The sequence below is a fragment of the Paractinoplanes brasiliensis genome, from assembly GCF_004362215.1.
Classification (GTDB): domain Bacteria; phylum Actinomycetota; class Actinomycetes; order Mycobacteriales; family Micromonosporaceae; genus Actinoplanes; species Actinoplanes brasiliensis.
The window spans coordinates 1,882,521-2,343,893 of sequence record NZ_SNWR01000002.1 but is presented as its reverse complement, the minus strand read 5'-3'; the positions used below and the strand labels follow the sequence as shown (position 1 = coordinate 2,343,893).

The 461,373-nt window shown below is 71.4% G+C and carries 390 protein-coding genes, 3 tRNA genes and 6 pseudogenes (2 of these 399 running past the window's edge); 254 read left to right on the top strand and 145 right to left on the bottom strand.

Annotated features, from left to right (window positions below):
* The 4 genes from C8E87_RS42540 to C8E87_RS42530 all read left to right on the top strand — a co-directional run.
* Nucleotides 1-1,844, top strand: the 3' portion of a protein-coding gene (locus tag C8E87_RS42540; RefSeq protein WP_133878968.1) for a hypothetical protein. 1,699 nt of this gene lie to the left of the window's left edge; 1,844 of the gene's 3,543 nt are visible here — the last part of the coding sequence; its start codon lies beyond the left edge, outside the window; the stop codon is at nucleotides 1,842-1,844.
* Nucleotides 1,841-1,972, top strand: coding sequence for a hypothetical protein (locus C8E87_RS46590; RefSeq protein WP_275409063.1), 132 nt, complete (start codon nucleotides 1,841-1,843; stop codon nucleotides 1,970-1,972). The genes C8E87_RS42540 and C8E87_RS46590 overlap by 4 nt, the downstream gene beginning before the upstream one ends.
* 61 nt (nucleotides 1,973-2,033) lie before the next feature.
* Nucleotides 2,034-5,240 (top strand): right-handed parallel beta-helix repeat-containing protein, encoded by a 3,207-nt coding sequence (locus C8E87_RS42535; protein ID WP_239080200.1) that lies wholly within the window; start codon nucleotides 2,034-2,036, stop codon nucleotides 5,238-5,240.
* A gap of 18 nt (nucleotides 5,241-5,258) precedes the next feature.
* Nucleotides 5,259-5,546, top strand: coding sequence for a YbaB/EbfC family nucleoid-associated protein (locus tag C8E87_RS42530; protein WP_133879294.1), 288 nt, complete (start codon nucleotides 5,259-5,261; stop codon nucleotides 5,544-5,546).
* Here the strand turns inward: C8E87_RS42530 and C8E87_RS42525 are convergent.
* Both C8E87_RS42525 and C8E87_RS42520 read right to left on the bottom strand, forming a co-directional pair.
* Nucleotides 5,533-8,928, bottom strand: a complete 3,396-nt coding sequence (locus C8E87_RS42525; RefSeq protein ID WP_133878967.1) for an ATP-binding protein — start codon at nucleotides 8,926-8,928, stop codon at nucleotides 5,533-5,535. The two genes, C8E87_RS42530 and C8E87_RS42525, sit on opposite strands and share 14 nt — an antisense overlap.
* 65 nt (nucleotides 8,929-8,993) lie before the next feature.
* Nucleotides 8,994-11,645, bottom strand: a complete 2,652-nt coding sequence (locus C8E87_RS42520) for an ATP-binding protein (RefSeq protein ID WP_243755202.1) — start codon at nucleotides 11,643-11,645, stop codon at nucleotides 8,994-8,996.
* A 346-nt stretch (nucleotides 11,646-11,991) separates the two neighbouring features.
* Here C8E87_RS42520 and C8E87_RS42515 point away from each other — a divergent pair, with 346 nt between their 5' ends.
* The 5 genes from C8E87_RS42515 to C8E87_RS42495 all read left to right on the top strand — a co-directional run bounded on the left by C8E87_RS42515 (nucleotide 11,992) and on the right by C8E87_RS42495 (nucleotide 16,609).
* Nucleotides 11,992-12,318, top strand: coding sequence for a hypothetical protein (locus tag C8E87_RS42515; protein WP_133878965.1), 327 nt, complete (start codon nucleotides 11,992-11,994; stop codon nucleotides 12,316-12,318).
* 223 nt (nucleotides 12,319-12,541) lie between these two features.
* Entirely contained in the window at nucleotides 12,542-13,075 is a 534-nt protein-coding gene (locus C8E87_RS42510; RefSeq protein ID WP_438866687.1) for a helix-turn-helix transcriptional regulator, read from the top strand.
* Nucleotides 13,076-13,080: 5 nt separating this feature from the next.
* Nucleotides 13,081-14,946: a hypothetical protein gene (locus C8E87_RS42505; RefSeq protein WP_133878963.1), complete on the top strand. Its 1,866-nt coding sequence runs from the start codon at nucleotides 13,081-13,083 to the stop codon at nucleotides 14,944-14,946.
* A gap of 44 nt (nucleotides 14,947-14,990) precedes the next feature.
* Nucleotides 14,991-15,575, top strand: coding sequence for an RNA polymerase sigma factor (locus tag C8E87_RS42500; protein ID WP_133878962.1), 585 nt, complete (start codon nucleotides 14,991-14,993; stop codon nucleotides 15,573-15,575).
* Nucleotides 15,572-16,609, top strand: a complete 1,038-nt coding sequence (locus C8E87_RS42495) for a hypothetical protein (protein WP_133878961.1) — start codon at nucleotides 15,572-15,574, stop codon at nucleotides 16,607-16,609. The genes C8E87_RS42500 and C8E87_RS42495 overlap by 4 nt, the downstream gene beginning before the upstream one ends.
* Nucleotides 16,610-16,614: 5 nt before the next feature.
* Here C8E87_RS42495 and C8E87_RS42490 read toward each other — a convergent pair whose 3' ends face one another.
* Entirely contained in the window at nucleotides 16,615-17,379 is a 765-nt protein-coding gene (locus tag C8E87_RS42490; protein WP_133878960.1) for an SDR family NAD(P)-dependent oxidoreductase, read from the bottom strand.
* Nucleotides 17,379-18,176, bottom strand: coding sequence for an alpha/beta hydrolase (locus C8E87_RS42485; RefSeq protein WP_133878959.1), 798 nt, complete (start codon nucleotides 18,174-18,176; stop codon nucleotides 17,379-17,381). The genes C8E87_RS42490 and C8E87_RS42485 overlap by 1 nt, the downstream gene beginning before the upstream one ends.
* 101 nt (nucleotides 18,177-18,277) lie before the next feature.
* Here C8E87_RS42485 and C8E87_RS42480 point away from each other — a divergent pair, with 101 nt between their 5' ends.
* On the top strand, nucleotides 18,278-20,995 hold the full coding sequence (locus C8E87_RS42480) for an ATP-binding protein (RefSeq protein WP_133878958.1): 2,718 nt from the start codon (nucleotides 18,278-18,280) through the stop codon (nucleotides 20,993-20,995).
* 74 nt (nucleotides 20,996-21,069) lie between these two features.
* A complete protein-coding gene (locus C8E87_RS42475; RefSeq protein WP_133878957.1) occupies nucleotides 21,070-23,679 on the top strand; it encodes an ATP-binding protein in 2,610 nt (869 codons plus the stop codon).
* A 69-nt stretch (nucleotides 23,680-23,748) separates the two neighbouring features.
* On the opposite strand, the gene C8E87_RS42470 is transcribed toward C8E87_RS42475, so the two are convergent.
* The 5 genes from C8E87_RS42470 to C8E87_RS42450 all read right to left on the bottom strand — a co-directional run bounded on the left by C8E87_RS42470 (nucleotide 23,749) and on the right by C8E87_RS42450 (nucleotide 29,598).
* A complete protein-coding gene (locus C8E87_RS42470; protein WP_133878956.1) occupies nucleotides 23,749-24,840 on the bottom strand; it encodes an ABC transporter ATP-binding protein in 1,092 nt (363 codons plus the stop codon).
* 64 nt (nucleotides 24,841-24,904) lie between these two features.
* Nucleotides 24,905-25,888: an ABC transporter ATP-binding protein gene (locus C8E87_RS42465; protein ID WP_133878955.1), complete on the bottom strand. Its 984-nt coding sequence runs from the start codon at nucleotides 25,886-25,888 to the stop codon at nucleotides 24,905-24,907.
* A 6-nt stretch (nucleotides 25,889-25,894) separates the two neighbouring features.
* Nucleotides 25,895-26,851, bottom strand: coding sequence for an ABC transporter permease (locus tag C8E87_RS42460; RefSeq protein WP_133878954.1), 957 nt, complete (start codon nucleotides 26,849-26,851; stop codon nucleotides 25,895-25,897).
* Nucleotides 26,848-27,855, bottom strand: a complete 1,008-nt coding sequence (locus tag C8E87_RS42455) for an ABC transporter permease (RefSeq protein ID WP_133878953.1) — start codon at nucleotides 27,853-27,855, stop codon at nucleotides 26,848-26,850. Before C8E87_RS42455 ends, C8E87_RS42460 begins: the two co-directional genes overlap by 4 nt.
* Nucleotides 27,856-27,927: 72 nt before the next feature.
* On the bottom strand, nucleotides 27,928-29,598 hold the full coding sequence (locus tag C8E87_RS42450) for an ABC transporter substrate-binding protein (protein ID WP_203720643.1): 1,671 nt from the start codon (nucleotides 29,596-29,598) through the stop codon (nucleotides 27,928-27,930).
* A gap of 640 nt (nucleotides 29,599-30,238) precedes the next feature.
* On the opposite strand from C8E87_RS42450, the gene C8E87_RS42445 reads away from it, so the two are divergent.
* Nucleotides 30,239-31,555 (top strand): hypothetical protein, encoded by a 1,317-nt coding sequence (locus C8E87_RS42445; protein ID WP_239080196.1) that lies wholly within the window; start codon nucleotides 30,239-30,241, stop codon nucleotides 31,553-31,555.
* Here C8E87_RS42445 and C8E87_RS42440 read toward each other — a convergent pair.
* On the bottom strand, nucleotides 31,544-32,569 hold the full coding sequence (locus tag C8E87_RS42440) for an aldo/keto reductase (RefSeq protein WP_133878952.1): 1,026 nt from the start codon (nucleotides 32,567-32,569) through the stop codon (nucleotides 31,544-31,546). The two genes, C8E87_RS42445 and C8E87_RS42440, sit on opposite strands and share 12 nt — an antisense overlap.
* Nucleotides 32,570-32,632: 63 nt before the next feature.
* Here C8E87_RS42440 and C8E87_RS42435 point away from each other — a divergent pair, with 63 nt between their 5' ends.
* Nucleotides 32,633-32,935, top strand: a complete 303-nt coding sequence (locus tag C8E87_RS42435) for a hypothetical protein (RefSeq protein ID WP_133878951.1) — start codon at nucleotides 32,633-32,635, stop codon at nucleotides 32,933-32,935.
* Between the two features lie 252 nt (nucleotides 32,936-33,187).
* Here the strand turns inward: C8E87_RS42435 and C8E87_RS42430 are convergent, their stop codons facing one another.
* Entirely contained in the window at nucleotides 33,188-34,540 is a 1,353-nt protein-coding gene (locus C8E87_RS42430; RefSeq protein ID WP_239080195.1) for a glycoside hydrolase family 6 protein, read from the bottom strand.
* 242 nt (nucleotides 34,541-34,782) lie between these two features.
* Here C8E87_RS42430 and C8E87_RS42425 point away from each other — a divergent pair, with 242 nt between their 5' ends.
* Genes C8E87_RS42425 through C8E87_RS42415 form a run of 3 tightly spaced genes read left to right on the top strand, consistent with a single transcriptional unit; the run spans nucleotide 34,783 to nucleotide 37,384 of the window.
* On the top strand, nucleotides 34,783-35,628 hold the full coding sequence (locus C8E87_RS42425) for a CPBP family intramembrane glutamic endopeptidase (RefSeq protein WP_133878950.1): 846 nt from the start codon (nucleotides 34,783-34,785) through the stop codon (nucleotides 35,626-35,628).
* Nucleotides 35,625-36,737 (top strand): sensor histidine kinase, encoded by a 1,113-nt coding sequence (locus tag C8E87_RS42420; protein ID WP_133878949.1) that lies wholly within the window; start codon nucleotides 35,625-35,627, stop codon nucleotides 36,735-36,737. Before C8E87_RS42425 ends, C8E87_RS42420 begins: the two co-directional genes overlap by 4 nt.
* A complete protein-coding gene (locus C8E87_RS42415) occupies nucleotides 36,734-37,384 on the top strand; it encodes a response regulator (protein ID WP_133878948.1) in 651 nt (216 codons plus the stop codon). Before C8E87_RS42420 ends, C8E87_RS42415 begins: the two co-directional genes overlap by 4 nt.
* Nucleotides 37,385-37,441: 57 nt before the next feature.
* Here C8E87_RS42415 and C8E87_RS42410 read toward each other — a convergent pair whose 3' ends face one another.
* From C8E87_RS42410 to C8E87_RS47065, 5 genes and pseudogenes are all read right to left on the bottom strand, one after another.
* A complete protein-coding gene (locus C8E87_RS42410) occupies nucleotides 37,442-38,245 on the bottom strand; it encodes a tetratricopeptide repeat protein (RefSeq protein WP_166661467.1) in 804 nt (267 codons plus the stop codon).
* Nucleotides 38,238-40,097 carry a PH domain-containing protein gene (locus C8E87_RS46585; protein ID WP_203720642.1) on the bottom strand — a complete coding sequence of 620 codons (1,860 nt, stop codon included), beginning with the start codon at nucleotides 40,095-40,097 and terminating at the stop codon, nucleotides 38,238-38,240. The genes C8E87_RS42410 and C8E87_RS46585 overlap by 8 nt, the downstream gene beginning before the upstream one ends.
* Nucleotides 40,094-40,588 (bottom strand): PH domain-containing protein, encoded by a 495-nt coding sequence (locus C8E87_RS42390; protein ID WP_133878946.1) that lies wholly within the window; start codon nucleotides 40,586-40,588, stop codon nucleotides 40,094-40,096. The genes C8E87_RS46585 and C8E87_RS42390 overlap by 4 nt, the downstream gene beginning before the upstream one ends.
* 119 nt (nucleotides 40,589-40,707) lie before the next feature.
* Nucleotides 40,708-41,208, bottom strand: coding sequence for a flavin reductase family protein (locus tag C8E87_RS42385; RefSeq protein ID WP_133878945.1), 501 nt, complete (start codon nucleotides 41,206-41,208; stop codon nucleotides 40,708-40,710).
* Between the two features lie 50 nt (nucleotides 41,209-41,258).
* Nucleotides 41,259-41,366 (bottom strand): annotated as a pseudogene (locus tag C8E87_RS47065) (alkanesulfonate monooxygenase); the annotation flags it as partial.
* A 258-nt stretch (nucleotides 41,367-41,624) separates the two neighbouring features.
* Between C8E87_RS47065 and C8E87_RS42375 the strand changes: the two are divergent.
* Genes C8E87_RS42375 through C8E87_RS42365 form a run of 3 tightly spaced genes read left to right on the top strand, consistent with a single transcriptional unit; the run spans nucleotide 41,625 to nucleotide 44,192 of the window.
* Entirely contained in the window at nucleotides 41,625-41,936 is a 312-nt protein-coding gene (locus C8E87_RS42375) for a DUF6403 family protein (RefSeq protein ID WP_133878944.1), read from the top strand.
* Nucleotides 41,937-41,952: 16 nt separating this feature from the next.
* Nucleotides 41,953-43,293: a hypothetical protein gene (locus tag C8E87_RS42370; RefSeq protein WP_239080194.1), complete on the top strand. Its 1,341-nt coding sequence runs from the start codon at nucleotides 41,953-41,955 to the stop codon at nucleotides 43,291-43,293.
* The gene (locus tag C8E87_RS42365; RefSeq protein WP_133878942.1) at nucleotides 43,290-44,192 is read left to right on the top strand and encodes a hypothetical protein; all 903 of its coding nucleotides are present in this window, start codon (nucleotides 43,290-43,292) and stop codon (nucleotides 44,190-44,192) included. The genes C8E87_RS42370 and C8E87_RS42365 overlap by 4 nt, the downstream gene beginning before the upstream one ends.
* Nucleotides 44,193-44,363: 171 nt before the next feature.
* Here the strand turns inward: C8E87_RS42365 and C8E87_RS46155 are convergent, their stop codons facing one another.
* Complete coding sequence (locus tag C8E87_RS46155; RefSeq protein ID WP_239080198.1) at nucleotides 44,364-44,558, bottom strand: GAF domain-containing protein; 195 nt, start codon at nucleotides 44,556-44,558, stop codon at nucleotides 44,364-44,366.
* Between the two features lie 62 nt (nucleotides 44,559-44,620).
* Here C8E87_RS46155 and C8E87_RS42355 point away from each other — a divergent pair, with 62 nt between their 5' ends.
* Complete coding sequence (locus tag C8E87_RS42355) at nucleotides 44,621-46,306, top strand: CocE/NonD family hydrolase (protein WP_133878941.1); 1,686 nt, start codon at nucleotides 44,621-44,623, stop codon at nucleotides 46,304-46,306.
* A gap of 212 nt (nucleotides 46,307-46,518) precedes the next feature.
* On the opposite strand, the gene C8E87_RS42350 is transcribed toward C8E87_RS42355, so the two are convergent.
* Nucleotides 46,519-47,919 carry a sensor domain-containing diguanylate cyclase gene (locus C8E87_RS42350; protein ID WP_166661466.1) on the bottom strand — a complete coding sequence of 467 codons (1,401 nt, stop codon included), beginning with the start codon at nucleotides 47,917-47,919 and terminating at the stop codon, nucleotides 46,519-46,521.
* 136 nt (nucleotides 47,920-48,055) lie between these two features.
* Here C8E87_RS42350 and C8E87_RS42345 point away from each other — a divergent pair, with 136 nt between their 5' ends.
* Nucleotides 48,056-49,801 carry an AfsR/SARP family transcriptional regulator gene (locus C8E87_RS42345; RefSeq protein ID WP_133878939.1) on the top strand — a complete coding sequence of 582 codons (1,746 nt, stop codon included), beginning with the start codon at nucleotides 48,056-48,058 and terminating at the stop codon, nucleotides 49,799-49,801.
* A 171-nt stretch (nucleotides 49,802-49,972) separates the two neighbouring features.
* Nucleotides 49,973-50,833: a phytanoyl-CoA dioxygenase family protein gene (locus C8E87_RS42340; protein WP_133878938.1), complete on the top strand. Its 861-nt coding sequence runs from the start codon at nucleotides 49,973-49,975 to the stop codon at nucleotides 50,831-50,833.
* A gap of 24 nt (nucleotides 50,834-50,857) precedes the next feature.
* Here the strand turns inward: C8E87_RS42340 and C8E87_RS42335 are convergent, their stop codons facing one another.
* Complete coding sequence (locus tag C8E87_RS42335; RefSeq protein WP_133878937.1) at nucleotides 50,858-51,733, bottom strand: bile acid:sodium symporter family protein; 876 nt, start codon at nucleotides 51,731-51,733, stop codon at nucleotides 50,858-50,860.
* 55 nt (nucleotides 51,734-51,788) lie between these two features.
* On the opposite strand from C8E87_RS42335, the gene C8E87_RS42330 reads away from it, so the two are divergent.
* The 4 genes from C8E87_RS42330 (at nucleotide 51,789) to C8E87_RS42315 (ending at nucleotide 56,853) form a co-directional block, all read left to right on the top strand.
* Nucleotides 51,789-52,220 (top strand): OsmC family protein, encoded by a 432-nt coding sequence (locus C8E87_RS42330; protein WP_133878936.1) that lies wholly within the window; start codon nucleotides 51,789-51,791, stop codon nucleotides 52,218-52,220.
* 114 nt (nucleotides 52,221-52,334) lie between these two features.
* Entirely contained in the window at nucleotides 52,335-53,294 is a 960-nt protein-coding gene (locus C8E87_RS42325) for a carboxypeptidase-like regulatory domain-containing protein (RefSeq protein WP_133878935.1), read from the top strand.
* A 380-nt stretch (nucleotides 53,295-53,674) separates the two neighbouring features.
* Nucleotides 53,675-54,544 (top strand): WD40 repeat domain-containing protein, encoded by an 870-nt coding sequence (locus tag C8E87_RS42320; protein ID WP_133878934.1) that lies wholly within the window; start codon nucleotides 53,675-53,677, stop codon nucleotides 54,542-54,544.
* Between the two features lie 923 nt (nucleotides 54,545-55,467).
* The gene (locus tag C8E87_RS42315; RefSeq protein WP_166661465.1) at nucleotides 55,468-56,853 is read left to right on the top strand and encodes a serine/threonine-protein kinase; all 1,386 of its coding nucleotides are present in this window, start codon (nucleotides 55,468-55,470) and stop codon (nucleotides 56,851-56,853) included.
* Between the two features lie 26 nt (nucleotides 56,854-56,879).
* Here the strand turns inward: C8E87_RS42315 and C8E87_RS42310 are convergent, their stop codons facing one another.
* Complete coding sequence (locus C8E87_RS42310; protein ID WP_133878932.1) at nucleotides 56,880-57,665, bottom strand: TIGR02452 family protein; 786 nt, start codon at nucleotides 57,663-57,665, stop codon at nucleotides 56,880-56,882.
* A gap of 9 nt (nucleotides 57,666-57,674) precedes the next feature.
* On the opposite strand from C8E87_RS42310, the gene C8E87_RS42305 reads away from it, so the two are divergent.
* Complete coding sequence (locus C8E87_RS42305) at nucleotides 57,675-58,034, top strand: hypothetical protein (RefSeq protein WP_133878931.1); 360 nt, start codon at nucleotides 57,675-57,677, stop codon at nucleotides 58,032-58,034.
* Nucleotides 58,035-58,178: 144 nt separating this feature from the next.
* On the opposite strand, the gene C8E87_RS42300 is transcribed toward C8E87_RS42305, so the two are convergent.
* From C8E87_RS42300 to C8E87_RS42290, 3 genes are all read right to left on the bottom strand, one after another.
* Nucleotides 58,179-59,303, bottom strand: coding sequence for a serine/threonine-protein kinase (locus C8E87_RS42300; protein WP_133878930.1), 1,125 nt, complete (start codon nucleotides 59,301-59,303; stop codon nucleotides 58,179-58,181).
* A 96-nt stretch (nucleotides 59,304-59,399) separates the two neighbouring features.
* On the bottom strand, nucleotides 59,400-60,887 hold the full coding sequence (locus C8E87_RS44840; protein WP_239080193.1) for a hypothetical protein: 1,488 nt from the start codon (nucleotides 60,885-60,887) through the stop codon (nucleotides 59,400-59,402).
* Nucleotides 60,888-60,943: 56 nt separating this feature from the next.
* Nucleotides 60,944-61,978 carry an NAD-dependent epimerase/dehydratase family protein gene (locus C8E87_RS42290; protein WP_239080192.1) on the bottom strand — a complete coding sequence of 345 codons (1,035 nt, stop codon included), beginning with the start codon at nucleotides 61,976-61,978 and terminating at the stop codon, nucleotides 60,944-60,946.
* A gap of 218 nt (nucleotides 61,979-62,196) precedes the next feature.
* Here C8E87_RS42290 and C8E87_RS42285 point away from each other — a divergent pair.
* The 7 genes and pseudogenes from C8E87_RS42285 to C8E87_RS42255 all read left to right on the top strand — a co-directional run bounded on the left by C8E87_RS42285 (nucleotide 62,197) and on the right by C8E87_RS42255 (nucleotide 67,738).
* Nucleotides 62,197-62,855: pseudogene (locus tag C8E87_RS42285) on the top strand (glycosyltransferase family 2 protein).
* Nucleotides 62,852-63,820: a TIGR04282 family arsenosugar biosynthesis glycosyltransferase gene (locus C8E87_RS42280; protein ID WP_133878928.1), complete on the top strand. Its 969-nt coding sequence runs from the start codon at nucleotides 62,852-62,854 to the stop codon at nucleotides 63,818-63,820. Before C8E87_RS42285 ends, C8E87_RS42280 begins: the two are co-directional and overlap by 4 nt.
* Nucleotides 63,817-64,449, top strand: coding sequence for a methyltransferase domain-containing protein (locus tag C8E87_RS42275; RefSeq protein WP_133878927.1), 633 nt, complete (start codon nucleotides 63,817-63,819; stop codon nucleotides 64,447-64,449). The genes C8E87_RS42280 and C8E87_RS42275 overlap by 4 nt, the downstream gene beginning before the upstream one ends.
* Entirely contained in the window at nucleotides 64,422-65,627 is a 1,206-nt protein-coding gene (locus tag C8E87_RS42270) for a molybdopterin-dependent oxidoreductase (protein ID WP_133878926.1), read from the top strand. The genes C8E87_RS42275 and C8E87_RS42270 overlap by 28 nt, the downstream gene beginning before the upstream one ends.
* Nucleotides 65,624-66,019 carry a hypothetical protein gene (locus C8E87_RS42265; protein ID WP_166661464.1) on the top strand — a complete coding sequence of 132 codons (396 nt, stop codon included), beginning with the start codon at nucleotides 65,624-65,626 and terminating at the stop codon, nucleotides 66,017-66,019. Before C8E87_RS42270 ends, C8E87_RS42265 begins: the two co-directional genes overlap by 4 nt.
* Entirely contained in the window at nucleotides 66,012-66,734 is a 723-nt protein-coding gene (locus C8E87_RS42260; RefSeq protein ID WP_133879289.1) for a response regulator transcription factor, read from the top strand. Before C8E87_RS42265 ends, C8E87_RS42260 begins: the two co-directional genes overlap by 8 nt.
* 5 nt (nucleotides 66,735-66,739) lie before the next feature.
* A complete protein-coding gene (locus C8E87_RS42255; RefSeq protein ID WP_133879288.1) occupies nucleotides 66,740-67,738 on the top strand; it encodes a sensor histidine kinase in 999 nt (332 codons plus the stop codon).
* Nucleotides 67,739-67,792: 54 nt separating this feature from the next.
* Here the strand turns inward: C8E87_RS42255 and C8E87_RS42250 are convergent, their stop codons facing one another.
* Nucleotides 67,793-68,182 carry a nuclear transport factor 2 family protein gene (locus C8E87_RS42250; RefSeq protein WP_133879287.1) on the bottom strand — a complete coding sequence of 130 codons (390 nt, stop codon included), beginning with the start codon at nucleotides 68,180-68,182 and terminating at the stop codon, nucleotides 67,793-67,795.
* A gap of 80 nt (nucleotides 68,183-68,262) precedes the next feature.
* Between C8E87_RS42250 and C8E87_RS42245 the strand changes: the two genes are divergently transcribed.
* The gene (locus C8E87_RS42245; RefSeq protein WP_203720639.1) at nucleotides 68,263-69,030 is read left to right on the top strand and encodes a helix-turn-helix domain-containing protein; all 768 of its coding nucleotides are present in this window, start codon (nucleotides 68,263-68,265) and stop codon (nucleotides 69,028-69,030) included.
* Nucleotides 69,031-69,141: 111 nt separating this feature from the next.
* Here C8E87_RS42245 and C8E87_RS42240 read toward each other — a convergent pair whose 3' ends face one another.
* Nucleotides 69,142-69,639 carry an NUDIX domain-containing protein gene (locus tag C8E87_RS42240; protein ID WP_133878924.1) on the bottom strand — a complete coding sequence of 166 codons (498 nt, stop codon included), beginning with the start codon at nucleotides 69,637-69,639 and terminating at the stop codon, nucleotides 69,142-69,144.
* A 498-nt stretch (nucleotides 69,640-70,137) separates the two neighbouring features.
* Here C8E87_RS42240 and C8E87_RS42235 point away from each other — a divergent pair, with 498 nt between their 5' ends.
* Nucleotides 70,138-71,004 carry a CE1 family esterase gene (locus C8E87_RS42235; protein WP_166661463.1) on the top strand — a complete coding sequence of 289 codons (867 nt, stop codon included), beginning with the start codon at nucleotides 70,138-70,140 and terminating at the stop codon, nucleotides 71,002-71,004.
* A 63-nt stretch (nucleotides 71,005-71,067) separates the two neighbouring features.
* Here C8E87_RS42235 and C8E87_RS42230 read toward each other — a convergent pair whose 3' ends face one another.
* On the bottom strand, nucleotides 71,068-71,541 hold the full coding sequence (locus tag C8E87_RS42230; RefSeq protein WP_133878922.1) for a hypothetical protein: 474 nt from the start codon (nucleotides 71,539-71,541) through the stop codon (nucleotides 71,068-71,070).
* A 154-nt stretch (nucleotides 71,542-71,695) separates the two neighbouring features.
* Nucleotides 71,696-72,211, bottom strand: a complete 516-nt coding sequence (locus C8E87_RS42225; protein WP_133878921.1) for a hypothetical protein — start codon at nucleotides 72,209-72,211, stop codon at nucleotides 71,696-71,698.
* 187 nt (nucleotides 72,212-72,398) lie between these two features.
* Here C8E87_RS42225 and C8E87_RS42220 point away from each other — a divergent pair, with 187 nt between their 5' ends.
* Together C8E87_RS42220 and C8E87_RS42215 are read left to right on the top strand one after the other, a co-directional pair.
* Nucleotides 72,399-72,836 (top strand): hypothetical protein, encoded by a 438-nt coding sequence (locus C8E87_RS42220; RefSeq protein ID WP_133878920.1) that lies wholly within the window; start codon nucleotides 72,399-72,401, stop codon nucleotides 72,834-72,836.
* Nucleotides 72,836-74,923, top strand: coding sequence for a serine/threonine-protein kinase (locus C8E87_RS42215; RefSeq protein ID WP_133878919.1), 2,088 nt, complete (start codon nucleotides 72,836-72,838; stop codon nucleotides 74,921-74,923). The genes C8E87_RS42220 and C8E87_RS42215 overlap by 1 nt, the downstream gene beginning before the upstream one ends.
* Nucleotides 74,924-75,059: 136 nt before the next feature.
* On the opposite strand, the gene C8E87_RS42210 is transcribed toward C8E87_RS42215, so the two are convergent.
* The gene (locus tag C8E87_RS42210; protein WP_133878918.1) at nucleotides 75,060-75,731 is read right to left on the bottom strand and encodes a Type 1 glutamine amidotransferase-like domain-containing protein; all 672 of its coding nucleotides are present in this window, start codon (nucleotides 75,729-75,731) and stop codon (nucleotides 75,060-75,062) included.
* Nucleotides 75,732-75,797: 66 nt separating this feature from the next.
* On the opposite strand from C8E87_RS42210, the gene C8E87_RS42205 reads away from it, so the two are divergent.
* Nucleotides 75,798-76,307 carry a winged helix-turn-helix transcriptional regulator gene (locus C8E87_RS42205; protein WP_133878917.1) on the top strand — a complete coding sequence of 170 codons (510 nt, stop codon included), beginning with the start codon at nucleotides 75,798-75,800 and terminating at the stop codon, nucleotides 76,305-76,307.
* Between the two features lie 25 nt (nucleotides 76,308-76,332).
* Here the strand turns inward: C8E87_RS42205 and C8E87_RS42200 are convergent, their stop codons facing one another.
* Genes C8E87_RS42200 through lon form a run of 3 tightly spaced genes read right to left on the bottom strand, consistent with a single transcriptional unit; the run spans nucleotide 76,333 to nucleotide 80,172 of the window.
* A complete protein-coding gene (locus C8E87_RS42200; protein ID WP_307870726.1) occupies nucleotides 76,333-77,142 on the bottom strand; it encodes a ThuA domain-containing protein in 810 nt (269 codons plus the stop codon).
* Nucleotides 77,143-77,176: 34 nt separating this feature from the next.
* Nucleotides 77,177-77,869: an HAD family hydrolase gene (locus C8E87_RS42195; protein ID WP_133878915.1), complete on the bottom strand. Its 693-nt coding sequence runs from the start codon at nucleotides 77,867-77,869 to the stop codon at nucleotides 77,177-77,179.
* A 50-nt stretch (nucleotides 77,870-77,919) separates the two neighbouring features.
* Entirely contained in the window at nucleotides 77,920-80,172 is a 2,253-nt protein-coding gene (gene lon / locus C8E87_RS42190) for an endopeptidase La (RefSeq protein WP_438866684.1), read from the bottom strand.
* Between the two features lie 200 nt (nucleotides 80,173-80,372).
* Between lon and C8E87_RS42185 the strand changes: the two genes are divergently transcribed.
* Together C8E87_RS42185 and C8E87_RS42180 are read left to right on the top strand one after the other, a co-directional pair.
* Complete coding sequence (locus C8E87_RS42185) at nucleotides 80,373-81,638, top strand: right-handed parallel beta-helix repeat-containing protein (protein ID WP_133878914.1); 1,266 nt, start codon at nucleotides 80,373-80,375, stop codon at nucleotides 81,636-81,638.
* Between the two features lie 51 nt (nucleotides 81,639-81,689).
* On the top strand, nucleotides 81,690-84,320 hold the full coding sequence (locus tag C8E87_RS42180; RefSeq protein ID WP_133878913.1) for a putative bifunctional diguanylate cyclase/phosphodiesterase: 2,631 nt from the start codon (nucleotides 81,690-81,692) through the stop codon (nucleotides 84,318-84,320).
* A gap of 60 nt (nucleotides 84,321-84,380) precedes the next feature.
* Here the strand turns inward: C8E87_RS42180 and C8E87_RS42175 are convergent, their stop codons facing one another.
* Nucleotides 84,381-84,704: a nuclear transport factor 2 family protein gene (locus tag C8E87_RS42175; RefSeq protein ID WP_133878912.1), complete on the bottom strand. Its 324-nt coding sequence runs from the start codon at nucleotides 84,702-84,704 to the stop codon at nucleotides 84,381-84,383.
* Nucleotides 84,705-84,880: 176 nt separating this feature from the next.
* Nucleotides 84,881-85,711 (bottom strand): SDR family NAD(P)-dependent oxidoreductase, encoded by an 831-nt coding sequence (locus tag C8E87_RS42170; protein ID WP_133878911.1) that lies wholly within the window; start codon nucleotides 85,709-85,711, stop codon nucleotides 84,881-84,883.
* A gap of 58 nt (nucleotides 85,712-85,769) precedes the next feature.
* Here C8E87_RS42170 and C8E87_RS42165 point away from each other — a divergent pair, with 58 nt between their 5' ends.
* A complete protein-coding gene (locus tag C8E87_RS42165; RefSeq protein WP_133878910.1) occupies nucleotides 85,770-86,426 on the top strand; it encodes a TetR/AcrR family transcriptional regulator in 657 nt (218 codons plus the stop codon).
* A gap of 315 nt (nucleotides 86,427-86,741) precedes the next feature.
* Here the strand turns inward: C8E87_RS42165 and C8E87_RS42160 are convergent, their stop codons facing one another.
* From C8E87_RS42160 to C8E87_RS44835, 4 genes are read right to left on the bottom strand one after another with little or no spacing between them, the layout of a single operon-like run.
* The gene (locus tag C8E87_RS42160; protein WP_133878909.1) at nucleotides 86,742-87,407 is read right to left on the bottom strand and encodes a FadR/GntR family transcriptional regulator; all 666 of its coding nucleotides are present in this window, start codon (nucleotides 87,405-87,407) and stop codon (nucleotides 86,742-86,744) included.
* Nucleotides 87,397-88,716, bottom strand: coding sequence for an MFS transporter (locus C8E87_RS42155; RefSeq protein ID WP_133878908.1), 1,320 nt, complete (start codon nucleotides 88,714-88,716; stop codon nucleotides 87,397-87,399). Before C8E87_RS42155 ends, C8E87_RS42160 begins: the two co-directional genes overlap by 11 nt.
* Nucleotides 88,717-88,749: 33 nt before the next feature.
* The gene (locus C8E87_RS42150) at nucleotides 88,750-90,096 is read right to left on the bottom strand and encodes a UTP--glucose-1-phosphate uridylyltransferase (RefSeq protein WP_133878907.1); all 1,347 of its coding nucleotides are present in this window, start codon (nucleotides 90,094-90,096) and stop codon (nucleotides 88,750-88,752) included.
* 28 nt (nucleotides 90,097-90,124) lie between these two features.
* Nucleotides 90,125-92,146, bottom strand: a complete 2,022-nt coding sequence (locus tag C8E87_RS44835) for a serine/threonine protein kinase (RefSeq protein ID WP_203720637.1) — start codon at nucleotides 92,144-92,146, stop codon at nucleotides 90,125-90,127.
* An 81-nt stretch (nucleotides 92,147-92,227) separates the two neighbouring features.
* Between C8E87_RS44835 and C8E87_RS42140 the strand changes: the two genes are divergently transcribed.
* Nucleotides 92,228-92,467, top strand: a complete 240-nt coding sequence (locus C8E87_RS42140) for a hypothetical protein (protein ID WP_133878906.1) — start codon at nucleotides 92,228-92,230, stop codon at nucleotides 92,465-92,467.
* Nucleotides 92,468-92,495: 28 nt separating this feature from the next.
* Here C8E87_RS42140 and C8E87_RS42135 read toward each other — a convergent pair whose 3' ends face one another.
* On the bottom strand, nucleotides 92,496-93,443 hold the full coding sequence (locus C8E87_RS42135) for a methionyl-tRNA formyltransferase (protein WP_133878905.1): 948 nt from the start codon (nucleotides 93,441-93,443) through the stop codon (nucleotides 92,496-92,498).
* Between the two features lie 185 nt (nucleotides 93,444-93,628).
* Here C8E87_RS42135 and C8E87_RS42130 point away from each other — a divergent pair, with 185 nt between their 5' ends.
* From C8E87_RS42130 to C8E87_RS42060, 5 genes are all read left to right on the top strand, one after another.
* Nucleotides 93,629-94,936 (top strand): lysine N(6)-hydroxylase/L-ornithine N(5)-oxygenase family protein, encoded by a 1,308-nt coding sequence (locus C8E87_RS42130; RefSeq protein WP_203720636.1) that lies wholly within the window; start codon nucleotides 93,629-93,631, stop codon nucleotides 94,934-94,936.
* 110 nt (nucleotides 94,937-95,046) lie between these two features.
* Nucleotides 95,047-113,349, top strand: coding sequence for a non-ribosomal peptide synthetase (locus C8E87_RS44830; RefSeq protein ID WP_208116370.1), 18,303 nt, complete (start codon nucleotides 95,047-95,049; stop codon nucleotides 113,347-113,349).
* Entirely contained in the window at nucleotides 113,346-113,558 is a 213-nt protein-coding gene (locus C8E87_RS42070; RefSeq protein WP_203720644.1) for an MbtH family protein, read from the top strand. Before C8E87_RS44830 ends, C8E87_RS42070 begins: the two co-directional genes overlap by 4 nt.
* A gap of 76 nt (nucleotides 113,559-113,634) precedes the next feature.
* Nucleotides 113,635-114,528 carry a DUF4184 family protein gene (locus C8E87_RS42065; RefSeq protein ID WP_133878902.1) on the top strand — a complete coding sequence of 298 codons (894 nt, stop codon included), beginning with the start codon at nucleotides 113,635-113,637 and terminating at the stop codon, nucleotides 114,526-114,528.
* A 10-nt stretch (nucleotides 114,529-114,538) separates the two neighbouring features.
* Complete coding sequence (locus C8E87_RS42060; protein ID WP_133878901.1) at nucleotides 114,539-115,204, top strand: GNAT family N-acetyltransferase; 666 nt, start codon at nucleotides 114,539-114,541, stop codon at nucleotides 115,202-115,204.
* 837 nt (nucleotides 115,205-116,041) lie between these two features.
* Here C8E87_RS42060 and C8E87_RS42055 read toward each other — a convergent pair.
* Nucleotides 116,042-117,205 carry a hypothetical protein gene (locus C8E87_RS42055; RefSeq protein ID WP_166661462.1) on the bottom strand — a complete coding sequence of 388 codons (1,164 nt, stop codon included), beginning with the start codon at nucleotides 117,203-117,205 and terminating at the stop codon, nucleotides 116,042-116,044.
* A 268-nt stretch (nucleotides 117,206-117,473) separates the two neighbouring features.
* On the bottom strand, nucleotides 117,474-118,334 hold the full coding sequence (locus C8E87_RS42045) for a helix-turn-helix transcriptional regulator (RefSeq protein WP_133878898.1): 861 nt from the start codon (nucleotides 118,332-118,334) through the stop codon (nucleotides 117,474-117,476).
* Nucleotides 118,335-118,438: 104 nt separating this feature from the next.
* Between C8E87_RS42045 and C8E87_RS42040 the strand changes: the two genes are divergently transcribed.
* Nucleotides 118,439-119,125, top strand: coding sequence for an SDR family NAD(P)-dependent oxidoreductase (locus tag C8E87_RS42040; RefSeq protein ID WP_133878897.1), 687 nt, complete (start codon nucleotides 118,439-118,441; stop codon nucleotides 119,123-119,125).
* Between the two features lie 7 nt (nucleotides 119,126-119,132).
* Here the strand turns inward: C8E87_RS42040 and C8E87_RS42035 are convergent, their stop codons facing one another.
* The 4 genes from C8E87_RS42035 to C8E87_RS42020 all read right to left on the bottom strand — a co-directional run bounded on the left by C8E87_RS42035 (nucleotide 119,133) and on the right by C8E87_RS42020 (nucleotide 123,572).
* Entirely contained in the window at nucleotides 119,133-120,143 is a 1,011-nt protein-coding gene (locus C8E87_RS42035) for a hypothetical protein (RefSeq protein WP_133878896.1), read from the bottom strand.
* Nucleotides 120,144-120,210: 67 nt separating this feature from the next.
* Nucleotides 120,211-120,870, bottom strand: a complete 660-nt coding sequence (locus tag C8E87_RS42030; protein WP_133878895.1) for a response regulator — start codon at nucleotides 120,868-120,870, stop codon at nucleotides 120,211-120,213.
* Nucleotides 120,867-122,402 carry a sensor histidine kinase gene (locus tag C8E87_RS42025; RefSeq protein ID WP_133878894.1) on the bottom strand — a complete coding sequence of 512 codons (1,536 nt, stop codon included), beginning with the start codon at nucleotides 122,400-122,402 and terminating at the stop codon, nucleotides 120,867-120,869. Before C8E87_RS42025 ends, C8E87_RS42030 begins: the two co-directional genes overlap by 4 nt.
* Nucleotides 122,403-122,519: 117 nt before the next feature.
* The gene (locus tag C8E87_RS42020) at nucleotides 122,520-123,572 is read right to left on the bottom strand and encodes an alpha/beta hydrolase (protein ID WP_133878893.1); all 1,053 of its coding nucleotides are present in this window, start codon (nucleotides 123,570-123,572) and stop codon (nucleotides 122,520-122,522) included.
* A gap of 56 nt (nucleotides 123,573-123,628) precedes the next feature.
* Here C8E87_RS42020 and C8E87_RS42015 point away from each other — a divergent pair, with 56 nt between their 5' ends.
* Both C8E87_RS42015 and C8E87_RS42010 read left to right on the top strand, forming a co-directional pair.
* Entirely contained in the window at nucleotides 123,629-124,363 is a 735-nt protein-coding gene (locus C8E87_RS42015; protein WP_133878892.1) for a 3-hydroxybutyrate dehydrogenase, read from the top strand.
* A complete protein-coding gene (locus C8E87_RS42010) occupies nucleotides 124,363-125,205 on the top strand; it encodes an alpha/beta hydrolase (RefSeq protein ID WP_133878891.1) in 843 nt (280 codons plus the stop codon). Before C8E87_RS42015 ends, C8E87_RS42010 begins: the two co-directional genes overlap by 1 nt.
* Nucleotides 125,206-125,224: 19 nt before the next feature.
* On the opposite strand, the gene C8E87_RS42005 is transcribed toward C8E87_RS42010, so the two are convergent.
* The gene (locus tag C8E87_RS42005) at nucleotides 125,225-126,049 is read right to left on the bottom strand and encodes a lanthionine synthetase LanC family protein (RefSeq protein WP_203720632.1); all 825 of its coding nucleotides are present in this window, start codon (nucleotides 126,047-126,049) and stop codon (nucleotides 125,225-125,227) included.
* A 287-nt stretch (nucleotides 126,050-126,336) separates the two neighbouring features.
* Here C8E87_RS42005 and C8E87_RS44825 point away from each other — a divergent pair, with 287 nt between their 5' ends.
* A complete protein-coding gene (locus C8E87_RS44825; RefSeq protein WP_203720631.1) occupies nucleotides 126,337-127,026 on the top strand; it encodes a hypothetical protein in 690 nt (229 codons plus the stop codon).
* A 327-nt stretch (nucleotides 127,027-127,353) separates the two neighbouring features.
* Here C8E87_RS44825 and C8E87_RS41995 read toward each other — a convergent pair whose 3' ends face one another.
* Nucleotides 127,354-128,505 carry an acyl-CoA dehydrogenase family protein gene (locus C8E87_RS41995; RefSeq protein WP_133878889.1) on the bottom strand — a complete coding sequence of 384 codons (1,152 nt, stop codon included), beginning with the start codon at nucleotides 128,503-128,505 and terminating at the stop codon, nucleotides 127,354-127,356.
* Nucleotides 128,506-128,671: 166 nt separating this feature from the next.
* Here C8E87_RS41995 and C8E87_RS41990 point away from each other — a divergent pair, with 166 nt between their 5' ends.
* From C8E87_RS41990 to C8E87_RS41950, 9 genes are all read left to right on the top strand, one after another.
* Nucleotides 128,672-130,411, top strand: coding sequence for a flavin-containing monooxygenase (locus C8E87_RS41990; protein WP_166661461.1), 1,740 nt, complete (start codon nucleotides 128,672-128,674; stop codon nucleotides 130,409-130,411).
* Between the two features lie 69 nt (nucleotides 130,412-130,480).
* Nucleotides 130,481-131,608, top strand: a complete 1,128-nt coding sequence (locus tag C8E87_RS41985) for a substrate-binding domain-containing protein (protein WP_133878887.1) — start codon at nucleotides 130,481-130,483, stop codon at nucleotides 131,606-131,608.
* A gap of 52 nt (nucleotides 131,609-131,660) precedes the next feature.
* Nucleotides 131,661-132,413 carry an ATP-binding cassette domain-containing protein gene (locus tag C8E87_RS41980; protein WP_133878886.1) on the top strand — a complete coding sequence of 251 codons (753 nt, stop codon included), beginning with the start codon at nucleotides 131,661-131,663 and terminating at the stop codon, nucleotides 132,411-132,413.
* A complete protein-coding gene (locus C8E87_RS41975) occupies nucleotides 132,410-133,594 on the top strand; it encodes a sugar ABC transporter permease (RefSeq protein ID WP_133878885.1) in 1,185 nt (394 codons plus the stop codon). The genes C8E87_RS41980 and C8E87_RS41975 overlap by 4 nt, the downstream gene beginning before the upstream one ends.
* Complete coding sequence (locus C8E87_RS41970) at nucleotides 133,594-135,759, top strand: acetoacetate--CoA ligase (RefSeq protein ID WP_203720630.1); 2,166 nt, start codon at nucleotides 133,594-133,596, stop codon at nucleotides 135,757-135,759. The genes C8E87_RS41975 and C8E87_RS41970 overlap by 1 nt, the downstream gene beginning before the upstream one ends.
* A gap of 20 nt (nucleotides 135,760-135,779) precedes the next feature.
* Nucleotides 135,780-136,376 carry a TetR/AcrR family transcriptional regulator gene (locus tag C8E87_RS41965; protein WP_133878884.1) on the top strand — a complete coding sequence of 199 codons (597 nt, stop codon included), beginning with the start codon at nucleotides 135,780-135,782 and terminating at the stop codon, nucleotides 136,374-136,376.
* Entirely contained in the window at nucleotides 136,373-137,368 is a 996-nt protein-coding gene (locus tag C8E87_RS41960) for a phosphotransferase family protein (RefSeq protein ID WP_133878883.1), read from the top strand. Before C8E87_RS41965 ends, C8E87_RS41960 begins: the two co-directional genes overlap by 4 nt.
* 363 nt (nucleotides 137,369-137,731) lie before the next feature.
* Complete coding sequence (locus C8E87_RS41955; RefSeq protein WP_133878882.1) at nucleotides 137,732-140,179, top strand: glycoside hydrolase family 94 protein; 2,448 nt, start codon at nucleotides 137,732-137,734, stop codon at nucleotides 140,177-140,179.
* 160 nt (nucleotides 140,180-140,339) lie between these two features.
* Entirely contained in the window at nucleotides 140,340-141,119 is a 780-nt protein-coding gene (locus C8E87_RS41950; protein ID WP_133878881.1) for a polysaccharide deacetylase family protein, read from the top strand.
* On the opposite strand, the gene C8E87_RS41945 is transcribed toward C8E87_RS41950, so the two are convergent.
* A complete protein-coding gene (locus C8E87_RS41945; protein WP_133878880.1) occupies nucleotides 141,116-142,246 on the bottom strand; it encodes a serine hydrolase domain-containing protein in 1,131 nt (376 codons plus the stop codon). The genes C8E87_RS41950 and C8E87_RS41945 overlap by 4 nt on opposite strands.
* A 219-nt stretch (nucleotides 142,247-142,465) precedes the next feature.
* Between C8E87_RS41945 and C8E87_RS44145 the strand changes: the two genes are divergently transcribed.
* The 3 genes from C8E87_RS44145 to C8E87_RS41935 all read left to right on the top strand — a co-directional run bounded on the left by C8E87_RS44145 (nucleotide 142,466) and on the right by C8E87_RS41935 (nucleotide 144,235).
* A complete protein-coding gene (locus tag C8E87_RS44145) occupies nucleotides 142,466-142,624 on the top strand; it encodes a hypothetical protein (RefSeq protein ID WP_166661460.1) in 159 nt (52 codons plus the stop codon).
* A gap of 46 nt (nucleotides 142,625-142,670) precedes the next feature.
* Nucleotides 142,671-143,591, top strand: coding sequence for an aldo/keto reductase (locus C8E87_RS41940; protein ID WP_133878879.1), 921 nt, complete (start codon nucleotides 142,671-142,673; stop codon nucleotides 143,589-143,591).
* Between the two features lie 95 nt (nucleotides 143,592-143,686).
* A complete protein-coding gene (locus tag C8E87_RS41935) occupies nucleotides 143,687-144,235 on the top strand; it encodes a hypothetical protein (protein WP_133878878.1) in 549 nt (182 codons plus the stop codon).
* 110 nt (nucleotides 144,236-144,345) lie between these two features.
* Here the strand turns inward: C8E87_RS41935 and C8E87_RS41930 are convergent, their stop codons facing one another.
* From C8E87_RS41930 to C8E87_RS41920, 3 genes are read right to left on the bottom strand one after another with little or no spacing between them, the layout of a single operon-like run.
* Complete coding sequence (locus C8E87_RS41930; protein WP_133878877.1) at nucleotides 144,346-145,008, bottom strand: potassium channel family protein; 663 nt, start codon at nucleotides 145,006-145,008, stop codon at nucleotides 144,346-144,348.
* On the bottom strand, nucleotides 145,001-146,338 hold the full coding sequence (locus C8E87_RS41925; RefSeq protein ID WP_133878876.1) for a TrkH family potassium uptake protein: 1,338 nt from the start codon (nucleotides 146,336-146,338) through the stop codon (nucleotides 145,001-145,003). Before C8E87_RS41925 ends, C8E87_RS41930 begins: the two co-directional genes overlap by 8 nt.
* Nucleotides 146,339-146,345: 7 nt before the next feature.
* Nucleotides 146,346-146,675, bottom strand: a complete 330-nt coding sequence (locus C8E87_RS41920) for a hypothetical protein (protein ID WP_133878875.1) — start codon at nucleotides 146,673-146,675, stop codon at nucleotides 146,346-146,348.
* Nucleotides 146,676-146,871: 196 nt separating this feature from the next.
* On the opposite strand from C8E87_RS41920, the gene C8E87_RS41915 reads away from it, so the two are divergent.
* The 5 genes from C8E87_RS41915 (at nucleotide 146,872) to C8E87_RS41895 (ending at nucleotide 150,017) form a co-directional block, all read left to right on the top strand.
* Complete coding sequence (locus C8E87_RS41915; RefSeq protein WP_133878874.1) at nucleotides 146,872-147,423, top strand: DedA family protein; 552 nt, start codon at nucleotides 146,872-146,874, stop codon at nucleotides 147,421-147,423.
* 31 nt (nucleotides 147,424-147,454) lie between these two features.
* Nucleotides 147,455-148,111, top strand: a complete 657-nt coding sequence (locus C8E87_RS41910) for a DUF998 domain-containing protein (RefSeq protein WP_133878873.1) — start codon at nucleotides 147,455-147,457, stop codon at nucleotides 148,109-148,111.
* On the top strand, nucleotides 148,111-148,800 hold the full coding sequence (locus tag C8E87_RS41905; RefSeq protein WP_133879282.1) for a DedA family protein: 690 nt from the start codon (nucleotides 148,111-148,113) through the stop codon (nucleotides 148,798-148,800). Before C8E87_RS41910 ends, C8E87_RS41905 begins: the two co-directional genes overlap by 1 nt.
* 129 nt (nucleotides 148,801-148,929) lie before the next feature.
* Nucleotides 148,930-149,157, top strand: a complete 228-nt coding sequence (locus tag C8E87_RS41900; protein WP_133878872.1) for a zinc-ribbon domain-containing protein — start codon at nucleotides 148,930-148,932, stop codon at nucleotides 149,155-149,157.
* Between the two features lie 74 nt (nucleotides 149,158-149,231).
* Complete coding sequence (locus tag C8E87_RS41895; protein WP_133878871.1) at nucleotides 149,232-150,017, top strand: SAM-dependent methyltransferase; 786 nt, start codon at nucleotides 149,232-149,234, stop codon at nucleotides 150,015-150,017.
* Between the two features lie 139 nt (nucleotides 150,018-150,156).
* Here the strand turns inward: C8E87_RS41895 and C8E87_RS41890 are convergent, their stop codons facing one another.
* Nucleotides 150,157-151,539 (bottom strand): cellulase family glycosylhydrolase, encoded by a 1,383-nt coding sequence (locus C8E87_RS41890; protein WP_133879281.1) that lies wholly within the window; start codon nucleotides 151,537-151,539, stop codon nucleotides 150,157-150,159.
* A gap of 233 nt (nucleotides 151,540-151,772) precedes the next feature.
* Here C8E87_RS41890 and C8E87_RS41885 point away from each other — a divergent pair, with 233 nt between their 5' ends.
* On the top strand, nucleotides 151,773-152,465 hold the full coding sequence (locus C8E87_RS41885) for a helix-turn-helix domain-containing protein (RefSeq protein ID WP_133878870.1): 693 nt from the start codon (nucleotides 151,773-151,775) through the stop codon (nucleotides 152,463-152,465).
* 30 nt (nucleotides 152,466-152,495) lie between these two features.
* Here C8E87_RS41885 and C8E87_RS41880 read toward each other — a convergent pair whose 3' ends face one another.
* Complete coding sequence (locus C8E87_RS41880) at nucleotides 152,496-153,071, bottom strand: dihydrofolate reductase family protein (protein ID WP_133878869.1); 576 nt, start codon at nucleotides 153,069-153,071, stop codon at nucleotides 152,496-152,498.
* Between the two features lie 155 nt (nucleotides 153,072-153,226).
* Between C8E87_RS41880 and C8E87_RS41875 the strand changes: the two genes are divergently transcribed.
* The 6 genes from C8E87_RS41875 to C8E87_RS41850 are packed head-to-tail and all read left to right on the top strand — an operon-like array spanning nucleotide 153,227 to nucleotide 161,570.
* On the top strand, nucleotides 153,227-154,774 hold the full coding sequence (locus C8E87_RS41875) for an ABC transporter substrate-binding protein (protein WP_133878868.1): 1,548 nt from the start codon (nucleotides 153,227-153,229) through the stop codon (nucleotides 154,772-154,774).
* A gap of 11 nt (nucleotides 154,775-154,785) precedes the next feature.
* On the top strand, nucleotides 154,786-155,787 hold the full coding sequence (locus C8E87_RS41870) for an ABC transporter permease (RefSeq protein WP_239080190.1): 1,002 nt from the start codon (nucleotides 154,786-154,788) through the stop codon (nucleotides 155,785-155,787).
* A complete protein-coding gene (locus C8E87_RS41865) occupies nucleotides 155,787-157,754 on the top strand; it encodes a dipeptide/oligopeptide/nickel ABC transporter permease/ATP-binding protein (RefSeq protein WP_133878867.1) in 1,968 nt (655 codons plus the stop codon). Before C8E87_RS41870 ends, C8E87_RS41865 begins: the two co-directional genes overlap by 1 nt.
* Nucleotides 157,751-159,103, top strand: coding sequence for a serine hydrolase domain-containing protein (locus tag C8E87_RS41860; protein WP_133878866.1), 1,353 nt, complete (start codon nucleotides 157,751-157,753; stop codon nucleotides 159,101-159,103). The genes C8E87_RS41865 and C8E87_RS41860 overlap by 4 nt, the downstream gene beginning before the upstream one ends.
* Nucleotides 159,091-159,834, top strand: coding sequence for an ABC transporter ATP-binding protein (locus C8E87_RS41855; protein WP_133878865.1), 744 nt, complete (start codon nucleotides 159,091-159,093; stop codon nucleotides 159,832-159,834). The genes C8E87_RS41860 and C8E87_RS41855 overlap by 13 nt, the downstream gene beginning before the upstream one ends.
* Before the next feature lie 17 nt (nucleotides 159,835-159,851).
* Entirely contained in the window at nucleotides 159,852-161,570 is a 1,719-nt protein-coding gene (locus tag C8E87_RS41850) for a PucR family transcriptional regulator (RefSeq protein ID WP_133878864.1), read from the top strand.
* A gap of 258 nt (nucleotides 161,571-161,828) precedes the next feature.
* Here the strand turns inward: C8E87_RS41850 and C8E87_RS41845 are convergent, their stop codons facing one another.
* Entirely contained in the window at nucleotides 161,829-162,755 is a 927-nt protein-coding gene (locus C8E87_RS41845) for a hypothetical protein (RefSeq protein WP_133878863.1), read from the bottom strand.
* 170 nt (nucleotides 162,756-162,925) lie between these two features.
* Here C8E87_RS41845 and C8E87_RS41840 point away from each other — a divergent pair, with 170 nt between their 5' ends.
* The 7 genes and pseudogenes from C8E87_RS41840 to C8E87_RS41810 form a co-directional block, all read left to right on the top strand.
* Entirely contained in the window at nucleotides 162,926-166,195 is a 3,270-nt protein-coding gene (locus C8E87_RS41840; RefSeq protein WP_133878862.1) for a serine hydrolase, read from the top strand.
* A gap of 1 nt (nucleotide 166,196) precedes the next feature.
* Complete coding sequence (locus C8E87_RS41835) at nucleotides 166,197-167,291, top strand: M20 family metallopeptidase (RefSeq protein ID WP_133878861.1); 1,095 nt, start codon at nucleotides 166,197-166,199, stop codon at nucleotides 167,289-167,291.
* On the top strand, nucleotides 167,288-168,109 hold the full coding sequence (locus C8E87_RS41830) for a GNAT family N-acetyltransferase (RefSeq protein WP_133878860.1): 822 nt from the start codon (nucleotides 167,288-167,290) through the stop codon (nucleotides 168,107-168,109). The genes C8E87_RS41835 and C8E87_RS41830 overlap by 4 nt, the downstream gene beginning before the upstream one ends.
* Entirely contained in the window at nucleotides 168,106-169,212 is a 1,107-nt protein-coding gene (menC, locus tag C8E87_RS41825; protein ID WP_133878859.1) for an o-succinylbenzoate synthase, read from the top strand. Before C8E87_RS41830 ends, menC begins: the two co-directional genes overlap by 4 nt.
* A 64-nt stretch (nucleotides 169,213-169,276) precedes the next feature.
* Nucleotides 169,277-169,774 (top strand): SigE family RNA polymerase sigma factor, encoded by a 498-nt coding sequence (locus C8E87_RS41820; protein WP_133878858.1) that lies wholly within the window; start codon nucleotides 169,277-169,279, stop codon nucleotides 169,772-169,774.
* Between the two features lie 128 nt (nucleotides 169,775-169,902).
* Nucleotides 169,903-170,538, top strand: coding sequence for a hypothetical protein (locus C8E87_RS44140; protein WP_166661459.1), 636 nt, complete (start codon nucleotides 169,903-169,905; stop codon nucleotides 170,536-170,538).
* 67 nt (nucleotides 170,539-170,605) lie between these two features.
* Nucleotides 170,606-170,842: pseudogene (locus C8E87_RS41810) on the top strand (helix-turn-helix domain-containing protein); the annotation flags it as partial.
* Between the two features lie 193 nt (nucleotides 170,843-171,035).
* Here the strand turns inward: C8E87_RS41810 and C8E87_RS41805 are convergent.
* The 6 genes from C8E87_RS41805 to C8E87_RS44135 all read right to left on the bottom strand — a co-directional run bounded on the left by C8E87_RS41805 (nucleotide 171,036) and on the right by C8E87_RS44135 (nucleotide 174,159).
* Nucleotides 171,036-171,653: a ClpP family protease gene (locus C8E87_RS41805; protein WP_133878856.1), complete on the bottom strand. Its 618-nt coding sequence runs from the start codon at nucleotides 171,651-171,653 to the stop codon at nucleotides 171,036-171,038.
* A complete protein-coding gene (locus tag C8E87_RS41800) occupies nucleotides 171,650-172,258 on the bottom strand; it encodes a ClpP family protease (protein WP_133878855.1) in 609 nt (202 codons plus the stop codon). Before C8E87_RS41800 ends, C8E87_RS41805 begins: the two co-directional genes overlap by 4 nt.
* 88 nt (nucleotides 172,259-172,346) lie before the next feature.
* Nucleotides 172,347-172,553 (bottom strand): sigma factor-like helix-turn-helix DNA-binding protein, encoded by a 207-nt coding sequence (locus C8E87_RS41795; RefSeq protein WP_239080189.1) that lies wholly within the window; start codon nucleotides 172,551-172,553, stop codon nucleotides 172,347-172,349.
* A gap of 75 nt (nucleotides 172,554-172,628) precedes the next feature.
* Nucleotides 172,629-173,150: a hypothetical protein gene (locus tag C8E87_RS41790; RefSeq protein WP_133878854.1), complete on the bottom strand. Its 522-nt coding sequence runs from the start codon at nucleotides 173,148-173,150 to the stop codon at nucleotides 172,629-172,631.
* 63 nt (nucleotides 173,151-173,213) lie between these two features.
* Nucleotides 173,214-173,849: a lytic polysaccharide monooxygenase auxiliary activity family 9 protein gene (locus C8E87_RS41785; protein WP_203720629.1), complete on the bottom strand. Its 636-nt coding sequence runs from the start codon at nucleotides 173,847-173,849 to the stop codon at nucleotides 173,214-173,216.
* 172 nt (nucleotides 173,850-174,021) lie between these two features.
* Nucleotides 174,022-174,159, bottom strand: coding sequence for a hypothetical protein (locus C8E87_RS44135; RefSeq protein ID WP_239080188.1), 138 nt, complete (start codon nucleotides 174,157-174,159; stop codon nucleotides 174,022-174,024).
* A gap of 374 nt (nucleotides 174,160-174,533) precedes the next feature.
* Here C8E87_RS44135 and C8E87_RS41780 point away from each other — a divergent pair, with 374 nt between their 5' ends.
* From C8E87_RS41780 to C8E87_RS41735, 10 genes are read left to right on the top strand one after another with little or no spacing between them, the layout of a single operon-like run.
* Nucleotides 174,534-176,486, top strand: a complete 1,953-nt coding sequence (locus C8E87_RS41780) for a methyl-accepting chemotaxis protein (RefSeq protein ID WP_133878853.1) — start codon at nucleotides 174,534-174,536, stop codon at nucleotides 176,484-176,486.
* 7 nt (nucleotides 176,487-176,493) lie between these two features.
* Complete coding sequence (locus tag C8E87_RS41775; RefSeq protein ID WP_133878852.1) at nucleotides 176,494-178,056, top strand: chemotaxis protein CheW; 1,563 nt, start codon at nucleotides 176,494-176,496, stop codon at nucleotides 178,054-178,056.
* 12 nt (nucleotides 178,057-178,068) lie between these two features.
* Nucleotides 178,069-179,112 (top strand): chemotaxis-specific protein-glutamate methyltransferase CheB, encoded by a 1,044-nt coding sequence (cheB, locus tag C8E87_RS41770; RefSeq protein WP_133878851.1) that lies wholly within the window; start codon nucleotides 178,069-178,071, stop codon nucleotides 179,110-179,112.
* A gap of 21 nt (nucleotides 179,113-179,133) precedes the next feature.
* Nucleotides 179,134-179,730: a HEAT repeat domain-containing protein gene (locus tag C8E87_RS41765; protein WP_133878850.1), complete on the top strand. Its 597-nt coding sequence runs from the start codon at nucleotides 179,134-179,136 to the stop codon at nucleotides 179,728-179,730.
* Nucleotides 179,727-180,596, top strand: coding sequence for a CheR family methyltransferase (locus C8E87_RS41760; protein ID WP_133878849.1), 870 nt, complete (start codon nucleotides 179,727-179,729; stop codon nucleotides 180,594-180,596). The genes C8E87_RS41765 and C8E87_RS41760 overlap by 4 nt, the downstream gene beginning before the upstream one ends.
* A complete protein-coding gene (locus C8E87_RS41755; protein WP_133878848.1) occupies nucleotides 180,593-180,979 on the top strand; it encodes a response regulator in 387 nt (128 codons plus the stop codon). The genes C8E87_RS41760 and C8E87_RS41755 overlap by 4 nt, the downstream gene beginning before the upstream one ends.
* Complete coding sequence (locus tag C8E87_RS41750) at nucleotides 180,976-183,336, top strand: chemotaxis protein CheA (protein ID WP_133878847.1); 2,361 nt, start codon at nucleotides 180,976-180,978, stop codon at nucleotides 183,334-183,336. Before C8E87_RS41755 ends, C8E87_RS41750 begins: the two co-directional genes overlap by 4 nt.
* Nucleotides 183,317-183,589, top strand: a complete 273-nt coding sequence (locus C8E87_RS41745; protein ID WP_133878846.1) for a hypothetical protein — start codon at nucleotides 183,317-183,319, stop codon at nucleotides 183,587-183,589. Before C8E87_RS41750 ends, C8E87_RS41745 begins: the two co-directional genes overlap by 20 nt.
* Nucleotides 183,586-183,957 carry a response regulator gene (locus C8E87_RS41740; protein WP_133878845.1) on the top strand — a complete coding sequence of 124 codons (372 nt, stop codon included), beginning with the start codon at nucleotides 183,586-183,588 and terminating at the stop codon, nucleotides 183,955-183,957. Before C8E87_RS41745 ends, C8E87_RS41740 begins: the two co-directional genes overlap by 4 nt.
* 21 nt (nucleotides 183,958-183,978) lie before the next feature.
* Complete coding sequence (locus C8E87_RS41735) at nucleotides 183,979-185,058, top strand: methyl-accepting chemotaxis protein (RefSeq protein ID WP_133878844.1); 1,080 nt, start codon at nucleotides 183,979-183,981, stop codon at nucleotides 185,056-185,058.
* 92 nt (nucleotides 185,059-185,150) lie between these two features.
* Here C8E87_RS41735 and C8E87_RS41730 read toward each other — a convergent pair whose 3' ends face one another.
* The 3 genes from C8E87_RS41730 to map all read right to left on the bottom strand — a co-directional run bounded on the left by C8E87_RS41730 (nucleotide 185,151) and on the right by map (nucleotide 187,358).
* Nucleotides 185,151-186,299 (bottom strand): amidohydrolase family protein, encoded by a 1,149-nt coding sequence (locus C8E87_RS41730; RefSeq protein ID WP_133878843.1) that lies wholly within the window; start codon nucleotides 186,297-186,299, stop codon nucleotides 185,151-185,153.
* A 130-nt stretch (nucleotides 186,300-186,429) separates the two neighbouring features.
* Nucleotides 186,430-186,573, bottom strand: coding sequence for a hypothetical protein (locus C8E87_RS44130; RefSeq protein WP_166661458.1), 144 nt, complete (start codon nucleotides 186,571-186,573; stop codon nucleotides 186,430-186,432).
* Nucleotides 186,570-187,358 carry a type I methionyl aminopeptidase gene (map, locus tag C8E87_RS41725; RefSeq protein ID WP_133878842.1) on the bottom strand — a complete coding sequence of 263 codons (789 nt, stop codon included), beginning with the start codon at nucleotides 187,356-187,358 and terminating at the stop codon, nucleotides 186,570-186,572. Before map ends, C8E87_RS44130 begins: the two co-directional genes overlap by 4 nt.
* A 65-nt stretch (nucleotides 187,359-187,423) precedes the next feature.
* Here map and C8E87_RS41720 point away from each other — a divergent pair, with 65 nt between their 5' ends.
* From C8E87_RS41720 to C8E87_RS41650, 14 genes are all read left to right on the top strand, one after another.
* Nucleotides 187,424-187,690: a helix-turn-helix domain-containing protein gene (locus C8E87_RS41720; RefSeq protein WP_133878841.1), complete on the top strand. Its 267-nt coding sequence runs from the start codon at nucleotides 187,424-187,426 to the stop codon at nucleotides 187,688-187,690.
* A 239-nt stretch (nucleotides 187,691-187,929) separates the two neighbouring features.
* Nucleotides 187,930-189,561 carry an ABC transporter substrate-binding protein gene (locus tag C8E87_RS41715; RefSeq protein ID WP_133878840.1) on the top strand — a complete coding sequence of 544 codons (1,632 nt, stop codon included), beginning with the start codon at nucleotides 187,930-187,932 and terminating at the stop codon, nucleotides 189,559-189,561.
* 4 nt (nucleotides 189,562-189,565) lie between these two features.
* Nucleotides 189,566-190,576, top strand: a complete 1,011-nt coding sequence (locus tag C8E87_RS41710) for an ABC transporter permease (protein WP_133878839.1) — start codon at nucleotides 189,566-189,568, stop codon at nucleotides 190,574-190,576.
* Nucleotides 190,576-191,433: an ABC transporter permease gene (locus C8E87_RS41705; RefSeq protein ID WP_133878838.1), complete on the top strand. Its 858-nt coding sequence runs from the start codon at nucleotides 190,576-190,578 to the stop codon at nucleotides 191,431-191,433. The genes C8E87_RS41710 and C8E87_RS41705 overlap by 1 nt, the downstream gene beginning before the upstream one ends.
* Nucleotides 191,434-191,435: 2 nt before the next feature.
* Nucleotides 191,436-193,727: an ABC transporter ATP-binding protein gene (locus C8E87_RS46150; protein ID WP_239080191.1), complete on the top strand. Its 2,292-nt coding sequence runs from the start codon at nucleotides 191,436-191,438 to the stop codon at nucleotides 193,725-193,727.
* 2 nt (nucleotides 193,728-193,729) lie between these two features.
* Nucleotides 193,730-195,769, top strand: a complete 2,040-nt coding sequence (locus C8E87_RS41690) for a hydantoinase/oxoprolinase family protein (RefSeq protein ID WP_133878837.1) — start codon at nucleotides 193,730-193,732, stop codon at nucleotides 195,767-195,769.
* The gene (locus tag C8E87_RS41685) at nucleotides 195,766-197,430 is read left to right on the top strand and encodes a hydantoinase B/oxoprolinase family protein (RefSeq protein WP_133878836.1); all 1,665 of its coding nucleotides are present in this window, start codon (nucleotides 195,766-195,768) and stop codon (nucleotides 197,428-197,430) included. Before C8E87_RS41690 ends, C8E87_RS41685 begins: the two co-directional genes overlap by 4 nt.
* Nucleotides 197,423-199,069, top strand: coding sequence for a hydantoinase B/oxoprolinase family protein (locus C8E87_RS41680; RefSeq protein ID WP_133878835.1), 1,647 nt, complete (start codon nucleotides 197,423-197,425; stop codon nucleotides 199,067-199,069). Before C8E87_RS41685 ends, C8E87_RS41680 begins: the two co-directional genes overlap by 8 nt.
* On the top strand, nucleotides 199,066-200,277 hold the full coding sequence (locus tag C8E87_RS41675; protein ID WP_133878834.1) for an amidohydrolase family protein: 1,212 nt from the start codon (nucleotides 199,066-199,068) through the stop codon (nucleotides 200,275-200,277). The genes C8E87_RS41680 and C8E87_RS41675 overlap by 4 nt, the downstream gene beginning before the upstream one ends.
* Nucleotides 200,274-200,696, top strand: coding sequence for a nuclear transport factor 2 family protein (locus C8E87_RS41670; protein ID WP_133878833.1), 423 nt, complete (start codon nucleotides 200,274-200,276; stop codon nucleotides 200,694-200,696). Before C8E87_RS41675 ends, C8E87_RS41670 begins: the two co-directional genes overlap by 4 nt.
* Before the next feature lie 22 nt (nucleotides 200,697-200,718).
* Nucleotides 200,719-201,822, top strand: coding sequence for an NADPH:quinone oxidoreductase family protein (locus C8E87_RS41665; RefSeq protein WP_133878832.1), 1,104 nt, complete (start codon nucleotides 200,719-200,721; stop codon nucleotides 201,820-201,822).
* The gene (locus C8E87_RS41660) at nucleotides 201,819-202,133 is read left to right on the top strand and encodes a TIGR04076 family protein (RefSeq protein ID WP_133878831.1); all 315 of its coding nucleotides are present in this window, start codon (nucleotides 201,819-201,821) and stop codon (nucleotides 202,131-202,133) included. The genes C8E87_RS41665 and C8E87_RS41660 overlap by 4 nt, the downstream gene beginning before the upstream one ends.
* Entirely contained in the window at nucleotides 202,133-203,131 is a 999-nt protein-coding gene (locus C8E87_RS41655) for an LLM class flavin-dependent oxidoreductase (protein WP_133878830.1), read from the top strand. Before C8E87_RS41660 ends, C8E87_RS41655 begins: the two co-directional genes overlap by 1 nt.
* Nucleotides 203,132-203,378: 247 nt before the next feature.
* Nucleotides 203,379-204,398, top strand: coding sequence for an alpha/beta hydrolase (locus C8E87_RS41650; protein ID WP_133878829.1), 1,020 nt, complete (start codon nucleotides 203,379-203,381; stop codon nucleotides 204,396-204,398).
* A gap of 10 nt (nucleotides 204,399-204,408) precedes the next feature.
* Here C8E87_RS41650 and C8E87_RS41645 read toward each other — a convergent pair whose 3' ends face one another.
* Together C8E87_RS41645 and C8E87_RS41640 are read right to left on the bottom strand one after the other, a co-directional pair.
* Nucleotides 204,409-205,014 (bottom strand): helix-turn-helix domain-containing protein, encoded by a 606-nt coding sequence (locus C8E87_RS41645; protein WP_239080187.1) that lies wholly within the window; start codon nucleotides 205,012-205,014, stop codon nucleotides 204,409-204,411.
* Nucleotides 205,015-205,092: 78 nt separating this feature from the next.
* Nucleotides 205,093-206,220 (bottom strand): FAD-dependent oxidoreductase, encoded by a 1,128-nt coding sequence (locus C8E87_RS41640; RefSeq protein WP_133878828.1) that lies wholly within the window; start codon nucleotides 206,218-206,220, stop codon nucleotides 205,093-205,095.
* 80 nt (nucleotides 206,221-206,300) lie between these two features.
* On the opposite strand from C8E87_RS41640, the gene C8E87_RS41635 reads away from it, so the two are divergent.
* On the top strand, nucleotides 206,301-206,906 hold the full coding sequence (locus C8E87_RS41635; protein WP_133878827.1) for a TetR/AcrR family transcriptional regulator: 606 nt from the start codon (nucleotides 206,301-206,303) through the stop codon (nucleotides 206,904-206,906).
* On the opposite strand, the gene C8E87_RS41630 is transcribed toward C8E87_RS41635, so the two are convergent.
* Nucleotides 206,888-207,346, bottom strand: coding sequence for an Lrp/AsnC family transcriptional regulator (locus tag C8E87_RS41630; RefSeq protein ID WP_133879276.1), 459 nt, complete (start codon nucleotides 207,344-207,346; stop codon nucleotides 206,888-206,890). The two genes, C8E87_RS41635 and C8E87_RS41630, sit on opposite strands and share 19 nt — an antisense overlap.
* A 113-nt stretch (nucleotides 207,347-207,459) precedes the next feature.
* Here C8E87_RS41630 and C8E87_RS41625 point away from each other — a divergent pair, with 113 nt between their 5' ends.
* The 12 genes from C8E87_RS41625 to C8E87_RS41570 all read left to right on the top strand — a co-directional run bounded on the left by C8E87_RS41625 (nucleotide 207,460) and on the right by C8E87_RS41570 (nucleotide 221,851).
* Complete coding sequence (locus C8E87_RS41625; protein WP_133878826.1) at nucleotides 207,460-208,383, top strand: tryptophan 2,3-dioxygenase; 924 nt, start codon at nucleotides 207,460-207,462, stop codon at nucleotides 208,381-208,383.
* Nucleotides 208,383-209,633: a kynureninase gene (kynU, locus tag C8E87_RS41620; protein WP_133878825.1), complete on the top strand. Its 1,251-nt coding sequence runs from the start codon at nucleotides 208,383-208,385 to the stop codon at nucleotides 209,631-209,633. Before C8E87_RS41625 ends, kynU begins: the two co-directional genes overlap by 1 nt.
* Nucleotides 209,630-210,940 (top strand): FAD-dependent oxidoreductase, encoded by a 1,311-nt coding sequence (locus tag C8E87_RS41615; RefSeq protein ID WP_133878824.1) that lies wholly within the window; start codon nucleotides 209,630-209,632, stop codon nucleotides 210,938-210,940. Before kynU ends, C8E87_RS41615 begins: the two co-directional genes overlap by 4 nt.
* The gene (locus C8E87_RS41610) at nucleotides 210,937-212,439 is read left to right on the top strand and encodes a 2-hydroxymuconic semialdehyde dehydrogenase (RefSeq protein WP_133878823.1); all 1,503 of its coding nucleotides are present in this window, start codon (nucleotides 210,937-210,939) and stop codon (nucleotides 212,437-212,439) included. Before C8E87_RS41615 ends, C8E87_RS41610 begins: the two co-directional genes overlap by 4 nt.
* Nucleotides 212,421-213,134 carry a 2-keto-4-pentenoate hydratase gene (locus tag C8E87_RS41605; protein WP_438866681.1) on the top strand — a complete coding sequence of 238 codons (714 nt, stop codon included), beginning with the start codon at nucleotides 212,421-212,423 and terminating at the stop codon, nucleotides 213,132-213,134. Before C8E87_RS41610 ends, C8E87_RS41605 begins: the two co-directional genes overlap by 19 nt.
* A complete protein-coding gene (locus C8E87_RS41600; protein WP_133878821.1) occupies nucleotides 213,131-213,562 on the top strand; it encodes a RidA family protein in 432 nt (143 codons plus the stop codon). Before C8E87_RS41605 ends, C8E87_RS41600 begins: the two co-directional genes overlap by 4 nt.
* Entirely contained in the window at nucleotides 213,559-214,074 is a 516-nt protein-coding gene (locus tag C8E87_RS41595; RefSeq protein ID WP_133878820.1) for a 3-hydroxyanthranilate 3,4-dioxygenase, read from the top strand. Before C8E87_RS41600 ends, C8E87_RS41595 begins: the two co-directional genes overlap by 4 nt.
* 3 nt (nucleotides 214,075-214,077) lie before the next feature.
* On the top strand, nucleotides 214,078-215,067 hold the full coding sequence (locus C8E87_RS41590) for an amidohydrolase family protein (RefSeq protein ID WP_133878819.1): 990 nt from the start codon (nucleotides 214,078-214,080) through the stop codon (nucleotides 215,065-215,067).
* Nucleotides 215,068-215,142: 75 nt separating this feature from the next.
* The gene (locus C8E87_RS41585; protein ID WP_133878818.1) at nucleotides 215,143-215,652 is read left to right on the top strand and encodes a LytR C-terminal domain-containing protein; all 510 of its coding nucleotides are present in this window, start codon (nucleotides 215,143-215,145) and stop codon (nucleotides 215,650-215,652) included.
* 73 nt (nucleotides 215,653-215,725) lie between these two features.
* On the top strand, nucleotides 215,726-218,332 hold the full coding sequence (locus tag C8E87_RS41580) for a tetratricopeptide repeat protein (protein ID WP_133878817.1): 2,607 nt from the start codon (nucleotides 215,726-215,728) through the stop codon (nucleotides 218,330-218,332).
* A 191-nt stretch (nucleotides 218,333-218,523) separates the two neighbouring features.
* The gene (locus C8E87_RS41575; protein WP_133878816.1) at nucleotides 218,524-220,833 is read left to right on the top strand and encodes an RICIN domain-containing protein; all 2,310 of its coding nucleotides are present in this window, start codon (nucleotides 218,524-218,526) and stop codon (nucleotides 220,831-220,833) included.
* A gap of 133 nt (nucleotides 220,834-220,966) precedes the next feature.
* Entirely contained in the window at nucleotides 220,967-221,851 is an 885-nt protein-coding gene (locus C8E87_RS41570; RefSeq protein WP_166661457.1) for a hypothetical protein, read from the top strand.
* Here the strand turns inward: C8E87_RS41570 and C8E87_RS44125 are convergent.
* On the bottom strand, nucleotides 221,838-222,002 hold the full coding sequence (locus C8E87_RS44125; RefSeq protein WP_166661456.1) for a hypothetical protein: 165 nt from the start codon (nucleotides 222,000-222,002) through the stop codon (nucleotides 221,838-221,840). The genes C8E87_RS41570 and C8E87_RS44125 overlap by 14 nt on opposite strands.
* 106 nt (nucleotides 222,003-222,108) lie before the next feature.
* Between C8E87_RS44125 and C8E87_RS41565 the strand changes: the two genes are divergently transcribed.
* The 4 genes from C8E87_RS41565 to C8E87_RS41550 all read left to right on the top strand — a co-directional run bounded on the left by C8E87_RS41565 (nucleotide 222,109) and on the right by C8E87_RS41550 (nucleotide 228,536).
* A complete protein-coding gene (locus C8E87_RS41565) occupies nucleotides 222,109-222,840 on the top strand; it encodes a GAF and ANTAR domain-containing protein (protein WP_133878814.1) in 732 nt (243 codons plus the stop codon).
* A gap of 142 nt (nucleotides 222,841-222,982) precedes the next feature.
* The gene (locus C8E87_RS41560) at nucleotides 222,983-224,434 is read left to right on the top strand and encodes a sigma-70 family RNA polymerase sigma factor (protein WP_133878813.1); all 1,452 of its coding nucleotides are present in this window, start codon (nucleotides 222,983-222,985) and stop codon (nucleotides 224,432-224,434) included.
* Between the two features lie 80 nt (nucleotides 224,435-224,514).
* Nucleotides 224,515-225,036: a LytR C-terminal domain-containing protein gene (locus tag C8E87_RS41555; RefSeq protein WP_133878812.1), complete on the top strand. Its 522-nt coding sequence runs from the start codon at nucleotides 224,515-224,517 to the stop codon at nucleotides 225,034-225,036.
* A 140-nt stretch (nucleotides 225,037-225,176) separates the two neighbouring features.
* Nucleotides 225,177-228,536, top strand: a complete 3,360-nt coding sequence (locus C8E87_RS41550; RefSeq protein ID WP_133878811.1) for a 3-keto-alpha-glucoside-1,2-lyase-like domain-containing protein — start codon at nucleotides 225,177-225,179, stop codon at nucleotides 228,534-228,536.
* Here C8E87_RS41550 and C8E87_RS41545 read toward each other — a convergent pair.
* Nucleotides 228,533-228,871, bottom strand: coding sequence for an STAS domain-containing protein (locus C8E87_RS41545; protein ID WP_133878810.1), 339 nt, complete (start codon nucleotides 228,869-228,871; stop codon nucleotides 228,533-228,535). The two genes, C8E87_RS41550 and C8E87_RS41545, sit on opposite strands and share 4 nt — an antisense overlap.
* Nucleotides 228,872-229,068: 197 nt before the next feature.
* Between C8E87_RS41545 and C8E87_RS41540 the strand changes: the two genes are divergently transcribed.
* From C8E87_RS41540 to C8E87_RS41520, 5 genes are all read left to right on the top strand, one after another.
* Nucleotides 229,069-229,392, top strand: coding sequence for a YciI family protein (locus tag C8E87_RS41540; RefSeq protein ID WP_133878809.1), 324 nt, complete (start codon nucleotides 229,069-229,071; stop codon nucleotides 229,390-229,392).
* Entirely contained in the window at nucleotides 229,389-230,618 is a 1,230-nt protein-coding gene (locus C8E87_RS41535) for an RNA polymerase sigma factor (RefSeq protein ID WP_133878808.1), read from the top strand. The genes C8E87_RS41540 and C8E87_RS41535 overlap by 4 nt, the downstream gene beginning before the upstream one ends.
* A gap of 87 nt (nucleotides 230,619-230,705) precedes the next feature.
* Nucleotides 230,706-231,299: a DUF4352 domain-containing protein gene (locus C8E87_RS41530; RefSeq protein WP_239080185.1), complete on the top strand. Its 594-nt coding sequence runs from the start codon at nucleotides 230,706-230,708 to the stop codon at nucleotides 231,297-231,299.
* Between the two features lie 41 nt (nucleotides 231,300-231,340).
* The gene (locus C8E87_RS41525) at nucleotides 231,341-232,636 is read left to right on the top strand and encodes a carboxylesterase/lipase family protein (protein ID WP_239080184.1); all 1,296 of its coding nucleotides are present in this window, start codon (nucleotides 231,341-231,343) and stop codon (nucleotides 232,634-232,636) included.
* Between the two features lie 88 nt (nucleotides 232,637-232,724).
* Complete coding sequence (locus tag C8E87_RS41520) at nucleotides 232,725-235,577, top strand: glycosyl hydrolase (RefSeq protein WP_239080183.1); 2,853 nt, start codon at nucleotides 232,725-232,727, stop codon at nucleotides 235,575-235,577.
* Between the two features lie 9 nt (nucleotides 235,578-235,586).
* On the opposite strand, the gene C8E87_RS41515 is transcribed toward C8E87_RS41520, so the two are convergent.
* Both C8E87_RS41515 and C8E87_RS41510 read right to left on the bottom strand, forming a co-directional pair.
* On the bottom strand, nucleotides 235,587-236,879 hold the full coding sequence (locus tag C8E87_RS41515; RefSeq protein ID WP_133878806.1) for a cytochrome P450: 1,293 nt from the start codon (nucleotides 236,877-236,879) through the stop codon (nucleotides 235,587-235,589).
* Nucleotides 236,880-237,042: 163 nt separating this feature from the next.
* Nucleotides 237,043-238,014 (bottom strand): glycoside hydrolase family 113 protein, encoded by a 972-nt coding sequence (locus C8E87_RS41510; protein ID WP_133878805.1) that lies wholly within the window; start codon nucleotides 238,012-238,014, stop codon nucleotides 237,043-237,045.
* Between the two features lie 212 nt (nucleotides 238,015-238,226).
* Between C8E87_RS41510 and C8E87_RS41505 the strand changes: the two genes are divergently transcribed.
* From C8E87_RS41505 to C8E87_RS41490, 4 genes are all read left to right on the top strand, one after another.
* Nucleotides 238,227-238,991: a helix-turn-helix domain-containing protein gene (locus C8E87_RS41505; protein WP_133878804.1), complete on the top strand. Its 765-nt coding sequence runs from the start codon at nucleotides 238,227-238,229 to the stop codon at nucleotides 238,989-238,991.
* Nucleotides 238,992-239,137: 146 nt separating this feature from the next.
* Nucleotides 239,138-240,124 (top strand): Bug family tripartite tricarboxylate transporter substrate binding protein, encoded by a 987-nt coding sequence (locus C8E87_RS41500; protein ID WP_133878803.1) that lies wholly within the window; start codon nucleotides 239,138-239,140, stop codon nucleotides 240,122-240,124.
* A complete protein-coding gene (locus tag C8E87_RS41495) occupies nucleotides 240,124-240,750 on the top strand; it encodes a tripartite tricarboxylate transporter TctB family protein (protein WP_133878802.1) in 627 nt (208 codons plus the stop codon). Before C8E87_RS41500 ends, C8E87_RS41495 begins: the two co-directional genes overlap by 1 nt.
* Nucleotides 240,747-242,285, top strand: a complete 1,539-nt coding sequence (locus tag C8E87_RS41490) for a tripartite tricarboxylate transporter permease (protein ID WP_133878801.1) — start codon at nucleotides 240,747-240,749, stop codon at nucleotides 242,283-242,285. The genes C8E87_RS41495 and C8E87_RS41490 overlap by 4 nt, the downstream gene beginning before the upstream one ends.
* A gap of 2 nt (nucleotides 242,286-242,287) precedes the next feature.
* Here C8E87_RS41490 and C8E87_RS41485 read toward each other — a convergent pair whose 3' ends face one another.
* Nucleotides 242,288-243,232, bottom strand: coding sequence for a Bug family tripartite tricarboxylate transporter substrate binding protein (locus tag C8E87_RS41485; RefSeq protein ID WP_133878800.1), 945 nt, complete (start codon nucleotides 243,230-243,232; stop codon nucleotides 242,288-242,290).
* A gap of 74 nt (nucleotides 243,233-243,306) precedes the next feature.
* Here C8E87_RS41485 and C8E87_RS41480 point away from each other — a divergent pair, with 74 nt between their 5' ends.
* Together C8E87_RS41480 and C8E87_RS41475 are read left to right on the top strand one after the other, a co-directional pair.
* Nucleotides 243,307-244,851: a sensor histidine kinase gene (locus tag C8E87_RS41480; protein ID WP_203720627.1), complete on the top strand. Its 1,545-nt coding sequence runs from the start codon at nucleotides 243,307-243,309 to the stop codon at nucleotides 244,849-244,851.
* 31 nt (nucleotides 244,852-244,882) lie between these two features.
* Nucleotides 244,883-245,551, top strand: coding sequence for a response regulator (locus C8E87_RS41475; RefSeq protein ID WP_133878799.1), 669 nt, complete (start codon nucleotides 244,883-244,885; stop codon nucleotides 245,549-245,551).
* Here C8E87_RS41475 and C8E87_RS41470 read toward each other — a convergent pair whose 3' ends face one another.
* The 4 genes from C8E87_RS41470 to C8E87_RS44120 all read right to left on the bottom strand — a co-directional run bounded on the left by C8E87_RS41470 (nucleotide 245,552) and on the right by C8E87_RS44120 (nucleotide 248,993).
* Nucleotides 245,552-246,301, bottom strand: a complete 750-nt coding sequence (locus tag C8E87_RS41470) for a hypothetical protein (RefSeq protein WP_133878798.1) — start codon at nucleotides 246,299-246,301, stop codon at nucleotides 245,552-245,554.
* A gap of 591 nt (nucleotides 246,302-246,892) precedes the next feature.
* The gene (locus C8E87_RS41465) at nucleotides 246,893-247,210 is read right to left on the bottom strand and encodes a MazG nucleotide pyrophosphohydrolase domain-containing protein (RefSeq protein WP_133879272.1); all 318 of its coding nucleotides are present in this window, start codon (nucleotides 247,208-247,210) and stop codon (nucleotides 246,893-246,895) included.
* Between the two features lie 654 nt (nucleotides 247,211-247,864).
* A complete protein-coding gene (locus tag C8E87_RS41460; RefSeq protein WP_133878797.1) occupies nucleotides 247,865-248,377 on the bottom strand; it encodes an HAD domain-containing protein in 513 nt (170 codons plus the stop codon).
* A complete protein-coding gene (locus C8E87_RS44120) occupies nucleotides 248,355-248,993 on the bottom strand; it encodes a HEAT repeat domain-containing protein (protein WP_166661455.1) in 639 nt (212 codons plus the stop codon). Before C8E87_RS44120 ends, C8E87_RS41460 begins: the two co-directional genes overlap by 23 nt.
* Nucleotides 248,994-249,310: 317 nt before the next feature.
* On the opposite strand from C8E87_RS44120, the gene C8E87_RS41445 reads away from it, so the two are divergent.
* Nucleotides 249,311-249,697, top strand: a complete 387-nt coding sequence (locus tag C8E87_RS41445) for a DUF2750 domain-containing protein (protein WP_133878794.1) — start codon at nucleotides 249,311-249,313, stop codon at nucleotides 249,695-249,697.
* Between the two features lie 293 nt (nucleotides 249,698-249,990).
* Here C8E87_RS41445 and C8E87_RS41440 read toward each other — a convergent pair whose 3' ends face one another.
* The 3 genes and pseudogenes from C8E87_RS41440 to C8E87_RS44820 form a co-directional block, all read right to left on the bottom strand.
* Nucleotides 249,991-250,770 carry a hypothetical protein gene (locus C8E87_RS41440; RefSeq protein WP_133878793.1) on the bottom strand — a complete coding sequence of 260 codons (780 nt, stop codon included), beginning with the start codon at nucleotides 250,768-250,770 and terminating at the stop codon, nucleotides 249,991-249,993.
* Between the two features lie 73 nt (nucleotides 250,771-250,843).
* Nucleotides 250,844-250,954, bottom strand: a pseudogene (locus C8E87_RS46145) (IS5 family transposase); the annotation flags it as partial.
* Nucleotides 250,955-251,222: 268 nt separating this feature from the next.
* Nucleotides 251,223-251,945 (bottom strand): helix-turn-helix domain-containing protein, encoded by a 723-nt coding sequence (locus tag C8E87_RS44820; RefSeq protein WP_203720884.1) that lies wholly within the window; start codon nucleotides 251,943-251,945, stop codon nucleotides 251,223-251,225.
* Nucleotides 251,946-251,970: 25 nt separating this feature from the next.
* On the opposite strand from C8E87_RS44820, the gene C8E87_RS41425 reads away from it, so the two are divergent.
* Complete coding sequence (locus tag C8E87_RS41425; protein WP_133878792.1) at nucleotides 251,971-253,107, top strand: glutamate--cysteine ligase; 1,137 nt, start codon at nucleotides 251,971-251,973, stop codon at nucleotides 253,105-253,107.
* On the opposite strand, the gene C8E87_RS41420 is transcribed toward C8E87_RS41425, so the two are convergent.
* Entirely contained in the window at nucleotides 253,094-253,543 is a 450-nt protein-coding gene (locus C8E87_RS41420) for a hypothetical protein (RefSeq protein WP_133878791.1), read from the bottom strand. The two genes, C8E87_RS41425 and C8E87_RS41420, sit on opposite strands and share 14 nt — an antisense overlap.
* 138 nt (nucleotides 253,544-253,681) lie before the next feature.
* Here C8E87_RS41420 and C8E87_RS41415 point away from each other — a divergent pair, with 138 nt between their 5' ends.
* Nucleotides 253,682-257,545, top strand: a complete 3,864-nt coding sequence (locus C8E87_RS41415) for a Pls/PosA family non-ribosomal peptide synthetase (protein ID WP_133878790.1) — start codon at nucleotides 253,682-253,684, stop codon at nucleotides 257,543-257,545.
* Nucleotides 257,542-258,852: a M1 family metallopeptidase gene (locus tag C8E87_RS41410; RefSeq protein ID WP_133879271.1), complete on the top strand. Its 1,311-nt coding sequence runs from the start codon at nucleotides 257,542-257,544 to the stop codon at nucleotides 258,850-258,852. Before C8E87_RS41415 ends, C8E87_RS41410 begins: the two co-directional genes overlap by 4 nt.
* Here the strand turns inward: C8E87_RS41410 and C8E87_RS41405 are convergent.
* Together C8E87_RS41405 and C8E87_RS41400 are read right to left on the bottom strand one after the other, a co-directional pair.
* Complete coding sequence (locus C8E87_RS41405) at nucleotides 258,797-259,282, bottom strand: SRPBCC domain-containing protein (protein ID WP_133878789.1); 486 nt, start codon at nucleotides 259,280-259,282, stop codon at nucleotides 258,797-258,799. The genes C8E87_RS41410 and C8E87_RS41405 overlap by 56 nt on opposite strands.
* Nucleotides 259,279-259,602, bottom strand: coding sequence for an ArsR/SmtB family transcription factor (locus tag C8E87_RS41400; RefSeq protein WP_133878788.1), 324 nt, complete (start codon nucleotides 259,600-259,602; stop codon nucleotides 259,279-259,281). Before C8E87_RS41400 ends, C8E87_RS41405 begins: the two co-directional genes overlap by 4 nt.
* A gap of 204 nt (nucleotides 259,603-259,806) precedes the next feature.
* On the opposite strand from C8E87_RS41400, the gene C8E87_RS41395 reads away from it, so the two are divergent.
* The 3 genes from C8E87_RS41395 to C8E87_RS41385 all read left to right on the top strand — a co-directional run bounded on the left by C8E87_RS41395 (nucleotide 259,807) and on the right by C8E87_RS41385 (nucleotide 260,044).
* A tRNA-Arg gene (locus C8E87_RS41395) sits at nucleotides 259,807-259,879 on the top strand.
* A gap of 7 nt (nucleotides 259,880-259,886) precedes the next feature.
* A tRNA-Leu gene (locus tag C8E87_RS41390) sits at nucleotides 259,887-259,959 on the top strand.
* A gap of 12 nt (nucleotides 259,960-259,971) precedes the next feature.
* Nucleotides 259,972-260,044 (top strand) — tRNA-Gln (locus tag C8E87_RS41385).
* A gap of 46 nt (nucleotides 260,045-260,090) precedes the next feature.
* Here the strand turns inward: C8E87_RS41385 and C8E87_RS41380 are convergent.
* The 3 genes from C8E87_RS41380 to C8E87_RS41370 all read right to left on the bottom strand — a co-directional run bounded on the left by C8E87_RS41380 (nucleotide 260,091) and on the right by C8E87_RS41370 (nucleotide 262,742).
* Entirely contained in the window at nucleotides 260,091-260,972 is an 882-nt protein-coding gene (locus tag C8E87_RS41380; protein WP_133878787.1) for a S1 family peptidase, read from the bottom strand.
* A 112-nt stretch (nucleotides 260,973-261,084) separates the two neighbouring features.
* On the bottom strand, nucleotides 261,085-261,834 hold the full coding sequence (locus tag C8E87_RS41375) for an ABC transporter permease (protein WP_133878786.1): 750 nt from the start codon (nucleotides 261,832-261,834) through the stop codon (nucleotides 261,085-261,087).
* Complete coding sequence (locus tag C8E87_RS41370; protein ID WP_133878785.1) at nucleotides 261,831-262,742, bottom strand: ABC transporter ATP-binding protein; 912 nt, start codon at nucleotides 262,740-262,742, stop codon at nucleotides 261,831-261,833. Before C8E87_RS41370 ends, C8E87_RS41375 begins: the two co-directional genes overlap by 4 nt.
* Before the next feature lie 239 nt (nucleotides 262,743-262,981).
* Here C8E87_RS41370 and C8E87_RS41365 point away from each other — a divergent pair, with 239 nt between their 5' ends.
* Nucleotides 262,982-263,902 (top strand): universal stress protein, encoded by a 921-nt coding sequence (locus tag C8E87_RS41365; protein ID WP_133878784.1) that lies wholly within the window; start codon nucleotides 262,982-262,984, stop codon nucleotides 263,900-263,902.
* A gap of 187 nt (nucleotides 263,903-264,089) precedes the next feature.
* Here C8E87_RS41365 and C8E87_RS41360 read toward each other — a convergent pair whose 3' ends face one another.
* Genes C8E87_RS41360 through C8E87_RS41350 form a run of 3 tightly spaced genes read right to left on the bottom strand, consistent with a single transcriptional unit; the run spans nucleotide 264,090 to nucleotide 268,333 of the window.
* Nucleotides 264,090-265,715 carry an ABC transporter permease gene (locus tag C8E87_RS41360; RefSeq protein ID WP_133878783.1) on the bottom strand — a complete coding sequence of 542 codons (1,626 nt, stop codon included), beginning with the start codon at nucleotides 265,713-265,715 and terminating at the stop codon, nucleotides 264,090-264,092.
* Entirely contained in the window at nucleotides 265,712-266,614 is a 903-nt protein-coding gene (locus C8E87_RS41355) for an ABC transporter ATP-binding protein (RefSeq protein ID WP_438866554.1), read from the bottom strand. Before C8E87_RS41355 ends, C8E87_RS41360 begins: the two co-directional genes overlap by 4 nt.
* A 27-nt stretch (nucleotides 266,615-266,641) precedes the next feature.
* Nucleotides 266,642-268,333: a glycosyl hydrolase family 18 protein gene (locus C8E87_RS41350; RefSeq protein WP_166661454.1), complete on the bottom strand. Its 1,692-nt coding sequence runs from the start codon at nucleotides 268,331-268,333 to the stop codon at nucleotides 266,642-266,644.
* Nucleotides 268,334-268,953: 620 nt separating this feature from the next.
* Between C8E87_RS41350 and C8E87_RS41345 the strand changes: the two genes are divergently transcribed.
* A complete protein-coding gene (locus C8E87_RS41345; protein WP_203720885.1) occupies nucleotides 268,954-269,385 on the top strand; it encodes a sporulation protein in 432 nt (143 codons plus the stop codon).
* A gap of 46 nt (nucleotides 269,386-269,431) precedes the next feature.
* Here the strand turns inward: C8E87_RS41345 and C8E87_RS41340 are convergent, their stop codons facing one another.
* Entirely contained in the window at nucleotides 269,432-270,469 is a 1,038-nt protein-coding gene (locus C8E87_RS41340; protein ID WP_133878781.1) for a DUF2157 domain-containing protein, read from the bottom strand.
* A gap of 357 nt (nucleotides 270,470-270,826) precedes the next feature.
* Here C8E87_RS41340 and C8E87_RS41335 point away from each other — a divergent pair, with 357 nt between their 5' ends.
* Genes C8E87_RS41335 through C8E87_RS41310 form a run of 6 tightly spaced genes read left to right on the top strand, consistent with a single transcriptional unit; the run spans nucleotide 270,827 to nucleotide 276,949 of the window.
* On the top strand, nucleotides 270,827-271,780 hold the full coding sequence (locus C8E87_RS41335; RefSeq protein WP_166661453.1) for a nucleoside hydrolase: 954 nt from the start codon (nucleotides 270,827-270,829) through the stop codon (nucleotides 271,778-271,780).
* Between the two features lie 24 nt (nucleotides 271,781-271,804).
* Nucleotides 271,805-273,145 (top strand): ABC transporter substrate-binding protein, encoded by a 1,341-nt coding sequence (locus C8E87_RS41330; protein ID WP_133878779.1) that lies wholly within the window; start codon nucleotides 271,805-271,807, stop codon nucleotides 273,143-273,145.
* Nucleotides 273,145-274,071 carry a carbohydrate ABC transporter permease gene (locus C8E87_RS41325; protein ID WP_133878778.1) on the top strand — a complete coding sequence of 309 codons (927 nt, stop codon included), beginning with the start codon at nucleotides 273,145-273,147 and terminating at the stop codon, nucleotides 274,069-274,071. The genes C8E87_RS41330 and C8E87_RS41325 overlap by 1 nt, the downstream gene beginning before the upstream one ends.
* Entirely contained in the window at nucleotides 274,068-274,967 is a 900-nt protein-coding gene (locus C8E87_RS41320; RefSeq protein ID WP_133878777.1) for a carbohydrate ABC transporter permease, read from the top strand. Before C8E87_RS41325 ends, C8E87_RS41320 begins: the two co-directional genes overlap by 4 nt.
* Nucleotides 274,964-275,917: a ribokinase gene (locus C8E87_RS41315; RefSeq protein WP_133878776.1), complete on the top strand. Its 954-nt coding sequence runs from the start codon at nucleotides 274,964-274,966 to the stop codon at nucleotides 275,915-275,917. The genes C8E87_RS41320 and C8E87_RS41315 overlap by 4 nt, the downstream gene beginning before the upstream one ends.
* Nucleotides 275,918-275,932: 15 nt before the next feature.
* Nucleotides 275,933-276,949, top strand: coding sequence for a LacI family DNA-binding transcriptional regulator (locus C8E87_RS41310; RefSeq protein WP_239080572.1), 1,017 nt, complete (start codon nucleotides 275,933-275,935; stop codon nucleotides 276,947-276,949).
* A 21-nt stretch (nucleotides 276,950-276,970) separates the two neighbouring features.
* On the opposite strand, the gene C8E87_RS41305 is transcribed toward C8E87_RS41310, so the two are convergent.
* On the bottom strand, nucleotides 276,971-277,867 hold the full coding sequence (locus C8E87_RS41305) for an alpha/beta hydrolase (protein WP_203720886.1): 897 nt from the start codon (nucleotides 277,865-277,867) through the stop codon (nucleotides 276,971-276,973).
* Nucleotides 277,867-278,163, bottom strand: coding sequence for a putative quinol monooxygenase (locus tag C8E87_RS41300; protein ID WP_133878774.1), 297 nt, complete (start codon nucleotides 278,161-278,163; stop codon nucleotides 277,867-277,869). The genes C8E87_RS41305 and C8E87_RS41300 overlap by 1 nt, the downstream gene beginning before the upstream one ends.
* 234 nt (nucleotides 278,164-278,397) lie before the next feature.
* On the opposite strand from C8E87_RS41300, the gene C8E87_RS41295 reads away from it, so the two are divergent.
* The gene (locus tag C8E87_RS41295) at nucleotides 278,398-279,330 is read left to right on the top strand and encodes an eIF2B alpha/beta/delta subunit family protein (RefSeq protein ID WP_133878773.1); all 933 of its coding nucleotides are present in this window, start codon (nucleotides 278,398-278,400) and stop codon (nucleotides 279,328-279,330) included.
* Between the two features lie 6 nt (nucleotides 279,331-279,336).
* On the opposite strand, the gene C8E87_RS41290 is transcribed toward C8E87_RS41295, so the two are convergent.
* The gene (locus C8E87_RS41290) at nucleotides 279,337-280,863 is read right to left on the bottom strand and encodes a sensor histidine kinase (protein ID WP_239080562.1); all 1,527 of its coding nucleotides are present in this window, start codon (nucleotides 280,861-280,863) and stop codon (nucleotides 279,337-279,339) included.
* 133 nt (nucleotides 280,864-280,996) lie between these two features.
* Here C8E87_RS41290 and C8E87_RS41285 point away from each other — a divergent pair, with 133 nt between their 5' ends.
* On the top strand, nucleotides 280,997-281,569 hold the full coding sequence (locus tag C8E87_RS41285) for a TetR/AcrR family transcriptional regulator (protein WP_133878772.1): 573 nt from the start codon (nucleotides 280,997-280,999) through the stop codon (nucleotides 281,567-281,569).
* 5 nt (nucleotides 281,570-281,574) lie between these two features.
* Complete coding sequence (locus C8E87_RS41280) at nucleotides 281,575-282,711, top strand: GDSL-type esterase/lipase family protein (RefSeq protein WP_133878771.1); 1,137 nt, start codon at nucleotides 281,575-281,577, stop codon at nucleotides 282,709-282,711.
* Nucleotide 282,712: 1 nt separating this feature from the next.
* Here the strand turns inward: C8E87_RS41280 and C8E87_RS41275 are convergent, their stop codons facing one another.
* The 4 genes from C8E87_RS41275 to C8E87_RS41260 form a co-directional block, all read right to left on the bottom strand.
* Nucleotides 282,713-283,231, bottom strand: a complete 519-nt coding sequence (locus tag C8E87_RS41275) for a PepSY domain-containing protein (RefSeq protein WP_133878770.1) — start codon at nucleotides 283,229-283,231, stop codon at nucleotides 282,713-282,715.
* A gap of 84 nt (nucleotides 283,232-283,315) precedes the next feature.
* Nucleotides 283,316-284,113, bottom strand: a complete 798-nt coding sequence (locus C8E87_RS41270) for a class I SAM-dependent methyltransferase (protein ID WP_133878769.1) — start codon at nucleotides 284,111-284,113, stop codon at nucleotides 283,316-283,318.
* 32 nt (nucleotides 284,114-284,145) lie between these two features.
* Nucleotides 284,146-285,399, bottom strand: a complete 1,254-nt coding sequence (locus C8E87_RS41265) for a sensor histidine kinase (RefSeq protein WP_203720888.1) — start codon at nucleotides 285,397-285,399, stop codon at nucleotides 284,146-284,148.
* Nucleotides 285,392-286,057 carry a response regulator transcription factor gene (locus C8E87_RS41260; RefSeq protein ID WP_133878768.1) on the bottom strand — a complete coding sequence of 222 codons (666 nt, stop codon included), beginning with the start codon at nucleotides 286,055-286,057 and terminating at the stop codon, nucleotides 285,392-285,394. The genes C8E87_RS41265 and C8E87_RS41260 overlap by 8 nt, the downstream gene beginning before the upstream one ends.
* Nucleotides 286,058-286,179: 122 nt before the next feature.
* Between C8E87_RS41260 and C8E87_RS41255 the strand changes: the two genes are divergently transcribed.
* The 8 genes from C8E87_RS41255 (at nucleotide 286,180) to C8E87_RS41220 (ending at nucleotide 292,935) form a co-directional block, all read left to right on the top strand.
* Nucleotides 286,180-286,389, top strand: coding sequence for a hypothetical protein (locus tag C8E87_RS41255; protein ID WP_133878767.1), 210 nt, complete (start codon nucleotides 286,180-286,182; stop codon nucleotides 286,387-286,389).
* Nucleotides 286,390-286,486: 97 nt separating this feature from the next.
* The gene (locus C8E87_RS41250; RefSeq protein ID WP_133878766.1) at nucleotides 286,487-287,401 is read left to right on the top strand and encodes an ABC transporter ATP-binding protein; all 915 of its coding nucleotides are present in this window, start codon (nucleotides 286,487-286,489) and stop codon (nucleotides 287,399-287,401) included.
* Nucleotides 287,398-288,165, top strand: coding sequence for an ABC-2 transporter permease family protein (locus C8E87_RS41245; RefSeq protein WP_133878765.1), 768 nt, complete (start codon nucleotides 287,398-287,400; stop codon nucleotides 288,163-288,165). The genes C8E87_RS41250 and C8E87_RS41245 overlap by 4 nt, the downstream gene beginning before the upstream one ends.
* Nucleotides 288,165-289,406 carry a hypothetical protein gene (locus C8E87_RS41240; protein WP_203720889.1) on the top strand — a complete coding sequence of 414 codons (1,242 nt, stop codon included), beginning with the start codon at nucleotides 288,165-288,167 and terminating at the stop codon, nucleotides 289,404-289,406. Before C8E87_RS41245 ends, C8E87_RS41240 begins: the two co-directional genes overlap by 1 nt.
* A complete protein-coding gene (locus tag C8E87_RS41235) occupies nucleotides 289,390-290,100 on the top strand; it encodes a response regulator transcription factor (RefSeq protein ID WP_133878764.1) in 711 nt (236 codons plus the stop codon). The genes C8E87_RS41240 and C8E87_RS41235 overlap by 17 nt, the downstream gene beginning before the upstream one ends.
* Nucleotides 290,097-291,518: a sensor histidine kinase gene (locus C8E87_RS41230; protein ID WP_133878763.1), complete on the top strand. Its 1,422-nt coding sequence runs from the start codon at nucleotides 290,097-290,099 to the stop codon at nucleotides 291,516-291,518. The genes C8E87_RS41235 and C8E87_RS41230 overlap by 4 nt, the downstream gene beginning before the upstream one ends.
* Nucleotides 291,519-291,559: 41 nt before the next feature.
* Nucleotides 291,560-291,883, top strand: a complete 324-nt coding sequence (locus C8E87_RS41225) for a PadR family transcriptional regulator (RefSeq protein WP_133878762.1) — start codon at nucleotides 291,560-291,562, stop codon at nucleotides 291,881-291,883.
* Entirely contained in the window at nucleotides 291,880-292,935 is a 1,056-nt protein-coding gene (locus C8E87_RS41220) for a hypothetical protein (protein ID WP_133878761.1), read from the top strand. The genes C8E87_RS41225 and C8E87_RS41220 overlap by 4 nt, the downstream gene beginning before the upstream one ends.
* A gap of 419 nt (nucleotides 292,936-293,354) precedes the next feature.
* Here C8E87_RS41220 and C8E87_RS41215 read toward each other — a convergent pair whose 3' ends face one another.
* Nucleotides 293,355-295,610, bottom strand: a complete 2,256-nt coding sequence (locus C8E87_RS41215; protein ID WP_307870793.1) for a glycoside hydrolase family 9 protein — start codon at nucleotides 295,608-295,610, stop codon at nucleotides 293,355-293,357.
* Nucleotides 295,611-296,587: 977 nt separating this feature from the next.
* Between C8E87_RS41215 and C8E87_RS41210 the strand changes: the two genes are divergently transcribed.
* From C8E87_RS41210 to C8E87_RS41200, 3 genes are all read left to right on the top strand, one after another.
* Nucleotides 296,588-296,980 carry a hypothetical protein gene (locus C8E87_RS41210; RefSeq protein WP_133878760.1) on the top strand — a complete coding sequence of 131 codons (393 nt, stop codon included), beginning with the start codon at nucleotides 296,588-296,590 and terminating at the stop codon, nucleotides 296,978-296,980.
* A 533-nt stretch (nucleotides 296,981-297,513) separates the two neighbouring features.
* The gene (locus C8E87_RS41205) at nucleotides 297,514-299,679 is read left to right on the top strand and encodes a glycoside hydrolase family 3 N-terminal domain-containing protein (RefSeq protein ID WP_239080563.1); all 2,166 of its coding nucleotides are present in this window, start codon (nucleotides 297,514-297,516) and stop codon (nucleotides 299,677-299,679) included.
* Nucleotides 299,680-299,791: 112 nt separating this feature from the next.
* The gene (locus C8E87_RS41200) at nucleotides 299,792-300,925 is read left to right on the top strand and encodes an RCC1 domain-containing protein (RefSeq protein WP_239080564.1); all 1,134 of its coding nucleotides are present in this window, start codon (nucleotides 299,792-299,794) and stop codon (nucleotides 300,923-300,925) included.
* Nucleotides 300,926-300,941: 16 nt separating this feature from the next.
* On the opposite strand, the gene C8E87_RS41195 is transcribed toward C8E87_RS41200, so the two are convergent.
* Nucleotides 300,942-301,853, bottom strand: coding sequence for an NmrA family NAD(P)-binding protein (locus C8E87_RS41195; RefSeq protein WP_239080565.1), 912 nt, complete (start codon nucleotides 301,851-301,853; stop codon nucleotides 300,942-300,944).
* A 92-nt stretch (nucleotides 301,854-301,945) separates the two neighbouring features.
* Between C8E87_RS41195 and C8E87_RS41190 the strand changes: the two genes are divergently transcribed.
* From C8E87_RS41190 to C8E87_RS41145, 10 genes are all read left to right on the top strand, one after another.
* Nucleotides 301,946-302,512: a TetR/AcrR family transcriptional regulator gene (locus C8E87_RS41190; protein WP_133878758.1), complete on the top strand. Its 567-nt coding sequence runs from the start codon at nucleotides 301,946-301,948 to the stop codon at nucleotides 302,510-302,512.
* 103 nt (nucleotides 302,513-302,615) lie between these two features.
* Nucleotides 302,616-303,584 carry an acetylxylan esterase gene (locus C8E87_RS41185; RefSeq protein WP_133878757.1) on the top strand — a complete coding sequence of 323 codons (969 nt, stop codon included), beginning with the start codon at nucleotides 302,616-302,618 and terminating at the stop codon, nucleotides 303,582-303,584.
* 2 nt (nucleotides 303,585-303,586) lie between these two features.
* Entirely contained in the window at nucleotides 303,587-303,907 is a 321-nt protein-coding gene (locus tag C8E87_RS41180; protein WP_239080573.1) for an alpha/beta fold hydrolase, read from the top strand.
* A 58-nt stretch (nucleotides 303,908-303,965) separates the two neighbouring features.
* The gene (locus tag C8E87_RS41175; protein ID WP_133878755.1) at nucleotides 303,966-304,577 is read left to right on the top strand and encodes a DUF7019 family protein; all 612 of its coding nucleotides are present in this window, start codon (nucleotides 303,966-303,968) and stop codon (nucleotides 304,575-304,577) included.
* Nucleotides 304,578-304,645: 68 nt separating this feature from the next.
* The gene (locus tag C8E87_RS41170) at nucleotides 304,646-305,149 is read left to right on the top strand and encodes a ribbon-helix-helix protein, CopG family (RefSeq protein WP_133878754.1); all 504 of its coding nucleotides are present in this window, start codon (nucleotides 304,646-304,648) and stop codon (nucleotides 305,147-305,149) included.
* A gap of 67 nt (nucleotides 305,150-305,216) precedes the next feature.
* The gene (locus tag C8E87_RS41165; RefSeq protein ID WP_133878753.1) at nucleotides 305,217-306,056 is read left to right on the top strand and encodes a DUF4097 family beta strand repeat-containing protein; all 840 of its coding nucleotides are present in this window, start codon (nucleotides 305,217-305,219) and stop codon (nucleotides 306,054-306,056) included.
* A gap of 12 nt (nucleotides 306,057-306,068) precedes the next feature.
* The gene (locus tag C8E87_RS41160) at nucleotides 306,069-306,824 is read left to right on the top strand and encodes an ABC transporter ATP-binding protein (protein WP_133878752.1); all 756 of its coding nucleotides are present in this window, start codon (nucleotides 306,069-306,071) and stop codon (nucleotides 306,822-306,824) included.
* A 2-nt stretch (nucleotides 306,825-306,826) separates the two neighbouring features.
* Entirely contained in the window at nucleotides 306,827-307,588 is a 762-nt protein-coding gene (locus C8E87_RS41155; RefSeq protein ID WP_133878751.1) for an ABC transporter permease, read from the top strand.
* 99 nt (nucleotides 307,589-307,687) lie between these two features.
* Nucleotides 307,688-309,865, top strand: coding sequence for a hypothetical protein (locus C8E87_RS41150; protein ID WP_133878750.1), 2,178 nt, complete (start codon nucleotides 307,688-307,690; stop codon nucleotides 309,863-309,865).
* Nucleotides 309,849-310,259: a hypothetical protein gene (locus C8E87_RS41145; RefSeq protein WP_133878749.1), complete on the top strand. Its 411-nt coding sequence runs from the start codon at nucleotides 309,849-309,851 to the stop codon at nucleotides 310,257-310,259. Before C8E87_RS41150 ends, C8E87_RS41145 begins: the two co-directional genes overlap by 17 nt.
* On the opposite strand, the gene C8E87_RS41140 is transcribed toward C8E87_RS41145, so the two are convergent.
* A complete protein-coding gene (locus tag C8E87_RS41140) occupies nucleotides 310,256-311,311 on the bottom strand; it encodes an RNA polymerase subunit sigma-70 (RefSeq protein ID WP_275409135.1) in 1,056 nt (351 codons plus the stop codon). The two genes, C8E87_RS41145 and C8E87_RS41140, sit on opposite strands and share 4 nt — an antisense overlap.
* 1 nt (nucleotide 311,312) lies before the next feature.
* Between C8E87_RS41140 and C8E87_RS41135 the strand changes: the two genes are divergently transcribed.
* The 7 genes from C8E87_RS41135 to C8E87_RS41105 all read left to right on the top strand — a co-directional run bounded on the left by C8E87_RS41135 (nucleotide 311,313) and on the right by C8E87_RS41105 (nucleotide 321,843).
* Nucleotides 311,313-311,633, top strand: a complete 321-nt coding sequence (locus C8E87_RS41135; RefSeq protein ID WP_166661354.1) for an SPFH domain-containing protein — start codon at nucleotides 311,313-311,315, stop codon at nucleotides 311,631-311,633.
* A gap of 50 nt (nucleotides 311,634-311,683) precedes the next feature.
* A complete protein-coding gene (locus C8E87_RS41130) occupies nucleotides 311,684-312,616 on the top strand; it encodes a nucleoside hydrolase (protein ID WP_133878746.1) in 933 nt (310 codons plus the stop codon).
* A 100-nt stretch (nucleotides 312,617-312,716) separates the two neighbouring features.
* Nucleotides 312,717-312,920 carry a hypothetical protein gene (locus C8E87_RS41125; protein ID WP_133878745.1) on the top strand — a complete coding sequence of 68 codons (204 nt, stop codon included), beginning with the start codon at nucleotides 312,717-312,719 and terminating at the stop codon, nucleotides 312,918-312,920.
* Nucleotides 312,887-315,601 (top strand): helix-turn-helix transcriptional regulator, encoded by a 2,715-nt coding sequence (locus tag C8E87_RS41120; RefSeq protein ID WP_239080567.1) that lies wholly within the window; start codon nucleotides 312,887-312,889, stop codon nucleotides 315,599-315,601. The genes C8E87_RS41125 and C8E87_RS41120 overlap by 34 nt, the downstream gene beginning before the upstream one ends.
* Before the next feature lie 182 nt (nucleotides 315,602-315,783).
* Nucleotides 315,784-317,157 (top strand): hypothetical protein, encoded by a 1,374-nt coding sequence (locus C8E87_RS41115; RefSeq protein WP_133878744.1) that lies wholly within the window; start codon nucleotides 315,784-315,786, stop codon nucleotides 317,155-317,157.
* A gap of 28 nt (nucleotides 317,158-317,185) precedes the next feature.
* Nucleotides 317,186-320,833: a CHAT domain-containing protein gene (locus C8E87_RS41110; protein WP_133878743.1), complete on the top strand. Its 3,648-nt coding sequence runs from the start codon at nucleotides 317,186-317,188 to the stop codon at nucleotides 320,831-320,833.
* Nucleotides 320,834-320,937: 104 nt separating this feature from the next.
* Nucleotides 320,938-321,843 (top strand): helix-turn-helix domain-containing protein, encoded by a 906-nt coding sequence (locus C8E87_RS41105; protein WP_203720890.1) that lies wholly within the window; start codon nucleotides 320,938-320,940, stop codon nucleotides 321,841-321,843.
* Between the two features lie 104 nt (nucleotides 321,844-321,947).
* Here the strand turns inward: C8E87_RS41105 and C8E87_RS41100 are convergent, their stop codons facing one another.
* A complete protein-coding gene (locus C8E87_RS41100; RefSeq protein WP_133878741.1) occupies nucleotides 321,948-322,964 on the bottom strand; it encodes a TerC/Alx family metal homeostasis membrane protein in 1,017 nt (338 codons plus the stop codon).
* 142 nt (nucleotides 322,965-323,106) lie between these two features.
* Nucleotides 323,107-323,787 (bottom strand): 4'-phosphopantetheinyl transferase family protein, encoded by a 681-nt coding sequence (locus C8E87_RS41095; RefSeq protein ID WP_133878740.1) that lies wholly within the window; start codon nucleotides 323,785-323,787, stop codon nucleotides 323,107-323,109.
* Nucleotides 323,788-324,075: 288 nt separating this feature from the next.
* Between C8E87_RS41095 and C8E87_RS41090 the strand changes: the two genes are divergently transcribed.
* Entirely contained in the window at nucleotides 324,076-324,891 is an 816-nt protein-coding gene (locus tag C8E87_RS41090) for an SGNH/GDSL hydrolase family protein (protein ID WP_133878739.1), read from the top strand.
* 7 nt (nucleotides 324,892-324,898) lie between these two features.
* Here the strand turns inward: C8E87_RS41090 and C8E87_RS41085 are convergent, their stop codons facing one another.
* Nucleotides 324,899-326,041, bottom strand: coding sequence for a DUF808 domain-containing protein (locus C8E87_RS41085; RefSeq protein WP_133878738.1), 1,143 nt, complete (start codon nucleotides 326,039-326,041; stop codon nucleotides 324,899-324,901).
* A 97-nt stretch (nucleotides 326,042-326,138) separates the two neighbouring features.
* Here C8E87_RS41085 and C8E87_RS41080 point away from each other — a divergent pair, with 97 nt between their 5' ends.
* The 3 genes from C8E87_RS41080 to katG are packed head-to-tail and all read left to right on the top strand — an operon-like array spanning nucleotide 326,139 to nucleotide 329,454.
* Nucleotides 326,139-326,744, top strand: a complete 606-nt coding sequence (locus tag C8E87_RS41080) for an MBL fold metallo-hydrolase (protein ID WP_133878737.1) — start codon at nucleotides 326,139-326,141, stop codon at nucleotides 326,742-326,744.
* Nucleotides 326,745-326,791: 47 nt separating this feature from the next.
* The gene (locus C8E87_RS41075) at nucleotides 326,792-327,214 is read left to right on the top strand and encodes a Fur family transcriptional regulator (protein WP_133878736.1); all 423 of its coding nucleotides are present in this window, start codon (nucleotides 326,792-326,794) and stop codon (nucleotides 327,212-327,214) included.
* Nucleotides 327,211-329,454 (top strand): catalase/peroxidase HPI, encoded by a 2,244-nt coding sequence (gene katG, locus C8E87_RS41070; protein ID WP_133878735.1) that lies wholly within the window; start codon nucleotides 327,211-327,213, stop codon nucleotides 329,452-329,454. The genes C8E87_RS41075 and katG overlap by 4 nt, the downstream gene beginning before the upstream one ends.
* Before the next feature lie 53 nt (nucleotides 329,455-329,507).
* On the opposite strand, the gene C8E87_RS41065 is transcribed toward katG, so the two are convergent.
* A complete protein-coding gene (locus tag C8E87_RS41065; protein WP_166661452.1) occupies nucleotides 329,508-329,930 on the bottom strand; it encodes a DUF6188 family protein in 423 nt (140 codons plus the stop codon).
* A gap of 161 nt (nucleotides 329,931-330,091) precedes the next feature.
* A complete protein-coding gene (pgfA, locus tag C8E87_RS41060) occupies nucleotides 330,092-331,153 on the bottom strand; it encodes a cell envelope lipid trafficking protein PgfA (RefSeq protein WP_133878733.1) in 1,062 nt (353 codons plus the stop codon).
* A gap of 111 nt (nucleotides 331,154-331,264) precedes the next feature.
* Here pgfA and C8E87_RS41055 point away from each other — a divergent pair, with 111 nt between their 5' ends.
* On the top strand, nucleotides 331,265-332,464 hold the full coding sequence (locus C8E87_RS41055) for an acyltransferase family protein (protein ID WP_133878732.1): 1,200 nt from the start codon (nucleotides 331,265-331,267) through the stop codon (nucleotides 332,462-332,464).
* Here the strand turns inward: C8E87_RS41055 and C8E87_RS41050 are convergent.
* Nucleotides 332,386-336,594 (bottom strand): alpha-(1->3)-arabinofuranosyltransferase domain-containing protein, encoded by a 4,209-nt coding sequence (locus C8E87_RS41050; RefSeq protein ID WP_166661451.1) that lies wholly within the window; start codon nucleotides 336,592-336,594, stop codon nucleotides 332,386-332,388. The two genes, C8E87_RS41055 and C8E87_RS41050, sit on opposite strands and share 79 nt — an antisense overlap.
* 98 nt (nucleotides 336,595-336,692) lie before the next feature.
* On the opposite strand from C8E87_RS41050, the gene C8E87_RS41045 reads away from it, so the two are divergent.
* Entirely contained in the window at nucleotides 336,693-337,886 is a 1,194-nt protein-coding gene (locus C8E87_RS41045; protein WP_239080568.1) for a glycosyltransferase family 4 protein, read from the top strand.
* On the opposite strand, the gene C8E87_RS44115 is transcribed toward C8E87_RS41045, so the two are convergent.
* Both C8E87_RS44115 and C8E87_RS41040 read right to left on the bottom strand, forming a co-directional pair.
* Nucleotides 337,871-338,032 carry a hypothetical protein gene (locus tag C8E87_RS44115; RefSeq protein WP_166661450.1) on the bottom strand — a complete coding sequence of 54 codons (162 nt, stop codon included), beginning with the start codon at nucleotides 338,030-338,032 and terminating at the stop codon, nucleotides 337,871-337,873. The two genes, C8E87_RS41045 and C8E87_RS44115, sit on opposite strands and share 16 nt — an antisense overlap.
* Before the next feature lie 79 nt (nucleotides 338,033-338,111).
* Nucleotides 338,112-339,608, bottom strand: a pseudogene (locus C8E87_RS41040) (MmpA family trehalose lipid delivery protein); the annotation flags it as partial.
* Nucleotides 339,609-339,637: 29 nt separating this feature from the next.
* Here C8E87_RS41040 and C8E87_RS41035 point away from each other — a divergent pair.
* Complete coding sequence (locus tag C8E87_RS41035; protein WP_203720891.1) at nucleotides 339,638-340,855, top strand: polysaccharide biosynthesis protein; 1,218 nt, start codon at nucleotides 339,638-339,640, stop codon at nucleotides 340,853-340,855.
* A gap of 21 nt (nucleotides 340,856-340,876) precedes the next feature.
* Nucleotides 340,877-343,321 carry a DUF5005 domain-containing protein gene (locus tag C8E87_RS41030; protein ID WP_133878729.1) on the top strand — a complete coding sequence of 815 codons (2,445 nt, stop codon included), beginning with the start codon at nucleotides 340,877-340,879 and terminating at the stop codon, nucleotides 343,319-343,321.
* On the opposite strand, the gene C8E87_RS41025 is transcribed toward C8E87_RS41030, so the two are convergent.
* Nucleotides 343,318-344,061: a class I SAM-dependent methyltransferase gene (locus tag C8E87_RS41025; protein WP_239080570.1), complete on the bottom strand. Its 744-nt coding sequence runs from the start codon at nucleotides 344,059-344,061 to the stop codon at nucleotides 343,318-343,320. The two genes, C8E87_RS41030 and C8E87_RS41025, sit on opposite strands and share 4 nt — an antisense overlap.
* Nucleotides 344,062-344,230: 169 nt before the next feature.
* Here C8E87_RS41025 and C8E87_RS44110 point away from each other — a divergent pair, with 169 nt between their 5' ends.
* Nucleotides 344,231-345,124, top strand: coding sequence for a hypothetical protein (locus tag C8E87_RS44110; RefSeq protein WP_166661449.1), 894 nt, complete (start codon nucleotides 344,231-344,233; stop codon nucleotides 345,122-345,124).
* 148 nt (nucleotides 345,125-345,272) lie between these two features.
* Here the strand turns inward: C8E87_RS44110 and C8E87_RS41020 are convergent, their stop codons facing one another.
* Entirely contained in the window at nucleotides 345,273-346,055 is a 783-nt protein-coding gene (locus C8E87_RS41020) for a hypothetical protein (RefSeq protein ID WP_133878727.1), read from the bottom strand.
* A 103-nt stretch (nucleotides 346,056-346,158) separates the two neighbouring features.
* Between C8E87_RS41020 and C8E87_RS41015 the strand changes: the two genes are divergently transcribed.
* Entirely contained in the window at nucleotides 346,159-347,583 is a 1,425-nt protein-coding gene (locus tag C8E87_RS41015) for an MFS transporter (RefSeq protein ID WP_133878726.1), read from the top strand.
* 157 nt (nucleotides 347,584-347,740) lie between these two features.
* Here the strand turns inward: C8E87_RS41015 and C8E87_RS41010 are convergent, their stop codons facing one another.
* The 4 genes from C8E87_RS41010 to C8E87_RS40995 form a co-directional block, all read right to left on the bottom strand.
* Nucleotides 347,741-348,325 (bottom strand): TetR/AcrR family transcriptional regulator, encoded by a 585-nt coding sequence (locus tag C8E87_RS41010; protein ID WP_133878725.1) that lies wholly within the window; start codon nucleotides 348,323-348,325, stop codon nucleotides 347,741-347,743.
* A gap of 31 nt (nucleotides 348,326-348,356) precedes the next feature.
* Nucleotides 348,357-349,181, bottom strand: a complete 825-nt coding sequence (locus tag C8E87_RS41005; protein ID WP_133878724.1) for an enoyl-CoA hydratase/isomerase family protein — start codon at nucleotides 349,179-349,181, stop codon at nucleotides 348,357-348,359.
* Entirely contained in the window at nucleotides 349,178-350,185 is a 1,008-nt protein-coding gene (locus tag C8E87_RS41000) for an NAD-dependent epimerase/dehydratase family protein (RefSeq protein ID WP_133878723.1), read from the bottom strand. Before C8E87_RS41000 ends, C8E87_RS41005 begins: the two co-directional genes overlap by 4 nt.
* A gap of 154 nt (nucleotides 350,186-350,339) precedes the next feature.
* Nucleotides 350,340-353,093 (bottom strand): FAD-binding and (Fe-S)-binding domain-containing protein, encoded by a 2,754-nt coding sequence (locus C8E87_RS40995; RefSeq protein ID WP_133878722.1) that lies wholly within the window; start codon nucleotides 353,091-353,093, stop codon nucleotides 350,340-350,342.
* Between the two features lie 17 nt (nucleotides 353,094-353,110).
* Between C8E87_RS40995 and C8E87_RS40990 the strand changes: the two genes are divergently transcribed.
* Nucleotides 353,111-353,791, top strand: a complete 681-nt coding sequence (locus C8E87_RS40990) for a GntR family transcriptional regulator (protein ID WP_133878721.1) — start codon at nucleotides 353,111-353,113, stop codon at nucleotides 353,789-353,791.
* A 325-nt stretch (nucleotides 353,792-354,116) separates the two neighbouring features.
* On the opposite strand, the gene C8E87_RS40985 is transcribed toward C8E87_RS40990, so the two are convergent.
* The 3 genes from C8E87_RS40985 to C8E87_RS40975 all read right to left on the bottom strand — a co-directional run bounded on the left by C8E87_RS40985 (nucleotide 354,117) and on the right by C8E87_RS40975 (nucleotide 358,312).
* A complete protein-coding gene (locus C8E87_RS40985; protein WP_203720892.1) occupies nucleotides 354,117-355,292 on the bottom strand; it encodes an RNA polymerase sigma factor in 1,176 nt (391 codons plus the stop codon).
* Nucleotides 355,283-355,651, bottom strand: a complete 369-nt coding sequence (locus C8E87_RS40980) for a YciI family protein (RefSeq protein ID WP_133878720.1) — start codon at nucleotides 355,649-355,651, stop codon at nucleotides 355,283-355,285. Before C8E87_RS40980 ends, C8E87_RS40985 begins: the two co-directional genes overlap by 10 nt.
* Nucleotides 355,652-355,717: 66 nt before the next feature.
* On the bottom strand, nucleotides 355,718-358,312 hold the full coding sequence (locus C8E87_RS40975; protein ID WP_166661447.1) for a putative bifunctional diguanylate cyclase/phosphodiesterase: 2,595 nt from the start codon (nucleotides 358,310-358,312) through the stop codon (nucleotides 355,718-355,720).
* 306 nt (nucleotides 358,313-358,618) lie between these two features.
* On the opposite strand from C8E87_RS40975, the gene fdhA reads away from it, so the two are divergent.
* The 3 genes from fdhA to C8E87_RS40960 are packed head-to-tail and all read left to right on the top strand — an operon-like array spanning nucleotide 358,619 to nucleotide 361,834.
* Complete coding sequence (gene fdhA / locus C8E87_RS40970; protein ID WP_133878718.1) at nucleotides 358,619-359,866, top strand: formaldehyde dehydrogenase, glutathione-independent; 1,248 nt, start codon at nucleotides 358,619-358,621, stop codon at nucleotides 359,864-359,866.
* A gap of 53 nt (nucleotides 359,867-359,919) precedes the next feature.
* A complete protein-coding gene (locus C8E87_RS40965; RefSeq protein WP_133878717.1) occupies nucleotides 359,920-361,092 on the top strand; it encodes a calcium-binding protein in 1,173 nt (390 codons plus the stop codon).
* 25 nt (nucleotides 361,093-361,117) lie between these two features.
* Nucleotides 361,118-361,834, top strand: coding sequence for a hypothetical protein (locus tag C8E87_RS40960; RefSeq protein ID WP_133878716.1), 717 nt, complete (start codon nucleotides 361,118-361,120; stop codon nucleotides 361,832-361,834).
* A gap of 315 nt (nucleotides 361,835-362,149) precedes the next feature.
* Here C8E87_RS40960 and C8E87_RS40955 read toward each other — a convergent pair whose 3' ends face one another.
* The gene (locus C8E87_RS40955; protein WP_133878715.1) at nucleotides 362,150-363,031 is read right to left on the bottom strand and encodes a helix-turn-helix transcriptional regulator; all 882 of its coding nucleotides are present in this window, start codon (nucleotides 363,029-363,031) and stop codon (nucleotides 362,150-362,152) included.
* Nucleotides 363,032-363,211: 180 nt separating this feature from the next.
* Between C8E87_RS40955 and C8E87_RS40950 the strand changes: the two genes are divergently transcribed.
* Nucleotides 363,212-364,105 carry an oxidoreductase gene (locus tag C8E87_RS40950; RefSeq protein WP_133878714.1) on the top strand — a complete coding sequence of 298 codons (894 nt, stop codon included), beginning with the start codon at nucleotides 363,212-363,214 and terminating at the stop codon, nucleotides 364,103-364,105.
* Here the strand turns inward: C8E87_RS40950 and C8E87_RS44105 are convergent.
* Nucleotides 364,092-364,229: a hypothetical protein gene (locus C8E87_RS44105; RefSeq protein ID WP_166661446.1), complete on the bottom strand. Its 138-nt coding sequence runs from the start codon at nucleotides 364,227-364,229 to the stop codon at nucleotides 364,092-364,094. The genes C8E87_RS40950 and C8E87_RS44105 overlap by 14 nt on opposite strands.
* 84 nt (nucleotides 364,230-364,313) lie before the next feature.
* On the opposite strand from C8E87_RS44105, the gene C8E87_RS40945 reads away from it, so the two are divergent.
* From C8E87_RS40945 to C8E87_RS40910, 8 genes are all read left to right on the top strand, one after another.
* Entirely contained in the window at nucleotides 364,314-364,892 is a 579-nt protein-coding gene (locus C8E87_RS40945; RefSeq protein ID WP_133878713.1) for a dihydrofolate reductase family protein, read from the top strand.
* A gap of 29 nt (nucleotides 364,893-364,921) precedes the next feature.
* The gene (locus tag C8E87_RS40940; protein ID WP_133878712.1) at nucleotides 364,922-365,710 is read left to right on the top strand and encodes an inositol monophosphatase family protein; all 789 of its coding nucleotides are present in this window, start codon (nucleotides 364,922-364,924) and stop codon (nucleotides 365,708-365,710) included.
* Nucleotides 365,711-365,871: 161 nt separating this feature from the next.
* Nucleotides 365,872-367,080, top strand: a complete 1,209-nt coding sequence (gene manD, locus C8E87_RS40935) for a D-mannonate dehydratase ManD (RefSeq protein ID WP_133878711.1) — start codon at nucleotides 365,872-365,874, stop codon at nucleotides 367,078-367,080.
* A 91-nt stretch (nucleotides 367,081-367,171) separates the two neighbouring features.
* Nucleotides 367,172-368,173: a dihydroxyacetone kinase subunit DhaK gene (dhaK, locus tag C8E87_RS40930; RefSeq protein WP_133878710.1), complete on the top strand. Its 1,002-nt coding sequence runs from the start codon at nucleotides 367,172-367,174 to the stop codon at nucleotides 368,171-368,173.
* 5 nt (nucleotides 368,174-368,178) lie between these two features.
* Nucleotides 368,179-368,805 (top strand): dihydroxyacetone kinase subunit DhaL, encoded by a 627-nt coding sequence (dhaL, locus tag C8E87_RS40925; RefSeq protein ID WP_133878709.1) that lies wholly within the window; start codon nucleotides 368,179-368,181, stop codon nucleotides 368,803-368,805.
* Nucleotides 368,802-371,189, top strand: coding sequence for a phosphoenolpyruvate--protein phosphotransferase (gene ptsP, locus C8E87_RS40920; RefSeq protein WP_133878708.1), 2,388 nt, complete (start codon nucleotides 368,802-368,804; stop codon nucleotides 371,187-371,189). Before dhaL ends, ptsP begins: the two co-directional genes overlap by 4 nt.
* An 84-nt stretch (nucleotides 371,190-371,273) precedes the next feature.
* Nucleotides 371,274-372,599 (top strand): radical SAM protein, encoded by a 1,326-nt coding sequence (locus C8E87_RS40915; protein WP_133878707.1) that lies wholly within the window; start codon nucleotides 371,274-371,276, stop codon nucleotides 372,597-372,599.
* A 453-nt stretch (nucleotides 372,600-373,052) separates the two neighbouring features.
* Complete coding sequence (locus tag C8E87_RS40910) at nucleotides 373,053-373,847, top strand: hypothetical protein (RefSeq protein WP_133878706.1); 795 nt, start codon at nucleotides 373,053-373,055, stop codon at nucleotides 373,845-373,847.
* On the opposite strand, the gene C8E87_RS46580 is transcribed toward C8E87_RS40910, so the two are convergent.
* Nucleotides 373,840-373,974 carry a hypothetical protein gene (locus C8E87_RS46580; RefSeq protein WP_275409134.1) on the bottom strand — a complete coding sequence of 45 codons (135 nt, stop codon included), beginning with the start codon at nucleotides 373,972-373,974 and terminating at the stop codon, nucleotides 373,840-373,842. The two genes, C8E87_RS40910 and C8E87_RS46580, sit on opposite strands and share 8 nt — an antisense overlap.
* 15 nt (nucleotides 373,975-373,989) lie before the next feature.
* Complete coding sequence (locus tag C8E87_RS40905; RefSeq protein WP_133878705.1) at nucleotides 373,990-374,763, bottom strand: IclR family transcriptional regulator; 774 nt, start codon at nucleotides 374,761-374,763, stop codon at nucleotides 373,990-373,992.
* A 92-nt stretch (nucleotides 374,764-374,855) separates the two neighbouring features.
* On the opposite strand from C8E87_RS40905, the gene C8E87_RS40900 reads away from it, so the two are divergent.
* The 9 genes from C8E87_RS40900 (at nucleotide 374,856) to C8E87_RS40860 (ending at nucleotide 385,956) form a co-directional block, all read left to right on the top strand.
* Nucleotides 374,856-375,419, top strand: coding sequence for a TetR/AcrR family transcriptional regulator (locus tag C8E87_RS40900; protein WP_133878704.1), 564 nt, complete (start codon nucleotides 374,856-374,858; stop codon nucleotides 375,417-375,419).
* Nucleotides 375,420-375,490: 71 nt separating this feature from the next.
* Nucleotides 375,491-377,377 (top strand): primary-amine oxidase, encoded by a 1,887-nt coding sequence (locus C8E87_RS40895; RefSeq protein ID WP_133878703.1) that lies wholly within the window; start codon nucleotides 375,491-375,493, stop codon nucleotides 377,375-377,377.
* Nucleotides 377,368-377,709 (top strand): hypothetical protein, encoded by a 342-nt coding sequence (locus tag C8E87_RS40890; protein ID WP_133878702.1) that lies wholly within the window; start codon nucleotides 377,368-377,370, stop codon nucleotides 377,707-377,709. Before C8E87_RS40895 ends, C8E87_RS40890 begins: the two co-directional genes overlap by 10 nt.
* Before the next feature lie 4 nt (nucleotides 377,710-377,713).
* Nucleotides 377,714-379,147, top strand: coding sequence for an APC family permease (locus C8E87_RS40885; protein WP_133878701.1), 1,434 nt, complete (start codon nucleotides 377,714-377,716; stop codon nucleotides 379,145-379,147).
* Between the two features lie 32 nt (nucleotides 379,148-379,179).
* Nucleotides 379,180-379,539 (top strand): PadR family transcriptional regulator, encoded by a 360-nt coding sequence (locus C8E87_RS40880; protein WP_239080571.1) that lies wholly within the window; start codon nucleotides 379,180-379,182, stop codon nucleotides 379,537-379,539.
* Complete coding sequence (locus C8E87_RS40875) at nucleotides 379,536-380,579, top strand: hypothetical protein (protein WP_133878700.1); 1,044 nt, start codon at nucleotides 379,536-379,538, stop codon at nucleotides 380,577-380,579. The genes C8E87_RS40880 and C8E87_RS40875 overlap by 4 nt, the downstream gene beginning before the upstream one ends.
* The gene (locus C8E87_RS40870) at nucleotides 380,576-381,301 is read left to right on the top strand and encodes a hypothetical protein (protein ID WP_133878699.1); all 726 of its coding nucleotides are present in this window, start codon (nucleotides 380,576-380,578) and stop codon (nucleotides 381,299-381,301) included. Before C8E87_RS40875 ends, C8E87_RS40870 begins: the two co-directional genes overlap by 4 nt.
* A 225-nt stretch (nucleotides 381,302-381,526) precedes the next feature.
* Nucleotides 381,527-385,657 (top strand): SpoIIE family protein phosphatase, encoded by a 4,131-nt coding sequence (locus C8E87_RS40865; protein WP_133878698.1) that lies wholly within the window; start codon nucleotides 381,527-381,529, stop codon nucleotides 385,655-385,657.
* Complete coding sequence (locus tag C8E87_RS40860; RefSeq protein WP_133878697.1) at nucleotides 385,654-385,956, top strand: STAS domain-containing protein; 303 nt, start codon at nucleotides 385,654-385,656, stop codon at nucleotides 385,954-385,956. The genes C8E87_RS40865 and C8E87_RS40860 overlap by 4 nt, the downstream gene beginning before the upstream one ends.
* 376 nt (nucleotides 385,957-386,332) lie before the next feature.
* Here C8E87_RS40860 and C8E87_RS40855 read toward each other — a convergent pair whose 3' ends face one another.
* Nucleotides 386,333-386,911: a TetR/AcrR family transcriptional regulator gene (locus C8E87_RS40855; RefSeq protein WP_133878696.1), complete on the bottom strand. Its 579-nt coding sequence runs from the start codon at nucleotides 386,909-386,911 to the stop codon at nucleotides 386,333-386,335.
* A 90-nt stretch (nucleotides 386,912-387,001) separates the two neighbouring features.
* Between C8E87_RS40855 and C8E87_RS40850 the strand changes: the two genes are divergently transcribed.
* The 4 genes from C8E87_RS40850 to C8E87_RS40835 all read left to right on the top strand — a co-directional run bounded on the left by C8E87_RS40850 (nucleotide 387,002) and on the right by C8E87_RS40835 (nucleotide 392,599).
* On the top strand, nucleotides 387,002-387,373 hold the full coding sequence (locus C8E87_RS40850; protein ID WP_133878695.1) for a DUF4267 domain-containing protein: 372 nt from the start codon (nucleotides 387,002-387,004) through the stop codon (nucleotides 387,371-387,373).
* A gap of 687 nt (nucleotides 387,374-388,060) precedes the next feature.
* Entirely contained in the window at nucleotides 388,061-388,774 is a 714-nt protein-coding gene (locus C8E87_RS44100) for a hypothetical protein (protein ID WP_166661445.1), read from the top strand.
* Nucleotides 388,775-388,927: 153 nt separating this feature from the next.
* Nucleotides 388,928-391,345, top strand: coding sequence for a penicillin-binding protein (locus tag C8E87_RS40840; RefSeq protein ID WP_133878694.1), 2,418 nt, complete (start codon nucleotides 388,928-388,930; stop codon nucleotides 391,343-391,345).
* Between the two features lie 3 nt (nucleotides 391,346-391,348).
* Complete coding sequence (locus C8E87_RS40835; RefSeq protein WP_133878693.1) at nucleotides 391,349-392,599, top strand: diacylglycerol/lipid kinase family protein; 1,251 nt, start codon at nucleotides 391,349-391,351, stop codon at nucleotides 392,597-392,599.
* Here C8E87_RS40835 and C8E87_RS40830 read toward each other — a convergent pair.
* Entirely contained in the window at nucleotides 392,576-393,343 is a 768-nt protein-coding gene (locus tag C8E87_RS40830; RefSeq protein WP_133878692.1) for a metallophosphoesterase family protein, read from the bottom strand. The two genes, C8E87_RS40835 and C8E87_RS40830, sit on opposite strands and share 24 nt — an antisense overlap.
* Before the next feature lie 139 nt (nucleotides 393,344-393,482).
* On the opposite strand from C8E87_RS40830, the gene C8E87_RS40825 reads away from it, so the two are divergent.
* Entirely contained in the window at nucleotides 393,483-394,415 is a 933-nt protein-coding gene (locus C8E87_RS40825; RefSeq protein ID WP_133878691.1) for a sensor histidine kinase, read from the top strand.
* Here C8E87_RS40825 and C8E87_RS40820 read toward each other — a convergent pair.
* A complete protein-coding gene (locus C8E87_RS40820; protein ID WP_133878690.1) occupies nucleotides 394,406-395,533 on the bottom strand; it encodes a glycoside hydrolase family 12 protein in 1,128 nt (375 codons plus the stop codon). The genes C8E87_RS40825 and C8E87_RS40820 overlap by 10 nt on opposite strands.
* A gap of 165 nt (nucleotides 395,534-395,698) precedes the next feature.
* On the opposite strand from C8E87_RS40820, the gene C8E87_RS40815 reads away from it, so the two are divergent.
* The 10 genes from C8E87_RS40815 (at nucleotide 395,699) to C8E87_RS40770 (ending at nucleotide 405,685) form a co-directional block, all read left to right on the top strand.
* A complete protein-coding gene (locus C8E87_RS40815; RefSeq protein WP_133878689.1) occupies nucleotides 395,699-398,377 on the top strand; it encodes a hypothetical protein in 2,679 nt (892 codons plus the stop codon).
* A gap of 120 nt (nucleotides 398,378-398,497) precedes the next feature.
* Entirely contained in the window at nucleotides 398,498-399,928 is a 1,431-nt protein-coding gene (locus tag C8E87_RS40810; protein ID WP_133878688.1) for a family 43 glycosylhydrolase, read from the top strand.
* A gap of 54 nt (nucleotides 399,929-399,982) precedes the next feature.
* Nucleotides 399,983-400,657, top strand: coding sequence for a DUF3159 domain-containing protein (locus C8E87_RS40805; protein WP_133878687.1), 675 nt, complete (start codon nucleotides 399,983-399,985; stop codon nucleotides 400,655-400,657).
* A gap of 143 nt (nucleotides 400,658-400,800) precedes the next feature.
* Nucleotides 400,801-400,974, top strand: a complete 174-nt coding sequence (locus C8E87_RS40800) for a CsbD family protein (protein ID WP_133878686.1) — start codon at nucleotides 400,801-400,803, stop codon at nucleotides 400,972-400,974.
* 230 nt (nucleotides 400,975-401,204) lie between these two features.
* Complete coding sequence (locus C8E87_RS40795) at nucleotides 401,205-401,786, top strand: DUF3455 domain-containing protein (protein WP_133878685.1); 582 nt, start codon at nucleotides 401,205-401,207, stop codon at nucleotides 401,784-401,786.
* A 108-nt stretch (nucleotides 401,787-401,894) separates the two neighbouring features.
* Entirely contained in the window at nucleotides 401,895-402,437 is a 543-nt protein-coding gene (locus tag C8E87_RS40790; protein ID WP_203720896.1) for an RNA polymerase sigma factor, read from the top strand.
* Nucleotides 402,434-403,306, top strand: coding sequence for an anti-sigma factor family protein (locus tag C8E87_RS40785; RefSeq protein ID WP_133878684.1), 873 nt, complete (start codon nucleotides 402,434-402,436; stop codon nucleotides 403,304-403,306). The genes C8E87_RS40790 and C8E87_RS40785 overlap by 4 nt, the downstream gene beginning before the upstream one ends.
* The gene (locus C8E87_RS40780) at nucleotides 403,303-403,998 is read left to right on the top strand and encodes a hypothetical protein (protein WP_133878683.1); all 696 of its coding nucleotides are present in this window, start codon (nucleotides 403,303-403,305) and stop codon (nucleotides 403,996-403,998) included. Before C8E87_RS40785 ends, C8E87_RS40780 begins: the two co-directional genes overlap by 4 nt.
* Entirely contained in the window at nucleotides 403,995-404,807 is an 813-nt protein-coding gene (locus C8E87_RS40775) for an ABC transporter permease (protein ID WP_133878682.1), read from the top strand. The genes C8E87_RS40780 and C8E87_RS40775 overlap by 4 nt, the downstream gene beginning before the upstream one ends.
* Nucleotides 404,804-405,685, top strand: coding sequence for an ABC transporter ATP-binding protein (locus tag C8E87_RS40770; RefSeq protein ID WP_133878681.1), 882 nt, complete (start codon nucleotides 404,804-404,806; stop codon nucleotides 405,683-405,685). Before C8E87_RS40775 ends, C8E87_RS40770 begins: the two co-directional genes overlap by 4 nt.
* Here C8E87_RS40770 and C8E87_RS40765 read toward each other — a convergent pair.
* On the bottom strand, nucleotides 405,640-405,912 hold the full coding sequence (locus C8E87_RS40765) for a hypothetical protein (RefSeq protein ID WP_133878680.1): 273 nt from the start codon (nucleotides 405,910-405,912) through the stop codon (nucleotides 405,640-405,642). The two genes, C8E87_RS40770 and C8E87_RS40765, sit on opposite strands and share 46 nt — an antisense overlap.
* 117 nt (nucleotides 405,913-406,029) lie before the next feature.
* Between C8E87_RS40765 and C8E87_RS40760 the strand changes: the two genes are divergently transcribed.
* The 4 genes from C8E87_RS40760 to C8E87_RS40745 all read left to right on the top strand — a co-directional run bounded on the left by C8E87_RS40760 (nucleotide 406,030) and on the right by C8E87_RS40745 (nucleotide 413,225).
* Nucleotides 406,030-406,641, top strand: coding sequence for a hypothetical protein (locus tag C8E87_RS40760; RefSeq protein ID WP_133878679.1), 612 nt, complete (start codon nucleotides 406,030-406,032; stop codon nucleotides 406,639-406,641).
* The gene (locus C8E87_RS40755) at nucleotides 406,638-409,709 is read left to right on the top strand and encodes a helicase HerA domain-containing protein (protein ID WP_239080575.1); all 3,072 of its coding nucleotides are present in this window, start codon (nucleotides 406,638-406,640) and stop codon (nucleotides 409,707-409,709) included. The genes C8E87_RS40760 and C8E87_RS40755 overlap by 4 nt, the downstream gene beginning before the upstream one ends.
* Before the next feature lie 10 nt (nucleotides 409,710-409,719).
* A complete protein-coding gene (locus C8E87_RS40750; RefSeq protein WP_133878678.1) occupies nucleotides 409,720-411,438 on the top strand; it encodes an AIPR family protein in 1,719 nt (572 codons plus the stop codon).
* A 473-nt stretch (nucleotides 411,439-411,911) separates the two neighbouring features.
* The gene (locus tag C8E87_RS40745; RefSeq protein ID WP_133878677.1) at nucleotides 411,912-413,225 is read left to right on the top strand and encodes a hypothetical protein; all 1,314 of its coding nucleotides are present in this window, start codon (nucleotides 411,912-411,914) and stop codon (nucleotides 413,223-413,225) included.
* Here the strand turns inward: C8E87_RS40745 and C8E87_RS40740 are convergent.
* The 5 genes from C8E87_RS40740 to C8E87_RS40720 form a co-directional block, all read right to left on the bottom strand.
* Nucleotides 413,219-413,833, bottom strand: coding sequence for a hypothetical protein (locus C8E87_RS40740; RefSeq protein ID WP_133878676.1), 615 nt, complete (start codon nucleotides 413,831-413,833; stop codon nucleotides 413,219-413,221). The genes C8E87_RS40745 and C8E87_RS40740 overlap by 7 nt on opposite strands.
* Nucleotides 413,830-415,185, bottom strand: coding sequence for a hypothetical protein (locus C8E87_RS40735; protein ID WP_133878675.1), 1,356 nt, complete (start codon nucleotides 415,183-415,185; stop codon nucleotides 413,830-413,832). The genes C8E87_RS40740 and C8E87_RS40735 overlap by 4 nt, the downstream gene beginning before the upstream one ends.
* Nucleotides 415,182-415,970: an ABC transporter ATP-binding protein gene (locus tag C8E87_RS40730; protein ID WP_438866516.1), complete on the bottom strand. Its 789-nt coding sequence runs from the start codon at nucleotides 415,968-415,970 to the stop codon at nucleotides 415,182-415,184. Before C8E87_RS40730 ends, C8E87_RS40735 begins: the two co-directional genes overlap by 4 nt.
* Before the next feature lie 74 nt (nucleotides 415,971-416,044).
* Nucleotides 416,045-416,842 (bottom strand): zf-HC2 domain-containing protein, encoded by a 798-nt coding sequence (locus C8E87_RS40725; RefSeq protein WP_133878673.1) that lies wholly within the window; start codon nucleotides 416,840-416,842, stop codon nucleotides 416,045-416,047.
* The gene (locus tag C8E87_RS40720) at nucleotides 416,839-417,378 is read right to left on the bottom strand and encodes an RNA polymerase sigma factor (protein ID WP_203720897.1); all 540 of its coding nucleotides are present in this window, start codon (nucleotides 417,376-417,378) and stop codon (nucleotides 416,839-416,841) included. Before C8E87_RS40720 ends, C8E87_RS40725 begins: the two co-directional genes overlap by 4 nt.
* A gap of 184 nt (nucleotides 417,379-417,562) precedes the next feature.
* On the opposite strand from C8E87_RS40720, the gene C8E87_RS40715 reads away from it, so the two are divergent.
* Both C8E87_RS40715 and C8E87_RS40710 read left to right on the top strand, forming a co-directional pair.
* Nucleotides 417,563-420,724, top strand: a complete 3,162-nt coding sequence (locus tag C8E87_RS40715) for a LamG-like jellyroll fold domain-containing protein (RefSeq protein ID WP_133878671.1) — start codon at nucleotides 417,563-417,565, stop codon at nucleotides 420,722-420,724.
* A 73-nt stretch (nucleotides 420,725-420,797) separates the two neighbouring features.
* A complete protein-coding gene (locus C8E87_RS40710; RefSeq protein WP_133878670.1) occupies nucleotides 420,798-421,208 on the top strand; it encodes a pyridoxamine 5'-phosphate oxidase family protein in 411 nt (136 codons plus the stop codon).
* Between the two features lie 6 nt (nucleotides 421,209-421,214).
* On the opposite strand, the gene C8E87_RS40705 is transcribed toward C8E87_RS40710, so the two are convergent.
* Nucleotides 421,215-421,814, bottom strand: a complete 600-nt coding sequence (locus C8E87_RS40705; RefSeq protein ID WP_133878669.1) for a mycothiol-dependent nitroreductase Rv2466c family protein — start codon at nucleotides 421,812-421,814, stop codon at nucleotides 421,215-421,217.
* A 57-nt stretch (nucleotides 421,815-421,871) separates the two neighbouring features.
* Here C8E87_RS40705 and C8E87_RS40700 point away from each other — a divergent pair, with 57 nt between their 5' ends.
* On the top strand, nucleotides 421,872-422,942 hold the full coding sequence (locus tag C8E87_RS40700) for a hypothetical protein (protein WP_133878668.1): 1,071 nt from the start codon (nucleotides 421,872-421,874) through the stop codon (nucleotides 422,940-422,942).
* Here the strand turns inward: C8E87_RS40700 and C8E87_RS40695 are convergent.
* From C8E87_RS40695 to C8E87_RS44095, 5 genes are all read right to left on the bottom strand, one after another.
* Nucleotides 422,939-423,376, bottom strand: a complete 438-nt coding sequence (locus tag C8E87_RS40695) for a hypothetical protein (RefSeq protein WP_133878667.1) — start codon at nucleotides 423,374-423,376, stop codon at nucleotides 422,939-422,941. The two genes, C8E87_RS40700 and C8E87_RS40695, sit on opposite strands and share 4 nt — an antisense overlap.
* Nucleotides 423,377-423,388: 12 nt before the next feature.
* A complete protein-coding gene (locus tag C8E87_RS40690; RefSeq protein WP_133878666.1) occupies nucleotides 423,389-424,264 on the bottom strand; it encodes an NUDIX hydrolase in 876 nt (291 codons plus the stop codon).
* A gap of 74 nt (nucleotides 424,265-424,338) precedes the next feature.
* Complete coding sequence (locus C8E87_RS40685; protein WP_133878665.1) at nucleotides 424,339-424,896, bottom strand: dTMP kinase; 558 nt, start codon at nucleotides 424,894-424,896, stop codon at nucleotides 424,339-424,341.
* Nucleotides 424,893-425,822 (bottom strand): radical SAM protein, encoded by a 930-nt coding sequence (locus tag C8E87_RS40680; protein WP_166661444.1) that lies wholly within the window; start codon nucleotides 425,820-425,822, stop codon nucleotides 424,893-424,895. The genes C8E87_RS40685 and C8E87_RS40680 overlap by 4 nt, the downstream gene beginning before the upstream one ends.
* A 13-nt stretch (nucleotides 425,823-425,835) precedes the next feature.
* Entirely contained in the window at nucleotides 425,836-427,755 is a 1,920-nt protein-coding gene (locus C8E87_RS44095) for an ATP-binding protein (RefSeq protein ID WP_166661443.1), read from the bottom strand.
* A gap of 243 nt (nucleotides 427,756-427,998) precedes the next feature.
* Here C8E87_RS44095 and C8E87_RS40675 point away from each other — a divergent pair, with 243 nt between their 5' ends.
* The 7 genes from C8E87_RS40675 to C8E87_RS40645 all read left to right on the top strand — a co-directional run bounded on the left by C8E87_RS40675 (nucleotide 427,999) and on the right by C8E87_RS40645 (nucleotide 434,324).
* Nucleotides 427,999-428,823 carry an alpha/beta fold hydrolase gene (locus C8E87_RS40675; RefSeq protein WP_133878663.1) on the top strand — a complete coding sequence of 275 codons (825 nt, stop codon included), beginning with the start codon at nucleotides 427,999-428,001 and terminating at the stop codon, nucleotides 428,821-428,823.
* A 60-nt stretch (nucleotides 428,824-428,883) separates the two neighbouring features.
* Nucleotides 428,884-429,846, top strand: a complete 963-nt coding sequence (locus C8E87_RS40670) for a S1 family peptidase (protein WP_133878662.1) — start codon at nucleotides 428,884-428,886, stop codon at nucleotides 429,844-429,846.
* Between the two features lie 116 nt (nucleotides 429,847-429,962).
* Nucleotides 429,963-430,949, top strand: coding sequence for an ATP-binding cassette domain-containing protein (locus C8E87_RS40665; protein WP_133878661.1), 987 nt, complete (start codon nucleotides 429,963-429,965; stop codon nucleotides 430,947-430,949).
* On the top strand, nucleotides 430,946-431,773 hold the full coding sequence (locus tag C8E87_RS40660) for an ABC transporter permease (RefSeq protein ID WP_133878660.1): 828 nt from the start codon (nucleotides 430,946-430,948) through the stop codon (nucleotides 431,771-431,773). Before C8E87_RS40665 ends, C8E87_RS40660 begins: the two co-directional genes overlap by 4 nt.
* Before the next feature lie 265 nt (nucleotides 431,774-432,038).
* Nucleotides 432,039-433,079: an IS630 family transposase gene (locus C8E87_RS40655; protein ID WP_133873337.1), complete on the top strand. Its 1,041-nt coding sequence runs from the start codon at nucleotides 432,039-432,041 to the stop codon at nucleotides 433,077-433,079.
* A 9-nt stretch (nucleotides 433,080-433,088) separates the two neighbouring features.
* Nucleotides 433,089-433,406, top strand: a complete 318-nt coding sequence (locus C8E87_RS40650; RefSeq protein WP_133878659.1) for a hypothetical protein — start codon at nucleotides 433,089-433,091, stop codon at nucleotides 433,404-433,406.
* Between the two features lie 243 nt (nucleotides 433,407-433,649).
* Nucleotides 433,650-434,324 (top strand): hypothetical protein, encoded by a 675-nt coding sequence (locus C8E87_RS40645; RefSeq protein WP_133878658.1) that lies wholly within the window; start codon nucleotides 433,650-433,652, stop codon nucleotides 434,322-434,324.
* A gap of 8 nt (nucleotides 434,325-434,332) precedes the next feature.
* Here C8E87_RS40645 and C8E87_RS46140 read toward each other — a convergent pair.
* Nucleotides 434,333-434,613 (bottom strand): annotated as a pseudogene (locus C8E87_RS46140) (hypothetical protein); the annotation flags it as partial.
* Nucleotides 434,614-434,727: 114 nt separating this feature from the next.
* On the opposite strand from C8E87_RS46140, the gene C8E87_RS44090 reads away from it, so the two are divergent.
* The 4 genes from C8E87_RS44090 (at nucleotide 434,728) to C8E87_RS40625 (ending at nucleotide 441,297) form a co-directional block, all read left to right on the top strand.
* Entirely contained in the window at nucleotides 434,728-434,898 is a 171-nt protein-coding gene (locus tag C8E87_RS44090; RefSeq protein ID WP_166661442.1) for a hypothetical protein, read from the top strand.
* A 65-nt stretch (nucleotides 434,899-434,963) separates the two neighbouring features.
* Nucleotides 434,964-438,173: an ATP-binding protein gene (locus C8E87_RS40635; RefSeq protein ID WP_133878657.1), complete on the top strand. Its 3,210-nt coding sequence runs from the start codon at nucleotides 434,964-434,966 to the stop codon at nucleotides 438,171-438,173.
* A gap of 169 nt (nucleotides 438,174-438,342) precedes the next feature.
* Nucleotides 438,343-440,577, top strand: a complete 2,235-nt coding sequence (locus tag C8E87_RS40630; RefSeq protein WP_133878656.1) for a discoidin domain-containing protein — start codon at nucleotides 438,343-438,345, stop codon at nucleotides 440,575-440,577.
* Nucleotides 440,578-440,757: 180 nt separating this feature from the next.
* Nucleotides 440,758-441,297 carry a hypothetical protein gene (locus tag C8E87_RS40625; RefSeq protein WP_133878655.1) on the top strand — a complete coding sequence of 180 codons (540 nt, stop codon included), beginning with the start codon at nucleotides 440,758-440,760 and terminating at the stop codon, nucleotides 441,295-441,297.
* On the opposite strand, the gene C8E87_RS40620 is transcribed toward C8E87_RS40625, so the two are convergent.
* Complete coding sequence (locus C8E87_RS40620) at nucleotides 441,275-441,931, bottom strand: DUF2238 domain-containing protein (protein ID WP_133878654.1); 657 nt, start codon at nucleotides 441,929-441,931, stop codon at nucleotides 441,275-441,277. The genes C8E87_RS40625 and C8E87_RS40620 overlap by 23 nt on opposite strands.
* 266 nt (nucleotides 441,932-442,197) lie before the next feature.
* The gene (locus tag C8E87_RS40615; RefSeq protein ID WP_133878653.1) at nucleotides 442,198-442,653 is read right to left on the bottom strand and encodes a hypothetical protein; all 456 of its coding nucleotides are present in this window, start codon (nucleotides 442,651-442,653) and stop codon (nucleotides 442,198-442,200) included.
* Nucleotides 442,654-442,947: 294 nt separating this feature from the next.
* Between C8E87_RS40615 and C8E87_RS40610 the strand changes: the two genes are divergently transcribed.
* Nucleotides 442,948-443,442, top strand: coding sequence for a RipA family octameric membrane protein (locus C8E87_RS40610; protein WP_438866678.1), 495 nt, complete (start codon nucleotides 442,948-442,950; stop codon nucleotides 443,440-443,442).
* Nucleotides 443,443-443,475: 33 nt separating this feature from the next.
* On the opposite strand, the gene C8E87_RS40605 is transcribed toward C8E87_RS40610, so the two are convergent.
* Together C8E87_RS40605 and C8E87_RS40600 are read right to left on the bottom strand one after the other, a co-directional pair.
* Nucleotides 443,476-444,018: a GAF domain-containing protein gene (locus C8E87_RS40605; RefSeq protein WP_166661441.1), complete on the bottom strand. Its 543-nt coding sequence runs from the start codon at nucleotides 444,016-444,018 to the stop codon at nucleotides 443,476-443,478.
* Nucleotides 444,019-444,200: 182 nt separating this feature from the next.
* The gene (locus C8E87_RS40600; RefSeq protein ID WP_133878650.1) at nucleotides 444,201-445,823 is read right to left on the bottom strand and encodes a methyl-accepting chemotaxis protein; all 1,623 of its coding nucleotides are present in this window, start codon (nucleotides 445,821-445,823) and stop codon (nucleotides 444,201-444,203) included.
* Nucleotides 445,824-446,217: 394 nt separating this feature from the next.
* On the opposite strand from C8E87_RS40600, the gene C8E87_RS40595 reads away from it, so the two are divergent.
* Nucleotides 446,218-447,009, top strand: a complete 792-nt coding sequence (locus C8E87_RS40595) for an SAM-dependent methyltransferase (protein WP_133878649.1) — start codon at nucleotides 446,218-446,220, stop codon at nucleotides 447,007-447,009.
* On the opposite strand, the gene C8E87_RS40590 is transcribed toward C8E87_RS40595, so the two are convergent.
* A complete protein-coding gene (locus C8E87_RS40590) occupies nucleotides 446,982-447,884 on the bottom strand; it encodes a TetR/AcrR family transcriptional regulator (RefSeq protein WP_133878648.1) in 903 nt (300 codons plus the stop codon). The two genes, C8E87_RS40595 and C8E87_RS40590, sit on opposite strands and share 28 nt — an antisense overlap.
* A 103-nt stretch (nucleotides 447,885-447,987) precedes the next feature.
* Between C8E87_RS40590 and C8E87_RS40585 the strand changes: the two genes are divergently transcribed.
* Both C8E87_RS40585 and C8E87_RS40580 read left to right on the top strand, forming a co-directional pair.
* Complete coding sequence (locus tag C8E87_RS40585) at nucleotides 447,988-448,725, top strand: ABC transporter ATP-binding protein (protein WP_133878647.1); 738 nt, start codon at nucleotides 447,988-447,990, stop codon at nucleotides 448,723-448,725.
* The gene (locus C8E87_RS40580) at nucleotides 448,722-450,038 is read left to right on the top strand and encodes an FtsX-like permease family protein (protein ID WP_133878646.1); all 1,317 of its coding nucleotides are present in this window, start codon (nucleotides 448,722-448,724) and stop codon (nucleotides 450,036-450,038) included. Before C8E87_RS40585 ends, C8E87_RS40580 begins: the two co-directional genes overlap by 4 nt.
* Before the next feature lie 19 nt (nucleotides 450,039-450,057).
* Here the strand turns inward: C8E87_RS40580 and rph are convergent, their stop codons facing one another.
* Nucleotides 450,058-452,637: a rifamycin-inactivating phosphotransferase gene (rph, locus tag C8E87_RS40575; RefSeq protein ID WP_133878645.1), complete on the bottom strand. Its 2,580-nt coding sequence runs from the start codon at nucleotides 452,635-452,637 to the stop codon at nucleotides 450,058-450,060.
* Nucleotides 452,638-453,514: 877 nt separating this feature from the next.
* Between rph and C8E87_RS44085 the strand changes: the two genes are divergently transcribed.
* From C8E87_RS44085 to C8E87_RS40560, 3 genes are all read left to right on the top strand, one after another.
* On the top strand, nucleotides 453,515-453,814 hold the full coding sequence (locus C8E87_RS44085) for a hypothetical protein (RefSeq protein ID WP_166661439.1): 300 nt from the start codon (nucleotides 453,515-453,517) through the stop codon (nucleotides 453,812-453,814).
* Nucleotides 453,804-455,000 carry an ATP-binding protein gene (locus tag C8E87_RS40565; RefSeq protein ID WP_133878643.1) on the top strand — a complete coding sequence of 399 codons (1,197 nt, stop codon included), beginning with the start codon at nucleotides 453,804-453,806 and terminating at the stop codon, nucleotides 454,998-455,000. The genes C8E87_RS44085 and C8E87_RS40565 overlap by 11 nt, the downstream gene beginning before the upstream one ends.
* A 99-nt stretch (nucleotides 455,001-455,099) precedes the next feature.
* Nucleotides 455,100-456,821 carry a hypothetical protein gene (locus C8E87_RS40560; RefSeq protein WP_133878642.1) on the top strand — a complete coding sequence of 574 codons (1,722 nt, stop codon included), beginning with the start codon at nucleotides 455,100-455,102 and terminating at the stop codon, nucleotides 456,819-456,821.
* A gap of 19 nt (nucleotides 456,822-456,840) precedes the next feature.
* On the opposite strand, the gene C8E87_RS40555 is transcribed toward C8E87_RS40560, so the two are convergent.
* Nucleotides 456,841-457,392 (bottom strand): TetR/AcrR family transcriptional regulator, encoded by a 552-nt coding sequence (locus C8E87_RS40555; RefSeq protein ID WP_133878641.1) that lies wholly within the window; start codon nucleotides 457,390-457,392, stop codon nucleotides 456,841-456,843.
* 81 nt (nucleotides 457,393-457,473) lie between these two features.
* Between C8E87_RS40555 and C8E87_RS40550 the strand changes: the two genes are divergently transcribed.
* Nucleotides 457,474-458,199 (top strand): SDR family oxidoreductase, encoded by a 726-nt coding sequence (locus tag C8E87_RS40550; RefSeq protein WP_133878640.1) that lies wholly within the window; start codon nucleotides 457,474-457,476, stop codon nucleotides 458,197-458,199.
* Between the two features lie 3 nt (nucleotides 458,200-458,202).
* On the opposite strand, the gene C8E87_RS40545 is transcribed toward C8E87_RS40550, so the two are convergent.
* The 4 genes from C8E87_RS40545 to C8E87_RS40530 all read right to left on the bottom strand — a co-directional run.
* Nucleotides 458,203-458,913, bottom strand: a complete 711-nt coding sequence (locus C8E87_RS40545) for a maleylpyruvate isomerase family mycothiol-dependent enzyme (protein WP_133878639.1) — start codon at nucleotides 458,911-458,913, stop codon at nucleotides 458,203-458,205.
* A gap of 53 nt (nucleotides 458,914-458,966) precedes the next feature.
* On the bottom strand, nucleotides 458,967-459,872 hold the full coding sequence (locus tag C8E87_RS40540; protein ID WP_133878638.1) for a thioredoxin family protein: 906 nt from the start codon (nucleotides 459,870-459,872) through the stop codon (nucleotides 458,967-458,969).
* On the bottom strand, nucleotides 459,869-460,780 hold the full coding sequence (locus C8E87_RS40535; protein WP_133878637.1) for an alpha/beta fold hydrolase: 912 nt from the start codon (nucleotides 460,778-460,780) through the stop codon (nucleotides 459,869-459,871). Before C8E87_RS40535 ends, C8E87_RS40540 begins: the two co-directional genes overlap by 4 nt.
* 197 nt (nucleotides 460,781-460,977) lie before the next feature.
* A protein-coding gene (locus C8E87_RS40530) for a hypothetical protein (RefSeq protein WP_133878636.1) crosses the window boundary here: on the bottom strand, nucleotides 460,978-461,373 show its 3' portion. Its footprint extends 42 nt past the window's final position; only the last 396 of its 438 coding nucleotides appear in the window; its start codon lies beyond the right edge, outside the window; the stop codon is at nucleotides 460,978-460,980.

Below are 461,373 nucleotides of genomic sequence, written 5' to 3'. Positions count from 1 at the left end.
CCGCCGCACCACCCGCATCCCCCGTGTCCACAGCCGGCGTGTCGCTCACATCGGGTGTGTCGTCCCCAGCCGGCGTGTCGCTCACATCGGGTGTGTCGTCCACAGCGCGTGTGTCGTCCGGGCCCGGTGTGTCCTCCACAGCGCGTGTGTCCTCCGAGCCGGGTGTGTCGTCTGCCTCGGGCGTGTCATCCACAGGGAGCGTGTCGGCCGTGCCTGGCATGTCTTCCCCAACCGGCGTGTCTATTACGCCGGGTGTGTCGTCCCTAGCGAGTGTGTCCTCCGAGCACGGTGTGTCGTCCACAGGGGGTGCGTCGGCCGCGTCGGGTGTTGCGTTCACAGAGGGCGTGTCGTCCGAGCCGGGTGTGTCGTCCACAGGGGGTGCGTCGGCCGCGTCGGGTGTTGCGTTCACAGAGGGCGTGTCGTCCGAGCCGGGTGTGTCGTCCACAGGGGGTGCGTCGGCCGCGTCGGGTGTTGCGTCCACAGAGAGTGTGTCGCCCGAGCTTGGTGTGTCGTCCACAGCGGGTGTGTCTTCGGAGCCGGGCGTGTCGTCTGGGCCGGCGATGCCGCCTCCAACTGTTGCGCCGCCTCCGCCTGTTGCACCTGCTGCGGTGGCGCCCGCCGAGTCGATCGCCATCACGATTCCCGAGCCGGTCATTCCGACGATCGAGGCGCCGCCGGTGCCTGCCCCGTCCGCCGGCACTGGCCGGTCCGCGGTGGTCGCAGGACGGTCCGCGGCGGCTGCGGGCGGCTCTGCGGGCGCGGCTCCGGGCGGGACTGCGGGCGGGACTTCGGGCGGGTCTGCGGGCGTGGCTCCGGGCGGGTCACCTGGCGCGGCTGCGGGCGGGTCTGCGAGCGTGGCTCCGGGCGCGGCTGCGGGCGGGTCACCGGGCGTGGCTGCGGGCGGGTCTGCGAGCGGGGCTTCGGGCGCGGCTCCGAGCGGGACTGCGGGTGGGAAATCAGGAGCCACGGCACGGACCTCGGCCACTGCTGATGAGCCGGTGGCCGCTGCGGAGCAGGTGCGGCGTCAACCCGTGCCGGCTGCTTCGGCGTCGGCCATTCTGCCCAAGCGCCGCCCGCTCGATGAGGAACGGGCCTGGCTGCGCCGCACGTTGAGCCGGGAGTTCGACACCATGGCCAGCTCGGTCTCGCGCATCATGTCCGAGCACCCCGGACTGCAGGGCTCCGGCTCGGCCAGCGCCGACGACATCCTGGCCGACTCGGTCGCCGTGCGGCTCTACCTGTCGCGCAGGGGTGCCGGCATCGACGCGGGACTGCGTTCCGGGGAGGCCGGGCCGCACGTCCCGCTGGCCCGCTGCGCGGTGGCCGGCCTGTCGCGGCTGCCTTCGTTCCGGGGCACGACCGTCTATCGCGCCACGCCCGCCCGGGGCGAGTGGGAACGCTACCGGGAACGCAAACTGGTCACCGACTGGTCGTTCGTCAACACGTTGACCGGCCCGTGCGACAGCCAGGAGGGCGACACCGACGTGCTGGTCTGGTCGATGACCGCCCGCCGCACGGCTCTGCTCGAACCGGAGGGTGACGAGCGAGTCGAGGACCGTGTCCTGTTCCTGCCCGGCACCCACTTCAAGGTGCTCGAGCTGCGTGAACCGTCCGCCGACGGGCGCGGGGCGGTGCTGATGCGCGAGATCGGCGCCAACGAGATCGACGAGGACGGCCGGGTCGACCCCGAGCGGGTTTCGCTGGACGAACTGGCCGTCACTTCGCTGCACCGCAGCATCGAGCGCTGGGCCACGGCGGAACCCAAGCGCCGGGTCGGATCGGCCGCCGGTGAGCGCTTCGGGCTGCTGCCCGGACTGACGCGGGCAGGGGGGATCGGGTCGTGACCCGGTGTTCGGTGGTGGGCGGCAGGGATGTGGGCGCGACGCGGGTGGCGGTGAGCGGCGTGGCCGGGAACCTGGTGGCCGGTGCCGGAAGTCCGGGCGCGGCCTGGGTGGAGGTGGGCGCGGCGTGACCGAGAACCGGGTGTTCGGTGGCAGGAATCCGGGCGCTGCGCGGGTGGGGGTGAGCGCGTCGTGACCCGGCATCTGGTGGTCGGTGGCGGGGAACCGGGGGCCTTCTCGACGATCGGCGCCGCCCTGGCCAGGGCCGAGGCGGGCGCCACCGTCACTGTGCACAGTGGCCGGTATGCCGAGAGGCTGGTGATCGGGAACCGGGTCACGATCAGCGCCGCCGGCGACGGGCCGGTTGAGGTGCTGGTCGAGGAGGGCAGCGTCCTGGTCGTGCACGGTGAGGGCGCCCACCTGCGCGGGGTCACGCTGGCCAGCGCCGACCCCAAGCTGGCGGCGGTCGACGTGTACGCCGGGGAGGTCGCGCTCGACCACTGTGTGGTCACCGGGGCGTCCTGGACCACGTTGCTGGCCCGGCTCGACGGCTCGCTCGCGCTGCGTGACTGTGTGGTGCGCAGTCCGGCCGGCGCGGGGGTCGTGGTCACCTCGGCCGCCCCCAGCACGATCGAGGACACCACGGTCACCGAGGTCGGCACGTCAGGGGTGGTGGTCACCGAGAAGGGTGTGCTGACCCTGCGCCGCTGCACGATCGAGGGCACGAAGGCGAACAGCGTCTGCGTCAACGGCGACGGCCGGCTCACCGCCGAGCAGTGCCGGATCAGCGACGCCGCCAAACCCGCCGTCGTGGTCGAGCAGCGCGGCTGGGCCCGCCTGCAGCGGCTCACCGTGACCGGCAGCGGCAACGTCGACCTGTTCCTGCGTGGCGACATCGACGTGCTGATCAGCGACTCGACCTTCACGGGGGCCGCGCTCCAGTCGGCCCACGTCGCCGACCGGGCCGCGCCGCGGTTCGAGCGCTGCGACTTCGAGGGCGCCGGGCACACCGCCGTACACGTCACCGGCAAGGCCAAGCCGGGTTTCACCGACTGCACGTTCGGCGGCGCTCCGACCGGCATCAGCGTGGAGGACGAGTCCGCGCCCCGGTTCGAGGGCGCCACGCTGAGCGCCCCGGTTGTGGTCGGCGGCTCGTCCGCGGTGGTGGTGCGGCGGCTGCGGGCGTCCGGCGCCGGTCTGTCGGTCAAGGGCGGGGCCACCCTGGACGCGACCGACATCGACATCGAGCATTCCCCGGCGCTGGAACTGACCGAGGGCGCCCGCGGCACGGTGCGGGAGGCGCGGTTCGGCGGCGCGGTCACCGCCGGCGGGAGCACGCTGGAGCTGCGGTCGGCGCTGGTCCGCGCGGCCGGCCTGCGGGTCACCGGCGGCGAGTTGAGGCTGCGGGACACCGAGATCACCGAGGCGCCGGGCGACGGCGTCGAGGCGGGTGCGGGCGCGGTGGTGCTGGCCACCGAGACCCGGATCCGCCGGGCCGGCCGGCACGGTGTCGCGCTGGGCGCGGGCAGCCGGGGCGAGTTCACCGACTGCGAGGTGCTGGGCAGCGGTGGCTCCGGGTTCGACGTCGAGACGACCGAACCGGTCACGCTGACCAGGTGCGTGGTGCAGGAGAGCGGCGGCCCCCAGGTACGTGAGGCGGCCGGCGCCGACGTGACCGGCGAGGTGCTGAGCACCAGCCGGACCCCGGCGCACCCCGAGGCGCCCGCGGCGGATCCGGCCGGCGAGGAGGAGCCCGCGGGCGAACTGGACGGCCCGCTGCGCGAACTGAACTCCCTGATCGGCCTCAAGGGGGTCAAGCAGGAGGTCACCGCGCTGATCAACCTGATCAAGATGGCCCAGGTACGGCAGCAGATGGGCCTGCCGATGCCCCCGATGAGCCGGCATCTGGTCTTCGCGGGACCGCCCGGCACGGGCAAGACGACGGTGGCCCGGCTCTACGGCTCGGTGCTGGCCGAGCTGGGCATCCTGAGCAAGGGGCACATGGTCGAGGCGGCGCGGGCCGACCTGGTCGGGCAGTACATCGGCTCGACCGCGATCAAGACGACCGAGCTGGTCACGAAGGCGCTCGGCGGCGTGCTGTTCATCGACGAGGCGTACACGCTGTCGTCGGGCACCGGGGGCGCCGGTCCGGACTTCGGGCAGGAGGCCATCGACGCGCTGATGAAGATGATGGAGGACCACCGCGACGAGCTGGTCGTGATCGTGGCCGGGTACTCGGAGCTGATGGAGCGATTCCTCGAGTCGAACCCGGGCATGGCGTCCCGCTTCACCCGTACGGTCGAGTTCCCCAACTACTCCGTCGACGAGCTGGTCACGATCACCTCGAACCTGTGCGGCAAGCACTACTACGAGCTGACCGACGACGCCGTCGACGCGCTGCGCGACTACTTCACCCGCATCCCCAAGAACTCGACGTTCGGCAACGGCCGTGTGGCCCGCAAGCTGTTCGAAGCCATGATCAACAACCAGGCGTCGCGGCTGGCCCTGGCGCCCCCGGCCAAGGACAACGAGCTGAACCGGCTCACCGCGCTCGACCTGGCCCCCGAGCTGGAGCTGCTGGAGAACCTGCCGGTCGAGCAGTCCGGCCAGCCCGACGTGGCCGGCAACCCGGCCGGCGCCGTCAACGCCACCCGCAGCTGGCGCCGGGTGTGCTCGCTGGTCGGCGCGACCCCCGTACGCGATGCCGTGGGCGAGGCGCTGCTGCAGGTGTGCGAGCTGCGCAACCGCCGACGGGCGTACGGGAAACAGGCGAACGTCCTGTTGACCGGGCCGGCCGGCAGCGGCCGCAGCGAGTTCGCCCGGCTGTACGCGGCCGGTCTGTCCGAGCTCGACCTGCTGCCGGTGGGCCAGCTCATCCGGGTCGGCACCGGCCGGGAACTGGCGCCGCAGTGGCCCGGCCAGACCCGCAGCCTGGTCGACGCCGCGATGGCCGACGCCGAGGGCGGGGTTCTGCTGGTGGACTACGCGGGCGACGACGGCACGGGCAGCGGCCCGGACATCGTGGCCGAGCTGGTCGGCGCCATGCGGCGGGCCCCCGGCGACCCGGTGGTCGTGCTGCTCGCCGAGCCGGACGCGGCCCGCGAACTCGGTGCCGTGCCGGGACTCGACGAGGTGTTCGGGCGGCGCTGGACGATGCCCGCCTACAGCACCGCCGAGCTGGCCGAGATCGTCGTACGGCATCTGGTGCGCCGGGGTCACGAGGTGCCCGACGACGTGCGGGCCGCGCTGGCCGAGATGGCTGCGGGGCTGCCCGAGCGTACGGTCCGGGCCGCGCACCTGCTGTCCTGGGGACTCACCCGCACCGCGGCGTCGCGAACCCTCGCGCTCGCCGACCTGACCGTCCAGCGGCACAGCGTGGGCCTGGCCGCGGTTCTCTAGGAGGTGGCCGTGCCCGGCATGGAGGAGTTCTTCGAGCGTGCTCAGGCGTTCGAGCAGCAGATGCGCGACGCCCAGGGCGACCTCGAGCGTTCGGTGGTGACGGGCCGTTCCGCCGACGGCACGGTCACCGTGCTCGCCACCGGCCTGGGCAAGCTGCAGGCCGTACGGGTGGATCCGGCGGTCTACGAGCAGCGGGACGCCGAGGCGCTGCAGGAGGCCATTGCCCAGGCCGTACGGGCGGCCGCCGCCAACGCCGGTCGCCTGGCCGAGCAGAAGATGGGGCCGGTCGAGATCACCCTGCACTGACCGGGTCGACGCCGTACTCGGAAAGCCGTCGCCGCAGCCGGCGCAGGTCCCAGCCCGCGCCCAGCCCCTCGAAGATCGCCACCGCCTCGCCGCCGGCGACCGCTGCCTCGTGCGGACGGCGGGCCGCGGCCAGCAGCACCGCGGCGTCCTCCAGCGCCGACGCCAGCTCGGCCACCCGCCCCGCCGCGCGGTACCGGGCCACCGCGGCCAGCGCCGGCGCCGGATCCCCGGTGAGCAAGGCCCGGCACAGCGCCGCGGCCGTGAAGGCGCGGGCCGGATGGACCTCGCGGTCGGCCTCGCCGGCACAGATCTGCCCGGCCCGCTCGGCGATGTCACGGCGTCCCGCCTCCAGGGCCAGCCGGGTCGCGGCGGGCAGCCACTGGTGCCGCAGCATCATCGGCGCGTACTCGGGCACCAGCAGCGGGCCGAGGATCTCGAGCGCGTCGTCGGCCCGGCCCTCCTGCTCGGCCACCAGCGACCGCGCCACCAGAAGGAAGTCGCAGCTCTCGCGTTCGGCGCCGCTGGCCGGCAGCGTCTCGGCCAGTTCCAGATGAGCGCGGGCCAGCACCGGGTCGTCGCGCCGGGCGGCGATCAGCGCGCCGACCCCGTGCAGCAGCATGCTGACCGCACCCGGCTCGCGCATGCCCAGGAAGGTGATCCCGGGCGCGTCCTCGGTGACCGCGTCCACCTCGGCCGTCGCGTCGTCCCAGCGGCCCCGCCAATAGAACTGCACCGCCGAGGCGACCGGCAGCCCCGACGGCAGCCGGTGCCGGATGGCGTAGAGCGCGGCCGACCGCAGCGTCTGCTCGGCCTCGTCCAGCCGGTCCAGGTTCTGCAGCGTGAACATGCGGTTGTCGAGCAGGTCGAGATACATGCCGGGCAGGTCCGGGTGGTCCTCCATCAGGGCCAGCGCGCGGTCGGTGTAGGCCAGCGCCCGCTCGTGATCGCGGCGGATCGAGTTGGTCAGCCAGGACGTCTGCAGCGCGTACGCGGCCTCGTAGAGCTGCCCGGAGCGCAGTGACCGCTCGTGGATGCCGGCGGCGGTCCGGTCGGCCCGGTCCAGGTCGTCGAGCGGACCGCGGTGGAAGTTGGCCAGCAGCACCCGGTGCCGCGTGTGCCAGATGCCCGGCGTACGGGTGTCCGTCATGGCGTCCTCGAGCACGCCGATCGCCGTGCTCGTCTCGCCGCGCCGGAACAGCATCGCGGCCAGCAACTGGCGCATCTCGGCGCGGTCGGCCGGGTCGGTGGCGAGCGCGGCCGCCTCCCGGGCCTCGTCGATCGGCCACCGCTCGTACCGGAAATCGAGTTTCACCAGGGCGACCAGCAGCAGCTCGCGGTGCCGGGGACCGGTCCGTTCGCCGGCCAGGGCGCCGCGCAGCAGGTCACCGGCGATCCGCGGCGCCCGCCGCACCAGCTCGGCGTGATGCTCGGCCAGCCACGACACCACCCACTCGTCGATCACCGGCGGCTCCGCGGCCAGCTGCTCGGCCACCCGGGTGACCGCGCTGACACCGCGACGGGCCAGCACCTCGGCGGTGTGCCGATGCAGACCGGCTCGTTCGCCCTCGGGGATGCCGTCGTGCAGGGCCTGCCGCAGGAACGGGTGCCGGAACGCCAGCGCCGGCCCCGCGTCCACCACGATGTTCGCGCTCAACGCCTCCTCGAGGTCACCCACCAGCTCGTACGGGGGTCTCCCGGTCACCGCGACCAGGTCCTCGACGGCGAACTGGGCGCCCAGCAGCGCGGCCATGCGCAGCACCTCGCGGGCCGCGGGGGAGAGCCGGCCGACGGTGGCGTACATCATCGCGAGCAGCGAGTCGGGCGCCCTCACCTCGACCGATTCGGGAATCTCGGCCGTGCCGCCGTGCACCTCGACCACGCCCCGCCGCTGCAGCGCGGCGGTCATCTCACGGGCGCAGAGCGGGTTCCCGCCCGAGCTCGGCACGACCGCGGCCAGGTTCGGGCCCAGCGCCGCGCCGACCTGCCGCGCCACCAGCTGCTCCAGGGCCTCGTCGGGCAGCGCGTCCAGCCGCAGCAGATGCCCGTGCCGGGCCTGCACCCGGCGGCGCAACTGGGACAGCTCGCCACCGTCCGGCTCGGCGCGGGCCGCGGCCACCAGCAGCAGCGGCAGACGCCGGGTCAGCGCGACGAGCCGGTCCCAGAGCCGCAGCGCCGACGGGCCGGCCCACTGCAGGTCGTCCACAACCAGCAGCAGCGGGGCGATCGCGCAGGCCGCCCGTACGTAGGACAGCAACCGGTCGGCCGCCGCGTCCTCGCCGTCGGTGTGCAGCGTGGCCGCCACCGCCGCAACCCGGTTGTCGGGCGAGGACACCTCCAGGCCCAGCGCGCGGATCAGCACCTGCAGCGGGACGTGCTGGTCGAGCTCGACCGCGATGCCCCAGGCGACCTGGCAACCGGCCGCGCCGGCGTCCGCGAACGCCGCCGTCAGCAGCTCCGACTTGCCGATGCCGGGCTCGCCCTCGACCCACACCGCCGCGCCCTGCCCGCCGGCCAGGTCCCGCACCAGCTCCCGCAGCCGGCTCACCTCGCTCTCCCGGCCGGCCAGCGGCGCCCGCGACCGGCCGTCGGCCAGTGCCCGGGCAACCTGCGGCGGCAGCAGCGACGGCACCGGATGCTCCTGCCGGGCGGCCGCGGCGGGCGCGCGCAACCGCTCGTAACCCTCGGTGAACCGGGCGCTCGGCTCGACCCCCAGCTCGGTCCGCAGCGTGTGCCGCGCCGAACGGTAGACCTCCAGCGCCTCGGCGCGCCGCCCGGCCCGGTCCAGGGCGATCATGAGCAGCTCGTGCAGCGGCTCGTGCAACGGGTGGTCGCGGACCAGCCCGGCCAGTTCGGCCACCACACCGTCGTCGCCGAGCTCGGTGAGCAGCCGCGCCCGCTGCTCGACGGCGGCGAGCCGCTGCTCGGCCAGCCGGGCGCGGGCCAGCTCGAAACGGGGGCCCGACAGACCCGCGTACGCGTCGTCGCCGTGCCACAGGCGCAGCGCCTCGTCCAGCAGCGCCACGGCCTCCTTGCCGGACCGCCCGGCGGCCTGCTCGCACAGCGCCGCGAACCGTTCGCTGTCCACGTCGTCGGCCGCCACCCGCAGCGCGTACCCGGCGGGCCCGGACAACAGGTGGCCGGCGCCGAGCACCCGGCGCAGCCCGGAGATGTAGGTGTAGACACTGCCCGCGGCGGTGGCCGGCGGTGACCCGCCCCAGATGCCGGCGATCAGCTCGTCACGGCTCACGTACCGGCCGGCCGCGGTCGCCAGCAGCGCGAACAGGGCCCGCTGCCGCGCCGCGCCCAGCACCGGCTCGTGCTCACCGATCCGCGCCCGCACCGGCCCCAGAACCCGTACGGTCAAACGCTCCTCGCCGTTCATGAGCGTCCCCCGATTCGTGCTCGCGCCGGCTCGTGATCCCGTACGGTCAATTGCTTCCCGCCCTTTCACGAGCGGTCGCCGGTCAGCGCCGGACGCGACCGGGTCAGACGGGTGTCGACCCGGGCCAGCAGGGTGCGCAGCGCCTCCGCCCACAGTGGAGTGATCCACGGTTCGCGCAGAGCCGTCCGGGCGATCTCGGCCGCGGTCTCGAACTGGCCCCGTTGCTCGTGCGACCGGGCCGCGATCCAGCGCATCTCACCCGCCAGGTCGTGGTCGGGGGTGCGGGCGGCCACCCAGCCCGCCTCGGCCGCCGCGTTGCGCCGGCCGCGCAGCAGCAGCCGGGCCAGCCACGCCGTCAGCGTCAGACGGCGGACGGGAGCCAGGGTGTGATGGGCGCGGACCCGCTGCAGCATGGTCACCGCGATCTGCGGCGCGCGCCTGGCCAGCGGCTCGACCTCGGCGGACAACCAGGCGGCGATGTTGTCGTCGAGCGGGACCTCCCCCGCGAGCAGTTGCGCGACGACCAGCTCGGGCGGCCCGGCGGCGGCCGCGATCCGGTCGGCGAACGAGCGGTGCAGGGCGACCCGCAGCGCGCCGGGCGTGCCCTCGTGCAGGGTGCGGGCGACCACCCGGTGCCGGAACTCGGCCCGGTCGCCGTCGAGGCGCAGCAGGCCGGCGTCACGGGCCGGGGCGAGCGCGGCGGCGACCTCGTCCGGGTCACGCTCGGTGACGACGGCCAGCTCGGACACCCGGGCGGCGACCGGATGCGGGCCGGGACGGGTCAGCTCGTACGCGCCGAGGAACGCGACTCCGCGCAGGGTGGCGCGGGTGGTCTCGGGCAGCGACGCCAGGTGCGCCCCGACCGCGGCCGCCGGGCTCGCGCCGGTCGGGTCCTCGGCCAGGTGCCGCAGATAGTGCGGGTTGCCGCCGGCGTCGTCGAGGATGCGGGCCAGCCGCCGGGGCTCGGGCGGTTCCGGCGCGGTGGCCCGGATCAGCGCGGTCGCGGCGGCGGGGTCGAGCGGGGGCAGGGTGACGACCTCGCCCTGCGGACCGGTCGCCTGGCGGGTGGTCGCCACCAGCAGCAGCGGATGCTGTGCGATCCCGGCGGTCAGGGCGGACCACACCCGTACGGTGAGGGGGTCGGCCCAGTGCAGGTCGTCGGCGACCAGAATCAGCGGCGCCTCGGCTGCGGCCTCACGCACGAGGGCGGCGGCCCGCTCCACGATGCCGCATGCATCGTCGTCGGTGGGCGGTTCGCGCAGGCCTGCCGCATCGATGCTGTCGGTCACATCCTGCAGGGGTGCGGCTTCCGTGTTCTCGGCCAGCTTCTGCGGGGGTGCCGCGTCCGTGTTTTCGGCCAGCTCCTGCAGGCGTGCCGCGAGGGCGTCGTCGACGCCGGTCGCGCTCTCGATCAGCACCCCGAGCGGCGTGCGCTGGGCCAGTTCGTCGCCGGTGGCCCAGCCGATCCGCTCGAACCCGTCCAGCGCGGCCGCCACCAGCACGGTCTTGCCCGACCCGGGGCCACCTTCGACCCGGACGCTGACGCCCCGCCCGGCGCGGGCCTCAGCGGCGGCGTGACGCAAGCGCCGCACCTGCTCGGTCCGTCCGATGAGGAACAGTCGCTGCCGCGGCACCGGAGAGCGGCGCGCATGGGGCAGTGCCGGACCGCCGGGCAGGGCGGTGCCGGCCGGCAGCGCGGAGGCCGGGCCAGGCCCGGACACGTAGCGGGCGGCGAGCAGCGAGCTTGTGGGGCCGGGTCCGGGCGGGGTGCGGGCTGCGAGCAGCGAGCTTGTGGGGCCGAGTCCGGACGGGGTGCGGGCGGTCGGCGGCGGGGTTGTGGGGCCGGGGTGGGCGTGGCTGTTGGGCGCTGCGGCCGTGCGGTTGGTCTGGGCGGTGGCTGTGGGGCGGAATTGGGTGGCTGCGGTGGGTGCTGTTCGGCGTCCGGTTCGGGCGGCGGTGGTGGGCGGCTCGGCCGTGCCGCCGGGCTGGATGGGCCCGGTGGGTGCTGAGGTTGTGAGGCTGGGCTGGGTGTGGGCGGTGGGTGCTGGGGTTGTGAGGCTGGGCTGGGTGTGGGCGGTGGGTGCTGGGGTTGTGAGGCTGGGCTGGGTGTGGGCGGTGGGTGCTGGGGTTGTGAGGCTGGGCTGGGTGTGGGCGGTGGGTGCTGGGGTTGTGAGGCTGGGCTGGATGTGGGCGGTGAGCGGCGAGGCTGTGGTGTGGCCGGCCAGCAGCACCGCGTGGCGGTCGGCGGTGGCCAGCCGCAGTTCGGTGAGCCGCAGTCGCTGCGCCGCGGCGAACGGGCCGGGCACCCCCGCCATCGGTTCGCCGTCACCCCAGAGCGCCAGCGCCGCCTCCACCGCGGCCAGCTCGGCTGCCGGGTCGCCGGCCGCGCGCTGCTCGCGGGCCGCCTCGCGCAACGCCTCGAAACGCAGCACGTCGACCGCTTCCGGCGGGACGTGCAGCTGATAGATGCCACCGCCCGAGGTGAGCAGCTGCCCGGCCGCCCAGCGGTCGCGTGCCGGTTCGAGCGCCTGGCGCAGCGACGAGACGTACGTGTAGACGTTGGCGGTCGCGCTGGCCGGGGCCTCCTCGCCCCAGACCGCGGCGACGAGCTGCTCGCGGGAGACGGCCCGACCGGCCCGCAGGGCCAGCACACAGAGCACCGCCGTACGGCGCGCCGAACCGAAAGCGACCTCCGCCCCGCCGACCGACGCGCGCACCGGTCCGAGAAGACGAAGGTCCAAACCCTCGCACTTCGCCGACATCTTTTGTTTACCTTGTCGCCAGGGGATCGCTCCCGCTTTTCCGGCTGGTGAAAAGCGTTTGTTCCGGCCGGTTTCGTTGTTCCCCCGTAATGCTCGCGGCGCCGCTCCACTGACGACAACAGTGACTGAGCTCACTGAATGCCGTCAATTTCCCGGTTCCGCGCCCTTATTCCTACTTCCCTTTGTCAAGCTTCTCCAAGAGGCGCGCCGGGATGTTCGCACGGGCGTCCGGCGGGGGTTATCCGGGCACCGAACTGCGAAAGCGCTTCCCCGTCGGGCGCGCGGCTGATGGACTCGACGCGTGCCGGCCGGACCCGACCTCACCACCAGCCCTTTCGCGGGCGAGCTGTTTCGCGTGCTCGCCGCCGAGGGGCGGCTCAGGCTGGACGCGGGCCAGGCCGACGCGGTGATCGCGGGCCTGGAGCGAACCCTGGCCGAGGTGCAGGCCCGCCTGCGTCTGCTCCGCGGGCGGCAGCAGGCGCCGCCGGGGGTGCGGGCCGAGCTCTCCGACGACACGGTCGACGCCGTCTTCGCTGATCAGCTGGCGCCGGGCCGCCTGGAATCGGCCGCGGTGGAGCTTCCCAAATACATCGAGGCCCTGCGCCAGGCCCGGCGCCGCCCACAGTGACCGAGCGAATATCCTCCGGTTACGCATTGACACCATTGATTTCCGAATCGGCGGCCGAGCCCGGCGCTTGGAGATTTTCTGAAGGTTGCCTCCGTTGACTGGCCGGCGTCACTCAACGCAGACGGAGGTTTCGGTGGAACGAGTTCGGGTGGTCCTGCAGGCTTCGGACCCGCTGAGCCAGGCAGGACTGACCGCCCTGCTGCAGTCCGCGCCGGAGATATCCCTGTTGCGTCCGGCCGAGCGCAACGACGCGCACGTCCTCGTGTTCGCCTACGAGCAGGTGAGTGCCGAGGTGGTGACGGTGCTGCGTCGCACCGCCCTGGAGACCGGCCTTCCGGTGGTGCTGGTGGTCAACGCGATCACCGAGAGCGAGCTGCTCGTCGCCATCGAGAACCGGGTGGTGGCGATCCTGCCCCGCGGCGCGGTCAGCGCCGAGCGGCTCGTGCACAGCGTGACGACCGCGGCCGCCGGCGGGGGAGTGCTCCCGCCCAACATGGTCGGTGAGCTGCTCAAGCACATCGAGCGGCTGCAGCGCGAGGTGCTCGCGCCGAACGGGCTCAACGCCTCCGGCCTGACCCCGCGCGAGGTGGACGTGCTGCGGCTGATGGCCGACGGCAAGGACACCCAGGAGATCGCGGGGGAGCTCTGCTACTCGGAGCGTACGGTCAAGAACGTCATCCACAACCTCACCCACCGGCTCAAGCTGCGCAACCGGTCACACGCGGTCGCGTACGCGCTGCGGGCCGGGATGATCTGAGCCGGATGCCCCGCCCCGCGCCGGTGACCCCGATCGGCCGCCACACCGTCGGCAACACGCTCGTGCTGCACGCCCGCGAAAAGATCGGCGCCGAGGCGTTGTCGATCGCCATGGGCATGCCGGCCGACCAGGACAACGACATCGTCGTGCTCGACCTGCACGACGAGCTGCCGATGGGCCTGTGGGAGGCGGTGGGCCGGCAGCTGCCGCGCCGCCGCCGCGGGATCCGGCTGGTCGTCTGCGGCGCCCCGCCCGACACGGTCGCGCTGGCCGGCCAGTGGCTCTCGGACCGGCTCGGCCGCCCGGTCACCGCGCCGCACGGGCACGTCGTACGGGGCAGCGCCGGCACCCTGTTCGTGCACGCCGCCCAGGACAGCGGCTGGGTGCGCCACCAGCCCGGCCACGGCCCCGGCTGGGCCGGGAAGCGTTATCCACGCCCGTCCTGGGACGCCTCCGCGGCCGCTTACCTGCCGACCGGCGCCCACGCCGCGGCCGAGCCCCTGCCCGGTGGCGTCTGGATCCACGACACGCGCGACGAGGCCGCCGTGGCCGCGCACTGGCAGTGGCTGTCCACCGCCGTGCCGTGCCAGCCCGAGACGCTGACCGTCGTGCTGGGCTGTCCCGGCACGCCCGAGCTGCCGCTGGACGACGTGGCCCGGTTCTGGCAGGGCCTGCCCGAGGGCGGCCGCCACCAGGCCCGTTTCGTCCACTACGGACCCGTACGGCTGGCCGGCGCCCCGCTCGGGCAGGCGCTCGCCGACCTGCTGGACGCGCCGGTGATCTGCTTCGGCGGCCTCCCGACCGGGCGTCCGGCCGAACCCCGCCTGGTCACCGTGCCGTTCGACGGCCGCCACGGCTGGGTCGCCCACACCCGGGAGCTGGGTTACCTGCCCCGCTCGGGCGCCACCCTGCCCCGGGTGCTCAGCCACCGCCCGCCGGACGCGGTGGGCGAGGAGATCTCGCCGCGCGTCTACCACTACACCGGCGACGCGGTGGTCGAGCTCATCCAGTCCGGGCTGTGGATCCGCCCGCCCGAGGAGCCCCGGCACGCCCGGCGCGTCCGGGCCCGGCTGGCCGACCCGGCCGACCACGCGGTGATCGTCGACGACGCCGACCCGGCGCTGGTTCCCCGGCTGCGCGAGCTGGCCGCCGACCTGGTGGCCCGCCTCGACCCGGCCACCCGCGACCGCAGCGTCCTCCAGCTGGCCTCGGCGGTCGCCGGCTCCGCGGGCCGCCTCCCCGCCCCGGCAGTGCCCGGCTCGGCAGTGCCCGCCGTGCAGCTGGCCTCGGCGGTCGCCGGCTCCGCGGGCCGCCTCCCCGCGCCAGCAGTGCCCGGCTCGGCAGTGCCCGCCCCAACAGTGCCCGCCTCGGCAGTGCCCGCCGTGCCCGCGCCCGCCGTGCCCGCGCCCGCCGTGCCCGCGCCCGCCGTGCCCGCGCCCGCCGTGCCCGCGCCCGCCGTGCCCGCGCCCGCCTGGGCGGTGGCGGACCCGGCCGTGGCCGAGTCGACCAGGCACCTTCCCGCCGTGTCCCTGGCGTCCGTGAACGAGCCGACCGTCGAGCTTCCCGTCGTCACAGCGGCCCGGCCGCCACTGGCCCTCCGGGCCCGCACCAGCGCCGAACAGTCGCGTCCCGCGGTCATGCGAGCCGCTGCAGAGACGCGGCCGACCGTCATGGGAGCGGATACGGAGGCCGCAGCGGCGCACCCGCCTGTCATCGAGGCCCGTGAGCCGCGCCCGGCCGCCCGGCAAGCCGCTGACGAGGAGCGTCCGGCCGTGCCCGAACCGCCTGCGCAGGACCCGATTCCGCTGGTCGTGGCGGCTCTGCACGCCCCCACGGTCGAGCACCCCCAGCTCTCGCGGGCAGCCGTATAGAAGTCACCTGTAACGATTGGCCCCCTGCCGGACATGGGGCGAGGGTGAACTCCGAAACCGAGGACTCCGAAACCGAGGACGCTGACGAGGGCCGCTTCCGTCGCGCGTACGCTCGCGACTTCGAGTCGCTGCTGGCGTACGCCACGCGGCGGGTCGAACAGCCCGCCGACGCGGCCGACGTGGTCGCCGAGACCTTCCTGGTCGCCTGGCGCCGCCGTCGCGAGCTGCCCGACGGCGACGAGACCCGGCTCTGGCTGTACGGCGTGGCCCGCAATGTGCTCGCCAACCACCACCGGGCCGGGATCCGCCGCGAACGGCTCGGCGTCCGCCTGCGCCGCCGGCTCACCGCCGTGACCAGGGACCCGGGCGCCGAGGTGCCCGAGCGGCTGGCTGTGCACGCCGCGCTCGGCAGCCTCGGCGACCTCGACCGAGAGGTGCTGACGCTGACCGTCTGGGAGGGGCTCAGGCCCCGTGAGGCCGCGATCGTGCTCGGCATCAGCGCCGCCGCCGTCCGTACGCGGTTGTCCCGGGCCCGCGCGAGGGTGCGCGAAGTGCTCGGTGACGATCCCGGATGTGCCGGACATGTGCTCGACGTCCTGACCGCGACCACCCCGGAGGAGGGGCGATGACCGACGACCGGATCGATGAGCTGGTGCGCGGGGCCGACCCGTACCGCCGGATCGACGTGGACGCCGAGAAGCAAGCCCTCCTGGAGGAGATCATCGGCGACAAGCCCAGCGTGTCCCTGGCCCGCCGTCTCGTGCCCGCCCTGGCCGCCGCCGCCGCGGTCACCGCCGTGCTGGCGGTCACGGTCGTCACCCGCGACAACCCCGTACGCCCCCAGGCCGCCCCCGCCACCACAGCGCCCGCCATGACCGGAGGGAACGGCAGGTTCTCGGCGCTCGCCCTGGCCGCCGCCGAGAAGAATCCGCGCCTGCTGATCGGTGAGCCCGGCTGGACCGCGACCGACGTCAACGGCTTCGCCGAGGATTCCGGCGAGATCGTCTTCCGCAAGGACGGCCGTTCCCTGCAGATGACCTGGTACCCGGCCACCGCCTACACCAGCTACCACGACGACCGTAAGCGCGAGAGCGTCCCCGAGCCCACCAAGGTCGCCGGGAGGAAGGCCGACGTCTTCACGTACACCGCAGACGACTTCGCCGCGATGCTCGAGCCCTCCGGCAGCACGTTCGTCGAGCTGCGCACCGGCGGCGGCTGGACCAGAGCCGCCTTCGACCAGGTGATCGCCAAGGTCAAGCAGGTCGGCGTCGAGACGTGGCTGGCCGCCCTGCCCGCGAGCATCGTCACCCCCGAACGGGCCGGCGACGCCCTCGACAAGGTGCTGGCCGACATCCCCCTGCCGCCCGGCTTCGACCGCGCTCAGCTGACCGGCCTCGGCGTCAACGACCCGTACCAGTTCGGCGCCCAGGTCACCGGCCCGATCGCCTGCGCCTGGCTCGACGAGTACTTCCGCGCCGACGACGCCGGTGACTCGGCTGCCCGCGACAAGGCCGAGCAGGCCCTGCGCGGCTCCCACAACTGGAAGGTCCTGAAGCAGATGACTGCCGAGGGCGACTGGTCCGAAATCCTGTGGGAGTACGCGGACAAGGCAGTGGCCGGCGACAACCCCGGCAACTACCGCGAGGGCCTCGGCTGCGACTGAGCCCCTCAGAGGGTGGTGACCAGCCCGCCGTCGATGGGGAAGTCACTGCCGGTGATGTTGGCCGCCTGGTTGCCGGCCAGGAAGGTGACCAGGGCGGCCACCTCGTCGGGACGGGTGAACCGGCCGGTGACCGAGTCGCCCGCGGCCTGCGCGGCCACGGCTTGAGGGTCGCCGCCGGTGGCGGAGGCGACGGTCGCGGCCACCCCGCCCTCACCCAGCCACAGCGCGGTGGCCACCGGGCCGGGGCTGACCGTGTTCACCCGGATGCCGGCCGGGCCGTATTCCTTCGACAGCGATTTGCAGAAGCTGGAGAGCGCGGCCTTGGCGGCGCTGTAGTCGATGACGAGGGGGTCCGGCAGGACGGCGTTGACGGAACTGACCGTCACGATGCTGCCGGACCCGCGCTCGAGCATGCGGGGGAGCACAGCACGGGTCATGCGTACGGCGGTCAGCAGATTGATTCCCAGGGTTGCCGCCCAGTCCTCGTCGGACACCGACAGGAACCCGCCGGTGCGGGGGCGGACCGCGCCTACGTTGTTGACCAGCACGTCCACTTCGGGCACCGCCGCGACGACTGCCGCCGGGGCCTGCGGGTCGGTGAGGTCGGCCAGGAACGACTCGACACCGAGGGCCTTCAGTTCGGCCGAGCCGCCCTTCGACACGGCCGTCACCGACGCGCCCTCGGCGGCCAGTGCCCGCGTGACGGCCAGCCCGATGCCCCGGCTCGCCCCGGTCACGATCACGTTCTTGCCGGACAGTCCGATGTCCATCAGAGCCCCTGCCGCCGCAGCCAGCCAAGCGCGGCGCCGGCGACCTCGCGCCAGCCGCTGTCGATCGTCAGCGAGTGACCGCGGTCCGGGAACTCGACGAGGTCGGTGACGGCCTCGGAGTGCCGGTACTGCTTGAGCGTGGCCCGGGTGACCGCCTCGGGCACGGTGTGGTCCTTGCCCCCGGTCATCAGCAGCAGCGGTCCACGCGACTGGTTGGCCGTGTCGACCTTGGCCGGCGAGTGCGGGTCGAAGTTCGCGGCGGCCGCCTCGAACAGCGGTTTGCCCGGCGCGGGGATGGTCCACTGCTCGTACAGCGCGTCCGACTCGTCCTCGCCGATCGCGTTGCCGAACGCGAACCGGAACTGCTCGGCGGTCAGTGACACCGCGCGGTGCCGGTTCGCCGGATTCCGGAACACCGGCAGCGTGGCCCGCAGCGCCGACAGCGGCAGCGGCAGTACGCCCTTGATCTGGGCGGCGTCGATCGCGACGGCGGCGCGGGCCAGGTCCTGCCCGAGCAGTTTCTGCGCGATCATGCCGCCGAACGAGTGGCCGATGAGGATCGGGGCCGAGCCGAGGCCGCCGATGATCTGCGCGTAGTGCTCGACCACGTCGTCGATCCCGTGGTCGGCGATGCTCTCGGGGTTTTCGCGGGCCTCGGCCACGGTGTCGGGGTCTCCGGGCCAGCCCGGGGCGATCGGCGCGTACCCCTGCGCGGAGAGCAGCTCGATCCACGGGTTCCACGAGGTTGCGTGCAGCCAGAGTCCGTGGATGAGGACCACGGGTGTCGGTGTCGTCATGCCGTCAGGACACCACCTCGGGCCCTCACTTCGGATCAGGGAAAGCCCACAGTCCGGATGGGCCATTGCGCGAGCGAACCGGGGCTCCATAGGGTCAGCCCGTGACGCTCTTCGTCGGCCGGGCGGGGGAGTCCGACCAGCTCAGGGCCTGCGCCGACGAGGTGCGGGCCGGTGGTTCCCGGTTGGCCGTCGTCGAGGGCGAGGCCGGCATAGGCAAAAGCTCGCTGCTGCGCGCGTTTTCGGCGACACTCGGCGACTTCACGATCCTGCGCGCCGCCGCCGACGCGTCCGAGACCGATTTCCCGTACGGGGTGATCCAGCAACTCGCCGGCCGGGCCGCCCTCGAGGCATTTCCCCTGCTGTCCGCCCCGGCGGCCGACACGTCCCCGCACGTGATCGGAGGTCAGCTGCTTCTGCTGCTGGGCGAGTTGCAGAAGTCCGGCCGCCCGGTCGCGGTGATCGTGGACGACCTGCACTGGGCCGACCAGCCGTCGACGCGGGCGCTCGGCTTCGTCCTGCGCCGCCTGTGGTCCGACCGTGTCCTGACCCTGCTGGCGACCCGGCCGGTCGTCGATGCCGCCGACGAGTCGCTGGACAGGCTGCTGAAATCGTCGGACACGGCGACGAAGGTCGCTCTCGGCGGCCTGGGCAGCGACGAGGTCGCGCGACTGGCGGGGGCGATGATCGAGGGACCGGTGACGGCAGGCCTGAGTGAGCGGTTGCACACCTATACCGGCGGGCACCCCCTGCATCTGCGTACGGTGCTGGCCGAGGTGCCCGCCGGCGTGCTGCGCGACGAGGGCCTGCACCGCTGGCCGGTGCCGCGCTCGCTCGTGGTCGCCATCAACGCCCAGCTCGATCGCCTGCCTGCCGAGTCGCGCGAGCTGCTGGAGGCGCTGGCCGTGCTGGATGCCCGGGTGCCGCTGTCGTCGGCGGGCCGCCTCGCCGGTCTGGCCGATCCGGCCCGCGCGCTCGGTCCGGCGCTGACGGCGGGCCTGGCCGTGTGGTGGCCGAACGAGCCGCAGAGTCCCGTCGGTCTGGTGCACGCCCTGCAACGCGACGCGCTGTACGACGCGCTCGCCCCGGAACGCCGCCGCCTCCTGCACGCGGGCGCGGCCGAGCTCGTGGGCACGGCGGCGAGCTGGGCGCATCGGGTCGCCGCGGCGTCCACGACCGACGAGGAGCTGGCCGCCGAGCTCGAGCGGTCGGGCCTGGCCGAAGCCGCGCTCGGACGCAACGCCGTGGCCGCCACCCGCCTGCGCTGGGCGTCGGCGCTGTCCGAGGGCCGCGCCGACCGGGAACGGCGGCTGCTCACGTCCTGCGCCCAGTCCCTGCTCACCCTGCGGGCCGACACCGCCCTGCCGCTGCGGCCGCAGGTCGAGGACTGCGCGCCGGGCCCGCTGCGCAGCTGCGTCCTGGGGATCATGGACATGATGGCGGGCCGGATCCCCACCGCCGAGGCCCATCTGCGCCTGGCCTGGGAGGACTCCGGCGGGGGCCGGGCCGCCGCCCTGGCCGGCCTGTTCCTGGCCCAGATCACGATCGCGAGCGGCCGGGGCGCCGAGACGGCCGAGATCGCCCGGCGCACCCTGGCCGCCGGTGACCTCGACCCGTCCACCACCGACCTCACCCGCGCGCTGCTGGCCACCGGCCGGATGTGGCACGAGGGCCCCCGCGCGGCGCTGGACGAGCTGACGCATCTGCCCGAGGCGAGCGTCGACGTCCGCGACGACAACCTGGACACCCTGGCCACCCGCGGCGTGATGCGCCTGTTCCTGGGGCATCTGCCCGCTGCCCGCGCCGATCTGCGGACCGTGGCGCTGCGCGACCAGCAGGGCGCGGGTTCCCGGCTCGGTCCGGCCACGCTTGCCCTGCAATCCGTTGTGCACTACCTCGCCGGTGAGTGGGACGAGAGCGCGTCGGCCGCGGACAGGGCCCAGGCGGTCGCCTTCTCGCAGGATCAGCTGGCCTTCGACGCGGCGGGCCGGTTCGCGGCCGTCTGCGTCGACGCGGGCCGCGGCGACTGGGCCGGTGCGGGCCGTCGCCTCGACGAGCTGTCGGCCATCGTGCAGTCGTTCGGGTCGCCGCCCGACATCGTCTACTCGTCGCTGGCCGCTGCCACCGTGGCCCAGGCCCGCGCCGACCCCGCCGGGATCCACCGCTCGTTGCAGCCGCTGCTCGAAGGTCCGGGCCTGCGGTACAAACCCTTCCGGCTGTGGCAGCAGTCCCTGCTCGTCGAGGCGCTCACCGGGGCCGGCCGGCTCGACGACGCCGAGGTGGTGCTGCACGATCTGCGCGACGAGCACGACGGCGGTTACCTGCGCGACGTCGTGGCCCGGCTCACCGGCGGGATAGCCGAGGCCCGCCACAGGCCCCGAGACGCCGAAGAGGCGTACCGGCGGGCGCTGGGCGTCGAGGTCGACGGCGACACCGCGCCGCTGTATCGGGGCCGGTTGGAGCACGCGTACGGGAAACTGCTGCTGGCCACCGGGATCGGGTCGCGCCGGGACGCGGCGACCTGGCTCACCCGGGCGCACCGCCGCTTCAGCGTGCTGCGGGCCGAACCTTTCCGGCAGCGCTGCGAGCAGGACCTGGCCGCCGCGGGCTTGACCGCCGACGACCCCGGCCGCCCCCTGACCCTGACCGAACGCGAGCTGTCGGTGGCCCACGTCATCGCCCAGGGCCGGACGAATCAGGAAGCGGCGGCGGAGCTGTACGTCAGCCAGAAGACCGTCGAGTATCACCTGTCGCGCATCTACGCCAAGCTGGGCATCTCGTCCCGCCGGCTGCTCGCCGACGCGCTCAAGGAGCGACCCTAGGCCCGGGGTTCAGGGTTCGTCCCTGGTGTACCCGGGCGGCGCCGGATGGTCCCCTGGTGCGGGGGTGATGCCGGATGTTCATCGGCCGTCACGAGGAACAGCGAGTCCTGGCCGGTCTGGTGGCCGGGGTGCGGGACGGGCGCAGCGGCACGCTGGTGCTGGCGGGTGAGCCGGGCGCCGGCAAGACGAGCCTGCTCGGCCAGGTGTCCGGTCTCCGGGTTGTCCCGATCGCCGGGGCCGAGCCCGAGAGCTGTCTCGGCTACGCGGCGCTGCACCGGTTGCTGCGACCGTGGCTGCCCGGCATCGGCGCGCTTCCCCCATCGCAGCGCGACGCCCTGCGTACGGCGTTCGGGCACCCGGCCGGAGAGGCCGCCGACCGTTACCTCGTCGGCATGGCCACGCTGACTCTGCTCGCCGAGGCATCCACACCGGAACCCCTGCTCTGCGTGATCGACGACGCGCAGTGGCTCGATCGGGAGTCGGCCGACGCGCTCACGTTCGTGGCCCGCCGCCTGCACGCCGAGTCCCTCGGGCTGCTGTTCGCCACCCGCCCGGACGGGCTGGCGCCGGTCAGCGGGCTGCCCACGACGACGCTGACCGGCCTGCCCCGCGACGACGCCCGCACCCTGCTGTCGGCCTGCGCCGCCGGACGCCTCGACGACACGGTCGCGGACCACCTCGTCGGCGGCACGGGCGGCAATCCCCTGGCCCTGATCGAGCTGGCCCGCACCCTCACGCCCGGCCAGCTCGCCGGCCTCGCCCCGCTGCCCGCGCCGCTGCCCGTCGGTGACCTGCTCGAGACCCACTTCCTGCGGCAGATCACGCCGCTCCCGGCGCCCACCCGGCTGGTGCTGCTGCTCGTCTCGGTCGCGCCGCCCGACAACCCCGCGCTGCTCTGGCGGGCTGCCGCGCACCTGGGCGTGACCGCCGACCAGGCCGACGCCGCGCACTCTGCCGGCATCCTGACCGAGTCCCTCGGCTTCCGGCACCCGCTGATCCGTTCGGCCGTACACCGCGGCGCCGACCCGGCCGACCGGCGGCGCGTCCACGCCGCCCTCGCCGCGGCCCACGACCCCGTACGGGATCCCGAACGGCACGCGTGGCATCGCGCGCAGGCCACTATCGGGCTCGACGAAGAGGTCGCCGCGCTGCTGGAGAAGGCCGGCGAACGCGGCGGGCACGCCGAACGGGCCGCTTTCCTGTCCCGGGCGGCCGACCTGTCGCCCGACCCCCGTGCGCAGGCCTCGCGCCTGGTCGCGGCGGCCCGCGCTCACCTCGTGCTGGGCGACCCGGCCACCGCCGGGCGGATGCTCGACCGCGCCGAGCCCGGCCTCGACCGTCCGGTGCCCCACGCGCTGGCCCGGCAGGCTCGGGCCACGGCCGAGATGTACGCGGGCCGGTATGCGACGGCCCCCCGGATTCTGCTGGAGGCGGCTGCCTCGATCGCCGGCCCGGACCCCGCGCTGGCCCGCCGGATGATGTTCGAGGCCCTGCAGGCCCACCTGGCCGGCGGCTGTCTCACCCCGACGGAACTGGCCCGCGCGGCGCCGGCCGCCCCGGACTCCTACCTGGACCTGTTCCTGATGGGCTACGCCAAGCGCCTGGCCGGTGACTACCGCGCCGCCGTGCCGCTGATGCGCGACGCGCTGACCGCCCTCGGCTCGGACGACGATCTGGCCGAGGCGGGTCCACCGCTCGCCGCCATCAGCCTGGTCACCGCCGACGACCTGTGGGACGAGGAGGCCGGGCGGCGGGTGTGGCGCCGGCTCGAGGCGTACGACCGCCGCAGCGGCGCCCTGGGCACGCTGCGGACCACGCTCGCGGTCGGGGCGGCCTGGGAACTGCGAGCGGGCCGGTTCGACGCCGCCGAGGCGCTGCACGACGAGGCGGCCGACCTGTCGCAGGTGGTGGGGCAACCCCAGCGGGACACCGTCCAGCGGGCCGAACTGCTGGCCTGGCGGGGCCTTGCGACCGGCTCTGATCCGCTGGCGTGCCACGCGACGGCCGTCCTGGACATCGGCCTCGGCGACTATCCCTCGGCCCTGGCCCGCCTGCGCTCCTCGCTCGACGACGACAAGCCCGGCGTCGCCGCCCGAGCCCTCCCCGAGATCGTCGAGGCCGGCGTCCGCAGCGGCGACCACGAGGTGGCCAAGGCGGCCTTCGTACGCCTGGAGCAGCGCGCGCCCCACAGCGGCACACTTTGGGGCCTGGGCCTGCTGGCCCGCTGCCGGGCACTCATGACCGACGACGCTGAAGCCTTCTACCGCGAGTCGCTGGACCTGCTCGGCCGGACCTCCCTCGCCACCGAGCTGGCCCGGACCCATCTGCTGTACGGCGAGTGGTTGCGCCGCCGACGCCGCCGAGCCGACGCCCGCGTCTCCCTGCGCGTGGCCCACGACATGTTCACCCGCATGGGCGCCGCGGCTTTCGTCTCCCGTACGCGGTCCGAACTTCTGGCCACAGGCGAGCGTCCCCGCCCGCGCGGCGCCCGCGCCGACGACCATCTGACCCCGCAGGAACGCCAGGTCGCCACGCTGGCCGCCGCGGGGGCCACCAACAGCGAGATCGCCGCTCGCCTGTTCCTGAGCACGTCGACGGTCGAATACCACCTGACCCGCATCTTCCGGAAGCTGTCCATCACGTCCCGCAGGAAACTGGCCGCCGCCCTCAACCCCGGCGCCTGACACGGGGTTCTCACCCACCGCCGCCCGGCCAGGTCGCGCAAAGCCAGGCGGCCGCCGCCCTGGGGACTCCTACTGCGTCGGGAGGTCCGGCTGGGTGGGGATGAGCTCTCCGCCCAGCCCGCTGTCGGCCTCCGGGCGTACGAGTTCGGCCTGGACCTCGTGGGGGCGCAACGCACCGCTCAGGATGTCCTCGGCGAAGTGGCAGGCCACGCGCTGGCCCGAGTCGTCGAACACCCGCAACTCGGGCCGTGACGTGGCGCAGCGCTCCTGCGACCACGGGCACCGCGTACGGAATCGGCAGCCGCTCGGCGGGTTGGCGGGGGAGGGCAGGTCGCCGACGAGCAGCATGCGTTCGCGGTGGTCCTCCACCTGCGGGTCGGGGATCGGGACGGCCGAGAGCAGCGCCCGCGTGTACGGGTGGAGCGGCCGCTCGTACAGCTGATCGGCGCTCGCCTCCTCGACCAGCGCGCCCAGGTACATCACGCCGATGGTGTCGGAGATGTGCCGGATGACGGCCAGGTCGTGCGCGATCACCAGGTAGGTCAGGCCCAGGGATTCCTGCAGGTCGTCGAGGAGGTTGACCACCTGGGCCTGGATCGACACGTCGAGCGCGGACACCGGTTCGTCGGCCACGATCAGTTCGGGGCCGAGCACCAGGGCGCGGGCGATGCCGATGCGCTGGCGCTGCCCGCCGGAGAACTCGTGCGGGTATTTGCGCAGCGCGGACGCGGGCAGGCCGACCGAGTCGAGCGTGGACCGCAGGCGCTGCTGCATCTCTGTCCGCAGGCCGTGCGCCTTGAGCCCCTCGGTCAGCAGCGACTCCACCGACTGCCGGGGGTCGAGGCTCGACATCGGGTCCTGGAAGACCATCTGCATGCGCCGCCGGAACAGCCGCAGCTTCTCGCCGGCGAGCGCGCGGACGTCCGTGCCGTCGAACGTGATGCCGCCGCTCGTGGGCTCGACCAGGCGCAGCAGGCCACGGCCCAGCGTCGACTTGCCGCAGCCGGACTCGCCGACCAGGCCGTACGTCTCGCCCCGCTGGATCGCCAGCGAGACCCCGTCGACGGCGTAGACGTGCCCCACCGTACGGTCGAAGAACAGTCCGCTTTTGATCGGGAAGTGGACCTTGAGGTCGTCGATCTCGACGAGCGCGCCGCTCACGCCGAAGCCCCCATGGCATGCCCTCGTGGCCCTACGGCCGCTTCGCTCACTCCGGTACAGTCGATCATGCCGGCACCTCCAGCGGTACGGGGTTGGCGCAGCGCAGCGCGCCGCCGCGGAAGGTCGGCTCCAGGGGCACCGTCTCGCCGATGCAGGCGTCGACCACCCGATCGCAGCGCGGGGCGAAGGCGCACCCCTCGGACCAGGGAATGTTGTCGCTGACCGAGCCGCGGATCTGGTGCAGCCGTTCCCCGCGGCCGGCGTCGAGCCGGGGCACCGACTGCAGCAGACCGTCGGTGTACGGGTGCCTGGGCTCGGCGAACAGGTGGTGGCGGTAGGCCCGTTCGACCACCTTGCCGGCGTACAGGACGTTGACCGTGTCGCAGAGCCCGGCGACCACCCCGAGATCGTGGGTGATCATGACCAGGGCCGTGCCGGAGCTGTCGACCAGGTCCTTGAGCAGCGTGAGGATCTGCGCCTGGATGGTCACGTCGAGCGCCGTGGTGGGTTCGTCGGCGATCAGCAGGCGCGGTTTGCAGGCCAGCGCGATGGCGATCAGCGCGCGCTGCCGCATGCCGCCGGAGAGCTGGTGCGGGAACTCCTTGAGCCGCCGGGACGGGTCGGGGATGCCGACCGCGTCGAGCAGCTCACGGGCCTCCCGCAGGGCCGCCTGCCGGGTGCGGCCCTGGTGGCGTTCCAGCACCTCGGCCACCTGCACGCCGAGCGGGATGACCGGGTTCAGCGAGGACAGCGGATCCTGGAAGATCATGCCGATGTCGCGGCCCCGCCAGTCGCGCAGGTCCTGCGGGCGCAGCCGGAGCAGGTCGGTGCCGTCGAACAGGACCTCGCCGGTGACCTTGTTGCCGCGGCGGGGGAGCAACCCCATGATCGCCAGGCTGGTCACGGATTTGCCGCAGCCGGACTCGCCGACCAGGCCGACCGTCTGTCCGGGTTCCACGGTGAAGCTCACGCCGTCGACAGCGGTGACGGGCCGGGTGCCCTTGCGCTGGAAGACGACCGACAGATCACGTACGTCGAGCAGAGGCATGACAGATCACCGCCGGTTCTTCGGGTCGAGCGCCTCGCGGATGCTCTCACCGAGCAAGGTGAAGCCGAGAGCCACGAGGATGATGGCCAGGGCCGGGAAGTAGGCCAGTTCCGGCCGGACCTCGAAATACCGCACCCCGTCGACACCGAGCATCAGGCCCCACTCGGCCCGGTTGATGTCCGGGTCGCCCAGGCCGAGGAACGACAGCGCGGCCGCGTCCAGGATCGCCACCGCGAAGGTCAGGGTGGCCTGCACGATGACCGCGGTCAGCGAGTTCGGCAGCATGTGCCGCAGCACGATGTCGCGCTGTTTGACGCCGAGCGAGCGGGCGGCCAGCACGTGGTCGCTCTCGCGTTGCGACAGCATCGACCCGCGCAGCAGCCGGGCGAAGATCGGCACGTTGACGATCGCGACCGCCATGATCACCGTCCATTGGGTGGACTCGCTGGCCAGGGCGACCAGGGTGATCGCCAGCAGCAGGCTGGGCAGGGCCAGCATGACGTCGGTGAGCCGCATGATCAGCACGTCGACCCAGCCGCCGGCAGCACCCGCCAGCGCGCCCAGCAGCACGCCGATGAGCAGGCCGATCAGGGTGGCCAGGACGCCGACGAACAGCGTCTGCCGGGCGCCGTAGATCATCCGGGACGCGAAGTCGCGGCCCAGCGGGTCGCTGCCCAACGGGTGCCCGGCCGACGGGCCCGGGATGTTGTCGACCGTGAGGTCCTTGGTCAGTTCGGGAAACCGCTGGATCGGGTCGTGCGGCGCCACCAGCGGCGCGAAGATCGCGATGACCAGGAACAGCAGGATGATCGTGGCGCCGACGATCGCGGTCGGGTTGCGCAGCAGCCGGCGGCCGGCGTCGCGCAGCAGGCTGACCCCGCCCGGCTCGGACGTGCGGGCGATCAGCTCCTCGATGCGGCGGCGCTTGTGGTCGGCGAGGGCCGAGATTCCCCCTGGGCTCATCGCACACGCACCCTCGGGTCGATGATCGCGTACGAGAGGTCGACGATCAGGTTGACCACGACGAAGACGGCCGCGGCGAGCAGGATCAGGGCCTGCAGGACGGGGTAGTCACGGCTGCCGCTGATCGAGTCGGTGATCAGCGTGCCGAGGCCGCCCCAGTTGTAGACCTTCTCGGTCAGCACCGCGCCGGCCAGCAGCGCGCCGGTCTGCAGGCCGATGATGGTGACCACCGGCAGCAGGGCGTTGCGCAGCACGTGCCGCTTGCGGATGGTCGGGCTGCGCAGGCCCTTGGCGTCGGCCGTACGGATGTAGTCCTCGTCGAGCACGTCGAGGACGCTCGCGCGGGTGATCCGTACGATGATCGCCAGCGGGATGGTGGCCAGCGTGACCGCGGGCAGCACCAGATGCCACAGCGCGTCGGCCGAGGCGTCGAGCTCGCGGGTCAGCAGCCCGTCGAGCACGAAGAAGCCGGTCACCTCGGTGTTGTTGGTGCCGGTGCTGATCCGGCCCGAGGGCGGGAAGACGTGCACCCCCTGGGTCAGCCAGTCCTTGAGCAGGTAACCCAGGAAGAAGATCGGGATCGAGATGCCGATCAGCGTGACGATGATGGTGGCGTTGTCGAGCAGCCGTCCGCGGTACCGGGCCGCGAGGTAGCCCAGCGGGACGCCCAGCCCGATCGCGATGATGATGGCGGCCAGGGCCAGTTCGACGGTGGCGGGGAAGGATCGGCTGATCACCTCCGTCACCGGCTCACCCGTACGGATGGAATTGCCGAAGTTGCCGGTGACGACGTTCTTGAGGAAGCGGCCGTACTGCACCCAGATCGGCTGGTCGTAGCCGAGGGCCCGGGTCAGCAGCTCGCGGGTCTGCGGGGTGGCGCGTTCGCCGAGCAGCGCGTCGACCGGCCCGCCGGGCAGGCTGCGCAGCCAGAAGAAGACCAGCGTCGTCAGGGCGACCAGCGTGACGACCAGCTGGATCAGGCGGCGCGAGATCACTCTCACCATGGAGGTTGTCCTTTACGTCCGCGCGGGGCGGCCCGGACCTGTCGAAGGTCCGGGCCGCGGCCGTGCCGGGATCTACTTGGTGAGCGAGACGGTGTTGAACTCCTCGGCGGTCAGCGGGCTGGGCACCAGGCCCTCGACGTTCTTGGCCGTGGCCAGCGCCGGCGGGGCGTGCCAGATCGGCACGGCCGGCAGCCACTTGGCCGCCAGGTCACGGTTGACCTGCTCGAACGCGGCCTTCTTGCCGGCCGGGTCGACGGTCGCGTCGGCCTTGCCGATGGCGTCGAACATGTCGGTCATCGCGTCGTCGCCGAACTCGGCCTTGGCCCGGCCGAAGAACGTGCCGACGAAGTTGCCCGGGTCGTTGTAGTCGCCCGTCCAGCCGAGCATGTGCAGGTCGTGCTTGCCGAACTGCTGCACGTCGTCCTTGAAGCCGCCGTTCCAGGGCCGGGGAACGCCGTTGACCTTGATGCCGGCCGCCTGCAGGTCGTTGGCGAGCACGGTGAAGATCTCCTGCGGGTTCGGCATGTACGGCCGGGACACCTCGGTCGGGTAGTAGAAGTTGAGCGTCAGCCCGGTCGCGCCGGCCTCGCTCAGCAGCTGCTTGGCCTTGTTCACGTCGTACTCGTACTTCTGCACGTCGCCGGCGTAGCCGACCACGGTGTCGGGCAGGAACTGGTCGGCCACCTTCGCGCCGCCCGGGCCCTTGGTCTGCACGAGCTGAGCCCGGTTGAGCGCGTACGCGATCGCCTGCCGTACGCGGAAGTCCTTGAGCTTGGGGTTGTTCTTCTGGTTGATGCCCAGGTACAGGATGTTGAAGGCGGGCCGGTCGAGGACCTTGTAACCCTCGCCGGCGAGGGCCTTGCGGTCGGCCGGGGCCGGGAAGTCGATGGCCTGCACCGTGCCCGCGCGCAGTTCCTGCTTCCGGGTGTTCTCATCCTTGATGATCTTGATGATCATCTTGTCGACCTTGGCCTTGTCGCCCCAGAAGTCGGGGTTCTTGTTGAGCGTGATCTCACCGGTCGACTTGTTCCAGCCGCCGAAGACGAACGCGCCGGTGCCGGTCGGGTGCTCGTTGGCGAACGCGCTGTACGAGAACGAGTCGCCGTTCTGCGTCACCGTGTTGGCGTCGTACTTCTTCATCGCCTCCGGGCTGGCGATCGAGAACGCGGTCAGGGCGAACGCGCCCGGGAACGCTCCCTTGTAGCGCTTCAGCGTCAGCACCGCGGTCGACGGGTCCTGCGCCTTGCAGTTGTCGTAGAGCGCGTCCGGGTTGCCGGCGAACCCGCCGAAGACGTCCGTGTAATAGATCATCTGGGACTGGGCGGCCTCGCCCTTCATGTTGTACCAGCGGTCGAAGTTCGCGCAGACCGCCGCCGCGTCCAGCGGGGTGCCGTCGTGGAACTTGACACCCTGGCGCAGCTTGAACGTCCACACCTTGCCGCTCGGGTCGTTCTCCCAGCTCTCGGCCAGGCCGCCGACCAGCTCGGCGGTGCCCGGCTTGTGCGTGACGAGGGTGTCGTAGATCTGGCGGATCGGCCGGAACGACTCACCGTCGTCGTTGAAGATCGGGTCGAAGTTCTTGGGGTCGCCGGCGCCCGCGAAGATGAAGGTGCCGCCGCTCGCGGACGAGCCCTCGTCACCACCGTCGCGGTCGCTCTCGGCGCAGCCGGCCGCGCCGATCATCAGCGCCGCTACGGCGCCGGCGGCGACGAGCCTTGTGGCCCGCATCCTGGTCGCACGCATATGTTCACCTCGTCCTCGTGGGTACGGACAAACGCCATGACGGTGGTCACCGTTGGCGAGACACTAACCACTCACCTCCCACCACATGGGAGGTTGGTATCGGATCGTGTCCTTTGTGGCGGCACGGTCAACGGTCGTCACAAGTGGATCGCCGCTTCTGGAGGGTGGCCCGTTCGGCGCCGCGATCATTCCGGCGGAGGGCGGTAGCGTGCCGTCGTGGGGTCCGAGGATGACTTGCGGTTGTTGCGCGCGTACGAGCCGGTGGTCCGGTTCACTCAGGGGGAGTACTTCTTCCCGGTTTCGGCCGAGCGGTATGTCGAGCGGGCCGGGCTCTGGCGGCTGGAGGCCGGGGAGAGCGCAGTCGAGCAGGCGCCGGGTGGGCTGACGCTTGACGGGCTGGCCGCGGCCGGGGGCGCCGAGCAGGGGCTGCAGTTGTCGCTGTCGGGGGTCGGCCGCACGGGCGGGCGGCTCGGCGTGGCGCACATCCCGCTGCGGGAGCGGCCACCGCACCTGCGGCGGTCGAGCCGGCTGGCGTCGGTGGGGTTGCTGGCCCGGCTCGTCGACACGGCCAACCGGATCTCGCTGCTGTTCCGGGGGAGCGTGCCGGGTGGCAGCGCGGCGCACTCGTTCCTGCTGCAGCGTGACCACCGTCTATCACGGACGGGTGCTGCGGGACGCCCCGTGGATCGTCTGCCAGTACTGGTACTTCTACAGCTTCAACAACTGGCGGTCGGCGTTCGGCGGCGTCAACGAGCACGAGGCCGACTGGGAGCACGTCACAATCTTCCTGGACGGTACGGGCGTGACGGGGCTGGACGGTCTGCCACCGCCCCGCTGGGTCGTGTTCTCGGCGCACGACGAGATCGGCGACGACCTGCGGCGGCGCTGGGACGACCCGGACCTGTCGCTGGTCGGCGGACGGCATCCGGTCGTGTACGTGGGCGCCGGTTCGCATTCGGGCGCCTACCTGCCGGGTGACTATTTGATCACCGTACGGCCTCCGCGCCTGCGCGGTCTGGTCGGCGCTCTGCGCCGGGCGGCACGCCTGCTCGCGCCGTGGGCGGCTGACGGCCAGCCGGGGCTCGGCATCCCGTACGTCGATTACGCCCGCGGCGACGGCCGGGCGGTCGGACCCGGGCAGCCCGAGGCGTGGCGCCCGGTGGTGATCGGCGACGACACCGACTGGGTGCGTGACTTCCGGGGGCTGTGGGGGCGTGACACCCGTGACCGGCTCGGCGGCGAGCGGGGACCGGCCGGACCGCGGTACGAACGCGACGGCACCGCCCGGCAGTCGTGGGCCGACCCGGTCGGCTGGGCCGGGCTGGCCAAGGTCGCCCCCGGCCCGGCCGCCGAACGTGCGCTGATCGAGTTGCGCCGGCGCGAGAACGACGACCGGCTGGCCGAGCTCGACGCCGAGATCACCCGGCTCAAGCGGGAACTGGCCCTCGCCGCGGCGGGCCTGCCGGTCGCGTCGCCCGAGGTGCGGGCCCTGCAGCAGCAGGAACGCCGGCTCCTCGGGCTGCGGATGGAACGCACCCGGCTGGCCGACGAACAGGCCCGTACGGTCGTGGCCGGGAACGGGGCCCAGCCTCCGCACGCCCACCTGATGCACCGGCGTCTGCCCATGCTGGCGGCGACCGGCTTGCGCGGGCGGCTCATGTCGTGGTGGGCCGTGCTGAGCACCCCGCTGATCCTGCTGGCGGCCGGGGCGGCGATCTCCCCGCTGGCCACGGGCGGGCTCGACCTGGCGGCCGTCTGGCTGCTGGGCGTGCTGTGCGTCGAGGGCCTCGTACGGGGAAAGCTCCTGGCGGTTCTGCTGCGTCTGCTGCTCGCCGCCGTGAGCCTCGCGCTGCTCGTGGTGCTGTGGTTCGAGGGACGTTACGTCGTCGCGTTCGGGCTGTTCGCCGCCGCGGCCGCCGTGCTGCTGGTCAATCTGCGCGAGGCGTTACGGCGTTAGGGTCCGCCCCCGCTGGCCGATGCCGAGAGGCCCGTACGGGTAGTCGTTGGGCCGCGGGTCGCTCGCCTCGTTCAGGGTCGTGGTCTCCTCGTCGGTCAGGTGCAGCCCGGCGGCCTTGAGGTTGGTCTCGAGCTGGTCGAGCGTGCGGGCGCCCAGGATCGTCGAGGTCACGCCGGGACGGTCGGTGACCCAGGCCAGGGCGACCTCGGCCATCGACACGCCGCGCGCCTCCGCGATGCCCTGCACGGCTTCGATCACATCCCAGGTACGGGTGACGTTGCGCCGGTCGTACGCCTCCATCCCGCGCTCCGGGTTGTCGCCGAGCCGGGTGTCGCCGGTCGGCCGCTGGTCCCGCTGGTACTTGCCGGTGAGCCAGCCGCCGCCGAGCGGGCTCCACGGCAGCAGGCCCAGGCCGGCGTCGAGCGAGGCGGGCACGACCTCGTACTCCGTCTCGCGGACCAGCAGGTTGTACTGGGGCTGCAGGCTGACCGGGCCGGTCAGGCCGAGCTCCCGCGCCAGCCCGACGGCCTTGGTGAGCTGCCAGCCGGTGAAGTTCGAGAACCCGTAGTAGCGGATCTTGCCGGCCCGGACGAAGCCGTCCAAAGTCCGCAGCGTCTCCTCCAGCGGGGTGTACGGGTCCCACGCGTGCGCCTGGTAGAGGTCGACGGCGTCGACACCGAGCCGGCTCAGCGAGGCGTCGAGCGCGCGGGTGAGGTGGCGGGCCGAGAGCCCGGCGCCGTTCGGGTCGGGCGTCATCGGGAAACGGCCCTTGGTGGCGAGCACGACGGCTTCGGTGACGTCGGCCGGGCGCGAGGACAGCCAGCGACCGATGATCGATTCCGATTCGCCGGCCGAGTAGACGTCCGCGGTGTCGACGAATGTGCCACCGGCCTCGACGAACCGGTCGAGCTGGGCGTGCGACACCTTCTCGTCGGACTCGTCGCCGAAGGTCATGGTGCCCAGACAGAGCGTGGAGACGGCGCATCCGCTGCGCCCGAGCGTGCGATATTCCATGCCCTCTGACTATCCCCGGATCCCGCCGGTAAACGGCGTGCCTCGGTGCAGGATCATCAGGGGATGGCAGTGATGGTGGAGATCCACTTCCCGGGGACCGGCGATGACGACGAGTGGATCGACGACGTCGGCGACTACATGATCGATCTGGAGGACGAGTTCGGCGTCGAGGAGTACGAGGACGGCGAGCGGATCGGCGACGAGGTCGTGTTCTTTCTCGCCGGCGCCCGTGAGCGTACCCTGCTTGCCGCGGCGTCCCGGGTCGCCGTGCGGGACGGGGTGCCCGCGGGCGCGTACGCCATGGTCACCGACACCACCGCCGCCGAGGTCGGCATGGGCCGCCGGGTCAAGCTCCCGCTCCGCTGAACCCCGTTTCCCCGTACGCGGTGAAGGGCCCGAGCCGTGGGATCGGTTCCAGCCGGTGCGTCGTTCTCGGCCGGTCGCCACACCCTGCAACCCGAGCCCCAGGGCCCGTTCGAGCCGGTACGCCGTGCGGGCCTGAGCCGTGGGACCGGTTCGAGGGGGTACGCCGTACGCGGGAAAGCCGTTGAGACGCGCTCGGCCGGGCTGCCACGCAGGTGAGCGCGGGAGCCCGGCCGGGTCTGTTCGCGTTTCTGATCAGGCGGTGCAGGTGAGGTTCGGGGTGCCGGCCGAACCCGAGGCGATGAAGCCGAACTCGGCCGACGCGCCGGGCTGCAGCGAGCCGTTCCAGGCCGCGTTGCGCACGGTGACCAGCGACCCGTTCACCGACAGGACGCCGCCCCACACCTGGTTGATCGTCTGCCCGGAGGCCAGGGTCCACGACACCGACCAGCCGTTGACCGCGCCGCCACCGGCCTTGACCGTGACCTGGCCCTGGAAGCCGCCCTGCCACGTGCTCGACGTCGTGTAGCTCGCCCCGCACGCGCCGGCCGGCGGCGGAGTGGTGGGCCCGGACGTCGGCGGGGTCGTGGGCGGAGTCGTCGGAGGCGTGGTGGGTGGCGTCGTGGGCGGGGTGGTGACCGGCGGGTTCGGCGCCCCGTTGGCCAGGCTCGCGGCCAGGTCGGGCTGGAACGATCCGGCCGCGTACCGGCAGCCGTCGGCCTCGCCCGGGGGCTTGATCCACAGGTAGGCGTCGATGTTGGCGTCGCCGGTGTTGAGCGTCGGGTACCGCCCGATCCGGCGGTCGGTGTTGTCGTCGCCGCACCAGTCGCCCGCCGCGCCGCCGTTGCGGCTGGTGTCGATGACCTGCCGCTTGCCGTTGATGCCGCGGCCGGACAGCGCGCTCAGCACCGACCGGCCGAACGCGGCCTCGCTGTCGGTGGACTGATAGTTGGAGGCATTGGTGTAGAAGCCGTCACCGTCGGCCACGCCCGCGTCGGCCAGGCGGCGTGCCTGCTCGGCCCCGGAGTTCCAGGCCGAGTGCCCGCCGTCGAGATAGACCTTGGCCCCGGCCGCCTTGAGCGTGCGGGTCGCGGTCGCGAGGGCCTGGTTGCGGGCGGTGATCTCGCTGCTGCTGAGGCAGGTCTGCAGTGCGATCGAGTCGGGCTCCAGCATGATCAGCGTGGTGCGCCCGGCCAGCCCGCGGGCGATCCCGTTGACCCAGTTCTGATAGGTGGGCAGGTCGGGGGCGCCGCCCGCGCTGGCGCCGCCGCAGTCGCGGTTGGGTATGCCGTACAGGGTCAGCTGCGGAACCTGCCCGGCGGCGGCCGCCGCGCCCACGTACGAGGAAACCTCGTTCTGGACGGTGCCGACGTTGAAGTTGGACAGCCAGCGGGTGGCGGGCTGGCTGGCGATCCGCGAGCTGATCAGCTGCGCGCGGGAGTCGTTGGGGTTGGCGGCCAGCCAGCGGGCGACCGGGGTGTCGGTGTCTCGGTAAAGGGTGCCGGAGAGGGTTCCGGCCGATGCGGTGCCGGCGGCCAGCCAGACGGCAGCCGTGACAGTCACGGCCGACGCGGCGAGCAGGGAGCGCCGGAGAAAGGTGGGGGACAAGGTGCTTCCTTCCGAGTGCGGTCGGCACGCAAGCCGGAGGGGACCGGCTTGGGGACGCCGAAAGGGGGAGTCGGCCTGGGAGCGCTCCCACAAGGTAACCCACCAGCGGTGAAAACGCACTGCCTGAGTTACGCCGGCGTTACGACGAGAAACGTCCGGTGTCCTTGTAGCTCTTGCGAGCTACCCCGGGTGTCCGCTGCACGGTGACGACGGAAGCGTCCGGGATTCGTACGTTGTTCCGCATGCGTTTCATTCTTCAGCTCATCGCCGTTGTGGCCGTTTCCGCCGTGGGTGGCCAGGCGGTCGCCGCGACCGAGGACAACGTCTGGCTCCAGCTCGTCCTGGGCCTGGCCACCGCGGTCGCCGCGACGCTCGTCTACTACTGGGTCGTCAAGCTCACCGAGAAGCGGGAAGTCACCGAGGCCTCGGCCGGCACCGCCGCCTCCGGCCTGATCCGGGGAACGTTGCTCGGCGTCGCGCTGTTCGGCCTGGTCATCATGAACATCGCGGTCAACGGCAGCTACGACGTCGACGGCGTGAGCGACAAGCCGTCCGGCGCCATCGGCCTCGCCGGGTTCATGGCCGCGGCCGCCGTCACCGAGGAGCTGATGTTCCGCGGCGTGCTGTTCCGGCACGTCGAGAAGCTGACCGGCACCTGGATCGCCCTGACCCTGTCCGCCCTCATCTTCGGCGGCGTGCACCTGCTCAACGAGAACGCCGGCCTGTGGGGCGCCCTGTGCGTCGCGATCGCCGGCGGCGGCATGCTGACCTCCGCCTTCATCGCCACCCGGAGCCTGTGGCTGCCGATGGGCCTGCACTTCGGCTGGAACTACGCCCAGGCCGGCATCTTCAGCACCGAGGTCTCCGGCAACGGCCTCAAGCAGGGCCTCCTCGACTCGGAGCTGACCGGCAACAAGTGGATGACCGGCGGCGAGTTCGGCCCCGAGGCCAGCTTCTCCACGCTCGTCGTGGGCGTCTTCGTTACGATCATCTTCCTCTGGATCGCGAAGCGGCGCGGCAACCTCGTCCCCATGCGGCGCAGTGCCCGGCAGACCGAGTCCGCGGCGCCCTCTACGCTCGTCGGATGATCCACTTGGCCCGTCGTGGTGTCGTCGTACGCGACCTGCCGTTCGCTCTGCTGCTCACGGCGGTCGCGCTCGTCCCGGACTGGCACCGGCACGGCACCCGGCTGAGCGACCTGGCCCCCGAGCGCCCGTACGACCTGCTCGGGGCGCTGGTCATCGTGGTCGAGTGCCTGCCACTGGCCGTACGGCGGAAATGGCCTGTGCCGACCCTGGCGCTGGTGTCCGTCGGGTTCGCGTTCGACCAGCTGCTGGGCCTGCACACGATCGGTGGCATCGCGTTGCCGGTGGCCCTGTTCACCGCCGGCGCCTACCTGAACACGCATCGGCGCACGGTCATGGTTGTCAGTTCCCTCGCGTACGTGGCCTTCGCCGTGGCCCTGAATCAGGTGGGCCCGACCCCGGTGGCCGACTTCACGCTGTTCTACGTGGTGTTCGCGGCGACCTGGGGGATCGGCGCGTGGCTGCGGCAGAACCGGCGCACCGAGGCGGCGCGCCGGCAGCAGGTCGAGGAGGCCGCCCGCACCGCCGAGCGCATCAGGATCGCCCGCGAGCTGCACGACGTCGTGACCCACCACGTGACCGCGATGGTCGTGCAGGCCGAGTCCGCGCGGTACCTGACCGCCGCGCCCGACCGGCTCGACACCACCCTGACCGCGGTCACCGACACCGGGCGCCAGGCCATCACCGACCTGCGGCACCTGCTCGACGTGCTCAACCCCGGACACGGCGGGGAGTTGCGCTCGCTGATCGAGCAGAGCCGGCGGGCGGGGCAGCCGGTCGAGCTCGTCGAGGAGGGAAGCTCGCCGCCGGCGGCGTCCGGCGGCGCGGAGGCCACCGTCTATCGGGTGGCGCAGGAAGCCTTGACCAACGCCATGAAATACGACCACGGCGCCCGCACCACGGTGGCGGTGCGTTACGGGGCCAAGGAGATCGACGTGCGGATCAGCACCGACGGCTCGGGATCGAACACGGCGTCGCCGGGCGGCAGCGGCCGCGGACTGAGCGGGCTGGCCGACCGGGTCGGCACTCTCGGCGGGGACTTCAGCGCGGGGCCGCGGGCCGACGGCGGGTTCGTCGTCACGGCGCGCATTCCCGTCGGGGCCACCGCATGATCAGGGTGCTGGTCTGCGACGACCAGGCGCTCATCCGTACCGGCTTCGCCACCATCATCGACGCCCAGCCCGACCTCGAGGTGGTGGGCGAGTGCGACGACGGGGTCGACGCGGTCGAGCAGGCCCGGCGGCTCAACCCGGACGTGGTGGTCATGGACGTGCGCATGCCCGGCATGGACGGCATCGAGGCCACCCGCCGCCTGGCCGGCGCCGAGGTCGCGCAGCCGGTCAAGGTGCTGGTGGTGACCACCTTCAACATCGACGAGTACGTGTACCGGGCGCTGCGCGCGGGCGCCAGCGGGTTCCTGCTCAAGGACGCCCCGCCCGCGCACCTGCTGCAGGGCATCCGCACCGTGGCCGCCGGCGCCGCGCTGCTCGCCCCCGAGGTGACCCGCCAGCTGATCGGCCGGTACGCGCAGCGGATCCGCCCCGCCGACGACGTGCCGGGCGACATGCCGCTGACCGCCCGCGAACTGGAGGTGCTGCGCCTGATCGCCAACGGCCTGTCCAACTCCGAGATCGCGGACACGCTGGTGATCAGCCACGAGACGGTCAAGACGTACGTCTCCCGCATCCTTGCCAAGCTCGGTCTGCGCGACCGCGTGCAGGCCGTCGTCTACGCCTACCGCCGAGGCCTGGTCACCTGAACCGGACGGCGTGACGATCACCGTCGGCCGGCGGATCTCCCCATGCCGTGGTCTGGGTCACAGTGACTGTGTCCGGGTGAGGCTGGCCCGGCACTTCACCGTGGCCGGGTGCTGCGAACCGAGGGTCTGTTCGAGCCGGTGCAGCGTCTCGGTCAGCACGGCCTCGGAACGGTCGGGCCGGCCCGCCTCGCGATAGGTGACCCCGAGGTTGTGGCCGCTCTGCAGCGTGTCGGGATGGTCGGGCCCCAGCGCCCGTTCCCGCAGGCGCAGCGTCTGCTGGTGCAGCTCGACCGCCCAGACCGGCCCGTGCACCTCGCTGGTGTGCACGGCCACGTTGTTGCGGATGGTCAAAGTGGTCGGATGCTCCGGCCCGAGGCTGCTCTCGGCCAGCGCGAGCGCCCGCAGGCTGATTGTCAAGGCCTGGTCGTGCCGACCGGTCCCGCCGTAGCTCGCGGCCAGGTTGATCACCGTGGGCAGCAGGTCGGGGTGGTCGGGGCCGAGCGCCTGTTCCTTGGCCGTCAGCACCACCTCGTGCATGCGGGCCGCCTCTTGCGGGTCCGAGGTGAACATGGCCAGGTTGTTGGAGGCGGCCAGCGTGTCGGGGTGGTCGATGCCGAGCACCCGCGCGGACGCCGCGAACGCCTCTGCCTGCCGGTCGAACGCCTCCGCGCGGCGGCCCAGGGCCCACAGGAAGATCGCCACGTAGCTCATCCGCGCGATGGTGTCGATGTGGTCGGCGCCGAGCAGCCGTTCCGACTCGGCGAGCACCCGCAGCTGGATCCGCAGCGCCTCGGCGTAACGGCCCTGCTGGTAGAGCGCGATCGCCCGGTCGCTGTCGCGGTGCAGAGCCTGCTCACTCATTGTCATCCCGCTCCCGAAGATCGCTTCGACTCGTCAGATCGCGCTGTTCCGGGGCGTCGCCCTGTTCCACGGGTACGTGTTGGTCCGAGGCGGACAATTCGGGTGAGGGCAGCGTGGGGGCGGACACCGCCGGGGACCGGAGATCGCGCTGTTCCGCGAGGGCGTGCTCGTCCGGGACGGACAATGCCGGGGACCGGAGATCGCCCTGTTCCGGGGGGAAGTCGTCCCGTTCGAGGAAGGGGCTCAGGAGGCCTGGGACCGCGGCGCCGGCCACGTCGAGACCGGCGCTCACGGCAACGTCGCGGATTGCGTACGCGCCGGAACCCGCGGCCGTGGTCGCGCGGATGGTGGCAAGTCCGGCGCGCTGTTGGAACAGCGATTGGCGGACCGTCCAGCCGATGATGCCGCGACACTGCAGGAACACCGTGCCCCGGCGCACGGAACCGCTGCGCGCCACCAGATAGTCGCCGTCCAAGGCGTGCCCGAGGCTGCGATAGGCGTCCAGGGCGAGGGCCACGGCAACCGGCACGGCGACCAGCGCAGTGATCCACGCGAGGTGCAGCAGCACGCCGGTCAGCAGCAGGCCCAGCACGATCAGCGGCAGCTCACCGGCGACCACCCCGGTCAACGCCCACCGCAGGCGCCGCCCCCGAGCCGCCACGGGATGCGCTGACAGAACCGTGGCCACCCCCATGGACAGCCCACCTTCCCAGACGGATATTTCCGATTTGTCGGACGAGGCGAATTCGGCGGTGGAGGCGGTGGAAGAAGTGGAGGCGGAGGTGGGGGAGGAAGCGGTGGTGGGGGTGGCGGTGGTGGGGGTGGGGGAGGAGGCGGCGGAGGAGGCTGGTGCAACGGGTTCGCCCAGGACATCGGCCGCCACGCGCCGGGCCAGAGCCACCGGGGCGGGCGGAAGCAGGGTGCTGTGCTGAGCTTTGTGTTCCTCCGTCCCGGTCTTCAGGCCGGTGGCGACCACGTCGACCCGGGCCGCCCCGGCCAGCCGCGTGCCGAGCGGCTCCACGAGCTCGACCCCGCGGACACGTTCCTCCTCGATCGAGATCGACCGGGTGGTCAGCAGCCCGCGCCGCACCCGCAGCGTGCCGCCCGGCTCCCGGTCAAGGCGGTAACCCCACCACATCTCGACCCACAGGCCGAGCGCGCCGATCACCCCGAGCGCCAGCGCGACGGCGGCCGTCACGGCGATGCCGCCGATCAGCCCCAGCCCGCCGAGCCGGTCGATCACCCAGGTGACCAGGCCCTCGGCGCGGCCGAACCAGTCGGCCACGTTGAGCACGCCACCGACCGCGGCCGCTCCCAGCAGCGGCGCGACGAACGACAGCGGCGCGTACCGGACCCAAGCCGGGTCGAGCGTCGCGAGAGACCCGTCGGCGGCCGGCCGCACTGCCCGGCTCAGCAGGGCGTGGCGCAGCTCGTCGCCGGTGGCGCGGGTGACCGGGCCCAGCCGCAAAGTGCCCCTCTCGGCGTGCTCGCCGGTGCCGATCCGTACGGACACCAGCCCGAACAACCGAAGCAGCGGGTTGGCGGTGACGTCGACAGTGCGGATCCGTTCGCGCCGCAGCGAGCGCCGGTTCCGGATCAGCACGCCGGTGTGCAGCTCGACCCGCTCGGGTCCGACGCGGTAACGGGTGAACCGCAGGCGCAGCCACTCGGCAACCGTCCCGGCCAGCACGACGACGACCATCCCGGGCAGCACCCACCCCAGCGCGACGGCGACGGAGATCTCGGACAGTCCGGCCGCCGACGGCACCCCGGCCAGCACCGCCACCCCGAGCATGAAGACCGCCGCCACCGGCACGGCCCGGCGGTCGAGCTGCCGCCAGTCGTCGCTCACGTGGCATCACCCGGCGCGGCCTGCGTCGCCTCGGTCAGCTGCGCGGCGACCTCCTCGGCCTGTTCGTGGGCGAGGCCGGGGATGGTCACCGCGCCCTTGGCCGAGGCCGTCGTCACCACCACCGTGGCCAGCCCGAACCGCTGCTCCACCGGCCCGCGGCGGGTGTCCACGGTCTGGATGCGTGACAGCGGCGCCACCCGCCATTCCTGCCAGAACCGGCCCGTGCGGGTGTAGACCGCGATGTCGGTGACCTCCCACCGGTGCACCCGGAACCACCAGCGGGGCAGCGCCACCACGGCGGCCACCCCGGCCACCGCGACGACCACGGCCGGCCCGGCCAGCCAGAACCGGGCGGGCTCGATCAGCCACCCGAGCACGAGCAGCACCACCACCGGCGCCGCGACGAGCAGCAGCAGGTTCGTCGTCCACCAGCCGACCGCGCGGCGATCGACGGGGTTTCGCGGTGGACGCAGGCGGGTGCCGTCGGACATGTCACGCCCCCCGGAGTCGTGCGTTCCACTGTATCCGGGCGACGGGGCGCGCGGTGTCCAGCCGTGCCCAGGATCGTGGGTGCTCGCGGGCCGCAACCGCGACGATCTCCTCCCCGGGTTCACTCCTCGTGCAGGCGGCCGAAGCGGCTGCGGTGGAACACCAGCGGCGACGGCGTGGCGTGCCCTCCGTTGTGGACGGCGTGGAGCCGGAGCAGCACTATCGTGTGGTCGCCGGCGCGCAGCTCCTCGTGGATGGTGGTGTCGAAATGGGCCAGCCCGTCGTCGAGGGTGACCGCGCCGTCGCGGGTGGTGGTCAGCGACAGGCCGTCGAAGCGGCGGTCGACCGCGCCGGCCAGCTGACGGGCCACCTTCGAGTGGTGGTCGGCCAGGATGGTCACCCCCAGGTGCAGCGCGCGGCGCAGGTCGGGCCACGTCCTGGAGGCGTTGGCGATCGAGAACGACACCAGCGGCGGGTCGAGCGAGACCGAGGTGAACGAGCTGGCGGCCAGGCCGACCGGGGCGCCGTCGACGAGCGCGGCCACGGCCACCACGCCACTGGGGAAGATGCCGAAGACCTCCCTCAGCCGTACGGGGTCAAGGTCTTGATTGGTTTGCGGCATGACCACTCCTGAGCGCCGAAGGGAACCGTGGGAGCCGACCGGGCGTGGACGTACTGCTCGATCAGGTCGGCCACCTGCGTGTGCGAGCCGGCCATCGCGATGCCGGCCCCGCCGCGGACCAGCCCGATCCCGGCCCACAGGTTGGGGTGGACCTCGAGCTTCCGCCCGTACGTCGTTCAGGCATCGATGGTCTCCGCGGGTTCGGGGAAATCTCTGTCGAAACTATAGGCTTAATGGGTTATGTTTCCGCAAGACCCGGGTTGAAGGCATTGCCCTGCACCGGCGTCCTGCCCCGCGTCCTGCAGGTCCTCGACCACTTGCGCGACCTTGCCCGCCGGCCCGGCCTCCGCGGGCGGATCGGTCGGTAGGGCAGAATGGCCGGGTCAGAGTCGGTCGTAGCCCGGAGTCGCCCCCGCATGTCGTCGTCCTGGTGGGTCTGGCCGGCCGGAACCGTGCTGCTGTTCGTGGCCGGCGTCGTCTCGATCCTGGTTCCCCGGCGGCGCGCCGCGAGTCTGGAACGGCGCACGGCCTGGTCGGCGGCGCGGGCGGCGATCGACAGCGCGGCGGTGAGCCGGGACGCGTCCGTCGCGACGGTGGCCGAGGCCGACCGTTTGCTGGCCCAGGCCGAACTGGTGGCGGCCGGTGGCGGCGGCGCCGAGGCGGCGCGCGCGGCCGCCGGGTACGCCCGCCGGGCCGACGCGATGTGGCGGGCGGCCACTGATGCGTGACCGTCTCGTCCGGGCCGTGAGCCGGGCTCGCGGCTGGCGCTGGGTCGCCCTGGCCGTCGCGGCGGCGGTTTTCGCCGTCTTCCTGATCGCCCAGCGCCAGAGCGTCACGGTCAGCTACGGGCAGTCGCCCAGCTCGGGCGCCGGAGTCGCCGAGGGCTCGGCCGGTGAGCTCGGCGACGCCACCGTGCCGAGCGCCGACGAGATGACAGCCCTGGTCAAGGCCCAGCCGGTGGTGCGGTTGCCCGGCGCGGTGGCGCACTGGGACGAGCAGCGGGTGCGCGCGGCCGCCGGCGGCGAGGACATCCGGATCCTGGTGACCCCGCCCGGGCTCGACGAAGCCGAGCGCGCCCGGGTCCGCGGGGTCGAGGAAGCCACCGTACGGGTGATCGGAACCCAGGTGACCGGGGGCTCCTACCGTGCCACGGCCGACCGCCTGCCGGAATGGCGGGCCCAGTTCTCCACCGGCGACGTCACCGTGGCGCTGGTCACCCTGATCTCCGCGCTGCGCAAGGTGGACGCCCCGGCCGAGCCCGCCGCCGGGCCGCAGTGGCGGGAGCCGACCGAGGCCGAGCTGGCGCCGGTGGTGACCGAGCTGCGCCGCACCGGGCGGCACATCGGCCCCGGCGCCACCCTCGACGACGTGCCGCAGACCGCCGCGACCGCCTTCCCGGACAACCGCCCCCTGGTCGTCGCGCTGGCCCGGCAGCCGTACGGGAAGGCCCTGCCGCACTACGGCCGGGCGCTGGAACGCGTCTTCCCGGACACCCCGATCCTGGTCATGTACGGCGACTGGATCGAGTACAGCGGCCCCCGCGCGGCCGACTTCGCCGAGCTGGCCGCGGTCACCTTCTACTCGCAGAGCGGCGACCGGATCAGCCGGTACGCGTACCCGCAGCGCAACATCCTCGGCGCCTACCTGAGCCGGGTCACCGACGTCCGGTACGCCGGCCTGTTCGACCGTCCGCTCCCGTACGTGCCGTTCGATCCGCTGCGGGTGGGCCTGCCCGTGCTGCCGTGGCTGTTCGCGGCGTGCGTGCTGGTCTTCCTGGTGCTCTCGGTGCGCCCGGTGGCCCGCCCGTCGAGCCGCCGCCGTCCGACCGCGGCCCCGGCCCGGCTGGCCGCCCTGACCGCGCTGGCCGTCGAGCAGTCCGCCCTGACCGGCCGGGACAGCGACGCGGCCCTTACCCGTGGCCTCACCCAGCTCGCCGCGGCCCGCACGGCGTTGGAGGAGAAGCTGCCCGACAGGCATGTGCGGCGTTTGCTCGACGCCGCCGAGGCCGAGCTGGACGAGGCCGGGCGCACCATGCCGTTCAAGGGCTACCGGCCCGGCGAGTACCTGCGGGGTGAGCTCTCGTGAGTCGATTGTTCGGCCTGGCCGTGCTGGGTTGCCTGGTTCTGGCCGGATGGGCGGGCTGGGCCGGTGGCGTGTTCGACAACCCCGTTGCCCGTACGGTCCGCAGCTCCTCGGTCTATGCCGCGCCCGGCTACGACCTGGACCGGGCCGCCGCCGAACGGGTCCTCGGCAACCGCCGGGTGGCCGTGCTGCTGCTCGAACCCGGCGACGACCTGCGCGACAGCTGCCGCAGCACCCGGCGGGCGGCCGAGGGTGTGGTGGTCCTGGCGGTCAAACCGGACGGCGAGGGCGGTCTCGACACGTACGGGTGTGCCTGGCTGCCCGGTAAGGACGACGAGAACTTCGGCCGGGCAGCGGTGGCGGAGACGACAATCGGCGGTGGCATCGACGCGGTGGCCGACCGGCCCCTCGAAGTCCTCAAGGTCGTCGCCGTCAACTACGACCGGCTGGTCCGCGCCGGCACCGTCCCGGACGGCGGCCGCACCATCAGCCCGTCGCTGCCCCGATACCTGCTGGTAATGGCCGCTTTCGCCGGTGTGCTGGGCGGCGCCGCGGCGGTCTGGGCCGGCGGCCGCCGAGCCGCGCGCCGGGCCGGCGAGCGGCGGGCCCGTCGCCAGGACACGGCCGACGCCCGCAGCGCCCTGAGCGCCGCCTCGGCCACGCTGGCGCATCAGATCATCGACCTCGACCGGCGGTACAAGGCGCACAGCCCGGAGCTCGACCGCGCGTGCCGAGAACTGGCCACCGACTACGCGACCCTCCTCGAGGAGATCACCACGTCGGACAGCGCCGGCGACTCCGACCAGCAGTGGACCGGCCTGGCCGAGCGCTGCCGCATCCTGAGCGGCCGCGCAGCCGACCTCGCCGCACCGCAACCGGCGGCCGGTCAGCGGCCGAGGTAGGCGGCCGGCCCGCCCAGCTCCTCGCTGGCGATGAAGGCCGAGCGGACGTTGATGATGGCCTCCTCGACGTGCTCGGAGCAGCCCCACGCCGAGTCCCCCCACGAATCGGCGATCTTCAGCTCGGCCAGCTCCGCCTGTGCTCGCTTCTCGGCCGCCGGCCGGGCCTGCTCGTCACGGGTCGCGTTCGATCGCCGGCGCGGCGGTGCCCGCGAAGACCTGCGCGAGCGCGAGGTCGGCGTCCGAAAGCGGCGCCCGGTGATACATGGCGAACGTGCCCAGCAGGCCGCCGTCGCGGGCCAGGATCGGGGTGAACCAGCAGGCCGCCTCAGCCTGGCATCTTCGCCGACGAGGACATCGTGCTGGGATGTCGGCGCCGGGTCGTTGAGGAGGGGCACCGCGCGGGGCATCGCATACGGCATCATCAATGGATGCGATGGATGCGGGGCGCGATGGTGACCGTGATGGCGTCGGCCGTGATCGGGGTGCCGGCGGCGCCCGCTGTGGCCGGGCCGGGTGAGACCGCGGCCGACATCGTTGAGGATGTGTGGGTCGAGACGCCGCTGGACTCCGACGGCGACGGTGTGCGGGACCGCGTCCACCTCACCGTCACGCGGCCCGCCGCGAGCCTGGGCAAGCTGGGTTCCATCGTGCTTCCCACCCCGTACGCGGGCCCGGGTGCCGACGTGCCGTATCCGAGCGTCGACGTCGACCGGCTGCCGCAGGAGACGCCGGCGGCCGGGCTCGCCGACCTCATGCGGGGTCGCGGGCGAAGCAAGGCGGCCACCGTGTTCAAGCACTACACGAACAGGCGCTACGCCGTCATCACCGTGGACAGCCTCGGCACGAACCTGTCGACCGGCTGCCCCGACACGGGTGGCCGGGACGAGACCGCCGCGATGCGGGCCGTGGTCGACTGGCTGGATCTGAAGGGCCGCGCGTACGACAGCGCCGGGCGGCCGGTCACCGCGAGCTGGTCGGCGCGACGGGTGGCGATGACCGGCGTCTCGTACGACGGAACGCTCCCGATCATGGCGGCGATCACCGGGCGGTCGGCGCTCAAGGCGATCGTCCCGATGTCCGCGGTCACCAGCTGGTACGACTACTACCGCGCCAACGGGCTGGTCGTCGCGCCGGGCGGCTGGCAGGGCGAGGACCTGGACGTGATGTCGCGGTACATCCTGACCCGCGTGAACCCGGAGGTCTGCGAGGCGGCGATGGAGCGGCTCACCCGCATCCAGGACAGGGTCACCGGGGACTATTCCCGCGTCTGGGCCGAACGCGACTACACGGCGCAGGCCGGGAGGATCCGGGCCGGCGTCTTCCTCGCGCAGGGGCTCGAGGACTGGAACGTCAAGCCGCAGCAGGGCATCCAGTTGTGGCAGGCGCTGCGGGGCGACCGCAAACTCTGGCTGTACGAGGGTGGGCACGGCAGCCCCCGGTCGCAGGAGTTCAGCGACGCGGTGGACCGCTGGATCGACCACTATGTCCACGGCGTCGACAACGGCATCGACAGGGAACCGCCGGTGACGCTGGAGGACGCGCGGTCGGTCGTGGTCGAACGCACGACGGCGTGGCCGGTGCCGGGAACCCGTACGGTGAAACTGCCTCTCGCCACGGGGGCGGCGCGCGCCGACACCTTCACCGACAGCGGCCGCACCCTGACGGCCGAGCAGCTCGTCGCGGGCCATGCCGAGAACCGGCTCGACTACCGATGGCCGGTGCTGACCCGGGATGTGCGGCTCAGCGGCACCCCGTACGTGTCGTTGAAGGTCAGCGTCGACAACCGCACCGCCGCCAACCTCACCGCGCTGCTGGTCGACCACGGCCCGGCCGGAACCGGGTCGCAGATCGTCACCCGGGGCTGGATCGACCCGCAGAACAGGGTGTCGCGGTCACGTTCGCTGCCGGTCGTGCCGGGGAAGGCGTACGGGATCCGCTGGAACCTGCAGCCCGAGGACCATGTGTTCCGCGCCGGCCACCGGATCGGCGTGGTCATCGTGTCCACCGACTACGACTACACGCTGCGGCCGCTGCCCGGCACACGCCTTTCCGTCGACCCCACCGCCAGCCGGGTGGAGCTCCCGATCGTCGGCGGCCGCGAGGCGCTTCGGTAGCGGAAGCCGGCGCCCGCCGGACGTCGCCGGGATGACCCCTCGCCAGTCGTCGCGGTCGAGCACGGCCCTGATCTCGTCGGCCTCGGGGATGCCGAGGGTGGTGTGGAGGTTTCCGCGCCGGCCGCCATTTTGAGCGCGCGCAGCCGCTCGGCCACGGCGTCGAGGTCGCCGGCCTCGGACGGATCGGCGGCGGCATCGTCACCCGATCGACACTATCGAATCCGCTCCGTGTTCGCCCGGGTGGCCGGCTCCGGGGCGAAGCGCTCGATCCGCCCCCGCCCGGCGCCCTTGGCCCGGTACAGGGCGAGGTCGGCGTGGCGGATCAGGGCGGCGGCGTCGGGGGTGTCGGGGCCGGGCGTGGCGAGCCCGATCGACACCCCGATGTTCACGGTGCGCCCGTCGACGGCGTACGGCCGGGACAGGTCGTGGCGGATCCGGTCGGCCACCGCGTACGCGTCGGCGCCGGTCATGCCCCGGCACAGCAGCACGAACTCGTCGCCGCCGAACCGGGCCGCCACGTCCTGCGGCCGGGTCGCCGCACGCAGCCGCTGCGCCACCTGCACCAGCAGCGCGTCGCCGGCCGCGTGCCCGTACGTGTCGTTGACCGGCTTGAACCCGTCGAGGTCGAGGAAGAGGACGGCCAGCGGGCCGCCCTGGGCGATCGACTTCCCGGCCTCCTCGAGCAGCAGGGCACGGCCGGGCAGACCGGTCAGCGCGTCGTGCAGGCGGGTGCGGGCCAGGCGGGCCGAGCCGGTCAGGATCACCGCGCCGGCCAGCAGGATCACCGCGACCGTGGCGGCGAACCCGCCGAAGATGAGCCACGCCGCCCGGTTGGCCGCGTGCACCGGCGCGAGCAGGGCCGGCTGCGAGGTGGCGATGACCATGCGCCACGTAGACCCGGCGACCGGCAGGGTCAGGTGGTGACGGTCCCCGGTCAGGCCGCTGCCGAGGCGTTCCCGGGCGGCGGCCAGGACGCTGTCGGGGATCGGCTGCCCGGCCGCCGTGGTGTCCGAACCCGCGACGACAGCGCCGGTCCCGTCGGCCACGTAGACCTGGCCCGCCGTCACGTCCAGCGCGCCGCGCAGAATGCTCGCCAGCTCGACGACCGGCGCGGGCACGACCAGCACCCGGGTCTCACCGCCGACGTCGTACGGCTGGAACCCGTACACCATCGGCGTGCCGTCCTCGATCGTCACGTTGCCGTAGGTGAGCCGCCCGGTCGTCAGCGCCATCTGAAAACCCGGTTCGGCGTCGAACGTGGCCGCCCGCGCCGTCATCGAACGCGGCGCCGTGCCCAGAACCGTGCCGTCGGCCCGCAGCACCACGAGCCACGCGATGCCGCTGCGGCCCGCGTCGAGGGCGGGACCGAGCTGCGCCGGCGACCCGGCGAAGGTGGTCACCGCCCACTCGCGTGTCTTGGGGTCGCTGCCGGCCATCGTGCCCCCGATGACCTGGGCCGCGAGGCGTGCGCGGCTGTCGAACTCGCCGAGGATCCGGGCCCGGGTGCCGGCCTGGGTGCCGGCCAGGTAGAAACCGACGGCGGCCACCAGGGCGACGGCCAGCACGACGACACCCGCGGCCGTCGCGCGCCGCGGCACGGATGTGATCTCCATCGCCACGTGTCGACCATCGGCCGCCACGGGCCCGTCCTGAGCGTTGACCAAGGTCGGTCTTGCGGGCGGGGTAGCGGCCCCGGACCGAGGTGTCTACGGTCTGGTCAGGTTTCCGGCGGGAGCACGGGGAGGTGGCATGCGGTATCAGATCCTCGGTCCGCTCCTGGTGGAGCACGAGCAGCAGACGCGCTCGGTGACCGGTGGCAAGGTGCGTACGCTGCTGGCCGCGCTGCTCCTGCACGCCAACCAGCAGCTCTCGGTGGCCCAGCTGGCCCAGCGCATGTGGCCCGGGGACGCGCCGCACTCGCTGCGCCGCGTCGTGCAGACCAACATCGTCCGGCTGCGCCACGAGCTGCCCTGGCCCGGTTCCGTGATCACCGGGCCGGCCGGGTACTCCCTGCGGGTCGGGCCCGGCGAGCTCGACATGCACGTCTTCGACCGGCTCGTCGACGAGGCCGCCGCCGCCCCGAGCCTGCACGAGCGGGCCCGCCTGCTGCGCTCGGCGCTCGCCCTGTGGCGCGGGCCGGCCTGCGCCGACGTCGCGTCGCCGTGGCTGCACGAGATGGATCTGCCGCCGCTCGACGAGCGCCGCCTGCTCGCGCTGGAGCGGCGCATCGAGGCCGACCTGCTGCTGCGCCGCACCGACGGCATCGTCGGCGAGCTGCGGTTGCTGACGGCCGAACACCCGTACCGGGAAAGGTTCTGGGTGCAGCTGATGGCCGCGCTCTTTCGGCAGGGGCGGCAGGCCGAGGCGCTCAGCGCCTATCAGACGCTGTCGCACCGGTTCATCGGTGAGCTCGGTGTCGAGCCCGGCGAGGAATTGCGCGACGTGCACCAGCAGATCCTGCGCGGCTCCGGGCAGCATCCCCTGCTGTCGGCGCCGCAGCAGCAGGCGGTGGTGCCGGCGCCGCAGCGGTTGCCGGCCGGGGCGCCGCACTTCGTGGGACGGGCCGAGGAGTTCGCGACCCTCGACTGGCACCGTGACGAGGAAGCCGCGGTGATCGTGCTGGACGGCCCGGCCGGCATCGGCAAGTCGGCCCTGGCGGTGCGCTGGCTGCACGGCAACGACGACTTCCCCGACGGCCGGCTCCACGTCGACCTGCGCGGTTACGCCGACGAGCCGCCGATGAAACCGTCCGAGGCCCTCGCCGCCCTGCTCGGCGAGCTGGGAGTAGCCGGGTCCGACATTCCGTACGGGGTCCCCGCCCGCGCCGAGCTGTACCGCGCGCTCACCGCGGACCGCCGGATGGCTGTGCTGCTCGACAACGCGCTCGACGCCGACCAGGTGCGCCCGTTGCTGCCGGGGCCGGGCGCCACCGCGGTGATCACCAGCCGCAACCAGCTGCGTGGCCTGGTGGTGCACGACGGCGCCGTACGGGTGACGGTGCCGCGTCTGGAACCGGCCGAGGCGGCGGCCGTGCTCGGGCTGAACCCGCGCACCGAGGAGGCGGCCCGGCTGGCCGAGCTGTGCGACCGTACGCCGCTGGCGCTGCGCATCCTGGCCGAGCGGATGGCCCGGTTGCCGCACGTGCCGCCGGCCTCGTGGGTGGCCGAGCTGTCCGAAGAGGGCGACAGGCTGGCCGCGCTCGACGCGGGGGACGGCGCGCCGGGCGACCTGCCACGTGCGCTGTCCTGGTCGTACCGGCGGCTCGAACCGGGCCCGGCCGAGCTGATGCGCCGCCTGTCCGCGTACACCAGCCGCGCGTTCACCACCGAGCGGGCCGCCGAGCTGGCAGCGGCGCCGGTTCCTTCCGTACGCCGGCAGCTGGACCGCCTCGTCGGGGTGCACCTGATCGAGCAGCTCAACCACGACCGTTACCGGGTGAGCCCGCTCGCCGGACTGTACGGGCGGCACAGCGCGCTGGCCGAGCGCGCCGGCTGACGCGGCTTCAGTTCGGCTTCACCGCTGTTTCACGGCGCTGTCCACACCAGAATTGCGCGAACCGGCCGTTGTGTCCGGCAGCACCGCCCCCGAGGCTTCACACGTGCAACGGGGGAGCCGAATCCGGCTCGTTGCCTTCGGTGATACGTCGAGCAAGCGGATGAGGGATCAATGGCCAACGAGTTAACCATCGACGTGGACGCGTTCTGGGAGAACGGATATCAAATCGTCCGTAACGCCTACACGCGGGACGAGATCGCGCGCTTCCGGGAGGCGGCCTTCGCCTCCCGCGGACGAGGTCCCGGCGATCTGCTGTCGAACCCCAAAATGCGTTCGGTGCTGACCGACGGCCGTTTCGTTGCGGTCGCCCGGCAGATCCTCGGCAGCGACGACATCTGGTACTCGGGCGACAGCTCGTTCACGATCAATTCCAAGCAGCGCGGTTTCCACAAGGACAATGTGGACCGCAAGGACCCCAAGGGGCCGGACTGGAAGGGTCGTTACACGCTGCTGCGGTTCGGCATCTACCTGCAGGACCACTACTCGCACACGGGCGGGCTGAACCTGCGGGCGAAATCGCACAACACGACCGACCACGCGTACGGCAGGAATGTGTATGTCCGCACCCGCCCCGGTGACCTCGCCGTCTGGAGCATGCGCACCACGCACAGCGGCAACGGGGTGCTGTACAAATTCCCCAAGTGGGTGCACCCGGAGCCCAAGGACATCCCGAACATCCCGAAATGGCGGATCGCCGGGGCCGACGGTGACCGGCTCGCCGTCTTCGCCGCGCTGGGCCTCGACGACGCGCACCACCACCGCTACGTCGAATACATGAAGACCCGCACGTACATGGTCAACTCGTTCCGGGCCTCGCACTACGACGAGCAGACCCGGCTGGAGGCCAAGAACGCCGGCCTGAACATCTGGGACGTGGCAGCCGAGATCGAGGGCGACGACACCGTCGGCCGGAACGCGGCCTGGGAGCCGATCCCGTACGAGATCGGCGCCGAGAAGCGCGTCCGCGCGTAGGCGGCCGTCCCGCGCGAGGTGGCGTTACGCCGCCACCTCGCGTTCGCGCCGCCGGGTGACGAGCACCCCGAAGGCCGCGGCGGTGAAGAACATGACAATGCCGTAGACGGCGGCCGGGATCGCCATCTCGGTGTTGCCCAGCAGGGCCGGGCTGACCGCGATCGTGATGGCCAGCGTGCTGTTGTGGATGCCGATCTCCATGCCGACGGCGATCGACTCCCGCCGCCCGACACCGGCCAGCCGCGGCGCGCCGTACCCGACGGCCAGGCTCACCACGTTGAAGATCAGCACGGCCAGGCCCACCGCCACGACGTAGTCGGCCACGTTCTCACGTTCCTTGAGCACCGTGCCCGCGACGACGGCGACCAGCACGACGACCGACACGATCTTCACCGGACGGGCCAGCCGCTCGGCGACCCCGGGGAACCGCGCGCGCAGCGCCATGCCGACGGCCACCGGCGCCAGCACGATCGCGAACACCTGCAGCACCTTGTCGAACTGCAGGCCGATCGACGCGGCGCCGTCGAGGAAGTGCGCGGCCGACAGGTTCACGACGATCGGCAGCGTGACCACCGCGAGCACCGAGTTGACCGCGGTCAGGGTGACGTTGAGCGCCACGTGCCCGCCGAACAGATGGCTGTACAGGTTGGCCGTGGTGCCTCCGGGGGACGCCGCGAGCAGCATCATGCCGACGGCCAGAACCGGAGGCAGGCCGAGGACCAGAACCAGCACGAAGCAGAGCGCCGGCAACAGCAGCACCTGACAGCCCAGCGCGACCACGGCCGCGCGGGGGAAGCGGACGACGCGCCGGAAATCGGCCACCGTCAGGCCGAGACCCAGGCCGAGCATGATGATGCCGAGCGCGACGGGCAGCCCGACGGCGGTCAATGCCGAGTCCATGGCGCAGCATTCTGCCCCACGCGGCGGCAAAGATCGACGGCGTAGCGTCACCGGTATGACGAAGGAGAACCAGCGGTCGGTGGAGATCGAGCGGACCGGCGCCGGTGCGTACGAGGTGCGCAACGTACGGGGTGGGGTCATCGCCATGGGAGGCGGCGACGACGACCGCTTCACGCCTGTCGAGCTGCTGCTCGCGGCGCTGGGCGGGTGCAGCGGGATCGACGTGGACCTGGTGGCGAGCCGCCGCGCCGAACCGGTCCGGTTCGTGGTGCGGGTGCGCGGCGACAAGATCCGCGACGCGGCGGGGGAGAACCGGATGGAGAACCTGGAGATCGAGTTCGACCTCGAGTTCCCCGAGGGCGCGGACGGCGATCGGGCCCGGTCGGTGGTGCCGCGGCTGATCCAGCAGTCCCATGACCGGCTGTGCACCGTCACGCGCACGGTCGAGCGAGGCAGCCCGGTTGCGGCCTCCCAAGTCGGTGAGTAGTCACCCGCGGACTGTGCGCTACCGGCTTCGTGCCATCCCGGTGGCGGCCCGGCTGTTGGATCAACGGGTCTCCCTAGCGTCTCCCGTACCAATCAAACGGATGGGAGATCCGAAGTGCAGTTGAAGTCAGCACGCCGCCGGTCGGTCCTGGCCGCCGTCGTGGCCGGTGCGATCGCCGCCACCTCGGCCGCCGGGCCTGCGCTCGCCGCCGACGCGACGGGCAGCATCGCCGGCGTCGTCCGGGACACCCGTGGCGCGGTCGTCCCGGACGCGTCCATCGCCGTCTACCTCGACCCGTCCAGTGACGCCGTCCAGGAGTTGCAGGCCGACAGCCGGGGCCGATTCACGATTCGTGGCCTTCAGGCCGGCGCCTACAAGGTCCGCGTGGGCCTGAGCGGCTGGTCGGAGTGGGCCCCGGGCCGGGTCGGCAATCCCGGCCAGGCCAAGACCTATCCCGTACGGGCGAACCGCGCCACAAACGCAAGCAGCGTCGTCACCGCGGCCGGGTTCATCGCCGGGCGCTTCCACGGTCCCGACGGCTCACCGGCCGCGCACTCCGCCGTCAACGTGACGAACGTGAACACCGCCAACCAGCACGGCACCGTCACCGGCCCCGACGGCAGATTCCGTCTGCGGGTCCAGCCCAACCAGACGTTCATCGTCAGCTACCAGGCCGGCGCGCTCGGCCAGTACGTGCCGCACACCTTCGACCCGGCCCGAGCCACCAGTTTCTTCGTACGGTCGGGGCACACTGTGCGGGTGACCGACCGGGCCGCCGCCCCGGCGGGCATCGCGGGCCGACTGACCGACGCCGCGGGGGCGCCGGCCAGGGGTGTGCACGTCAGCTTCATCAACGTCGACACCATCAACGAGTCCGAAACGAACACCGCCGCCGACGGCACGTACGACTTCAGCGGGCTGCTGGAGCCGGGCCGTTACAAGGTGCGCTTCAGCACCCCGGACGGTTCGCAGTACGCCCACCAGAAGCCGGACTACGACTCGGCCGACATCATCACCGTTGCCTCCGGTGAGACGGCCGTCGTCGACGACCAGCTCCTCTGGATTCCCGCCTGACCGATTTCCTTGAGAACCGCCCCGGCCGTCATCCGGCCGGGGCGGTTTCTTTGATCCACTCTTGCGCATTCCCGACCGGTATAGAAACATGTCGTTGGACATCGTTCGAGCCCATTTGCCGTGGCGGCGGCTCACGATCGCAGGGGACAGACAACTGAATGCCCGGATGACTCGATGGCCTGGTCGGTGCGGTTAACTGATTGGTCCGCACATACGTGTGTTCTCTTTCCCGGTGTGCCTGGCACGCTTTTCCGTCAATGACATTCGCCGTATAGCGGTGACGGTCGGCGCTGCCCGACCGGTCACGGCCCGCAGGCGACGGGGTGCCTTGCGGCCGCCACCGCGAAGCACCCCGTCCTGTTCTCATCAGGGACATTCCAGTGAGACCTTCCCCGTACGGGGTGGTGGCGTTCCGCCACGACGGGCGCCGGCTCGCGATGAGCGCACCCAACGGCGAACTGACGCTGTGGGACACCACCGACCCGGCGTACCCGCAACGAGCGGGCCGGCTGCGAGCGGGCCGGGGCATCGCCGCCGCGGAGTGGAACCCGGCCGTCCCCGAGCTGCTGGCGACGGCGTCGGCCGACGGCACCAGCGCCGTCTGGCGTGTGCCGCCGAGCGGCGTGCCCGAGCAGGTCGCCGGCTGGGCCGCGCTGCCCGAACGGGCCCGGCACGTGGGCTGGGTGGCCGGTGGATCGCTGGTCTACAGCATGACCGGGCACGGCCGCGCGACGGTGTGGGACGTCGCCGGCGGCTACGTCACCAGCCGGGCCGAGATGAGCGACCGGCGGCCCGTGGTGGCCGCCCACTACCGCGCCGACGAGATCGTCGCCGTCACCGACAGCGGCTGGGCACGGCTCTGGCATCCGCGGCGGCGGCCCGGGGAGTGGGTCCGGCTGACCGACCGGCCGGTCGGCGCCTGCACCTGGTCGAGCACGTGGCTCGTGGTCGCGGGCCTCGACGGGCAGGCCACCTGCTTCGACGCCGAGTTCCAGCCGGTGCGCACTCTGCGGGTGGCGCGGGCCCGGCCGTGGGCGGTGGCCTGCTCGGACGACGGGCGGCTGGTCGCCTCGTTCGGCGACAACCGGGTCATCGCGGTCGACCACGACGGCGCCGTCGGATGGGAGACCGCCCTGCACGGACCGGCCGCGCGGTCGGTCGGCATCGCGGGGGACCTGGTCGCCCTGAGCGGAGGACAGCCGCGGCCGGTCCTGCTGGCCCTGCTGAGCGGCTCCGGGGTCGCCCTGTGAGCCCCGTGCTGTGATCTGCGGCGGCGCTGCCGCCTCCACCCAGGCCCAGCCCTCGGCACAGCGCCTCCCCGCCTGTCCTCAGCTCCCGGCTTCGCCTCCCCGCCTGATCGCGCGTTTTCAGCCCACGGCCTCACCTCCCGGCCTCACGTCCCCGGCCGCCCCTGCCCGCCCCGGCCGGCCTCACCATCCGGGCCGCCGTTCCCGCCGTGCTGCCGTTCCGGTCCGGGTTTGCCGTCCCGCCCGGCGGGCCGTTCCTATCCGGGTTGCCCTTGCCATTTGGGTTGCCGTTCCTATATCCGGGCCGCCCTTGCCGGGACTGTGCCACGAACGGCGTTACGGACCCCCGTTGCCGCCCGAGCCGTCATTCGCGTGTGGGCTGTTCTGGCTCGCTGGGCGTGTGTGGTCTTTCCGCGCGGGCTGTTCTGGCTTGCTGGGCGTGTGTGGTCTTTCCGCGCGGGCTGTTCTGGCTTGCTGGGCGTGTGTGGTCTTTCCGCGCGGGCTGTTCTGGCTTGCTGGGCGTGTGTGGTCTTTCCGCGCGGGCTGTTCTGGCTTGCTGGGCGTGTGTGGTCTTTCCGCGCGGGCTGTTCTGGCTTGCTGGGCGTGTGTGGTCTTTCCGCGCGGGCTGTTCTGGCCCGTTGCGCGCGTGTGGTCTTTCCCTCGCGGGCCGTTCTGCTCCGTTGCGCGTGTGCCGCCTTTCCTGTCCAGGCCTTCCCGCCCCACCCCGGCGGCGCATCGGGTTCACCCGCCGGCGGCGTGGTGGTAGCGCACTGTGATCGTCGGCTCCGCCGGTGTTGCGGAGTGGTATCGGCGTCCGGGTGCGATCGATATCGGCGGTTTTGTTGTCGGACCCTCCGGGTACCCTGGGCGCACGATCATGGTCGGGACGGCGTAGGCGGCGTCGTGCGGCCATCGGGGAGGTCGCAGTGGACAGGCTCGCGGGGCGTTACCGGGTGGGCGAAGTGCTGGGCCACGGCGGCAACGCGACGGTGCGCTACGGGTTCGACACCGTGCTCAAGCGCCCGGTGGCCATCAAGATGTTCGACGGCTCCGCGGCCGAGGTGCTGCGCGAGGCACGCACGGCGGCCGGTCTCAGCCATCCGAACATCGCGCAGGTCTACGACTACGGCGAGATCGTCGAGGGCGACGAGCGCACGCCCTACCTCGTGATGGAGTTCGTCGGCGGCGAGACCCTGGCCGACCGGCTGGCCCGTACGGGCGCTTTGCGGTGGCGCCGCGTGGCCGAGATCGGCGCGCAGACCGCCGGCGCGCTGGCCGCCGCCCACGCGCAGAGCCTGGTCCACCGCGACGTGCACCCGCGCAACATCATGCTCACCCCCGACGGCGTCAAGGTTCTCGATTTCGGCATCGCCGCCGTCGCCGGGCAGCACGGCATCGACGCCGGCGGCGCGCTGTGGGGCAGCCCGGCCTACCTGGCGCCCGAGCAGCTGCGCGGCGAACCGAGTTTCCCCGCAGGTGACGTGTACGCGCTGGGCCTGCTCCTGTTCGAGTCCCTCACCGGTTCGCGGGCCTGGCCGGGCGAGACGATCGGCGCGATCCTGGCCACCCGCCACGGACGCCCGGCCCCGCGCCTGCCCCGCCTCGCCGCCCTCCCGCGCGAGCTGGTCCGGCTCTACGAAGCCTGCACGGCCGACGACCCCACCGGCCGGCCCACCGCGGCCGAGGTCAGCGAAACCCTGCGACGCGTCGGCTACACGGCGCCGCTGAGCCGTCCCGCCACGCCGATCCGCACGGTCCTGTCTCCCCACACCGTCGCCGCCGCGTCACCCGCGACCCGCCGGCGCTCCCGGCGCCGCACCGCGGTTCTGGGGTCGGCCGCCGTCGTCACCGCGATCCTCGGCATCGTCGGTGTCCAGCTGTCCAACGGCACTGTCACGCCCGGTGGACGCGAGGCCGAGGCCGCCGTCGAGGCCCCCCAGCCGCCCGCGTCGCTGTCGCCGTCCACCAGCCCGCCCGCGTCGCCGACCACCTCGGCCCGCCCCCGCCGGCACACCGAGACGACCACCACCACCGTACGGAGAAAGACCGCGCCGCCCACCACGGCTCCGACGACCGTGCCCACCAGCGCGCCCACCACGCAGCCGACCGCCCCGGCCACGAAGCCGGCCCCGCCGAGCAGCCCGCCGCCGACCACCCCGCGGCCGCAGCCCACCACGCCGTCCCCGACCCCGGACGACCCGAAGCCCACCGACCCGAAGCCCACCGAGCCCACCACTCCGGTGACGACACCGCCCACGCAGACCACCCCACCCACCACCGGCGACACCGACACCGACGCGGCTGCGGTCTGACCAGCGGTTGTGGATCGGCGCGCTGATCAGGCCGTGCTCAAGCGCGTGAAGGCGGCGTACGTCGGGGTGTCCCGTTCGCGGTCGAGGACGGCGAAGGTCACCTCCTCGAACCACGGACTCGCCTCCAGCGCCCCGGCGAACGCGTCCACCACCTCAAGCGGGTCGTTGCCGAACACCCCGCATCCCCAGGCCCCCAGCACCAGCCGGCGGTGCCCGTTGCCCGCGGCCACCCGCAACACCCGCCGCGCCCTGCGGGCCAGGATCGCCGGCACCTCGGGCAACCGCTCGGGCTGGTTGCGCGCGATGGCCGCCCGGTTGGGGGCCGCCGCGGTCAGGAAGGAAACCGGGTACGCGTCCGGCAGCAACTCGCCCCGGTCGTCCCGGAACACCGGCACACGCGGCGAATAGATCACACGGTCGCTGTACGTCAGTTCGGGCCGGGCCCGATGCCAGGCATAGAAGTCGCCCGCCGCGAGCAGTGTCGGGTAGAGCGCCGAGCTGCGGGCCACGCTCTCCTCTTGAGCCTTGGCCCCGTTGAGGAACCCGCCACCGGGGTTACGCGCCGAGGCGAACACCAGACACGCGAGGTCATCACCGAGCCGCCGGGTAGCCGCCAACGTCGACTCGTTGCTCACCCGGACCACGGGCGGGCCGTCGACCGGCGGCGGCACAACGATTTCCTCGTCCGGACCGTACAGCCGCGTGCCGGCCACCGACCTGCTCACCTGATCGCCAAGACTCACCCCGGCGTAGCCACCACGTTCCGCGATCTCCACGGTTTCCCTGGCAATGGCCCGCAACCTGCTGCTCACCCCAGCATCATGACGACCCGCCCCGATCACCGCGACCAAGTAACTCAACTCCGCGGCGGCCGACGACACCCGGAGCTCCCGACGCACCCGCTGTCAGCGTCGGCGTCGGCCGAGGGCGGGCTGCTCACGATCGACCTCGGCAACGACCGGGTCGACGAGCACCCGCTCGGGTCGGCGCCGGTCAGCGCGGTGGCGTCCCTGTCGACCGGCCGGCTGGTGGTCGCCGACCGGGAGGGGCCGGTCACCGTGATGGACCCGCCCGTGGCAGGCGGTGACGAGGCCGGGCAGCCGACGCCCGTACGAGGGTTGAGCAGTTCCTCGCCGCGCCGGAGGAACTGCCGGACGGCGCCGACCTCGACGAGGGGCTGATCCGCCACGACGGGGAACGGGCGTGGAGCGCCGGCGACCTCGAGGCGGTGACGGCGGCCGAGGAACCGACCCGACGTGGCTACGTCTGCGGGCGGTGATCAACACGCACCTGCGTCATCCCGCGGACTGACGAAGCCCGGCTCGTCAGGCGTCCGCCGCCGACGCCTGCGACGGGCCGGACGGGGCGGTCGCGGTCATGGCGGGGCGGTGGTGCGTTTCGTCGCCGGGGGCGGAGGTGGTGAGCTGGCCGAGCACGAGACCGATCAACGCGATGATCATGGCCAGGCCGGCCATGGCCACGGCACGCGGGCCGGTGGCGAGCGCGTGGGTGCCGTGCGGGCGGGGGCCGTGCGGGCGGGGGCCGTGAGGGCGGGGGCCGTGCGGGCGGGCGCGGCGCGGTGAGGTGGCGCGCGGGCGGGTGCGAGGCGGCCGAGTGGCGTTCGCGCGGCGGGGCGGACGGAGGGATGCGCCCGGAGGACCGTCGGTGAAAAGGCGAAGCGTCTCGGCCGCCTCCAGAGCGGTGGGGCGTTTCCCGGGCAGCGGTGACACGCAACGTCGGTAGAAGGCGAGGAACGCCGGGGGCAGGCCGAGCGCCTGGGGCAGGGTGGGCACGGGCCGCAGGCGCCGGTTGACGAGCACCTGTTCCGCGGTGGCGCCGCGCCACGGTGACGAACCGGTGAGGCATTCGTGCAGCAGCAGGCCGAGGGCGTACACGTCGGCCGAGGGGCGCACGGGCTCACCGCGCAGTTGTTCCGGGGACAGGTACAGCGGGGTGCCCCAGACCAACCCGTCCGGCCCGGTCGAGCTGGCGCCGGCCGTCGTCGCCACGCCGAAGTCGACCACCTTGGTGCGGGACGGGCCGAGCATGACGTTGCGCGGCTTGATGTCGCGGTGCACGAGGCCGTCGGCGTGCGCGGCGGCCAGCGCGCAGGCGACGTCGGCGGCGATGCGCGCGGCCTCGGCAAGCGGCAGCGGGCCCGTGTCACGCAGGCGGTCGGCGAGCGTGCCGCCCGGAAGGTACTCCATGACCAGGTACGACGCGCCGGCGCCGGTCCGGCCGAAGTCGTACACGCGGGCGATGTTGGGGTGGCTGAGCCGGGCGGCGGCGCGCGCCTCGGAAAGCGCCGGGTTGACGCCCGTACGGGATCCGTCCAGGAACTTGATCGCCACCAGGCGGCGCAGCGTGCGGTCGTAGCCGCGGTGCACGACCGCGGTGCCGCCGTGACCGACAGGAGCGCCGACGCGGTAGCGCCCGGCCTGCAGTGGCATCGAGGAACCTTCCGGAGGACAAATCAGCCACCGAATGGTGTCCCGGTCGTGTTAAGCACATCCCGCAGGGCTATGACGGTTCCATGACAACGGCGGTCACCACGTCGTGAGCAGCAGATGGTTGACGGCGAGCGCGGTGAGCGCCTGGGCCGCGAGCCAGAAACGCCGCTGATCGGCCGGGACGAGGGCCGCGCCGGCCGTCAGCCACCAGGCGAACGGCAGCCAGATCCGTTCCACTTCGGCCTTGCTGTAGCCGGACAGGTCGGCGGCCAGGATCGCAACGGCGGCGCACACCGGCAGCAGCCAGCTCACCTGGTCCGCCCCGGACAGTCGCCATCTCGTGAAGTCAGAACCGGCCGGGGCGCGCCCGGCCGGCCGCCAGTTCATCTGACGCAGGCTGGTTGCCACGCGCGTCCCGCCTCGCGAGTGAGCGCTCACGGGGCGAGGGCCCGGACCGGTGACGTTGATCGCCGCGGGCACGGAACGGCGCAGGATCACGGCGGCGACCGGGCCCGCTGAGACGGCGAGCGCCGCCAGGTTCGCCCACACCCAATACCCGTACGGACGGATCGAGGCGATGCCCTGGTAGTAGCGCTCGATCACCAGGTGGTAGCCGTCGAGCCACCAGAACCCGTACGCGGTGAAAATGACCACCACCGCCGCCGCGCCGGCCGCCGCCCACGCGAGGGGACCCCACCGCCATCCCGCCGCGATCAGCACACCGGCCACCACGACGATCAACAGCACGAGCCCGTACGAGAGGTAGCAGCCGAAGCCGAGCAGCACCCCACCGGCCAGCGCGCTCGTCCGGGCCCCACGGGTCAGGGCATGCGCGAGCAGCGCCACCCCGGTCGCCGTCACCCCGGCGAACAGCCCGTCGGCGGAGACCCCGGCCCACACCGCCCCGGGGAAGAGCACCGCGAACGGCACGGCGGCGCGGGCGGCGTCGTCGGCTCCGAGCAGGCGTACGGTGTGCGGCACGGCAATCGCGGCGAGCGCTCCCACCGCGATGCAGACCATCCCGGCCCAGCCACCGCCGGACAACCCGATCCGGTCCAGCGCCACGAAAGTCAGCAGCGCGCCCGGCGGGTGCCCGGACACATGAGTCGTCCACGAGTCGGCGTTCCCCGCCAGGATCCGCGACGTGAACTCGCGCAGCATGCCCGGGATGTCGGTGACGCCCCCGACCTCGTGCAGGTACTCCGGCCGGGTGGCGAGCCGCCCCGCGACCCCCCGCGACCATCCGTCCACCAGCGCCAGCGTCAAGGACCAGACCACCGCGACCCCGTACGCCGCGAGGGTGAGCCGCCGCCAGGAAAGCCGCGCGGCCAGGGCCGGTCCACGCCACCACACGAGCACCGCGATGACGACGGCGGCGGGCGTTCCCAGGCCGGCATGCGGGCGCCAGTGCGCGAACAGGGGCGCGGCGCTCGCCTGCACCGGGTGCCCGTTCAGGTAGAGCACAGCGCCGGTGACCGAGGCCGCGACGACCAGCGCGAAAGCCGTCGCGGCGGCCGCCAGGTCGGGCCGGGACACCCGGCCGGCCGCATGGGTGTCGGCGCGTGCGCGGAGCAGGCTGGTCATCCGGCTTGTGATCTGGTTTGTCATCCGCGCGGCGGGGCGGGTGGGCTCCCGGCTTGTCATCCGCGCAGTGGGGCGTGGGCGAAGTCGGCCACCCCGTCGGCGAGACCGATCGTGGCGCGGAACCCGAGTTCGGCCTCGGCCCGCGCCGCCGAGGCCACCACGTGCCGGACGTCCCCGAGCCGGAACTCTCCGGTGACCACCGGGGCCGGTCCGCCCGCGGCCCGGCTCAGCTCGGCCGCCATCTCGCCGATCGTCGCCGGGCGCCCCGAGGCGACGTTGTAGGCGCGCCACCCGCTGCCGTGCCCGGTGGCTGTCAGGGCGGCCAGGTTCGCCGCCGCCACGTCGTGCACGTGCACGAAGTCGCGACGCTGACCGCCGTCCTCGAAAACGCGCGGCGCCCGCCCACCGGCCAGGGCCGACCGGAAGATCGCGGCGACCCCGCTGTACGGGGTGTCGCGCGGCATGCCGGGCCCGTACACGTTGTGGTAGCGCAGGGCCAACACCGAACCCCCGGTCTGCCGGGCCCAGGCGGCGCTCAGGTGTTCCTGGGCCACTTTGGTGGCGGCGTAGACGCTGCGCGGGTCGAGAGCGGAGTCCTCGTCGATCAGTCCCGGGGTGAGCGGAGCCGCACAGACCGGGCAGCAGGCCTCGAACCGTCCGGCGGCCAGGTCCGCCTCGGAGCGGGGAGCGGGCCGGACGTCGCCGTGCCGGCCGCAGGTGTACCGGCCCTCGCCGTAGACGACCATGGAACTGGCCAGCACCAGCCGCGACACCCCGGCGCGAGCCATCCCGGCCAGCAGCACCGCGGTGCCCAGGTCGTTGCAGCCGACGTACTCGGGCAGGTCGTCAAGGTCGACACCGAGCCCGACCATGGCCGCCTGGTGCACGACCGCGTCCACACCGGACAGAAGTTCGGCCACCCCCGTACGGTCGCGCAGGTCGACCCGGCGCACGGCCGGGGGCAGGGGAGTGCGGTGGGCGGCCGGGTGGCCCACGTCGGCCACGGTCACCTCCAGGCCGGCTTCGCGCAGGACACGGACGACGTGGGATCCGATGAAACCGGCGCCGCCGGTCACGAGAACATGGGTCACGGCGCCGACGCTAGGGCGCACCCGCGGCGCCCGGCAGGGGTTCGGGCGGGCCGTCAGCGGATCGTAAGGAACGCCCCGCCGCGTCATCGTGCGGTTGGGTCCCGTCGCCGCCGCGTCGTCGTCCGGTTAGGTCTCGTCGCCGCCGCGTCATCGTTCGGTAAGGTCTCGTCACCGCCGCGTAAGACCTGAAAGCCCTGGTCATGGCTAGCGTCCGGGACATGACCGACGTGGTTCTGCCCTGCCGCAACGAGGCCCCGGCCCTGCCCGCCCTGCTGACCCGCATGCCGCCCGGCTACCGGGCGATCGTCGTGGACAACGGTTCCACCGACGGCACGGCCGGGGTCGCCCGGGAGCACGGCGCCGCGGTCGTCACCGTGACCGAACCCGGGTACGGCGCCGCCGTGCACGCCGGGGTGACCGCCGCCGACCCGGCCGACGGCGTCGTCTGCGTGATGGACGCCGACGGCTCGTTCGACCCCGGGCAGCTGCCCCTGCTGGCCGACCCGGTCCGCTCCGGACGAGCCGATCTCGCGACGGCCCGCCGACGGCCGGTCGCGCGGGGGTCTGGCCGCTGCACGCGCGGGCCGGGAACGTGGTGCTGGCCCGGCGCGTGCGACACCGTACGGGATTGCGCCTGCACGACATCGGGCCGATGCGGGCCGTACACCGGGAAGCCCTGCTCGGCCTGGGTCTGCGCGACCGGCGTTTCGGCTACCCGCTGGAGTTGCTGCTCGCCGCCGGGCAGGCCGGGTGGCGTGTGACCGAGGTGGACGTCGACTACCACCCGCGGGCGGCCGGCACCCGCTCCAAGGTCTCCGGCTCGGTTCTCGGGACCGTTCGCGCCGTCCGCGACATGAGCGCGGTGCTGGCCCGATGAGCGGACAAGTGATCGTGCTGGCCAAGGCCCCGGTGGCGGGCCTGGTCAAGACCCGGCTCTGCCCACCCTGCACCCCGGCCCAGGCAGCCCTGATCGCGGCGGCGGCCCTGGCAGACACCCTCGCGGTCGTCTCCGCAACCGGCGTGACCCGGCGCGTCCTGGCCGTGGCCGGCGCCTACCCGTGCCCACCCGGCTGGGTGTCGATCCCCCAGCGTGGCAACACACTCGGCGAGCGGCTGGCCTCTGCGTTCGCAGACACCGCCGCGCTCGCTGCAACAACCCCCTCTGCCTCTGCCTCCTTCACCACTGCCTCCGCCCCCACCTCTTCTTCCTCCTCACGCAAATCGGATTTGTCGGATAGTTCAACCAGGAGAGGTGGAGCTCAGCCGGTTGTGCTCGTCGGCATGGACACGCCGCAACTGACCGCCGCCCATTTGCGAAGCGCGCTCGACCCGCTCATCGCCACCGATGGTCCCGATGCCACGCTGGGCCTGGCCGAGGACGGCGGCTGGTGGACGCTCGGCCTGCGCGACCCGCGGCATGCCGAGATCCTGGCCGGAATCGCCACGTCCACTCCGAGCACCGGCGCGGACACTCGAGCCGCCCTCGAACGGCGTGGCCTGGCCGTGCACTTGCTGGCCAACCTGCGCGACGTCGACACCGCAGCCGACGCTCACCACGTCGCCGCGCTGTGCCCGCCGGGCAGCCGCTTCGCCGAAGCCGTCGCCCACCACATCCCGGCGGCGGCTCCCCACACTTCGGTCCATCACATGCCGGGGGCGGCTCCCCACACGCCGGCTTCGGTCCCTCCCATCGCGGGGGCGGCTTCCCACACGCAAGCTTCGGACCGGCATGTGCCGGGTGCGGTTGACCGCGTGCGGGCCCTTGACCAGCCCGGACCCGGCCCGGATCGTCTCGTGGCGGATCCGGGCAGTCCCGCGCACACCTCGGTGGCGGCCCGGTGAGCGGCGCAGCCCTGTTCGATGCGGCCTTCCGGCGAGCTGCGACCGGACGGCCGGCGTCGTTCGCCGTTCGTAGCCCGCTTGGTGAGCTGCATCCCTTCGACCCGGCTGACTGGTGCCGGGACGAGTTGCCGGGGGACGCCGCGCTGCTCGACCGCTGCACCGGCCCGGCCCTCGACGTCGGCTGCGGGCCCGGCCGGTTGGTGGGGGCGCTCGCCGCGGCGGGACGGCCGGCGCTCGGCATCGACGTGAGCGAGCAGGCCGTACGCCTGACCCGGAGGCGGGGCGCGGCGGCCCTGCGACGGGACGTGTTCGGGCCGGTGCCGGGCGCCGGCCGGTGGCATCACGTGCTGCTGGCCGACGGCAACGTGGGCATCGGCGGTGATCCGCCGCGGCTGTTGCGCCGCTGCCGGCAGCTGCTCGCCCCGGCCGGACGGGTTCACGCCGAGGTCGGGCCGCCCGGCAGCGCCAGCTGGGCGGGCACCGCCCGGGTCCACGGCAGCGGGGCCGAACTGGCCTGGGCTGCCGTCTCCGCCGATGACCTGAGGCGCCCGGCCGCGGAGGCGGGGCTGCGCGTCCTCGACGTACGAACGGAGGCGGGACGATGGTTCGCGACCCTCGCGGCGCGGTGAGGCGGGCCGCCCGGTGGTGGTTCGCGCCGCTGCCGCCACCACCCGAGCGGTTGCGCCGTGGACCGCTGCGGCCCGCCGCCTTCCCCTCGCCGTTGCGGTCGGCCCGGCTCACCAGCCTGCTCGGGATCGCGCTGGGCGTGGCGTTCGCCGTCTGCTTCGCAACCGGGCTGCTCAGCCACCTGATCCAGCACCCGCCGGGCTGGTTCAGCTGGCCGGCCCGGCCGGTCGGGCTCTATCGGGTCACCCAGGGCGTGCACGTGGCGACCGGGCTGGTCTGCGTTCCCCTGCTGGGCGTGAAGCTGTGGTCGGTCTATCCGCGGCTGTTCGCCTGGCCGCCGGTGCGTTCACTCGCCCACGCCGCCGAACGCGCCGGTGTCGCCCTGCTCGTCGCGGCGGCGCTGTTCCAGGTGGTCAGCGGCGTCCTCAACGTCGCGCACTGGTACACCCCGATGCCGTTCTTCTTCACCACCGGCCATTACCGGGTCGCCTGGCTCGTGGCCGGCGCCCTGCTCCTGCACATCGGCGTGCAACTGCCGGTGGTGCGGGAGGCGCTGCGGCGAACCCGACGACTCCCTGATGCGGGACGCCGCCGGCTTCTCACAGCGGTGGGGGCGGCGGCAGGACTGATCACCTTGACCACCGTCGGGCAGACGTTGCGCCCGCTCGAGTCGCTTGCGGTTCTCGCGCCCCGCCGGCCGTCGCGCGGTCCGCAGGGTTTGCCGGTCAACAAGACGGCCGCCGCGGCGGGCACGACGACGGTCAGCGCCGCGACGTACCGGCTGTCTTTGACCGGCCCGGGCGGCACGATCGAGCTCGACCTGAACGCCCTGAACGCCCTGCCGCAGCACACCGTCGACCTGCCGATCACCTGCGTGGAGGGGTGGAGCGCGGGCGCCACGTGGACGGGGGTGCGGCTGTCCGACCTGGTCGAGCGGGCCGGCGCCGACCCGGGCCGCGCCACCGTGCTGGTCGAGTCGCTGGAGGCGGGCGGGCGTTACCGCAGTTCGACGGTGGACGCCGCGCACACCAGCGACCCGTTGACGCTGATCGCGTTGCGGCTCAACGGGCAGGTGCTGGATCCCGACCACGGCTTCCCGGCCCGCCTGATCGCGCCGAACCGCCCGGGGGTGCTGCAGACCAAATGGGTCGGGCGATTGACCGTACGGGGGGAAGAATGATCGGGCTGCGGCGGGCGCTGATCGTGTCCGGGGTGCTTGTGACCGCGTACGGGATCTGGGGTGTTCTGCCGGACCCGGGGGTGCTGCTCTTCCTGGCCGCGATGGTGGTGGCCCACGACCTGGTGTGGATGCCGGTCGTGCTGCTGACCGGCGCGGTGCTGCGGCGCCCGATCGCCCGGACGGCCGCGCTGGTGGCCGCGTCGGTGCTGGTCGTGGGGTTGCCGCTGGTGGTGGCGCGACGACCGGCCGGCAACCCGTCGGTGCTGCCGCTCGACTACGGCCGCAACCTGCTCGCTGTGCTGGCCGGGATCATCGTGGCGGGAGCGCTGACCGCCGGACTCGGCCGAATCCGTAAGCGAACGGAAAGACCTGCCGGCCGTGACGATCGGTAGCGTGTATCCGGTGGAACATCAGGTGCTGGTCGTCGACGACGACCCGACCGTCAGCGACGTCGTGCGCCGCTACCTGGAACAGTCCGGCTGCCGGGTGCGGCTGGCCGCCGACGGGTCCGCTGCCCTCGCCGCGGTGGCCGCCGAACGTCCCGACCTCGTCGTGCTCGACGTCATGATGCCGGGCCTCGACGGTCTGGAGGTCTGCCGCCGCCTGCGCCGCGACGTGCCCGACCTGCCGGTGGTGATGCTGACCGCGCTGGGGGAGGAGGCCGACCGGGTCCTCGGCCTCGAGATCGGCGCCGACGACTACGTCACCAAGCCGTTCTCGCCGCGTGAGCTCGTGCTGCGCATCCGGTCGGTGCTGCGCCGCGCCGGGGCAGTGGCCCCGGACCCGGCGGTGGCCGCCCAGCTCACCGACGGCGACCTGATCGCCGACACCGCCCGCCGCGTCGCGTCGCTGCGGGGTGAGGCCCTGCCGCTCACCGTCCGCGAGTTCGACCTGCTGGAGTTCCTGCTGCGCAACCCGGGACGGGCCTGGTCGCGTACGGACCTGCTGAAACGGGTGTGGGGCTGGCAGATCGGCGATCACTCGACGGTCACCGTGCACGTGCGCCGGCTGCGCGAGAAGGTCGAAGACGACCCGGCGAGCCCGCGGCGCATCCGCACGGTGTGGGGCATCGGTTACCGGTACGAGCCGGAGGACCCGGCCCGGTGAGCGACATGCTGCTGATCGGCCTGTACGCCCTCGCGGCCGGTGGCGCGGTCGCGGTCGCCGGGGCGGGCGCCCTGCGTCTGCTGCGGGACCGCTCGATCCTCGTGCACGTCGTGGTGCTGCTGGCGATCACCGTTGCCGCCGTTGCCGCCGGGGTGGCAGCGGTCGCGCAAGCGATGTTCCTGTCGGCTCACGACCTGCGGGTGGTGCTGGTGACCGTGAGCGCCTCGGTCGCGGTCAGCCTCGCGGTCGGGGTGACGTTCGGCCGGCGGCTGGCCGCCTCGGCGGTGTGGGCGCAGGAGGCCCGCGAACGCGAACGGCGGCTCGAGGCGGGCCGCCGTGACCTGGTGGCGTGGGTGTCGCACGACCTGCGAACGCCGCTGGCCGGCCTGCGGGCGATGGCCGAGGCCCTGGAGGACGGCGTGGTCCGCGACCTGGCGACGGTCACCGAGTACCACCGGCGGATCCGGGTCGGCACCGATCAGCTGACCCGGCTCGTCGACGACCTGTTCGAGCTCTCCCGGATCAACGCGGGCGCGCTGCGCCTGGCGCCGACAAACGTGCCGCTGCGCGAGGTCGTGTCGGACGCGCTGGCCGGGGTGGCGCCGCTCGCGGCCGGCCGGCGGATCACGCTGCGGGCGGCGGAGAGCGGCTGGCCGAGGGTGCGGGCGGGCGAACGGGAACTGGCCCGGGTGGTGAGCAACCTGCTGATCAACGCGGTGCGCTACACCCCCGAGGACGGCACGGTGCAGGTCGAAGCGGGCCGCGAGGACGGCGACGTGTGGCTGGCGGTCTCCGACACCTGCGGCGGCATCCCCGACGACGACCTGCACCGGGTCTTCGACGTCGCCTTCCGCGGCGAACGCGCCCGCACCCCCGAGAGCGGCGCCGGCGGCGGGCTGGGCCTGGCCATCGTGCGTGGCCTGGTCGAGGCCCACGGCGGCCGGGTGCGGGTGGGCAACACGGGCGCGGGGTGCCGCTTCGAGGTCCGCCTGCCCGCCGCCTGAGACGGGCTACGCGTCACCGCCGTTCATCCGCATCGCAAAGTGGTCAACACCTGGTCAGCGCTGTGCGGGTTCCCACCACACCAGATTGGCGGCCACCTGGGCCACCGGCTCTATGATCTCCCACGCCTCGGCGATCAGCCCGTCGTCGATCCGCCAGATGTCGACGACGGCAATCTCCGGTCCGGCGTCGGGAAGTGAGCGCCGCGAGTACATCATGACGTGGTCGCCGTCGGCCAGGACCTGATGAATCTCGACCTGCATGCCGGCGAGTGGTACCAACGCAGCACGGACGGCAGCAAGCCATTCGACCTTGGTGGACGTGGTGGTACCCGGCCTGCGGTGTACGAAATCATCACTCAGGAACGGTGCGAGCGCATCAACGTCACCCGTCTCGATCAGCCCTGCCAGCGCCCGTTGGACGACGTTCTTGTTCTCCGTGGTCATGGATGCAGTGTTTCCGCGGCCGCGTCGATTGTCGATGAACTCGGACTTCATGGCGTGCGCCTCAACGATGAGTACGCTTCGTGATCGTGTATACGGTCGGGGAACTCTTGCGGCAGTGGCGGCAGCGCCGGGGACTCAGCCAACTGGATCTCGCGATCGCGGCGGACGTCTCGGCGCGTCACGTCAGCCTGGTCGAGACCGGCAGATCGAAGCCGAGCGCCGGCATGATCCTCCGACTCGCCGATCAGCTCCACGTGCCGCTTCGTGATCGCAACCGGCTCTTGCTCGCCGGGGGCTTTGCGCCTCGGTACGCCGAGCGCCCGCTGGGCGACAATGCGCTGGCGGCAGTCCACGACGTGATCCACAGGGTCCTTCGCGCCCATGAGCCCTATCCGGCGGTGGTCTTCGACCGCCGGTGGAACATCGTGATGACCAATCGCGCTGTCGACCCGTTCTTCGCGCAGGTGGCACCCGAACTGCTGCGGCCGCCGGTCAACCTGATCCGGCTGGGCCTGGATCCGCGCGGGTTCGCTCGCATGGTTGTCAACCTGGCCGACGTACGCGCGGTGTTCCGCTCCCGGATCTCACGCCAGCTCGCCGCTGCCCCCGACCCAGGACTCACGGCACTCTACGAAGAACTGTTGACGCCCGAACCGGAGAATGCGTCGAGCCAACTGATCGAACCGGACGTCGTGATACCGATGATCCTTCGCGTCGGCGGACGAGAGCTGCGGTTGTTCTCCACCATCACCACCTTCGGCACCCCGATGGACATCACGCTCGACGAGATAGCGATCGAGTCCTACTACCCGGCAGATACGGAAAGCGCCGCCTTCTTCACGGATTAGCGCACCCCGGTCGACCGAGCGTTGAGTTCGCCCTGTCTTCGGAAACGACCGGCGGTCCGTCGCCGTGGCGTTGCATCGGCTCCTCGATGTTCGATCGTCGGTTCCCGACCGCTAAGGGCTGATCCCCTGCACCCGGCGGCCGTCCTCCAGATAGAGCACCCGCTTGGTCTTCCAAGCGGCGCGTACCCGACGCCGGACGGGTCCGCTCAGCAAAGGCAGCGCCTCGTCGATCGGCAGGATCCGGCTCTCGGCAATCTCGACCGGCTGGACGACCACGGCAGCCAAGACGGCGTCGTCGAGGACGCCGCAATCGAAAAGGAAGCGCATACCACCTGGACGACCAGGCCGTGGCCGGAGAAAGTCAACGCACTTGAGGCGCCCCGTGGTGACGTCGAGGCCGCTTTCTTCCCTGGTTTCGCGGCGACATGCCTCCCAGGGGGACTCGCCGATCTCGACAACCCCGCCCGGGATCGTCCAACCGCCCTTGTACGTCGGCTTCAGGATGAGCAATCGCCCCTTGCGGCCACGTACCAGAGCGCCGGCCGAGGCCGGGATGGTCGGGAGTGTGAACGACAGCTCGGGTAGCTCACCGGAGTTGACGTCGCTCATGGAGACCATGCTAGATCCGGCGCGACCGATCGTCCGGATCTGCGGCGAGGAGTGAAGCGGATGGTGGTAGCGGAGCCGTCTCGGCGTCCTCGGCAGGCAGCCGGTCGGCGTATGGGTGGGGCCAGCTCGCGGCGAATCGCAGGGCTCGTGGGGTCGTCGGCGGCCGCTCGCTTCGCGGCCGCAGGGCGGCAACGGACGATGTTTCGGAGTCGACTTTACGGTGGCCGAACCCGCGCATGACACTCCTCTGATGATCTCCCGCGAGCATCGAGCACGAGGGAAGAGGTAGCAAGCATGACGAGGCTGCACCAAGCGAGACACATCAGTCCCTTTGCGGTAATTGTGTCGCTCGCTTCAGGGATGCTCTTGGCCGAGGACGGCGGGTCGGCGCAGCCCGCGAGAGGTCGCAAGGGCCCATACAGGTCTCGAGAACCTCGCGTCCCGAAGGGCCGGGTGAATAGTGGCGGTTGGCGTCATATCCGCCGTTCAACTGCGGTCGTGACGCTTTTCGCCGTGTCTCTCGCCCTCGCCGGATGCGGCCTTGCACGGCCGAGCTCGACGCATGCCGCAGGTACCGAGGTGCGCGCGATCGACGTTGGCGGGGTGGACCGGGAATTCCGTGTTCACATTCCGCGCAAACGCGCCCGCGAGTCGGATCTGGTCGTGGTGATACACGGCGGTTTCGGCTCGGCCGAGCAAGCCGAGGCTGCCTATGGCTGGAATGAGGTCGCCGAATCGGAGGGTCTGATCGTCGCCTATCCCAGCGGGAAGGGGGTCGCGTGGAATGCGGGCACCTGCTGCGGGCGAGCGGCGCACAACGACGTCGATGACGTCGGCTTTGTGGCGGCGATGGTGGCCGAGCTCCAGGAGGAGTACGGAGTGAGCCCGGATCGTACCTTCGCGACGGGCATGTCGAACGGTGCGATGATGACGTACCGGCTGGCCTGCGAGACGGACCTGTTCGCCGCGATCGCCCCGGTGGCCGGGACGATAGTCACCGGCTGCGCGGACCCGTCGCCCACCTCGGTCCTGCACATTCACGGGCGAGACGACGAGCGCGTGCGCTATGACGGGGAGGTGGGGTCCGGCGCGACCCGGGTGGACGGGCTGGCGGTCGAAGAGGACGTCGCGCTTTGGCGTGCGGTCGACGCATGCCCGGAGCCGCAAGTCACGGCCAAGCCCCCGCTCACAACGACGACCGCGAACTGCCCCGAAGGGCGAACGGTATCGCTCATTGCGATCGACGGCGCCGGACACCAATGGCCCGGGGCCTCGACCAATGGTCTGTCGGGTCCCGACCCCGCTTCCACGGCACTTGACGCCACTGCGGTCATCTGGAAGTTCTTCGACGGCTGGAAAGGCTGAGCGCCGGCCGGCCGATGGACCTGGCTGATCCTGACAGCGCCGACGCGGAGCCGTCCCGACGTGCTAGGTGTCGTATTCGCCGTTCCATGGCTCGTGGAACCCAAGTCGCTGTGGGTAGAGCTCGGCCCACGGTCCGCCGTGGCCCTCGCCTGGATCGTCGGTCGTCTCATCGACGAGGCCGAAGACGACGTTGTCGAAGTCGACCCGGAAGGGCCGGACGGCGATATCGCAGTTCGTGACCGCCTCGAGACCGGCCATCCAGTCCGACAGGACCTGCTCAGCGGCCTCTACGGCTGCCGGGCTGTCGCCCCTGACGCCGGTGCACCGGAGGTACGAGCCGGCGTGGTGCCCGCCTTCGTCGAAGAGATGAAGCACCGCGTAGATCCGCTGCTGGTTCCGCCAGTCGGGACCTGGCCTGACGCCTTCCTGATAGGCGCCGGTGATGTCAGCGAAGAACTGTCCGCCCGCATGCCGTCCGATGCGGCCGGTGCGGTAGCCGGGTTCGTACTTGATCGGGATGACGTCTGGGAGTCGCACAGCGCGGATCGTAGCCAGCGTCGACCCGGTAGCGCGCGGCGTCTGCTTGTCGATCGCCGCCTCGGAGGCGAGCCGTTCGTGGTTCTCGCCGACGCTGACCAGTAGCCGGACGGCGACCTCGGCGCCGACACCGTTGGCGGCCGGCAGGCCTCTGTCAGTCGTCGAGTGCCGCGCGCAGCGCCTTCTCCGCGGCGGCGAGTGCGCTCTCGGCCTGCGGGCGATACTGCTCCACCAGCGACTTCGCCGTGCCGGCGCCGAAACTGTTTGCCGTGTTCGTCATCAGGGTCCGCCCGAAATCGGCGACCTCGGCCAGGTCCTTCGCGGCCGGTTGGGCCGCGGCCGGGAACGGGATGGCCCGGATCGCCGCGCCGTAGTCGGCGAAGGCGTCACCGGCTCGGTTGGCCTCGACGGTGACGGCGGCGAAGGACGGGTCGGCGAAGCCGTCCGCTGCCTGGGCCAGACTGTCGTCCAGGGCCCGCGCCGCCGGGGTGTATGCCTTGTGAAACGCCGCGGCGGCCCGCTCGAACCGCGCCGCCGGACCGTCGTCGCGGCCGGCCAGCACCGCCGCGGCGCCACCGACCAGGACCAGCGCCAACCCCGCGATCAGGAGCAGGATCAGCCGACGCCGGGATCGCGGCCGTGCCCCGGGAGTGGATTCCACTGCGGACATCGTTCCTCCGAACTTTGTTGAGCTGCGCGGACCGTACGGGCCAGCGTTTGCCGAATTCGTCGAACAGCCGCAATCGGGTGCACAGGTTCGACACACGTGCCCCGCCGGATGGATCTGGCTCCCGGCCCGATCGTCCGGGTGATATCGGGCGTGGTCCATGCCGCACCGGTGCGGCATGGACCACGCCGTGAGCGCGTGGCATGCTGCGGTCGTGAACGGCGACCCGGGCGACGACGCCGCGCTTTCCCGGGTGGTCGACCTGCATCAGCGGATCCGGGCGATCACCACCGGGGTGATCCTGCTGTCCCGCGCCGGCACCCTGGGGATGGTCGTCCTGAGTATGGCCGAGGTCGTCCTGCTGGACCTGCGACTCGAGGACGGCACCGAACCGGCGGCCAACGTCTCGGCGCTGCGGCGCACCGGGGTGCGCGTGACCATCCCCACCGTACGGTCGTATCCGACCCGGATCCGGGCCATGCGGGCGGCCGTCGACGAGCCGGTCGACGACGTACGCAGGCTGGCGCATGAGTACGACCCCCGCGGTCGTCCCGTGGGCTCGCCCCGGAACGGGGATATCGTGAGGGCCGCCGGCTCCCTGTTCGCCCGACCCCGACGGAGCCGCTGATGCCGGGCTCACATCCGGATGCCGGTGTGGTGGCCGGCCGCTACGAATTGCGTCGGCTGCTGGGCCAGGGTGGGATGGGAGCGGTCTGGGCGGCCCGCGACAAGCTCCTCGACCGGGACGTCGCGGTCAAGGAGATCTTTCTGCCGGCGGTCCGCGAAGCGTCGGCCGGGTCCGCGAGTCCGTTGATCCGTCGGGCGATCCGGGAGGCCAGGGCGGCCGCCCGGCTGCATCATCCGGGCATCGTCACGGTGCATGACGTGGTCACCGACGGTGAGCGGCCGTGGATCGTGATGGAGTTGGTCGCCGGCCGGTCGCTGGCCGAGGCCATTCGCGACCAGGGGGTGCTTTCGGTCCGGCAGACGGCCGAGATCGGGATCCAGGTGGTGCAGGCGCTGCGGGCCGCGCACCGGCAGGGCATCCTGCACCGGGACGTGAAGCCGGCGAACATTCTGCTCGCCGAGGAGCGGGTGGTGCTCACCGACTTCGGCATCGCGGCCATCGAGGATGCGACCGCGTTGACCGCGACCGGCCAGGTGGTCGGCTCCCCGGCGTACCTGTCGCCCGAGCGGATCAACGGCCGACCAGCGACCGCGGCGGCCGACGTGTGGGGGCTGGGCGTCACGCTCTACACCGCGGTCACCGGCCGGTCCCCGTTCCAGCGGGAGGACACCTCGGCGACGGTGGCAGCGGTACTCGCCAGCGAACCCGAGCCGCCGGCGCACGCGGGTCAGCTCTGGCCGGTTCTCAAGGGGATGCTCGCCAAGGACCCCGACCGGCGGCTCACCCTCGAGAAGGCGACCCCGCTACTGGAGCGGTCGACGCGGGAGGCGACCCCGGCACGGCGTGGCAGGGGTCGCCGTCGCCCGATGGAGCCGGAGACCCGCACCGGCACCGCCGTCGCGCCGTCGCCTACCGTCGCGGAGCCGACCCGGCTCGTTCCGGATCCCCCGGCGGTGCCGGCCGCCCACCCCGTCACCCACCCGGCCGGCGGCGCCGAGTCGGTCGCGCCCACGGCCGTGGACGCCGCAGGCCCTGCCCCTGCCGCAGCCCCTGCCCCTGCCGCAGCCCCTGCCCCTGCCGCAGCCCCTGCCCCTGCCGCAGCCCCTGCCCCTGCCGCAGCCGCAGCCCCTGCCGCAGCCTCCACCGTCGACGCAGCGGCCGCCACCGTGGACGCCGCAGCCCCTGCCGTAGCCGCAGCCCCTGCCGCGGCCTCCACCGTCGACGCAGCGGCCGCTACCGTGGACGCCGCAGCTCTGGACACCGCGGTCGGGGCTGCCGGCACGGTCGACGCCGCGCCGGTGACCGTCGCGACGGCTGACACCGAGACAGTGGACACCGAGACGGCGGACACCGAGACAATGGGCGCCGCGAAGGTGGACACCGCGGCCGTGCGCCTGCGGGCCGGCCTGACCGCCGGTACTCGACGACTCCGGCGGTCGCCGGCGGCCCTGCTGCTCGTCGCCGCCCTGGCCGTGGTGGCGGTGGTCGCGTCCACGGTGCTGGTGACCAGCGCGGCCACCCGCCGGTTGCCGGGGACCGGCGCGGGATCGGCGGCCGGGGTCGCGCCGGCCGTCGCGGCCCCGGGGCCGTCCGGCCCGGCCGGGCCGGACACGCAGGCGTCCGCCGCCGGCACGTCGCCGGCCGGCTACCCACCCGGGATCGATCCGTGCCTGTTGGGCACCTGGCGGATCACCCGCAATCAGAGCTACGGCTTGCTCGACAGCACCCGGGTGCTGTACACCGGGGGTGCCGGAACCGTGGTCACCTACCGCGCGGACGGGACCAGCCGGACCGACTACAACCGCTCGAAGCCCCGGATTGCCAAGTATCGCGGCGCCACCTGGTCCTACTTGGAACGTGGCTTCATCACGCAGCGGTACTACGCGGCTGACCGCGCGATCACCACCTCCGGCACGAAGGTCAGCGCCACCGGGACCCTCCGTCGCAACGGGAAGATCGACAACAGCGGGCCCATCGAGTTCTACCCGGAGCCGGAAATGTACCGCTGCAATGGAAACAACCTGACCACCTACAGTAACCAGGGCAACTTCTCCAATGAGCTGGTCCGGGTCGGCGGCTCGTCGTAGCGGCCTTTTCGTTTCCCATTTCCAACCGCGGAAATCCCACCTGGCGAGAGCGTGGTGATCAGGTGGTGATTCTGTGTCATCCCACAGCGGAAAGAGCGAGCATTTCGGGCGCTGCGCGGTGGCGGCGCGCTCGCTGTCAGTCGTCGTTGAAGTGTTTCCAGTGGCCCTCGGTGATGACCTCGACCGTGCCGTTGGTGACTTTGAGGGCTGTGTCGTCGTCGAGGGCGTAGGCCGGGTGGGGGAGGGCGGCGGCCCACTTCTCGGCGGCTTCCATGGTGTTCTCGGTGAGGTCGGGGTGGTCCAGGTGCGGGAAGATCGAGAATTCGACCAGGCCCAGGGTGCTGTCGTCGCCGCCAGGGGGGCGCCAGCCTACGAAGTCGTCGCCGATGCGGGGGGCCATGATCATGCTGCCGGCGCTCAGGCCTGCCCAGACGGTGTCGGTGAGGGTGGGTAGCAGGGCGGCCAGGCCGGACTGGCGCATCCAGTAGTTCAGGAACAGCGGGTCGCCGCCGTTGACCAGCAGGACGTCGGCGGCTCGGACCTCGGCCTCCCACAGCTCCTGGTCGAGGCTGGGCAGCACCGACAACTCGAGCACGCCCACCGACTTCCAGCCCAGCTCGGTCATGGGGCACTCGGTCCCGCGGCCGGCGATGAAGTTCCAGGCCCGGCCGGCGCCGCCGGGGTGCGCGTAACCCGCGGTGGGGATGCACAGGGCGGACGACTCGGCGATCGGCTTGCCCAGCAGGTCGAGCAGGGCGTCATGGATGCTCTTGTTCCTGACGCCGCCGGAGGTCAGCAGGAGTTTCATGAACCGTCCCCGTCCGAAACTGGTTGCATACTGAAATCGGCCACCGCGAGGTTACCATCGGTCTCGATGAGCAGCGAAGCAACGCCCGCACACCGCTCGGGCTGCCCGATCAACCTGGCGGTCGAGGTGATGGGCGACCGCTGGTCGCTGGTTGTTCTGCGGGACGTCATGTTCGGCAACCGGCACCACTTCCGTGAGCTGCTGACCGGCTCGGTCGAGGGGATCGCCTCCAACATCCTGGCCGACCGGCTGCGGCGACTGGTCGGGCACGGCCTGCTGTGGCGGACCGGCGACGAGACCCACAAGCAGAAGATCCGCTACAGCCTCACCGAGGCCGGGATCCAGCTCGTGCCGGTGTTCGCGGCGCTGGGCTCGTGGGGGCGCCGGCACATGCCCGCCAGTCACGAGCTGTCCGTCCGGGCCGAGCTGCTCGAACGCGGTGGCCCCGAGCTGTGGGACAGGTTCATGGACGAGTTGCGCGAACAGCACCTCGGCGTGCCCCGCCCGGCCGGCACCCCCTCGGTTTTCGCCGAACTGCAGGCGGCGTACGAGGCCGCGGTCGCCCAGAAGCAGTGACAGCGTCAGCGCGGCCGGGCGGGTTTCAGCGACCGCAGTTGAAGCGGGCCACGCCGGCTGCCATGCGCAGGCCGCCGAGGATGTGGGCGAGCAGCAGCGGGTCCGAGAAGTACTCCGCCTTGTGCCCCATGGCGGTGTAGAAGGCCCGGCCCCCGTCGTACGGCTGGCACCACGAGATCGGGTGGTGCGGGCCCATGCCGGGTGAGCCCCCCGGTTGGCTGTAGCCGCGCGGGTCGTACGTGCTCTCGTCCACTTCGGTCAGGACCCGTACGGTGTGCCGGGGGTTCGTGCGGAAGTTGTACCACTCCTCCTCGCGGTCCCAGCGCCGCGGCAACGGCTTGGTGGCGGCCGTGTCGTGGTTGAGGACCTTGAGCGTGGCGACCTGGAACTGCGGGCTGACACTGCCCGGGTGGTCGCGGAAGTACGCGCCGACCAGTCCCCCGTACCAGGGCCAGTCGTACTCGGTGTCGGAGGCGGCGTGGATGCCCGCGTAACCGCCGCCGCGCCGGATGTAGCGTTCGAAGGCACGCTGCTGCGTGTCGTCGAGCACGTCGCCGGTGGTGCTCAGCCACACCACGACGTCGTAGCGCCTCAGGTTCTTGTCGGTGAACGCCGCCGCGTCCTCGGTCGCGTCGACCCGGAAGTGGTGGCGGGCGCCGAGCTGCTTGATCGCGGCCACACCGGCCGGGATCGAGTCGTGCCGGAAGGCCGCGGTCTTCGAGAAGACCAGGGCGCTGAATCGGGAATGTCCGGTCGCCGCGGCCGGACCGGCGGGAACGCTGAGTCCCGCCGCCACCAGCACCGCCGCCACCAGAAGCCTGCCAAGAGTTTTCATGACCCCTCCTCGCATCGAAGGGTATGACTTTCCGTCAGCGGCGGGAAGGCGTCGGGAGCAGCCCGGGCAGTTCGGCCATGCTGGTGAAGATGTGGGTGGCGCCCGCGTCGAGCAGCGCCTTCGGCGGGTGGTGGGCCGGGCTGCCGGGCGGGCAGAAACCGAACACCGTCGCGCCCGCCGCCACGCCGGCCGTCACACCGGGCACCGTGTCCTCGACAACAGCAGCCCGTACGGGATCGACGCCGAGATGTGCCGCGGCGGCCAGATAGACGTCGGGGGCGGGCTTGCTGCGCGGCTGATCCATGCCGCTGAACATCTTGCCCGCGAAGACCTCGCCGAGCCCGACCTTGCGCAGCTGCAACCGCACCTTGCCCAGGTCGGCCCCGCTGGCGCAGGCGATCCGCCCGTCCATCAGCGTGTCGATCTCGTGCACCGCGGCCACCGCGCCCGGGACGGGCTGCAGCGACGCCGCCAGGGCCTCGTTGCGGCGGGCCCGGAACCCGGCCAGCCACGCCTCGGTCACCTCGAACCCGGTGTGCGCGGTGATGATCGCGGTCTCGTCGCTCAGCGCCCGCCCGACGAACAGCCGGAAACAGTCCTCGGCGCTGATCCGCCAGCCCAGCTCGTGCAGCATCTCCCGCAGCACGCCGTTGGTGATGCTCTCCGAGTCCACCAGGACCCCGTCGCAGTCGAACAGCACAGCATCGAACACTCCGGGGTCAGACATGGGCGCGACCCTACCCGGCCCACCTCGAGGGCGGGCCGGGCAGGCGGGTCTCAGGCCGCGGTGACCAGGCCCGACGACACCGGCTCGAGGGCCGTCGCCAGGATTTCCCGTACGTCCGAGACCACGTGCACGGTCAGCGCGGCCAGCACGTCGCCGGGCACCTCGTCGAGGTCGGGCTCGTTGCGCTGGGGCAGGAAGACCTCGGTCAGCCCGGCCCGCTGCGCGGCGAGCAGCTTCTGCTTCACGCCGCCGATCGGCAGGACCCGGCCGGTCAGCGACACCTCGCCGGTCATGCCCACCTCGGCCCGGACGTTGCGGCCGAGCAGCAGCGACACCAGCGCGGTGGTCATGGTGACCCCGGCCGACGGGCCGTCCTTGGGCACCGCGCCCGCCGGCACGTGCAGATGGATCGGGTGGTCGAGCTGCTCGGGCGAGATGCCCAGTTCCTCGGCGTGGGCCCGCACGTAGGAGAGCGCGATCTGCGCCGACTCCTTCATCACGTCGCCGAGCTGGCCGGTGACCGACAGCCCGCCCTTGTCGCCGGGCAGCAGGGACGCCTCGATGAACAGCACGTCACCACCCATGCCGGTGACCGCCAGGCCGGTGGCAACCCCGGGCACAGCCGTACGCTCGGACGACTCGGGCGTGAAGCGCGGGCGCCCGATCAGGTCCTTGAGGTCGCCCGCGTCGACGGTGACGGGGAGCTCGCCCAGCGCGGCCTTGCGGAACGCCTTGGCCAGCAGGCGCTCGAACGACCGTACGCCGGCCTCTCGGGTGTAATTGGCGGCGATCTCGCGCAGGGCCTCCTCGGTGACCGTCACCTCGCCCGTCTGCAGGGCGGCCCGTTCCAGCTGCCGGGGCACCAGGAAGTCGCGGGCGATGGCGACCTTGTCGCTCTCGGTGTAGCCGTCGATCGCGATGAGCTCCATGCGGTCGAACAGCGCCTGCGGGATCGTGTCGAGGACGTTGGCCGTCGCGATGAACAGCACGTCGGACAGGTCCAGGTCGAGGTCGACGTAGTGGTCGCGGAACGTGTGGTTCTGCGCCGGGTCCAGCACCTCGAGCAGGGCCGCGGCCGGATCGCCGCGGTAGTCGCTGCCCACCTTGTCGACCTCGTCGAGCAGCACGACCGGGTTCATCGAGCCCGACTCCTTGATCGCGCGCACGATCCGGCCGGGAAGAGCCCCCACGTACGTACGGCGGTGGCCACGGATCTCGGCCTCGTCGCGGACGCCGCCCAGCGCGACCCGGACGAACTTGCGGCCCAGAGTGCGGGCGACCGACTCGCCGAGCGAGGTCTTGCCGACCCCGGGCGGCCCGGCCAGCAGGATCACCGCGCCGGAGCCCCGGCCGCCGATCTTCTCGAGGTGGCGGGACTCGCGACGGGCCCGGACGCCCAGGTATTCGACGATGCGGTCCTTGACCTCGTCGAGGCCGTGGTGGTCGGCGTCGAGCACCGCACGGGCCGCGGCCAGGTCGGTGTTGTCGGTGGTGCGGACGTTCCACGGCAGGTCGAGGACGGTGTCGAGCCAGGTGCGGATCCAGCCCGCCTCCGGGTTCTGGTCGCCGGCCCGTTCCAGCTTGCCGACCTCGCGCAGCGCGGCCTCGCGTACGGGGTCGGGCAGGTCGGCCGCCTCGACGCGGGCGCGGTAGTCGTCGCTGCCCTCGGCCTGGTCCTCGCCGAGCTCCTTGCGGATGGCCTTGAGCTGCTCGCGCAGCAGGTACTCGCGGTTGCGCTTCTCGACCGACCCGCGCACGTCGTGCTCGATCTTGTCGCTGACCTCGGACTCGGCCAGGAAGTCGCGGGTCCACTCGATGAGCAGCCGCAGCCGGGCCTCGACGTCGGGCGTCTCGAGCAGCTCGCGCTTGCGGTCGTTGGCCAGGTAGGGCGCCCAGCCGGCGGTGTCGGCCAGGTCGCCGGGGTCGTCGATGGCGCTGACCGAGTCGATGACCTGCCAGGCCTCGCGGCGCTGCAGGACCGAGACGACCAGTTTCTTGTACTCGGCGGCGAGCTCACGCTCGGGCTCGGTGGGCGCGGCGGTCGCGACCGGTTCGGCCTCGACCCACAGGGCCGCGCCGGGCCCGGTGACGCCGCTGCCGATGCGGGCCCGGACGCCCGTACGCAGCACGGCGGCGGGCGTGCCGCCGCGGGACTTGCCGACCTGCTTGACGCTCGCCACGACACCGTGGGACGCGTACCTGTCCTCGAGCCGCGGGGCGATCAGCAGCTCCGAGCCGGCCGAGGTGCGGGCCGCGTCGACGGCGGCCTGCGCTGCCTCGTCCAGTTCGACCGGCACAACCATGCCCGGCAGCAGAACGATGTCGTCAAGGAACAACACGGGGAGTCGTTTGGTGGCCACCCGGCACCTCCGAAGGGTTGAGTATGAGCGGCTCAACCTCCGGGGCATCGAGGATCTTCCGGCGTTCACTGCGAGCGAACAAGCACCCAGGCATCGATCTTGGTCAAAACCTTGAACCTTACCGTTCCGCTAGGGTGTCCGCCATGCTGAGCCGACGTCTCCGTCTCCCGCTGGTGTTCGCCGCCGCGGCGGTCACTGCGAGTGGCGCTTTTGCCGTCTCCCGCTACTCGCCCGCCGAGACCGAGCCCGTGAGCAGCACCGCAGCGCCGACCACCAGCTCCGCGGCCCCGACCTCGCCGTCACCGCAAGTGACCGTCAGCGTCGCCCCGAGCCTCGGACCGGCCGTGTACGTCACGTCCCCGCCGCCGAAGAAGACCGCCGCCGCGCCCGTCAAGGTCGACATTCACGTCGACTGCAGGAAAGGTGACGACGGCAACAAGGGCACCCTGGCGAGCCCGCTGCGCACCATCGACGCCGCCACCTCACGCTCGCTCGACGCCGGGACGGTGGTCGGGCTGGCCCGCGGGTGCCGCTGGCAGACGCTGGTGCAGCTGCGGGGCGACGGCACCAAGAGCAAACCCGTCAGGCTGACCGCGTACGGGTCGGGGGCCTTGCCGGTGATCGACGGGGGCTCGGCCGACGTCGAGGCCGTGGTGCTGCTGTCCGGTTCGCACCAGGTCGTCGAGAACATCCGGGTCACCAACGCCAAGCGCAACGGCATCGTGGTGCACGGCTCGAACAGCGGCGTCCGCTCCAGCCAGGTCGACGACGCGGGTGTCGGCGTGCAGTTCCGGGCGCCGGACACATGGGCCGACAAGGTGACGGTTCGCGACCTGCACATGGTGCGCGACACCCCGGGCGGCGACGACGACTACGGCGCGGTCGGCTTCCTGGTCGAGGCGCACAACGTCGAGATCGGCTACAGCAACTGCACCAACTGCCGCGCCCCCAGCAACGACTACGGGCACGACGGCGGCTTCGTCGAGGTGTGGAACTACGCCGACAACCTGCACGTGCACAACAGCACCGGCTCCAACACCCAGGGTGTCCTCGAGATCGGCGCCGACCAGGCCGACTCCTCGGCCGACAACATCCGGCTGCGCAACAACAAGTTCCGCAACTCGCACGGCGGCCTGGTGCTGCACACCGACAACAACTTCGCCATCGCCTCGGCCAAGATCTCGTTCACCGGGAACACGTTCGTCAGCACCGGCTCGCAGGACCCGCCCATCCTCGACGGCGACCTCAGCCACGTCACGTTCGACGGCAACACGGTCACCACGTCCAGCTTCGTCGCCCACCGCACCCCGGCCAGCCACCGCTGCAACAGCCTGTACCTGCGCGGCGGCGCCGAGGTCGGATACCAGCGGCACAGCACGGAAAGGCTGAACGGCAAGGCGTCCTGCTGACTGCTCCCGTCCGGCAACTCAAGGGGGCCGGGGCGGTGCCGATGCTGAGGCATGCCCACCACGCCCGGCCGCCTGCCGCTCTTCGCCGACCGGGCGTTCCGGGCCGTCACGGCGCTGACCGTCGTCAACGCGGTCCTCTTCGTCACGCAGCAGGTCACCGGCCCGCTCTGGCCGTCGCCGGTGAACTGGCTGCCGATGATCGGGATCATTGCGCTCACGCAGTGGCTGTCCCGGCGGGTGCACACCGATCCGGCGTCGCCGCCCGTAGTGCGGCGCTTCTGGTGGTCGGTCCAGGTCGGCACCTCGTTCTTCACCGCCGTGGCCGTCCTGCGGATCGCGTCCGAGCTGGGCGCCGGGGACTGGCTGGTGCCCGTCTCGGTGGTGCTGCACCTGATCGGCGGTTTCCTGCTCACCTGGCCGCTGCTGGGCCTGCCGCTCAGCGTCCGCGGCCGCGCCCGCAAGCTCGGCATGTGGCTCGACCTGGGCACGCTGACGGCCGCGGCGGGCCTGCTCATCTGGCACTTCGCCGCGTCGTACCAGTTCACCGACGGCCGGGTGACGGCGTCGCGGGTGCTCGCCGCGATCGTGGTCATGGCCGCCGGCCTCAACGGCGTCTACCTGGCGGCCAAGGTCGTGCTCTCCGGGGTCGACTCGTTCGCCCGGCGCGGGCTGTACTGGATCGGGGCGTCTGCGCTGATCGGCGGGCTGGGCTCGGCGATCAGCTTCCTCGACCCGCGCGAGACAGCGATCGAACTGCTCACGCTCGTGCTGCCTTTGGCTGCCTACGTGGCCGCGGTCGGCGCACGCATGCAGATGGTCGACACCGCTGCCGGCGGCCGGCCGCAACGGGCGCCGCGGGGCTACAGCCGGATGCCGTACGTGGCCATCGCGGCGGTCGACTCGATGGTGCTCTACGACAACGTCCGGGGCAGCGGCAACGGCATGCTGATCGACGGGGTCGCCGTCACGCTGACCGTGCTCGTGGTGGTACGCCAGCTGATCGCGTTCCGGCAGAACGACGCCCTGCTCAACCGGATCGGCGTCCAGGAGGAGCGGTTCCGGCGGCTGGTGCAGAACTCGACCGACATGGTGACCATCGCCGCGCCCGGCGGCCGGCTCACCTACGCCAGCCCGGCCGCGCGCGGTGTGCTCGGCTCGGACCCCGACGACATGATCGGCACCACCCTGATGACCCGGGTCCACCCGGACGACCAGGCCCTGGTGGCCGAGCGGTTCACCGCCGTGTCGGCCGCGCCCGGCAACACGGCGACCTATCAGATGCGGCTGCGGCACACCGACGGCACGTACCGCTGGCTCGAGGTGATCAGCGCGAACCTGACCGGCGAACCCAGCGTGGGCGGGGTCGTCAGCAACGCGCGGGACATCACCGAGACCCGGCACGTGCAGGCGCGGCTCAGCTACGAGGCCAGCCACGACGTCCTGACCGGCCTGGCCAACCGGGCCCTGTTCGGCGAGCGGGTCACCGCCGCGGTCACCCGCGCCCGGCCCGACCAGACAATCAGCATCGTGCTGGTCGACCTCGACGACTTCAAGCTCGTCAACGACACCCTGGGGCACGCCAGCGGGGACGCGTTGCTGGTGCACGTGGCCGAGCGGATGCGAGCCTGCGTACGGCCGGTCGACACGGTGGCCCGGCTGGGCGGCGACGAGTTCGCGATCCTCTTCGACGGGCCCGACCGCACCGACGTCGACCAGGTGCTGACCCGGATCGTGGCGAGCCTGCTGGAGACGGTGATCATCGACGGCGAGCCGATGACCGTGCGGGCCAGTTTCGGCGTGGTCGACGGGCACGGCGGCGACAACGCCGGTGACCTGCTGCGCCAGGCCGACATCGCGATGTACGAGGCCAAGGAACGGGGCGAGGGCGGCTTCGAACGTTACCGGCCCGGCATGGAGGCCCGCGGCGCCGAACGCAACCGGCGCGCGGCCGCCCTGCGTACGGGGATCCTGGAGGACCAGATGGTGGTCTTCTTCCAACCGGTGGTGACGCTGCCGGACGGGCGGATCACCGGAGCGGAGGCCCTGGTGCGCTGGCAGCACCCGGTCGACGGGCTGGTCGGGCCGGGCGCGTTCATCGAGACCGCGGAGCAGAGTGGCCTGATCGTCCCGCTCGGCGCCTGGGTCCTGAACGCCGCGACCCGCGAGGCGGCGAGCTGGCCGGCTTCACTCACCGTGTCGGTCAACGTGTCGGCGCGGCAGCTGCGCGAGGCCGGCTTCCCCGACGTGGTGGCGGCCGCCCTGCGCGACAGCGGGCTGCCCGCCCACCGCCTGACCGTCGAGATCACCGAGTCGGTCGCGGTCGGCGGCGGCGCGACCGCCGAGAACCTGCAAGGGCTGCGCGATCTGGGCGTACGGCTGTCGCTGGACGACTTCGGCACGGGGGCGTCGACGCTCAGCCTGCTCGCCACCTGCCCGGTGCACCAGATCAAGCTGGACCGCTCTTTCGTGCCGGACAGCGGCGGGTCGGACGCCATCGCCGACGCGGTGGCCCAGATGGCTCGCGCCTTCGCCGTGCAGGCCGTGGCCGAGGGCGTGGAGACCGCCGAGCAGGCCGGCCGGATGGCCGCCCTGGGCTACGACCGGGCCCAGGGCTTCTATTTCGCCCGGCCCATGTGCGCAGCCGACATGCACACAGCCGTGCAGGCCCCCGCGGCACTGTGACCTGGCTGCTTCCCCGTTTCCGGCCGGGGCAGTCCGCAGGCCGCCCCGGCCGGTGACGAATCAGACGGGATCGATCGCGAGGTCGGTGACCTGGTTGTCCTTGATGCCGAACACGAACGCGAAGGACAGGGGCCCGCCGGGGAAGTCGCCGTCGCCGGATGCCACCAGCCGGTCGCCCGCGAACGAGATCGGTGTGAGCACGATCTTGGGGTCGATCAGGTGTCCCTGGATCCACTCGTGGATCTCGGCCTCGCCGGCCCAGGTTTTCCCGTCGTCGTGCACGGTGGCCCTGTCGCCGAAGACCGCGGCCAGCGCGGTCGCGTCGTGGGCGTTGGTGGCCGCGATGAAGGTCTCGACAGCCTTGGGAAGAGCGATGTCGTTCATTGCTGTTCTCCTGTTTTCTCGGCAGCCAGGACGCGGGCGCGTGCTGGCATGTCGCCGCAAACCCTCAGCCGCGCGGTGGCGATGCCGGCGGCGACCCGTCACGGGCCGTGCTTCGCGGTGATCAGTTCGAGTCGCCGGTCAGGTGTCACGTCGGCCTGGACATGCGCGGGCGCAAGTCAGAAGTCCGCACTGCGCGAGAGCTTCTCGTTCGCGCGCAGCTCCGCGAGCGCGTTCTCATGCATCGCGACGATGACGTCGTAGCCGGAGTTGCCGAGCACGATCCGGTGCGGCGGAACGGGAGCGTTCATCGCGCTGATCACGGCCTGCACTCCGCGCTCAGGGTCGCCCTCCTGCTTGCCGCTGTGCGCCACGAACGCCGCCTTGACGCCCTCGACCATCGGCACATAGGCGTCGACGGTCTCGCTGACGGGCTCGTTCTGGAAGTAGGAGAAGGCACTGGTACGGAACGCTCCCGGCTCCACGACGAGCACGCGCACACCGAAGGGCTCAACTTCCTGGCGCAGTGTCTCCGACAGTCCCTCGAGAGCGAACTTCGCCGCCGAGTAATAGCCGAACCCCTGTGCGCCGACGAGGCCTGCCACCGACGACATGTTCACGATCCAGCCGTCGCCGCGGGCCCGCATACCTGGCAGGACCGCGCGGATCACCTCGACCACGGCGAACAGGTTGAGGTCGAACGTGCGGCGGATCGTCTCGTCCGGGGCCCCCTCGATCGAGCCGTACCAGCCACGGCCCGCGTTGTTGACCAGCACGTCGATCCCGCCGAATCGTTCCTCTGCCGTCTTGACCGCCGCCCGCACCTGGTCGGCATCGGTGACATCGAGCTGGAGAACCAGCGCCCGGTCGCCGTGCGGCTCAGCCCATTGCCGCAGTTCATCGGGCCGGCGCGCGGTCACCACCACCTGATCGCCCTGTGCCAGCGCGGCCTCGGCATAGACCAGGCCGAACCCTCCGGGCGTCCCACCCGTGATGAACCAAGTCCTCATGGACTTCTCCCTCCGCTATAGCGAGCAATGTAGCGCTATGTAAGCTACTATAGCAAGCATGCAGAACGCACGGGATCGACTCCTGCTCGCCGCAGCGGAGTTGCTGGAGAGCGGCGGCACGTTGTCCACGAGGGCGGTGTGCGACCGCGCCGGGGTGCAGGCCCCGACGCTGTACCACCACTTCGGCAGCAAGCAGGGCCTGATCGACACCGTGGCGAACCACGGCTTCACCCAGTACACGGCGGTCGAAAGCTCCGACGACCCGCTCAACGACCTGCGCGAAGGCTGGGACAGGCACGTGCAGTTCGGGCTGGAGCACCCGTCGTTCTACGGGCTGCTCTACGGGCGCGTCGAGCCGGGAAAGCCCTGCGCCGTCACCGCTCCCGCACACGCCGCGTTGCGCGACAGGCTCACCGCCGCCGCGGTTCAGGGCATGCTCAAGGTGCCGGCCGACGACGCCGCCGAGCAGGTGCTCGCCGCCAACGTCGGCATCACGCTCACCCTGATCAGCCAACCGGAGCCGGACTTCGGGCTCTCCGCCCGCGTCCGCGAGGCCGCACTGGCCGGAGTTCTGCGCACACCCACCACCGACGCCCCCGCGACCCGGGCAAGCGCGGCACTGACATTGCGTGCGCTCGTCGACAACGACCCGGGCGACCTCACACCTGGCGAACGGGGGCTGCTCGGCGAACTGCTGGACCGCCTGGCCCAGTAGAGGCTGGGGCACGTCCCCAACCTCGACCGAGCTACCCCGGCGCGGTGAAGCATTTCGTCAACGCGTTCATCCGCTCGGCGGAGTGGCGTTCGGCTCCTGGAGGGCTGGTCGCCCTTTCGAGGCGGTGACCGCACATCCTGCCCTGCGGACGATGCGTCCGGCTGGCGAAGGCGGAACATGACAACGTCCTGAGCCAGGCACAGCTGGGCTTCGCCACGGTGCGGTGCCGCAGATCGACCAAGGACCAGGGGGGCAGTGCAAGGCGCATGCAGCGCAGCGAACATCCGGCGGCAATGCGGGTGGACCCCGCCCAGGCTATATCGACGCTTCGTTGATCAGGGGCTGGAGCAGGGTGGACATGGTGGCTGCGGCGCGGGCCGGGTCGGCGGCGGAGATGGCGTCGACCAGGTCGGTGTGCAGCTGGGCCAGGTGGTCGGTCTCACCGGTGACGTCGTGCAGCTGCACCTCCTCGAAGACGCCGAGCAGGCCCTCGTAGACGTCCTGCAGCAGCGGGTTGTGGGTGGCGGCGACCACCGCCCGGTGCAGGGCCGAGTCGGCGCGCACGCGTTCGTGGGTGTCGCCGGTGGTCCAGGCCTCGGCCCGTTCGGCGAGCAGGGCGCGCAGGCGTGCGGCGTCGGCCTCGGTGCGGCGTACGGCGGCGATCCGGGCGGCCGCGGCGTCGAGCACGAGCCGCAACTCCAGGCTGTCGCGGCGGGACGTGGCGGCGGCCTGGCGCGTCACCGACGAGCGCAGCTCCGACGTCGACACCACGAAGGTGCCGCGGCCCTGTTCCCGCCGCAGGATGCCGGCCTGGACGAGCGAGCCGATCGCCTCGCGGACGGTGTTGCGGCCGGCGCCGCTCCACTCGACCAGCTCGGGCTCGGTCGGGATCTTGCTGCCCAGGGGCCAGGTGCCGGCCGTGATCTGGGCTCGGAACAGCTCCGTGACCTGGGTGCCGAGGCCGGCGCGATCAATGGGCACGGTGCAGCCTAACCGGACGGCAGGCGGCCCAGCCCGCGACCAGCGTGACGACCAGGGTGGCGGCGAGGAGCCCGTACGTCAGGTTCCAGCCCCCGGTGGCCTGATGGATCGCGCCGAGGGCGAGGGGGCCGACGCAGCCGATGCCGTACCCCACGCCCTGCACGACGCCGGACAGCCGGGAGGCGCTTTGCGCGTTCGCCGCCCGCGCGCCGATCAGGGTCAGGCAGAGCGGGAAGGTGCTCACCCCGAGACCGAAGGCCGTCGCCCAGACGAACGCGCCCGCGGCCGGGGCGGCGAGCATGCCCGCGTAACCGGCAGCCATCAGCGCCACGCACACCACGACGATCGGGTACGGGGTGCGCAGCCGGGTGGTCAGCGGCGGCACCACGAAGGCGGCGATCAGCCCGAGACCGGCGAACCACGACAGCAGCAGCGCGCTCGCCGTCGTGCTCAGCCCGGCGTCCTCCAGCATCGCCGGGAACCAGGTGACCAGCGTGTAGACGTGCAGGGTGGTCATCGCCATCAGCCCGATCAGGCCCAGCGCGAGCGGCGTACGCCACGGCACGTGCGACGGCGCCGGGAGGAGAGGCTCGCCGCGCCCGTCCGACGGCACCGGGACAGGCTGCTCGCCAGGCGCGGTAGGAGGGGCCGCGACGGGCTGCTCGCCTCGCCCGGCAGACGGGGTGGCGACGGGCTGCTCGCCGTGGCCGGTAAACGGGGCCGGGGTGGGGCCGGTCGAACGGGGGACGGCGACGAACCACAGCGCGGCGGCAACCGCGGTCACCGCGGCCCAGCCGCCCGCCGCAGCCCGCCAGCCGTAGGCGTGCGCCAGCGGCAGCGCGACCAGCGGCGCGGCCAGCTGGCCGACCTGCAGCAGCACCATGTACATCGTGCTGACCGTGTGCAGCCGTTCCGGGAAGTGCTGTTTCACGATCGGGATCAGGACGACGTTGCACGCGCCAATGCCCGCGAACGCGATCACGGTGGCGGCGATCATGACGGCCGGTGACCAGGCGGCGGATCGCAGCAGGATGCCGGCGGTCGTGGCGGTCACGGCGAGCGCGGCCGTGCGTTCGAGGCCGAGCCGGCGGGCCAGCGGCGGCGCGGCGAACGCGGCCACCGCGAAGCACGCGGTCACGATCGTGCCGATAGCGCCGGCGGTCACCGGGCCGAAGCGCAGGTCGGCGGCGGCATCCCCGGTCAGCACGCTGAAGCCGGTGACCGCGGTGCGCAGGTTGAGGGCGGTCAGGGCGACGGCGAGCAGGATGCCGACGTGCAGGCGGGCCGGGCGAAGTTCGGTGGTGGTCACCGCCGCAGTGAATCATGGGATGATGGGATGAATCTAGGGGAGGGTGGCGCCGTCCGCGATCTGCCGGGGGCCGGACACCTCCGCGTCGCCGGTGACCACGACGTCGGCGCCGAACCTGACGTCGCCCGTGACGCGCAGACGGGTGGCTCGGCGCAGCGACGGAGGCCCGTACGGGAAACGCCTGTCGAAATCGGGCATGAGGCGGAAGTGTCCGGGATCCAGGGTCACGACCGGACCGGAACCGTCGAAGGTGGGGGTCATCCGGCCGTCGGCGGTCAGTGAATAGGCGTCGGAGCGCACCACGAGCAGGTCGTCGGTGGTCTTGACCGGGGCGAACCGCGTGCGAGGCACCAGCACCGCACGGGCGCCCGGGATCGAGCCGATCGCCGCGCCCATCGCTGTCTCGAGCTGGATCACCGGCGTGCTGGAAGGGTCTTTGGGGTCGACGGTCTTGTGGTTGACGATGAGCGGCAGCGCCGGGGCCGCCGGGTCCGAGGCCTGCAGGTCGCGCAGCGCGTGCAGGTCGATCCACAGGTTGTTGGTGTTGTAGAACCGCCAGCGTTCGACGTCGGTGAACGAGTCGTCGCCGTCGGGCACCTGCGCCGTCTCGCGCAGCACGACCCTGTCGCCGTGCCGGGCCAGATGCCCGCCCTTGCGGTCGGCGGACGTGCCCCGGACGGCTTCCATCGCGAACGGCACCTGCTCGGCGGCGACCCAGGCGGCCAGGCGGGCGTCGACGGTCGCGCCGAGGTTGTCGGAGTTCGACACGAAACACCAGCGCACGCCCGCGTCGAGGAGGCGGTCCAGCGTCCCTGAGGCGGCCAGCGCGGTGTAGAGGTCGCCGTGGCCGGGCGGGCACCACTCGAGCTCGGGGTCGGCCGGCCATTCCACCGGCATCCGGTCGTCGGCGCGCAGCTTGGGCTCGCGGCCCTGCAGGAAGTCGAGCACGTTGTCGTACCGGCCCAGCGCCGCCATCGACGGACCGCGCGTCCCGGTCGAGTTCATCAACACCAGGGGCACCCGTACGCCGTGCCGCTCCCGCAGCGACGACACCTGCTCGGCCACCACGTCGAGGAAGCTGGTGCCCGGTTTGACCTCGAGCAACGACTTCGGCCCGGTCAGGCCCATGCTCGTGCCGAGACCGCCGTTGAGTTTGAGCACCGCCAGCCGGTCGAGCACCTCGCGGGCTTGCTCGGCGGTGGGCTCGGGCAGTTCCTCCAGCCGGGGCACGTCGCGCAGCGGCTCGAGCTCGTCACCGGGCAGCAGCCCCGCTCGCGGCTCGTCCAGCTGCTCCAGACGCCGGCGCAGCGCCGCCAGTTCGGCCGGGTGCGCCCCGCCCTTCTCCGCTTTGGTCAGTGCCGCCTCGACGTAATCTGCCATACCGGAAAAACTAGCCGCTTCGCGGCGATCAGGGTGTGTAGACGACCGCCATCCGGGTGATCCGGCCCCCCTCGGTGGTGACCGCGATCATGCTTGCCTCGCCTTTCTTGAACATCTGGGCGAACTTCTTCGCGCCGGCCGGGTACGTTCCGCCCTTCTCGGGCGCGTCCATGTGGACCGCGCCGTCGGGGTCCTCCCACGTGAAGTACTTCGCGTTCGCGGCGATCGGGACGGTGACCTTCGTGTTGCTCGACTCGGTCATCCACGCGTGGTGGACGCACCGATCGTCCGAGCGGTCGATCTGGAACGCCCGGCAGTACGCGTCCCCGGTCAGGAAGAGCATCGGCTCCAGCACGGCCGAGGCGTGCGCCGGGTCGTACGCGTGCAACGTCGCCACCGACGTGACGTTGCCCCGCGTGAGGTCGGCGAACCGGGGTCTCGGCCCGCTCGCGCTCGGCGCCGCCGACCTGGACGCTGCCGCGACGACCTCGGCCCCGGTGAACGCGACGTGGGCGTTGCCGCTGATGGCGGCGTCGAGCACCCCGAACGTCACCCGCCCGGCCGCCGGCATCGCCGCGCCGAACTGCTTGGTCAGCACGGCCGCCCCGTCCACCGAGACGGTCGCCTGCTGATCCCGTACGAGAACCTCGACCCGCCGTACGCGTCCCAGCGCGCTCGGCAGCGCGGCCTGCACCTCCCCGGTCACCCCGTCCGCGGTGTCCAGGCCCAGCCGCACCTCGGTCTCGCACAGCGACGCCAGGGGGCCCTCCGTGCCGACCATCCGGAACCAGATCGCCGCGCACGACCCCGGGGTGAGGATCGCCGCGCCGACGCGGATCGCCTGGTCCTTCGCGAAGGGGTCCGACGGTCCCGAACAGCGGAAGACCGGCGCCATCCCGGTGCGGGCCTCGAGCCGGCCGTTCGCGAACAGGCACCGGCCCTCGGCCTCGACCCACTCGCGCCACTGGGCGGGCCGGTCGAGGCGGTCGATCAGCGCCGGCCCGCCGTCGGCCCGCTGCCAAGCCGGTGCGGACTCCGCCGGGTTCACCGTCTTGGACACCCCGCCCGCGGTGTGCGAGGCGAAGAGGCCGCCCGCGCCCAGCGCCAGCACCCCCAGCCCCGCGAGGACCGTCCGGCGGAGGCGGCGCGGGCGGCGATGCGGACGGGGGTTGTTCTGCGCGGCGGCGGCGGCCTGCAGCAGCTCGGGGCGGATCAGCTCGGTCTTGTCGCCCGGATCCAGGTCGAGCAGCAGCTGCAGCAGCTCGGACGCGGTCGGCCGGTCGGCCGGGTTCTTTTCGAGCGTGCGCGCGACCACCTGCCGCAGCGGCGCGGGCAGCCCGGTCAGGTCGGGCGGCTGGGTCAGGATCCGGGCCGCGGTGGCGGTGGGGGAGTCCGCCCGGAAGGGGGTGCGCCCGGTGCCCGCGTACGTGATGACCGCGCCCCACGCGAACACGTCGGCGGCCGGGCCGACCTCGCCGAAGTGCTCGTTGTCGATGCTCTCGGGCGCCATGTAGGCGACCGTGCCGACCATCTGATCCGTACGGGTGTGCCGGCTGGTCGCCTCGAACGCCCGGGCGATGCCGAAGTCGATGACCTTGGGCAGCCCCGGCGCCAGCAGCACGTTGCTGGGCTTGAGGTCCCGGTGGATCACCGAGGCGCCGTGGATCGCGGCCAGCGCGGTGGCCACCCCGACGGCCACGCTGTGCAGCGCGCCCCCGCCGAGCGGCCCGTTGCGGGCGATCACCGCGGACAGGCTGGGCCCGTCCACGTACTCGACCACCAGGTACGGCGTGGGGTGGTCGGGGTCGGCGTCGAGCACCTCGGCCGTGCAGAACGGCGGCACCTGCCGGGCCCGGTTGACCTCGCTGCGGAACCGGGCGCGGAACTCGGTGTCGGGCGCCAGCTCGGGCCGGATCATCTTGACCGCGACCAGCCGGCCGTCCGGGTGCTCGCCGAGGTAGACGGCGCCCATCCCGCCCTGGCCGAGCCGCCCGAGCAGCCGGTAGCCGCCCAGCTCGGCCGGATCGCCCGGAAGGAGTGGATCAGTCACGCGCAGGACGATACAACGTTCCCGGCCGGCTCATCCGCTTCGAATGAGGCCGCCGCCGATCCCGGGCCGCATAGTGAAGCGATGACTCGACCGACATCGACACTCCTCGTCACCGGCGCCGCCCTCACCGTGACCGGCGGCATCATCGGTCTCGCCGGCGCCACCGTCACCATGATCGCCGCGGCCACCGTGGCCCGCCGGCGCATCGAACAGATGGAGACCCCACCGTCCGAACTGGCCCGGCGCCAGTGGCGCCGCGCCCGAACAGCAGTAACCGCAGGCGCCGGCGCCTGGCGCAACGGCGAAGTCCCCGTGGCCTGACCGGGCCTGCCCGCGTGGCCGGAGCGCTTCAGGACTGATCGGTGAGGTAGCCGCCCATGCTCGTGAAGTAGTCGTGGGCGGCCAGCTCAACTCCCTCGTCGGTGCGGACCCGGGTCACCAGCAGCGCCTTGTTGCGGCCCCGGCGGGCGTCCGCCCCCGCCACGATCGCCACCCCGTCGCCCTCGCGATAGAAGATGCGGCCCGGGGTTCCGCCGTAGACGTTCGCCGACACCTCGGCCGCCACGATTTCGAGGCGGCGGCCCCGGTGATAGGTGTACGCGCTCGGGTAGGGCTCGGACTGCGCCCGTACGAGGCGGTCGAGGTCTTCGGCCGGCCAGGTCCAGTCGATGCGGCAGTCCTCGTCGGCTCGCTTGTGAAAGAAGCTGGCCTTCGACCTGTCCTGCTTGGTCCAGTCGGTGCGCCCGGTGGCCAGCAGCGCCAGCCCGTCCACGGTGATGGGCCCGAACAGTTCGAGCGTCTTGTGGAACAGGTCGGTCGTGGTGTCCCGCGGGCCGACCGGCACCGCCCGCTGCAGCACGATGTCACCGGCGTCGAGCGTGTCGTCCATCATGTGCGCGGTCACGCCGACCTCCTTCTCCCCGTTGATCAAGGCCCAGATCAGGGGCGAGAAGCCCGCGTACGCCGGCAGGAGCGAGTCGTGCACGTTGAGCGTGCCCAGCCGGGGCAGGGTGAAGATGCTCGGCGGGATCCAGGTGCGCCAGTTGGTGGCCACGATGACGTCGGGATCGGCCTCGCGAAGGCGTTCCAGCAGCTCTTCGTCGTCGGGCCGGTTGCGCAGCAGCACCGGAACGCCGTGCTTCCCGGCCAGGTCGGCCACCGAGTCGTCCCAGATCTTCTCGTAGGCGTGATCGCTCCTGGGGTGGGTCACCACCAGCGTCACCTCGTGTTCGGACTCGAGCAGCGCCTGCAGGGTGCGATGTCCCCAGGTCTGATATCCGAACATAACGACCCGCATGGGCGACGTCCTCCTCGTAGCCGCGTCCTCCGTGGACGCGTCCGGCCGGGTGTTCCTGATCAAGGCGGATCGTACTATAGTTAGCCTTGCCTAACCTAAGGCACGCAGGGTGTCCGTGTGTGTACGCCCAGCTCAGGTGGCTCATTTCCGTACCGGCCAGGTCCGGCCCACGCGATGGGATGCGTATGTCAGAGGAAGCTCTCGATCTTGTCGGTGTCGGGTTCGGCCCGTCCAATCTGGCCCTGGCGATCGCGGTCGCTGAGCACAACGCCCAGCACCCGCCGGTGACCGCGGCGTTCGTGGAGCGGCAACGCGGGTTCGGCTGGCATCGGGGGATGCTGCTGGAGGACGCGACGATGCAGGTCTCGTTCCTCAAGGACCTGGTCACGCTGCGCAACCCGAAGAGCGACTTCAGCTTCCTGTGCTACCTGCAGAGCCGGGACCGGTTGATCGACTTCATCAACCAGAAGAACTTCTTCCCGTCCCGGGTCGAGTTCCACGACTATCTGCAGTGGGCGGCCGAGATGGTCGACGGCGACGTCGCGTACGGGCGTGAGGTTGTCGCCGTCCGCCCGGTGCGCGACGGCGACGAGGTCGTCTGCTTCGACGTGGTCTCGGCCGACGTCACCGGCGCCCACGAGCCGCTGGTGCACCGGGCCCGCAACCTGGTGCTGGGCACCGGACTGACACCCCGGCTGCCCGACGGGGTCACCACCGACGACCGCATCTGGCACACCCGCGACCTGCTGCCCAACGCCGAACGCCTGCGGGTGGAGTCGCCGTCGGCCAAGCGGTTCGTGGTGGTGGGCGCCGGGCAGAGCGCGGCCGAGGCGGTCGACTACCTGCACCGCGAGTTCCCGCAGGCCGAGGTCAACGCCGTGATCACCCGGTACGGCTACAGCCCGGCCGACGACAGCGCGTTCGCCAACCGCATCTTCGACCCCGCCGCAGTCGACGACTACTTCGCCGCGTCGCCACAGGTCAAGCAGATGATGCTGGACTACCACGGCAACACCAACTACTCGGTCGTCGACCAGGAGCTGATCGAGGACCTGTCCCGCCGGGTCTATCAGGAGAAGGTGCGCGGCGAACAGCGGCTGCGGCTGCTCAACGTGTCCAAGGTGACCGAGGCCGTACGGCTGGGCGACAAGGTGCACACCGTGGTCGAGTCGATGATCACCGGCGAGCGGCAGGTGCTCGAGGCCGACGCCGTCGTGTTCGCCACCGGCTACCGCCAGCCCGACCCGGCAGCGCTGCTGGGCGAGCTCGCCGCCGAATGCCGCCGCGACGCCGCCGGGCAGGTCGTCGTCGCCCGTGACTACCGCGTCGACCTCGGGCCCCGCGTACGGGCCGGGGTCTATCTGCAGGGCGGGACCGAGCACACGCACGGCATCTCGTCGTCGCTGCTCTCCAACACCTCGGTGCGGTCGGCCGAGATCCTCGCCTCGGTCGTCGCCCACGCCCGCCCCCGCCGGCCGTCCCTCATCGGCTGACCTCCTCCGCGCTCGCCGCGCCCGCCCGTGCTCCTCGGCGCTCACCGCGCTCCTCCGCCTTCGAGAGGTGTTACTCCGCCGTGCCCGATATCGCCCGAACCGATGCCGTCGTGACCTTGGCGACCTGGCCCGAACTGTTCTCGGAGCAGGTGCGCCGGCGGCCCGAAGCCGTGGCCGTGGTCTTCGAGGACACCACCCTCACGTACGCGGAACTCGACGAGCGGGCCAACCGCCTCGCCCACGCCCTGATCGCCCGGGGCGCCGCACCGGAACGGGTGGTGGGGCTCTGCCTGCCCCGCTCGGCCGACCTGATCGTGGCCGAGGTGGCGGTGCTCAAGGCGGGCGCGGCCTACCTGCCGATCGACCCCGACTACCCGGCCGAGCGCATCGGCTACCTGCTGGCCGACGCGGAACCGGTCTGCGTGCTGAGCACCGCCGAGCTGGCGTCCTCGTTGCCCGGCGCGGTGCTGCTCGAGGACCTGCCCCTCGGCGAGCAGCCGGCCACCGCGCCCGCGCCCGACCTCACCCCGGCCCACGCCGCGTACGTCATCTACACCTCCGGCTCGACCGGGCGGCCCAAGGGTGTCGTCGTGTCGCACTCCGGCGTGGCCAAGCTGCTGGCCACCGCCACCGAACGGCTCGGCCTCGGCCCGCACAGCCGCGTCCTGCAGTTCGCCTCGCCCAGCTTCGACGTGGCGTTCTTCGACCTGTGCAACGGCCTGCTCACCGGCGGCCGCCTGGTCGTGGTCCCCGCCGACCGCCGGGTGCCCGGCCCGGCGCTGGCCGGCTACGCCCACGAGCACGGCGTCACCATGATGATCCTGCCGCCCGCGTTGCTGGCCGCCATGCCACCGGACTGCCGCCTGCCCGCGGGCGCGACGCTGCTGGCGGGCACCGAGCGGGTCTCGGCCGAACTGGTCAACCGCTGGGCGCAGGGCCGGCCCATGTTCAACGCGTACGGGCCGACCGAGGCCACGGTCAACTCCACGCTGGGGTTGTGCGACCCGCAAACCCCGCCCGGCGCCACCGTTCCCATCGGCGTGGCCGACCCGGACACCCGCTGCCACGTGCTCGACGCCGCGCTGCGTCCCACCCCGCCCGGCGGGGTCGGCGAGCTCTACCTCGGCGGGTCCGGCCTGGCCCGCGGTTACCTGGGACGGCCGGCGCTGACCGCGGAACGGTTCGTCGCCGACCCGTACGGGCCTGCAGGTGAACGCCTGTACCGCACTGGTGACCTGGTGCGGCTGCGAGAGGACGGCCGCCTGGAGTTCGTCGGGCGCGCCGACAACCAGGTCAAGGTCCGCGGTTACCGGATCGAACCGGGCGAGATCGAAACCGTGATCGGGCAGCACCCCTCGGTGGCCCAGGTCGCCGTGGTCGCCCGCGAGGACAAGCCGGGCGACGTGCGGCTGGCCGCGTACGTGGTGCCCCGGCTGGACGGCCCGGCCGAGCAGGTCGGCCAGTGGAAGGAGCTGCACGAGCTGCTCTACACGGCGGGCCGCACCGAGTCGTGGAGCGAGAACTTCACCGGCTGGAACTCCAGCTACGACGGTCTGCCGATCCCGGTCGAGCAGATGCGGGAATGGCGGGACGCCACCGTCGAGGCGATCCTGGCGCTGCGCCCGCGGCGGGTGCTCGAGATCGGCGTCGGCAGCGGGCTCCTGCTGTCGCGGATCGCGCCGCTCGTGGAGGCGTACTGGGGAACTGATCTTTCCGAGGAGGCGATCCACACCCTGCGCGGGCATTTCCCCGGCGTGACGTTGTCGGCGCGGCCGGCCGACGACGTGGACGGGCTGCCGGCGGGGTTCTTCGACACGATCGTCATCAACTCGGTCGTGCAGTACTTCCCGGGCGTGGACTACCTGGTCGACGTGCTGACCAAGGTGATCGGGCTGCTCGCGCCGGGCGGGTCGGTGTTCGTGGGCGACGTGCGGCACCTGCGGCTGCTGCCCGTGTTGCGGGCGGGCATCGAGGCGCAGCGGCACGGGGTGGCCGATCCCGACGCGGTGAGGCGCACGGTGCTGTGGGAGGGCGAGCTGCTGGCCGACCCGGATCTGTTCGGCACTCTGCCCGGCGTGACCAGTGCGGACGTACGGGTGAAGCGCGGCCGTTTCCACAACGAGCTCACCCGGTACCGGTACGACGTGGTCCTGCGCACGGCCCCGGCGGAGGAGACGCCGCCCGCGGTCGAGATCCCGTGGGACGCGCTGTCCTTCGCCGCCGACCGTCCCCAGCGGATCACCGGCCTCCCCAATGCGCGGCTGACTGCTGACCTCGCCGCTCTCGGCTCCTCGCACGACCCTTCCGCGTTTGCCGGCCGGGCGCACGACCCTTCCGCTTCTTCCCGTGCGCAGGACCCTTCCGCTTCTTCCCGTGCGCAGGACCCTTCCGCTTCTCGCCGGGCGCACGATCCCGAGGACCTGTATCGGCTGGCCGAGCAGCACGGCTGGCACGCCGGGGTCACCTTCACCGCGGGCGCCGTCGACGGCCGTCTCGACGTCGTGTTCACCCCGCCCGGCCGTCAACCGGCGCCCGCCTACCGGCCTTCGGCCAACCCCGTTCCCCCGTACGGGAATCGGCCTGCGCCTTTCCGCGACGCGAACGCGCTGATGGCCGTCCTGCGCGCGCACGCCCGCAGCTGGCTGCCCGACTACATGGTGCCGTCGTCGTTCGTGCCGCTGGACCGCATCCCGATGACCACCGCCGGCAAGGTCGACCGGGCCGCCCTGCCCGCCCCCGACTTCGCCGCGCTGACCACCGGCGGCGCCGCCCGGGACGCGCGCGAGGAGGTGCTCTGCGCCCTCTACGCCGAGGTGCTCGGGCTGCCCGAGGTCGGTGTGGACGACGACTTCTTCGCGCTCGGCGGCGACAGCATCGTCTCGATCCAGCTGGTCATCCGCGCCCGGCAGGCCGGTCTGGTCGTGACGCCGCGGCAGGTGTTCCAGCACCGCACGGTGGCCGCGTTGGCCCCCGTGCTGACCACCACCGGCGACGACGTGGCCGACGACCCGGCGGCGGGCGTGGGCGACATGCCGCTGCTGCCGATCATGGCCTGGCTCGACGAGTGCGGCGGCGACTTCAAGGCCTTCAACCAGTGGCTGCTCGTGCGCGTCCCGGCCGGCGCCGACCTGCCCCGGACGCTGCGTGCGGTGGCGGACCGGCACGACGCGCTGCGCTCCCGGCTCGTACGGGCCACTCCCGGCACGCCGGGACGCCTCGTGATCGCGGCCCCCGGTTCCGTCGACGTCGAGCAGTGGCTGCAGCGGGTCGACGCGTCCGGGCTGTCCGAGACCCGGATCCGCACCCTGGCCGAGGAGGCAGCGCAGCAGGCGGGCCGGCGGCTCGACCCCGAGGCCGGCGTGATGGTGCAGGCGGTTCATCTGGACCCCGGCTACCTGGTGCTGGTCGTGCACCACATCATCGTCGACGGCGTGTCGTGGCGGATCCTGCTGCCCGACCTGGCCGAGGCAGACGCGGGCGCCTCGCTGGCCCCGATCGGGACGCCGTTGAAGCGCTGGGCCGAGGTGGTGACGGCCGACGCGCACCGGCCCGGCCGGGTCGCCGAACTGCCGTACTGGACCGGCCAGCTCACCGGGCCTGACCCGGCCTTCGGGAGCCGCCCGCTCGACACCGTGAACGACCTGGACACCGTACGGCGTCAGACGTTGCGCCTTTCCGCCGAGACCACGGCCGCCCTGCTCACCAGCGTGCCGGCCGCCTTCCACGCCGGTGTCAACGATGTGCTGCTGACCGCGCTCGCCCTCGCCGTCACCGACTGGCGCCGTGAACGAGGCCTCGACACGCCGCCGGTGCTCGTCGCGCTCGAAGGCCACGGCCGCGAGGAGCAGATCGACCCCGCCGTCCGGTTGTCGCGCACGCTCGGCTGGTTCACCAGCGTTTTCCCCGTACGCCTGGACCTCGGCACCTCTGCCGATGTCGGCACAGCCCTCAAGCGCATCAAGGAGCAGCTGAACGCGGTGCCCGACCACGGGCTCGGCTACGGACTGCTGCGACACCTCAACCCGGAAACCGCCGCAGTGCTGGGCTCCCTTCCGGTCCCGCAGATCAGCTTCAACTACCTGGGCCGGTTCACCGTCGCCGCCGGCGCTCCCTGGAGCCCGGTGGCCGGCGCGGGCGTGCTGGCCGGCGGGTACGACGCCGAGATGCCGGTCGCCCCGTACACGCTGGAGATCAACGCCTTCACCGAGGACTACCCCGACGGTCCGCGCCTCGGGGTGACCTGGGCCTATCCTGCGGCGCTGCTCGACGACGCGGCCGTGGGATCGCTGGCCGAGGGGTGGTTCGCCGCGCTCGAAGCCCTTGCCTCTCACGCCGCCGAGCCGGGCGCCGGCGGGCACACGCCGTCCGACTTCCCGCTGGCGCCGCTCACCCAGGACGACGTGGACGCCCTCGCCGCGGCCGCGCCCGGCTTGTCCGACGTGCTGCCGCTGACGCCGTTGCAGATGGGCTTCTACTTCCACGCCCTCGCGGGCGGCGACGACCAGTACGAGGTGCAGCAGCTCGTCACCCTCGACGGCCCCCTCGACGCGGAGGCGCTGCGGCGTTCGGTGCAGTCGGTGGTCGACCGCCACGCCCCACTGCGGGCAAGCTTCCACGAGCTGGACGACGGCCGGGTCGTGCAGGTCATCGCCGACGGGGTCACGGTCCCGTGGCGGGTGGTTCATGCCGCCCCGGATTCGGTTCCCGTGGGTCTGGACGCGGTCTCCGCCGCCTCGGATTCGGTTCCCGTGGGTCTCGACGCGGCTTCCGCCGCCTCGGATTCGGTCTCAGCGGGCTTGGGCTCGGTTGCCGCAGGCTCCGACCTGGAAGGGCTGCTCGCGTCCGAGCGATCGGCCGGGTTCGACCTGACTGCGCCGCCACTGCTGCGCTGCCTGCTCATCCGGCATGCCGACGAACGGCACACCCTCGTCCTCACCCACCACCACATCGTCACCGACGGCTGGTCGGTCGCCGTGTTCCTGCGCGACCTCCTCGACGGCTACGCGGGATCCCTCCGGCTCGCCGCCGTCACCCCGTACCGCCGCTACCTGGAATGGCTCGCTTCCCGCGACCAGGAGGCTGCCACCGACGCCTGGCGAGCCGCACTGGCCGGATACGACGAACCCGCCCTGCTCGCCGGGTCGGATGCGGCGCCTGGCCCGGTGCGGCAGGTCCCCGTCGAACTGCCGGACGACGTGGCCGCCGCCTTGCCGCACCGCATCCGCGCCCACGGCCTCACGCTCGGCGCTGTCCTGCACGGCACCTGGGGCCTGCTGCTCGGCCGCCTCACCGCCCGGCGCGACGTGGCCTTCGGCAGCACCGTCTCGGGCCGCCAGGCCGACGTGCCCGGCATCGAGTCGATGATCGGCCTGTTCATCAACACCGTTCCCGTACGGGTTCGCTGGGCCCCCGCCGAGCCCCTGGTGGACGTCCTCACCCGGCTCGCCGGCGAACAGGCCGCCCTGCTCGACCACCAGCACCTCGGCCTCGCCGCCATCCAGCGCCTCGCCGGGGCCGGCGACCTGTTCGACTCCCTGGTCGTGCTCGAGAACTACCCCGACCACACCGGCCTCGCCGCCGGGGACCTGCGGATCACCGACGTCTCGTTCCGCGAGGCCACGCACTACCCGGTCAGCCTGCTCGTGACCCCCGGCCCCCGCCTGCGCCTGACCGTCGAGTACGACCCGGCCCGCATTCCCGCGGCCACCCTGAACACGATCCGCACCGGACTGGCCCACCTGCTCACCGCCGTCGTGCACACACCGTCCACCCCGGTGGGTCAGCTCGCCCTGCCACCACTCACCGGCCCCCACTTCGCCCTGCCACCGCTCACCGGCCCCCACTTCGACGTGCCGGCAACCACCCTGGACGCCGCCATCACCGCCCAGGCCATCCGCACCCCTGCGGCCGTGGCAGTCCTGGCGGGCGAGCGCAGCCTGACCTACCGCGAACTCGACGACCGCGCGAACGAGCTGGCCACCCGCCTGATCGCCCAGCGAACCAGCGCTCTCTCGCCGGACCAGGGCATCCGGCCCGGTGTTTCTTCGGGGCGGGATGTCGAGGTTGGTGTCCTGTCGGGGCGGGCTGGCGTTTTCTCGTCGGGCCAGGGTGTTCGGCCTGGTGTTTCTTCGGGGCGGGATGTCGAGGTTGGTGTCCTGTCGGGGCGGGCTGGCGTTTTCTCGTCGGGCCAGGGTGTTCGGCCTGGTGTTTCTTCGGGGCGGGACGTCGAGCCTGGTGGCCCGTCGGAGCGGGCCGGCCGGTCCGGAGCGGCCGCGGAGCCGGTCGTGGCCGTCGCGGTGCCGAACCGCGTGGAACTGATCGTCGCGCTGCTCGGCGTCATGAAGTCCGGGGCCGCCTACCTGCCCCTCGACCCGGGCCACCCCACCGACCGCCTGACCGCCGTGCTTGACGACGCGGGCGTGACCGTCGTTGTGACCACGGCCGGCCTGCTGTCCCGGCTGCCCCATCGCGACGACATCACTTACGTGCTCGTCGGCGACAGCCCGGCCACCGTCCCGTTGGTCGCGGGTTCCCCCGTCGCTGCTTCTCCGGCCGCGACCGCACCGGTCACCGCGCGGCCGGTGGCCAAATCCGCCGACCCGGACAGTCCGGCGTACCTGCTTTACACCTCGGGCTCCACGGGGCGTCCGAAAGGCGTGCTGGTCAGCCACCGCGCGATCGTCAACCAGCTGGAATGGTCCCGCCGCCAGTTCCCGCTCGGCCCCGACGACCGCATGCTCAAGCTCGCCCCCACCGGCTTCGACACCTCGGTCTGGGAGATCTTCTGGCCCCTGTACGCAGGAGCCGCCGTGGTCCTGCCCCCCGAAGGCGCCGCGCAGGACCCCGCCGACTTGGCCGCCCTGATCCGCCGTCACCGCGTCACGGCCCTGACGATGGTCCCGTCGCTGGCCACCGCCTTCCTGCTCTCCGACGAGGTCCGCGAAGACCCGACCTGGGCCTCCACCCTGCGCTGGGTCTCCAGCGGAGGCGAGGCCCTGACCGGTGATCTGTCCCGCCGGTGGCACGACCTCACCGGCACCCGCCTGGACAACTTCTACGGCCCCACCGAAACGGCCGTGCAGGTCACATGGTGGCCCAACGACGGCACCCACGGCCCCGCCGTGCCGATCGGCGTTCCCGTGGGCAACACCCACCTGTACGTCCTGGACGACCACCTCCAGCCGACCCCCGAGGGCGAGCTCTATGTAGCCGGTTCCCAGTTGGCGCGCGGTTACCTGGGGCGTCCCGCCGAAACCTCCCACCGTTTCGTGGCCGACCCGTTCGGCCGACCCGGCACCCGCATGTACCGAACCGGCGACCTGGTCCGCCGCAACCCCGACGGGACCCTCACCTACATCGCCCGAGCCGACACCGAACTGAAGGTCCGAGGCGTCCGCATCGACCCCGCCGAGATCGAGGCCTGGCTGACCAGCCACCCAGGCGTCTCCCAGGCCGTGGTGGTTCCCCGCCCGACCCCCGCAGGGGGCATCCAGCTGGTCGCCTGCATCGTGCCAACCCCCACCCAACCAAGCCCCACCACCGCGGACGACCACATCGTGGAGGCCCGTGCTGTGGACGGCCGTGCTGTGGACGGCCGTGCTGTGGACGGCCGTGCTGTGGATGGCCGTGCTGTGGATGGCCGTGCTGTGGATGGCCGTGCTGTGGATGGCCGTGCTGTGGATGGCCGTGCTGTGGACGGCCGTGCTGTGGATGGCGGTGCTGTGGATGGCCGTGCTGTGGATGGCGGTGCTGCGGATGGCCGAGCTGCGGACGGCCTTGGGATGGACGACCGTGCTGTGGATGGCCGTGGTGTGGACGGCCACGCTGTGGACGGTCTTGGTGCGGAGGGGCGTGGTGTGGACGGGCGTGGGGTGGACACGCCCGCTGTGGACAAACGCGTTGCGGGCCGCCGCGCTGTGGACGACGCCGCTGTGAACAACACGTCTGTGAACAACACTGCTGTGGATGGTCCTGCGTTGCTCGCAGAAGCAGCAGCTGCCCTCCCTGCGGCAATGATGCCCTCCGCCCTACTGGTTCTGGACGCGCTACCCCTGACCCCCAACGGCAAGGTCGACCGGGCCGCCATCACGTCCCGGCTCTCGTCCTCGGACCTTGCCGTGGCGTCAATATTGACCTCCAGGGCAGTCGAGACGGTCAATGCGTTTGATGCCGTCAACATGGACAAGGCTGTCAATACGACAATCAACATGACTGAGTCCGTCAATGTTGATGCTGTTGACGCGTCAGCGTCGGCTGCAGGCGACGGTCAGACACGTGGCGGCAAGGTCGACGGGGCCGCCGTCACTTCTCGGCTCTCTTCCTCGGATCTTGTCGTGGCGTCAACACTGACTTCCGGGACGATCGAGACGGTCAATGCGTTGGGTGCCGTCAACATGGACAAGGTTGTCAACACAGCAGTCAGCATGACTGGGTCCGTCGATGTTGATGCGATTGGCGCGTCAACTCCGGCTGCTACAGGCGATGCCGTTGATACGTCAACACCGGCTACAGGCGATGGTCAGCCGAGTGACGACCGCGAGCGGGTGCTGGCTGACGTGTTCGCTGCGGTTCTGCGGGTTTCCGATGTTGCTCCTGAGGCTGACTTCTTCGATCTCGGCGGAGACAGCATTCTTTCCATCGCTGTCTCGAGCCGGGCCCGTCGCCTTGGGCTGCCGATCGCGCCGCGGGAGGTTCTGACGTTGCGCACGCCACGAGCGTTGGTCGCGAACCTCCCGGCCGCCGCGGACGAGACACCAAACGATTCTGCGCGGCGAGCGGCTGGGGCCATGGAGACATCGGTTGAGGTTGCGTCCGTGGCGACGCCGGTGAGGGCTGGATCGTTGGGGACGCCGGGTGTGGCTGGGTCGGTCGGGTCGTTGGGTGTGGCTCGGTCGGTCGGGTTGTCGGATGGCGCTGGATCCGTGGGGACGTCAGCTGGGGCTCCGCCTACGGGGACGTTGGATGTGGCTGCGCAGGGGGTGGGGGAGTCCGATGGGGTCGGAGATGTGCCGCTGCTGCCCATCGTTCACTGGCTGCGTGACACCGGGGCCTCGATCGATCGGTTCACGCTGCCGGTTCTGCTCACCGTGCCTGGTTCGGCCGATTTGCCGGGGCTGACGCGGGTTCTGCAGGCGGTGGTCGATCGGCACGACGGGTTGCGGCTGCGACTGCGCCGGATTGCGTCGGTGTTGTGGACGCAGGAGGCCATGCCGGCTGTGGACGCCGGGGAGCTGATCCAGCGGGTGGACATCTCGGCTCTGCCCGCCGGCGGATTCGCCGCGGTGCTTGCGGCTGAGGCCGCTGCCGCTACTGAACGGCTCGACCCGAGTGCGGGGCGGATGCTGCAGGCCGTCTGGTTCGACGCCGGGGAGCATGAAGGCCGTCTGCTGTTGATGGCCCACCACCTCGTTGTTGATGGTGTGTCCTGGCGGATCCTGCTCGACGACTTGGCCACCGCCGCCTCAGGGATGCCGTTGCCGGCCGCCGGAACGTCGTTGCGTCGTTATGCACAGGCTGTACAGGCTGAGGCGCAGAACCCACAGCGCCTCGCCGAACTGGAGCACTGGGTTCGGGTGCTGGCCCCCGGCGGGGAACTGATGTCCGACGGCGCGGCATCCCCTGCCGCCCGGGGCACCGTGGCTGCGGGCGGCAGCGCTGGGTTTGGGGGCGGCAGCGCTGGGGTTGCGGGCGGCCGCGCTGGGGCTGGGAGTGGTGTCGAGGCTCGTCGCTACGTGAGTCGGCTGGGGGTTGCTGAGACGCGGGCGGTGCTCGGGAGGTTCGGGGCGGGGATCACCGACGGGCTGCTCGCCGCGCTGTATCGGGGCGTTGACGCCTGGCGTGGGGGCACCGGCGCTGAGCTGCTGGTTGATGTCGAGCGGCACGGCCGGGAGGACATTCGACCCGGGCTGGACCTGTCCCGCACGGTCGGCTGGCTGACGGCTGTCCATCCGGTGCGGCTCGGAGGCGCCGGGTCCGGCTCGTTGAGCAGTGGCGCGGCTGGGCCGGCCGGGGACGCCGCGGGCGGCCTGGACGGTGGCGCGGGGTTCGGCCCGGTCGGCGGCGACAGTGGCGGCCTCGACGCCACGCCCGACGGGGGGCTGGGGTATGGGATGTTGCGGTACCTCAATGCACAGACCGCGCCCATTTTGGCCCGCATGGCGCAGCCGCAGGTGTTGTTCAACTACTACGGGCGGTTCCCGGCGGGCACCGGGGAACTGTGGACGCCGGCCGCCGACGAGCTGCCGACCGAGGTCAACGGGGGACTTGACCTGGCGCACCTGTTGCAGGTGGACGTGGTGTGTGAGGAGACCGCGCACGGCCCTGCGCTGACCGCCACCTGGACGTGGGCGGAAGGGCCGCTGACCGGGCAGGACATTACGGCCATCTCCCACGGGTGGGCCCAGGCGCTGCGTGAGGCGGCCGGCAGTGGTGCGGTGCAGCGTGAGGCAGCCGGCGATGGCACGGCGCCGCGTGAGGCGACCGGCGATGGTGCGGCGCTGCGTGAGGCAGCCGGCGATGGTGCGACGCTGCGTGAGGCGGTCGGTGAAGGAGCGGAGCTGCGCGGGGTGACGGGAGGCGCGGCCGGACGTGAGGCAACCGGCGGTGGTGCGGCGCTGAGCGAGGCGGTCGGTGAGGGAGCGGAGCCGCGCGGGTTGACGGGGGGCGCGGCGGGGCGTGAGGTGGCCGGCGATAGCGCGGCGCTGAGCGAGGCGGTCGGTGAGGGAGCGGAGCCGCGCGGGGTGACGGGAGGCGCGGCCGGACGTGAGGTGGCTGAGCGCACGACTCTGCTGCCGCTGGCCGAGGGCGAACTGCAACGCGTACAGGAAATCAGTGGGAATCCGGTCGGGGATGTGTGGCCGCTTTCGCCGTTGCAGGAGGGGCTTTTCTTTCACGCCAGCTATGACGTGGGGGCGCTTGACGTCTATACCGGGCAGGACGCGTTCGACCTGGGTTATCGGGTGGATGTGGAGCGGCTGCGACGGGCCGGCAGGGCGCTCCTGGCCCGCAACGACGGGATGCGCGCCGGGTTCCTGAGTGATGGGTTGAGCCGGCCGGCGCAGTTCGTTCCGGACGGCCTGGAACTGCCGATCGACGTGGTCGAGGCCGACGATCCCGCCGCGGTGATGGCGGCTGACCGGGCCCGGCCGTTCGACCTGGCGAAACCGCCGCTGTGCCGGCTCACCGTGATCCGGCGGAAGGACGGCGGCGACCGGCTGCTCGTCAGCCACCACCTGATCCTGTGGGACGGCTGGTCCGAGGAGCTGTTCGTCGAGCAGCTGTTCACCCTGTACGAACGGGACGGCGACCCCACCGGCCTGCCCCCGGCGGGCTCCTACCGCCACCACCTGGAGTGGCTGGGCGAACAGGACGCCGAAAGCGCCGTCGAGCAGTGGCGGGCCGCGCTGGACGGCCTGCGGGAGCCGACGCTGATCGGGCCGGCCGACCGCAGCCTCGCCCCCGCGCTGCCCGAACGGCATGCGGTGGAGCTGCCCGAGGAGCTGTCCCGGAAGCTGCGTGACGGCGCCCGCAAGCACGGCCTCACCCTGAACACGCTGTTCAGCGCGGCCTGGGGACTGGTGCTGGGGGCCCACCTCGGGCGCGCCGACGTCGTCTTCGGGCAGACCGTGGCGGGGCGGCACGGCGACGTCCCGCTGGTCGACAGCATCATCGGGCTGTTCCTCAACACCGTTCCCGTACGGGTGGCGCCCGCCCCCGGCGAACCGGTCAAGAGTCTGCTGCAGCGTCTGCAGGACCAGCGGCTCGACCTGATGGCCTACGACCACGTGGGTCTGGCCGACATCCAGCGCGCCGCCGGGCATCCGCAGCTGTTCGACACGCTGTACGTGATGCAGAACTTCGTCGACGAGGGCGACTCGGCCGATCTGCGGCAACGCCACGGCATCGAGGCCGTCGGCAGCGTGGACGCCACCCACTACCCGCTCACGCTGGTCATCACCCCGGGCCGCCGGTTCCGCATCGCGCTCGACCACCGGCCCGAGGTGGTCGACGGCAACGCCGCGCGGGCGCTGGTCGACCGCCTGGCCGCCGTGCTGGAGCGGATCGTGTCCGCCCCGGACCGGCCGGTCGACGTGCTCACCGGCGACGACCTGCGCACCCTGCGCGAGGACTGGGACCGTACGAAGAACCCGGTCGGCGCCGACACTGTCGCGGACCTGCTCGCCGATCAGGCGGCCCGCACCCCGGACGAGGTAGCGCTGGTCGCCGGCGACCGGCAACTCACGTACGCGCAGCTCGACGAGCGGGTCAACCAGCTCGCCCGGCTGCTCGTCTCCCGCGGCGCCGGACCGGAGAGGGTCGTCGCGCTCGCCCTGCCCAGGACGCTGGACATGGTGGCCGCCCTGTTCGCGGTGCTGCGTACGGGGGCCGCCTATCTGCCGCTGGAACTGGACCTGCCGGCCGAACGGCTCGCGCTGATGCTGGCCGACACCGAGCCGATGTGCGTGCTCACCTACAAGACGGTGCGCTCCCTGCTGCCGGACACGGCCGTGCCGGTGGTGGAGCTGGACGGGCCGCTGGAGTTCCCCGACGTGCCGCTGCCGGGCAACCGGGGCGACGCGACCCGGCTCGAGCACCCGGCGTACATCATCTACACCTCCGGTTCGACCGGGCGGCCCAAGGGCGTCGTCACCCCGTACCGGGGTCTGACCAACATGCAGCTCAACCACCGTGAGGCCATCTTCGGGCCGGTCGTCGCGGCGGCCGGGCGGCGGCTGCGGATCGCGCACACCGTCTCGTTCGCCTTCGACATGTCGTGGGAGGAGCTTCTCTGGCTCGTGGAGGGCCACGAGGTGCACGTCTGCGACGAGCAGCTGCGCCGGGACGCGGCCGGGCTGGTCGGCTACTGCGAGCGGCACCGGATCGACGTCGTCAACGTGACCCCCACGTACGCGCATCACCTGATCGAGCAGGGCCTGCTGGAGCGGGTGCGGCCGCCGCTGGTGCTGCTCGGCGGCGAGGCCGTGCCTGACACGGTGTGGAGCAGGCTGCGCGACACCGACGGTGTGACCGGCTACAACCTGTACGGGCCGACCGAGTACACGATCAACACGCTGGGGGGCGGCACCGAGGACAGCGCCACCCCGACGGTCGGCCGGGCCATCTGGAACACCCGCGCCTACATCCTCGACCCGTTCCTGCGCCCGGCCGCCCCGGGTGCGCCGGGTGAGCTCTACATCGCCGGGATCGGCCTGGCCCGCGGCTACCACCGGCAGACCGGGCTGACCGCGGAACGGTTCGTCGCCGACCCGTACGGCGGTCCGGGGGAGCGCATGTACCGCACCGGAGACCTGGTGCGGCGGCGCCCGGACGGCAACCTCGACTTCCTCGGCCGCACCGACGACCAGGTCAAGATCCGCGGGTACCGGGTCGAGCCGGCCGAGGTGGAGTCGGCCGTCACCGGGCACCCGCTGGTGACGCAGGCCGCCGTGGTCGTCGACTCGGGCAAACGGCTCGCCGGATATCTCGTACGGGGTCCGCGGTGGACACCCGACGAGGACGACACCGTGCTGCGGCAGGTCCGCGCGTATCTGAAGGAGCGGCTGCCCGGCTACATGGTCCCGGCCGCCCTCGTCGCCGTCGAGAAGCTGCCGCTGACGGTCAACGGCAAGCTCGACGTCCGGGCCCTGCCCGCCGCCACCGTGCAGACCACGGCCGCCACCCGGCCCCCGTCGACACCGGCCGAGACCGCGCTGTGCGAGATCTACGCCGACCTGCTGGACGTGCCCGCGGTCGGGGTGGACGACAGCTTCTTCGACCTCGGCGGGCACTCGCTGCTCGCGATCCGCCTGGTCAGCCGGGCCCGCACGGCGCTCGGGGCGGAGCTGTCCCTGCGTGACCTGTTCGAGGCGCCGACGGTGGCCGAGCTGGCCGCGCGGACGGCCGGCGGGAGGACGAACCGGCCGGTGCTGGGGCCGGCGGGAAGACCCGAGCGGCTGCCGCTGTCGTACGCCCAGCAACGCCTCTGGACCCTCGACCGCATGCACGGCCCCTCGGCGGCCTACAACTTCCCGCTGACCCTGCGCCTGCGTGGCCCGCTCGACGTGACCCGCCTGCACGACGCGCTGCACGCCGTCGCCGGCAGGCACGAGATTCTCCGTACGGTCATCGGCTTTGGCAACGGCGAGCCGTACCAGCGGATCCTGCCGTTCGAGCAGGCCCGCCCGCCGCTCGACGTGCTCGACGACGCCGACGTGGCCGAGCTCGCGGCCCGCCCGTTCGACCTGGCCACGGATCTGCCGTTGCGGGCCGCCCTGATCCGCCGCGGCCCGGACGAGCATGTGCTGGTGCTGCTGCTGCACCACATCGTGACCGACGAATGGTCCGACGGTCCGTTCCTGGCCGACCTTTCCACCGCGTACGGGGGTAAGGGTCTGCAGCCGCTGCCGGTGCAGTACGCCGACTACGCCCAGTGGCAGCGTGACCTGCTCGCCCAGGTGCGGGACGAGCAGCTCGCGTTCTGGCGCACGACGCTGGACGGCCTTCCCGAGGAGATCCCGCTGCCGCTCGACCGTCCCCGCGCGGCCGAGCCGAGCGCCGCCGGCGACGAGGTGACCGTCGACCTGCCCGCCGATGTGGTGCGGGGCCTGCGCCGCCTCGCCGCCGACGCCGGGGCCAGCCCGTTCATGGTGGCCCACGCGCTGACCGCGGCCCTGCTGCACCGGCTCGGCGCGGGCGACGACATCCCGCTCGGGGCGCCGATCGCCGGACGCACCGAGGAGGCCCTGCACGACCTGGTCGGGTTCTTCGTCAACACGCTTGTGCTGCGCACCGACCTGAGCGGCGACCCCGGCTTCACCGCTCTGCTGGCCCGGGTCCGCGACGCCGACCTGGCCGCCTTCGCGCACCAGGACGTGCCGTTCGAGGCCGTGGTCGAGGCGGTCAACCCGCCGCGTTCACTGTCGCGGCACCCGCTGTTCCAGGTCATGGTCGTGCACCGGCAGCACGTCGCCGACGCGTTCACGCTCGACGGCCTCGAGGTCGCCGACGAGCCGCTGCACACCGGGACCGCCCGGTTCGACCTGGTGGTGGAGCTGGCCGAGCACGGCGGCGACGCGATGACGGCCCGGCTCACGTATCGCACCGAGCTGTTCGACCGGTCCACCGTGGACCTGCTGGCCCGGCGGCTCGTCGCGCTGGCCACCGCCGCCGTGCACGCGCCGGAAACCCCGGTGGCCGGGCTCGACGTCCTGGTCGGCGACGAGCGCGAGCGGGTGCTCCGCACGTTCAACACCACCGCCCGTACGGTCGAGGAGCTGAGCCTCTTCGACGCGTTCGCCGAGCGGGCCGCCGAGACCCCGGACGCGCTCGCGGTGGTCGACGGTGACCGCACGCTCACCTACGCCGAGCTGGCCGCCCGTGCCCACCGCCTCGCCGGGGTGCTGGCCGCTCGCGGGGTCCGACCCGAAAGCGTGGTCGCCGTGGCCGTCCCGCGCTCGCTGGAAACGATCGTGGCTGTGCTCGGCGTGCTCGAGCTGGGCGCCGCCTTCCTGCCGCTCGACCTGCAGCACCCGGCCGATCGGCTGGCGTTCATGCTCACCGACTCCGGCACCCGGCACGTGCTCACCACCGGCGCCGTCGCCTGCGCTCTGCCCGATGTGTTCGGTGTCGAGCGGGTGCCGGTCGACGCGGACGGGCCGGTCGCCGGGGTGCTGCCGGCGCCGCCGGAGGGCATCGACCACGCCGCGTACGTCATCTACACCTCCGGCTCGACCGGCCGGCCCAAGGGCGTCACCGTCACCCACGAGGGCATCGGCAGCCTGGTCGCCACCGCCGTCGACCCGATGGGCGTCACCGCCGCCAGTGGCATCCTGCAGTTCGCGTCGATCGGCTTCGACGTGTTCGCGTTCGAGGTCTCGATGGCCCTCGCGACCGGGGCGCGGCTCGTCATCGCGCCGGACGAGACCCGTACCCCCGGCCCGGCGTTGACCCAACTGCTTTCCGCGTACGGGGTGACGCATGCGATCCTGCCGCCGTCGCTGGTCGCCGCGCTGCCGCCCGGTTGCGAACTGCCCGCCGGCCTGACCGTGCTGGTCGGCACCGAACAGGTCCCGCCCGAGGTGATCACGCGCTGGGCGGCCACGCTGCGCCTGTTCGTGGCGTACGGGCTGACCGAGGCGACAGTGAACTCGACGCTGTGGCGGGCCGAGCCGGGCTGGGAGGGCGCGGTGCCGATCGGGGTGCCCGACCCCAACACGGTGGCCTACGTGCTCGACCGCCGGCTGCAGCCGGTGCCGCCGGGCGCGGCCGGTGAGCTCTACATCGCCGGGCGCGGACTGGCCCGCGGGTACCTGGGGCGTCCCGGGCTGAGCGCCGAGCGGTTCGTGGCCGACCCGTACGGTCCGCCCGGCGCCCGCATGTACCGCACCGGCGACCGGGCGCGGTGGCGGGCCGACGGCCTGATCGACTTCCTGGGCCGGGTCGACGACCAGGTCAAGATCCGCGGGCATCGGATCGAGCCGGCCGAGGTGGAGGCGGCGCTGGCCGCGCACCCCGGCGTCGCGCAGGCGGTGGTCGTCGTCGACGGCTCGGGCGACACGGCCCGGCTCGTGGGTTACGTCGTGGCCGCGGGCGGAGACGTCGACCCCGCGGCGGTGCGGGACGACCTCGCCGCCCGGCTGCCCAGCTATCTGGTGCCGGCGCTGGTCGTGCCGCTCGACGGCGACCTGCCGCGCACCCCGAACGGCAAGGTGGACCGGCGGCGGCTGCCCGCCCCGGACTGGGCCGCGCTGGCCGGTGAGGCGGCGCCCGTCACCGAGGTGCAGGCCCGGCTGGCCGCGCTGTTCGCCGAGATCCTGCGGCTGCCGCGGGTGGGGGTGGACGACAACTTCTTCGCGCTGGGCGGGCACTCGATGTCGTGCATGCGCCTCATCGGGGCGGTGCGCGCGGAATTCGGGGCCGGCCTGCGGGTCCGCGACGTGTTCGACACCCCGACGGTGGCCGGCCTGGCCCGGCTGCTCGACGGGTCGGCGGCGGACGGCTTCGCGCATCGGTTCGCCGGCGGCCGGGCGAGCGGCGACGAAACCGGGGTCGCCGGCGGCCCGGTGCCCAGCGGGCCCGTGCTGACCGCCCGTCCGGCCGGTGAGGAAGCCGACGGGCGGGGCGCGCCGGTGCAGCGGTATCTGGCCCGTTCCCCGTACGGGGGTTGGGATCTGGCCTTTGTTTTCCGCGGGGTGGACGCCGAGCGGTTCGCGCAGGCGCTCGACGCCCTGGTGGAACGGCACGCGCCGCTGCGCACCGGCTATCGCTGGGCGGCCGGGCAGCTGTGGCGGGTCGAGACTCCGCGGCCCCGGCTGGAACGGGTGGACCGTACCGACGACTCCCTGAACGAGCAGCTTCTGCGGCTCGCCGGCGAGGAGGTCGACCTGACCGGGCGGGCGCCGCTGCGGGCCCGGCTGATCGGCGACCGTACGGTCCTGCTCACCGTGCACCACCTGGGCGTGGACGAATGGTCGGTGGTGCCGCTGATCAGCGACCTGGCTTGCGCGTACGAGGGTTCGCCGCCGGCGCCGCTGCCGGTGGACTACGCCGACTACACGCGCTGGCAGTACGAGCTGCTGGGCGACCCGGCCGACCCCGGCTCGGCGCACGCGCGGCAGCTGGCCGAGTGGACGTCGCTGCTCGACGGAGTGCCTCGGCTCGACCTGCCCGGCGCGTCCCGGATTGACTCGCCGGGCGTGTCGCAGGCCGCCTCGCCGGGCGTTTCGCAGGTCGGCTCGTCTGACGTGTCGCAGGTCGGCTCGCCGGGCGTGTCGCGGGCCGGGGTGGTGCCGATCGTCCTGGACGCGGCCACGCATCGTGCGGTTGACGAGCTGGCCCGGCGTACGGGAACCAGCATGTTCATGGTTCTCCACGCCACCCTGGCCGCGCTGCTCACCGGCGCGGGCGCGGGAACCGACCTGCCGATCGGCGCGCTGGTGGCCGGCCGTTCCGAACCATCGCTGACCGGCCTTGTCGGCTGCCTGTTCAACACCGTGGTGCTGCGGACCGCGACGGGCGGGGAGCTCACCTTCGCCGAGCTGCTGACCCGCGTACGGGAAACCGACCTTGCCGCCCTGGACCGGCAGGACCTGCCGTTCGACGCGCTGGTGGACGCCGGGGTGCCGCCGCCTCAGGTGATGATCGTGCACCACGAGGAGGCCCGGCTGGCCGAGGTCGGCGCGCTGCCGATGGAGACGCTGCCGACCGGGGCGCTGCGGGCCGAGCTGACGCTGAGCTTCTACGAGCCCGTCGGCGACCGCCCGGTGCACTGCGACCTGGAGTACGCCGCCGGCCACTTCGAACCCGCGCGGATGGCTGCCCTGGCCGGGCAGTTCCAGCACCTGCTGACCGCGGCCCTGGCCGACCCGGACCGAACCCTGACCGACCTGTACGCCGACACCGAGAGGACCCACTGATGACAAACCCCTTCGAGGACCCCGACGGCCGTTACCTGGTGCTGGTCAACGACGAGGACCAGCACTCGCTGTGGCCCTCGTTCGTCGACGTGCCGGCCGGCTGGACGGTCGCCTTCGGCGAGGACACCCGGCAGGCCTGCCTCGACTACGTGGAGCGAACCTGGACCGACCTGCGCCCCCGCTCCCTGCGCGAGAGGATGGCCTCCTGACCTGGTGGTGCAGTCGCGAGCAGGCCTCCCCGTAACGCACACCACTTCTCCACAACTGCTCACTACCGTGCGGGGGATGCCGCTGACTGTTCCCACCCACCCGGCGATCGTGTGGCTCAAGGTGTGGCGGCCGCGCTGGTTCGACGGGGTCGCGCTGGCCGTGGGGTCGACGGCGCCCGACCTGGCGTACGCGCTCGACGGGTCGGGCCTGCCGGTCTGGAAGATGTCGCACGGCCTGCGCGGGTTCGTGTTCTGGTGCCTGCCGGTGACGCTGGTCCTGACCTGGCTGATCCGCCGGGCGGCCCCGGTCGTGGCGAGCCACCTGCCGTCGGTGCTGCGCGACTACGCCGTGCTCGGTCGCACGTCCCATCCCCTCCGGGTGACCTGCTGGTCGGCGCTGCTGGGGGCGGTGAGCCACCTGCTGCTGGACTTCCTCGAACTGCAGTTGCCCCTCGCCGAACCGGTCATGCACGTGCTCGGTTTCCTGGGCCTGTTCGCTCTGGTGGCGCACGTGGGCCGGCACCGGTTGCTGCTTCGCTGGCACGGCGACCCGGAATTGGCCGCGCCGGGATCGTTGCCCGCCCCGCGACGGGGTGTCCGGCTACCGGCACGGCATCCCAACGTCTCCGGGCAGCTCCTCGCCGCCGCGCCCGAGCCGTCGGCCGACCTGCCGGCCGGTTCGTCGGCCCACCCGCCGGCCGGTTCGTGGGCCCACCCGCCTGGCAGCTCGTGGGCCCACCTGCCGGCCGGCTCGTCGGGCCCTCGGCCGCGGCCGGTCCGCTTCTGGTCGATCGTGGCGGCCGTGACACTTTCCTGGGCGGCGCTCGCGTTCGTGCTGCCGGGTGCGGAGCTCATTCATGCCACGGCCGTACGCCTCTTCCTGGGAGTCGCCGCCGGAGTGCTGACCGCCGCCGTGGTCGTCGAGCTGAGCGGGCGTAAACCGGATGCGGCGGCGGGCCCGGCTGGTTAGCGTCCCGGGGATGGCTCACAGCTATCCTCCGCTCGACGTCGAGGTCCGTACGCCCCGGCTGACGCTGGCCGGCGCGTCGGACGAGCTGCTGGAACGGCTCGTGCCGACCGTGCGGGCCGGGGTCGCGGACACCCAGCCGTGGCCGTTCGACGATCCGATGTCGTTGTACGCCGACAGCCCGGAACGGGAGTGGCGCTGGCTGCGCGGCATCTGGTCGGGGCGGGGCCGGGTGACCCCGGGGAACTGGCGGCTCTATTTCGTCGTGCTCGTCGACGGCGAGCCGGTCGGCATGCAGGACCTCATCGGCCGCGACTTCGACCGGTTCGGCACGGTGAGCAGCTTCTCGTGGCTGGCCCCGGGCCGCCGCGGGCAGGGCCTGGGCAAAGAGATGCGGGCGGCGATCCTGCATCTGGCCTTCGCCGGGCTGGGCGCCCGTGAGGCCGGGAGTGACGCCTTCGCCGACAACCAGGCCTCCAACGGCATCTCACGCGCGCTGGGTTACGAGCCGAACGGCACCGACTGGGACACCCGCCGCGGCGAGCCCGCCCCGATCCAGCGGTGGCGCCTCACCCGCGGGGCCTGGGAACACCACCGCCGCGACGACATCGAACTGATCGGCGTCGAGGTGTGCCGACCAGTCCTCGGTCTCGGCGAACCACGTCCGCCCGCATCCTGAACCGTCTGCCCCGCCTGGTGTCAAACCCGCTACACGTTGTTCCCGCCCTGCGGCACGCCCGTTCAGGTGCCCTGGCGGTCCCACGCGTTGCCCGTCGGGCAGCGTTCGTCGCCGCCGTGGCGCATGCGAGTGTTCTCGGCGGGCCGTGCCGTGGTTCATCCAGCGGTGCTCGTCGTCTCGTGGCGTGTGCTCGCAGAGCATGAGCGCGGGTTCGGCGCGGCCGCCGGGTGACGGCCGCGCGGTGTGGGGGAGGGGTGTTGCGGCCCTCGGGGGAGGCGACGCCCTCGGCCGCCAGCAGAATCCCCGCAGCCGAAACCCACTTCAGCCGGTGCGGTGTGGGGGACGGGTGTTGCGGCCGTTGGGTGGGGGCGGTGCGGTGTGTGGGGGACGGGTGTTGCGGCCGTCGGGGAGGGCGGCGCGGTGTGTGGGGGACCGGCGTTGCGGCCGTCGGGTGTGGGCGCGTTGTGGGGTCGGACGGGTGTTGCGGCCGTTGGGTGGGGGCGGTGCGGTGTGTGGGGGACGGGTGTTGCGGCCGTCGGGGAGGGCGGCGCGGTGTGTGGGGGACCGGCGTTGCGGCCGTCGGGTGTGGGCGCGTTGTGGGGTCGGACGGGTGTTGCGGCCGTTGGGTGGGGGCGGTGCGGTGTGTGGGGGACGGGTGTTGCGGCCGTCGGGGGAGGGCGGCGCGGTGTGTGGGGGACCGGCGTTGCGGCCGCCGGGTGTGGGCGCGTTGTGGGGTCGGACGGGTGTTGCGGCCGTTGGCTGAGGGCGTCGCGGTGTGTGGGGGACGGGCGTCGCGGCCGCCGGGTGACGGCCGCGCTTGTGCGAGGGGACAGGGCGTTACAGCTGCCAGGCGGCCGGGCGGAGCGTGCCGGCCTCGTTGCGGACGTTGGCGACGAGCAGGCCGGCGTCGGTCAGCTCGACCACATTGCTGATCGACCAGCCCGCGGGGGCGGCCAGCGGAGTCCTGACGCCGTTGCGCCACAACGAGTAGCACACACTGCCGTCCGAGCGTTCCGCCCGCACGATCACCCGTCCGCCCGACGCGGCCGCCACTCCGGTCGAGGAGCGCTCGCCCTCGGCGTACGGGATGCTCTTGCCCTCGCCGGCGGGAGTCCAGTACGCGGCCTGCTGGGCGGCCTGCCCGGTGAACCCGCCGTCGGAGGCCAGCGCGTTCAGCGGGGACTGCGCCGAGCCGCAGGTGAGGCCGGCGATCGTGCCGCCCGCCGGGGTGGCGCGGGCCAGCAGGACGCTCGTGCCGGGGACGCCGCCGGTGTGCTTGACCAGGTCGTACGAGATGGTGCCGTTGTCGTTGTTGTACCCGCTGAAGACGACCGTGCCGTCGGGCAGCACCCGGGTGACGCACGCGCCGGAGAGGAAGAACGAGCTGAACACCGGCAGCCGCAGCGTCGCCCCGTCGCGCCAGAGCACCGGGCGGGCAGTGGTGCCTTTGCCGATGCCGTCGGTCACCCACACCACCGCCGTGCCGGGTCCGCCGACCGAGGACACCGTACGCCGGTAGCCGCCCCCGAGCTCAGGCGTGTCGCGCAGCGGGGTGCGACTGCCGTCGCGCGCGACCAGGTCGGATTCGGCGGCGGGTTCGGTGGCGACAGTGGACACGCCCAGCGTGCCGCGTGGGCCCACCGCGTCGGCCCGGGTTCCGGGCACGAGCGTGGACGACAGGCCGCTCACCGACCAGCGCACCGCCCGCGTGGCGTCGTCGACCGTGACCGAGCCGGCCGCCTCGCCGAGGTCGGTGACCCCGGTGACCGTGCCGGCGGTCGCGCCCGCGGGCAGGGCGAGCGGCTGGCGCAGCCATCCCGCGCCGGGCAGCTTGGCCCAGCGCTGGGGGAGGCCCTCGGCCGTGCCGGCGACCACCCCGAGCGGCGAGACGTCGACCGCGGTGACCGAAACAGTTCCGGCAGGCGCCGGCAGCAGCACGCCGGTAACCACACCGCCGGCCGGCGAAGGCAACGAGCCGGTGACGGCGGCCCTGACGGGCACAGCCGGCCGAGCACCAGAAGCCACAACCCCGGAAGGCGGCAGGGCTCCCGAAGCCGCAACCCCGGGAGGCGGCAGGGCTCCCGAAGCCGCAACCCCGGGAGGCGACAGGACTCCAGAAGCTGCGGCCCCGGAAGACGGCCGGGCTTCCGAGGCTGCGGCCCCGGGAGGCGGCAGGACCCCCGAAGCCGCGGCCCCGAAAGGAGCATGGGCACCCGGGGCGGACAACCCGCCGACGAGCAGAAGCGGCACGGCCACGGCCGCCAGCGCATCAATCATGAACGATGTCTACCAGAGGATCCCGTTCCGTGGCGTCCTGGTCGAGGGAGGCCAGCAGGGCCAGCTTGTCCGCATGCTCCGACCCCGCGTCCGCATGGAACACGATCAGCATCAGACCCTCGGTGCCGCCCACCGCCAGCCGCTCCCGGTTGAGGGTCAGCTCGCCGACCTGCGGGTGGTTGAGCTGGACCGGCGCGCCCGTCTGGCCGCGCACCTCGTGCCGGCCCCACAGCTGCCGGAACCGGGGGCTGGCCAGCGACAACTCCCCGGTGAGCTCGATGAACCGAGGGTCGTCGATGTCGGTGCCCACGGCCTGCCGCAGGTTCGCCACGAAGCACTCGGTGACGTTCTGCCATTCCGGGTGCAGCGCCTGCTCGGCCGGGTCGAGGAACAGGTCGCGCATCTGGTTGCCGCCCGGCGCGTAGCGCGGCGACAGCGCCCGGGCCAGCCGGTTGGAGGCGACGATGTCGAAGTACCTGTCCTCGAGGAAGGCCGGCTGCGCCAGGGAGCCGACCAGCTTGAGGATGCCGGGTGGCGGCACCTCCTTGCGGGGCTTCCGGCGGCGCCGCTTGCTCCCGTCGGCGACCAGGGAAAGCAGGTGTGCCCAGTGGTCGTCGTCGAGGCGCAGCACCCGGGCGATCGACTCCAGCACCTGCACCGACGGGCGGCGGTCACGCCCGCGTTCCAGCCGCAGGTAGTAGTCGGCGCTGATGCCCGCGAGCATGGCGACCTCTTCGCGCCGCAGCCCCGGCACCCGCCGGACCCCCACGTCGGGGATGCCCGCCTGCTCGGGTGTCACCAGCTCGCGCCGGGCCCGAAGGAAAGCGCCGAGCAGGTTGGTCGAGTCGCTCATCGATCCAGCGTAGGCCGGGCGCCCGCGAACAGAGGGGGTCCTGCCACACCCCAGGCTGAGCAGGGCTCTGGGTGCGGCCGGCGACCGTGCCTACCGTTCGTCCCATGACCGTCACACTGATCACCGGCGCCAACAAGGGCATCGGCTTCGAGACCGCCAAGCAGCTGCAGGAACTGGGGCACACCGTCTATGTCGGCGCCCGGGACACCGTACGGGGTGAGAAAGCCGCCGCCGAGCTCGGCGCCCGTTTCGTCCAGCTGGACGTGACCGACGACGACTCGGTGCGCGCCGCCCTGGCGACGATCGGCGCGGCCGAGGGCCGGCTCGACGTGCTCGTGCACAACGCGGGCATCCTCGCCGCCGACGAGGTCACCGGTCCGGCCGCCCTGCGCGCGTTCGACACCAACGCCGTGGGCATCGTCCGGGTGACCGAGGCCGCGCTTCCCCTGCTGCGCAAGTCCGGCAATCCCACCGTGGTCACCGTGTCGAGCAGCATGGGCTCGTTCTGGGCGGTGACCAATCCCGAGCGGGTCGAGCACGGCCTGGTCCTTCCGCTGTACGCGGCATCCAAGGCGGCCGCCACCATGCTGACTGTGCAGTACGCCAAGCGGGAGCCGGGCATCAAGTTCAACGCCGTCGAGCCCGGCCCCACCGCCACCGACATGACCGCCGCGTTCGGCATCGGGCGCCCCCCTCAGGAGAGCGCCCGTACGGTCGTACGCCTGGCCACCCTCGACGCCGGCGGCCCGACCGGAACCCTGACCGACGAGGACGGCACGCTCCCCTTCTGAGCTGTCGTCAGGACTTGCCGCGCAGGGTCTGGAAGAGGTACCAGGCCCCGCCGAGCGCGGCCGGGACGGCGATCAGGTAGGCAGCCCACCAGACGCCGTCGGCCCGCCAGTTCAGGAACGCCTGCACGCCCAGGTAGATCCCGACGAGCAGACCGACCACCTGCGCCGGGCGGGTCCGCCAGAACGGGTCCTTGCGCTCGGGCTCGCCCTGCTGCACCTGCCGGGCGTACTCCTCGACCGGGCCGAGGCCGGTCAGTGCGGCGCGGGCCCGGGCGTCGCGGGTCAGCTCGGCGGCCCGCTCCGGGGTCAGGTCGTAGCGCCCGATCAGCAGCCCGTTCAGCCGCTCGAAGTAGTCATCGTCCAGGCTGGAGGCGGAAGCGGAGACCGAGCCGGAATCGGGCCCGGGAGCGGAGGCCGGGCCAGGCGCCGGCTTGTCCTTGCCCGAGCGCAACTGCAGGGCCAGGGCGACCGCCGCGACGGCGACGACGGCCACGACCGGCAGCGCGAACAGCTGCTCGCGGGGCAGCGTGGTGAACGCCAGCGCGGTGCCCGCGATGAGCGGCACGGTCGCGGCCCAGACGTACTTGACCAGGTGGGGGCGGCCGGAGGCGCGGACGGCCGGCGGCACCGCACCGGCCCAGAACACCGTGAACAGCAGCAGGACGAGACCGGTCAGACTCGCCACGGTCATGTTGAACGTCCAGCTCTTGCCGATCGCGGCGAACACCAGCGACGCCGGGATCACCACCAGGGTCATCCCGAACAGCTGCCCGCTGAGGTAGTCCCGCGGGGTCATGCCCTCCCGGTCGACCGGTTCGAGAGTCCCGGCCGGTTGCTCCGCGGCGGCGCGGGCGGCGAAATCGCGGGGCTCGCCGAACGTGTCGAACGGGCTTTCCCCCGTACGGGCGCAGTGGTCCTTGACGTCGTCGATGATCGCGCGGGCCGCGGACGATCGGACCCCGAGGTCACCCAGGGCGATCCGGGCCGGCAGTTCCCAGGTTTCGAAGGTGTTCGTCATGCGAGAAAGTGTGGCCGCCGGGCGTGCCCCGGGGCGTCTGCCGACCAGGGGAAACAGGGCCACAACTTTAGTTGTCGAGCAGCCCGGTGCGCTGTGCCAGCATGGCCGCCTGCACCCTGTTCTCCACGCCGAGTTTCGCGAACACGTGATAGACGTGCGTCTTCACGGTGCCCTCGGACACGAACAGCTGCTTGCCGATCTCGGCGTTGGACAGGCCCTGGGCCAGCCGGATCAGCACCTCACGCTCCCGCTCGCTGAGAGTGTCCACCTTGGCCAGGTCCTCGGTCGGGCGGCTGGCCGGCGTCGGCAGCCGTTCGAGCACCTGCCGCGTGATCTTCGGTGACAGGTAGGCGTTGCCCGCCGCGGCGGCCCGGATCGCGTACTCGAGTTCCTCGGCGGCCGACTCCTTGAGCAGGAAACCCGCGGCCCCGGAGGCCAGCGCCTGCGCGACGTAGTCGTCCTGCCCGAACGTGGTGAGCACGACGACCCGTACGGCGGGAGCGAGGTGCCGGATCTCGCGCAGCGCGGCCAGACCGTCGAGCACCGGCATCTGGATGTCCAGCAGCGCCACGTCCGGCCGGTGCCGCACGGTCAGGTCGATCGCCGTACGGCCGTCGCCCGCCTGCGCGATCAGCTCGATGCCGGCGGCCGGCCGCAGGATCGCGTCGATCGCCGTCCGGATCAGCGAGTCGTCGTCGGCCAGCAGGACACGCAGCGGATCGGTCAAGACGGCTCTCCCCGGATGATCTGTTTGTCGGCAAGCTTGCCGTCGCGGAAGCAGAAACGATAGTTCAAGTTGCCGGACTCCTCGCGCATCTGTTCCGTCAGCGAGGCCGGGTAGTCGAGGCAGCCCTCCGGGGTGGCGGTCGCGATCTCGGCGTCCGGAAGCATCTCGCGCACCTCGTTCTCGGACGCGCCGACCCGGGCCGCGTCGTAGGTCTCGCGGTTCACCGCCGCGAACGCCGAGAGGAGCCACACCCCGGCCACACACAGCGCCAGGAAAGCGGCGACCGACAGCGACGTCGCGACCAGCACGAACCGGGACCGGCGGCGATGCCCCTCGATCACGGCCACGAAGTCGGCCGCCGCTTCCGGTGGGCTCTCGGGCGCGGCGGGGGCAGGGTTGGTGTCGTCGAGGTGGGGCAGCGTGGCCGCCACCCGGTAACCGCCGTCCGGTGTGGACCCGTGATAAAGCAGGCCGCCGGCGATCCGGACCCGTTCGGCCAGGCCGAGCAGCCCCTGCCCGCTGGTCACCCGCACCACCCGCTGCCCGGGCGTGTTGGTGACCGCGGCGATCAGCGCGTCCGGCTCGTACCGCAGCAACAGGGTGATCGAGCCGCCCTGGGCGTGCCGCAGCGCGTTGGTCAGGCCCTCCTGGATCACCCGGTACGCCGCGTGCTCCGTCATCGAGGCCTGCGGCGCCGGCTCGCCCTCGCGGATCAGCTCCACCCGCGCGCCCGACGCCCGGGCCTGCTCGGCCAGTTCGTCCAGGCCGGTCAGGGGGCGTACGGAGGATTGGGGGTCGTCCTGACCGAGCAGCCCGAGGATCTGGCGCAGCTCGGTCATCGCCGCCGACGAGGTCTGCTTGACGAGGTCCGCGGTCTCGGCCCGTTCCTCGTCGCCGGCCGTGCGCAGCATGCCCGAGTACAGCGAGATCAGGGTGAGCTTGTGCCCCAGCGAGTCGTGCATGTCGCGGGCGATCCGGGCCCTCTCGCGGGCCTGCGCCTGGCGGGCGACCTCCTGCTGCTGGCTGTGCAGCTGCAGGTTGCGCCCGTGCATCGCGTCGAGCAGGGTGCGCCGCCGCCGGACCATCCGGGCCACCCCGGCCGGCAGCACCGCCAGCATCGCGAACCACAGCGTGCCGAGCACCACCCACTCGAGGCTGAGCGGTTCCTCCCACAGGATCGACAGCTGGAAAAGGGTCCAGGACACGCTCAGCCCGGCCACGACCTGCCACCAGCGGCGTGCGCGATAGCCGATCGAGGCGCTCAGGAACGCCAGCACCAGGCTGTTCGGCCCGCCCGTGCCGAGCCCGATCACGGCCGTGGCGACGTACGCGATCAGCGGATGCGTCAGCCGCAGCGCCAGCAGCACCGGCGTGGCCACCCCGACCAGCCACGGCGCGAGCGGATACCACCCCGCGGAGGCCGACAGCACCACCGCCGTCACGGTCAGCAGGCCCACCACGCCGGCCTCGTAGACCAGCCGCCACGCCCCGACCAGACCGGCGCGCTCCCGCCAGGCGGCAATCCTGTTCATGGTGCACCAGTGTGACGGCACCCGGCCACTTTTCCCATGGCCCAAGCCTGTCGCGCCCGGCCGCCCGGCGGCGTCAGCCCTTCGCCGGAGACAAACCCTTTCCCCGTACGACGAAAGTCAGTGCCCGAGCAGGGCGAGCAGCTCGGCGGTCACCTCGGCCGGGCGCTCGATATGCGGGGAGTGGCCGCAGTTGTCGTAGACGACCTCGCGGAAGCTGCCGCCGTTCGCCGCGTAGCGCTGCAGCACCGCGCGGGTCTGGCCGACCATCGGCTGGGGCGGGCAGACCTCGGCCCCCGGCCAGCCCGGCACCGCGCCGAGCGAGCCCAGGTAGGCCAGGTCGAACAGGGAGGTGTCGGAGACGATGGCGTCCCGGTCGCCGCGCACCCACACGATCGGCGGCTTCGACGCGGCCCCGGCCAGGGCGTCGGCGACGTTGAAGTGGTTGGGCGCCATGGTGTTGAGCACGCCGCGGTTGCCCGGTCCCATGCCCGGCCAGCTCTCCACCGTTGTCCCGTCGCCCGGGTAGTTGTCGTCGCCGATCGCCGTGCTCAGCACCGTGTCGAGCAGCAGTTGTTCGTCCTCGCCGAGGGAAGCCGGGTCGGCGACGTAGGCCGAGCGCAGCACCGACAGCGGGCTGGTCGGCGCGTCGGCGCTGCGGTCGCCGGCCTGGATGCGGGCCACGAAATCCGGGTTGGCCGCGCCGCCGCCGGTGCCCGCGCAGTCGGCCGTCGTCAGGGCGCCCTCGAGGTCGCGGGTCCCACCGAACCCGTACGGGCTCACGGGCGCCTCGAGCAGGACGGCGGAGAACCGCCCGGGGTGGTCGGCCAGCATCCGCATCACCACGCCGCCGCCCATCGAGTGCGCGGCCACCACCACCGGCCCGTCCTGCGGGAACAGGCTGCGGTCGTCGAGCAGCGCGGCCACGTCGTCGGCGAAGTCGCTCAGCCCCCGGGTGGCGTCGACCGGCGCCGTCTCGCTGCGGCCGTAACCGCGCAGGTCGGGCGCGACCACCCGGATGCCGCCGGGGAGCCGCCGGATCAGCGGCGTCCAGAACTGGGCCGACGAGCAGTTGCCGTGCACCAGCAGCACCGGTGTCCCGTCCTCCGGGCCGCCGACCAGCACGTTCTGGGTGATGCCACGAGCCTGCACACGAAGATCACGGGTCTCCATCGGCTGATCGTGACACACGCTGGCCTGCGACGGGCCCGCCGTCATAGGTTCGGATCATGACGACGACACGAGTGGTCGCCCTCGACCTGTCCGGACGGACAGCGATGGTGACCGGCGGCGCCAGCGGCATCGGCCGGGCCTGCGCGCGACGGCTGGCCGAAGCGGGCGCCGAAGTCCTGGTCGTGGACGTGGGGGAGGGGGCCGGGGTACGGGCCGACCTCTCCGACCCGGAAGCGATCGACGCCCTGCCCGCGAACGTCGACGTCCTGGTCAACAACGCCGGGTTGCAGTTCGTGGCGCCGCTGCCCGAGTTCCCGCCCGAACGCTTCGCCTACCTGCAGCGGGTCATGGTCGAGGCGCCGTTCCGGCTCGCCCGCAAGGTGCTGCCGCACATGTACGAGCGGGGCTGGGGCCGGGTCGTCAACATCTCGTCGGTGCACGGGCTGATCGCCTCGCCCTACAAGTCGGCCTACGTGACCGCCAAGCACGGGCTCGAAGGCCTGTCCAAGACGATCGCGCTGGAAGGCGCCGGGCGAGGGGTCACCTCGAACTGCGTGAACCCCGCCTTCGTCCGCACGCCGCTGGTCGACAAGCAGATCGCCGACCAGGCCGCCGCCCACGGCATACCCGAGTCCGAGGTCATCGAAAAGATCATGCTGGACCGTACGGCGATCAAACGGCTGATCACCCCCGAGGAGGTGGCCGAGCTGGTGGCGTACCTGTGCACCCCCGCCGCCGACCTGATCACCGGCGCGTCGATCGCCCTCGACGGCGGCTGGACGGCCCACTGATGCAGGAGCTCGACATCCCCGTACGGGGTGGCACGCTGCGCGCCGTCCGCTGGCCCGGCGACGGCCCGGTCGTGCTGGCCGCGCACGGCATCACCGCGAACGCGCTCTCCTTCGCCGCCCTGGCCCCGGCGCTGGCCGGGCGGGTACAGCTCGTCGCGCTCGACCTGCGCGGACGTGCCCGCAGCAGCGAACTGCCCGGCCCGTACGGCATGGCCGCGCACATCGCCGACGTCATCGCGGCCGCCGATCACCTGGGGCTGGAACGCGTCCCGCTGATCGGCCACTCGATGGGCGGTTTCGTGGTGGCCGCGACCGCCGCCGCCCACCCCGCCCGGGTCAGCAGCGTCCTGCTCATCGACGGCGGTGTGGTCATACCCGCCCCGCCCGGCGCCGACGTCGACGAGGTGCTGACAGCCGTCGTCGGCCCCGCCGTCCGCCGGCTGAGCATGACGTTCCCCGACGAGCAGGCGTACCTGGACTTCTTCCGAGCCCACCCCGCGCTGCGCGACAGCTGGTCACCGGCCGTCGCCGCGTACGTCGCCCGCGACCTCACCGGCACCCCGCCGTCCCTGCGCTCGTCGTGCTCACTTTCCGCGGTGCGAGCCGACGCCACCGACACCCTGATCGACCGTACGACCGTCGACGCCGTGCACCACCTCAAGTGCCCGGCCCGCCTGCTGTGGGCCGAACGTGGCCTGCAGAACCAGACCCCCGGCCTGTACTCGGACCCCGGCGTCGATTTCCCCGCCGAGTTCGTGCCGGACGTCAACCACTACACGATCCTGTTCGACCCACGGGCCGTGTCCCTCGTCGCCGACCGCGTGGTGGAACTGGCCGGGTGACTCCCGCCGGCGAGCTGGATCAACAGATGGGCGTGTGGTCGGGCCACGGCACCGCGTACGCGGGATCGCCGCCCGTGGTGACGCGGGCGTACCGCAGCAGCTCGCGCACGATGCCGGCGTTGCCCATCGCCCAGCCCGGCGCCGGTTCCAGGTCGCTCGGGGTCTCGCGGTGCTCGAAGTTCGACCACCGCCCGCCCGCCGAGTCCACAATGGCCCGTGCGGCGAGGTCCTGGACCAGCACGCCGGCGAAATCGAGGGATTGGCCCTGCTCGACGTGCCGGTCGAGGGCCGGCGCCAGCACCCCCGCCGTCCCGCAGCAGCGGCCGTTGTTGTCCCAGAACCCGGGCCGCAGCCGCCGCGGAAGGCCGCTGTGGGTCACCGTGTGCCAGCAGCGGTCGTTCAGCGCGGCCCAGGCCGGGTCCCCGGTCAACGCACCGAGCAGCCGGAACACCTGGGCGTCGCCGGCCGGCCCGTTGCACCAGCCGTAGCTGTAGCGCTCGATCAGCTCGGGCCGGTGCGGCGGATCGGAATGCGGCACCAGGAAACCCGCCGGCCCGGCCTCGTCCCGCGACACCACGTCGGCCGCGCCCGCCAAGGCCAGGTCCACCATGTCACCGCGCCCCGCAGCCGCCCCCACGGCGGCGAGCCCCGCGACGATGCCGAGCGTCCCGTGCGCGATGTGGTGCGAACGGGCCGGGCTCGGCCGCACCGCCCAGTTCACCCCGCCCGGTGTCGGATCCGCGGTTCCCAGGTACGGCGTCACCGCCACAACGGCCAGCTCGAGGTCACCGGCGTGCAGCGCCCCCAGCCCGGCCCCGGCGTTGCCGAAGAGCAGTTCGACCATGTCACCCCAGCCACGGCCGTCAAAGCCTTCCCGTACGTGCGCAGTTGGCGTGCTGCAACGCGTGCTTGACGGAACTCGGCGCAAGCGGGTTGAAGGGCGGGGGTCGCTCGACCGCTGAAGGATCATGCCGTGGCGGCCTTGCGGCTGGGGCGCTGGCGGGTGGTGGAGCGTTGGCGGGGCCAATTGCCCATGCAGGGTGTCGCGTCGGCAGCGTTGCTACCGCCTCGCAACCCGAAGTGCAACCTGACCGCCGCATAGTGTGATCGTCCCCTAACAAGGAGTTACACGTGCGTATCCGTCGTCTCGCAGTGACCGCCACCCTCGCGATCGCGGTCACCGGCGCGGCCGTGACCACCACTGCCTCGGCCGCCGCGGCAGCCAAGCCTGCGGCAGCCCCGGCCGCTGCCAAGCCTGCCAAGCCCGCTGCGAAGCCTGCCAAGCCTGCCGCGAAGCCTGCCAAGCCTGCCGCGAAGCCTGCCAAGCCTGCCGCGAAGCCTGCCAAGCCCGCTGCGAAGCCCGCCAAGCCCGCGAAACCGGCCAAACCCGCTAGGGTCGCCTTCGCCGCCAACGGTGTGGTCGCCGCCGTCGACAAGGCCGCCAAGAGGGTCACCGTGACGACCAAGGCCGGTACCAAGGGTGTCAAGGCCACCACCGTCACCATCACCGTGCCCGCGGGAACGCGGATCGTGGTGAACGGCGCCGGCAAGTCGCTCACCGACCTCGCCCCGGGTTACCGCATCACGGTGACCGGCACGCGGGTCGGCACGGCCTACACCGCCAAGCACATCTCGGCCACCCGCACCAAGCCCACGCCGGCCCCAACCGCGCCGACCCCGGCGCCTGAGGACACGACCTCCCCGGCCCCCGGCGACGAGACCTCCCCGGAGCCGGGCGACGAGACCTCCCCGGAGCCCGAGGACACGACGTCCCCGGAGCCCGACGGCACCGCGACGCCCGAGCCCACCCCTACGGTCTGACGAGCCCGGCCCGGCCGTCCTGGCGCAGCACGCCCGCGCCAGGACGGCCGGGCTCGCGTTGCGCCAACCGCGTTCGCGCCGGGTCGTGCGTGCGCCAAGCCCGGCCGTGCCCTGCCCACGACACGCCCGGCCCGCGCCCACGCCCACCCACGCCCGGCCGCGCCTACGTCCGGCGACGCCCACGCCCACCTACGCCCACCCGCGCCCGGCCGCGCCTACGCCCACGACACGCCCGGCCGCGTCCACGCCCGGCCGCGTCCACGCCCGGCCGCGTCCACGCCCGGCCGCGTCCACGCCCGGCCGCGCGTTGCCCGCGCGGGGAGCCCGTTAAGGCTGGGCCACCCCGTACCTGCGTACGGCCCGCCGGGCCAATGACATGCGGTGCACTTCTGACGGGCCGTCGTAGATGCGGAACGGCCGTATCTCGCGGGCGATCCGTGCCACCGGCAGGTCGGCCGAAACCCCAGCACCCCCGCACATCTGCATCGCCCGGTCGGCCACCCGGTGCAGGGCCTCCGCCCCGAAGACCTTGGCCAGCGAGGTCTGTTCGCGGGCGGGTGAGCCGGCGTCCAGGGCCCGGCACGCCGACATCAGCAGGGCCCGGGTGGCGGCCAGGTCGATCTCGTTGTCGGCGATCATCTGCTCGACCATGCCCAGGCCCGTCAGCGGCTGCCCCCAGGCCGACCGGGCAGCGGCGTAGGCAACGGCCGCCTCGTGGGCCCGCTGGGCCGCGCCGAGCCAGCGCATCACGTGGGTCGTGCGGGCCGGCCCGAGCCTGACCTGCGCGTACCGGAAGCCCTGGCCGACCTCGCCCAGCACGTCTTCGGGCCCGGCCCGGACGTCGTCGAGGGTCAGCTCGCAGTGCCCGCCCAGCATCGATTTGTCCATGGTGGACACGTGCCGGTTCAGGTGGACCCCGGGCGCGTCCGCGGGGACCAGGAACATGGTGGCCCCGGCGTCCGTGCGGGCCATGACGATGAGGAACCCCGCCCCGTCGGCCCCGGTGATGAATTTCTTGCGGCCGCTGATCAGCCAGCCGCCGGGCGCGTCACGGGCGACAGTCCGCAGCATCGACGGGTCGGAGCCGGCGCCGGGTGGGGGTTCGGTCATCGCGAACGCCGACCGCACCTCGCCGCGGGCCAGGGGGCCCAGGTAGCGGGTGCGCTGGGCGGGGGAGGCGACCTGGTCGAGCAGGTGCACGTTGCCCTCGTCGGGCGCGTTGACGCCGAGCGCCATCGGCCCGAACACCGAGCGCCCGGCCGCTTCGAAGACCGGCGCGCGTTCCGTCATCGTCAGACCCCTTCCCCCGTACGCGGTGGGGGCGTGCGGCGCGAAGATGCCCTCGCGCCGCGCGTGTTCCTGCAGCTTGAGGCGGAGTTCTTCGCCGCCGGCCGCCTCGATGTCGCCGTCCGATTCGTTCTCGGCGGGGATCACGTGGGTGTCGATGAAGGACCGGACGCGAGCCGCCAAATCGGTCATGAGCGCCTCACCGGTTGTGTCGATGCTGTTGCGAAAAAGTTTCCGGGAGTGTTGCTTATCACGTTCATGGAGGTCCACACTCTCACCTACCGAGCGATCGCTCGGGCTGTATCACTCTGATACGGACGGGAAGGGCGCGTCAATGGCGACGGAGACACATCAAGCCATGACAACCGAAGTCACGGCGGAGGCCACGTTCGCCGCCTGGCTCGACCGATTCACCTCGGCGCTCGCGGCCGCCGACGCCACCGGCACCGCCGCGCTGCTGGCGCGGGACTGCTGGTGGCGTGATCTGCTCGCGATCACCTGGGACCTGGGCACCTACCGCGGCCGCGGGAACGTGGCGGCGATGCTCGGCGAGCACCTCACCCCCGAATCCTTCACGAACGTCACCATGACCACCGAGTTCGGCCCGCGGTTCCAGGGCGACGACATGGTCGAGGGCTTCCTGACCTTCGAGACCCCGCTCGGGTACGGCCGGGCCGCCGTACGGCTGCGGCCCGAGAACGGCGAGTGGGCCGCCTGGACCGTGATGACCGAGCTCGACGACCTGCGCGGCCACGAACGCCGGATCGGCCCGCACCGCTCCAAGGGCCCGAGACACCAGGCATCCCGTACGGGGAACTGGCGCGACGAACGCGAGGAGCACGTCCGCTACGAGCACACCGACCCCGACGTCGTGGTGATCGGCGCCGGCCAGGGTGGTCTCGCCGTCGCGGCCAACCTGGGGCTGATGGGCGTCGACACGCTGATCCTGGAGAAGAGCGAGCGGGTCGGCGACGGCTGGCGCAAGCGTTACCACTCGCTGGTGCTGCACGACCCGGTGTGGGCCGACGCGCTGCCCTACATGCCGTACCCGGAGTCGTGGCCGGTCTACTGCCCCAAGGACAAGATCGCCGACTGGTTCGAGTCGTACGCCGCCGCCATGGAGCTCAACGTCTGGACCTCGGCCGAGATGACCGGGAGCAGCTACGACGAGGCGACCGGCCGATGGACGCTGCGGGTCAGCCGGCCCGGCGGCGAGCGTGTCCTGCATCCGCGCGACGTCATCCTGGCCACCGGCGCCGCGGGCGAGCCCAACGTTCCCGATGTGCCCGGCCGTGACCTCTTCCAGGGCGTCAGTTACCACTCGAGCCGCCACGACGACGCGTCGAGGTGGGCCGGTCGCAAGGCCGTCGTGGTGGGCGCCTGCAACAGCGGCCACGACATCGCGCAGGACCTGTACGAGGCCGGCGCCGACGTCACGCTGGTGCAGCGCTCGTCGACGCACATCATCAGCCAGGAACACGGCATCCCGGCCATATTCGGCAGCAACTTCGTCGAGGGCGGCCCGCCGACCAAGTACGCCGACCTGCTGGCGGCCGGCACCCCGTGGCCGCTTGTGCTCGAGATGGCCAAGGAGGGCGTCAAGGAGACCGCCCGCAAGGACGCCGACCTGCTGGCCCGGCTCGACGCGGCCGGTTTCCAACGCAACGACGGCCCCGACGGCACCGGCCTGATGGGCTACGCCCTGGCGTACGGCGGCGGCTACTACATCGACGTGGGCGCCTCGGGGCTCATCGCCGACGGGAAGATCAAACTGGCCCAGGGTTCCGGACTGGCCGCGTTCACCCCCGACGGCATCCGTCTGGAGGACGGCCGCACCCTGCAGGCCGACCTCGTCGTGCTCGCGACCGGGTACCGCAACATGCGCGAGACGGCTCGCCGGCTCTTCGGCGACGAGGTCGCCGACCGGCTCCCGCTCGTCCTCGGCATCGGCGAGGACGGCGAGATCGGCGGACTGTACCGGCGCACCGGGCACCCGGCGTTCTGGTACATGGGCGGCCCGCTCGCCTGGGTCCGCATCTACTCCAAGCACCTCGCACTCCAGATCACCGCCAAGCACGCGGAGATCCAGCCGGAGTAAACCGCCACAGCGCGAAAACCGCCGGAGGACCCGGCGCGATCCCCCCTGCCCGAAAGCAGAGGAGCAGCAGTGAAAAGTCGTATCGGAGCCATAGCCTGCGCCAGTCTTCTTCTCGTCTCGGCCTGCGGAAGCGGCGACTCGGACGACGCCACCGGCAACGGTGGCGACGGCGGGCCGAAGCTCGTCTACTTCATGGCCCCCAACACCACTCCCACCCGCTACATCCAGCAGGACGGCCCGGCGTTCGAGAAGGCCATCAAGGCGCTGGACCCGAGCGTCGAGGTCAAGTTCGTCAACGCCGGCGGCGACTCCAACCAGCAGCTCGCGCAGGCCAACGCGGCGATCGCGGCCGGGGCCAAGGCGCTGGTCGTGGTGGCCGCCGACCCGAACACGTCCGCCGGGCTGCTGCAGCAGGCCGAACTGGCGAACGTGCCGGTCATCGGCTACGAGAACCCGCCGGTCAAGGGCAAGCTGTACGCCCAGGTCATCTTCGACCCCGAGAAGGTCGGCGAGCAGCAGGCCACCTACTTCGCCGAGCAGGTCACCAGCGGCAAGCTCGGCGCCAAGCCGGTCAAGGTCGCCCGCCAGTACGGCAACAAGGGCGACGTCTACACGACCCAGATGCTGGCCGGGCAGAACAAGGTGATCGACCCGCTCATCCAGAGCGGCGACATCCAGGTCGTCTGCGAGGACTACATCAAGGACTGGGCCCCCGACAACGCCACCAAGGCGACCGAGCAGTGCCTGACCAGGACGCAGAACGGCGTCGGCGCGTTCTTCGGCTTCTACGACGGCATCACGGCCGGCATCATCGCGGCGCTCAAGGACAAGAACCTCAAGACACCCGTGTACGGGGGGCAGAACCCCGAGCTGACCGGCCTGCAGTACATGCTCACCGGCGACCAGCAGGACAACGTCCTCAAGGCGTTCTCGGTCGAGGCGGAGGGAGCGGCCAAGATCGCGCTGGCCGCGGTGAACGGTGAGCAGCCCCCGGCCGACCTGGTCAAGGACACGATCGACAACGGCGCGATGCAGGTGCCCACGGCCAAGCTGGAGTCGACGCTGATCCACCTCGAGGACGGCAAGGATCCCGGCGACGCCGTGCAGAAGGCCGTCGACCTCGGCATCTTCACCTGGGCGCAGATCTGCGTAGGCCCTGCCGAGGGCACCGAGACCTGCAAGACCCGCAACAAATAGTCGCTGTTGGAGGGTGGCCGGCAGGGGCCGGCCACCCGTGCGGGAGGACACCATGAGTCTGCTCGAGCTCACCAAGATCTCGAAACACTTCGGCGGCGTACGGGCTCTGCACGAGATCGACATGACGGTGCACGAGGGTGAGGTCGTCGCGCTGGTCGGCGACAACGGCGCCGGCAAGTCCACCCTCGTCAAGATCGTGTCAGGGGTGGAGCCGCCCGACACGGGCGAGATCAGGGTGCGCGGCGAGGGCGCCCGTCTGGTGTCGCCCCGCGCGGCGGCCGAGGCGGGGATCCGTACGGTGTTCCAGGATCTTTCGCTCTGCGACAACCTCGACGCCGTGCAGAACCTGTTCCTCGGACAGGAGAGGCACGGGCCGGTCTGGTCGGGTCGCCGGGTCCGCCGGCACCTCATGGAGGAACAGGCGCAGCGGATCCTCGAATCGCTGTCGGTGAAGCTGCGCTCGCTCAGCACGCCGGTCGTCGCGCTCTCCGGCGGTCAGCGCCAGGGCATCGCGATCTGCCGCGCGCTGATCAGCGACCCGGCCGTGGTGATCCTCGACGAGCCGACCGCGGCGCTCGGCGTCTCCCAGCGCGGCGAAGTGCTCGACCTCGTCTCCCGGCTGCGCGAACAGGGCCGTGGCGTGGTCGTCGTCTCGCACGACATGAAGGACGTCCGGCAGGTCGCCGATCGCGTCGTCGTGCTGCGCCTCGGCGCCAAGGTGGCCGAGTTCCGCCGCGGCGAGTACACACCGTCCGACCTGGTCAGCGCGATGACCGGAGCGCACGAGGAGGGTGGGGACCGATGAGCGTCGCGACCGCAACCGCCCGCACCCCCGCCGCCCGGGTCATCGAGATGGCCGGCCGCGGGCACCGCAGCCTCCCCGTGCTGGTGGTGCTGGCGATCATCTGGGCCGTCTTCTACAGCCAGAGCTCGGCCTACCTGAGCTTCCGCAACATCACCAACCTGACGTTGCAGATCGCCACCACCGCGATCCTCGCCCTCGGCGTCGTCTTCGTCCTGCTCGTCGGCGAGATCGACCTCTCCTCGGCGGTGCTCTCGGGCGTGTGCGCGGCGATCGCGGCCGGGCTGGCCGTCAACAGCGGCCTGCCCCTGGCCCTGGCCGTCGCGGTGGCGATCGCGTCCGGCATGGCCATCACGCTGATCGAAGCCCTCGTGATCACTTTCGGGGTGCCGTCGCTGATCGTGACGCTGGGCGGCATGGTGATCCTGCAAGGCCTCATCCTCGTCGTGCTGCCGCCGGAGTTCACCGTCAACGTGGCCGGCACCTCGTTCGCCAAGATCGCCGGCACGGCGGTTCCCGCGGGCGCCAGCTACGTGCTGGCCGCCCTGGGCACCCTCGCGTTCGCGGCGTACCGGGCGTTCCAGTACCGCGAACGGATCTCCACCGGCGCCCGCACCTCGCCCGTCTCGGTCGTCGTGCCGGTCGTGCTCACCGCGGCTGTCCTGTTCGGCGGCGTCCACATCCTCACCCGCCAGCGCGGCCTGCCCATGCCGGTGCTGATCGTCGCGGTGATGCTGCTCATCGCCTGGTACTTCACCACCCAGACCCGGTACGGCATTCACCTGTACGCGGTGGGCGGCGACCGCGAGGCAGCCCAGCGCGCCGGCATCCCCGTACGCCGGATGGTCGTCTACTCGTTCCTCATCCTGGGCGCGTGCGCGGCCGTCGCCGGCATGGTCGACGCCTCCCGGCAGCTGGGCGTCTCCGTCACCTCGGGCGCCGGCCCCCTGATGCTCAACGCGATCGCCGCCGCGGTCGTGGGCGGCACCAGCCTGTTCGGCGGCCGCGGCTCCATCTGGTCGGCGATCCTGGGCGCCCTGGTCATCGGCTCGATCAGCAACGGCGTGCAGTTGCTGGGCCTGACGACGGAGGTGCAGTACTTCGCCACCGGATCCGTGCTCATCATCGCCGTGGCCGTGGACGTGGTCCTCACCCGCGGCTCGCTCTGGCCGGGCCGCCGCTGATGCCCCGCCACCCGGACCCGCCAGCCGCCACCCCGCGGCCGGCCGAATCCGCCGACGCCGCGCGGCCCACCCTCTCTGAGCTGGATCGGGCCCAGCGCGACGACGCCGCGCAGCCCACCGTCTCCCAGCCCGCCGTTCCCCGGCCCGACGCGGTCCAGGCCGAGGGCGGCCCGGACTTGCGGTCAGCGGGTTGGTGGCCCGACCCGGTTGCGGTGCGCGAGACCCGGATCGTCAGGTTCGCGCAATGGCTGAACGATCACGGGCGCGCGGCGTTCGCCGACGTGACCGACTACCGTGAGCTGCACGCCTGGTCGGTGGCGTCACCCGGCGACTTCTGGGGCGCGGTGGCCGACTTCTTCGCGGTCGACTGGACGACGCGGCCGGGCGGCACCCTCGCGCGACGCACGATGCCCGGGGCTGTCTGGTTCCCGGGGGGAACACTGAACGTCGGTCATCACCTGCTGCGCGCGGGCGCCGCGGATCAGGACGCGGTGGTCCTGGTCGGGGAGGACGGCGAGCGCACGTCACTCACGTACGCGCAATTGCGCGCGCAATCGGCCGCCGTGGCCGGACATCTGCGCGCGCTCGGCGTCGAGCCCGGCGACCGGGTGGCCGCGTACCTGCCCAACTGTGTCGAGGGTGTGGTCGCGTTCGTGGCGACGGCGCTGGTCGGTGCGGTGTGGGCGCAGACCGGCCTGGATTACGCCGCGCACTCGGCGGCCGAACGCATGGCCCAGCTCTCGCCCCGCGTCCTGTTCGCCGGGACGGGTTACCGCTTCGGCGGCCGCGTCCACGACCGCCGCGCCGAGGCCCGGAAGCTGCGCGACCTGCTTCCCGGCCTGCGGCACACCATCACGATCGAAACCGCGGGCAAGCGCTCCGGCCCCGGCGCTGGTACGAGCAGCGGCTCCGGTGACGGGGGCGCGGCCGGCGAGAGCTCCTGGACGGACGCGGTCGGGGCCGAGCCCGTACGGGAAAGCCTGTCCGTGCCTTTTGACCACCCGCTCTGGGTGCTTTTCACGTCGGGGACCACCGGGCGTCCGAAAGGGATCGTGCACGGGCACGGCGGGATCCTGCTGGAGCAGCTCGTCTCGCCGGGGCTGCACATGGATCTGCGGGCGGACGACACGTTCTTCTGGTACACCACGCCGAACTGGATGATGTGGAACGCTCAGGTCTGCGGGCTGCTGCACGGCGCCACCACGATGCTGTACGACGGCAAGCCGACCTGGCCCGGCCCGGACGCGCTGTGGCGGATCGTGGCGAATGAGGGCGTGACCGTTTTCGGCACCAGTCCGGGCTATCTCGAGGCCTCGCAGCGCGCGGAGCTGCGCCCGGACGTGCCGTCGTTGCGACTGACCGGGGTGACCGGATCGGTGCTGCCGGCGGGGGCCAACGCCTGGTTCCGCGAGCGGGTGAGCGACCGCGTGCAACTGGGGTCGATGAGCGGCGGGACCGACATCTGCGGCATCTTCGTGGCCGGCGCGCCCACCACGCCGGTGTACGACGGCGAGATCAGCGGGCCCGCGCTGGGCGCCGCCGTCGAGGTGTGGGACGACGAAGGCAAACCGGCGCCGGCCGGGACGCCGGGGGAGATGGTCATCACCGAGCCGATGCCCTCGATGCCGCTGCGCTTCTGGGACGACCCGGGTGACGTCCGGCTGCGCGAGACCTACTTCGGCGCGTTCCCGGGCGTGTGGCGGCACGGGGATCTGATCGAGAGAACCGGGCGGGGCACGTACGTGATCCACGGGCGCTCCGACGCGACCATCAACCGGCACGGGGTGCGGCTGGGCTCGGCCGAGATCTACGCGGCGATCGGCGACCTGCCCGACGTGGCGGACGCGCTGGTGGTCGGGGTCGAGGAGGCGGACGGTGGATATTGGATGCCGCTGTTCGTCGCGCCCACGGGCGACGCTGCCGGGCTCGCCGATCGGGTCCGCCGGCTGATCGCGGAACGGGCCTCGCCCCGGCACGTGCCCGACGACGTGATTGTCGTGTCCCGTCTGCCGCACACGAGGACGGGCAAACGCCTCGAAGTTCCCGTGAAACGTATCCTGCAGGGCGCCGACCCGCTGCGCGCGATCGATCGCGGCGCCGTCGACGACGCCGGCGCGCTCGACCTCGTGATCGCCGCGGCGCGGGAACGACGGGGGTCACGATGAGAGAGGCGACGAAGGAGACGATGGCTGACTGGCGTCAGTACGAGGAGCTTGACTACTCCCGCATCCTCGAAGCCGCCCTGCAGGCGTTCTACGAGCACGGCTATCACGGCACCACGACGCGGGACCTCGCGCGCCGCAGCGGCCTGAGCGTGCCCGGCGTCTACCACTACTACCCGTCCAAGCAGGACATCCTGTTCGACCTGATGAACGTCGTCATCGACGAGCTGCTCACCCGCAGCAAGCAGGCCCTGCGCGACGCGGCGCCCGACCCGCGCTCCCAGTTCGACGCGCTGGTCGAGTCGCTGCTGCGGTTCCACATGTACAGGCGTACGGGGGCCACGGTCTCGACGGCCGAGCTGCGCAGCCTCGAACCGGGCAACCGCGAGAGGTACGTGGCCAAGCGCGACGAGCAGCAGCGCATGCTCGACCGGGTCGTCCTTGACGGCGTACGGGACGGGGTCTTCTCGACGCCGTATCCGAAGGACGCCAGCCGGGCCATCGCGTCGCTCTGCGTGGGGGTCGCGTCGTGGTACCGGCCCGACGGGTCGCTGCCGGTCGAGGCGCTGCTGGAACGGTACCTGCAGATCGCGCGCTCGATAGTCGAGACCGCGACGTGACCCTCGACCTGGACGGCGTGGCCGCGTTCCTGCGCGGCCAGGACGTCCCCGTGACCGGCCCGCTGACGGGTGAGCTGGTCAGCGGCGGGCGATCCAACCTCACGTACGCGGTCACCGACGGCACGCACCGCTGGATCGTCCGCCGTCCCCCGCTGACCGGCCTGACCCCCTCGGCGCACGACGTGGCCCGTGAATGGCGCGTCATGCAGGCCCTGCAGTACAGCGCCGTACCCGTGCCGCCCGCCGTCGCCCTCTGCGAGGACCTGGCCTACATCGGCGCGCCGTTCGCCGTCTCCGCCTTCATCACCGGCCGTGTCGTGCGCACCCGGGCCCAGCTCGACACCTACTCGGCGCGTGAGCTCGAGGCGTGCGTGACCGAGCTCGTACGGGTCCTGGCCGACCTGCACTCCCTGGACGTCGCCGAGGTGGGCCTGAGCGCGCTGGGCCGCCCCGACGGTTTCCTGGAACGCCAGGTCCGCCTGTGGTGGCGGCAGTGGAACGAGGTCAAGAGCCACGACTGGGCCGACGCGACCACCCTGCACTCCCGGCTGGTGGCCGCGCTGCCCGCCCGCTCGGCCCACATCGGCGTGGTCCACGGCGACTTCCGCATCGACAACACGCTGCTCGACACCACCGACGTCAGCAAGGTCCTGGCCGTGGTCGACTGGGAACTGGCCACCGTCGGCGACGTGCTCACCGACATCGCCCTGATGTGCGTCTACCGCCAGCCCCAGCTCGACCCCATCCTCGGCCTCGACGCGGCGTGGGCCAGCCCCCGCCTGCCGTCCGCCGCCGCCATCGCCCAGTCCTACGCCACCCGGCGCGGCATCGACCTCGACCACTGGCCGTTCTACCTGGCCCTGGCCAACTTCAAACTGGCCGTGATAGCCCAGGGCATCAGCTACCGAGCCGCCGACCCCACCGCCGCCCAGGCCGAGGAGGCCGTCCCCGCCCTGCTGGCCGCGGGCCTGCAAGCCCTCGGCCATCCCTGAACACCCTTCCGGCCGGCGCCTCCCCTCGAGATACTCATCCGGACGGGACGCGTGCTGAGCAGGCAGAAGCAGGTTCAGCGGCAGCCCGAGACGGCGGCGCGACCTCGGTGGCAGGCGGTCCCTGGGTCCCGTGGGCCACTGTGGTGATCTGCGCGACGCTCTTCGGGCAGCCGTGGCACCCGCGCTCGGAGCCGGGTGGAGAAGGCGGAGGTCAGCGGCGCAGGTGGCCAGATGTCCGTGAGACGGTGTAGCGGGGTGAGCCGGGCCACACATAACATGACTGTTAGGCCGCTTGTGGGAGCGCTCCCATAGGTGTGGGCGCCCGATCGGGGGCGAGCGGGCGAACGACCGAGGAGGACTCTGTTGCGCTACGGACACTTCGACGACGAGCGTCGTGAGTACGTCATCGAGCGGCCGGACACGCCGCTGCCCTGGATCAACTACCTGGGCACCGAGGCGTACTTCGGCATCGTCTCCAACACCGCGGGCGGCTACTCGTTCTATCGCGACGCCAAGCTGCGCCGGCTCACCCGCTACCGCTACAACAACGCCCCGTACGACCTCGGCGGCCGCTACCTGTACGTGCGCGACGACGCCACCGGGGACTACTGGTCGCCGTCGTGGCAGCCCACCCGCAGCGAGCTCGACGACTACGAGTGCCGGCACGGGCTGTCCTACACCCGGATAGCCTCGGCGCGCGGCGGGATCCGGGCCGAGACGCTGTACTTCGTGCCGCTCGGCGAAACCCTCGAGGTGTGGCGCGTACGGGTCACCAACGAGCGCGACACCGCGGCCGAGCTGTCGCTGTTCTCGTCGGTCGAGTTCTGCCTGTGGGACGCCCAGGACGACGCCACCAACTTCCAGCGCAACTTCTCCACCGGCCAGGTCGAGGTCGCCGACGGGGTGATCTACCACAAGACCGAGTACCGGGAGCGGCGCGACCACTTCGCGTACTTCGCCTGCTCGGAGCCCCTGGCCGGGTTCGACACGCAACGCGAGAACTTTCTCGGCGCCTACCGTGGCTGGGACAGTCCGGCGGCCGTCGAGCGGGGCGCCGCCTCGGATTCGGTCGCGCACGGCTGGCAGCCGATCGGGAGTCACCACGTACGGGTGAATCTGGCCCCCGGCGAGACGCGCGAGATCAACTTCGTGCTGGGGTACGCGGAGAACCCGCGCGACGACAAGTTCGACCCACCGGGCTCACAGACCCTCAACAAGCGGAACGTACGCCCCGTGATCGAGCGCTGGCTGCGGCCGGAGACCGTGGCCGAGGGGTTCGCCGCCCTGCGCGCCGGCTGGGACGGGCTGCTCGGCGGCCTGCACGTGACGACCCCGGACGCCGACACCGACCGCATGGTCAACGTCTGGAACGCGTACCAGAACATGATGACCTTCAACCTGAGCCGCTCGACCTCGTTCTACGAGTCGGGGATCGGGCGGGGCATGGGTTTCCGCGACTCCAACCAGGACCTGGTCGGCTTCGTCCACATGGTGCCGGAACGCGCCCGCGAGCGGATCCTCGACATCGCCGCCACCCAGATGGACACCGGCGGGGCTTACCACCAGTACCAGCCGCTGACCAAGCGCGGGAACAACGACATCGGCGACGGCTTCAACGACGACCCGCTGTGGCTGATCCTCGGCGTGGCGGCGTACCTCAAGGAGACCGGTGACCGGTCGATCCTCGACGAGCCGGTGCCGTTCGACAACGAACCCGGCAGCGAGGCGCCGCTCTACGAACACCTGCGCCGCTCGCTGTGCTACACCCAGGAAAGGCTCGGCCCGCACGGCCTGCCGCTGATCGGGCGGGCCGACTGGAACGACTGCCTCAACCTCAACTGCTTCTCCGACACCCCGGGCGAGCCGTTCCAGACCACCGAGAACGTCACCGGTGGCACGGCCGAGTCGGTCTTCATCGCCGGGCAGTTCGTGCTGGCCGCCAAGGAGCTGGCCGCGATCGCCGGGCAGCGCGGGCTGGACGCGGAATCGGCCGAGTACCGCGCGGCGGCCGAGAAGATGACCGGCGTGATCGTCGAGCACGGCTGGGACGGTGCGTGGTTCCGCCGGGCGTACGACTTCTACGGCAACCCGATCGGCTCGGGCGAGAACGACGAGGGGCAGATCTTCATCGAGCCGCAGGGGATGTGCGTGCTGGGCGGGGTCGGTCTCGACGACGGGCTGGCCCAGCAGGCGCTCGACAGCGTGGCCGAGCGGCTGGCCACCCCGCACGGCATCGTCCTGCAGCAGCCGGCGTATTCCAGCTACCGCATCGAGCTGGGCGAGATCTCGTCGTACCCGCCCGGCTACAAGGAGAACGGCGGGATCTTCTGCCACACCAACCCGTGGATCATGATCGCCGAGGCGATGACCGGCAACGGCGACCGCGCGTTCGACTACTACCGGCGGATCAACCCGTCGGCCCGCGAGGAGATCAGCGAGGTGCACCGCTGCGAGCCGTACGTCTACGCCCAGATGATCGCGGGCAAGGACGCGCCCACCCACGGCGAGGCCAAGAACTCGTGGCTGACCGGCACCGCGGCGTGGAACTTCGTGGCGATCACCCAGTGGATCCTCGGCATCCGGCCCGAGCTCGACGGGCTGCGCATCGACCCGGTGCTGCCCGCGAGCTGGCCCGGCTTCCAGGCCACGCGCGCCTTCCGGGGGGCGACCTACGAGATTTCCGTACGCAAGGAAGCGGGCGCGACCGGAGGGGTGTCGCACCTGATCGTGAACGGCGAGCGGGTCGACGGCACGGTCGTGCCGCCCGCCGCTCCCGGCGCCGTGGTGCGCGTGGAAGCCGTGATCAGCTGACCGGCGGGCTCGGCGGTGGCTGCGGAAAAAGTCATCGCCGAGCCTGCTGACGCTCCTACTTCCGGCCGATAGGGGACTGCGAGCAAACCAGTCCGGTGGCCGAGGCGCGTCCCGCCCATGATCAACCAGGCTGACAAGCCGGGACGTTCATGGGGGAAAGATGCTTACTCGACGGGCAATGCTGCGGGGGACCCTGCTCGCCGCGGGCGGTGCGGCCACCGCCCTGGCCGGCTCCGGCCAGGTCGAACACTGGCTCGGCTGGGACCGGCCACCGCTGGGCGGCGGGTACGCCTCGGCCGCCGACGACCTCGGCGCGGTGGCGCACGGCGGCGTGCACATCCACTACTTCAAGCCGGTCACCGAGAAACTGGTCGCGCTCACCTTCGACGACGGGCCGCTGCCGGACTACACCCCGCAGTTCCTCGACGTGCTCGACCGGGCCCAGGCGCCGGCCACGTTCTTCGTGGTCGGCCGGCACCTCGAGCAGCACGCCGGGCTGCTCCGCGGCCGCCTCGACCGGCACGAGGTGGCCAACCACTCCTGGTCGCACGACGACCTGGCCACGCTCGACCTGGCCGGGGCCCGCCGCGAGCTGGAGCGCACCCACGAGGCCATCAAGCGGCACACCGGCCGCGACGCCACGCTGATGAGACCCCCGTACGGGCATCTGGGCGGCTCGACCGTGCTGGCCGCCGACTCCCTGGGGTACGACATCGCGCTCTGGTCGCACCAGATGCGCGAGCGCAAGTACGCCGCCGACCCCGCCGCCCAGGCCCGCGACCTCATCGACACGGTGCGCCCCGGCTCGATCGTGCTGGCCCACGACGCCGGGGACAAGCGCCGCCTGGTCGCGCTGAAGGCCCTCCCCGCGTTGATCGAGGGCCTGCGCGACCAGGGCTACCGCTTCGTCACCGTCTCCGAGCTGGTCGGAGCCGCTTAGCCGCAGAGGGCCGTGTCGAGCGACTTGTCCAGGTGCTCGGCCGCCGACGCCTCGGCGACCATCGAGTTGACCGCGATCGAGGCCGCCTTGCCCGACGGGGCGATTCCCACGTACGTCACGTAGCCGGGCGCGATGCCGCCATGCGTCCACGCGAACCCGCCGCAGGTGAGCTTGAAGGTCGCCAGGCCCAGGCCGTACCGCGAACCCCCGACGGTGTCGAAGCCGGGCGCGTCCACCGTCTTCTTCATCTCGGCCAGCTCGGCCGGCTTGAGCAGCTTGCCTCCGAGCAGCCCGGCCAGGAACGTGTTGATGTCGCTGGGCGTGCCGACCAGCGCCCCCGCCGCCCACCCGGCCGACGACTCCGACTCGCTGATGTCGACCGGGGGGTTGCCGCCGACCGCGGGGAAGTAGCCGCGCGGGTGCGCGCCTCGGATCGTCGTCTCGCCGTCGGCCGGCCAGTACGTGTGCCGCAGCCCCAGCGGCTCGATGATGCGCTTGGTGATCTGCTCGCCGACCGGGCGTCCGGTGACCTTCTGCACGATCAGCCCGGCCAGGATGTAGTTGGTGTTGGAGTACACGAACTTCTCGCCCGGCTTCGACTCCGGCGCCCGCGCGAAGGCGACCTTGAGCAGGTCGTGCGGCTCGTAGTAGGTGTGCAGCGCGTTGAGGAAGTCGGTGAACAGCTCGTCGTCGTAGTCCGGCAGCCCGCTCGTCTGCTGCAGCAACTGCCGTACGGTGATCTTCCGCCCGTCGATCCCGCCGGCGCCGCGCACCAGGCCCGGCAGGTACGTCTCGACCGGCTCGTCCAGTTCGACCTTGCCCTCGCCGACCAGCTGCAGGACCACGGTCGCGGTGAACATCTTGGTGTTGCTGGCGATCCGCACCCGCGCGTCGGCCGGCATCTTCTTGCCCGTACGCAGGTTCCCGGCCCCGGCGGCGTAGTGGCGCACCCGCCCGTCGGCCTGCCGCACCGACGCCGACGCCCCCGGGAACTTGTCCACGCTGACCAGGCTGTTCAGGCTCCGCTGCACCGGATCGACCCGGCCGGCCGTGGCGGGGGCGGCCGCCACCGCGCCGCCGGCCGCCAGGCCACCCAGGACGGCGAGTGAGGTGAGGGTCTTGCGCATCGGTTGTCTCCCTGCGTCGAGGTGCCGTTTCGGACACGCTCAGCCTGCCGCCGCCGCGCACGATGATCGATCCCGCTGCCGGGACAAACCGGGGTACAGCCTGCTGTACCCCGGGGGAGTTTGCGCACCCTGTGGAGGGATGGCCCGCGGCCGCCCCGATCAAGCAGGGACGGTTGTAGCGTCCTCGGACCGGACAAGACGACGAACGGGGGAACCATCGTGAAGTCTGCACTCCATCGCACCCTCAGCACGCTGGCCGTGGTCGGGGCGCTCGTGGCGACCAGCGGGGCCGTCGGCGCCGCGGCCGCCGCCGTGAACGCCAAGCCGCTGCGCGCCGAGATCGTCCAGGTGGTGGCGAAGCCGCTCCGCGCCGAGTGACCGGTTCTTGACTTCGAGCGCACTCGAAGGGGCAGCATCCGACGGCATGACAGAGATCGTGCTGGGAGCAATGCTGTTCGGGACCAGGATCGGCGAGCGGGACTCGTTCGCCCTGCTCGACCGGTTCGTCGAACTCGGCGGCCGGTGGATCGACACCGCCAACAACTACGCGTTCTGGGAGCACCCGTCGGGCCTGGGCGGGCACAGCGAGCAGGTGATCGGCCGCTGGCTGGCCGCCCGGCCCGGCATGCGCGAACGGGTGCTGATCAGCACCAAGTGCGGGGCCGAGCCGACCGACCCGGCCCGCGGGCTCGAAGCCATGGAGGGGCTGGCCGCGCCCACGATCCGGCAGGCCGTCACCGGCAGCCTGCGGCGCCTCGGAGTGGATCACGTGGACATGTACTGGGCCCATGTGGAGGACCGGTCGGTGCCGCTCGCCGAGACCGCCGGCGTGTTCGGTGAGCTGCTCCGCGAGGGCCTGACCCGGCGTACGGGGGCCTCGAACACCCCGGCCTGGCGGGTCGAGCAGGCTCGCGCCCTGGGCAGCGGCTGGTCGGCGTTGCAGTTGCGGCACTCGTACGCGCAACCCCGTCCCGGCGCGGCCCTGGAGTCGTGGTCGCACCGGCAGGTGTTCCCGGAGACCCTCGACTACGTACGCTCGACACCCGGCCTCGACCTGTGGGCGTACTCGACGCTCATCAACGGGGCGTACGGGCGGGCCGACCGTCCGCTGGAGGAGGCGTACGACCACCCCGGCACCGCCCGGCGCCTGGCTCTGCTGTCCGAGGTGGCCGGTGAGCTGGGTGTTTCCCAGAACCAGGTGGTGCTGTCGTGGCTGCTCGGCGGTGACCCCGAGGTGTGGCCGATCGTCGGGGCGAGCACCGTGGAGCGCCTCGACGAGGTGATGGCGGCCCGCGATGTCAAGCTTGACCCCGCCGTACGGGAAAGGCTCGACGCCGCCAACTAAGCGAAGAATCACCCGGATCGGGCGGTGCGGACCCCTGAGGATGCCTTCATCCGGTACCCTGCAGGACTGCACCGCCGATCCGGGGAGCCGCCAGCATGAAGAAGCCCATCGTGTCGCTGATCGTGATCGGCGTCGCGGGCGTCGTGGCCGCCGTCGCCGGCACCGCCGCGGCCCAGGAACGCTCCCAGGCAACTCCGGCAAGGCAGGCGGCCCCGGCGGCCCAGGCTGCTCCGGCGGCGCAGGGAGTTCCCGCCGTGCCCGCCTTCGCGACTCCCGCCCCGCTCCCGGCCGTGTCCTCGGCCGACAAGGGCCTCACCTACCACCAGGCCAGCCAGGTCGTCACGGTCAAGAAGGGCACGGCCCGCGTCGCCACCGTCACGCTGACCACGGCCGAGTACGCCGCCAAGTCGGCCACGGCCACCCTCGCGGTCCGGGCCGACCGTCCGTTCACGATCGACCCGGCCCTGTTCACGGTTTACGACCTCGAGGGCTGGGAGAACGAGCCTGCCCAGCGCAAGCGGGTCCGCTTCGAGCCCGGCGCCGGCACCCTCAAGCTGACCTTCCCCAAGACGGCCGCCCGCCCGATGGCCCTCGGCTGGGTCCCGCAGCTCGACAAGGAAGCCGCCGCCGTCTGGGAGCGCTGACCCCCCCGGAGGTGGCATGCCGGCACGCGCTCAGGTTGCCGCGTGCTCGGGTCGTCTCGTGCTCGGGTCGTCTCGTGCTCGGGTCGTTGCTTGCTCAGGTCGTCGCTTGCTCAGGTCGTCGCCGCGAAGCGCTGCACAAGCTCGGTCCGGCCCGCCACCACGAGCTCGGCGTGTTCGGGCACCACGGTCTCGGGGGCTGCGTACACGAAATCCGTGCCGTGGGTCTTGACGCCGACAACCGTGATGCCGTGCCGGCTGAGCAGGGCCAGGTCGGCCAGGGTGCGTCCGGCCGAGTCGCGCGGGGCCCGGGTCCTGGCGATGGCGAACCCGTCGTCGAACTCGAAGAAGTCGAGCATGCGGCTGGCGATCAGGTGGGCCACGCGCTCACCCATGGTGATCTCCGGATGGATCACGTGGTGGGCGCCGACCGAGCGCAGGATCCGGCCGTGCTTGGGTGAGACCGCCTTGGCCCAGATGTCACCCACACCCAGCTCGCTCAGGGTGACCACGGTGAGCACGCTCGCCTCGATGTCGTTGCCGATCCCCACGACCGCCCGGTCGAACTCCTTGATGCCGACCTGCAGCAGCGCGTCCTCGTCGGTGGCGTCGGCCTGCACCACATGGGTCAGCCTGTCCGACCACTGCTGCACCAGTTCGGGGTCCTCGTCGATGCCGAGCACCTCGTGACCCAGGCGCAGCAGCGAGTCGGCCACCTGCCCGCCGAACCGGCCCAGCCCGATGACCACCACGTTCTCGTCGTCCTTCTCAGCCAACGATGGGTCGCTCCTCCGGATACCTGTACCGCCGTTGACGGGTGTTGAGGGCCAGTGCCGACGCGACGGCGACCGTCCCGACACGACCGATGAACATCATCGCACTCAGGACCAGCTGCCCGGCCGCGGACAGCTCGCCGGTGAGCCCGGTGGTCAGACCGGCCGTGCTGAACGCCGACATGATCTCGAACAGGGCCCTGTCGAACGGCACCCCGTCGGTCATCACGAGCAGCACCAGCGTGCCCGTGGCGACTGTGGCCGCCCCGAGGAACGCGACCGTGCCGGCCTGCCGCTGGGTGGCCTCGGCGATGCGGCGACGCCCGATCACCACGTCGCGCTCGCCGCGCACCTCGGCCCAGATCACGTACGCGAGCAGGAGGAACGTCGTGACCTTGATGCCGCCCGCGGTGCTCGCGCTGCCGCCGCCGATGAACATCAGCGCGACCACGACGGCCGACGTGTCCTCGTTCATCGCGCCGTAGTCAACCGTGTTGAAGCCGCCCGAGCGGGGGATCGTGCCCTGCACGAACGCTGCCAGGATCTTTCCCGGCACGCCGAGCGGGCCCAGCGTCGCGGCGTTGCCCCACTCGAGGGCCAGCACTGCCGCGAACCCGGCCACCAGCAGCACCAGCGTGCCGCCCACGGTGAGCCGGGTGTGGGTCGACCAGGCGGCGGGCCGGCGCGTCTGGCGGCCGATCTCGTGGAGCACCGGCACGCCGATGCCGCCCACGATCACGCCCAGGGTCAGCGGCACGCAGATCCACCAGTCGCCGGCGAAACCGGTCAGGCCGTCGCTGCGCAGCGAGAAACCGCAGTTGTTGAAGGCCTGGACGGCGTTGAACACCCCCTCCCACGCGGCCTGGCCCCAAGGGACGTCGTAGGCCAGGTGCAGCCGGGCGGCGAAGATCGTCGCGATCACGGTCTCGCCCGCGAGCATGACGACGGCGGCCAGCACCAGCACCTGCCGTACGTCGCCGTGGGCCACCCCGGTGTTGGTCTCGACCCCGGCCATCATCCGTCCGCGCAGCCCCAGCCGCTGCGACACCAGCAGCCCGGCCAGCGTCGCGATCGTGGTGATGCCGAACCCGCCGGCCTGGGTCAGCACCGTCAGCAGCACGTGCCCGAACCCGGACCAGTAGGTGGCCGTGTCGGCGATCGTCATCCCGGACGTGGTGACCGCCGAGGTCGCCGTGAACAGCGCCGTCAGCAACGAAGGCGATTCCGGCCCGGCCCGCGAGACCGGCAGGAGCAGCAACGCGGTGCCGACCGCGATCGCCCCAAGAAACGCCACCGTCACGGTCCGCGCCGGACGGGGACGGGCGGGGCGCATCAGAGAGTTATACCCCACTCCCGATCATGCCCGGCGGCTGCTGCCGGTATCGCGAGCGCAGCCGACGGCGGGCCTGATGGCGGTCGCGGCGGTTTTCGGTGCGCCGCATCTGCGCCCACTCGCGGTGGCCCTTGCTCTCGCAGCGGCGGTACCAGTACGACGCCGTGCCCGCCCAGTGGCATCCGCCCCGGGCGTCGCCCAGCCCGGCCGTGTCGCGGTTGATCTCGTCGGGCAGGGTGCACGGCCCGAACCGGTGATCGTGATGCGGCCGGCACGCGGTCATCGGCGCGTCGGCCATCTGGACCCACCACGGGCGGGTCTTGTCTGTCCTGCTCATACGGTCGCCTTCCGGCTCCGTGCCGCCCCGGGCCGGGGCGGTCGCTAGGACGGGTGCATCGTGATCAACCTCCGGGCGGCGTCGCGTAACGGTGTCCACGATACCGGGGGAGCACCCGACCCCCTACGACAGAGCTATCCGGAACGGCTCCGCGGAGGGACGCCCCGGACGTAACCGTGGCACGAGTCTTCTCGGCATGGATCTGACGCAGGCCGTGCTCGAGCACCCCTACCTGGTGCTCGGTCCTCTCGTGCTCCTGGAGGGTCCGGCCGCCACGATCACCGCGGGGACGCTCGTGTCGGCCGGCGCGGCGGCGTTCTGGCCGATCTGGCTGATCATCGTGCTGGCCGAGGTGGCCGGTGACACCCTGCTCTACCTCGTCGGCCGCGCCGCCCGCCGGCCGTGGGTGGCCGTCTGGCTACGCAAACTCAAGCTGGGCAGGCCGGCCGACGTCCCGCTGCCACGGCTGGTCATCACCGCCAAGATCGTCGACGTCGTCGCCCTGCCCGCCTTCGTGTGGGCCGGGCTGTCCCGGATCTCGTACCGCCGGTTCGCCGCCTGGGTGGGGGCCACTGCCGCCGTACGCGGTCTGCTCCTGATCGGTCTCGGGGCGCTGCTCGGCACCCAGCTCACCGCGCTGCTCGCGTTGCCGGGCGGCATCTTCCTGCTCACCGGGGCGGTCGCCGTGCCGGTGTTCGGCTTCCACCTCGCCATGAAGCGCTACTACCGACGAAAGGGCACCGTCTGATGCGCGTCCTCGTTCATGCCGGGGTGGCCCGGTGACCGCCACGACCGTCCGGGCCGTCGGCGGCCAGTGGTACCGCCGGACCCAGCTGAGCCTCGCCCTGGCCACGGTGGCCGGCGCGGCGCTGCTCGTGGTCGGCGACGTCGACCCGGTGAACCAGATGCTCAGCGAGTCGATCTCGACCGTGCCCGGCGCCGTCCTGCTCGTCCTGGCGTCGTGCGGCTTGGCCGCGGCAGGGGTCTGGCTGCTGGCCGGTGTCCGCCGCGCGTTCCCGCCGGACGGGCTGACCGGGTTGCTGACCGTGCTGATCGGGGCGTGGCCGGTGTCGCTGATCGCGCTCGCGGTCTTCCCGACCAACCTGTCCGGAACCGAGCCCGGGGTGGCCGCGGTCGTCCATCGGGGCGCGGCCGGCGTGATGGCCGTCCTGCCCCCTCTTTTCGCCCTGCTCGTCGCACATCTGGCCGGGCGGCGGGCGTCGACCGGCCGGGTGCGCGCGCTGCGGGCCGCGGGCTGGTCGGCGGTGGTCGCGTGCCTCGTCTTCGCCCTGGTCAACGGCCCTGCCGTGCTGCTTGATCAAGGCCTTCCCGCGTACGCGGGACTGGCTGAACGCATCCTCCTGGCGCTCGTGCTGGTCGTGGTCGGCCTCTGCGCCTGGGTTCTCGAAGCGGAGGAGGGATCCCGGTGGAGTTGATGCACTGGATCGAGTCCCTGATGACCTCGCCCGTCGTCTACCTGGTCGTCCTCGTGCTGGCGCTGCTCGACGCGTTCCTGCCGATCGTCCCGGCGGAGACCGTTGTCATCGCGGCCGCCGTCTTCGCCGTGTCCGGCATCCCGTCGTTGCCGCTGATCATCGTGCTGGCCGCGGTGGGCGCGTTCATCGGCGACCACATCGGGTATGCCCTCGGCCGGCTCCTGCGCACCCGCCGCCGGGACGGCCGCCTTGCCCGGCTCGCCGGCAGGGTCGGCCCGCACCTGCATCGCCGGGGCGGCGCGCTCATCATCGCGGGCCGCTTCGTCCCCGGGGGCCGCACCGCGGTCGTCACGGCCGGCGGCGCGACCGGTTACCCCCTGCGCCGCTTCTCGCTGTTCACCGGCATCGCCGCCGTCGTCTGGGCCACGTACTCCGGCCTGGTCGGCTACCTGGGCGGCGCGGCCTTCGAGTCGAACCCGGCGCTGGGGCTGGCGACCGGGCTCGGCCTCGCCCTGGCGATCACCGCGCTGTCCGAGCTGGGCCGCCGGCTGTGGGGCCGCCGCCGGCGTGACAACGTCCCCGTCGAACCGGAGGACGACACCCGGGTCCTCGTCGCCGCCGGCGCCGTCCGGCCGTCACCGGCCCGCGCACCGGGCTGGTCAACCGGGCGCGGATCACCGAGCGCCTGACCGCCGGGCGGCCATTTGCCGGGCATCGCTTCCGGCAAATCGTGTCGATGGAACGCTCGACCGTGCTCCGCAACGCTCCGGTGAGCTTGCTGACCGGCGGTGACCGGGCTTGCGACGTACGGTTGAGGGGTGTTTCTCATCTTCGGAGTGCGTGGCAAAGACAAGATCGTCGGCTCGCGGCTGGGGGTGTGCGAGGTCTGCGGGGCCACGGCGGCGCAAACCCTGATCCGGCGTACGACGAAGTTCAGCCTGTTCTTCGTGCCGTTGTTCCCGGTGCGGCCCGCCCGCCACTTCGTCGCCTGCACCAACTGCGGCCGGCTGCGCAACGCCGCCCGGGAGGAGCTGATCCCGGCCTGACCGTGGCGCTTCCGCGGCGGCGTACGGGCTGACACCATGTGATGCGCTGACCACTGTGGACCGAGGGGGAGCGCATGACGGACCCGCGACTGGACACGAGCACGCCGCACTCGGCGCGGCTGTGGAACTACTGGCTCGGCGGCACCGACAACTTCCCGGTCGATCGGGAGGCCGGGGACGTGATCGCGGGGATCCTGCCGTCGATCGTCACGCTCGCTCAGGAGGACAGGAAGTTCCTGCGCCGCTCGGTGCGGCACCTGGTTGCCGAGGGCGGGATCCGGCAGATCCTCGACATCGGCTCGGGGCTGCCCACCGCCGACAACACGCATCAGGTGGCTCAGGCCGTCGCGCCGGAGACGCGGGTGGTCTACGTCGACAACGATCCGCTGGTGCTCGTGCACGCCCGCACGCTGCTGACCGGCAGCGCCGAGGGGCGGACGGAGTACGTCGAGGCCGACCTCAACGACCCGGAAACGATCCTGCGTGCCGCCGCGGACACGCTCGACTTCGGCCGGCCGGTCGCGCTGACGCTGCTCGGGATCCTGCACTTCCTGCGGGACGACGAGGCCGCGCTGGCCGCCGTCCGCACGCTGGTCGACGCCGTGCCCGCCGGCAGCTGCCTGGTGGTCGCGCACGGCTGCGACGACATCAACACCGGCGAGGCCAAGCGGATCGTGGACTTCTGGAACGAGCGCGGCACCCCGAAGATCAAGTATCGGAGTGCCGCGCAAATCGGCCGCTTCTTCGACGGGCTGCGGCTGCTGGAGCCCGGAGTGGTGCCGTGCAACCGCTGGCGTCCGGACACCGGCGCCGGCGATGTCGACGTCAATCAGTACTGCGGGGTGGCCATCAAGGACTGAGCCGCGTGGGCCCCGCGTCCGGGTGGCTCCCGCGTCCGGACGCTCCTGGCGGGTCCCGCATCCGGGCGGGTCACGCCCGTCCGGCCGGTTGTGCCGGCTCGGCACGGCCGCGCCCGCCCGGGTGGTCAGGCGGGGACGGTCATGCTGCGGTGCAGGTCACGGCCGGGGACGTGTTGGTGCCTGTGCTCGAGGCGGTGAAGCCCCACGTCGTCGTTCCCCCGGCGGCCAGGCTGCCGTTGTAGGACATGTTGCGGGCGGTGATCGTGCTGCCCGAGGTGGTCACCGCCGCGTTCCAGGTGTTGGTGAACTGCTGCCCGCTGGGCCACGTCCAGGCGACGGTCCACCCGCGGATCGCCGACTGGCCGGCGGTGACGGTCACCGCACCCTGGAAGCCGCTGCCCCACGAGCCGGTCACCGCGTACGTGGCCGTGCAACCACCCGTGGGCGGCGCGGTCGTGGGCGGAGTGGTCGGGGGAGTGGTGGGAGGCGTCGTGGGCGGAGTGGTCGGGGGAGGGGTCGGCGGTGTCGTCGTCCCGCCGTAGATGGTCGCCTCGCGTGCGGTCGCCTTGATGCCGTTGGCACCGTTGAAGAGCCGCTCGCCCCACGAGGTCAGCTGGGACGCGTTGAAGTTCGTCACCATGTCGAGGTATTCGACCCCGCCGCCGTTGCCGCTCCACGACCAGCCCAGGTAACCGATGCCGCGGGCCTGGGCGGTGGCCAGGATGGCGTCCTCGTCCGGGTTGCCGTCGGAGTGGTTGTGCCCGAACTCGCCGATCACCAGCGGCAGCCCGGCGGTCTGGAACCGTCCGACGTAGTCGGTGATCTCGGCCGCGGTGTCGAACACGCCGTACATGTGGATGCTGAAGATGGTGTTCTTCTGCGGGTCGGCGGCGAACACCGAGGCCGCGTTGTCTCGCATGACGAACTGCCAGTCCTGACCCCAGTTGGGCGCGTCGACCATGATGGCGTGCGCGAACCCGGCGGCGCGCAGGCGGCTGATCGCGGTCTTGGTGTCGTTGATCCAGCCGGTGGCGTTCTGGTTCCCGTACGGTTCGTTCCCGATGTTGAGGATGACGTAGTTCTCCTGGCCGTCCAGGGCGCTCTTGATCCCGATCCAGTAGTCGGTGGCGCGGGCCAGCGTGGTGGCGGCCGCGTCCTCGCCGTACCCGGTGGTGTCGTGGGCCTCGAGCACGCAGATCAGGCGCAGCCGCTTGCACTCGGCGATCACCCGGGACACGTCGGCGGCGTCGTTGCGGGTCCACCGGTCGCCGGTGCTGAGCACGACCCGTACGGTGTTGGCGCCCAGCGCCTTGATGTCGGCGAGCGACGAGAACCGGTCGGCGTACCAGGTGTGGGCGTGGTTGACGCCGCGCATCACGAACGGGTTGCCGTTGGCCTCGAGGATCTGGGTCCCGCTGACCCTGATGCCGGTGGCGGCGGCGGCCGGCTGCGCGGTGACCGTCAACGCCAGTCCGGCCGCGGCGGCCACGGCGGCAAGCCCGGCCAGCCATCTGTTTCGCATCTTCATTTCGTCACCTCACGGAATCCGAAACCGGGGGATGGGGTGAGCATTATGGGAGCGCTCCCAAGAAGACTGAGTGAGGGTGACAGCGTTGTCAACCATTCGGAAACATCAATGTAATCAAGCCTCGCGGCAGGCCGCGCCCAAGGCGTACGGCCGGGGTGGTGAGCGCGCGGGAAGGCGGGGCGGCCGAGGCGCGGACGGTCAGGATCGGTTTCCCGTACGCTTCGACGATGCGGCTTCGGTTCGACACTCGCGGGTCGGACTCCCCGTGGGTCAGCGAGGTGTGGACCTGCACGAGTGAGCAGGTCGCCGAGATGACGTCGGTTGCCACTGTGACCTGGGGGCTGGTGTTCTGGCAGCAGCGGGGCCGTTCGTACGCGGCGGTCACCGGGCCCGAGACGGCGACAGGCGCGGCGCCCGTGCCCGAGGGCGCCACCTTCACCGGCATCCAGTTCGCCGTCGGCACATCGCTGGCCGCCCTGCCCACCCGGGCACTGGTCGACAGCGGCCTCGAACTGCCTGACACCGCCGCCTGGTCGTTCCGGCTCGCCGGCCACCGCTGGGAGACGCCCCGCCCGGACGACGCCGAGGCCTTGGTCGGACGGCTGGTCCGTGCGGGCGCGGTGGTGCGGGACCCGCTCGTGGCCGAGGTCCGCCGCGGCGGGCGCCCCGATGTCAACCCGCGCACCCTGCAGCGCCGGTTCCGTTCGGCGACCGGCCTGGCCGAGGGCACTGTGCGCCAGATCGAGCGGGTCACCGAGGCCTCGTTGCGGCTGGCCGGCGGGGCCGAGGTCGCCGATGTCGTCACCGCCCTGGGCTACTTCGACGAGCCGCACCTGGCCCGCGCCCTGCGCCGCTACGTCGGCCGCACCGCCCGCCAGCTGCGCGAGGGGGCGGGCGGCGCGATCGCACTCAACCTGTAGCGGGGCCGCACAGCCCGCCGCGCCCGGCCTCTAGCGCTTGACGTCGTAGATCAGCTTCAGGATCCCGTTCTTGTACGCCTCGGACGAGCGCAGCGTCAGCAGGCGCTTGTCGTTGTCCTCGCGGCTGAACAGGCTCTTGCCCGCGCCCAGCAGCACCGGGTAGACGAGCAGGTGGTAGCGGTCGATCAGGTTCGCCTCGGACAGCCGCCGCACCAGCTCGCCGCTGCCGTGGATGAAGATCGCGCCGCCGTCACCGTTCCTGAGCTGGGCGACGTCGTCCGTGGAGCGCAGGATCGTCGTCTCGCCCCACCCCTCGGCGAGCTTGTCGTCGCTCAGGGTGCTCGACACCACGTACTTGGGAAGGTCCTTGTAGTCGGCGTGGTCGGGCGAGTCGATCCAGAACGGCGCGAACGCCTCGTAGCTGCGCCGGCCGAACATCAGCGCCGACGTCTCCTCGAGCTCCTCGCCCTTGAGCGCGTACGCCTCGGGCAGGAACTCGATGTCCTGAAAGGTCCAGCCGCCGCTGCGGTGCCCCTCGCTCGGGCCGCCGGGGGAGTCCATGACGCCGTCGAGCGAGACGAACGCCGTACACACGATTTCACGCATGCGCTCACCCTAGGAAACGTCCCCGGCGAGGTCTTGGACGAAAACGACAGTGGTCTGAACCGACAAGTGCGGCGGGCTCATGTTGTCGGCAGCGCCAAAGACAAGCGGTGCCCGTGCTCGGCAGTCTGCTGTGACACGCAGCACGTGGAGGCACGATGAAGGCTTGGCGATGCGCGGCCGCGCTGGGAACCCTGGTGCTCCTGGCCGCTTGCGGTGACGACGGCGGCGGTGGCGAGAGCGGTCGTCAGCCCGTCAACGGTAAGACGTTCACGATGGCTGTCCCGGGCGACCCCGGCAACCTCGATCCTCATTTCACGTCCCTGTCGGTCACCGGTCAGGTCGACCGCTTCCTCTACGACTCGCTCCTCGGGTTCGCCCCGGACGGCAAGACGCTGCCGGGCCTGGCCGAGAAGTGGGAGTCGACCAGCACCACTGCCACGTTCACGCTCCGCAAGGGCGTCACGTGCGCGGACGGTACGCCGCTGACGGCCGCCACGGTGGCCAAGAACATCTCGTTCGTCGGCGACCCCAAGAACTCCTCGACCCGGATCGGCCTGTACGTGCCGGCCGGCGCCAAGGCCACGGCCGACGAGGCAGCCGGCACCGTCACCGTGACCGCCCCGGCGCCGGACGCGTTCCTCGAGCGCAACCTGGGCGGCCTGCCGATCGTCTGTGAGAAGGGCCTGGCCGACCGGACCAAGCTCAAGCAGGCGTCCGAGGGCACCGGCATGTACACGGTGACCGAGGCCGTGCCGGACGACCACTACACGCTCACCCGGCGCAAGGAGTACGCGTGGGGGCCGGGCGACTTCCAGGCCGACACGGTGGGCCTGCCCGACAAGGTGGTGATCCGGGTGATCCCGAACGAGACCACCACGGCCAACCTGGTGCTCTCGGGCGAGGTCAACGTGGCCCGGTTCACCGGCCCGGACACCGCCCGCCTGCAGGGCGACCAGTTCCTCAAGCGTGACGTGCTGGCCCCGACCGGCGAGATCTGGTTCAACCAGAAGGCCGGCCTGCCCACCGCCGACCTGAAGGTGCGCGAGGCGCTGGTGCAGTCGCTCGACCTCGGCCAGATGCAGCAGGTCTTCACCAGTGGCCGCGGGACGGCCGCGACCGGTCTGGTCGCCCCGGCGCTGACCCCCTGCAAGGGCGACAACGTGGCCGGCAACCTGCCCGCCTTCGACGCCGCCGCGGGCAAGGCCGCCCTGGCGGGCAGCGCCGCGGCGGGCAAGAAGCTGGTCGTCGCCTGGGGCGCAACCGGCAACCCGGGTGCGCAGGCCGCGGCCGAGCTGCTGCAACAGCAGTGGCAGGCGGCCGGCGTACAGGTCGAGCTGAAGTCGGTCACCACCACGCAGGTCGGTCAGATCGCCGCCGGGCAGCTCGCCTGGGACGTGGCGATGTTCCCGATCGGCGTCACGCTGCCCAGCCAGCTCGTGCCGTTCCTGTCGGGGCCGACGCCGCCGGACGGGGCCAACTTCGGCTCGTTCGACAACAAGGACTACCAGGCGGCGGTGGCCGAGGCGCAGAAGCTGACCGGCGAGGCGGGGTGCGACAAGTGGAACGCGGCCGAGAAGGCGGTGGTGTCGAACCTCGACCTGGTGCCGTTCGCCAACTCCAACGCGCCGTCGATCGGCAACGGGGCCGAGTTCGACCTCTCCGAGGGTGACGTCGATCCGTCGTCCATCCGCATGCTGGGCTGACCGGGGCGGACATGACGATCACGGCGGAAACCCCGAAGCTCAAGGCCCCGAGGATGAGCCTGGCCGACAACCCCTGGGTGCGGTTCGGCCTGCGCCGGGCCGGGCGGCTGGTGGTGTCGGTCTGGGTGCTGGTGACCGCCGCGTTCCTGATGATCCACGTGCTGCCCGGCGACCCCGTACGGGCGGCACTGGGCCCCACCGCCCCGGTCGCGCTGATCGAGCAGCGGCGCGAGGCGCTGGGGTTCAACGACCCGCTCTGGCTGCAGTACGCGCATTACCTGCGCAACCTGCTGACCGGTGACCTGGGCGTCTCGATGACGTCCGGGTTACCGGTACAGGAGGTGATCTCGGCCCGGCTCGGTTCCACGGTCGAGATGGCGCTGCTGGCGTTCGCGGTCGCCGTGGTCGTCTCGGTGCCGCTGGGCCTGCTGATGGCGGTGCTGGCCGGCAACGGGCGGGGCCGGGGCGGGGACTGGGCGCTGACCTCGGCCGGCGTCGTGGTGGCGACCATCCCCGAGTTCCTCATGGCGGTCGGGCTGGTGTTCGTGTTCAGCGTGCAGCTCGGCTGGTTCCCGGTGGCCGGGCGCTCCGGCCCCGACTCGTACGTGCTTCCGGTGTTGTCGCTGGCCATCGGCCCGGCCTTCATGCTGGCCCGGATCGTGCGGGTGGAGCTGCTGGCCGTCCTGCAGACCGACTACATCCGCACGGCGCGGGCCAAGCGGCTGCGCGCCGGGGCGATCTATCTGCGGCACGCGCTGCCCAACGCGCTGACCGCCACCCTGACCATCGGCGGCCTGCTGCTGGGCGCGCTGGTCGCCGGCACCGTGCTGATCGAGAACATCTTCGCCTGGCCGGGCCTGGGCGGCACCATCGTCCAGTCGATCCTGGCCAAGGACTATCCGGCAGTGCAGGGCGTGGTGCTGGTCTACGGCGTCGGCGTGCTGCTGATCAACCTGGTGGTGGACGTGGCGCTGGCCGTGCTCGACCCCCGCTCGGCGATCCGGGAGAGCTGATGGCCGCCCCTCTCAACAGCGCCCCTCTGGAGGATCTGACGCCGAGCGCGCCGAGGGCGGCCCGGCGCTGGACCGCCGCCCTGCGCAGCCCGCTCGGGATCACCGCCGCCGTCCTGCTGCTCGCGGTGCTGGTGCTGGCGGTGGTGGCCCCGCTGATCTGGCAGGACCGGGCCGACACGGTGCAGTCCGCCGAGATCCTGCAGGGCCCGTCGGCGGCGCACCCGGTCGGCACCGACCTGCTGGGCCGCGACATCCTGGCCCGGGTGCTGGTCGCCACCCGGATGTCGGTGGGACTGGCCCTGCTGGCCACCGCGATCGGGGTGACCGCCGGGCTGCTGCTCGGCACCGCACCCACGTTGCTGGGCCGCCGCGTGGGCCGCTGGATCGGCGCGCTCATCAACATCGCCGTCGCCTTCCCGTCGCTGCTGCTCGCGCTCTTCTTCGCGGTGATCTTCGGGGTCGGGGCCCGGGGCGCCGTGCTGGCGATCGGCTTCGCGACCGCGCCCGGCTTCGCGCGTCTCACCCAGACGATGGCCGCGACCATCTCCGGCCGTGACTTCATCGCCGCCGCCCGGGTGGCCGGGATCGGCCGCGTCCGGATCCTCCTGCGCCACGTGCTGCCCAACATCGCCGAGCCTCTGGTGGTCTCGGCGACGATGGCGCTCGGCGCGGCGCTGCTGTCGTTCGCCGGCCTGTCCTTCCTCGGGCTGGGCGTGCAGGCGCCCGGTTACGACTGGGGCCGGCTGCTCGGCGAGGGCCTGGCCCAGATCTACGTGCACCCGGCCGGAGCGCTGGCCGCCGGGGTCGCCGTCGTGCTGGCCGCGATGGCGTTCAACCTCACCGGCGAGGCCGTCGCGCGTGCCATCGGCCTGCGTTCGCCCCACCCCGGCAGGAGCGCCGGCCGGGCGCCGGATCACGAGCTTCCCCGCGCCGAACCCGGACCCGGCGGTCCCGAGCAGCCGCTTCTGGCGGTGGAGAACCTCCGGGTCGGCTTCGGGGAGGTCACCCCCGTACGGGGTGTCAGCCTGACCGTGCGGCGCGGCGAGGCGATCGGCATCGTCGGCGAGAGCGGCTCCGGCAAAAGCCTCACCGCGCTCGCCATCGCGCAGCTGGTCGCGCCGCCCGGACGCGTCGACGCCGACCGCCTCGAATTCCTGGGCGCCGACCTCACCGGCCCCGGCCGCAAGGAACACCGCCGCCTGCTCGGCACGTCGCTCGCCATGGTCTTCCAGGACCCGATGACCTCGCTCAACCCCGTGCACCGGGTGGGCCGGCAACTGGCCGAGGTGGTCCGCGAGCACCAGGGCGCCGATCGGCGCTCGGCCTGGCGGCGGGCCGTGGACCGGCTTTCCGCCGTACGCATCCCCGACGCCGCCCGCCGCGCCAAGCAGCTGCCGCACGAGTTCTCCGGCGGCATGCGGCAACGCGCCATGATCGGCATGGGCGTGATGGCGAACCCGGCCCTGATCATCGCCGACGAGCCGACCACCGCCCTCGACGTCACCGTGCAACGCCAGGTGTTGCAGCTGCTGGCCGGCGTCCGCGCCGCGGAGCGGGTCGGGCTGCTGTTCATCAGCCACGACGTCACCGTGGTGGGGCAGGTCTGCGACCGGGTGCTGGTCATGTACGCCGGCCGGATCGTCGAGGACCTGCCGACGGCCGGGCTGCTGCACGACGCCCGCCACCCGTACACCCGGGCCCTGGTGGCGGCGGTGCCCGACATGACGACCGACCGGGACGCGCCGCTGGCCGTGATCCCGGGACGGCCACCCGACCCGCACAACCTGCCCGCCGGATGCCCGTACGCCCCCCGCTGCCCCCTCGCGAGCGAGCGCTGCCGCACCGAGGATCCACCCCTGACCGCGTACGGGGAAGGTCGAAGGGTTGCCTGCTGGCACGCCGACCTCGCCCCGGCCGTGGTCCCCGACGACCAGATCGCCGCACCCCTGGGAGGAGAAAGACCATGACCGTCGACACCGAGCACTGGACCCGGCGACTGGCCGAACTGGCGGAACGACACGACGTACCCGGCGCCACGCTGGGGATCCTGCGCGACGGTGAGATCGGCGAGGCCGCGTACGGGGTCCTGAACCTGCGGACGGGCGTCGAGGTCACCACCGACTCGCTGTTCCAGATCGGCTCGATCAGCAAGGTGTGGACCGCCACGCTGGTCATGCAGCTGGCCGACGAGGGCAAGCTGCAACTGGACGCGCCGCTGATCGAGGTGCTGCCCGAGCTCAAGCTCAGCGACCCGCAGGTCACGGCGAAGGTCACCATGCGGCACCTGCTCACCCACACCAGCGGCATCGACGGCGACATCTTCACCGACACCGGCCGCGGCGACGACTGCCTCTCCAAGTACGTGACGGGGCTGGCCGACGCGGCGCAGAACCACCCGCTCGAAGCCACCTGGTCCTACTGCAACAGCGGGTTCTCGCTGGCCGGGCGGGTGATCGAGAAGCTGACCGGCGGCAGCTGGGACACCGCCGTACGGGAAAAGCTGGTGACTCCGCTCGGGCTGACCCGCACAGTGACCCTGCCCGAGGAGGCGCTGCTGCACCGGGCCGCCGTGGGGCACGTCACCCACGACGGCAAGCAGGCCGTGGCGCCGGTGTGGGGGATCCCGCGCTCGGCGGGACCGGCCGGCTCGATCGTGTCGACAGTGGCCGACCTGCTGACGTTCGCCAAGATGCACCTGGACGGGGGCGGGGACGTGCTGAGCGCGGCGAGCGCCGCCGCCATGGCCGAGCACCAGGTCGAACTGCCCGACAAGCACACCCTCGGCGACTCGTGGGGCCTGGGCTGGGAACGCGCGGGCTGGGACGGCCACCGCGTGATCGGGCACGACGGCAACACCATCGGCCAGGCCTCGTTCCTGCGGCTCCTGCCCGAGCAGGGCTTCGCCGTCGCGTTGCTGACCAACGGGGGCAACGGCGCCAAGCTGTACGAGGAGCTGTACCGAGAGATCTTCGCCGAGCTGACCGGGGTGCCCGTCCCGCACCCGCTCGGGCCGCCGTCCACCCCGGTCGACGTCGACCCCACCCCGTACGTGGGTGTCTACGAGCGGGCCAGCATCCGCCAGGAGGTCAGCATCGGCGAGAACGGGCCGGTCATGCGGCTGTGCATCACCGGGCCGATGGCCGAGGTGCTGCAGGACGAGCCGGTCACCTACCCGATGGTGGCGGTCGCGCCCGACCTGTTCGTCTGCCAGGACCCGGAGACCGGCAACTGGGTGCCGGCCACCTTCTACCAGCTGCCCACCGGCGAGAAGTACGTGCACTTCGGCGCCCGGGCGACACCGCTGTGCGCGAGCTGACCTTCGACGACGTGACCGTGCGCTTCGGCTCCCGCCGCCGGGGCACGGTCGCCGTCGACAACGTCAACCTGGTCGTGCCGGCCGGGCAGGTCGTCGGGCTGGTCGGCGAGTCCGGCTCGGGCAAGTCGACCCTGGCCCGCGCCGCGGTCGGGCTCGCGCCGCTGACCGCGGGGCAGATCCGGCTGGACGGGCGGCCGATCGGCGAGCTCAAGACCCGTCCGCTGCAGATGATCTTCCAGGATCCGTACTCCGCGCTCGACCCGCGGATGAGCATCGGCGCCTCGATCGCCGAGGCGATGCCCCGCGGTGCCGATCGGCGCTCCGAGGTGCCTCGGCTGCTCGAACTCGTCGGTTTGCCCGCCGACCGGGCCGGCGCCCGCCCCGACGAGCTCTCCGGCGGGCAGCGGCAGCGGGTGGCGCTGGCCCGCGCGCTGGCCGGGCAGCCCGAGGTGATCGTGGCCGACGAGATCACCTCGGCCCTCGACGTCTCGATCCAGGGCGCGGTGCTCAACGTGGTCCGCGAGCTGCAGCGCCGGATGCGGCTGACCATGCTGTTCATCTCGCACAACCTGGCCGTGGTGCGCTACGTCAGCGACATCGTGGCGGTGATGCGGCACGGGCGGATCGTCGAGTACGGCCCGGTCGAGCAGGTGCTGCTGAACCCGCGCCACGACTACACCCGCGAACTGCTGGAAGCCGTGCCGCGTCCGGGCGCGCCCCTCGGCCGATGACACTAGGCTCGTCGGGCATGAGCCAGCTGCCGCGCGCCAGCCTCGGGCGGGTCCTCGACGACCTCGGGGCCACGCTGCTGGAACTGGTGCACGGCGACCCGCTCTCGACCGAGCCGATCGCCGGCATCGCCATCCACGACCCGTACGACGAACCGCATCTGCCCACCCCCGCGCTGGTGCTCGGGGTGGGGCTGCGCGAACCGGCGGAGATCGCTGCCCTGCTGCGGGCGCTCGGCCCCCAGGGCGCGGCCGGTTTGATCGTACGGGGTCCCGTGCCGCTCGGCGACGAGCTGCGCCTGGCCGCCGAGGAGTCAGGAGTGGCGCTGCTGGCCCTGACCCGTGGCGCCTCCTGGGCCCAGCTGGCCGCGCTGCTGCGCTCGATGCTCAGCCAGGGCGACGTCGGCGACGTCGGCCCCGAGATGCTCGGCGGTCTGCCCTCCGGCGACCTGTTCGCCCTGGCCAACGCGGTCGCCGCGCTGGTCGACGCCCCGGTCACCATCGAGGATCCCGATTCGCGCGTGCTCGCCTTCTCGGGCCGCCAGGAGGAAGCCGACGAGTCCCGGGTCGAAACCATCCTGGGCCGCCAGGTGCCCGAACGTTTCGCCCGCATCCTGTCCCGCGCCGGGGTGCTGCGCGACCTGCACCGCAGCGCCGACCCGGTGTTCGTGGCCCCGCCGCCCACCGCCCCCGGCGAGTTCTCGGTCCCACGGGTCGCGGTGGCCGTACGCGCGGGCGACGAGTTCCTCGGTTCCATCTGGGCCGCCGTGCACGAGCCGCTCACCCCCGACCGGTCCCGCGCCTTCAGCGACGCCGCCAAGCTGGTCGCCCTCCACATGCTGCGCCTGCGCGCCGGCGCCGACGTCGAACGCCGCCTCCGAACGGAGCTGGTCGGCACCGCTCTGGAGGGCGGCACCGGGGCCCGCGAGGCGCTGGCCCGCCTCGGCCTGGCCGATCAGCCCCTCATCGTGCTGGCCCTGGCCCCCGCCGCGCCCGACGGGGCCGAAGACCGTTCCGGGCCGGCCGCCGCCCGCCAGCGCCTGGCCGACGCGCTGGCCATGCACCTGAGCGCCGTCCACGCGGGCAGCGCCGTGGCCCTCCTCGGCGACGTGACCTACGGCTTGCTCCCGGTGACCACCTCGGAACGCGCGGCCCGCGTGGCCACGGAGTTCCTCGACCGGGTGGGTGACCGGGTGCCCGCCCTGATCGGCGTGAGCCCGCCCGTCGCGTCGGCCGCCACGCCCTTGACCTCGCGCCCCGCCACTTCCCCCGCGGGGACTTCGTCTCCGCGTGCCGGTTCCACGGCGTCATCCGGCGCGTTTTCGGCTCCGCGTACCGGGTCTGTCACCTCGCTGGCGGAGGCGCGGGCGAGCGCCGACCGCGCGTTGCGGGTCCTGCGTTCCGGTTGTGGGCTGCGGGTTGCTCAACTCAGCGACGTCTACACCCGAGCCATGGTTCTGGAACTACGCGACGTCCTCGCCGCCCGGGGGGACACCCCGACTGGCCCCCTCGCACGCTTGATCGCCTACGACGCCGAACACAACGCCAACCTCGTCGAAACCCTGGCCGCCTGGCTCGACGCCTTCGGTGACGCCGTGGCGGCCGCCGCGGCCCTGCACGTCCACCCGAACACTTTCCGCTACCGCCTACGCCGCTTGGCCGAGGTGGGCGGCCTCGACCTGACCGACCCGGACGCCCGTTTCGGTGCCATGCTGCAGCTACGGGTCTTCCTGATCTGACCGCGTCCCCTCCGGCATCGCTTCTGCCGCGGCGGCCCTCCTCGCGCGCTGTCAGATCTACAGCCTAGTATCCTAGGACGCTCTAGGCAGTTTGCCCGCCGTCACTTCCAGGCCGCATTCCGAGCGTGACTTGGCGCTGACGGTCCCGTCGGCGGGTGAAGAGCAGGGCCGGAGCTGCCGACCTCGATTGCGGCAACCGTAAATGCCCCGACGATTCCGGCGAATCGGCCCGGCCACGCTTCGTGTCGCCTGACCGGGCTACTTGGTGACCACCTTCATCGCTGCGGCCTTTGCCGCGTCCCGCTCGGCCGGCATTCGCGCCCAGTCCGCGGCCACCCGCGCCAGCTCGTCGCGGTGCTCCTCCGCGAACACGGCCAGCTTGTCCCCGACAGCCACCTGAACCCGCGGCACCTGCGGACCCCGGCACTTCCAGTCCGCCGCCGCGGCTTTCTTCTCGAACGCGAGCGCCTCGGTCCAGCCCGGCACCGACGACGGGTTGTTCGCGCCGGCCGCCGACAGCGGCGGGTACTTGTTCAGCGCGGCGATCCGCGCTTCCGACGCCACACCCTCCGACACGGGCACGCCCTCCCGCGACATGCACGTCATGTAGTCGGCGCCCAAACTCGGCGCCGCCCTGTTCTGGACGTCCAGCAGCAGCAGATCAAGTGCCTCGGCCACCCGCGCCTGACTGCCCGGCACCGCAAGGTCCTCCGTACGGGCTGTCGCCGGCGCGCACGCGTTCTGCGCGGCCACCCACGCCTCCCGGTCCGCGCCGGCGGTCTTCAGCAGCGCCGGGTTGTCCTGCTCACCCGCCTCGGCCAGGGCGACCATCGACGCGGCCAGCCCGAAGTCGGTGCGCCGGGGCGCGAACGCCAGCAGCTCACCGGGGGTGATCAGGGAGTTCGGCGTCGCCGGCGGGGTGGTGTGGGCGGGCAGCTCAAACGGCGCCCCCATACCTGCCATGCACTCGCCGAGCGCGGCCTGCCACGCGTACCACTGCCGGTCCGTCCCGGCTTGCCGTTGCTGCGGGGTGCCGGACATCTGCTCGATGATCTCGGCGTATGTCTGCTGCCACGGCACGGCGGCGACGACGGACGGCTCGGCAGTCGTTCCCGGCCGGGCGCAGCCACCGGCCACGGCGGTCACAGTGAGCGTGGCGGCCGCCAGCGCACGAGTAGCCCTCATGGTGATCGTGTCTCTTTCGGGAGTGGGGAGCCCGGTCGGGTCATGCTCCACAACGAGCGACACGTGCGAGCGGACGAGTAGTACGCCCCCGACTCGTTGGCTCGCACAATGACACGGCTGCCCGAGGCGGGCAGGCTTCGCGTCAGGACCCGCGAGGCTAGGGGGAACACGTGGCACGTCGTGCGCAGATCGAGGACCTGGTGTCGGTGGCTGTGCCGGAGCAGCCCGCCCTGAGTCCGGACGGCCGGGGCATCGCGTACGTGTTGCGGGCGGCCGACCAGGAGCAGGACCGGGTCACGCGGGAGATCTGGCTGGCCGGCGACAACGGCACCCGCAGGCTCACCCGAGGGCCGGCCGACACGGCGCCGGCCTGGTCGCCGGACGGTGAGCAGCTGGCGTTCCTCCGGGGTGGTGACGGCCCGGCCCAGGTGTGGCTTCTGCCCGCCGGCGGGGGCGAGGCCGAGGCGATCACCGAGCTGCCCCAGGGGGCGGGCGCCCCGGTGTGGAGCCCGGACGGCACGAAGATCGCGTTCGCCGCCGTGGTGTCGACGACCGGCGCCGGGGCGAGCGATCCGATTGTCACCGAGCGCCTCGACTATCAGGCCGACGGCGCCGGCTGGCTGCGGGATCTGCGCAAGCACCTGTTCGTGCTGGACGTCGAGAGCCGCGCCACGCGGCAGGTCACCGAGGGAGACTGGCATGCGGGCGACCCGGCGTGGAGCCCGGACGGGCAGAGGCTCGCGTTCTCGGCAACCGACACCGACCTGGTGTTCCGGGCCCCGCTGAACGTCATCGACGTCACCGGCCCGAAGGCCCGTCCGCGTGTGGTGGGGCTCGCCGACGGGGTCGCGGGGCCGGCCGTGTGGAGCCCGCGGGGTGACGCGCTGGTGGTCGTCGGCTACGAGGACTCGCCGGTCGGTCATGCCCGCCTGCTTCACGTGCCGCTCGACGGCGGGCCGGTGCGTGACCTCGCGGCGAGTCTGGACCGCAACGTGATGCCCGGCGGACCGGCCTATCCGGGCGCGGTGCCACGGTTCACTGCGGACGGCGAGAACGTCCTTTTCTGCGTACGGGATCGGGGTTGTTCGCACCTTTACACCGTGTCCCTTTCCGGGAAGGAACCTCGGCCGGTTGTTGCCGGGGCGGGCCGGGTGGTTTCCGGGCTCTCGGTCGCGGGCGGCACCGCTGCCATCACGTTGGCCACCCCGACCTCGTACTCCGAAATCGTCTCGATCGATCTGAGCAGCGGCGCCGAAACCGTGCGCACCGGCCACAACGAGAGCGACATCGAGCTGTTCGAGCGGGCCGAGCGCGAGTTCACGATCTCGGACGGAACCGTCGTGCAGGGCTGGCTGATCCGCGACCCGGACGTGACCGGGGCGCGGCCGCTGCTGCTGGACATCCATGGCGGCCCGCACAACGCGTGGAACGGCGCCGCCGACGACGTTCACCTGTACCACCAGGAGCTGGTGGCCGCGGGCTGGAACGTGTTGCTGCTGAACCCGCGGGCCAGCGACGGTTACGGCGAGCGCTTCTTCACCGCCGCGCTGGGCGCCTGGGGTGTGGCCGACGCCCGCGACTTCCTGGAACCGCTGGACCAGCTGGTCGCCGAGGGGCTGGCCGATCCGCGGAAGCTGGCGGTGGCCGGCTACAGCTACGGCGGTTACATGACCTGCTATCTGACCGCGACCGACGACCGGTTCGCCGCCGCCGTGGCCGGGGGTGTGGTCAGCGATCTGACCAGCATGGCGGGATCCTCGGACGACGGGCATCTGCTGGCCGAGATCGAGCTGGGCGGCTACCCGTGGGACTCGCCGGAGCGGTACGCCGCGATGTCCCCGCTGGCCCGGGTCGCCGACGTGACCACGCCGACGCTGGTCATTCAGGGCGCGGCCGATCTGCGCTGCCCGGTCGGCCAGGCCCAGCAGTGGCACACCGCGCTGCGGGAACGGGGTGTCCCGACGGAGTTGGTGCTCTATCCGGAGGGCTCGCACCTGCTGATCGTCGAGGGCCCGCCGTCGCAGCGGATCGACTTCAACCGGCGGACCGCGGAGTGGGTGCGCCGGCACACCGGCACGGGTCGCAAGCCGCTGGACGCCGCGCACTGGCAGCGGCGGCTCGACGTGCTGGCCGAGCGGCACGGGCTGCCGGGCGCGGTGCTGGGCATAGCGCGCAGCGGAGAAAGCGGCGGAACGAGCGGCGACGAGCTGGTCGAGGCCGCGTACGGTGTCCTCAACGCCGACACCGGGGTCGAGACCACCGCCGAGTCGGTGTTCCAGATCGGCTCGATCAGCAAGGTGTGGACCGCCACGCTGGTCATGCAGCTGGTCGACGAGGGCAAACTGGAACTGGACGCGCCGATCGCCGAGGTGCTGCCCGAGCTGACGCTGGCCGAAGCGGGCGTGGCGGCCAAGGTGACCATGCGGCACCTGCTCACGCACACCAGCGGCATCGACGGGGATGTCTTCACCGACACCGGCCGCGGCGACGACTGCCTGGAGAAGTACGTCGGCGGCCTGCGGGACGTGGCCCAGAACCACCCGCTCGGCGCGACCTGGTCGTACTGCAATTCCGGGTTCTCGCTGGCCGGCCGCGTCATCGAGAAGCTGACCGGCGGAACCTGGGACGCGGCCGTGCGGGAGCGGATCATCGGCCCGCTGGGTCTGCGCCGCACCGGCACCCTGCCCGAGGAGGCGCTGCTGCACCGGGCGGCCGCCGGTCACGTGCCCGGCCCGCAGGTCGCCCCGGTGTGGATGCTGCCGCGGGCGCTCGGCCCGGCCGGGCTCATCAACTCGACCGCGGCCGACCTGCTGGCGTTCGCGCGGATGCACCTGGACGGTGGCGGTGACGTGCTCAGCGCGGCAAGCGCCGCCGCCATGGCCGGGCACCAGGTGGAGCTGCCCGAGAAGTTCACGCTGGGCGACTCGTGGGGGCTGGGCTGGATCCGCTTCGACTGGGACGGGCACCGGCTGATCGGCCACGACGGCAACACCATCGGGCAGTCGGCTTTCCTGCGGCTGCTGCCCGAGCAGGGCCTGGCCGTCACGCTGCTGACCAACGGCGAGGGCGCCCGCGACCTCTACCAGGAGTTGTTCACCGAGATCTTCGCCGAGGTGGCCGGGGTGGCGATGCCGCAGCCGCTGACCCCGCCGTCGCCGCCCGCCGACGTCGACATCACCGAGCACCTGGGCACCTACGAGCGGGCCAGCATGCGCCTCGAAGTCCTCGAGGGCCCGTTGCTGCGCATGACGCAGACCGGTCCGCTCGCCGAGCTCAGCCCCGAGCCGGTGCACCAGCTCCCGCTGGTGGGCGTGCGGGAAGACCTTTTCCTCGTACGCATGCCGGAGTCCGACGCCTGGTTCCCGGTCTACTTCTATCGGCTGCCCACCGGCGAGCGCTACCTGCACCTGGGTGTGCGGGCGACCCCGAAGGTGGCCTGAGATGGAGCTGGCGGAGATGCTGGCCGACCTGCGGGAGCTGGTGACCTGCGAGTCGCCCTCGGACGACCGGGCCGCCGTGGCCCGCAGCGCCGAGGTGGTGGCGCGGGTCGGGCGGCGTCGGCTGGGCGCGGAGCCGGAGCGGATCGTGCTGGACGGGCGTACCCATCTGCGGTGGCGTTTCGGCGACGGCCCGGCCCGGGTGCTGCTGCTGGGCCACCATGACACGGTGTGGCCGATCGGCACGCTCTCGCACACCCCGTACGAGGTGACGGGCGGAACCGTACGCGGGCCCGGCTGCTTCGACATGAAGGCGGGCGTCGTGCAGGCCTTCCACGCCCTCGCGGCGCTGCCCGACCGGTCCGGCGTGACCGTGCTGATCACCGGTGACGAGGAGCTGGGTTCGCCGACCTCGCGCGAGCTGATCGAGAAGGAGGCCGTCGGCGGCGCGGCCGCCCTGGTGCTGGAGGCCTCGGCCGACGGGGGAGCGCTCAAGACCGAACGCAAAGGCGTTTCCCTTTACCGCGTACGGGTGTCCGGCCGCGCGTCGCACGCCGGGCTCGAACCGGAGGCGGGTGTCAACTCCACCGTCGAGCTGGCTCATCAGGTGCTCGCCGTGCGGGCCCTGGGCGACCCGGCGCTCGGCACCACGGTTGTGCCGACCCGGATGACCGCCGGGACGACCACCAACACCGTCCCGGCGGCGGGCGAGTTCGCCGTCGACGTCCGGTGCCGCACCACCGCCGAGCAGTTGCGTGTCGACGCCGCCCTGAGCAGGCTGACCCCGGTGCTGCCGGGCGCCGGCCTCACCGTCGAGGGCGGCCCCAACCGTCCCCCGCTGGAAGCCACGGCCTCCGAGGCGCTCTACGCGCTGGCGGAAAAGGTCGCCGCCCAGCTGGGCCTGCCGCCGCTGACGAGGGCCGCGGTCGGCGGCGCCTCGGACGGCAACTTCACCGCCGGTGCGGGCACGCCGACGCTGGACGGGCTGGGCGCGGTCGGCGGGGGCGCGCACGCCGCCGGCGAACACGTTGTCGCCGCCGAGATGCCGCGGCGTGCGGCGCTGGTCTCGGCGCTGGTCCGGGAGGTGGCTCGCCCATGAGTGACCTGCTCACCCCGGCCACGGCAGCCGGTGCGGCCGCCCGGTCGGCCGGGGTCACGATCCGGGCGCTCACCGAGCTGGCCGAGCTGCACGACGTGTGCCGGCTGTTCGACAGCATCTGGCAGTCCGACCCGGCCGATCCGCCGGTCACCCGCGACCTGCTGCGGGCCATGAGCAAGGCGGGCAGCTATGTGGCCGGGGCCTTCGACGGCACGGGACTGGTCGGCGCCTGCGTCGCGTTCTTCGGCGCGCCCGAGCGTCGCGAGATGCACAGCCACATCGCCGGCGTGAGCCGGGCCGCCCGTGGCCGCAGCGTCGGCTACGCGATCAAGCTGCATCAGCGGGCGTGGGCGCTGGAGCGGGGGGTACGGACGATCAGCTGGACCTTCGACCCGCTGGTCAGCCGGAACGCGTACTTCAACATGGTCAAGCTGGGCGGCACGCCGGTGCAGTACCTGCCGCACTTCTACGGCCCGATGACCGACGGCATCAACGGCGCCGACGACACCGACCGGCTGCTGCTGCGCTGGGACCTGTCAGTGCTCGGCGGGCCGGTTTCGAAACCCGGCCTGTCCGGGGCGGCGATCGCTTTGGACCGTACGCCCGAAGGTGAACCCGTGCTGCGCCCGGCCGACGGTCGTACCGTGCTGGTCGCGGTGCCGCCGGACGTCGAGTCGCTGCGGCGCGCCGATCCTGCTTGCGCTCGTCGCTGGCGTGTCGCCGTACGGGAAGTGCTCGGGTCTTTGATCGACGGCGGGGCGCGGGTGACCGGGTTCGACCGGGCCGGCTGGTATGTGGTGGAGAGGGCGGACGCATGAAACTGGCCGGGATCGAGCTGCGGCGCATCAGGATGCCGCTGGTGGCGCCGTTCCGCACGTCGTTCGGCACCGAGACCGAACGGGACGTGCTGCTGCTGCGCGCGGTCACCGACGAGGCCGAGGGCTGGGGCGAGTGCGTCGCGATGAGCGATCCGCTCTACTCCAGCGAGTACGTGGAGGCGGCGGCCGACGTGCTGCGCCGCTACCTGGTGCCCGCGCTCGCCGCTCACCCGGTCGCCGCGGCCACCGCCGTCGCCCCCGCCCTGCACAGGTTCAAGGGCCACCGGATGGCCAAGGCCGCCCTGGAGACCGCGGTGCTCGACGCCGAGCTGCGCGCCGAGGGCCGCTCGTTCGCCCGGGAGCTGGGCGCCACCCGCGACCGGGTGCCGTGCGGGGTGTCGGTCGGCATCATGGACTCGATCCCGCAGCTGCTCGACGCCGTCGACGGGTACCTGGCCCAGGGGTACGTCCGGATCAAGCTGAAGATCGAGCCGGGCTGGGACGCCGAGCCGGTCCGCGCGGTCCGGGAGCGCTTCGGTGACGACGTGCTGCTGCAGGTCGACGCGAACACGGCGTACACGGTCGGGCAGGCGCCGCTGCTGGCCGCGCTCGACCCGTTCGGGCTGCTGCTGATCGAGCAGCCGCTCGACGAGGAGGACGTGCTCGGCCACGTCGAGCTCTCCCGCCGGGTCAGGACCCCGATCTGCCTGGACGAGTCGATCGTCTCGGCCCGCGCCGCCGCCGACGCCATCCGGCTGGGCGCGTGCAGCATCGTCAACATCAAACCGGGCCGCGTCGGCGGTTACCTCGAGGCCCGCCGCATCCACGACGTGTGCGTCGCCAACGGCGTCCCGGTGTGGTGCGGCGGCATGCTCGAAACAGGCCTGGGCAGGGCGGCCAACGTGGCTTTGGCCGCCCTGCCCGGTTTCACCCTGCCCGGCGACACGTCCGGGTCGGACCGCTATTTCCGTACGGACGTCACGTCGCCGTTCGTGCTTTCCGACGGCCACCTGCCCGTGCCCACCGGCCCCGGCCTCGGTGTCGAGCCGATCCCCGAGGTCCTGGCCGAGATCACCACGAGCATGGAGTGGCTGCCCCTGTAACCGGCTCTTCGAGAATTCGGCCCCCGCGTGCAACCCGGCGCGGGGGTCGGTCCGTAGAAGAGCCATGAAGCTGTATCCCGATCGGGAACGCGAGTTCACCGACTTCGTGACGGCACGCCGCGCCGCCCTGGTCCGCACGGCGGCGTTGCTGGTCTCCGGCGACACCGCCAAGGCCGAGGACGTGGTGCAGACCGCGCTGACCAACCTCTACCTGGCCTGGCCGCGCGTGCGGCCGGAGACGGCGGAGGCGTACGCGCGCCGGTGTGTCGTCAACGCGGCCACCGACGAGCACCGCAGCCTGTTCCGGCGGCGTGAGCAGGTGCGGGCCGAACTGCCCGAACTGCCGGCCGACGCGCCGGACGACGACGACCGGACCATGCTCGCGTTGCTGGCCACGCTGCCACCCCGGCAGCGGGCTGCCGTGGTGCTGCGGTACGTCGAGGGCCTGTCCGTCGCCGAGGCCGCCGACGCGCTGCGCTGCAGCGAGGGCAACGTGAAAAGCCAGAGCGCACGTGGCCTGCAACGGCTGCGTGAGCTGTTCCCCGCGCCCCTCACGCTGTGAAACCCCGCCGTTCTGCCCGCGCCCCACGCCGCGTTCCCCCGGTTCCCACCCGCCCCACCGCAGGGCCGCGTCTCCGCGGTTTCCCGCTCCTCATCTCGCCCACCCCACCCCTGTGGAAGGACCCTGTCATGCCTGACGTCGAGGACGTCCTGCGTAATCTCACCGTCGCCCCCGGCCGTGACGGCCCCGAGGTGGTCGCGGCCGACGTGGCCCGGGGCCGCCGGGCCCTGCACCGCCGGCGTTTCGCCGCCGCCGGTGGCCTGGCGGCCGTGGTCGCCGCGGCCGCGGTCGGCGTCGGCGTGGTCGCCGGCCCCACTTCCCCCGATCGGCTCAGCCTCGTCTCCTACACCGGTCAGCAGCCCGTCGGTTTCCAGGTCAGCACCGTGCCCGAGGGCTGGAAGGTGGTGTCGTCCGACCCCTCGGCGTTCGTCGTCGAGCCGCCCGGCAGCGGTGGGGAGCCCGGTGACCCGGGTGCCCCGCTCAGCCTCGACGGGCGGATCTCCGTCACGCTGCAGGGCCTGTCCAAGCTGCCTGCCGAGTCGCCGGTGACGAAGGTCGACGTGAACGGGCGCGAGGGCCGGCTCGGGCACCCGCTCGAGGCCGAGGGCAAGCTGTCGGCCACCCGCTGGCTGTTCTTCCCCGACGCGAGCGGCCGCCAGGTGCAGGTGCGGGTGCCCGAGTCGGTGAAGCTCAGCGACGCCCAGGTCGTCGACTTCGCCGAGGGCATCACGGTCACCCGTGACGCCGCCGAGATCGGCGGCTGAGCCGGGCTTCTACGCCGGGGGCGAACGGGGTATCGGCGGCGTGGGCGGGCTCGGTACGGTGAGGCGCATGGCGGACAACGAGCGGCCCCTGCTGCGTACGGTGGTGGGCCGGGTGCTGCGCCGCCACCGGCTCGACCAGGGGCGCACCCTGGCCGAGGTGGCCCGCGAGGCCAACGTCTCGGTGCAATACCTGTCCGAGGTCGAACGCGGCCGCAAGGAGCCCAGCTCCGAGATCCTGGCCGCGGTCTGCGACGCCTTGCACATCGAGCTCTCCGATCTGCTGGCCGAGGTCCGGTTCGATCTGGTCGGCGCGGTGGCGCCGGTGCTGCGGCTCGCCCCGGTCGCCCCCGTTCTGCCGGTCTCACCGGGCCCGCCGCAGCAGCCGGGCCGGTCCAGCAGCGTCATGCTGCTCGCCGCTTGACCGGGCTTGCCGCTTGACCGGGCTTGCCGCTTGACCGGGCCCGGCCCGCCGCGGCTTGCTGGTCGCCGCCGGACGTTCAGCTGGCGGCCGACAGCCGGTACGCCCGCTCCGGCCGGGCGGTGATCACCCGGTCGGCCAGGCCGTACGCCACCGCCTCGGACGCCGTCAGCGCCATGCTGCGATCGGTGTCGGCCCGGATCTTCTCCGCCGGGTGACCCGTGTGCCGGGCGAGGATGCTGTCCATCTCGGCCCGCACCTTGGCCACCTCTTTCGCCTCGACCGCCAGGTCCGGCAGTGTGCCCCGGGCCTGGCTGGACGGCTGGTGCAGCGTCACCTTGGCGTGCGGCAGCACCGAGCGTTTGCCCGGCGTGCCCGCGGCGAGCAGCGCGGCGGCGGCGGAGGCCGCTTGACCGACGCAGATCGTGGCGATGTCACAGCGTACGAAGTGCATGGTGTCGTAGATGGCGGTGAGCGCGCTGAACGAACCGCCGGGCGAGTTGATGTACAACCCGATCTCCTGCTCGCCGGCCGATTCCAGGTGGATCAGCTGGGCGATCACCACGTTGGCCACGCCGTCGTCGATCTCGGTGCCGAGGAAGATGATCCGGTCGGACAGCAGCCGGGAGTAGATGTCGTACGCCCGTTCGCCGTTGGGGGTCTTCTCGACCACTGTGGGAATCGTGTACTGGCTCATGCGCTCAGTCCCATCGGCTGCCGCGCCATCTCGGGGCGCACGTCGTCCACACTGTCCAGAACGTGATCGATCAGCCCGTACGCCAGGGCCTCCTCGGCGGTGAACCAGCGGTCGCGCCGGCTGTCGCGTTCCACCACCTCGATCGGCTGCCCGGTGTGCTCGGCGGTCAGGCGCAGCAGGGTGCTCCCGACCCGCTCCAGCTGATCGGCGTAGATCTCGACGTCGGCCGCCGTGCCGCCGAACCCGGCCGAGCCCTGGTGCATCAGGATCTGGGCGTGCGGCAGGCTGTACCGCTTGCCCGGGGCGCCCGCGGTGAGCAGGAACTGCCCCATGCTGCCGGCCAGGCCCAGCGCCAGCGTGCTGACCTCGTTGGGGATCAGCCGCATGGTGTCGTAGACGGCCAGGCCGGCGCTGACCGACCCGCCCGGAGAGTTGATGTAGAGGCTGATGACGGCCCGGGGGTCCTCGGCCGACAACAGCAGCAGCTGCCCGCACAGCCGGTTGGCGATCCGGTCGTCCACCTCGGTGCCGAGCACGAGGATGCGCTGATGCAGGAGCCGGGCCGCCACCTGGTCGTCGATGGTTCCGGGAGTTGGTTGGTTCATGGGTTCCCTCGCTCTCGTCGGAGTTCCACCTTGAGAGCTGCCGGGCCCGGATTCCAGGCCGATCTGCTGTCAGCAGACCCTTCTGCTGTCAGCAGATCCGCATGTCGGCGAGCTCGCGCATCGCCTCGTACAGCCGCATCTTGACCGAGGCGGGCGGCAGGCCGAGCAGGCGTGCCGCCTCGCCGGTGGTCCGGCCCTGGAAGTAGGTGGCGACCAGGACCTCACGATGCCGAGCCGGGAGGCGACGGAGCATCTGCTCCATCGGGGGACGGCGCGTTTCCTGTCGGGTCGGCATGCATCGCACTCTGGTCGGCCGGGCGGGTCAACTCCAGTGCGCACCTGCGGCGTAATCGCCTGGTCACGGCCCGAATCAGAGCCCGGCCGCGCTGTCGTACCGTTCGCGCAGGTCCGTCATCTCGGCCTCGGTCAGCGCCTCTTTCTGCGCGAGCTCCGCGTACTTGGCCGGGAACATCTCGCGCAGCCGGTCGATGTATTTGACCTCGGCGGTGGCCTCGACCACCTGGATGCCCGCCGGCTGGGCCGACAGGTCGACGATCACGGGCCCGGCCAGCTTGACCGCCACGTCCCACGGCGTCTTGTCCTCGGCGACGCCGCAGAAGTGAAAACCGTAAACCGTCCGTACGCCGGTGAGCGTGCTCGCGTCCGACGGCTCGTACCCGTAGACGCGGACCCCGCAGATCACCTCGGCCTTGGCGTCGGTGGGCGGCGCGCTGTGCCCGCCGTGGCTGTGCTGCTGCGGATCGGCCTGTTCCAGCGTCTCCCGCATCCGGGTGGCGACCTGCGCCGGCAGGTCCTCGCCGGAGTCCCTCATCACGACGACCCCGGCCGCGACCGTCAGCAGGATCGCCGCCACTCCCACGTAGCGGTTCATCTCGGGTCCTCCTCCGACCGGCAGGCCCCGGACCGGGGTCCGGGGCCTGCCTGGTCACACCGATCAGGTGAAGTTGACGTCGCTGCACCACATGTAGGCCTGGTCGAGGTGCGAGGCCTGCCAGATGACGAACACGATGTGGTGCCCGGTGTAACCGGAGGTGGAGACGTTGAACGAGATGTTCTGGGCCGGGGCGTACCGGCCGGTCTGCGTGATGAAATCGAGGTTGCCCCAGCCGAGGGTCTGCGTGGCAGGGTTGAAGCCCTGCTTGCTGACGTAGACCCGGAAGTAGTCAGCGCCGTGGCTGGCCTGGTCGTACAGCTGGACCGTGAAGTTGCGCGAGATGTTGCTGGTCCGCCAGTTGCCCGGCCTGTTCAGGCTGTTGTTGCGGCTCAGCCCGTTGCTGCAGAGCTGCCCGTCGGGAGTGCGGGCCTGGAACTGGCCGCCCAGCCCGTCGCGCAGGGCGCTCATCCAGTTCCACATGGTGTCGGGGTTGGCCTGGAACGCCTGGTAACACATCGGGTCCTGCTGCTGCATCGCCGGGTTCATGTGCTGGCTGCCCCAGGCCTGCCAGCACTGATAGGCGCGGGTGGCCGGGCTCACGATGGTGCCGTGGGCCTGCGCCGGGCCGCTCCAGGAGAGCAGGCCGGCCACCATTGCGAGAAGCACAACCAGCACCCAGCGGGGACGGGGTGTCATGATCTGTCCTCCATTTATTGGGGATCGGGGGATTGGGAGCGCTCCCAGAAGCATCGCAGCCATCTGTCCGGATATCAACCCACGTCAATAGATTTGGCACGGCCCCCATGTTGCCCCGGCGTGAACCCCGAGTTACAGCAGCCCCAGGCGTCCGTTTTGTCGCTTCTCCAGGTCAGCCCACCGACGGCGCCTTGAACGGGTCGTGTTCGTTGAGGAGTTTGTCGATCCGGGCCTGGTCGACGCGGCGCACCACCGACCCGGTCTCCTGAGCGTCCCGGATCGTTTTGGCGAGCGTGAACGCGGACGTCACCGCGGCTTCACCTGAGCGTGGATACTCAACCTTTCACACCGGCTGGGCCGGGACCGGCCGGCGGACGTCAGGCTGAAAATCCCGCGTCCGAGGCCGAATCCTCCACCGTGGACATTTCCGGCGCGGTCCACGTACGACTGTCGTCGATGTCGCTTCCGGGTGAGAGACGGCCCAAGTGTCGCGATCGTCGGATCCCGTGCCCCGGCCCCGCCCGCGCTGCCGGAACGGCCAGTTGCAAGTCTCGCGAATGGCTCTCGCGCCGCAGCGGCCGATGACAGGATCCGAAAGGTGAGCAAAAGCGCCCGGCCCGGCCGGACACGGCATCCCCGGCGCGTCCCGTGCCCGGCAGCTTCCGAGAAAGGGAACCCACCGTCATGCCCTTGACCACGAGCACCGCCAACGGGCGTGCCTCCGACCAGGCCCGCACGAGCCGGCCGGCCTCCGCCCCGGTGTCCACCCGCCCGGCCCGTGGCGGGCCGGGCGGCGACACCGAAGCAAGCCGGCGGCAGGCTCGGTCGGTCGCCAAGCAGCAGCAGGCGGCCGAGCGGATCGCCGCGGCCACGGCCGAGATCTCGGCCCAGAACGCCGAGGCGGCCGAGGCCTCGCGGCAGCTGACCGAGGCCATGCAGCAGATCTCAGCCGGCGCCGAGCAGGCCTCGGGCGCGACCCAGCAGAGCCTGGCCGCGATGAACCAGGTCGAGGAGCAGGTCGGCCGGCAGGAGACCACCACGCGGCAGGTGGCCGAGCTCAGTCAGGCGTTGCAGGGGTTGCTCAACGAGACGCGTTCGGGCATCAGCATGCTGCTCGCGAACGTCGACAACGCCTCGACCCGGCAGACCGCCTCGGTCGGCACCATCAGCGAGCTGGAGAAGCAGGCCGATGAGATCGGCGAGATTGTCAAGACTGTCGCGCACATCGCCGACCAGACGAATCTTCTCGCGCTCAACGCGGCCATCGAGGCCGCCCGGGCCCGCCAGCACGGCAAGGGCTTCGCCGTGGTGGCGGACGAGGTGCGGACGCTGGCCGAGACCAGTGAGCGCAGCGCCCGGCAGATCCGCGACCTGATCGACGAGGTGCGCGAGAGCGTCACCGTGATCGCCTCGGGGGTGCAGTCGTCGGCCGAGACGGCCCGGGGCGAGGTCGAGAAGGGCAAGACCATCACCGACCAGCTCGAGACGATCCGGGCCGACATGGGCACGATCATGGCCGGCGCGACCGAGATGGCCGGCGCGGCGGTGCAGTCGCAGGCGGCGGCGAACGCGGCCAAGGCACGCTCCGAGGAGATCGCCGCGGCGGCCGAGCAGCAGTCGGCCGCGTGCGAGCAGTCGCTGCAGACGGTGAACCAGCAGACCGGGGCCCTGCGGCAGAGCGAGCAGGCGGCGGAGGCGCTGGCCGAGGTCTCCGAGACGCTGCGGTCGAGCACCGACATCACCAAGAGCGCCGAGGATGTCGCCTCGACGGCCGAGGAGCTGTCCGCCGCGGTCGAGGAGATCAACCGGGCCGCCGCGCAGATCAACACGGCGATCTCCGAGATCAACTCGGGGGCCCGGACGGCGGCCGAGAAGGCGCAGGAGACCAGCGAGGCGGTGACCAGGATCGAGCAGGGCGCCCAGCTCTCGGCGACCCGGGGCACCGCAGCGGTCGAGCGGGCCGACGCCATCCTCGAACTGCTCGGCGCGAACAAGGTGTCGGTCGACTCGATGATCGAGGCGATCGGGCAGTCCGCCCGCGACGGCATGGAGAACGTCCGCAAGGTCAGCGAGCTCGAGCAGATCTCCCGGCGGATCGACAAGATCGTCGACGCCATCGCGAACGTGTCGATCCAGACCAACATGCTGGCCGTCAACGGCTCGGTCGAGTCGGCCCGCGCGGGCGAGTTCGGCAAGGGCTTCGCGGTGGTCTCGACCGACATCCGCAACCTGGCCCGCGACTCGGCCGACAACGCCGACCGCATCAAGGACCTGGTCAAGTCGGTGCAGGACCGCATCGTCGAGGTGCGCGGCGACCTCGAGGAGACCAGCCGGCAGGCGCTGGCCGAGGTGGAGGCGGCCAAGGTCACCACCGAGCGGCTGGGCGAGATCGAGCGCGACATGCAGCAGGTGCGCGCGGGCAACGACGAGGTCCGGGAGTCGGCACAGTCGATCGCCGGGACGCTCAGCGAGGTCAAGACCGGCCTGGAGCAGATCGCGACCTCGGCCAACGAGGCCGAGCAGCTCGCCGGGCAGGCCTCGACCGCGGCCCGCGAGCAGGCGCAGGGCGCCGAGGAGCTGGCGGCCGCCGTGGAGGAGATCGCCGCGCTCGCCGACGAGCTGCAGAACGCCGGGTGAGCACGCCATGACCAGCGAGGACGACCGGGACGAGAACCCGGACGGCGGCAACGCCGACTACGTCACGTTCGACATGGCCGGCGAGCGGTACGCCTTCCCGATGCGCCAGGTACAGGAGATCATCCGGATGCCGGCCGTGGTGAAGGTGCCGCTCGGCCCGCCCGCCCTGGAGGGCCTGGCCAACCTGCGGGGCCGGGTGCTTCCCGTGGTGAGCCTGCGCGAGTGCTGCACCATGCCCGAGGCCGAGCACGACGAGACCACCCGGGTCATCGTCGTCGACGGCGGCGTGCCGCTCGGATTCGTGGTCGACCGGGTGGCCAGCGTGATCAGCATCGACCCGGCGGACATGGAGCCGGCCGACTCGGTGCAGTCGACAGTGCGCTCCGACGTGCTGGTCGGCGTGATCAAGTCGAACGACGGCCAGATGACCAGCGTCCTGAACGTGGACCGGCTGGTCGGCAGCCAGTTCGACGAGCTGGCCGAGGCAGCGGCGGGCCGCGAGCCCGCGAGCACGGCGGCCCGCGTTCCCGAGCCCGACGCCGGCGACGGGGCCGAGAACGACGACACGCTGGAGCTGGTCAGCTTCGCCGTGCAGGGCCAGGAGTACGCGCTGCCGATCGACCAGGTGCAGGAGATCGTGCAGGCCCCGGAGACGGTCAGCCACGTGCCGAACTCGGGCGGCCGGGTGCTGGGCGTGGTCGACCTGCGCGGCCGGCTGCTGCCGGTGGTCAGCATGCGCCGCGTCTTCGGCCTGCCCGTGACGGCGCTGGAACCGCAGAACCGGATCGTCGTCGTCTCGCTCGACGGCGGCGTGGTCGGCGTCGTGATGGACACCGTGCGCGAGGTGCTGCGGGTGCCGCAGAAGCTGGTGGCGCCGCTGCCCGCGTTCATGGCGGGCGACGGCCGCAAGAGCGAGGTCGAGTCGGTGTGCCGGCTCGAGGACGGCAAGCGCCTGGTGTCCGTGCTGAGCGTGCACCGGATGTTCGACTCGCCCGAGGTACGCAGCGAGATCGCCGAGCACCAGGACCGGGAGGACGGGCCAGCGATGACCGAGGAGCAGCGCGACGACGACGGCCGCGGCGACGAGGAACTGTTCGTCGTGTTCCGGCTCGACGGCGAGGAGTACGCGGTCGACGTCGACGCGGTCCAGGAAATCATCCGGGTGCCCGAGGCGCTCATCCGCGTGCCCCGGTCGTTCGAGTTCGTCGAAGGTCTGGTCAACCTGCGGGGCACCGTGCTGCCCGTGGTCGACCTGCGCACCCGGCTGGGTCTGCCGCGCTCCGAGCGCGACGAGCGCCAGCGGATCGTCGTGCTGATCATCGGCGGCGTCCGCACCGGCTTCATCGTCGACTCGGTGGCCGAGGTGGCCCGGGTGGGCCGGCACGTGCTGGAGCCCGCCCCGCAGCTGTCGGCCGAGCAGGCGCGGATCGTGTCGCGGGTGGCCAACCTGCCCGAGCAGAAACGGATGCTGCTGCTGGTGCAGGTGGGCGAACTGCTCGCCGCCGACCAGGCCCGCGACCTCGAGGCCGTGCTCGGCCAGTCCGCCGGCGACGTGCTCGAACCCGTCTGACGGGCGCCGCAGATGGCGAACACATCGGTGCTGGTCGTCGACGACTCGGCGTTGATGCGCCGGGCGATCACGGGCATCCTCGCCGAGGCCGGCAAATTCGAGGTGACCACCGCCCGCAACGGCGCCGACGCCCTCGACCAGCTCGACCGGGTCCGCCCCGACGTGATCACCCTCGACGTGAACATGCCGGAGATGGACGGGCTCACCTGCCTGGCCAAGATCATGGCCGAGCGCCCCACCCCGGTCGTCATGGTGTCGTCGCTGACCGAGGCGAACGCCCTGGTCACGTTGGAGGCGCTGGAGCTGGGGGCGGTCGACTACGTGGCCAAGCCGGGCGGCACGGTCTCGCTGAACATGAGCGACGTCGCCGCCGAGATCACCGGCAAGGTGCGGGCCGCCGCCAAGGCGCGGATCGGCCGGGCCCGCGGGCTCGCGGCGCGAATCCGGCGCACACCCCCGCCGCGTGAGCCCGTGGCGGCCAAGGCGACCGACCTGGTGGTGATCGGCTCGTCCACCGGCGGCCCGGCTCTGCTGGCCGAAGTACTGCCCGGGCTGCCCGGCACGCTCGGCGCCCCGGTGGTGATCGCACAGCACATCCCGGCGTCGTTCACCGCCACCCTGGCCCGGCGGCTCGACGAGCTCTGCGCGCTGCGGGTGCACGAGGTCGACCGGATCATGACGCTCCGGCCCGGCGCGATCTATCTGGGGCGCGGCAGCAATGACGTGGTGGTGGCCCGGCGCACCGACGGACTGATCGTGAAGAGCGTCCCGGCCGGCTCGGACTACCGCTGGCACCCCAGCGTCGACCGGCTGGTCGCCTCGGCCCGGCGGCACGTGCCGGCTGAGCGACTGGTCTGCGCGCTGCTGACCGGGATGGGCGACGACGGCGCGGCCGAGATGGCGCAGGTACGCGCCGACGGCGGTCGCACCGTAGCCGAGGCCGAGGAGACGGCGGTGGTCTGGGGCATGCCGGGTGAGCTGGCCCGCCGGGGCGGCGCCACCGAGGTGCTGCCGTCGTACGCGATCGCGGACCAGATCGCCCAGTGGGTTCGCTAGAAGCATCGAGGAGGAGGAACCGTGGGACTTGTCCGCCGCGATCAGCAACCAGCCGAGGTGAGCGAGACTCCGGCCGTCGAGACGTTGCTGCGGCAGCTCGGCGACCCCGACCCGGACCGTCGCCGGGAGGCCGCGCTGGGCCTGGACGGCGTGGCCGAGGCGGTGCCGGACCTGCTCGCGCGGGTCGGGCCGGAAACCGCCTCGACCGTACGGGACGCCCTGCTCACGACGTTGGCCGCGCACGACACGGACGAGGTCGCCGAGGCGCTCGCCGTGCACTTGGCCAGCGACGAGGCCGACCTGCGCACCTTGGTGGCCGAGGCGCTGGCGACCATGCCGGGCTCGGTGCCGGCGATCGTCCCGCGCCTGCTGCAGGACCCCGACCACGACGTCCGGGTGATGACCGCGATGGTGCTGGCCGATCTGCCCCACCCCGGCGCGCTGACCTGGCTGGCCGACATGATCCGCGAGGACCCGCACCCGAACGTGGTGACGGCGGCGATCGACGCGCTGCTGCCCTCGCTCGGCCCGGAGCACACCGAACTGCTGCGTGACGCGGTCGGCCGCTTCCCCGACGACCCGTTCCTGCGGTTCACGGTCGAGGCGGCGGTCGGATGACCACCTCGGCGACGGCCGGGCTCAGCGGTGCCGACTTCGAGAGGTTCCGCGAGTACTTCTACAAACGCACCGGCATCCAGTTCACCGAGTCCAAGCGGTACTTCGTGGACAAGCGGATCGAGACCTGCATCAAGCAGGGCGGTTTCGCGGGCTTCAACGCCTGGTTCTCCGCGCTGCGTCTCAACGACCGGCCCGGCCTGCTGCAGGAGCTGATCAACCAGCTCACCGTCAACGAGACGTACTTCCTGCGCGAGGACTACCAGTTCGACTCGCTGCTCAAGACGGTGCTGCCGGACGTGCTGGCGGCCCGTGGGGGCGTGAACCGGATGACCGGGCCGGTCAAGATCCTGTCGCTGCCGTGCTCGACCGGGGAGGAGCCGTACTCGATCGCGCTGCGGCTGCTGGAGGAGTGGGACCAGATCGAGCATGTGGACGTCGAGATCCACGGCGCCGACATCGACAGCGACGTGCTCGAGCGGGCGGCCCATGCCAGTTACGGCGAACGCTCGCTGCAACGGGTCCCGATGGCCTGGCGGGCCAAGTACTTCGCCCCGGCGGGGGCCGGCCGCTATCGGCTCGACGCGGGCATCCGCGACGCGGTCACACTGCACCAGGTCAACGTCTGCGACACCCCGGCGATGCGGTCCTTCCGGGACTTCGACGTGATCTTCTGCCGCAACGTGCTCATCTACTTCGACGAACTGTCGAGCCGGCGCGCGGCCGAGAATCTCTACGGCGCGTTGCGTCCCGGCGGCTACCTGTTCCTCGGCCATTCCGAGTCGATGAGCCGCATCTCGCCGATCTTCACGCCTTCGCGCCTGCCCGAGGGCATCGTCTACCAACGACCCAGCGGAGGCCTCCGATGACCCAGAACCGTCCCAAGGTGCTGGTGGTCGACGACGCCGCGACCGTGCGGCTCTATCACACGAAACTGCTCGGCGACGCCGGCTTCGAGGTGGCCGAGGCGGCCAACGGCCTGGAAGCCGTCGAGGCCGCGATGTCCACCGCGTTCGACCTGTTCGTGGTCGACGTCAACATGCCGAAGATGAACGGCTACACCTGTGTCGAGACGCTGCGTTCGGAGACGGTCGGAACTCCAGCGCCGATCCTGATGATCAGTACCGAGGACCGGGCGGGCGACGCCGACCGCGCGTACGCCGCCGGGGCCAACCTCTACCTGGTCAAACCGGTCGACGCCGAGCGGCTGGCCCGGGTCGCGCGCATGCTCACCTCGGGTGTCGCCGCATGAACCCGTTGCTCGCCCAGTTCCTCGCCGAGGCGGCGGACCTGCTGACCCAGGTCGACGAGGGGCTCCTGCAGCTGGAACGGGACCCGGGCGACCCCGAGCTGGTCAACGAGGTGTTCCGCGCCGCGCACACGTTCAAGGGATCGTCCGGCCTGTTCGACTTCCCCGAACTGACCCGGCTCACCCACGCCGCCGAGGACCTGCTCGACGCCGTGCGCTCGGGCCGGCTCGCTCTCGACTCGGGTATGGCTGACGACCTGCTGGCGGCGTTCGACCTGATCCGCGGGTGGCTGGCCCACGTCACCGTGCACGAGCAACTGCCCGCGACCGCCGGCCCGGCCGCGCAGAGCCTGATCACCAAGCTGCGCGGCCCGCTCGGTGGCGAGAGCGCCCCGGCCGCCTCGGACAGCGCGCCCGCCCCTTCGGCTGTGGCTGTGGCCGTGCGCGGCCCCGACTGGCTCGACGTGTTCGACGCGGAGTGGCTGGAGAAAACCGCCTCCTGGCTGTCGACCACGTCGGCGACGATGCGGTTCGTGCGTTACACCCCCGACGAGGGCTGCTTCTTCCGCGCCGAGGACCCGCTGCACCTGATGAGCCAGGTGCCCGCGCCGGCCGTCCTGGCCCTGATCCAGCCCTTCGAGTGGCCACCGGCCGAGACGTACGACGAGTACCAGTGCCTGATCGGCTTCGCCCTGGCCACCCGGGCCGCGGTGGGGGAGCTGAACCACCTCTTCCGCTACGTCCCCGATCAGGTCGAGATCGTCGAGCTGGACGGGGATGCGATCCGCCGCCACCTCAGCGGCGAGGAGCCGCCCGAGCCGCCCCCGGCCGTCGTGGCCGAGGCCGTGGTGCAGTCGCAGGCCGAGAACGTCGAGCTCGCCCGGGACGCGTACGCGATCCTGGCCGCGGCCCAGCGGTCGCTGACCGTCGACTCGCCGTCCGGCGCCCGGCTGTCCGCCGTGGCCCGCTCGGTGGCCGCCGCCGCGTCCGCGCTCGGTGTGCCGGTCGAGGCGGAGGAACCGGACATCGAGTCGCTCACCGCCCGGGTGGCGACCCTGCTGGCCGAGACGCCGGCCCCGGCCGAGGAGCCGCCGCCGGTGGTGGCGCCGCCGCCCGCCGAGCGGGCGCCGTCCGACCGCGCCCGCACCGACGACCCGGGTGGGCAGGTCGGCACCCGCATCCTCAAGGTCGACCAGGAGAAGGTCGACCACCTGATGGAACTGGTCGGCGAGCTCAACGTGGCCAAGAACGGCCTGACCTTCCTGGCCGACGCGGCCGAGGAGGAGTTCGGCAGCCGGGTGCTGGGCCGCCGGATCAAGGACCAGTACTCCGGTCTGCACCGCATCGCCGAGGAACTGCAGGCGGCGGTGATGGACGTGCGGATGTTGCCGCTGTCGGTGGCGTTCTCGCGGTTCCCACGGCTGATCCGTGACCTGTCGCGCCGGCTCGGCAAGACCGTCGAGCTGGTGACCGAGGGCGAGGACACCATGGCCGACAAGGACGTCATCGAGGCGCTGGGCGACCCGCTGGTGCATCTGGTCCGCAACAGCCTCGACCACGGCATCGAGACACCGGCGGAGCGGGAGGCCGCGGGCAAGGCGCCGGCCGCCAAGATCACGCTTACGGCGGTGGCCGACGGGGACGCCGTGATCGTCGAGATCGCCGACGACGGGCGGGGCATCGACGCCGACCGGGTCAAGCGCAAGGCGTACGAGAAAGGTCTGATCTCGGAGGACGAGCTGGAGTCGCTGACCGAGTCGGACGCGGTCGACCTGATCTTCCGGCCCGGCTTCTCGACTGCCGACCAGGTGTCCGACCTGTCCGGGCGGGGGGTCGGCATGGACGCCGTACGGGCCAGTGTCGAGAAACTCGGCGGCACCGTGAGCATGCGTTCCCAGTTCGGCCGCGGCACCTCGACGCGGCTGCGGCTGCCCCTCTCGATGGCAGTCACCCAGGTGATGGTGGTCAGCGTGGCCGGGCAGCGCTTCGGCATCCCGGTCGACCTGGTCGTCGAGACCGTCCGGGTGCCGGGCGCCGAGCTGGGCCGGGTGCTGCACTCCGACGTCGTCGTGCTGCGCGGTGAGGTGGTCCCGGTGATCGACCTGGCCCGGGCGCTGGACATGCCGTGGACGCCCGACCCCGCCGCCGACCGCGCGATCCTCATCGTCAGCCTGCACGGCCAGCGGGTGGGTCTGCTCGTCGAGCAGTTCCACCGCGAGGTCGACGTGATCCTGAAACCGATGGAGGGCCTGCTGGCGTACGCCGGCGAGTTCTCCGGCACCGCGCTGCTGGGTGACGGCCTGGTGCTGCTCGTGCTCAACATGAAGGAGGTGCTCAGCCTTGCCGCTCGAGCTCAATGAACATACCGCGACGCTGAGTGACGTCGTGACCGTCGACGAGGTGGAGCCGCTGGTCGCCTGGCTGCGGGCAACCGCCAAGCCCAAGGTGAACCTGCGGCGTTGCAACCATTTGCACACCGGCGCGCTCCAGGCCCTGCTGCTCTTCCAGCCGAGGATTACTTCAGCACCGGTTGACGCCTTCCTGGCCACGCAGGTGCTTCCGCTGCTCAGGGGGAGCAGCGGGGTCTCCTCAGCAGAAAGCGAACCGCCATGACCACTGTGATGCTCGTCGACGACTCCGCCACCATGCTCATGAGCCTCAAGTCGATCCTGACCAAGGCCGGCTACACGGTCGAGACCGCGGGGCACGGCAAGGAGGCAATGGACAAGCTCGCGAAGGGCGTCAAGCCCAACCTGATCATCAGCGACGTCAACATGCCGCAGATGGACGGGATCACGTTCGTCCGCGAAGCCCGCAAGTCCCCGGGTATGCGGTTCACCCCCATGCTCATGCTGACCACCGAGAGCGAGCAGACCAAGCGCAACGAGGCCAAGTCGGCCGGCGCGACCGGCTGGCTCGTCAAGCCGGTCGGGCCCGACCAGCTCCTCGGCGTGATCAAGCAGGTCGTTCCCGGCGCCTGAGGCGCCCAGCAGGAGGTTCCGATGTCCCGCCTTCTCCGCCGCTCCGGCACTGCCGCCGACTCCGAGCAGACCTCCGTACGGGGTGAGGTCGTCGGCGACGTGCTCAAGGACGTGCCCGCGGTGTGCGAGGTCGCGGCCGCGCACATCGGGGACGTCATCGAGCAGACCGGCGAGGCCGCCGAGTCGATCGTCGGGCAGCTGGTCAAGGTCGACGAGCTGGCCGACGGGCTGGCCGGCGACGTCGCCCGGCTGGCCGGCACGCTCGGGCGCACGGAATCGGAACTGAGCCAGGCCACGTCGTCCAACGAGCAGCGCGTCGAACGGCTCGTGCGGTACTTCCTGTACCGCGACGAGCAGATCCACGAGCTGGTCGACGAGATGCGCGGCCTCAAACGCCACGTCAGCCAGATCGAGGAGGTCAGCAAGGCCACCAACATCCTGGCGCTGAACGCGATGATCGAGGCGATGCGGGCGGGCGACGCCGGCGAGGGTTTCGCGGTCGTCGCCGACGAGGTCCGCAAACTGGCCGACCGCTCGGCCAAGGCCGCCCAGGGCATCGGCAGCAGCATCGCCGACCTGACCACCCGGCTCGACCGGGTGCTCTCGGACGACTCCTCGTTCGACGACGACACAGCGAGCGCCGCGCCGGGCGCCGCCGACACAGTGAGCGCCGCGCCGGGCGCCGCCGACACCGCGATGACCCGCCGGCTCAGCGGCATCGCCAACGCCCAGCGCGAGATGTCACAGATGGTGGGCGGTGTCCTGCAGGACGCAATGGGTGCGCTGCACCAGGTCGAGCAGAGCTCCGCCGCGCTCACCGCCGAGACGACCGGCGCGGTCGGGCACGTGCAGTTCCAGGACATCACCCGGCAGATGCTGGAGCACGTCGTCGAAGCAATCTGCCAGGTGCAACAGGGCGCCGAGGACGCGATGGACTACGCCGCCGGCAACGCGCCCGAGGAAACGGTCCGCGCCCGCGCGGTCTCCGTCGACGCGCTGCGCGCCCGCCACGTGATGTCCCGCCAGCGCGCCACCCACGGCCAGCACACCAACGCCAAGGCCGCAACCGGCGACGACGGCCCCGTCATCGAGCTGTTCTAATCGGTGTCAACTTCGCTCAGCCGCACATCGCATACTTCGGCCGCGCCCTCGCCTTGCCGCAAAGCATTCTTGCAGTCCGGCCGGCCGGCGCGTCACTTCACGGGCACTTTCATTTTGAACAGTTTCTCCGCGTTCCGGAACGCGATCTTCTCCTTGTCCTCGCGTGGCAAATTGACTCCACGGAACCAGTCGGTCTGCACCTTGATGTCCGCGAACGGGTAGTCGGTTGCGAACATCACTCGATCCACGCTTATGAACTTCAGCAGGAGATCGAGCAGTTCGGTCTGGGGGAATGCGCTGGTTGTGATCCAGAAGTTGTCCTGGAAGTACTGCCCGAAGGGCTTCTTGAGTGAGTCCTCGGTCGGCTCGCCCATGTCTTCGAGGATCCGCTTGTAGTAAAAGGGAAGGCCCTCGCCCATGTGGCCGATGATGATTTTCAGTTTGGGGAATCTGTCGAAGACCCCGTACGTGATCATCCGGATGCATTGGGTCAGCACCTCCTGGTGCCAGCCATATCCGGACCCACTGAAAATGTAGTCCTGATACTCCTGCGTGTATTCAGACCGGGTGGTGCTGTAGTAGATCTTGAAGACCTCGTCAGCCGGATAGCCGGGATGCAGGTAGATCGGCACGTCGAGAGCCTGGGCACGTGCCAGCACAGGCTCGAAATCGGGATGATCGAGGTACTTCTTCGCGATGTGCCCGTTGGTCAGCGCGCCCAGGAAGCCGTCTTGCTTGACCGAGCGTTCCAGTTCGTCCGCCGCCGCCTCCGGGCTCTGCAAGGGCAAGGTGGCGAAAGCCTTGAAGCGGCCCGGATACTTGGCGATCGGCCCGTCCACAAGTTGCCGGTTGAGACGATGGGCAAGGTCGATGCCCCTTTGCCCGGGGACATTTTGGACGGACGGCGTGTGGGCGGAGAGGATTTGAACGTTGAGTCCCCCGGCGTCCATGTCGCGGATGCGGCGTTCGCCCAGATCTGCGAGACCAATTTCCTCGAGGAACGCTATGTGATCCTCATTGATGGAGTTCAGCTTCAACAACGTGGGAGTCGAAAAGGTCTCCTCCGTGCCGATGAAGGGCAGGTCCCGGTCTCGCAATGCAATGTCCGGAGTCTTGTCCGGGGCCTTGTCCGGGGTCGTGTTCCCGTCCGCTGCCGAAACGGCGGCATACGTGGACAGGCCGGCGCCGGCGCCAAGCGCCGTGGCAGCGGCCAGAAAACCGCGGCGTCCCATGGGCTTCATGTCAGTCTCTCTTCGGTGTTCGTGAGCATGGTGTCCGTACGGCATCAGTGACAAGCATCAGTGCCTCCTGCGCACGAGTTGCTTCGCTCATCTGATGCCGACTTCGTACCAAGCGAATCTGAGACGACCGTTAGAAAGCTCCGGACACGAACTCCTGGTAAGCCCAGTTGGTCAGTGAGCCTTTTCCATCTCGGCGGATCGGGTTCTCGACGTCGTGCGGGGCGAGGGTGGCCGGCACGATCGGGGTGGTCCGGGACGGGCGCGCCTGGCTCACCCCTTGGCTGCTCCTGCTGCCGGGCGGCGGGTCAGCACCTGCGGGCCGGCCGGGGTGACGGCGATCGTGTGCTCGGAGTGGGCCGTACGGGAGCCGTCGGCGGAGCGGATCGTCCAGCCGTCCTCGTCGTAGCGGATCTTGTCGGTGGTTTTGCACAGCCAGGGTTCGATGGCGATGGTCAGGCCCGGGTCGAGGCGCATGCCGCGGCGGGCGCGGCCGGAGTTGGCGACGTGCGGGGCCTCGTGCATGGTGCGGCCGATGCCGTGGCCGCCGAACTCGCCGTTCACGCCGTAGCCGTACGAGTGGGCGACCTCGCCGATCGCGGCCGAGATGTCGCCGATGCGGCCGCCGGGCTGGGCGGCGGCGATGCCCGCTTCCAGGGCCACCTCGGTCGCCTCGATGAGCCGCAGGTCTGACGGGTCGGGGGCGCCGACGACGAACGAGTACGCCGAGTCGGCGTTCCAGCCGCCGATGCCGAGCGCCATGTCGATGCTGAGCAGGTCGCCGTCACGCAGCACGTAGTCGTGGGGCAGGCCGTGCAGCACGGCGTCGTTGACCGACAGGCACAGCACGTTGCGGAACGGGCCGCGGCCGAACGAGGGGGCGTAGTCCCAGTAGCAGGACTCGGCGCCGCGTTCCTTGATGCGCCGGCGGGCGTGGCGCTCGATGTCCATCAGGTTGACGCCCACCCCGGCCACCCGGCTCAGCTCGTCGAGCAGTTCGCCGACGAACTGGCCGGCCACCGCCATCCGGCCGATCTCCTCGGCGGACTTGAGCTCGATCACGGTTCTCTCCCTCGGGTGCGGCATTTCTATACCGGTATTTTTATACCACGCGCTAAGGTGCAGGCATGGTTCGCCAACCACTGACCCCCGAGCAGATCGCCGCGGGCCGGCGCCTCGGGCTCGCCCTGCGGGCCGCGCGGGCCGGGCGAAGCATCGTCGAGGTGGCAGTGGCGGCCGGCATCTCCCCCGAGACCCTGCGCAAGATCGAGGCGGGCCGCCTGCCCGCGCCGGCGTTCGGCACCGTGGTGTGCCTGAGCCAGGCCCTCGAGGTGCCGCTGAAGGATCTGGCCGACGCGTGGCTGGCCGACATGCCGGTCAAGCAGGCCTCCTGAAACACCCCGCCCGGGCGTTCACGGGGCTTTACCGTGAACAGGTGTTTGTATCGGGTGTGTGAACGCATGTGAACTTCTCCGACGCCGGTAATCGGCTGTTCGGCTGGGCCTTCACGTCGATGGTTGCGGTCTGGCTGTGAACAACAGTCGGCCTCTTGTTCACTCTCACGTTATCCGGTAGAACTCCGTTCACGGCCCTTGTGGGGGTCGCCAGCCGTTCGGCTCTAGGAGGACCACCCATGGCTCCGCCAAACATCTCCCGTCGCGGCCTGCTCCAGCTCGGTGGCAGCGTGGCGCTTCTGATGACGACCGGCGCGTGCGCCGCCGGCAGCAAGGACAACCCGGACGCGGGCGCCTCGGCCGGTCCCGCCGCCGGCACGCTGCGCATCGCCGTCTCGAGCTACCTGTCCAGCTGGGACCAGGACTTCGTCGGCTTCGACCTCACCGCGCTGATGCTGTTCAAGAACGTGTACCCGTACATGATCGATTACGGGGTCACCTCGGCAGGGGACAGCCAGATCCTCGACACCGCGAACATCACCCCCACCTTCGCCGAGTCGTTCGAGCCGGACGCCACCCAGAAGGTGTGGACGCTCAAGCTGCGCAAGGGCGTCAAGTTCGCCAGTGGCAACGAGATGAAGGCGGCCGACGTCAAGTGGTCCAAGGACCGCGCGTTCGCCGCCCAGGCCAATGTGGCCGGCGTCTACCGCACGATCGGCCTCACCAAACCCGAGCAGGTCGTGGTCGTCGACGACTACACCGTCGAGTTCCGCCAGGAGTTCCCGAGCGCCCTGACCCGCCAGATCCAGGCCATCTCGCTGTACGTCTTCGACTCGGCCGAGGCCAAGAAACACGCCACCGAGGCCGACCCGTGGGCCAAGGAGTGGTTCGCCAAGAACGCCCCGACCGGCGGCTACTTCAACGTCACCAAGGCCAACCAGGGCCAGGAGATCGAGCTCAGCGCCAACACCGGCTACCCCGGCCCCGACGGCGCCAAGACCTCGACGATCCGGCTGTCGGTCGTGCCCGCCGCGGCCAACCAGCGGCTGCAGCTGCAGGCCGGCGACATCGACATCGCGCTCGGCATCACCGGCCAGGACCTGCAGGACCTCAAGAAGGCCGAGGGCGTCAAGGTGCTCTCGGCGGCCAGCAACAACCAGGTCGCCATCCAGATGTCGGTCACCACGGCGCCGTTCGACGACGTCAACGTGCGCAAGGCCCTCGCGTACGCCGTCCCGTACGAGCAGATCGTCAAGAACGTGTACGGCGGCGACGCGCGGCCCACCAAGAGCCTCGTGCCGCTGGACATGCCGGGTTACTCCGAGAGCGGATACCCGTACACCTATGACCTCGACAAGGCCAAGCAGGCCCTGGCGGCGTCGGGCAAGACGGCGGTCAGCTCGGAGCTGGTGTTCGAGGCCGACAACGCCGAGCAGCAGAAGATCGCGGTGCAGGTGCAGGCCGAGGCGGCCAAGGCCGGGATCACGCTCAAGCTGACCCCGCTCGACCCGGCCACGCTCGGCGAGCGGCGCACCCGCAAGAGCATTCCGCTGCAGATCACCACGGGTCAGCTCTGGGTCAACGACGTCGAGTACATGCTGGCCACGAGCTTCGTCAAGGGCGCCGCGCTCAACTACTCGAACTACACCAACCCGGAGATCGAGCAGATCTACACCAAGGCGCACACCACCGTCGACGAGACGGCACGCCGGCAGCTCTGGACGCAGGTGCAGTCGATCCTCGCCGCCGACGTGCCGTGGGTCGTCATCTGCCAGCCCAACTTCAACCTGCCCGTACGGGAGAAGGTGGCGGGCTGGGTGCAACCGATGGACGGCCTGGCGCGTCTCCGCTACCTGAGCGCATCGGCCTGACCTCGTGCGTATTCTGCGTTTCGTCGGTCGCCGGCTGCTCCAGCTGATCCCGGTCCTGCTCGGGGTGGTCGTGCTGACCTTCCTGCTGGTACGGGTGCTGCCCGGCGACCCGATCCGCAGCATCCTCGGGCCCAACGCGACCGAGGCCGACGCGGACGCCGCACGTGCCCGCTTCGGCCTCGACCAGCCGCTCTGGAAGCAGTTCCTGGACTACCTCGGGGGCCTGGTCAGCGGCGATTTCGGCACCTCGATCCAGAGCGGCGCCCCGGTCACCGGCGAGATGGCGCTGCGTCTGGGGCCCACGCTCGAGCTGGTGTTCCTCGCGGTCACGATCGCCGTGCTGCTGGCCGTCCGGCTCGGGATCTGGTCGGCGCGCCGGGCCGACCGGTTCGGCGATCATTCCGTACGGATCTTCGCCCTGCTCGGCAACTCCGTGCCCGAGTTCTGGCTGGGCCTGGTGCTGATCCTGGCCGGTTACGCGGCGCTGGGCTGGTTCCCGGCGCCCAGCGGCCGCGTCGACCCGGACACCGACCTCACCCCGCTGACCGGGGCCGACCTGATCGACGCGCTGATCACCGGGAACGGGCCGGCCGTCTCGTCGGCCGCCGCGCACCTCGTGCTGCCGGTGCTCACCCTGGTCATCGGCGTCCTGGCGCCGCTGCTGCGAAGCGTGCGGGCCTCGGCCCTCGAGGTGCTGCGCAGCGAGGCGTACGCCGCCGCGGCCGCCCACGGACTGCCGGAGCGCACCCTGCTGCGCGGTTATCTGCGGCGGGCCACCCTGGTGCGGCTGCCGTCGCTGGCCGCGCTGGTCTTCGGCACCGCGCTCGGTTCGACGGTGCTGGTCGAGTACGTCTTCTCGTGGCAGGGCTTCGGCCAGTGGGCGCTGCGCGGGCTGCTCTACCGCGACTACCCGGTCGTGCAGGCGTCCGTGCTGATCATCGCCTTCGCCTATGTCCTGGTCTTCCTCATCGCCGACGTCGTGCACGCCTGGCTCGACCCGAGAGTGAAAATCTGATGGCCGCGATCGAGATGACACCGGTCGTCTCCGGTGACAAGGACGGCCGGTTCGCCCGCAGCCTCGTCTGGGCCGGCGGCGCGATCCTGGCGGTCGCCGCCCTGGCCGCGCTGCTGGCTCCGGTGCTGACGTCGTGGGGCCCGACCGAGATCGACCCGGACGGGACCCTCGCCGCGCCCGGCGGGGGACATCTGCTCGGCGCCGACGGCAACGGCATGGACGTGTGGAGCCGGGTGCTGCACGCGGCCCGCCTCGACCTGGGCATCGCCGTGCTCGCGGTGGCCCTCGCCGTGGTCGTCGGCACCCTGCTCGGCCTGCTCGCCGGCTACCTGGGCGGCTGGGTCGACGACGTGCTCATGCGCATCGTCGACATCTTCCAGGCGTTCCCCACGTTCATCCTGGCCCTCGCGGTCAGCGCGCTGCTCGGCGGCGGGTTCGTCAACCTGGTCGTCACGATCGCCGCGGTCAACGCCCCCGCGTACGCCCGGCTGGTGCGGGCCGAGGTGCGCTCCCTGCGGGAGATGCAGTACATCGACGCGGCCAAGACGTCCGGCGCGTCCACGCTCGGCATCATGTGGCGCCATCTGCTGCCCAACAGCCTGACGCCCGTACGGGTGATCGCGCCTCTCAACTGCGGCTGGGCCATGCTCACCCTGGCCGGCCTGTCCTTCCTCGGCCTGGGCGTCACGGTGCCCACCGCCGAGTGGGGCTCCATGATCAGCCTCGGCACGTCGGACGTCGTGGCCGGCCGCTGGTGGACCTCGGTGCCGCCCGGCCTGGCCCTGCTCGTCTGCGTCCTCGGCTTCAGCCTGCTCGGCGAAGGCCTGCAGGAACGTGCCGACGCGAAGAGGCGGTGACCATGCTCGACATCGAGAACCTGTCGGTCGTCATCCGGCGGCCCGGACGCCAGGTCGCGGCGCTCAGCGACGTGAGCTTCACGGTCGCGGGAGGCGAAGTGGTCGGCCTGGTGGGGGAGAGCGGTGGCGGCAAGAGCATGGTCGCGCGGGCCGTCGTCGGCATGCTGCCCTCGGGCTCCCACGCCACCGGCCGCGTCGGCTTCGACGGCGACGACGTGCTCCGCATGGACCGGGCGGCCCTGGCCCACCACCGCGGCCGCGGCGCGGCGATCTGCTTCCAGAACCCTCGTGGCGCGCTCAGCCCTACCCGTACGGTGGGGCGCCAGCTGATCGACCGCCTGGCCACCCACCAGAACATGACCGGCGACCGCGCCCGCGAGACCGCCAAGGAACTGTTCGCGGCCGTGGGCATCCGCAACCCCGTACGGCGTCTGGAGGCCTACCCCCACGAGTTGTCGGGCGGCATGGCCCAGCGCGTGATGATCAGCCTGGCCACCGGTTGCGCCCCCGGCCTGCTGATCGCGGACGAACCCACCACCGGCCTCGACGTCACCCTGACCCGCGAAATCCTCCACCAGTTCCGCCACGCCGCCGACACCGACGGTCGCGGCGTCCTGCTCATCAGCCACGACCTGGCCTCGATCGCCGAGGTCTGCGACCGCGTGGTGGTCCTCTACGCCGGCACGGTCGTCGAGTCGGGCCCAGCCTCCCGAGTCCTACGCACGCCGGCACACCCCTACACACGCGCCCTGCTCCGCTCAGTCCCCGACGTGGGCGGCGGTCGCGTGGTCCCCACTCCTGGCGGCATGCCGTTGATGACGGCCGCCCCGCACGACTGCCCGTTCGCGCCACGCTGCGCCCACGCGACGGACTCGTGCCGCACTACCCGCCCCGAACTGTCACCGCTCGCCGAAGGCTGGTCCCTGGCGTGCTACCACCCGCAGGAGGGCCCACTCTTCCCGCCGCGGACGCCCGTCGTGAGCCTTTATGGCGATAAACCGGATAGTGGCGCGGTGGAGGCGGGGATTGCTCGCGGGGATGCGACCCTCCGCCCCGCAAGTCCAGGCCCACTCAGTCGGCTGTATGGCGAAAAATCGGGTGCGGGGGCAGTTGGGGACGGAGGGCCGGTCCGGAAGGAAATCGAGGAGCCGGGTTCTGGCAGTGCGGCAGTTGGAGAGGCCGGCTCGGACAGCCGGGCAGTTGCGGAGGCCGGTTCAGGCGGCGAAGCCGTAGGGAGGACCGGTCCGGGCGCGGGGACCGCGCTCGACGGCGTCGAGCCGGATCTGCGGGTGGACGGTCCAGGGCCGGGGGCCGCGGGCGAGACCGGTGCTGCCGAGGGCGGGCGGGTCGTTCTGCGCGTCGCGGATGCCCACGTCGTCTATCGCAGCCGGTTCGGCTCGGGCGGGCACCACGCGCTGCGGGGGGTCAGTCTGGAACTCAAGGCCGGCGAGACGCTCGGCGTTGTCGGGGAGAGCGGCTGCGGCAAGAGCACCCTGGCCAAGCTCATCATGGGGCTGGTTGAGCCGTCGGAAGGGTCCGTCACGGTCGCCGGCAAGGATGTCAGGAAGCTGAGCCGCGCCGAGCGGACCCGGGCTCAGATGGTGTTCCAGGACCCGATCGGCTCATTGAGCCCCCGGCGTACGGTGGCCGACTCCATCGCCGAGCCGTTGCGTGCGGCCAAGGTCCCCACGGCCGAGCGCGCGAGGAAGGTCGAGGCGGCGCTCGGGCGGATGGAGCTCGACGGCTCGATTCTCCAGCGTTACCCGCATGAGCTCTCGGGTGGGCAAGCGCAGCGCGCCGGGATTGCGCGGGCGCTTGTGGGGGAGCCTGACCTGATTGTTTTCGACGAGCCGACCAGTGCGCTCGACGTCACCGTGCAGGCGCAGATCCTCGATGTCATCGCGAATGTGGCGGCCGACGCGGGGCACGGGTCGGTGTTCATCTCGCACGACCTCGCCACGGTGCGCGGGTTCGCCGATCGGGTCGTGGTGCTCTACCTCGGGCGTGTCGTCGAGGAAGGTCCGGTGGACGAGGTCTTCGACCGGCCCAAGCACCCGTACACCCGCGCTTTGCTCGGCAGCGCGCCGCGGCTCGGTGAGACCCGGGCGGCCGACGTCGAACTGGTCAAGGACCTGGACGAGGCGGACGCCGCCGCTGGTTGCCCGCTGGCGGCCCGCTGCCCGTTCGTCACCGACACCTGCCGGTCGCAGGAACAGACCCTTCAGCCGTACGGCGTGAGCCGGGCCGCCTGCTGGCGTGTGCCCGAGCTTCCCGCCCTGATCGAAAAGAGCTGAGCATGAGCATCCGGCTGGCCGTGGACATCGGCGGCACCTTCGTCGACGCCATGGAGCTCGACACCCGTACGGGTAAGGTCCGCTTCCGCAAGGCCTCCACCACTCCCGCCCACCCGGCCGAGGGGGTGCTGAACGCGATCGCCGCGCTCGGCACCGACCTCAGTGAGGTGGAACTGTTCATCCACGGCACCACGCTCGGCCTCAACGCCGTGCTGGAGCGGCGCGGCGGCAACACCGGGATCATCACCAACGACGGCTTCCGCGACATCTTCCTGATCGGCCGGGGCAACGTGCCGACCGCGCACATGTACGACTTCCGTTACCAGCGCCCGGAAAGCCTTGTCCAGCGCAGGTTCACCGCGGGGGTCACGGGGCGCCTCGACTACAAGGGCAACGTCGTCGACGAGCTGGACCCGGACAGCGTGCGGGCCGCCGCGCGGGAGCTGGTCGAGAACCAGGGCGTCACGTCGATCGCGATCTGCTTCCTGCACTCGTTCCTCGACCCCGCCCACGAGCGGGAGGCGGCCCGGATCATCCGCGAGGCCCATCCCGGGGTGAGCCTGTCGCTGTCGACCGACATCGTGCGCGAGTACCGCGAGTACGAGCGGACCAGCACCACCGTGCTCGAGGCGTACATCCGGCCGATCTTCGAGCGGTACGTCGACGAGCTGGAGAAGGGCCTGACCGACCGGGGCTTCGCCGGGCGGTTCCTGATCATGCGGTCGGGTGGCGGCTCGATGACCGGAACCGTGGCCAAGACGTCACCGACCCACACTGTGCTCTCCGGGCCGGCGGGCGGCATCGTGGGCGCCGCTTACCTGGCCGCCGAGCTGGGCCGCGACAACATGCTGACGTTCGACATCGGCGGCACCTCGCTCGACGCCTGTGTGATCGAGAAGGGCAACCCGGTCGCCGCGTACGAGGCTCAGCTCGAGCATTTCCCGCTGCTGATCCCCACGTACGACATCCGCACGATCGGCGCGGGCGGCGGCTCGATCGCGTGGCTGGACCGCGGGCTGCTCAAGGTGGGCCCGCAGAGCGCCGGCGCCGCCCCGGGGCCGGTCTGCTACGGCCGTGGCGGCACCCAGCCGACCGTCACCGACGCCGCCGTGGTGCTCGGTTTCGTCGACCCGGAACGCTTCCTCGCCGGAACGATGGGGCTGGCCGACGAGGCCGCCCGCGACGCGATCCGGGAGCAGCTGGCCGAGCCGCTGAACCTGCCGGTGGCCGACGCCGCGGCCGGCATCTTCGACGTGCTGCTGGCCAGGACGGTCGGCGCGGTCCGCCAGATCACCGTCGAACGCGGCCACGACCCGCGAGTGTTCTCGCTGCTCGCGTTCGGTGGCGCGGGTCCGCTGCTGGCGCCGTTGCTGGCCCGCGAGATGGGCATCGGCGAGGTGCTGGTGCCGTTCGCGCCGTCGGGTTTCTCGGCGTGGGGCATGCTCAGCGCCGACATCGTCAACGACTTCTCCCGTACGGTGATGACCACGCTGGACGGCGCCGACCTCGCCCAGCTGGAGCCGCTGTTCTCCGAGACGGAGGCCGAGGCGCTCGCTTCCCTGGCCGCGCAGGGCGTGCCCGACGGCGAGGGCGTGCTGGAGCGGCAGTTCGAGCTGCGCTACCTGGGCCAGGAGCACAGCCTGATGGTCACGGTCGGTTCCACGCTGGACGCCGATGCCGTGCGGAAGGCCTTCGACGAGCTGCACCACGCCCGCTACGGCCACACGATGAGCAACGCGTTGCAGATCCTCAATTTGCGCGTACGCGGGATCGGGCGCACGTCACGGCCGGAGCTCCCGCTCGTCGAGCCCGGCGGCGCTGCCACACCCCGTACGCATCGGGAAGCCTTTGACTTCGGCACGCGAGCCGTCGTGCCGTTCGCCGTCTACGACCGCGCCGATCTGAGGGCCGGCAACGGTTTCGCCGGTCCCGCCCTGATCGACGAGGGCACGTCCACCACGGTCGTCCCGAGCGGCCAGAACGTGACCGTCGACGAGCACGGCTACCTGCGCGTGACGCTCGCCGAGGAGGCTTCGCGATGACCGAATTGGACGGAGCGCGTGTCGAGGTCGTGCGCAGCTATCTGCTGTCCGCGGCCGAGGAGATGCGGGCCACCCTCATCCGTACGTCGTTCAACCCGGTCATCTACGAGGTGCACGACTTCGGCCTTTCCCTGTACGACGCCCGGATGCGCCCGGTCGCCGAGGCCACCGGGCTCACCTCGTTCCTGGGGGCCAACGACTACTCGTTGCGCAAGGGCGTCGAGTACGTGGGGGTCGAGAACCTGCACCCGGGCGACGTGGTGCTGCTCAACTACCCGTACTGGAACGCCGCGCACGCCTCCGACGCCACGCTGTTCGCGCCGGTGTTCGACGGCGAGACCCTGATCGGCTTCCTGTGCATCCGGGCGCACTGGATGGACCTGGGCGCCAAGGACCCCGGGTACGTGCTCGACTCCACCGACATGCACCAGGAGGGCTTGATCTTCCCCGGCACGAAGGTCGTGTCCCGGGGCGAGCCGGTGCACGACGTCCACGAGCTGCTGCGGTTCAACTCCCGCATGCCCGACGCGATCCTCGGCGACCTGCACGCGCAGATCTCGGCCATCCGTACGGGCGAGCGCCGCCTGCTGGAGATCTATGCCAAGTTCGGCCGCGAGACCGTGCTGGCCGCGATCGACCAGATCATCGCCGACGGTGAGGCCCGTACGAGGTCGGCTCTGGCCGCGCTGCCACAGGGCACGTGGAGCGCCGAGGACTACCTGGACGACGACGGCATCACCGACGAGCCGGTCAAGATGCGGGTCACCGTCACCATCGCCGACGGGACGTTCCGGGTCGACTTCGCCGGCTCGTCCCCGGCCGTCCGCGGCCCGATCAACATGCCGTTCGGCGCCACCGAGGCCATCTGCAAGGTCATCCTCAAGTCGCTGACGTCGCCGCACGAGCCCTCCAACGCGGGCACGGTCGCGCCGCTGGAGGTGCGGGCCGAGCCGGGCACGCTGTTCCACGCGGTCTACCCGCAGCCCACGTTCACGCTGTGGACCGGCATCGTCGCGTTCGAGCTGATCCTCAAGGCGCTGGCCCAGGGCATGCCGGAACTGTTGCCGGCCAGCAGCGGCGGCGACGTGCCCGGGTTCATGATGGTCGGCGTCCATCCCGACACCGGCGCCATGTTCGCGGTCAGCAACAACGAGCTGGTCGGCTGGGGCGGCACGGCCGACCACGACGGCATGGACGCGGCCACCCACGTCAGCGGCAGCACCGGGCGCGGCACCCCGATCGAGGTGATGGAGGCCCGTACGGGGATGTTCATGGAGCGGGTCGAGATCCGCACCGACTCGGGCGGCGCCGGCAAGTTCCGCGGCGGCAGCGGCCTGCGCCGGGACATCAAGTTCGTCACTCCCGGCGAGTTCCTCATGGTCATCAAGAAGACCAAGACCCAGCCGTGGGCGCTCGGCGGCGGCCTGCGCCCCGATCCCAACCAGGTCGTCGCGTTCCCCGGCACCGACCGCGAGCAGCGGATCAGCACCAAGCGCCTGACCGTGACGCCGGGCGACCGGGTCACGCTGCTCACCGCGGGCGGCGGTGGTCACGGGCTCCCCGCCGATCGGGACCCCGCGCTGGTGAAGCGGGACGTCGCCGAGGGCTATGTGTCGGCGGAAGCGGCCCGTGACGTCTACGGGGTGACGCTCGATGACTGACGGTGCCACCGTCGAGGTCGTGCGCAACCACCTCGTGTCGGCGGCCGAGGAGATGCGGGCGGCGCTGGTGCGGACGGCCTTCAACCCCGTCATCTACGAGGTGCACGACTTCGGGATCTCCGTCTACGACCGGTCGTTGCGCCTGGTCGCCGAGTCCACCGGGCTGTCACGGTTCCTGGGGGCCAACGACTACTCGATCCGCAGAGGCGTCGAGTACGTCGAGTCCTTGGAGGAGGGCGACATCGTCCTGCTCAACTACCCGTACTGGAACGCGGCGCACTCGTACGACGCGACGATGTTCGCGCCCGTGTTCGTGCGGGGCGAGCTGGTGGCGTACCTGTGCATCCGGGCCCACTGGATGGACCTGGGCGCCAAGGACCCCGGGTACGTGCTCGACTCCACCGACATGCACCAAGAAGGCCTGATATTTCCCGGCACGAAGGTGTATTCGCGCGGTGAGCCGGTGCGGGACATCCTGGAGCTGATCCGCTTCAACTCCCGGATGCCGGCGCTGGTGCTCGGCGACCTGAACGCCCAGATCGCCGCTCTGCGTACGGGGGAGCGGCGAGTCGCCGAGCTCTTCGACCGCTACACCCGGCCGGTGGTGGATGACGCGGTCGACCGCTTTGTCCGTGCCGCCGAGGAATCGGCCGCGGAGGCAGTGGCGAGGCTGCCGCAGGGCAGCTGGACGGCCGAGGACTGGCTCGACGACGACGGCGTCACCGAGGACCCGATCCTCATGCGCTGCACGGTGACCATCGCCGACGGAACGTTCACCGTCGACTTCGCCGGCTCCTCGCCCGCCGTGCCCGGCCCGGTCAACCTGCCGCTGGGCTCGACCATCGCCACCTGCCGGGTCGCGTTCAAGGCCGTCACCACCCCCGGCGAGCAGACCAACGCCGGCCACTTCGCCCCGCTGCGGGTCGAGGCCGAGCCGGGAACCCTGTTCCACGCCGTCTATCCGGCCGCCACTTTCACGCAGTGGACCGGCACGGTGGCCCTCGAACTGATCTACAAGGCCCTGGCCCAGGGGATGCCGGACCGGCTGCCCGCCAGCAGCGGCGGGGACGTGCCCGGGTTCATGATGGTCGGCGTCCACCCCGACACCGGTTCGATGTTCGCGGTCAGCAACAACGACCCGGTCGGCTGGGGCGGCACGCCCGACCATGACGGCATCGGCCCGGCCAACCACCTGTGCCAGACCCAGGCCCGCAACACGCCGGTCGAGGTGCTCGAGGCGAGGACCGGCATGTTCTTCGAACGCGTCGAGATCCGTACGGACTCGGGCGGCGCCGGCAGATTCCGCGGGGGCTGCGGCCTGCGGCGGGACATCCGGTTCGTGACCGACGGCGAGTTCCTGTCGGTAATCAAGAAGACGAAAAGCGCGCCGTGGGCGCTCGACGGCGGCCGGCAACCCGAACCCAACCAGGTTGTCGTGTTCCCCGGCACCGGCCGCGAGAAGCGCGTCAGCACCAAACGCACCCCCGTACGGGCCGGTGACCGGGTCACGCTGCTCACCGCCGGCGGTGGCGGGCACGGCGACCCGGCGCTGCGCGACCCGGGCGCGGTGCGGCACGACGTTCAGGAGGGCTACGTCTCACCCGGGGCGGCCCGCGAGGTGTACGGGGTGAACGCATGAATCAGCTGCTCGGCAACTGCACCGTGGTGGACGCGCGGGCGCATCCCGTCAAGGACGCCGGCATCTGGGTCACCGGCGACCGGATCGCGGCCGCGGGCCCGTACTCCGAAATCGCCTCTCAGGCCCGAGCGGCGGGACCAGTCGTCGAACGGGATCTGAACGGCGCCTTCGTGACGCCTGGGCTGGCCAACATGCACACCCACTTCTCGCTGTCGCTGCCCGGCAGCGGCGGCAACGCGGTCAAGGACATGGGGCCCCACGACCTGGCCCTCTACATGGCCGACGGCGCCCGCCGCACCCTGGACTGCGGCGTCACCACCGTGCGCAACGTGGCCGAGAAGGACCACGCCGACTTCGCGCTGCGCCGGGCCATCAACGCCGGACGGGCGGCCGGGCCGCGCATGTACACGGCCGGGCGCGCGCTGGTCTGCACCGGCGGGCACGGCCACGAGAGCGGCGACACCATGGAGTGCGACGGGCCGGTCGGGTTCCGGCACGGGGTCCGCAGCCAGATCAAGGCCGGCGCCGACCTCATCAAGGTGATGATCTCGGGTGGCATCGCCGGGGAGCACGAGGGCATCGCGACGCCGCAGCTGTTCGCCGACGAGATGGCCGCCGTGATCGAGACCGCGCACGCCTGGGGCCGCAAGGTCACCGCGCACGCGGGCCCGGCCGAGGTCATCGCGGCCGCCGTCGAGCTGGGGCTGGACTGCGTCGAGCACGGTTACCAGCTGACCCCCGAGGTGGCCCGGCAGATGGCGGCCAAGGGCACCGCGCTCGTGCCGACGTTGCTGGTCACCCGGTGCAAGGAGTTCTTCGACGAGCTGGGCGTGCCGGAATGGATGCAGTGCCGCTCGCTCGGCGCCGGCCCCCGCCACATCGAAAGCTTCACGATGGCCCTGGAAGCCGGGGTGGAGATCCTGCTCGGCAGCGACATGCCCCCGTTCTGGGCCTTCGAGGGCACCAACGCCACCGTACGGGAGCTGGAGAACCTGGCCGAGCACCTCGGGCCGGAGCGGGCGCTGCACGCGGGCACCCGCGGCCCGATCCGCTGGCTCGGCCTCGACAACGACCTCGGCACGATCGAGGCAGGCAAGTACGCAGACATGATCGCCATGGACGCCGATCCCCTCGACGACACCTCCGCCTTCCGGGGCGTGTGGTTCGTCATGAAGGGCGGCGTCGTGACGCGGGAGGACCAGCGATGAGCTTCGCGGAGATCGGGGCCGCGGCCATCGCGGCCGGAATCGACGACATGTACGCGGCCTTCCTGGCCGGCGACCGAGCGCGTTTCGACTCGCACCTGCACGAGGACGTCACCACCTGGGAGACGCACCTACCCGGCCCGCTGCGCACGCGGCGCGAGCTGGACGACTATCGCGACATCCGGGACTCGGCGGGGGAGCGGCCCGTGCTGTCCCGGATGGCCGCGGTGGACAAGCGGATCGACGTCTGGGGCGATGTCGGGGTGGCCCGCTACGTGCTGGTGACCGAGGACGCGAGCAGCGGCGCGGAACAGCACTCCCGGGTCACCGACGTGCTGCGCCGCGTCGACGGGAACTGGCGGATCGTGCACCACCACTCCGAACTCGTCCGGCCCGCGTTCACCTCCCAGGAGTCGTCATGACGTACGGCGTAGTGATGCGCGCATGATCCGTCGACTCGTCGCCACCTCGGCGGGGGAGCCGCGGGATGTGCTGCGGCTCGCCTCCCTGCCGGACGACCCGCCGCCCGGGCCGGGGCAGGTGCGGCTCACGGTGCACGCCGTCGGCCTGAACTTCCTCGACGTGTCGCTGTGCCGGGGCGACTACCCCGTACGGCCCGAGCCGCCGATGACGCCAGGTGTCGAGTGCTCGGGGCGGGTGGTGGCGGCCGGCGCCAGCGCCGACGAGTGGCTCGGGCGGGAGGTGGTGGCCTGCCCGGCGTTGCCGCACGGCGCGCTGGGCGACACCGTGACCATCGACGCCGGCCTGATCGTGCCCCGGCCGTCCGACGTGGACCCGATCACGGCGGCGGCGCTGCCGGTGACGTACCAGACCGCGTGGTTCGCCCTGGAAAGGGCGCGGCTGCGGGCGGGCGAGACCGTGCTGGTGCACGCCGGGGCGGGCGGGGTCGGCATCGCGACGATCCAGTTGGCGGTGGCGCGGGGCGCTCGGGTCGTCGCCACGGCCGGCTCCCGGGATAAAAGGGACATCTGCCTCTCTCAGGGCGCTGCCGAGGCCTGGAGTTACGACGATTTCGTCTGCCAAGCCGACGTCGTCATCGACCCGGTGGGCGGTGACCTGCTCAGCCGCTCGCTGGACTGCCTGGCGTTCGAGGGGCGGCTGGTCAGCGTCGGTATGGCGGCCGGGCCACCGCCGCCGGTCGACCCGGCCCGGCTGATCGCCCGCAACGCCGACCTGATCGGCGTCTCATGGGGATCGCGGTACCCGTGGGCCCGCCCGGCCGAGGTGCGGGCCGCCTACGACGAACTGTTCCGCCGGTGCGCGGCTGGTGAGCTGCGACCGCCGGTCACCCGGGTCGTGCCGCTGGACGAGGCGCCGGCCGCACTCTCCGACCTGGCCGCCCGGCGTACCACCGGAAAGGTCGTCGTACGGGTCGGCGGGGCGGCGTCCGGCTTCGGTGGGGCGGCGTCCGGCTTTGACGGGGCAGCGTCCGGCTTCGGTGGGGCGGCGTCCGGCTTTGAGGGGGCGGCGTCCGGCTTCGGTGGGGCGGCGGCATTCGGCTTCGGCTTCAACGAGGAGGCGTCATGAGCGAGATGGACATCTACGACCTGCGGGTCAGCGTCGACCGGATCGAGGGCCGGTCGGTGTGCGGCATGGCGGTGGGCGACCACTTCGACCTCACCAACAGCGCGCACCTGACCATCCCCGAGGGCAAACACTTCTGCGTGTACGCGCTGGCCTCGGTGCTGCCGTTCCTCGCGGCCAAGCAGCGTGACCTGGCGTCCGGCGACTGGCTGGCGCAGGACTCGCACTTCATCTGCCCCGACCCCGAGGAACGGCTCGTCATGAAGGTCGAGCGCACCTGCCGGCGAACCATGAACTCCGAGGACCTGACCTGATGCGTACGGAAATCGGGTTGGGGTTGCAGAGCGACAAACCGGCCGGCACGTACGCTCGGCTGGCCCGCGCGGCCGAGGACGCCGGCTTCGACGTGCTCACCGTGTTCGGCGACCTGATGTACCAGCCCCCGATCTTCCCGCTGCTCGAAATGGCCGGGGCAACCACCCGCGTACGGCTGGGTCCGGCCTGCCTGAACCCGTACTCGATGGCGCCGTACGAGATCGCGGGTCAGATCACGGCCCTTGACCTGGCCTCGCACGGGCGGGCGTATTTGGGGCTGGCCCGCGGGACGTGGCTCGGGGCGGTCGGGTTGCCGCAGCCCCGGCCGCTGACCGCCCTCGCGGAAACGGCCGAGGTGGTGGCGCGGCTGCTGCGGGGCGACCGTTCCGCCTACACCGGTCGCCTGCACTCGCTCGCGGCGGACACCGTGCTGCGGTACTCGCTGGCGCGGCCCGCCGTGCCGCTGCTGATCGGGGCGTGGGGTGAACAGGGAGCCGCGCTGGCCGGGCGGATCGCCGACGAGATCAAGGTCGGCGGGAGCGCCAACCCCGACATGGTGCCGGTGATCCGTTCGCGGCTGGAGGTGGGGGCCGCGCGGGCCGAGCGTTCCGTCGACGACATCGGCATCGTGCTGGGCGCGGTCACGGTCGTCGACGCCGACGGGGAGGCGGCTCGGGCCAAAGCCCGTACGGAGGTGGCGATGTATTTGGCGGTGGTGGCCTCGCTCGACCCCACCGTCGTCCTGCCGCCCGGTCTGGTGGATTCGGTGGGGGCGCTGGTCGCGGCGGGGCGGGATGCCGAGGCGGGCCGGCTGATCCCGGACGAGGTGCTGGATCGGTTCGCTTTTTCCGGTACGCCGGCGCAGGTGGCCGCGCAGGCTCAGCTCTTGATCGACGCGGGGGTGCGGCGGGTCGAGTTCGGGACGCCCCACGGGCTCACGGACGACCGGGGGGTGGAACTGCTGGGCTCGTCGGTTCTGCCGCTGCTGTCCCGATAGCGCGGTCGGTGGAGCTCGCGTGGTTTTCCGGCGGCGCATGTTGTCCCGGGCGGCGTTCGCGTCGTGCCGCTGCCGTAACACATTTCGCTGAGTTTTCGCCCGTTGTCCACAGCTGGGAGTTGTGCACAGGGGGCCCGCACGGCCACCCGAACTCGACCACAATGACCGGCGTGGAGGTGGCCCCCCAGGGAGGGCGGGTCCTTGTCAACCCCAGCATCAGTCATGATCGTTGTTAGGAGCCCTTCGGATGGATGTTCTGCTTGTGCTCGGGCCGGGGCTTGTTGCCGACCGCGAGCTACTGATCAAGCTGGCCGAGGACACGGCTGGGGAACTCGCGGCGGGACTCAAGGTCGTCGACGCGGTGACGGTGGCCGAGCTGGGGGCGCACGACGGGCCGGCTGTGGTGGTGCCGGCGGATCCGGTGTTGATGGCCACCGAGCCCGCGAACACAGTGTTTTACGACTTGACGGTGGCCGCTGAGCCCGCCTCGCCCCGGCACCTGCACGGGCGCGGGGTGTGGGGGCTGGTGTGGGCCATCCGGCACGCCGTGCACCGGCACCGGCACCCGGCCCGGCGGATTGCCTACGGCTCACATCCCGAGCAGTGGGCCGAAGAACGGACCCCGACCGGCGCGGCGGACGCCCCCTCCGTGGCGCCGGTCGGGATCCTCATTCACGGTGGGTTCTGGCGGTCGATCTGGGCCGCCGACCTGATGGACGCGCTCGCCATCGACCTGGCCGACCGCGGCTGGACGAGCTGGAACCTGGAGTACCGCCGCCCCGACCGGCACGGCTGGGCGGCCACCACGGCTGACATCGCGCAGGGCGTGGCCAAGGCCCGCGAACGCCACCCGGGCGCCCCGATCGTGGTGTTCGGGCATTCGGCCGGTGGGCAGCTCGCCTTGCGCCTGGCGGCCGACGACCCGGGTCTCACGCTGGCGGTGTCGCTGGCGGGGGTGCTCGACCTGTACGAGGGGCAGCGCCGGTTCCTGGGCGAGGGTGCGATCACCACGGCGCTGGGCGGCGCCCCGGCCGACGTTCCCGACGTCTATGCGGCGAGCGACCCGATGACCCGGCTGCCGCTGGCCTCCCCGGCGCTGCTGGTGCAGGGCAGCGGGGACGGGTTCGACCTGGTCGACATCAACCGCCGGTTCGCCGCCGCGTCGGGTGTCACGTTGCTGGAGTTGCCGGGTGACCACTTTGATGTGATCACCCCGTCCTCGCCGATCTGGCAGGCGACGATGGACGCGGTTATTTCACGTACGTGAACAAGGTGAGCTAGAAGAGCCGGGGGGTGACCACCGAGACGACGGTGGTCACCTCCTCGGTGTCGTTGTACATGCTGTGCGGCACCGTCGAGCGCAAGTGCACGCTGTCGCCGGGGTGCAGCCGGTGCTCCACCCCGTCGACCTCGTACAGCAGCTCGCCCGAGATCACGTACGCGAATTCCTCGCCGGCATGCCCGTACGCCACCTCACGCCGCCCGCCCGGGGCGATGTGCACCACCATGGGCTCGAGCACCAGCCCGGCCCCACGGTCGGACAGCATGCGATAGGTCTGCTGCCCCGACACGTATTGCACGGCGGCGTTTTCCGCACGGGTCAGCGTGAAATGCCGCGGCATCGGCACGACGACCGGGTCGGGATCACTGGCGGCGGCGGGCGCGTCGAAGAAGTCGGCAACCGAGTGGCCGAGAGCCGTCGCCACGCTGCCCAGCGCGGTCAGCCCGATCGACGAGATGCCCCGCTCGACCTGCGACAAAAACCCGATGGACAGCCCCGAACGGGCGGCGAGGCTGCGCAACGTCATGCCGCGCTGCTTGCGGAACTCGCGGATGCGCGGACCGACCTGCACGGCCGAGGTGTCTTCGAGCGGTTCGGTCACGCGTTCGATGCTACTAAAAACCGCCCGGCCGCGCGATGGGCTGTCAACCCGGCTGGGTCACCGGGAAAGGGACTGCTGTCAGGAGTCGAACTCGGGCGGCAGGTCGTCGCTGAGCAGGTCCTCGGCGCGGCCTTCGAGCATCTTGGCGGTCTCGGTGGAGCGCGGCAGCATGGTGTCCTCGTAGGCGCGGACGGCCTCGCCGATGGTCGCGGACCCGGCGAGCGCCAGCGCCAGTTCGGCGGCGTCGAGCATGGCGAGGTTGACGCCGACGCCCAGTGGGGGCATGAGGTGGGCGGCGTCGCCGAGCAGGGTGACGGTGGGGTCGTGGTCCCAGACGTGCGGGACGGGGAGCGCGAAGATCGGCCGGTCGACGTACCGGCCGTCGTTGTCGCTGATCATCTGCCGCATGCGGGGCGACCAGCCGGCGAACTCGTCGAGCAGGTGGGCACGGATGCCGGCGGTGTCGTCGGGCCGCAGGCCGGCGGCGGCGATCCAGTCGGCCGGGACCTTGCGGATGATGTAGACGCGGATGTGATCACCGCCGTTGCGCTGGCCCCACAGCGCGCGCCGGCCGTCGGCTCCGGTGGCACTGCCCGGACCGACCAGTGTGGACAGGTTGGTGTGCCGGTCGTCCACGGCGTGGAACCAGGCTTCGGTGAAAGTCACGCCGGTGTACTGCGGGACGGCCGGGGAGATCGCCGGGCGGACCCGGGAGAACGCGCCGTCGGCGCCGATGACCAGGTCCGTCTCGACGGTGGTGCCGTCGGCGAAATGCAGGGTGCGGGGGCCGCCGGAGGGCCCGCAGACATGGGTGAGCGCCTGACCCCACCGGACGGTGCCGGGCGACAGTGAACCGAGCAGAAGGTCACGCAGCCGGCCGCGGTCGATCTCGGGTTTGAACAGTTCGCCCACCTCCGGGACGATGTGCGCCCGCAGCTCGCCGTCGGTGCCCAGGATGCGCATCTCCTGGCCCTCCGGGCGGGACAGCCGGAGGAAGTCGTCGAGGAGGCCGGTCTCGCGCAGGGCGAGCTGGCCGCTGTCGGCGCGCAGGTCGAGGCTGCCGCCCTGGTCGCGGGTGTCGGGGCCGCTGTCGCGGTCGTGAACGGTGACCGTGAGGCCGTGTCGTTGCAGGATGCGGGCGCAGGTGAGCCCGCCGGGCCCGGCGCCGATGATGTCGATCCGCGCTTCTCTGGTGGTTGCTGTCATGCCTCAAGAAAAGCAGAACGAATCCAAAAGTGCAACGAGTAAACTTTTTGCATTATGCCACCGAGGCCTATACTCGGGTCATGACCCAGACACCTGTCGGCCGCCGGGAGCGCAAGAAGGCGGCCACCCGGCAGGCGATTGCCGACGCGGCCCTTCGCCTGTTCCTCGAGCGCGGTTACGACGGGGTGAGTCTGCGCGAGATTGCCGACGCGGCCGACGTGTCGACCACGACGCTGTTCAAACACTTCTCCGGCAAGGAGGCGCTGGTCTTCGACCAGGAGCGGGACAACGAGGCTCAGCTGATCGCCGCGGTGCGCGGGCGGGGCGGCCAGGGCATCGTCGGGGCGCTCCGCGAACACTTCCTGGGCGCCCACCTCCCGTTCGCGCAGCATCCCCAGGCGGCCGAGTTCGTCGCGCTGGTCGACGCCACGCCGGCGCTGCGGTCGTACGCCGAACGCATGTGGACCCGGCACGCCGACAGCCTCAGCGCGGCCATGGCCGAGGAGTGCGGTGCGGACCACGACGACGTCACCTGCGTGGCGCTTGCCCGATTCGTCCTGGAAATTCCCGCCCTCGTCCGCGGCCGGCCGGACCCACGCGCCGCCATCGAGGCGATCTTCGACATCCTGACGCGGGGATGGGTGCCACCCTTGCCGGTCGGTGACACCTATTGCCGGTCGCTCTGAAGACGGGGCGGCGGCGCGATGGGCTGCCAGTCCAGCGGGGTCGCCAGAATCATCGTGCTGGACGGTGTCCCGTACGACCCGAGCCGGTCGGTGACCTCGGCGAACGCCTCCATCGAAACGGCCGCCACCTTGAGCACGCAACAGGTGTCCCCGGTGACCCGGTTGATCTCGAGCACCTCGGGCCAGGTGGCCACCTTGTCGTCACGCAGCACGCAGGTCGGCCCGTAGCACGACATCCGGATCAGGCCGAGCACGGTGCGCCCGGCCTTGGCCAGGTCGACGTGGGCGTGATAGCCGCGGATCACCCCGGTCTCCTCGAGCCGCCGCACCCGCTCGGCCACCGCCGGCGGCGACAGGTGCACCCGCCGGGACAGCTCGCTGAAGGACAGCCGCGCGTCGTCCTGCAGTTCGCGCAGCAGGGCCCAGTCCATCGCGTCCATCCCGCTCACCTTCCGAACGTTAAGTGATCACCCCAATCTAGCCACCGATCGGTTGTTTCCGGAGGTCAGGACCGTTGGTTCGGCATTCCGATCCGGGGGTGTGCGGAGAAATCATGGAGCGGTTCCAGCCGAGATCCGCAGGGCGAGGAGATTCTGTGAAATCCGTGGATACCGCTGTCGTGCGGCCGACCACCGCCGAGGAGCGCGACGCCCGTACGGCGCGCAACGGCGGGGCGCCGACGCTGGAGTTCGGCCGGCGGGTGCCGTACGACGAGTACGTGCACGCCAGCACCCTGCACACCCTGCAGCGCACGCTGAGCGGCGACCCGGGCGAGATGTCGTTCCTGGTGGTCAGCCAGATCATGGAGTTGTATTTCAACCTGGTCCGGCACGAGCTGGAGCTGGCCCGCGAGCACGTGCGCGCCGACGAGGTGTGGCCCGCGCTGGCCCCGCTGCGGCGCTGCGCCCTGCACCTGGAGGGGCTGAACGCCGCCTGGCAGACGCTGCGCTGGATGACCCCGGCCGACTTCAACCGTTTCCGTGATCTGCTGGGCGAGGGCTCGGGTTTCCAGTCGGCCATGTACCGGCAGGTCGAGTTCCTGCTGGGGCTGCGCACGAAGTCGCTGATGCGCCCGCACAAGGGCACCCCCGCGTACGGGGAACTGGAAGCCGCCCTGAAACAGGCGAGCCTGTGGGACGAGGTGATCGCGTTGCTCGCCCGCCAGGGACACGACATCGACCCGGCGCTGCTGCGGCGTGACGTCACCGACGAGCACGAGGCCGATCCGTCGGTGTCCCGGGCCTGGGTGCGCGTTTATCGTGACCCCGGCCCGGACAACCACCTCAGGCTGCTGGGCGAGGCGTTGACCGAGGTAGCCGACCGTTTCGGCGACTGGCGATACCTGCATCTCAAGGCGGTGCAGAGAACAATGGGGGCCAAGAGCGGCACCGGCGGGTCCAACGGCCTGGCTTTCCTGCAGCGCAGCATGAGCCGGCCGGTGTTCCCGGAGCTGTGGACCTCGCGGACGGAGATGTGATGCAGCGCGATCAGCAGGACCCGGGGCGCCGGCACCTGTTCCACATCCCCCCGGCCGAGGGCGGCGACTACCCCGAGGTCGCGTATTTCGCCGGCAACTCGCTGGGGCTGCAACCCAAGGCCACCCGGGTCGAGCTGAACGAGGACCTCGACGAGTGGGCCCGCCTCGGTGTCGAGGGGCATCTTGACGCCGTACGCCCGTGGTTGCCCTACCACGAGCTGCTGACCCGGCCCGCGGCCCGGCTCGTCGGCGCCCTGCCGTCCGAGGTCGTGGTGATGAACTCGCTCACCGTCGACCTGCACCTGCTGATGGTGTCGTTCTACCGTCCGGCGGGGGAGCGCACCCGCATCGTCATCGAGGACGCGGCGTTCCCGTCCGACAGTTACGCCGTACGCAGTCAGGCCCGCTTCCACGGCCTCGACCCCGACACCACCGTCGTACGGCTGCGCCCGCGCGACGGCGAGGACACGCTGCGCACCGAGGACGTCGTCGCGTTCCTGCGGGACGAGGGGCACACGGTGGCGCTGCTGATGCTCGGCGGCGTCAACTACCTCACCGGCGAGCTGATGGACATGGCCACGATCACCGCAGCGGGCCGGGAGGCCGGGGCCGTGGTCGGCTGGGACCTCGCGCACGCCGCCGGTAACGTGCCGCTGAGCCTGCACGAGTGGGGCGCCGACTTCGCCGCCTGGTGCTCGTACAAATACCTGAACTCGGGGCCGGGCGCGCTGGCCGGTGTCTTCGTGCACGAACGCCACCACGGTTCCGATCTGCCACGCTTCGAGGGCTGGTGGAGCACCGAGGCCGCCACCCGCTTCGAGATGACCCCCGAGTCACGGCCGCCGCGCAGCGCCGACGCCTGGCAGGTGTCGAACCCGCCGATCTTCGCGATGGGCCCCGTGCGCACGTCGCTGCGCATCTTCGACGAGGCCGGCATGCCCGCCCTGCGCGAACGCAGCCTGCGCCTCACGGGTTACCTGCGCGAGCTGCTGGACGAGGTGGTGGCCACCCGCCCGCTGTCGATCATCACGCCGCGTGAGCCGGAACGGCACGGCTGTCAATTGTCCGTACGCCTGCACGAGGGCAACGCGGGCGCACTGACCAAGCGCCTGCGGTTCGAGCACGGCGTGATCGCCGACGCCCGGCAGCCCGACATCGTGCGGTTCGCGCCGGTGCCCCTGTACTCGTCCTATGAGGACTGCCGGCGGGCCGCCGAGGCGCTCGCCGCCTGCGTGGAGGAGACCCAGTGAAGCACGTCGCCATCGTCGGCTCCGGGCTGGCCGGCAGCCTGCTCGCCTGTTACCTGGGCCGGCGCGGCTACCGGGTCGACGTGTACGAGCGCCGTTCCGACCCGCGGGTGGCCGGGGCCGAACGCGGCCGCTCGATCAACCTGGCGCTGTCCGAGCGCGGCATCGACGCGCTGCGCCGGATCGGCCTCGACGAGGAGGTGCTGCGCGACGCGTTGCCGATGCGCGGCCGCATGGTGCACCCGTTGCACGGCGAGACCAACTTCCAGCCGTACAGCGTCTCGGGCGACCGCGCCATCAACTCGATCGGCCGGGGCGCGCTCAACGACGCGCTGCTCGACGCGGCGAGCGCCACCAAGGGCGTCACCATCCACTTCGACCACCCGCTGACCTCGCTCGACCCCGAGACCGGCACGCTCGGCTTCGCCGACGGCAGCCAGGCCAAGGCCGACGTCGTGCTGGGCGCGGACGGCGCGGGCTCGGCGACGCGCGGGCTGATGATGGCGTACGCGGGGGACAGCTTCACCGAGACGGTCAGCTTCCTCGACTACGGCTACAAGGAGCTGACCATCCCGGCACGCGACGGCGAGTTCGCGCTCGACCCGGGCGCGCTGCACATCTGGCCGCGCGGCACCTCGATGATGATCGCGCTGCCCAACCCGGACCGCTCGTTCACCGGCACGCTGTTCTGGCCCAACTCGGGCGCCGGCAGCTTCGCCTCGATCGGCAGCCCGGCCGCTGTCGAACGGCACTTCCGCGAGCAGTACCCCGACCTGCTGGAGCTGATCCCGAACCTGGTCGACGACTACCGGCACAACCCGGTCGGCCTGCTCGGCACGGTCAAGTGCGCGCCCTGGCAGATCCTGGGCCGGGTGGCGCTGATCGGCGACGCCGCGCACGCGATCGTCCCGTTCTACGGCCAGGGCGCCAACGCGGCCTTCGAGGACGTCGTCGAGCTCGACCGCTGCCTCGACGCCACCGGCGACGACTGGGCCGAGGCGCTGCCCCGCTATGAGCTGGGCCGCCGCGAGAACTCCGAGGCGATCGCCGAGATGGCCCTGGCCAACTTCGTCGAGATGCGCGACAAGGTGGCCGACCCGCTGTTCAAACTGGGCAAGAACGTGGAACACACCCTGGAACGGCTGCTGCCCGGCAAGTACGTGTCGCGCTACGAGCTGGTCTCGTTCTCCACCACCCCGTACGCCGAGGTCCGGCGCCGGGTCAAGCGGCAGCATCAGGTGGCCGGGGCGGTCGCGGGCACGCTGGTCGCCCTCGCCGCGGCCGCCATCGCCCGGAGGGTGGTGCGATGAACTGGGACCCGACGCTGGTCACGGGCCGCCCCGCCGGTGATCCGCCGCTGCTGCGCAACTTCGTCGCCGGCGAGTTCCGCCCGGCCTCGTCCACGTTCGCCAAGGCGTCCCCGGTCACCGGCGAGACGGTCTTCTCGGTCACCGAGTCCGACCGCGCCACCGTCGACGACGCGGTGGCCGCCGCCCGGGCCGCCGTGCGCGGGCCGTGGGGGCGTACGACCGAGCAGGAGCGCGCCACGGTGCTGCGCCGCATCGCCGACGAGCTCGAGCGCCGCTTCTCCGACCTGGTCACGGCGGAGGTCGCCGACACCGGCAAGACCCTGACCCAGGCCCGTACGCTCGACATCCCGCGCGGCGCGGCCAACTTCCGGGCCTTCGCCGACGTGGTGGCCGCGACCGGCACCGAGTCGTTCACCACGGCCACGGCCGCCGGTGGGCGCGCGCTCAACTATGCCGTGCGTAAGCCGATGGGCGTCGTCGCGATCATCGTGCCGTGGAACCTGCCGCTGCTGCTGCTCACGTGGAAGGTGGCGCCCGCCCTGGCCTGCGGCAACGCGGTCGTCGTCAAGCCCAGCGAGGAAACCCCGGCCTCGGCGACCGTGCTGGCCGAGGTGATGGCCGCGGCCGGTGTGCCCGAGGGCGTGTTCAACCTCGTGCACGGTCACGGGCCCGATGCGGCGGGGGAGTGGCTCACCACCCACCCCGACGTCGACGCGATCACGTTCACCGGCGAGTCGGCCACCGGCTCGGCGATCATGCGGGCGGCCGCGCCCGGGGTGAAGCCGGTCTCGTTCGAGCTGGGCGGCAAGAACGCCGGGCTGGTCTTCGCCGACGCCGACCTCGACGCCGCCGTGGCCGGCAGCGTGCGGTCCAGCTTCACCAACGGCGGGCAGGTCTGCCTGTGCACCGAGCGCCTGTACGTGCAGCGGTCCGTCTTCGACGAGTTCGCTTCCCGGTTGGCCGGCCGGGCCAGGGAGCTGACCTACGGCTGGCCGTCCGACGAGACCACGGGCACCATGCCGCTGATCTCCAAGGCGCACCGCGACAAGGTGCTCGGCTACTACGACCTCGCCTGTCAGGAGGGCGCGACCGTGCTCGCGGGCGGGGGCGTGCCGCACTTCGGCGACGAGCGCGACGGCGGCTCGTACATCGAGCCCACCGTGATCACCGGGCTCGGCCAGGACGCCCGTACGGTCCGTGAGGAGATCTTCGGGCCGATCTGCCACATCGCGCCGTTCGACGACGAGGACGAGGCCTTCGCGCTGGCCAACGACAGCGCGTACGGGCTGGCCGGCACGGTCTGGACCCGGGACGTGGGCCGCGCTCTGCGGGCCGGCGCGCAGCTCGACGTGGGACTGGTCTGGGTCAACACCTGGTTCCTGCGCGACCTGCGCACCCCGTTCGGCGGGATGCGGGCCTCCGGCGTCGGGCGTGAGGGCGGCCGGCATTCGCTCGACTTCTACTCCGAATACACCAACGTCTGCTTGGACATGTCATGACCTCGCTCGCCCTTGCCCTCGACAACGCGCTGACCACGGCCACCGAGCTGCCCGGCGGCGGGCACGACATCGGTGACCCGTACGCGGTGCAGCGCGAGCTGGTCGGCCTGCGGCTGGCCCGGGGCGAGACGATCGCGGGTGTCAAACTGGGCCTGACCAGCAAGGCGAAGATGCAGCAGATGGGCGTCGACTCGGTCATCTGGGGCCGGTTGACCGACGCCATGCGGATCGAGGACGGCGGGGTGCTCGACCTGGCGCCGCGCATCCACCCCAAGGTCGAGCCGGAGGTCGCTTTCCTCGTACGGGGTGGCGCGATCGCCGCCGTGGCCCCGGCGCTCGAGGTCATCGACTCCCGCTGGCTCGACTTCAAGTTCACCCTCGCCGAGGTGATCGCCGACAACACCTCGGCGGCCGGGTTCGTGGTCGGCGAGTGGCAGCCCGTGCCGGACAACCTGGACAGCCTGGGCGTGCAGCTGATCATCGACGGTGAGGTGGCCGAGACCGGGTCGACCGCTGCCATCCTGGGCGACCCGCGCGAGGCGTTCGCCGAGGCGCTGCGGCTGGCCGGCACGCTGGAGGACGGGTGGGTCGTGCTCGCCGGGGCGGCCACCGCGGCCGTGCGGGTGGGGCCCGGTCAGACCGTACGGGTGGAAGTGGAAAGCCTGGGGTCCGCCTCGCTGAAGGCCTCGTCGTGAGCGGGCGGCTCGTCGAGGGCAAGGCCACTCCGCGGGGCAAGTTCCCGCACGTCAAGGTGGCCAACGGGTTCGCCTTCGTGAGCGGGACGAGCAGCCGCCGCCCGGACAACACGATCGCCGGGGCGTCGGTCGACGAGTTCGGCACGGCCACGCTCGACATCGCGGTGCAGACCCGCGAGGTCATCAAGAACATCGCCGACATCCTGGCCTCGGTCGGGGCGACGCTGGACGACGTCGTACAGATCACGACGTACCTGGTCAACATGAACGACTTCGGTGGTTACAACCAGGTCTACGCCGAGTTCTTCGACTTCGACGGCCCGTCCCGCACCACCGTGGCCGTGCACCAGCTGCCGCACCCGCAGCTGCTCATCGAGATCCAAGCCGTCGCCGCACTACCTGTTCCGTCGTCGAAGGAGACGTCATGACCGACCCGATCAACTTCCCGGGCTGGATCGAGGAGAACAAACACCTGCTCAAGCCGCCGGTCGGCAACAAGCAGATGTTCCCTACCGGCGACGACTTCATCGTCATGGTGGTCGGCGGGCCCAACGCCCGGACGGACTTCCACGTCGACCCGTACGAGGAGTTCTTCTATCAGGTCAAGGGCAACATGCACGTCAAGACCATGACCCCGGACGGGCCCAAGGACGTGCACATCCGCGAGGGCGAGATGTGGGTGCTGCCGGGCAACACGCCGCACTCGCCGCAGCGCCCCGAGCCCGGCTCGATCGGCCTGGTCGTCGAGCGGGTCCGCGAGGAGGGCACGCTCGAGAAGTTCCAGTGGTACTGCTTCGAGTGCAACCACCTGGTGCACGAGGTCGAGCTGCAGGTACGCGACATCGTCGAGGACCTGCCGCCGGTGTTCACGGCCTTCTACTCCGACGAGAAGGCCCGTACGTGTGACAACTGCGGCGCGCTGCACCCCGGGAAGGGCTGACGCTTGACCATCGACGTTCACACGCACGTCGTGCCGAAGGGCTGGCCGGATCTCGCCGTCGCGTGCGGCGGGACCGGCTGGCCCTGGCTCAAGGTCACGTCGGAGCGGGAAGCGATCATCATGATCCGTGACACCGAGTTCCGGCGGATCGACTCGTCGTGCTGGGACCCGGCCGTCCGCCTGGCCGACATGGATGCCGACGGCGTGTCACGCCAGGTCGTCTCGCCGACGCCGGTGTTCTTCGGTTACGACCGTACGCCGTCTCAGGCTGTCGCTCTGTCGCGCATCTTCAACGACTTGACGTTGGACATCGTCGGCTCCAACCCGCGATTTGTCCCGTTCTGTCAGGTGCCGTTGCAGGACCCATCGGCTGCCTGCGCCGAGCTGGACCGGTCGATGGCGGCCGGCCACGTCGGCGTCGAGATCGGCAACCACGTCGGCGACCAGGACCTCGACGCGGCCGGCATCGTCGAGTTCCTGCAGCACTGCGCGTCGGTCGGCGCCCCCGTCTTCGTGCACCCGTGGGACATGCCCGAGGGTCCGCGCCTCGACCGTTGGATGGCCCGGTGGCTCACCGGCATGCCCGCCGAGACCCACCTGTCGGCGCTGGCCCTGGTCCTGGGCGGCGTCCTCGACCAGGTGCCCGAGTCCCTGCGGCTCTGCTTCGCCCACGGCGGCGGCAGCTTCCCGTACTGGCTGGGTCGCGCCGACAACGCCTGGGAGCGCAAGGGCGACCTGGTGCGCGGCCGCTCGACCCGCCCACCCAGCGCCTACGTCGACCGCATCTTCGTCGACTCGGTCGTCTTCAGCGAACCCGCGCTGCGCCTGCTGGTCGACACCATGGGCGAGGACCGGGTGGTGGTGGGCAGCGACTACCCGTACCCGCTGGGCGAACGCCCCGCCGGCCAGGTGGTCCACAAAGCCTCGTTCCTCACCGACGACCAGCGCACGAAGCTGCTGACCGCCAACGCCATCCGTTTCCTCCACGGCTGAGGTGTGTGTCCTGCGTCATAGGTGTCGTCCAAAACCACCGTGCGGAGCGTCTGGGCCGACGTGACCTTCAGTCGTATGCGCGCCCTGGTTGTCGTCGGCGTCCTGTTCGTGGCGGCCGTCGTCGTCGTGGTGACCGCCGTGGTCCGCGACACCCAGGCCAACGCCTCGGCCGCCCAGTCCTGCCCCGACGGCGCTCCGCGGGTCAGCCTGGCCCTGCCCTCCGACGCGTCCCAGGTCAAGCTGCGCATCTTCAACGGCACCAAGACCCCCGGCGTGGCCGAGCGGGTCACCGAGGACTTCAAGAACCGCGGCTTCGTCGTGCAGAAACCCGCTGACAGCAAGGCCAAGCTCAAGGACGTCGCCGTGCTCCGCTACGGCCCCAAGTCGGTCGCCGCCGCCCAGTGGATCCGCGCCTACTTCCTGGGCGACGCCGAACCGCAGTACAGCCCCACCCGAACCACCGACGTCATCGACGTGGTCATCGGCCCGCGTTTCCGCCAGCTCGCCACCTACACCGAGGTCAACCAGTCCCTGGCCCAGCTCAGCGCCCCCACCCTCCCGCCCGGCGCCTGCCTGGCCCCCTGACGCGCGACCCCACGACCGCGCCGCGACGGCATAGGCTGCCTGGCATCGATTCTCGTGATAGCGGGAGGTTGCCGTGCCGTCCACGCCGGAGGCGCCGGGCGCTTGGGCCGCGCCGCCCGATCCCGGAGGCGCGAGGACGGTCCAGGAATTGGTCGAGCGGCTGCGGGCGCTCAAGGTCTGGGCCGGTGACCCGTCGTACGAACGGATCAAGTCGCGGGTCAACGACGAGTGGACCGGCGCCGGGCGTCCCGCAGCTGAGCTGGCCCGGCGGACCACCGTGGCCGACTGCTTCGCCCCCGGCCGCCGCCGGCTGAACAACGATCTGGTGGTCTCGATCGTGCGGGCCCTGAACCCGGATCCCGGCTATGTGGCGCAGTGGCGCCAGGCGCTGCGCGTGGTCACCGCGGAGGTCACCCGCACCGGCCAGGTGCTGGTGCGATCCAGTCTGCCGGACGACCCGGCCCCCTTCGTCGGGCGGCTCGACCTCCTCGGCGAGTTGCGCGCTACGCCGTCGCTCGCCGGGGACGGGGACCACTCGCCGATCGTCTTCACCGTCTCCGGCATGGCCGGGGTGGGCAAGACCATGCTCGCCGTCCACGCCGCGCACCGGCTGACGCGGGACTGGCAACCGGACCGGGTGCTCTTCGTCAACCTGCGCGGGTTCCACAGCGATCCGGACCAGCCACCAGCCGACCCGGCGGCCGTTCTCGACGGCTTTCTCCGCGTGCTCGGCGTGCCCGGCCAGCGTGTTCCGCAGGAACCGGCCGCCCGCGCGGCGCTCTACCGCGATCTGCTGAGCCGGGTCCGGGCGCTCGTCGTGCTGGACAACGCCGCCGACGAGGAACAGGTGCGTCCGCTGCTGCCGGGAACACCGAACTCGATCGTCATGGTGACCAGCCGGCGGCACATGCCCGCGCTTCCGGCCGCTGTCCCGGTTCCCGTCGCTGTCTTCACGCATCGGGAGGCGATGGACCATCTCGTTCAGGCCACCGCTGGATTCGCCGCCGAGCAGGACCCTGACGCGCTCGAGCGGCTCGCAAGGGCCTGCGGCCGTCTTCCCCTCGCCCTCGGTATCGTCGCGGCGCTGATTGCCCGGCGGCCCGGGTGGACGCTCGCCGACCATGCCGACCGGCTCGACGAGCAGCGTCAGGTGCGACTGCTGGAAGCCGGTGTGGAGCTTGCCCTCGACCTGTCCTACCGGAACCTGCCCGGTGACGACCGCCAGTTGTTGCGGATGGCCGCGCTGCATCCGGGGCAGGAGGTAGATGCCCATGCCGCGGCGGCCCTGGCGAACTGCGACGTGGCCGCGGCCGGGGCGGGCCTGGAGCGGCTGCGTCGCGAGAACCTCTTGCTGCCGGTGGCCAAGGGGCGGTACGCCTTTCACGACCTGGTCCAGGTGTACGCCGCCGGCCGCGCCCGGGACGAGGAACGACCCGCCGAGCGGAGCGCCGCGCTTGTCCGGATGACGGACTACTACCTGGCCGCCGCTGCCACGGCCATGGACATCCTGCACCCGGCTGAGGCGCATCGGAGGCCCCGGGTCCCGGCGGCGACCACGCCGTGCCCGCCCATGGCCGGGCCCGCCGACGCCCTGGCCTTCCTCGAACTCGAGCGCACCCAGCTGATGGTGGTCACCGCTCACTCCGCGGCCGAGGGGCGGGCGGCGCACGCCGTCCAGCTGTCCAGCACCCTGTTCCGCTTCTTCGCGGGCGGACATCACGCGGACGCGCTCACCGTTCACGACCACGCCCTCCGGGCGGCCCGGCGCAGCGGCGACGTCGCCGGTGAGGCCACCGCTCACATCAACATCGGGGTGACGTCGTTGCTTCTGGGCCGGCTCGGTCCCGCCGGCGACCACCTGTCGGCCGCCCTACGGCTCGCGGCGCGCGTCGACGACCCGGTGGCTCAGGCGCGGGCGCTCGACAACCTGGGCGCCGTGGAGACAAGGCTGGGCCGTTACATGTCAGCCGCCGAGTTGCACACCGCGGCGCTGCCCCTCTTCGAGCGCACCGGCGACCTCACCGGCCAGGCCCGTACGCTTCTCAACCTGGGCATTCTCGAGGGGCGGAACGAGAAATACGGGGAGGCCGACGCCCGGTACACCCGAGCCCTCGACCTTTTCCGGCGTGCCGGCGACCGCAACGGGGAGGCCGAGGCGCTCAATCTGCTGGGGGATCTCGAAGGGAGGGTGGGCCGCTTCGACTCGGCCCGCGTTCGCCTGCGTGACGCCCTCGAGCTGTTCCGGCAGACCCGCAACGCCGCCGGCGAGTCGCAGACGCTCGACAGCTTGGGGTTGCTGCATGTCCAGCTGGGTGAGCCCGGACCGGCCGCCGACTGTTTCCGGCAGGCCCTGGCGATCTTCCGCGACCTCGGCGACGAGGACAGCGAGGCGTGGTCGCTCAACGGGCTCGGGGAAGCTGCTCTGCTGGCCGGGAATGCGGGCGAGGCCGTGGGCCACCACACCGCCGCCGAGCGGACCGCCGCCGCGACGGGTTCCCTCGATCAGCGGGCCCGGGCTCGCGCCGGCCGCGGTCACGCTCATCGTGAGCTGGGGGATCTTGCGCGAGCGGAGCAGGACTACGAGGAGGCGCTGCGCCTTTATCTCACCCTGGGCACGCCCGAGGCCGACGAGGTGCGCGAGTTCCTCGCCGCTGTCCGGGCGCCGGATGGACGCGGGTGATCATCCGGGAAGAGGCCGGCTCGGGCCAGCCGGCCGGGCATCGACACCACGATCACTGGACCCCCGCCTTGTGCCGGGTGAGCGGGGGCGGCTAACGTACCCACCGATATCAATCCCCCTGTCGCGCGGTTTCTCGTGGTGTGCCCAGGAAACCGCAGCTCAGGGGGCGACTCATCAACGGGGACAATTTCATGACATCGATGCTCCGCGCCCGCTGGGCGCGGCCGGTCCTGGCTGCCGGTATCGCGGTGGCCGCCCTGACCGCCACCACCTCCGGCGTTTCCTACGCCGCTCCCGCACCCCTCTCGGCCGCTCAGGCCGCCGCCGCGAGCCAGGCCTCGTACGAGCAGAAGCTCGCGGTCGCCATCAAGTTCGGCCGCGGCGACGATTTCGCCCTCATCGAGCGCGCCGACCGTGACTTCGTGATCGAGATCTGGAAGCACGTCAAGGACGACGGCGACTACCTCGAGGTCCGCTCGGCGGCCGAGGAGGCCTTCGGCACCGTCTCCGACGAGACCAACCCCGACGCCACCGACCTGGCCTGCTACGAGTTCATCACCGTCGGCGTGTTCGCCGCGTTCGACCGCGACGTCGAGCGGGAGCGCCGCGAGGCCGAGGCCAAGCGCCTGTCCGACCAGGCCCGCGCGGCCGCCGCGGCCAGCATCGACATCGTGGCCGGGGCCGACCTGCTGAACGGGACCGACGCCGACTTCATCCGGCTGATCTGGGAGCGCGTCGCCGACGACCCCAAGTGGCTCGAGGTCAAGGAGGCTGCCGCGGCCGCCCGTAACGGCACGCCCGAGCAGCAGGCGCAGTTCATCGCGTCCGGCATGGCCGCGGCGGCCAAGCTCGCAGTCGACCGCCGCATCGCCGAGGACGAGACCCGCACCGAGGCCGAGAAGGCCGCCGCCCTGGCCCGCGCGGCCAAGCAGCAGGCCGCCAACCGGATCGGCCTGCCGGTCACCGAGCAGCTGCTCAGCCTGCCCGACCGCGACTTCGTGACCGAGGTCTGGAACTTCGCCGTGCCGGGCAGCGAGGTCGAGGCAGCCGCCATCTCGGCCGCCCGCAGCAACGACCCCGCGGTGTGGAAGGCGTTCATCGACTCCGGCATCCACCAGGCCAAGAACCGCGACATCGAGAAGGCCCTGGCCGCCGCCGAGGCCGCCGACCGGGTGGCCGCCAACGAGGTGCTGTCCCGGGCCGAGAAGGCCGCGAACCGCAACCTGGCCCTGGCCGCGCGGTACGCGCTGGCCGGCAACGCCCAGGCGGTTGCCGACTTCCTGCGCGTCGGCCAGTACGAGGTGCGCCCCGACCTGCCGCAGCGGCTGCAGGCCGGCCACACCGGGCTCTGCCTCGGCGTCCCGTCGGGCTCGCTCGAGACCAACACGCAGCTCATCCAGTGGCCGTGCAGCGCGGCCAAGGACCAGGGCTGGACGTTCTTCCCCAAGACCAACGGCAACTACGTGCTGCGTAACCTCAACAGCAACCAGTGCCTGGCCGTCGCCGCCGGCTCCAAGGACGACAAGGCCCGCGTCATCCAGTGGACCTGCAACAACGGCAACGAGCAGCTGTGGACCCCGCAGCAGGACACCACCGGCCTGACCCGCTTCAAGAACGTCAACAGCGGCAAGTGCCTGTCCGTGCTCGACGCCTCGACCGCCAACGGCGGCAAGATCACCCAGTTGCCCTGCTCGACCAGCGTGCCGTCGACGGGCTGGGACGTGCGCGCCCGCGGCCTGATCCACCTCGAGTCGGCCTCGTTCAACGGCGACGCCTTCCAGGACGCGATCGCGGCCGAGGTCGGCACCGGCCGGCTCTACCTCTACCCGGGCACCGCCAGCCAGCAGGCGTTCGGCGCCCGCGTCCTGATCGGCACCGGCGGCTGGAACGGCATGGACAAGCTCGCCACCGGCCGCATCGACAGCGACGGGTACGACGACGTGGCCGCTGTCGAGAAGTCGACCGGCAAGCTGTGGCTCTACCCCGGCACCGCCAACGGCACCCTCGGCACGCGCGTCCAGATCGGCAACAGCGGCTGGACCAACATGCAGAACTTGGCGTACGGCCGGTTCAACGCCGACGCGTACGAGGATCTCACCGCGGTCGACAGCCGGGACGGCAAGCTGTACCTGTACCCGGGCACCGCGACCGGCATCCCCGGCTCCCGGGTGGTGCTGAACTCGGGTAACTGGAACGGCAACAGCGAGCACGCGGTGGGCCGCTTCAACCGTGACGACTTCGACGACATCGTCTCGGTCGAGGCCTCCACCGGCAAGCTGTGGCTCTACCCCGGCGCGGCCAACGGCGCCCTGGGCGCCCGCGTCCAGATCGGCTCGGGCGGCTGGAACGGCATGAGCGAGCTGACGGCGGGCCGGTTCAACGCCGACGAGCACGACGACATCGTCGCCACCGAGAACGGCTCCGGCAAGCTGTGGCTCTACCCCGGCACGGCCGCGGGCGGCGCGCCCGGCGCCCGGGTCGAGCTCGGCATCGGCGGCTGACACTCCCGTTCCGGCACCGGCCCGCACCCTGGAAACGGGGTGCGGGCCGGTGTGTTTCCCGGAAGATCGAACCGCCGCGCCGAGCCGGTCCGTACTTCCCGGCGACAGTCACGGGCGCAGCGAGGAGACAGCGTTGGACGACCCCGAACGCGACGAAGACGACACCTACGCGTTCCTGTCCGGCGCGGCCGGGTTCGCCTATCGCGACGACCCGTCCACCGGCGCCGGGGACGATGAGCCGCCGACCGAGGAGTTCCCGCTCGTCACGTGGCCACAGCCCCGGCCGGCGACGTACGGGGGCCGGGAACGCCGGTCGCGGGCGGTGGCGGTCCTGGTCGCGGCGGCGGTCGTCGCCGGGGCCGGCCTGCTCGTCGTCGCCGGGGTGGCCGGGGGCGGTGAGAAGCCGCCCGTGCCACCGCGGGCCGAGGGCGGGCCGGTGTTCGTGCCACCCGACGAGCCGGCCTTCGCAGTCGGCACGTTCGAGTTGGCCGGCAGCGTTCCCGAGCTGCATCTCACCCTGGGACGCCCGGGCGCCGGCCCGATCCGGGTCAGCGCGCCGCCCGGCGATGTTCAGGTCCGGGCTGCCACGATCGAGGGCACCCGGGTACGCCTCGACACCACGCCCGATGCGCGACGGCTCGACGTGCTGCTCGACGACCGCACCCAGTGGACGATCCGGATGACCGGCGGGGTGCGCGCGGCCACGTTCGAGCTGACCGGTGGCTCGATCCGCGAGGTCGACCTTTCCGGCGGGGCCGACTCGGTGTTCCTGGCGTTGCCCCGGTCGGGCCGGGCGCTGCCGGTCCGGATGTCGGGCGGGGTGCGCGAGTGGAGCATCCGCACCGAGGGCGAGGTGCCGGTGCGGGTGCGGGCGCAGTCCGGCGCCGGCGAGGTGACCCTCTACGGCCGGCGGCAGAGTGGTCTCGCCCGGAACACGACGCTCACCGCGGGCGACGGCTCCGGTCTCGAGGTGACGGCCGCCGCCGGCTTCGGATCCCTGGCGATCACCTCGCGGTGATCGTTTGCCGCCGGGCGCGGGCCTGGCGGGCGCGTTCGCGCTGTTCCACCGCGGCCTGCCGGGCGCTCTGGGCCCGCGCGCACAGGTCGGCCGCGTGGGTCTGCAGTTCCCTCGCCCGCGACATGATCGCCTCTCGGTTCAGTTCTGCCATGCGCCTTCCCGAGCGCCGTGACGACACCACGTTTTCTGGGTAATACATCTACCAGGAATCGACTCACCAAACGACGCAACTCGCGAGCGCTGCCTTGGGGGAGGCCGTGACAGACAACGACAAGCTGGACGACACGATCGCCGACACGATCGCCGACGAGGCGCTGGAGCAGCTGTCGCGCGCCGCACGGGCACTCCGCTCCGACGAGGCGCCGGGGCTGACCGCGATCGTCGCGGAGGCTGTCGCGATGATCCCGTCCGCCACCTGGGCCGGCCTGAGCGAGCTGAACAGGGGCCGGCTGGCGCCGCGGGCCACCTTCGGGGAACCGCCGAGCGTCCTCGACCGGCTGCAACGCGAGCTGGGCCTCGGTCCGTGCGTCGACGCGGCCCGTGAGCAGCGTGTGGTGGTCATCGACGACACCGGGGCCGACGAGCGCTGGCCCGAGTTCGCCGCCGAGGCAGTGCGGCAGGGCGTCCGGAGCATGTTGTGCGTCCCCCTGTGGGTCGACAGCCTGCGGCTGGGGACCCTCAGCCTGTACGGGGAGAAGAACGCGGCCTTCGGCGAGTCCGAGCGGCGGCTCGCGGCCGTCTACGGCACCCTCGCGGCGCTCGCGATGGCCGACGGCCGGCGGGTCGCCCAGCTGACGCTCGCCCTGGAGACGCGCGACCTGATCGGGCAGGCCAAGGGCGTGCTCATGGAACGGCTGCGGATCACCCCGGACGCCGCGTTCGAGGTGCTGACCCGGATCTCGCAGAACGCCAACGAGCGGCTGGCCTCGGTGGCCGAGCGCATCGTGCGGACGGGAGAACTTCCGGATCAGGCACGAACTACCCACTGAGAAACTGTTACGCGAGCTCATCTCAGGAAGTCGTGGTGGGGGCAGGCATGGGTGCGCTTGAATACGTGGTCGGGCCCTCCTAACATCCGGTTCGCAGCGGTGTGAGCGTTCACCGTCCGGCGTACGGGAATGAGGACACCTGATGGTTGAGTCTCGGCACGGCCGCGACGACGCCCTGGTCGAGGCGGCCCGGGCCGGCGATCGCGACGCCCTGGAGGACCTGCTGCGCCGGCACCTGCCGCTGGTCCGTCACCTGGTGCGCCAGGCGCTGCCCGACCAGGCGCAGGTCGACGACGTGGTGCAGGACGTGATGGTGCGGGCCCTGCGGCAGCTCGGCACCCTCCAGTCGCCCGGCAGCTTCAAGCCGTGGCTGACCGCGATCGCCGTGCACCAGATCGGCACTCACCGCGCGCGCGGGGATCTCGCCGCCGCTCGCACCGTGCCGCTCGAGGAGGCGCTGAACCGCCCCGACGCCGCCTCCGAGGTGGAGGGGCCCGCGGTGCTGCGGGTGGCTCTGAAGGGTCAGCGCCTGCAGGTGCGGCACGCGGCGCTCTGGCTGGCCGCCGACGACCGTACGGTGTTCTCGTTGTGGTGGCTGGAGCTGATCGGCGAGCTCAGCCGGGCCGAGGTGGCCGCCGCGCTGGGGGTCGGGCCGGCGCACGCGGGCGTCCGGATCCAGCGCATGCGCGAACAGCTCGAGGCGAGCCGGGGCATCGTCGCCGCCCTCGAGGCGCGACCCGGCTGCGCCGAGCTCGACGAGGTCGTGGCGGACTGGGACGGCGTTCCCAGCCCGTTCTGGCGCAAGCGGGCCGGCCGGCACGTGCGGTCCTGCCCGGTCTGCGCCCAGGCAGCCGGCGACCTGGTGCCGACCGACCGGCTGCTGGCCACCCTGGCCCTGCTCCCGGTGCCGGCCGCCCTCGGCTCGGCCGCGCTCGCCGAGATCCTGGCCTCGGGGGCCAAGACCACGAAGGGCGCCTCGGCGGCGCTGGGCCTGGTCGGCCGGGCGGCGCACGCGGCTTTGGCCCACCCGCTGACCACGGCGGTCGGCGCGGCCGTCCTCGCGGTCGGGGTGACCGTGCCCGCCACGGGCTGGGCGACCGCCCCGCAACCGGCTCCCGCCGTCGCCGTCGGGCCGCCGCCGCGCCCCGGGCCGCAGGCCACGACCTCGGCCGGGTCGCTCCCCGCCGGCCCGGTGTCGCTGGAGTCCACGGCCGCTCCCGGCCGCTACGTCGCCGTCAGCGGTGACCAGGGCGTGCTCGACACGGCGGCGGCCCGGCAGCGGGCCACCTTCGAGGTGGTCCCCGGCCTGGCCGACCCCGCCTGCGTGTCCTTGCGCGGCGCCGGCGGCCGCTACCTGCGGCACCAGTCGTTCCGGCTGCGCCTCGACCCGGACGAGGGCACTGTCCTGTTCCACCGGGACGCCACCTTCTGCGGGCAGGACGGCCTGAGCGGGGCCGGCGTCTCGCTGGAGTCGTACAACTTCCCGACGTTCTTCCTGCGCCGGGTCGGCGACCAGCTCTTCGTCGACCAGTTCGACGGCAGCGGCGCCTTCCGGGCCGACAGCTCGTTCCTGGTGCGGCCGCCACTGGGCTGACCGGCCCGGAGTTTGTGTACGTTCGGTGAAGGTCTGTGCCGCGGTGCAACGAAACCGGGCCGGGCGGCGTCTTGCGCATTATGAGCTTCACGCGCGTACGGGCGTTCTTCGTCGTCGGTGTCCTGGCCCTGGCCGCGATCATCGTCGTGGTGGTTGCGGTCGTCCGTGACACCCAGGCCGACGCCGTCGCGGGTCCGCAGTGCCCGCCGGGGGCGCCCCGGGTCTCGCTCACGCTGCCCGACGAGGCTTCCCAGGTGAAGCTGCGGGTGCTCAACGGCACCAGCACCCCGGGCCTGGCCGACCAGGTCACCCAGGAATTCAAGAACCGCGGTTTCGTGATGCAGAAGGCCGGCGAGAACAAGAACAAGCTCGCCAAGATCGCGGTGGTGCGCTACGGGCCGAAGACGGCCGGCGCCGCCCACTGGATCCGGGCCTTCTTCCTGGGTGAGGCCGAGCCGCAGTACAGCCCAGCCCGCACCAGCGATGTGATCGACATCGTGGTCGGCGCGCAGTACCGCCAGCTGGCCACCCGCACCGAGGTCAACCAGTCGCTGGCCCAGCTCAGCGAGCCCGAGTTGCCCCCGGGCGCCTGCCTCGCGTAGCCCACTCGGGCAGGACTTTAGTCGAGACGTTCGAAAGTTCTCCATGTATCGATAGAAGTTGTTTACTTTGTTTCGGAAGGCGCTTAGCGTCCGAGGGCATCGGCAGGAATCGATTCCTGCATCCGTCCCTGGAGCGCCTCATGAAGAGTTTGGTGCTGCTGTCCACCGCCGCCCTGGTCGGCGTCCTCCTCCCTGTTGCCGCCGGGCCCGCGAGCGCCGCCGTCCCGGCGCAGGAGCCCGGCGTCACCCTCCGCACGTACGACCTGCAGACCTCGCAGAGCGCGATCTGCACCCTCAAGCCCGGTCAGACCCCCAACGTCGACAAGCTCCTCCCCGTGATCAACTGGACCACCGCGGCCGAGTTCGGTCTCGAGGACAGGTTCCAGTCCGAGGTCATCGCCAACCTGAACATCGCCGCCGCGGGCACGTACGCGTTCCGGCTCACCAGCGACGACGGCTCGCGGCTGCTCCTCGACGACAGCCTCGTGATCAACAACGACGGCCTGCACGGCGCCGTGGCGGTCGAGGGCAGCGCCACCCTGTCCACCGGCTACCACGCGCTGCGCATCGACTTCTTCGAACGCGACAACGGCCAGCAGCTCAAACTCGAGTGGCGGCCACCGGGCGCCTCCGCGTACACGGTCGTCCCGAACAGCGTGCTCAGCACCGACGCCGGCGTGGTGCGGGTGACCGCCCCGGGCCGCAAGGAGTGCGAGCAAGCCGGTGACAGCCCCGGCGACGGCCTGCCGCTGACGAGCGTGCACCCCGGCTACACGCTGACCAACTTGCGCCCTACCGGGTTCCAGCCCCAGGTCAGCGCGATGGACTGGATGCCCGACGGCCGGCTCGCGATCGCCACGTGGGGCGGCAGCGACACCGTGGCGGGCGAGGTCTACCTGCTCAGCGGGGTCACCGGCAGCACCTCGCCGAGCCAGGTCACGTACCGGAGAATCGCCACCGGGCTGCGCGAGCCGATGGGCCTCAAGGTGGTCGACGGGAAGATCTACGTCTCGCAGAAACACGAGCTGACCGAGCTCGACGACACCAACGGCGACGGCACGATCGACCAGTACCGGCGGGTCGCCACCTGGCCCTTCGACGGCAACTTCCACGAGTTCGGTTTCGGCCTGCTCTATCAGGACGGCTTCTTCTATCTGAACCTGTCCGTCTCCATCAACCTGGGCGGCGCCACCACCGAACCGCAGGGCTCACCCAACCGCGGCACCACCCTGAAGATCAACCGGTCGACCGGTGCGGTGCAGTACATCGCGGGCGGGCTGCGCACCCCCGACGGCATCGGCTGGGGACCCGAGGGTGACATCTTCGTCACCGACAACCAGGGCGGCTGGCTGCCCGCCTCGAAGCTGGTGCAGATCAAACAGGACCGGTTCTTCGGCCACTACACCAACCCGGACGGGCCGTTCGACTCGCAGCCGGTGACCCAGCCCGTGCTGTGGCTGCCGCAGAACGAGATCGCCAACTCGCCCAGCACCCCGCTGCTGCTCACCTCCGGACCGTACGCGGGGCAGATGCTCTTCGGCGACGTCACGTACGGCGGCATCCAGCGCGGCTTCCTGGAAAAGGTCAACGGCCAGTACCAGGGCGCGGTGTTCCGGCTGACCCAGGGCCTCGAGATGGGTGTGCTGCGGCTGAGCCAGGGCCCCGACGGCGCGCTCTACGCCGGCGGTCTCGGCGCGGACGGCAACTGGGGTCAGGAGGGCAAGCTCAAGTACGGGCTGCAGAAGCTGACGCCCAACGGCGCGAGCGTGTTCGACATCAAGGCCATGCGCGCGGTCGCCGGCGGGTTCGAGCTCGAATACACCCAGCCCGTCTCGGCTGCCACGGCCGCTTCGCTCGCCGCCCGCTACCAGGCCAAGCAGTGGCGGTACGTGCCGACGGCCGCGTACGGCGGTCCCAAGGTCGACGAGGAGCAGCTGACGGTCGGCTCGGCCACCCTGTCGTCCGACCGGCTCAAGGTGACGCTCCAGCTGGCCGGGCTCAAACCGGGCCGGGTGGTGCACGTACGCTCGCCGCGGCCGTTCACCAGCACCACGGGCGCGTCGCTGTGGAGCACCGAGGCCTGGTACACGCTGAACAGCCTCACCGACGGCACCACCGTGCGTACGGACAAGGTCGAGGCCGAGCACAGCGGGCTCAGCGGCAGCGCGCACATCGCGACCGACCACAGCGGATACACCGGCTCGGGCTTCGTCGCCGGGTACGGCACGGCCGGCGCGGCCGCCACCTTCACCGTCGACGTGCCGTCGGCCGGTTCCTACCCGGTGGCGCTGCGCTTCAGCAACGGCCCCAACCCGTCGGCCGGGGCCAAGACCGTCAGCCTGTACGTCAACGGCAGCAAGCTGCGGCAGGTCAGTCTGCCCAGCACCGGCAACTGGGACACCTGGTCGACCAAGGCCGACACGGTGACCCTGCGGGCGGGCGGCAACACCATCGCCTACCGCGTCGACACCGGCGACGTCGGGCACGTCAACCTCGACAGCCTGACCGTCGGGGCCGATCCCGGCACGTCGGCCGACAAGACCGCCACCATCACCGGCATCGGCGGCAAATGCCTCGACGTCGACAACGCGGGCACCGCCGACAAGACGAAGATCCAGCTCTACACGTGCAACAACTCGTCGTCGCAGAGCTGGACCCGGATCGGGGACACGTTGCGCGCCCACGGCAAGTGCCTCGACGTCGACAACGCGGGCACCGCCAACGGCACCAAGGTGCAGCTCTACACCTGCAACGGCAGCGCGGCGCAGGTGTGGCAGCCCCAGTCCAACGGGTCGCTGCTCAACCCGGCGTCCGGCAAGGTGCTCGACGCGGCGGGCGGGTCGAGCGCCGACGGCACCCAGATCCAGATCTGGGAGTGGGCCGACGTGGCTCAGCAGCGCTGGACCCACAACAACCCGAGCCGGGTCACGCTCTTCGACGGCGGCTCGCTGAACTCGTTCGTGAACTCCAGTGGCGGCGCGGCGAGCTGGCCGGTGGCCAACGGCTCGGCCGAGGTGCTCGGCGGCGACCTGCGGACCAAACAGGCGTACGGGGACTTCAAGCTGCACGTGGAGTTCTGGCTGCCGAATCTGCCGGCCGACGTGACCGGGCAGCAGCGCGCCAACAGCGGGATCTACCTTCAGGACCGCTACGAGGTGCAGGTGCTCGACTCGTACGGGAAAGCGGTTTTGGGCAATGACGACAGCGCGGCGATCTATCAGAAGCGCGCGCCGGCGGCCAACGCGGCCACGGCGCCCGAGACCTGGCAGACGTACGACATCACGTTCCGGGCCGCGCGCTGGAACGGCTCCGCAAAGGTCGAGGACGCGCGGGTGACCGTGGTCTGGAACGGCAGGACCGTGCACGACAACGTCACCGTCGACGGGCCGACGGGGGCCGGCGCGGCGGAGACGGCGGCGTACGGCCCGATCCGCCTGCAGGACCACGGCGATCCCGGCGCGAACGTGCGCTACCGCAACATCTGGATCGAGCCGGTCTAGTTCCGGTCGTACTGCGGGGAGGCGAGCAACTCGGTGAGACCGCACAGGGTCAGGATCTGGCGTACGTTCTCATGCGCCCGGCTGATCATCAAGGTCCCGCCGAGTTGCTCCACCACCTCCCGGCAGTACAGCAACTCACGGACGCCGGCCGAGCCGATGAAGGTGAGCGCGTCCAGATCGAGGGTGACGTGACGGGCGTCGTGGCCGGTCAACCGGCTGCGCAGCTCGGCGCAGTTGTCGCCGTCGACCTCACCGGCCACCGAGATGAGGACGGCGTCCTCGCCGCACTCGCGGACGCCGACATCGAGGATGACGCGTTCGGGAAAACCATGCATGACAGTGATCTCCAGCCCTGGCGTGCTTCGAGTGGACCTGTCACCGGTTGCTGACGGGTGCCGAGAAGACAGCTCATGGGCCGGGAACCCGACGTGGTTCGATACGGACACCCTACTCCTGGACGAGTGGTGTCGGATCGGGGTCGAGCCGATCGTGGTAGTGGTGAGAGGCCCACGAGCACCGGGAGATGATCGACATGCGGTTCTTCGTATCCGTCATCCACGACAAGGCGAACTCCGGCACCCCCGAGGAGATGGCCGCCATCGACGCGTTCAACGAGACGCTGGTGGCCGGCGGGCACTGGGTGTTCGCCGGCGGCCTGGCCGGACCCGACACGGCCACCGTCATCGACGGGCGTGACGGGCCGGCGCTGTTCACCGACGGGCCGTTCGTCGAGACCAAGGAGTTCGTCGCCGGTTTCTGGGTGTGGGAGGCGCCCGACCTCGACGTCGCCCTCAAGCTCGCCGCCGCCGGCTCCCAGGCGTGCAACCGGCGTCTCGAGGTCCGGCCGTTCCTGTGAACGCCGCCGCTGCTGTCGCCCGGACCCACCGCGAGCAGTGGGCCTGGATCGTCGCCACGCTGACCAAACGGTTCGGTGACCTCGACATCGCCGAGGAAGCGGCGGCCGACGCGTTCGCGACCGCCGTCGAGAAGTGGCCCGCCGACGGTGTGCCGCCCAACCCGGGCGCCTGGCTGACCACCACGGCCACCCGCAAGGCCATCGACCGGATCCGCCGCGAGGGCAAACGCGACGACAAGCAGCGGGAGTCGCTGATGCTGCACGACGACACCCCGCCCGAGCCGACCGGCGCGATCGACGACGAGCGGCTGCGGCTGTTCTTCACCTGCTGCCACCCCGCGCTCGCCCCCGAGTCACGGGTGGCGCTGACGCTGCGTATGGTCGGCGGCCTGACCGTGCCCGAGATAGCGCGCGCCTTCCTGGTGCGCGAGACCGCCATGGAACAGCGGATCACCCGGGCCAAGGCGAAGATCAAGGCGAACCGCATCCCGTACCGGGTGCCCGCAGCCGAGGATCTGCCCGTACGCCTGTCCGGCGTGCTCGCCGTGCTGTTCCTGGTCTTCAACGAGGGCTACCTGGCCACCGGCCCCGGCACCGACCCCGTACGCCGGGAGCTGACCGGCGAGGCGATCCGCCTGACCCGCCTGATCCGCGCCCTGATGCCCGGCGACGGCGAGGTCGCCGGCCTGCTGGCCCTGATGCTGCTCACCGAGGCCCGCCACACCGCCCGCGTCTCGGCCGGCGGCGAACTGGTCACGCTGACCGACCAGGACCGCGGGGCCTGGGACACAGCCCTGATCGCCGAGGGCCACCGCCTGGTCCGCGAGCGCCTGGCCACCGGCGAGGCGCCCGGCCGCTACCAGGTCCTCGCCGCGATCAACGCCGTGCACACCTCGGCCCGCGACGTGCGCGACACCGACTGGTCGCAGATCGTCGCCCTCTACGACCAGCTCGTACGCCTCGACCCCTCACCGATCGTGGCCCTGAACCGGGCCGTCGCGGTCGCCGAACTGGACGGCCCCGACGTGGCGCTGGCCGCCGTCGACCGCCTCTCGGGCAAACTGGCGGGCTACCACGCCTTCCACGCCACCCGGGCCGACCTGCTGCGCCGCCTCGGCCGCGGCCCCGAGGCGCGGGCAGCCTACGACCAGGCGATCACGTTGGCCGGCAACACGGCCGAGACCGCCTACCTGACCCGCCGCCGCGACCAGCTGGCCACCCGATGACAGCCGTCCAGGATTTGTCCCCTTCGGAAGTGTCGGATTGAGGGAAACGATGGTCCCGGTGGTGCTCGCTGACTCACAGTGAGGGGAGTGAACCAGCCTTTGTCCCGGCCGGGCGCCGGGCCGCGTGTGCGTGGACGACCGCTCAAGCCGGTGGTCGCCGTGCTGGTGGCTGGGGTGGCGATCGTGGTCTTGTTCCTGGCGGGGGTCGCGATGCAGGCGACCGGCAGCCCCGAGCAGACGGCCGCGACCACGGCGCCGGCGTCCCGCAAGCCCGTTGAGCCGGGGGTTGGCGACAGGGTGCGTGACGGCAAGTTCGAGTTTGTGGTGTCGGGGGTCGACTGCTCCCGTACGACGGTGGGCTCGGAACTGCTCAAGCGCACCGCCAAGGGCCGTTACTGCGTGGTGAGCCTGTCGGTCCGCAACATCGGGGACCGTTCGCGGTACTTCGTGGGCGGCGCGCAGAAGGCCTTCGACGCGCGCGGGATCTCGTACGGGAATGAAGAGATCGCCGGGATCTATGCCAACCGGAACACGCAGACGTTCCTCGACAAGCTCGAACCGGGCGAGCGGGCGGCCGGCAAGCTCGTCTTCGACGTGCCGCGAGGCGTGCGGCTCACCCGCCTGGAACTGCACGACTCGCTGCTGTCGGGCGGGGCGGACGTCCACCTGGGAAAGCGGTAATTGGGTGGCGTGGCGGGCCGGTGGTGGCCGAGCATGCGGCTGTGCCTGATGTCAGAACAGCCGCCGGGGCCGTGCGCGGCCGGTGGGAGTCCGATGTGGCGGTGTTCCGCGGGATCCCGTACGCGACCCTGGCCGGCCCTTTCGAGGCGCCGCAACCGGCCCCGCCGTGGGACGGGGTGCGGCTGGCGGCGTCGTTCGGCCCGGACGTGCCGCAGCCGGACGGCTCGACCGGGCGGCCGGGGGAGTGGCTGACCGTCAACGTCTGGTCGCCCGACCCCGGCCCGGCCGCGAAACTCGCGGTCATGGTCTGGATTCACGGGGGCGGTTACACGTTCGGCTCGTCGAGCCGGCCCGAGTTCGACGGCGGCCGGCTCGCCCGGGACGGCGAGGTCGTGGTCGTGACCCTCAACTACCGGGTCGGCGCGGAAGGGTTCGGGCACGTGCCGGGCGCGCCGCACAACCGGGGCCTGCTCGACCAAGTGGCCGCCCTGCGCTGGGTGCACGACAACATCCCGGCCTTCGGCGGCGACCCGGGGCGGGTGGCCGTCTTCGGCGAATCCGCGGGCGGTGGCTCGGTGGCCGCGCTGCTGGCGATGCCGCGCGCCGCCGGGTTGTTCCGGGCGGCCATCGCCCAGAGCGTGCCCGGCACCTTCTTCACCCCGGAACTCGCCGCCTCCGGTGGTGGGCCCGCGGCGTACCCGTCGATCCAGTTCGCGCCGGTTGTGGACGGCGACGTGCTGCCGTGCACCCCGTGGCAGGCTCTGACCGCCGGGGCCGCCCGCGACATCCCGCTGCTCACCGGTCACACCCGTGACGAGCATCGGCTGTTCACCGTCCTCAACGGCGGCCTGCCCACCACCGACCTCGACCTGCTCGCGCCCGGAGGCGTACAGCGCTATCGCGACGCCTTCCCGCAGGCGAGCGACGACGAACTCACCGAGTTGATCCACTCGGACTGGCTGTTCCGCATGCCCAGCGTCCACCTGGCCGACGCGCAGATCACCGGCGGCGGCCGGGCCCACCTGTACGAGCTGACCTGGGAAGGCGTCCTGGGCGCGTGCCACGGCCTCGACGTCCCGCTGGTCTTCGGCAACCTGTCCGGCAACGAACCCGCCCAGCTGATCGGCGACAAGAGCGACGAAGCCGCCGAGCTCTCCGCGCGGATGATCAGGGCGTGGACCGGTTTCGCCGTACGCGGTGATCCCGGCTGGCCGCCGTACACCGCCGACAAGCAGCTCACCCAGGTCTTCGACGTTCCCGGCGGCGTCGTCCCGTACCCCGAGCAGGCCTCCCACCGAATCTGGCGAAGGACTGCGGAACCCGGCCCGGGTTCTTAACTATTTCGAAACATTGACGACATTGATTTGCCGGCCCTACAGTTCCTGACACGTGAGAGCGCTCTCACGGATCTGGTCTGGAGGCGTCTTGCGTAAACAATGTGCCCTTGCGGTCGCCGCGGCGGTCGTGGCCGGCCTGGGTGCCGTCGCCCTGAGCGGAACGGCCGACGCGGCCACCGTCGGCGCCGGCAGCTACACCGAGACCCTGCCCGCCGGCGCGAGCCTGCCGGTCGGCTGCGGCGACCTGGCCACCAACCCCCGGCAGTTCCTGACGGCCAACGCCCCGGCCGGCCCGGTGCCCACCAACGACTGGTGGTCGTCGCTGCTCTTCAAGAAGTTCGACTGCGCCCACAGCGAGAACCTGCACGCCCACCCGACCGGTTACGACACCACCTCGGGCGGGCTCGGCTTCTCGTACAACACCACGCCGCAGATCAGCGGCTCGGCCACCGGCGTCGGCGAATACCATTTCCCGTACGTCGAGGACTTCACCGCCGGGGTGGCCGGGCTCAACGCGCCCCGCACCCTGGTCGACGGGTGGACGGACTGGACCGTCACGCCGTACTGGAGTGACGGCGTCCGCACCATGAAGGCGACCATCGGGCACGGGCTGCCGTTCGCGTACTTCCAGATCACCGGCGGCAACGCGCAGATCACCGCCAGGAGCACCCCGACGGTCTGGTCCAACAGCGGCTCCCGGATCGGCTACTCGGTCGCGGGCAAGGACTACGTCGCGTACGCGCCGGCCGGGGCCACCTGGACCGTCAACGGCACCGTGATCACCTCGACGCTGGCCGGCAAGGGCTACTTCTCGATCGCCGTGCTGCCGGGCGGCTCCGACCGGGTCGCGCTGGCCGACAGCTACGGCCGGTACGCCCACAACCACGTCACCGGAACCCGCGTCTCCTACGCGTACAACCAGGCCACCAGCCGGGTCTCGACCACATACACCTACACCACCACCGCGCGCGAGGGCTCGGAAACCGGAACGGTCGTCGCCCTCTATCCGCACCAGTGGCGGGCCCTGACCGGCGCCACGCCCATCGCGCCGACCTACGTGAGCGCCCGCGGCGCCATGAAGACCCTGGTCGGCGCGTCGTCGTTCACCACCTCGGCGGTCTTCAACGGCGTGCTGCCCGAGGTGCCCGCGGTCGCCACGAGCGGCGGAGCCGACCTGTCCACCCTCAACGGCTACCTCGACCAGGTCAAAGGCAACCCCGTTCCCGTACGCAACAACGACACGTACTGGACCGGCAAGGCCCTCGGCATCGGCGCGCGCATCGCCGAGATCGCCGACCAGCTCGGGCGTACCGACGTCCGCGACGCCGCGCTGGCCGCCGTCCGCACCCAGCTGACCGACTGGTTCACGGCGTCGTCCGGCAAGAACCAGAAGCTCTTCTACTACGATCGCAACTGGGGGACGTTGATCGGCTACCCCGCCTCGTACGGCTCCGACGCCGAGCTCAACGACCACCACTTCCACTACGGCTACTACATCGCCGCCGCGGCCACGCTGGCCAAGTTCGACCCTGCCTGGGCCACGAGCTCCCGGTACGGGGGCATGGTCGACCTGCTGATCCGCGACGCCAACAACTACGACCGCAACGACACCCGCTTCCCCTACCTGCGCGACTTCGACATCTACGCCGGGCACGACTGGGCCGCCGGGCACGGCGCGTTCTTCGCCGGCAACAACCAGGAGTCCTCGTCGGAGGGCATGAACTTCGCCAACGGCCTGATCCAGTGGGGACAGGCGACCGGCAACACCGCGATCCGCGACGCCGGCATCTTCCTCTGGACCACCCAGTCGGCCGCCATCAACGAGTACTGGTTCGACACCCGCAACGAGAACTTCCCCGCCGCGTTCGGCCACGGCACGGTCGGCATGGTCTGGGGCGACGGCGGGGCGTACTCCACCTGGTTCGCCTCGGCGCCCGAGCAGATCCACGGCATCAACATGCTCCCGGTCACCGGCGGCCACTTCTATCTGGGCGACGACCCGGCCTACGTACGCGCCAACTACGCCGAGATGGTGCGCAACGCCGGCCACGAACCGGCCCTGTGGCAGGACATCGCGTGGCAGTACCTCGCGCTCGGCGACGGCGACGCGGCGCTCGCCAAGTTCCGGGCCGGCAGCGGCTACACCCCGGAGGAGGGCGAGACCAAAGCGCACACCTTCCACTGGATCCGCAACCTCGCGGCATTGGGCACCAGCGATCTCGGCGTCGCCGCCAGCCACCCGCTCGCCCGGGTGTTCAGCAAGAACGGCGCCAGGACGTACGTCGCTTCCAACATCACCGACGCGGCGCTCACGGTGACGTTCTCGGACGGCAAGGTGCTGGCGGTCCCGGCCGGCACGACGGTGGCCAGTGGCGCGCTCAACTGGAGCGGCGGCAACGCGACCGGTGGCGGAGTCACCACCCCGCCCACCACGCCGCCGACCACTCCGCCCACGACGCCGCCCACTGGTGGGGGTGCGGTGCGATACCTGCAGACGGACGGCGCGCTGGCCGGCGCCGCGGGCACGGCCGGCACCGCGACCGTGGCCAAGTCGTCCGGCGTCAACGACAACCAGCCCCACTCGCCCACCACGTTCACCGCGACCGGCCTCAACCTGACCTACCGCTCGGGCGCCGCCACCGCGTTCGGGCTCTCGGTCGACGCGGGCACCTCGGTCGGCAACGCCACCCAGGTCCGCATCTCGTACGACCTGACCGGCAACGGCAGTTTCGACCGCGTCGAGACGTACCGCTACTTCGCCACCGACCCGGTCACCGGCTGGGAGCGCTACACCGACGCCGTCGGCCAGGTCACCACGACGGGCTCGCTGGGCAACCTGGCCAACGGCACCGTCAAGCTCGAGATCTGGAGCGCCATCGGCTCCGCCCCGAGCACGGTCTCCCTGGGCGCCCTGTCCACGGTCACCCTGCCCTACCAGTGAATCGCCGCGTCACCGCCCCCCGACCCGCACCTGGAACCGTTTGCCCGGGTTCGGGCCAGGGGTGGCGGTGATGCGCAGCGGCCGGTCCGGGTGGGCAGGGGTGATCGTCAGCCGCCGGAGCAGCATGGCCATCGTGGCCACCGACAGCACCTCGGTCATGCCGGCGCCCAGGCACGTGTGGCTGCCGACCGAGAACGGGGCGTACACCGAGGCCTTCCGAGCCGTCGCGAAGTCACGGCCGATGTCGAAGCGCCCCGGGTCGGGGAAGTGCTCGGGCAGCTGATGCGGAACCGACGTGGCGACCAGCACGCGACGGCCCTGCTCGATGCGGTAACCCTCGAAGTCGAAGTCCTCGACCACCGTACGGGCGGACCCCGGCGCCGGGGGATACACCCGTAACGTCTCCAGCGTCAGACCCTGCGCTGCAGGCATGGCACGCAGGCGCTCGAAGGTGAGCGGGGCCTCGTCCGCCTCGGCCGTCACCCGCGCGGCGACCTCGGGATTCCGCAGCAGCGCGTGCAGCATGAAGCTGTACAGATAGGCGAGGGTGTTGATGCCCGCGAAGTACCCCTGCAACGCCATTCCGGCGCGCACCTCCATCGGGTAGGGCTCGCCGTTCTCGTCCACCGCGTCCAGCGCCTGGTCGAGCAGGTCGCGCCTTCCCTCCGTACGGGGAAACGCCTGTCGCTCCTCCAACGCGGCCCGCGCGAAGTCAAGAATCTCGGCCCGCGCGCGACGATAGGCAGGCCATTTCAGCGTCGCCGACGGCCATTTGCCGGCGATCGTCACGTCGAGAACCAGCTCGAACGCCTTTCGCAGGGTCTCGAACCGCCCGGCTGAACTCGCCCCGGTCAACGCGATCGACAATTGCGCCGCGGCCAGCCGCTGAAAGCTGTCGACCACCGGCAGCGCCTTCTCCCCGCGCCACTCGTCGAACGTCCGCTCGGTCTCGGCGACCACCTCGTCCCACCGCGCGGCCAGCAGATCCCGCGACAACCCGCCCGCCAGCACCTTGCGCAGATGCCGATGCGGCCGGCCGCGCAGCACGTGCACCCGCATGCCGAACTCACGATTCAGCCCGCCGAAGCTCTCCTCGCTGGAGAACACCTCGTCACCGTGCTCGAGCAGGAACCGATTGGCCCGCTCACCGGCGAGGATGACGAACGCCTGGTTCAGCGCACGCACCCGGTAGGCCGGTCCCATCTCGCGATACGTGTCCACAAAGAACTGCTGCACATCGCCCATCATGCGAAGAGCGTTCCCCAGCACGGGAATCCCGGGTGCCGCCGGCGGCAAAGTCATGCGCCGATTCTGGCCCGTCCGCGCCACCCGGCCCCACACGGCTGGTCACTGAACCTTGAGAAGATGTGGTCTTGATGTCATCGGCGGCGACATCCGGCGACGGTCCGTGGGTCCGGTCCGGGCCGGAGGAACGCTGGTGTCCGTCCCCGGGCGGCCGGAGGCTCTACTTCCTGTAGAGGCCGGCCATGGTGCGGAAGGCCCGCTTCGGTTCGAGGTGGCCATCGGGCATCACCTTGCACACCCCGAACCCGGCCATGTCGAGGTCCAGGTGCGGGTCCGGGTGGTAGGGGTTGCTGTAACTCGCGAAGGTGAACCAGAACGCCGTGTCCACACCCTCCCGGTCGAAGGCGGCGATCAGGCGGCGCAGGTAGCGGGCTGGTTCCTCCTCGTCGCGGACAACGTCGCCGGGAATACGGGGCGGATCGGCGTCGTAATCGACGATGTCCCAGCCCATGCCACCTCGTGCGGCCGCGCCCCGGTACGTGCAGCAGCCGAACTCGGTCACCGCGAGCGGTTTGCCGGGCCGGAGGAACTGCTGCACGGCCGGCCGGAAGCCAGGGTCGTCGGGATCGACGTAGGCGTCCACGCCCACGATGTCGAAGGGCGTCCAGTCGATGTCCTCCCAGGTTCCGGAGGCATAGGTGATCCTGCCGCGGAACCGTCGGCGTACGGTCGCCGCGGCGTCGGCGAGCAGCCTGTTCACGGCGGCCGAGGCGTCTCCGAGCCGGCCCACCGCCTCGGGGTCGCCGCCGGACAGGGAATTGATCCGGGCGAAGGTGTCCGCGCCGGGCAGAAAGCCCGCGTCGAACAGGCTCAGTTCGCACCCGGCGACGAAGACGGCGGCGCCGGCGGCCTCGGCCCGGTCGGCGCAGTCGGCGAAGTACGGCAGCAACTCCTGGGCGGTTTGCTCGCAGGGAAAGGGGGAGAACCAGACCTCGAGCCCGGCGTCGGCGGCGTGCCCGGCCGCGACCGACAGCCTTTCGGGATCGCCACCGGTGATCCGGACGGCATCGCAGTGCAGGTCGTCGGCGATGATCCGCATCTCCTGCTTGACTGCGCCCGGGTCGAAGCCGGGCCGGCTGCTCCGCCCGCCGGGAGCGAATCCGGTGTCGTAGGTGATGCCCTTGGCGCGCACGAATACTCCTTCGGGGTCGCTGAAGAGGTAACAGAACGTTACGCAGGCGTCGAAGAACGATCCACCGCCGTCCCTGGGGAAATCAGGCTTGTTCGCAGCTCACAGCCCCAATCATGATTGCAATGACCGTGAGGGTGAAAGCACGCGCGTTGCATCGGACAGCGACCGGCGCCGATACTTGCCGCCGGCGTACCGGAAGGAGGGCGGATCAAATGCCCGGACGCAGGCTGACCAGCGACGACCGGCAGCGGATCGCCGTCGGGCTGGCGCAGGGGCGTAACTTCGCGGAGATCGCCGGCGACCTCGCCCGCCCGACCTCAACGGTCAGCCGTGAGGTGGCCCGCAACGGCGGGCCCGGCCGCTACCGCGCGGAGCTCGCGCAGTTGGCCACCGTACGCCGCGCCCGGCGCCGAGCGCCCGTTCCGGGCCGGGAGACCCCCGTCGCACCCGCCGGCCCCGATCCGGACGCGCGGATCGCACTGGTCACCGATCTCACTACGGTCCTGATCGACACCGGTCTGCCGCGCACCGCCGCCAGGGTGCTGGCCTGTCTGTTCACCGCGGAGACCGGCAGCGCCACCACCGCCGAGCTGACCGAGCAGCTCCGGATCAGCCCGGCGACGGTCTCGCTCGCGGTTGGGTTGCTGGAACAGCACGGACTGATCCGCCGCAGCCGCGACGGCCGCAGCCGGCGCCATCGGTACTTCCTCGACGAGGACGCGGGTGTCCGGTCCGCTGTCGTCAGCGTCCGTGCCAACCAGCGACTGGCCGATACCGTGCTGCGCGGCGCCGACATCTTGGGCGACGGCACCGCCGCCGGGGCCCGGCTCGCCGCAGCAGGCCGGTTCCTCGAACAGCTGGGCGACACCATCCTCCGTTTCGCGGAACAGCACCGGCTGTCCACGCGTTCCGCACTGGTCCTCGATCGCGGTGATCCTGCCACAGCGAGGACACGGCCCCGGGTGGGGGACGGCTGAAGCGGTGATGTCCGGGGCGTGACCAGAAAGGCCAAAAGGACCATCGCGACCGCAAGGGTGACGTACGCCACCGTCAGGTTGCAGCATCGGCGCTGTATCAAGCCGTGCTGAATCGAGGGGGCGCTGTGCGGAGCGGACGGAGCCGAATGCTGGCCGTGATCGCGCTTGCCGGCCTGCTCGTCGCGGGTTGTCAGAAGGACACCGCGGGCGGCGCGAGCGGCGCGGCTGCCTATCCGAGCAAAACTCTGCAGCTCATGGTGCCGGCCGCCCCGGGTGGGGGCTGGGATCTGACCGCCCGCACGATGCAGAAGGCCATGACCGACGGCAAACTGCTGGACAAGCCGGTTGAGGTCTACAACGTCACGGGGGCGGCGGGCACGATCGGGCTGGCTCAGCTTGTCAGCAAGAACCGCGGGGACGCGCACCACCTGATGGTGATGGGGCTGGTCATGGTGGGTGGCGTGGTGGCCAACAAGTCGCCGGTCAAGCTCGACCAGGTTACGCCGATCGCGACGCTCACCGCCGAGCAGGAGGTCGTGGTCGTGCCGGCGAACTCCAAGTACACGACGTTGAAGCAGCTCATGGACGACGCCAAGGCCCGGCCTGCCTCGATCAACTGGGGTGGGGGCTCGGCGGGGGGCACCGATCAGATCCTCGTGGGGCTGCTGGCCAAGGCGGCGGGGGCCGATCCGAAGGCGATGAAATACGTGGCCTACTCCGGCGGCGGGGAGGCCAAGGCGGCCCTGCTCGCGGGTGACCTGACCGCGGCGGTGTCGGGGCAGAGCGAGTTCAAGGACCTGGTGTCGGCGGGCAAGGTACGCGCCCTGGCTGTCTCGGGGGCGAGCGGTGTGGACGTGGGCGGGGGCAAGCCGGCCCCGACCATCAAGGAGCAGGGGTTCGACGTCGAGCTGATGAACTGGCGGGGCGTGGTGGCGCCGCCGGGGATCAGCGACGGGGACAAGGCCGCGGTCACCGCGTTCGTCGACAAGCTGCACGGGTCGGCCGCGTGGACCGAGGCCTCGAAGGCGCAGGGCTGGGAGGACTTCTACAAGAGCGGTGACGAGGCGTCGGCGTTCTTCGTCGCCGAGAACGAGCGGATCACGGCCGTCCTGACCGACATCGGGCTGGGCTGATGCCGATCCGCACCGAGCCGGGCCGCCGCCCGCAGCCCCAGACTGTGCTGGCGGCGGCCCTGCTGCTCGTGGGATTCCTGCTGCTCTGGTCGGCTCTGACCGCCGACGGTGACTTCGGGTTGCGGGGACCGCGGCTGGCGCCGGTCGTCGTCACCTCGGCCTGGGTGGCGGCGGCCGCAGTCCTCTTGGTTCAGCAGCTCCGGCCCAGCAAGGAATCCGCGACGCCGAAGCATCCCTCCTCACCCGACAACAGCGAAACACCGGAATTGTTCGGCAGGGAGGGTGAGGAAGGTGCCGGGGCCGGGGCCGGGGCCGGAGGCGCGGGCGCTGGGACGGCCACGACCGGAGGCGCGGGCGCTGCAACGGCCACGACCGGAGGCGTGGGCGCCGGATCGACAGCCGCCCCGCTCGGCGTCCTGGCCGCACTGGCCGGCTTCGCGATCGCCCTCGAATACGCCGGCTTCGTCGTGTCGGCCGCGCTCTTCACCGTGGTCACCGCCCGCATGCTCGGCAGCCGTCATCTTGTCCGCGACGTGATCGTGGCGATCGTCCTGCCCGTCGTCGTCTACCTGGCCTTCACCCGCCTGCTCGACATCTTCCTGCCCGCCGGGGTGTTCCCGCTGTGAGCGCCCTGCTCGACGGCTTCGGCACCGTCCTGAGCCCGGAATACCTGCTCTTCGCGGCCATCGGCGTCACCCTGGGAACGTTCGTCGGGGTGCTGCCCGGCATCGGTCCCGCGCTCACCATCGCGCTGCTGCTGCCGGTCACGTTCAGCCTGAACGACCCGATCGGCACGTTCATCATGTTCGCCGGCATCTACTACGGCGCCATGTACGGCGGCTCCACCACCTCGATCCTGCTCAACACCCCGGGCGAGTCGGCATCGGTCGCCACGGCCATCGAGGGTTACCAGATGGCACGGCGGGGAAGGGCCAAGGCCGCGCTGGCCACCGCCGCGATCGGGTCCTTCGTGGCCGGCACCGTCTCGACCCTGCTGCTCAGCGTGTTCGCGCCGCCGGTGGCGAGACTCGCGACCACTTTCCGGGCCGCTGACTACTTCGCCCTCGCGTTGCTGGCCATGGTCGCCGTCACCGCGTTGGTCGGGCGTTCCCTCGTACGGGGTCTGCTGTCCATGATCTTCGGTTTGTGGCTGGGCCTGGTCGGCATCGACGGGCTCACCGGGCAGGCGCGGTTCACGTTCGGCACGATGGAGCTGCTCGAGGGCATCGACGTCGTGGTGGTGATCGTCGGGTTGTTCGCGATCGGCGAGACGCTGTTCGTGGCGAGCCGGCTGCGCGCCCTGCCCGAGCACGTGACCCCGCTCGACCCCGGCGCCCACAAGGCCGGCTGGATGACCCGTGACGACTGGCGGCGGTCATGGGCGCCGTGGCTGCGCGGCACGGCGTTCGGCTTTCCGTTCGGGGCGCTGCCGTCCGGGGGCGCCGACGTTCCCACGTTCCTGTCCTACACGTACGAGAAACACCGCTCGAAGAATCGCGAACAGTTCGGCAAAGGCGCGATCGAAGGGGTCGCCGGTCCCGAGGCGGCCAACAACGCGGCGTTCTCGGGCGTGCTGGTGCCGCTGCTGACCCTCGGCATCCCGACCTCGGCCACGGCGGCGGTGATGCTGGCCGCTTTCCAGATCTTCAACCTGCAACCCGGCCCGCAGCTCTTCGACCGCGCGCCCGAACTGGTGTGGGCGCTGATCGCCTCGCTGTACGTCGGCAACGTGCTGCTGCTCGTGCTCAACCTGCCGCTGATCCGGCTCTGGGTCAAGGTGCTCCAGATCCCCAGACCCATCCTGTACGCGGGCATCCTGGTCCTCGCCACGCTCGGCGTCTACGCCTCGACCGGCAGCGTCAACCAGGTCTTCATCGCGTACGGCATCGGGGTTGTCGGTCTCGGGATGCGCCACTTCGACTTCCCGATCGCGCCCGTCATCCTGGGCCTGATCCTGGGGCCGATGATGGAGCTGCAGTTCCGCCGGGCGCTGGTGCTCTCCAACGGCGACGTGTCGGTGTTCTTCACCCGCCCGCTTACGGTCTTCCTGCTGGCGCTAATCGTGGTGGCGCTGCTCGTGCCGTACCTGCCCCGGTTCGTCGCGCGGCTCCGCGGGCGGCCCGCCGACGCCGAGCGCCTGAGTTTCGCGGAGGAGGATTGAGCTCAGGTGACACCGAGCCGATCGAGGACGCGGGCCACCCGCCGGCTCTCGTCCGCGATGAACCGGCGGAAGTCGTCACCGGCCAGATAAGCACCCGTCCACCCGAACCGGTCGCGGGCCCCCACCCAGTCCGCGGAAGCCTCCACCTCCGCGAACAGCGACCGGATCCCCTCGGCGTCACTCGTCGGCAGTCCCGGCGGCGCGATCAGCCCGCGCCAGTTGCCGACGACGACGTCGAACCCGGCCGAGCGTACGGTCGGCACCGCCACTCGGCCGACCGTACGCTCGCTGGTCACCGCCAGCGCCCGCAGCTGCCCCGACTCGATCTGATCGGTGTACTCGCTGAGCCCCGACATCGCGAACGCCACCTCCCGCCCCAGGATCGCGGCCAGCAGGTCACCGCCGCCGTCGTGCCGGGTGTAGGCCACCCGCGCCGGGGCCAGCCCGACCGCCTCGGCGAACAGCATCGCCGCCAGGTGGTCGGGACCGCCCACAGCCGAGCCGCCGCCCACCCGCAGGCCAGGATCGGCGCGCCAGGCCTCGACCAGTTCCACCAGATCCCCGTACGGGGAATCGCGTCTCACCACGACTATGGCGGGCTCCTGCAGGAGGCGGCAGACCGGCGTGGTGTCACCGAGGACGGGTGGCTGCCCGGAGGCCAGCTCGGCGCCGACCAGCCCGAGGCCCATGAGCATCACGAGATGGCCGTTGCCGTGCTCGTAGGCCAACCGGCGCAACCCGACGACACCGCTCGCGCCGGGCAGGTTGAACACCTCGACGCCGCGCGCGACCCCCGACGACTCCAGCGCGCGGGCCAGCACCCGGGCCGTGATGTCGTAACCGCTGCCCGGCGGGTTCGGCACCATCAGCCGCAGGTCGTCGCCGGGACGCGCGCAACCGGCGAGGACAGCGGCCAGCCCGGCGCCGAGGATTGTCCGCCTTCGCACCGTCCACCCCCTTGCGTTCACGGCCCGGAAACACTGTGCTGTGGACGGTCTCATACTCGTCGGAGGGGAGTCCCGTGCGGCACCGTCTGTCGTTCGCCGGCCAGCTGCTGCTCCTGCAACTGGCGATCGTCCTGCTCGTCGTGGGCGCGGTCGCCGCGGTGTCGATCGCCGAGGCCGACGCCACGTTCCGGCGCGTCGAAGGGGAACGGCTGCGCTCGGTCGGCGAGAACACGGCGATCAACCGGACCGTACGGCTGGGCCTGGACAACCCGCTCGGCCGCGAAGCCCTGGAAACGGTCGCCGAGAGTGCTCGAGCCGTCTCCGGAGCCTCGTACGTGATGGTGGCCGACGCCGCCGGGACCATCGTGACCGGCCCCGACGCCGGACGGGCGGCGCCCCTGGGTGACAGCACCGGCCTCACCGGACGGTCCTGGGTCGGCGTGATCACCGACGGCGGCAAGTCCCTCGCCGCGCACGTGCCGGTGCTCGACGAGGTGACCGGCGCCTTCATCGGGCTGATCATCGTCGGGCGCGCCTACCCCACGCTGATCGACCAGCTCGGCACCGCCGTCACCGACCTGCTGACGTACCTGGTCCTCGGCATCGCCCTCGGTGCCGGTGGCTCGCTGCTGCTGGCCCGCCGGGTCAAACGGCAGACCCTCGGCCTGGAACCCCGCGAGATCGCCGGCCTGGTCGAGCACCGCGAGGCCATGCTGCACGGCATCAAGGAAGGTGTGATCGGCACCGACTCGGCGCACCGGGTCACGCTGGCCAACGACGAGGCGATCCGGCTCCTCGGCATGCCACCCGACGTGGTCGGCCGCTCGCTGGAGGAGCAGCCGCTCGAACCGGCACTGCTCGACGTGCTCACCGGCCGGTCCGTCGGCGTCGACCAGGTGGTGCTCAGCGACGACCGGGTGGTGGTGCTCAACCGGCAGCCGGTGGTGATGCGCGACCGTACGGTCGGGTCGGTGACCACGCTGCGCGACCGCACCGAGCTGACCGCGCTGCGCCGCGAGCTCGACGTCAGCAGGCACACCACCGACACGCTGCGCGCCCAGGCCCACGAGTTCGTCAACCGGCTGCACACCATCGCCGGCCTGGTCGAGCTCGGCGAGCACGACGAGGTGGTCCGCTACATCACCCGCGCCAGCGAGCTGCATGAAAGCCTGGACCGCGAGGTCACCCGGGTCGTCCGGGACACGGCCCTGGCGGCGTTGCTGATCGCCAAGGCCAGCCTCGCGAGCGAACAGGGCGTGACGCTGTCCATCGGCGAGGGCACCGACCTCCCCCCGGTCGACGACCGGCTCTCCGCCGACCTGGTCACGGTGGTGGGGAATCTGGTCGACAACGCGTTCGACGCGCTCACGCCGGGCGGGGCGATTTCGGTCACCGTACGGGCGGAGGAGCGCGACGTCGTGGTGACGGTGACCGACAGCGGGCCCGGGGTGCCGCCCGAGATGGCCGAGCGGGTCTTCCAGCAGGGCTACAGCACCAAGGACTCGCGGCAGGGGCATCATGGGCTGGGGCTCGCGATGATCCGGCTGATCTGCGTTCATCGGGGTGGCGGGGTCTCGGTGTCCGGCTCGACCTTCACCGCCCGGCTGGGGCTCTCATGATCCGGGTGCCGGTCGCCTCTGCGGGGGCGTCATGATCCGGGTGCTGGTGGTGGACGACGACTTCATGGTGGCCCGGATCCACCGGGGCTATGTGGACCGGGTCGACGGCTTCACCACGGTTGGCACCGCGCACACCGGGGCCGACGCGCTCACCCAGGTGGCTTCGCTGCGGCCCGACCTGGTGCTGCTGGACATCTACCTGCCCGATGTGAGCGGACTCGAGGTGCTGCGGCGGCTGCGTTCCGACGGCGACGGCCCCGACGTGCTCGCCGTGACCGCGGCCCGCGACGTGCAGACCGTACGGACCGCCCTGCACGGGGGCGTCGTGCACTATCTGCTGAAACCGTTCACGTTCGACGTGCTGCGCGACCGGCTCGAGCGCTACGCCGCGGCGTACGGGCGTCTGGCCGACACGACCGACGTGGACCAGGCCGACGTCGACGACCTGTTCGTGGCCCTGCGCGCCACCGCCGCGCCGCTGCCCAAAGGCCTCACCGCCGACACGTCCGGCCTGATCGCAGACGCCATGCGCGCCACCGCGGGCGACCTGTCCGCGGCCGAGTGCGCCGAACGCATCGGCCTGTCCCGGGTCAGCACCCGCCGCTACCTGGAACACTTCGTCGCCGCAGGCAAGGCTGAGGTGCGCCTGCGCTACGGCTCGGCGGGCCGCCCGCAGCGCCGCTACCGCTGGATCGGCTGATCAGCCGGCGCACTGCGGTGCGGCGTAACGGCCCCGCTGGACGGCGCTCGACAGCTCCTTGCCGCCGAGGCTGATCGAGCAGGTCACCTCGCCGGGACCGCCCTGCTTGCGCTGCGCCAGCAGCACCAGCGGGGGCTTGTCGCCGGTGATGCGGAAGGTGTGCCGCCACGGGAGCTTCACTTCGCCGGTACGGATGATGTCGCGGTTCTCGTCCAGGTATTCGACCCGGGCCAGGTCGCCGTCGCTGGTCGAGGTGATCAGGTAAACGACCTCGTCGGCGGCAGGCTCGGCCACGGCGTTGCGTGTCTCTTTCCGGGTGCTGCCCGTGCTGCCTGTGCTGGCGGTGCCGCCGGTGCTGTCCGTGGTCGCCTCGCTGGTCACGCTCGGTTCCGGCGCCGCCCTTTCCGGCGTCCCGTCCTCGTCGAAGGGGTTCAGCAGCAGACCACCCACGCAGCCGAGCAGAGCCAGCCCCGCCAGCACGAACCACCACCGGCGACGGTCCCGTCCCGGCGACGCCTCGATCATCGTTTCCGCGTACGGTGGCGGCTCGGTCGGCGTTTCCGCGTACGGCTGCGGTTCGATCGGCGTTTCCGCGTACGGCTGCGGCTCGGTCGGCGTTTCCGCGTACGGCTGCGGTTCGATCGGCGTTTCCGCGTACGGCTGCGGCTCGATCGGTGAGGTGGGTGCCGACTCCATCCACGGGTCGGCGGGCGGCGTGTTCCGGCGGTCGTCCTGTCCGGCGTCAGTCACGGCTTCCACAGTAGGCAGCCGCGCAAACTCAGGAGATCACGACCTCACTGACCGGCAGCCGGTGAGTGGTCTGCGTGTTGGCCGGCCACAACTGCACGCCCGAACCGCCGAGCCGTACACCGCGGAACGCCGACACCCCCAGGCCCCGATCTCGATCAGATGAAGCCCTTCATAGTCGGAACGGGTGAGCATGAGCAGCCCCGCCTGGAACTGATCGGTCAGCCAGGACGCATGACCCCGCCGAACCGCCTGAGCCGCCTGAGCCGCCTGAGCCGCCTGAACCGCCCGAACCGCCCGGAACAGCCCGAACTGCCCCCGTAAGGCCGACCGCGTCGTACCGAAGCGTGCAACCCCGCCCCAACGCCGGGTTCGATCTCAAAGACATCGTCGATCACGCGTCCATGATCCAGCCCGAACGGCGTGGGGGCTCTTGAGTTCGGCCCGGACCGACGACAGAACTGCCGGCGTAACAGGCGCCGGCCCCACGACCGGACCCGCCGCCATCCGCTGGGACGCTGATGACCGCCTCGCCGGCCCGTTGGTCAAGACCTCCGGCCGATGACGGGCATCGCCGCCGGACGTCATCGTTGCTCAGGAACGCACCGTGGGCGGGTCAGGCTTCCACACCAGCCATTTCCGCTCGACGGCCTCCTCCAGATCCACGTCGTGGTGGCGCGCCAGCAGCAACACATGGCAGAGCACGTCGGCCAGTTCGCCCCGGAACATCTCCTCGATCTCCTGCTGCGTGTGCCCCTTGCTCCGAGCTTGACCGGCGCGCATGAGAAAAGCCTGAGTCAGCTCGCCAACCTCTTCCTGCAACTTCAGCAGGAACCAGGCGGCATCCCGCGTGATCCCATGCCGGCGGGCATAGCCCCGCGAGATTTCTTCTGCGTCATCCGCCAACCGCATCAGATCCACGGCGGCCAGCCTAGAGACGTACCCGCGCCGGGGCCGGACTCGGCACCCCATCGCGGTGTGGTCGATCAGCTGCAGATGGCCGCCACGTTTGATTCACGGACTTCCGACAGCAGCCAGGAACGCCAAGACGTGCACGTCGAAAAGCAGGGGCGCTCCGCGCCTCGCACGAGTGTCGCGTTGACCAAGAGGCCCACCCTCACACTCGGTAACAAACGATCGCGGCCGAATGAGTGCCCGCGGACCGGAGGGGATTTGAACCCCCGGTGGGGCATGGCACGCCGGCGGCCCCACGCGTCAACGAGCCGCCGCGCGTGCCGGGCCTGCAACCCGTGCCGCTGCAATAACCATCCTCTGCCACCGGTCCGCGATCAGTCTCCCGGCAAGCCGGCATCTCGCGCAGGCAATATCGGCTCAGCGCGCCCCCGCGAAAGCCGGTCCGGGTCGGTCGCGACTGTTCAGGATTCCGCTCGTGCATCACGCGTACGACCGCCCCTTGAGTCGCCTCGTACTACTACCGGTTGGCGCTCCGGCGAGCCTGTCGTCGGGACCGGCCAGTTGTCGCACGCTGCCGTCAAGCCGACGGACGGCATCCGTCGCGCCGGGTCGCACGATCAGCGGCATGACAGTTAACCCGATCATGGAGTGCTATGGCGCTGCCAGCCATTGACGAATCAGTACGAGGTCGCCGTTGGTGAGGCCGGCGAGTGGGTCGATTCGGTGTGGCAGTGCGCGCCCTGGATGGTGGGCTTGAACCCATTGCTGATCGGCATCGGTGATTTCGTCGTCGAGCCAGACGAAGGTGCGCCCGGCCGCCCATCGGCAGAGAAACGCCGCCTTCCAATGCAACCCGTGCTTGGGTTCGTCGTCATCGGGGAATTCGACGACGGGAAGCTTCGGCAGACCGAGCCGGGGCGAGATGAGGTCGTTGGCGTCGGCCATCCAGGTCGTTGCCCAGACCAGCTGACACCCCAACGCGAGCAACCTGCCTCCGTCCGCCGGGTCGAGCCGGGCCGGCAACGGATTGCCCGATACGTCATCGGCCGGCCCGACGGCGTCGGCCGGGACTCCGGCGAACTCGGCGGATCGGGCGCGGAACGGAAGCAGCGTGCCGTCGACGTCGAGAAACACGATCGGGTCACGCGTCGGGCGGGCCATCATCGACAGAATCTACCCGCAGCCGTTGCCGAAGCTGCCGTGCTTCACGGCCACGGTAGACCCGCAGAACGCCGGCGAGGGTGTCGCGCACATGCGGGTCGGGATGCTCGACCAAGTGGGCCAGTTCCCAGGCGCCGCCGCGTCGGGCACGGCCGAGCTCGCTGAGTACGTCGATGATCTCATCGGCGGTTGCCGCGTCCCGCAGGTTTGCCATCAGCTCGTGCTTCGGCCGTGGTGGTCCGTCGTACGGGAACCAGCGGCGCAGCCCAGCTCCTTTGTACCCGCCCCGTTGCGCGCAACAGCCGCAGGGCCGACGGCCGTGAGCCTGCGGCAGATACCGCCAGCCGACCCCCTGCGGCACATCGCGGACCCGCCGCACTTCACCGGGGGTAACCGCCCGAGGCACGAACACCTCGTAACCGCGCGGATCGTCCAGTCCGCGTATCACCGCGACCGCCTGCGCGGCGGTGACCTGCCGCGGCGTGGTGCCGTAGCGTCCGACGGTCACCGGCTCGGCGTCGGGCAGCCGCAGCTGCACCGCGACCAGGACGCCTTGCTGCCAGCGCCGCAGCTCTCGGACCCATTGACAGGTGAGCGTGTACGACGGCAGCACCGGCATGCAATACACGCCGCGTCCGCCGTCACGCCCGTGGCTACGCGCGGCGATCCCCGAGCGCCGGATACGCCCAGCTGCCCGCGCGGTGGTGATGTGTACGAACTCCGCCATCGCAAGCACCGTAGCCGACCGAGCGAACGTGAGAACCCCGAATTTCGGCCGCCCAGCAAGGGCACCTTGGACTGCCGAACCCGGCCTCACAATGATACGAACACGACAAGCGGTCACAGCCCGTCGCGCACCGTACGCGGCAGATCCGGTTGCGGGCCCTGCACATCGCGCAAAATCCGGAGGACGCTTGGCTGCTAACGTCTCGCTCTGTGAGCCAGAGTGGGAGCCAGGCTGCGGCATTCTTTCGTGAGATCGTCAGCAATGACGTCGTCTGGTTCGTCCGTGACGACCGAGGCAGCCCAACGCCGACAACCTCCAGTGGCGCAACGGCGATGCCGTATTGGTCGTCCCGGACCCGCGCTCAGCGCGCGGCCGACATCTGGGGAAACGGCCTCTACCCCGCTTCCATCTCGCTGGAGACGTGGCAGCACGCAGACCTGCCGGAGCTGGCCGATCAGGGATACCAGGTAGGGATCAACTGGACTGGGCCTCGGCTGGTCGGCTGGGATTTCACCGTGGTCGAGGTGCTCAATCGCCTGGCGCACGCGTTACACGAAAGCCCGCGTTCAGATGCGGCAGCGTCGAAAACGGTATAGAACTCGACGCGCCTGAACGCACCTCACCAGGCCCGTCACGATCTGGAGCAGCGGCGAGGCTGATCTGTCCACCGTGCACCTGACCGACGACCGAGTCGTCAACAAGACTTATAGATTGACGGGCCTGCGAGACTTGAACGGACTGCTCGACGAACTGGTCCGATTGCTCACCCGAGACGAGCTCCCGCCGGCGGCCTTCGTTTACCAGTGGCCGGGGACGGCACTCCGATAGGCCACCGCCGCGATGCCAGGCAGGCAAGCGAATCGCGGCAGTTGAGGACGTCACTTGATCGTCACTTGATCCGGCCACCATGCTTGACCAGCCACTCGCCGGTTTCCCAATCCGATGGGCTGTCTGGGATACGGAAGCAGAGATCGAAACGAATCTCCAGGTCCGACCAGCTGTGCCGGATGTAGACGGTACGGAAGATGTCCTCGAGACCGGGAATGGAGATCCCGACGGGATCCGGGAACAATTCCTCTAGTTCGGTGCGGGTCAGCGTTGTCCACAGCGCGAACTGCCAGGTCGTATACGGGTACCAGGTGTCGTGCACGAGTTCGAAGCGAGGCTCGCGTCCGACGAGGAAGTCGCGTATGTCGGCCATCAATTCCGCGCTGGTCGACGGAAGCACGAATGGCCACTGCTCCCCGGTTGGATAGCGGTACATCGCCGCGGAGGCAGCTATGTCCTGCACCAACCCGTCCCACTCCTCCGTGGAGACCGCCTGCGAGGGCAGATTGACGCCTGTGTGATCGATGCGCCCCACGCTCCCGGCGAGACGGTCCGCGAGGTCGGCCAGTTCGACGTGGTCACGACGGGGGGTGGGGCCGCTTCCAGCGAGCCCGATGGTGCGGCCGATGTCGAGGGCTACCTGGGGTGCCGCTACATCAGCCAGCCGAACCACGGTTATCGGACGTGCGGAGACCGGCGCCGGCGGGGTCAAAATCAGGCTATCGGCGGGTCCGCTCGTGGCGTAGGCGACGTCGGCAAGCAGCCTGCGCAGGTCACGAATGAATTGTTGCGAGGGGGAGGTGGTGGGTAGGCAGAACGCAATTTCCGTCAACCGGGCCATGCCCGCAACTTAACAAAAGACGATTGGGCCGACGTACTCACATCAGATCCGCGTACGTGATCACGTGAACCGGCGGCCTGATCCCCGGAGCCCGCTGCGCCGCCCGCCACGGCACCAGAACCGGCTCGATCAACGCCCACCGGGCATCCGACAGATCCGTTCGATACGGAAGTCGCTCAATCACCTTGCCAGCTCAACGAACGGCAGATACAACCTGTACGGCATCGGGTTCGCCGTGGCCCACCAGCCCCACCACGGGCACGACACCGGAGACCGCACGGGCCAGCACATTGGCGCTGGTCAGGCTGGGGGATCGTCGCGGTGGAGGGTGGCTCTGAGGCTGCGACCGCGCCAGCGGGTTGTGGTGAGGGCAGGAGCGGACGGGCGTCGGGACGCGGTCGTTGTCGCGGGTGTCGGGTGGGGCGGCAGCTCGACCCGGCGGACGGGGACACTCAGCGTCTGCCCGCACGAGGCGCACCGGAAACCGTCCACGACGGACGGTGTTTCACGTGTGCAGGGTTTGGCTGGGACGGCGGCCGAACTCCGAGTGGTAGCGGGCGGCGAAACGCCCCAGGTTGGCGAAGCCCCAGCGGTACGCGATGCCGGCCACCGTGTCGCCGTTGGTGGGGATCGGCTGCTTGCAGGTCGCGGTGGGCGCGTTCGAGGCGTACCCGGCGCAGGTAGCCCATGGGTGTGGTGCCGACGTGCCGGCGGAAACCGGTTTGCAGGGCGCGCACCCCGACGCCGGCCGCGTCCGCGATGTTCTGCGGGGTGAGCGGCGAGGCGGCGTTGGCGTCCGCATAGGCCACGGCGCGGCGGATGGCGGCCGGCGTGACCTGGCCGGGGTCGGCCACGTAGTCGAGCGTCATGGTGGAGTTCGGGAAGACGGTGACGGCCGCCGTGGCCGCCGTTTCGAGGGCGGCCGTCAGCATCAGCGGGTGCAGGTCTGCCTCGCCGGGCGCGGACAGCAGGCGGGTCAGGTAGGTGACGGTGGCGGCCCAGCGCCGGTTGGCGGCGGCCGAGATGGGGTCCATGGCGTCGAAGCGGAAGTCGACCGGGTCGACGCCGAGCCGGGCAGCGACGCCGGTGACCGCGCCGGCGGGGTGTTTCCTCCCCGTCGCGCACGCTACGGCCTGCACCCCGTACGGCGAAGGATTGTCAGCCGTAAGGACCAAGCGGGTCAGTTCGTAGAGTATGACGATGGGAATCGACTTCGCCCGATCGGAACGATCGCGTCTAGGGATCGAGTGGGAGATCGCCTGTGTCGACCGGCGCAGCGGCGAGCTGGCGCCCGCGGCCCCGCAGCTGCTGTCCCGGCTCGGCTCGTCGGCGGGCTTTCCGCACGTCACCGGCGAGTTGCTGACCAACACGATCGAGGTCGTCAGCGCGCCGCATCACCGGGTGTCGCACGCTGTCGGTGATCTGACCCGGCTGGTCGAGCGCGCCGCCGCGTACGCGGAGCCAAGGGGTGTTGATCTTCTCTCGTCGGGCACGCACCCGTTCAGCCAGTGGTTCCAGCAGCAGGTGACGCCGGGCAAGCCGCGCTACGACACCCTGATCGACCGGACCCGCTGGTGGGGACGGCAGATGATGATCTGGGGGGTGCACGTGCACGTCGCGGTGGAGGACCGCCGCAAGGTGCTGCCGATCATCGACGGGCTGCTCACGTATCTGCCGCACTTTCAGGCGTTGAGCGCGTCGAGCCCGTTCTGGGCCGGGGAGACCACCGGGTACGCCTCCAACCGGGCCCTGATGTTCCAGCAGCTGCCCACGGCCGGGTTGCCGCCGCAGTTCAGCGAGTGGTCGCAGTACGAGGCGCTGGCGGCCGACCTGCTGCACACCGGCGTGATCGAGGAGCTGAACGAGCTGCGCTGGGACATCCGGCCGTCGCCCAAGTGGGGCACGATCGAGGTCCGTACGTTCGACGGCATCCCGACCGCCTGGGAGATCTCGGCGATCGCCGCCCTGACCCAGTGCCTGGTCGAGCATTTCTCGCGCGAGCTCGACGCGGGCTGGGGCGTGCCGGCGATGCAGCCGTGGTTCGTGCGCGAGAACAAGTGGCGGGCCGCCCGCTACGGCATGGAAGCGATCATCATCCAGAACGCGGCCGGCGACGAGCTGCTGGTCACCAAGGACCTCGAGCAGCTGCTGCCCGCGCTGGCGCCGATCGCCGAGGCGCTGGGCTGCTCGGCCGAGCTCGAGAGGGTCCGGGACATCGTCGCGGGCGGCGCCAGTTATCAGCGGCAGCTGCGGGTGGCCGCGGCCAACGACGGCAGCCTCAAGGCGGTGGTGTCCTCGCTGGTGCGGGAGCTGCGGGAAAGCCTCACGCCCGTTTGACGGCGACGGTGACGCGGCGGGCGGTGGCGTAGATCGCGCCCGCCCAGCCATCGGCGTCGCGGAACGACAGGCTGGTGGCGCCGTCGGGGGCGGACGTGTCGGCGACGATCGTGAACGGCCCGCGCGGCAGCTGGTGGCGGTAGAACGAGAGCACGGACTCGGGGTCGGGCGCGGTCAGCGTGAACGAGGCGCCGGACCCGCGGTCGGACAGGTCGGTCACGTGGCTGCCGGGTGGCAGCGGGAAGGCCTGCGGCACATTGCGTACGGCGGTTTCGCGCCGGCCGGCCGGGTGGGCCTCGCGTGCTGCGGCGCGGACGGTGGCCGTGGTGGGCTCGCCGCGCCGGGCCTCGGGGGCGGGCGCCGGGTTTGCGCAGGCACCGAGCGTGGGGGCGGCCAGCAGGGTGGCCAGGACGGTGACGAGGCGCCGGGCAATCATGGGGTCCATCCTCCGCCATTCGGTCAAGGGCCGGGGCCGTACGTCCGTGTCAATCGACACATCCGCGCCATTTCCCGTTGTCCCGCCCGTAACGTTGGACGTTGCCCCGAACCCAGCGCTAGGAATGGTGCACACCCGGTGACCGCGACGACGACTGATCCGCGCCTGATCGACCTACCCGCGATCGACGTCGAGCCGGAGTCCCCGGCCCTGTTCCACTCCGCTTCCGCGCCCGTACGCCGCACCCTGGTCGACGTCTTCGACGCGACAGTGCAGGCCCACCCGTACGCCCGTGCGCTCGACGCCGGCGGGGTGGCGCTGACCTATCGCGAGCTGGCCGGCCGGGTCGACGCCGTGCGGGCCGAGCTCGCCGGGCACGGCATCGGCGCCGGTGACCGGGTCGGCGTCCGGGTCTCCTCCGGCACTGCCGAGCTCTACCTCGCGATCCTGGGCGTGCTCGCGGCGGGCGCCGCCTACGTGCCGGTGGACGCCGACGACCCCGCCGAACGTGCCGAGCTGGTCTTCGCCGAGGCCGCCGTGAGCGCCGTCATCGGTGACAACCTGAAGATCACTTTGCGCCGTACGCCGGCGGGCCGCCCCGGTCATCCCCGGCCCTCCGACGACGCGTGGATCATCTTCACCTCCGGCTCCACCGGCACCCCCAAAGGCGTGGCCGTCCCGCACGGCGCTGCGGCGGCTTTCGTCGACGCCGAGGCGCAGCTGTTCCTGGCCGAGGACGACGCCGAGCCGATCGGCACGCACGACCGTGTCCTGGCCGGCCTGTCGGTCGCCTTCGACGCCTCCTGCGAGGAGATGTGGCTCGCCTGGCGGCACGGCGCGTGTCTGGTGCCCGCGGCCCGTTCCCTGGTGCGCAGCGGCGTCGACCTCGGTCCCTGGCTGGCCGAGCAGCGCATCACGGTCGTCTCCACCGTGCCGACGCTGGCCGCGCTCTGGCCGGTGGAAGCGCTCGACGACGTCCGGCTGCTGATCTTCGGGGGTGAGGCGTGCCCGCCCGAGCTGGCCGAGCGGCTGGCCGTCGAGGGGCGCGAGGTCTGGAACACGTACGGGCCCACCGAGGCCACCGTGGTCGCCTGCGCGGCGCGGATGACCGGTGAGGCGCCCGTACGCATCGGCCTGCCCCTGACCGGCTGGGAGCTTGCCGTCGTCGACCCGTACGGGCTGCCGGTGGCCATGGGGGAGACCGGCGAGCTGGTCATCGGCGGGGTGGGTCTGGCCCGTTACCTCGACCCGGTCAAGGACGCCGAGAAGTTCGCCCCGCTGCCCGCCCTCGGCTGGGAACGTGCCTACCGCAGCGGCGACATCGTGCGCGCCGAGCCCGAGGGCCTGCTCTTCCTGGGCCGCGGCGACGAGCAGGTCAAGCTGGGCGGCCGCCGCATCGAGCTGGGCGAGGTCGACGCCGCCCTGCAGGCGCTGCCCGGGGTGGCGGGGGCCGCCGCCGCCGTCAAACGCACCGCCGCCGGCAACCAGCTGCTGGTCGGTTACCTGGTGCCGCGCGAGCCCGGCTTCGACACGGTGGCCGCCGCCGAGCGCATCCGCGAGCAGCTGCCCGCCGCGCTCGTCCCGCTGCTGGCCGTCGTCGACGACCTGCCCACCCGCACGTCGGGCAAGGTCGACAGGGCCGCCCTGCCCTGGCCCCTGGCCTCCGCGGGCGACGGCGCCGCCGCGCTGAGCGCCACCGAGGCCTGGCTGGCCGAGGGCTGGGAAAAGATCCTTGGCGTACGCCCGTCCGAGTCCCGCGCCGACTTCTTCTCCAGCGGCGGCAGCAGCCTCAACGCCGCGCAGCTGGTGGCGTGGATCCGGGAAAAGCACCCGCAGGTGTCGGTGGCCGACGTCTACCAGCACCCCACGCTGGCCGGGATGGCCGCCGTGCTGGACGCGCTCGGCGCCACCGCCCGGGTCCGCCGCGAGGTCCGGCCCACGCCGCGGCGCGCCGGCCTGCTGCAGGGCCTGCTCGCGCTGCCCCTGTTCGCCCTGGTCGGGCTGCGCTGGCTGACGGTCCTGGCCGCCGTGGGCAATCTCATCCCGGCCGCGTGGGCGCCCGACGTGTCGTGGTGGTGGGTCGGCGCCGCCTGGCTGCTGCTGTTCAGCCCGCCCGGCCGCATCGCCCTGGCCGCGGGTGGCGCTCGTGTGCTGCTGCGCGGCGTGCGCCCCGGCGACTATCCGCGCGGCGGCAGCGTGCACGTGCGGTTGTGGGCGGCCGAGCGGCTGGCCGAGCTGACCGGCGCGACAGGTGTGGCCGGGGCAGGCTGGATGATCACGTACGCGAAGGCACTCGGCGCGCAGATCAGCCCCGACGTCGACCTGCACTCCGCCCCGCCCGTCACCGGCCTGCTCAAGCTGGGCCGCGGCGCCGCCGTCGAACCCGAGGTCGACCTGTCCGGCCACTGGGTCGACGGCGACATCCTGCACATCGGCAAGGTGCGCGTCGGCGCGGGCGGGCGCGTGGGCTCCCGCAGCACGCTCATGCCGGGCGCGCGGGTCGGCAAGGGCGCGCAGATCGACGCGGGTTCCACCGTTGCCGGCGCCGTTCCCGCGGGCGAACGCTGGGCCGGTTCGCCCGCCGCCCCGAGCGCGGCCAAGGACAAGGCGGCCTGGCCCGCCCGCCGGCCCGAGCGCCGTTCCCGCCTCTGGGTCGCCGCCTACAGCGTGACCGCGCAGCTGCTGGGCCTGCTTCCGGTGGTGGCCGTGCTGCCCGCGCTGGCCCTGCTGCTGACGCAGTCGACGCTCGGGGGCGCGCTGCTGGTGGTGCCGGTGGCCGCGGTCGCCTACTTCCTCTCGTACGCGCTGCTGGTCCTCGCGGGCGTGCGGCTGCTCAGCGTCGGCCTGCGCGAGGGCTTCCACCCCGTACGGGGAAGGGTGGCCTGGCAGGTGTGGACGACCGAACGCCTGATGGGGATGGCGCGCACCGCCCTGTTCCCGATGTACGCCAGCCTGTTCACGCCGGTCTGGCTGCGGCTGCTCGGCGCTCGGATCGGCCGCGACGCCGAAGTGTCGACCGTGCTGGCGCTGCCCGCGATGACCACCGTCGCCGACGGCGCGTTCCTGGCCGACGACACGATGGTCGCCACGTACGAGCTGAGCCACGGCTGGCTGCGGGTCGCCCCGGTCCGCATCGGCAAACAGGCCTTCCTCGGCAACTCCGGCATGGCCGCCCCGGGCCGCTCGGTGCCCAAACGAGGGCTGGTCGGCGTGCTGTCGTCGGCCCCGCGCAAGGCCAAGAAGGGCTCGTCCTGGCTGGGCGCGCCCCCGATGCCGTTGCGCCGCACGGTCGGGTCCTCCGACACCAGCCGGACCTACAACCCGCCCGTACGTCTGAAGCTGGCTCGCGCCGCCGTCGAGCTGTGCCGGATGGTCCCGGTCATGCTGTTCGGCGCCCTGGCCGTCCTCGTCGCGGCCGCGCTCGCTGTGGTGTGGTCTGAGCTGGGGCCGTGGGCGGCCGTGCTGGCCGCCGGTCCGGTCGTGTTCGCCGCCACGATCGTCGCCGCGCTCACCGCCAGCGCCGCCAAGTGGCTGCTGGTCGGCCGGTTCCGGGTCACCGACCACGCGCTGTGGACGTCGTTCGTCTGGCGCAACGAGCTCGCCGACACGTTCGTCGAGGTCCTGGCGGCGCCCTGGCTGTTCCGCTTCGCCACCGGCACTCCACTGCTCACCCTGTGGCTGCGTACGCTGGGTGCGAAAATCGGCCGCGGCGCCTGGCTCGAGACGTTCTGGCTGCCCGAGTACGACCTCGTCCGGCTCGGGCCCGGCGCCACCGTCAACCGGGGGTGCGTCGTGCAGACCCACCTGTTCCATGATCGGATCATGAGCATGGATGAGGTCACCCTGGCCGCGGGCGCCACCCTCGGCCCGCACGGCATCGTGCTGCCCGGCGCGAGCATCGGCGCCCGCACCACCGTCGGGCCGGGCTCCCTGGTCACCCGTGGCGACGCCGTGCCCGGCGACAGCCGGTGGCTGGGCAACCCGATCGCGACCTGGGCATGACCCCACCGGGCGTCGATCATTCGACCGACTCCTACCTTCCCCGGCACGGCAACGGCGGCTACCGCGTCCTGCACTACGACCTCGACCTGGACTGCCGGGTCGCCGCCAACCGGCTGTCCGGCAAGGCGACCATCACCGCCCGCACGGTGCAGGAACTGACCCGGTTCAGCCTCGACCTCGGCCAGCTCCGCGTGGAGGACGTGCGCGTCGACGGGCGGCGCGCCACCTGGACCCACCGCGCCGGCAAGCTGCGCATCAAACCCGAGAGGGCGATCGGCTACGGCGCCATCTTCAAGGTCGAGATCCGGTACGCCGGCAAGCCCGTCCCGCTGTCCGGCCGGTGGGGCGACCTGGGCTGGGACGAGCTGACCGACGGCGTGCTGGTGGCCAGCCAGCCCAACGGGTCGCCGTCGTGGTTCCCGTGCAACGACCGGCTCGAAAAGGCGACCTTTCTGGTGCGGTTGACGGCTCCCACGCCGTACGCGGTGATCGTCACCGGCGACCTCGTCACGCGGCGGCGTGGGGCGGGCACCACCACGTGGGTCTACGAGCGCAACGAGCCGACCGCGCCGTACCTGATGAGCGTCCAGATCGGCCGGTACGAGGTGATCGAGCTGGCCGCGGCCCAGAAAGCGGCCATCCCGCCGCGCCTGCGTACCGTGTTCCGGCACGACTTCGGCCGGCACGGCGAGATCATGGCAACCTTCGAGAGGTTGTTCGGGCCGTACCCGTTCCGCGAGTACACCGTGGTGGTGGCCGACGACGACCTCGACGACCCGATCGAGGCGCAGGGCATGGCCGTGTTCGGCCGCAACCACCTCGACGGGCGGCGCACCCATGAACGGCTGGCCGCGCACGAACTTGCCCACCAGTGGTTCGGCAACAGCCTGACGGTCGCCGACTGGCGGCACATCTGGCTCAACGAAGGGTTCGCCACATACGCGGAATGGTTGTGGTCGGCGGCCTCGGGTGGCGCTTCGGCCGGCAGCCACGCCACCCGCTGGCACATCTGGCTCTCCTCGCAGCCACAGGACATCGCCGTCGCCGACCCGGGCGTGGACCGCATGTTCGACCCGCTGGTCTACAAGCGCGGGGCGGTCGCTCTGCACGCGTTACGGGTCCGGCTGGGTGACGACGCGTTCTTCGCCATGCTGCGCTCGTGGGTCGGCGAGAACCGGCACGGGCTGGTGACCACCGGCGGGTTCCGGCAGCACGCGTCGCGTTTCGCTGAGGGGCCTCTGGACGCTTTGTTCACCGACTGGCTGGACCGGCCGGCTCTGCCACCGCTCGCGCCAGCTGGTCGGTGACCGCGCCCCAGCCGTCGCTGAACCCCATGTCCTCGTGGCGCTTGCGGGCCGCGGGGTCGCCATGCCGGACGAGAACGCGGTAGTCGGTCCCCTCCGGATGCTCGGCAAGCGTGATCTCCGCGGTCAGCGGCACCGGATGCGCGTCGGCGGGCCGCCACGAGCTGTCGATGGTGTTGGTGAACACGATCCGTTCGAGTTCCTCGGCGAGCAGGAACACCGCGTCCATGTGCGGGACGAACGTGACGCCGTCCTCGCTCATCCGGGTCACCAGCCCACCGCCCGGCCGTACCTCGAGACGGTCGACCCGGCACACGGCGGGGGCGGGCAGATACCACTGCGCGAACTTGCCGGGATCGGTCCACGCCTGCCAGATCTTCGCGCGCGGGGCACGGATGACGCGTTGCAGGCTCAGGTCGAGTTCGGGGTTCATTCTTCCTCCGTGACGAATCGTTCGAGACGGTCGGTGCGCTGCTCCCAGACGCTGCGTTGCTCGGCCAGCCAGTCCTCGACGACGGCGAGGCGCTCGCGGTTGAGCACACAGGTGCGGACGCGGCCGGTTTTGGCAGTACGGATCAGGCCCGCCGACTCGAGGGTGCGGACGTGCTTCAGGAACGAGGGCAGAGTGATCGGGAATGCGCCGGCCAGATCGCCCACGCTGGCGGGGCCTTCGCCGAGCCGCCGGACGACACCCCGCCGCGTCGGATCAGCCAGCGCGACGAGGACGGCGTCGAGTTCCTGATACTTAGCCACGCGGCTAAGTATTGCCCCACCGGGTCGCCCTGCGCAACGGTTAATCCGTTGCCGCGCCGGGGACGGTCTCGTAGCTTGGTGACCACACCACACCACTTCCCCGGAGGGCCTCCCGATGTTGCGACAGACCCGGCAGCGGCGATTGAGTTAGCTTTTTGTGCTGCTCACGCCGCCTCACCCCGTACGGGGAAGGCGGTTTTTCATGTCCTCGTAGCTCAGCGGAAAGAGCATCGGATTACGGATCCGAGGGCCGGGAGTTCGAATCTCTCCGAGGACGCGGGTCGGCCGCGGTAGCCCAACGGCAGAGGCAGCCGCCTCAAGCACGGCACAGTGCGGGTTCGAATCCCGCTCGCGGCACAGCTTTGCCCATGCGGGCTGGTGCAACTGGCAGCACATCCGGCTCTGAACCGGAAGGTTGGAGGTTCGAATCCTCCGCCCGCAGCAGCGTTTCCCAAGCCGCCCCCGTTACACGTCGGTGCTGCTCGGGATCACGTGAACGAAACTGCTCGTGTCGCCGGCCGGCGCCGTCTCAATGCCTGCAGGACTCCGAGCACGAGCAGCGTCAGCAGTCCCGCCACCCCGGCGAGGATCGGTTTGAGCGGCAGCGTGCCGGATCCGTCGACGGTGGCGGCGATCCAGTCGCTGATGTTGTCCGTACGGGCGCTCAGGTCCGGACCCGTGTGCGGGCAGCCGGGGCCGCTGCTCACGACCGCGACCAGCTCCGGGCCCGCGCTGCGGGACTCGGTGAAGTAGGGCCCGCCCGAGTCGTGCGGGCACGGGCTGGTGTCGGCGTGCGGCGCGCGGCCCGAGGTCTCGATCAGGCTGTCCCCGACCGCGTCGATCACGAAGCGCCCCGTCTGCAGGCGGGTCGCGGGCACATAGCCGCCGTCCCGGGCGATCAGGCCGAACCCGGTCAGGCGCAGCTTCGTGCCCACGTCAGGCGGGACAGTGCCGACGCGCAGCGGCTTGATGCCTTTCACCGGTTCCGCCAGCTCGGCCAGGGCCACGTCGGTCGTCTGCGACTGCTTCACCCCGACCACTTCGACCTCGTGGCCGCCCGTGCCCTTCACCTCCGTACGGCCGATGATCGCCGTGGTTCTCCCGGCCACCGTCCGGCTGACCCGCTTGCCGGCGCCGTCGCGGAAGCAGTGCCCCGCCGTGATCACCCACCGCGGGTCGATGAGGGCGCCGGAGCACGAGCTGTCCCGGGTGCCGCCGTCCGCCGCGGGCAGCCCGGTCATCGTCAGCAGAACCGCGAACGGGTAGGCACCCTCGCGCGCGTTCTCCCCGTTGGCGATGGCGAACGCCGGCTGCGCGGAGCCGGTCACAGCCACCACGATCGCGACACAGACCGCAAGCAACTTCGACATGCCGCCCATGATCCGAAGCCGTACGTCAGGACACCGTTGGCGTCGCCTTGACGGTTTCTTTACCCGCGCCGCGGTCGCTCTGCCCGGGACCCTGCGGCGTCCGTCGCCGCGGTTACGAACGGCGCCGCAACGCGGGCACCGCCAATACCGCCGAGGCCACCCCCACCGCAGCGAGCACCCCGGCCTGGGCCCAGTTGAAACCGAAGCCCAACCAGGGATCCTGCACCGCGATCACGAGTGGCCGAAGCGGTAGCAGTTCTCCGATCCAGGTGAGCGCGGGGGTGAGCACCTCGGGTGGGGGACCGGCGCCGCACACCATCATCATGGTGAACCAGAGCAACAGCCCGATGCCTTGAGCGGCTCGCGCGGTGGGCATGACCGCACCGAGCAGCACACCGATCGCCGCGAACATGATCACGCCCAGCGCCGTGGCGGCGACGACGCCGAGCCACGAGGCGGCCCACCGGATGTCCGAGGTGACGGCGGCCAGCCCGATCAGCAGTGCGGCGCCGGCGACCACCCCGGCCGCCAGCACGGCGAGCTGGGAGGCCAGCAGCGCGCGCACGGGGACACGTGCTGCCTGGAAACGGCGCAGCACTCCACGCTCGCGATAGGCGGCCAGATGGACGGGCAGTCCGATCACTCCGAGCGAGGCGACGACCAGGCCGATGTAGGCGGGCAGGTAATAGGTCGAGCCGCCCACACCCCGGAACACGGCGCCCTGCGGGTCGGGCGCGTCGCCGAAGACCTCGGACAACACGAACAGGACCAGGGGCGGCAGCGCGAGGGTGAACACCACCGTCACCGGCTCGCGCAGGAAGAGCTTGAGCTCGATCCAGGTCAGGGCACGCACGGAACTCATCGCGACGCCTCCGGGCCGACCAGTTGGACGTAGGCGTCCTCGAGGCTGGGGCGGCGTACGTCCAGTTCCACGTCGTCGAGGTGCGCGACGGCGAGCGTGTGACCCAGCGACACCAGGAACGGGCCCCGCCCACGGATTTCGATCCGCCCGTCGACGCGTTCGGCCGTCAGAACGCCCGGCAGCTCGGCCAGGCGGGGTACTTCTGCTTGCGGCGGCACGCTGAAGCGTACGGTCGTGCCGCCGCCGTACCGGTCGATGAGCTCGCCCGGCGTGCCGTCGGCGACCTTGTGACCGTCCTTCAGCACCGCGACCCGGTCGCAGAGCCGGAAGGCCTCGTCCATGAAGTGGGTCACCAGAACGACCGTGGTGCCGCCGCGGCGAACCTGTTCGACCAGGTCCCACACCTCGCGGCGGGCGTTCGGGTCGAGTCCGGTGGTCATCTCGTCGAGAAAGACCAGCCGCGGGCGTCCGACCAGCGCCAGCGCCACCAGGAGCCGCTGCCGCTGTCCCCCGGACAGGCTGCCGAAGCTCGCCCGTCGTCTGGCGGCCAGGCCCCACCGCTCGAGCTCCTGGCGTTCGTCGACCGGGCTACGGGCCAGCGCGGCGAAAAGGTGCAGCGCCTCGCCGACCCGGATCCGGTCGGGCAGCGCCGAGTCTTGCAGCTGGGTGCCCACAAGCCGGGCCACCCGGCCGGGTTCGGACAGCGGGTTCAGGCCGAAGACGCGGATCCGCCCGGAGTCGGGCCGGCGGAGGCCGTAGGCGCATTCCACGGTGGTCGTCTTGCCCGATCCGTTGGGTCCGAGGACGCCCACGATCTGGCCCTGTTCGACCGTCAGGTCGACTCCATCGACGGCCGGCGCCGATCCGTAGCTCTTGCGCAGATTCTCGATGCGCAGCGCGACGTCCACGCCCACAGGCTAGAGGCGTCGCCGGCCGCACCGATGCGGCCGAGGAGCCCCTTTCCGGGGTCGAAGGACCCGCTCGTCGGCGGCCGCCGAGCCTGACTGACCTTTGCCCACAGTGAACAGCACCTACCGGCCCTCGCTCGCGGGCCTTGAGTCTCTTCCGGCGGGACGGCCGTGTGGCCAAGCTGAAGGTGCGGGCAGTGCCGCCGGCGTCCGGGGGTAGCGCACCGCTGGAGGGCGTCATGGATGAGTTCGACAGACACCTCGCGCAACGCGAAGCCCACGCACGCGTAGCGGCATCCGACCGGCCGACGCGATACGGCGACGCCCTCAACCGCTATCTGGAGGCGGCCACCCGGCCGGCCGGCGTGAGTGCGCCCGCTGCCGCCCGGCCGCCGGACATCGCCGCCGCGGCCGGCCTGGTCGTGGTCGGCGCCGACGACAGCCCGGCGAGTTGCACCGCGGTCGATCAGGCGGCGATCGAGGCACAGCTGCGTGGATGGGCCCTGAAGATCATGACGGTGCGCCATCCTGGCCGGCCGGGTGGACCGGCCCGCGGAGCAGGCGCGGAGCTGCTGGAGCGATTGTCCGACCGGGTGCGTACGTCCACGCCGTCCACGGTTGTGACCAGCCGGTTCGCCGTCGGTTCGGTCTCCTCGTCGCTGTTGCTGGAGGCCCGGCACGCGGACCTGCTCGTCGTCGGGCACCGGCACGGCCGAGGGGGCTCCGCGTTCGGGCTCAGCCTGGCCCACCGGCTGGCCGGACTGCATCCGGGGGTGATGCTTGTGGTGCGGATGCCGGGCTGGCCGCCGGGACCCGGTTTCGGCAACCGGCCGTTGGTCGTCGGCGTCGAGCACGCCGGAGTGTCGACCCCGGCCGCTCAGTTCGCCCTCAGAGAGGCACACCTGCGTGGGTGCGAGCTCATAGTGGTGCGCGCCGGGCGGAGTCTGGCGTCCGCGAGCCGGGTCGAGACCGTCGACGGCGTCATCGTGCACCACCGCACCGTCGACGACGACCCGGTGAACACTCTGACGGAGCTGTCCCACCACGCGGCCGCGGTCGTGGTCGGCCGGCGGGGGAGCGGGGCGCACCCGCTGACCATGCTGGGGTCGATCAGCCGGACCATGCTGGAGCGCGCCGGGTGCCCGGTGTTCCTCGTCTGATCTCGCCGGTCCGCCGGCCGGCAGCGCCGGTGCGACGTCCGATCGGCCGCCGGTCGGCCGCCGATGCCGGCGCGATCAGCGCGGTCCGGGCCGGCGCGCCGGGCGACCGGTGACCGGCCGAGCGCCGCTGATGCCGGGTTGCCGCAGTGTGCCGCGTTCGGCGGCGTCACGCCGGCGTTCGGCGGCGTCACGCCGGCAGGGCCAGGTCGCGGCGGCGCAGCAGACCCGCTCCGGCCAGGGCCAGCAGGACGAAACCGAGGCTCAGGCCCACGAGCGGCACGGCACTCGCGCCCTCGGCCGGCACGTTCGGCACGTGGGTGAAGGGTGAAAGATCGAGCAGCCACGCGGGCAGGTTGAGCGAGGGGCCGAACATCGGCCCGGCGAATACGGCGAACACCATCAGCGTCCAGGCCAGGCCGGCCGACCAGCGCGGCAGCGCCATGATCAGAACCACGACCGCGGCACCGAGCAGGGCTATGGCCGGGAGCTGGACGAATGCGGCGCCGACCAGGTCGCCCATCAGCGACGCGGTGCCGCCGAGCACCCCGGCGCCGGTAAGAGCCATCGCCACCGCGAAGATCAGGAGCAGGCCGAGCGCGCCGGTCAGCGCGTTCACCGCGTACGCCCCCAGCCAGCGCAGCCGCGACACGGCCGTGCCCAGCACCGGCTCGAGCGTTCCGCGGATTTCGTCGTGGTGCAGCCGCAGGACGAGGGCGACCACGTAGCCGGCCACGGCCATGCCGGCGATCTGCATCATCGAGGCCCAGTAGGCGCCCAGCAACCCGGCGTCGCCGCCGAAGGTGGCGTACCACTCGGTGGCCTCGCCGGTCAGGTCCTTGATCTGGTCGCTGAGCGCCCCGAACACCAGCCCGAAGCCGAGCAGGCCGGTTGCCCAGCCCACCAGGGCCGGGCGCTGCTGACGCCAGATCAGCCCGGCCGGGCTGAGCAGGGACGGGCTCGCGTGGGCGGCGCCGCGGCGTTCGGGCCACACTCCGCGCCCCACGTCACGCCGGCCGAGGAGCACGACCGCGGCGCCGAAAAGGACGGCGCACGACAGCACCGCGAACGCCGCCGGCCACCATCGGTTGTCGGCGAACGGCCGCATCTGCTGGCCCCACCCGATCGGCGACAGCCAGGCCGGCCAGGCGCTGGTGACCCGCAGCGCAGCCGCGTCGACCGTCCCGGTCATGTTGCCCAGCGCCGCCGACAGGAAGGCCAGCCCGAGGGCCCCACCGGCCACCCCGATCGCGCCGCGCGCGGTCGACGACAGCTGCGAGGTCACCGCGGCGACGCCCGTGAAGGCCACACCGACCAGGGCGATCGACGCCCCACCGGCCAGGGCCCCGGCGACCGGCTGACCCGCGACGACCATGCCGAGTCCCAGCAGCACACCCAGCACCAGGTTCGCGCCGAGGGCGACGATCACCGCCGCGGACAGCGAGGAAAGACGGCCGGCCACTCCGGCCCGCACCATTTCCTCCCGGCCGAGTTCCTCCGACTGACGGGTGTGCCGCACGACCGCCAGCACGCTCATCATCGCGGCCAGCACGGCCAGGATCAGGGCGTCGCGGTGCAGCGTGTACCCGCCGATGTGCGCGCCGGTCACCATGCCGAGCACCCGCATGCCGGGGTTCTCGACGACGATCCGGGTGTCCGGCACGAGCAGCGCCGGGTGCTGGGTGTACTGCTTGTCGAACAGGGCGGTGGTCGCGGCCAGGAACGCGGCCATGCCGAGGATCCAGGCGGGCAGCGTGATCCGGTCGCGGCGCACCGCGAGCCGGACCAGCCGCGTCGTGCCGGCGAAGCCGTTCATGACGTCGTCACCGCCTCGGCGTCGTAATGCCGCCTGAACAGCTCCTCCAGGGTGGGCGGGGACGTGACCATCGCCCGGACCTGCAGGCCGACCAGATGCTCGAGCACCCGGTTCAGCTCGTCGGGGTCGACGCTGAACTCGGCGTGGCCGCCCTGCACACGGGCGTCGTGCACGCCCGGCCACCCGCTCACCGGGGCCGCCGGTGCGACGGTGTCGACGGCCACCGACGTACGGGTGAGGTGGCGCAACTCGTCGAAAGTGCCGCTCTCCGCCGCCCGGCCGGCCCGGATGATGGTGACCCGGTCGCACAGGGCCTCCACCTCGGACAGGATGTGGCTGGAGAGCAGGACGCTGCGGCCGGCGAGGCGCAACTCCTGCACCACGTCCTGGAAGACCGCCTCCATGAGCGGGTCGAGCCCCGAGGTGGGCTCGTCGAGCAGGTAGAGCTCGACGTCCGAGCAGAACGCGGCCACCAGGGCGACCTTCTGCCGGTTGCCCTTGGAGTAGGCCCGGATCCTCTTGGCCGGGTCGAGCTGGAAGCGCTCGAGCAACTCGTCCCGCCGACCGGCGTCGAAGCCTCCCCGCAGGTCACCGAGCAGGTCGATCACCTCGCCACCGGTGAGGTTGGGCCACAGGTTCACCTCGCCGGGCACGTAGGCCAGCCGCCGGTGCAGCGCCACCGCGTCCCGCCACGGATCGCCGCCGAGCACCTCGGCCCGGCCGGCGTCGGCCCGCAGCAGCCCCAGCAGAACACGGATCGTGGTGGTCTTCCCCGCGCCGTTCGGCCCGAGGAAGCCGTGCACCTCGCCGGTCCGCACTTCCAGGTCGAGGCGGTCCAGCGCCCTTGTCCCGCGGCCGAAGCCTTTCACCAGCCCGGATATCGCTATCGCGTTCGCCACCGGTATCACTTCCTTGTGCGACGGGATTCAGGAGACGGAGAGCTTGAGGGCGCCGCTGTAGCCGGTCGTGTTCAACGTCGTGCCGGGGACCATGACGCGGTACGTGTAGGTGCCCTTCGTGTGCCAGGTGAACGAGAACCGGTACGTGCCGTCGGAGCGGACCGCGGTGGTGGCGACGGTGCTCCAGGCGCCGTTGAGCAGCCGCTGGCGCCGCACCGTGACGCCGGCGTGGACCGGAGCGACCTTGCCGGTGAGCCGCACGGTGGTGCCGCGAGTGACAGTGGCGTCGTTCAGGGAGGCCGAGACCCGCCACCGCACGAGTGTCGGAACCACGGCGCTAACCGAGGAGAGGTACGACCAGGAGGGCGGCGCGTAGAGGCGGAACGACCCGTTCGAGGCGGGAGTCCGACGCATCGACACAGCCCCGGTGGATGTGGTTGTTGTGCTGGCCACCGTGTCCCACGTGGACGAGCCGGCCTTTCGCCACTGCAGGAAGACCTTCTGGCCGGCCACGGCGGCGCCGGCCGTGGTGGAGAGCTTGCCGGACACGGTCATTGTGGTGCCGTACGTGATCGCCGCCGGCGCGCTCACCGTCAGCTTCGTGCTTCGCTGGACGGCGTACGAGCGCAGCAGCGGCCATTGCCGAACGTCCTCGTAGGCGACCGCCCAGAAGGCCAGGCCGCGAACGCTGTACTTCTCGATCAGCGTCATCTTGGCCCGGGTGGCCTCGGCGTCGTTGTACCAGACGACGTGCCGGACACCGGTGGGATCGGTGTAGGTGAAGTACGGCGCCGCGTCGGTGGCCGACCATTGCCGGGCCGCGGCGTACTGCGTCCGCAAGGCCTCGGCCTGCTGGTAGTTGGCGGAGGTGGCGATGCCGTAGCCGTCGGGCTGAGCAGGGTCGGCCGGCCAGTCGTAGCCGTACAACGGCACCCCGATCTCGATCTTGCCGCGGGCCACCGCCGTCACGGCGTACGTGAGAACGGTGTTGACCCACGGCAGCGGCGCGACCGCTCCCGGCGGTCCGCCCCGCCAGTGGCGGTCGTACGTCATGATCCGGAAGCGGTCGACGGACGGCCCGATGCCGGCGTAGTCGAACACGGCCCAGCTCGGGTCGTCCGCCCGCGTACGCGGCCCGACCGTCACCGACAACAACCCGCCCTGAGCGTCGAGCGCCGGGCCCAGCTCGCGCAGCAGCGTGACGAACCCGCTGCGGACGGCGGCCTTGTCGGTCGCGGTGCCCCCGGAGTTCATCGTCTCGTAGTCGAGGTCGATCCCGTCGTACCCGTTGGCGGTCACGAGGGAGACCAGGGCTGCCACATGCGCGGCCCGCTGCGCCGGGGCGGCCAGCAAAGCCGCCATGGCCGGAGCGTTGAGGGATTCGGTGACCGTGGGCACGACCTTGACACCGCGGCTGCGCAGCGCGTCGACGACCGTGCGGTCACCGGCCCCCGGCTGCGGGCTGATCGTCGCCGCGCCGGTGGCCCTGTACCAGAAGGGCGACGCCTCGCCCCACAGGTCAGCGTTTGCCGTCACCGACGCCAGCGAGGCCGTCGTCGTCCAGTACGGAAGCCAGCCGTTGACCAGCCGCCGGGGCGCCGAGTCGGCGCGGGCCCCGTCGGCGGCGACCAGCGCGGCCACGACGAGCAGCAATGCGGCGAATCCGACGAACAGGCCTCTGAGAAAGCCTCGAGCCTTTCCCACAGCAGAGGTACGCACCCCGACCACCTCCCGTGCGCGGGTCGGTCCTCCCCTCAATCTGACCCGGGGACCCGGGCGCTTCCATGGCCGATGGGCCTGATCCGGTCCGTCGGACGGCCTGATCTGACAACCCGCCGGCCACGTCGAGAGGAGCTTCAGGCCTGTCGCCGCGGGACTCGTGACCCTCATGATTTGCGAGCCGGCACCGCCCGTGGCCGCCCGACGCCGCGGGCGATCGAAGCCAGCGCCACCTGCACAGCCGGCTCGCTTTCGCGCACGCAGGCGCAGCCGTCACCGTGAGCGTCCCGGTGCCAGGCGATCAGGTACTGCAGCGATGGGCGTCTCCCGGCGGGTCGTCCGGCCCGCGGACCGGTGCCTCCGCCCTTGTCATATCGCTGTGCGGCAATGCCCGTCAGAGGTGAAAGTCCTCGGCGACGGGTGGGGCCGGACGCCGGTAAGCCGGTCCGCCGGGCAATGACGCGCGGACGAGACCACCGTCGCCGGCGCAGCCTCGTACGAACGTGACTTCCGGGTCGCGCAGGGGCCCTTCGACTCTGCCGCGGCCGGCTCGACCGGCACAGCGTGAAGGTGGGTCGCGGCCGCCCGAAGGCGGCACCGGTGCGGAAGGAGCGGGCGATATGACTACCTCGGCTGAGAAAACGGACGTCCTCGGTGTTCTGCGCGAAGCGGTGGCCGAGAACGGCGCGGGCCGGGTCTTCGGGGAACCGGTGGCCGGGAGCGGCACGGTGATGCTGCCGGTCGCGAAGATCAGCGGCGGCGGTGGTGGTGGGGACGGCGTCGGTCCGGTTGCCGAAGGTCAGCCCCAAGGCTCGGGCGGCGGCTTCGGCACGGCAGCGCGCGGCCTGGGTGTCTTCGTGCTCCGGGACGGCCGGGTCACCTGGCACCCGGCGATCGATATAAATCGGATCGTGCTCGGCGGCCAGATCGTTGCCGTCACAGCGCTCATAGTGGTGCGCGGCCTGCTTCGCGAGCGGCGGGCACGCCGTCGCCCGGCCTTCCCGATGGTTTCGCGACCGACCGCCCAGGCTCGGCGTATGCGAAGGCGATGACAACGTGGGAGGCCGTCCGGCCTCCCACATCCGGTCACCGCGCCGCTCAGACGGTGGCCAGCAGGATGCCCGCGGCGGACAGCAGGAGCACCACCGCGGCCGCCGCGACAGCCGTGGCCGCCGCTGGAGTTGGCGTGGTCCCGCCGTTCGCCCGGCCGAGCCTGCCGTTCGCCTGGCCGAGCCTGCCGCGAGCGACGGCCACGGCGGCGCCGACCAGGACGACGCCGACCGTCAGGGTGGCCAGCGCGGCGGTGACCGAGCCGGGGAAGTAGGCGCTGGTGACAGCCGGGACGATGACCAGCGCGCCGGCCGCCGCTACGACGAGCACGACCAGGTCACGCAGTGCGACGGCCGCTACCACGAGTGCGAACACTGTGCCCGCAGCCAATAGCGCCTCCCAGCCCGCCTGGGCCAGGGTGGCCGCGGCGGCCACTGCGGCCAGAGCGCCGAGCACGCGTCCCAGGTGAGCGGGCCGGATCACCTCGCCCCAGCTCAGCAGGCCCCACGCGAGCCCGGTGGCCCAGATTCCGGCCCAGGGCAGCAGATCGGGGCCGGGCAGCAGATCGACCAGAGCAGCCGCCATGACGAGCAAGGACAACCAGGCCACGACGTGCTGCAGCGGGTGGCGATGCGCGGCCCAGAAAGCCGAGGCGCAGATCACCGCGCCGGCCGCGGCAACGGCCATCGCCTCTTCGGCGTTCAAGCCGAGCAGGTCTCGTCCGGCGAGGAGGAGCCAGGCGAACGTGGTGGCCGTGGCGCCGGCCCACAGGACAGCCCGGAGCCGACCGGCCGGACCGTCAGCGCGCGGCGGTGTCAGACGGCCGGCGGAGGCCAGTACGAGCGCGGACAGACCCACGACGATGAGCCGACCGGCCGTGCCGATCTCGGTCCAGTACTGACTGCTGATGACAATGAGGGCGATGGCGACGAGGCTGCCGCCGACATACCCCAGACCTTCGGCGATCAACGAGCGGTGCGACGCCTCGGGTGGAAGGTCCGCCCGCATGCGGTTCGCCTGCTCGGTTGTGATCACACCGGAGTCGGCCCAGCGGTCGATCTCGCGGGTCAGGTCCGCCGATCTCATGGTGTGCTCCTTGCCGTCCGTGCGGCCGGCCCGCCCGCGCTCTCAGTGGAACGGCCGGTGCCCCGGATCGAGGACAGGAATTCCTCTTCGACACCGAAGGTCAGCGCGGGCACCGGAACCCCTCCTTGGCGCGAGTCCTTCGTCCACCATCTTCGGCCGGCGCCGGAATCGCCAGGGCCGAAGGGCCTGGCCAGGCGTCGGGCGCCGCGCGCAGTGCCCTTCGGCCCTGCCCGAGAGGGGCAGTCAACCTGTTTCCGGAACGTTACGGATGTTTCATCAACATCTCGGCAATGTCTTGTCGGTCACATTCAACTCGTGTTTACTGCGGTCAACACGAGTTGAATGGGGTTTGCTTCGATGCGCATCATCCTCGACACCGACCTCGCCATGGGCGCACCCGGCTCCGACATCGACGACGGGTTCGCGCTGGCTCTCGCATACGCCGATCCCGGCATCGAGCTCGACCTGATCACCACCGTCAACGGCAACACCGACGTCGAGAGCGCCACCATCCTCACGGGTGAGCTGGTGAACCGGCTGGGCATCAAGGACGTCCCGATCGTGCGGGGCGCCTCGGCCGCATACACCCGGCCGCACCTCAAACGCACGCCCGCCGACAATGTGCTGGCGTTGCGTGACTCGGCCCGGACGCCCACCGGCGGCTACGCGGCCGTCGCGATCGCCGAGCACATCATGGCCCACCCGGGGGAGATCACCCTGGTCGCCATCGGCCCGCTGACCAACGTCGCAGCCGCTCTGCTGCTCGAACCGCGCATCGCCGAAGCGGTCAAGGAAATCGTCATCATGGGCGGGATGTTCTTCGGCACCATGTCCAACCGCGACATGCCCGGGGAGTTCAACGTCTGGGTCGACCCCGAGGCAGCCCAGGCCGTGCTGCGCTCGGGCGCGCCCCAGCGGTGGGTGGGTCTCGACGTCACCCTGCAGGCGCGCCTCAACCGCGAGCACGCCCAGCGGATGATCGAGGCGGGCACGGCCTTCGCCCCGTTCGCCGGCGAGTTCACCCTCGCCTGGATCGACCACATCCACGCGCTGTACCCCGGCAACCCCCTCGAGGCCGACTCGTGCGCCATGCACGACCCGCTGGCCGTCGCCGTCCTCACCCGGCCCGACCTGTGCGAGTTCCGCGAGGTGACGGTCTCGGTGATCACCGGTGAGGGGGAGGCCCGCGGCGTGATGATCACTGACCGTCGCGAGGGCGCGGAACCGCCGGCCGCGAACGCCCGCGTGGCGGTCTCCGTCGACGCTGATGCCTTCACCGAACACTTCCTCGGACTCATCACCGGTCTCTGACCGAGAAGAAGGGACTCTCCTGATATGTCTCTCACAGCCACCTTCAGCCGGCGGCGGTTGCTCGCCGGGCTGGCCGCCGCCACTGCCTCGGCCCTCGTCCTCACCGCCTGCTCCGGCGGCGACAGCGACACAGGCAGCACCGGCGGGGGCTGGTCGCTGCCGAGCACCGACCCGACCGCCACCATCAAGGTGCTCAGCATTCTCGACCTCAAGACCGCCCACATGCAGGAGGTCATCGACGCCTTCGAGAAGGCCCACCCCACCATCAAGGTCGACTACCAGTCGGTCCCGTTCGACAGCCTGAACAGCACCCTGGACGCGCGGATCGCCAACAAGGGCGGCGACCCCGATGTCTATTGGGCCGACCAGCCGCGCATCTCCGCGCTCGCCGCGCGGGGCGAGGCCGAGGACCTGACCGAGGCGTTCGCGGGCTTCAAGGAGTCGTTCGACCCCACCGCGTACGACTCGGGGATGTTCCAGGACAAGCTGTGGGCGCTGCCGATCGCGAACTCCACGCAGCTGCTCTACTACAACAAGGACCTGCTGAAGAAGGCCGGGCTGCCCGAGCCGTCGGCCGACCCGGCGCAGCGGATGACGTGGGAACAGCTCACCAAGGACGCCGCCAAGGCGAAGTCGGCCGGCGCGCAGCATGGTTTCCTGTTCGGCCAGTTCGACCGCTACTACCAGCTGGAGCCGCTGCCGGTTCAGCTCGGCGGATCGCCCGGGGCGACCGGCGACAAGAACCTCACCCCGGACTTCACCTCCGAGCAGTGGGTCAAGGCCTTCACCTGGTACGGGGATCTGTTCAAACAGGGCGTCGCACCCAGGGGCATGAAGTCCGAGGAGACCGATCCGGCGTTCGTGGCCGGCCGGGCCGCGTACATCGTGGAAGGTCCCTGGCTGATCCCGCAGCTCGGATCGTCGAAGGTGGATTGGGGCGTCGCGCCGCAGCCGGTCTTCTCCGGCGGCAAGCCGGCCACCCCGACCGGCTCGTGGTCGCTCGCCATGAACCCGTTCAGCAAGCAGAAGGAGGCCGCCGCGGTCTTCATGAAGTGGATGGCGGTCGACGAGGGCGGCGGCTACATCAAGTACCGCTCCGACCCCGAGCTGGCCGCGTCGCCGGAGGGCAAGAAGATCTACTTCGAGAAGTCGGTGTTCTCCTCCCCGGCGGGCAAGGACGCCGCGAAGATCATCGACTTCGAGACCTCGAACACCGCGGTCAACCGGGTCCCGACCATCGGCTACATCGAGTTCGAGACGATCCTCAACCAGGCCTTCGCCGACATCCGCAACGGCGCCGACGCGAAGACGGCGCTGGACAGCGCCTCGGCCCAGCTGACCACCGCCTGGAAGAAGTACCAGTAATGGCTTCGTCCACCGTCACGTCCGAGCCCGTCGCCGCCAAGCGGCGGCGGGCCGGCCGCCGGCAGGAACTGATCTGGGCCGCGATCTTCCTGTCGCCCGCGATCGCGGCCCTCGTCGTGCTCCGGGTCGTCCCGACCGTCGGCGCCGTCGTCCAGAGCCTCTACAAGGCGTTTCCCGGCGGCATCATCCCGGCCACGTTCCACGGCCTGGGCAACTACGAGTCGCTGTTCTCCGACCCCAACTTCGTCGACACGATCGTCCGTACGCTGATCTTCAACGTCATCATCAACCCGGTGCAGATCGTGCTCGCGCTCCTGCTGGCCGTGCTGTTCGTGCAGAAGATCCCCGCGGTCGGCGTGTGGCGCACCCTCGTCTTCATCCCGATCACCGTGCCGATCGTGGGCTCCTGCATCGCCTGGGGGGCGGCGCTGAACCCCGACGGGCCGGTCAACGCGCTCCTCAGCGCGCTCGGCGGCAACCCGCAGCCGTTCCTCACCTCGCCCAACCAGGCGCTGGCGAGCATCATCCTGCTGGCCAGCTGGATCGGCATCGGCTACTGGATGCTTTTCCTCATCTCCGGTCTGCAGGCCATTCCGGAGGAGCTGTACGACGCGGCGAAGATCGACCGGGCCGGCGCCATCCGGACGTTCTTCAGCATCACCGTCCCGATGCTCCGGCGCCCGTTGCTGTTCGTGCTGGTCGCCGACACGGTCGCCAACTTCGTCCTGTTCGTGCCGGTGCAGCTGCTCACCCAGGGGGGCCCGCAGAACAGCACGACGTTGCTGATGTTCGACGCCTACCGGACGACGTACGGCTACGGCAGCCGTAATCTCGGCGCGGCCGAGGTCGTCATCCTCACCGCCATCATGATCTTCTTCGTGCTCCTGCAGTTCCGGCTGCTGCGCGACGAGAGGACGCCGCGATGACGACCACCGAACTCGCCCGCCCCGGTCGCACCGAGCCGGTCGCCCCGCTGGGCCGGGCCCCGCGCCCGGTGAAGACCTCCACCGTCGTGCTGACCGCGGTGGCCGTCCTCGTCGGCGTGGGTTTTGTGCTCCCGGCGATCTGGATCCTCATCGGCTCGTTCCGCCCGAACGCCGAGATTCTCACGACGATGTCCCCGCTGAGCCGGCACCTGGTCATCCCGTCCGAGGTCACCCTCGAGAACTACGTGCACCTGCTGGTCGACTCGGGATTCGCCCGGGCGCTGCTCAACTCGTTCATCGTCTGCATCGCGTCGGTCGCGATCGGCCTGGCCATGTCGGCGATGGCGGCCTACGCCCTGGCCGTCTATCAGTTCCCCGGCCGCAACCTGATCTTCGCGGTCATCGTGATCAGCTTCATGGTGCCGTTCGAGGCCATCGCCATCCCGCTGGCACAGCAGTTCACCGACTGGGGACTGGGCAACACGATGATCGGGCTGATTCTGCCCGGAGTCGCCAACGGTTTGGCGATCTTCAACCTCCGGCAGTACTTCCTGGGGATCCCTCAGTCCTACCGGGAGGCGGCGATGCTCGACGGCGCCTCCGAGCCGAGAATCCTCTTTTCCCTGTACGCGCGTCTGAGCGGACCAGCGCTCACGAACTCGGCGCTGCTGATCTTCCTCGGTCAGTGGACCGCTTTCCTGTGGCCGCTGCTGATCGTCAGCGACAGCGACCTGCAACTCGCCCCGGTCGCGCTTGCCGGTACCTTCGGCGAGCACGCGGCCGACTACGGGCAGAACTTCGCCGGCACCATCGTGCTCACCCTCGTGCCCGCGATCAGCATGTTCGTGCTCCAGCGCTTCTTCGGACGCCTCTCGATCGGAAGTGGAGAGAAGTGAGTACATACCTTCCCGGCACGGCGGGCATCATCGTCGTCGGATCCGCCAACCAGGACTACATCGTCCGGGTGGCCGAACCGCCGGGGCCGGGTGAGACCGTGCTGGCCACCGATCTGCTCAACCAGCCCGGCGGCAAGGGGGCCAACCAAGCCGTGGCGATGGCCCGGCTGCGCGGCGACGTCAGCTTCGTGGCCTCGGTCGGGGACGATGCCGACGGGGCTCAACTCATCCGGGAACTGCGGTCCGAGGGCGTCGACACCACCAATGTGGAGATCATCAGCCGGGGGCGTACGGGCCTGGCCCTGGTCCTCGTGTACGACTCGGGCGAGAACTCGATCACCGTTGTGCCCGGCACCAACTTCGCGCTGACCAGCGAGCGGGTCCACCGTACGGTCAGCCGGATCACCGCCGAGACCGGCGCCGCCACCATGGTCGTGCAGGCGGAGGTGCTGCCCGAGATCATCACCGCCGCCATCACCGCGGCGGCCGCGGCCGGAGCCCGGGTGATCCTCAACCTCGCGCCCTACCAGCCGGTGGCCGGCGAACTCCTGGCCCACTGCGATCCGCTGGTGCTCAACGAGGCCGAGGCCAGCGGCCTGCTGGGCTGGGAGGTCCGCGGCGCCGAGGCGGCCCTGCGAGCGGTCACCGAGCTGCGGACACGCAGCCGCTCAGTGGTCGTCACCGTCGGCGCTGAGGGCGCCTGCTGGGCCGACGCGCAGGACAGCGGGCACATCCCGGCCCCGAGGCCGACAGCCGTCGTCGACACCACGGGCGCCGGTGACGCCTTCGTCGGGGCACTGGCAGTCCGGCTCGCCGCCGGTGCTGATCTGAGGGACGCGGTGACCGTGGGCGTACGGGCCGGAACGTTCGCGGTGCAGAGCCCGGGTGCCCAGTCGTCGTATCCTTCGCCGGCGGACCTCGGACTCGAGCCCGCCGAGATCCACCCTTAGGAGCACCACTTGGCAGTGACACGTTCGGATGTGGCGCGGGCCGCCGGCGTCTCCCCGGCCGTGGTCAGCTACGTCCTCAACAACGGACCCCGGCCGGTCGCCGCCCGCACCCGGGAACGGGTCCTGGCGGCGATCGACCAGCTGGGTTACCGGCCCAACGCGATCGCGAGCGCGCTGCGCGGAGGCAGCACACAGACGATCGGGTTGCTCACGCCCAACCGGAGCAACCCGTTCTACGGATCCCTGGCCGAGGAGATCGAGCGAACGCTCACCGAGCAGGGTTACCTCACCCTCACCGCCAGCACCTACGGCTACCGCTCCAGCGAGGAACGCCTGCTCCGGACATTCGTCGACCGCCAGACCGACGGCTTGATCATCACGTCCGGCGTGTCGCTGTCGGGTGCGGCGCTCGCCGGCGTCGACCAGTCGGTGCTGGTGCTCGAGGAACGCCCCGACAGTTCCCTGTCCACGGTCAGCATGGACGACGAGAGCGACGCCGCCCGCGCGGTCGACCACCTCCAGGTGCACGGGCACGACCTGATCGGCTGCATCGTCGGCCCGCCCTACGTCAGTGCCGACGGGCTGCGACTGGCCGGGTGGCGGGGCCAGCAGCGGCGTACGGGCCGGCCCGCCTCGGACGGTCTGGTCGCGCTCGCGGACGCGGGGGAGGAGGGCGGCTACCAGGCGGCCGGCCTGCTGCTGAGCGAACATGGCCGGCCCTGGGCCGTGTACGGCCGCAGGCCGACCGCGCTGTTCGTGGCCTCCGACGTCCAGGCGTTCGGTGCGCTGCACGCCTGCTGGGAGCTGGGACTGAGCGTGCCCGACGACGTGGCTCTGGTGTCGATGGGCGGGACCCGGGCGGCCCGCTTCACGATCCCGCCGCTGACCACGATGCGGCAGGACACCGAATACCTGGCCCGCATCGCCTGCGCCCACCTGCTTGAGGACATCCGCCACCCCGGCACTCCACCCGCCCGCGTCCGGCTGACCGGCAACCTGGTGGTGGGCCACACCTGCGGTTGCTCCCCGTGAACTGACTCGGAACGAGAGGCGTCACGACAGGAGGCGCGAGAGCCAGCCCGTACGGGTGACACGTGCGGCCGCCGACAGGGCAGCACCCGGGAAGAGGGCGTCGAAACCGTGGAACCCGCCGCCCCACACGTGCAGCTCGGCCTGCCCGCCCGCGGCCCAGATCCGGTTGGCGTACGCGACGTCCTCGTCCCGGAACAGCTCGGCCGAGCCCGCGTCGACGTACGCCGGGGGCAGGCCGGACAGGTCGCCGGCGAGCGCGGGGGACACGTACGGGGGAATGTCGCTGTGCGGGCCGCCCAGCAGGCAGCCCCAGGCGAACTCGTTGGCCTCACGGCTCCAGGTGCCCGGCGATGTCGAGTCCGCGCGATTGCGGTGGTCGAGCATCGGCCCGATCAGCACCTGCGCCGCGATGGCCGGCCCGCCATGGTCCCGGGCGAGCAGCGCGACCCCGGCGGCCAGCCCACCACCCGCGCTCGCGCCCGCCACCACCACTCGCTCGGGGTCAACGCCGAGTTCGGCCGCGTTCGCCGCAAGCCACTCCAGGGCGGCGTAGCAGTCCAGGACCGGCGTGACGCCCCGCGCTTCCGGGGCGAGGCGGTAGTCGACCGACACGACGACCGCGCCGAACTCGGCCAGCCACTCCAGGGGGATGTCGATCTGCGAGTAGCGGTTGCCCATCACCATGCCGCCGCCGTGAAGCCAGAGGATGCCGGGAGCACCGGAGGGGAGCTCGCCGGCGGGGCTGAGGACGGTCAGCGGGACGTGTGCGCCGGGGATGGTCACTTCCCGCCGCGTCACGTCGTCGCGCGAAGGGAACGGCGGGGCCGCGTACGGGCGAATGAGGTTGAGGGTTTCCGAGGTGAGCGGCGGCATCGGTGGCATGCCGGCGAGCAGTGTTCCCAGTTCGGCGTCGAGCATCAGAACGCCGCCTTTCCGCCGACGGGAACCTCGTCGGTGTAGGCGGAGTCGCCGTCGAGCAGCGGCTGCAGCCGGGCCACCAGGGCCTGCGCCGGCGCGGTGGCGAAGAACGCGGCGTGGGCGCCGGCGCTGGTCCAGCCCTCGGTGACATGGATGACGTCGGGGTTGCCGGCCGAGCGTCCGACCAGGAAGACGACGCAGTCGGGGCTGGCGAGCGCCGGCGCGTCGAGCAGCAGCGCCACCACCTCGTCGGCGTGCCCGGCCCGGGCGGTCATCGTGGCGTGGAAGCCGTGCATCTGATTCTCCCATTCACTGGTGAAGCGTGTTCCGTCGATGGATCAACTTTCGCAGCCTGGGCAGCCGATGCGATATGGCGATCCTCGCTGACACTTGCACAATCGTGCCGGGGTGACGCCCGGGAGGAGTAACCCGGTCCCCCTTGTGGCGCCCATGCAAGATCACCAAATAGGGTTCGCTCACGAGCCCGTCAGGCCACGGCGGCGCCCGCCTCCGCATCCGAAGGGCGACACATGACCGAGCTCGAGGACCTCATCCGGGCCGTGACCGGCAACATGGTTCCGGGCGGCAGCATGTTCGGCCGCACGGTGGCGCGCATCATCGAGCTCACCCTCGAGCCGCTGGGCGCTGCCGAGCCCGCCCGCACGCGCGCCGAGCTCGAGAAGGTCTGCGCCTGGGCGAACCGCACCAAGCCGTCGATGGCCACCGTCCGCAATGCCGTGACGCTCGCGCTGGCCACCGCCGACGCCACCGACGGGTCGTCGCGCTCGGTTGTCGAAGCCGTCTCGGCGGCCATGCGCGCGTTTGTGGCCCGCTCCGAGCGGGCGGTCGAGGCGCTGGCCGGCGGCGGCGCCGACATCGTGAAGCCGGGCGCGCGGGTGCTCACCCACTCGAACTCGGCCTCGCTGCAGAGCGTCCTGGGGCGGGTGGTCGCCACTGTGCCGGACGTGTCGATCGGCGTGACGGAGTCCCGCCCGTACCGCGAGTCCCGGCGCCTGGTCGAGAGTCTGGCCGGCTCCGGCGTGCCGGTGACGCTGTTCTCGGACGCCGCGATGGCGGTCGCCGTCGGACAGTCCGATGTGGCGATCGTGGGAGCCGACGCCGTGTTCGCCGACGGCACGCTGGTCAACAAGATCGGCACGCTTCCGCTCGCGCTGGCCTGCCGATATCACGGCGTTCCCCTGTACGGGGTGACCGAGCTGGCCAAGGTTTTCGACGGCGACCCGTCCGAGGTGGGCATGGAGCTGCGGCCCGGCGCCGAGCTCAGCGACGGCTGGGAGCCGGCCGAGGACGGGCGGGTCGCCGTGTGGAACCAGTTCTTCGAGCCGGTGCCGCCCGAGCTGATCACCGCGTACGTCACCGAGGCGGGACTGGTGGCGCCGGGCGGCATGCTGGCCGCGTACCGGAGCAGCCTGAGCGCCGCGAGCCCGTGCGTCGAGCCGTGAGCAAGGTCAAGCGGGGACGGGGAGGGTGAACGAGATCGAGGTGCCCTCGTCGACGTCGAGGTCGAGCCAGATGCGGCCGCCGTGGTATTCGACGATTTTCTTGGCGATGGCCAGGCCGATGCCCGTGCCGTCGTAGGCCTCGCGCGGGTGCAGGCGCTGGAAGATGACGAAGACCTTGTCGGCGAACTCCCGTTCGATGCCGATGCCGTTGTCGCGCACGTTGATCCGCCATTCGTCGCCGTCGCGTTCGGCGTTCACCCGCACCACCGGCGGCACGTCGGGGCGGCGGAACTTCAGCGAGTTGCCGATCAGGTTGGCGAACAGGGTGGTGAGCAGCGGCTCCTCGCCCTCGACGGTGGGCATCGCCGACCACGAGACGTCACCGCCGCGCGACTCCAGCTGTGAGCGGACTTCGGTCAGCACCCGGTCGAGCGGCACGGAAGCGAAGCCCGTGGTGAGCCGCCCGACGCGCGAGAACGCGAGCAGGTCGTTGATCAGCCGTTGCATGCGCTGGGCGCCGTCGACGGCGAACGCGATGTACTGGTCGGCGCGTTCGTCCAGCTTGCCCGCGTACCGGCGTTGCAGCAGCTGGCAGAAGCTGGCCACCTTGCGCAGCGGCTCCTGCAGGTCGTGCGAGGCGACGTAGGCGAACTGCTCGAGGTCACGGTTGGAGCGGCTCAGCTCGTCGGCTTTGAACTCGAGCTGCCGGTTGGCCTCCAGGACCTGCGTACGGGCCTCGCGCACCTCGGACAGCTCGGAGGCGATCCGCTGCCGCATGCCGTCGACGTCACCGGCCAGGCTGACCAGCTCCGGTGAGCCGGCCGAGACGATCCGGCGCTCGAAGTCGCCTCCGGCCACCCGCCGCACCTGCCGGGCCAGCTCGGCGATCGGGCGGCTGACGAGCCGGTCCAGCAGCAGGAGCATGAGCCCGCCGACCACGGCCAGGATGACGGCGGCGACGATCTCCAGCACGACCAGGACCGACGCCGTGCGCCGGGCCGCCGCGGCCGCCTCGTCGCGCAGGGCCAGGATGTCGGCCTGCAGCGTGTCGACTGCCGTCCGCAGGGCGTTGAACCGGGAGTCGTTGGCCGCCTCGTCCAGGCTGGAGCCGGAGGCGCCCGCGGCGATCACCGGGTTGGCCACGTCGGCGCGCCACCGGTCGGCCAGCTGCCGCACCCGCTGCAGGCCGGTGCGGATGGCGGCACGCCCGCGGGGGCCGTTGAGCTGGTCGATGCGGACGAGCAGCTCCTTCTCGGCGGCCACACCCCGCTCGTACGGCTGCAGGTTCTTCGCGGATCGGCTCAGCGCGAAACCCCGTACGCCGGTCTCCTGATCGAGGTAGGCCGAGTAGAGCTCCTGACCGGCGACGCGCATCGGGCCGGTCTTGTCGAGCAGCACGTCGAGATTGCGGTTGCTGTCGACGGCCGTCATCGCGGCGACCGTGCCCAGGCCGGCCAGCAGCACCCCGGCCACGGCGAAGAGCATGAGCACGCGGCGGCGCATCGTCCAGGTCCTGACACGCAAGCTGTCCACTGATGACCGTCCTGGGGGTAGGCGTGAGACGGCAGTATGAACCACGGCGTTTGCCGCACTGCAATTAACCCGTACGTGTTCGCTTCCTATAGTCTTTAGGTTGTAGCCTAGCGGTATTAGGAAGGGAGTGACCGTGGCACGGAAGGGGCTGACGGCCGAGCGGGTCGCGGTGGCCGGCGCGGAACTGGCCGACGAGGCGGGCTTCGAGCAGGTGACGCCGTCGGCCGTCGCGCGCCGGGTCGGGGTGCGGGTCGCCAGCCTGTACGCGCATGTCCGCAACGCCGACGACCTGCGCACCCGCGTCACCCTGCTGGCGCTGGCCGAGATGGCCGACCGGGCCGCCGCCGCGCTGGCCGGTCGAGCGGGCCGGGACGCGCTGGTCGCCCTCGGCAGCACCTACCGTGACTACGCCCGCGAGCATCCCGGCCGTTACGCGGCGGCCCAGGCTCGGCTCGACCACGAGACCGCCCTGGCGAGTGCCGGTCCGCGCCACGCCGAGATGATCCGCGCGATCCTGCACGGCTACGAGCTTCCCGGCACCGAGCACACCCACGCCGTACGGCTGATCGGCAGTGCTTTGCACGGCTACATCACCCAGGAAGCGGGTGGTGCGTTCGATCACAGCCGACCCGGCGCCGACGAGTCCTGGGCGCGCATTCTCGACGCGCTCGACGCGGCTCTGCGCCACTGGCCCCGAAAAGGATGACACCAATGATCACCACACCCATGACCGCCGAGCTGATCCGCGGCGCCGTCGAGCTCGAGCAGACCCCGTACGGGCTGCTGCCGCACCGGCTTCCGGCCCGGGCGCGGGCCCAGTGCGCCGACCCCCAGCTCGCGACCGTCGAGGCACAACCTTCCGCCGTACGGGTCGTGTTCCGCACAAGGGCGACTCGCGTCGAACTCGTCACCGTTCCCACGAAGCTGATCTACCGTGGGGCGCCGCCCCGGCCCGAGGGCGTCTACGACCTGTACGCGGACGGCGTCCTGGTCGCACAGCAGACGGTCGCCGGCGGCACCACCGTGACCGTCGACATGGCGACCGGGGCCGTCGGCGCGGTTCCCGGCGAGCCCGGCCGGGCCGTGTTCACCGGCCTGCCCGGCGAGCTCACAACCGTCGAGATCTGGCTGCCGCACAACGAACGCACCGAGCTGGTCGAGCTGCGCAGCGACGCCCCGATCGAGCCCGCCCCGCCGTCCGGCCGGCCCCGCTGGCTGCACCACGGCAGCTCGATCAGCCAGGGCTCCAACGCCGCCACCCCGAGCACGATCTGGCCCGCGATCGCGGCCGCCGAGGGCGGGGTCGAGCTGACCAACCTGGGGTTCGGCGGCAGCGCCCTGCTCGACCCGTTCACCGCCCGGACGATGCGTGACCTGCCGGCCGACCTCATCAGCGTCAAGCTCGGCATCAACATCGTCAACGCCGACCTGATGCGGTTGCGCGCGTTCGGCCCGGCCGTGCACGGCTTCCTCGACACGATCCGCGACGGCCACCCCTCGACGCCGCTGGTGGTGGTGTCGCCGATCTACTGCCCGATCCACGAGGACACGCCCGGTCCCGGCGCGTTCGACGTGGCCGCGCTGCGCGAGGGCCGGATCGGGTTCGTGGCCACCGGCGACCCGGCCGAACAGGCCGCGGGCAAGCTCACCCTGCGGGTGATCCGCACGGAACTGGCCCGCATCGCCGCCGAGCGGGCCAAGACCGACCCGAACCTGACGTACGTGGACGGGCTCGACCTGTACGGCGAGGCGGACCACGCCGAGCACCCGCTGCCCGACCAGTTGCACCCGGACGCGGCGACGCACCGGCTGATCGGCCGGCGCTTCGCCGCGCGGGTGTTCGCCTGACTCAGTTGTCCTCGGTCTTGTTCAGGACCTTGAAGGCCTCGTCGAGCTCGACGTCCCACTCCTTGTTGCCCGAGTCGCGGACCTCGGCCTCGTAGGCGGCGCCCTGGTCGTCGCTCGCCTCGACGTCCAGGACGGTGCCGCCGCCGACCGCGTCCAGGGCGGCCTTCCCGGCGGAGGTGCGCTGGGCGTCGGTCAGCGCGGGGCCGGCGGCGTCCGGGTCGTCGGCCTGCCGGCTCAGCACCTTCAGGTCCTTGTCGAGCACGACCTCGACCTCGGAGCCGTCGGTCTTGCGGATGTCGACCTCGTACGCCTCGCCCTGGTCGTCGCTGGTCTCGACGTCGAGGACGGTGCCGCCGCCGACGGCCTGCACCGCGGCGTTGCCGGCCTTGTCCCGGTCGCCGCCGCTGACCTCGCCGTCGGCGTTCGCGGCGGTCGCCCACACGCCCCCTCCGACGGCGAGGGCGGCCACAGCGGCGGTGGTGACGATGACGCGCTTGCTACGAAGCTTGGCGGTGTTCATGGGTGTGATCGGCCTTCCCTGCTGCGATGGATGAGTGCTGCTGACACACCATGCGCGAAGGTCCCTGAATCCAGCCTGAACGATTCACGGCTTCTTGTGCGCGATGGCGAGCCGGGTCCGGTACTGCTTGGTGATTGCTCCGCCGTGAACCTCGTCGATCAGGTGAGCGATGCACGCGAACAGGCCGTTGCGTGCCTGCGGCGCCATGGCCCGATTGCCGGAGTAGGTCATGAGCAGGTTCAGATACTCGGAAGCCGTGTAGGTCTGGCGCCACTCGTAGCGCCGGAATCGGACTGGCCCGAATCGTGCCGATCGATCGAACTCCGCCGCCTCGTCGGGGGTTTCGTCATCGGTTGTCAGGCGCATGCCGGGCGGTGTTGCGGGGTCGAAAACTTCGTAGCATCGTTGTGCGTCGGCGAAGAAGGCGTTTGTGCCGCCGGCGATGTGGTGGGTCGAGACGATGCCGAGAGCTCCGCCGGGCCGCAGCAGGTCAGCGGCTTTGATCATGCGCGTGTCGGGGTCGAGCCAGTGGAACGCGGTCGCGGAGAGAACCGCGTCGAAGGGTCCGTCCGTGGGCTGCCAGTCTTCGAAGGCCGCCGCGACGACGGTGACATTCGGGAACTGTGCGAGGTTGCGCCGGGCGATGGCGGCCATGCCGGGGCTGAGGTCCATCGCGACGACATGGCATCCCAGTCGTGCCAGGGGCAGGGTCGCTTGTCCGGTGCCGCATCCGATCTCGAGTACCCGAGCCTGCGGACCGAGATCTGCCAGTGCGGCGAGGTCGGTGAACAGCTGGGGCGGATAGGTCGGACGGCATCGGTCGTAGAGTTCGGCGTCCTGGCCGAAGGTGGTGCGCAGTGTTTCCCGGTTGGTGTCGGTCATGGTTGCTGGTTGTCCCTTCAGTCGCGCGAGCCTCAGCGGGGAAAGCGAACGGTGAAACGGGCGCCGCCGCGGTCGGAGGGGGAGGCGGTGACCACCCCGCTGTGGGCGGTGACGATGGCGCGGACGATGGCCAGGCCCAGGCCGCTGCCGCCGTCGTCGCGGGCTCGGGCCTCGTCGAGGCGGACGAACCGGTCGAAGACGCGTTCCCGCTGGTCGGCGGGGATGCCGGGGCCGTCGTCATCGACGGTCAGCTCGACGGCCTCGGAAGTGGTGCGCACGCCCACGGCCACGGTGGTGGTGGCGTGCCGGGCGGCGTTGTCGGTCAGGTTGCGCAGGAGCTGGGCGAGCGCGGCCGAGTCACCCCGGATACGGCCCGCCCCCACGCCTGCGGTGTCGACCTTCAACCCCGTACGGGAAAGGCGTTTCGCCTCGGAGAGGGCGAGGTCGTCGAGGTCGACGTCGTGGTGGGCGCGCCGGGCTCCGCCGTCGTCGGCTCGCGTGAGCAGCAGCAACTGGTCGACGAGGCGTTGCAGGCGGGCCGTTTCCTCGAGGACGGTGTCGGCCAGCTCGCCGTCGGGCAGAGCGCCGGGGTGGGTCCGGGCGACCTCGGCGGCCTGGCGGATTCCGGCCACGGGGGAGCGTAGTTCGTGGGAGGCGTCGGCCACGAACTCGCGCTGCCGGTCCCGGGAGTCCTGCAGGCGGCCGAGCATGCGGTTCATGGTGCGGGCCAGCCGGCCGATCTCGTCGCGGGATCCGGGTTCGGGCACGCGACGGTCGAGCCGGTCGCCGGTGATCTCCTCGACCTCGCGGCGGATGCGTTCGACGGGGGCGAGCGCGCGGGACGCCACCACCCAGGTCGTGCCGCCGACGAGCAGGACGAGCAGGGGTACGCCGACGAGCAGCGGGGTGAGCAGCGCCTCGGTCGAGTCGTCGACGTCCTCCAGCGACACCGCCACCGCGACCCGATAGCCGCCGTCGTCAGCGGTCGCCACCACGTACGGGTGTTCGCCGCCGGGCAGGTTCACCTGGCCTTCACGGTCGGGCAGGGCGACGCCGGACCGGGTGACGGTGCCGTCGGGGGCCCTCACCTGCCAGACGAAGTCGTCGTCGTCCGACACGTCGGAACGCTGCTGCAGGAGCGCGGACGCCCGCTGCTCGGCGGTGGTCTCCAAGCCGTCGCGCACCGACCCGCGCATCAGCACGACGAGGGCGACCGCGGCGGCGACCAGCGCCACAGCCACCACGAGCATGGCCGCCGCGGTGGTGCGCAGCCGGACGTCAGCCACCGCCGGCCGCCAGCCGGTAGCCCGCGCCGCGCAGCGTCTCGATCGCCGTCCGCCCGATCTTGCCACGCAGGTGGCCGATGTAGACCTCGACGATGTTGGGGTCGCCCTCGAAGTCGGAGTCCCACACCCCGTCCAGGATCTGCCGTTTGCTGACGACGTCGCCGGGGTGCCGGGCCAGGAAGAACAGCATGGAGAACTCGCGCGCGGTCAGCTCCACCTCGGCGCCGTCCCGCCACACCCGCCGCGCCGCCGGGTCGAGCCGCAGGTTGCCGACCGTCAGCTCGGTCGGGCGTTCCCGCGCGCCGCGGCGGCTGACGGCCCGCAGCCGGGCCACCAGCACAGGGAACGAGCACGGCTTGGTCAGGTAGTCGTCGGCCCCGGTGTCGAGGCCCTCGACCTGATCCCACTCGCCGTCCTTGGCCGTGAGCATGAGGATCGGCGTCCAGTCGCCTTCTTCACGCAGCGTCGCGCACACCTGGTAGCCGTTGAGGCCGGGCAGCATGAGGTCGAGCACGACGGCGTCGTACGTGTTCTCGCGCGCCAGCCACAAGCCGTCGACCCCGTTGTGGGCCACGTCGACGGCGAACCCCTCGGCCTCGAGCCCGATCCGCAACGACCGGGCCAGCCTCTGCTCGTCGTCGACGACAAGGACCCGCACCCGCACACCTCCGAAGAAAACCCCATCGTCACCCACCTACCCTGAACGGGCGCTGAACACGCCGGGGTGACGTCCGGCCGAGCGGCCGAAGGCGCCGCCGGGGGAGGTTATGGTCGGCAATTGTGACCACCACCGTGAGATCCGCCGACCTGCCCGACGGCACCACCGCCCATGACGAGACCCTTGACCGCTGGTACGTCAAGAAGCCCGTCGGCATGTTCCCCTGGCGCGCGGCCAACGGCGAGAAACTGACCGATTACGAGGTCGACAACTTCCTGCGGTCCGGCCGGATCAGCGTCACGGCGCCGGATCCCCGCCTGACCGTTTTCTGAGGGATCCGGCCCGCTCCCCGCCCTGGCCACGCAGGCTCACAGAACTCTCCCAGAAGCTCTGCGGAACCGGCCAGCCTCGGCGACGAGCATCGCGGCCATGAACCGAATCGACGTACGAGGACTGACCAAACGCTACGGGCCCGACACGGTGGTCGACGACCTGTCGTTCACCGTAGAACCGGGGCAGGTGACCGGTTTCCTGGGGCCGAACGGCGCCGGCAAGTCCACCACCATGCGCATGATCATCGGGTTGGTCGCGCCGGACCGGGGCTCGGTCACGGTCGCCGGGCAGCGCTACCAGGACCTGCCCGTGCCGCTGGTCGAGGTGGGCGCGCTGCTCGACGCGGGCGCGGTCCACGGCGGCCGGACCGCCTACCACCACCTGCTCGCCCTCGCCGTGAGCAACGGCATTGCCCGTACGAGGGTCCGGGAGGTCCTTGCCCGTACGGGGATGGAAAGCGTCGCCGCCAAGCGGGCCGGCAGCTTCTCCCTCGGCATGCGGCAGCGCCTCGGCATCGCGGCCGCCCTGCTCGGTGACCCCCAGATCCTGATCTTCGACGAGCCGGTGAACGGGCTCGACCCGGAAGGCATCCGCTGGGTGCGCGACCTGATGCGTTCGCTCGCCGCCGAGGGCCGGGCCGTGCTGGTCTCCAGCCACCTGATGAGCGAGATGGCGCAGACCGCCGACCACCTGATCGTGATCGGGCGGGGGCGGCTCATCGCCGACACCACCATGAGCGAACTGACCCGTACGAGCGGCGTCGGCACGGTTCTCGTCCGCGCCGACGACCCGGACGTGCTGACGCTCAAACTGGCCGCGGCCGGCGCGACGGTGCGCGAGGGACTCGAGTCGTCGCTGATCGTGGCCGGCCTGACGGCGCACGACATCGGCAAGCTGGCCGCCTATCACGGGATCGCGCTCGCCGAGCTGACCCCGCAGCGGGCCTCGCTGGAGGACGCGTTCATGGAGCTGACCCGCGACAGCGTCGAGTTCTCGGGGGTGGCGGCATGAGGACCCTGCACGCCGAGTGGATCAAACTGCGCAGCCTGCGGTCGACCTGGCTCACGCTGGCCTGCCTGTTCGTCGTCGGGCTGGGCCTGACCGTGCTGGCCTCGAACGCGGCCGGGGCGCTCTGGGCGCAGGCCACCGACGCCGAACGGCAGGCCTGGGACCCGACCGAGCGCAGCCTCACCTCGTACATCGTGGCCCAGCTGATCATCGGGGTGCTCGGCGTCCTCGTCGTGACCTCGGAGTTCGCGACCGGGCTGATGAGCACCACGCTGACCGCGACACCACGCCGTACGCGGGTGCTGGCGGCCAAGGTGACGCTCGCGGTGGCCGTCGCCCTGGTGGCGGGTGAGGTGCTGATGTTCACGGCCTTCCTGACCGGGCAGCCGCTGATGGCCCGGCAGGACCTGCCGAGCGCCTCCCTCGGCGATCCCGGCGTGCTGCCGGCCGTGTTCGCGGGCGGGCTCTATCTGGCGGCGATCGGATTGCTCGGGATCTCGCTGGGTGTGCTGCTGCGGGCCACCGCGGGGGCGCTGACCACCCTGGTCGGCATCGTGTTCCTGGTGCCCGGCGTGGGCGGGGTGTTCCCGGCCTGGATGCACGGGATCTTCGACTACTGGCCGACGCTGGGTGGGTCGGCGGCCCTGGCCACGGTCCCGGACCCCGACTTCCCGCACCCCTGGCTCAACCTGGGCGGAATGTGCCTCGCGGTGCTGGGCGTGCTGGTGGCCGCGTTCGTGGTCTTCCGCAAGCGCGACGTCGTCTGATGACGACGGTGTCCCGCCGTCCGGGCCTCATGCGCCACCTGTACGCGGGTGGGGGCGCTGCCGCCGCGGCGCTGCTCGCGATGGGTGGCACGGCCGTGCTCGGGCTGCTGTTGCTGGACGCCGGGCGGGTGGGCCGGCCCGATCAGCTCGCGGCGGCCCTGGTCGCGATGGCCGCGGGCGCTCCGGTGCTGGTCGGCGCCACGCCGTCGGGTGGGCTGCCGGTGACCGTGAGCGGCCAGGTCGACGTGCTGCCGCTCGGAGTGACGCTGGCCGGAATGACCGTGCTGGGCGTGCTCCTGGCGCGTCGCGGGCGTGCCGGGCTGCTCGTCCGCGGCGGTACGGCTGTGGTGGTCTTCACCGCGGGCATCGGGGTGGCGGCTCGGATGGCGCGCAGTGCGCTGACGCTGCCGTCTGCCTTGATGCCTACGTCGGGGGTGACGTCCGGCTGCTCGTCCAGCCGGACGGGATTTTTCGGCGCGCTCAGCCAACACACTCAGCCCGACATTTCTGGGATGCCGGGCTGGGGAGGGGTGACGCGCACTCCCATCTCGTTCGGTATGCCCGTTGCACCCGGCACGAGCGGGTCGTTCGACGCCGGGTTCGCCGTGGCCGTCGGTCCCGCGGTGGCCGGTGCGGCCGGGCTCGCGCTCGTCGTTGTCGCGCTGTGCTGGCTGGCGCTACGGTTCGCGCCGGTCGCGGCGGGGCTGCGCGTGCTGCGACGGCCGGCCCTCGGGCTGGTGGTCGTCTGCCTGGCGGCCGCTGCGGTGTCCGGCGGACCCCCGGCAGCGGGCGGCCTGGTGCTGGCGTTGCCCCTGGGGCTGGCTCTGTCGCCCACGGTTCACGCCGACGGTGTGCTCTCCTGCGCGATCAACGGTGACGGCTCGTTCCTCGTGCCGGACAGCGCCTCGATGGTCGTGCTGCCGATTGTCGCGCTGCTCGGATGCTGTGTCCTGGTCGCAGCGGCAGCCCGCCGCGCCCATCCCGCCGGCCCTGTGCTGCGGGCCGCCGGGATGGCAGCGGCGACCGGGCTGGCCCTGGCGGCCCTCGCGCTTGTCACCCAGGCGTCGGCGCAGGTCGGCGTGCGGGCTCTGATCTTTGCGGTGCCCGTGCTCGACGCCCGGCTGAGCACCGAACCGTGGACGGCCCTGCTGATCGGGGTGGTGGCGGGCGCGGCCGCCAGTCTGCTGACCGACGCTTTCGTAGGCTGGCGGCCATGGAGAGGTCATGACGCCCCGCGCTGACGCCGAACGCCTGCTGGTCGTGGACGACGAGGCCACCGTACGGGAACTGTTGTCGGCGACTCTGCGGTTCGCCGGTTTCCGGGTGGTCTCGGCGGGCACGGCGGCCGAGGCGATCACCGCGGCCACCGAGGAGCCGCCCGACCTGGTGCTGCTCGACGTCATGCTGCCCGACATGGACGGCTTCGAGGTCGTGCGGCGACTGCGCGAACAACGTACGGCGGGACGCGGCGGCCCGGTCCCGGTGCTGTTCCTGACCGCGCGCGACCGGCAGGCCGACAAGGTGACCGGGTTGTCGCTGGGCGCCGACGACTACGTGACCAAGCCGTTCGACCTGGAGGAGCTGATCGCCCGGATCCGCGCGATCCTGCGCCGTACGGGGGGATCGCCGGCCTCGGTGCTGGCCGTCGGCGCGCTGGCCCTGGACGCCGAGGGGCATCTGGTGACCCGTGACGGCCGTCCGCTGAAGGTGTCGCCGACCGAGTTCCGGCTGCTGCGCTACCTGATGGAGAACGCGGGCCGGGTCGTGACCAAGGCGCAGATCCTCGACCGGGTGTGGCACTACGACTTCGGTGGCGACGCCAGCATCGTCGACACGTACATCTCGTACCTGCGCCGCAAGGTCGACACCGAGGAGCCACGGCTGATCCAGACAGTGCACGGCGTGGGTTATGTGCTGCGGGAGCCCAGGACATGAGCTTGCGCGTACGCCTCCTGCTGATCACCGCCGCGCTCCTGCTCGCCGGGCTGGGGCTGATCGGCACGGTCGTCTCCGGACGGCTCGCGCACTACCAGGCCGACCGGCTCGACACGCAGCTGCGCTCGCTCACCGAACTGATCGCCGGCCTGCCCGTGAGCGGACCGCGCCCCACCCCGGACCCGACCCTGATGGACCCCGCGCTCGACCTGATCGGCGCGCCGTACCTGGTGTACGTGGACGACAACGGCACGGTGTCGCAGGGCGCGCTGTCGACGCGGGTCAACCCGGCCGGTCTGCCGTCGGCGGAGGAACTGCGGGCCGTTCCCACCGACGGTTCGGGCGTCTTCCTGCCCGCCGCCGACGGCTCGGAGCGCTGGCGGGCCGTCGCCGCCCGGAACACCGGCGGAGGCGGAACCGTGATCGCCGCGTCCCCGATGGCCGAGGCCGACGCCACTGTCGCCCAGCTGCGCCGGACCAGCCTGGCGGGCGGGGCGGTACTGCTTGTGGTGCTGACCGCGCTGGGCTGGTTCGCGCTGGGCCGGGGGCTGCGGCCGCTGCGGCGCATCGAGCACACGGCGGCGGCCATCGCGGCCGGTGACCTGAGCCGCCGGGTGCCGCGGCTCGCGCCGCCGAGCACCGAGGTCGGGCGCCTCTCGGGCTCGCTCAACACCATGCTGGGCCAGCTCGAGCGCGCGTTCGCCGACCGGGCAGCGTCCGAGGCCAGGATGCGGACGTTCGTCTCGGACGTCAGCCACGAGCTGCGCACGCCGCTGTTCGTCATCAAAGGCTCGACCGACCTGCACCGGATGGGCGCGCTGGCCGAGCCGTCCGACGTGGACGAGGCGATGCGCCGGATCGAGCGGGAGGCGACCCGGCTGACCGCGCTCACCGAGGACCTGCTGCTGCTGGCCCAGCTCGACGACGCGCCCGAGGGGCAGCTCGACCGGGCCCCGATGGACCTGCGCACCCTCGCCACCGACGCCCGGCACGACCTGCACGCGCTCGACCCGTCGCGGCCGCTCACGCTGACCGGCCCGGACGGGACGGGACAGCCGGGGCCGGCCCCCGTCGACGCCGACGAGGCCCGGTTGCGGCAGGTCGTCGCGAATCTGGTCGGCAACGCGGCCGCGCACACCCCGCCCGGCACGGCGGTGCGCATCGGCGTCGGCACTGTGGACGGGCGGGCCGTGCTCGAGGTGGCCGACAGCGGGCCGGGAATGACGGCCGAGCAGGCCGGGCGGGTGTTCGACCGGTTCTATCGCACGGACCGGTCCCGCACCCGTACGGGCGGCGCGAACGCGGGCCTGGGTCTGGCCATCGCCCGCTCGCTGGCCCGAGCCCACGGCGGCGACATCGAACTCGCGACGGCCGCGGGCGCCGGGGCCACCTTCCGGCTCGTGCTGCCGCTGGCATAGCTCGGTTGACGTTATATCTTCGCCGCCGTACTGTGTCGGCCGTGCAGGAACCGACCTTTCTCATCCTGACCGCGCTGGCGGCACAGCCGCTGCACGGTTACGGGATCGTCCAGTCCGTCGCCGAGTTGTCCGGCGGCGACGTGAAACTGCGGCCGGGCACGCTCTACGGCGCCCTCGACCGCCTCGACCAGCAGGGCCTGATCGCGGTCGACCGCGAGGAACAGGTCGACGGCCGGCTGCGGCGCTACTACCGGCTCAGCGACCAGGGCGCCGCCGTGCTGGCCGAGCAGGCCTCGCTGCTGCGCAGCCGGGCCGCCCTGGCCGAACGGCAACTCGGCCTCCGGCCCGCCGGCGGTGCCGCATGAGCCGGCCGCGACCGGTCCGAGAGTTTCACCAGAGCTGGCTGCTGGCCGCCTATCCGGCACGGCTGCGGCGTAAGCACGGCGACGAGCTGATCGCGACGCTGGCCGAAATGTCCGGGCCCGGTGGCGGTCCGAGCCGTGCCGAGCAGGTGCGGCTCGTGCTCGACGGCCTTCGCGAACGGTTCCGGCCGCCGGTGCGCCGGCCGCTCGCCCTGGCCGCTGCCGTGCTGGCCTTGCTCGTCGGGGGCGCACTGGGCGCTGCGGCCGGGTCCTGGGTGGGCACTTTCGGATACGCCGACTTGCCCGCGGCGGTGCCGGTCGGCGAGCGGTTGACGCCCGTGAACGCCGACGGCAGTTACCTGTGGGCCGAGGGGCGGTTCCCGGCGGGGGCCGGCGTTCAGGCGGAGTCCGGCGTCCAGCCTGAATCGGGCACCCAGGCGCGACCTGCCGCCCTCGCCGCCGCGCTCGCTGCCGTTGAGCAGACCCACCGGGCGATGGCAGCCGCGGGCTGGCGACCGGGGCCGATCGCTCCCCGCGAGGGAGTGCTGACCAACGTCCACTTCACCGCCGAGCGGGACGGCGTGCGGCTCGACGTCTACGCGTACCCCACCCTCGGCACGATCAGCGTCGCCGGCTGGCCCACCCGCCCCGCGACGTACGTGCCGTTGACGATCGCGGGGTTGCTCGCCGGGCTGGTCGCCGGCTGGCTGGCCGGGGTGGCGGTGGCCCATCGCATCCAGGCTGCCCGGCGTCCCGTCCGAAGTGGGGTGCTCGCCGTCACCGGACTCGTGCTGGTGCTGCCCTCGGCCGTGGGATTCGTGGCCGCGCTGGTGAACTATCTGACCGTCACCGACCCGCTGGGCACGGGCGGCCTGCTGCATGCCGGCGGTTTCGCGTTCGGTCCCACGGCCGACCTGTGGCGCGCGTACGACATGGGGGAGGGCTGGGTCCTGACCCCGAGTGACCTGCAGCTGTTGCCGTTGTTCGGGTTCGCGTTGATCGCCGTGGGCGCGATCCTCGCCCGCCCCCGCCGCGAACGGGAGGCCGTGGCATAGGGCGGCATTCAACTACGGCTGCCGCCCGTCCGCGTGGCTCACGCCGAACGGCTGCGGTTTGTGTCAACGCCATGGCTGCCGCCTGTTCGCGTGGCTCATGCCGAACGGTTGCGGTGTGTGTGAACGCCATGGCTGCCGCCTGTTCGCTTGGCTCACGCCGAACGGCTGCGGGTTTGTGTCAACGCCATGGCTCCCGCACATCGGCGTGGCATGCCGAACGGTTGCGGTTTGTGCCGGCGCCACGCCTCCGGCCCGGACGCCGCGCTGCCGGGACAGGGGTTCGCTGCGCGGTCAGACGCCGCGTCTGCCGTACGGCCGTGGCCCGGCGCCGAGCGCTCAGGCTGAATGCCGGACTTCCCTCAACCGCGTCCCGTGGCCGAGCCGGCAGGCCGAGGATTCGCGGCCTCGGCCTCCGGTTCTCACGATGCTGTGCAAGGCGTCCCGTTGAGGGTGAACGACGCGGGGCGGGGGTTGCTGCCCGTGTGGGTGGCGTTGAAACCGAACGTGACCGTCGCGCCCGGGGCCAGGGTGCCGTTCCAGGAGGTGTTGGTGGCGGTGACCTGGGTGCCGGACTGGGTCACCGTCGCCGACCAGGCCTGGGTGATGCGCTGGCCTGCTGCGTACGGGAAGACGAGGGTCCACGAGCTGAGCGGGGTGGGGCCGTTCGTGACGGTGATCGAGCCGGTGAAACCGCTGCCCCAGTCGTTGGTGGAGTACGCGACCCGGCAACCGGCCGGCGGGGTCGGGGTGGGTGACACCGTTGGCGACACGGTCGGTGACACGGTGGGCGTGGGCGACACCGTTGGCGACACGGTGGGTGTCGGGGTGGGGCCGGTGCCGTCGGGCTCGGCGCCCCAGACAAGCGTGGCGCCGTCGTACAGCGGAACGCCGGGGTTGGGGCCGGCGGCGGCCTGGTAGGACGGGTCGTTGGCCGGGTTCCACGTGCCGCCCTCGACGACGCCGATCTTGAGCTGGACCTCCATGCGGTGCGCGGACTGCCCGGCCGGCGCGATCGTGTGGCCGGTGCAGTCGACCTCGACGTACCAGATGTCACCCGAGAACTGCTTCGCGCTCGTCGGCCCGGGGCAGCCCTGCGTGTACGGCGAGCTGACGGTCAGCGCGGCGTCGCCGTCACGGGTGAAGTAGTAGCGGAACTTGCCGGCGGTCAGGGCGCGGGCCGGGAACGCCGACTTGTTGTAGACGACCGCCTTGATCCCGGTCGAGCGGGTCTCGTTCTGCATGATCGTGGTCTCGACCGACAGCTCGGGAATGTCGGGCGTCTCGGCCTGCGGGAACCCGGTCAGCGGCGTCCCGCCGAACTCGCCGTGAAGCCGCGCGAGGGCGGACGTGAACCCTGCGTTGTAATCGGTGGCGACCTCGTTCATCACGTAGTCGCCGCGGCTGTCGGTGTATTTGTCGTCCGGCGCGGACGGGCCGCCGACCAGGGCGCCGTAAAGGACGTGGCGGGTCTGCTCGGGAACCTGCTGGCTGTCCCACCACGACCCATGAGCCGTACGGTGGTGGGGGTTCTTCGGGGAATTCGCGCCGAACCCGATCACGTAGCTGGAATTGCGCGGGTTGGCCCCCAGCGCATAGTCGATCTGGCGTACGGCGAAATCGTGGTATCGCGTTTTACGTGTGGCGTCGGTGATCGCGTCGCTGTAGACGAGTGCGACGAACGCGGTGTTGGCGGCGTAACGCAGCGCGCCCCACGTGTCGACGACCACCATGCCGCCGGGGGAGGTGCGCACCTTGTCACCGTTGACACCGACCGTGAACCAGTCGAGCCACCGATTGGCGTCGTCGACGTACTTCTGCTTGCCCGTCAGATTGGCCAGCAGCACGTAGTTGCCGTACTGCTTGTTGTCCCACGAGATCGTCCACTTGTACATCTTCGTGCTGGTCTGGTTCTCGTTGCCCTGCGCGTCATAGCCGGCCTCGGCCTTGGCCAGATAGGAGGCGTCCCCGGTCGCGCGGTGCAGCCAGATCGCGCCCCACACGAGCTCGTCGGCGTAACCGCTCCACGACTTGTAGAACGACGTCGCGTCGGTGATGCACTCGTGATAGTTCTTCCGCACCGTGTCGGCGAACGTGTAGAGCTGCTTCGCGTGGGTCAACAGCGTTTCCGCGTACGTGGGGTTGGTGGCCCTGAACACCATCGAGCTGGCCGCCATCGCCGCCGCGGTCTCCGCCGCCAGCTCGGTGCCGCCGCAGCTCGCGTCGATTTTGTACGCGGGCCGCGCCATCGGCATCACTTCGGCCGGGCCCCACCATTTGTGGTCGTCGTCGCCCTTGCCGACCTGCCCGTACAGCACGTTGGCCGAGGGGTGCGCCTTGATGAAGTAGTCGTTCGGGACGCGCAGGTTGTTGAGCAGGTGGGTCAGCTGGCCGGAACTGGTGTAGGCGGCCCTGTTCTCGATGGCGCCCCACGCGAGCATCGTGGTCGTGAACGCCATGGGAAGCCCGAATTTGACGTGGTCGCCGGCGTCGAACCAGCCACCGGTGAGGTCGAGTCCGACGTCCTGGCCGTCCTTCATCGCCGAGTCGCCGCGCCACGAAACCCGGTTCCAGCTCGGCTTCTTGCCGGCGACCTGAGCCTCGTAGAAGAGGATCGACTTCTGCAGGGCCTCACCGTAGTTGTAGGCGGCGGCCGCGTTCGCTGCTCCGTTGCCCACGGCGGCTGCGGCGATCGCTGGTCCGCCGGGCGCGGTGCCTTGGCGAGTTGCGCCTGCTCCAGCGGGCGCTGAGGCTTCGCGGGGTGCGGCTTCGCGTGGCGCCGCTTCTCGTGGCGCGGCCCCGCGGGGTGCGGCTTCGCGTGGCGCGGCCTCGCCTAGCGCGGCCTCGCCTAGCGCGGCTTCGCGGGGTGCGGCTTCGCGTGGCGCTGCTTCGCGGGGTGCGGCGGCTGCTCCACCCGGCGCGGCAAGCCAGACGGCGACGACAGCGAGGCCAGCCAGGAGGGCGCGGGCTTTCATGGGCATCTCCTCGGGGATTGACTGTCATCGTTACATGGGAGCGCTCCCAATTCAATGATGTGAACGCCCGCTTTCCGGCAGGAGCAACCAGCGTCCAACCTTCACCCCCGAGCCGACTGCTCGCGGCGGCGACGGGCGGTCCTGCGCCAGGGTCGCCCCGGCTGATCGCGCTGTTCCCGGTCCATCGTGAGCATGTCCGAGGCCGCATCCTGGCCGACCCCCGCGGCTGCGACCGGCTCGGCCGGGTCGTGAGGGCTCGGCCGGGTCGTGAGGGCTCGGCCTTCCGTCGATTGGCATGTCGGAAGGGGGCCGGCTTTCCGTCGACTGGCATGTCGTTCCAGGTTGGTCCGGGGCGTCTGTCGCTGACGTAGCCCGGTCGCCTGCGCCGAGCGCGCCACTGGCCGTCTTCGGCGTCAGCGCGTGGACATCGCGGGCAGGACCCGGCGGAGCCGAGCCGCTAGACTCTCGCGGTGCTGAACTGCCCACATTCCTCTACAAAACGTACCGTGGCCGGGGCGCTACTGTTGGTCTTGGCCCTGGCCGGCTGCGGCGCCGAGGCGGAATCGTCCTCCGGTGCCGCGTGGTCGAGCCCTGAAACCGCTCCCACCGTGACTGACTCCCGCGCTGCTTCTCCCTCAAGTGCCCGTGGCGCCGAACCGTCCGCATCTTCGTCCCCCACTGTGGAGAAGACGCGGCAGGCGGAGACGACACGAAAGCCCAAAACGCCACAGAAGACGAAGGCGCCGAGCGGGAGCGGCGCCAAGTACCCGGAGTGTGCCGACGGCGACTGCAAAGTGTCCTTCTCCGGTTCGGTCGAATTCTCACTTCGCGGGTGGACGGTATCGGCCTTCCTGGAGAACGGCGGTGTCAAGGCGCGGCTGACCAAGCCCAACGGCCTGGGCGGCGGTGGCGGCTTCATGGCGGAGCCCGGATGCGCTTTGGAGATCCACGCCGACGGCGGGGGACGACTCGGATGCGACAAGCCCCCAGCCAAGCCCGACCCGGGCGGATACTTCGTCCAGCTGCTCGAACTGGACGGACGCACTGCGGTCATCCGAGCAGTCCTGGGCTGACGAACGTCGCCCGCGCGAGGGGCACATCTCGTGACCACGAGCTGAGCCTCTGCGCCGGGCGGCCGGGATGGGTTCCTCGCTGGGACCGCTTCCTTGTCAGGGCCGCGCCACCACCAGCGCCGCGTTCTACCGGGGCTGCGTACTCGCAGCGCCGCCGCCGTCAGGACCGAGTTCCCGTCGGGCCGCGCCCCCACCGAGATCGTGCCCGTGCCGAGATCGTGCCCGTGCCGGGATCGTGCCCGTGCCGGGATCGTGCCCGTGCCGGGATCGTGCCCGTGTTCACATACGCGAAGCAACGTTGTAATGGGAGCGCTCCCATGTCACGATGCTGGTCAATATGTTGACGGCGTGAGGACTCCCCGATGCCTGTGCGCTTCGTTCGGACGACACTGATTCTTGCTGGGCTTCTGGCCGTGACGGCGCCAGTTTCGGCTGCGCAAGCCTCGACAGCGACGCGTCTGGGTGCGCAAGCCTCGACGGCGACGCGTCTGGGTGCGCATGCCTCGACGGCGACGCGCCTGGGTGCGGAAACATTGACGGCGACGCGCCTGGCTGGGCAAGGTGCGACGGCCTCGGATTCGCTCGCGGGCTCCGGCCTGGCGTCGCGGGCCGCAGCCGCCGCGTTGCCCTATCAGGACCCCGGCCTTCCGGTGTCCGCTCGCGTCGACGACCTGGTAAGCCGCATGACGCTGGACGACAAGATCGGGCAGATGGTGCAGTCCGAGCGCGGCACGACCAGCGCGGCGGACGTCACCTCGTTCCGGGTGGGCTCGATTCTTTCCGGCGGCGGCTCGGCCCCGGCGAACAACACCCCGGCCGGCTGGTCCGACATGTACGACGACTATCAGCGGGCCGCGCTCGCCACTCCACTCCAGATTCCGATTCTGTACGGGATCGACGCGGTGCACGGCAACAACAACGTGCCGGGCTCGACGATTTTCCCGCACAACATCGGCCTCGGGGCGACGCGCGATCCCGCCTTGGTCGAGCGGATCGGGCGCGCCACCGCGGACGAGGTCAAGGGCGCGGGGCTGGACTGGACGTTCGCGCCGTGCGTGTGTGTGGCTCGCAACGACCGGTGGGGGCGCACGTACGAGTCGTACGGGGAAAAGCCCGAAATCGCGTCGAGCATGACCACCATTGTCGACGGTTTGCAGGACGCCGATGTGCTCGCGACCGCCAAGCATTACGTCGGCGACGGCGGCACCACCGGCGGCGTCGATCAGGGCAACACGCAGATCAGCGAGGCCGAGCTGCGAGCCGTGCACCTGCCGCCCTTCCGGGCCGCCGTGGAACGCGGGGTCGCGTCGGTCATGGTCTCGTTCAGCAGTTTCAACGGCGTCAAGGTGCACGGCCACAAGTATTTGGTCACCGATGTGCTGAAGGGCGAGCTGGGTTTCGCCGGGTTCGTCGTCTCCGACTGGGCCGGCATCGACCAGATCGACGGGCGGCCCGGTTTCACCCAGGCCGAGATAGCGACAGCGGTCAACGCCGGGCTCGACATGGCGATGGTCCCCACCGACTGGAAGACCTTCGTCGGTCATTTGCGCGCGGCGGTGCAGGCGGGGCAGATCCCGATGTCGCGGATCGACGACGCCAACCGGCGCATCCTGACGCAGAAGTTCGCTTTCGGGCTCTTCGAGAAGCCGTACGCGGAAAGGGGTTTCGCCTCGACGGTGGGCAGCGCCGAACATCGGGCGCTGGCGCGTCAGGCCGTACGGCAATCGCAGGTGTTGCTGAAGAACGCGGGGAACGTTCTGCCGCTCGCGAAGAGCGGGGGCAAGATTTTCGTGGCCGGCAAGAGCGCCGACGATCTGGGCAATCAGAGCGGCGGCTGGACGGTCAGCTGGCAGGGCTCGAGCGGCAACATCATTGCCGGCACGTCGATTCTGGCCGGGATTCGGGCCGCGGCCGGCAACGGCACGACCGTGACCTACAACCGGGACGGCGTCGGCATCGACAATTCGTATCGCGCTGCCGTCGCGGTGATCGGGGAGACCCCGTACGCGGAGGGGGAGGGCGACCGTACGGGATCGATGGGTCTCGACTCGACGGATCTGAACACGCTTTCACGGCTGCGCGCTGCCGGTGTGCCGGTGATCGTGGTGCTGGTGTCGGGCCGCCCGCTCGACATCGGGTCCGAGATCGGCAACTGGAACGCGCTGCTCGCGGCGTGGCTGCCCGGCAGTGAGGGCGCGGGCGTCGCCGACGTGCTCTTCGGTGACTACGCGCCGACCGGGAAACTGCCGGTGACGTGGATGCAGTCGGCCTCGCAACAGCCGATCAACGACGGCGACGGCAAGACACCCCTTTTCCCGTACGGGCATGGGCTGACCTACGACGGCGGGCCGGACCCGGACCCCGATCCGGAACCGTCTTCCTCGTGCCGGGTGAAGTACACGACGAACGACTGGAACACCGGGTTCACCGGCACGGTCAGCGTGACCAACACCGGGTCGACGCCGGTCTCGCCGTGGACGCTGACCTGGAGTTTCACCGGCGGCCAGACGATCACCCAGGCCTGGTCGGCACGCGTGACCCAGAGCGGTTCGGCGGTCACGGCCTCGGGTGAGTCGTGGAGCTCGACGCTGGCCCCGGGCGCGAGCGCGAGCTTCGGCTTCAACGGCTCGCACCCCGGCACCAACCCGAGACCGGCCGCGTTCGCCCTGAACGGCGCCACCTGCACCACCGAGTCCTGAACCGCCACCGCATGACCAAGTCCTGAACCGCCACCGCATGACCAAGTCCTGAACCGCCACCTGCACCGCCGAGTCCTGAACCGCCCGTCCCCATGAACTGAGGAGTCCCCACGTGACAAGAAGGACGATCGTCGCCACCGTGCTGACGCTGATCGCCATGCTCATCGCCGCCCCCTCGGCGGCCACCGCGGCCCCACCCGCGGCGACCACGCTCTCCACCGGTTACTCCCACACCTGCGTGATCGACGAGGGCCGCCTGCTTTGCTGGGGTGGCAACTACAGCGGCCAAGTCGGCGACGGCACCACGACGAACCGGACAGCACCCGTACGCGTCGGCACCGAGACCTGGACCAGCGTGGACGGAGGCACGAGCTACAACTGCGGCATCCGTACGGGGGGAACCCTGTGGTGCTGGGGCAGCAACACGCGCGGCCAGCTCGGCAACGGCAACACCGCCCGGCAGACCTCGCCGGTGCAGGTCGGCTCGTCGGCCGGCTGGGCGAGCGTGAGCGCCGGGGACAGCCACACCTGCGCCGTGCGTGCGGAGGGAACCCTCTGGTGCTGGGGCTTCAACCGTTTCGGGCAGCTCGGTGACGGCGCCGCCGTGTACACCGCGTCCTCGCCGCTGCGGGTCGGCACGGGCAGTAACTGGGCCAGCGTGACGGCCGGTTTCGCGCACACCTGCGCCACCCGTACGGACGGCACCCTGTGGTGCTGGGGCGACAGCTCGACCGGGCAGCTCGGGGTCGGCGTGCTCGGCTACCGCACCACCCCGGCCCAGGTCGGCACGGGCACCAGCTGGGCCGGCGTGACGGCCGGCTACCTGTTCACCTGCGGCGTACGCACCGACGGCACGCTCTGGTGCTGGGGTGAGAACGGCTACGGCCAGCTGGGCGTCAGCGGCAACTACCAGGCCGCGCCGGTTCAGGTCGGCAACGTCAGCACCTGGACCAGCGTCACCGCGAGCTTCGACACCGCCTGCGCCACCCGTACGGACGGCAGCCTGTGGTGCTGGGGCAACAACGCGTCCGGTCAGCTGGCCGACGGCACCACCACGCATCGTTATGCCCCGACCCGGATCGGCACCGCGACGACGTGGACCGCCAACGCGTCGGCCGGCCACCACAACTGCGCCCTGCGCACCGACGACAGCCTGTGGTGCTGGGGCAACAACGACAACGCGCAGCTGGGTGACGGCACCACAACGCAGCGCCGGGCGCCGCTGCAGGTGACCCTGCCGAGCTGACCCAATGGGGGCCGGGTCAGCCGATCCGGCCCCCACCGGTCCATTCCTCGAACGACGTGAGCGGAATGCCGAGATCCCGGGCGAACTCGGGACGGGCCGGTTGTCCCGCCAGGTTCATCAATTCCATCGGGAGCGCCGCGTACGCCGGCATTCCCTTCTCGAGCGCCTCGGCCTCGGTCATGTCGGGAGCGGTCAGCGGCGCGCCGAGAGCCCGGCCCAGTGTTTCCGCGATCGCCGTCATCGGCTGATAATCGCTCGCGAGCTCGAGCACGACCTCGTGGAAGCGTTCCGGTTCGGCGATCGCCGCGGCCGCCGCGACTCCGATGTCGTGCACCGCGACCAGCGACAGGTGAGTCGCCGGCTTGAGCACCGTGACAATGCCGCCTGCCACGCCCCGGGGCAGCAGATAGGAAGCCTCGAGCCGGAAGTTCTCCATGAAGAAGGCGGGCTTGAGCAGCGTCCAGAACGGAAAACCGGCTTCCCGTACGCGCTTCTCGATACCCGCCTTGGACGCGTAATACGGTTCCAGGGCTTTCCACCGCCCGGTCTCGTAACCGGGCGCCGTGGCGAGGCGGTCGGAACCCGACACGGACGTGTGCACGAATTGGCGCACGCCGGCGATGGTGGCCGCCTCGATGAGGTTGACGGCCAGATCCAGCTCGCCGGCGAAGTCGTACGCGCCGTTCTTGACCTCGGGCATCTGCACTGAGAAGACGGCCCTGACATCCCGCGCGGCCGCGACAAGCGAATCGCGGTCCTTGAGGTCGCCGGTGACCAGTTCGGCCCCGAGAGCGGCGACGTTCTTCGCGCGTTCCGTCGACGGGTCACGGACCAGTGCTCGTACGGGAATGTCGTTCTCCAGCAGCGCGCGAGCCGTCGCACCGCCCTGCTGACCGGTGGCGCCTGTGACAAGGACGGGTGCGCTCACGATTTCCCCCAAGCTAAAAACGGCGTGGGCCGCCGTTTGTGTGAGGTTACGATATGGCGGACCCCGCCGCTTGGCAACCGTGAGGAGAGGTGATGACCGGGCAACGCGCCGACGCCCGCCGCAACTACGCGCTCCTGCTCGCCGTGGCCGAGAAGGCGATCGCGGCCGAGGGCGCCGACGCCTCCCTGGAGCAGATCGCCCGCACGGCCGGGGTCGGATCCGGAACGGCCCGGCGGCACTTCCCCACGCGGCACGCCCTGCTGGAAGCCGTCTTCCGCCGGCAGATGGACACTCTGTGCGGGCGGGCCGCAGAGTTGCTCGGCCACCCGGACCCCCGCGCCGGCCTGCTGGAATGGCTGCGCGACGTGCTCACGTTCGCCGCCACCACGCGCGGCCTGCCCGAGGCCCTCAACCGCGACCGCGCCGCACCGCCCGGCGAGCCGCACGAATACTGCGCGACGGCCCGCCTGACCGATGCCGGGGGCCCGCTGGTCGCGCGGGCCGCCGCGTCGCTGACGCCGGGGGTGACCATCACCGACCTGCTCAACCTGGTGACCGGGATAGCGCTGGCCACCGAGCACCACCCGGACGCCGCCGCGGAGGCCGAACGGTTGCTGCACCTGACCGTCGAGGGCGTCAGCCCGGCCGGATCTGCTTGACCTCGTGCCGGCGTGTCCCTGCGGGCGCCGGGCCGTGTCAGGATCAACACGGTTCTGCTCGCCGCGCCGGCGGCGGCGCATTCGAGACGAAGGAACGATCGCTTTGCTGACCGACCTCTCCCCGGAGCAGCTCGCCACCTACCGCAGCAGCCAGACCGCACCCGCCGGCTTCGACAGTTTCTGGGCCGAGACCCTCGCCGAGGCCGCCAAGCACGACATCGACGTGCGCCTGCGCGGGGTGACTACCCACCTCAAGACCATTTCCACGTACGACGTGACGTTCCGGGGTTTCGCCGGGCAGGATGTGCGGGCCTGGCTGCGGGTGCCCGCCGGCGCCACCGGCCCGCTGCCCGCCGTGGTGCAGTACGTCGGGTACGGCGGCGGCCGCGGTCACGCCCTGGAGAACCTGCTGTGGGCGTCAGCCGGGTTCGCGCACCTGCAGATGGACACGCGCGGCCAGGGCTCCGGCTGGAGCCTGGGCGCCACCCCCGACGAGGCGCCGTCCCAGCCGCAGGTGCCGGGCGTGATGACCCGCGGCATCCTCGACCCGGCCACGTACTACTACCGGCGGATGTTCACCGACGCCGTACGGGCCGTCGACGCCGCCCGCAGCCTCGACGTGGTCGACAACTCCCGCATCGCGGTGCTCGGCGGCAGCCAGGGTGGCGGCAACGCGCTCGCCGTAGCGGGCCTGCGCGACGACCTGGCCGCGGCGGTCGCGTTCGTGCCGTTCCTGTGCGACTTCCCGCGCGCCCTGCAGGTGACGGAGTCGTACCCGTACAAGGAAATCATCGACTACCTGGTCGTGCACCGCACCGAGGTCGAGCAGGTGCGCGGCACGCTGGCCTACTTCGACGGCGTGAACTTCGCCTCCCGCGCGACGGCGCCCGCCCTGTTCTCGGCCGCGCTGCGCGACACGACCTGCCCGCCGTCCACCGTCTACGGCGCCTTCCACGAGTACGGCGGTGACAAGGAGATCGCGGTGTGGGAGTTCAACGCGCACGAGGGCGGCGGCATCCTCGACGAGGAACGGGCCCTGGGGTTCCTGCGCAGCCGGCTCGGCGTCGCTTGACGGTGACGGCCGGCGGGCGCGTTCTGCGTTACTGCCTGTACGGGCCCACCGGCGGTTTCCCGGTGATCGCGCACAACGGCACGCCGAGCACCCGGTTGCGGCGCCCCGACCAGATCGAGGCAATACACCGCGGCGGCGTACGGGTGCTCATGCCCGACCGCCCCGGGTACGGAGGCTCGACCCGCCGCCCCGGACGCAGCGTCGCCGACGTGGCCGAGGACGTGCGGGCGCTGGCCGACGCCGAGGGATGGGACCGGTTCGCGGTCTTCGGCGGCTCGGGGCGCGGGCCGGCAACCGTGCTGCCGGGCGGCGGCCCTCCATAGCGCTGGAGTGACCGTCGACGCGGGGTGGAAGAATCGGGGCGGTCGTCGAGGGGGATCGATGTCGTTCAGGTATTTCGTGTACATCAGCGATGCCAAGGTGGAGATGCTGCTGCAGCAGATCGACCCCGGTGCCATGCGGAAGCGCTCGTCCGAGGTCGGTCTGGGGTTGCAGTTTCTGACTGCCAAGCGCAGCGGCGAGACGCTCGCGGGAGCTGAGCGCACGGCCCGGCTCGAAAAGGTCGTGCGCTACCTTGGCGACTTCGGTGACCTGGGCACGGTCGAGGCGCCGGGGCAGTTCTTCTGGGGGCTCATGCCGCTGCGCTGGGGCCCGACCGTGGGCGCCGACGGGTTCCCGATGGTCTACTTCGGCGGCCGGGCGGGCGGGACCGTGCTGGGCCTCGGCGGGTCCCGGGCGCACATGTTCGGCACGCCGCCCGGTGGTGAGCAGCAGGTGCTCCCGATGGGCCGGTCGATGCTGCCGTCGCTGCTGGAAGGCCTGAACCGGGTCGACGGCGAAGAGGCGCCTGACGCCGTACGGGCGGCCACTGACGCGCTGCGCGGGCCCGCTCAGACCATGGAGTTCATCGCCAAGCGCCTGATGGACGAACCTGGCGCCGACGGCGAACGGGTGCTGCTCGGCTCGCCGCTGTACGTCGCCCTCGTCGACTGAATGCCTCTGGTGCCATCCGTGTGCCAAAGTCCTTTGCAGTGGTGCCACTCGTGTGCCATAGTGGTGCCATGGACCTGACCTCGTACGTGACCAACCTGGGCCGCGAGTTCGCCACGCTGGCCGAATCCGGTGGGGAGGAGTCGCGGGCCCTGGTCGAGCGCCTGACCGGGGCGCTGGAGTCGGCGATCCGCATGACCGTGCTGGAGGCGCTGACCGCCGCCGCCGACGAGATCACGCGGGATCTGGCCCCGGGGTCGGTCGAGGTACGGCTGCGCGGGCGTGACCCCGAGTTCGTGGTGACCGCTCCGCCGTCCGAGGCGGCCCCGCCGGTTGCCGCCGAGCCTGTGAACTCCCCGGCCGAGCTCGAGGACGGGCCGGCCACCCGCATCAACGTCCGCATGCCCGAGCAGCTCAAGGCGGCCATCGAGGAAGCCGCGGCCAAGGAGGGCCGCTCGGTCAACGCCTGGCTCGTGCGGGCCGCCGCCACCAGCCTGCAACGCCCCGACAACTTCGCCGAGCCCAGCGTCGCCGTGAAGCGCTCCGCTCAGCGTTTCACCGGCTGGGTCCGCTGACCCACCGCGCCACTCCGCGTCCCTGACCTGCGGGGACGATCCACCGACTCAGGAAGTGGGTACCACCATGCCTGTTTTCGACACCCCCGAGCCGATTGCCGTCACCGTCGAGTTCGGCGTGGGCCACCTCGAGGTCGTGGCCGGGGACCGCCGCGACACCGTCGTCGAGGTGCGCCCGAGCGACGAGCACGACGAGTCCGACGTCGAGGCCGCCCAGCAGCTCAAGGTCGACCTGAGCCACGGTGAGCTGCGAGTCATCGGCCCGAAACGGTTGTTCGACTTCTCGAAGAAGACCCGCTCGGTCGAGGTGAGCATCGAGCTGCCCGCCGGGTCCAGCCTCGCGGCGCATCTGCAGATGGGCGGGATCCGCACGACCGGCCGGCTCGGTGAGTGCCGCCTCAAAACGACCGGTGACATCGTGCTCGAACGCACCGGGCCGCTGCGACTGCACACCGGGTTCGGGAACGTCACCGCCGGCCCGGTGGCCGGGGACGCCGACGTCTCCACCGGCTCGGGCCGCATCCAGCTCGGGCCGGTCGACGGCGCGGCCGTGGTCAAGAACTCCAACGGCGAGACCACGATCCACGCGGCCGGCGGTGACGTGCGGGTGCGCAACGCCAACGGCCGCATCGACATCGGCCGGGCCGGCGCGGGCGTCGACGCCAAGACCTCGACCGGCGACATCCGCCTCGGTGAGGCCGTACGCGGGTCGGTGGTGCTCGGCACGGCGGCGGGCGGCCTCGACATCGGCATTGCGCCCGGCACCGCGGCGTGGCTCGAGGTCAACACCGGATTCGGGGACGTGCGCAACGAGATGGAGAACGCGCTCGGCCCCGGCGAGGCCCAACAGACCGTGGAGGTGCGCGGCCGCACCTCGTACGGGGACATCGTCATCCACCACTCCTGAACGGAGCACCTCATGAACACCCCTGCCATCCGCATCGACGGCATCCGCAAGTCGTACGGGAAAATCGACGTGCTCAAGGGCGTGACCTTCGACGTCACCCGCGGCAGCGTCTTCGCCCTGCTCGGCTCGAACGGCGCCGGCAAGACCACCCTCGTACGCATTCTGTCCACTTTGCTCAAACCTGACGGCGGCACCGCTTCGGTGGCCGGCTACGACGTCGTCTCCCAGCCCGCGCGGGTGCGTGGCTCGATCAGCTTGACCGGGCAGTTCGCCGCGGTCGACGAGATCCTCACCGGCCGCGAGAACCTGATCATGCTGGCCCGGCTGCGGCGCGTGCCCGAGCCGGGGCGGGTCGCCGACGACCTGCTCGCACGGTTCAGCCTGACCGATGCGGGTGGGCGCCGCGTCGGCACGTACTCGGGCGGGATGCGCCGTCGCCTCGACATCGCCATGAGCCTCATCGGGGACCCGCCGGTCATCTTCCTCGACGAACCCACCACCGGACTCGACCCGGAAGCGCGCATCGAGGTGTGGAACGAGATCCAGAAGCTCGCCGGCGGCGGCACGACAGTGCTGCTGACCACGCAGTACCTGGAGGAGGCCGAGAAACTCGCCGACCGGATCGCGATCCTGCACGACGGCGTCGTCATCGTCTCGGGCACCCTGGCCGACCTGCGCAAACTGCTGCCGCCGGCCAAGGTCGAATACGTCGAACGGCAGCCCACCCTCGAAGAAGTGTTCCTCTCCGTCGTCGGAAAGCAGGCCTGACCATGACCACCCACGTCCTCGGCGACACCAGCGTGATGCTCGGCCGTTCGATCAGGCACGTGTCCCGCAGCCTCGACACGATCATCACCGTCACGATCATGCCGATCGCGTTCCTGCTGCTGTTCAGATACGTGTTCGGCGGGGCGATCCAGGCGAACACCGACAACTACGTCAACTACCTGATGCCCGGCGTGCTGCTGATCGCGATCGCCAGCGGCATCTCGTACACGGGTTTCCGGCTCTTCAACGACATGAAGAGCGGCATCTTCGAACGCTTCCACTCGATGCCGATCGCCCGCTCGTCGGTGCTGTGGGGGCACGTGCTGACCTCGCTGGTCTCCAACGCGATCTCGGTCGTCGTCATCCTGCTGGTCGGCCTGGGCATCGGATTCCGCACCTCGGCGGGGCCGCTCGCGTGGCTCGCCGTGACCGGCATCCTGGTCGTCTTCACGCTGGCCCTGACCTGGCTCGCCATCATCGCCGGCCTGAGCGCCTCCACCCCCGACGGCGCCTCCGCCTTCTCCTACCCGATCATCTTTCTGCCCTTCATCAGCTCGGCCTTCGTCCCTACCGAGACCATGCCGGGCCCGGTGCGCGCCTTCGCCGAGAACCAGCCGGTGACCGCGATCGTCAACAGCATCCGCGCCCTGTTCGACCAGCAGCCCGTGGGCAACGACATCTGGATCGCGCTCGCCTGGTGCGCCGGCATCCTGTTCGTCGCGTACGCCGCGGCGATGGCCGTCTACCGGCGCAAGATCGCCTGACCCGGGCGTTCGCACTTGGCGCAAACATCAATGACCATCCATTGATATCCATTCACGAGTGTCGATAACCTGCCCCGCACAACCACGGGGAGGTTTCCGATGAGTCGTGCCCGAAGATCGGCTGTGCTCGGCACTGCCGCGCTGATGGTCTCCACGTTCCTGGTCGCGTCGCCCGCACGGGCGGCCGACCTGGACTGGGAGGCCGAGGTCAGAAAGATCCCGGCCGCCAAGTACACCCGGGACGCACCCACCTACATCCGCCAGGCCGCCGAGCGCGTACGCCCGTACCTGGACGCCGAGGACGTTCGCGAGACGCTCCAGCCGGTCGTCGACGATCTGGACACGCGGTACTTCGACGGCGCACGCCTCAAGAACGACAACGACGCCAGGACCACGTACGGGCATCTCGAGCCGCTGCTGGAGGAGCTCGAGGACGACGCCGACGACAGGCGGCCGTTCCTCGACGCGCTGGTGGGCACGCTCACCGGCATACGGCTGCTGTCCGACGCGTCGATCCAGGACGCCGAGGCGATCGTCAACCCGTGGAAGATCATTCAACCGGCGCCGCCTGTGCCGGACGGGATGACCAAGGCGCTCGACGACATCAAGAAGGCCAAGAACGCGTTCAAGGAGGCCGACGGGGAGCTGCGCGAGGCCGACCCGGAGGACGCCGCCGAGGCCAACGCGCAGGCCCGCAAGCACGGCTTCGCGGTGCTGGGCCGGTTCGGCATCACCTACGAGGGCGATCACGACGCCGACGGGGTGACCGACCTGACCGAGCTGCGGTTCGGCGCCAGCCCGCTGATCGCCGACTCCGACGGCGACGGGCTCACCGACAGGACCGAGATCGAGCAGCTGGCCACCGACACGCGGCCCAACAACCCGGACAGCGACGGCAACGGCGTCGACGACGGCGCCGAGGACACCGACGGCGACGGGCTGACCAACCTGCGTGAGCAGGAGCTCGGCACCAAGCTGACCGACCCCGACACCGACGGCGACGGCCTGGCCGACGGCGCCGAGGTCGCGCAGGGCCGCGATCCGCTGGTCGCGGACAACCCGCCACCGCCGGTCAGCGAGCCCACGCCGCCGGTGGAGACCGCGCCGACGCCCGTCGACACCGACGGCGACGGCATCCCGGACAGCACCGAGACCGACGACGCCGAGACCGACCCCGCCAACGCGGACACCGACGGCGACGGGCTCAGCGACGGCGCCGAGATCACCGAGCACCTGACCAACCCGGTGCGGGCCGACACCGACGGCGACGCCATCGCCGACGGCTACGAGGTCGCGCACGCCGAGGACCAGGGCCTGGACCCGGTCGTCCCGGACGAGCGGGTGAGCAAGTGGACGTACGTGACCGACTTCGTGGTCGGGCTGATCGCCGGAGACTTCTCGCCGCGCGACTCGATGGCGTGGCTGGCCGGATACCTGTGCTCGGGCGGGCTGAGCCTCATCCCCGTGGTCGGGTGGGTGCTGGGCGGCCTGGCCGACCTGCGCGACACCGTCGCCGCCCTGATCAAGTCGGACTGGGTCGGCGCCGGCCTGAGCATCATGGGGTTGGTCCCGTACGTCGGTGACGCCGTCGCCATCCCGGGCAAGGCGGCCAAGTTCGTCCTGCGGTACCTGCACCGCCTCGACAAGGTGATCACGTTCGTCGCCAAGTACGACAAGATCTCCGACAGCGTCAAGACGCTCGCCATCCGGGCCATCATGCTGGGCGACTACGGCAAACTGACCGCGGCCGGCATGTCCGACGCGGTGATCCTGCGGATGGCCCGCAAGAGCAGCAACAGCCTGAAACGTCTGGCCGACGCGCTCACCGGCGCGGTGCCGGGCGCGGCGGCGACCCCCTGGCTGCGGGGCTGGCAGGCCGGCGAGGACTACTTCGCGACCGTCATCATGGCCGGGCGGCAGGGCACCCGCGGACCGGCGGCCCGCATCCCGATGCCCGGACGGCCCCGGCCCAACTCGGCCCGCGAGCCCGACTTCCTCGAGACCGGCCCGCCGCGCAACCTGCACGAGGTCAAGACCGGCGAGCCGGGGCACCCCGAGTCGTACCTGAAACAGTGCGAGCAGGACCGCAGCCTGCTCGACAACGGCGAGGTCGACAACGTGCTGTGGCACTTCCTGCCGCACGCCAACGGGTCGCAGGGCATCCCGCAGGACCTGCTGGACTGCCTGCGCCGCAACCGGATCCCGTACCAGATCCACGCGTCGACCGGGGCCTTCTGGCCGTTCGCGGGAGAATGGGCGTATGAGCCGGTCGTTTAGGGTCGAAGGCGTCGAGCCGAGGCGTGGCAGCAACGGCGTCTGCAGCTACCCCGGCGAGATCCTGGCCGGGCAGGCCGCGGTGGTCGAGGCCGCCGCGCGCCTGCCCCAGGACCCGGCCCTGACCGACCTGCCGGAATACCTCTCGGTGGCGACCCGCGACGGCGAGGAGTGGACCCTCGGGTTCGACGACGGGATGCTCGGCGTGTTCGACCTGTCCTACCCGGGCAGCGACGTGTTCGAGCAGCAGCTGGCGGCCGAGCCGTGGGTCGCGTCGGTCGAACGGGTCGAGCGCGAGGTGTTCGCCTTCACCACGACCACGGTGCTGACGGCCGACGTGGTGCTGGCCCACTGCGTCGACGTCTGCGGCAAGGTGTTCCGCCGCCTCAACGGCTAGCCACGAAGCTGCTCGGGCAGGCCGAGGCCGTGGAAGCGGTCGGCGGAGAACGTGGTGATCTCGGTGATGGCGCCGCCGGTGATGCGCAGGACGTCGAGTGTCAGCGGCAGGTAGGCGGCCTCGGACGGGCGCCAGTGGTAGAAGGCCACCGCGGGCTGGCGGTTGACCGACGTCTCGATGCCGCGCAAGCCCCGCATGCCCTCGAAGCCGCTCTCGGTCCAGTCCTGGACGACGGCGTCGCGGCCGATGAACAGGCCCGGGGTCGGTGGCATCGAGCACCGTACGTCGTCGCGCAGCATGGCGGCGAGCGCGGGGATGTCGGTGGCCACGCTGGCCTCGGTGAAACGGCGGACCAGGTCGCGGGTGGCGGTGTCCTCCGCGCCGGTGGTCCAGTCCTGGCGCTGGGCGGGCAGGTGTTCGCGCATACCGGCGCGGGCTCGCTGAAGGGCGCTGTTCACGGAGTTGACCGAGTCGCCGAGCAGTTCGGCCACGTCCTTGGCGGGCCATCCCAGCACGTCCCGCAGGATCAGCACGGCCCGCGGGCGCGGCGCGAGGTGCTGGACGGCGACCAGGTACGCCAGTTCGATCGTCTCGCGGGCCACGGCGGCGGTCTCGGGCTCGTCGGCATCGCCGGCGGGCAGCTCGTCGAGCAGCCTGTCGGGGTAGGGCTGCAGCCACGGCACCTCGCCGCCGGTGGCCGGGCCGGGGCGGGTGCGGGCGAGGCGGTCCAGGCAGGCGTTGGTGGCGATCCGGTAGAGCCAGGCCCGTACGGTGGAGCGGCCCTCGAACGTCTCGCGCCGCCGCCAAGCGCGCAGCAACGTCTCCTGGACGGTGTCCTCGGCGTCCTCGAACGAGCCGAGCATCCGGTAGCAGTGCACGTGCAGCTCCCGGCGGTGCCGTTCGGCCAGGCCCGAGAAGGCCGGCTCCTCCAACGTGTGCGCGCTCATCCCGTCATCCTTCCGCCTCGGCGTGGTCTGTCGTAGGTGTGACGGGCGCGCGGCCCGAAACTCATCACTCGCCGGACGTAACGGAAATGCGTTGTTCCGCGCCACGGTGGCTGTCACTCTGATCATCCTGACCAACCGCAACCAGCTCAGCGAGGACATCCTGCGCGACGTCGAGGGCGTCTCGGCCGGTTACGGCGTGCAGACCGTCCGGGCCGACGTCAAGGACCTGGTCTTCCCCGGCAACCTGCAGGAGATCATGAACCGGGTGCTGACGGCCCAGCGCGTGGCCGAGGCCCAGATGGTCGAGGCCCGCACCCGGGCCGAGCGTGAGACGCTGGAGGCCGACTCGAAGGCGCGCGCCGAGCGGGTCGCGGCCGAGGCCGAGGTGATCGGCTTCGACAAGCACAGCGACGTCGGAGCGGAGTAAGCACGACGGAACCGGCTCCCGAACGCGGAGCGACACGATCAGGGAGCCTCATGTCCCACCCCGTGATCATCGACTGCGACCCGGGGCACGACGACGCCCTCGCGCTGCTGCTGGCCGCCGGCGATCCCCGGCTGCGGCTGCTGGGCGTCACCACCGTCGCCGGCAACCAGACGCTCGACAAGACCACCCGCAACGCGCAGCGGATTCTGGCCCTGGCCGGCGCGACCGGGGTGCCGCTGGCCGCCGGCTGCGACCGGCCGCTGGTGGGGGAGCTGACCGTCGCCGCCGACATCCACGGCACGTCCGGGCTCGACGGCCCCGACCTGGACGTGCCGGTCGCGCCGCCCGCCGACGTGCACGCGGTGGAGCTGATGCGGCGGCTGATCGCGGAGTCGCCCGAGCCGGTCACCCTGATCGCGCTCGGGCCGCTCACCAACGTGGCCCTGCTGCTGCGCACCCGTCCGGAAACCGTTTCCCGCGTACGCCGCATCGTGTTCATGGGCGGCTCGACCGACCGCGGCAACACGACCCCGTACGGGGAGTTCAACATCGTCACCGACCCCGAGGCGGCCGACATCGTCGTACGGTCGGGCCTGCCGGTCACCATGATCGGCCTCAACGTGACCCATCAGGCCCGGACCACGCCCGAGATCATCGCCGAGCTGAACGGTCTGGGCACCCGGGTCGGGCGGGTCTGCGCCGAGCTGATGACGTTCTTCGCCGGCGCCTACCGCCGCAACTTCGGGTTCACCGACCCGCCGCTGCACGACCCGGTCGCGGTGGCCCGCGTGCTCGACCCGGCCCTCGTGCGCACCGTCGCGGCGCCGCTGGCGATCGAGCTCACCGGCACGTGGACGCGCGGCGCCACCGTCGTCGACCTGCACCACCGTACGGGCCGGGCTGCCAACGCCGAGGTGGCCGTCGGCATCGACGTCGAGGGGTTCTGGCGTACGCTGCTCGAGGCGCTCTCTAGGTATACCTAGACGGGTCGTGAGCTGGGAAAATAGGTAGCAGGCGCCCGATGTGGCGGCGCGCCGGCCGTTCGAGGATGGACACATCGCCGAACGACGAAGGAGCGCCGCCGTGATGATGCACAACGACCTGCTGCTGACCCTGGCTTACGAGCGTCAGAACGAGTTGATCGCCGAGGCCGACCGGACGCGGCTGCTCACCAGCGCCCGCGCCGCGCGCAAGGCCCGCCGGGCGGCGAAAGCCCGTGCGGCCCGCGCACACCCCACCGGTAACCTGGCGTCGTGCGACCCTTCCGTGGCGGCGCCGGCCCGGTGATGATCGGGCGGGAGAGCGAGCTGCGCCGCCTGGCGCGGCTCGCTTCCTCGCGTGAGCCGGCCGTCGCGATCATCGCGGGCGAGCCCGGCATCGGCAAGACCCGCCTGGTCCTCGAGCTGCTGGCCACCCTGCCGGCCACGACGGTGGTGCTGGTCGGCCAGGCCGAGCCCGGGTCGCTGTCCCGGCCGTACGAGGTGCTGCTCGACGCCATCGACGGCCGCCCCGAGGTGGGCGAGCAGCAGCTGGCCGCGCTGACCGACGCCGCCCGCAGCCCGGTCCAGCGGCTGCACACGGGCCTGGCGATCCTCGGCGACCTGATCGGCGACACGCCCGCCGTGATCGTCTTCGAGGATCTGCACTGGGCCGACTCCGAGAGCGCGGCGCTGTTCGAGCGGATCGCCGACCAGCACGGCCCGCGGCTGCTCATCGGCACCTACCGGCCCGACGAGGTGAGCCGCCGCCAGCCGGTGGCCGGGCTGCTCGCGCGCACCGAACGCCGGCACGCCGTCACCCACGTACGGCTGGACCGCCTGACCCCCGCGCAGACGGCCGCCCTGATCGCGGCGGCCACCGGCGCACCGGCCCCGCTGCGGGCGGCCACGGCCCTGCACACCCGTACGGGCGGGAATCCGTTCTTTCTCGAGGAGCTGCTGCGGGCGCTGCCCGGCCAGGACGCGGAGGCGCTGGTCGAGCAGCCGTTGCCGTGGAGCCTGGCCGACGTGCTGCGCCGCCAGGTCGACGACCTCGAACCGGCCGGCCACCGCATCGTCGAGGCGGCCACCGTCCTCGGCCACCGCATCCCGTTCGACCTGCTGGCCGAGGTCACCGGCGCCGGCGAGGACGAGCTGATCGCCGTGCTGCGCGACCTGGTCACCCGGGGCGTGCTGGTCGAGTCGGGCGACGACGAGTTCACCTTCCGGCACGCGCTCGTCCGCGAGGCGATCGGCGGCCAGATGCTCGGCCGTCAGCGCCGCCGGTTGCACGAGGCAGCCCTCGACGTGCTGCTGCGCGCGGGCGGCTCCGACCCGGCGATGATCGCCCATCACGCCCGCGGCGCCGGCCGCTACGACGACCTGGTCGCCGCCGCCCGCCGCGGAACCGCGAGCTACCTGTCCATCGGGTCGGCCTATCAGGCCCTGCAGCTGGCCGAGATGGGCCTCGACGAGGTTCCCGACGACACCGAGCTGCTGGCCGGGGCGGCCCGCGCGGCCTGGCTGGCCGGGCTGCTCGACGACGCCCTGCGCCACGCCCGCCAGTGGCGTGACCTGGCCGCCGGCGCCAGCGACCGGGCCGAGGCGCTCTACCTGCTGGTCCGCCTGGCCTGGGAGTCACGCGAGTTCGACGAGATGCGCGCGCTCACCGACGACATCGAGACGCTGATCGCGCGGCTGCCCCGCGGCGCCGACCAGGCCCGTGCGATGACCGCGGTCGCCCAGTCGGAATATCTGCGCGACGAGCTCGACGCCGCCGTGCGCTGGGCGGACCGCGCGCTCACCCTGGCCGACGAGTTCGACCTGCCCGCCGTACGGATGTCCGCGCTGCTCGAGAAGGGCGCGGCGCTGAGCGAACGCCCACGGACAGCCGCCGAGGGCCGCGAGATCCTGACCGCCCTGGTCGACGACGCCGAGAAGGCGGGGGAGTGGGTCCTCGCCGCCCGCGCCCTCAACACCCTGTTCTACGGCGAGCAACCGTCCTCACCCGAGGAACACGCCGAGACCCTGGAACGCATGCGGGTCGACGCCGAACGGGCCGGGTTCGAATCGCTGTCGGTCGCCACCTACTTCCAGGGCCGGGCCCGGCTCGCCGTGCGCAAGGGCGACCTGCGGGCTGCCGTCGCCGCCCTGGAGGAGGGCCGCGAACAGGACCGCAACTACCGCCGCCGGGGCCGCTGGGCCGACTACCACGCCGTCTTCCTGGCCGGGCTCTACCTCGAAGCCGGCGAACTCGACCGGGTCGCCCAGGTCATCGCCGACCTGACCGCGCTGCCCAACAACCCGCCCGCCGTGGTGCCCGGACTCGCCTTCCACCTGCACTGCCGCCGCGCCGACCGGCCCGCCGCCGAGGCCGCCCTGACCGAGCTGCTGACCGAGCTCGACAACCAGCCCTGGCGCAGCGGCGAACAGGCCCATGACCTGGTCTCGGCCGCCCTCGACCTGGGCCTGCCCCTGCCCCGCCTCGACGAGCTGGCCGCCGCGCTGCTCGACGCCGACGTCTGGGACAGCTATCGCACGCTGGTCGACGCGCAGCTGGCCGAGGCGCACGGCCGGCCCGCGGAGGCCCTTGACGCCTATTCGTCCATCACCGGCGCGCACATCCTCGGCCCCGCCACCCAGGGCACCGTACGGGTCGGGGCCGCCCGTTGCCTGCTCGCGCTGAACCGCCCGGACGAGGCCGCCACGCAGCTCACCCTGGCGACGCCGCTGCTCTCCGGCTGGCTGGGCTGGCGGGTGGCTCAGCTGGAACAGGTGCGGGCCCGCATGGGTCTCACCGGCTCCGGCCCCGAAGCTCTCACCCCACGCGAGCGCGAGGTCGCCGTGCTGATCGGCGAGGGCCTGACGAACACGGAACTGGCCCGCCGCCTCTACATCTCTCCCAAGACTGCCGCCGTGCACGTCTCCAGCATCCTGCGCAAACTGGGCGTCTCGTCCCGTACGGAGGTAAAGGACGCCCTCACCGGCTGAGCCCGGCCTGTCCGCCGCCCGACTGCTGTCACCGGGCATCCGGACCTACCATGAGGCCGCCGGATGTCCGACGACCGCGGGGATCGGGGGCGGCCGTGCCCTATCGAGAACTCGAAGAACGGCGTCTGCTCAAAGCAGCGAACAGACGACGCCGACGCGCCCGCAAATACCGGGTGGCCTTCTTGGCCGTGTTCGCCGTCGTGTATTCCGGCGTCCTGGCGGTCATTCTCTTCGGATGGCCGGCCGACGAAATGGTGGTCGGTGAGGAGCGTGGCATCGCCGTCTCCTTCGAAAAGATCCGGCGGCCGCTGACCAGGTCGGCTGTTGTCGAACTCGCTTCTCCAGGTGCCGGCGCCCCCGCGGGTCACGTTGTGTGGCTCATGCGGGACCCGCACCACGAAGCCGGTCAGTTCCCGTCCGACCAGGTGGCTTTGACGGCCACGCCGTTGACCGGCAATTCGGTTCTCGTGACCGTGACGGTGGACCCGTGGGGGCCCGAGCGCGTCGAATCGGGAATCTACCGGGAGACGGTCGTCGTGGCCTCGGGCGCGGACTCCGAAGAGCTTCCTCTGGTCATCGGAGTCGGTCAACGTGGTGGCAAGTGGGCTGTCGTCGCCTTCGTCGTCATCGCCACCGGCGCCGCGCTCGGCCTCATCATCAAATGGATCACGGAGGGTCTGACGCCGCAGGCTGCCCTGATGAGGAGGTTCGACGCGCTCCGCCGCACGATGGGCTGGGGCACGAACGGGCGGGACCTGCCGTTGAACGCTCGCATCAGGCTCAACGAGCTCGAGGATCTCATCCTCCGGCACGACCTGGCGCGAACCGAGCAGGAATTCGCCGAACTCGAGCGGCACCGTAACTCGGCGGCGGTCCTCGCCAGTCAGACCGCCGTGCTGTACGACCAGCTCGACGCCGTTTCGGACGCGATCGAGCAGTGCCGTGACAAGGTGGGCCGCGACGACCGGAAACTGGCCGACGCGGCTGTGGACGAGGCGTACCGCAATCTTGTGGAGGCGCAGTCCTGGAACTGGCCCGACCGGACCGACGAGATCCAGGCCGAGCTGCGCCGGATTCGCGATCATCTGATACTTACCGGGCACATCGTGGGGTCGTTCCTGCGCGCGCCCCGCAACCAGGCGCTCCGTGAAGCTGTCCGGCTGTTGCAGCGTGGTCAGACCGAATTGGCGGAAGAGGTTTACAACAGACGCCACCAAAGCCGCGATGTTGAACCAGACCTTCCGGGGCCGCCGCCCGGAGACAAGTCGGCGGAACCCGACGGCGGAGCCGGGCGATGGTACGACGACCTTGAACCGGTGTCGGCCTTCTTCCGGTACGCCCGGGTGTTCGCGGGCTGCGCGTCGGTTGTGGTCGTGTCGCTTGTGGGGTTGAAGACTCAGTACCTCGACAACGTGACCTTCAACAGCAACCTCTCGTCCTGGGTCGCGCTCGGTCTGTGGGGACTCGCGGTCGAGCTCAGCGGTGTCGCCATCGTGGACGTGCTGGCTCGCCTGGGTAGCGGGGCGAGTGCGACCGCTGCACGGCAGGCGCTGTGACGGCGCGGGCTGTCCGTCAGAACCCGGCATGGACGACGACTGGCTGGACGAGCTCGACGACCTGGGGATCGGCACGCCGCCCGAGGTGATCGACGCGGCGATAGCCAGGATGACTCCGCTCGCGACCGACGCCGACGAGTGGACGCTCTACCACTGGGCCAGGCTTCACCTGACTCGGATGATCCAGGCGGCGATGATGCCGGGGCGCTGGTCGGCGCCCGGTGATGCCGACCAGGCGGTGGGTGCCGGCGAGGCGGCGCTCGGGATGCTCCGGCAGGACGCCGACGGCGAGCCGGGTCCTGAGGTGGCGGTGCTGGACATCGTGGCCGAGGCGTTGACCGTCCGGGATGCCGGCTCCGACCTCGACCGGGCGATCGAGCTCGTGGGGGAGGCGGCGCGGCGGTTCCGGCCGGGATCGCAGGAGTGGGCGCACGCGGTCAACTCGCTCGCGCATCGGCACGTCGCCCGCTACGTCAAGCACCACCGGGCCGAGGACTTCGACGCGGCCGAGCAGGCGTTGCGGACCCTGTTCGGCGTCTGGGGCGACCGGCCCTCGCTGTGGCAGCGGCACGGGTCGCTCTACGAGGAGCGGTTCCGCCACGCCGGTGACCTCCGCGATCACCGCCGCGCCCTGCGGATCCTGCGTGACGGGTGGGACGAGGACCCGAGTCAGCCACTGCTTGCTCTGTCGTTCGCCGACGCGGTGGTCAACTCGCCGGCCGAGCCGGGCGCCGACGAGCTGGACGCGGCGGCCGAGATCCTGTCCACGGCCGACGTGCGCGAGCTGCCCCCGCCCATGCGGACGCAGTTCCACTACTTGACGATGGTGGTGCAGTTCCGGCGTCAGCAGACCGAGGCCACCGTACGGGCGGCCGGGCGGCTCATCGAGCAGCCGGGCACCGAGCCGGACATGCGGGCCGAGGCCCGCTGGATCCGGGCCTCCGCACGCCTGGACCACGCGTCGAGGGCCGGCGACCGGACGATCGACGTGGACCCGATCATCGCCGACCTGCGGGCCGCCCTGCCGTTTCTGAACCCGGGGGCGCGCCGGGTCGCCGACGCGCAGCTGGCGCGGACGCTGGCCGAGCGCGTCCGGCGTACGGGGGAAAGGGCTGATGCCGAGGCGGCCGAGGCGTTCGCGGCAGCGGCTCTCCCACGGTTGCCCCGCGGCTCGGCCGAGCGCGCCGAAGTGCTCTACCACCTGGCCTTCCAGCTGCTGCGCCGGTTGGACACCGACCGGGGCATCGCCATGCTGCGGGACGTGGTGACGGATCCGGCGGCCGCGCCCAAGGTGCACGCCGCGGCGGCCGCCCAGCTGGCCACCTCGATCGCCTGGCGCGGGCACCACTCGGACGGCGCCGCCGGGCAGCTCGACGAGGCGATCACGCTGGCCCGCGACGCGCTGAGACGGACCAGCCGCGACGACACGAACCGGGTGGCGCTCGCCGCGGCGGTGGCGAACGCCCTGATGCTGCGGTTCGAGACCCGCGGCGACCTGGCCGACCTGCGCTGGGGCCTCGACCTGCTGGGCGACGCCCGGTACGAGGCGCCCGACGACCCGAACCGGTACGAACTGCTGCTCGCCCTGGCCCAGGCCCAGATCATGTGGGCCGAGATCACCGGCACGGCCCTGCCCGCGGACACGCCGCACCTGCTGATCGAGACGCTGCGGCTGATCCGGCCCGACGACCCCGCCCGCGTGCAGACGTTGCGCAGCCTCGGCGCGACGTACGTGCTGCTCGCCCAGCGCAGCAACGACCGGGAGCACTGGGAGCGGGCGGCGGGCTACGCGCGCGAGGTGGTGGCCGGGTCGCTCGCCGGGGAGCCGAGCTCGGCGATGATGCGGATGAGCGCGGGCAGCACGCTGGTGCTGGCGGGCCGGGCCCTGGACCGCTACGACCTGGTGCGCGAGGGTGCCGACCTGATCGCGGAGACCAGTCGGCAACCGACCGGGGAACTGCTGCGGGGCCGGCACCTCGCCCAGTACGGCATGGGGCTGGTCGCGCTGCGCCAGCACGCCCCGCAGCCCGGCGACCTCGGCCGGGCCGTTGCGGCCCTGCGCGAGGCCTTCGACATCGCCGCCGCCCAGCCGGGGCAGCGCGGCGCCGCCGAGATCGGGATGGCGCTGGCCGCCGCGCTCGTGATCGACGGTGACCCGGCAGCGGCGGCCGAAACCGGCCGGCGGGCACTGCGGGCGCGAGCCTGGCAGGTGTTGCTGCAATCCGGTACGCACGACGCGATGACCACCGCCCGGCGCAGCTCCCCCGACGCGCTGGCGATCGCGCGGGCCGCCCTGAGCGCCGGCGACCCGGCCGGGGCGTGGCTGGCGCTGGAGACCGGACGGGGGCTCGTGCTGCACGCGGCGACGGTCGCGGCCACAGTGCCCGAGCTGTTGCGGGCGGCGGGGCGCGCCGAGCTCGCCGACCAGTGGGGCGCTGATCCGTCCGCCGGGGGAGGGGCCGATTGGCGTACGGGAACCCCGGTCATGCCGAGTGACGCGCGGTTCCGGGCGTTGCGGGTGCTGGCGCGCGAGGCCCGGTTGTTCGACCCGCCGTCGGTCGACCGGGTCGGGGATGCCCTGCGCGACATGGGCGCCGACGCGCTCGTCTACCTCTTCCCCGGCGAGCCGGGGTTCGCGCTGCTGGTGGAGCCGGGCGGGGCGATCGGCACGGTCGACCTGCCCGGGCTCACCGGTGACTGGGCCGTCCCGGCGGCCGTGCAAGCGGCCGTCGCGGCCCGCGGCGAACCGGCGCCGGGCGTGCGGATGCGTGACCTGGGTGCGGCGCCGGACGACCCGGGGGTGGGGACGACGCTGGCCGAGGTCTGCCGGGCCGCCTGGGACGTCGCGATCCGGCCGCTGCTCGACCACTGGCAGCAGAACCACAGCGGCGAGCCCCACCTCGTCCTCGTCCCCGACGGCGCCCTGGCCACGGTGCCGTGGCACGCTGCGCACGGCGACGGCCGGTGGGCGATCGACGAGGCGGCGTTCTCGTACATCGCCTCGGGCCGGCTGCTCGTCGACGTGGCCGGCCGCCCCATGCCCGAACGCACCGACGTCGGCCTGGTCATCGGCGACCCGGACACCGGCGACACTGCCCCGGCCCTGCCCAACGCCGGAGCCGAGGCGAGCACGATCTTCCGCAAGCACTATGCGGCCGGCCGGTTCTGCGGGCGATCGGGCGACCCGGCCGTCATCGCCGCCGGCCCCGGCCTGCCCGGTGACGTGCTGGGCTGGCTGACCGCAGCCGAGCCCGCCGCCGTGCTGCATCTGGCCTGCCACGGCGTCGTCCGGGCGGACGGGCCGGCCTCGTCGTACCTGCTGCTGGCCGGCGGCGCCCAGGTCTCGGCCGAGGAACTCCTGCGGGCGGCGGCCGGCCGCTCGGCGGGCCTCGTGTCGCTCGCCGCGTGCACAACGCACCGGGCCGGGCGGTCCTACGACGAGGCCGTCACCCTGTCGACCGGTTTCCTCGTGGCCGGCGCGACCACCGCGATCGGGTCTCTGTGGCCGGTGCCGGACAGGGAGACGGCCCGCCTGATGGTCGCCTTTCACGACAACCTGGCCGGCGCGGGCCTGCCGCCGCACGTGGCGTTGCGCGAGGCCCAGCGCTCCGTCCGCGATCCCGCCGACGACACCACGCTCACCCATTGGGCCGGTTTCGTCCATCTGGGCCGGTGACCACGGGCAGCAGAGCCCGTCGACGACCGTGATCCGGGCGAGTTGGAAACCGCCGGCAACAGACCCTTGACCTTCCAGCGGCTGTCGGCCTCAGCATGGAACCCATGGACGAAGACCCTGAACTGCTGACGGTGGGGCAGCTGGCGCGCCGCACCGGGGTGGCCGTGCGCACCCTGCGTTTCTGGGCCGACGAGGGAGCGGTGCCGCCGGCGGGCCGGTCGGCGAGCGGCTACCGGCTCTACGACGCGGCCTCCGTGGCCCGGGTCGAGCTGGTGCGCACGCTGCGGGAGCTGGGCCTCGGGCTCGGCGACGTCGCCCGGGTGCTGGACGGCCGCGCCACGATCGCCGAGGTGGCGGAGGTGCATGTGGCCGCGATCGACGCGCGGATCCGGGCCCTCAAGGTCAGCCGGGCGGTTCTGTCCACCGTCGCGAAACGGGGTTCCAGCGCTGAGGAGACCGCATTGATGAACCGGTTGGCCCGCTTGTCGGCAGCCGAACGCCTGCAGATCGTCGACGACTTCAAGGCCGACGTGTTCGGCCGGCTCGACCTCGAGCCACGCCTGCGGGAGCGGATCGGGAACTACGGTGTCGAACTGCCCGCCGATCCCACCCCGGACCAGGTGGACGCCTGGATCGAGCTGGCCGAGCTGGTCGCGGATCAGGGGTTCCGCGACCGGATGCGCGCCTTCGTACGGCTGAACACCCCCTCGCCGGGGGCGAAGGAGCCGCCGGGGGCGCGGATCTGGTGGGCCCGGCAGGTCGTGAGCACCGTCGCCGCGGCCCGGGAAGGCGGGATGCGTCCCGGCGATCCGGCCGCGGCCGAGCTGGTGTCCACCCTGTTCGGCGATGTGCCGCTCGCGGGGGTGCGGGAAAGCCTGGAGGCGGGACTCGCCGCCGGGATGGAGAAGTACCGACGGCTGGTCGCGGGTGTCCGCGGTGAGCGCAGCTCACCCGACGCGACCGAGGACCTGCGCTGGCTCGCCGCCGCCCTGCGGGCCGACCAGGGCTGACCGCACGCGATCCAGGCGGGCGACGCCGATCCTGCTGCCGGCCATGCCGAGCCCTTCCGCGCGGAACCGGAGGAATGGCCGCCGTATGCCGCAAAACAGGCGATTCACACCCTCGACACTGGATCGAGACTCGCGGCGGCCGCGTCCCGGCGGTTGGCGAGCATGCTGGTGATCGTGACGGTGGCCAGCGTGGCGGCGATGACCCCCAGCGAGGCCAGCGTCGGCACCTCGGGCAGCCATGTCCAGATGCCGTGCGCCCAGTGCAGCACCAGCTTGACGCCGATGAAGGCCAGGATCACGGCCAGCCCGTAGTCGAGGTGGCGCAGCTTGTCGAGCACGTTGCGCAGCACGAAGTAGAGCGCGCGCAGGCCCATCAGCGCGAACGCGTTGGTCGCGAACACCAGGTACGGGTCCTCGGTCACGCCGTACACCGCGGGCACCGAGTCGACCGCGAACACGATGTCGGTCATGAAGACCGCGACCACGACCACGGCGAGCGGGGTCAGCGCACGCCTGCCGGCCCGGCGTACGACCATCTTGCCGCCGTCGTAGTCGTTCGTGACCGGGAAGAACCGCCTGAGGAGCCGTACGCTGCGCATCTGATCGATGTCGACGGTGTGCGCCTCGTCGCGCCGCGCGTCCCGCATCACCTTGATCGCGGTCACCAGCAGGACGGCCCCGAACAGCAGGAACGCCCACGTGCCGGCCTGCAGCACGGCCGCGCCCAGGGCGATGAAGACGCCGCGCAGCACCAGGGCGCCGGCGATGCCGTACAGGAGGACCCTCTGAGCCAGGGCCGAGGGCACCGCGAAGGCCGTGAGCAGCAGCATGAAGACGAAGAGGTTGTCCACCGACAGAGACTTCTCCACCACGAAACCGGTGTAGAACTCGATCGCCGGGCGGCTTCCGTACGCCCACCAGAGCACCAGGCCGAAGACGGCGGGCAGGGTCAGATAGAAGACCGACCAGCCGACCGCCTCGCGCATCGGCACGTCGTGGGGCCGCCGGGTGACCACGAAGTCGGCCGCCAGCAATGCGATCAGGACGGCGATGCTGACACCCCAGAGCAGGGGGGAAGCAACGGTCTCGAGCGGGGCAGCCAGGGTCACGGTGTGCGCCATACAGGGGTCCTCCTCGGAAGATGCGCGTCATCGTCCGAGGTCTCCCTCACCTGCCACGTCGTGGCGGGCGAACGCACGGGGGCATCGAAATGCCCGTGATGACCGCAACGTTCGTTACGAGGTACTCCCCTCGCCGCGCACTCTAGCTCACCCGGCTGGGAGGCGGCTTGGCACCACCCGCGATGGCGGTGAGCAGCAACCCCTTACGGGCGAGCCAGCGGCCGGTGAAACCGGTCAGCTCGCGCCCGTGCAGCCGCGGACCGGCTACCAGCAGCCGCGCCCGGAACGTGCCGCCCACCGGGTCGATCGTGACGTCGGCCTCCTCGAAGTCGAGCCAGCGACGCATCAGCGGGAACCACGTCTTGTACACCGACTCCTTGGCGCTGAACAGCAGCCGCTCCCAGCTCACCCCCGGATGGTCCCGGTGCAGCGTGGCAACCCGTTCGCGCTCGGCCGGCAGCGAGACGGTGGCGAAGACGTCGCCGGGCATCGGCTCGTCCGGCTCGGCGTCGATGCCGAGCAGGGCCATGCGCCCGGCCTCCGCGACCGCTGCCGCACGGTAGCCGGGGCAGTGGGTGATGCTGCCGATCAGACCGGCGGGCCACAGCGGCTCACCCCGCGGCCCGCGCGGCAGCGGGACGGGCGGGCGGCCCAGCCGGGCCATCGCCTCGCGGGCGGCCCAGCGGCCGGTGGTGAACTCCCGCCGGCGCTTCTCGACCATCGGCTCGACGATCGCCACCTCCTCGCCGAGGAGCGTCGCCCCGGGCGGATCGGTGAACGTATCGACCGATTCCACACCCGGCGGCAGGATTTCTTCGATCACGGCTCCATCATGGGGGCCCGGTCGCCGCTGTCACCGTTCGGGTGGGTGACGGTGACAGCGGCGGGTGATGTTGCTGTCGTTGAGTGATGACAGCGTTGCCCTGCGAGGGCGTCTTGATGACGGTCGAGATGCTGTGGCCGAACGGACGACGAGAGACCGCCGGGAACGTCAGCCGGTGATGGCCGCACCGCACTGGCGCATCCAAGATCACGAACGTTAATCTGGCCGCCCATTGTGATCTGTCGTTGTCTGCTCGTTCGCTCAGCACCCTCAGGAGCCCGCCCCTCCATGGCTTTCCGTGCCGCCGCCGCCGGCGCCCTCGCGCTCACCGCGGTCATCGTCGCTCCCGTCGCCTACGCCCGCACCACTGCCGAAGCGGCGGCCGGCCCCAGCGTGAGGAGCGCCCCGGTGCGGGATGCGCCGGCGGTCGTCGGCGCCCCGGCGCGGCTGATGAACCAGCTCTCCACCGGCTCGGGCAACGCGACGATCACGCTGCTCGGCGACTCCACCGGCAACGACAGGTCGGAGTGGTTCTACCAGCTGTCGACGTGGATCGCCGCGCGCTACCCGGGTTACCGCACCACCTATCGCCAGTGGGACCACAAGAAGCAGGCGTACGGTGCCCCGGCCGTGCTCGGACCGGGCACCGGCTGGCTCTCCCTGTCGCTCTACAACGGCAGCGTCGGCGGGGCCAAGGCGGGTTACGCGGTGGAGGGCGACCGGTTCGGCAAGCTGACCGCGCAGGGTGGCAACCTGTTCCTCGTCAACTACAGCCACAACGAGAGCCGGGACACGACGTACCCGGCGTACGAGCGGCTGACCGCGAAGCTGGCGGCGTTGTCGCCCCGCCCGGACATCGTGCCGGTGCTGCAGAACCCGGAAGGCCCGCCCAGCAAGACGTCGCTGCAGCGGTACGCCCACCACGTGCGGCTGCGCGCCATCAAGGGGCTGGCCGAGGCGAACGGCTGGACGACGATCGACGCGCACCGGCAGTTCACCGCGGACCCGCGGCCGCTGAGTGCGCTCGTTCCCGACGGCGTCCACCCGAACGCCGCCGGGCAGGCCCTGTGGCTGACCGCCGCCAAGTACGCCTTCCTGGGCTGACCGGCCCCTAGACGTCGCGTACGGGGCGCTCCTCCGGCTCGGGCGTGGCGCGCTCGGGCGTGGTGTTCTCGGGCGTGGCGCGCTCGGGCTTGGCGGCCTCCTCCGTCACCGGCTCGGCCGTGGCGGGCTTCTCGGTCACGCGCTCGGCTGTGGCGGGCTTCTCGGTCACGCGCTCGGGCGTGGCGGCTGCGGGCGTGGCGGCCGGGGTCTCGGCTGTTTCCGGGGCGTGGTGGTCGTTGCCGCGGCGGTGCAGCGTGAACGTCACGACGACCACGATCAGCGCACCCACGATCAGGCCCAGGATCGCGCTGAACACGGTGTTGACCAGCCAGCCGATGAGCCCGCCGAGGGCGCCGGTGGCGTCGTGGGCCGCTTCCTCCAGGTGGTGCACGGCGTCGTAGAGCGCGTGCAGCCCCAGCTCGTCCGCGCCGACCAGCAGAATGTGCCCGCCGACCCACAGCATGGCGGCCGTGCCGACGACGGTGAGCGTCGTGAGCACCCTGGGCATGGCCTTGACCAGGCCGCGGCCCAGCCCGGCGACCGCGCCCGGCCCCTGCGACAGGCGCAGGCCGACGTCGTCCATCTTCACGATCAAACCGACCGCGCCGTAGACGGCGACGGTCATCAGCAGCGCGACCACGGCCAGGATGGCCAGGCGGGACCAGAACGGCTCGTCGATGACCTCGTTCAGAGTGATGACCATGATCTCGGCCGACAGGATCAGGTCGGTGCGCACGGCCCCGGCGATCAGGCTCTTCTCGTCCTTGGCGGCCTCGTCGTCGTGCGCGCCATGGCCGGAGATCTTGGCCCACACCTTTTCCGCGCCCTCGAAGGCGAGGTAGGCGCCGCCCAGCATGAGGATCGGCGTGAGCAGCCACGGCACGAACTGGCTGAGCAGCAGCACCGCGGGCAGGATGATCAGGAACTTGTTGCGCAGCGAGCCGAGCGCGATCCGCTTGATGATCGGCAGCTCCCGCTCGGCGGCCAGCCCCCGCACGTACTGCGGCGTGACCGCGGCGTCGTCGATCACCACGCCCGCGGCCTTGGCGCCGGCCTTCGCGGCGGCCACCCCGACGTCGTCGACGGAGGCGGCCGCGGCGCGGGCCAGCACCGCCACATCATCCAGCAGGGCTACGAGTCCACCGGCCAAGGCGCGGGTCCTTTCAAGGGGTCGGTCAGCGTCCGTGCGGGCTCATTGTCGCTTACGGCCCGTGGGCGCGGCAGCCCGGATCGGTATCGTGAGCGGCATGCAGCCTCGGGTGGATCACGGCGTCGTGTCCGGAACGTTCAGCCTCGACGGGCAGACCTTCGACGTCGACAACAACGTCTGGGTGGTCGGTGACGACGCCGAGTGCGTGGTGATCGACGCGCCGCACGACGTCGACGCGATTCTGGCGGTGGCTGGGGAGCGGACGGTCCGCGCGATCGTCTGCACGCACGCCCACGACGACCACGTACGGGTGGCGCCCGCCCTGCGCGAGCGCACCGGCGCGCCGATCCTGCTGCACCCGGCCGAGCGCCCGCTGTGGGAGCTGACCCACGGCGCCGAGGTGCGCTGGGACGAGGACCTGGCCGACGGGCAGCAGCTCTGGGGCGGCCTGACCGTCCTGCACACGCCGGGCCACGCCCCGGGGGCCGTCTGCCTGTACGCGCCCGCGCTGGGCTGCGTCTTCACCGGCGACACGCTCTTCCAGGGCGGGCCGGGGGCGACCGGGCGCTCGTACTCCGACGCCGGCCTGATCGTGCGGTCGATCCGGGCCAAGCTGTTCACGCTGCCGGGCGAGACCGTCGTGCACACCGGCCACGGTGACGACACCACCATCAAGGCGGAGCGCGACGCCCTGGGCGAGTAACGGCACAAAACTTGATTCATTCCAGAAAAGAGGGCTAAGGTCTTCCCGTGACGTCCGACCTCGCAGAGCAGCTGCGGGCGGTATCGTTGCGCGTGACCCGGCCCCGGCTGGCGGTGCTCGCGGCGCTTCGGGACCACCCGCACGTCGACACCGACACGGTGATCGCGCTGGTCCGGGCTGACCTTCCCACGGTTTCCCACCAGGCGGTCTACGACGTGCTCCGCGCGCTCACCGACGCCCGGCTGGTGCGGCGCATCGAGCCCGCCGGCGCGACCGCCCGTTACGAGACCCGGGTGGCGGACAACCACCATCACGTCGTGTGCCGCTCGTGCGGCGCGATCGCCGACGTCGACTGTGCTGCCGGCCACTCGCCCTGTCTTTCCGCCTCGGACGACCACGGCTTCGTGATCGACGAGGCAGAGGTCGTCTATTGGGGCACCTGTCCCGACTGTTCGGAAGGAAAATCATGAGCGACGCCCAACTCGGAGACGCTGCCGGCTGTCCGGTCGCGCACGACTCCGTGACTTCGCACGGCAGCGAGAGCGAGAACCCGGCGATCGATTCGCCGACGCCCAAGACCGGCGGCCGCCCCCGGACGAACCGGGACTGGTGGCCCAACCAGCTCGACCTGTCGGTGCTGCACGCCCACTCGTCGAAGGCCGACCCCCTCGGCCCCAGCTTCCAGTACGCGCAGGAGTTCGCCAAGCTCGACGTCGAGGCGCTCAAGCAGGACATCGTCACCGTCCTGACCACCTCGCAGGACTGGTGGCCGGCCGACTTCGGGCACTACGGCGGCCTGATGATCCGCATGTCCTGGCACGCCGCGGGCACCTACCGCATCCAGGACGGCCGTGGCGGCGCCGGCGACGGCGGGCAGCGTTTCGCCCCGCTCAACAGCTGGCCCGACAACGCCAACCTCGACAAGGCCCGCCGCCTGCTGTGGCCGGTCAAGGCCAAGTACGGCCAGAAGATCTCGTGGGCCGACCTGCTGGTGCTCGCGGGCAACGTGGCCATGGAGTCGATGGGCTTCAAGACCTTCGGCTTCGGCTTCGGCCGCGTCGACACCTGGGAGCCGGAGGAGATCTTCTGGGGTCCCGAGGACACCTGGCTCGGTGACGAGCGCTACGCCTCCGAGAAGACGATGTCCGAGGGAGTCGGCGCGACCGAGATGGGCCTCATCTACGTCAACCCCGAGGGCCCCAAGGGCAGCGCCGACCCGATCGCCGCGGCGCACTTCATCCGTGAGACGTTCGCCCGCATGGCGATGAACGACGAGGAGACCGTCGCGCTGATCGCCGGCGGCCACACGTTCGGCAAGACCCACGGCGCCGCCCCGGCCGACAACCACGTCGGTCCCGAGCCCGAGGGCGCCCCGATCGAGGCGCAGGGCCTGGGCTGGCTGAGCACGCACGGCAGCGGCAAGGGCAAGGACACCATCACCTCCGGCCTCGAGGTCACCTGGACCGACAAGCCGACCCAGTGGAGCAACCGCTTCTTCGAGATCCTGTTCGGCTACGAGTGGGAGCTCACCACCAGCCCCGGCGGCGCCAAGCAGTACGTGGCCAAGACCACCGACGAGATCATCCCGGACGCCTTCGACCCCGAGAAGAAGCACCGTCCGACGATGCTCACGACCGACCTGTCGCTGCGTATGGACCCGGCTTACGAGAAGATCTCGCGCCGCTTCCTGGAGAACCCGGACGAGTTCGCGCTGGCCTACGCCAAGGCGTGGTACAAGCTGCTGCACCGTGACATGGGCCCGGTCAGCCGCTTCCTCGGCCCGTACGTTGCCGAGCCGCAGCTGTGGCAGGACCCGGTTCCGGCGCACGAGGGCCCGCTGGTCAGCGAGGCCGACATCGCCACGCTCAAGGCGAAGGTGCTCGAGTCCGGCCTGTCCGTTGCCGAGCTCGTCTCGACCGCGTGGGCCTCGGCCGCGTCGTTCCGCTCGACCGACAAGCGCGGCGGTGCGAACGGCGCCCGCATCGCCCTCGAGCCGCAGCGCAGCTGGGAGGTCAACCAGGGCGCGGCCCCGGTGATCGAGAAGCTCAAGGGCATCCAGGCCGAGTTCAACGCGGCCGGTGGCGCCCAGGTCTCGCTGGCCGACCTGATCGTGCTGGCCGGTTCGGCCGCTGTCGAGAAGGCGGCGCTGGACGCGGGTGTCAAGGTCACTGTGCCGTTCCACCCGGGCCGCACCGACGCCACGCAGGAGCAGACCGACGTCGAGTCGTTCAAGGTGCTCGAGCCGCGGGCCGACGGTTTCCGCAACTACCTGCGTCCGGGCGAGAAGACCCAGCCCGAGGTCCTGCTGGTCGACCGTGCCTACATGCTCAACCTGACCGCCCCCGAGATGACCGTCCTGGTCGGCGGTCTGCGGGCCCTGGGCAACAACTTCGGCGGCAGCGAGCACGGTGTGCTGACCGACAAGCCGGGGCAGCTGACGACCGACTTCTTCGTCAACCTGCTCTCCCCGGGCACCCGCTGGAAGGCGGCCGAGACCGGCGAGCACCTGTACGAGATCCGTGACCTGGCCACCGACCAGGTGAAGTGGACGGCCACCGCGGTCGACCTCATCTTCGGCTCGAACTCGCAGCTGCGTGCCCTCGCCGAGGTGTACGCCAGCAGCGACGCCGGTGAGAAGTTCGTCAACGACTTCGTCGCCGCCTGGGTGAAGGTCATGGACGCCGACCGGTTCGACCTGGCCCGCGCCTGATATCGCTCCGACGGAGCAGCTCCCCCGCTCGGGGGGCTGCTCCGTCGCCGTTTCTACAGTTCGCCCCAGGTGGCTGTCTCGCCGCCGGCCAGGCAGACGATCAGGAAGCCGCCGGGGGAGGTGACGGCCCACGACTCGACGTCGGCGTGAGGGCAGATCAGCAGCTCGGCGCCGCCGGCGAAGGTCAGCAGCAGCTCGCCGGCCTTTCCCGTACGGGCGGAGACGACCTCGTCGCCGAGCAGCTCGGCCAGCTCGTCGGAGGGGTGGTCGCCGGGCTCGGCCACGACGCGCCCACGCCCGGGCAGGGCCAGTTGCACCGCCGTCTCGACCAGAACCTGTTCGCCCCCGGTGAAGCTCAGCACGAAGGCGTGCCCCAGCCGCAGATACTCCAGACGCCGGCCCGCCAGCAGCTCGAGTGACCGCTCCCGGCGCGGCTGCCGTCCCGCGCTCATGTCGGTGACCATGACCGGCAACATGCTGTACCTCCCGGCTCGTCCCTCTGTCGGTCAGGAACGTATCCAGGGCTGCCATAACAGGGCCTTAAAGGTCCCGTAAAGATCCCGGCGCCGCCGCGGGCACAAGCGACAGCGGGAGCCCTTCGGTGACGAAGGGCTCCCGCTGCCGTGTTCCGGTTCGGTCAGGCCTTGGCGTCGGCCTCAGCCTCGGCCTCGGTGATCTCCTCGGCGCGGTGACGGGCGGACGCCCGGCGGCCGGTGGTGACCATGACGAGGCCGGCGATGAGCAGCAGCGCGCCCAGCACGGCGAGGCCGATCGGCAGGTTGCGGCTGATCAGCAGCACCGAGTCCTTGGTGTCGCCGGCCGACTTGACGTTGTTGGCGACCGTCTCGTCGGTGTAGACGAAGTTGCCGTCGAGCAGGTCGGTCGGCGCGCCCGTCTCGGGAACCAGCGTCTTCTTCTGCTGCTCCTGCACCTTGATGAAGGTGCCGGAGACCGGCTCGACCCAGATCGTGCGGGTGTTGCTGTAGTTGACCTGGCCGCCGCCGGCGCCCGGGGCGAACTTGGACAGCAGGCCGCTGAGCCGCTCCTCCGAGAAGTTCAGCGGGGTCTCCGGGATGACCTGCTGGAAGCGGTACGTCTCCAGACCGTTGATCTTTTCGGTGCCCTGGTACTGGATCGGCTGCGCCTTCCGCAGGTCACGGTCGAAGTACTCGTAGTCCTTCTTCTCGGTGCCGAACGGGAACTTGTAGAGCTGCCCGGCGAAGACGACCTCGGACGGCGCGTCCTCGCCCGCGTCCTGCAGGTACTGCTGAGACCAGTCGACGGCGGCCGCGGTGTCGCGGTCGAGGGCGATGCCGGCCTTGTACTGGCTGACCATCTCGTTGGTCTCGACCCAGGTGACGGTGCCGTACCCGTTCCAGATGACGGTGTCGTCGTCCTTGATCTCCTCGTTGGTCAGGTCGGCCTGGGGTGCGATCTCGGTGGTGGACCGCAGCGTGCCGGTCTGCACCGCGATGACCGGCGTGTCCACGCCCTCCCCACCCTTGGTCTGCAGGAACTTGGCGTCCTTCGCCTCGGCCACGCTCGGCCGCAGGCAGCCGGTCGACTGATCCGGCTTGCACAGCGCCAGGTCGTAAGGCAGCCGCGCCACCGACGGCGCGACGTAGAACGCACAACCCGCGGCAACAACCACGGCGAAGACGCCGATGCCGAACAGCACGGCACCCCAGCGAGCCCTCACGGAGCCCTCCCATCGTTATCAATCGGCCGGTATCCCCGCACGGCCCGATCACCCATAATGGGCGCAGGTTACTCGCCAGTTACATAGTTGCGCGACCCCCTGGGACGGTTTATGTCTGCGCCCGTTACGAACAGGTCCCTGCATCGACTCCCGCCACTGGACGCCGTCCGGGTGGTGGGAGCGCTTGCCGTGGTCGCGCACCACGTCGGCTTCGCCACGGGGGTCAACGTCGGCGACGGTCCGTGGGCCGGCTGGCTGGCCCGGCTGGACGTCGGGGTGGCCGTTTTCTTCGTGCTCTCGGGGTTCCTGCTCTACCGTCCGTGGGCGCACGCGCGGGCCACCGGGCAGTCGATGCCGGGGGCGGGCGGCTACCTCTGGCGGCGGGCGTTGCGCATCCTGCCGGCGTACTGGGTCACTGTCGTGGTCTGCCTGCTCGTCGTGCCCCGCAACCACGACGCCTCGGCCGGGGACTGGGCGCGGCATCTCACGCTGACGCAGATCTACGAGGCGTACGGGCTGCGGCACGCGCTCGGGCACACCTGGAGCCTGGCCACCGAGGCCGCGTTCTACGTGCTGCTGCCGATCCTGGCCGTCCTCGCGTTGCGCGGCAAGCGGCGGGCCGGGCGGCCGATCCTCATCCTGCTCGCCGCCGCGCTGATCACGGCCACCTGGATCGCCCTGCTGAGCGCGGGCGTGCTCTCGCTCGGCCGGCACACCACCTGGCTCCCCTCGTACGCGCTCTGGTTCGGAGCCGGCATGGCGCTGGCCTCCGTGCACGTCTCGCTGGCCAACAACCTGCTGCCGCGCTGGCGCTTCCTCAACGACCTGGGCCGCGCCCCGCTGGCCTGCTGGGCCACCGCGTTCGCCCTGCTTGCCGTCTCCACCACCTCGATGGCCGGCCCGCGCAACCTGGTCGAGCCGACCGCCGCCCAGTTCGGCTTCAAGCTCACGATCTACGCGGCGATCGCGGTGCTGGTCATGCTGCCGCTGGCGTTCGGGCCGCAGACGCGCGCCAAGGCGGCCTTCGGCTCGCCGATCGCCCGCTGGCTCGGCCTGGTCTCGTACGGGCTGTTCCTGTGGCACCCGTTCGTGCTCGAGATGCTGTACGAGACCACCGGCCGCCCCGAGTTCACCGGCAGCCTGCTGCGCACGTACGCCGAGACCGTGGCGGGCGGCCTGGTGCTGGCCGCCCTCAGTTACTACCTGGTCGAGAAGCCGTTCCTGCGGCTCGGTCACCTGCGCCGCCGGCGCCCCCCGGGGAACAGGACCGAGAGCCAGAGCGCGACTCCGGCGGTCACCGCGGCGAGCTGAGGCAGCGCCGCGGTGTGCGTGTTCTCGCTCGTCACCGAGAACCACCCGGCGACGGCGAACAGCGAGGCTGGCAGGAGGAACCGGGCCCAGCCCAGGGCCCGGCGCAACCACCGTCCGTCCTGGTTGTCCAGGTGCGGGCCCAGCGCGCGCAGACCGACGACCACGGCCAGCCCCAGCGCGGTCAGCCCGGCCGCGGTCACGCCGCCCACGACCAGCAGCGCGCCCCCGCCGACCAGCGGCGGCAGCAGCCAGCGGCGCCGGCGCCGGACGGGCACCGCGGCCGGAGCGGGCCGGCGTGGCGGGATCACGGCGGCCACGGCCACGCCGGTGAGCAGCACAGCGCCCGCCCCCAGGGCGGTGCCGAAGGTCTGATCGGGCGCGAACCGCAACGTCACCTGGCCGGCCGGGCCCGCGGGCACGATCCAGCCCTGCTGCCAGCCGTCGACGATCAGCGGTTGCAGCGTCTCGCCGCCCAGCGTCGCCTGCCAGCCCGGGTTGGTGTTCTCGCGCATGGCCAGAACCCGCTGGGCCGGTGAGGCCTCCAGGTGCACGCGCCGGGTCGTGGCGGTCCACTCGTCGACCCGTACGGGGCTCTCCTGGCTCTTGACCGTCTCGCTCTCGCCGCCGCCCTGGCCGGCCTCGGGTCCGCGCAGCGGGGTCAGGTTGAGCCGCACGGGGTCGGCTGTCGGCGCCGCGACCGCGATCACCCGCGTCTCCCCGGACGCCACCCGGATCGGGCCGGTGCCCGCGGGACCGCAGAGCCGCGCCGCCACCTCGCGGCCCTCGACCAGCTCGCGGCGGCTCGCCACCAGCGCGGTCGTTCGTTGCACCCCGGCCACGCTCACCGCCGGCCCGGTGCCGCAGCGCAGGTAGAGCTTGCGGTCGGGGTCGTTGCGGGTGACCGGCGGGTCGTCCAGCACGGACAGCTCGCTGACGCCCAACGGCAGCTCGCGGGTGGTGTTGCGGTAGGGGTCGAGCGAGCGGGCCGGGAAGTCGTTGGCGAACAGCACCGTGATCGTGCCGGTGCGCAGCGATGGTTCGAACCGCAGCGAACCGCCGTCGTCGAGGTAGCCGGTGCGGACGCCGGTGTCGCCGAGCACGGTGACCCGCCAGATGCGCGACGCGGCGACCCCGTCGGCGAGCCGGACCCGGATGCCGTTGACCTGACGCGGTTTGAGGAAACCGAGCCGCAGCCACGGGTTGGTGTCCTCGTCGGAGGCGTACCAGGTGGTGCCGAGGTCGCCGTCGGCCACCACGCCGGGCCGGGCCGCCGGGTCGGGCACACCGGTGCTGGAGGCGGTCGCGCTGGGCACGATGCCGCGGGTGACCGAGGCGCTGCCGCCCGGGTCGAGCATGGCGTTGAGCGCGGAGCCGGGCCTGGGGCGGGCGCGGACGGTGACTTTGTAGAGCGCCGTCTGCGGTACCTGCACGGCGCGGTCGATGTAGCCGCCGTCCTCGGAGTCGCGCAGCTTGCCGCCCGAGCAGTACGGGCGTCCGTCGGCGAAGTAGCAGGCCGGGGTGGCCGGGGCGGCGCTGAACACCATGTCCGCGGGCCGGCCGGCGACCGGCGAGGCGGGCACGGCCAGGGTGCGCTGCGCGACCACGCCCGGGATGCTCAGCTCGGTGAAGCCCACGCCGCCGTAGCCGAGCCGCACGTCGCGGACCGCGTTCACGGTGACGCGGACGGTGTCGGCCGGGATGTCGCCGGGCAGCGGGATGTTCACGCTGGTGCCGAAGACCTCGCGGGTGACCGGCTCGTTCGGCCCGACGCGGACGGTGACCCGGGTCGGCACGGAGTCGGTGCCCTGGTCGAGGGTGAGCCCGAGGCTGCTGACCACGCGTTTGCCGGGCAGCTCGACCTCGATCCACTGACCCGCCGAGGGCAGGCCGGGCGCCGAGCGCCACGAGGTGGCCGGGTTGCCGTCGAGCGCCGCGAACGGCTGGTGGGCCGGGCGCGACCCGATCAGCGCGTTGGCTTCGGAGTACGCCGACGACGCGCGCACGGTTCTGATGCCCTGGTAGCGCACGACGGTGTCCTGCTCGTCGCCCCAGCCGGGCAGGTAGTCGCGGGCGGGCGCCCCGAGCCGGCCGTCGTCGCCCGCCTCGAGCGTGGCCGAGGCCCGGTCGGTGGCCATGCCGAACGCGACCTCGCGGCGGCGCATCCCGTCGGTCAGCACCACGGGTCCGGGGCTCAGGTCGTCCGGCCGGTCGCCGGCCAGCACTGTGGGGCCGTCGGGCAGTTTGCCGGCGGCTGCGGCGTCGAGCAGCGACTCCGGCCCGCCGACGACGGTGGTCAGGCCGGCGGCGTCGTACGCGGTGATCGCCTTGACCGGCCGGTCGACCCGCCAGACCTCGAGCGCGGGCACGCTGACGTCGAGGCCGTCGTCGACGAACGCGCCGGGCAGCGCTCCGCCGCCGATCTCGGGGCCGAAGGTGGCGACCGGGGTCAGGCCGGGGGAGCGCAGGAGCGCCTGCCGGGCCACGATCGGCGGGGTGGCCTGGGCCCGGCCGTAGTTCAGATCGGAGCGCAGCAGCAGGTAGCGCACCCCCGAGCGGGACAGCAGCGGCGCCAGGCCGGGGGAGCCGGCGCCGGTGGACAAGGCCTCCTCGACCGAGTCGAGCAGGCGGATGGTGCCCGGTGGGGTCAGCGGGATCGAGTTGCGCACCCCCCAGTTGCCCCGCATGAGGGCCTGGGTGATCTCGTCGCTGGGACGGCCCCACAGGTATTGCGGGAAGCGGGCGCCGGGCACCACGAGCACCTGCTCGGCGTCGAGGTTGCGGTCGAGCCAGGTGGTGGCGTCGCGCCAGTACCCGGGCACCTCGGCGAAGCTGCCGGGCGGCACCACCCCGCCGGCCAGGGCCGGGGCGGCCACCCCGGCGATCGCGACCATGGAGGCGCCGGTGACCGCCGCGGCGCGCAGCCGGGCCGGTTTGCGGGCGGGCAGGGGGGCCGTACGGGCCGAGCGCAGGGCCAGGCCGAGCAGGTGGGCCAGCCCGAGCACGAGTGGCAGCCGTAGCACGACGTCGAACTTGTGCACGTTGCGCAGCGGGGCGCCGGCGCCGTCGAGGAACGAGCGCTGCGCGTCGGCGAACAGGCCGTCGATCGCGCCGACGTGCCCGAGCCCGACCAGCGCGAGGCCGGCCAGCAGCCCGGTGACCAGGAACCAGCGGTGCGGCACTCCGCGGCGGCCCAGCCCGGCCAGGCCGAGACCGGCCACGACCAGGGTCGCCACGACCAGGAGGGTCTCGGTGGCGATCCGCCGGCCGGCCGGCCACAGCGGCCCGAACGCGCTGGTCAGGTAGGCGTGCCAGTGCGACGCACCGCGCAGCACGGTGGTCGTGTCGGTGGGCGCGGTGGTGACGGCGGCGGTCTCGATGTAGTCGAGGAAGGGCGGGCTGTACCGGCCGAGCAGCAGCAGCGGCACGAGCCACCACGCGGTGGCCGCGGCGACGGCGGCGCCCCACGCGGCCAGCGCGAGGAACCGTAACCGGGCCGGGCGCAACCCGGCCAGCCAGAGCACGGCGAGCGGCACGACGGCCAGCACAGCGGTCGCGTTGACCCCGCCGGCACAAGCCACGACCAGCGCCGACCGGGTCACCGCGCGCCGGATCGGGACGCCCTGCCGCAGGCCGATCAGCGGGATCAGCACCCAGGGGGCGAGCGCGGTCGGCCAGGCCTCGACCGAGATCGGGCCGAGCTCGGTGAGGATGCGCGGCGACAGCGCGAACGCGACCCCGGCGATGATGCGGGCCCACGGCGTGCCGATCCGGAGTCGCTCGGCCAGCAGCACCAGGCCGGTGAAGGCGAGGCTGAGCAGCAGCGCCCACCACAGCCGCTGCACGACCCAGGCCGGGACGGCGAGCAGCTTGCCGACGAGGAAGAACGGGCCCATCGGCCAGAGGTAGCCGTACGCCTGATTCTGCAATTGGCCGAACGTGCCGGCCGGGTCCCACACGTGCAGCGCCCGGCCGAGCCAGCCCGCCGGGTCGATGACCAGGTCGACCTTCGTATCGATGGCTGTCGAGCCGGGGCTCTGCAGGAACGCGAGGGCGGTCAGCCCGGCGCACACCGCGAGCAGGCGCAGCCGCCAGACCGAACGGGGAACGCCATCGTCGACTGACGATTTCACTGCCGGCCGCATGTCGCTCCCGATTGACCGTTGCGGAGTCGCGGGGCGACCCCATATCGTGACCCGACCGCGAATGCTACTCGCGAGTAGGGGTGATTGTGGACACTTTTGTCACGAGGAAACGGCACGTGCTGTTCCTCAACTGGCGCGACACCAGGAACCCCCAGGGGGGCGGTTCCGAGGTGTACGTCGAGCGCATCGCGGGTGAGCTCGTCCGGCGCGGTCATCGGGCGACGCTGCTCTGCGCGAAGCACCCGTACGGCGCTTCCGAGGAGCTCACGGCCGGCGGGGTGCGCGTCCTGCGCCGCGGCGGCCGGCACACGCTCTACCTGCGGGCGGCCCTGCTCTACCTGCTGGGATTCGCCGGCCTGGGCCCGCTCAGCCGCCGCCACGGCCGGCCGGACGTGATCGTCGACGTCGGCAACGGCCTGCCGTTCCTGGCCCCGCTCTGGGCGCGCTGCCCGGTCATCGCGCTCGTGCACCACGTGCACCGCGAGCAGTGGCCGGTGGTCCTCACCCCGCGGCTGGCCAGGTTCGGCTGGTGGATCGAGTCGTGGCTGGCGCCCCGGGTGTACCGCAGGTGCCGCTACGTGACGGTGTCGGCCGCGACCCGCGACGAGCTGGCCGTGCTCGGGGTCGGCCCGGAACGGGTGACGATCATCCACAATGGCACTCCGGACATGACGGTCACGGCCCCGGTCGCGCGTACGGCGCATCCGTCGCTCGTGGTACTGGGTCGGCTCGTCCCGCACAAGCAGGTCGAGGTGGCGATCGACGCCGTGGCCGCGCTCGCCGACGAGCTGCCCGGGATCAGCCTGGTGGTGGCGGGGCAGGGCTGGTGGGAGCCGGCGCTCAAGGACTACGCGGCCGGGCTCGGTGTGGCCGATCGGGTGCGGTTCGCCGGGTTCGTCGACGAGCCCGAGAAGCGTGAGCTGCTCAGCGAGGCCTGGGTGGCGCTGACCCCGTCGCTCAAGGAGGGCTGGGGCCTGACCATCGTCGAGGCGGCCGCGGTGGGCACGCCGAACGTGGCCTTCCGGGGCGCCGGGGGAGTCGAGGAGTCCCTGGTCGACGGCCGGACCGGCCTGCTGGCGAACGATTCCGCCGACTACACCGAGAAGGTGCGCCTGCTGCTGACCGATGACACCCTCCGGCTCGCGATGGGCGCCGCGGCGCGGGCGCACGCGGCACGGTTCACCTGGCCGGCGGCGGGCGAGCGGTTCGCGGCCCTGATCGAGGGGGCCGCTCGCGTCCCGGCGCCGGCCGAGGTGGACCGGACCTACCTGGTGCCGTAGACCCCGGGAACGACCTGGGTGTCGTCGACGGTCTTGGCCGCCTCCGACGCCGAGCCGGTCAGGGTCGAGGCCAGCGCCACCGACCCGATGGCGCCGAGGGCCAGGGCGATCACCCCGGCCAGGACCAGAGGAAGGGCCTTACGCATGTGGGGACTCCTTCTGAGCAGCGACATCGACGGGCTTGCGATGTGCGCGGGACGTTACCACCTAGTAACTTCTTTGCGAAGACCCGTTCTCGTACAACCGGAGGTCGGTTCCCGCGTGCACCATTCTCAGTCCCGCCAGCGCGGCGGGCGGGACCGGGGCCTCACCGGCGACCCGCTGCACGACGACCCAGCGCATCCCGAGCGCGGCAAGTGGTTTCCCCAGCTCCAGGGCCTGGCGGACCTCGTCGGCGCGCCGGCTCTCCCCGGCGATCGCCCGGTCGCCGACCAGCAGGCGGTCGTCGCGCACCACTTCGGCGTCCAGGTATCGGGGGAGCGGGTCGATCACAGTTCGGGAACGGTTCCAGGGGTAGGTGTGGTAGCCCGCGAACGGCAGCGACACCACCTCGCCCGGCGACTGCTCGACCAGGCGCTTCACGACGGCGAAATCGGCCGGGTAGCTCACCGGGCGAAGCCGGCCGGCACCCCCGTACGCGAGGTCGGGCATCACCACCAGCGGCAGCACCAAAGCTCCGGCCAGCACCTCGCGCCGCCCGATCCGCTCGGCGCCCAGAGCCGCGCAGAGGCACAACACCAGGGCGTACGGGATCAGGAACTTCTGCCCGTCGCGCAGCACCCCGGCCCCAGGCACCGAGGTCACCGCCCACTCGAGCAGCGCCCGGCCCCCGGGCAGCACGGCCAGCGCAGCCAGCAGGAACCCGCCCCCGGCCAGCACCAGCAGGCGGACCGCCGCGCCGTCCGGCAGCCGGTCGCGCAGCAGCCGCCAGCCCGTCACCGCCAGTGCGAGCAGCAGCAGCGTGCCCAGCGGGGCGAGCGGCGACGAGCGGCTGGGCAGGGTGGTCTGCGCGTTCCAGATGCCGCCGGTGCCGAGCAGCGCGCCGATCGGCCCTGTCCAGTCGGCGCCGCGCGCGGCGAAGGCGGCCACCCCGGCCGGGTCGCTGCGCCCGTCCGCGCTGCTCAGCACGGTCGCGAGCAGCCACGGCAGGTTGAGCAGGGCGGGCAGCCACGAGCGGCGCGGCGCCAGCACGAGCACGGTGGCGAAGGCGATCAGGCCCCCGGTCGGCGTCACCGCGGCCGGGGCGCACGCGGCGAGCAGCCGCCACGTCGAGCCACGGTCGCGCAGGCACGCCGCCACGATCCAGGGCAGGCTCCCGTACGCGAGCAGCAGCCCCCACTGCCCCAGCAGCAGACGCTCGGCCAGGAAGGGTGTCCACGCGTACGCGACCGCGGCGACCAGCCGGGGACCGAGCCGCTCGGCCGGCACCAGACGCCCCGCGCCCACCGCCGCCAGCAGCACGATCGCGACGAGGGCGACCCGCTGCACCAGCCAGCCGGGGGCGAGCGCCGAGGCGAGCGAGACCAGCAGGTCCTGCGGCACCGCCCGGGGCAGGGTGGCGTTCGGCAGGACGAGGTCGGCGCGCAGCGGCTGCCGTGGCACGAACATCATGTCGTACGAGAGCGCGTAGCCTGGCGCGGCCAGCGGGGCCAGCACGACCGCGGTCACCAGGACGGCGGTCGCGGGCAACGCCCAGCGCTGGACTCGGCGCACGGCCGACACTGTATGCGACAAACGGGCGGGACCGAGAGATGACCAAAGCAAGTACCGGGATCGGGGTGGCCGGGCTCGCGGTGACCGCGGCCGGGGTGCTGACCAACCTGCTGGGCTACGTGGTGCCGCTGATCGGGGCCCGCCGGCTGAGCGCCGCCGACCTCAGCGCGCTGGCCACCATCCTGGCCATCACCGCGATCGCCGGGGTGGCCGGAACCGGCCTGCAGATCGCGGTGGCCGTGCACCGGGCCCGGCACGGCCCGTCCTCGGTGGCCCGTTCGGCGCTGCTGACCGTGCTGGTGATCGCGGGCGCGCTGGCCGTGGCCCTGCCGATCGCCGTGGTCGTGCTGCGCCTGCCCGCCCTGGCCACCGTGCTGGCCGGCATCTCGACCGTCGGTGTGGTCGCGGCCGGGCGCTGGCTCGGCGAGATGCAGGGCGACCAGCGGTTCGTCCCGCTCGCCATCGGCCTGTCGGCGCTGGCCGGCGGCCGGTACGGCGGCGTGATGATCGGACTGGCCGCCGGGCTGGGGCTGACCACGGCGCTGTTGCTGGGCGCGGCCACCGCCGTGCTCGTGCTCCCGGTGCTGCACCTGCTGGCCCGCCGTCCCGGTGTGGTCGCCGGGGGGCAGCCGCTGGCCGCGCGGGCGGTGCTGACGGCGGGCGGCGCCACGCTGGGCATGCTGGTCGTCTCGTACGCCGACCTGATCCTGGCCCGCCGGTTCCTGCCGTTCGACGCCTCCGGGGCGTACGCGGTCGGGACCGTCCTGACCAAGGGTGCGCTCTGGGCCCCGCAGGTCGTGACGATCATGGCCCTGCCCCGGCTGGCCCAGGCCGACCGCCGCACCTTGCGGGTCGCGCTGGCGCTGGTCGCCGCCTGCGGGGTGCTGCTGGTGTCGGGCGCGGCGGTGGCCGGCGGGCTCGCGTTCCGGCTGGCCGGCGGCCCCGGCTACACCTCGCTGGGCCGCTGGGCCCCGATCTTCGCCGCCACCGGGGCCGTCTACGGCGTGCTCTTCGTCCTGATCAACGCGCAGGTCGCGGCGGGCGCCCGCTGGCCCGCGGCGCCCCTGTGGGTGTGCGCCTCCGGGTTCGCCCTCGCCGCCTGGCTGGTGCTGCCGCACACCCTGCCCGGTATCGCGTACGGGGCGCTCGGCACCGCGGTGGCCGCCCTGGCGATCACGTCCGTCCTGGTCGGACTCCGGCTGCGCGCCTCCGTTACCGGCCCGCGACCGGAACATGCAACGCTGTCGATCGAGTGATCGGGCGGACGGGGGTCCCTGGTGCGGTTCGGAATGCGGTGGCTGCTTGCTGCCTGGGCGGTCGTGGCGCTGCTGACGGTGGCGGCGGGAGCCGGCCCGCGAGCCCGGGTGGCGGAGCCCGCCGGCATGTCCGCCCGTGAGCTCACCGCGATGTTCCAGCGGTACGGCGACACCTCCGGCGACTGGCTCGGCGCCGACCGTACGGCCTCGGTGCCGCTGCCCGACGGCCGCCGGCTGTGGCTGTTCTCGGACACGTTCCTCGGCCGGCCCGGCCCCGGCGGCGACCGCCCGCGCTCGGCCTCGCTCATCCACAACTCGGCGATCGTGCAGGACGGCGACCAGCTGCGCACCGTCACCGGCGGCAGCCCGGCCCGCCCGGCGTCGCTGCTCTCCACCGGCGACAACGGCGAGTTCCACTGGATCGGCGACGCCTCGGTGCTCGGCGACCAGGTGCAGGTGCTGACCAACCGGATCCGCCGCACCGGGCCCGGCCCGCTCGACCACACCCTCGCGGCCACCGAGCTGGCCACCCTCACGCTGCCCACGATGGCGGCCGGCCGGCTGCGCCCGCTGCCGCTGGGCGACAAGGTGTCGTGGGGCTCCGAGGTGATGACCGACGGCGGCCACACCTACGTCTACGGCAGCGAGGCGGCCGGGACGATGAAGTTCGCGCACGTGGCCCGGGTGCGCGGCGCCGACCTCGGGCAGCCGTGGGAGTTCTGGACCGGGCAGGCCTGGTCACCCCGGGTGGACGAGTCGGCCCGGCTGCTCAGCGGCGTCGGCACCAGCTACGGCGTTCGCAAGGTGGGCGACCGGTACGTGCTGGTGACCCACGAGAACAACCTGATGTTCAGCGCCGACTTCGTGGCGTACACGGCAACCACCCCGGCCGGGCCGTTCGAGGGACCGCACTATCTGTTCCGCGCCCCCGAGACCGACGCCGGGCACATCGTCTACGACGCCGACCTGCACCTCGAGCCGGCCCGGCCGGGCACGCTGCTGGTGTCGTACAACGTCAACGACCTCGACGAGGCGGTCGCCTACGCCGACGCGTCCATCTACCGTCCCCGGTTCTTCGAGGTGCAATGGCCGCTCCGCCAGGCCCGGCGCCTGCCCGCGGCCCCGGCCGGGGTGAACGCGACGCCGGACGGCTCGGGCACGGCCCGGGTGAGCTGGGACGTCGACGGCGACCTGAGCTACCGGGTGTATAGGCGCGACGTGACGGCCGGGCAGACCCACTTCGTCCGGCTGCCGGGCGACGCCCCCGGCCGGTTCGAGTTCCTCACCAACGGCCACCGGTACGAGTTCGGGGTGACCGCTGTCGACAAACGTGGCGAGGGCGCGATGTCACCCGTCGCCGCCATGACCGCCACCGTGCCGCCGCCCCCGCCGCCGAGCACCGTTCGGGCCGAGCCGGACAGCGCCGGCAAGGTGACGCTGCACTGGGCCGAGGTGCCGTTCGTCCAGCTCTTCAAGATCTATTACCGCGACCTGACCGCGGGGCAGCGCGGCCGTACGGGCGCCGGCGCCTACCCCGGCCAGAGCGCGACGGTCGGCCCGCTGCGGCACGGCCACCAGTACGAGTTCACCGTGGTGGCCGTGGGCGGCGGCGGGGACAGCGTGCACTCGCAGGGGGTCAGGGCCACGGTGGTGGTGGCCACCCCGCCCGCGCCCGGCACGCCCAGCGCGCAGCCGCGACCGGACGGGACGGTGCAGCTGTCGTGGCCGCCGGTCGCACCCGGGCTGGCGTACAAGGTCTATCAGCGGGACGCGACGGCCGGCGCGGCGGACTGGGGAACACCCGGCATCACCCGGACGACCCAGTTCCGGTCGCGGCCCCTCGAACACGGGCGGGAGTACGAGTTCGTGGTGGCGGCGGTCAACGACGGCGGCGAGGGGGAACGGTCACCGGTCGTACGGGTGCGGGCCCAGCTCGCGCCGCCCGGCGCCGCCCCCACCCGGCTGCGCGCCGAACCCCGCGGGACGGCGGTCGAGCTGACCTGGCGCTCCGGCGCCACCTGGCACTGGATCTTCCGGCGCGACCTGACCGCGGGGGAGCGGGAGTTCACCCGCGAGGAGGTCGGGGCGCAGGGCCACGAGGCCACCCTGCGGAACCTGGTCGAGGGGCACGAGTACGAGATGACGGTGGCGGCGTTCAACCCGGGCGGGACAGGGCCGCAGTCCGGCCCCGTACGGGTGAAGGTGGGGTCTGCCCTGCCGACCGGGCTCGCCGTGACGGCGACGGGACCGGGCACGGCTCGGCTGACGTGGCGGGAAACCCGGACGGAGCTGCTCTATCGCATCGAGCTGCGCGACGCCACCACGGGCGAGCCGTGGCGCGCCGACCCCTATCCGGTCGACGGGAACACGTACGAGGCCGTCCTGCTGACCGCCGGGCATCGCTACGAGTTCCGGGTACGCGTGAACGACCTGACGACGCCGCCGGTGGCCGTGGTGGCGCGTTAGTTCTTGCGCATCACCAGCGCGAGGTTCCACGAGAGGACCTCGCGGGCTCCCGGCACCTTGACGATCCACTGCGCCCACCGGGGGTGATAGCGGGCCAGGGCGTCGAGCCGGGTGGCGTGCGGCGTGGTGCGGGCCCACTTGAGGGCGGCGCCGACCGAGTACGGGTGCAGGCTGTGACGGTACTTGTTCTTCGGCGGCTTGCCGTTGCGGCGCTCGTACCGCCGGGCCGCGTAATGCCCGCCGAGATAATGCCACGGGGCCGTCTCGTGCCCGCCCCACGGTGACAGCCATGGGGTGAACGAGGCGTAGACCAGCCCGCCCGGCCGGGTCACCCGGACCATCTCGTCGAGCATGCGTGGCGGGTCGGGCACGTGCTCGAGCACGTTCGAGGAATAACAGACATCGATCGACCCCGTACGGATGGGCAGCTCCATGCCGCTGGCCCGCAGCGCCCCGACCGCGGTGTCCTCACCCGCGACGCCGGAGGCCAGGTCACCCGCGTCGGGCTCCAGGCGGACGTAACGGGCGCCGGCCTTGCCGAAGGCGTCGGCGAAGTAACCGGGGCCGCCGCCGACGTCGAGCACGAGCTGATCGCGCAGCGTCGCGTACTTGCTGAGCTGGCTGACCGAGTCGGCCGCGAGCGCGGTGTAGAAGCGGTCGGGGTCGGTCTGCTCGACCAGGAAGGCCCGGAAGAGGTCGACGGACCGCTGGAGGGTGGCCTGGTGCGGCTCGACCGTCACGCGCATCTCCTCTTGCTCGTCGGCTCGCCGCAATCTACCGACGAGTAACTACGGTGACAACCCTGCCGGAAAAGTCCGCCTCGGGCGGTGTGTTCGGCGGGGCAGCAGGCAGCCTCGCATATCGATAGGCTCCGGCGCCTGTTCGATCTTCGAAGGAGCTCACCCCACCGTGACAACCGTTCGCCGTCTGCTCGGCCTGGCCTCGACGGCCGCCGTCCTCGCCACGCTCGTGCCGGCGCCCGCCCAAGCCCACGCCGCCGTGCCGTCGGACCCCAACGCCGTCCTGGTCGCCGGGCCGGCGCCACAACTGTTCCAGGGAGTGCCGGACAAGTGGATCTACGAGACGATGGAGGTGCGCAACGACAGCGACAAGCCGCTGCGGGTGGTGCTCCATGTCAAGACCGAGGGCCTCTGGTTCGCCTCGAGCTATCACACCTGCAAGTACGGTGAGAGCCTCCCGTACGACCAGATCCCGTCCGGCCCGCAGGAGGCGGTCTGCGAGCCGCCGAACGAGATCGAGCCGGGCGGCTCGTACAAGCTCGGCGTCTCGATGATCCGGGTGCACCCGATGGCGCAGCCCGGCGCCACGTACTCGTACACCTTCACCTGGTACACCAAGGAGTACGCCGACGCGCAGGGCCCGGCGTGGCTCGGGCGCGACAAGATGACGGGCGGCTTCAAGGGGCTGCCGCTGATGACCAAGGTGACGCCGCAGACGCCGTACACCGGCACGAACTCCGGCTCGGGCAAGGTCGTCATCCCCGGCGGGTCGGCACCCACCCCGACCCCGGCGGTGACCCCGACCACGACGCTGGCGCCGACCGTCACGCCTGGCGCCCCTGATCCGGACCCGGCGGAGGAGCCGACCGCCACGGACGCCCCGGCCTCGGCGGCGACCCCGTCCACCTCACCCGTCGCCGGCGGAACGGGCGGCGGCGGGAGTGACCTGCCGCTGACCGGCACGAACGTGGCCGTCCTCGGTGGACTGGGCGCCGTGTTGCTGATCGGTGGGGCGGTGGCCTTCGTGCTGGCCCGCCGCGGGCGAACGGCCTTCACCGCCTGACGCCACCCGTCGTCGCCGGCTGCACCGGAAGCTGCCCGCCATCGTCGGCCACCGGCCCTCAACAGCCCCCGGCCGGCGATGGCTGCCGCCGCGGCGGCGTACCGGTCCGGGCGTCGCCGTGTCGCGCTCGACGGACATCGGCTTGCGGTCAGCGTGCCGTGATGCGGGGGAGGGCCGCGTCGGTGGTCAGCTCCCAGCGGTGCTCCGGGTGGGCGATGTAGTGCTGCAACGCCGTCAGCGCCAGCCCCGGGTCCGCCGCCAGCCAACGGCCGTTGACCATCTCCGGCGCCGACATGGGGCGTCCCAGGTAGTCGCGGGAACGCGTGTCCGCGGAGCCGACGTAACCCACCGCGATCACCGGGCCGCCGTCCCAGGCCGGGCGGGCCGAGGTCAGGGCGATCCACGGAATGAAGTGGGTGAACGTCAGCCCCCGGTGGTGCACCCCGTCCGGGCCGATCACCAGCTCGGCGGGCACCAGCCGCAGGACGACGACCAGGTACGCCAGCAGCGGGAGCGCGACGACGCCGAACAGCCCGGCCACGAGCCAGTCACCGCGCAACCCGGCCACGATCGCGTAGCCGCCCGCGGCGAGCGTGGTCATGGCGAGCGTCGCGGTCACCAGGTAGGTCGCTCCCGGCGCGTACGGGAAGATCAAGCCAGCGGCCGTACGCCGGACGCCCGCTGTGTCGGCACGGCGCTGCCCGCTGCGGTAGGCGGACACGCACAGCCCGGCCAGGTGCCCGAGGAACACGGCGAGCCCGGCGAAGAACAAGGCCTGCCCCGCGTCGTCGTAGAGCAACTGCCACCCGGCCGCCGTCGCGGACAGGGCGGCGAGCGCGCCGAGATAGAAGACGCCGAACAGCAGGCGGCGGGAGCGGCGGCGCCCGGTCCACTCGGGCGGCCACGCGGAGGCGTACGGGAGCATGTTCATGAGTGCCCGCAGTCTAGACAGGCGCCCCCAGCGGTTATATTGTGACCTTAAGTACTCGCCCGCGCGGGCATGGAATCGCTGCTCGGGCGGTAGAACTCGTAGAGTGCCCGACCTCAGCCCCCGCCGCCGCGCCCTGGTGCTTGGCATCTGCTGCCTGAGCCTGTTCATCGTCGGCCTGGACAACACGATTGTGAACATCGCGCTGCCGGCGCTGCGGGCCGACCTCGACACGACCGTTTCCGGCCTGCAGTGGGTGATCGACTCCTACACGCTCGTGCTGGCCGGCCTGCTGATCCTGTCCGGCAGCACCGCCGACCGGGTGGGCCGCCGCCGCACCTTCCAGACCGGGCTCGCCCTGTTCACGTTGGGTTCCCTGCTGTGCAGCGTCGCCCCGAGCCTGGGCTGGCTGATCGCCTTCCGCATGGTGCAGGCGGTCGGCGGATCGATGCTCAACCCGGTCGCCATGTCGATCATCACGAACACGTTCACCCAACCCCGGGAACGGGCCCGCGCGATCGGTGTCTGGGGTGGCGTGGTCGGGTTGAGCATGGCGCTCGGCCCGCTGGTCGGTGGTGTGCTGGTCGAGTCGCTGGGCTGGCGGTCGATCTTCTGGCTCAACGTCCCCGTCGGCATCGCGGCGATCGTGCTGACCGCGCTGTTCGTCCCCGAGTCGCGGGCCCCGAAGCCGCGCCGCATCGACCCGCTCGGGCAGGTGCTCGTCCTGATCCTGCTCACCTCGGTCACGTACGGGATCATCGAGGGCCCCGGCGCGGGCTGGGCCTCGGCCGAGATCATCGGATGCTTCGTCCTGGGCGCGGCCGCGCTGGCCGGTTTGCTCGTGTATGAGCCCCGGCGGACCGAGCCCCTGCTCGACCTGCGCTTCTTCCGCAGCGTCCCGTTCAGCGGGGCCACACTCATCGCCGTCTCCGCGTTCGGGGCGCTGGCCGGGTTCCTGTTCCTCAACACCCTTTACCTGCAGGACGTACGGGGTCTGACCGCCCTGCACGCGGGCCTCTACACCCTGCCGATGGCCGTGATGACCGCCGTGTTCGCGCCGCTGTCGGGTCGCCTGGTCGGTTCCCGCGGCCCCCGGCTTTCCCTGATCCTGGCCGGCGCCGCGATGACCGTGGCGATGCTGCCGCTGACCCGCTTGACGGAAACGACCCCCGACGCCCTGCTGATCGGGTGCTACCTGCTCTTCGGCATCGGGTTCGGACTGGTCAACGCCCCGATCACGAACACGGCGGTCTCGGGAATGCCGCGCTCGCAGGCCGGGGTCGCGGCGGCCATCGCGTCGACGTCCCGCCAGGTCGGCGGGGCCCTCGGCGTAGCCGTGATCGGCGCGGCGGTGGCATCGGGCTCAACCTTCACCACGGCCGGCCATGCGGGCTGGTGGATCATCGTGGGCTGCGGCTTGTCGGTGCTGGGGTTGGGCCTGCTCACCACGGGACGGCGGGCACGTGCCAGCGCCGAACGCGCGGTGGCGGAACTGTTCGACGCGCCGGCCGATCTCCCGGTCCGCGCCTGACGGGCGGTGTTCTCGGGCCGGTGTGCTGTCCCCGTACAGTGATCGGTCCCGTGGTCGGCGTAGTCTTTCTTCGGCCCGGTTCCGACCCGTACCCGTTCGGTGATGTGCGTCGGATCAGGAACCGGCCGCGACGGCTCTGCTCGCAGGTGGCCGAATTTCAGCGGCCGGCTCGGGTTTGGTCGGCGACCATCGTGACGAGGGTGTCGATCAGTTCCTCGGCGGTGGTGCGCCACTTGTCGCCGCCGAGCTGGCCGGTGAGTTCCATGCCGGCGATCCCGTCGGCGCTGGCGAGGAGCAGGGCGGCGTACCGCCGGGCGTCCTGTTCGCCGGTCAGGGCGGCCACGATCTGCAGGGATTCGTCCTGGGTGGGCTGGGCGGCCCGGGCGAACGCGGTGGGGTCGCCGGCCGGGCTGCTGAACATCAGACGGTAGAGATGGGGCCGGCGGCGGGCCACGTTGATGAAGGCGGCGAGCAGGGCCTGGAGCTTCGCGGCCGGCGCCAGGCCGGGGTCCCGGCGGACGGCGCCGATTTGTTGTCCGAGTTCGTCCCAGGCCTGGGCGCCGACCGCGATCATGAGGCGTTCCTTGTCCGGGAAGTGCCGGTAGGGTGCTCCGCGGGTGACCCCCGCCCGCGCTCCGACGGCGCGGAGGGTCACGGCTTCGAGGCCGCCTTGGTCAAGCAGCTCGGCCGCCGCTTCGAGCAGGGCTTGGCGTGTCGCGGCAGCGGTTTCAGCCCGGATCATCCGCTCATCCTAGGGCCGGGTCAGAACGGGGCTACGGCTGTTCCGCCGGCGCCCCGAGGTGGTGGCCCAGGTTGCGTTCGAGGTCGTCGATCCCGATCCGGGCGATCAGTTCGCCGAGGGCCTGCCCGCGGGCCGCGACATCGGGTCCCGTGGTGGATCGGACGGACTCGGCGAACGACGCGAGCAGGTCCTCCTCCGGCGGCAGGGTGGAACGGTTCACCTGCGTCTTGATCGCCGTGACGGCCTGCTTGCCGAAGCCGGCGATGCGCCGGGCCACGGCGTTGACGAAGTCGTCGAGTTCGGCGTCGGGGATCGCCCGGGTGACCCAGCCGTACTCTGCGGCCCGGTCCGCGTCGTAGTCCTGACCGGTCAGAAGTACCTCCAAGGCCCGGTCGCGGCCGAGCAGGTGCGCCAGCCGTTCGGTGCCGCCGGCGCCGGGGACCAGGCCGAAGCCAACCTCGGGCTGGCCGAGGACCGCCCGTTCCCGGCTGGCGTAGCGCAGGTCGAAAGCGGCGGTGTACTCGGCGCCGCCGCCACGGGTGCGCCCCCGGATCGACGCGATGCTGACGAACGGTGCGGCGGCCAGGCGCACGCCGACTTCGACGAACCCGGGCAGGAAACCGTTGCCGGCCATGTCCGCGATGGCCGGGATCTGGTTGCTGTCGACGTGGTTGAGGAAGAATCCCGGCGTCCCGCTGTCGAAGATGACGACGCTGACCTGCTCGTCGCCGCTCAGACGGTCGACGATGCCGGACAGTTCGGCCAGGGTGTCGGCGCCGATGAGGTTGAACGGCGGACTGGTGAACGTGACCCGGCGTACGTTCGACGTCACCGCGTCCACGGTGAACTGTTTCATGCCGCTTCCTTCCGCTGGGCGGACTGCGCCATCTGCCGGAGTCCTTCTTCCACCGTGATCACCGGCCGGTAGCCGAGTCGAACCCGTGCGCGGGTGATGTCGTAGACGCGGTCGCGGCCCATGAACGAGATGATCCACGGGGTGAGCGGTGGCGCGGTGGCGCTGCGCCGGGCTTTCGCGGCGGCCTGCATGAGCGTGGCCAGCGGTGCGGCGACCGCCCGGGGAACGCTGCCGGCGGCGCTGACGTCGACGCCGCGGGTGGCCAGCAGCGGGGTGAAGAATTCCCGGGCGGGGCGAGGGCTGCCGTCGGTGACGTAGCAGACCAGGCCGTGATCCCCATGGTCGAGTGCCAGCGTGATGCTGTGGGCGAGGTTGTCGACGTGGCAGAAGTCGACCATGTGCCGGCCGCCGTCGATCCAGGAGAACCGGCCGGCCTCGACGGAGTCGATGAACCCCTGCAAGGTGTGGGTCATGCCCTGACCCCACAGGAACGGCGGCCGGATGACGACCAGGGACGTGTTGCCGTGCGGGAGGGCAAGCAGCTCCTGCTCGGTGCGGAGCTTCACGCGGCTGTAGGCGATGTTGGCCTTGCCTGTGCCGGAGTCCTCGTCGACGGTGGGGTCGTGATTGGCGCCGGTGGAGACACTGGCCGCGGACACCAGGACGAACCGCTTGACCCGCGCGTCGACGGCGGCTTGGTAAAGGGCGCGGGCCGGCAGCAGGTTGCGGTCGACGAAAACCTGGTCGGATCCCCAGAAGGCCATGAAGGCCGCCGAGTGCACCACGGCGTCGACCTCGCCGAGGATCTGTTGCCAGGCCGGGCGGCCGCCGGGCTCGACCAGGTCCGACAGGTCACCGCTGACCGGGAGCCCGCCGGCCGACGTGATGGCGTCGGCGGCCGTCGCGGACCGCGCGAGCGCGTGCACCGTGTGGCCGTCGCCGACCAGCCGCCGCAGGATCGCGCCCCCGGCAAAGCCCGATCCACCTGTGAGAAAGATTCTCATCGATGCTCCTCGTTGATTGACGTGACGCCGGTGGCACGGGACGGGCGGCCCCGGCCTTTGAGATGACGGCGTCAACACAACGAGCGTAAGCGGCTGAGATGACACCGTCAACCATCTCGGATGACTTTGTCAACAACAGGAGCGTTCCGGCCGATCAGCGGTCCAGCAGCTGGGCCAGATGGACGGCGGGGCGGTCGCGCAAGTCGGCGACCTGGGTGCGGCAGGAGAACCCGTCGGCCAGGACCAAGGCGTCCGGGGCCGCGTCCAGGGCCGGGAGCAGTTGCTGTTCGGCGACGGCCACCGAGACCTCGTAGTGACCGATCTCGACGCCGAAGTTGCCGGCCAGGCCGCAGCAGCCGGAGAGGCGCTTGATCCGGGCGCCCGTGGCGGCCAGCAGGTCGGCGTCGGCTTTCCAGCCCAGCACGGCGTGGTGGTGGCAGTGCGGCTGCGCGATCAGGGAGACGTCCGACAAGTCGGGGGGCGTCCAGCCGGGGGTTTCGGCGAGCAACTCGGCCAGCGTACGGACGGAACTGGCCACGGCGGCGGCGTCGGGGTTGCCGGGGAGCAGCTCGTGGATGTCGGAGCGGAGCACCGCGGTGCACGAGGGCTCGATGCCGACGATCGGGATGCCGGCTCGGGCGTCGGGGGCGAGGGCGGAGACCGTACGGGAAAGGATCTGTTTGGCGGAATCCAGCTGACCGGTGGTGATCCAGGTCAGGCCGCAGCAGACCCGGCCGGACGGGAGGCGCGGCTCGTAACCGGCGGCGCGCAGGACCCGTACGGTGGATTCGGCCACCTCGGGCGAGAAGGCGTCGGAGAACGAGTCGGCGAACAAAACGACGGGGGTGCCGCCGGTCGTGGGCGTGAAGGTGCGGCGGAACGGTTTGCGGGCGAACGCGGGAACCGAACGGCGCTTGTCGACGCCGGCGAGCCACAGGGCCAGCCGCCGGACGCCGGGCAGGCGGGTGCCGAGGTTGGCCAGGCGCGGTGTCCAACCGGCCAGGCGGGACCAGAACGGCAGGCGGCCCAGCGTGTAGTGCGAGCGGGGGCGGAGGCGGCCGTGGTATTTCTGGTGCAGGGCCTCGGACTTGTACGTGGCCATGTCGATGCCGGTGGGGCAGTCGGACGCGCAGCCCTTGCAGGACAGGCACAGGTCGAGCGAGTCGTGCACCGACGGGTGCGACCACGAGAGCTCGCCGCGCACGACCTCCTGCAGGACGCGGGCGCGGCCACGGGTGGAGTCCTTCTCCTCGCGGGTGGCCAGGTAGGACGGGCACATCACGCCGCCGGCGGCGGAGTTGTCGGCGCGGCACTTGCCGACGCCGGTGCAGCGGTGCACGGCCTGCGCCAGGTTGCCGCTGTCGTGCGGGTACGCCATGGCCAGCGGCTTGACGTCGTAGAAGGCGGGCCGCACGGAAGCGTCGACCGGGTCGGGGTCGACCAGCACGCCGGGGTTGAGCAGGTTGCCGGGGTCGAACGCGTGCTTGATGCCGGCGAACAACGCGATCGCGTCGGCCGAGTACATGTGCGGCAGCAGCTCGGAACGGGCCCGGCCGTCGCCGTGCTCACCGGAGAGCGAACCGCCGAACTCGCCGACCAGCCTGGCCGCGTCGATCAGGAACTCGCGCATGACCTTGACGCCGTCGGGGCGGTCGAGCGGGAAGTCGAGCCGGACGTGCATGCAGCCGTCGCCGAAGTGGCCGAACGGGGCCGAGCTCATCCCGTACGCGGCCACGAGCTCGTCGAAGCGGGCCAGGTAGGCGCCGAGCCGCTCGGGCGGGACAGCCGCGTCCTCCCAGCCGGGCCACGCGGGACGGTCGGCGGGGGAGCGGCCGGCCAAACCCGCGCCGTCCTCGCGGATGCGCCACAGGCGGGCCTGGACGGCCGGGTCGGTGACCACCAGCGCGTCGTCGGCGATGCCGTCGGCGGCGAGTTTGCGGGCGCGCGACTCGACCTCGCCGAGCTCGTCACCGGCCAGCTCCACGAAGAGCCAGGCCCCACCGCGGGGCAGCGGCGGGACGGCATCGGGGCCGCGGCGGGCGCGCAGCACGTCGAGCAGCCGGGAATCGAGCCCTTCGCACGAGGTCGGGCCGTGGGCGACGACGGCGGGGGCGGCCTCACCGGCGGCGACGATGTCGTGGAAGCCGAGGACAACCACCACCCGTACGGGGGAATCGACGACCAGGCGCACGGTCGCCCTGGTGATGACGCCGAGCGTGCCCTCCGACCCGACGAACGCCTGCGTGAGGTCGAAGCGTTCGGGCAGCAGATGCTGAACGGCGTAACCGGAGACCTGCCGGCCGAAACGGTCGAACTCGGTGCGCGCGGTGGCCAGATGCTGTGCCATGACCTCTCGGACATCGTCGACGACCTGTCCCGTGGGCCGTGTCGTGTCCAGCTTGTCCCCGGCGGCCGTGAGAAGTTCCAGCCCCACGACGTTGTCGGAGGTGCGCCCGTACGCCAGCGAGCGCGACCCGCAGGCGTTGTTCCCGATCATGCCGCCGATCGTGCACCGCGGCCACGTCGAGGGGTCGGGCCCGAACCGAACGCCGTGCGGGGCGGCCGCCTTCTGCAGGGTGGCGTGGATCGTGCCGGGTTCGACCACCGCCGTACGGGCAATGGGGTCGAGCTCGAGCACCCGGTTGAGGTGGCGGGAGAAGTCGAGCACGATGCCCGGCCCGATCGCGTTGCCCGCCACCGACGTGCCCGCCCCACGCGACGTGAACGGCGTGCCGGTCTGCCGGGCGATCGCGAGGGCCGCCGCCACCTCGTCGACGTGCCGCGGACGCACCACGGCCAGCGGCGGAACCCGGTAGAGCGAGGCGTCGGACGCGTACATGCCCCGCGTGCCGGCGTCGGACCGCACCTCGAGGCCGGCCTTCTCGAGGGCAACCACCACATCGCTCATGCCGTAACATGTTACTCGTGACGACTCTGCGCCTCCCGCCCGAGGCCCCCTCGCTGGCCGACGGCGTCGCTCAGGCCGTGCGTGACGGGGTCGCGTCCGGTCAGCTCGTGCCCGACGAGACGTACTCGGTCTATCAGCTCGCCGAACTGCTCGGCGTCTCGCGCAGCCCCGTCCGCGAGGGCATGCTGCGGCTGGCCGAGGCGGGCCTGGTCGAGATCCGGCGCAACCGCGGCTTCCGGGTGCTGCCCCCACGCGCCCATGACGTCGAGGAGATCGTCGAGATCCGCCTGGCGCTGGAACCCGCTGCGGCCGCCAAAGCAGCCCTTTCCGGTACGCCGGATCAGCACGCCGCCCTGCGCCAGGCACTCGCCGCAATGGCATCGGCGGTCGCGGCTGGTGACGAGGCCGCGTTCTGGCCCGCCGACCGCGCCCTGCACGACCTGCTGCTACGCACAGCCGCCAACAACCGGGCAGCCGCCATCGTGGCCCAGCTCCGCTCGACCACAGCCCTGCTCGGCCCACCCACCACAGCGAGCGGCCGCACCCTGGCCGAGATCCACGCCGAACACGAGCCGGTCATCACCGCCGTGCTCCGCCGCGACGCCCCCGCCGCCGAGTCCGCCATGCGCGCCCACCTGGAAGCAACCGGCCGCCTGCTGATCAACCGCCTCGCCGCCCCCGCCACGCCGCGACCATGACTCGCACCAGGCGTACCGCAGAATGTTTGTACCGAAGATGGCATCAGGGCCCGGAACGTTTGCGACTGTTCCATTTCAACTCAGCTCGCGGCGGCGGACGGTCTCGCTCGGAGGGCCTCGTTTCGGAGGCGTTCACAGAGGGCCACAAATTCGGTGTCGTTGGTGTAGTTCTCCACGAGCTCCATGAAGGCTTGGTCCTGAACCAGCGCCCGCAGGCCTTTGGCGGCCGTTTCCACCGCCCCGGAACAGCTCTTCGCGCGGGGCGCCGATCCCCTGCTCGTGATCGCCTTCGCCGGCCGGTCACGGGCGCAGCCTGACGTCCCGGTCAGGCGGTGGGTTCGCCGCCGGCTCGGCCACGCAGGTACGCGGCAACCTCTGGATCGTCGGTGAGCTCGGCCGCTTTGCGGTACGCCGCCGAGGCGTCACGACCGACGCGGGCGAGCAGGTCGGCGCGGGCCGCCCAGTACGGCTGGAACAACTCAGCGCCGCTCGGCAGCGCGGCCAGTCCTGCCTCGGGCCCGGCGATCCGTCCGGTCACTGTGGCCGCCGCGACCCGGGCGCCCAGGCTGGGAGCGACCGCGAGCAGGGCCGCGTACAGGGTATGGAGGGCGGGCCAGTCGGTCGCGCCGGTCCGGCGGCGGTCACAGTGGACGGCCTGGACAGCTGCCTCCAGCTGGAAACGCCCGGGCGGACCGGCCGGGCGAGCGCGGCGCAGGTAGGCCTCGCCCTCGTCCACCAGCGCCGCGTCCCAGTCGGACGGGTCCTGCTGGTCCAGCGGCACGAACGAGGACCTGTGGCGGGCCAGGACGAACGTGGTCAGGGCGGCCAGACCCCAGGCCTCGGCCTCGTCGCCGAGCAACGCGGCCAGCGTGACGGCCAGGTACTGAGCCTCGCCGATGTCGCCGCGCCACGCGATGGCGGCGCAGCCGTACACCGCCTCCAGCACCGGGGGCAGCCGCTCCGGCATCACGCGGCGGTCCGGCACGGCGAACGGGATACGGGCCTGTTTGATCCGCCTCTTGGCCCGGACCAGCCGTTGCGCCATCGTCGCGGCCGGGACGGCGTACGCGCGGGCGATCTCGGCGGCCTCGAAACCGAGGACGGTCTGCAACATCAACGGCGTACGGGCGGACTCGTCGATCGCCGGGTGCGCGCAGACGAACAGCAGCTCCAGCCGCTTGTCGCCGATCCCGTACGGGTCGTGGTCGGCGAACGGGTCGACGGCGGCGCCGGCCTCGTCGAGCGGGGCGGCGGTGCGCGCGGCGGCCGACTTCCACCCGTCGCGGCGGCGGTTACGGGCCACGGTGAGCAGCCATCCCTCCGGGTTCGCGGGCACACCGGTCACGGGCCACCGGCGCAGGGCCTCCTCGAACGCCCCGGCCAGCGCGTCCTCCGCTCGGGCAAGGTCACCGTCGGGGGCCGCCAGCAGGGCGACAAGCTTCCCGTACGAGGCCCGCGCGGCCCGGTCGGCGGCGGCGCGGGCCTGCTCGGTCAACTCCACACACCGTCCACCAGGTACGTGGCGACGGGGCGGACCTCGACCGTGCCCCACTGCGCCTGCGGGGCCTGCCGCGCCCACTCGATCGCGGCGTCCAGGTCGGGCACGTCGATCACGATCGTGCCGCCGAGCTGTTCCTTGGTGTCGGCGAACGGGCCGTCCTGCACCCGCGTCGCGCCGTCGGCGACCCGTACGGTGGTGGAAAGCTCGGACGTGTGCAGCACCTCGCCGCCGATCAGCACCCCGGCTGCGTGCAGGGTCGCCGCGTAACTGGTCATGGCCCGCTGCCCCTCGGCCAGCAGCTCGGGGCCGAGCTCCTCGGTGGTCGCCTCCTGGTAGTGGAACAGCAGCGTGTAACGCATGTCGGTGATCCTTCCATCGGTTGCTGTCGGGAGATGACGATTTCGCTCCCCGGCGATCGACAGGATCTACACCCGCGTTTGCTCCAGCAGCGCTTCCAGGTGCTCGGCGGGCATGGCGGGACCCAGCAGGTCGCCCTGGCCGAGCCGGCAGCCCGCGGACCGGGCCGTGTCGAGGTCCAGGGTCTCCTCGAGGCCGTGCGCGATGACCTCCATGCCGAGCCGGCGCCCCAGCGTCACAGCCACGTCCATCACCGCGCCGGCCTGCCGGAACGTCTCGACCGGGTCGGCGAACACCGCACGGTCGATCTTGAGCAGGTCGATCGGGAGGATGCGCAGGCGGCTCAGCGAGGTGGGTCCGGTGCCGAAGTTGTCGACCGCCGTGCGTACCCCGGCCGCCCGCAACCGGCCCAGCTGGGCGGCGATCTCCTCGACCGGCGGCTGGCGCCCGTCCTCGCGTACGTCGGAAAGGTGTTGCTCGGCGATCTCGATGACCAGGGCCGCGTGCGGCAACTCGTGATCCTCCAGCGTCGTTTCGAGCGTCGCCTGGAAGGCCGGGTCGACGAGCTGCCGCGGGCGCACGTTGACCGCCAGCCACAGGGTGTCGTGCAGGTGCCGCCACCGGGCCAGCAAACGGCACGAGCGCTGCAGCACCGCCTGCTCGACCTGGCTGCGCAGGCCCAGGTCCTCGGCCACGGCCTGCAGCTCGTCGGCCGGCACCAGGCCCAGCCGCGGATGCCGCCACACGGGCAGCGCCTCGACCCCGACCGGCCGGCGCCCGTCCAGCTCGAGGACGGGCTGGTAACGCACGTCGATCTCACCCCGGGTGACAGCGCCCGGCAGGTCCTGCTCCAGCGTCGAGCGGCGCAGCAGCCGGGTCTCCATCTCGGTCTCGTACCATTCGACGGCGCCCGGCGGGCCGGAGCGTACGGACCGCAGCGCGAGCGCCGCCCGGCGGATCACCTCGTCGGTGTCGTGGTCCGCGCTGCCGTCGGCCAGGCCGCCCCACGCCGACAGATGCGAGACCGTGCCGGCCGTCAGGTAGGGCGCGGACAGCGTGTTGACCAGCTGACCGGCGAGCAGGTGGGCCCGTACGGCGCCGCTGTGGGTGAGCACGGCGAACCGCGTCTCGCCGATGCGGGCCGGGATGTCGGAGCCCGGCACCTGGGTGCGCAGCCGCCGGGCCGCCTCGACCAGCACCGACTCGGCCAGGTCGCGCCCGCGCACGTCGCCGATCGCGGTCAGCCCGCCCAGCTCGACGACGATCATCGCGCCGGCGTCGGGGGTCAGCTCGGCCGCGCGGACCAGGCCCTCCCGGTTGGCCAGGCCGGTCTGGCGGTCGCGGTGCGTGGACTCGCGCAGCGCCTGCTCGAGGTCGCGCATGTTGGTGACGTCGCGGACGTGCACGACCAGCGTGTGCCCGGGCTCGGCGGGGTCGGCGCCGCTGGTGGTCCACTCCGTCTCGCGCCACCGGCCGAAACCGTCCCGCAGGCGTACGGCCAGGGCGCCGTCGCCGTCACTGTCTCCGCTCAGGCGTTCCAGCAGGTGGGCGTGCACGGCCTCGGCCTGGTCGGGGTGCACCAGCGCGGTGACCGCCCGGCCCAGCACCTCCTGGTCGGAGAGACCGAACTGGCGGGCCGCGGCCGCCGACTGCCAGCGCACGGCCAGGTTCGAGTCGAGCACCATGGCGACGTCGCCGGAGCCGAACATCAGGCTGCGCAACCGGTTGCCCTGGTCGGTGAGGTGCCCGGCCTGGCGGCGCAGCGCGACCGACGACACCCACTCGCGCGCCGCCACGGCCGTGATCGCCACCGAGCCCAGCGCGATGGCCGTGGCGTCGGGCCCGCCGCCGTTGAGCAGGTGATGGACGGTGACCAGGGCCGAACCGAGCACCGGCAGAGCCAGCAGCGGGAAGCCGGCCGACGACTCGCTGCCGGGCGGCGGCATCGGGCTCTCGTCGGGGGAGAGACGCACCGAACCGAACCAGAGCAGCCCGGCGGCGACGTTGATCGCGGCCGCCCCGGCCACCGCGGCGATCCCGGCGTCCATGTCCTTCGTGTAGTCCATGCCGATGACCAGCGCGGTCAAACCGATCAGGACCAGTGCCGCGGCCGGGCCGCACCACTGGAGGGCGGCGCGTTGCCGCAGCGAGTGCACCCCGTTGACGGCGACCGCGGCGGCGGCCGTCGCGCCGCAGATCAACGCGGTGATCGACGCGCCGCGGCGCTCGCCCGTGCCGAGGAGCAGCATCCACGCGACGAACAGCAGACACGCGGTCACGCCGAGCACGTCGAGCCCGACGCGCAGCCTGACCAGCGAGTCGCGGTGCTGCTGCGGGCGCAGGATCGCCGGCAGGAAGGTGATCGCCACCAGGAAGAGCGTGACCAGGGGAATCTCGGCCTGCAGGGGGACACCGCCGACCAGCGCACCGGGTGCCACCAGCATGGCCGCCCCACTGGCCGCGCCCGCCGCGGCGGTCAGGCCGATGCCGGTGGCCAGGGCGAACACCCGCAGGCGGGGCCCGGCTGTCCGGCGCTGCACGGCGGCGCGCACCATCACCGCCGCCGTCACGGCCGAGCAGGCCGTCAGGAAGCCGGCCACGACCCGCGGTTCCAGCACGATCAGCGCAGCGATCAACGAAGCCGTGGCCAGCAGGGCACCCACGGCGAGCACAACCGGCCGAGCGGACAGCTCTCGGACCGGGCGGAGAGGGGATCCGCCTGACATCAATGTCGTCCAGGTACTTCTCGGGGGTGGAGGGCTACGGCCATCCTGTCACTTCGGTCACGCCGGTCCTATCCCCCGTCCTGCCGACAAGAGCACACCCGACCGACCGGAGTCTTATCACCAATTGCGTATCTGTCGCCGTCCCGGCCCGTTCAGTTTCGGTCCCCGCTCGTGAAACATGGCGGTCATGGTGCCGTGACGAGACCGTCACTCACCGGCGCCACACGACGATGGGAGGCAACGATGCCAGCCAATCGCGCGGTGGTCTACGAGGGACCCGGCAAGGTCGAGGTCCACTCCATCGACTACCCCACGTACGAGTTGAAGGACGGGCCCGGCGTCAACAAACTGAATGTCGGGCGCAAGGTGCCGCACGGCGCGATCCTCAAGACGGTCGCCACCAACATCTGCGGCAGCGATCAGCACATGGTGCGCGGGCGCACCACCGCACCCCAGGGGCTGGTGCTCGGCCACGAAATCACCGGTGAGGTCGTCGACGTCGGGCCGGGCGTCGAGTTCATCAAGCCCGGCGACATCTGCTCGGTGCCCTTCAACATCGCCTGCGGCCGCTGCCGCAACTGCAAGGAGGGCAAGACCGGGATCTGCCTGAACGTCAACCCCGACCGTCCCGGATCCGCGTACGGCTATGTGGACATGGGCGGCTGGGTCGGCGGCCAGGCCGAGTACGTGCTGGTCCCGTACGCGGACTGGAACCTGCTGAAATTCCCCGATCGCGACCAGGCCCTCGAGAAGGCGCTCGACCTGGCCATGCTGGCCGACATCTTCCCGACCGGCTACCACGGCTGCGTCAGCGCGGGCGTCACCTCCGGCTCGACGGTCTACATCGCCGGCGCCGGCCCGGTCGGCCTGGCGGCGGCCACCTCCGCGTGGCTGCTGGGCGCGGCGGTCGTCATCGTGGGCGACCTCAACGAGCAGCGGCTCGCGCAGGCCCGCAGCTTCGGCTGCGAAACGATCAACGTGGCGCAGGGCGACCCGGTCGAGCAGGTCTCCCGGATCCTCGGCAACGACTGGCCGGCGATCGGCGAGCCGCTGGTCGACGCCGCCGTCGACGCGGTCGGCTTCGAGGCCCGCGGCCACGGCTCCGACTCCGAGGTGGAACAGCCCGCCACGGTGCTCAACTCGCTGATGCAGCTGACCCGCGCGGGCGGCGCGATCGGCATTCCCGGCCTGTACGTCACGGGCGACCCGGGCGGCGTCGACGAGGCCGCCAAGGTGGGGTCGCTGTCGTTGCGTCTCGGCCTGGGCTGGGCCAAGTCGCACTCGTTCGTCACCGGCCAGTGCCCGGTCATGAAGTACAACCGCAACCTGATGATGGCGATCCTGCACGACAAGGTGCAGATCGCGAAGAACGTCAACGCGGTGGCCATCCCGCTCGACCAGGCCCCGCAGGGCTATCAGGACTTCGACCAGGGCGCGGCCAAGAAGTACGTGCTCGACCCGCACGGCATGGTGCGAAACCGGACAGCCTGATCCGGACGCGACGGGTCCGCGCGGGCGGGCCCGTCGCACTACGATCCGGCCCCATGAGGAAGCGTCGGCTCGTGGGCGGCGCCGCGGTGGCAGTCCTCGGCGTCGTCCTCCCCGCACTGCCGGCCCAGGCCGCGGCCGCGGGCGTCGCGTCGGTGACCAGCCCGTACGTGGTTCAGTACGCCGCGGGCCAGAAAGCGGTCAACAACGTCGTCGTCACGCGGTCCGGCCGTACGGTCACCATCGACGACCGGGTCGCCGTCCGCGCCGGCAAAGGCTGCAAGCCGGTCGAGGGCGACCGGACGAGGGTGCGCTGCACGACGTCACGAACACCGAACCAGGTACGCGTGTTCACGTACGACCGCAACGACACGGTCGTCAACAAGAGCGACCTGCCGATGACGGCGAACGGCGGCCCCGGCAGCGACAAACTTCTCGGCGGACCCCGGCAGGACTTCCTGCAGGGCGACGTGTTCGGCCAGGCGGGCGCGGGCAACGACTCGATCTGGGGCTACGGCGGGACCGACTTCCTCATCGGCGCGGCCGGCAACGACGGCATCAACGGCGGCGACGGCAACGACTACCTCGACACCTATGTGGCCGGCCCGGGAAAACCGGTCAACCCCGTTTCCTCGTACGGGCATGATCGCCTCTACGGCGGCAACGGCGGTGACTGGCTGGTCGGCGGGCCGGGTGACGATCTGCTGTCGGGCGGCCCGGGCGGCGACCATTTGCAGGGCGGCCCGGGCAACAACACGTCCTACGGCGGCGATGGCAACGACGCGATGGACGCGGGCACGGGCCGCGACCACTTCTCCGGCGGAGCGGGTCGCGACTCGGTCAGCTACGACGATCACGTCGCTCCCGTCACAGTGGACCTCGACGGGATCACCGGCGACGACGGCCAGGCCGGCGAGGGCGACACGGTCGGCGCCGACGTCGAGTGGCTCTACGGCGGCCGCGGCGACGACGTTCTGACGGGCAACGCGGCCGACAACGAGATCAGTGACTCCCCGGGCAACGACGTCATCCGCGGCGGCGCCGGAAACGATCGGCTGGCCGGCACCCAGGGCCACGACCGCGTGTACGGCGAGGCCGGTGATGACGACCTCATCGTATGGGACTACGAAGACAGCGCGACGCCCGACCTGGCCGACGGCGGTCCCGGCGCCGACACGTGCTCGGCCGACCGCGACGACACCACCGTCAGCTGCGAACGGGTGCGGTAGCCGGGATGATCTACGGTGCTGGGGTGTGCAGGTTGACGCGCTCCGCGGCGGGTGGCCGGAAGAGGTCCTGACCGGACGGTACTGGTTCCAGACCTACGGCGGGACGATGGCCGACGAGGTGATGAGCGACGTTGCCGGCTTCCTCACGCTCGGACTCGCCGAGCCGGAAACCTCCACCAAACTGAAGATCACCGATGCGAGTGGCCGGCCGATGATGTCGGTCCGCCGCCGCTCGGCACCCGGCATCCAGGCCATCGGGACCCGGCGCAACGAACCCTGGATCACCCTGCTCCAGCACAAGCCGCAGGCGCAGGCCCAACAGCCCTACCTGCTGCGCCGGATGCGCGCCCAGCTGACCGACGGGCGGCGGACCATCCGGTCCAGGGTGCGCCGCGCGGGCCGGGAATTCACTGCCGACTGGCGCCGCATCAACCCGCGGCCGCTGCAGATCTGGGACATCCTCGACAACCGGATGAACCGCATCATCGGCCGGCTGGCCGTGCCGATCGACGTCCCCAGCGCCCGCTGGGCGATCTTCGGCGCGACGGGCCGTCCGGCCGCGATGCTGCACGTGGAGCCGGGCTGCCTCACGGTGCGGGTCGGCGCCCGGCCGGTGGCCCAGTTCGTGAAGATCGACCGGACCCACCGGGTCGACGTGGCGGGCGCCGGGCCGGCCGGTCTGGACCCGCGGCTGGTGCTGGCTTGCGCGCTCCTGGAATACGCCCACCTGAGCGACGTTTAGCGGCCTCTACACGGACGGGCCTACACGGATGGGTCTACGCGGACGGGCCACTTGGACAGGGGCCACTTCGGACAGGGCCCACCCCAACCGGGGGACCCCCGCCCAGCACCGATCTTATTCAGTTGGGACGATCTTGGGGTTGGTGGGCGCCGAGCGCTGTGGACAACTCTGGAATGTGGATAACCGGGGTCGGTGGTGGGGTTTCTCGTACGCTGGCCGTGGGGTGTGGGGGGTGCGATTTGCCGGGCCGGCGGCGCTGTGGGCGCGGGCGGCGCGACCTGCCCGACTGGCGGGCGAGAGGGGGCTCTGCCGCTGTCAGCGGGACGTCCGGCCGGTGCGGGTGGCATGCAGGGCGGCCAGCAGTTGCAGGCGGTCGGCGTCGGGGGTGCCCGGTTCGGCGGTGTAGGCCAGCAGCACCGGGCCGGGGTTGCCGGGCAGGGGGTAGGTGTCCCAGTTGAGCCTGATGTCGCCGACCTCCGGGGCGTGGAAGGTTTTGACCCCGCTGACCGACTCGCGGACGTCGTGCCGGGCCCACAGCCGCCGGAACTCGGGGCTGCGAATGCTGAGCTCGCCGATCACGGCGGTGGCCCGCGGGTGGGTGGGGTCGGCGGCGACCGCGGCGCGCATCATGCCGATGTAGTCCAGGGTCTGCTGCTCCCAGTACTCGCAACGCCGGTCGTCGGTGCGGCTGTCGTCGAACATCAGCAGCAGCATGTTCAGCTGCTCGGCCGGGTAGCCGGCCGGGTCGCCGAGCAGCGCCTCGGCCATCGTGTTCCAGGCGAGCAGGTCGAGGTGACGGCCGAGCACCACGGCCGGGGTGGCCATGACGGCCAGCAGCCGGCGGGTGCTGGGCGGCACCACCTCGGGACGGCGGGGGAGGCGGCCGGGTTCCGAGCCGTGGGCCGCCGGGCGGCGGGCCGCGCGGGCCAGCGCGAACAGGTGGCGGCGTTCCTCCTCGTCGAGGTCGAGCGCGGCGGCCAGCGCGTCGAGCACGTCGTCGGACGGGCGCAGGTCACGGCCCTGCTCCATGCGCTGGTAGTAGTCCGTGCTCAGGCCGGCCAGCAGCGCCAGCTCCTCGCGGCGCAGGCCGGTCACCCTTCGCCGGCCGCCCGGCTCCAGGCCGACGTCCTGCGGGGTGAGCCGACCGCGGCGGGCGCGGAGGAAATCGCCGAGCTCACGGGCGTGCGGGTTGCTCATGCCGTAAGTGTGCCGCGCCCCGCCGCGACAAAGGTAGGTCTGCCCGACCCAGGCAAGAGGCGGCCGGGCGAGGAGGCGGCCGGGCGGGGAGGCGGCCGGGCGGGGAGGCGAGGGTGGGTCTGGCTGACCTAGGCTGAGCGGTGCGACGGGACGGCCGGGAAAGCGTCCTAGCGTCGCCCTATGACGATCAACATTCCTGATCAGCGGGGCCGGGTGGCCGTCGTGACCGGCGCCAACTCGGGGCTGGGGCGGGTCACCGCGACCGAACTGGCCCGCGCGGGCGCACACGTCGTCCTCGCGGTGCGCAACACGAAGGCGGGCGCCGAGGCAGCCCGGAGCATGGGCGGCGACACCGAGGTGCGCGAGCTCGACCTGGCCTCGCTGGCCTCGGTCCGTGCCTTCGCGGGCAAGCTCGCCGCCGATCACCCCGTCGTCGACCTGCTCGTCAACAACGCCGGCCTGGTGCTGCTGGGTGAGCGCCGCACCACGTCCGACGGCTTCGAGATGCACTTGGGCACCAACATGCTCGGTCATTTCCTGCTGACCGGCCTGCTGCTCGACGCCCTGAGCGCGGCGCCCGCCGCCCGGGTGGTCAGCCTCAGCTCGATCACCCACAAGCCGGCTCGCCTGAACTTCGACGACCTGATGTCCGAGCGGGATTACGGCGGCAGTCGCGCGTACGGGGTCTCGAAGCTCGCCACCACCGTTTTCGGCCTCGAACTGGACCGCCGGCTGCGCGCCGCCCGGTCGCCGGTCATCAGTGTGCTGGCGCATCCCGGTATGACGCGCACCAACCTGACGCCGCGTGCCTGGGAACACCGGGGCCGGGTCGGCCGCATCCTGGCGACCGCCGGTCTGGTGATGACCCAGTCCCTCGAGCGGGGCGCCGAACCGCAGTTACGGGCGGCGACCGAGCCCGGTCTGCGCGGCGGCGAGTTCTTCGGCCCGTCCGGGTTCCTGGAGGTACGCGGCCGGGCGGTGCCGGTCAAGCCGAGCGCCGAGGCCGCGGACCCGGTCGTGGGCCGCCGCCTGTGGGAGGCCGCCGAGGAGCTGACTGCCATCAAGTACCTATGACAAGCGGCTGTTTGCCGAACGGCGTCTCCAGCAGCACGAGCCGGAGCACGACCGCGAGCAGCCGGCGCCACCGGTTCCGGGCCTCTTCGTCGTCGTCCGAGGTCAGCGGTGGTGCGGAGGCCATCGCGTCAGAACAGGGTCCGCCACCGATGAGTTTCCGGCGCATCCCCGGTCTGAGGTCGTGACGACAAGCATTGAGGAGAACGTCATGACCGTGACCTACACCTTCGACGTCTTCAGCAGCCTCGACGGCTTCGGCGGCGCAGACGGCGGCGACTGGGGTGGCTACTGGGGCAAGCAGGGCCCCGAACTGCTCGAGCACCGCCTCGCCCTGTACGAGCGGGAGCAGCGGATGGTCTTCGGGGCCAACACCTACCGTGTCTTCACCCAGCTGCTCAGCTCGGGGGAGGAGCAGGCCGTGTTCGATCCCTGGGTGACCCGGATGGTCAACCTGCCGGCCACCGTGGTGTCGAGCACCCTCGACGACAAGCTCGACTGGCCCGACGCCACCGTCGAGCGTGGCGACGCTGTCGACGTGGTGGCCCGGCTCAAGCAGGAGTCCCCGGTGCCGCTGCGCTCCCACGGCAGCCTCGGCATGAACCGGGCGCTGATGGCCGCCGGCCTGGTCGACTTCGTCCAGGTCACCATCTTCCCCGTGATCACCGGCCGCACCGGTGACGACCCGTTGTGGCGCGGCGCCGCCGACTTCGACCTCGACCTGGTCGAGAGCCGAACCCTCGACGGCCGGACCCAGGAGCTGCTCTATCGCCCGGCCCTGCACGGCTGAGGAACCCGTCGGCGGGATAGCGTGCCGGTGTGGATCGAGACCTGACCGCCGCCCGTGACCTCGCCGCCGAACTCGCCGTCCGGGCCGGCCGGCTCCAGCTGGACAGGCGGAGCACCCTGCGGATGGGCGCGCCCAAGGCGCACGCCAACGACGTGGTCTCCGACGTCGACATCGCCAGCGAACAGCTCATCGTCGACGCCGTCCACGCCGCCTGGCCGGCAGACGCGATCCAGGCCGAGGAGGGGCACGGGCGTACGGGGTCCAGCGGCTGGAGCTGGGTGATCGATCCGCTCGACGGCACGCGTAACTACGTCAGCCGTACGGGTCCCTGGTCTGTCTGCATCGCCCTGTACGAGGGCGACCGTCCCCGGGTGGCAGTCGTGCACGAACCTGTGGCGGGCGAGACGTTCAGCGCCGTCGACGGCGGCGGCGCGTTCCTCAACGGCGAGCCGCTTCCGGCGCCGGGCGGTTCGACGCTGGACAAGGCGCTGGTCGGGGTGAGCTTCCAGCCCAACCCGGCCACCAAGGAACGCGCGGGCCGGGTGATCCGCGAGCTGCTGCCGGTCTCGGGCGACATCCGCCGGGTGCCCGCCGCGCTCAACCTGGTCTATCAGGCCGCCGGACGCCTCGACGGCGGGCTGGCGCTCGACACGAACCTGTGGGACATCGCGGCCGGCGCCCTGATCGCCCGGGAGGCCGGCGTGGTGCTCGGCGGCCACGGAGCGGAGTTCACCACCGAGCTGACCATTGGCGCCGCCCCCAAGTTGTGGGACGAACTCGCCGAGAAGGTCCGCCAGGCCGTGAACGACCGGACGTAGGCCGGCGCCGCGTTCGTCGAAGCCCGCAGCGGGGCCGACGTGCGCACGGTCCGGCTCATCAGGTTGCCGCCCCGCGGCGCGGTCAGCAGCGGCAAGCGTTCGACGGCCGACCCGCGCGTATCCGGGCAGCGGGACCGGCCGGGCACCGGTATACAGGATCGATGGCAACGATCGAGCGGGCCGAGGTTCTGATCACGTCGCCGGGGCGGAACTTCGTGACGTTGCGGATCACCACATCGGACGGGGCCACGGGGCTCGGCGACGCCACGCTCAACGGGCGCGAGCTGGCCGTGGCGTCCTACCTGCGGGATCATTTGGCGCCGCTGCTGATCGGGCGTGACCCGGCCCGCATCGAGGACACCTGGCAGTACCTCTACAAGGGGGCCTACTGGCGGCGCGGGCCGGTGACCATGACCGCGATCGCCGCCGTCGACGTGGCGTTGTGGGACATCAAGGGCAAGGTGGCCGGGTTGCCGGTCTATCAGCTGCTCGGCGGACGTTCGCGGGACGGCGTGCTGGTCTACTGCCACGCCAGCGGCGCGAGCACCGACGAACTGCTCGACGACGTGGCGGCGTACGCGGAAAAGGGTTTCAAAGCCGTCCGGGCGCAGGCCGCCGTGCCCGGTCTGAGCGGCAGCTACGGGGTGCGCAAGGGCACGATCTACGAGCCGGCCGCCACCGCGCTCCCCGACGAGCAGGCGTGGAGCACCGAGGAATACCTCGACTTCGCGCCGGGCTACCTGGGCAAGGTGCGCGAGAGATTCGGCTTCGGCATCCACCTGCTGCACGACGTGCACCACCGGCTCACCCCGATCGAGGCCGCCCGCTTCGGCAAGAGCGTCGAAGACCTGCGCCTGTTCTGGATGGAGGACCCGACCCCGGCCGAGAACCAGGAGGCGTTCCGCCTGATCCGGCAGCACACCACCACCCCGATCGCGACCGGCGAGGTGCTCACCTCGATCTGGGACGTGCAACAGCTGATCACCGAACAGCTCATCGACTACGTCCGCACCACCGTCGTGCACGCCGGGGGCATCACCCACCTGCGGCGCATCTTCGACCTGGCCGCGCTCTACCAGGTCCGCACCGGTTCGCACGGCGCCACCGACCTGTCCCCGGTCACCACCGCGGCGGCCGTGGCCGTCGACATCTCGGTGCCCAACTTCGGCATCCAGGAACACATGGGCCACACCCCCGCGACGTACGAGGTCTTCCACGGCGCCCCGCGGCTCGAAGGCGGCATGCTCCACCCGTCGGAGGCGCCCGGCCTCGGCATCACCTACGACGACGAGGCGGCCGCCCGCTTCCCGTACGAGCCGAGGTACCTCCCCGTCGCCCGGCGCCTCGACGGGTCGGTCCACGACTGGTAACTGCGTGAACGTGTCGTGACGGTCTCGTAACGCGGCGATCTCCGGCGTAGCTTGAGGGCGGTAGGTCGTTCCCCATCGGTGAGGAGCCACCATGAAGAAGCTCATCAACGATCCCGCTGATGTCATCGTCGACGCGCTGCACGGGCTTGCCGCCGCTCACCCGGAGCTGCGGGTCGACTTCGAGAATCGTGTCGTCGTGCGTAGCGACGCGCCTGTTCAGGGCAAGGTCGGGCTGGTGTCCGGGGGCGGGTCGGGCCATGAGCCGCTGCACGCCGGGTTCGTGGGGCCGGGCATGCTCGACGCCGCCTGCGCCGGGGAGGTCTTCACCTCGCCCGTGCCCGATCAGATGGTCGCGGCCACCGAGGCGGTCGACGGCGGTGCCGGGGTGCTGCACATCGTCAAGAACTACACCGGCGACGTCATGAACTTCGAGCTGGCGGCCGAGATGGTCGCCGCCGACAAGGGCACCGAGGTGATCGCCGTGGTCGTCGACGACGACGTGGCGGTGCAGGACAGCCTTTACACGGCCGGGCGGCGCGGGGTCGGGGCCACCGTGCTGGTCGAGAAGATCGCCGGGGCCGCGGCCGCCGAGGGGCGCCCGCTCACCGACGTCGCTGAGGTCGCTCGCAAGGTCAACGCGTACGCGCGAAGCATGGGTCTCGCCCTCACCTCGTGCACCGTGCCCGCCGCCGGGCACCCGACGTTCGACCTGCCCGACGACCAGATGGAGGTCGGCATCGGCATCCACGGCGAGCCCGGACGCCGCCGCGTGCCCGTCGCGCCGGCCAACGAGATCGCCGAGATGCTGGTCAGCCCCATCCTCACCGACCTCGACTTCACCGGCGGCGACGGCGTCATCGCGTTCGTCAACGGCATGGGCGCCACCCCGCTGATCGAGCTGTACGTGATGTTCAACGAGGTCACGCAGCTGCTGTCCAAGAACGGGATCACGGTCGCGCGCTCGCTGGTGGGCCCGTACATCACCAGCCTCGACATGGCGGGCTGCTCGGTCACGCTGCTCAAGGCCGACGACGAGCTGCTGCGATTGTGGGACGCCCCGGTCAACACGCCCGCCCTGCGGCGCGGGGTGTGACGCCCGTGGACGCGACGGCGCTCAGCGCGTGGATCAGGGAGTTCGCCGACCTGGTGGCACGGAACAGGGACGAGCTGACCGCGCTCGACTCGGCCATCGGCGACGGCGACCACGGCGTCAACATGGACCGGGGGCTCACCGCCGTCGTGGCCGCGCTCGACGCCGAACCGCCGGACACGCCGTCGGCGTTGTTCAAGAAGGTCGGCATGACGCTGATCAGCAAGGTCGGCGGGGCGAGCGGACCCCTGTACGGCACGGCGTTCCTGCGCATGTCGGCCGCCGCCGACTCGGTGCTGGACGGGCCCGGGTTCGCCAAGGTTCTGCGCTCGGGGCTCGACGGCGTGGTCGCGCGCGGCAAGGCGTCCCCGGGCGACAAGACGATGGTGGACGCGCTGACCCCCGCCGTGGAAGCCCTCGAGACGGCCTTCGCCGGCGGCGCCGACGTGACGGCCGCGTTCCAAGCTGCCGCGGACGCCGCCGATCAGGGCCGGGAGGCGACTGTCCCGCTCGTCGCGCGCAAAGGCCGGGCCAGCTATCTGGGGGAGCGCAGCGCCGGGCATGCCGACCCGGGCGCGACATCGGTGACCCTGCTGATGCGGGCCGCCGCGTCGACCCTGGGCGCCGCCGGATGACCGTGGGGCTGGTGGTGGCCGGTCACAGCCGTCCGCTGGCCCGGGCGGCGGCCGCCCTCGCGTCCGAGATGACGCCGGGGCGGCCGGTGCCGATCGAGGTCGCCGCGGGCCTGGACGAGGAGACGTTCGGAACCGACGCTGTCGCCATCAGCGAGGCGATCACGGCGGCCGACGACGGGGACGGCGTGGTCGTGCTGATGGACCTGGGCAGCGCCGTGCTCTCGGCCGAGACAGCGTTGGAGCTGCTGGACGAGCCGCTGCGCGAACGCGTCCTGCTGTGCCCGGCGCCGCTCGTCGAGGGCCTGGTGGCGGCGGCGGTCACCGCGGGGGCAGGAGGTACTCGCGAGGAGGTGGCGGCCGAGGCGCTGGCGGGGCTGGCGGGCAAGGAAGCACACTTCGGGACGGCGGGGGAGGAGCCATCCCGTACGGGGGAAGGGGTGTCGGCCGTCGTGCGGGTGGTGAACGAGCACGGCCTGCACGCGCGGCCCGCCGCCCGGCTGGTGGGGGAGTTGCGGCGGTTCGACGCGCTTGTCGAGTTGCGCAACGAGAACACGGGCTCGGGGTGGGTGCCGGCGTCGAGCCTGACGCGGGTCGCGACGCTGGGGGCGTTGCGGGGACATGAATTGGCCGTACGGGCTTCGGGACGGCAAGCACAGGAAGCCGTTGACAGATTTGTCGAGCTGGCGGGCGACGCCTTCGGCGAGACCCAGGATCATGTCAACCACTCCCGGCCAGAGCCCACCCTCCACCGGGGGTCCCCCACTGGCAATTATCCAGCGGACGGCGGATCTCTGCCGAAGCCCTGTGGACAACCCGAGAATGTGGACAACCCCCCAACGCCCGGCAGATCTGCTAGCACGTTGCGAGCCGCACCCTCGTCACCCGGCATCGCCATCGGTCCCGCCGTGCGGCTCAGTCAGCCGGCGCTGCACATCCCCGACGAGCCGTCCATGGGCAGCGAGGCCGAGCAACACCGCCTCACCGACGCCCTGACCACTGCCCGTCACGAGATCGGGAAACTGAGCGGCGACATCTTCGAGGCCCACCTGATGCTGCTCGAAGACGCCGACCTGCTCGACGAGGCCCGTGCCGCCATCGACAAGGGCACAACCGCCCCCGAAGCCTGGCGCGACACCACCAACCGGGTGGCCGCCGAGTTCGACGCGCTGCCCGACCCTTACCTGCGGGCCCGCGCCGACGACGTACGGGCCGTCTCCGACCAGGTCCTGCGGGCGCTCCTGGGCGTCCCCGCCGCCACGGTCGACGGCGAGGGCATCCTGATGGCCACCGATCTCACCCCCGCTCAGGCCGCCGCCCTCGACCCCGTACGCATCGCCGGGGTCGTCCTGAGAAACGGCAGCCCCACCTCACACGCCGCGATCCTCCTGCGCACCCGGGGCATCCCCGCGGTGATCGGTGACATCCCCGAGGGCGCCCTCATAGCCCTCGACGGCAGCACCGGCGACGTGGCCGTCGACCCCGCCCCGGACGTGCTCGAAGATTTCCGATCCCGCGCCGAGCGGCACAAGAAGCTGAGCGACGAGGCCCGGACAAAAGCGGCACAACCCGCAATGACCCGTAACGGCGTGACCATCCACGTCGGCGCCAACATCGGTTCCGTCGCCGAGGCGCGCGCCGCCGCTGACAACGGCGCCGACCTGGCCGGTCTCGTGCGCACCGAGTTCCTCTTCCTCGACCGGGACACCGCCCCGGACGCCGACGAGCAGGAAGCCGTCTACCTCGCGATCGCCGACGCCCTCGGGGGCCGCCGCATCACCCTGCGCACCCTCGACGCGGGCAGCGACAAGCCCCTGCGCTATCTGCCCGCGCCGTCCGAGGCCAACCCCTTTCTGGGCGTACGGGGAATCAGGCACTCGCTGGTCCACCGTTCGATGTTCACCGAGCAGTTGCGGGCCATCGTACGGGTGGCCCGCCGCACCCCGGTCAGCGTGATGTTCCCCATGGTCACGACGCCGGACGAGGTCGTCGAGGCGCGCCGGATGCTCGACGAGGTCGGCGATCTGCCCCCTGACCTGCGGGTCGGCATGATGGTCGAGGTGCCCGCGGCGGCGCTGCGGGCGGCCGACTTCACCCCGTACGTGGATTTCTTCAGCATCGGCACCAACGACCTGACCCAGTACACGCTGGCCGCCGAGCGCGGCAACGCCGATCTGCTGGACCTCACCAGCGGGCTCGATCCGGCGGTTGAGCAGCTCATCGAGGGCGTCTGCCGCGCGGCCGGCCCGCAGAAGACGGTGGCGGTGTGCGGCGAGCTCGCCGGGGACGGGACCGTGGTGCCGCGGCTGCTGGCTGCGGGCGTACGGGAGCTCAGTGTCGCCCCGGCCCTGGTGCCCGTGACCAAGCAGGCCGTCCGCGCCACGTGACCGAAGGCTCACCTCGGTCCCGCCGCTGGGAACTGTCGTACCCGTGAGAGAGGATGGGTCGAGGCTGTTGATCTGGAGGGGCTCATGACGTCACGCACCGAGATCGTCGAGGATCTGATGGGGCGGTTCCCGCACGTGCCGCGGGAGGCGGTCATCAAGGAGGACCTGCTTCGCGGCGGGCTGGCCTTCGACGACTCGGCGTTGACCGACAACGAGCACGGCGACGTCAAACCCAAGTCGTATTTCATCTTCTCGTTCGACCACCGCACCCTGCCCGAGCTGGGCACGGCCGCGCTGCGCCGCCCGCCGGAGGAGATCGTGCTCACCGGCGGCCCCTATGAGCTGCGCCGTACGGTGGTGTCGGTCCGCACCAACCCGGCCTCGCCCTACCGGGTCAAGACCGGCGACGACGGCCTCATGCGTCTCTACCTCGACGACAAGCCGATCGCCGACGTCGGTGTGCCGCCGATGCCGGACTACTACCGGCACACGCTGACCAACGGCAAGTCGGTCATGGAGGTCGCGCCGACCATCCAGTGGGGCTATCTGATCTACCTGACCGCGTTCCGCGTCTGTCAGTACTTCGGCGCCAAGGAAGAGTGCCAGTACTGCGACATCAACCACAACTGGCGCCAGCACAAGGCGGCCGGCCGTCCCTACACCGGGGTCAAGCCGGTCGACGAGATCCTCGAGGCGCTCGAGATCATCGACAAGCACGACACCGCCCGTACGTCGCAGGCGTACACGCTGACCGGCGGCTCGATCACCTCGCACGTGGGCGGCAAGGCCGAGGCCGACTTCTACGGGCAGTACGCGCAGGCCATCGAGGAACGCTTCCCCGGCCGGTGGATCGGCAAGGTCGTCGCGCAGGCGCTGCCCAAGGCCGACGTCCAGCGGTTCAAGGACTACGGCATCCAGATCTACCACCCCAACTACGAGGTGTGGGACAAGAAGCTGTTCGAGCTGTACTGCCCGGGCAAGGAGCGCTACGTGGGCCGCGAGGAGTGGCACCGCCGCATCCTCGACTCGGCCGAGATCTTCGGCCCGCGCAACGTCATCCCGAACTTCGTGGCGGGCGTCGAGATGGCCGCGCCGCACGGCTTCACCACCGTCGACGAGGCGATCGCGTCGACCGCCGAGGGCCTCGAGTACTTCATGTCCCGCGGCATCACTCCCCGGTTCACCACGTGGTGCCCCGAGCCGACCACCCCGCTGGGCCGCACCAACCCGCAGGGCGCGCCGCTGGAATACCACGTACGCCTGCTCGAGACGTACCGCGCGGTCATGGAGGCCAACGGCCTGACCAGCCCGCCCGGGTACGGTCCGGCCGGCGCCGGCCGGGCGGTGTTCTCGGTGAGCTCGTTCATGGACTCGCTGGCTCCGAACGACGAGCCGGCCCCGGCCGTCTGACTCTGAGCAGCCCGGCAGTCGCCCCTGCAACATCGAGGGGGCGGCTGCCGGGCGCTGCCTGTCGACAGGGCGGCGCCGGTCCGAGCCCTCACTCAGCCCTGCCGCGCGCGTGGATTGCGCCTTTTGACGGTTCCAGGGTTTTTGGGCTTTTGCGCTCCGAGTCGTAGACACCAAGTACTGCACTCCGTGCGGTAGCCCTCTGTGACGGACACCGTGATCGCCGCGCTCCGTAACATTGTTCGTACGGCATGCATCGGCGTCAGTCAGGTGCCGGGAGCGGCTGACTCCCAGTGAGCTGCCCTTTCCCCGTGCGGGAAGATCACCGCGCGCCGGCTTGACCGGGCAAGCGGCCAATGCTCGCGTGAGCTGCGGAAACAACCGCAACGACCGGTGTCAAGGCAGCACCTGTGAACGTGCCGGGAGGGTGTTGACGGCCCCAGCAGGATGTGGTTCGTGGCAGCCGACCTCCCTGACATCCGCAGAAGCCGCCGGCATCGGCACACCGCGACGCCCCGCCAGGGTTACGCACCGTCGTCGCCGCGTCATTCGTACGTGATCCCGGCCGAGGCCCCCGTCCCCGACGTCGTGCGCGGCGACGGCATCCAAGCCCTCAGCCACGACGTGCTGGTCCGACGCTCGCTCGAGATCTCGCCGGGCGGCTTCATCACGATCATCAGCATCATCCAGGGTGTCGCGCTGGCGCTGCTGGCCGAGAACACGTTCGAGAAGCCCAGCCTGCTGGCCGGCGTGCAGAGCGTCGCCACCCTGCTCATCTTCGTAGTCGTCTTCTACTGGTACCTGACGATGAGCGTTCTGCTGCGCTGGGCGCCCTCGTTCCTCGACGCGTTCCTGCCGTTCGGGTACGCCGCTTTGGAGATCCCACCCGCTTTCTTCATCGGCGACGCGCGGGCCTGGAACCTGTGGCTCTCCCTGTTCTGGTTCGGCACGATGGCCTGCATGATGATCACCAGGAAGTGGTCGCCCCGGTCGCATTTCGGTGACCACGTCGAGGCCCACCGCATCCTGCACCGGCTCCTGCGCGAACTCCAGACGATGGCCGGCATCACCGCCTTCGCCGTCGGCCTGTGCGGCGTGTTCGCCTTCCTCGACTGGACCAACCAGCTGTTCTGGGGCCTGACCGGCTCGATCATCGTCCTGTTCACGGTCGGCGTCGTCGTCGCCCGTACGGAGGTCTGCTCGTCCCAGATCCACGCCCACTTCGGCGTTCACCGCCCCCCGTTCAACTGACCCGCTCCCAGTTGATCACGGCGTGGGGAGGCCGGCTGACGTGCGTGGCGGCGCCGTCCTCGGGGATGTCGGGGTCGGTCGCCCGCCACCGCCCGCTGATGACGACGTAGCGCCCGTCGCCGGTCACGACCAGCGCTGTAGGTCAGCCGGCGAGGCGGGCCGGGGCGGCCGGCGAGGACTCCAGGGAACGGCTGATGTGCGCCGCCGTGGCCCACAGAGCCCGCACGACCGGCTGCTCGTCCCGGCGGGCCACGGGCAGCGTCGCGGACACGGCGGCCACGACGTGGTGGGGGCCGCCCAGCGTGACCGGCACGGCGTACGACTTGTACCCCTCGACGCACTCCTCGTGCTCGACCGACCAGCGCCGCTCGCGGACGGCCTCGATCTGGGCGCGCAGCTGAACGGGGCTGCGCACGCTGTGCCGGGTACGCGGAAGCGCGTCACCGAGGGCGTCCAGGAACCCCTCGAGGTCGGGACCATGGGCGAGGAACAGCTTGCCCGAGGCGGCGTACCAGATCGGCATCCGGTTGCCGACGGCAGTGTGCAGCCGGGCGTCCCGCCGCCCGACCAGGCGTTCCAGATAGAGCGTGTCGAGGCCGTGCGGCACGGCCAGGTGCACCGCCGCGCGGGTGGCCGAGTGCAGGTCCATGAGCGCCGGGCGGGCGAGGTGCCGCAGGTTGGCCGGGCCGGGCACGAGCTGCCCCAGCTCGTACATGCGCCAGCCCAGCTGGTATCCGGCTTCGACCCGTTCCAGCAGGTTCAGGTCGACCAGCTCCTGGGCGAGCCGGTAGGCGGTGGCCTTCGGGATGCCCGAGCGGCGGCTGAGGTCGGTCAGCCCGAGCGTCGTGCGACTGCCGTCGAACGCCCCGAACAGCAGAAAAGCCTTGCCCAGCACGGACGACGGGTGGTCCTGCACGACCGGCCCCCTCTCGAATTGTCCAGGTGGACAATTCACATTCTGTGGCCGCCGGGCGGCGCAAGTCCAGACCGCAATGTAAATTCTGGGAAATGAGCGATCGGCAAAGGGAGAAAACTCCCATACGTGACCGTCTGCTGGACGCCGCCATCCACATCGCGGGCGCCGAGGGGCACGACAAGGTCACCTACCGGTCGGTCGCGGCGCTCGTCGGCACCTCGCACAGCCTGGTCCGCTTCTATTTCGGCACCCGTGAGGCCCTGCTCACCGAGGCGTTCGAGCTGGCCGCCCGCCGGGACGCCGCCGAGGCCGACCTGCTGGCCGACAGCCCCGAGGCGTTCGGCGCCAACCTCGTACGGCTGATGAACGAGGCCCGCGACAGGCAGTTGCTGCAGGTCGACTTCCTGCTTCGCGCGGCCCGCGGCGACGGCGAGACGGCGCCCGTGGCCGAGTTGTACGACCACTACATCGCCCAGGTCGCCGGCACTCTGGCAAACCTCGGGATCGACGACCCCGGCGGCATCCGGGCGGCTCTGGTCTTCGCCGCGCTCGACGGTCTCGTGCTGCAACATCTCGTTTACGGCTCCGACGAGCGTGCGGAGAAGGCGTTGGCAGAACTGCGCGAGGTGCTGGTCCTCTGGAAAACGGCCCACTGAGCGGACCGTGGAAGAGATTCCGTACGGAAAAGCGTGTTCGGTGGGGTTCGAGAAAGAGAGGACCTCACACCATGCGCAACCCTTTGTTCGACGCCCTGACCGCGGACGAGATCCGCCGTGTCGCGTCGGTGGTCCGGAGCGAGAGGATCGGCGGCGACCGGCCGGGGTTCAGCGCCGTCTTCACCGACGAGCCGGACAAGTACGCGCTGCGCGCCGGCGAGCCCGTCACCCGCCGGGCCCGGGCCATGATCCTCGACCGCGACACCGCCCGCACGTACGACGTCGTTGTTGATCTCGAAAAGGAGGAGCTGGCCGGCGTCACCGAGATCACCGACGGCTCGGCCCCCGTGCTGCTCGAGGAGTTCGAGCGCGCGCCCGAGCTGATCAAGCAGGACCCGCGGTATGTCGAGGCGCTGGCCAAGCGGGGCATAACCGACCTGGCGAAGGTGCAGATCGACCCTTGGGGCGTGGGCAACATGGCCGGCGTCCCGGTCGACGGCAAACGTATGTGCGGCTCGGTCTCGTACTACCGCGAGTTCCCCGACGACAACGGCTACGCCCACCCGATCGAGGGCGTCATCGCGATCGTCGACCTCACCGCCGGCCGGGTCGTCGACGTGCACGACTTCGGGGTGCGGCCGATGAACCCGGACCTGTGCAACTACACCGCCGACGCCAACCAGCCCCTGCGTACGGACGTCGCGCCCCTGGAGATCACCCAGCCCGCGGGCGTCGGCTTCAGGCTCGACGGACCCGAGCTGAGCTGGCAGAAGTGGCGCCTGCGGATCGGCATGCACCCGCTCGAGGGCCTGGTGCTGCACGCCGTGGAGTACCAGGACGGCGACGACTACCGCTCGGTCGTGCACCGCGCCTCTCTGTCCGAGATGGTGGTCCCGTACGGGGACCCGTCGTCGGAACATTTCTGGCGCAGCGCCTTCGACGTCGGCGAGTTCGGGCTCGGCAAACTGGCCAACTCGCTGCGTCTGGGCTGCGACTGCCTGGGCGAGATCGTCTACATGGACGCGGTGCTCGCGGGCGAGGACGGCGAGCCTGCCACGATCCAGAACGCCATCTGCATCCACGAGGAGGACGACGGGATCCTCTGGAAGCACACCGACTGGGTCACCGGCAAGGTCGACGTGCGCCGCTCCCGTCGCCTGGTGGTCAGCTTCATCGCCACCGTCGGCAACTATCACTACGGCTTCTTCTGGTACTTCTACCAGGACGCCTCGATCCAGATGGAGGTGAAGCTGCTCGGCATCGTGCAGACCCGGGCGGTCGAGGACGGCGAGCCCACCCCGCACGGCACCCCGATCAGCACGAACCTGGTCGGCACGTACCACCAGCACCTCTTCTCCTTCCGGCTCGACATGGAGGTCGACGGCTGGCAGAACACGGTGGTGCAGAACGACGCGTACGCCGTGCCGGTCGGACCGGAGAACCCGCACGGCAACGCCATCGGCGTACGGAAAACCGTGATCGACCGGGAGAACGCGGGCGACTGGGTGACCAGCACCCAGAGCTCGCGCAACTGGACGGTCGTCAACCGTGGCAAGAAGAACCGGTGGGGCATGCCGGTCGGCTACAAGTTCCTGCCCGGCTGGAGCTCGGCCACCATGCTGGCCCAGCCGCCGTCGCTGATCGCGCAGCGGGCCGGCTTCGCGACCCGCAACATGTGGGTCACCCCGTACCGGCCCGGCGAGATGCGCTCGGCGGGGGAGTACCCCAACCAGAGCCGCTCCGGCGACGGCCTGCCCCGCTGGACCGCCGCCGACCGGCCCACCGAGGACACGGACGTGGTGCTGTGGCACACGCTCGGCGTCACCCACATCCCGCGGGCCGAGGACTGGCCGGTCATGCCGGTCGAGAAGGCCGGCTTCCACCTGCTGCCGGTCAACTTCTTCGACAAGAACCCGGCGCTCGACGTGCCAGCGTCCGAGGCGAAGCATTGCCACTGATCGCCCGCGCCGCCGCCGCGCTGTCGGTGGTCTGCCTCCTCGTGCACGCCGCGCTGGTCGCCTCGACCGGCGCGGCGGCCGCGCCCATGCTCGCGGTGTCGATCGTCTGCGCGGTCTGCTCCCGGCACGGCTGGCGTGGCCGTACGTCGCCCGGCGACCGCGTGACGATGATCGTGCTCGGCTGCCTCATGCTCGTGCTGCACGCCGAGGGCCACGCGAGTCACAGCGCGCTGATGCCGGCCCTGGCCGCCGGGCAGGTCGTGCTCGCCGCGATTTCCGGACCGCTGACCGGACCGGCCCATCGGCGCAGCTCAGCGCGTCTGCCACGGTGACCCGATGGCGACCACCACAGAAACATCAGGCGCACGTGCGGCCGGCCTCGCCGGTGGCACTCTCGGCGCCGGCCACCTCGTCTTCATGGTGATGGCAGCGGTGGCTCCGGCCGCCGGCGCCGTCGCGCTCATTCCGCTGTCGATCGCGCTCGGCGTGGGCGCGGGCACCCCCGGCGTCTTCGTCATCGTCGCGCTCACGCTGCTGCTGTTCGCGATCGGGTTCACGCGCATGGTCCCGTACGTGCGTAACGCCGGCGCCTTCTACGCCTTCATCACCAAAGGCCTCGGACGTCTGGCCGGCCTGCCCGCCGCGTACGTGGCCCTGACCGCGTACCTCTGCGTCGGCACCGCCACCCTGGGCGCGCTGGGCTTCTTCGCCAACCTCTCGCTCGACCAGTTCTTCGGCATCGACGTGCCGTGGTGGCTGTGCTGCCTGGCCGCCATGGTGATCGTCGGCCTGCTCGGCTGGTTCCGCATCACGGTCGCCGCCGGGGTGCTGGGCGTCGCCCTGATCGCCGAGGGTGTCGCCGTGCTGGTGCTCGACGTCGCGATCCTGATCCGCCAGGGCGCCGGCGCGTTCAGCCTCGAAGCGTTCTCGCCCGGCACGATCCTCACCACCGGCTCGCTCGGCGTCGCGCTCATCTACGGTTTCTCGTTGTTCCAGGGTTTCGAGGGCACCGCGATCTACGCCGAGGAGGCGAGAGACCCCGACCGTACGGTTCCCCGAGCCACCTACGGCGCGGTGCTCTGCGTCGGCCTGTTCTTCGTGGTCACCTCGTGGGCGCTGATCGCCGGCGGCGGTGTCGAGCAGGCGGGCGCCGACCCCGGCAACTACGTGTTCGGCCTGAGCACCACGTTCGTCGGGCAGGCTTGGACCGACCTGCTGCAGATCCTGATCGTGACCAGCGCCTTCGCGGGCGTGCTGGCGTTCCACAACGCGGCCTCCCGTTACCTGTACGCCCTGGCGCGTGACGGTTTCATGCCGCGTCCCCTGACCCGGACGCACCCCCGCTGGAAGTCGCCGACCGTCGCCGGGCTCACCAGCTTCAGCGTGATGACCCTGCTCATGCTCGGGTTCGCCGTCGCCGGCCTGGACCCGCTGATCAACCTGTCGACGTCGCTGACCGGCGTCGGGGCGGTCGGCATCCTCAGCCTGATCACCGTGACCTCGCTGGCCGTGTTCGTCTTCTTCCTGCGCCGCAAGCAGTACGGCTGGAAGTACACCGTCGCGCCCGCGCTGGCCACCGTCGGCGTCGGCACCGCCACCACCCTGGCGCTGTCCAACTACGAGGCCATCACGGGCACCACCTCGACGGTCATCAACTCGCTGCCGTGGATCCACCTGCTGGTCATCGCCGTGGCCGTAGCGCTCGGACTGTGGACCCGGTCGCGCCGCCCCGATGTCTATCTGAACATGGGCGCCACGCGCGTCGATTGACGCATACTCAGATCATCTTTATATTGCCTCGCATGGCGAAAACGAAGCCGATGCGGGAACCCACCTTCTGGATTCTCACCGCGCTGGTCAAGCAGGCCCGGCACGGCTACGGGATCATCCAGGAGGTGGCCGCTCTCTCCGAGGGCCAGGTCACGCTCCAGGCGGGCACCCTCTATGCCGCCCTCGACAGGCTGCACGCCGAGGGCCTGGTCGCGGTCGACCGTGACGAAAAGGTCGACGGCCGCGACCGGCGCTACTACCGGCTCACCGAGGGCGGGGTGGCCGCGCTGGAGGCCGAGACGGCCCGGCTTCAGCGCAACGTTCGCACGGCGTCGATCCAGCTCGCCACCCGGCCGGAGACGCCGCTCGCCACCCGGCCGGCAACGGCATGAGCCGCGCGTATCGCCTGCTCGTGCGGGCCTACCCGCCCGGCCGCCGCCGTGGCGAGCTGCTCGACACGTTCGCCGAGGCCGGCCGCTCCCGCCCCGGCGTCCGCGAGGCGTTCAACCTGCTGCGCCACGGCCTGCGGGCCCGTCTGGGCCGCCCCGCCAGCCGCGGCGTGGTCGTGCTGGCCGCCCTGATCGCGCTGGTCACCGGCTTCGTCGGCGCGGCGGTGGCGGCCCGGTTGGCCTGGGAGTTCGCGCCCGCCTACCCGACCGGCACCCGGCTCGAGGCGATCGAGCAAGCCCTGTTCCCGGGGCTGGAGGCCAGCTCCGAGCCCGCCGGCGACGGCCTGTTCGTCGACGTCTCCGAGCGCAACTTCGGCCAGGTGCTGCTCTCCGGCCACGACGAGGACTTCGCGTTCACCACCCTCTGGATCGGCCCCGGCGACTTCGTCGAGGGCGACTACCCGGCCTGGACGGCGCAGGCGCAGCAACGTCTCGTCGCCGCGGGCTGGCAGGTCGGCGAGGCCGAGGTCACCGGGCCCACGATGATCGCCACCGGCGAGATCGACGACACCGGCCGCGCTTTCACGGCCACCCGCGACGGCCTGGCGCTCAGCGTCCAGACCCAGACCGACGTCGTCGGCACCCCGCCCGGCTCGTTCCACGCCGAGGCCGAGCTCAACCGCCTCACCCCCGGCTGGATCACCCTGGCCGGCCTCCCCGGCCTGCTCGCCGGCGCCCTGATCGGCTGGCTGGTCACCGGCTGGGTCTCGCGCCGCACCCAGCAAGCCGGCGGTGTGACCCGCTCGCTGTCGCGCGAACCGGCGGTGCTCGCCCTGGTCCTGCTGCTGCCGCAGTCGGTGCTCGGGCTGGCCGCGATGGTCTACGAGCCGTTCAGCGGCGGCCCGCCCGGCGCGCCGTTCTGGTGGCTCTCCGTCACCTACGGCTTCGGCTGCAGCCTGCTCGGCTTCCTGCTCCTGACTGTCGCTCTGATCACCGCCGCGGTCGCCGGCCGGTCGCCCCGACCCGAGGAGGCGTCCGCATGAAATACCTGCTCGCCCTGCTGGGGGCCGTCCTGTTCGGCCTCCCCGCCGCCCTGGCCGCCCGCTCCGCCGCCGAATCCGCGCAGGCCGACCCCGATCCGATCGCCGCGGCCCAGGTCGTCCATCCCGGCGTCCCGCTGCAGGCCGACCTCGACCCGTTCCCCGACGAGGCGCCCGCCTGGCGCAGCGTCCTGATGGCCCGCGAGACCCACCCGCCGATGGTCGTGCCGCGCAGCCCGGTCGCGCTCGACACCGCCGCCGCCCGGGCCCGCGCGTCCGCCGCCGGCTGGCAGACCACGGACGGCCTGCCCGACTCGTACGCCTTCACCGCTGTCAAGGGCGACGTCGCGCTGGAGGTCTACCCCGGCTGGACCGTCGTGCTCAAACGGCAGGCCTGGTGGGTCACGACGTTGACGGTGCTGGCGGGCCTGGCCGGGGCCACCCTCGGCGCCTGGCTGACAGTGCGGGCAGGACGCCTCGCAACGGGCAAAACCCCACGTTCGCGTACGGTGATTCGCGAGACCGCCGTGGTCGGGGTGGCCCTGCTCGTCCCGCTGCTCGCCCAGACGACGCTCGACCTGCTCGGTGTAGCCACCCCGCCGCTCCCGTACCCGGCCGTGCTGATCGTGGAGCTGGCGCGCTGGCCCGCCGTACCGGGAATTCTGCTTCTGGCCGCCGCTCTGATCGCCCTGCGTCACGCATCCGGCCCCGCCCGAACGGTGTGAGTGTCGCCCGCCCCGCTGGTGTCAGCGTCGCCCGCCCGGGCCCGACCGGTGCCGGGGTCCGTTCGCCGCGTCAGGCAAAGGCGGCGGAAAGCGGTGTGAGCGTCACGGATCCGGGTATAGGGCGAGCCGCCCGGAGGACATCAGAACGTCGGTCGTTCAGTATCGTGCGATGTGACAAAGCGCCGGGCCTGGTGACGCGGTCGACGAAACGGGAGTGCTCGCACCATGGGTGGGGAGGAAACGGCCGCCGGCGCGGAAGTGTTCGCGGGTGGCGGTGATGTCGGCCGTGACCTCATGGCCGTGGCCTGGGAGCAGACGCCTCTCGGGCCGCCGTCGCAGTGGCCGCAGAGCCTGCGCACCGCGGTCAGCATCCTGCTGTCGTCGCGCTTCCCGATGTGGATGGCGTGGGGCCCGCAGCTGACGTTCTTCTGCAACGCGGCCTACCGCAACGACACCCTGGGCAGCAAATATCCGTGGGCGCTGGGCCGCCCCGCCAGCGAGGTCTGGGCCGAGATCTGGGACGACATCGGCCCCCGCATCCTGAGCGTGCTCGACACCGGCCAAGCCACCTGGGACGAGGGGCTGCTGCTGTTCCTGGAGCGCTCCGGCTACCGAGAGGAGACGTACCACACGTTCTCCTACAGCCCGCTGCGCGACGACGACGGCGATCTGGTCGGCATGCTCTGCGTGGTCAGCGAGGACACCGTACGCGTCATCGGTGAACGCCGGATGGCCACGCTGCGTGACCTCGGGTCGGACCCCAACGTCATCCGCACCGAGGAGCAGGTGCTCGCGTTCGCCGCTGCCCAGCTCGCCCGCAACCCGAACGACCTGCCGTTCACGCTGACCTACATGTTCGACGACGGCGTGCCCCGGCTGGCCGGCAGCACGGGCCTGCCGGCGGAGCACCCCCTCGCCGACCCGACGCGGTGGCCCGCGGCGGCGGTGTCGCACGGCGAGCCGATCGTTGTGGATCTGCCCGCCGAGCTGCCGCCCGGTGACCTGCACGAGCCCCCGGTCCAGGCCCTGCTCGTGCCGTTGCTGCAGCAGGGCGACATCCCGTACGGGTTCATGGTGGCCGGCCTCAACCGCTTCCGCGTCCTCGACGACGCCTACCGCGGGTTCATCGAGCTGGTCGCCGGTCACCTGGCGGCCGGCATCGGCAGCGCCCGCAGCTATCAGGCGCAGCAGCGGCGGGCCGAGGAACTGGCCGAGCTCGACCGGGCCAAGACGGCGTTCTTCTCCAACATCAGCCACGAGTTCCGCACCCCGCTGACGCTGATCATGGGCCCGGTCGACGAGCTGCGCGGCCGTACCGACATCACCGACGACGCCGTCCGGGCCGAGCTCGACGTCATCCACCGCAACGGCCTGCGGCTGGGCAAGCTGGTCAACACGCTGCTGGACTTCTCGCGCATCGAGGCCGGCCGCATGCAGGCCCACTTCTCCCCGGTCGACCTCGCGGCGGCCACGGCCGACCTGGCCAGCGTGTTCCGTTCGGCGATCGAGCGGGCCGGGCTGGCGTTCCAGGTGGACTGCCCGCCGCTGCCCGAGCCGGTGTATCTCGACCGCGGCCTGTGGGAAAAAGTCATCCTCAACCTGCTGAGCAACGCGCTCAAGTTCACCTTCACCGGGGGAGTGCGCGTCGCCGTACGGGCTGAGGGCGAAGCCGCCGTGGTCACGGTGGCCGACACCGGGGTCGGGGTGTCGGAAGACGAGATGCCGCAGCTGTTCGAGCGCTTCCACCGTGTCGGGAACACGCGTTCGCGGTCCAACGAGGGCAGCGGCATCGGTCTCGCACTGGTCAAGGAGCTCGTCGAACTGCACAACGGCACCATCACGGCGACCAGCGTGCTCGGCGCGGGCACCACGTTCACCATCCGGCTGCGGTTCGGCGCCGACCACCTGCCGCCCGACGCCGTCACCCCGGCCGGCGGCGAGGCGCGGCTGTCGTCGGCCGTCGACCCGTACGTCGAAGAGGCGTTGCGCTGGCTTCCGGGCGTCCACTTTCCCGAAGCCTCCTCGTCCGGCGCCTCCTCGCCCACCGCTGTTGAGACACCGCCGGGCGCCTCCGAAGCCGCGGCCTCCGGACGGCCGGCGACGGTGCTGGTCGCCGACGACAACGCCGACATGCGCGACTATCTGACCCGGCTGCTGCGCACGGCCGGCCACTCGGTTCAGGCGGTCCCGGACGGCCAGGCCGCTCTTGAGGCAGCCCGGCTGCGCAACCCCGACCTGATCGTCAGCGACGTGATGATGCCCCGCCTCGACGGGCTCCAGCTCGTCGGGGCTCTGCGAGCCGATCCCCGTACGGCGGGCACCCCCGTCCTGCTGCTGTCGGCGCGCGCCGGGCAGGAAGCCTCCATCGAGGGCCTCGAGGCCGGCGCCGACGACTACCTGGTCAAACCGTTCTCGGCGGCCGAGCTGCTGGCCCGCGTACGGGCGAACGTGGAGCTTGCCCGGCTGCGCAACCACCACGCCCGCTGGCGCACGGCGCTGATCGACTCGCTGCAGGAGGCGTTCTTCGTCTGCGACGAGGACGGCACCGTGATCGAGATGAACTCGACGTTCACCGACCTGATCGGTTTCGGCCCCGAAGGTCTGCCGTACGTGCCGACGCATCCGTGGTGGCCCGACCGCGAGTCCGACCCCGAGGGCCACCAGCAGGTGACCGAGGCGTTCGAGCTGCTGATGGAGCGCAGCCACGGCAGCTACACGATCCCGGTCAAACACCGCGACGGCCACCGGCTGTGGGTCGCGGCGGCGTTCAACCAGGTCGTCGACCCGGACACCGGCCGCCGGGTCATCGTCGGCACGTTCCGCGACGTCACCGCCGAGCACTACGCCGTGCAGCGTGAAAGCGCGGTGGCGGCGCTGAGCGTCCGGCTGTCGCAGGCCGAGAGCGTGGCCGGCGCGCTGACCGGGGTGCTGCCCGCGCTCAAGGAGCTGTGGCAGGCGACCCGGGTGTTCGCGGCCGTCTTCGGCGACGGCGCCGACCCCGCTGTGCTCACCACCGACGGCCCCGCCCGCTGGGACGGTCTGAGCGAACGCCGCCGTCAGTCGCTGCTGGTCCTGCGCGACGAACCCCTGCTCACCCCGGTCGCCGAACAGGCCGGCGGCGCCGGGATAGCACTCGAACACCCCGACGGCGCGATGGTGCTGCGGATCGAACTGGCCGAGAAACGCCCCTTCACCGAGCAGGACCAGACCCTGCTGGCGCTGCTGGCCGGCCACCTGGGCCAGGGACTGCACCGCATCCATCAGATCGACCAGCAGCGTGAGACGGCCCTGGCCCTGCAACGGGCGATCCTCGGCCCGGCCCAGCTGCCGGCCGGTTTTGTGGTCCGCTACGCGCCCGCGACCCGCCCGCTCAAGGTGGGCGGCGACTGGTACGACACGGTGCCGCTGGCCGACGGCCGGATCGGCATCGTGGTCGGCGACTGCGTCGGGCACGGTCTGCAAGCGGCCACCGTGATGGGCCAGCTGCGCAGCGCCTGCCGGGCCCTGCTGCTGCAGAACACCGACCCCGCGCAGACCCTGACGGCCCTCGACAGGTTCGCCGTGCAGCTGCCCGGCGCCATGTGCGCGACGGTCTTCTGCGGTGTGCTCGACCCGGCGTCCGGCGAGCTGACGTACGCCAGCGCGGGCCACCCGCCGGCCGTCGTCACCCACGCCGACGGCGAGACCGACCTGCTCGACCAGGGCCGGTCGCGGCCGTTGGGCGTGCACTCGGCGGCCGCCCGGCCCGAGGCCCGCTACCGGGTGCCGGCGCGCGCGACGCTGCTGCTGTACACCGACGGCCTGGTCGAACGCCGCCGCCAGCCGCTGACCGCCGGCATCAAACGCGCGGCGGACGCCGTGCAGCGGGCCCGGTCGGCCACTCTGGAGGATCTCGCGTCGGTGGTGATGGACAGCATGGCCCCCGAGACCGGCTACGACGACGACGTGGCCCTGCTGCTCTACCGTCACCCCGGCCCGCTCGAGGTGGAGTTCCCCGCCGAGGCGACCCGGCTGGCCACCGTGCGTTCCATGCTCCGCGGCTGGCTGGCCCGCTGCGGCATCGACCCCACCACCACCCAGAACGTCCTGGTGGCGGCGGGGGAGGCCTGCGCCAACGCCATCGAGCACGGTCACCGCCAGCTCCCCGGCGGCCTGATCCGGCTGCGGGCGGCGGCCACCGCCAACGACCTGCACCTGACCATCACCGACAGCGGCCTGTGGAAGACCCCGCAGCCCGGCGCCAACCCGCACCGGGGCCGGGGGCTGAGCCTGATGCGGGCGATGATGACCGAGGTAACCGTGACGACCGGCGCCACCGGCACCATCGTCGGCCTGCAAACGAGGATCCCCCGATGAGCACACCACTCACCCTGACCCCCGGCCGGACCTCGGACGGCGCCGTCGTGCTCACGGCAGCCGGCGAGATCGACATGAGCAACTCCGCCTCCTTCGCCGCAGCCCTGACCGACACCAGCCGCGACGCGGGCGGCGCCTTCACCGTCGACCTCACCGCGGTCGACTACATAGACAGCGCGGGCCTGGCCGCCCTGTTCCCCCACGTCGACCACCTCCGCCTGATCTCCAACCGGCTGCTGGCCCCGGTGCTGACCATCGCCGGCCTCGACGACATAACTACGTTCCCCGAACAGCCGTAAACCCCCACGGCGTACGCCTCAGCGCCTTCGTCGTGTGTACCGCAACGACCCTCTCGACTCAGGCCCGCACTACCACGGCTTCGTGGCGCGTCATGCGGCGCATGGGCGTGTCGCAGCGCACCAACGGCTGTGCCGCGGCGTTCATGGTTGGTGCGGCGGTGCCGTTCCCTATATGGGCTGCGCGTTCGTGGTTGGTGCGGCGGTGCCGTTCCCTGTTTGGGCTGCGCGTTCGTGGTTGGTGCGGCGGTGCCGTTCCCTGTTTGGGCTGCGCGTTCGTGGTTGGTGCGGCGGTGCCGTTCCCTGTTTGGGCTGCGCGTTCGTGGTTGGTGCGGCGGTGCCGTCCGTGGCCTGTGCTGCGGTGTTCGCGGTAGGAGGCTCAGGTCATGGCGCCCTCGTGGCTCAGGCCGAAGCGGCGCAGCAGCAGCTCGAGACGCCGGGCGCGGGACTCCGGGGGCAGACGGCCGCCCCGGGTCAGCATGACCAGCCCGTGCAGGCCCGCCCACAGGACCTCGGTCTCGTCGTCGAGATCGCCATCGCCGGCTGCGGTGCGCACCGCCTCGCGGAGCTCGTCGTAGGCCTCCCGCATCGGCGCCGGCGTCTCAGGGCTGGCGAAGGTCAGCTCGACCGGGCTGGTGAACATGGTCTCGTAAAGCACAGGCCGGGCCTCGGCGAACGCGACATAGGCCAGCGCGACCGCAGCCGGTGAAACCTGCCGTGCCTCCCGCATCGAGGCGCCGAGCTCGGCGAAACCCTCCAGCGCGACCGCCGCCATGATCTCGTCCTTGCCCTTGAAGTGGCTGTAGAGCACCGGCTGGCTGTACTCGATCTGCTCGGCCAGCCGCCGTGTGGTCACCACCTCCCACCCCCCATGGGTCTCGGCGAGCTCACGAGCGGCCTTGATGATCAGCCGCTGCCTGTCCTCGCGCTCACGTTCCCGACGCTCCCGTATCGCCATGGCAGCAATACTAGCATCACTAGAACTTCTGTCGACGACCGTGCTAGCGTCGACCACGCATCTAGCGCTGCTAGCAAAGAGGAAGCTGTCATGCTCGCTGTTCTGGCCTACGGCCTGGCCATCGTCATCAATCTGTTCATCATCTTCATCGGCATCCGCTTCCTGCTCTCTCCCGAGGTCGCCGCGACCGGCTACGGCGTCTCCTCGCCGGCGGGCGCCTATCTTTCGGTCAAGGGCGTCCGCGACCTCACCTACGGGTTGGTCGGGCTGGCCGTGCTGTTCGGGGGCGGGGTGCTGGCCGAGGCCTGGTTCATGCTGGTGGTCGCCCTGGTTCCGCTCGGCGACATGCTGATAGTCCTGCGCAACGGCGGCACCAGGGCCGTCGCCTACGGCATCCATTTCGCGACCGCCGTGATCATTCTGATCAGCGCCGCCCTGCTCTTCGTCGAAGCCGCCCAATAGCAGGGCCGTCCCATTCCCCGTACGTGGGTCCAGCCGCTCGCGCGAACTCTCGTCCCGCCCGCTCGGCTCAGCGCGTCACCTCGGCCGTGCATGCCGAGGTCGGCCGCCGACTGTGGACGACGCGATCAACGGGCACTCAGCCGGACGGCAATGGACAGCGCGTTGAACAAGGACGTGTGACGGGCCGCTGGGCCGGGGCCGGAACGACACGCGGGCCGGGCTTGACGTTGGGTGGGTTGGTTCCTCCCTCGCCGGTCGTCACGGGACGCCGGTCGGGAGCGTCGGTCGGGGCGCCGGATGGCGCGTTGGGCGGGGGTGTCGGGGCGCGTTGGGCGGGGGTGTCGGATGGCGCGTTGGGCGGGGGCGTTTTGAACGCCCGTCCTGGACGGAGCGTTGAGACGGCGCATCGGGACGTCAGACGGGACGCTCGACGGGCGTTGGGACTTCGGGTTGCCGTTGGACGGGCGCCCCAGGCGAGGACGGTGGATGGCGTTGGACGTGCCCGGCGGGGGCGTTGGGCGGGGCTTGGGCGGGGGGTGTTGGGCGGGCTGGTCGGGCTCGGGCGGGGCTTGGGCGGGGGTGTTGGGCGGGCTGGTCGGGCTCAGGCGGAGCTTCGGCGGCGGCGTGGGCGGGGCTTGGGCAGGCGCGGGCCGGGCTGGTCTTGTAGGGGTCGCTCATGATGGCGCGGTGAAGCGGTGGCGGCCGGTTGCCGGGGTGGGGCTCGGGTGGATTCTGCTCGTCCTTGTGCGGCTGTTCGAGATCCTGCTGCTCAACCTCATCTGGATCGGCGCGGTGTTTCTCACGTGGGGCGCCTGGGTCGTCGCCGGGACGGTCACGGTTGTGGTGGTCGTTTCGGCCCTGCGGAGACGGCGCCGGTTGGTCGCGATTGTCGTGCTGGTGGCCGGGCTCGGTTCGGCCGCCCTGGTCGCCCGCACGGAGTGGGACGGGATCTACGTGCACGGCTACTACCGGATGCACCGTGACGACTTCGCCGCGGTGGCCGCGCTCGACGAGCAGGGCCGGCTGGAATCCGCCGAGTACTACGGGGCCAATCTGCCCGGCGATCTTCGCGGACTTTCGGTCAACGGCCGCGCGGCCCGGCTGTCGCAGGATCGCGGCGACGCTACCGCGGCTCGGCTGTTGCAGGATGGTGGCGATGCTCCGGCGGCCGGGCTGTCGCAGGATCGCGGTGATGCTCCCGCGGCCGGGCTGTCGCAGGACCGGGGCGACGCTCCGGGGGCCCTGTTCCTCCTGCGGGTGGCCGGCATTCCGGACGGCGGCGCCGGTTACGCCCGGCTCGCCCCCGTACAGCGGGAGTCCACGTTCGACTGTTTCGGCGACCCGTGCCAGGCGCGCTGGACAGTCGGCGACGGTTGGTACTGGCTCGGCCCCGCCGGGTAACGACCGGGTGGGCGGGGTGTCGGTGGCATGGCCCCGTGAGGTTCAATGTGACGGCCGAACGACCGGCATGCGAGCGCACGGCTTGACACGGCGGGGTGAAATAGACGGGGCTCGCTTCGGGTGACAACGGACGAGGCACGGGTGGGTGGTTCGGTGAGTTCCTGGTTCCGCAGGCGTGATCACAACATCTTCTTCAACGTGTTCGCGCTGCTCACATGCGGGCTGGTGGCCGGGGTCGTGGTGGCCGCGGCGGCGTTCCCGGTGGCGGCCGTGTCGGGGCTCACGGCCAAGGCGGGCGGCGACGCCTTCGCCAGCCTCCCCGGCGAGCTCAAGGATTTCGCGTCCCCCCAGATCACCCGGGTCTACGCGTCGGACAACAAGACGCAGATCGCCCAGTTCTACGACGAGTTCCGCAGCGACGTGCCGTTGAAGGACATCTCGCCGCACATGGTGGCCGCCATGATCGCTGCCGAGGACCGTGACTTCTACAACCACAACGGCGTCGACCTCAAGGGTGTCGCCCGCGCCGTGGTCAACAACAGCGGCAAGTCGGACTCCAAGCAGGGCGCGTCGACGATCACCATGCAGTGGGTGCGCATGTCGCTGGCGTACTCCGCGACCAGCCCGACCGAGGTGGTCAAGGCGACCGAGGACACCAACAAGCGCAAGGTCACCGAGATCAAGTACGCCATGCAGGTCGAGAAGAAGTTCAGCAAGGACGAGATTCTCGAGCGCTATCTGAACATGGCGCCGTTCGGCAAGGCGACGTACGGGATCTTCGCCGCCGGCAAGGTCTACTTCAACAAGAAGCCGAAGGACCTCACGATCGGTCAGGCCGCGCTGCTCGCCGCCGTCGTGCGGGCGCCGTCCTTCTACGACCCGACCACCAAGAACGGTTACGACGAGATCCGGCAGCGCCGCAACAACTACGTCATCCCTGGCATGGTCGAGGCGGGCGCGATCACCGCGGCCCAGGGCGAGGCGGCCAAGAAAGAGGCGATCCCGCGCAAGGTGCAGCCGGTCGGCAACGGCTGCGTCTCGGTGGCCAACAACACCTGGGGCTTCTTCTGCGACTTCTTCTACCGCTGGTGGATGGAGCGGCCCGAGTTCGGCGCGACCGAGTTCGACCGGGAACGCCGCCTCAAGAGCGGCGGTTACCGGATCACCACCACGATCGACCTCAAGGCGACCGGCCAGGCCCGCGACCGGATAGCCCAGCTGATCAAGGAGAAGAACAAGAACGCCCTGCTCCTGGCGGCCGTCGAACCCCGTACCGGCAAGGTCAAGGTGCTCGCCGCCAACCGTAAGTACAGCCTCGACAACTCGAAGAACCCGCTCTCGTCCGACCCGGCGAAACGGCGGCAGAAGGTCAAGTCGTCCTACCCGAACACGGTGAACCCGCTGCTCAGCGGGGGCGGCGACATCACGGGTTATCAGGCCGGCTCGGTCATGAAGATCTTCACGCTGATCGCGGCGCTGGAGAAGGGCTACCCGCTGCACTACACGATCAAGGCGGAGAAGGTCTTCCGGTCGAAGTACATCGTCGAGCGCAGCAGCGACTCGGCCTGCGCGGGCACCCACTTCTGGTGCCCGCAGAACTCCGGGGGCGGCGGCGAGGGTGTCTACAACATGTGGACAGGCTTCGGCTCCTCGATCAACACCTACTTCGTGCCGCTCGAGGAGCGGGTCGGCGCCGACAAGGTGGTCGACGTGGCCAAGCGGTTCGGCATCAAGTTCCGCGACCCCAGCGACGCCAAGCTGGCCTCACCCGGCTACTCGCACCAGTGGGGCGCGTTCACGCTGGGCGTCTCGGCCACCACCCCGCTCGACATGGCCAACGCGTACGCCACCCTGGCCGCCGACGGCATGTACTGCGAGCCGACCCCGATCGAGCAGATCACCACCCGCGACAACGAGAAGCTCGACATCGGCAAGCCGCACTGCGTCCGCGCGACCAGCGTCGACGTGGCCCGCGCGGCGGTCGACGCGGCGCGCTGCCCCGTCGGCGACCGCGCCCGCACGGGCAGCTGCCAGGGCGCGACGGCCCGTGCGGTGCGCGGCACCGTCGACCGCCCGGTGTTCGGCAAGACCGGCACGACCGACCGGGACCGCACTGCCTCGCTGATCGCCGGCACGACGTCGCTGGTCGTCGCGGGCTACCTGGTCAACCCCGACTACCAGGCACACAAGGACAGGCTGCGCCACGACCAGGTCAACCCGGCGGTCTACCGCACGCTGGCCGATTACATGGAGGACCGCCCGTACGTCCAGTTCAAGCGTCCCGAGAACCGCAAACTGGTCTACGGCGACCAGCGCCGCATCCCGAACGTCGAGTGTGACTCGCTGCGCAGCGCCCGCAACCGGCTCGAGAACGCGGGCTTCTACCCGGTGATCAGCTCGACCGAGGTCGACTCGGAATGCCCGGCCGGCACCGCCGCGGGCACCGACCCGAGCGGCCGTACTGTCAAGAACGGCGTGGTCGTCATCAACGTCAGCAACGGCAAGGGCGCCGAGCCGCCCCCGGGCACCCCCGGCGCGCCGCCTTCCGGACCGCCCACGCCGCCGCGCTGAGCCATGAGCGCCGTGAGTACGGGCCGGCGGGCCGCCGCCGTCGTGGCGCTCGCCGCGCCCCTGCTCGCGGTGGCAGCCGGCCTCGAGCAGGCCGTTCGGCACTTCGAGACCTTCGTGGTGTTCGTGCTGGCCAGCACGGTCGTGACGGCCGCGGTCTGGTACTCGCTGACCCGGCGTGGCCTGCTCCGCCTGCTCGCCGTGCTCACCGCCGGCGGGGCCGCGCTGCTGGTCGTCCTGCTGGGCCTGTCGCTGTTCGTGACCCAGGTCGTGATGCTGGTGACCTTCGCCGTGGCCGGCCGGTACGCCCTCGGCCGGCATCGCGTCCTGGTCGCCGCCGGCCTCCCGGCCCGGATCGCTCGCCACGGCGTCCTGCTGATCAATCCGCGGTCGGGTGACGGCGCGGCCGAACGGGCGGGCCTCGCCGCGGCCGCCGCCGCGCGCGGCATCGAGGTTGTGACGCTGCGGCCCGGGGACGACCTGGCCGCGCTCGCCGAGAAGGCCGTGTGTGACGGGGCCGACGTGCTGGGCATGGCGGGCGGCGACGGCTCGCAGGCCCTGGTCGCGGCCACGGCGATGCGGCACGACGTGGCGTACGTGTGCGTCCCCGCCGGCACCCGCAACCACTTCGCGCTCGACCTGGGCCTGGACCGCTCCGACGTGGTGGCCGCCCTCGACGCCTTCACCGACGGCGCCGAGCGGACGGTCGACCTGGGCCTGGTCAACGGCCACGTGTTCGTCAACAACGCCTCGCTCGGGGTGTACGCCGAGGTCGTGCGGGCCAAGGGCTACCGCCGGGCCAAGCTGCAGACGTGGGGTCGGGTCCTGCCCGGCCTGTTCGGCCCGGACGGCCAGCCGCCGGATCTGGCGCTCGAAACCCCCGACGGCCGGTCCTTGACGGGGCTGTCGCTGGTGCTGGTCTCCAACAACCCGTACGAGTTGTCGCGGGTCGGGCGGCCCGGCGGGCGTCCCCGGCTCGACACCGGCCGGCTCGGCATCGTGACCGCGCGGGGCCCGCGGCCGGTGGGGGAGTGGACGGCCGCCGAGTTCGAGGTGCGTTCCGGCTCCGACGTGCCGGTCGGGCTGGACGGGGAGGCGCTGCTGCTGTCGCCACCGTTGCGCTTCACCTCGTTGCCGCGCGCGTTGCGCGTACGGGTGCCTCGGACTCTCATGCCGCCGAACCGGGGCGCCGCCCTCACCCGGCGTGACCTGAACGCCCTGGTCCGGGTCGCGTCAGGCCTGCCAGCCGTCCCGTGAACGGCGCCACACGGTCGTCGACGCCTCGGTGAACGCGCCGTCGCGCCAATGCCGCACGGTGATCGTCAGCCGGTCGCCTTCGACGTCGATCACCGTGTACGACTGCGGCTCGCCGGCCCGCACCCGCCACGAGCAGGCCGTCCCGCTGAGCACGCCGATCACGCCGCCGGGCAGCCGGACCTGCGCCGCCACATGCTCGTGCCCGCACAGCACAAGGTCGGCCCGCACCGACGCCGCCGCGCGCAGAACCTCCTGCGCCCCGTGCGCGAGCGCCTCACCCGGCCGCTGCGGCGAGGGGAACACCGGGTGGTGCAGCATCAGGACCTTGAGCTCGGCGTCCGGCGCCAGCTCCGTCTCGATCCGGGTCACCTGGCCGGCGTCGACGCGACCACCCTTCCACAGGTACGCCCGGGGCGAGCTCAGCCCGAGCAGCAGCAGGCCACCGTCGCGCACCACGGATTCGGGCGGGCCGACGAGACGACGATAGGAATCCAGGCTCCCGTACGCCCGTACGGGCCGATCGAGCGGCAGGTCGTGATTGCCCGGCACGCTCGTCCACGGCGTGCCGAGGGCTTCCAGCAGCTCACGGGCGGCGGCGAACTGCCTGTCACGCGCCCGCATGGTGAGGTCGCCTCCGACCAGCACCCGATCCAGGCCCTGGGTGAGCAGGTCGCGGCGCAGCCCCGCCACGACGTCGGCCTGCTCCGCCCCGAAGTGCAGATCCGTCACGTGGGCAAGCCGCATCCCCCGAGCCTAAGGTGGACAAGCCCGCGGCGCCGGGCGCGCGGCGGCTATCTTGGTGGTACCGAACCCGAGGGGGAGTGATGGCCGGGACCACGGTTCTCGATCGGCTCCGTCCGAGCGTGATCCGGGAGCGGGCGGCGTGACACTGACGTTCGACCATCCGGCCCTGCTGTACAACGGCCTCGACGAGTACACAAGCGTGGTCGGGGCGTACGTCCGCTCCGCGGTGACCAGCGGTGACGCCGTCATGGTGGCGGTGCCGGAGGTCAACCTCACGCCGCTGCGGGACACCCTGACCGACGTACGGGCCGAGGTGGTCTTCGCCGACATGACCGTGGCCGGCCGCAACCCGGGCCACATCATCCCCGGGGTTTTGCTGGCCTTCGCCGCCCGGCACCCGGGCCGCCACGTCTCGATCGTCGGCGAGCCCATCTGGCCGTCACGCTCCGCGATCGAGTACCCGGCCTGCGCCACCCACGAGGCGCTGATCAACGCGGTGTTCGCCGGCCGGGACGCGTCCATTCTTTGCCCGTACGACGTGACGGGGCTGGGACAGGACGCGCTGGCCGACGCCTGGCGCACCCACCCGGTCATGATCACGCGGGAGGGCCGCCGGCCCAGCCCGTCGTACGCCGACCCCATCGAGACCGCGGACCGCTTCAACCAGCCGCTGCCCGCCGTGCCGCCCGAGGCCGACATCTTCCCGTACGCCACCGCGCAGGACCTGAGCCGCGTGCGCGCGTTCGTGGCCGACCGGGCCCGCAAGGCCGGGCTGCCCGAGCGTCGCATCGACGACGCCGTCACCGCGGTCAACGAGCTGGCCGAGAACTCGATAGCGCACACCGACGGCGCCGGAAGCATCGCGCTCTGGTCCGAGGCCGACTGCCTGATCGTGCAGGCCGACGACCACGGGATCTTCACCGATCCGCTGGCCGGACGGGTTCTGCCGCCGCTGAACGTGCCGGGCGGACGCGGGCTGGTGCTGGTCAACCACCTCTGCGACCTGGTGCGGGTGCACCGGCGTCCCGACGGCACCAGCATCCGCGTCCACCTGCACGGGCTTCAGCTGTAACTGAGCGAGAAACTGTTGGTCGTGAAGTTCGACCGGCCGGCCGTGCCCGTGATCTCGAAGCCGAACTGCAGCTCACCCACCGTCACGTTGCCCCACCAGTTGTTGGTGCGCAGCCAGTTCATGATCGCCAGCAGGTCGATCGAGCCCGAGCTGGTGTTGGTGCGGATGAACGAGAACACCGCGTTGGCGCCGTTCGAGCCGCGATAGACGTTCCAGGTGTGCCCGCCGACGGTCAGGTTCCGGACGTTCGGCACCGCCCCGTTCGCGTCGTACTGCTCGGCGATCGGACCCACCGCGCCGTGCTGGTTGGTCCAGATCATGACCTCGTACGCGTGATTGTTCGCCCAGATGTCGTAGGTGGTCGCGTAGTCCCCGTCGGCCGGCACCGAGACGTTGAACGAGCTGGTCACGCTGGACAGCGAGCTGAGCGTGCGGTTGAGCGTCCTGCCGGTGTTCGGGTACGACTTGACGCCGCCGGTGCGCGGGTGGTCGGCCACCACGCCCCAGTTGGTGCCGCTGCGGGCCCAGATGGTCTGCGAGCCGGCGCCCGAGCCCCAGATGTTGTTGTAGAGCGTGTAGCCGTTGTTCTGCCATGACGCCCACTGTCCGGAGTCGACCCAGGCGGCGTCGCTCGGCACGCCCGGGCTGGTCGGCGGTGGGCTGGTGTTCGGTGTCGTGGGCGGTGTGGTCGGCGGCATCGACGGGCCTGTCGTTCCGGTGCACGCGGTGCCGTTCAGCGTGAACGCCGTGGGCGCCGTGTTGGCGCCGGCGGCCGAGGCGTTGAAGCCGAACGAGACGGACCCGTTCGTCGACAGGGAGCCGTTGTAGCCGGCGTTGCGGGCCGTGACAGTCGACCCGCTCTGGGTCAGGTTCGTGTTCCACGCCTGGGTGACGGTCTGCCCGTTCCCGTACGTCCACACGAGCGTCCATGAGCTCAGCGGATCCCCGAGATTCGTGATCGTCACGTTGGCCCCGAACCCGCCCGGCCATGTGCTGCTGACGGCGTAGGCCACCCGGCACCCCGCCGCGGCCGACGCCGGCAGGGCGGTGAGGACAGCCGCCCCTCCGGTGACCGCGACCGCCGTGGTCAGCGCCAGCGCAAATGTGCTTCTGCGCATGTCTTCCCTCCATTCCGGACGTCCATCGAAGCGCTTCGACGGTGGCGCGAACACTTCGAAAGACATCAATGTGTATGTGCCGCGATGGTAGGACGTGACGCAGACCGCGGCAACAGCTCGGCCGCTGCTAAGAGGCGGCTAAGTCCGCGCCCCCATCGTCGTCGGATGTTGACTGCCTCGTATGCGAACCACCGCCTCGACCTGATCCCCGGCGCCGGCTTCCAGGCCTCGCCGGCCGGCGCCTCCCGCCCGGCAGCCTCCGCGCACCGGAGCCCGGTCGTCGCTGTTGCCGCACCGCTCGGCCGCGAGCCGCAGATCGCCCTGGTCCTGCAGGCACTGTCCCGCGGCCACGTGGTCAACGTCCGGGGACCGTGCGGGATCGGCAAATCCACCCTGCTGCGCCACCTCGCCTCGGCGGACGCCGCCTTGCCCGCACCCGGGGCTTCCCCGGGCCGGCACGCCGCCGGCAACCCTGTTTTCCCGGACCACCCCCGGCTGCCGGACGGCCGGGCCCCGGCCGATCCCGCTGTTCCGGGCGACTGGTGGGCCCCGGCCGATTCCGCTGTTCCGGGCGACTGGTGGGCCCCGGCCGATCCCGCTGTTCCGGGCGACTGGCGGGCCTCGGCCGATTCCGCCGTTTCGGGTGCTTGGTGGGCCCCGGCCGATCCCGCTGTTCCGGGCGACTGGCGGGCCTCGGCCGATCCCGCTGTTCCGGCCCGGCCCTGGGTCTATGTGCACGTGAGCGCCGGCGACGAGCCGGAGGACGTCGTGGAGGCCGTTCTCGGCCTGCTCGGTCACCCCGGCCGGCCCGAGGCGCTTGCCCACCTGCGGCCGGTTGTCGCCCTCGACTGCGACGCCGGCGGGGTGGCCGCGGTCGAAGCCCTGCGGCCGCACTGCGCGGTGCTCGTCGGCTCCGAGCAGCATGTCACCGGCGTGCCCTGTGAGCTGCCCGGACTGGCCGAGGAAGACGCGGTGGTCCTGCTGGCCCGCGATCTCGGCCGCGACCTCGACGCCTCCGAGCGGATGGCCGCGGCCCGGCTGACCGCGGCGATCGAGGGCAGTCCACTGCGTTTGCGTCAGGCGGCGGCGGTGGTTCGCGAGGGCCGGCACACGGTCGAGGACCTGGCCGACGCCGTCACGCGTGACCCGGCGGCGCTGACCCGGATGACGCTGCTCGGGCTCGACCGCGTCGACCGGGGTGCCCTGACCGTGCTCGGCGCGCTGGCCGGGATGCACCTTCCGGCCGAGCTCGTCGAGATCGTCACCGATGCCGGCAACACGCGGGAGGCCCTGCTCAAGCTTCAGCGGCGCCGGCTGGTCGACGTCGAGGAGGACCGCTTCGGCTTACCCGCCTGCCGGGCGCCCGGCAACACCGCGCTGCTGTTCCGCACGATCAACCTGGTTTCGGCGGTCCGGGACATCGCCGAGTTCGTGCGCGCGGCCGACCCCGGCGCAGACGGGACGATCACGCTGGCCAAGGCGCTGGTCACCCAGACCGGCGAACTCGCCCGGCGCAGGCAGTGGGCCGCGGTGGTGACGCTGGTCGAGGCGGCCGAACCGATCCTGACCGTGGCCGGCCGCTGGTCGACCTGCCACCGGCTGCTGACCCTGGGCATCGAGGGCGCGCGGCACGTCGGCGATCTCGCGTCGGAGGCGTTGTTCCACCACGAGCAGGGCACGCTGGCGCTGTGTTCGGGCGACCACGCCCTGGCACGCGACGAGTTGACGCAGGCCGTCGGTCAACGGGCCCGGCTGGGCGACAACCGGGGCATGGAAGTGAGTACTCACAACCTTGGCCTGATCCCGGGCCACGCCCCGGCCGACCAGGACGAGACCGTGGCACACGACGGCGGCGGAGCAGCGCGCGGCGCCGGCGAGGCGCTGGGTGCCATCCCGCTGCGGGCCCGGAGCGTCGGGCTCGAGCCACCGGCCTCCACCGCGGCCAAGTCGCGCGGCCGGCTCAAGGCGGCCGCGGGCACCCTCGTCGCCGTCGTCATCCTCGGCCTCGGCGTGGTCGACGCCCTGTGGGACACGAGCGACGGCGCCAAGGGTTCGACGAGCCCGTCGTCGTCGCCCACGCCGCCCGCCACCGGCACCCCACCGACCGGCCCGAACATCCCGCCGCCGACCCGCCCGCCGCGGACCGGCCCCGCGCCGACCGGCAATCCTCGGAACCAGGAGCCGGGCGTTCCCGGCACGACCAGGCAAACCGGGAACATCACCCCGACCAGAACGCCGCCGGTCACCACGCCCGGCACCACTGGCCCGCCACCTCCTCGGCCGCCCGTGCTGTCCCCGGCCGAGGTCGACTTCGGTCAGTTCCACCTGGGCGGCCGGTTCCCCGAGCGGGTTCTCACGTTGCGCAACGACGACGACGTTGCCGTGCGCTACGACCAGCCGAAGCTGACCGGCTCGTCGTTCCGGGTCGCGGACACGGACGGGTGCGCGGGCGTGCTGCCCCCGCTCGGCAGTTGCCGGTTCACGGTCGCGTTCGGTCCGCAGGGGCCGGGCGCCACCCGGGCCGAGCTCACCTTCCCCGTGGCCGGCTTCCCGGCCGTGCGGAGCGAGCTGGTCGCGGCCGCCTTCCGGGAACTCACTCTGTCCGTCACCGTCGAAAGGGGTGCCACCGGCAAGGTCTCCGTGCCGTCCGCCGGGCGGGAGTGCGCCGAGCGCGCCTGCCCGCCACCCGTCCGGGTCTTCGCGTCGAGCGTCGACCTGGCCGCGGAGGTCTGCGAGGGATGCACGATCAAGTGGGTCTGTGAGCCGCGTGCGACCAAGTGCTCGGTGGGGATGCCGGCCGACCGTGCCGTCGAGATCACCGTCGATCCGCCAGGCATCGACTGACCTCGCTTGACTCCAGGGTTGTTATCGCTAACACTGTCGCGAAACGTGTCGGCAATCATCTATCCCCCACGATGATCGTCGCGACGGTCACGATCGACCCCGAACGGAGTGGCCAGCGAGATGAACGTTCACTTCCGAAGATTCCTGGCCATGATCCTCGCGGTGGCCGTCGTGCTCCTGCCGGCGGTCCCCGCGAGCGCCGCCCCGCCGGTGGGCTACACCAACCCGATCGCCGGCCAGCGGGCAGACGCCCAGATCTGGAAACACACCGACGGCTACTACTACCTGACCGCCACCGTCCCCGAGTACGACCGGATCGTGCTGCGGCGGGCCACGACCGTACAGGGTCTCTCGAACGCCGGAGAGACGGTGATCTGGCGCAAACACTCCAGCGGCGAGATGAGCGCCAACATCTGGGCGCCGGAGATCCACTTCATCGACGGCAAGTGGTACGTCTACTTCACCGCGGGCCGCGCCGACGACCGGTTCCGCATCCGCATGTACGTGCTGGAGACCCCGGCCGCCAACCCGCTGACCGGCACGTGGACCGAGCGCGGCCGGATCGCCACCCCGTGGGACACGTTCTCGCTCGACGAGACCACGTTCGTGCACAACGGCGTCCGCTACCTCGCCTGGGCGCAGCAGGAACCCGGCATCAGCACGAACTCGAACCTGTACCTGGCCCGCATGAGCAACCCCTGGACCATCACCGGCACCCCCGTACGCCTGTCCGTGCCCACCCTGTCCTGGGAGACCCGTGGGTACGCGGTCAACGAGGGACCCGCCGTGGTCGTGCGCAACGGCCGGGTGTTCATGACGTACTCGGCCAGCGCCACCGACGCCAACTACTGCCTCGGCATGCTGACCGCCTCGGCCACTGCCAACCTGCTCAGCGCCTCGTCGTGGGTCAAGTCGCCCAACCCGGTCTTCGCCAGTAACGCCGCCACGAGCCAGTACGGGCCGGGGCACAACTCGTTCACGGTGGCCGAGGACGGGCAGAGCGACCTGATCGTCTATCACGACCGCAGCTACCGCGACATCAGCGGCGACCCGCTCAACGACCCCAACCGGCGTACGCGGGTGCAGAAGTTCTACTGGAACGCCGACGGCACCCCGAACTTCGGCATCCCGATCCCCGACGGCGTTCATCCCGTACGCCTGAGGTCGCACAACGTCCCCGACCGGTACCTCCGGCACTGGGAGTACCGGGCCCGCCTGGACGCGAACGTCACCAACCTGGCCGACTCGCAGTTCCGGATCGTGACCGGGCTGGCCGGCAACGGCTCGGTGTCGCTCGAGTCGACCAACTTCCCGGGCTACTACCTGCGCCACCGCAACAACGAGGCCTGGGTCGACCGCAACGACGGCACCGCGCTGTTCCGGAACGACGCCAGTTTCACCCGGCGGGCCGGGCTGGCCGACGCGGCCGGCGTGTCGTTCGAGTCGGTGAACTTCCCGGGCCGCTACCTGCGGCACGTCGACTATCTGCTGCGGCTCGAGCCGGCCCCCGACGCCACGGCCCGCGCCGACGCCACGTTCCACCTGGAGTGAGACCCGCCCGCCCTCCAGGTTAGGCTTTCCTAACCTGGAGGGACGGGGTGGAGGATGACGCAGCCGGAGTCGCTCGCGCAGCTGCTGAACGGACGTCGCGCCGCGATCGACGCGACCCTGCCGACGGCCGGGTTCGTCACGGGCTGGCTGCTGTTCCACCAGTCGATCGTGGCCGGTGCGGCAGTGGCCGTCGTGCTCGCGCTCGGGCTGTCGCTCTGGCGGCTGCGCCACGGCGACAAACCCCGCGCGGTGGTCATCGGCCTGCTCGGCGTGTGCGTGGCCGCCCTGATCGCGCTCTACACCGGCCGGGCCCAGGACTTCTTCCTCATCCAGCTGTTCAGCAACGCGGCCAGCGCGCTGACCTGGGCGGCGAGCATCGTGATCCGGTGGCCGCTGCTGGGCGTAGTGGTCGGCGGCGTGCTGGGCCAGAAGGCGCGGTGGCGGCGTGACCCGGCCCTGCTCCGCGCGTACGGGCTGGCCAGCTGGGTCTGGGTGCTGCAGTACGTCGTACGGGTGGCGGTCTTTCTGCCCCTGTACGCCGCTGGGCAGGTCTTCGCCCTGGGGGTGGCGCGGGTGGCCCTGACCTGGCCGCTGATCGCCGCGTGCCTGGCCGCGAGCTGGTGGGTCATCCGCCGCACCCTGCCACCCGGGCATCCCGGTCTGCGCCACCCCCAGCCGCCGCCCTCGGCGGTGCCGGGTGCCGTGGGTGAGGGTTCGCGCCCAGCCTGACTTGTCGCCGGGCGTACCGACGGCACTGCTGCGGGCTCGCCCATGTCCCGGCCGCCTCGATGCGAACACGTCGATCAATGGTTGTCCGCCGCAACCATGGGTAAGTCACCCGGCGTACGCACGACGACGATCTGGAGGCTGTCATGGCATTCGACGACAAGGTCGACAACAAGGCCGAAGAGGTCGGCGGCAAGGTCAAGGAAGGTGTCGGCCGGGCCACGGACGACGAGCAGCTCGAGGCCGAGGGCCGCACCGATCAGAGCAAATCGAAGCTCAAGCAGGCCGGCGAGAACATCAAGGACGCCTTCAAGTCCTGACCCCTCGCAACGATCAGGCCCCGGCGCGCGGTTGACGCGGCCGGGGCCTGATACGTTACCCATGAGTATCTCTCCCCTTGCTTTGACCAGCGTAAATACAGACTCATCCGTTCGTAGGAATCCACAGGGGACGAACGGACCTCATTGACGATTGTCGTGATCCTCTCGGGGTGCGGATCCGTGTTGGCGGGCGACGGGGCGACGCTCACGCCCCCAAATGAGGAGAACTCATGCTCAACACGAAGCGTTCTCGTGTCCGCGCCGCCGCCGGGGTGGGGATGGCGGCCGTGGTGGCCACCATCGGCGCGGTGACCTTCAACGCCTCCGCCGCCGAGCAGGCGGCCGTCGCGCCCGCAGCCGTCGGGCCCGACGCACGCGCGGTCTCCATCCCGGGCATCCCGGCCGCCATCAAGCCGCCCAAGGGGTCCAAGCCGATCGGCGCCTACATCGTCGCGAGCGGCACCCAGACCTACACCTGCAGCGCCGCCGGCAAGTACGAGGGCGCCTCCACCCCCGAGGCGCAGCTGATCGGCACCGGCGGCCGCGTCCACCACTTCGGCGGCCCCAGCTGGCAGTCCCTGCGCGACGGCTCCAAGGTCACCGCGAAGAAGGAGGCCGAGAGCCCGCGCGCCGGCACGATCCCGGAGCTGCTGCTCAAGGTCGACACCACCACGGGCGGCGGCGTGCTCGGCAAGTCGACCTACATCAGCCGCCTGCTCACCTCCGGCGGCACCGCGCCCACCGTGCCCTGCACCGCGGGTCAGACCAAGGCCGTCAAGTACGGCGCGGTCTACGTCTTCTGGAAGAACTGAGCCGACGCACCTTCCCGGGGCGTCGTCCGCATTCACGCGGGCGGCGCCCCGCGTCGTGAACCGAACGAGCCCGTACGTGCTACCTACCTCTGAGAAGGGGAGGTGGCGGTGGCGCACGACGACCACGAACTGCTGCGGCGGGTCGCCGCCGGTGACGCGTCCGCGCTGTCCCGCCTCTACGAGCGGCACTCCGGCCCCCTCTTCGGCTACCTGCACCGGCTCGCCGGCGACCGGATGACCGCCGAGGAGATCCTGCAGGACACGATGCTCGCCGTCTGGCGTTCGGCCGGCGCGTTCGAGGGCCGGGCCAAGGTGTCGACGTGGCTGTTCGGGGTCGCCCGCCGCCAGGCCCACAACAGGCTGCGCGTACGTTCCGCGCCCGAGCCGTCCGTCCCCGTCGACCGGCCTGACCAAGCCGCCGGCCCCGAGGAACTGGCGATCGCCGCGGCCGGAGGCACCCCGGTGGCCACCGCCATCGACCGGCTGCCCGCCCACCACCGCGACGTCATAGCGCTGGTCTTCGTGGCCGGGCTGCCGCTGGCCGACGTCGCCGAGGTCCTCGCGATCCCCGTCGGCACGGTCAAGAGCCGCCTGCATCACGCCCGGGCCGCCGTCGCCGCGGCGCTCGTCGCCCAGGAGGTGCCCGAATGAAGGACCAGATTCCCGCGTACGCCGCCGGAACGCTCGACCCGGCCGAGAGCGCCCGCGTCGGCGAGCACCTGGCCGGCTGCCCCGCCTGCCGCGCCGAACTCGCCTCCTGGCAGTCGATCGCCGCCGCGGCCGCACCCCCGCGCGTCACGCCGCCGGACCCCGCCCGGCTCGTACGCGCGGTGCTGACCCGCAGCGCCACCGAACCCGGGACCGCGCCCCCGCCCCGCCGGCTGCGCTTTCTCGCCGCGCTGATGCTGGCCGAGGCGCGCCTGATCCGCCCGGCCGTCCCGATCGCCTCGGCCCTGGTCATGGCGCTCGGCGTCGCCGTGGTGCTGCTGCAGTCGGTCTCCGGCCCACCCGGCCTGGTGCTGTCGCTGGTCGCGCCGCTCATCGCCGCGGCCGGGGTCGCCGGCACCTATCGCGCCGGGCCGGAACTGATCGTCTCCCTGCCCACCTCGGGCCGCCTGCTGCTGCTCGTACGTCTCGCCCTGGTGTTCGGCTACGACCTCGTGCTCGCCACGGCCGCCTCCGCGGTCCTCGCGGCCACCGGCACGTCCGGCGCGGGAAGCCTCAACACGCTGGTCGCCGCCTGGCTCGGACCGATGGCCCTGCTCTCCTCGCTGTGCCTGCTGCTCGCCGTCCGGTTCGGACCCGACATCGCGCTCGGCGTGGCCGTCGGCGTCTGGTCGGTGCGGGTGCTGGCGACCGGGGTGCTGCTGCCCGACGGCTGGCCGGCCCGTTTCGTCGTGGAGGCCTGGTCGACGAGCGCGCCCGTCCTGACGATCAGCGCCGCGGTCACGCTCGCCGCCGTGATCGCCTCGGGTCGCGGTGAACCCCGCCGCGGCCGCGGCGCTACCCATTCCATGTGAGACCCACAACCCTATGGCGGTACGAGGTACGCCGCGCGGGCTGGACAGCGGTGCTCGGCCCCCCACTCGCCGTCGCAACCGGCGTGCTGGCCGCGACCGCGAACCCGCTGCCCGGCGACACCATGACCGCCCGCATCCTGCTCGGCACGCTCGAAATGGCGCTTCCCCTGACGGCCGGCGTCGCCTGCGCCTCGCTCGTCGGGCGCGACCCGGCCGTCGAGGTCCAGTTGGCCTTCCCCACCCCGTACAGGGTGACGCTTCTGCGCCGGACGGCGGTGACCCTGGGCTGGGCCGCGCTGGTCGCCGTTGTGACCGCCGCCGTGCTCATCGCCACCGGCTGGTGGGACCGCTGGCCCGGCAACCACGGCGTGTTCGCGGGACAGCTCACCTGGGCGGCGCCGACCCTCGCCCTCGGCGGTCTGGGGCTGGCCGCGGCCGCGCTGTCCCGCAGCCCCGCGGCGGCCGGAGCACTGGTCACCACCGTCTGGGCGATCCAGCAGTTCTTCTCCGGCGCCGCGCAGCAGCACTGGCCGGGCCGGATGCTCTACCTCTTCGCCACCACCCGCGGCGCCGACCCGGCCGACTGGACGGCCAACCGGCTCACGCTGCTCGCCACCGCCGGCGCCCTGATCACGCTGGCGCTGGTCGTGCTCAACCGTTCCGAACGCCTCATCCTGAAGGACGACGAGTGATCGCCACCCTGCGATACGAGTTCCGCATGCAGATCCGCAAACGCTCGGTGTGGATCGTGCCCGCGCTGACCCTGGTGCTGTTCGTGCTGATCGGCGGCAGCCTGCTGCGTGACCTGTTCGACCCGGCCGAACGGTCACCCGAGCCGCGGACGGCCGTGGTCGGGCTGGCCCTGCAGATCCACGCCCTGCTGGCGATCGGGTTCGGGTGCCTGCTGGCCGACCGGCTCGTGCGCGACGACCGGCTGCGTGTCGCGCCGATCCTGGACGCCACCCCCGCCTCACCGGCACGGCGGCTGGCCGGCAAATACCTGGGCGCGGGCGCAGCCACCGCGGTGCCGATCGCCGTCGCCTATTTCGGCTTCGCCACCGCGTACGCGGTCAGCTCTGGATCTTGGAGTGCGCTGCTGTGGGCCCTCGCCGCCTTCGGGACGGTGTTCGTGCCGGGCCTGCTCTTCGTGGCCGCCTTCGCGCTGACCGTGCCGCTGCTCATGCCCGCGCCGCTGTTCCGCGTGCTGTTCGCCGGCTACTGGCTGTGGGGCAACGTGGTCACGCCCGACCTCATGCCGACACTCAGCGGCACCGTGATCCACCCGCTCGGCGGCTACCCGATGGCCGTCCTGTTCGACTTCGCCGGCATCGACGGCCAGGACCAGTGGGCAGGCCCCATCCCCGGCGCCGCGCTCAACTTCCTGCGCCCCGACCCCACCCCGCTGGTCGCCTGGCTGTCGATCGCCCTCCTGCTCGTGCTCGCGGCCGCCGCCCTCACCGGCGGCCACCTGATGCGCCTCGCCGAAAGGACCCGCTCGTGACCATCGAGATCACCGGCCTGACCAAGACGTACCGCGGGGGAGTGGCCGCCCTCGACGGCCTCGGCCTCACCATCCCCACCGGCATGTTCGGCCTGCTCGGAGCAAACGGCGCCGGCAAGACCACGCTGATGCGCATCCTGGCCGGCATCGCCCGCCCCACCGCCGGCCACGTCACCGTCGACGGCCACGACCTGAGCACCCCCGCAGGCCGCCACGCCGTGCAACGCGGCCTCGGCTACCTGCCCCAGGACCTGGGCGTCTACCCCGATCTGACCGCCCGCCAGTTCCTCGACTACGTGGCGCTGCTCAAAGGCCTGGACGACCCCGCCGTGCGCCGCCGCCGCGTCGGCGAACTCCTCGAAGTGGTCGCGCTGACCGCCCAGGCCAACCGCCGGCTGCGCGGCTTCTCCGGCGGCATGCGCCAACGCGTCGGCATCGCCCAGGCGTTGCTGGCCGACCCGCGCCTGCTGATCGTCGACGAGCCGACGGCCGGGCTCGACCCCGAGGAACGCATCCGCTTCCGCACCCTGCTCTCGCAGTTCGCCGGCGACCGCACGGTTCTGCTCAGCACCCACATCGTCGACGACATCGCCCAGACGTGCCGCGAGGTGGCGGTGCTGTCCCGGGGCCGCCTGGCCTTCCGCGGAACCGTCGACGACCTGACCCGCCAGGCCGAGGGCAGGGTGTGGTCCCTCACCACGGCGGGCCCACCGCCGGCCGGCGGAACCGTGGTCTCGGCCCTGCCGGACGAGGCCGGCATGCGCTACCGCATCGTCGCCCCGACCGCCCCGGCCCCGGACGCTCAGCCGCTCGAGCCCGGCCTCGAGGACGGCTATCTCACCGTCGCCGCGCCCGCCCGGGCCACCCTGAACGCCTGACTGCCACCCGCCGCGCTCAGCTTCGCGGCAAGCAGTTCCATCTCCGCCGGCGTGCCCTCAAGCCCGTCGGAGGTCAACACCTTGTACGCCGCTACCGCCTCGTCAAGCGTCGCGCCCTGCTCCGGGAACACGCGGAGCAGGTGCGCCTTGCCCGGCCCCCGTTCCGCCCGCAAGATCGCCAGTCCGACGTCAGCATATAGCTGAAAACATTGCTCGGTGGAGATCATTCCAAGCTGTCAATAATTGATCACCGATGTCGAGGGGCGATACCTGCATCCTGGTGAGTAGTCAATCGTCATGTTGGACAGTCGCGTTCTTCCTACGCACCGGCCATGATGCTTCCCATGGCCGACGCCCTCAGCACACCATCCCGCCAAGCCTTGATCGCACTCATGATCCACGTTTCCGAGGCGTCCAATCCGGATCTTCATGGCCGATACGGATTGACGATCAAAAAGGCTGATCGTGATCAATTGAGCGATGAGAAACTGATCACGTGGCGGAAAGGTGCTCGTCAGGCGATATTTCACGAGCTCACCGACAAGGGATGGGCGAGAGCGCGCGAGGAGTTGACCGCGCAGCCACCGGCGAAGACATCGCCGGCGTGGCGCCTGCACTACGCAACGCTGCGCAACCTCGACCGGCTGATGCGCAAGCTGGATTACCAGCTCGCCGATGTCTTCGCGCCGGACGAGTCTGTCGAGGACGGCATCCGCCGCGTCTACGGCGAGTTCGCTGAGCGATCCGGCGATCTGGTCGGCCTCGAGAAGATCCGAGAACGGCTCACCGGAGTCTCCCGAGCGGATCTCGACGCCACGCTTCTCGATCTCAACCGCCGGAAACAGATTCATCTCGACCCGGACCCGAACCGCCGCATCCTGACCCCCGAGGCACGCGCCGCCGCAATCCGTGTCGGCGGTGAGGAAATGCATCTGATCGCGATCGGGAAGCTGTGATAGAGCCGGCCGAGCGACGCGCGCTCTCCGAACTGAGCAGGCTGGACTGGGCGCCGACCCAAGAGGATGTCTGGTCGCCTCTGGACATTCACATCGACGAATTGAACGGCGATGTCGGCGAGGCATTGCTGCGTGCCTTCGAAGAGGCGGAGAACGCCAAGGTTCGATGCCCGCTCGGTCTCGTGATCGAGGGGCGGCAGGGCGCCGGCAAGACCCATCTGGTTCGGTGGGCCCGTGAGCAGGTGCAGCTCAGACACGGCTATTTCTTCCTGATGGGCATCGCTGACGGTCGTAGTTTCTGGACCAGCATCGTGCACGCCTTCCTCCGCGGACTGCGGCGTTCGGGTTCGTACCGACACCAGCAGCTTTCGGTCTTCCTTGGCGCTCTCGCCGAAATCGCGCAGGTCACCGACGCGACGAGGCTCATGGCGCGTGGCGACCGACCGATTACGCCGGAGGCGCTCGCTCAGTTGGTGAACGGGGTACGGCGTGCTTACCCGGAGGCCGGGCGGGACTGTCGGCACACCCTCCGCGCCCTGGTACTGATCGCCTCACCTGAAGAAGAGGTCGCCGACGCGGCGGAGAGCTGGTTGCTCTCGGCGGACGACGGAACAGCCGACACACTCAAAGAATGGGGTCTTCCCGCGGGCCTGAAGAAACCGCAGGAGGTTGCCGGGGAGATCTCCCGTCTCTTGGCGATCACCGGGCCGACCATGCTCGCGGTAGATCAGATCGACACGATTTTCGCCCAGGCACGGACGTCAGCGGGTGAGCCGATTGACCTGGCCGCCGATCTGGGCAACGGGCTGATGCAGCTGCGCGAGGTGCTGAGCCGCACGGTCACGGTCGTCGCATGCCTGCCGACGTCGTGGAATCTGATCAGGAAGTTCGCCCTGGACTCGGTCACCAATCGCTTCCGGCAGGAGACCAGGCTCACCGTTCTTCCCTCTCCCGAGATCGCCGAGCGTCTGCTGGCGGCGAAGTTCGAGCCCTTCTTCGAGACGGCCGATTTCGACCCGCCGTACCCGACGTGGCCGATCTTGCCCGAGGCGTTCGCGACCGCGACCGATTTCACGCCCCGGAAGCTGCTGCAGCGTGCCGACGATCACGTCGAGTCCTGCCTGGACCGCAGTGTCGTCGTTCAGCTCACCGACTTCCACAAGGTGGCACGACCGGAGCAGCGGATCGCGCCCAACACGCCACCGGAGCATCTCGCCGGGTTCGACGTGCGGCTGGCGGAACTGCGCGGCCAGGCCAAGATCGGCGATGCGACCGACCCTGCCCACGAAGATCAGACGATGCCTCGGTTGCTCGACGCAGGCCTACGCGCCTGGACGATCGAGCAGGGCGAGCGGCGCAGCCGGTACAAGGTGCAGCCGGGCGAGGACGGCAGCCCTTCGTTGCACGCCTGGCTGCGCGAGACCCTCGACGACACCAGCGAGGACGAAGCGCAGTGGTCGTTCCGGGCCCTGTCCCATCCGCACCACCGAGCCGTACAGACGCGGCTTCGCCGGCTACGCGACTTCGCGAATCTTCGCCAGGAAATCAGTAAGCGCCGCGCCGTCTTGCTGCGCAACACCGACTGGCCCGGTGGCCCGGTCAGCCGGCGCGTACGCCAGGAATTCCTCGATCTGGGCGGGATCATCACCGAGGTCTCCGAGGACGACCTGCGTACGTTCGACGCGCTCGCCACCATGCTCGACGAACACGATCCAGCTTTGCCGCACTGGTTGGTGTCGCGTCAGCCGGCATGGAACACCGCGCTGTTCACCACGGTCTTCGGGCCGCCCTCGGCGCAAAAGCTGGGAACCGAAGTACCGAACACTGCCGACGAGCCCGAGGCAGAGAACGAGATCAGCCTCGGCTCCTCGGATGGTAGGCCGGTGCGCGCCACGCTCGAGTCACTTCGGAAGCACACTGTCATCTTCGCCGGGTCCGGATCAGGCAAGACGGTCCTCATCCGTCGCATCATCGAGGAGTGCGCGATTCACGGCGTCTCTGCAATCGTGCTGGATCCCAACAACGACCTTGCACGCCTCGGCGATCCGTGGCCGACGCCGCCCGACGAATGGGGGCCGGACGATCCACGGAAGGCCGCCGACTACCTTGACGGCACCGACGTGGTGGTGTGGACGCCGAGGCGGGAATCCGGTCGGCCGCTCAGCCTGCAACCTCTGCCCGACTTCAAGGCGGTGCTGGACGAGCCCGACGAGTTCGCGCTGGCGCTCGATGCCGCCGTTGCCGCGCTGGCCCCTCGGGCCCGAATGGCCGCGAACACCGCTAAGGCGGACCGCGGACGGGCCGTCCTCAAGCAGGCCATGGCTCACTTCGCCCGCCGTGGTGGCGGGGGACTGGCCGACTTCGTCGACCTGCTGAAGGATCTTCCGCACGAGGCTGCCACGCTGGCGAAGGCGTACGAGTTGGCCGCCGACATGGCGGAGACATTGCAGGCTGCGATGGTCAACGATCCGCTCTTCGGCGGGGCCGGCGTGGCGCTTGATCCCGGTGTGCTGATGACTCCGGCGGCGGGGAAGCGGGCCCGGATCTCGGTCGTCAACTTCGTCGGCCTTCCGACCGACGAGCAGCGGCAGAGCTTCGTGAATCAGCTGCAGATGGCGCTGTTCGCCTGGGTCAAGCGTCATCCGGCCGGTGACAAGCCACTGGGCGGGCTGTTCGTGATGGATGAGGCGCAGACCCTTGTACCTTCGGGGCCGGTCACCGCCTGCACCGAGAGCGCGCTGGCGTTGGCCAGCCAGGCCCGCAAGTACGGCCTCGGCCTGATCTTCGCGACGCAGGCTCCGAAAGGTATCCATAACCGTGTCGTCGGCAACGCCGCGACGCAGTTCTACGGCTTCCTGAACAGTCCCACGCAGATCGCTGCGGCCAAGGAAGTTGCTCAGGCTAAGGGAAGTGCGGTACTGGAGATTTCGCGGCTCAAGGCCGGCGAGTTCTATGCCGTCGCCGAAGGAAAACCGTTCCGCCGCCTCAAAACGCCGATGTGCCTGAGTTATCACCCTAAAAGCGCACTGAGCGCCGAGGAAGTCCTCCGACGCGCCAGGGCACAGTGAAGGAACGCGGATGGACATCGTCATCGAGAGCCTGATGAAACAGTTCCAGGCCGACCACGATCTGGAAGCTCTCGCCCAGAACGAAGCCTTCGAGGCATTCGCCGGCTTCTGCGTCCTCAGCTCGTTCTACGAGAGCGACTTCGCCCCCGACTCGTTTCGTATGGGTGGCGGGAACGACTACGGGATCGACGTCTGCGGCATTCTGGTGAACGGCAATCTGCTGCACGACAAGGCCGACGTCGAGGCGGTCGCCGACCAGGCCAAGCAATTGGACGTGCACATCATCGTGGTCCAGGCGAAGACGAGCCAGGGCTTCGAGGGCAAGGTGATTGCCGACCTGGTCGACAACCTGTCTCACGTGGTCGTCAAGGGTGGCGAACTGCCGTACCCCGCTTCGCCCGACGTGGAGAATTTCCGTGCGGGTCTGGATGCCGTCTACCGGAACATCGCCAAGTTCTCCGGCGGACGGCCCAAGTTGCACGTCCGCTATGTGACCACCGGCGTTCAGGTCGCCGAGATGCTGAGGAAGAAGGGCGTCACTGCCGAGCGGAACCTGATGCGATCGGGACGCTTCGACGAGGTGACCGTCCAATGCATCACGCGTGACGATCTGCGTGAGCTCTACAAGCGGGCGACGCACGCAGTGCCGGCGACCTTCGAGATGGCGAAGAAGGTCTCGCTGCCGAAGATGCCTGGTGTCGAGGAGTCGCTGCTCGGGATCGTGTCGGCCCGGGAGTTGGTGGAGAAGGTCCTCACCGACCCGACCGGACACATCCGCACCGCGTTGTTCCACGAGAACGTCCGCGACTTCCAGGGCTACAACCCGGTCAACACCCAGATTCGGGAGACCGTCCGCGACGACGCGAGAAGGCGTCGTTTCGCCGTGCTGAACAACGGTGTCACCGTCGTTACGCGCAATCTGCGGGTGGTCGGCGACGAGGTGCACATCCGTGATTTCCAGGTCGTCAACGGGTGCCAGACATGCCATGTGTTGTTCCACGAGCGCCATAACCTGTCGGACGAGGTTCAGCTCAGCGTTCGTGTCGTCCACTCCGGCGACGAGGAGGTCATCGCCGGAATCATCGCCGCCACGAACCGTCAGACGGCGGTCAGTGAAGAAGAACTGTCGGTCCGCGAGGATTTCCACAAGGAGCTGGAGGACTGGTTCGCGGCACAGGAAACGACGCGGCGGCTCTGGTACGAGCGCCGATCGAAGCAGTACGCCAACCGGCCGGAGGTGGAGAAGACCCGGGTGATCAACCGCACCGAGCTTACGAAGGCATATGCCGCGATGTTTCTCGGCGAGCCGGCATCGGTGGGCCGCTACAAGGACCTCACGACCCGGCGGCATGGTGAGCTGTTCCAGCCCGGTCACCTGCCGGCGGCCTACTACGTCGCGGCGGCGACGCACTATCGCCTGGAGTGGCTGTTCCGTAATCGGCGAGTCCGCTCGTACTACCGACCCACCAGGTATCACCTCATGGCCGCGCTGAAGTTACGGGCGATCGGCCCCGGTCGGCTCCCGTCATCTCCCAAGGAAGCCGCCAAGCAATGCGAGAAGCTGGCGGCACTGGTCTGGGACACAGGCGCCGCTGAGCGGGAGATCTTCAAGCTTCTGCCGGCGTTGAACGGCATCATCGAGAAGGAAGAATCCACCGGCGTCCCGCTGGGCGAAATGGTCCGGAACAAGCGGTTCGGTGATGCCGTCCGCGCAGCCGTTCTGGCCTGAATCGGCGCGAGGCGGCGCGCCGGCGTCCTGGGTCCCGGCCGGGTGGACACCTGACATCCGCGTCGGCTCGTGCCTTGGCCGGGCGCCGGAAGAGCCGCGGTACATCGCGGCCTGTCCGGGCGCGCCCAAGGGGACGCTGACGTGTTCCTCAAGCCCGAGTCGGTGCACAGGGCGTTCGCGCAGGATCTGCCGGAGGCCGACCGGTGGCTGATCGCGGCGGTGCGGCGGCCCTCACTTGGGCGCCAACACCACGCCGTCGGTCACCGCGGCCTGGAGGATGTTGCCGAGCTGGGCCGTCGTCGGCACCGAGGGCCGTGTGATGCCGGCGGCGGTGCAGCGTTCGATGGCCGAACGGGCCGGCCGCGAAGATCAGCGAGGTTGTTGTCTCGTGCGTGTCGATGGTGTCGCAGCCGCAAGCCGTGGTCGACGTCCTGTTGGACGCGGCGGCGTATGTGGGTGACTACCATGCGCTGATGAGCAGAGCTGCGGGGATTGCGTTTTCTGCTGCAGTGGGGGCGCTGGCCGGCGCCGCGTTGAGCCGCAGGCGGCGGGCCTCAGCGCCGGCCGGAGGGATGTTGAGCCGGCGGCGGGCCTCAGCGCCGGCCGGGAGCACGCTGAAAAGGCAGGCTACGGCCGCGGTTGCCGGGGCGGTGGCTCTGGCCGCGACCGAGGCCCTCGCCCGGGCGCGTCAGAAACCGAACGAGGTGCCGCCCTGGTGGTCGCGCGTCATCATGAGCGGGGCGATCGCCGCTCAGGCCGGCTGGGTGGGCAAGGCGGGCCCGATGCCGGTGGCTCTGGCCGCGGGCACGGTGGCCGGGGCGCTCGGGCTGCGTCCGCAGAAGGTTGTGCTCGGCCCGGTCGTCGGCCTGGCAGCGGGAGCGGCCTGGCGCCTGAGAAAGGACCCGAACCCGGGTGCGGTCGCGGCGAGCGCGGTGGTCGGTTTCCGGGTGTTGTCGGCGCTGCTGTTCCGCGATCCGCAGGTGGATCTGCTGGCCGAGAGCGCCACCGCCGAGGAGTTGCCGTTCGTGGTGCCGCTGGAGGCCCGTACGGGATATGTCGGCACGGATTATGTGCGAGCCCTGGCCGATGTGGTCGGGGGCAGGTACGTGGCCGACGCGCAGGACGTGGGGATCGTCGCGTCGCTCGACGACCTGGCCGGGCCGCAGTTCGATCCGGCGGGCGTCGACCCCCTCGTACGGGAATTCTATGAGCGCACGACCCGGTTCAAGCTCGACATCGTGCCGGAGTGGAGGCTCTGGGTCCGGCCGGGTTATCTGCTCTACCGCAGCCTGGTCGCGCAGCCGCTGGGCCAGGCCAACGTGCCGATGAACCAGCGGGAGACGCTGCGCGGCGTGCGCAGCCGCATCGACACGATCACCCCGGACGGCGACGACCTGATCGGCGTACGGGGGTGGATCCGCTCTTTCGCCGACACCGACAAGCCGATCTATGTGGGCATCTACACGACGTACCGGCACGACGGCCGGGGTTATGTGAGCGTCGGGTTCCCGGTGCCGCAGGGCAATTTCACGGCCACGCTGCTGCCGCTGCCCCGCCCGGGTGGCGGGCTCGTGCTGACCAGCAGCAGCGAGCTCGCCCACCCGGGCCACTATCTGAGCTTCATCGATTCGGGCAGCCGCGAGATGACGACGCTCGTCGTGCCCGGTTTCTCCGAGCGTCTCGACGTGTACACGGTGGACGGCGAGCTCCGCGCCGAGCATGCCTTTTCCCTGTACGGGCTGCCGTTCCTCACGCTGCGTTACAGCATCAGCCGCAAGGCCTACTGACCGAACGCGACCTCGGCCGGGGCGGTGCGCGGGCCGACCCGCCAGGCGTAGGCCAGCACACCGGCGACGATCAGCGCGATCGCGGCCGCCGCGGCGGGTTTGCTCGACGCCGGTTGGAACAGCAGGAACGGCGCTTCCCGCCAGCCCGGCTCGGCCAGGTTGCCGAACAGCATCTGCAGGACGGTCCAGCAGACCGGCAGCTGCCAGCTCAGGCGGATGCCGAACAGGGCGACCCCGAGGGCGATCAGGCCGGCCAGCGCGGCCACGTCGCGCAGCAGCACGCCGGCCGGGCCGAACCAGGCGCCGGTGGCCGCGCTGGCCAGCAGCGGCACCGACACGACGGCGGCGAAGGCGAGCACGTGCAGCGCCCGGCGGGGCGGCCAGTTGAGCGCCACTCCCGATTCCAGCGAGTCGTCGTCGCCGGCCATGGTCGGGATCAGCGGGGCCAGCGCGAGCAGGACGGTCAGCACCGCGAGGCTCTGATTGATCTCGCGCCGGTCGGTGAACAGGCCCCAACCGGCCCAGGTGAGCGCGACCGCGGCGACCGACAGCAGGATCGCCAGGGGTAGGCGCCGGGAGCGGGCGTACAGGGTGAGCCAGCGCATCACGTCGACGCCTTGCCGGTGAGGATGGCGACCTGGTCGACGTCTTCGCAGCTCAGCGCGGCGTCCCGCATCGCGGCGACCCGCCGCACCTGCTCCTTCTCGGGCGCCGCGCGCAGGGCGGCGAGGACCGTCTGCACCTGCTGCTGCGCCTCGGGGTCGCGCTCGGAGCCGTCCTCCACCCCGTCGAGCTTGTCGGTGCCCATCAGCCAGGCCCCTGCCGCGCGCCCGGCGACGGTGTCCCAGCCGTCCTGGCAGCCGTTCCAGTAGGTGCCGGCGCCGACGACGATGTTCTCGACCAGCGCGTCACTGATCTTGTTGTCGTCCAGCACGAGGTCGAAGGCCAGCGTGCCGGGCTCGGGAGGCGTGGTGCCGCCGGTCATCCAGTCCGAATCGCCGAAGTTGTAGACCTTGTCGGCGCGCCATTCGGCGGCCCGGGTGGGGGCGCCGGGCAGCTTCGCGAGCAGTTGCATCGCCTTGCGGACCTGCGGCGCCGCGTCGTCCAGAACGTACGCGTGGACCGCCGTCACGCACACCTGCGGCGCGCCGTCGGCACACACCAGTTTCTGCGCGCCGGCGTCGACGCGGAAGTGGTCCTTCTGCTCCGTGCCCGGCACCGCCGCGGCGATGGTCCCGGCCACGCCCAGCACCGCGACCGCGGCCACCCGGGGCATCCAGGAACGGCCGGTGGCCAGCAGGTAGCCGGCGCCGGCCAGGCCGAGCCCGAGGACGGTCCAGCCGAGCAGCACCGCCGGGGCGATCATCTCCCAGTCGTACGAGGGGGGTTGGGAAAGAAACGAGAGGTTGCGCAGCGGCGAGCTCCCACCGGGACCGCCGGCCTCGGACAGGCCGAGCTGCGCGAACAGGGCGAGCACGGCGACCAGTGGCGGCACCAGCGGCGAGGCCCACGCCCGGCCGGCCGCCAGGCCCAGCCAGACGCCGCCGAGCATGGCGACCATCCCGGTGAGCGGCCACAGCAGCGCCGTGACGCCGGCGTAGCTTCCGGTCACCGCGGGCAGGATCCCGGCGGCGGCGAAAGCGATCCCGTGGGCCAGGGCGGCGGCAACGCCCAGCGCGAGCAGGCCGGGCAGCAGCCGCTGTGCCTTGGGCCGCCCGGTGCTGGCGATCAGCTCGTCGGCCCGGGTGCGCTTCTCGCGGCGGCCGAGCACGGCGCCACCGGCAACGGCCAGCGGGAGGAGGAGGAACAGGGCGGATCCGTGCATGTAGGACAGACGTGTCCAGGTGGTGTGCCAGTCGTTGCCGGACAGGGCCAGCGCGGCGACGGTCGCCCCCACGATCAGCAGCACCAGGGTGAGCGCGTTGGAGCGGCGCAGCTCGATGCCGATCATCCGCCTCATGCCGCGCTCCGGTGGCTCGCCAGGATCGTGCTGTAGCCGCGCTCGGCTGGGCTGTCGCCGACGCCACCCTGCTCGCCGAGCCTGATCAGGTCGGCCGGCAGGCCCTGCCACACGAGGTGGCCCTCGTTGACCAGCACGACGTCGGTGCAGGCGGCGACCACGTCCTCGACCAGGTGGGTCGAGACCAGCACGCAACTGTCGGCGCCGAGGTCACGCAGCAGCGCGCGGAACTCGACCCGCTGCTCGGGGTCGAGGCCCACGGTGGGCTCGTCCAGCAGCAGCACGTCGGGGCTGTTGACGATCGCCTGGGCCACGCCGACGCGGCGCAGCATGCCGCCGGAGAGCGTCTTGAGCCGGGAGCCGGCCCGGTCGGCCAGCCCGACCCGTTCGATCACCCGCTGCACGGCCTCTCCGATGTCGGCCTTGGGCATCTCGCGCAGCCAGGCCACGTACTCCACGTACTCCCGCACGGTGAAGCGCGGGTAGAAGCCGAAGTGCTGGGGCAGGTAGCCGAGCCGGGACCGCAGCGACCGCAGCACCCGGCCGTTCGTGACGTCCTCGCCGAGCAGCCGCAGCCGGCCGCCGGAAGGCCGTTCGACGGTCGACAACGCTCGCATCAGGGTGGTCTTGCCGGCGCCGTTGGGGCCGAGCAGACCGTGCACGCCGACGCCCAGTTTGAGGTCGAGGCCGTCGACGGCCAGGTGCCGTCCCGCCTTGACCTTCAGGGCCTCGGCCTCGATGGGCCAGGCGTTGGTCGAGGGACGCAACTCCGTGGCACTGACCATGCGTACCAATGTTCCTCCATCTACCGAGGGGGTGACGTGTACCGACGGGCGTGGTGTCACCGAGGGGTGTGGTGTCACCGAGGGGTGACGCGCCGGTGGTCGCCGGCCCGCCAGATCGCCAGGGCCGTGCCGGCGACAGCGGCCACGGCCCAGCCGGGTGCGCTGGCCGGCTCGATGAGCACGGGGATGTCCGAGGTGACGACGGCGGGGGTGACGACGGCCAGGAACCAGGCGCCACTCAGGATCGAGGCCGCCGGTACGACCCCGATCCGGCCGCCGAGCAGCAGGGTCGCCGCCGTGAAGGTGAGGGCGGGCAGCAGCCACAGGGCCGGGGACATGCGCAGGCTCCAACCGGCCAGGGCCAGCGGCGGCAGCACGACCGCGAGGATCACCGTCGTACGGCGCAGCAGCAGCTCCAGGCCCGCACGGGCGGTGCCCGCCACGATCTCCCAGCCCGGATCCGTACGGCGGGACCAGGCCACCAGCATGCCCGCGAGCGGGGCGACCGGCGCCAGCAGCAGCACCATCGACGGCCGCTGCGGGAACGTCCGGTCGAGCGCGAACGCGGCGACGACGGCGGCGCAGATGGTGACCAGCCACGGGAGCACCTCCCAGGCGACCCAGCGGTGTGCGAGGCGACGCCAGGCACTTCCGGGGTCCGGTTCGGGACCCGTGCGCACCCCCCTGTCGATCATCACCTGCACCTCGTCGAGCAGCGCGGTCAGCGGCGGCGGGACCAGGTCGGCGAGGTGCGCGCGGCAGTCGGCGCAGTTCTCCAGGTGCACCTCGATCGTCCACAGGGCGGTGTCGTCGAGGGCCGGGTCCCCGGCGGCGTAGGCGGCCAGCGAGCCGGCCGGAAGGTGCGTGCTCACGACAGGGCCTCCTTCAAGGTGGTCCGGGCGCGCCGGGCCCTGCTCTTCACGGTTCCCTCGGGCAGGCCGAGGAGGATCGAGGTTTCCCGTACGGTCAGCCCGTCGAGCACCATCGCGTGCAGCACCGCCCGCAGTTCGGGGGCGAGCCGGGACAGCGCGGCGCCGACCTCGTCGCCGATCGAGCCGGCCAGCGCTTCGTCCTCGGCGGCGGGCGTGCTGCGTACGGGAAGCTCCTCGGACGGGGTTTCCGGGTGGCGCGCCCGTTTACGCATCGCGTCGACGAGCCGGCGGGCCGCGATGGTCCAGAGCCAGCCGGCCGCGCTGCCCCCGCCCTGCAGGCCGGTGAACGAGCCGGCGGCGCGCCAGACGGCGAGGTACGTGTCCTGCATGACCTCGGCGACCATCCCGTCGTCGGAGCAGCGCCGGCGCAGCCGCAGGGCGAGCCACGGCGACGTCCGCCGGTACAGCTCGTCGAACGCGGCCCGGTCGGCCCGTGCGACGCGCCGCAACAGGTGCTCCTCGTCCAGCTCGGTCACTCTCACATCCGGTCAGACGACGGCGGCGCCCGCCATGGATCACCAAACACTGTGACGGCGGTCACACGGTTGCTCGTGCAACCTCAGTAGCGAATATGTCCGGACGTGTTTTGTTCTGTTGACATAACACATTTCGATGCCTCAATGTGGTCGCAACGCGCCGTTGATCGAAAGGAAACACTCGATGCCGCGATCGCCCGTGCGACCCCTCCTGCTCGCCCTCCTGCTGATAACTTCCATCCTCTCGGTCCCCGGTCCCGCCCAGGCCGCCGTGACCGTTCATGGCCTCAAGGGCGAGTACTTCCGGATGTCGGCGCCCGGCGCCCGCGACTTCGCCGAGCTCGGCGGCACGGTGCTCGACCCGAACGTCGACCTGCCCGGGCTGGACGCCACGTTCCAGACGCTGACCGGCCGCAGCGAGCACACCACCGCCCGCTGGACCGGCAAGCTCACGGCCCCGGCCACCGGTGACTACACCTTCTCGATGATCGGCGACAACGGGTTCCGCTTCTACCTCGACGAGCAGCCGGTGATCGACCACTGGGTCGGCGACTGGGACGTCGAACAGACCAGCGCCCCCGTACGCCTCGTGGCCGGCGAGGCCCACACCGTACGCATCGAGCTGTTCCAGGACGTCGGCGGCGCGAACCTGTTCCTGCGCTGGGCCGGCGCCGGGCTGGCCAAGCAGATCGTGCCGGAGTCGGCGTTCACCCCGCCGGACGGCTTCCAGGTCTTCCCGGTGGCGTTCACGGCCGACAAGAGCGGCACCAAGGTGACCGCCGAGTTCGACGGCACGGTGTCCGCTGTCGGGCAGTTCGCGCAGAAGGCCAAGGTCGAGGTCGACACCACCCCGTTCCCGGTCAGGTCGGCCAAGCGCGAGGGCAGCAAGAAGCTCGTCCTCACGCTGGGCGCCCCGGTGCAGAAGGGTCAGCGGGTGCGCGTCGGCTACGACGGCACGGGCGGCCTGGTCGTCGGCGGCGAGACGGTTCCGGAGTTCCAGCGGACCGCCGTCAACAACTCGGCGCACCGGCTGCTGACCCCGTGGGGCGAGAAGCTCAACCCGAACAAGCCGCTGCCCGAGTACCCGCGCCCGCAGCTGGTCCGCAAGGACTGGCTCAACCTGAACGGGCCGTGGGAGTTCGCCGGGGCCGAGGCGGGCGAACAGCCGGTCTTCGGCAAGAAGCTGGCCGAGAAGATCACCGTGCCGTTCCCGGTCGAGTCGCAGCTGTCCGGCCTCGAGCGGCGCGAGGACCACATGTTCTACCGCAAGCTGGTCACCGTGCCGGGGGGCTGGAAGAACAAGCGGGTCAAGCTGAACTTCGGCGCCGTCGACTACCAGGCCAAGGTCTGGGTCAACGGCAAGCTGGTCACCGAGCACACCGGCGGCTACACCGCTTTCACGGCCGACATCACCGACGCCCTCAAGCGCAGCGGCCAGCAGGAGATCATCGTCGGCGTCACCGACGTCACCGGCCCGAACCAGCCCAAGGGCAAGCAGTCGCTCAACCCGCAGGGCATCGTCTACGAGCCCTCCTCGGGCATCTGGCAGACGGTGTGGATGGAGCCGGTTGTGCCGGGCGGCATCGACGCCGTGGTCACCACTCCCACGCTCACCTCCGTCACGGTGCAGGTGAACTCCACTTCCACCGCCAAGGTCACCGCCACCGCGTACGACAGAAGGGGCAAAGAAGTCGGCACTGTCACCGGCTCGCCCAACACGCCGCTGACTTTGAAGGTCAGCAAGCCGCAGCTGTGGAGCCCGGACAACCCTTACCTCTACGACCTCGACGTCAAGCAGGGCAAGGACGCCGTACGTAGTTACTTCGGTCTGCGCACCGTCGAGGTGGAGAAGGTCGGCGGCTTCCCCAAGCTCGTGCTCAACGGCAAGCCGATCTTCTCGCTGGCCACGCTCGACCAGGGCTTCTGGCCGGACGGCCTGTACACCCAGCCCAGCGACGCGGCGCTCAAGTTCGACCTGGTCGAGACGAAGAAGCTCGGCTTCAACGCCGTCCGCAAGCACATCAAGGTCGAATCGGCCCGCTTCTACCGCCACGCCGACGAACTGGGCCTGCTGGTCTGGCAGGACTTCGTGTCGGCCGACATCAACAACACGACCGGCCAGCAGGCGTTCCTCAGCCAGGGCCGCGAAATGATGCGGCAGCTGCACAGCTACCCGTCGATCATCGGCTGGATCGTGTTCAACGAGGGCTGGGGCGAATGGAACCGGGAGGAGACCGGGCGCATCGCCGAGGAGACCAAGGCGGCCGACCCGTCCCGCATCCTGAACGCGCACAGCGGGGTGAACTGCTGCTCCTCCAAGGGTGACTCGGGCAAGGGCGAGGTGATCGACCACCACGACTACGTCAACAACGACCCGCCGTACCCGGACGCCACCCGCATCGCGATGGACGGCGAGCACGGCGGCTTCACGCTGCGCACCCCGGGGCACATGTGGCCCGGCCCGCCGGCCGTCATCTACAGCGGGGTCGCCGACAAGGCCGCGCTGACCGCGAAGTACGTCGACAACACCGAGCGCTTCTACCTCGAGGCGGCCGGGGCGGAGCTGTCCGGGTCGGTCTACACCCAGATCACCGACCTGGAGACGGAACTCAACGGGCTCTGGACGTACGACCGCCGGGAGATCAAGGTCGACCCCGCCCCCGTACGGGCCGTCAACGCCAAGGTGATCAAGGCAGGCGCCCAGGCGGCGTCGGACGCCACGTTCCCCGGCCGCGGGGACTGGAAGCTGGACGAGGGTGAAGGCACGACCGCTCGCGACAGCAGCGGAAGCCGCGCCGACCTGACCCTGACCGGTGACACGGCGTGGACGCCCGGCGTCAAGGGCTCGGCGCTGAAGTTCGACGGCGACGGCGACTCGGCCGACACCAAGGCGCCGGTCGTCGACACGACGAAGGACTACACGATCGCGGCGTGGGTGACGCTGGACAAGCTGCCCGGCAACTACGCGACCGCGGTCAGCCAGGACGGCCGGGCCCGCGAGAACCCGTTCTACCTGCAGTACGGGCAGGGCGCGTTCGCCTTCAGCACCCCCGGCGGCAACCGGGCCCGGCTGGAGACCACGCCCGAGCTGAACCGCTGGTATCACCTCGTCGGAGTGCGCGACCACGCCACCGGCGAGATCCGGCTGTTCGTCGACGGCAAGCGGGTGGCTGCCGTGCCGGCCGGCCCGGACGTGGTCAGCACCGGCCCGCTGTCGGTGGGCCGCGCCAAGTGGTCGGGCAACAAGACCGACTACTGGTCGGGCTCGGTCGACCAGGTGCACGCCTTCAACCGCGCGTTCACCGACGCCGAGGTCGCGGCCCTGCACACCGCCGAAACCCCGTAAAACCGTTCCCCCGTACGAGGCCCGGCCCTCCCGCCGTCAGGAAGAGCCGGGCCTCGTGCCTATGGTTGATCACATGTTCCGTGACGAGGACCTGACCCTGCTCGCCCGTCCGCTCTACGCCTTCCTGACCGTCGCACCCCGCGGCGACCGCTGGCCCGCGCCGCGACCGGTGTGGTTCGAGCACTCCGGCGACGGCACCCTGCAGATGTTCTCCGACCCCGGCGCACCCAAGCTGAAGCAGTTGCGCGAGCAGCCCCGAGCGTCCGTCGTCGTGTCCGCCCCCGCCGGCGAACCCGAGCACTGGGTCTCGGTCGAGGGCACGGTCAGCCTGCACGACGACGGGGCGGACCTGGCAGCCCGGCTGGCCGACCGCTACTACGACATGGCCGACCCGGCCCACCAGGCGCTCGTCGCGGAGTGGAGAACCACCGGCATGACCCGGATCGTCCTGCACCCGGCCAAGGTCAACCGCTTCGCGGCCTGACAAGGATCAGTCGAACTTCAATTCCCCCGTACGGGTTCGCTTGAGCTCGAAGAAGTCGGGGTACCCGGCCAGGGCCACCGCGCCGTCGAAGATCTTGAGCGCCTGCTCGCCGCGCGGGATGCTGTTGAGCACCGGGCCGAAGAACGCCACGCCGTCGATATGGATGGTCGGGGTGCCGACGTCATCACCGACCGGGTCCATGCCCTCGTGGTGGCTCTTGCGCAGCGCCTCGTCGAAGTCGGTGCTGCCGGCCGCCGTGGCCAGCTCGGCCGGCAGACCCACCTCGGCCAGAGATTCCCGTACGACCGCATCGAAGTCTTTTTGCTGCTTGTTGTGAATGCGGGTGCCCATCGCGGTGTAGAGATCGCGCAGCACCCCCTCACCGTGCTGCTGAGCGGCGGCCGTCAGCACCCGAACCGGACCGAGGGCGCGGGTGACCAGCTCGCGGTACCAGTCGTCGATGTCGCGGTGCTCGTTGAGCACGTACAGGCTCATCACGCGGAAACGCAGGTCAAGGTCGCGCTGCTTCTCCACCTCGAGAATCCAGCGCGAGCTGATCCAGGCGAACGGGCAGGCCGGGTCGAAATAGAAGTCAACGTTCGTCACGAAACCCAAACTACTGCTTGCCTATGACAGTTGCCCCTGCTCTGAGAGGCTGCTCATGTGAGCACGGGAGCCGCGGTGGCCTTCGTCGTCGTGGTGGCGGCGCGTTTCCTGCTTCCGCTGGCCATCCCGTACTACCCGCTGCCCGGCGTCATCGCCTGCCTGGTGCTCGACGGCGTCGACCAGACGATCTTCCAGGCCTTCGGGTACGACCCGCCCGGCTACCAGTCGTACGACAAGGCCATGGACGTGTTCTATCTGTCGATCGCGTACCTGTCGACGCTGCGCAACTGGACCAGCGAACCCGCGTTCCGCATCTCGCGGTTCCTGTTCTACTACCGCCTCGTCGGCGCGCTGATCTTCGAGTTCACCCAGCTGCGGTGGCTGCTGCTGGTGTTCCCCAACGTGTTCGAGTACTTTTTCATCGCGTACGAGACCATTCGTTCCCGCTGGTCGCCGGTGACCCTGCTGATCGGCTGGTGGATGAGCCTGGCCGGCGTGATCTGGGTAGTGATCAAACTGCCGCAGGAGTGGTGGCTGCACGTCGCCCAGCTCGACGTCACCGACGAACTGGCCCGGCACCAGTGGGCCATCGGTCTGCTGGTAGCCCTGGTCGCCGGCCTCGCGGTGCTTTTCCAGCGCGCCGTGCGGCCCCGGCTGCGCCCCGCCGACTGGGACTGGCAGTTCCGCCCCGAGCCGCAGCCCGAAGCCATCGACGAGCCCCACGAGCGCAGCGCCTGGCGCGTGCAGAACGACCGGGTCTGGTCATGGAACACCTTCGAGAAGGCCGTGTTGCTGGGCCTGCTCTGCACCATCTTCGCCCAGATGCTGCCGGACTACACCGGATCGACCACCAACCTGTTCATCGGCGTCGGCATCACCGTCGTCCTCAACGCCGCCGTGTCGCTCGCCGTCGCCCGCCGCAGCTGGACGATCCGCAACACCGTCCTGTCCTTCCTGGCCCGGCTGATGCTGAACGTCGCCCTGGCCACGGTCGCCAACTGGATCCTCGACAACCAGCTCGACGGCTACGACACCCTGTTCTTCCTGGTCATGATCTCCCTGATCACCACGCTGCACGACCGCTGGCGCCCGGTCCACGAATACCGCCGCACCATGGCCACCGCCTAGCGTTCAGACGTGCCTGTGATGACACGGTGCAGACTGGCGGATCGCTTGGTCAGGTCGGCGCGTACCGCTTCTATCTGATCCTCGGTCAGCGGCCCGGTGGCAGAGAGCAGGTGCTGAACCCCGGGTGCGGAGATTCCGGCAACGATCATCTGGCGCCGGAGCCGTTCCCGTCTCTGCTCGACGGAGGCGGGGTCGCGGTACAGGTCCACGGCGAGCGCCCGGATCAGTTCGGTGGCCTGGTCGTAGATGTCGCCGATGGTGTTCAGCTCTCTGCGTGCATTGTCCGCCTGCCGCTGCTCACGGGTTTCCCGCAACGCGGTCTCACTGGCGCGGGCGGATCGGCGCGAGTTGGCCGCGCTGATCGCGGAAATGGTCGCCGATATCGCGGCAATGGTCGTCGAGGAAATCGCTAGTATCTCGGTGAGAGGCGTCATGACCGATCGAGCTCACACGTCGAAGAGCACAAGCTGCCGGGCGGGTACGGACACCGGCTGCGGCGGCGGGTCGGCTCGGTCGAGCTGGTCGGCGAAGGCGTGGCGGAACTGGTCGTCCTCCACCAGCCGGCGGATCAGGACGTCGCTGATCATTCGCATCTTTCCGGCGTTGGGGAGAATCTCGTGGACGCCGTCGACGGTGAGATCGCCGCTCACGTCGGTAACGAGATAGTGGTCCTCCAGACGTCGCCGGACAAGGCCGTCGAGCCTTCGCACGGCGGCGTCGAAATCGCTGAAGTGTGCCTGCTTGACATCGTGACCGGAGCGCTGACGGCGCACCCTCGTGGCAACCAGCGTCGTACGTTTGACGTCGCGAAACAACAGAATGGTGCATGATTCGCCGGATGGTTCGGCGTCGACGACGGCCATGTCGATCTTCAGAAATGAGGCGTGAGACTGGCCGAGCAAGGCAGTGTGAAGCGGGCTGCCGAGCGTGGCCAGTGTTCTGCGTGATGGCTCGAAGAGCCGCCGCGGCAATTTGTCCAGCGGAAAGAAGCGCACCTCGGAGAAGTGCTCGTCGCGCATCGCATGTGCCTTACCGCGGACGTCCTCGAAGACCACCGGCACGTGCGCGTACGGCGTCTCTGTCGTGTAGGTGAAGAAGGTGGGCCCCAGCCTGGCGGTCACCCCGAAGAGACCGGTCTCCTCCAGCAGTTCGCGCCGGGCCGTGATGATCGGCGACTCGTTGAACTCGACGTGCCCGCCCGGCAGCGCCCACAGGCCGTGGCCCGAGGTCTGGAATCGTCGCCCCAGCAGGACTGACGCTTTCCCCGGTTGCTGGTACACCACGCACTGCACGCCGCAGAAGAAGGACTGGTTCGAGGTCATTCAACACATCGATCTTGATCGTCTTCCGGTGTGGTCCGTTCGCGAAGTCTAGGGACCCTGGTGGGTCGCGGCAATCACCCCGAAGCCCGTTGCAGCTCCCGCCAGAGAGACGCCCCGAATCGGGCCACCTGCGACGGCGATCGCGTCGTCGTGTCGATCACGTGGGTATTCCGATACGACCGCATGGTGGCGGCGACCTCGGCTCGAAAAACCGCGTCGACGTCCAGGAGTTGCTCGAACGGGTCCAGGGCGCCGCCGCGTGCCGCCAGCCTGGCGCGGCGCACCGACTCGTCGACATCGAGATAGAACGTCACGTCGGGCATCGGAAGCGGGAGGCCACGCAACTTCTGGGCCAAGGTGCCAGGCACACGAAGGTGCAACGCGTGAGCCGAGGCGGCGAAACGGTCGGCGAGCACGATCTCCGGATCGTGGTGTTCCTCGGCGACAGCCAGAACCCCGGTGAGGTAGTACAAATACCGTGCGCTCGAGTTCAGCTCCCGGAACAGGGCGGTGTCCGCCAAGGTCGTCTTCGGGGGCGGCAACGGCACGTAACGAGCCCCGATCATGTCGGCAAGAAGGCGCCCCACGGTGGTCTTGCCGGCGCCGTCCAGTCCTTCCAGCGCCAGGATCACCGCTGGGACGCCCGGTCAGCCGAAGACCGGCATTGCCGAGCGGAGCCGCGTTCCAGAAGGTCGGCCACTTCGTCGAGCGTCATGCGGCTGGTCAGGCGATCGATGCCGCGGTTGGACATGCAGTTGTAGACGTAACCGTGAGGATCGACCCGGGTGCCGGTCAGCCAGCAGAGATCGAAGTTGCACAGGTAGCGGCAGTAACGCACCTCGAAGTCACCGGCGACATGGTGGAGGTTGGCGTCGCCGAATGCCCCGGCAGGGGTGAACTCGGCAAACTGGCCCAGCGTGAGCCGGGCTTGCTGGAGAAAGTCCTCGTACGGCACCTGGGGCTTCGCTGCCATGACGCCACCTGTGCCGTCAGCGCCGAATGTCTGGACGGCGACGTGCTCGAAGAACTTGATGCTTACGTTCATCGTCTGGGCCAACGCGATCAAGGTACCCACCTCCTGGCGGTTGTACCGGGTGAGCACCGTGTTGAGGTCGACCTCGAGCCCGGCTGCTCGGGCAGTTTCGATCACCTCTCCGACCACGAACGGGGTCGGCAGGCGCCCACGCGACGGACGAGGCTTGGTGGTGTCCAGCGAGTCCACGCCGAGGCGGAGCTTGCGCAGCCCGGCCGCCGCCAACCGGTCGAGCCGGCGGCCATCAGCCAGCAGCCCGTTACTCACCATGGTCACCCGTGCGCACACGTCGGCGGCGAGCGACACGATGTCGTCCAGCTCCGGATGGAGCAGGGGCTCGCCGCCGCTGATCGTCACCTCGGAGACGAGCAATCCGCGGTCCCGGACGGCAGTGCTGACTCGCCTGAGGTCGCCCGGACGGGCGAAAGTGTCCTCCTTGGCCTGGCCTTCGTTGTGGCAGTAGAAGCACGCCAGGTTGCATGCGCCGGTGGTGATCAGGCGCAGCTTCTGGGCTGCCAGTGGCATCCTTCCTCCCGCCCTAGTCGAAGGGGTGTGGCCACGTGCCCGTGAAGAAGGGATTGGTCCACGGCGGAGATGCGCACCAGGCCCGGAAAGCGGACTCGTTCGACAGCCGCGAGTGGTGATACCTGGCCGGCGGCGGGAGGATCGCCGACCACCAGTTCGAGCCGGTGAAGTCGGTGCGTTCGACGTTGCGGCAGGAACGGAAGTCGGCCAGCAGAAGGTCGCACCGGACCAGCCGCCACCCGTCGGCGTCCTGCTCACCGAAGTGGGCACGTTGCATGCGGCAGCCGACCGCATTCACGGGCCGCCCCACCTCGTCCGGCAACGACAGAGCGGAGACGAACTCTTCGGGACGGCTGTCGATCTGGTCCCAGGCGCCGTCGTTGACCCCGTCCCACACGTCGGCCAGGTATTGCGGAAGTGGGTCAGGTAGCGGCGCCAGTGCAGATGCCAGGGCAGGAGCGTGCTTGCTCATGAATCTGGTGGTGGCACCCGTGACGGAGACATCGAGGATGTCTTCGTAACGCCATGATCCGTCGGCCGGCAACAGGTTCAGCGCTGCGTTCTCGGCGGATGCGCGCAACGGCAGGGCCGCTGCCCATCGCCGTGCGGTCTGCCAGCATTCGTAGCCGCCGTGATAGCCGCTCGCCGCCGCGACAGTGCTCAGGCGCAGAGCCTTGAACAGTCCGTCGGCCGCAACTTCCATGGAGCGAACCAACGCCTGCTCGACCTGTGTGGCCACCTCGGCGCCGATGGGCCGGAGCCGTTCCGGATCGGGTCCCTGCAACGACAGGTCTTGAAAGATCAAAGCTGCGTCCGCGGACAGTTGAGCGCTGAGCGTTCCGATCACCGGTCCGAGGTATCCGCTTGAGGCAAAGTCGTTGCCTCGCAGTGCGATCAGCTTTTGATGAACATCTGCTTTCAGCTCCCCACGGTCGCTGATGTCGACGAGCGCCTTGAGTACGGACGTCCGAGGCGGCCGGGAAATCGTGTCCCGGGAGTGCCCCGTCAGCAGCGTCCGCAATGCTCTCGCACCGGCGACGTCGCTCCAGGCCGGCCGGTCCGACTGCACCTGGTTGTCCTCCCATCGCAGAGGCCCACCGATCTGCGCACGCACGATATCCCAGGTGAAACCCGGCCCGAGCGCCGCCGTGACTTCTTCACCGCCAAGAGCGAACTCTCCCGTGAGCAGCATTCGGGTGCCCATGAGATCCCACAGCCCTTGCCGGACGATGCGAGCGGACGCATCATTGGCGGTCTCGATCCAGCGGTGAGCCAGCAGGTCCCGTAGAACCGATCCGATCAGTGTGGTGTGCTCGCGAGCCAGTTCCGATGCCATCGCCAGCACGCCGGAGCAGCGCAGCGCCGGATCGTCGAAATCCTCGGGAGTGAGCCCGATCTGCTTGCAGACGTCCGCGAGCTCCGTCGACGTGAACGGCCGAATCTCGTGGACGGCGACAGCTATGCCTGGAGTGCCTCCCCGCAACAGCGACTCGGGACGCACGCGATACGCGCGCTGGAAACGACGGCGCCACTCGGCCCCGTAAGCGAGAATGAGCCGTGACAGACCACTGGCGAACATCGCCGGCAACACGCGGTCCAGGATGGTGAATGCGGCCTGGAACTGATCCCGCTCGGGTATGCGGTCGAGATGGTCGATGAGAACGATATTTGTATCGGCCTGTCGCAGGAGCTCTCGCCATTCGACCAATGACAGATCGACGAGCTGCGCCCTGAGACCGGAGCGGCGACAGGCGGGAGCGAGGTGGCGCAGCAGGGTGGACTTCCCTGCATCGTCCGGGCCGCAGACGATGTCGATTCGTCGGCGAGGGTCGGCGACGAGATCAGCGAGCACCGTACACAAGTCAGGATCCGCGACCGTCGGGATCGGCAGCAGACCGGGAGGCAAGACGGCGTCCCCATCGTTGCTCGTCACTCGACCTCCGGAGACCCGAGGAGAACTCGCGTACACATTGTGACCGAAGGAGTCTGCCAGAGCTACATCGCAAGTGCTTCAGGCCGCTCGGGACGTCGTTCTACGTCACCGTGGCGGCCGCCTCTCGCACCGGCGCCTTGTGACACGCGTACGGGAAATGGTTGTTCATCACGTGTTCTGGTTCTTGAGCGGCCGCCGGGCATAGCTTGAGGGGCGAAACACCAACCGCGAAGGGGGACCGCCATGGGCTACGTGACCACTGACGACGGGGTGGAGATCTTTTACAAGGACTGGGGGAGTGGGCAGCCGATCGTGTTCAGTCACGGGTGGCCGCTGTCGGCCGACGACTGGGACACGCAGATGCTGTTCTTCCTGCAGCACGGCTACCGGGTGATCGCGCACGACCGGCGGGGGCACGGGCGGTCGACTCAGGTCGGTGACGGCCACGACATGGACCACTACGCCGACGACCTGGCCGCCCTCACCGCGCATCTCGATCTGCGGGATGCGATTCATGTGGGGCACTCGACCGGTGGCGGCGAGGTCGCGCACTACATCGGGCGCCACGGTGAGAGCCGGGTCGCGCGGGCCGTGCTGATCAGCGCCGTCCCGCCGCTCATGGTGCAGACCGAGGCCAACCCGGGTGGCCTGCCCAAGAGCGTCTTCGACGACCTGCAGGCGCAGGTCGCGGCGAACCGGTCGGAGTTCTACCGGGCGCTGCCGTCGGGGCCGTTCTACGGGTTCAACCGGCCCGGCGTCGAGTCGTCCGAGGCGATCATCGAGAACTGGTGGCGTCAGGGCATGATGGGCGGCGCCAAGGCCCACTACGACGGGATCGTCGCGTTCAGCCAGACCGACTTCACCGAGGACCTTCGCAAGATCACCGTCCCGACGCTGGTCATGCACGGCGACGACGACCAGATCGTGCCGTACGCCGACTCGGCGCCGCTCAGTGCCCAGCTGCTCAAGAACGGGACGCTCAAGACGTACGCCGGTTTCCCGCACGGCATGCCGACCACGCAGGCCGGCACCATCAACGCCGACCTCCTGGCGTGGCTCAAGTCCTGACCCCGTGCGACACCAGCGGCGCGGTCCGTGATTGGCGTTTTGTTACTACAGTCGTCCGCGATGAAGACGCTATCGAGGGTCGTCGTCGCGCTGGTGGCCGCAACGCTGGGCGCCGGGGCTCTGATCAGCCCGGCCCACGCGATTGCGAACGGTGAGGACGTCGATGACGGACAGTACGCGTTCGCGGTGAAGCTGACCGACATCGGCATCCCCACCAAGAACGGCGGCAAACGCAACAGCTCCTGCTCGGGCGGGTTGATCTCGCCGCGCTGGGTGCTCACGGCCGGTCACTGCTTCAAGGACGAGAACGATCGCCGGGTGTCGCGGCCGGTCGCCGACCGTACGGTCGCCACGATCGGCCGCGCGGATCTGACCGGTAAGGCCGGGTTCAGCGCGAACGTCGTCGAGGTGCGCCAGCACGGCGACGCCGACGTCGCGCTGGCCCGGCTCGACCGGCCGATCAAGGGCGTGCCGCTGATGCGTCTGAACCGCAAGAAGCCCGTCAAGGGGCAGAAGGTCCGGCTCGTCGGGTTCGGGCTCACCGACGGCAAGGACAAACAGACCACCGTACGGCTGCAGACCGGCCTGTTCGAGATCACCCGTACCTCGAAGCTCGAGATGGGCGTCATCGGCAGGTCCCCGCGCGACGACACCAGCGCCTGCCCGCACGACTCCGGCGGCCCGTACTTCGTCGGCGGCCCGACCGGCTCGCCCACCGTGGTCGGCGTGGTCAGCCGCGGCCCGACCTGCCCGCACAGCGGCGCCGACACCTCGGCCCGGGTCGACGCCATCGCCCCGTGGATTCTCTCGGTGATCGGCGCCGACCTGCGCACCGCCGCCGCCAAGCCGACCACCAAACCCCCGGAACCACCTTCCCCCGTACGGGCGGAACCGCGCGCGGCCGAGCCCGACGAACCCGTTCCACCGCTGCTGTGGGTGGCCGCCCTGCCGATCGTGCTGCTGATCGGCGCGCTCGTGATGTGGACGGCGAAACCGCGCAAGGGCTCCCACCGCCGCCGTTAGCAGGCACAACAGCACCGTGTCAGGCGGTGTCAGCGGCATGTGCGCGCGATGTCAGCGCCGTCCGCGAGTCTCTTCCCCGTGGGCAGCCGCTGCCCGCGACGGAGGGGGACTTCACCATGAACGATCTCGTGGTGCGCGCCGAGGGGCTGCGCAAACGGTTCGGCAAGACGCTGGCGCTCGACGGGGTGGACCTGGCGATGCGCCGCGGAACGGTGCTGGGCGTGCTCGGCCCTAACGGCGCCGGCAAGACCACAGCCGTACGGGTTCTGGCGACGTTGCTGCGGCCCGACGAGGGCTACGCCGAGGTGGCCGGGATCGACGTGCTCAAGGAGCCGGCCCGGGTGCGCCGCCGGATCGGGCTGACCGGGCAGTACGCCAGTGTCGACGAGGACCTGACCGGCACCCAGAACCTGGTGCTGATCGGCCAGCTGCTCGACCTTCCCACCCGCGACGCGAAACGACGCGCGGCCGAGCTGCTCGACTGGTTCGACCTGGCCGAGGCGGCGGGACGGCCGGCGAAGACGTACTCCGGTGGCATGCGCCGCCGCCTGGACCTGGCCGCCAGCCTGGTCGGGCACCCCGAGGTGATCTTCCTGGACGAGCCGACCACCGGCCTCGACCCGGCCAAGCGCGAGGACATGTGGGGTGTCGTGCGCAGCCAGGTCACCCAGGGGGCCAGTGTGCTGCTGACCACGCAGTACCTGGAGGAGGCGGACGCTCTGGCCGACGAGATCGTGGTCGTTGACCACGGGCGGGTCATCGCGCACGACAACCCCGACGGCCTCAAACGACGCGTCGGGGGTCTGACCTTGCGCGTACGCCCGGCCGACCCGGCCCGGGTGCCCGATGCGCTGCGGATTCTCGACGCCGTGGCCGCCCCCGGCGCCAACGCTTCCACCGACACGGCCGCCGGCGCCCGGCCCGGCGCGGTCAGCGTGCCCGTCAAGGACGACCTGGCCCTCGACGTGGTCGTGCCCGCCCTGCGTCAGGCCGGCGTCGAGGTGGTCGACCTCGGCCTGCACCTGCCCAGCCTCGACGAGGTCTTCCACACCCTCACCGACGGCGCCCCGAACACCCCCGTCAAGGAAGGTGAGCTCGTATGACCACGCTCGACGTGCCCGTCCGCAACATCACCGGCGACATCGACAAGCCCCGCGGCGGCGCGGCGGCCGCCCTCATGCGCCACAGCGCGGCCCTGGCCCGGCGAAGTCTGATCAAGACCATCCGTACGCCGGAGGCCCTGATCGACGTCACTCTGCAGCCGGTCATCTTCCTGCTGCTGTTCACCTACCTGTTCGGCGGCGCCCTGTCCGGCGGCGACCGCGGAGCGTACCTGCAGTTCCTGCTGCCCGGTCTGCTCGCGCAGTCGCTCGCCATGGGCGGCATCGCCCTCGGTCAGAACCTCAACGCCGACATCGAGAAGGGCGTCTTCGACCGTTTCCGCTCGCTGCCCGTGGCCCGTTCCGCCCCGCTGGTGGGCGCGGTCGCCGCCGACGTCGTGCGTTACCTGACCGTCTGCGTGGTCATGCTCGGCTTCGGCTACGTGATGGGTTTCCGCGTCGAAACCGGCTTCGTCCCCGCCGTGGCCGCGGTGGCCCTGGCCATCGGTTTCGGCCTGTGCTTCTGCTGGATCTCGGTCTGGGTCGGCATGATGGTCCGCACCCCCGGCGCCGTGCAGGGCGTCATGTTCCTGCTGGTCTTCCCGCTCGGTTTCGGCAGCAACGTCTTCGTCGCCACCGACACCCTGCCGGGCTGGCTGCAGGCCTTCGTCCACGTCAACCCGATCACGCCGCTGGTCAGCTCGATCCGGGGTCTGCTGATCGGCGGACCGGTCGCCAACCACCTGCTGCTCACGCTGGCGTGGATGGCCGGCCTGCTGGTGCTCTTCGTGCCGCTGGCCCTGCGGGCCTACGCCCGCCGAGCCTGAAGCAATCGGCGTCGCAGGGCCGGTCCGGGACAGTCGCCGGGCCGGCCCTGCCCGTGCCCCATCTCTGTCATGCCGGCCGGATCAGCCTGCCTCTTCCGGGGTGTGCAGTTCCACTAAGCGTGTAGTCAGAAGTGCGGTACGTAACTAGTGACGGGCTGTCCGCGAACACGCTCAGCGAGAGGGACATACCAACGTAAAGACCCCGCCGTGGGTTCGGATCAGGTTTCCACACAAGAGCCTGAACCCCGACGAGGTCACCGCCAGTATGCGCCCCGCGCACGTGTATGCCAGCATGTCCGAACAGCAACACACCGAACTGATTACGGCCCTGCACGGCCCGTGGCGTAACGCCACCCGGATCATGATGGTGGTGCTGTCCGCGGCCGGCTGGTCCGCCAGCGAGATCGCGGATCTGCTGCACTACGACCCGAAAACCGTTCGCGGCTGGATCGCCCGCCACCACGCTGAAGGCCTCGCGGGGTTACCCGACCGGCCCCGACCGGGACGGCCCCGTAAAGGCAGCCGGCGTCTCGGCGACCGCATCCACACCCTGCTGCAGACACCCCGGTCCTGGACCACCTCCCGGATCTGGAAAGCGCTGGGCCGGCCCCAGCTGAGCATGTCCACGATGCGCCGCCGCATCAAAGAGCAAGCCCGCTGGGCCCGGCCCCGCTTGATCGCCAAAAGCGACCCGAACCGCGACACCATCTGCGCCCAGATCCGCGAACGCATCACCGCCCTACCAGCCGGCAGCGTGGTCCTGGCCGAGGACGAGACCCACCTCGACCTGCTCGCCCGGGTCCGCGCCTGCTGGATGCCCACCGGCCTGCGACACCGGATCCTGACCCCAGGTACCAACGTGCGCCGCACGGTGCACGGCGCGGTCAACCTGCTCACCGGCACCGTGCACCACCACATCAGCGTCAAGAACGTCTCGGTCGTCTTCTGCTACTTCCTGCAGCAACTACTCGACGCCTACCCCAACGCCCCGGTCATCGCCGTGATCTGCGACAACGGCAGCACCCACCACTCCAAAATCACTCAACGGTGGCTCGCCGAGCATCCCCGCATCCAGGTCATCGAAGGCGCGAAATACAGCCCCCAAGACAATCCAGTCGAACGACTCTGGGCCGCGATGAAACGACAGATCGCCAATACCGCGACCGCGACCATCACCGACCGCGTCCAGCAAGCCCACGCGTTCTTCCGCCACCGCACCGACGCCCAGAACTTGGCCACCGCGGCACCCTGGACCTCGCCCTGGCTACCCCAGGGTTACGGGAAGGAGTTCTGGCCAGGGGCTTAGGATCGGCGCGTGCAGATCACGGGGTTGCGGGGTGCGAGCCGCTGGCTGGTCATCGCCGCTGCCGTGGTTCTCGCGGGTTTGCTGGTCTTCCCGGTGCAGGCGCCGGAACCCGGCGGCGACCACCCGCCCAACATGAACTGCGGCAACGTCTTCTGGTTGACCCCGCCCCAGCCGGATCGCGTCGACCCCGACTACGAGTGGTACCGCGACAAGATGGACCGGGGTTGCCGGGGCGCACGCGTGACCAGGGTCGTCTTCATTGTCCTTGTCCCCGTCGTCACGGGGTTCGGCCTCTCCCTGCTCCGCCGCCGCCAGCAGTCCTGGTAGCACGGTGCCGAGCCGGGGCGGCTGCGGGCGCTGGACCGCTTCACCGAGGGGACGGAGTTCTCCGCGTTCGTGTCGCGGCGCTGACTCCCTGGGCGGTCGGCTGCGGGCCGCCCCGGCCGAACAGGACAGTCAGGTCACCGGCCCGGCCCGGCCCGGCCCGGTGCGGAGCCTGGACACTAAGCAGTCCAGCGCGGAGCCTGGGCGCGTAGGCAGTAGCGCCCGGCCGCCAGGAATACTGGCCCTGTGACTCCCCAACCGCCGACGCGTTCGCAGCGGGCGGCTCAGGTCCTGGCCGGCAGTCTGGTCTTCGTCGTGATCGGGGCTGTCGCCAATGTGCTGCAGATCTTCAGCTTCGGCACCGGCTGGGATCTGCCGGACATCATCGAACGCCTGCGCCCGCCCGCCACCACGGCGCCGGCTGGGCCGCCCGCCACCGGGACGCCCGCCTCGAAGAAGCCGACGGCCAAGGCGAGCAGCGCCGCGCCTACCGGGAAACCCAAGGCGCGTACGACCACGACGCGGCCCCCGCAGACTTCCGCTCCCGAGGCGCTCACCGTCCCGTCCGACGCGGAGATCAAGAGCTGCCTCGAGCAGCGGGTGGGCTGGGACACCGCGCAGGAGGCCTACGGGGTCACCGAGGCCGACCTCGGCGCCCGCGTCACGGTGCGGATCAAGGTGTCGCCGGCCGACAAGGCTTATACCTTCTGGCAGACCGATGAGGACTGTGCGCTGCGGGCAGTGGTGCGGGTCAGCCCGGGTCAGAGCCGGACCATCACGACGTGGGGTGGCGCCATGTGGGATCTGGCGCGCGGGTCTGCTGACCCCCGCGTGGACGGGCCGGGGCCGATCAGCCGCCCGCGCTCGGCAGACCTCTTCACCTTCGAGGTCGGCAGCACGACCGTTCGCTACAGCTTCTGACAGTAAGTGCGGCCGCCCGAGCAGGCCAGGTTGAAGCGGTGCTGAATGCCGGGCAGGGTTGCTTTCGGTAGCGAGGCGTTCGCGGAGCGATGACGGAGGAAGTCGTTGCCGTTCGCCGCGGACCAGCCGGGAAATGTCTGTTCCTGCCCGTTCGCGTCGGTGACGGGACGGTACGCGCCGCGCCCTCGCCCGAGATGAGGCTGTCACCGAGAGTGAGGGCGGCGGTGGGTGGCGCGGCCTGAGCAGGGGCGGCGGGGATGATCAGGGTGAGGGCGGCGAGGATGGCGATGCGACGCCGCGGGGACACGCTGCCTCCGGCGCATCCGGAACTCCGATCCGATCGTCCACTTCGGCGCTCGTCAATGTTTTGCCGGGGCGCGCGCGGAGGGTACGGTTTGCGGTCATGACCGAAAGCAACAACCAGCAGTCCGGCCGGCACGCCGCGAAGCCGGACGATCTCGGGGATCGTTCCACCGTCAACATCAAGAAGTATCTGTTGAAGGACGAGGAGCTGGAGCGTCGCGCGGCCGCCGAGAGCCAGGGCCGGCACGCCGCCCCGGAGGCGCAGAGCTGAGCCGTTGAGCCGGCACGAACCTCCCCGGGTTGGGTCCGCCCGGCCCGGCGCGGGAGGATCGTCGTGTGGGTGAGCACGGGGACTCGGGCGCGCGGTTGCGCGTGACGCTGCTCGGCGCCTTCGAGGTGCGCCGCGGCGACACCGTGGTGCCGGTGCCCGGGGCCCGGCTCAGAAGCCTTCTCGTACGCCTCGCCCTGGCCGGCGGCCGGCCCGTCGAACCCGCCGCCCTGGTCGGCGCGCTCTGGCCCGGCGAGGTGCCGTCCGACCCGGTCAACTCCCTGCAGTCGCTGGTGTCCCGGCTGCGCCGCGTGCTCGGCTCGGCGGGCCTGGTCACGCAGAACGAGGCCGGTTACCGGCTCGAGGTGCTTCCCGACGACGTCGACGTGCTGCGCTTCGAACGGCTGGCCGCCGCGGGCCGGGCGTGCTTGCGGGCCGGGGACGCGCGGGAAGCCGTACGGGTGCTGGGCGAAGCCCTGAGTCTGTGGGCCGGGCCGCCGATCGCGGGGGCGGCCGCCCGGCTGGGGGCGATCCGGGCCGAGGCGGTCGACGACCTGGCCGAGGCCGAGCTCGCGACGGGTGAACCGGCCGCGGCCGCCGCCCGCCTGACGTCCCGGCTGACCGAGGATCCCGTGCACGAGCGGGCGGCCGCGCTGCTGATGGACGCGCTCGCCGCCCAGGGTCGGCAAGCCGAGGCTCTCGCGGTGTTCGAGACCGCGCGCGCGGCGCTGGCCGACCAGCTCGGCGCGGACCCCGGGGCAGCGCTGCGTGAGCGCCACGTGCGGCTGCTGCGTTCCGGGGCCACTGCCACCTCTGAGCCCGTACGGGAATCTCGGAGCAACCTGCCGGCGCCGCTGACCAGCTTCGTCGGGCGCGACGACGACCTGGCCCGGATCGACACGCTGCTCGCTGCCGGCCGGCTCGTCACCGTGCTCGGCCCCGGCGGCGCGGGCAAGACCCGGCTTGCGATCGAGGCGGCCCGGCGCCGTGGCCACGAGTTCCGCGACGGCGTGTGGCTGGTCGACCTGGCGGCCGTCACCGAACCCGCGAAGGTCGGCGCGGCCCTGCTCACCGCGGCCGGGCGGCGCGGCGCGGCGATGTTCGAACCGTCGGCCAAGCTGCGGGTCGAGGCGGGCGAGCTCGACGTGCTGGTCGAGCAGTTCGGGGGCCGCGAGACGCTGCTCGTGGTCGACAACTGCGAGCACCTGGTCGACGCGGTCGCGCACCTGATCGCGGCGCTGCTGCCGCGCTGCTCCGGGATCCGGGTGCTGGCCACCAGCCGGGAGCCGCTGGCGGTCGACGGCGAGGCGCTGGTGCCGCTCGGGCCGCTGGCGATGCCCGGCCCGGACGACACCGTCGAGCAGGCCCGGCGTACGGCGTCGGTGCGCCTGTTCACCGAACGGGCAGCCGCCGTCCGCCCGGGTTTCGACGTGGACACCTCCACCCTCGACGACATCCGCCGGGTCACCACCGCGCTCGACGGCCTGCCGCTGGCCCTCGAGCTGGCCGCGGCCCGGCTGCGCACGATGTCGCTGGCCGAGCTGACCGCGGGGCTGTCCGACCGGTTCCGGCTGCTCACCACGGGTAACCGCACCGCGGTGCCGCGCCACCGGACGTTGCGCTCCGTCATCGCCTGGAGCTGGGACCTGCTGAGCGGCCACGAGCGCACGGTGGCCGAACGGATCTCCGTGCTGCCCGGCGGCGTCACCGCGGACACGGCGGCGGCGGTCTGTGCCGGCACCCCCGTGCCCGCCGCCGAGATCCCCGACCTGCTCGCCGCGCTCGTCGACCGTTCCCTGCTGCAGCTGGCGCCCGACGCGGGCCGTTACCGGATGCTGGAGACCCTGCGCGAGTACGGCGCCGAACGGCTGGCCGAGCAGGGCGCGCTCGACGACACCCGGGGTCTGGCCGCCCGGCACCTGGCCCGGCTGATGGCCCGCCTCGACCCCGAACTGCGCGGCCCCGGCCAGGTGGGCGCGCTGCGGGTACTTGGCGCCGAGTACGACAACGCGCTGGCCGGGCTGCGGCACCTGTGCGACGCCGGTGACGCCGGCGCCGCCCTCACGCTGGCTCTCGACCTGGCCTGGTACTGGCAGATGTTCGGCCGGCACAACGAGGCCGCGTACTGGATCGGCGAGGCGCTGGCGCTGCCTCCGGCCGGCCCGTCGTGGCGGCGGGACTGCGCCGTGGCGTTGCAGATGCTCAACAAGATCAGCACCCGCTCGCTGATGAGCGCCGAGCAACTGCAGCAGCGCGAGAACGAGATGCGGGCGCTGGCCGAGCGGCTTCTGGCCCACCCCGAGCTGCCGGGGCTGATGGGCGCCATGGCCGGCATGACGCTTTTCTTCGTACGGGAGAACGATGCCGCCCAGATCGTGCTCGGCCGGCTCGCCGAGGGGCCGGACGTCTGGACGGCCGGGCTGGCACACCTGATCCGCGCCCAGTTCGCCGAGAACGAGGGCAACCTGCAGCAGGTGCGGGTCGACCTGACCGCCGCGCTCGACTGTTTCGGCCGGGCCGGCGACCGCTGGGGCGTGGCCACCGCGCTGCCGATGCGGGCGTTGCTGCGCCAGTACGACGGTGACCTCGACGGAGCGCTGGACGACCTGCGGCAGGCCCGTTCGCTGGCCCACGAGTTCGGCACGCTGAGCCTGACCGACGAGGTCTTCATCGACCTGCGCTGGATCGACCTGCACATGCGCCGCGGCGACGACCACCTGGCGATCGCGATGCTGGAGTCCACCCGCGAACGCATGACGAGGTCGGCCTCGCCCGAGCTGAGCGTGCTGCTCAACGCGCTGGAGGGTGGCATGTGGATCCGGCTCGGCGAACTGGACCGCGCCGGCCTGCTGCTCGACCGGGCCGAGGCCGAGATGGCGGCCGAGCCCGAACTGGGCGGCGACCACGGCCGGGCCATCGCCGGCGCCATGCGGGCCAACCTGTGCCTGCGCCGGGGCGACACCGAGGGCGCCGAGAAGGCCTTGATCAGCGCGTACGCGGCGGGCCTGGAAAGCCGGGACATGCCGATCCTGTCGCTGGTCGCGGTGACGGCCGCCGGGCTGGCCGAGCTGCGCGACCGGCCCCACGAGGCGGCCCGGTTGCTGGGCGCCGCCGCCCGGCTGCGCGGCGCGCACGACCGCACCGATCCGCACATCCGCGAGCTGACCACGCGTAGTCGTGAGGCGCTCGGGGAGGACGTGTTCGAGGAGGCGTACAGGCAAGGGTGGGCTCTGGACGGTAAGGCAGCGTCCGCCGAAGTGGGCCGCTTGTCGCGTTGATTGCCCACTCGGGAACATACGCGGCCCTTTTGTGACCGGGACATTGACGCTTCGCAACGCCGAGTTAACAATCCCCAGAGAGCGCTTTCCCAGCGCGCCGCTCGGTCATCCCCCAACCCGTGCGCCCGTCCCCGCGGACGCGCGGCAAGCGTCCGGCAAAGGCAGGCACATGACATCCCCATCAGTTCCGACCCGGAGACGCCGCGGCACAGTGGTGCTGAGCGCGCTCCTCGCCGCGGCCGTCGGCACCACCGTCGCCGCGGTCGCCACCAGCGCCAGCGCCGCGGAGATCCCCGTTTCGCACGGCAAACCGGCCACCGCATCGTCCGTCGAGAGCGCCGCCTTCCCCGCCTCCGCCGCGGTCGACGGTGACGCCGGCACCCGCTGGTCCAGCACGTTCGCCGACCCGCAGTGGTTGCGCGTCGACCTCGGCAGCACCCAGTCGATCAGCCAGGTCGTGCTGAACTGGGAGGCCGCGTACGCCTCGGCCTTCACCATCCAGACCTCGGCGAACGGCACCGCCTGGACCGACATCACCCCCGTGACCGCGGGCCGGGCCGGTATCCAGACCCTCAACGTCAACGGCAGCGGCCGGTACGTGCGGATGAACGGCACGACCCGGGCCACCCCGTACGGCTACTCGCTCTGGGAGTTCCAGGTCTTCACCACCACCAGCTCGACGCCCACACCCACCCCGACCGGCCCGGCCCTGCCGACCTCCGACACCCCCGACCTGGGCCCGAACGTGCGCATCTTCGAGCCGTCGACCCCCGCGGCGACCATCCAGTCGGCGGTCGACCAGGCCTTCAACGCGCAGCTGCGCAGCCCTGCCGCGCAGTTCGGCACCCAGCGCCACGTGTTCCTCTTCAAACCCGGCACGTACGGGCGGGTGTGGGCCAACATCGGCTTCTACACCACGATCGCCGGCCTCGGCCTCAACCCCGACGACGTGACCATCAACGGCGCCGTCAACGTCGACTCCGGCTGGAACTACGGCGACGAGAGCAACGCGACCCAGAACTTCTGGCGCAGCATGGAGAACCTGTCGATCGTGCCCGAGGGCGGCACCAACCGCTGGGCCGTCTCGCAGGCCGCCCCGATGCGCCGCGTGCACATCAAGGGCAACCTGACCCTCGCGCCCTCCAACCAGGACAACGGCCAGGGCTACTCCAGCGGCGGCTACCTGACCGACTCCGTGGTCGACGGCGTCGTGTCGTCGGGCTCGCAGCAGCAGTGGTACACCCGCGACAGCCGCATCGGGCGCTGGGACGGCGGCGTCTGGAACATGGTCTTCTCCGGCGTCCAAGGCGCCCCCGGCAACGCCTTCCCGAACCCGCCGCACACCACGCTGGGCACCACCCCGGTGAGCCGCGAAAAGCCCTACCTGTACGTCGACAGCGCCGGCCTCTACCGCGTCTTCGTGCCCGCCCTGCGCCGCAACTCGGCGGGCGCCAGCTGGCCGAACACCGCCGGCGCCTCGATACCCATGCGGGAGTTCTACGTCGCCAGACCCGGTGACAGCGCCGCCCGCATCAACTCGGCACTCGCCCAGGGGCTGAACCTGTTCTTCACCCCCGGCACGTACGCCCTCACCGACACGATCCGCGTCACCCGTCCCAACACCGTCGTGACCGGCATCGGCTACCCGACCCTGATCCCCAGCAACGGCGTCGAGGCCCTCAACGTCGCCGACGTCGACGGGGTGAAGGTCAGCGGCTTGACCTTCGACGCCGGCACCACCAACAGCCCGACCCTGATGAGCGTCGGACGGGCCGGCGTGCACACCGACCACTCGGCCAACCCGATCAGCCTGCAGGACGTCTTCTTCCGCATCGGCAGCAGCGTCCAGGGCAAGGCCACCACCACGCTCGCCGTACACAGCGACGACACGATCATCGACCACATCTGGGCCTGGCGGGCCGACCACGGCGGCGCCCCCACCGGCTGGACCGTCAACACCGGCGACACCGGCCTCGTCGTGAACGGCGACGACGTGCTCGCGACAGGCCTGTTCGTCGAGCACTACCAGAAGTACGAGGTCATCTGGAACGGCAACCGCGGCAGGACGATCTTCTTCCAGAACGAGAAGCCGTACGACGTGCCCAACCAGGCCGCCTGGATCGGCCCCCGCGGCAACGGCTACGCGGCGTACAAGGTCGCCGACAACGTCACCGACCACGAGCTCTGGGGTGGCGGCTCGTACGCCTACTTCAACGTCAACCCCAGCGTCCGGGTGGACCGCGCGTTCGAGGTGCCCGTCCGCTCCGGCGTCCGGCTCCGCAGCGTCCTGACGGTCTCCCTGGGCGACGTCGGCACCATCGCCAACGTCGTCAACGACACCGGCGGTTCCGTCCCCAACCCGGCCGGCAACACCGTGCCCCGCAACGTGGTGGCCTACCCCTGACCCTTCGAGCCAACGGCGGCCACCGGAGCACCTCGCACCGGTGGCCGCCTTTCTCGTCAATCGGCGCTGGTGCATTTCGTGCCGGTGGCCGTCTTTGTTGCCGGTTGGCGCCGGTGCACTTCGTACCGGTGGCCTTTCCTGCCGATTGGCACCGGCCGACCGGCCGGGGACAGTGGCTCCATGACGTGCATCGTGGGAATCACGGACGGGCGAACCGTCACCGTCGGCGGAGACTCGGCGGGCAGCGACGGCTGGCACGTCGCGGTGCGGTCGGACTCCAAGGTGTTCCAGGTCGGGCCCTACCTGATGGGTTTCACGACCAGCTACCGCATGGGCCAGCTGCTGCGCTACTCCCTGGACGTGGGCGAGCCGGACACCTGGGACGTCGACCGTTTCATGGCCACCACGTTCATCGACGCCGTCCGCGAATGCCTCTCCAGGGGCGGCTACGCCAGAACCACCGACGGCCAGGAACAGGGCGGACAGTTCCTCGTCGGCATTCACGGCCGCCTGTACGTGGTCGGTGACGACTACCAGATCGGGCACACCATCTCGGGTTACGCCGCCGTGGGTTCCGGTTACCTGGTCGCCCTGGGCTCCCTGCACTCCACCGCCAAGTCAGCCCTCGACAGCCACGCCCGCGCCGTGATGGCGTTGGAAGCAGCGGCGGAGCTCACCGAGGGCGTGCGGCCCCCTTTCACCGTCGTGCAGTCGGAGTGAGCCACTCCCGCAGCTGCTTGTCGTGGAGGCGGCTGAGCAGCACCAAGCTCGTGATCGCTCCGACGCCGGCCATGAACATGTCCCACTGGGTGTCCCAGACGTCGCCCTGGGTGCCCAGGAAATCCTCCGCCGAGGAGCCACCGACCACGGCGGACAGCCACTCGAACAGCTCCCACGTGGCGCTGACTGCCATCACCACACAGAGCACCAGCGCAGCCAGCCAGCGCCCGGGGCGCAGGGGGGTGCACCGCAGCAGGATCTCTCGGGCGACAACGGCCGGCACGAACCCTTGGGCGAAGTGACCGAGACGGTCGTAGGGGTTACGGGCCAGCCCGAGCGCGTCACGCAGCCAGTCGCCGGCCGGCACCTCGGCGTAGGTCCAGTGGCCACCGATCATCAGGATCACGGCGTGGGCCAGGATCAGCCGGTACGCGAGAGGCGTCAGCGGAAACCTGCGGTACGTGGCCACCAGGACCACAGCCCCGATGAGCGCCGCCAGCACCTCCAGAAACCAGGTGCCGATCGACTTGGCGCCGATCGCGGAAACGACCAGCGCGACCAGCCCGACGGCCAGCAGGATGACGGGCTCACGCCGGCGGGGTCCGGCAGTGGGCAGCGTGGAGGATGCGATCATCGCGCCAGTCTCGCGGACGAGCCCGGCGCCACGCATGGGTACAGCTACTCAGTTACCCTGCCGCTGCGGCAGATCAGGGCGCCCTTCGAGCCGTGAGAGATTCGGCCGGCCCGTCACCGTCATCGGACTCCAAAGGCAACCCTCCGCCCGAGTCGGCGGCGGTGACGGATGTTGCGGCGAAGGCCTTTGGCGCCGTTGTCGACTCAGAGCTCGGAGACAGCGAGTCCAGTCTTCGCAGCCCGAGGCTTTCGTGATGCTTAGCAGGATCAGCATCTGCGATCAGGCATACCAGATGCTCGAAGAAGGATAGGTAGGTCGGCGACCTCAACCTTCTCGGCGAGAACGAAGGGCTCCAGCGCTGCCCAAGCCCGCCGAGCGCGACTGGGCACGAGGCCCACAATCATCTTCGTTTCGATGCCTCCGAGTATCGACAGCGCGCCTAAACTGCTGAAATACAGGCCAACACGGCTGACATGGCGACGCTGATCTGGTTGCAAGCCCTGAAGGCCGCGACCCGGAGGCTCCTTCGAGAGCTCGTAAAGAACAAATTCTTCACTTTCGAGGAAGTCGTTGCTCCGGCATTCCCTGGTGAGCAGTTCGATGGTTACGGCCGTACTGTTCGATCTCTGCATCAAACGCAGTTGGCGAAGTCCGAAGAAGGCGGAAAGAGTGAGAGCCAGAAGTGAGATTGTTACGGCGGTGAAACTCAAGACCAGGTTCAAAGCGTGACCGTCCGATCATCTTTCCGATCCGGATTGTCAGCCTAGCAAATGCAGTCGATGTCGATCAATGACTACATTTGCCCGCTCGCGCGATGTTTTGTTCGATCTCCGGAGATCGCCTGTCAGGCATGACCGAACACACTCGAAGTCCGGTGCCGGCCAGGACGCCGATGCGGCGAACTCCTGGGCGGTCAGGTCAGGGTCTTCCCCGGCAGCCGGCCGATCGCACGGTCGAGTGCCCGTTGCCCCGCTGTGGCTCAATGGAAGGTCTAGAGGAGACCGGAGGTGCTGATCATGGACGGCACGGCTGTCGATGCGAACGGTGCGGCCCCAGGCCCGGTGCGCGATCCCGGGGAGCAGTCTCCGGATCCCGCTCAGCCAAGTGGCGCCGACATTGAGATATTCAAGATGGTCGCCGAGCATTTTCGGCAGGACCTACGAGAGTTCTGGGTCCGGAACAACATGTACATGCTTGTCACCGGAATCCTCGTTTCGGTGTTCTCCTCATTGGGGGACAAGGGCGCATACAAGTTGGCGGTGCCCGCCTTCGGCCTGCTCGTGAGCATATTCTGGTTCGCGGTCTCTCATGGGAGTCTGCGATGGCTGCAGATCTGGCGGAATGAACTGTGCAAGATCGATCGTGAGGTTGACAGATTCCAGGTCTACTACCGAGTCGAGCATCGGGAAAGAGCACGCGGAAACGTGTGGTCACCGTCCTGGGTGACTCATCTTCTTCCCGTGGTGGTCGGTGTCGGGTGGCTGGCTCTTCTGATCTTCGCTGTGGTCTGACGTCGAGCACCGCAGCACAGGGCTGGGTGGCGATCAGACGCCGGTGTGTGCGGGCAGCAGGGCGGTCGCGTGTGCGGCGGCTGCTTGCAGGGCCGCCAGGTCGGTGGGCTTGAACGCGCGTGGCTCGGTGTGCATGAGGATCAACGTGCCGACGAGGTGGCCATCGGGGTCGTGCAGCGGCACACCGGCGTAGGACCGCACCCCGCACACCGTGACGATCGGGTTGTCCACATGCGCCGGGTCGTCGTGGGTGTCGTCGATGATCAGGGGGCGGTCATGTTCCACCACCAGCGCGCACGGCGCCCAGCCGAGGGGGACGCCGCCCGCCTCGGCGATCCATTCCGGCATGCCGTGCGAGGCGAGGACAAAAGAGGTGTTCGCCCAGATCAGGTTGGCCGCCACGACAGCGCCGGGGAAGGTCTCGGCGAGGGTGTCGACCAGGGTGTGGAGTCCGGTCGCGGTGCTGGCGTGGCGGTCGGGCAGCGCCGCCGCCACCGCCAGCAGCCGTGCGGGCTCGAGCAGGCGTGTGCCCTGCGAGGAGGTGGAGGACGGCGGGGTGGACGGGCTGTTGGTCACGAGTGCTCCTGACGACGACGGTCGGGCCGATTTGGCATTACGTCTGACGTTAGGCGGGGTGCGGTGCCGCGCGGGGTGAAGCGGCGTTGCCGGACGGTAGCGAATCTGTCCGACGTTTCGCGGGCGCCGACGTGCACGACGCCCACTATCGTCCTGCGGCACGACGTACGGACGGGAACTGCTCAGTAGCGGAAGCGGGCGAGGTTCGTCTGCAGGGCGCCGGCGACGCGGGCGAGCTCGGCGGAGGTCTGTTCGGTGTTGGCGGCGGCGTTGGTGGTCTCGGCCGCGGCCTGGGCGACCCCGCTGACGTTCGCGCTGATCTCGGCGGAGCCCGTGGCGACCTCGGCCACGTTGCGGCTCATCTCGGAGGTGGTGGCGGTCTGCTCCTCCACGGCGGCGGCGATGGCGGTCTGGGTGTCGTTGATCTGCTGAATGACCTCGCTGATGGCGGTGATCGCGGTGACCGCCGCCTGTGAGTCGCCTTGGATGGCCGTGACCCGGGTGGAGATGTCCTCGGTGGCGCGGGCCGTCTCCTGGGCGAGGTCCTTGACCTCGGAGGCGACCACCGCGAACCCCTTGCCCATTTCGCCGGCGCGGGCGGCTTCGATGGTGGCGTTGAGAGCGAGCAGGTTGGTCTGCTCCGCGATGCTGGTGATCAGCTTGACCACGTCATCGATCTCGGCCGAGGAGGTGCCGAGTTTGTCGAGGATCTGGCGTGCTTCGGCGGTGGTGGTGACCGCGCCCGCGGCCACCTCGGCGGCGTTGGAGGTGGACCGGGCGATCTCCGTGATGGAGGCCCCGATCTCTTCGGAGCCGGCCGCGATGGTGGAGATGTTGACGCTGATCTCCTCGGCGGCGGACGAGGCGCCGTGCGCCTGCGCGGCGGATCGTTCGGCGGACTGGTTGACCGACTTCGCCACCGCCGAAAGCTCCTCCGAAGAGGACGCCAGTGTCTCGACGTTGATCCCGATCTCCCGCATCGCCGCGGTCAGCCGCTCGAGAGCCGAGTTGAGCGACTGGCCCATCTGACCCATCTCGTCGCGGCTGCTCACCTGCAGGCGCTGGTCCATGACGCCCTCGGCGAGTCCGGCCAGCACGCCGACTGTGCGCTGCAGCGGGCCGACGATGGAGCGTGTGACCAGCCACACGATCAGCGCGGACAGCAGCACCGACACGACGATGATGCTGATGATCAGCACTTTGGCGCTGGTGGCGGCCGCTCGCGAATCCGCCAGCGACTGGGCCGCCGCCGCTGATTCGATGTCGCTGATCTCGGTGAGCGCGTTCGTCAGCGTGGTGATCTGGGCATCGGCTTTGGCGGTGCGCACCGCGACGAACCGGGTGGTGTTGCCGGCCGACGCCAGGGCAACGAGTTCGTTGTCACGGACGGTCCGGTACGCCGCCAGGCTGTCGGTGACGGCTTTGACCTGCGTCTCCCGGCCGGCGATGCCGGTGTTCTGATAGGCCGCCCACTGTTCGTCGAGGTCGGCGTCGAGCTGGTCGATCTGTTGCTGAGCCTTCTGCTTGGCCGCCGCCGCGTCGGAGATGAGCATGTTGAGCAGCTGGAACCGGATGAAGGCCAGGTCCGCCTTGACATTACCCACGTGCTCGACGGCCAGCAGGTTGTTCTGGTACATACCTTCGGTGCGGTCGTTGGTCTCCTGCAGCCGCAGTATGCCGACGACGCCGACGACCACCGTGAAAGCGCAGGCCAGGGTGAAGCCGACAATGAGCTTTCCCGCCACGCGGAGGTCCCGGAACCACGACAACGGCGTCGACCTCTTTCCAGCTGTACCGTCTGACACGCAAGTTCACCCTTTTCACAGTGCCGGGGAGCGAGAACGACCCGGTATGGCTGTTACACCCTTCTCATCGGCCATCAGGACATCCGACTGAGAAGCACCCAAAGGTCAGGTCAGGGCTGATCGCCGAGAAACACCGCGAGTTGACCTGGATCGCGACCGGCCGCGGATCTGTCATGATCGCCGGGTGGGGGAGTCGTATCGGCCGCTGGCACTGCGTGTCATGGCTGAGCACGGAGCCGATGACGGGGTTTGGGATCCCGACCGGGATCACTGCGGACCGGTTGAGCTGGAACGTCTCGGTGTGAGTGCGGGGCTTGTTCAGCGGCTCAAGGAGTGGAACGGCTCGGCACACGAGGGGGTGGCCCGGCGGCGGGGCGGGGCCTAGGCTCGTCGGATGACCGAGGCCTTTGACACGGGACGTCCCCATCCGGCGCGGGTTTACGACTATCTGCTGGGCGGCAAGGACAATTTCGCCGCGGATCGTGCCGCTGCTCAGCAAGGGGTCGCGGCCAACCCGAACGCGATCACGGCGCCCCGGCAGAACAGGGCGTTCCTGCAGCGGACGGTGCGCTGGCTGGCCTCGCGCCGGGGTGTGCGGCAGTTCCTCGACATCGGCACGGGCCTGCCCACCCGGCCCAACGTGCACGAGGTGGCGCAGAGTGTCGACCCGGCCGCCCGCATCGTCTACGCCGACAACGACCCGATCGTGCTGGCTCACGCGCGCGCCCTCCTGGCCGGCTCCCCGGAGGGACGCACGGAGTACATACAGGCCGACCTGCGGGAGCCGGGGCGGATCCTGCAGGCGCCGGAGCTGCGGGACACCCTCGATCTCGGGCAGCCGGTGGCGGTGCTGCTGTTCGCGGTGCTGCACTTCATCGAGGACGACCAGGACCCGTACGGGATCGTCAAGGAACTCATGAGCGCCCTGCCCGGTGGCAGCTACCTCGTGGTCTCGCACATCACCGCCGACCACGACCCGGAGTCGTGGGGGCGGTTCGCCCAGATCATGCGGGGCCGGGGCATCCCGACCCGGCTGCGGTCGCACGACGAGGTGGGCCGGTTCTTCGACGGTCTCGAGCTGGTTGAGCCCGGCGTGGTGCCGATCCTGAGCTGGCGCCCCGACCAGGAGGTCCCGTTCACCGACGCCCAGGTGGCTCTCTACGGGGGCGTGGGCCGCAAGCCCTGATCCAGCAACGTTTCCAAGCCGTCGAGCAGGCGTCGCAGGCCGAAGTCGAACAGGATGTCGAGGTCGAACTCGCGGTCGTCGGACGCGATGAAACGCGCCATCAACGGCAGCTCGCCCGTGGCGAGGACAGCGGCCAGGCGTTGCCGCTGGGAATCCAGCCATTCGGTGTCGCTGAGGCCCGATTCCTGCTCGGCCTGCGCCTCCTCTTCAAGATTCACGGCGGTTCCCCGTACGTAGTTGGCCACGGTCACCGCCGCGCGGAACTGGGTGTCGGGGTCGAGCCCCTCGAAGGACCGCATCGTCCACTCGGTGTGCGCCATCGCGTGCGGCGCGAGCAGCGGACGGGTGAACGACACGGCCTGCGCCAGCCACGGGTGCCGCCGGTACATCGACCATTGCAGCCGGGCCAGGGCCTCGACGCAGGCCCGCCAGCCGTCCCGTTCCGGCGACATCCGCGGCGGGGGAGGGTTGGCCGCCATCACCTTGTCCATCATCAGCAGGACAAGTTCCTCCTTGTCGGCCACGTGCCGATAGACGGACATGGTGGGGATGCGGAGTTCACCGGCCAGCCGCCGCATCGACAACCCGGTCAGCCCTTCGGCGTCGGCGATCGTGATGGCGGTGCGGACGACCCGGTCGCGGTCGGGTGCTGTGCCGTCGGGCAGGGCGCCGATCGCGACGACCGTCCCGACACCCGGTTTCGCCCGTACGAGGCCCTCGTCGCGCAGGTGGGCGATGACCCTGCTCGCGGTCGCCATGGCCACCCCGTACGTGGTCATGATCTGACGCGTCGACATGATGCGCTCGCCGGGAGCGGGTTCACCGGCGGCGATGCCCGCGGCGATCTCGGCGGCGATCCGGCGATAGACGCTCATGTGACCTCCGGGTGATGCACTAGAGCGTTTCGCCCTGGTGCACTAGCGAAATACGGGTGCCAGCACTACCGATTCGAGGGTAGTGCGTTCGTACGGTGTATCCATGACCGACATCGTCAGGGTAGAAGAGCTGTACAAGACGTACGAGGGTGGCGTCACCGCGCTGGACGGCGTCACGGCCGGTTTCCCCGCCGGCAGCTTCACGGCGGTGATGGGGCCGTCCGGCTCGGGCAAGAGCACGCTGCTGCACTGCGCGGCGGGGCTCGACCGGCCGACCGGGGGCCGCGTGTTCATCGACGGCACCGAGCTGACGGCCACCAAGGACACCCCGATGACGAAGTTCCGCCGTACGCGGGTGGGGTTCGTCTTTCAGGACCACAACCTGCTGCCGTCGCTGACCGTCGAGCAGAACACCGTGTTGTCGCTGCGCCTGGCCGGGCGGCGACCCGACCGCCGACGGGTGCGCGGCGTGCTCGAGCATCTTGGACTGGGGGACAGGCCGGCCGAGTTGCCCGAACGGCTCTCCGGCGGCCAGCGGCAGCGCGTGGCCGTGGCGCGGGCGCTGGTCACCGAGCCGGCGGTCATCTTCGCCGACGAGCCGACCGGGGCGCTCGACCTGCGCAGCGCACGCGGGGTGCTCACGCTGCTGCGCACGATCGTGCACGACCACGGCCGTACGGTGGTCATGGTCACCCACGACCCGGTCGCCGCCGCGTACGCGGACTCGGTGCTGTTCCTGGCCGACGGGCGGCTGGCCGGTTCGCTGCACGCGCCCTCCGCGGACGCCGTGGCCGAGCGGCTGGCCCACCTGGGCGACCAGGTCGGCGGGGTGCTCGCATGATCGCCGTCGCCCTGCGCAACCTGCGGCACCGTCCCGGCGGTTTCGTCGCCACGTTCCTCTCGTCGTTCCTGGGAGCGGCGCTCATCATGGCGTTCGCGTCGTTGCTGGACACCGCGTCGGGGGTCCCGGCCACCGGCGGCAACGAGTCGCTGGTCACCACGGCCCTGGTCGGCGGCGGCTGGTGCCTGGTCATCGTGGCGTTCGCGGTGACCTCGACGCTCAGCCTGGCCGTGCGCCGGCGCTCCGAGCAGATCGCCCTGCTGCGGCGGGCCGGCGCGACCTGGCCGCAGATCGGCCGGATGGTCGTGGGGGAGGCCGCGGCGGTGGCCCTGCTCGCGTCGGCGGCCGCCGTGCCGGTCGGGTGGCTGCTCGGCCGGGTGCTGGTGTCGCTGCTGAAGGACACCGGGCAGGTCGCCTCGGACGTGTCGCCGTCCTTCGCCGTCATCGCCCTGGGAATGGGTTTCGGGGTGACGCTGCTGGGTTCGCTCGCGGCCGGGATCGCGACCGCTCGACGGGTCCGGGCCGCGTCGACGCGTCGTGAACGCCCCCGGCTGCGGCGGGCCGGTGCCGTGCTGTTCCTGCTGATGGGCGCGAACTGCTCGGTGCTCACCGTGACGATCATGGACGGCAGGGGCATCGACGCCATGCAGACGGCGGGGCAGGCCGGCATCTGGGCCGCGATCGGTCTGGCCCTGCTCGCCCCGGAGCTGCTGCGCCTCGTCACGGTGGTTCTCGGGCCCCTCGTACGGGCTTCCGGCGTCGCCGGCTCGCTGGCGGTCACCGGTGTGCATTCCCGGACACGGCAGCTGGCGTCAGCGGTCATGCCGGTGCTGCTGTTCACCGGCGTCGCCACCGGAACCGTGTACATGCAGGGCATCGAGGACCGGGCGGCGGAGGGCCAGGTCCAGGCCGCGTACGCCCGCGACATCCAGACCCTGAACTACGTGGTCGTCGGCATGATCACCCTGTTCGTGGCCATCATGCTGGTGAACACGCTGGTCGCCGCGACGGCCCACCGCCGCCGCGAGTTCGCCCAGCACCGCCTGGCCGGCGCGACGCGGGGCCAGGTGCTCGCCATGGTGTCCCTGGAGGGCGTGCTGATCACCGTCACCGGCGTGCTGGGCGGGCTGGCCGCCTCGATGTTCACGATCCTGCCGTTCGGCTCGGCCCGTGCCGACCGGCTCTGGCCGTCAGCCTCACCGTGGGCTTTCGCGGTCATCGCGCTGTCCGCAGTGGCCCTGACCGCCTCCGCCACGATCCACACCACCCGCCGTACGCTCCGAACCCCGGCCACCACAGCCGTTCGCGCATGAACCACGCCGCCGGCCCCGCTCATCCCGCGACGGTTGCGGGTTCCTGATCATCGAGGATCTCGATGTAGCCCTCGGTGCCGTGCACGCGGATGTGGGCGCCGTCGGGGATGAGACGGGTGGCGTTCTCGACGCCGACCACCGCGGGCAGGCCGTATTCGCGGGCGATCACCGCGCCGTGGGTCATGACGCCGCCGACCTCCGTCACCAGGCCGGACACGGCGACGAACAGCGGGGACCAGCTCGGGTCGGTGTAGGCGGTGACCAGGATGTCGCCCGGCGAGACGTCGGCCTGCGCCATGTCGAGGACGACCCGGGCCCGGCCCTCGGCGGTTCCGGCCGAGACGGGCACCCCGGCCAGTGCCCCGGCGGGCAGGTCGTCGCGGCGGTACGAGCCCGAGATGCCCTCGCCCTCCGAGGTGAGGATCCGCGGGGCGGACAGATTGGCGTACGAGCGGAACTCCTCTTTCCGGGCAGCGATGAGTGCGGCGTCGACGGCCTGATCGCGTACGGCGTCGGAAAGCTCTTGAAACGTCAAGAAGTAGATGTCTTCGCGATCCGGCAACCTGAGCCGGTCGGCCTCGGCCAGCAGCGCCTGCTTGTAGACGAGGTAACGGCTGACGATCCCGTACTTGGGGAACTCGCGATAGCCGATGAACGTGCGCACCCGGTCGATCATCTGCTGGGTCTCGCGGGCCTTCTCCTCGCCGTCCGGCAGGGCGCGCAGCCGCTCCAGCACCTCCCGCTCCTTGCGGGCCGCCCGCTGCCGGCCCTGCTCGAAACGCCGCGCCGCCTCGCCCGGCTCGAAACTGCGCACGTTGTCCAGGATCAGCGGCACCAGCGTCGACGGCTGCTCGCTCCACCTCGGCCGCGTGATGTCGATCTCGCCGGCGCACCGCATCCCGTACCGGTCCAGATAGGACCGGATCGCGTCGCGCGCCTCGGCCCCACCGGCCAGTTCCGGCAGCTCGTCGAGGAAGTCGTCCCCGGCCGTGCCCAGAAAAGCCACAACTTCCCCGTACGGGCGGATCACGTCGGCCACGTCCAGAAGCGCCAGCCCCATCTCGGAGGTGATGTTGCCCGGTGCTGACAAGGTGAGCGTGTCGGCCACGTTCCGCTCGCCCAGCCACTCGAGCAGGTGATCGTTGAGCCACCAGGTCGCGCCCATGCCCGCCGTCAGCGCCCGCATGCTCAACGGGTCGGTGAGCAGGCGCTTGTGCTCCTCGATGGCGTCGAGCAGGAAGTCGAACAGCGCCGGCCCGGACTTCGTGGCGATGTCCCGCTTGAGGGCGGCAAGAGAGTCCTCCGTACGCCGGACCAGCTCGGCCACGATGCCCGGATCGGTGGCGATCGGGTCGGTCGACCCGGCGCCCAGCGGCGGCGGCGCGGCCGGGGCGTCCGGCTGCAAGGGCACGAAGTCACGGTCGAAAACGGTCTGCAGGGCGTCGCCGACCAGCGGGTCCGACTTGCCGGCCAGCTCCAGGAGCCCGGCCCGGCCCGCCGGCGTGACCAGCCGCGGGGTGGCGTCGACGAAGAGCCGCCCGCCGGCCGAGAACATCGGGGCGAGGGCGGTCAGCTGCCACATCGAGATCCCGAGCGGTTTCATCGGGTCGGTCATCATCTGCTGATGCCCGACCGAGAGGTACACGCGGTTGCCCGGCCCGGCCGCCTCGGGGATCGGGAACAGCGTGGTGATCGGCCGACTCTGCACCACCTGGAAGCCGTCACCGTCGAGACACCATTCGACGTCCTGCGGTTTCCCGAAGTGCGCCTCGATCGTGCGGCCGAGGGCGGCCAGCCGTACGGCCTGGGAGTCCGTGAGCGCCGGCAGTCCCCGCTGCCCCGGATCGACCGCGACCTCCTCGGTGCCCCCGGCTGCCGACGGGCGCACGGCCCGCTGCTTGACGGCGAGCGCCCGTTCCACGACGACGCCGTCGCGCACCCGGAACACGTCCGGGTTGACCAGGCCCGACACCAGCGCCTCGCCGAGCCCGAAACTCGCGTCCACGGTGGTGACGTGCCGGTTGCCGGTGACCGGGTCGGCGGTGAACAGGACGCCCGACACCTCCGGGAACACCATCCGCTGCACGACGACGGCCATCAGCACGCGGCGGTGGTCGAAGCCGTTGCGCAGCCGATAGGTGACCGCCCGCTCGGTGAACAACGAGGCCCAGCACCGGCTGACGTGCCGCACGACCGCCCCGGCGCCGACGACGTTGAGGTAGCTGTCCTGCTGCCCGGCGAAAGAGGCGGTCGGCAGGTCCTCGGCCGTCGCGCTGGACCGCACCGCGTACGCCCCCTCGCCCACCGCGTCGGCGATCGCACCTGCCAGGTCACCCGGCACGGCGGTCGCCTCGATCACCCGGCGGACCTCCGCGCTCAGCGCACGGATCCTGTCCCGGCCGGTTGCCTGCGCCAGCTCCCGCAGGAGCGGGTCGAGGCCTTCCGCGGCTGCGAGCATTCGCCGATACGCCCCGGTCGTCACGACAAAACCTTCCGGCACCCGTACGCCGTCAATCCGCGACAATTCCCCCAGGTGAGCGCCCTTGCCCCCCACCGCGGCGACCATCGTCCGATCGATCTCGCCGAACCCCAGAATCATGCGAAAACCTTCCCCGTGGCGACCCAGGCCGACGATTCTGCGCCCCGACCCACGTCTTGCCGCAAGCCCCCGGGTGCGATATACGTTAGAGGTGGCAGGGAGAGTCTTCTCCTTGCCTTTTGTCTTGGTTCACCCATCCGGCACGCCCCACACCGGCGAAGATCAGCCGCCTCGGTGTCGCCGTCGTCCTGGCGCTGCGAGCCGTGGCCCGGGGACGGGCAGCGTCCCAGCCGTCGCCCCGATCGATGTCGCGGCCTCGCCCACAGCACCGTGAGGCTTTCGCGTTCATCCGCCTGGCGTGTTCTCCACGGCCCGTCGAGGGGCCTCGCTTTCGTTCGACCTGGGTGTGGGCACCTGTCTCGCTCTTGCCAACCCGCGGCGCTCGCCTTCGAAGACGTTCGCCTGAACTAGGTTCCTAGGATGCTCGGAGCCCTCGCGTCTGCCGTTGTGACCACTGTCAGCCTCACGGCGATCCTGTGCGCCAGGAGCGTGAAGTGGTCGCGGAGTCCTTGAGAGGGCGGGTTGTTCAGGAGCACGGCCGGTGTGGGGCGTGGGCGTCGCGGGAGGGCGTCTGGCCGTGGCCGCGCCAGGCGGGATTGGTGTGGCGTGGGTTGGTGGAGGGTGTCTGGTCCGGGTCGTGGGGCGGCGTGCGTTGGGGGAGGGCGTCTGGCCGGGTCGGGGTGTGGGTTGGGGAAGGACGTCTGGTCCGCGATCCTTCAGCGGGACCGGGATCGCGTGGATGGCGAGCCCGGGGCGATTCGGCAGTCGATGGGGCCGAGAACGCGGCTGAAGCCGGAACGCCACGCACCGGGGACGGCGCGCAACGGCCTGGCTGCCGGGGGAGTTGCGGTGGGGTGGGTTGGGCCATACTGGGGCGATGACGCGGCGCCGGCTGTGGGCATTGATCGCGGTCCTGGGCTGTGCTCTGCTGCTGGGCGGCTGGATCGTCTTCCTCGCGCGTAACGGGCTCGACCGCTCCGACAAGTGGTCCAGCGTGGTCGGCGCCGTGGTGACCTCTGTGCTCAGTGGGCTGGCGTTGTGGGTCGGGGCCCGCCCGGGTGCGGGTGACGGGCCCGGCCCGGTGCAGATCAACGAGGCGTCCGGCAACTCCACGATGTACAACGTTCAGGGCGGGGACCTGAACATCGGTGGGCGGGCGGGGCCCGATGAGACGTGAGGTCGCGCCACAGCAGATCAATACCGCGGGGGAGGCCGCGACGCTGCTGGCTGTGCAGAACGGTGATCTGCATGTGCACCAGCGGATCGGCACGCACTTCATCGACGAGTTGTCGTTCGGGGCCGTCGCCGTGCCGCCCGGCGAGCTGCCCAGCCGGCTGCTCAACGCGGGCAACCGGGTGGTCGACTTCACCGGCCGCACCCAGGAGCTGGCCGAGCTGACGGCTTGGCGTGACAGCGCCCCCGCCGTGGCGGTCCGGCTTGTGCACGGCGGCGCCGGGCAGGGCAAGACGCGGCTGGGGCACCGGTTTGCCGAGGTCTCGCACGCCGCGGGGTGGATCACCGTACGGGCCCGGCACAGCCGTGACGCCGTGGTGCAGCCGGTCGAGGTCACCGCCGGAACGGCCCTGGTCGCGCAGAAGCCGCTGCTCGTGCTGGTCGACTACGCCGAACGGTGGCCGCTGTCCGACCTGCTCGCGTTGCTGCTCGACCGGCGGCTGCACACCGGCCGGGCGCTGCGTGTGCTGCTGCTCGCGCGGCCGCTGGGCACGTGGTGGGACGCGCTGACCTACCGGCTCTCGGAGACGCTGGGCGTGCACGCCGACAGCGCCGAACTGACCGCCGCGAGAACCAGCCCGCACGAGGTGTTCGAGGTGGCCCGGAGCTGTTTCGCGCGGGTGCTCGGCGTGGACGTTCCGGACGGCCCGGCGCCGGAGGCCGAGGGCTCGTTCCTGACCGTGCACATGGCGGCGCTGGCTCAGGTGCTCGCCGCCCGGCAGGGTGTGGAGCCGCCGACCGAGCCGGCCCAGTTGTCGGCCTACCTGCTGTCGCGGGAACGCAGCCACTGGCAGTCGATGTACGACAACGACCGCCGGGTCGAGTCGCCGCCGCAGCTGATGGGCCGGGCGGTGTACGTGGCCGCGCTGACCCGGTCGCTCGACTACGCGTCGGCGCTGCCGGTGCTGCGGGCGGTGGCCGTCGCCGACGGGGTGCACGACGCCGGTCAGGTCCTGGCGGACCACGCGATGTGCTACCCGCCCCACGACGCGGACACCGTGCTGGAGCCGCTGTACCCGGACCGGCTCGCCGAGGATTTCGTCGCCCTGCAGACGCCGGGTCACGCCGTCGCGGGGTTCCGCCGTCGCGGGGTTCCGCCCCGACCCGTGGGCCGTGGGCGCGCTCGGTGAGCTGCTCGCGCACGACGCCCGCAGCGCCGCCACGGCCCTGCCGATGCTGGTCGACGCCGTACGGCGGTGGCCGCACCTGGCCACCGACCAGCTGGTGCGGTGCTGCGGGACAGGCCCGAGCTGGCCGTGCGGGCCGGTTCGGCGGCGCTCTCGGCGATCGCGGCCGCCCCCGCCATGCCGCTGGACGTGCTGGCGGCCATCGAGTCCGCGTTCCCCCAGGAGCCCACGGCCGACCTGCACGCGGGCATCGCCGCGATCACCGAGCGGCTGGCCCGCGAGCTGGCCGGGCACGCCGATGACCCCGTACGGGCCGGCGCGCTGGCGTTGAAGCTGGGCTGGCGGTTGTTCGAGTCGGGCCGCGTACGGGATGGTCTGGCGCTGCTCACCGAGGCGGTCGCGATCGCGCGGCGGCCACCCGCTCAGGCGGCGCAGCTCGAGCTGGCTCTGCGCAGCCTCGGCCGGGCCTGCACCCGTGCGAAGGACTGGGCCACCGCCGCCGACGCGCTCGGACAGGCCGCGGAGTTGTGGAACGACCGCTGCACGCCACCCGCCGAGGACGTCGCCGCCTGCCTGGCCGACCTCAGCCTCGCGCTGTGGAACCAGGGGCGCGACACGTCGTCGCTGTCGACCCGGCATCGGGCCATCGCGCAGCTGCGGCGGCTGGTCGTGGTCGACGGGCGGTACCGGCTGACGCTGATCCGGGTGCTGGTGCAGCAGGCCGAGCAGCTGCGCCGCGGCGACCGGCGCCGGGACGCGCTCGAAGCGCTGGACGAGGCTCTGGGCCTGTTGCAGGCGGTGGCCGGGAACGCGGGCGCGGGCCTGGAGCTGGATTTCGCCGCGGCCCTGCTCGGACGGGCCATGACGCTGCACTCGCTGCGGCAGCATCAGGAGGCCTCGTTCGCGGCGTCCGGCGCCGTGGCCGTGTTCCGGCGGCTGGCCGAGGTCAACGTTTTTTACGACAAGGAGCTGGCCCGGGCCCGTCAGGTGGAGGCGCAGATCCTGGCCGACCGTACGGCGTGGGGCGGGGCCCTCGACGCGCTGGCCGAGACGATCGCGATCCACCGGCGTCTCGTCCGGATCAGCGCCGAACGGCACGAGCTCGACCTGGTGCAGGCGCTGCTCAAGTTCGCCCGGGTCAGCCTGCCCTCGGGGTTGCGGACCGAGGCTGCCCTCGGCGGGCTGGACGAGGTGATCGAGCGGGTGCGGGCGCCGCGGTTCGACGCCGTCCGCGATCGGTTGGTGCTGGCCGCCCGCACGATCGGCGCCGACATCCTCGACAAGGCGGGCCGGGCGCCCGAGGCCGACGCGATGCGCGACCAGAGACACCGCCCTGCCTCCCCGCCGCCGGGACAGCGCGGCGCCCGGATGACCCGGGCCCAGGTGGCCGACGTGGCCCGGTCGCTGGGCAACCAGGCGCCCTACTCGGCCCGGCTGCGGCTGGAGAAGCTGTCACCGCCGGACATCGCCGCTGTGATCGTCGCGCTGAACCGGCCGCTCGACTGGCTGGAGCTCATGTTCCGCGGCTTCACCCCGGACCAGCGGCTGGCGATCGTGCACAGTCTCGTGCTGGACCGGGCACTCCTCGACAACCAGGTGGTGCTGGGTTACGTCGTACGGCTGATCCGGGACTCCGACGACGAGAACTTCCTGCGGCTCCTGCACCGCGCCACCCCCGAGATCGCCGCCGTGTTCCTCGACTACATCGGCCGGTGGGCGAGCCGGCCGAGCACATCGGGCGTGGAACGGGCGCGGGTGGCGACGGTCATTCGCCAGGCCGGTCACTACCTGCCCCCCGATTATCCGAGCGACTGGACCTACTGAACGGGCCGCCGGGACACGGTCAGGGCAGGATTCCGGCGGTTGCCATCGTGACCCGGCGGCGGGCGGCCGGCTCGTCGTCGCGGAAGCGGTCGACCGCCCACGACAGGGCCAGCACCAGCTCGTAGACCTCGGCGGCGGTGATGCCGGACCCGGGCCGGGCCGCGTCGAGCAGTTCGCCGGTCTTGACCAGCAGCGGGTCCGCTGCCGGCTTCATCGGGGAGCCGGTGTCGTGGTGGGCGGCGGCCAGGCAGTACGGCAGGTCGTGCCAGATGCGCAGCTTCCAGGTGAGCCGCATCAGCCACTCGGCGAGCGCGTCGCCGGGCGTCCGGGTGCGGGCCAGCTCGTCGGCCTCGGCCAGCGCCTCGTCGATGCTCGTCCGCAGGACCTCGGCCAGCAGGTCGTCGCGGGTGGGGAAGTTGCGGTAGAGGGTGGCGTTGCCGACCCCGGCGCGCAGGGCGATGCCGTCGAGCGAGGCCAGCACGCCTTCGGTGTCGAACGTCTCGCGCGCCGCGGTCAGGATCGCGTCCCGGTTGCGCTGGGCGTCGGCGCGCAGCGGGCGGGATGTAGCCATGGACACTCCTCCTTGACTATCCGGGGACTGTCCCCACATAGTTCATAGCGGGGATGCTCCCCAGTTATCGAAGGAGTCTAGATGAACCAGGCACTCGACGGCCGCACCGTGCTCGTGACCGGGGCCAACGGCGGCCTCGGCGAGCACTTCGTGAGGCAGGCCCTCGAGCGCGGCGCGGCCAAGGTCTACGCCGCCGCGCGTACGGGCAAGCAGTGGGACGACTCCCGGATCGAGCCGATCACCCTCGACCTGACCAGCCCGGACGACGCGGAACGGGCCGCCCGGGCCGCCACCGACGTCGACCTGCTGGTCAACAACGCCGCCGTGGCGCCCGGGGACGAGCGGATCACCGGCCCCGAGGACGAGCTGCGGCAGATCTTCGAGACCAACTTCTTCGGCACGCTGCGGGTCACGCGGGCCTTCACGCCGGTGCTCGCGGCCAACGGGGGCGGCACGCTGCTCAACATCCTGTCGACCGCCGCGTGGGTCAACGTCCCGACCGGTTACGGCGCGTCCAAGGCGGCCCTGTGGTCGGCCACCAACGCCCTGCGCGTGCAGCTGCGCGGCCAGCGCACGCAGGTGATCGGCCTGCTCGTCGGCATGGTCGACACCGCCATGTCGGCCCGCTACGACGTTCCCAAGGTCGGCCCGGCCGACGTGGTCGCGCAGGCTTACGACGCCGTGGCCGACGGCTCGATCGAGGTCCTGGCCGACGACCAGACGCGATACCTCAAGTCGCGCCTCAACACCCCGGCCGAGGAGCTTTACCCCTGGCTCGACGAGCAGCTGGCCGCCGTCTTCGCCTGACGCTCAGGCCGGTTCCCAGGCGATGAGCCGGTCGAGGACGCGCCGGTCGCCCTCGACCTTCACCGCCTCGGGTGACAACCGGCCGTAACACAGCAGCACCAGGTCGCCTGCCGGGGCGGTGACGGAGACGTCGGCCGGGCCGTCGCCGGGCTCGCAGCGGGCGCCCTCGGCCGAGAAGAAGATGCGCCAGGAGCGGCCCTCGGTGGCGTCGTAGCGGAGGACGGCGGGCTCGTGCGGCCACGGGCTCGTCGTCGCGACGCACGTGGTCTGGAACTCGTCGACCCCGTCGAGGGCGACCTCGACCGGCAGCGGCTGGGGATCGCCGACCGCGACCTGCGCGTCGTACGTGTGCACGGCGAGCTCCTGCACCTGATGCCGGGCCACGGCCGCACACGTCTGCGGTGACTGGGAGCGGCCCCACCACGTCCAGCAGCCGGCCTCGGGCCCGGCCGCCCGCAACGCGTCGATCAGCTCGCGGGTGGCCTCGGCCAGGGGCACCGGCGGCGCCCCGGACCAGGCGAAACTGCCGGCCGGCCCGGCGGCGGCGATGGCCGCCCACTTGCGACGGCCGTCGACCAGGTGCCGTTCGAGGTCGGCCAGCGTCCACCCGGGACACGTCGGCACCGGCACATCGAGGCTCGGGGCCGACGCGATCACGGCCTGGAACGCGGCCGACCGCTCGTCGATCAGACGCAGCAGTTCAGGGAAGTCCACCCACGGTTTCTATCACCGCTGCCGCGCCGCCGCTGTCCCGGTGGACAACGGCGTCAACCGAAGGTGAAGGCGTACGCGCGGACGCCCGGCCCCGCGAGGACGACCTCCAGGTGCCGCTCCTCGACCGTGCCGGGCTGCCGGATCAACTGGTACATGCGGCCCCCGGTCAGCACCCCCTGGCCGTCGGGCGTGATGTCGGCGCCGTGGGCCTGGCCCGGCGGCTCGCCGTCGAGCAGCACCCGGAACGGGACGGAGGAGTGACCGGCGTCCAGCACCAGATTGGCGTCGCGGGCCTCGAAGCGGAACGCGATGCTGCCGCCCGCGGTGTGCGCCGTGGCGTATTCGCTGCTGCGCGTCCAGTCGCCGTCGAGCGCCCATTGATTGGACTGCAGGAACCCCGGATACGCGTACGCGTGGGAACCGCCCGCCGACACGAAACGCTCCCCCCGGGCGTACCCCAGGTAGGTCTCGGGGGTTCTCAGGCGCTCCCAGTCGGCCTCGGCCTCCACCCCCAGCGCCTCCGGCCGGCTGAGGGGCCTGGCCACGCCGAGCAGACGCTGGATCGTGCGCTCCGACTCGGCGTACCGGCCCTCGCCGAAGTGATGGTCGCGGATCACCCCGTCGCGATCGGCGATGTAGAGCGCGGGCCAGAAATGGTTGTCGAACGACTTCCAGACCGTGTGGTCGTTGTCGACCACGACGGGATAGGTGAGCCCGCGGTCGGCCACGGCCCGGCGGATCAGGTCGCGGTCGTGCTCGAAGCCGAACTCGGGGGTGTGCACGCCGACCACGACCAGCCCGTCGCCGCGGTACGCCTGCCACCAGGCCCGGCGGTACGGCGCCGTGCGCAGCCAGTTGACGCAGGTCAGGGTCCAGAAGTCGTACGCCACCACGCGGCCGTCGAGATCGGGCGGCGCGGAGTCGAGCCACTCGGCGCCGCCCAGCCACGGCGCCTTCATGAGCGGTACGGCGCCAGGAAGTCGGACAGGGCCGCCACCAGCGCCTCCGGGGCCTGTTCGGCGACCCAGTGCCCGGCGTCGGGAACAACCGTCTCCCGTACGTCGCCGGCCAGTGGACGCATCGCCGCCGCGACCGCGGGGCCGTAGCTGAGGGCGCCGCCGATCGCCAGCACGGGCATGGCCAGCTTGGTCTTCGCCCGTTCGCCGTTCTGCGCGATGGTCTCGTCGAGGGCGCGGTACCAGCCGAAGCTGCCCGGCAGCACCCCGGGCTCGGAGAGCACCCGTACGTAGAAGTCGACCAGCTCGCCGGGCAGCTTGCCGCCCTGGACGGCGAACTCGTAGCCGAAGAACAGGTCCTCGTGGCCGGCGACCATCCGTTCGGGCAGGCCCTCCACCCGGTTGAACGGGATGTGCCAGAGCCGGTCGTTGATGTGCGAGGGCACGAACACCGGCGGTGACGCCTCGGCGCGCGGCGGGCCGGGGATCTCGGCCAGGGCGACCCGCTCGACCCGCTCGGGGTGGTCCGAGGCCAGGGCGTACGCGATGGCGAAGCCGGTGTCGTGCCCGGCCACCGCGAACCGGTCGTGACCCAGCGCGGCCATCAGCGCCACCAGGTCGTTCGCCAGCGTGCGGGTGTCGTATCCGGTCTCGGGCTTGCCGGACAGGCCCAGGCCGCGCTGGTCGACCGCGATCACCGTGAAGTCACGGGCCAGGGCCGGCATGACCAGGCGCCAGGCGTACCAGAACTCGGGCCAGCCGTGCACCAGCAGCAGCGGCGGGCCGTCGCCGCCGACGACAGCGTGCTGGCGCAGCTCCCCGGTGTCGACGAAACGGCTGGTGAACGTGTCGGCGAACCCGGCGGGCAGGTTCGGCGCACGGTCGGCCGACAGCACCTCGGAAATGGTCATGGTGCTCCCTCCACGGAAATGGTCGGAACCCGATGAGCCAATAGGGCGTGATTGTGCTTTGGCAAGTGTGCGAGGGGTGAAGGAATGCCCGCGGTTACTTGTCGGCTGCGTACTGGACCGGGCCGGGGTGGCGGAGTAGCGTTTTTCTGACTATTTCCGGAATGATTTCCGGATGGCAAATGAGACAGATGCTCCGGTCACTGTTCCACCCTTTTCGGCTGGACTTCGCCGATCACGGCGTCGGCGTCGGCGTCGGCGGGGGCCGGAGCCGGCTCGGGTCGCGGAGCCTCGGCGGGCGCGGCGGCGGGCGTGTCGGGGGTCGCGGCGGCGGGGGTCGCTGCCGGCGGGGAGGCCGAGGTGGCGGTGGGCGGGGACGCGGTGGTGGCGGTGGGCAGCCGGGCGGGCCGGGCCGGAGACACCCGGCGGCGGCGCAGGCGGGGCCAGCGCTTGCCGAGCAGCAGATAGGCGGCGTAGAGAACCGCGGCCACCGCGACCGGCAGCCCCTGCCAGCCCTCGTGGATGACCAGCGGCGGGCCGGTCGAGATCAGGGCCATCGCCAGCACGAGGCGGTGCGTGGGCAGACGTCCGGGACC

Bases quoted from the DNA above. Each gene is read 5' to 3' on its own strand.
- C8E87_RS42530 (WP_133879294.1), top strand. From the start codon at position 5,259: ATGGAGGAGTTCTTCGAGCGTGCTCAGGCGTTCGAGCAGCAGATGCGC.
- C8E87_RS42525 (WP_133878967.1), bottom strand. From the start codon at position 8,928: ATGAACGGCGAGGAGCGTTTGACCGTACGGGTTCTGGGGCCGGTGCGG.
- C8E87_RS42505 (WP_133878963.1), top strand. From the start codon at position 13,081: ATGCCCCGCCCCGCGCCGGTGACCCCGATCGGCCGCCACACCGTCGGC.
- C8E87_RS42495 (WP_133878961.1), top strand. From the start codon at position 15,572: ATGACCGACGACCGGATCGATGAGCTGGTGCGCGGGGCCGACCCGTAC.
- C8E87_RS42490 (WP_133878960.1), bottom strand. From the start codon at position 17,379: ATGGACATCGGACTGTCCGGCAAGAACGTGATCGTGACCGGGGCGAGC.
- C8E87_RS42485 (WP_133878959.1), bottom strand. From the start codon at position 18,176: ATGACGACACCGACACCCGTGGTCCTCATCCACGGACTCTGGCTGCAC.
- C8E87_RS42475 (WP_133878957.1), top strand. From the start codon at position 21,070: ATGTTCATCGGCCGTCACGAGGAACAGCGAGTCCTGGCCGGTCTGGTG.
- C8E87_RS42465 (WP_133878955.1), bottom strand. From the start codon at position 25,888: ATGCCTCTGCTCGACGTACGTGATCTGTCGGTCGTCTTCCAGCGCAAG.
- C8E87_RS42460 (WP_133878954.1), bottom strand. From the start codon at position 26,851: ATGAGCCCAGGGGGAATCTCGGCCCTCGCCGACCACAAGCGCCGCCGC.
- C8E87_RS42455 (WP_133878953.1), bottom strand. From the start codon at position 27,855: ATGGTGAGAGTGATCTCGCGCCGCCTGATCCAGCTGGTCGTCACGCTG.
- C8E87_RS42450 (WP_203720643.1), bottom strand. From the start codon at position 29,598: ATGCGTGCGACCAGGATGCGGGCCACAAGGCTCGTCGCCGCCGGCGCC.
- C8E87_RS42440 (WP_133878952.1), bottom strand. From the start codon at position 32,569: ATGGAATATCGCACGCTCGGGCGCAGCGGATGCGCCGTCTCCACGCTC.
- C8E87_RS42435 (WP_133878951.1), top strand. From the start codon at position 32,633: ATGGCAGTGATGGTGGAGATCCACTTCCCGGGGACCGGCGATGACGAC.
- C8E87_RS42425 (WP_133878950.1), top strand. From the start codon at position 34,783: ATGCGTTTCATTCTTCAGCTCATCGCCGTTGTGGCCGTTTCCGCCGTG.
- C8E87_RS42420 (WP_133878949.1), top strand. From the start codon at position 35,625: ATGATCCACTTGGCCCGTCGTGGTGTCGTCGTACGCGACCTGCCGTTC.
- C8E87_RS42415 (WP_133878948.1), top strand. From the start codon at position 36,734: ATGATCAGGGTGCTGGTCTGCGACGACCAGGCGCTCATCCGTACCGGC.
- C8E87_RS42410 (WP_166661467.1), bottom strand. From the start codon at position 38,245: ATGAGTGAGCAGGCTCTGCACCGCGACAGCGACCGGGCGATCGCGCTC.
- C8E87_RS42390 (WP_133878946.1), bottom strand. From the start codon at position 40,588: ATGTCCGACGGCACCCGCCTGCGTCCACCGCGAAACCCCGTCGATCGC.
- C8E87_RS42385 (WP_133878945.1), bottom strand. From the start codon at position 41,208: ATGCCGCAAACCAATCAAGACCTTGACCCCGTACGGCTGAGGGAGGTC.
- C8E87_RS42375 (WP_133878944.1), top strand. From the start codon at position 41,625: ATGTCGTCGTCCTGGTGGGTCTGGCCGGCCGGAACCGTGCTGCTGTTC.
- C8E87_RS42355 (WP_133878941.1), top strand. From the start codon at position 44,621: ATGCGATGGATGCGGGGCGCGATGGTGACCGTGATGGCGTCGGCCGTG.
- C8E87_RS42350 (WP_166661466.1), bottom strand. From the start codon at position 47,919: ATGGAGATCACATCCGTGCCGCGGCGCGCGACGGCCGCGGGTGTCGTC.
- C8E87_RS42345 (WP_133878939.1), top strand. From the start codon at position 48,056: ATGCGGTATCAGATCCTCGGTCCGCTCCTGGTGGAGCACGAGCAGCAG.
- C8E87_RS42340 (WP_133878938.1), top strand. From the start codon at position 49,973: ATGGCCAACGAGTTAACCATCGACGTGGACGCGTTCTGGGAGAACGGA.
- C8E87_RS42335 (WP_133878937.1), bottom strand. From the start codon at position 51,733: ATGGACTCGGCATTGACCGCCGTCGGGCTGCCCGTCGCGCTCGGCATC.
- C8E87_RS42330 (WP_133878936.1), top strand. From the start codon at position 51,789: ATGACGAAGGAGAACCAGCGGTCGGTGGAGATCGAGCGGACCGGCGCC.
- C8E87_RS42305 (WP_133878931.1), top strand. From the start codon at position 57,675: ATGACGACCCGCCCCGATCACCGCGACCAAGTAACTCAACTCCGCGGC.
- C8E87_RS42300 (WP_133878930.1), bottom strand. From the start codon at position 59,303: ATGCCACTGCAGGCCGGGCGCTACCGCGTCGGCGCTCCTGTCGGTCAC.
- C8E87_RS44840 (WP_239080193.1), bottom strand. From the start codon at position 60,887: ATGACCAGCCTGCTCCGCGCACGCGCCGACACCCATGCGGCCGGCCGG.
- C8E87_RS42280 (WP_133878928.1), top strand. From the start codon at position 62,852: ATGAGCGGACAAGTGATCGTGCTGGCCAAGGCCCCGGTGGCGGGCCTG.
- C8E87_RS42270 (WP_133878926.1), top strand. From the start codon at position 64,422: ATGGTTCGCGACCCTCGCGGCGCGGTGAGGCGGGCCGCCCGGTGGTGG.
- C8E87_RS42265 (WP_166661464.1), top strand. From the start codon at position 65,624: ATGATCGGGCTGCGGCGGGCGCTGATCGTGTCCGGGGTGCTTGTGACC.
- C8E87_RS42255 (WP_133879288.1), top strand. From the start codon at position 66,740: ATGCTGCTGATCGGCCTGTACGCCCTCGCGGCCGGTGGCGCGGTCGCG.
- C8E87_RS42250 (WP_133879287.1), bottom strand. From the start codon at position 68,182: ATGACCACGGAGAACAAGAACGTCGTCCAACGGGCGCTGGCAGGGCTG.
- C8E87_RS42240 (WP_133878924.1), bottom strand. From the start codon at position 69,639: ATGAGCGACGTCAACTCCGGTGAGCTACCCGAGCTGTCGTTCACACTC.
- C8E87_RS42225 (WP_133878921.1), bottom strand. From the start codon at position 72,211: ATGTCCGCAGTGGAATCCACTCCCGGGGCACGGCCGCGATCCCGGCGT.
- C8E87_RS42215 (WP_133878919.1), top strand. From the start codon at position 72,836: ATGCCGGGCTCACATCCGGATGCCGGTGTGGTGGCCGGCCGCTACGAA.
- C8E87_RS42210 (WP_133878918.1), bottom strand. From the start codon at position 75,731: ATGAAACTCCTGCTGACCTCCGGCGGCGTCAGGAACAAGAGCATCCAT.
- C8E87_RS42205 (WP_133878917.1), top strand. From the start codon at position 75,798: ATGAGCAGCGAAGCAACGCCCGCACACCGCTCGGGCTGCCCGATCAAC.
- C8E87_RS42200 (WP_307870726.1), bottom strand. From the start codon at position 77,142: ATGAAAACTCTTGGCAGGCTTCTGGTGGCGGCGGTGCTGGTGGCGGCG.
- C8E87_RS42195 (WP_133878915.1), bottom strand. From the start codon at position 77,869: ATGTCTGACCCCGGAGTGTTCGATGCTGTGCTGTTCGACTGCGACGGG.
- lon (WP_438866684.1), bottom strand. From the start codon at position 80,172: ATGGTTGTGCCGGTCGAACTGGACGAGGCAGCGCAGGCCGCCGTCGAC.
- C8E87_RS42185 (WP_133878914.1), top strand. From the start codon at position 80,373: ATGCTGAGCCGACGTCTCCGTCTCCCGCTGGTGTTCGCCGCCGCGGCG.
- C8E87_RS42180 (WP_133878913.1), top strand. From the start codon at position 81,690: ATGCCCACCACGCCCGGCCGCCTGCCGCTCTTCGCCGACCGGGCGTTC.
- C8E87_RS42175 (WP_133878912.1), bottom strand. From the start codon at position 84,704: ATGAACGACATCGCTCTTCCCAAGGCTGTCGAGACCTTCATCGCGGCC.
- C8E87_RS42170 (WP_133878911.1), bottom strand. From the start codon at position 85,711: ATGAGGACTTGGTTCATCACGGGTGGGACGCCCGGAGGGTTCGGCCTG.
- C8E87_RS42165 (WP_133878910.1), top strand. From the start codon at position 85,770: ATGCAGAACGCACGGGATCGACTCCTGCTCGCCGCAGCGGAGTTGCTG.
- C8E87_RS42150 (WP_133878907.1), bottom strand. From the start codon at position 90,096: ATGGCAGATTACGTCGAGGCGGCACTGACCAAAGCGGAGAAGGGCGGG.
- C8E87_RS42140 (WP_133878906.1), top strand. From the start codon at position 92,228: ATGACTCGACCGACATCGACACTCCTCGTCACCGGCGCCGCCCTCACC.
- C8E87_RS42135 (WP_133878905.1), bottom strand. From the start codon at position 93,443: ATGCGGGTCGTTATGTTCGGATATCAGACCTGGGGACATCGCACCCTG.
- C8E87_RS42130 (WP_203720636.1), top strand. From the start codon at position 93,629: ATGTCAGAGGAAGCTCTCGATCTTGTCGGTGTCGGGTTCGGCCCGTCC.
- C8E87_RS42065 (WP_133878902.1), top strand. From the start codon at position 113,635: ATGCCGCTGACTGTTCCCACCCACCCGGCGATCGTGTGGCTCAAGGTG.
- C8E87_RS42060 (WP_133878901.1), top strand. From the start codon at position 114,539: ATGGCTCACAGCTATCCTCCGCTCGACGTCGAGGTCCGTACGCCCCGG.
- C8E87_RS42045 (WP_133878898.1), bottom strand. From the start codon at position 118,334: ATGAGCGACTCGACCAACCTGCTCGGCGCTTTCCTTCGGGCCCGGCGC.
- C8E87_RS42040 (WP_133878897.1), top strand. From the start codon at position 118,439: ATGACCGTCACACTGATCACCGGCGCCAACAAGGGCATCGGCTTCGAG.
- C8E87_RS42035 (WP_133878896.1), bottom strand. From the start codon at position 120,143: ATGACGAACACCTTCGAAACCTGGGAACTGCCGGCCCGGATCGCCCTG.
- C8E87_RS42025 (WP_133878894.1), bottom strand. From the start codon at position 122,402: ATGAACAGGATTGCCGCCTGGCGGGAGCGCGCCGGTCTGGTCGGGGCG.
- C8E87_RS42020 (WP_133878893.1), bottom strand. From the start codon at position 123,572: ATGGAGACCCGTGATCTTCGTGTGCAGGCTCGTGGCATCACCCAGAAC.
- C8E87_RS42015 (WP_133878892.1), top strand. From the start codon at position 123,629: ATGACGACGACACGAGTGGTCGCCCTCGACCTGTCCGGACGGACAGCG.
- C8E87_RS42010 (WP_133878891.1), top strand. From the start codon at position 124,363: ATGCAGGAGCTCGACATCCCCGTACGGGGTGGCACGCTGCGCGCCGTC.
- C8E87_RS42005 (WP_203720632.1), bottom strand. From the start codon at position 126,049: ATGGTCGAACTGCTCTTCGGCAACGCCGGGGCCGGGCTGGGGGCGCTG.
- C8E87_RS41995 (WP_133878889.1), bottom strand. From the start codon at position 128,505: ATGACCGATTTGGCGGCTCGCGTCCGGTCCTTCATCGACACCCACGTG.
- C8E87_RS41990 (WP_166661461.1), top strand. From the start codon at position 128,672: ATGACAACCGAAGTCACGGCGGAGGCCACGTTCGCCGCCTGGCTCGAC.
- C8E87_RS41980 (WP_133878886.1), top strand. From the start codon at position 131,661: ATGAGTCTGCTCGAGCTCACCAAGATCTCGAAACACTTCGGCGGCGTA.
- C8E87_RS41975 (WP_133878885.1), top strand. From the start codon at position 132,410: ATGAGCGTCGCGACCGCAACCGCCCGCACCCCCGCCGCCCGGGTCATC.
- C8E87_RS41970 (WP_203720630.1), top strand. From the start codon at position 133,594: ATGCCCCGCCACCCGGACCCGCCAGCCGCCACCCCGCGGCCGGCCGAA.
- C8E87_RS41965 (WP_133878884.1), top strand. From the start codon at position 135,780: ATGGCTGACTGGCGTCAGTACGAGGAGCTTGACTACTCCCGCATCCTC.
- C8E87_RS41950 (WP_133878881.1), top strand. From the start codon at position 140,340: ATGCTTACTCGACGGGCAATGCTGCGGGGGACCCTGCTCGCCGCGGGC.
- C8E87_RS41945 (WP_133878880.1), bottom strand. From the start codon at position 142,246: ATGCGCAAGACCCTCACCTCACTCGCCGTCCTGGGTGGCCTGGCGGCC.
- C8E87_RS41940 (WP_133878879.1), top strand. From the start codon at position 142,671: ATGACAGAGATCGTGCTGGGAGCAATGCTGTTCGGGACCAGGATCGGC.
- C8E87_RS41935 (WP_133878878.1), top strand. From the start codon at position 143,687: ATGAAGAAGCCCATCGTGTCGCTGATCGTGATCGGCGTCGCGGGCGTC.
- C8E87_RS41925 (WP_133878876.1), bottom strand. From the start codon at position 146,338: ATGCGCCCCGCCCGTCCCCGTCCGGCGCGGACCGTGACGGTGGCGTTT.
- C8E87_RS41920 (WP_133878875.1), bottom strand. From the start codon at position 146,675: ATGAGCAGGACAGACAAGACCCGCCCGTGGTGGGTCCAGATGGCCGAC.
- C8E87_RS41915 (WP_133878874.1), top strand. From the start codon at position 146,872: ATGGATCTGACGCAGGCCGTGCTCGAGCACCCCTACCTGGTGCTCGGT.
- C8E87_RS41905 (WP_133879282.1), top strand. From the start codon at position 148,111: ATGCACTGGATCGAGTCCCTGATGACCTCGCCCGTCGTCTACCTGGTC.
- C8E87_RS41895 (WP_133878871.1), top strand. From the start codon at position 149,232: ATGACGGACCCGCGACTGGACACGAGCACGCCGCACTCGGCGCGGCTG.
- C8E87_RS41890 (WP_133879281.1), bottom strand. From the start codon at position 151,539: ATGCGAAACAGATGGCTGGCCGGGCTTGCCGCCGTGGCCGCCGCGGCC.
- C8E87_RS41885 (WP_133878870.1), top strand. From the start codon at position 151,773: ATGCGGCTTCGGTTCGACACTCGCGGGTCGGACTCCCCGTGGGTCAGC.
- C8E87_RS41880 (WP_133878869.1), bottom strand. From the start codon at position 153,071: ATGCGTGAAATCGTGTGTACGGCGTTCGTCTCGCTCGACGGCGTCATG.
- C8E87_RS41875 (WP_133878868.1), top strand. From the start codon at position 153,227: ATGAAGGCTTGGCGATGCGCGGCCGCGCTGGGAACCCTGGTGCTCCTG.
- C8E87_RS41870 (WP_239080190.1), top strand. From the start codon at position 154,786: ATGACGATCACGGCGGAAACCCCGAAGCTCAAGGCCCCGAGGATGAGC.
- C8E87_RS41865 (WP_133878867.1), top strand. From the start codon at position 155,787: ATGGCCGCCCCTCTCAACAGCGCCCCTCTGGAGGATCTGACGCCGAGC.
- C8E87_RS41860 (WP_133878866.1), top strand. From the start codon at position 157,751: ATGACCGTCGACACCGAGCACTGGACCCGGCGACTGGCCGAACTGGCG.
- C8E87_RS41850 (WP_133878864.1), top strand. From the start codon at position 159,852: ATGAGCCAGCTGCCGCGCGCCAGCCTCGGGCGGGTCCTCGACGACCTC.
- C8E87_RS41845 (WP_133878863.1), bottom strand. From the start codon at position 162,755: ATGAGGGCTACTCGTGCGCTGGCGGCCGCCACGCTCACTGTGACCGCC.
- C8E87_RS41835 (WP_133878861.1), top strand. From the start codon at position 166,197: ATGGAGCTGGCGGAGATGCTGGCCGACCTGCGGGAGCTGGTGACCTGC.
- C8E87_RS41830 (WP_133878860.1), top strand. From the start codon at position 167,288: ATGAGTGACCTGCTCACCCCGGCCACGGCAGCCGGTGCGGCCGCCCGG.
- menC (WP_133878859.1), top strand. From the start codon at position 168,106: ATGAAACTGGCCGGGATCGAGCTGCGGCGCATCAGGATGCCGCTGGTG.
- C8E87_RS41820 (WP_133878858.1), top strand. From the start codon at position 169,277: ATGAAGCTGTATCCCGATCGGGAACGCGAGTTCACCGACTTCGTGACG.
- C8E87_RS44140 (WP_166661459.1), top strand. From the start codon at position 169,903: ATGCCTGACGTCGAGGACGTCCTGCGTAATCTCACCGTCGCCCCCGGC.
- C8E87_RS41805 (WP_133878856.1), bottom strand. From the start codon at position 171,653: ATGAGCCAGTACACGATTCCCACAGTGGTCGAGAAGACCCCCAACGGC.
- C8E87_RS41800 (WP_133878855.1), bottom strand. From the start codon at position 172,258: ATGAACCAACCAACTCCCGGAACCATCGACGACCAGGTGGCGGCCCGG.
- C8E87_RS41795 (WP_239080189.1), bottom strand. From the start codon at position 172,553: ATGCCGACCCGACAGGAAACGCGCCGTCCCCCGATGGAGCAGATGCTC.
- C8E87_RS41790 (WP_133878854.1), bottom strand. From the start codon at position 173,150: ATGAACCGCTACGTGGGAGTGGCGGCGATCCTGCTGACGGTCGCGGCC.
- C8E87_RS41785 (WP_203720629.1), bottom strand. From the start codon at position 173,849: ATGACACCCCGTCCCCGCTGGGTGCTGGTTGTGCTTCTCGCAATGGTG.
- C8E87_RS41780 (WP_133878853.1), top strand. From the start codon at position 174,534: ATGCCCTTGACCACGAGCACCGCCAACGGGCGTGCCTCCGACCAGGCC.
- C8E87_RS41775 (WP_133878852.1), top strand. From the start codon at position 176,494: ATGACCAGCGAGGACGACCGGGACGAGAACCCGGACGGCGGCAACGCC.
- cheB (WP_133878851.1), top strand. From the start codon at position 178,069: ATGGCGAACACATCGGTGCTGGTCGTCGACGACTCGGCGTTGATGCGC.
- C8E87_RS41760 (WP_133878849.1), top strand. From the start codon at position 179,727: ATGACCACCTCGGCGACGGCCGGGCTCAGCGGTGCCGACTTCGAGAGG.
- C8E87_RS41755 (WP_133878848.1), top strand. From the start codon at position 180,593: ATGACCCAGAACCGTCCCAAGGTGCTGGTGGTCGACGACGCCGCGACC.
- C8E87_RS41750 (WP_133878847.1), top strand. From the start codon at position 180,976: ATGAACCCGTTGCTCGCCCAGTTCCTCGCCGAGGCGGCGGACCTGCTG.
- C8E87_RS41740 (WP_133878845.1), top strand. From the start codon at position 183,586: ATGACCACTGTGATGCTCGTCGACGACTCCGCCACCATGCTCATGAGC.
- C8E87_RS41735 (WP_133878844.1), top strand. From the start codon at position 183,979: ATGTCCCGCCTTCTCCGCCGCTCCGGCACTGCCGCCGACTCCGAGCAG.
- C8E87_RS41730 (WP_133878843.1), bottom strand. From the start codon at position 186,299: ATGAAGCCCATGGGACGCCGCGGTTTTCTGGCCGCTGCCACGGCGCTT.
- C8E87_RS41720 (WP_133878841.1), top strand. From the start codon at position 187,424: ATGGTTCGCCAACCACTGACCCCCGAGCAGATCGCCGCGGGCCGGCGC.
- C8E87_RS41715 (WP_133878840.1), top strand. From the start codon at position 187,930: ATGGCTCCGCCAAACATCTCCCGTCGCGGCCTGCTCCAGCTCGGTGGC.
- C8E87_RS41705 (WP_133878838.1), top strand. From the start codon at position 190,576: ATGGCCGCGATCGAGATGACACCGGTCGTCTCCGGTGACAAGGACGGC.
- C8E87_RS46150 (WP_239080191.1), top strand. From the start codon at position 191,436: ATGCTCGACATCGAGAACCTGTCGGTCGTCATCCGGCGGCCCGGACGC.
- C8E87_RS41690 (WP_133878837.1), top strand. From the start codon at position 193,730: ATGAGCATCCGGCTGGCCGTGGACATCGGCGGCACCTTCGTCGACGCC.
- C8E87_RS41685 (WP_133878836.1), top strand. From the start codon at position 195,766: ATGACCGAATTGGACGGAGCGCGTGTCGAGGTCGTGCGCAGCTATCTG.
- C8E87_RS41680 (WP_133878835.1), top strand. From the start codon at position 197,423: ATGACTGACGGTGCCACCGTCGAGGTCGTGCGCAACCACCTCGTGTCG.
- C8E87_RS41675 (WP_133878834.1), top strand. From the start codon at position 199,066: ATGAATCAGCTGCTCGGCAACTGCACCGTGGTGGACGCGCGGGCGCAT.
- C8E87_RS41670 (WP_133878833.1), top strand. From the start codon at position 200,274: ATGAGCTTCGCGGAGATCGGGGCCGCGGCCATCGCGGCCGGAATCGAC.
- C8E87_RS41665 (WP_133878832.1), top strand. From the start codon at position 200,719: ATGATCCGTCGACTCGTCGCCACCTCGGCGGGGGAGCCGCGGGATGTG.
- C8E87_RS41660 (WP_133878831.1), top strand. From the start codon at position 201,819: ATGAGCGAGATGGACATCTACGACCTGCGGGTCAGCGTCGACCGGATC.
- C8E87_RS41655 (WP_133878830.1), top strand. From the start codon at position 202,133: ATGCGTACGGAAATCGGGTTGGGGTTGCAGAGCGACAAACCGGCCGGC.
- C8E87_RS41650 (WP_133878829.1), top strand. From the start codon at position 203,379: ATGGATGTTCTGCTTGTGCTCGGGCCGGGGCTTGTTGCCGACCGCGAG.
- C8E87_RS41640 (WP_133878828.1), bottom strand. From the start codon at position 206,220: ATGACAGCAACCACCAGAGAAGCGCGGATCGACATCATCGGCGCCGGG.
- C8E87_RS41635 (WP_133878827.1), top strand. From the start codon at position 206,301: ATGACCCAGACACCTGTCGGCCGCCGGGAGCGCAAGAAGGCGGCCACC.
- C8E87_RS41630 (WP_133879276.1), bottom strand. From the start codon at position 207,346: ATGGACGCGATGGACTGGGCCCTGCTGCGCGAACTGCAGGACGACGCG.
- C8E87_RS41625 (WP_133878826.1), top strand. From the start codon at position 207,460: ATGGAGCGGTTCCAGCCGAGATCCGCAGGGCGAGGAGATTCTGTGAAA.
- kynU (WP_133878825.1), top strand. From the start codon at position 208,383: ATGCAGCGCGATCAGCAGGACCCGGGGCGCCGGCACCTGTTCCACATC.
- C8E87_RS41610 (WP_133878823.1), top strand. From the start codon at position 210,937: ATGAACTGGGACCCGACGCTGGTCACGGGCCGCCCCGCCGGTGATCCG.
- C8E87_RS41595 (WP_133878820.1), top strand. From the start codon at position 213,559: ATGACCGACCCGATCAACTTCCCGGGCTGGATCGAGGAGAACAAACAC.
- C8E87_RS41585 (WP_133878818.1), top strand. From the start codon at position 215,143: ATGCGCGCCCTGGTTGTCGTCGGCGTCCTGTTCGTGGCGGCCGTCGTC.
- C8E87_RS41575 (WP_133878816.1), top strand. From the start codon at position 218,524: ATGACATCGATGCTCCGCGCCCGCTGGGCGCGGCCGGTCCTGGCTGCC.
- C8E87_RS44125 (WP_166661456.1), bottom strand. From the start codon at position 222,002: ATGGCAGAACTGAACCGAGAGGCGATCATGTCGCGGGCGAGGGAACTG.
- C8E87_RS41560 (WP_133878813.1), top strand. From the start codon at position 222,983: ATGGTTGAGTCTCGGCACGGCCGCGACGACGCCCTGGTCGAGGCGGCC.
- C8E87_RS41555 (WP_133878812.1), top strand. From the start codon at position 224,515: ATGAGCTTCACGCGCGTACGGGCGTTCTTCGTCGTCGGTGTCCTGGCC.
- C8E87_RS41550 (WP_133878811.1), top strand. From the start codon at position 225,177: ATGAAGAGTTTGGTGCTGCTGTCCACCGCCGCCCTGGTCGGCGTCCTC.
- C8E87_RS41545 (WP_133878810.1), bottom strand. From the start codon at position 228,871: ATGCATGGTTTTCCCGAACGCGTCATCCTCGATGTCGGCGTCCGCGAG.
- C8E87_RS41540 (WP_133878809.1), top strand. From the start codon at position 229,069: ATGCGGTTCTTCGTATCCGTCATCCACGACAAGGCGAACTCCGGCACC.
- C8E87_RS41515 (WP_133878806.1), bottom strand. From the start codon at position 236,879: ATGACTTTGCCGCCGGCGGCACCCGGGATTCCCGTGCTGGGGAACGCT.
- C8E87_RS41505 (WP_133878804.1), top strand. From the start codon at position 238,227: ATGCCCGGACGCAGGCTGACCAGCGACGACCGGCAGCGGATCGCCGTC.
- C8E87_RS41500 (WP_133878803.1), top strand. From the start codon at position 239,138: ATGCTGGCCGTGATCGCGCTTGCCGGCCTGCTCGTCGCGGGTTGTCAG.
- C8E87_RS41495 (WP_133878802.1), top strand. From the start codon at position 240,124: ATGCCGATCCGCACCGAGCCGGGCCGCCGCCCGCAGCCCCAGACTGTG.
- C8E87_RS41475 (WP_133878799.1), top strand. From the start codon at position 244,883: ATGATCCGGGTGCTGGTGGTGGACGACGACTTCATGGTGGCCCGGATC.
- C8E87_RS41465 (WP_133879272.1), bottom strand. From the start codon at position 247,210: ATGCGGTTGGCGGATGACGCAGAAGAAATCTCGCGGGGCTATGCCCGC.
- C8E87_RS41460 (WP_133878797.1), bottom strand. From the start codon at position 248,377: ATGATGGCCCGCCCGACGCGTGACCCGATCGTGTTTCTCGACGTCGAC.
- C8E87_RS44120 (WP_166661455.1), bottom strand. From the start codon at position 248,993: ATGCCGGTGCTGCCGTCGTACACGCTCACCTGTCAATGGGTCCGAGAG.
- C8E87_RS41440 (WP_133878793.1), bottom strand. From the start codon at position 250,770: ATGGCCCGGTTGACGGAAATTGCGTTCTGCCTACCCACCACCTCCCCC.
- C8E87_RS41425 (WP_133878792.1), top strand. From the start codon at position 251,971: ATGGGAATCGACTTCGCCCGATCGGAACGATCGCGTCTAGGGATCGAG.
- C8E87_RS41420 (WP_133878791.1), bottom strand. From the start codon at position 253,543: ATGATTGCCCGGCGCCTCGTCACCGTCCTGGCCACCCTGCTGGCCGCC.
- C8E87_RS41410 (WP_133879271.1), top strand. From the start codon at position 257,542: ATGACCCCACCGGGCGTCGATCATTCGACCGACTCCTACCTTCCCCGG.
- C8E87_RS41405 (WP_133878789.1), bottom strand. From the start codon at position 259,282: ATGAACCCCGAACTCGACCTGAGCCTGCAACGCGTCATCCGTGCCCCG.
- C8E87_RS41380 (WP_133878787.1), bottom strand. From the start codon at position 260,972: ATGTCGAAGTTGCTTGCGGTCTGTGTCGCGATCGTGGTGGCTGTGACC.
- C8E87_RS41375 (WP_133878786.1), bottom strand. From the start codon at position 261,834: ATGAGTTCCGTGCGTGCCCTGACCTGGATCGAGCTCAAGCTCTTCCTG.
- C8E87_RS41365 (WP_133878784.1), top strand. From the start codon at position 262,982: ATGGATGAGTTCGACAGACACCTCGCGCAACGCGAAGCCCACGCACGC.
- C8E87_RS41360 (WP_133878783.1), bottom strand. From the start codon at position 265,715: ATGAACGGCTTCGCCGGCACGACGCGGCTGGTCCGGCTCGCGGTGCGC.
- C8E87_RS41345 (WP_203720885.1), top strand. From the start codon at position 268,954: ATGACTACCTCGGCTGAGAAAACGGACGTCCTCGGTGTTCTGCGCGAA.
- C8E87_RS41340 (WP_133878781.1), bottom strand. From the start codon at position 270,469: ATGAGATCGGCGGACCTGACCCGCGAGATCGACCGCTGGGCCGACTCC.
- C8E87_RS41335 (WP_166661453.1), top strand. From the start codon at position 270,827: ATGCGCATCATCCTCGACACCGACCTCGCCATGGGCGCACCCGGCTCC.
- C8E87_RS41330 (WP_133878779.1), top strand. From the start codon at position 271,805: ATGTCTCTCACAGCCACCTTCAGCCGGCGGCGGTTGCTCGCCGGGCTG.
- C8E87_RS41325 (WP_133878778.1), top strand. From the start codon at position 273,145: ATGGCTTCGTCCACCGTCACGTCCGAGCCCGTCGCCGCCAAGCGGCGG.
- C8E87_RS41320 (WP_133878777.1), top strand. From the start codon at position 274,068: ATGACGACCACCGAACTCGCCCGCCCCGGTCGCACCGAGCCGGTCGCC.
- C8E87_RS41305 (WP_203720886.1), bottom strand. From the start codon at position 277,867: ATGCTCGACGCCGAACTGGGAACACTGCTCGCCGGCATGCCACCGATG.
- C8E87_RS41300 (WP_133878774.1), bottom strand. From the start codon at position 278,163: ATGCACGGCTTCCACGCCACGATGACCGCCCGGGCCGGGCACGCCGAC.
- C8E87_RS41295 (WP_133878773.1), top strand. From the start codon at position 278,398: ATGACCGAGCTCGAGGACCTCATCCGGGCCGTGACCGGCAACATGGTT.
- C8E87_RS41280 (WP_133878771.1), top strand. From the start codon at position 281,575: ATGATCACCACACCCATGACCGCCGAGCTGATCCGCGGCGCCGTCGAG.
- C8E87_RS41275 (WP_133878770.1), bottom strand. From the start codon at position 283,231: ATGAACACCGCCAAGCTTCGTAGCAAGCGCGTCATCGTCACCACCGCC.
- C8E87_RS41270 (WP_133878769.1), bottom strand. From the start codon at position 284,113: ATGACCGACACCAACCGGGAAACACTGCGCACCACCTTCGGCCAGGAC.
- C8E87_RS41250 (WP_133878766.1), top strand. From the start codon at position 286,487: ATGAACCGAATCGACGTACGAGGACTGACCAAACGCTACGGGCCCGAC.
- C8E87_RS41245 (WP_133878765.1), top strand. From the start codon at position 287,398: ATGAGGACCCTGCACGCCGAGTGGATCAAACTGCGCAGCCTGCGGTCG.
- C8E87_RS41240 (WP_203720889.1), top strand. From the start codon at position 288,165: ATGACGACGGTGTCCCGCCGTCCGGGCCTCATGCGCCACCTGTACGCG.
- C8E87_RS41235 (WP_133878764.1), top strand. From the start codon at position 289,390: ATGACGCCCCGCGCTGACGCCGAACGCCTGCTGGTCGTGGACGACGAG.
- C8E87_RS41230 (WP_133878763.1), top strand. From the start codon at position 290,097: ATGAGCTTGCGCGTACGCCTCCTGCTGATCACCGCCGCGCTCCTGCTC.
- C8E87_RS41220 (WP_133878761.1), top strand. From the start codon at position 291,880: ATGAGCCGGCCGCGACCGGTCCGAGAGTTTCACCAGAGCTGGCTGCTG.
- C8E87_RS41190 (WP_133878758.1), top strand. From the start codon at position 301,946: ATGACCGGGCAACGCGCCGACGCCCGCCGCAACTACGCGCTCCTGCTC.
- C8E87_RS41175 (WP_133878755.1), top strand. From the start codon at position 303,966: ATGTCGTTCAGGTATTTCGTGTACATCAGCGATGCCAAGGTGGAGATG.
- C8E87_RS41170 (WP_133878754.1), top strand. From the start codon at position 304,646: ATGGACCTGACCTCGTACGTGACCAACCTGGGCCGCGAGTTCGCCACG.
- C8E87_RS41165 (WP_133878753.1), top strand. From the start codon at position 305,217: ATGCCTGTTTTCGACACCCCCGAGCCGATTGCCGTCACCGTCGAGTTC.
- C8E87_RS41160 (WP_133878752.1), top strand. From the start codon at position 306,069: ATGAACACCCCTGCCATCCGCATCGACGGCATCCGCAAGTCGTACGGG.
- C8E87_RS41155 (WP_133878751.1), top strand. From the start codon at position 306,827: ATGACCACCCACGTCCTCGGCGACACCAGCGTGATGCTCGGCCGTTCG.
- C8E87_RS41150 (WP_133878750.1), top strand. From the start codon at position 307,688: ATGAGTCGTGCCCGAAGATCGGCTGTGCTCGGCACTGCCGCGCTGATG.
- C8E87_RS41145 (WP_133878749.1), top strand. From the start codon at position 309,849: ATGAGCCGGTCGTTTAGGGTCGAAGGCGTCGAGCCGAGGCGTGGCAGC.
- C8E87_RS41130 (WP_133878746.1), top strand. From the start codon at position 311,684: ATGTCCCACCCCGTGATCATCGACTGCGACCCGGGGCACGACGACGCC.
- C8E87_RS41110 (WP_133878743.1), top strand. From the start codon at position 317,186: ATGGACGACGACTGGCTGGACGAGCTCGACGACCTGGGGATCGGCACG.
- C8E87_RS41105 (WP_203720890.1), top strand. From the start codon at position 320,938: ATGGACGAAGACCCTGAACTGCTGACGGTGGGGCAGCTGGCGCGCCGC.
- C8E87_RS41100 (WP_133878741.1), bottom strand. From the start codon at position 322,964: ATGGCGCACACCGTGACCCTGGCTGCCCCGCTCGAGACCGTTGCTTCC.
- C8E87_RS41090 (WP_133878739.1), top strand. From the start codon at position 324,076: ATGGCTTTCCGTGCCGCCGCCGCCGGCGCCCTCGCGCTCACCGCGGTC.
- C8E87_RS41080 (WP_133878737.1), top strand. From the start codon at position 326,139: ATGCAGCCTCGGGTGGATCACGGCGTCGTGTCCGGAACGTTCAGCCTC.
- katG (WP_133878735.1), top strand. From the start codon at position 327,211: ATGAGCGACGCCCAACTCGGAGACGCTGCCGGCTGTCCGGTCGCGCAC.
- C8E87_RS41065 (WP_166661452.1), bottom strand. From the start codon at position 329,930: ATGTTGCCGGTCATGGTCACCGACATGAGCGCGGGACGGCAGCCGCGC.
- C8E87_RS41055 (WP_133878732.1), top strand. From the start codon at position 331,265: ATGTCTGCGCCCGTTACGAACAGGTCCCTGCATCGACTCCCGCCACTG.
- C8E87_RS44115 (WP_166661450.1), bottom strand. From the start codon at position 338,032: ATGCGTAAGGCCCTTCCTCTGGTCCTGGCCGGGGTGATCGCCCTGGCC.
- C8E87_RS41035 (WP_203720891.1), top strand. From the start codon at position 339,638: ATGACCAAAGCAAGTACCGGGATCGGGGTGGCCGGGCTCGCGGTGACC.
- C8E87_RS41020 (WP_133878727.1), bottom strand. From the start codon at position 346,055: ATGAACATGCTCCCGTACGCCTCCGCGTGGCCGCCCGAGTGGACCGGG.
- C8E87_RS41010 (WP_133878725.1), bottom strand. From the start codon at position 348,325: ATGATCCGGGCTGAAACCGCTGCCGCGACACGCCAAGCCCTGCTCGAA.
- C8E87_RS41005 (WP_133878724.1), bottom strand. From the start codon at position 349,181: ATGAAACAGTTCACCGTGGACGCGGTGACGTCGAACGTACGCCGGGTC.
- C8E87_RS41000 (WP_133878723.1), bottom strand. From the start codon at position 350,185: ATGAGAATCTTTCTCACAGGTGGATCGGGCTTTGCCGGGGGCGCGATC.
- C8E87_RS40995 (WP_133878722.1), bottom strand. From the start codon at position 353,093: ATGAGCGATGTGGTGGTTGCCCTCGAGAAGGCCGGCCTCGAGGTGCGG.
- C8E87_RS40980 (WP_133878720.1), bottom strand. From the start codon at position 355,651: ATGCGTTACACGCTGCTGTTCCACTACCAGGAGGCGACCACCGAGGAG.
- fdhA (WP_133878718.1), top strand. From the start codon at position 358,619: ATGCCAGCCAATCGCGCGGTGGTCTACGAGGGACCCGGCAAGGTCGAG.
- C8E87_RS40965 (WP_133878717.1), top strand. From the start codon at position 359,920: ATGAGGAAGCGTCGGCTCGTGGGCGGCGCCGCGGTGGCAGTCCTCGGC.
- C8E87_RS40955 (WP_133878715.1), bottom strand. From the start codon at position 363,031: ATGAGCAACCCGCACGCCCGTGAGCTCGGCGATTTCCTCCGCGCCCGC.
- C8E87_RS40950 (WP_133878714.1), top strand. From the start codon at position 363,212: ATGACGATCAACATTCCTGATCAGCGGGGCCGGGTGGCCGTCGTGACC.
- C8E87_RS44105 (WP_166661446.1), bottom strand. From the start codon at position 364,229: ATGGCCTCCGCACCACCGCTGACCTCGGACGACGACGAAGAGGCCCGG.
- C8E87_RS40945 (WP_133878713.1), top strand. From the start codon at position 364,314: ATGACCGTGACCTACACCTTCGACGTCTTCAGCAGCCTCGACGGCTTC.
- manD (WP_133878711.1), top strand. From the start codon at position 365,872: ATGGCAACGATCGAGCGGGCCGAGGTTCTGATCACGTCGCCGGGGCGG.
- dhaK (WP_133878710.1), top strand. From the start codon at position 367,172: ATGAAGAAGCTCATCAACGATCCCGCTGATGTCATCGTCGACGCGCTG.
- ptsP (WP_133878708.1), top strand. From the start codon at position 368,802: ATGACCGTGGGGCTGGTGGTGGCCGGTCACAGCCGTCCGCTGGCCCGG.
- C8E87_RS40915 (WP_133878707.1), top strand. From the start codon at position 371,274: ATGACGTCACGCACCGAGATCGTCGAGGATCTGATGGGGCGGTTCCCG.
- C8E87_RS40900 (WP_133878704.1), top strand. From the start codon at position 374,856: ATGAGCGATCGGCAAAGGGAGAAAACTCCCATACGTGACCGTCTGCTG.
- C8E87_RS40895 (WP_133878703.1), top strand. From the start codon at position 375,491: ATGCGCAACCCTTTGTTCGACGCCCTGACCGCGGACGAGATCCGCCGT.
- C8E87_RS40885 (WP_133878701.1), top strand. From the start codon at position 377,714: ATGGCGACCACCACAGAAACATCAGGCGCACGTGCGGCCGGCCTCGCC.
- C8E87_RS40880 (WP_239080571.1), top strand. From the start codon at position 379,180: ATGGCGAAAACGAAGCCGATGCGGGAACCCACCTTCTGGATTCTCACC.
- C8E87_RS40875 (WP_133878700.1), top strand. From the start codon at position 379,536: ATGAGCCGCGCGTATCGCCTGCTCGTGCGGGCCTACCCGCCCGGCCGC.
- C8E87_RS40870 (WP_133878699.1), top strand. From the start codon at position 380,576: ATGAAATACCTGCTCGCCCTGCTGGGGGCCGTCCTGTTCGGCCTCCCC.
- C8E87_RS40865 (WP_133878698.1), top strand. From the start codon at position 381,527: ATGGGTGGGGAGGAAACGGCCGCCGGCGCGGAAGTGTTCGCGGGTGGC.
- C8E87_RS40860 (WP_133878697.1), top strand. From the start codon at position 385,654: ATGAGCACACCACTCACCCTGACCCCCGGCCGGACCTCGGACGGCGCC.
- C8E87_RS40855 (WP_133878696.1), bottom strand. From the start codon at position 386,911: ATGGCGATACGGGAGCGTCGGGAACGTGAGCGCGAGGACAGGCAGCGG.
- C8E87_RS40850 (WP_133878695.1), top strand. From the start codon at position 387,002: ATGCTCGCTGTTCTGGCCTACGGCCTGGCCATCGTCATCAATCTGTTC.
- C8E87_RS40835 (WP_133878693.1), top strand. From the start codon at position 391,349: ATGAGCGCCGTGAGTACGGGCCGGCGGGCCGCCGCCGTCGTGGCGCTC.
- C8E87_RS40830 (WP_133878692.1), bottom strand. From the start codon at position 393,343: ATGCGGCTTGCCCACGTGACGGATCTGCACTTCGGGGCGGAGCAGGCC.
- C8E87_RS40820 (WP_133878690.1), bottom strand. From the start codon at position 395,533: ATGCGCAGAAGCACATTTGCGCTGGCGCTGACCACGGCGGTCGCGGTC.
- C8E87_RS40815 (WP_133878689.1), top strand. From the start codon at position 395,699: ATGTTGACTGCCTCGTATGCGAACCACCGCCTCGACCTGATCCCCGGC.
- C8E87_RS40810 (WP_133878688.1), top strand. From the start codon at position 398,498: ATGAACGTTCACTTCCGAAGATTCCTGGCCATGATCCTCGCGGTGGCC.
- C8E87_RS40805 (WP_133878687.1), top strand. From the start codon at position 399,983: ATGACGCAGCCGGAGTCGCTCGCGCAGCTGCTGAACGGACGTCGCGCC.
- C8E87_RS40800 (WP_133878686.1), top strand. From the start codon at position 400,801: ATGGCATTCGACGACAAGGTCGACAACAAGGCCGAAGAGGTCGGCGGC.
- C8E87_RS40795 (WP_133878685.1), top strand. From the start codon at position 401,205: ATGCTCAACACGAAGCGTTCTCGTGTCCGCGCCGCCGCCGGGGTGGGG.
- C8E87_RS40785 (WP_133878684.1), top strand. From the start codon at position 402,434: ATGAAGGACCAGATTCCCGCGTACGCCGCCGGAACGCTCGACCCGGCC.
- C8E87_RS40765 (WP_133878680.1), bottom strand. From the start codon at position 405,912: ATGATCTCCACCGAGCAATGTTTTCAGCTATATGCTGACGTCGGACTG.
- C8E87_RS40760 (WP_133878679.1), top strand. From the start codon at position 406,030: ATGGCCGACGCCCTCAGCACACCATCCCGCCAAGCCTTGATCGCACTC.
- C8E87_RS40750 (WP_133878678.1), top strand. From the start codon at position 409,720: ATGGACATCGTCATCGAGAGCCTGATGAAACAGTTCCAGGCCGACCAC.
- C8E87_RS40745 (WP_133878677.1), top strand. From the start codon at position 411,912: ATGAGCAGAGCTGCGGGGATTGCGTTTTCTGCTGCAGTGGGGGCGCTG.
- C8E87_RS40735 (WP_133878675.1), bottom strand. From the start codon at position 415,185: ATGAGGCGGATGATCGGCATCGAGCTGCGCCGCTCCAACGCGCTCACC.
- C8E87_RS40730 (WP_438866516.1), bottom strand. From the start codon at position 415,970: ATGGTCAGTGCCACGGAGTTGCGTCCCTCGACCAACGCCTGGCCCATC.
- C8E87_RS40715 (WP_133878671.1), top strand. From the start codon at position 417,563: ATGCCGCGATCGCCCGTGCGACCCCTCCTGCTCGCCCTCCTGCTGATA.
- C8E87_RS40710 (WP_133878670.1), top strand. From the start codon at position 420,798: ATGTTCCGTGACGAGGACCTGACCCTGCTCGCCCGTCCGCTCTACGCC.
- C8E87_RS40695 (WP_133878667.1), bottom strand. From the start codon at position 423,376: ATGACGCCTCTCACCGAGATACTAGCGATTTCCTCGACGACCATTGCC.
- C8E87_RS40690 (WP_133878666.1), bottom strand. From the start codon at position 424,264: ATGACCTCGAACCAGTCCTTCTTCTGCGGCGTGCAGTGCGTGGTGTAC.
- C8E87_RS40680 (WP_166661444.1), bottom strand. From the start codon at position 425,822: ATGCCACTGGCAGCCCAGAAGCTGCGCCTGATCACCACCGGCGCATGC.
- C8E87_RS40675 (WP_133878663.1), top strand. From the start codon at position 427,999: ATGGGCTACGTGACCACTGACGACGGGGTGGAGATCTTTTACAAGGAC.
- C8E87_RS40670 (WP_133878662.1), top strand. From the start codon at position 428,884: ATGAAGACGCTATCGAGGGTCGTCGTCGCGCTGGTGGCCGCAACGCTG.
- C8E87_RS40665 (WP_133878661.1), top strand. From the start codon at position 429,963: ATGAACGATCTCGTGGTGCGCGCCGAGGGGCTGCGCAAACGGTTCGGC.
- C8E87_RS40660 (WP_133878660.1), top strand. From the start codon at position 430,946: ATGACCACGCTCGACGTGCCCGTCCGCAACATCACCGGCGACATCGAC.
- C8E87_RS40655 (WP_133873337.1), top strand. From the start codon at position 432,039: ATGCGCCCCGCGCACGTGTATGCCAGCATGTCCGAACAGCAACACACC.
- C8E87_RS44090 (WP_166661442.1), top strand. From the start codon at position 434,728: ATGACCGAAAGCAACAACCAGCAGTCCGGCCGGCACGCCGCGAAGCCG.
- C8E87_RS40630 (WP_133878656.1), top strand. From the start codon at position 438,343: ATGACATCCCCATCAGTTCCGACCCGGAGACGCCGCGGCACAGTGGTG.
- C8E87_RS40625 (WP_133878655.1), top strand. From the start codon at position 440,758: ATGACGTGCATCGTGGGAATCACGGACGGGCGAACCGTCACCGTCGGC.
- C8E87_RS40620 (WP_133878654.1), bottom strand. From the start codon at position 441,931: ATGATCGCATCCTCCACGCTGCCCACTGCCGGACCCCGCCGGCGTGAG.
- C8E87_RS40610 (WP_438866678.1), top strand. From the start codon at position 442,948: ATGGACGGCACGGCTGTCGATGCGAACGGTGCGGCCCCAGGCCCGGTG.
- C8E87_RS40595 (WP_133878649.1), top strand. From the start codon at position 446,218: ATGACCGAGGCCTTTGACACGGGACGTCCCCATCCGGCGCGGGTTTAC.
- C8E87_RS40590 (WP_133878648.1), bottom strand. From the start codon at position 447,884: ATGAGCGTCTATCGCCGGATCGCCGCCGAGATCGCCGCGGGCATCGCC.
- C8E87_RS40585 (WP_133878647.1), top strand. From the start codon at position 447,988: ATGACCGACATCGTCAGGGTAGAAGAGCTGTACAAGACGTACGAGGGT.
- C8E87_RS40580 (WP_133878646.1), top strand. From the start codon at position 448,722: ATGATCGCCGTCGCCCTGCGCAACCTGCGGCACCGTCCCGGCGGTTTC.
- rph (WP_133878645.1), bottom strand. From the start codon at position 452,637: ATGATTCTGGGGTTCGGCGAGATCGATCGGACGATGGTCGCCGCGGTG.
- C8E87_RS44085 (WP_166661439.1), top strand. From the start codon at position 453,515: ATGACGCGGCGCCGGCTGTGGGCATTGATCGCGGTCCTGGGCTGTGCT.
- C8E87_RS40565 (WP_133878643.1), top strand. From the start codon at position 453,804: ATGAGACGTGAGGTCGCGCCACAGCAGATCAATACCGCGGGGGAGGCC.
- C8E87_RS40555 (WP_133878641.1), bottom strand. From the start codon at position 457,392: ATGGCTACATCCCGCCCGCTGCGCGCCGACGCCCAGCGCAACCGGGAC.
- C8E87_RS40550 (WP_133878640.1), top strand. From the start codon at position 457,474: ATGAACCAGGCACTCGACGGCCGCACCGTGCTCGTGACCGGGGCCAAC.
- C8E87_RS40540 (WP_133878638.1), bottom strand. From the start codon at position 459,872: ATGAAGGCGCCGTGGCTGGGCGGCGCCGAGTGGCTCGACTCCGCGCCG.
- C8E87_RS40535 (WP_133878637.1), bottom strand. From the start codon at position 460,780: ATGACCATTTCCGAGGTGCTGTCGGCCGACCGTGCGCCGAACCTGCCC.